The following is a 461,373-nucleotide window of genomic DNA, read 5'->3' as shown; positions in this document are numbered from 1 at the left end:
GTTTCTGACCGAGAGTTTTCGCCCGCCGCCACAGATAGAACGGCACCAGCCAGGCCAGTTTGCCGAACGTGGTGGTGTCCACTCCGGCCTTACGCAGGCGTCGTTCATCGAGATACCCCAGAGCAATATTGAGCAGCAGCGTGATAAACCAGTACTGCCCACCCGAGACGGCATCATATGCCTCGTCAAATGACATCCCGCTCAATCCTGCAGTCCACAACTCCAGCGCGTAGCCAATGAAGGGAGCAAATGCCAGCGTCCACACAACGCCACCCGGAATGCGGTTCCCCGGCAGCGCTGGTGGTGTGGTGCTCCGGAGCAGCGTCGAAGCCAGCGGAGTAGCGGAGACCGGCTGCCACTCTGCCATTCCCTGTCGCCACACCAGAGTGGATGCAGTCAGTTCACCGCGCATAATCAGGCTGGTGATGTCGTCTTCGGTCACATTGTCGTGGCGTATGCCATTTTTCTCGTAATGCCAGGTCATTGTTTTTCCTTCTTAACAGAGGTAATTAAATCAGTGTGTTGCCCGGCTCCTCCTCTGAGGGCCCAGGAGACAGGACTTCACGGATACAGCTGAAGTGCGGAAGGGCCCGGATAAAGCCCGCCTGTGTGGTTAACTGGCTGAGACGTTTTAGCGGGGTGAAAGTTGTATTGAGGACTGTCACCGCATGGATGGTCGCCAGTGGATGCACGGTGATATGCCCGTTAAGTTCACCGGTGAGGTACCAGCAGCCGTCGAGTGATATCAGGCGGTACGGGGCCAGTCCGTCACAGCGCTCTCCCTCAGCCAGCAGCAGTACCCGTTGGCAGGCGGTAATAGCACTGACGAGACGGTAGAACACCAGTGAGGTGGCCGGTGATATAGTCTGTGGCGGTTGCCACACCAGACAGGGCATCCCTCCTGCTGTGAGCAGCATGCCCGCCAGACGCCGGTCCAGCCCCGGAAAGATATCGGCCAGTCCGGACCGGTGAGCAAAGGTCAGCGCATCCAGCTCACCCTGTACGCCCCCACTGGTGCTGCGCAGGCGGCATTGCCCTCGTCGATACTCCAGGTCCAGATACATCAGCCGTTCGCGAAAATCCCGTCGCAGGGTACGGACTGACACACTAAACTCTGCAGCCAGCCGGGCCATGTTCAGCGTCTCACCGGCAACCAGGCGGCTGATTATCAGTGACAGCCTGACAGCCAGTCGGTCGTGACGGCGCTCTGCCTGTGTTATCTCAAATCTCCGTAATAATTAACTGACTGAATATGAAATGATTCTAAAGAGGGGGGCGGACAGGGTATGGACATGGAATGAACTATTTTTTATCTGCCACCGGAGGCAAGCCCAACGCGGCGCACCGTGAAATACGGTGATAAAACACTCAATCCAATGGAGGTAAAACGGACAGGGAGTGTCCTTTCCCAACATGCTGATAACAAGCTCAGGACTGAAACCCACTCAGCATCGCTTCCGCCATCACCCAGAGAGCCCGGTTGAGCTTCACATCGCCGTCGATACCACGCACGGCGCGGGTATGTGTTCGCCCACCTTTTGCACTCCGGCCACTGAGCCCGCCCTTAATCAGGTTCTCCTGAATACGCTGGTATGTGGTCCACAGGTCATTGCTCTCATCCTGCCAGCGGCGTGGGGAGAGTATCTGAGGTGCTGTCACCGGCTGGTGGTCCTCACCAAAACGGTACGTCAGTGCAGCCTGTGCCAGAGCCTGTTGTGCAGGTGGCGGCAGCATCAGCGACTGCATGGCATCCCGCTTCTCTTCCACACGGTCAAAAATACCCAGCACTTCATACGCCCCCTCAATCACCTGACTCACGACATCTCCTTTGTGCGGTACCCGCACCTCGCCGAACGATTCACCGCAGACAAGCCCGTTCTGGCATACCGCACGGAATAATCCCGGTAACATCTGATACGAGCTGGTGCCGTCATGAGAATTGAGCAGAATGATTTCTGGGACTTGCTTGCCAGTAATTTGTCCCTCCCGGCGCAGACGTAACATATGCTTTGTATGCTCGCGACGCCCTGGGTCACGCACCCGGGTCTGGCAGGCAAAGAAAGGCTGAAAGCCTTCACACTGCAGATTTTCAAGAACGGTAATGGTTGGTATCCAGGTATACCGTGCGCTACGAGACGCATGCTTCTCCTCGCTGAAGACACTGGGCACTACACGAAACAGCTCTTCCTGGGTTAACGGACGGTCACGACGAATAAGGTTTGCTGCGCCAAAGCGCGAAGCCAGACGGGTCATAAGCAGACTCCTCATGATGGAAAATTAAATACAAAAAGCCCCGCCGCAAAATCGCGGCAGGGCTCAGGAAACTACGGGTTAGAAGGGTTAATGTTCAGAAGAAGAAATTCCAGACTGCACGGGCGACTGATACCACGATGTCGCGCACAGACTGGATGACTGACCGAACCTGGGCCGGTATCAGGGGCATGGAACTTACTGTATCCAGTACCGAGCCGACCGTTTCACCAAAATCGTCACGGGCTTTTTTATTAACGGCATCGGTACGAAGTGGCGCACTGAGTTGTACTGCCACCTGACTACTGGCCTCCCGTGGCAAGCAACGAATCATCCGCTCAGCCATCATCCGCAGCCCCCACTGCAAACGTATCGACACCGCACAGACAGGGTTTACAGGTTGGAACAACTCATGCAGCAGACAGATTTTGAGGCTGATATTTCGTTTCTGCTCTGTAGACAGCTTTTCACCACCGCAGGTGGGTTCAACCTTGTCAGACTGGCTGATAACAAACAACACCTTATGCCGGTATGCTTCACCAATCACCTGCCGGTAAAAATGTTCATCTACGGCCAGCGCCCGATCATCACCCTTAATCAACCACAGAACCAGATCCAGCTGGGGGAGCTGTTTACGGTACAGCGTGGCATACTCTGTATCCCGGCGCTCAGACTCCCCGACGCCGGGTAAATCCACCAGCGTCATAAAGCGCTTCCCCACTTGCAGGCGAAAGCGTAAGGGTTCGCGTGTGCAGGCGGTCACATCGCTGACCGGTGAAATCTCACCGGTAAACAGGGCATTACATAAGCTGCTCTTGCCCGAGCCAGTTTTACCCATGATGCCAATCACCGGCTCATAGTCAGTAAGCTGATTTATCTGCTGCAGAATACGCTCTGATGCCCAGTGCGGCAGGTTAGAAAGCGAATGCTGCAGTGACTGTAAACCTTCAAATTGATTCATTACTGCTCCTCTGAAATGAAAACAAAAAAGGCAAGACCGTGAGGTTCTGCCTTTAATGAGGTATGTTCAGGGGAATGATATATATCTGAATATTTTTAGAATGCTGATAGGCCGTTCTGTGCCAGAAGCGGATGTTACTTCTTGCATATTTCAATTTTCTTCTCCCCACAGCGGTGTATCTCCTAACGCTTTAGCAATAAAATCAACAAAGCTGCGAACCTTGAAAGGAATACGGATCGCGCTGGGATAAACAGCCTGAATAGTAAGTTCAGTCGTCCGGTATGCTGGCAGCAGCTTTATCAGCTTGCCCTGCTTAATATGCTCGCCAAAAACAAAGTTGGGCCCGTAAGCAATGCCTGTTCCGGCCAGTACGGATTCAAGAAGCAACTGAATGTTATTGGCAGTCATACGGCATGGGCCTTCAATACTGTGCGGCCTGCCTTGTGCATCATAAATCGTCCAGTCTCCCGCTGAAACCGCCTGGCTGAACGCCAGTCGAGGCGCACGGGAAAGATCATCCGGCGTCTCTGGTGTGCCATGTTTTTTCAAATACTCCGGTGAAGCGCACAAAACCATCCTGCAAGGTGCCAGCCGCCGCGTAACCAGTGTCGGATCCTCAAAACGCCCAACTCGGATGGCAACATCGATTCGATTTTCGAGCAGATCGGCGTATTTATCCTCCAGTACAACGTCCAGACTGACCTCCGGAAATTGCTCCAGGTAGCGTGATACGATCCTACCAAGATGCATTGCACCGAAGGCGACCGGTGCTGCAACGCGAAGCAACCCCTTCGGTGTTTTCTGAACATCACTGGCTTCCCGGTTCGCATCCTCAAGAACCTCAAGAATAACTTTGCAACGTTCATAATACCGCTCACCGGCATCCGTCAGGCTAAGACGGCGTGTTGAACGCTGAAGAAGTCGTACATTTAGATCAGATTCTATAGCGCTGACATGCTTTCCTGCCATTGCAGCCGAAAGCTTAAAACGTCTCGCGGCGGCGGCGAAACTGCCTTCATCCACTGCCGCGATAAAAATCTGCATGCTGGTGAACCTGTCCATAACTTACCACCATTCGATAATCAGAGTATCGGCTGTCGACACAATTACGCTGATTATCATCACTCATGACAGCAATTACCATTACCTTAATGACATGAAGAGGCATGAGACGATGAAAATTAAGGTGAATGGAACGGGTATCCACATTGAGCAACAGGGCAGCGGTGAAATTGCACTGGTATTTTTGCATTATTATGGCGGTTCATCCCGTACATGGGAGAGCGTGATAAGTCAGTTACCTGACCACTACCGCACAGTTGCAATCGACCACCGGGGCTGGGGGGGCTCAGACGCACCTAAATCAGGATACCGAATTGGTGACCTTGCTCGGGATGCCGAAGGGGTTATTTCAGCGCTTGAGCTTAAACGCTACATTCTTATTGGCCATTCGATGGGGGGAAAAGTTGCCCAACTGATGGCGTCGCGTCGGCCTGCAGGTCTTGAAGGCCTGATGCTTATCGCTCCCTCTCCACCTTCACCTATGCGTCTCACGCCTGAGCAGCGCGATACGTTATCCAGCGCATATAACAGCCGCGAATCTGTCGGCTTTGTGATTGATAATGTCCTGACAGCGGGGGCACTAAGTTCTGCTCTGCGTGAACAGGTAATCGAGGACAGTTTGAGGGCCTCATCCGAGGCCAAAGAAGGCTGGCCTAATACGGCTATCGGCGAAGACATTACCCAGGAAGTGGCCTCAATTAATGTCCCTGTGACGGTCATTTCAGGGGAGTTGGATCGTGTAGACCTTCCGGCTACTCTGCAAAGAGAATTGCTGCCCCTTATTTCACATGCATCAATGTATATTATTCCAGACGTCGGACATCTCTTGCCTCTGGAGGCCCCTACAGAGGTCGCCAGCCACCTGTTAAAATTTACAGCCGCCATTGAAGGGGGGACAGCAGTCTACCATTCGCCTGTCGAAACGATAGCCGCGTTTGATGATGCTTTCAATGCAGGCAGGGTTGATGACCTGCTGGCTCTGTTCAGTAACCGTGCCACTATGAAAATGACTGATGGTGTGGTCATCGAAAGCGATCCTGAAAAGCTTCGGGACACTTTTTTGTCACTGACATCATCCCAGCCAGTTATCAGAAACCATATCCGCTCGATCCTCTCCGCCGGTGAAATTGCTCTGCTTATTATTGACTGGACTTTGACCATAACCACCAAGGATAGAACACTGCACGAAGAGTCCGGTACAGCAACGCAGGTGTTGTTGCGAAGCGTTGACGGAGGTTGGCGGCTGCTGATTTCAAATCCATCAGGAACGTAGTGAGTTCAGTAAGAATAGCTTGCGCTAGCAATATCGCGTGGCTGCAGAGAGGTAAGTGACATCCGCCACCACCCGCATGCCGTTTTAAGGCATGCGGTAATAACGATGAGCGCAAGATTGCTGTTATGTCTTGCTGCTTTCGGAGCGCCTGCTTTTCGCTCAAAGCAGACCTCGCGGCAACGCAGGCGATCCGCTGCGTGCCAGAATAGGACATAGATACTATCAACACCCTATGTTAATCATGGGGGCGCAGGTCACAAGTGCAGGCTCTTGGGCTAGATGTTGGGGAAGTAATTTAAAACTTACACAGAGAAAAAAACAAATGACATTAGAAGATGAAATTCGTATTTACCTCAATATGTGTCACGGGAATGCATGGCGGATCTCTGCCCCTAACCCCCCCGATGAACCAGCTCTAGTGAGTGCATTTCTGAGCAACGAGACGTATCTAGGACTCAGGGACATACTTCGAAAATACGTATCACCGTCAACTAAGGTTCTCGTACGGGGAATATTTACTCATCAGACACCTAAGGTTTTAATAAAAGGTAAAACAAAGTCTGTTGAAATCGGCGACTTGATGATTGTTCATCAGCACTTCTCATCTCCATTAAAGCCAGCCAGTGGTCGCGCTATTCTTTTTCAGGCGAAGAAAACGAGAACTTCACGTACCGGGTCTTTAGCAAATGGTACCGAAGAAATACAGTTTGAACTTTATCAATCATGGCCAGAGTTTACAGGGGAAACGCGCTTGGATCGGCAGCCAGATAAAGTTACTCCATCCTGGAATTTTCAAAATCCGAGTGTTAACGCACAATCAGCAACAGAAGGGGCGGAATATTTGACGATTTTTAAGGGACATGCCTACTGCACCCCATTTACCAATCCTTGTCAGTGGACAGCAACCATCAGTAATGGCCCTGACTTCAGATTCGTGAAAAAGAACTATCCCAACGCATCAACTTGGTCCTCGGGGATTTGCCCGCCAGTACCGAGTCCCGCTAAAAAAGGAGTCGATTGCAAAACAGATTTCAGTAACACGTTTTGTGATTTTCTTCTTGGGAAAAAAGGAAGATCTTTTCAGCCCGGGGTGGTTTCACCGACATCTGACCACTGGTCTCTTTTTATCAATCAAATGCTGTCCTTTGCCTTTTCCGACAAGAGCGATTATGTCTATAAGCTCGCGAGTCAAGGAGTCGTCGATTCGCGCCTCCGCGGTCAAAACCTGAATTATCTCTCGGGGGTACCCATGCTCTTTCATGCCTCATTGGAAGAGATGTATGAATTTGTTGTGGCAGCTGCTGGGCATACAGAGTTGACGAACTTCGTATTAACAAACGAGATCCTGAAACACATAGAATTAGGATCATATATACGAGGGAGAGACGCGGCTGATGTTCCCCCTGTAAACAGATTACAAGACTCACCAAGCAATTTACCAAGCAGTCATGTTCCACTGTTACTGGTCATGACTCACGGGCCGGATGAAACACCTTTTAATTCCCAGAAATGAGAGAAGATCGATATCTATTCCCGACACACATAAGTGCGCGAGATAACCTCGCCGCTTATTACAGTAGTTCAAGCACAACCTTTGCCAAACTCATTAATATTGCAAAATAGTCCGTTCCTCGCTCATAAGGGACAACCATACTCAAATCTCCCACATTGCAGGAGATTTGAGTATGAACACGTCACCGTGGAACAAAGACCGTATCATAGGCCAAAAAAGGCCACTTCAGATATCTCATATCTGGGGTATCCGAATCCGACTTGAACTGGAAGGTAAAACGCGCGATTTAGCTCTGTTCAATATGGCACTGGACAGTAAGCTTCGAGGCTGTGATCTGGTCAAACTCAAAGTATCTGATGTTGCATATGGTAGCTCTGTTTCGAGCAGAGCAACGGTATTGCAACAGAAAACCGGTAGCCCTGTGCAATTTGAGATAACCAAAGGGACAAGAGAAGCTGTTGCTGCATTGATAAAGCTTGGCAATTTGCACAGTAAAGACTTCTTGTTTCGGTCTCGGATCGGAACTAACCAGCATATTTCAACCCGGCAATACAACCGAATCTTTCATGGGTGGGTAGCAAAGCTTGGTCTCGAAGAGACGCTTTACAGCACACATTCCATGAGAAGAACAAAACCTTACCTGATCTACAAGAAAACCAAGAATCTCCGGGTGATCCAACTTCTGTTGGGTCATAAGAAACTGGAAAGCACAGTCCGTTATCTGGGCATTGAAGTCGATGATGCGTTAGAGATTTCTGAATCGATTGAAGTCTAAGGTTATCAGGGCTGCAACAGCAGCCCTGTGCCAGAAGCGGACTTTTTAAAAATATTGCGTGCCCAACAATTGGGCGCAGGTCACATCAAGTACCCTCAGAATTATAGAGAATACCTGAAATTTTTGTAGAGCGAGGTTTGTTACCCTGCCCGACCAGCGACATGTGGTTAGTTTAGTGATCAGAAATGTCGAGCGTTTGGTCGTTCATTGACGCGGGATCTTCCAACGGTTCCACATGAGTGGTGATATGGATAAAAGGCAGTGCGGTGCGGATATCATTCTCTATACGCTCGGCCCAGTCGTGCCCATATTGAACAGTCCATCGCCCAGGAACTAGGATGTGCATTGTCATAAACGCCCGCCCGCCAGCCTGGCGTGTACGTAGTGCATGGAAATCAAGCCCCTGTTCACGATATCCTGCCAGCAGTGACTCGATTTTTTTGAGTTCTTCCGTGGGTAGCGATACGTCCATCAGACCTGCAGCTGAACGACTCATAAGCTGATAACCAGTCCAAACGATGTTGGCTGCGACCAGCAATGCAACGATCGGATCGACCCAAAACCAGCCGGTCAGATAAACCAGTCCGACACCAAAAATGACACCGACCGACGTCCAGACATCGGTCAGCAGGTGATGAGCATCTGCCTCAAGAGTGATAGAGTTGTGCTGCCTGCCAGCCCTTAACAAAATGCGAGCCGTCACAAAATTAAGGATTGATGCGACTGTTGAAACCAGTAATCCGAGACCAATCTCCTCAAGCGGCTGTGGAGTTAACATCCGCTCAACTGCGGTATAGGCGATACTGGCTGCCGCCAATAGGATCAGAAATCCTTCGAAAGCACTCGAGAAATATTCGGCTTTGCCGTGCCCATATGCATGGTTCTCATCGGCCGGAAGCGCAGCCAAGGTCAGCATCCAGAGCGCCATTAGGGCTCCTGCGAGGTTAACTACGGATTCGATGGCATCAGATAGCAGACCGACCGAACCGGTCATTTTCCACGCCACACCTTTGAGTCCGATAGTGGCAATAGCCGTGGCAATGGAAAGCCAAGCGTAGTGCGTCAGCGGACGAGGTAACCCTTTTGTTTTAGTCATTATTAACTTCCTAAAATAGGACGACTAACTCACATTTCTATCCATGATAGATAATTAAACAATCATTTCGCCATGAATATTTTTTCGTTTTTATTAAATTTAATTAAAAAGTCTCTGCAAGTGCTGTTTCATCTTCTAGTAAACTAAATTTTATTTTTAGGGTTTTCTTCAACTTGAAGTAATATTATCTCACAACAGATTAGTCACTTAGGTTAACTGAGCGGCTTTTATATTTTTCAATTAAAATATGCAAAACTCCCATTGCACCATGTGCATAAAAATAGACCTCAATGAAAGTAGTAAAGAACTTATGCCAGTGGATTACTGTTTCAGCCAGATTTGACTGCATGGTATTCAACAAGAACCATAGGCCACCTGAAAGTGCTACAATTAGCAATGCTAGAACTCCAAATCCTTGGATTGTACTGGCAATACCTCCCGAATGTGCATCGGGCAGTCGGAAACTAGTCAACGTTTTTATATCTTGCTTAATACCACTAAAGTCAAGCCCTACCCATGAAAAATAATAAGTAAAACCTCTTTGAGTAAGCATCCAACTTAACATAATAAAACCACAAATAATCAGTCCTAACCCTGAAATAATGTGCATCCAGGTTATAACTCCTTCAAGACTATGTTCACCAATTGCTTCGGTCTCTGTCAGATTAGAGTTAATAATTTGTGATAATATTAGAAATGCCACAATGATGTGAAGAATACGAAAAAAAGGAGCGTAATCATGGGGTAATAGATTCCAGAGTCGCAATTTCATTAATGAGTCCTTAGTAAATTTATCGATGATCTTAATCATACAAAAGAATTATTAGGATAACCTTAATTCTTAAAATTGCAGCAGGCATTAGTTCACCTCTGATATGGCCACTTGCGAAATGGGAATGGTAACTGTTATTACTATGTGTTTACTTGCTGTTCTTGTTACGCAGCCCCTTAAACACATTACTTTCAAATATGATTTCCTGCTGGGTTTAAATATGTGTCTTTCTATAGTGCGGCAACCTATTTTTACACCAACTCATGAATTAAATAAGAATCATAAATTAAATGAGAGGTTTAATTCTCTTGCTTAACGCGATGATATTAAATGGAAATTTTAATTTTTGTAATTTATTAAACAGTTAGAATGAGACATGGTAAATACGATCTTCCTTTAGATAATTCTGATAGCACTTTTTCTACTGGGCAGTCTGCAATGTCCGCTTCTCGCTCACAACGGACCTTCAGCTCAGTTAGTTCTAACCGCTTCGTGCTGTGAGTTCAACGGGTCTATGCAACCTGAATACGGGGCACTTGATGGTTATATCGCCCGGCAGGATGACGATATCGACTGGCCGCTGAAGCGCGATAATCCGACAGAAGATCATGGCTATGCAGCATTCATTTCGGAGAAAATTACTGGAGGTCGCTCTGATGGCTATTAACGGTAAGAGCTGGATTTTTCTGGGGCTCACTATTTCTCCTTTTGCTACGCCCGACCCTTTGGTGAAGTCAGTACTGAAAAATATTCACGAAACACTGGGTAATGCCGGATATTTCTTCATTGCTTTCCATGCGGCAGCGGCGTTGCTTCATCACTATGTCCAGAAGGACAACACACTATGTAGAATGCTTCCTGATCACAACAAGCCGATTTAATTTGTGTTTCTGCCGGGGGAGCGTCTTCCCGGCAGCAATATTGCTGCCCTCAACGCTTCGTTATATCCCCTGTAGCCCTGGTTCATGTCAGACAGAATGCCTGCAGCTCAGTACTGTATATTCTTTATCACATTGCTGACTTTCACCTGCACAAGGTAATTCAACCTAGATGAGTCTGAGGTTGCCACGGGATAGATGAAAACGCATGGCATGGCAGGAACAAGAATCAACGTTACTTTTTGTCCTGGTAAACCACTGTGATGTTGTCTGGTTTTCTTAACGTCGGGGCCGTAGCAGGGTCAATCAGGTACACAGGTACTATCACGGCATTTTTCCCACTAAACAGAATTGGCACCCAGCAATGAACACGTGGGTCTCCTGTCGTCTCCGGGATACCACTTGTACCGTATGACATAAGATCAACCACATTAATAAAAAGCGCCTTACCTATATCAAAGAAAAACTCGTTAAAAACCACATCTTTTGCCAGCAAAATTACAGCATCACCTGCTGCCAGTTTTATTGGGGATGAAGAGTGTCCAGAGGTTTCAACATCAGCAAAAATAATCCTTTCGGTATAGATAAAACAGGCATAGCGGGCATCCTGTTCTGATCTTTCCAGGAGCGACTGACAGAACTCTTTGATATGTCGATTTTCGACCCTGCCAACTGCATTATCCCGACGGAGGTGTCGCTTATGTTCGCGAACATGCACCTTGCCATTGACGCTGTCAAAGTCGTACCCTTTTCCAACCTGAAGCTTACTCTCCCAGATCTCCATACAATACTTTTCAGCAGCTACAACATTTCTTCGGCGAGGCAAATCCTGCTGGTAGACACCAGACAGTAGCCGGGCCTTAAGTTCGTCCGCAAGCTGATAATAGCGATTAATATCTTTCAGTACCGGAACGGTGGCATCCAGCAATGTGGAAATAACCTGCGATCGTGAGATCTTCTGTTTTTTGCTGTATTCATCCACAACACGCAGAGTCTCAGAATTGGTTACATTGAAAGTGATTCGTTCTGACATGCCAATCACCTATTAAGCATTTTAGAAAAAGTGCATAACAATTAACCTTAAACACCTTTATTATCAACAAGTTTATTCTATTGCTCTTTCTCTTTAGTTATCAATTCATAGTAACATGCTCTCACGTAAAAATACTGAATATGATGCTGTCAGGACAGCCTGGATACCAGGAGCGAACATTTGGGTTTTTAGTATAATTAAGGTCTTCATGTTTTAAGAACTTCCTCTTCATATCCCCTTCCCCAGTGATCCGCTTACCCCGTCTGTATATCTTCTGTCCCCACAGTACTGCTCAGTAAACAGAAATACTGTGACTTTCCTGCATAAAAATTACATATCACCACCTTCCTTTGTACACACACTACAGAGGATTAAATCATGGACTTTCCCTGGCCCTGGAATCGCAAATACACAATGAACTGGTTCCTGTTGTCGTTACTGAACCACCATCTTGATCAGCTACTGGAACGTTACTCCCGCCTTCAGCCCCTCAGACTCGATGTGTTCTATCAGAATGACACATGGCGTTATAACCATCACGGATGGTACGAGACAGAAAGGGAGGTACGCCAGTTAACAGAACATCTGATGTTAGAGAGCAACATCGTGGGCCACTTCTGGGTACTGGAGTGTACTTCCCGACACAAATGCCATGCCCATATCGTGATGTATCTTGATGGTCACCATAACCAGGCCACCTTTCCGGTGGCTGAACAGGCGGGGGCTGCCTGGCAGAAGATTACACAGGGTGAGGGGTACCACAATCGCTGTGATCCCAAGAAGTGCTACGAAGCCGATATCACCCGCCCCGTCAATTACGATGATGCTGCAGCCATCGACAACCTGCGCTACATCATCAGCTATCTCGCCAAGGAGAAATCAAAATACGGGCAGACTTACTACGGGGCCAACGAGGTACCACCCGCGAGTGGACTGGGCAGACCGCGAGGGCTTCGATAAAACGACGCACTTTTTTACGTCAGTTCCGGTTGTTATGCCGGAGAAGGGTACAGTGATTCATCACACGACTCCGGTACTTACTTAGCTACCGGAGAATCTCACCATGGCAATTAAACCTTCCCTGCTTGAAGATCAGTTCGTTGATATGACTTTCATCACCCGCCTGCTGGGGGTCAGTGATAAGTGGATTTACCGACTCATCAAAGATGGCATATTTCCAAAACCCATCAAACTGGGGCGAAGTTCACGATGGCTACAGAGTGAAGTGGAAGCCTGGCTACAGGCGAGAATCCACGAATCACGCAGCTAAATACCTCTCCTTACATATCACTTTCCTGACAGGCAAACTCTTTATCCTCTCATAGCGGAGGTTTGCGGCTGCCTGTCATTTAGTATCCAGGGATAATCCACCATGAAAGAGACAAAGACGCGATATAACAGTTTGCTGGTCAGCTATCAACGTTGGCTAAACGGGTTCACAAAACTGGCCATCATAAATGGCATGTGTCATCCCAATATTCAGGCCAGCCACCATCTGATGGTGGGCAGTCTGTACTTTCCCGGCGCAGGGCAGATGACTGCAGTGGTACCACAGTGCCTTTACCGACTGATTTACGGAAGTCAGCATCCAGAGCCAGTGTCGGTATTGACTGATATGCAAATCAGCCTTGAGACAAGGCAAAAAACTTTACTGCACCACCCAATGTTGGAAGGGATATTACTGAGTGAATGTATCCGCCTCAAACAACGCCCACTGGCAAATAGGCTGATTAGCCTGTTACACCAATTCAGTTCACCGGAGCATCGCCACAAACTGGTCTGGCTATGTTGGTACGATTTGATGATGGGTGCGACGCTGGAAGACTGGTTGGATAACCTGAAACGTAAGGCACCTGAAGATCTAGGCTTGTGGCTGGTTGGACGGCAGGAGGAAAACATATCCCTCACGCAAATGATGGATGAATATCTGCTATTTACCGGCCACTAATATCAGTTCCGATCTGTGCCTAACCGTTTTACTCCTGGGAAAAAGAGCAGAGCTACTCCCCACTTTTTCTCAATGATGCTCCCCCTTTATCCAAAATGTTCAGGGGCAAGGCCCATTCACTATTGGTATTTATTGGAAGATACGATATTATTCTATAATTCCGGAAATATAGAAATGAGATATAAATGGAGCTTTCGAAAGCAGCAGAAACCCTGAAAGAGCTGGGTCATCCTACGCGCCTAAGCGTATACAGAGAGCTGGTTAAAGCCGGGCATGAAGGGCTACCGGTTGGCGAACTGCAGAAGCGGCTCGAAATCCCAGCGTCTACGTTGAGCCATCATCTTTCCTCGTTGATATCAGTTTCTTTGGTACGCCAGGAACGTCAGGGCAGAACGCTTTTTTGCCACGCTCGATATGAAAACCTTGAGGCTCTGATTGCCTTCCTGACAGAAGAATGCTGCTCAGGGACTAACGACTGCCTCCCCCTGCCCCAGAAGACGGAGAAGTAAAATGACAGGTGATCTTAAGAATGTTGATTCGGGTTTGTTCGACACCTCAATCACAGAGGCAAGATTCGGTGTTCCTGCCGTTCCCCATCCTCCACGTATCCTCATGTTGTACGGCTCTGTGCGCGAACGTTCCTACAGCCGACTGGCAACGGAAGAAGCGGCAAGGTTACTGACCGCCATGGGCGCAGAAGTGCGGATCTTCAATCCTTCTGGCTTGCCTCTTCCTGATGATGCGCCTGACTCGCATCCTAAAGTCATGGAACTGCGCGAGCTGGTTCGTTGGTCCGAAGGGATGGTGTGGTGTTCCCCTGAACGCCATGGTGCGATGACCGGCATCATGAAAGCCCAGATTGATTGGATACCGTTATCAGAAGGCGCTGTTCGCCCTTCGCAGGGTAAGACTCTGGCCGTTATGCAGGTCTGCGGTGGCTCTCAGTCTTTCAATGCCGTAAACCAGATGCGCATTCTTGGCCGCTGGATGCGGATGATCACCATCCCGAATCAGTCCTCTGTGGCAAAAGCCTGGCAGGAATTTGATGAAGATGGACGAATGAAACCGTCGTCTTATTACGACCGGATCGTGGATGTGATGGAAGAACTGGTGAAATTTACTCTGCTGACCCGAGGTAACTCAGCCTATCTCGTTGATCGCTACAGCGAACGAAAAGAGTCTGCAGAAGAACTTTCACGGCGGGTTAATCAGAGCAAAATTTGAGGGCTGGTATGAGTGATGTAACGGCATTCAACAACTGCATGAGCGTGTTCTGGCGGCAACATGAAGCCGAACTCTCTCGCTTTCTGACATCTAAGACAGGTGATAGCGAAAAAGCAGCAGACCTTCTGCAAGAGCTATTCCTGCGTGCCCGCGCTCATTCAGACAGTTTCTGCGAAATGGAGAATCCGCGAGCCTGGCTGTATCGGGCGGCGAGGAATCTGCTGATTGATGAGTACCGCACCACCAGGGAATTCGTTGAGCTGGAAGATGATGCCCCATTCACTGATGCATCCCCTGATGCAATCTCAACGCTGGATATTTGCCTGCCTGAAACATTGCAGGCATTACCTGAAGATGAGCGGTGGTTGATTGAAGAATCCGACCTTAACCGGCGTCCCCAGCAGTCCCTGGCCGATGAACTGGGAATCACGCTTACGGCGTTTAAATCCCGACTACTTCGGGCCAGAAAACACCTGAAAGAGACGATGACAGAACTTTGTCAGATTGAGGCGGATGACACGTCTTCCGTCTGCTGCCACAAAAAAATGAATTAATCGCGCATCTTTTCCCCACCACCTTCGTTTACCTCAGTGTAAAGCCAAATGACTAAACACTGAGGTAAACAGTCCATGTCAAAAATTGAGATCTTTGAAGCAGCAGGCTGCTGTGCAACCAGCAGCGTTGTAGTCAGTGACGAAGCCGTCAAATGGAACGCCAGCGCCGAATGGGCGAAAAAGAATGACGTTGATATACAGCGCTACAGCCTTGCGAAGAACCCGCAGCAGTTCCTGAATTCGCCGGTCATTAAAGAGTTTCTGAACACATCAGGGATGGAGTCTCTCCCTGTCACCTTGCTCGACGGCAAACTCGTGATGGCAGGCAAACTCCCGACTCGTGAAGATATCGCCCGTTGGGCAGGTATTCCGCTTAGTCAGGACTGGAGTGAAGACAGCACGCAACCACGCTGCTGCAGCATTCCACGTATGCCTTAATTCCAGAGGAGCAATCACTGATGAATATGCCATTTTTAAAAGACATTCCCCCGTTCATCTTCTTCACTGGCAAAGGTGGCGTGGGTAAAACATCCCTGGCCTGTGCTACTGCGGTATGGCTGGCCGATCAGGGTAAGAGAACGCTTCTGGTGAGTACCGATCCGGCTTCCAATGTCGGCCAAGTCTTTAGCCAGACTATCGGCCACCGAATCACAGATATCAGTACCGTAGAAAATCTTGCCGCGATGGAAGTTGATCCGATGGCTGCAGCACAGGCATATCGTGACCGAGTACTCGACCCGGTTCGCGGGCTGATGCCAGCCGATGTGGTCAGCAGCATTGAAGAACAGCTCTCCGGTTCATGCACTACGGAAATCGCGGCATTTGATGAGTTTACTGGTCTTCTTACCAACCATGAGTTGCGGGAAAAGTATGACCATATCGTATTTGATACTGCGCCAACCGGTCATACCATCCGTATGCTTGAGTTGCCGGGGGCCTGGAGCGGTTATCTCGAAGCGAACCCTGATGCCGCCGCTAACCTCGGGCCGCTGGTGGGGCTGGAGAAACAACAGCACCAGTACTCAGACGCGGTTAAGGCGCTGTCTGATGCAGCTCTCACGCGCTTGGTTCTGGTTGCCCGAGCCCAAGCTTCAACACTGAAAGAAGTCTCTCATACGCACGATGAGCTTTCTGCTATCGGTTTGCAGCATCAACACCTTGCCATTAATGGCGTGCTGCCGCCGTTTGCGGGTGAAAATGATCCACTGGCGCAAAGTATTCTGGCTCGAGAAGAAAAAGCATTACAGGCAATGCCAGAGAACCTGGCGAACCTTCCCCGCTCGCAGCTGTATCTGAAGCCATTTAATCTGGTCGGTCTGGAAGCGCTGCGTCAGTTATTTACGGAGAACAAAGCCTCGCTGCCGCTCCCTGCTACCACGCTGAATACTTTGGATTTACCGAAACTTGCCTCACTGGTAGATGAACTCAGCCTGACAGGTAAAGGTCTGGTAATGGCAATGGGTAAAGGTGGCGTGGGCAAAACGACTGTTGCAGCTTCGATCGCGGTATCGCTGGCAAAACGCGGTCATAAAGTCCATCTGACGACGTCCGATCCGGCAGCACATCTGTCTTATACGCTGGATGGCTCGCTGCCAAACCTTCAGGTCAGCCGTATCGATCCGAAGGTGGAGACAGAGCGCTATCGCCGCTTTGTGCTGGAAAATCAGGGCAAAGGATTAGACGCTGAGGGACTAGCAGTGCTGGAGGAAGATCTCCGCTCGCCATGTACTGAAGAGATCGCCGTGTTTCAGGCATTCTCGCGGATCATCAAAGAGGCAGACGATCATTTTGTTATTATGGACACCGCGCCAACAGGTCACACACTTCTGCTACTGGATGCAACAGGAGCCTATCACCGGGAAATGGTGCGTCAGATGGGGCAAACACATGACCATGTGATGACGCCAATGATGCAATTGCAGGACCCGGAGAAGACAAAGGTTATTATCGTGACGCTTGCCGAAACGACACCGGTACTTGAAGCGGCGAACCTACAGCAGGATTTACGTCGCGCTGGCATCGAGCCATGGGCATGGGTTGTGAATAACAGCCTGGCGGCAGCTGAACCGTCTTCACCTTTCCTGAAGACCAGGGCGAACCGCGAGTTGCCTCTCATCTCTGATGTGGAAGAGCAGTATGCAAAGCGTATTGCATTAACTGCGTTACAGAGCGAAGAGCCGGTAGGTATTGACCTACTGAAAGAAATGGCTAAGTAACCATGAAGGGGGCAAATGCCCCCTTCATTTTTATTTCAGTCTTTTACCTGCATCATTAACGACTTTTTCACCATCTTCTTTGGTGAAAGCCCCTTTCTGAGATTCTGGCAGGATATCCAGAACGACTTCAGAAGGACGGCAAAGTTTAGTTCCCAGTGGCGTCACTACAATCGGACGGTTAATCAGGATCGGATGTTGCAACATAAAATCGATTAGCTGGTCGTCAGTAAATTTATCATCTGCAAGACCCAGTTCCTCATACGGTTCGACGTTCTTACGCAGCAAAGCCCGGACGGAAATGCCCATATCTGCAATGAGTTTGACCAGCTCATCGCGTGAAGGTGGGGTCTCAAGGTAAAGAATAACAGTCGGCTCATTACCGCTGTTGCGGATCATCTCCAGCGTGTTACGCGACGTGCCGCAGGCCGGGTTGTGATAAATAGTGATGTTGCTCATATCAGTATCTCATTACAAAGTGAAAGAGAGACGTAGCGCCAGCGCTGCCAGCGTTACAAACAGCACAGGCAGAGTCATGACGATCCCGGTGCGGAAATAGTATCCCCAGGTGATGGTCATATTCTTCTGTGAAAGGACATGCAGCCAGAGCAGCGTTGCCAGGCTACCAATAGGTGTAATTTTCGGGCCCAGATCGCAGCCAATCACGTTGGCGTAGATCATCGCTTCTTTGATAACGCCTGTTGCAGTGCTGCCATCAATAGAGAGAGCGCCAACCAGCACGGTAGGCATGTTGTTCATGATGGAAGACAGGAAAGCCGTCAGGAAGCCAGTACCAAGCGTCGCAACCCAGAGTCCTTTATCCGCCAGTACGTTCAGCACACCTGAAAGGTATTCGGTTAGCCCAGCGTTGCGCAGACCGTAGACCACCAGGTACATCCCCAATGAGAAGATGACAATCTGCCATGGCGCACCGCGAAGCACTTTGCCAGTGTTAATGGCATGGCCTCGTTTCGCCACCGCAAACAGAATGACAGCTCCTACAGCAGCAATCGCGCTGACCGGGATACCCACCGGCTCAAGGACAAAAAAGCCAACCAGAAGAAGGATCAACACTATCCATCCGGTTCTGAAGGTTGCCAGATCTTTAATAGCTTTTGCAGGTGCTTTCAGGAGAGCCAGGTCGTAAGTCGGCGGAATATCTTTGCGGAAGAACAGATGCAGCATCACCAGCGTGGCGATAATAGCGGCAATATCCACCGGCACCATTACCGACGCATACTCAGTGAAGCCCAGCCCAAAGAAGTCTGCAGAAACGATGTTAACCAGGTTGGACACGATAAGCGGCAGACTGGCCGTATCGGCAATAAACCCGGCGGCCATGACAAATGCCAGCGTAGTACCTTTACTGAAACCTAATGCAAGCAGCATGGCGATGACAATTGGAGTAAGAATCAATGCCGCACCATCGTTGGCAAACAATGCCGCCACCGCTGCACCTAGCAGGACGATATACGTAAAGAGCAAACGGCCACGACCGTTACCCCAGCGTGAAACATGCAATGCCGCCCATTCGAAAAAGCCGGATTCATCGAGCAGCAGGCTGATGATAATCACCGCAATAAAGGTCGCTGTCGCGTTCCAGACGATATTCCACACCACCGGAATATCGCTTACATGCACAACGCCAGATATCAAAGCCAGTCCTGCGCCTAGCATTGCACTCCAGCCGATCCCTAATCCCTTCGGTTGCCAGATAACCAAAACAATGGTCAGGACAAAAATAGCGCCTGCCAGTAACATACATCCTCCTGACAGGGCGGTTCTACCGCCCTGTAAAAACAAAAAATTAACTCGCCAACTCTCTGAGTTTTTCAATACCGGCTGGCTCAGAAGCCAGTACCGGAACGAGCGCTATACGGTTAGCGTGCTGATTCTTAACAGCCTCAATCTGAGGCTGTTCCTGCTGGGCGCGCTGGCAAAGCAACGGAGAACTCGTATCCGCAATGGAAAGGCTGTTATTGATAATCCAGCCCCACGGATGAATCCCCGCACGCTCAAGATCGGACTGCAGGTTTGCCGCTTCCAGTACCGGTGTGGTTTCAGGCAGAGTGACCAGCAGGACTTTGGTGCGTTCCGGGTCCTGAAGCTGCATCATTGGGGTAGTAAAATGACCTTTACTCCCCATTTTTTTGGCAATCTCTCGGTGGTAAGCCCCGGTCGCATCAAGCAGTAATAGCGTATGCCCGGTAGGTGCCGTATCCATGACCACAAACCGTTTGCCTGCTTCACGGATTACGCGTGAGAACGCCTGGAACACCGCAATCTCTTCCGTGCAAGGAGAACGTAAATCCTCTTCGAGCAGCCGTTTCCCTGCCTCATCCAGATCCCTGCCTTTCGTCTCAAGAACATGCTGACGATAGCGTTCAGTTTCATCGTGAGGGTTGATTCGGCTGACCTGCAGATTTTTGTGGCTGCCATTCAACGTTGTACTCAGGTGTGCAGCAGGATCTGAGGTAGTGAGATGCACATCAAAACCCTTATCTGCCAAACTGACGGCGATAGCCGCAGCCATTGTGGTTTTACCCACACCGCCTTTACCCATCAGCATAATCAGACCGTGTTCACTGCGAGCGATATCATCAACCAGGCCAGAGAGCGATAAGTTTTCAGGCGTGTACTGGATGTTCGTTACCGGGAGCGGTAATGCCTCAGAACCGGTATCCAGAAGTCCCTTCAATGCTGAAACACCAACCATATTGACTGGCTGTAGTAATAGGGTATCTGTCGGTAGCCCAGATAAACCGGCAGGAAGATTTGCCAGTGCCTCCTGCTCACGTTGCCATACCGCAGCGGCCAGGGCGTCATGTTCAGCTTCGGCTTTAGGCAGCACACCATTAATCACCAGGTATTGGTTTTTCAGGCCAATTGCGGCGAGTTCTTCATGGGTGCGGGCGACTTCCTGCAGCGTAGATTTTTGCAGTCGCGCAACCAGAACCAGGCGGGTACGTTCAGGATCGGATAACGCCTCTACCGCATGAGCATACTGCTCACGCTGCTTTTCCAGCCCGGCCATTGGGCCAAGACAGGAAGCACCATCCGGGTTACTTTCAATGAAGCTACTCCAGGCACCGGGAAGCTGGAGAAGGCGAATCGTGTGGCCCGTCGGCGCTGTATCAAAAATGATGTGATCGAAGCGGGTCAGCAGGGAAGCGTCTGTCAATAAGCCGGTGAACTCATCAAACGCCGCAATCTCAGTGGTACAGGCTCCTGAAAGCTGCTCGCTGATACTGTTAACAACGTCATCAGGCAAAAGACCTTTGATAGGATCAACGATTCTGGAGCGGTATTGTTTGGCGGCTTCCTGCGGGTCGATTTCCAGAGCGGAAAGTCCAGGAACTGCTGCCACAGGGCGAATGGTATTACCGATAGCCTGATCGAACACCTGACCGACATTGGAGGCTGGGTCAGTACTGACCAGCAAAACCCGCTTACCCTGTTCAGCAAGGCGGATAGCCGTCGCGCAGGAAATAGAAGTTTTTCCTACACCACCCTTGCCGGTAAAAAACAGGTAAGGCGGGATATTCTGTAAGAATTTCATATGTCCTCCTGACATATTCAGCAACAGGAAGTATTACCACCACAGCAGCTGGTGGGAGCTAACCCTACCTTCTCCAGCGGAATACCGAACCAGCGAGCCAGCTCAGCGCGTTTTGGGTATCGCCCTGCCATCACCGTTTCACCGTCCAATAGCAGTAACGGAAGACCTTCTGCTCCAGATGCTTCGAGGAATGCTTTCGCTTTCTCATTCTGAACAAAGCTCATGGGCTGCTGCGCCAGGTTGTAACGTTCAACCTGTACACCACGTCCTTTCAGCCACTGCACATCAGCAGAAAAATCAACCAGAACCTGATCGACATCTGAGCCACATACGCCGGTACTGCAGCACATTGCCGGGTCAAACACCGTTAACGTCTTCATTCTGAATACCTCACATTTGGAAAAACATATATGTTCAGGCAAATTTTTTAGATGCAAACAGCCTTACCGCTACCAGAGCAGTTTGCCGATGCCAGCTTACGGGCGATGGCCTGTACATCGTCCTGTTGGCTTAACCAGGCCTGCTCAATCACCTGAGCAGCCCAGAATGGAATATGCGGGGATAAGCGATAATGAACCCATTTCCCCTGCTTGCGATCCAGCAATAGACCGCTTTCCCGGAGCATTGCCAGATGGCGGGAGATCTTGGGCTGCGACTGATCCAGCGCTGTACAGAGATCGCACACGCACAGCTCTCCCATCTCTCTGAGCAGCAACACGATGCCCAAACGGGTTTCATCGGAGAGGTTTTTGAAGAGTTGTAATGCTGATAATTGTGGCATAAGCCCTCCTGCTATTATCTCGCAGTTTCTCTCTATAACAGTGCAATGTCAAAAAATATATTTGAATTTCCATATATGAAAGAAGCAAAGCTTCTCTCTACGTCTAGTATGGACAGCGAGATAATCTAGAGTAACCTCTTATACTAGGAAGCCCTGAAGACATCCACAGGGCACATTCTGTTAGAGTTAATATTAAGCTGGAGGTAGCGCCCAAAGTTCTTCAAGGTTCACATCGTCGCTGCTGGGTCGATGCTGTTTCAGCAGCGGGTCAATTTTCAATATCATTGGAAGATCAAAAGCGGTTCCAGTGACTACGCAGCAGCCCTTGGCTAGAGTCGGTATGAGAGCCTTAGAACTGGAATCTAACGTGCTAATTGTATTGTCTAATAGCATAAGGTCGCGATCGTTAACCAATCGGTGTATGAAGAAATTGTGAATCTGGGAAACAATAGTAGGTGAAATATCTGCAGGCCGCTGACTAGATAGTGTGAGGTATACGCCATACTTGCGTCCCTCCTTAATTATTTCTTCAAAGAGTTCAAGCCGGTAGTCTTTCCAGATTTCATGCTCACGGGTGGACTGCTCTGACAAAATATTGTGTGCCTCATCAATGATAAGGTGCAGAGTCCGGCTTGGAGGGCTTTTAAGATTCTCTGCATCTTTATGATTTGTGTAGAAATTTTTGGCTACAAGCAGTGGCAAGATCTTTTTTATCTCATTCTTGCATTTCTTTAAAGAGATGACATGTAAGAGATGCGGAGGTTGTGGCACATCAACGATTTCAAGAACATTACGCAGAGCCGATATAGATGATTTGGCCCTAGCTAGCACCGGTTGAATGTGTTCGTATTGGGCATAGCCAAATACAACATCTGAACAGAGTTGGAGGTAGCACCGCAATATTAGTTCGTCGAATTGATCAATTCCATCTAAATTAACACTCTCATCAATAATGGGTTTGATATTCGCGTCAAATCCATTGCCATTTGAATTATAGTACGTGCCGCTGGCATGCTTAAAATACTTATCTTTATTGTAATAAATAATTCCTTTTAAATGTTCTTGAAGCAATTCGCAGTCAATCATGCGTGCAATTTCACGGCTCAAATCCAAAGCATCTGATTTCGCTTCACCTGTACTAAAAACTTTTTCAAAAACCTTTTCTACATACCTTTTGAGTGGCGTAGTTTTAAATTTTTCCTTACCAGATAGAACGCGACGCAGAAATGGCTGTTGTGTGTTCGTAGTTGCCTGAAACAAGAGGCTTAGGGTTTCGACATCCCAAAAATGAGCGCCTTCAATCTTGAATTTGTGCTTTGCTTTTTTAGAGTCCAGCACTGTGATTTGCTTATTCTTAGCTGGTAGTAGCTGATCTTCCGTGTATTCACCATTAAAATCTATGATAACGAACTGGCTCTTGTGCTGTAATGCTTGGAGCCGCTCATTAAAAAGTGTAGTATAAAGTTTAGCTAGCGTATTAGATTTACCACTCCCGGTGTTACCAAATATGCCCAAATGGCTGTTGAATAATCGCATCCATGGGAGGTTGATGGGTACATTCTCCTTGAGCATAGAGCCAATAGAAAAACCTGTTTTACCGTCCGCCCCATAAATTTTCCCTACCATAAGTTCGCTGAGTAGAGATGCCTTGTCTCGGATCATCGGCATGTACTTCACACCTTCAAAAAACTTATCATCTACTATATAACCAATGGGGCGAACATCCACTTTTCGTACATATTGGACCTTCTCGGCATCAGTCTCTAGCCTTTTCTCATCCAAAAATTCACCTTCAACAAGACAGACAATATCTATAAAGCCTCGCTGAATAGATACGTGCTCCCGAAGTGAAATACCTCTGTACTTAACTCCTCCGTAGAAAATAGTCTCATGATTGGAGTCTTCAAAAATTCGAAGGGAGATACGCACTCCACTCACTGCAATAACCTCACCTACGATGATACTCATATCAGATCCTCCTCTTCAGCTTTTAATGGAGGTTCATAAGTGTCTGGCGTGAGTGAGAAAACATATTTATTGAAATTGGTGAAGTCCATATTCATATCTTCAGCGGGCCCAATTACTTGGACGTTTTTCCAAGATTTGAATTCTTCCCGCATGCTATTTGCACTATTGTTGCTATAACAACAAATAAAAGTATGAAGTTGTGGGTTGGAGAGGGAGCGTTGGATAAGTCTGAGAATGTGTTCATCAGCAAACGAAAAGCCAAATGTTATGAGTATAGAATTTGGTTTTTCAAGCTCATAGCTTAATAGCCTGAGCATCTGGTAGTAGTGTTCTTCGAAGACAGTTTCGTAAAACTTCCACTTAGTGGGGTTGACAATAGGTAGCTTATTGTACTCCCCCCAGAAAATATCTATCTGGTCTTGACTGAATGCCAAGGATGGAATGCCTTCAGTTCTGTTGCCATCGACACCAAGAAATTCGGAATATCCATTTAAATTTCCGAGTGTCTCTTCTGTCAAAAGGTTACTAAAATCATTGCGGTAATTGACTTCAATCTTATCACCGCTTTTTGACCAGTAAACCGAACCGTGAAGATGGATAATGTTTAGCTGCGGGATGCCATAGTTGCTTCGTTCAAATACTCCAGTTTGACATTGAAACGTACTGAAGTTTTTGGAATGAAGATGCTTTGTGTGAAATCCGGAGGTACCATCATTCACCACAAAATCATGTGATCCCTTCATGAGAAGGCTGTCAGCTGTATGGGACAGGCATCCATCATAGTTTGTGGTAAAAATATTGATTTTGCGGTTGAGGTCTTTCCTTCTATCCAACAACCCCAAAAGGGTTGTTAAAAAAATCTCATAATTCTTGAGATTTTCTTTTCCTTTATTCGTTGTAACGAAACTTGGATTGAATGTCTGCACTGGAAAAATACATGTGTTGTAGTAGTGCATGAATAACGCGGTTCGCTTCTCTGGCGAGTTTTCAAACTGTGTGGCGAGCGTTTCGATCGTTTCTCGCCGTCCCTCTGCATTCTTGATGGCTAGGGACAGCGTCGGGAACAAGTCTGCTGAAGCGCCTGAGCCAATCAGTATGTTGATGTTCTTATTGTATATATCCAATGGCTGGATCGCCTCAAACATACTTACCTCCCTTATTTAGTTTTGTCTAAAATAGCATCAGTGTATAGGCAGACCAAGTTTTGACTTAGGCAAAAAATTTGTAGCAATAGCCACTATTTCTCTGGTTTTCAACTATTGCAGTTAGCAGCATATATTGAATTACATCCATCCAGACGTCTAGGTACCCAGACGAATGCAATTGCTTTTCGAGACTGCCTTTCAACATTTCAGCTTGTAATAATCCCTTCCTTGCCTAAATTACTAGTAAAATCACCATACCACTGCATCATCGCCCTCCTCCCCTCCAGATATTGAGCATGGTTATACGTTCCACGAATTGAGTTCTTATCGACGTGAGCCAGCTGTAGCTCGATCCAGGCCGAGTTAAATCCCTGCTCATGCAAAATGGTACTCATCGTGTGGCGGAATCCATGCCCTGTAACGCGTCCTGCATAGCCGATGCGCCTTACCAACACAGTCAATGCCATATCACTCATCGGTTTCTTAGGATTATTACGTCCTGGGAACAGCAACTCTCCTGCTCCCGTCATGGGTTTAAGCTGATTAAGCAGGTCAATTGCCTGGCTTGATAACGGAACCAGATGAGGTCGGCGCATTTTCATTCGCTCTGCTGGTACGTTCCAAACCTTCCGCTCAAAATCAAACTCCTGCCACTCCGCTTGCCTCAATTCCCCAGGCCTTACTCCAGTCAAAATAAGTAATTGCATCGCAATCTTAACAATCACACTACCGGCATAGGTGTTCAGAGTCCGAAGAAACTCAGGCAGTTCATCCTGGGTCAAAAAAGCATAGTGCTCTTTCTCATGGGGAGCTACGGCGCTGGCTAGATCGGGAGCTGGATTGTACTCAGCCCTGCCAGTCACAACCGCATACTTCCAGACCTCTCCACAACGCTGGCGAACCTTACGGACCTTCTCAGTTGCTCCTCGAGTTTCTATCTTTGAAAGAACAGCAAGCAACTCCATCGGTTTGATATCTTTGATTGGTCGGTGGCCGATATAAGGAAATACATCCTTCTCAAAGGTTCTCATCATCTCTTCACGATAGGAGACAGACCAGCGATCATAGCGACGCTGATACCACTCCCGAGTGATAGCCTCAAACGAGTTTTCAGCGTCCTGCTTGCGACTGAGCTTCTCCATTTTTCTTTCGAGAGAAGGATCGTTACCAGCTGCTAATGTTCTTTTAGCATCCTCACGCTTGCTTCGTGCTTCAGCTAAAGAAACAGCAGGATAAACACCAAGCGCAAGTACATTTTCCCCTCCAGGCGTACGATACTTCAGACGCCAGTATTTCTTACCGTTGGGGTTAACCAATAAGTAAAGACTCCCACCATCAGCCAATTTGTAGGGCTTCTCTTTCGGCTTTGCAGTTTCAACCTGACGAGCAGTTAACTTCATTGGGGGTACCTCTCAGCATGGGGTACAATTATACCCCCATCCATACCCCCACATTGAGCTTGACCCTGGGGGAGTATTATTGAGTTCAATAGACTAATAGAATGCTATAACTGCTGATTTATCAAGGAAAAATTGAGTTGGGTAGACTTCAGAAGACTTGAGTTTGGAGCGGGCGAAGGGAATCGAAGCATCGAAGACAATCACTCACTAACCATTTGTTTCATAAAGAATCATGAATCCTTTTGGTTACAGTAATGGTTACACATTGAGTGATCTCTGGTCAAGGCTGAATGAACGTAATGTTCCCCTCGGAGGAATAGAACCAAGCTGAGAAGTGCTGTAATGTCCTAATGTTTAAACATCAAGAGATGGTAGCCCCCACTGCTCAGGGAACAACTTTGAGAGGGCTACAGGGGGAAGTCGTTAAACTTTATATATTAGATACCTGCGGAGATTTTTGTGAGGAATTTTAAGCACAAGAACCATCTGCTAGTGCCACCAGCCCCCACCGACCGCAAAGTGAAGACCAGTTAGCACCAGAGCAATGGCGATTGCGGCAGTAAAGAGAACGCCACAAACCGACGATAATCTATTGAAGACAATACGGTACACGATGCCCAGCAAGAACAAAGCCCCGGAGGCCCACCAAAAGGCACTCACTGCCCTAGCAAGCGCCCGATATGTTGACCACTGTACCCCACCATAGATGTAACCAGCCATACAACCAGCAGCCAGTAATAGTAAAGCCATCCCGATAAATGACCCGATACCTTTCAACATGTTGATATTCCTTTAAATAACCATAAAAACGGAGTCTAAAGGATAGCCCGGATGCGGGCATACTGATGATCGTTTGTCTCGATCGGTAAACTGAAATTGATCGCTAGTATCTATCAATCACTTTAGAGTATCTGGCAGACCAAGTGGACGCAGAGGACGAACACATACAACTCCTGTAAGTTCATGGGGTCCTCCGTATGTTCACTCAGGGTTTATAGCTACTCTACGGCAGTAAAACGAATAGCATGGACCAACGGGAAAGAGGCGTCTGTCTCAACGTCGAATGCTCCAGTTTTCACCTTAACGGAACCGGTAGCCAACACATCGACCACGCTGATTAACTCAAGGTCATACCCAGCGGTATTGCTATTACGAGTCACTTTTACATCCACGGTCTTAGCGCCTTTAGTTGACCTGAAAGAGATAGAAGCGAACCGCTTAGGCAGGAGATAGACACCTGTATCATCACCCGCATAGCCGCATACTGTGCAGCCCAGCAGGTCGCTAATATCTTCATGGCCTGCGCGTTGAGCAGATCGGTCCAAGACTGCCTCTAGTTTCTCAGGGACCAATACAGCATAGTCAGGCAGTGTGTTACCCAACTCGACCGGAAGATTCAGCGCTAAGATGTCCAGAAGGTCCTCAGCTTGGTCAGAGGGTTTCCCACTCAGTGGGACCGCTTCGATGACTTGTAGGTCTGGTGTATCTTTCAGGACATCGACCACAGCGGCAAACATTTGACGACAGTATTGGACCTGCATATCGCCTACAGTCTGGATTAGCGCCCCTTCAGTCCACCCTCCCATCATATCGAAGTCAGATACATGAGTAGCAGCAGAACACAGAATGCCAGTCTTATTGGTCTCAGGGTTCAACACTGGGGTGACAGTTACACTTGCCCCGGTGATGGCTGTAGTAGACGGAGCATCCTTAGCTGGGTTAAACGCACCATTATGCTTAAAGCGGACGGTACGATTCTGGAGAGCCTGACGGCGAATAGGCGTAGGGTCAGTGCCGTATGGGCGAAACTCACAGGGGAAGACATGCTCCATTACAGCAGTGCGGAAATCACCATCGTTGAAGGTCTCGTCCAAAGAGTCCTCCAGCGCTTGAACGTAATCATGTGAGTCATTCCCGAAGGCCATCGGACGACCTGAGCGGTCCGTGAAGCCTACGTTGAGAACTTGGGTGAATCGCCACGGGTTTAACAGACACCTCAGAGTCATTTAAGATGGCTTAAAGAGAGGTGCCCATGAGCGGTAAGCGTTATCCCGAAGAGTTTAAAACTGAAGCAGTCAAACAGGTTGTTGATCGCGGTTATTCTGTTGCCAGCGTGGCAACACGTCTCGATATCACCACCCACAGCCTTTACGCCTGGATAAAGAAGTACGGTCCGGATTCTTCCACTAATAAAGAACAGTCAGATGCTCAGGCCGAGATCCGTCGTCTCCAGAAAGAGCTGAAGCGGGTTACCGACGAACGGGACATATTAAAAAAAGCCGCGGCGTACTTCGCAAAGCTGTCCGACTGAGGTACGCCTTTATCCGTGACTACACCTGTTGCTGGCCTGTTCGCCTGCTCTGTCGGGTGCTGGATGTTCATCCCAGTGGTTTTTACGCCTGGCTTCAGCAGCCGCATTCTCAACGCCATCAGGCAGACCTGAAACTGACAGGACAGATTAAACAGTTCTGGCTGGAATCGGGATGCGTCTATGGTTATCGCAAAATCCATCTGGATCTGCGGGACAGCGGGCAACAGTGCGGAGTGAACAGAGTCTGGCGACTGATGAAACGTGTCGGGATAAAGGCTCAGGTCGGATACCGGAGCCCGCGGGCACGTAAAGGCGAGGCCAGTATCGTGTCGCCCAACAGGCTCCAGCGACAGTTCAATCCGGATGCTCCTGATGAGCGTTGGGTAACAGACATAACCTACATCAGGACCCACGAAGGCTGGCTGTATCTTGCTGTGGTTGTTGATCTGTTCTCACGCAAAATTATCGGCTGGTCCATGCAATCCCGGATGACAAAGGACATTGTCCTGAACGCACTGCTGATGGCTGTATGGCGGCGTAATCCCCAAAAACAGGTGCTGGTTCATTCGGATCAGGGCAGTCAGTACACAAGCCATGAGTGGCAGTCTTTCCTGAAATCACACGGCCTGGAGGGCAGCATGAGCCGTCGCGGTAACTGCCATGATAATGCGGTTGCAGAAAGCTTTTTCCAGTTGTTGAAACGCGAACGGATAAAGAAAAAGATCTACGGAACGCGGGAAGAAGCCCGCAGTGATATTTTTGATTACATCGAAATGTTTTATAACAGTAAGCGTCGGCATGGTTCTAGCGATCAGATGTCACCGACAGAATATGAAAACCAGTATTATCAACGGCTCGGAAGTGTCTAGATTATCTGTGGCGATTCAAAGGATGCACATTTAGAATGTCTTTGAGATTGATAGGAGAGGTGTCTTGCTGAGACACTATTAGTTATTAAAGGATTAATAATGACAAAATCAATGGATGACTCTAAATGGTCTTTAAGTAATACCTTAAGTTCTTATTATTATCTTGTGTAAACAAGTAATATAACATTAAGGTCTTTAAGTAAACTTTAAGTTTAGCCCCTGTAGACCAGAGACCATAATTAATATGATTTCTATTATTGGCTATTCACTTATCGACTGACCCAGAGCACACAGGAAGCACTCACTTTAAGTGAACGCTTGGTGTCTGTAATTGGTCATCCCGCCCCTGAAAGGATGCGATAAGTTACGGTTAGAGCTACCTTGAAGTAGCAGTTGTCATAGAGGGAAAACTTTTTGTCTTCTCTCTCCTTATAGTGAGTCGTTATTAATTCTGTTGACTTCACAATAAGTGTATGAATGAGAGTTAAGGCATGAGTACGAGCTAATCGTCGATTCCTCAGAGGCCTTCTCTCTCTCTACAGTGAGTCGTTAACCCTAAGCGCTCTTTTTGTCCCGATTTTCGATGCCCTGCCGTGGTCCCTCAGGCATACTCTGGAACATCGCCTCGATTTCTTTTGGTCTTGTGATTCGGTCATCGACAATGATATTCAACAGCTTAAAGAGGCCATGCGTTAACTGTGGGTCATCATCAAGGTTAATCTCTCCGGGATGGACCGCCTGATTCCCTACGATACGACAGATGTCTGCTGCTTGTTGAATGCGAGGAGGTAATCCTTTCTCCACGAGAGACTTTATGTCGGCGTTAATGTTGCTCCCCGGCTCGCCTAAGTGGACCATTAACTTCTGAAGACACAGACGGAGAAGCGCAGCGGCCCCTTTAGGAGACAGATTGACGATGCTTCTAGCCTCCATGTAGTCGGACTTACAGTCCTCCGGCATGTCAGGGCTGGGCATTTCGACATCAGTTGATGCCGGGATTATCAACCGCTCATCACACCAATAAGCCTCCTCTGAGCAGCACAGGCACACTGAAACGTACATCTTAGTAAATAGGTCAAGAGCAATTCCCACCCGAGTCCCCTTTAAGGGGAGCCATTCATGCTTTGAGTAAACATTGCAATAAGGACAATTGAAAGCCGCAGCCCTAAATACAGCCGGATGATACTCAGCCATTGATACCAGTCTCCTTATAAATATCAGCCAGCACATTAACTAATCTATCCACTTCAACCTCTTTAGCGTATCGGTCATAGGTAATTGACCCAGAGCTATGCCCCATGACTGCCTGAGCATACGCCAATTCGACACCTTGTTGTTTTAACTGAGTCGCAACTGTATGTCTAAACGAATGGAACGCCAATCCGTCACGGTCAGCTACAACCTTAGGTAACAGCGTACGGTTAAACCATTTACTCACCTGCTCACCGTAACCGTTCTTCATTAGGCGCAAACCATCAAAGACCATAGCGTCATCACCACCAGAGCCTCTACGGGTCTCTACAAGCGCCATAAAGTCAGCCAATACAAAACCATAGGCACCATCGACCAGAGGCACACAGCGATCACTGTGAGCGTTCTTGATACTCTTACCGGGTAGGCTGCTGTCATCCTCATTGATATGAATATAAACGGTCCCGGCCTCGGTGGTCCTAACGTCCTTGACCTGAAGTTGTGCGACTTCATTAAGCCTTGCCCCAGTGATAGCAGCCAAAGCGGTAACGTAGTAGTGATAAGGTTTGCCAGAAGTCTTCTGAGAGTATGACTTAGCGGCAACCAGTAGTTGCCCCACCTGCTCCGTAGAGAAGGCGTTACGGGCCTCAGAGGCTTTACGCTGGGGAACCTTAAGTTCCAACCCCTCAGTCATGTTCTTTTTAATCAAGTCATTACGCACAGCCCACTTAAAGACAGCCGCCATCTTGATGAGATACTTATTATTGATGGTAACGACATCCAGACAATCAGTCTTATCATCACGGCTTAGCAGGTCAGCCAATGAGGCATCCTTGAAGCGCTGCTTACGGTTCTTAGGTAACTGCTGGAGCACATCACGAACTCTGAGCATGTCTGCTCTACTGGCTTCAGCATTGAGACCCAGATGGTCGAATATTTCGATTAACGCAGCGTGTGACGCTTTGTTTTCCCTTAAGGTGGCGGGCTTCCAGTTCTGAGCGTTCTCCGCTTCGTATTGCTCAAAGAGGCACGCTACGGTGACGCTAGGCGTGACTTCTGGTTTTACTTCTGGAGCACTAACAGATAAGGACACAGAGGCTTGGTCATCTTGCCGATCAATATCATCAAAACGATCGACGTAATCTATCAGAGGCCGACTGTCTCCCGCATCGATACGCTTCATACAGGCCTTAAGCACTCCCAAAGCCTCGTGAATGTAACGATGCTGGTCAATGCTAAGGGGTTCACAGGCTAGTGCATCAACAAGGTTCCCACCAAGTTCTGAATAAAGCCCGCTATATGTTTCCCTCATGTCAGGCTCGAAGAGGTCAGAGCGGCCCGTCGATAGTTCCCACTCAGCGATGTCCTTAAGGTGGCCCCTCATCTCCTCATAGGTAGCGTTGGGTCTGTCTGCGTGTATTGCCTTGAGTGCTGCCTTGATGTGCCTTGAGTGAGCCATAGCGGTACGTCTATCCTTGGTCCGTAATGATACTGAGGTCATTCTATCATTGTTTGATTGTCTGACCCGAAGACGGAAGTAGTAGACGCCGTTACGCTGGTAGAGATAGGAGACGGCTGGAAGTTTGTGACTGCTGGATAGCTGAATCATATGTCTGTATGCCCTGAGAGGGTTACACAGTGGGTTACAGTAAGTAACTCTGCAAGGAGGCTTTAAGCCATATCCCAAGGGATTCAGTAGGTTAGAATACTTTAAGAAGTGTCATGGAGCGGGCGAAGGGAATCGAACCCTCGTATAGAGCTTGGGAAGCTCTCGTTCTACCATTGAACTACGCCCGCATTGAAGTGCGTAAGGGATTATAAACCTTACGCTCTTCTTGGCAAGGGACTAACCGACTGACTGGCGATTAATTCACCGTCAGCATTTTGGCTTACTCCCCTGCGGCGGTAAATAACGCAGCGGATCGATAGCCGTTGCCCGGTAGCGGATTTGGAAATGCAGGCGCACCGTCGTCGCATCCGAGCTGCCCATCGTCGCTATCTTCTGCCCGGCCTTCACGTTTTGACCGTTGTTCACCAGCATGGTGTCATTATGCGCATACGCAGTGATGTAGTCCTCACTGTGCTTAATCATGATGAGATTACCGTAGCCCCGCAGCTGATTACCGACATAAACCACCTTCCCTGCTCCGGCCGCATAAATCGGCGTACCGCGCGCAGCCGAGATATCAATGCCCTTATTGCCGCCGTCCGCCGTAGAATAAGGCAGGATCACCTTACCGCTGGCAGGCCACTGCCAGCAACGTTGCCCTACTGGTGGCCAGGACGACTGCGGCACAGAAGAAGATGGTCTGACCGCCGCCGTTTTGGTTGAGGATTTCTTGGTTGTTTTGCCAGATCCAGAACTGGTTTTCGCGCCGCCGCTGACCTTCAGCTTTTGCCCCACTTCAATGGTATAGGGCGGTGAAATATTATTCAGGCGAGCGATCTCTTTCACGCTGGTACCGGTGGCGCGCGAAATACGGTATAGCGTATCTCCCCGCTTCACGGTATACACGGAGCCGGAATAACTTCCTGTATCAGACGACTTGCTCCCGGAACAGCCCGCTAACAGCAGACCGACACACAGCAGCATCACGATACCCAGGCCATTTTTCTTCAGGCGTCCTGCACTCAAAACAATACCTCGCAACATTTTCAGACGCTTTATCATAGCAGCCAGAAACCGGATGCCAAATCATATCGCGCAACGAACCGGCGGCTCTGGCATTTCACACCCTCTGTTAATCACTCTGACTTAATTAAGCATATAATGTGAGTGCTTAAGATTGATGGTGGACGCTATGCGACAGGAACATGTCATTTTATTGAATGAGCAGGACCAACCCTGCGGAACGCTGGAGAAGTATGCGGCGCATACCGCCACAACCCCCCTGCACTCCGCTTTCTCGTGCTGGATATTTAACGAGCAGGGCCAACTGCTGGTCACCCGCCGCTCGCTGCACAAAAAAGCCTGGCCAGGTGTCTGGACTAACTCTGTCTGCGGTCACCCGCAGTTGGGTGAAACCAACGAAGTCGCTATTGTCCGCCGGGCTCGCTTCGAACTGGGTGCAGATATCAACTTGCTCACCCCCGTATACGCTGATTTTCGTTATCGCGCCACGGACCCGAGTGGAATAGTTGAAAACGAAGTATGTCCGGTTTATGCCGCACATATCGTCAGTGAGCTACAGCTAAACCCAGATGAAGTGATGGATTGCCAGTGGAGCAATTTTGAGGATGTCTTAAGCGGGATTGACGCGACGCCGTGGGCTTTCAGCCCGTGGATGGTAATGCAGGTTGCAAACAAAGAAGCGCGTGCGCTGTTGCAGAATTACTGCCAACAAATTATTGCCTGATGGCGCTACGTTTATCTGGCCTACATTACGAATCGTAGGCCGGATAAGGCGTCAGCCGCCATCCGGCATTTCACATCTTACTTAACCGGGCGCATCGCCGGGAACAGGATCACGTCGCGGATGGTGTGGCTGTTGGTGAACAGCATAACCATACGGTCGATACCGATGCCCAGACCCGCAGTCGGCGGCAGACCGTGTTCCAGAGCGGTAACGTAGTCTTCGTCGTAGAACATCGCTTCGTCATCACCCGCATCTTTGGCGTTAACCTGATCCTGGAAACGCTGCGCCTGATCTTCGGCATCGTTCAGCTCGCTGAAGCCGTTACCGATCTCACGTCCGCCGATGAAGAATTCGAAGCGATCGGTGATTTCCGGGTTTTCGTCATTACGACGCGCCAGCGGAGAAACTTCTGCCGGATACTCGGTAATGAAGGTTGGTTGAATCAGGTGCGCTTCTGCAACTTCTTCAAAGATCTCGGTCACGATACGACCCAGACCCCAGCTCTTCTCAACTTTGATGCCGATAGATTCAGCAATCGCTTTTGCAGAGTCGAAGTTATCCAGATCGGCCATGTTGGTTTCCGGACGGTATTTCTGAATCGCTTCGCGCATGGTCAGTTTTTCAAACGGCTTACCGAAGTCGAAGACTTCTTCACCGTAAGGCACTTCAGTCGTTCCCAGAACGTTCTGCGCCAACGTACGGAACAGAGATTCAGTCAGTTCGATGAGATCTTTGTAGTCCGCATAAGCCATGTAGAGTTCCATCATGGTGAACTCTGGGTTATGGCGAACAGAGATGCCTTCGTTACGGAAGTTACGGTTAATTTCGAATACGCGTTCGAAGCCGCCAACCACCAGACGCTTGAGGTAAAGTTCCGGCGCGATACGCAGGTACATGTCCAGATCCAGCGCGTTATGATGGGTGATAAACGGACGCGCTGCCGCACCGCCTGGGATCACCTGCATCATCGGGGTTTCGACTTCCATAAAGCCGCGAGCAACCATGAACTGACGGATGCCAGCCATAATCTGTGAACGCACTTTAAAGGTATTGCGGGATTCATCGTTAGAGATGAGATCCAGGTAACGTTGACGATAGCGTGCTTCCTGATCCTGCAGACCGTGGAATTTGTCCGGCAGCGGGCGCAGCGCTTTGGTCAGCAGACGCAGTTCGGTGCAGTGGATAGACAGCTCACCGGTCTTGGTCTTGAACAACTTACCTTTCGCGCCGAGGATATCGCCCAGATCCCATTTTTTGAACTGCTCGTTGTAGACGCCTTCCGGCAGGTCATCGCGAGCAACGTACAGCTGAATACGGCCGCCAACGTCCTGCAGCGTAACGAATGATGCTTTACCCATAATACGACGGGTCATCATACGGCCAGCAACGGATACCTCAATGTTCAGCGCTTCCAGCTCTTCGTTTTCTTTCGCGTCGAAGTCAGCATGCAGTTGGTCTGAGGTATGATCGCGACGGAAATCGTTCGGGAACGGGATCCCCTGCTCACGCAGGCTCGCCAGCTTCTCACGGCGCGTTTTCAGTTCATTGTTAAGGTCGGCTACCGCGTCAGCGCCCTGTACGTGTTGTTCAGACATGTTGGTTCCTCATAACCCTGCTTTCAAACTTGCTTCGATAAATTGATCCAGGCTGCCATCCAGCACCGCCTGCGTGTTACGGGTTTCAACCCCGGTACGCAGATCTTTGATGCGGGAGTCATCAAGGACATAAGAACGAATCTGGCTACCCCAGCCGATATCTGACTTGGTGTCTTCCATCGCCTGTTTCTCGGCATTCTTCTTCTGCATTTCCAGTTCATAAAGCTTCGCTTTCATCTGCTTCATGGCCTGGTCTTTGTTCTTGTGCTGGGAACGGTCGTTCTGACACTGCGTCACAATCCCGGTCGGGATGTGGGTAATACGCACCGCAGATTCCGTACGGTTAACGTGCTGACCGCCTGCACCGGAGGCACGGTAAACGTCGATACGCAGGTCCGCCGGGTTGATATCGATATCAATATCATCGTCAACTTCCGGATAAACAAACGCCGAACTGAACGACGTATGGCGACGTCCGCCGGAGTCGAACGGACTCTTACGTACCAGACGGTGTACGCCGGTTTCAGTACGCAGCCAACCGTAAGCATATTCACCAGCAATTCTGATGGTCACGGATTTAATACCCGCGACTTCACCTTCAGACTCTTCAATGATTTCAGTCTTAAAGCCGCGCGCTTCAGCCCAACGCAGATACATGCGCATCAGCATGCTTGCCCAGTCCTGCGCTTCCGTACCGCCAGAACCTGCCTGAATATCGAGATAGCAATCCGCGCTGTCATATTCACCGGAGAACATACGACGGAATTCCAGCTGGGCCAGCTTATCTTCCAGCGTATCGAGTTCTGCTACGGCTTCGTTAAAGGTTTCTTCGTCGTCGGCTTCTACAGCCAGTTCCAGCAGGCCGGAGACATCTTCCAGGCCCTGGCTCATCTGATCGAGCGTATCAACGATGGCCTCAAGGGAGGAACGCTCTTTGCCCAGCGCCTGAGCGCGTTCGGGTTCGTTCCACACGTCCGGCTGTTCCAGCTCGGCGTTTACTTCTTCCAGACGCTCTTTCTTGGCATCATAGTCAAAGATACCCCCTAAGAACGTCAGAGCGCTCCGTGAGGTCCTGAATGCGGTTATTTACCGGATTAATTTCAAACATTGTCTGATTTCTTTTATTGGACTAGTCAAAATGCGGTGATAAGAGCGGGATTGTAACTAATCCACGCCCTTTTTTATAGCGATTAGTGACGCTAAAGTGGCCAGATATTGTCGATTATAATCTGCAAGCTGCGGTTGCCGCGAAACTCGTTAATATCCAGTTTGTAGGCAAGCTGAACTTCGCGCACGCCGTTGTCTGGCCAGCAGGTGGTATCGACATTAAACGCAATACCGTCCAGCAGCGGACCACCGCCCACGGGCTCGACCATCACCTTCAGATGACGCTCACCGACCAGACGCTGCTGGAGCAAACGGAAATGCCCGTCAAACAGCGGTTCCGGGAACATTTGCCCCCACGGTCCGGCATCGCGCAGCATTTGTGCGATCTCCATGGTCATCTCCGCCGCGCTCAGTGGGCCATCCGACACCACTTCACCTTGCAGTAAGGCAGGATCCAGCCACTCGGTTACCAGCTCGCCAAAACGCTGCTGGAAACGCTCAAACTGCGCCTCTTCAAGCGATAAACCCGCCGCCATGGCGTGACCGCCAAACTTGAGGATCATGCCCGGATAAAGGGTGTCCAGGCGCTCCAGCGCATCGCGCATGTGCAGCCCCTGAATCGAACGCCCGGACCCTTTGAGAGTACCATCACCTGTCGGGGCAAACGCTATCACTGGGCGATGGAATCGCTCTTTAATACGCGATGCCAGAATCCCCACAACGCCCTGATGCCACTCGGGATGATACATTGCCAGGCCGCCCGGTAGCGTATCGCTACTGCGTTCCAGCTTTTCACACAAAGTCAGTGCTTCGGCCTGCATACCCTGCTCGATCTCTTTGCGCGTCTGGTTGAGCGCATCAAGCTCATTGGCCAGCACACGCGCTTCGCCAATGTTGTCGCACAGCAACAGCGCCACACCAACGGACATATCGTCCAGACGGCCCGCCGCATTCAGCCGTGGCCCGAGGGCAAAACCTAAATCACTGGCTGCCAGCTTTAGGGGGTCGCGATTGGAAATCTCCAGCAGCGCTTTAATACCAGGGCGACACTTTCCGGCGCGGATACGGCTTAAGCCTTGCCACGTCAGAATACGGTTATTGGCATCCAGCGGGACCACGTCCGCCACCGTGCCAAGTGCAACCAGATCGAGCAAATCTGCCAGGTTCGGCGGTGCAATGCCGCGTTCATCAAACCAGCCTTTGTCACGCAGGAAAGTACGCAGCGCCAGCATCAGATAGAAGGCTACACCAACGCCTGCCAGCGATTTCGACGGGAACTCACAGTCGGGCAGATTAGGATTGATGATTGCCTCTGCGCCCGGCAGCGTATCCCCTGGCAGGTGGTGATCGGTCACAACGACCGGGATCCCCAACGTTCTGGCATGTTCGACACCCGCGTGAGACGAGATGCCGTTGTCTACGGTGACAATCAGCTGAGCGCCCCGGGCATGGGCCTGATCAACGACTTCCGGGCTTAAACCATAACCGTCTTCAAAACGATTTGGCACCAGGTAGTCAACGTTACTGCAGCCCAACGCACGCATCGCCAGGATGCTTAGCGCCGTGCTGGTCGCACCATCAGCGTCAAAATCGCCGACAACGATGATTCGGGTTCCTTCGCGAAAGGCGTTGTAGAGGATCTCAACCGCTTTTTCGACGCCGTTCAAATGTTGCCACGGCAGCATGCCTTTCACGCTACGCTCAAGCTCCTGCGCGCTACGTACACCACGGCTGGCGTATAAACGGCGCAGCAGTGGCGGCAAGTCGGCAGGTAGCTCGGCGGTCTCGTCGGCCTCACGCCGACGAAGTTGTATCTGTTGTTTCACGCGAATTATTTACCGCTGGTTTGTTTTGCATGTGCGTCGAGGAATTCTTTCATCTCTTTCGGGCCCTGATAACCAGGTACGACATAGCCATTGCTCAGCACAATCGCCGGTGTACCGCTGACGCCAAACTGTACGCCCAGCGCATAGTGGTTAGCGATATCCACATCACAGGTCGCCGCTTTTACACCCTTGCCAGTCATCGCGTCATCAAAGGCTTTGTTTTTGTCCTTAGCACACCAGATAGACTTCATGTCCTGCTCAGCCTGGCTGTCCAGCCCCTGACGTGGGAAGGCCAGATAACGTACGGTGATCCCCAACGCATTGTAATCTTTCATCTCTTCATGCAGCTTGTGGCAGTAACCACAAGTGATGTCGGTGAAAACAGTAATGACGTGTTTTTCCTGCGGCGCTTTGTAGATGATCATCTCTTTTTCCAGCGCGTTCAGATGCTTCATCAGCAGTTGGTTGGTGACGTTCACCGGACTTGCGCCGCTCACGTCATACATCGGTCCCTGAATAATATGTTTACCGTCTTCAGTTACGTACAGCACGCCGCTATTGGTCAGTACGGTTTTCATGCCCACAACCGGAGCAGGTTGAATCTCGGTGCTCTGCACACCCAGCTTTGCTAATGACTGGCGAATTGCCGCGTCGTCTGCATGTACCATGCCGGAAAACGCCGTCGCCAGCAGGGTGAACATCATAAAACGTTTTTTCATAGCCTATCCTATCCTGTCAGCACTCACGCTCGCGGGTGATGCTGTTGATGTAGTTGCCGCAAGCGCTCCGTTGCGACATGAGTATAAATTTGCGTTGTCGAGAGATCGCTATGCCCCAGTAGCATCTGCACCACGCGCAGATCTGCGCCATGGTTGAGCAGATGCGTGGCAAATGCGTGCCGCAGGACGTGCGGTGACAGCTTTTCGCTGTCGATTCCCGCCAACACAGCATAGTGTTTGATACGATGCCAGAAGGTCTGACGGGTCATCTGTTGCGCCCGCTGACTAGGAAACAGCACATCAATCGATACGCCGTTGAGCAACCATGGACGCCCATGCTCCAGGTATGTTTCCAGCCAGTACACTGCCTCCTCACCCAACGGGACAAGGCGCTCTTTGTTACCTTTACCGATCACCCGTACCACGCCCTGACGCAGGCTGACGTCACTCATCGTCAGTCCTACCAGTTCAGACACGCGCAGGCCCGTTGCATACAACACTTCCAGCATGGCTTTGTCGCGTAGCTCCAGCGGTTGATCGATAAGCGGCGCCTGCAGCAGTCGTTCTACCTGCGCTTCGCTGAGATCTTTGGGCAGACGCTGCGGAAGTTTAGGTGATGCAAGCGAGGCGCTGGGGTCATCTTCGCGATATTTTTCGCGGTACAGATGCTGAAAAAAACGTCGCGTCGCACTGAGCAAACGTGCAGAACTGGTGGCTTTATACCCTCCATCCATCCGCTCAGCCAGCAAGGCTTGCAGATCATCACTTTGCGCGGTCGCAAGCGAAGCGCCACGGTGATGTAACCATTCCACAAGCATGGTCAGATCGCGACGATACGCACTTAATGTGTTTTCCGCCAGATTTCGTTCCAGCCACAGGGCATCAAGAAACTGCTCGATGCGCGCCAGATCCTGTTCCACTCGCGCCCCTTATTCCACTCTCATTTTTGATGCATTATGCCTCATTGTGCCGGGATTGCGGCGATTCTGTTACACTACCCGCAACGCTACAGCAGAATTGAGATGTTTACGTCATGAACATGGGTCTTTTTTACGGTTCCAGCACCTGCTACACCGAAATGGCAGCAGAAAAAATCCGCGATATCCTGGGTCCCGAACTGGTGACACTGCACAACCTCAAAGACGATTCTCCGACCCTAATGGAGCAGTATGACGTGCTCATTTTGGGCATCCCAACCTGGGATTTCGGTGAAATTCAGGAGGACTGGGAAGCGGTCTGGGAGCAACTGGACGACCTCAACCTGGAAGGAAAGATTGTCGCGCTTTACGGTATGGGCGATCAGTTGGGATACGGTGAATGGTTCCTGGATGCGCTGGGTATGTTGCACGATAAACTGATCACCAAAGGTGTAAAGTTTGTCGGCTACTGGCCCACCGAAGGCTACGAATTCACCAGCGATAAACCCGTCATTGCCGATGGACAGCTGTTTGTTGGTTTGGCGCTGGATGAAACGAACCAGTACGATCTCAGCGATGAACGCATTCAGGCCTGGTGCGAGCAAATTCTTGGCGAAATGGCCGAACACTGGTCCTGAATTTCTGCCGACTGACGGCTAAGGTCGCAACCTTACCGTCAGTACTACTTCTGCTTCGCCTTTTGCAGCATCAACCGCCGTAAATCCCGCCACTCTGCATCATCCATACTGTCTGCCGCCAGCCACAAATGTTGACGTTTTCCGGCATCAGAGCGCAAACGCAGCATCATGCCTGTTTTAACCATCCAGGGGGCGCTAACGATAGACCACTCTTGCCCTTGCCAGCGCAGACGGCCATCCATCAACAGCCGAATCTCACCCTGACAGGCGTTGATTCGACGCTGACTGCGAACGCTATCGAATACCACCAGAGAGAGCAAAACCAGCCATAATGGGGTGTAGCTCAATGGCCAGGGCATCAATAAAATAAACACCGCGACCAGCCCATGAATTAGCAGTGAAAGCCACTGCGCGCGCCATGATACGCGTAAATCAGATTGCCACTGGACCACGTTCCCGATTCCGTGTCTGGATAAGTCGCACCATCTGCTCCAGCTCAGCATCAGCTGGTTTCCCATGATTCATCAACCAGTTAAATAAATCTGGATCATCACATTCTAGCAGACGGATAAAGATACGTTTTTCTTCGTCACTTAAGCTGTCATATTCATGTTCGAAAAACGGCATGATCGAGATGTCCAGCTCGCGCATACCGCGGCGGCATGCCCAATGAATACGTGCTTTGTTGTTAATATCCATGTTCTTCTCCCTGTCTCGCGAAAACGAAGTATCCCGCTATTGTAACGTGTTTTTCCCGCTCTTTTACGGGAATATCAGTAAACTGAAGCTCGCTCGCTAAATAAAACCTTATTAAGCCAAAGGATTCACCATTTTTTGATGTTTCCTCGCAAAGCGCAATATATGGCACAAATAGCCTGTTTAAACCGCTTGCAATGGGCCATAGCTCTTTTACCATTAGTCATTATCACTGCGTTAAGCAAATCAGGACATTATTATGGCTTTTACATCTTTTCCTCCTCGCCAGCCTTTCGCGTCAACGCGTTTGCCTCTGACGCTAATGACGCTCGATGACTGGGCGCTCGCCACCATCACCGGTGTCGACAGTGAGAAGTATATTCAGGGTCAGGTCACGGCGGATGTCAGCCAGATGACCGAGCATCAGCACCTGTTAGCTGCACATTGTGACGCCAAAGGTAAAATGTGGAGCAACCTGCGTCTGTTCCGACAGGGTGACGGTTTTGCATGGCTTGAGCGCCGTAGCCTGCGTGATGCGCAGCTCACCGAGCTGAAAAAATACGCGGTCTTCTCGAAGGTGGCGATTGCCCCGGATGACGAGCGTGTCCTGCTGGGCGTTGCGGGATTCCAGGCACGTGCAGCGCTGGCCAATCTCTTTAGCGAATTACCGAACAGTGATAAGCAGGTCATTACCGAAGGTGCCTCCACGGTATTGTGGTTCGAACACCCTGCTGAACGTTTTCTGCTGATCGTTGATGCCACCACAGCAGAAACCTTGGTTGAAAAGCTGCGTGGCGAAGCAGAGTTAAATAACAGCCAGCAGTGGCTGGCGCTGGATATCGAAGCGGGTATCCCCGTTATTGATACAGCCAACAGTGCTCAGTTTATTCCACAGGCTACCAATCTGCAGGCTTTGGGCGGGATCAGCTTTAAAAAAGGCTGCTACACCGGTCAAGAAATGGTTGCTCGTGCAAAATTCCGCGGAGCCAATAAACGCGCCATGTGGACTTTGGCGGGTGCCGCCGGTCGAGTACCGGAAGCTGGCGAAGACCTTGAATTAAAAATGGGCGAGAACTGGCGTCGTACCGGTACCGTACTTGCCGCAGTAAAACTGGCCGATGGTCAGGTACTAGTGCAGGTTGTGATGAATAACGACATGGAGGCCGACAGCGTGTTCCGCGTTCGTGACGACGCAAAAACGCTGCAAATCGTACCGCTGCCGTATTCGTTGGAAGAGTAAATGAATAATGCCTGATTGCGATGCGTCTATCAGGCATGCTGGCTTTTGTTTTGTAGGCCGGATAAGGCGCTAGCCTCCATCCGGCGTCAGTGATTACGCCTGACCAACGTACAGATAGATCGCCAGGAAGTGGCAAACGCTGCCGCCCAGCACAAAGCCGTGCCAGATCGCATGGTTATAAGGAATACGCTTACAGACGTAGAAAATTACGCCCAGGGAATACACCACACCGCCAACAGCCAGCAACGTCACGCCTCCCGCTGCCAACTTAACCGCCAGTTGATACACCACAATCAGCGATAGCCAGCCCATTGTCAGGTAGGTTACCAGCGACAGAACCTTAAATCGGTGCGCAATGGTCAGTTTGAATAAAATACCTATCAGCGCCAGGCTCCAGATAACAATCATCAGTCCACGTGCCAGCGGCGAATCAAGCCCCACCAGCAGAAATGGCGTGTAGGTCCCGGCAATCAGCAGATAAATCGCACAGTGGTCAAATTTTTTCAGCCAGACTTTCGCTCTCTGATGGGGGATCGCGTGATACAAGGTTGAGGCGAGGAACAGCAGGATCATGCTGCCGCCGTACAGGCTATAGCTGGTAATGGCCATAGCGCTGGCGTTGGTATCTACTGCCTGGACCAGTAATAACACCAGTCCGACAATCCCAAACACCAGCCCGATACCGTGACTGATGCTATTGGCTATTTCCTCTGCCAACGAATATCCCTGCGCGATTAATGGCTTCTGAACCATAAGTTACTCCCCAGAAACGAACACTTTCGTTATTGCGCCTCTAGCGTAACTGAGAATGGTTCCAGTGAACACCTGTTAGCTAAAATAAATATCACATTAATATTAATCCTTTAAAATCATTGTGTTGTAAGTGACTTTTCAACTAACAGATGTTTCTTTAAATCAAAGGCATTTAAAATCAATCACATAAAATTGCGTCTGATTCGGGTAAATCTCGGCAATCACATGTTTAAGTTCTTCAAGCGTCATGTTTTCCTGCTGGGCATGTTTATCCGTTAGCGTATCCAGCGTGACGGTTGAGGTGCCAACAACCTCAATCGTGCAGAAGTAACCGTCATCTTCGAAGCGCCCAACCCGTAAAATGTCCCCGGCTTTGAAGTGTGATTCGGACTCGTCACGAATGGTGATGGTCTTGCGTCCGGCCAGAATGTCATCCTGGAAACGCTGAAAAAAAGTGATGTCATTTGGCTGCATGTTATTATTCCCTGTAGATGAAGTCTGATGAGTGAGTTTTGCCATTGTGAGTATGTTCTCCCACGCTGCCATCGCCAGTCTCAACAATCTTGAGATGCTGGTCTACAACTATGTCATCAAAAACCGTGACAAAGTCATGTACATGACCATTCGCGAACTGGCCGATGCCGTGGGTGTTTCCACTACCACCGTACTGCGCTTTTGCCGCAAGCTTAAATGTGAGGGTTACTCAGAATTTCGCGTGCGCTTCAAATTATATTTAGAGCAGAATGAACCGCAACAGGCTAATTTCGGTGCCAGCGAAATTATCAGTTTCTTTAAAGGCGTCAATAACGACGAGTTCGATAAACTGCTCGATCAGGCTGTTGATATTATATTATCGTCCGAACGTATTATATTCGTCGGAGCGGGAACGTCTGGAGCGCTGGCAAAATATGGCGCACGTTTTTTCTCAAACGTCGGTAAATTCAGTAATCACATTGACGATCCTTATTTCCCGGTCACTAACGACATGGCCAGAAACGCGCTAGCGATCGTGCTTTCCGTATCTGGTGAAACAGAAGAGATCCTGCGCTTTGCCAGCCAGTTCAGTCTGCACAACTGTAAGGTTCTGTCGGTCACCAGCCATGAAAACTCTCGCCTGGCGAAACTCGCCGACTTTAACCTCTCCTGGCATGTTCCACAAACACGTATTGCCGGGGTATACGATATAACCACGCAGATCCCCGTTATTTATATTCTGGAATCACTCGGTCGCAAGCTGGCGAAAAGAATAGCGTAAAAAAACAATCTGTTTTTTTGATGTAACAAATCACATTTACGCTATTTTGTTATATCGTGACATTTATCTTTCCTTTGTTAGACTCAAAATCAGATTGTATTAATTTGAGACTGAGCGCAGATGAAAAAACTTACCTTACCAAACGATTTTTTATGGGGCGGCGCGGTTGCGGCGCACCAGGTTGAAGGCGGCTGGAACAAAGGTGGCAAAGGCCCCAGCATTTGCGACGTACTGACCGGAGGGGCACACGGTGTTCCGCGAGAAATCACTCAGGAAGTTGAGCCCGGTAAGTACTACCCCAACCACGAAGCTGTCGATTTTTACAGTCATTACAAAGAAGACATCAAGCTGTTTGCCGAGATGGGGTTCAAATGCTTCCGTACCTCCATCGCCTGGACCCGTATCTTCCCCAAAGGGGACGAAATCCAACCGAATGAAGAAGGGTTAAAGTTCTACGACGACATGTTCGATGAACTGCTGAAGTACAACATTGAACCAGTCATCACCCTTTCCCACTTTGAAATGCCGCTGCACCTGGTTCAACAGTACGGTAGCTGGACCAATCGTAAAGTCGTCGATTTCTTTGTCCGTTTTGCTGAAGTCGTTTTTGAGCGCTATAAGCACAAGGTCAAATACTGGATGACCTTCAATGAGATCAACAACCAGCGTAACTGGCGCGCGCCGCTGTTTGGCTATTGCTGCTCCGGCGTGGTGTATACCGAGCATGAAAACCCTGAAGAGACTATGTACCAGGTGCTGCATCACCAGTTCGTGGCCAGCGCGCTGGCGGTAAAGGCGGCACGTCGCATCAACCCGGAAATGAAAGTCGGCTGCATGCTGGCGATGGTGCCACTGTACCCGTTCTCCTGTAAGCCTGAAGATGTGATGTTCGCGCAGGAATCGATGCGTGAGCGCTACGTTTTCACTGACGTTCAGCTGCGCGGCTACTATCCATCATATGTACTGAACGAGTGGGAACGCCGCGAATTCAACATCCGAATGGAGGCCAACGATGAGCAAATCCTGCGTGAAGGCACCTGTGACTATCTCGGATTCAGTTACTACATGACCAACGCGGTAAAAGCGGAAGGCGGCAGCGGCGATGCCATTTCTGGTTTTGAGGGCAGCGTACCGAACCCACATGTAAAAGCCTCCGACTGGGGCTGGCAGATTGACCCCGTCGGTCTACGCTATGCCTTATGTGAGCTGTATGAACGCTACCAGAAGCCGCTGTTTATCGTTGAAAACGGGTTTGGCGCTTATGACAAAGTAGAAGAAGACGGCAGCATCAACGACGACTATCGCATCGACTATCTGCGCGCCCACATCGAAGAAATGATGAAAGCGGTGACCTATGATGGCGTAGACCTGATGGGCTACACGCCATGGGGCTGCATCGACTGCGTATCGTTTACCACCGGTCAGTACAGCAAACGTTACGGCTTTATCTACGTGAACAAACATGACGACGGCACCGGCGATATGTCGCGTTCACGAAAGAAGAGTTTTGACTGGTACAAAGAGGTGATTGCCAGCAACGGCGAGAATCTGTAATTTTTTGCCGGATGGCGCTGCGCTATCCGGCAATTAAATCCCAACTTCCCGCCTGCCAGTTCCAGAAAACTGCCCGTTACGTAAGATGCCTTCTCGCTCAACAGCCAGGTAATTGCCTGCGCGACTTCTTCCGGCTGCCCGCCACGCTGCATAGGCAACAGTGATTTCACGCGATCGACTCTTCCCGGCTCGCCGCCTGATGCGTGCATTTCAGTGTAGATAAGACCAGGTCGCACGCAGTTTACGCGGATCCCTTGTGCCGCAACCTCCAGCGCCAGGCCGGTGGTGAGCGTGTCCACAGCGCCTTTCGAGGCCGCGTAATCAACATATTCGAATGGCGCACCAAGCCGCGATGCCGCCGAAGAGACATTTACAATCGCGCCACCCTGACCGCCGTGCTTGAACGACATGCGCTTTACCGCTTCCCGACAGCACAGAAAATAGCCGGTAACGTTGGTTGCCAGTACGCGATTAATTCGTTCGGCGGTTAAGTTTTCGACCGTGCTTTGCTCGAACAAGATCCCGGCATTATTCACCAGGGCAGTCAGTTGCTCGCCTTCACGGTCAATAGACTCAAACATTGCCACCACCTGGCTTTCATCACTGATATCCGCACGCAAAGCAAATGCTTTACCGCCTGCAGCGACGATGTTGTTCACCACCTCGGTTGCCGCACGAATATTGTGATGAAAATTCACGGCGACCGTGTAACCCTCTTGCGCCAGTTGCAGCGCGGTTGCTCGACCAATGCCACGACTGCCGCCCGTCACCAATGCTATAGCCATAACGTTTCTCCCAAAAAATAAAGGCGCCGAAGCGCCTTTAAAAGATAGTTGAATCAGCAGATTACTGATATTCGCTCATCGGTACACAGGAGCAGAACAGGTTACGGTCACCGTAAACGTCATCAAGGCGTTTCACGGTTGGCCAGTATTTGTTCGCCACACCCGCCGGGAAGACGGCGATTTCGCGGCTGTAACCGTGATTCCACTCCGCGACCAGCTCGTTTTGCGTGTGCGGTGAGTTAACCAGCGGGTTATCTTCCAGTGACCATTCACCGGCTTTCACGCGATCGATCTCAGCGCGGATTGCCAGCATCGCATTGATAAAGCGATCCAGTTCCACTTTGCTTTCAGATTCAGTCGGTTCAACCATCAGGGTACCCGCGACCGGGAATGACATAGTCGGCGCATGGAAACCGTAATCGATTAGACGCTTGGCAATATCCAGTTCGCTGATGCCGGTCTCTTCTTTCAGTGGACGAATGTCGAGAATACATTCATGCGCCACGCGACCATCGCGACCGGTATACAGTACCGGATAAGCATCTTTCAGACGGCTGGCAATGTAGTTAGCGTTAAGAATCGCCACCTGGCTTGCCTGCTTCAGACCTTCTGCGCCCATCATACGGATGTACATCCAACTGATTGGCAGAATGGATGCGCTACCGAACGGCGCCGCAGAAACTGCGCCCTGACGGGTCAGCATCCCTTCAATCTGCACTACGCTGTGGCCCGGTACAAACGGCGCCAGATGTGATTTCACGCCGATCGGTCCCATACCTGGGCCGCCGCCGCCGTGCGGAATGCAGAATGTTTTATGCAGGTTGAGGTGCGAGACATCTGCGCCAATAAAGCCCGGCGTGGTGATCCCAACCTGAGCGTTCATGTTCGCGCCATCCAGGTAAACCTGGCCGCCGAACTGGTGCACAACGTCGCACACTTCACGGATCGTTTCTTCATAAACGCCGTGGGTGGATGGGTAGGTCACCATGATGCAAGAAAGGTTGTCGGCATGTTGTTCTGCTTTTGCTCGCAGATCGTCCAGGTCGATGTTGCCGTTCTTATCACAGGCGACCACCACTACCTGCATACCCGCCATCTGTGCAGACGCCGGGTTGGTACCGTGGGCAGAAGCCGGGATCAAGCAGATATCGCGATGACCTTCGTTACGGCTTTCGTGATAATGACGAATAGCCAGCAGACCCGCATACTCACCCTGCGCGCCGGAGTTCGGCTGCATGCAGACGACATCATAACCGGTCAGTTTTACCAGCCACTCGGAAAGCTGGCCGATCATCTGGTGATAACCTTCAGCCTGCTCTGGCGGGCAGAACGGATGCAGCTCAGCGAATTCAGGCCAGGTGATAGGGATCATCTCGGCAGCGGCGTTGAGCTTCATGGTGCAGGAACCCAGCGGGATCATTGCCTGATTCAGCGCCAGATCTTTACGCTCCAGTGAGTGCATGTAGCGCATCATCTCGGTTTCGCTGTGATAGCGGTTGAACACCGGATGGCTGAGGATCGCATCGTCACGCAGCATGCTTTCCTGAATAGAACGGCTGTCGAGCGCCACGTCTTTATCCAGCGTATCGATGTTCAGAGCGTGACTGTCGCCCAGCAGTACATTGAACAACTGCACCACGTTTTCACGGGTGGTGGTTTCATCGAGCGTAATACCTACCGCGTTATGGATATCGCTACGCAGGTTGATTTCTGCCGCTTCGGCACGCGCCAGTACTGCGGCCTTATCGGCTACTTCAACGCACAGGGTGTCGAAGTAATGTGCATGACGCAGCTTCAATCCTTTCTGTTGCAGACCGGCTGCCAGGATATCAGTCAGGCGGTGGATGCGATTAGCAATGCGTTTCAGGCCAACCGGACCATGATAAACAGCATACAGACTGGCGATGTTGGCCAGCAGGACCTGCGAGGTACAAATGTTGGAGTTCGCTTTCTCGCGGCGGATATGCTGCTCACGAGTCTGCATCGCCATGCGCAGTGCGGTATTGCCCGCCGCATCTTTGGAGACGCCGATAATACGGCCTGGCATGGAGCGTTTGAATTCGTCTTTAGCGGCGAAGAATGCCGCGTGTGGGCCACCGTAACCCATCGGTACGCCGAAGCGTTGTGCAGAACCGAAAACGATATCCGCGCCCTGTTTGCCCGGAGCAGTCAGCAGTACCAGCGCCATAAAGTCGGCAGCGACACTGACCACAACTTTACGGGATTTCAGCTCGGTAATCAGTTTGCTGTAGTCATGCACTTCACCGGTGGTGCCAACCTGCTGCAACAGCACGCCAAACACATCCTGGTGATCCAGTGCTTTCGCCGCGTCATCGACAATCACGTCAAAACCAAAGGTTTCCGCACGAGTACGCACAACATCCAGCGTTTGCGGATGAACATCAGCCGCAACAAAGAAGCGGTTGGCGTTTTTCAGTTTGCTGACGCGTTTTGCCATCGCCATCGCTTCAGCCGCCGCGGTGGCTTCATCCAGCAGAGAAGCGGAAGCCATATCCAGCCCCGTCAGATCCAGTGTGACCTGTTGGAAGTTGAGCAGCGCTTCCAGACGCCCCTGAGAAACTTCTGGCTGATACGGCGTATACGCAGTGTACCAGCCCGGGTTTTCCAGCATGTTGCGCAGGATAACCGGTGGCAACTGCACGGCGGTGTAGCCCATGCCAATGTAGGACGTGAAGCGCTTGTTACGCCCAGCAATGGCTTTTAATTCAGCCAGCGCAGCGTATTCGGTCGCCGCCTCGCCCACCTGCGGCGGGGTTGCGAGCTGAATGTCTTTCGGCACAATCTGGCCGATCAGCGCGTTTAACGACTCGGCGCCAACCGCATTCAGCATCTCTTGCTGCTGCGCGGCGTCCGGTCCGATGTGGCGTTCAATGAAAGCGCCGCTGTTTTCAAGCTGGCTTAACGTCTGTGTCATGGGCGATGGTTCCTGAAACGTGCAGTGAATCGTGATTGTCTCTGTCTACGAGCCCGGCAGCGCTAGCGCTTACCGGGTCTACGCATGCTTTGTAGGCCGGATAAGCGCAGCGCCATCCGGCAAAAGCGTATTTACTCGTCTTCTAACAATGCTTCATATGCGGTCGCATCCAGCAGCGATTCAATTTCGCTTTCATCGCTGGCTTTGATTTTGAAAATCCAGCCGCCCGCATACGGCTCGCTGTTGACCAGTTCCGGGGAGTCGCTGAGCGCGTCGTTAACCGCCACAATCTCACCACCTACTGGCGCATAGATATCGGATGCCGCTTTTACGGACTCCGCAACGGCACAATCATCGCCCGCGCTGACGGTTGCGCCAACTTCTGGCAGGTCAACGAAAACCATGTCACCTAACAGCTCCTGAGCGTGTTCGGTGATACCAACGGTGTAAGAGCCGTCAGCTTCTTTGCGCAGCCATTCGTGTTCTTTGCTGTATTTCAGTTCTGCAGGTACGTTGCTCATCAATCAATCTCCAAAAAAGGATGAATTACGCGACGGCTTTGCCGTTACGCACAAAAACAGGTTTAGTCACTTTTACCGGCATTTCGCGGTTACGGATCTGCACGATCGCAGTTTCACCGATACCCGCAGGGACTCGCGCCAACGCGATGCTGTAACCAAGAGTTGGAGAGAATGTCCCGCTGGTGATAATGCCTTCCTGCTGGTTGCCGGAAGCATCGGTGAAGCGCACCGGCAGTTCATTACGCAGCACGCCTTTCTCGGTCATCACCAGCCCGACCAGTTGTTCGTGGCCTTTTTCACGCTGCATTTCTAACGCTTCACGACCGATAAAGTCGCGGTCAGCCGGTTCCCATGCGATGGTCCAGCCCATGTTAGCCGCCAGTGGAGAGATGCCTTCGTCCATCTCCTGACCGTACAGGTTCATGCCCGCTTCCAGACGCAGCGTGTCACGTGCGCCGAGACCGCAAGGTTTGACACCTGCTTGTACCAGCGCACGCCAGAAATCTGCCGCTTTTTCATTCGGCATTGCAATTTCATAGCCTGCTTCGCCGGTATAACCGGTGGTTGCGATAAACAAGTCGCCCGCCTGAACGCCGAAGAACGGCTTCATGCCTGCTACCGCCTGACGCTGCTCGTCAGTAAACAACGTAGCTGCTTTTTCCTGTGCGTTTGGACCCTGTACCGCAATCAGCGACAGGTCGTCACGAACGGTGATGTCGATGGCGTAAGGTTCAGCGTGTTGGGTAATCCAGGAGAGGTCTTTTTCGCGGGTGGCGGAGTTTACAACGAGGCGGAAGAAATCTTCAGTGAAGTAGTAGACAATCAGGTCATCTATCACGCCGCCCGAAGCGTTAAGCATACCGGAGTAGAGGGCTTTACCCGTCTTCGTTAGCTTTGCGACGTCGTTTGCCAGCAGATAACGCAAGAACTCCCGGGTGCGGCTACCGCGCAGGTCGACGATGGTCATATGCGACACATCAAACATTCCGGCATCGGTGCGAACAGCATGGTGTTCATCGAGCTGAGAACCGTAATGCAGTGGCATCATCCAGCCATGGAAATCGACCATGCGCGCGCCACATAGCGTGTGTTGTTCGTACAAAGGAGTCTGTTGAGCCATCTTTTCCTCGTTGAATAAGCGGGGCTACCAACTCTTTCGCGGTGAAATTTTCGCCACGAAACCCAGCACCGCAGCCGCTCCAGGGGCTACGACGCAAACGTTCTCTTTGTCCTGAACTTACCACCGAAACAGACGCTAAACCATAAGTCAAAATTAACCATCACATTAGCTTATGGCGAAAAACAGCCAGATCGGCAACAGAATAAAACTCCATGTATATAGTAAGAAATCAGAATAACAAACAAAGATAAGCGCAAACTTACAGCACCAATCCACATTAAATGTGGAAAAAATGTCAAAAATGGCGTTATGAAAAAAACGTGATATTAAAAAAACTAATGCGAAAAAAGGCGTGGAATTAGATTATTTCAAATGAGAGAAGCACCCCGGCGCGCAGGCCGGGAGAGGAAAGTGTGACGGGTCTCAAACTCTTAAGATTGTCCTTACGGACACTAACGTAACCACTCGGGAAGATCGTTCAGTCCCATCGCCTGACGGATGAGTTGTGGTTTTACGCCCGGGAGGGTATCGGCCAGTTTCAGCCCAATATCACGTAGCAGTTTTTTCGCCGGATTCTCGCCTGCAAACAGTTCACGGAATCCCTGCATCCCTGCCAGCATCAGCGCTGCGCTGTGCTTACGGCTGCGCTCGTAGCGGCGTAAATAGAGATACTGCCCAATATCTTTACCCTGACGTTGTAGCCGCTTAAGTTCATCGATCAACTCCGCCGCATCCATAAAGCCAAGGTTAACCCCCTGACCCGCCAGCGGGTGGATGGTATGCGCCGCATCCCCCACCAGCGCCAGACGATGGGCGGCGAACTGACGGGCATAACGTCCCGTCAGCGGAAACGCCTGACGTTCGCTTTCAAGGCTGCACAGCCCCAGACGATTATCAAAAGCGATATTCAGCGCCTGATTAAACTCGTCAATGCTTGCCTGCTGCATACGTTCTGCTTCCTGCGGCGAGAGCGACCAGACGATAGAACACAGGTGTGGATCGCTGAGCGGCAGGAATGCCAGGATCCCCTCGCCGTGAAACGCCTGACGCGCAACCGCACCGTGCGCTTCCTGCGTACGGATAGTCGCCACCAGCGCATGATGACGATAATCCCAGAAGGTGAGCGGAATATCCGCTTTGTTGCGCAGCCAGGAGTTAGCACCATCAGCACCGACGACCAGGCGGGCCGTCAGCATTGCGCCATCTTTCAGGGTCAGAAATGCTTCGTTCTCACCCCAGGCCACCTGCTGTAATTCAGCAGGTGCCATCAGCGTAATATCCGCTGAACGCTGCGCCTTTTGCCACAGCGCATAATGAATCTCTGAGTTTTCGACAATGTGCCCCAAATGACTGTAGCCCATGCTCTGGTCATCAAACGCAATACGCCCAAAGCTGTCTTTGTCCCAGACTTCCATGCCGTGGTAGCAGCAAGCGCGACGGGCAACAATGTCGGACCAGACGCCAAGACGGGTAAGCAGTTTTTCGCTGGCGGCATTAATGGCCGAAACACGAAGCTGAGGAGGTGCATCCGCCGCCAACGGCTGCGGAACATGTTGTTCTAATACAGCAACGCGCAACCCGCTGCCCTGTAAGCCGCAGGCAACCGCCAGTCCTACCATGCCGCCACCAACAATTGCTACATCAACACTTTGCACTGTTTGCTCCTGAAAATAGGACAATCAAAAACCGTAGGCCGGATAAGGCAAAGCCGCCATCCGGCATCAATTCCGCGACATTGCCTGATGGCGCTGCGCTTATCAGGCCTACTTCTTTAATTCGGCCTACAGGTTATATTTAGCGCGCAACCCAGCCCAGGGTCCGCTCCGCCAGCGCATCGCGCGCAGGGGTGAATAATTCCATCGCCATCAGCCCGGCATTACGCCCAACAACCAGCGGGGCCCAGTGATTGGCAAACAAATACACTAAATTATTGGTCACACCAATCGTCGTATCACGATCGCTTTCGCGGCGCTGCTGATAGCGTGCCAGCACCGCATAATCACCCACATCTTCCGCGCCGTTTTCCGCCTGCGTCAACGTCTCAGCCAGGCTCATTACGTCACGCAAGCCCAGGTTGAAACCTTGCCCGGCAATGGGATGCAGCGTCTGGGCGGCGTTCCCTACCAGCACGGTACGATGGGTAATCGCTTTCAGCGCTGTAGTTAACGAAAGCGGATAGGCGCTGCGTTTACCGGCCTGGGTAATACGTCCTAGTCGCCAGCCAAAAGCGGTTTGTAGTTCACGGCAAAACTGTTCGTCGGACCAGGCCATAATCTCATCACGCTGCTCCAGCGGATGGCACCACACCAGCGAGCAGCGACCGTCAGACATCGGCAGCATTGCCAGCGGACCATATTGCGTGAAGCGTTCAAACGCTCGCCCGTCGTGCGGTACAGAGGTCGTGACATTGGCAATTACCGCCAGTTGCTCATAAGGCTGTTGCAGCCAGTCAACACCGCAGGCGGTAGCCAGTGCGGAGCGCGTACCGTCGGCGGCCACCAGCAGGCGACCATCAATCACTTCGCCATTTTCCAGCGTAACTTCTACGCGCTCCTGTGTGCGCGACACGCTGGCTACGCGATCGGGGCAGTGCAATGTGACGCCCGGTGCTTTGCGCAGCAGCGCAAACAGACGCAGCCCGACGTCGTGCAGTTCTACCACCTGGCCCAGAGCCGGAATACGGTATTCCTGCGCATCCAGCGTCACAAATCCGGCATGACCGCGATCGCTGACGTGAACCGTTTTAATGGCCGTTGCGCAATCGGCAATCGCCTGCCATACGCCAATTCGCGCCAGCTGTTGGCAGGTTCCTGCCGCCAGAGCGATCGCCCTGGCATCAAACCCGGGATGGCGGTCAGTTTCAGGTTCGCTCGCTTCTATCAGATGAACCGGCAGAGTCCCATGGCTGAGCTGAGAAATGGCCAACGCCAGCGTCGCGCCAACCATACCACCACCAACGATAATCACGCTCATTGCAGTCGCGCCGCAGCCATTAAGGCTTCAATGTCATCCGCTTTCTTCACTACGCTGGCGGTCAGGTTTTCATTGCCGTCCTCGGTGATGAGAATGTCATCCTCAATACGAATGCCGATACCACGATAAGCCGGCGGTACATCGGCGTCTGGCGCGATATACAGTCCCGGCTCGACGGTGAGCACCATTCCCGGCTCAAGAATACGTGAGCGGTCCTGACCATAAACGCCGACGTCGTGCACATCCAGCCCAAGCCAGTGGCTTAGACCATGCATAAAGAATGGGCGATGTGCATTTTCGGTAATCAACTGATCGACATCACCGTGCAAAATACCGAGTTTCACCAGACCCGTAATCATGATGCGCACCACTTCGCCAGTGACTTCCTGAATGGACGTTCCGGGACGATACAGACGCAGGCTGGTCTCTAAGGATTCCAGCACGATATCGTAGATTTCACGCTGTGCTGGGGTAAATTTACCATTTACCGGAAAGGTACGCGTAATGTCGCCCGCATAGCCTTTGTATTCACAGCCAGCGTCGATCAGCACCAAATCGCCATCGCGCATTTCACTTTCATTTTCGGTGTAATGCAGGATACAGCCGTTTTCACCGCTGCCGACAATCGTGTTATAGGACGGATAACGCGCACCATGGCGGGTAAATTCGTGGTGAATCTCCCCTTCTAACTGGTATTCAAACATTCCCGGACGGCATTTTTCCATCGCACGGGTATGCGCCAGCGCGGTGATTTCTCCGGCACGACGCATGACCGCAATCTCTTCCGGTGATTTGAACAGGCGCATCTCATGCACCATTGGACGCCAGTCGATAATCGCGGCAGGTGCGTGCAGATTTTGTCTGGAGCCTTTACGCAGTTTATCCAGCGCCGTGTGCACAATCTCGTCGGCCCAGGCATATTCGCCCTGTGCGTGGTACACCGCGTCCAGGCCATTGAGCAACAGGTGCAGCTGTTGGTTGATTTCACTGAAGGCCAGCGCCCGGTCAACGCCAAGTTTTGCCGGGGCAGCATCCTGGCCCAGACGGCGACCAAACCAGATCTCCGCCGTCAGATCGCGAACCCGATTGAACAAAACGCTATGGTTATGAGTGTCATCGCTTTTAATCAGCACCAGCACGGCTTCAGGTTCGTTAAAACCGGTGAAGTACCAGAAATCACTGCTTTGGCGGTACGGGTATTCACTGTCCGCGCTGCGCGTCGCTTCAGGCGCGGCAAAAATCAGCGCGGCGCTGCCGGGCTGCATTTGTGCCAGTAAAGCCTGGCGACGACGCTGGAATTCTTGCTGAGATATCTCGCTCATCACACTCTCCTTTGCGTTTCGTTCTTAGTGCAGAGTCGGTTTACGAACTTCCGGCGCAGTCGGCTGCTGACGCGTAAACGTGTCATGACACAGCAAAGCGGCTACGCGCACGTATTCGATGATCTCTTCGAGCGACATTTCCAGCTCTTCCTGATCTTCGTCTTCGTCATACCCTAACTGCGCGATATTGCGCAGGTCGTCAATCGCTTCCCCGGTTTCGCCGGTTACTTTGTCGAGCTTCGGCTGCGTGACGCCAAGGCCCAGCAAAAAGTGGTTTACCCATCCCGCCAGCGCATCGGCGCGATCGAACACGCTGACGTCATCCCCTTCAGGCAGATAAAGCTGAAAAAGGAAGCCGTCGTCTTCGAGGGCATCGCTGGTGGCAGAGTGCATTTTCAGCAGCGCCTGAGCCAGCTCGTGACCAAAGGCCAGACCTTCGTTCGTCAGGTCGTGCAACAGCGGCTGCCATGAGCTGTCGTTGTTTCCACCGCAAATCATTCCGCTTATCAAGCCGTGCATTTCGGCCGGGGTTAATCCAGCCCCTTGTTGGTTCAAAAACTGGCTAACTTCGTTGTAACCAGGCATTTCGTTCTGTATAGACATAAGCATTCGTCATCAAAGGGAGGAATATTCATGGTATGCTACCACTTTGGACCCTGGTGGACCAGAAAAGGGCTTGTATCTTGATACCAGGGTAGCTATAGTGTCGCCCCTTCGCGGACCCACGGTCTGGAGACGAAGGCAGCGCAGTCAATCAGCAGGAAGGTGGCATGTCTGCACAACCCGTCGATATCCAAATATTTGGCCGTTCACTGCGAGTGAATTGCCCGCCTGAACAAAGGGATGCGTTGAATCAGGCTGCGGACGATCTCAATCAGCGATTGCAAGATCTGAAAGTTCGCACTAGAGTCACAAATACTGAGCAGTTGGTTTTCATCGCCGCGTTGAACATCAGCTATGAATTAACTCAGGAAAAAGCGAAGACGCGTGAGTACGCGGCGAGCATGGAACAACGTATTCGGATGCTACAACAGACCATCGAACAGGCGTTGCTTGATCAGGGTCGCATAACCGAAAAAACGGGCCAAAACTTTGAATAACACTTTTCGGTTTACTGTGGTAGAGTGACCGTGAAGACAAAATTTCTCTGAGATGTTTGCAAGCGGGCCAGTCCCCTGAGCCGATATTTCATACCACAAGAATGTGGCGCTCCACGGTTGGTGAGCATGCTCGGCCCGTCCGAGAAGCCTTAAAACTGTGACGACACATTCACCTTGAACCAAGGGTTCAAGGGTTACAGCCTGCGGCGGCATCTCGGAGATTCCCTTCTACCTGGCAATAGCCATGACATTACTTTCTGAACTCCCTTTATCCCGGCAAGAAATTCGTCAACTGATTCGGCAGCGTCGTCGTGCGCTTACCTCCGAACAGCAACGACAATACGGTCAGCAAGCCGCGACCCGAATGCTCAGCTTTCCCCCTGTTGTACTCGCTCATACGGTGGCAGTATTCCTCTCGTTCGATGGCGAACTCGATACCCAGCCGCTAATAGATCAGCTGTGGCGAGCGGGCAAGCGCGTTTATCTTCCGGTTCTTCATCCCTTCAGCGCCGGTAATTTGCTGTTCCTGCACTATCATCCGCATAGCGACCTGGTAACCAATCGCTTAAAGATCCAGGAACCACGACTTGATGTACGTGACGTATTACCGCTGTCACAGCTGGATGTACTGATTACGCCGTTAGTGGCGTTTGATGAATATGGACAACGCCTGGGCATGGGCGGCGGATTTTATGACCGCACGCTACAAAACTGGCAGCAGCATAAGATCCAGCCCGTAGGCTACGCGCACGATTGTCAGCGAGTAGAAAAGCTGCCTGTTGAAGAATGGGATATCCCGCTGCCTGCGGTGGTGACGCCGTCCAAAATTTGGGCGTGGTAGGAAAACATGGAACATGCGGGCAGGCCAGCAGCCTGCCCATGTAGAGGAAATCAGTACAGCAGACGAGCACGAATGGTACCCGGGAGGGCTTTCATCGCCAGCAACGCTTTCTCCGCCACATCTTCATCCGCTTCAATATCAATAACCACGTAACCTACCTGTGCGGAAGTCTGCAGATACTGTGCGGCAATGTTGACGCCCTGCTCGGCAAAAATCTGGTTCAGCGCGGTCAGTACGCCCGGACGGTTTTCGTGAATGTGCATCAGACGACGACCGCCGTGTAGCGGCAGCGAAACTTCCGGGAAGTTAACTGCAGACAGCGTAGAGCCGTTATCGGAATACTTGGTCAGTTTCCCAGCCACTTCCAGACCGATGTTTTCCTGCGCTTCCAGCGTTGAACCACCAATGTGCGGCGTCAGGATCACGTTGTCGAAATCACACAGCGGCGAAGTGAAAGGATCGCTGTTGGTTGCCGGCTCGGTTGGGAATACGTCGATTGCCGCCCCTGCCAGGTGCTTGGTCGCTAACGCGTCGCACAGCGCAGGAATATCAACAACCGTACCACGTGCGGCGTTAATCAGCAGCGCGCCTGGTTTCATCAACGCAATCTCACGCGCGCCCATCAGATTTTTGGTGGAGGCATTTTCCGGTACGTGCAAACTGACCACGTCGCTCATATTGAGCAGGTCGGAAAGATGCTGCACCTGCGTGGCGTTGCCGAGTGGGAGTTTATTTTCAATATCATAGAAATAGACATGCATCCCCAGCGATTCCGCCAGAATGCCTAGCTGAGTACCAATGTGGCCGTAACCGATGATCCCCAGTTTTTTGCCACGCGCTTCAAAGGAGCCGGTAGCCAGTTTGTTCCACACGCCGCGGTGTGCTTTGGCGTTCGCTTCGGGTACACCGCGTAGCAGGAGAAGCAGTTCGCCAATCACCAGTTCCGCAACGGAACGCGTGTTAGAGAATGGCGCGTTAAACACGGGGATCCCGCGCTTTGCCGCAGCAGTCAGATCAACCTGGTTGGTGCCGATACAGAAGCAGCCAATCGCGACCAGTTTCTCTGCGGCGTCAATCACATCTTCAGTCAGATGGGTACGGGATCGCAGGCCAATGAAGTGGGCATCACGGATGGACTCTTTCAGTTGTTCAGTGTCCAGAGCGCCTTTGTGAAACTCGATGTTGGTATAACCTGCTGCACGAAGGCTTTCGAGTGCTTTTTGATGCACGCCTTCTACCAGCAGAAATTTAATCTTATCTTTCTCCAGTGATACCTTTGCCATTTCCCCGACCCTGTCTTTTTTTGTTCAAACTGATGTGTTGTGTGTGGGATTTTCATCCGCCTCTTCAACATATCAAAAAATAATATTGCGGCAATATGAACGTTTGCGTCGCCGTGCTGAAGAAATGTCATTCAGAGAGAAATGTCAGAGGAAAATACTGGCGATAACTTTTTCTTTGGAGAGATCGGCAGGACAATATTATAAACGTGACACAAGTCACCAAATTTGCCCTGCCAAAATTTTTTTAACGGGAGAAGACACTCCCATCAGATCATTTTACGATAGTTTTCACGCCGTCTGGGGTACCGATCAGCGCGACATCCGCACCACGGTTGGCAAACAGACCGACGGTTACCACGCCCGGAATCGCATTGATGGCGTTTTCCATGGCCACGGCGTCAAGGATCTCCAGACCGTGTACATCAAGGATCACGTTGCCGTTGTCCGTCACTACGCCCTGACGGTATTCAGGACGACCGCCCAGCTTCACCAACTGGCGAGCCACAGCGCTGCGCGCCATTGGGATCACTTCAACCGGCAGCGGGAAGTTGCCGAGAATGTCGACTTCTTTGGACGCATCCGCGATGCAGATAAATTTCTTCGCCACGGAAGCAATGATTTTTTCACCGGTCAACGCTGCACCGCCGCCCTTGATCATCTGCATATGGCCGTTGATTTCATCCGCGCCGTCAACGTATACGCCGAGACTATCAACTTCGTTAAGATCGAACACGTGGATGCCAAGGCTTTTGAGTTTTTCGGTTGAAGCGTCCGAACTGGACACAGCACCTTCAATCTGACCTTTCATTGTGCCCAGCGCATCAATAAAGTGTGCGGCTGTTGAACCTGTACCTACGCCCACAATGGTACCGGGCTGTACATACTGAAGTGCCGCCCATCCTACTGCTTTTTTCAGTTCATCCTGCGTCATGATCGTTTCGCCTGTGGTGTGAATATGGTGGGAAAATTCACGCGCATTATAGAACATTGTGCAGAAAAATGTCCCCACACCCGCTCGCAAGCGGCGGATTTCGTCTTTACCCAACCTAAATTTGTGTCATAGTGCAGAACAAGCAAAATTTTCAGGAGTGCGTCAAAGCAATGAAACGTCCGGACTACAGAACACTACAAGCACTGGATGCGGTTATTCGTGAACGAGGATTTGAGCGCGCGGCGCAAAAGCTGTGCATCACGCAATCCGCGGTTTCACAGCGCATAAAACAGCTTGAGAATATGTTCGGACAACCGCTGCTGGTGCGTACCGTACCACCACGCCCAACCGAACAGGGGCAGAAACTACTGGCACTTTTGCGTCAGGTTGAACTGCTGGAAGACGAGTGGCTGGGTGATGAACAAACCGGATCGACGCCGCTGCTGCTCTCACTGGCAGTGAACGCCGACAGTCTGGCGACCTGGTTGCTTCCGGCGTTAGCCCCGGTACTGGCCAATTCACCGATTCGGCTGAACCTGCAGGTTGAGGATGAAACGCGCACCCAGGAACGTCTGCGTCGTGGTGAAGTGGTCGGTGCGGTGAGTATCCAACATCAGGCGCTGCCAAGCTGTCTGGTGGATAAACTTGGCGCGCTGGACTACCTGTTTGTTGGCTCCAAACCTTTCGCCGAACGTTATTTCCCTAACGGCGTCACCCGCTCCGCCCTGCTGAAAGCCCCGGCGGTAGCGTTTGACCATCTTGATGATATGCATCAGGCGTTCCTGCAACAAAACTTCGACCTGCCGCCGGGAAGCGTGCCGTGCCACATCGTTAACTCTTCTGAAGCCTTCGTCCAGTTGGCGCGTCAGGGCACCACCTGCTGCATGATCCCACACTTACAGATTGAGAAAGAGCTGGAAAGCGGCGAGCTGATCGATTTAACGCCAGGTCTGTTCCAGCGTCGGATGCTGTACTGGCACCGTTTTGCACCGGAAAGCCGCATGATGCGCAACGTTACCGACGCGCTGCTGGAATACGGGCACAAGGTGTTGCGTCAGGATTAAACCGTTTATTGCTCCAGAGTGCCGGATGGTGGCGTAACGCCTTATCCGGCCGACAATCCTTACCCTCTTTTCATGCTATTCCCGCCACGTCTTTGAAATAAATCACAAAATAAAACATGCCATGCGGCAAAAAACGACGCCCTGTTGGCTATTTTTTGCTGGCGACAAGCCAAATGAAAAAGCTCACCGTATCCGCAAAGATTCAACTTATTGCGTAATACGGAGCAAAAAATGGCAAATGTGCAGGAGTGGCAAACACTCGCTAATAAAGAACTCAGTCGACGGGAAAAAACCGTCGAATCGCTGGAAAGACAGACGGCGGAAGGAATTGCCATCAAGCCGCTATACACTGAAGCGGACCTCGATAATCTGGAAGTCACGGGCACTCTTCCCGGCCTACCGCCTTACGTGCGTGGCCCGCGCGCCACCATGTATACCGCGCAGCCGTGGACCATTCGCCAGTACGCTGGTTTCTCTACCGCCAAAGAGTCCAACGCCTTTTACCGCCGCAACCTCGCCGCCGGGCAAAAAGGACTTTCCGTCGCCTTTGACCTTGCCACCCATCGCGGCTATGACTCTGACAACCCGCGCGTGGCAGGTGACGTCGGCAAAGCGGGCGTGGCGATCGATACTGTCGAAGATATGAAGGTGCTGTTCGACCAAATTCCGCTGGATAAGATGTCGGTATCAATGACCATGAACGGCGCGGTGCTGCCGGTACTGGCGTTTTATATCGTCGCTGCAGAAGAACAAGGCGTAACGCCGGAGCAACTCACCGGGACCATTCAGAACGATATTCTGAAAGAGTATCTGTGCCGCAACACCTACATTTACCCGCCAAAACCTTCAATGCGCATCATCGCCGACATCATCGCCTGGTGTTCCGCCAATATGCCGCGCTATAACACCATCAGTATCAGCGGTTATCACATGGGGGAAGCCGGGGCGAACTGCGTCCAGCAGGTGGCATTTACGCTGGCTGACGGCATTGAGTACATCAAAGCCGCGCTGTCTGCCGGGCTGAAAATTGATGACTTCGCGCCGCGCCTGTCATTCTTCTTCGGCATTGGCATGGATCTGTTTATGAACGTCGCCATGCTGCGTGCGGCTCGCTATTTGTGGAGTGAAGCAGTCAGCGGTTTTGGCGCAAACAACCCGAAATCTCTCGCTCTGCGTACCCACTGCCAGACCTCCGGCTGGAGTCTGACCGAGCAGGATCCTTACAACAACGTGATCCGCACGACCATTGAAGCGCTCGGCGCTACGCTTGGCGGCACCCAGTCTCTGCATACCAACGCCTTTGATGAGGCGCTCGGGCTACCCACCGATTTCTCCGCCCGCATCGCGCGTAATACACAGATCATCATTCAGGAAGAGTCAGAGATCTGCCGCACCGTCGATCCGCTGGCCGGATCGTATTACGTCGAGTCGCTCACCGATCAAATCGTGAAGCAAGCGCGCACGATCATCAAACAAATTGATGAGGCAGGCGGCATGGCGAAAGCGATCGAAGCCGGGCTCCCTAAACGGATGATCGAAGAAGCTTCCGCGCGCGAGCAGTCGCTGATCGACCAGGGTAAACGCGTTATCGTCGGCGTGAACAAATACAAGCTGGATAAAGAAGACGAAACGTCGGTACTGGAAATCGACAACGTGAAGGTACGCAACGAGCAAATTGCCTCGTTGCAGCATATCCGCGCAACTCGCGACACAGATGCCGTCAATGCCGCACTCGCGGCGCTGACCCACGCCGCGCAGCATAATGAAAATCTGCTGGCCGCCGCCGTTAACGCCGCCCGCGTTCGCGCCACGCTCGGTGAGATCTCCGACGCGCTGGAAACCGCTTTTGACCGCTATCTGGTTCCCAGCCAGTGCGTCACCGGGGTGATTGCGCAAAGCTATCACCAGTCCGACAAATCCGCCGATGAGTTCGACGCCATCGTTGCGCAAACCGAACAGTTCCTCGCGGAAAATGGTCGCCGACCGAGGATTCTGATCGCCAAGATGGGCCAGGATGGTCACGATCGCGGCGCGAAAGTGATCGCCAGCGCCTACTCCGATCTCGGCTTCGATGTTGACCTCAGTCCGATGTTCTCCACACCAGAAGAGATCGCCCGTTTGGCGGTAGAAAACGATGTGCATGTAATAGGCGCATCGTCACTGGCGGCGGGTCATAAAACGCTGATCCCGGAACTGGTTACCGCGCTCAAAAAATGGGGGCGTGAAGATATCTGCGTGGTAGCAGGAGGCGTTATTCCGCCACAGGATTACGCCTTCCTGCACGAGCATGGCGTGGCAGCCATTTATGGCCCCGGCACGCCAATGCTCGACAGCGTCCGCGATGTGTTAACCCGTATCAGTCAGCATCATGATTAACGCCGCCACGCTTGAGGATACCGTCCGTCGCTTGCGACTTGGCGAACGGGCAACGCTCGCCCAGGCGATGACGCTGGTCGAAAGCAGCCACCCGCGCCACCAGCCGCTGAGTACGCAGTTGCTGGACGCAATTATACCGTTCACCGGTAACGCCCTGCGTTTGGGGATAACCGGTACGCCGGGCGCGGGCAAAAGCACCTTTCTGGAAGCATTCGGCATGCTGTTAATCCGTCACGGATTACGGGTGGCGGTGATCGCCGTCGATCCCAGCAGCCCGGTCAGCGGCGGCAGCATTCTTGGCGATAAAACCCGCATGACGGAGCTGTCTCGCGCCGAATCTGCGTTTATTCGCCCGGTCCCTTCCAGCGGTCATTTAGGCGGAGCCAGCCAGCGCGCCCGCGAATTAATGCTGCTTTGCGAAGCGGCTGGCTTTGACGTGGTGATTGTAGAAACCGTCGGCGTTGGGCAGTCAGAAACCGAAGTCGCAGGCATGGTGGATTGCTTTATCTCACTGCAAATCGCCGGCGGTGGCGACGATTTGCAAGGCATCAAAAAAGGCCTGATGGAAATGGCGGATCTGGTCGTCATCAATAAGGACGACGGCGAGAACCATGCCAGCGTGGCCATCGCCCGCCATATGTACGAATCCGCCCTGCATATTCTGCGCCGTAAATATGACGAGTGGCAGCCGCTGGTTCTGACCTGTAGCGCCCTGGAAAAACGCGGTATTGAGGAGGTCTGGCAGGCGATAACCGACTTTAAAACGTGCCTTACCGCCAGCGGTCGACTGGAAAAAGTCCGCCAGCAGCAGGCGGTGGACTGGTTACACCAGCAGGCTGAAGAAGAAGCCCTACATCTGCTGTTTGCGCGGACTGATTTCGACCGCTATTTCCAGCAGACGCTACAGGCCGTCAAAAATAACGATCTGTCGCCGCGCACCGGTCTGCGGCACATCAGCGAATTTATCCAACATCATTACTTTCAATAAAGAGAACATTATGTCTTATCAATACGTCAACGTGGTCATCATCCAGAAAGTCGCGGTTATTGAGTTCAATTACGCCCGCAAGCTCAATGCCCTGAGTAAAGTGTTTATTGACGATCTGATGCAGGCGCTGAGCGATCTCAATCGTGCGGACATTCGCTGCATCATTCTGCGCGCTCCGAGTGGAGCCAAAGTTTTCTCTGCCGGGCATGATATTCATGAACTCCCGACCGGACGTCGCGATCCGCTCTCCTATGACGATCCGCTGCGTCAGATAACCCGCATGATCCAAAAATATCCAAAACCGGTGATCTCTATGGTTGAAGGCAGCGTCTGGGGCGGCGCATTTGAGATGATCATGAGTTCCGATCTGATCATCGCCGCTGAAACATCCACCTTCTCGATGACCCCGGTCAACCTCGGCGTGCCGTATAACCTGGTCGGCATCCACAACCTGACTCGCGACGCCGGTTTTCACATCGTGAAAGAGCTGATCTTTACCGCCTCACCGATTACCGCTCAGCGTGCGATGGCCGTCGGGATCCTCAACCATGTGGTTCCTGTAGACGAACTGGAGGATTTCACTCTGCAAATGGCGCACCACATCTCGGAGAAAGCGCCGCTGGCGATCGCTGTCATTAAAGAAGAGCTGCGCGTACTGGGTGAAGCGCACACCATGAATTCCGATGAGTTCGAGCGCATTCAGGGCATGCGCCGCGCGGTGTACGACAGCGAGGATTATCAGGAAGGGATGAACGCGTTTATGGAAAAACGTAAACCTAATTTTGTCGGCCATTAATCACGTCTGAGGAAGGAGACGGCCATGAAACGGATGAGCGCCGAACAGGCGGCAGAAATTATCCAGCACGATGATATGGTGGCGTTTAGCGGCTTTACCCCCGCGGGTTCGCCAAAAGCGTTACCCACCGCAATTGCCCAACGCGCCTGCGAACAGCATCAGAACGGACAGCCTTTTCAGATCCGCCTGCTGACCGGAGCATCAATTGGCGCCGCCGCTGATGATGTACTATCCGCGGCGGATGCCGTTTCCTGGCGTGCGCCTTATCAAACGTCATCGGGCCTGCGCGACAAAATTAATCAGGGCCAGGTGAGGTTTGTCGATCTCCATTTGAGCGAAGTGGCGCAAATGGTTAATTACGGCTTTTTTGGCGAGATCGATGTTGCCGTCATTGAAGCTTCAGCCATCGCGCCGGATGGCCGGATTTGGCTGTCCAGCGGTATCGGTAATGCCCCCACCTGGCTGCTGCGGGCGAAAAAAGTGATCATTGAATTGAATCATTACCATAATCCGCGTGTGGCGGAGTTTGCCGACATCGTGATACCCGGTGCGCCGCCGCGGCGTAACAGCGTACCCATTTTTCATACCATGGATCGCGTAGGCAGTCAGTGCGTACAGATAGACCCCAAAAAAGTGGTTGCGGTGGTGGATACCGAACTGCCCGATGCAGGAAATGCATCGGATAAAACCAATCCGGTCAGCCAACAAATTGCCGATAACGTAGTCTCTTTTCTGCTGGCAGAAATGGCGCACAAACGCATTCCAGCTGAGTTTCTGCCCTTACAAAGCGGGGTGGGCAATATCAACAACGCGGTAATGGCTCGACTGGGCGAGAACCCGGATATCCCGCCCTTTATGATGTATTCGGAGGTGTTGCAGGAGTCGGTGGTGCATCTGCTGGAAACGGGCAAGATAAGCGGTGCCAGCGCCTCCAGCCTGACCATTTCAGCCCCGTCGCTACAGAAGATTTACGACAACATGGACTTCTTCGCCAGCCGGATTGTATTGCGCCCGCAGGAGATCTCCAATAACCCGGAAATCATCCGTCGACTGGGGGTTATTGCGCTCAACGTCGGTCTGGAGTTTGATATCTACGGTCATGCCAATTCCACGCACGTTGCGGGGGTGAACCTGATGAACGGCATCGGCGGCAGCGGGGATTTCGAGCGCAACGCCTACCTGTCTATCTTTATGGCGCCGTCGATTGCCAAAGGCGGGAAAATCTCAACCATCGTACCGATGTGCAGCCATGTCGACCACAGCGAACATAGCGTTAAAGTGATCGTGACCGAACAAGGGATTGCCGATCTGCGTGGGTTATCTCCGATGCAGCGGGCGCACACAATTATCAATAACTGTGCGCATCCGCTTTACAGAGATTACTTGCACCGCTATCTGGAGAAAGCGCCCGGCGGGCATATCCATCACGATCTCAGCCATGCGTTCGATCTGCATCGCAACCTTCTCGAAACAGGCTCGATGCTAGGTTAACTTGCACTACCGTCACGATCTTCAGCAATATGCTGGAGCATGGTGGCGGTATAGCGATGATTTTTCAGCGAATAGAGAAACTCCTGCATATACATGGGGCTGCCGGGCGCGTCGAAATATTTCAGTGTCGACGGGTTCACCAGCCGCCAGGCGAAGTGAGGGATCACCGTCAAAAACTGCCCGCGCTCCACCGCGCTAATCTTCGCCATAAAGCTGTACGGACGATAGATAATCGTCGGGTTGATCCCGCAGGGTCGCATGTATGCATCCAGCATCGCCTCAAAGTTGGCGCGATTCTGGAAGCGCATTTGCAGCCAGGGCAGCTCGCGCAGCAGATCCTGCGGCTGTTTTTCTTCATAGCGCCGGGAAACGAGAAACCCCAGACGCAGCGGAGGCAGTTCGCTGATCGCCAGATTTTCCAGCTCCTGCACGCGGGGGGAAACGTGCTGCGGCGAGATAATAAAATCCAGTTTGCGATCAAACAGGTTATCAATCACCCCATTCTCACTGAATTCAACGGCCTGAGCCGTCACACCGTCATACTTGTCACCAAGGCTAATCAACTGGTCAAAAATAATCGTTGGGTAGGTATTGTCGATGCCGATAACAATTTCCCGCGAGCGGCGAGAGGCGTTATGGATTTCGTTATCAATGGCAGAGAGGCGCTGATAAACGGGAAACAGCTTCTGATACAGCTCTTGTCCTGCTTTATTCAGGCTGATGTTGTTATCTTTGCGGGTAAACAGCGTATAGCCGATTTGATCTTCCAGTGCAGCAATGCTTTTACCGAAGGGCGATGCGGTCATATGTATTTTTTCTGCCGCTCTGGCGATGTTATTGGTTTGCGCCAGCAGAATGAAATTACGCATCTTTTTCGAGATAAAAATATCCATAGCGTCCCCTTAAAAATCGCTATGGCCTATCCTCATTACGGCAAAAAAAAAGACCGGATGTGAAGTCTCATTTTTACAGTTGCTCACAGAAAAAACCCGGCTGGAAAGCCGGGTCTGCAACAATTACTGAGTTTTGGCTGGCGTTGCGGCTGGTTGCCCCGCCGTCGGCTCAATCTGGAAGACGACATCAACCTGATCGTCAAACTGAATAACCGGCTGTTCGTAGGTTTCCTGAGCAGAAGCAGCAGGTGCGGCATCGGCTTTCATCATCCGTACCATCGGGCTCGGCTGATAATTGGAAACGTGGTAGCGCACGCTGTACACCGGGCCAAGTTTGCTATTGAAGCCCGCAGCCAGTTGTTCTGCCTGATGAATGGCATCATCAATTGCCGCTTTACGCGCTTTATCTTTGTAAGCATCCGGTTGGGCAACACCAAGCGATACCGAACGGATCTCATTCAGACCAGCCTTCAGCGCGCCATCGAGCAGAGCGTTAAGTTTGTCCAGCTGGCGCAGCGTGACTTCAACGGTGCGCACCGCACGATACCCTTTGAGGATACTTTTACCGTTCTGGTAGTCGTAATCCGGCTGGGTACGCAGGTTTGCAGCGCTAATGTCTTTCTTCGCTATCTGGTTCTGTTCAAGGAAGGACAGATATTGCGCCACGCGCTCATCGGCCTGCTTCTTCGCTGAAGCCGCATCCTTGGCAGCAACGTTCACTTCAATTGCCAGCGTAGCGATGTCTGGTGTCGCATCCACACTTGCTGTTCCGGAAGTCACGATGTGCGGTCCATTTGGCAACTCATTTGCCTGTACCGATAGTGCGCTGAATCCGACTAATGCCGCCAGGGCCATTATTTTGAACTTCACGGTCGTTCCTCCATGTTTCAATAATTACCCCGAAACTCAGGGCACATGCAGGCAAGCTTAGACGATCTCGCTGCGTTGTCCATCAGACAACACTTAGTTGAACAACGCATGAACGTGCGCAACACCTTCTTTTGCCAGTTGAAAAGCAATAAACCACATCACTAATCCTACCAGCGTATTGATGATGCGCTGCGCTTTAGCAGTGCGCAGACGCGGAGCCAGCCAGGCCGCCAACAATGCCAGACCGAAGAACCACAGGAACGAAGCGCTGACGGTTCCCAGCGCAAACCAGCGCTTCGGCTCAACGTCCAGTTGCCCCCCCAGACTCCCCAGCACCACAAAGGTATCCAGGTAAACATGGGGATTGAGCCATGTCACCGCCAGCATAGTAGCAATGATTTTCCAGCGGCCCTGCTTCATCACCTCGGCACTGGCCAATTCCAGGTTACTGCTCATCGCCGTTTTTAACGCCCCGAAACCGTACCAGAGTAAAAAAGCCACCCCACCCCAGGTGACCAGCGCCATCAGCCATGGTGACTGCATCAACAAGGCGCTACCGCCAAAGATCCCCGCACAAATCAGCACTAAATCGCTGATAGCACAGAGTAAAGCAATCATGATGTGATACTGGCGGCGAATGCCCTGGTTCATCACGAAGGCGTTTTGCGGACCAAGCGGAAGAATCATGGCCGCACCAAGTGCAAGCCCTTGAAAGTAATACGATAACACGTTAATCATCCCGAACTGTTTCTCTTAGGAGCAGACTATAGCGCGGGGAAAACATTAGCGGAAATGGATAATTTTAATCGTAGATTAGGGAAATTAATGGAAAGAAAGTTTTTATCGGCCCGGAAAGCGATAGCGCCTCCGGGCGCGTAATTACTCTGCCGCGCGCTCTTTCACACGCTTGAAGTTCACATCCATCTGCGGATACGGGAAGCTGATGCCGTTGGCATCGAACTCGCGCTTAATGCGTTCCAGCACATCCCAGTAGACGCTTTGCAGATCGCTGCTGTTGCTCCAGACGCGTACCACAAAATTAATTGAGGAAGCCCCCAGCTCATTCAGGCGTACCGTCATTTCACGGTCTTTAAGAATGCGATCTTCCGACTGAATGATATCGGTGAGGATTTTTTTCACCTGATCGATATCGGAGTCGTAAGCCACGCCGATAATAAATTCGTTACGACGAACCGGCTCACGAGAGAAGTTAATGATGTTCCCGGCAATAATTTTACCGTTCGGGATCACTACAATCTTACCGTCAACGGTACGCATGGTGGTGGAGAAAATCTGCACGTTGAGCACGGTTCCCGCTACGCCGCCGAGATCGACATACTCACCCGCACGGAACGGACGGAACATTACCAGCAGGACACCTGCGGCGAGGTTGGACAGCGAACCTTGCAGCGCCAGACCGACGGCTAAACCTGCGGCACCGAGAACGGCGATCACGGAGGCTGTTTGCACCCCAACGCGGCCCAGAGCGGCAATCAGCGTGAAAGCGATAATGCCGTAACGCACCAGTGCAGAGAGGAAGTCGGCAACAGTGGCATCAATTTTACGCGCCAGCATCAGGCGGTTAACGGTATTTGATACAATGCGCGCCACGATCATACCGATAATGACAATCGCGATGGCCGCAACGATGTTGACGGCATAGCTCAACAGCAGTTCCTGGTTGCGCACCAGCCAGGTGCCCGCACCGTTTATGCTGTCGACAACATTCAAATCTTCCATTTAGTATTCCTTGGTCATGTCAAAAAAATTCATGAGATCATTCTCACAAAAACACTGTACTAAAGGTAAACAAAAAAGACCGAACATGCCATTTTTCAACATGATCCAATAAAAGCATTCGTAAATTCAATGCTCGGTTGGTTGATCAATCATCCGCAAGAACCCGCTGACCAGTGAATCTTTCTGCTTAAAGATTTCGGCAATTTCACTGACCACCTTTCCGCTACCTGCATTCTTCCAGGCGATAGAGAGCGGTGACGGTTGGCGTGGATTGATGACCTCACGGGCAACCAATGCTCCAGACTCAACATAAGGACGACACATCCTCTCCGGTAAAAAACCGACGCCAAGGCCGCTTAAATGACAGGCCAGCTTGGTGCTAAGATCTGGGACTTTTATCTCCTTTTGTCCACTAAGCAACCAGGCGACCCGACGCGTGAGGGTACGTGAGGTATCTTCAATATTAATCGCTGGGTATCGACGTAGCATATCATCTGACAGTACAGACGCGGGGTGGAGAGCCAAAGGATGATTCTGCGCCACCACAAACTGCCAGCTGATATCACCGAGCGGCAACAGAGAAATATTATTGGATAGCGACTCCGAACCGGTAACGCCAATCGCTAACTGGAAATCGTCATACAACAGTGAATCCCAGACGCCCATATACACCTGCCGGGAAATCTGGAATCGGGTAAAGGGGAATTGTTGATGCAGCCAGGTCAGCAAATCCGCTGTGGTTTGCGGCTGATATAGCAAATTATTGATTACAATATTCACCTGCCTTTCAACGCCCGCATTGATTTGCTGAAGTTCATCCGGCATCGCATCCAGCCAGTTGAGCCACTGTCGACAATGCTCAAGCAAATGCTGTCCGGCCAACGTCAGGCTGACAGTGCGCGTGGTGCGCATGAAGAGCTGAGTCCCCACCTGCTCCTCAAGCGTTTTGATACGATAGCTGATCGCCGCTGGCGTTTTATGGAGTGAGCTGGCTGCGCGGGAAAAACTCTCCGTCTCTGCAACCCAAATAAAAGTGCGTATTGTTTCCTGATCGAGCATGCATTCTCCTTGGATCGTTCCTCTGTAACCACTGTTGAGCTATTGCTATCCCTAGCAATATATCTGCTCCCGAGGTATGACCAACAGCAAGCAGATGCGCAATTGCAAAATAAGACTCACGCCCCGGTTGTAAACCGCGTATGACCTTCTGCACTGATGTAGAAAACTCTCCCACTCTGGCGCTGTTCAAATAGCTGCAACTTACTGATGTAGTGAGTTTTGCCAGCTGAGCCCCCGGAGGTAAAAAATACTGAAGTTGCTCAGAAAACCCTGCGGCATACAGTACGGCCAGCATGCCAGTCAGCATGTCATCACCGCTAGGCGTCAGCCCAGGTCCACATCCGATCAGCCAGCTCCAGTCGGGGGTCATGCCGCAATACCAACAATCAAGCTGCTTAATAATCTCAGAATAGTGCGACATCGTGTGAAGCGGTTGATTTAGCGCTCCACAGAGGCCACTGTGTTGCGTACAAAAAGAGAGGTCGACAGGGGCAATGGCGATGGAGTTCATTGGCAATTGCAGTATGCGACGCGGGCAAATTGTGATGTTTCTCCCTCGCAGGATATTTCCTTGTTTGCTTAGCCATTCAATCTGAGCCACGTGGGGAAACTGCGCGGTACTCAGCAATACGGCTGTCGGCCCCATCCCTTTTCCGTGGCGAAGCAACGTCAATAACTCCCCCTCAGGACGCCAAAAGTTAATCGCCTGCGAAAAACGGCTATGCCGTCTCCATTCGCCATCGGGAAGCCGATAAAACCCGGCGCAGGCTAGAGCATAAATTGTCTTCATTTGTAATACTCAGGGGCGGTTTTGCCGCCCCTTCAATATCAGGCGGTGATGTGATGTAGTTCGGCCAGAGCTTCAAGCGCTTTTTCAAAACAGAGCAGCGGTGCGCGTACGGTTCCCGCCCCCACCTGACCAATCCCCGCATCTTTATGTGCGATGCCGGTGTTAATCAGTGGCGTAATCCCTGTTTCGACTACACGGCGGACATCCAGCCCCAGACATGCCCCTTTGAAATCCCATGAGGGGATCTGAAACAGCGGGTTGTTGGCAAGATAAATCTCCGCCATCTCTTCTGAGGTTTCCAGCGCCGCGCCCATACCACCCGCGCCGACGAAGCGCGTTACGCCCGGCGCCGCAATCATTGCCGCACCGCCAATCCCTAATGTTTCCGTGATGGCGCTGTCGCCGATATCCGGATTCGCATCAGCCTGGCTATAGCCGGTAAAGAACAAACCCTGCGGCGTATTTACCGGCGCGGTAAACCAGCGATCGCCGGTTCCGCTCACGCGAATGCCGAAATCACGACCATTACGCGTCATAGCGGTGACCACCGAGCCTGCCTTAATTTCCGCCGCGGCATCCATCACAGCTTTACTGTAGGCCATCGCCAGGTTGAGGAAGAACTGGTCAGTGACGCTCAGGAATTGCAGCACTTCAATGATTTCCGTCTTCGGACGATCCAGGCCAGCGATCACCGGAGAGAGTGTACGCAGTAACAGAGAAGAGGCGGCAATATTACGCTGGTGGAACTCATCGCCCATGGTGATGGCCTGCGCCATCATTGCCGTCAGATCGACGCCGTTTTCCATCTGCGAGAGCGCTTCCTGTAGTACTGGCGCCAGCGTGTCGCGCATCCAGCGCAAGCGCTTTTGCACGTCATCACCGTAGGCGCCAAAACGCATCACTTTGCCAATACCTTCATTGAGGTTGCAGCAGGACTGGTTACCATGCACAACGTCGCGCACCACCAGCACCGGCATATTAGCGGAGGTGATTCCTCCCATCGGACCTACCGCGCCAACGTGATGGCAGGGGATAAAATCAACTTCACCCTGCTCCAGCATCCGCACGGCATCTTCTTCCGTCACCGCCCAGCCTTCAAACAATGATGCGCCAATGCAGGCTCCGCGCATTGGGCCGGTCATCTCTTCCCAGGCGATCGGCGGACCAGCGTGCATTAATTTGCGTCCAGAAGACAATTCGGCCACCGCTTCTTTTGCAGGGCGCACAGCAACCCAGTGGGGACGCGCGGCTTTAATTCGTTCGATAATGGCTTCGTTGGCCTGTGCAATAGATGAATACATATCCGTACCTCTGAACTTAGTGTAACTGTTTGAGTAAACTGGCAAGACGGGCGTTGCCACCGGCAACAGGCGCCCACTGATAATGCACAACCGGCGTACCGCTGCTTTGCAGATCCAGCGCAAAGCTGCGTAATCCGGCGTTAATGACCTGTACGCCGTCAAGGAGTGCGCTATGGGATGCCGGGATGCTACGTTCCTGGTGATGTGTCAGGTTGACGGCGAGTAAAACTGCCTCTTCCAGCGTTTCTACCACCGCTATCCCAGCCTCGCGAAGTATCTCCGCCTGCCCACTGCGCCCCTGCGGATCGGCATCGGTTCCGGTCAGAGTGGCAATCACCACCAGCGGGGCGGCACGTTTGGCTCGCACCGACTCTACCGCCTCAACAACCGCTCCAGCCGGGTCAGCACAAGCGCCATAGCCCAGCACCACATCCAGAAGCAGTACGCCCACATCCGGCAACGCGGCCAGTTTTTCGATCTCAATACTGCGAGTCGTCGGGTCAATCATCGGATGCGGTCTGCCCAGGGTGTAGCTGTCGTCCCCGAGGTCGACAATGCGATGGCCTCCGCCTTCCAGCATCACTCCCTGGTCGTGGCTTTCGCTAACGGGTACTCCCAGCCCGGCAGAGAGCAACATAGCGGCTTCAGCTGCCAGCGTGCCGCCAGCATAAAGGCCATAAATACCTTTACCTGCTACTTCCGGTTGAATCTGTCTCTGCTGCGCCACACGCATCAGCAATACCGCCAGTTGCGCAGCATCAGAAAGTGAATTCGCCAACCAAACGTTACCTTCGCGACGCTGCTCCTGCTTGCTTCCCAGAAACAGTGCGACAACCGGTTTACCGACGTTTTGCATTGCGGCAATAATGCGGGTTCGCACCTGCGGCGACGGAGGTTTGGAGACAAACGCAATCACCTGCGTGGCATCATCTGTAGCCAGCATCTCCAGCGCAGCCAATGCGCTGATACCACCAACATCGGCACTCAGGTCGCGACCACCCAGACCGATAGCGTGACTCACACCCTGCTGGTGTAGCGCAATCTGCGAAGTAATTTCCTGAATCCCAGTACCTGACGCGCCAATCACGCCAATCCCACCTTCAGGGAGTACGTTAGCGAAAGCTAATGGGCTGCCGGCTATCATCGCCGTTCCGCAGTCTGGCCCCATGACGAGAAGCCCGCGCTCGCGTGCCAGCGTTTTCAGCTCAACTTCTTGTTCCAGCGGTACGTTATCGGAAAAGAGCATCACGTTTTTGTTGGCCAGCAGCCCCTCTCTGGCAACGGACGCGGCATACTCCCCTGCGACCGAAACCAGCAACAGATTAGCCTGAGGCAATTTCTGACACGCACTTTCGAAGCGGCGTGCTTTAACCAGTTGATGCGAGCTCCCAGACGCACTGGCAATCGCGTTCAGCTCTTTTTCCAGTTGCTCACGGATCAAATCCATTATCCCAGGCTCTTCGCCTTCAGTTCGGACCGCGACGCAAATATCGTTTGGGGTGGCGTCAGCAAAGTCGTCGTGCCAGAACCCTGTGGAATCCAGCATCGATTTATTGGCTGGCGTTCCCATCATGACTGAAACCTGATCAACTTCCGGGCGTTCACTAAGTTTTCGGGAAATGATCATCAGGCTGACGGAATCCTGAAAACTTCCCTTTTTAATAAAGGCGTAAATCATTACCGCTACCTCTTTATGTGCGTTTTTCTTTTAAAAACAGCATTGCAACTAAACCGATAGCCAGCAGAACGGCTGAAACATAGAAACTGGAAGCCAGGCTTCCGGTCATATCACGTGCCGCGCCGGCAATAATGGGGGCCAAAATAGATGAGCTCATGCCGATGAAGTTAAATAAACCAAATGCAGTACTGTAATTATTTTCATCCACACTGTCGGCAACCAGAGCGACCAGTACCGGATCCAGTGCCAGTTTACCCACCAGACCATAGACACACAGTGCAATGATTACCCCTGTCATATTCGGCATCCAAATAATTGACAGCATGCTGATAATCGCTACCGGCACCAGAAACATAATTAATGGTTTTCGCTTGCCTAATTTGTCAGAAAGGCTGGAGAATAACAGCGCTCCGGGAATTGAAATCCAGGCCACCAGCGAAGAAATAAACCCGGTTTCGCTACCGGCAATACCACGTTCATTTTGCAAATAATAGGGAAGCCAGGTCAGGATCACGAAGAAACCGAACAGGCTACAGAACACCATTATATAAGTAATAATTAAGTTACGATTTTTAAGCAGGTCACTGAACTTACCTTTTTTCACCGGCGCGCCATCAACATCTGCGGTACGTTTCTTCTCTTTTACGAATAACCAGATCGCCACCCCAACCAACACCGAGGGAACTGCCATCGCATAAAATGGCATGCGCCACGAATGACCTTGATCGTATACCAGCCAGCTTGAGGTCATCAAACCCAACGCAATACCAAAGGCCATACCACTGTTGATGATCGCACTGCCAAGAGAACGATATTTCTTCGGGATCTGCTCGGAAGAGAGACCGTATTGCGGACCGTAGTAGGTTCCTTCACCAGCCCCCGTTACCACACGGGCAAATAGCAACGTATACCAGCTTTTCGCCCAACCAGTAACCGCGGTGAAAACACCAAATAGAATAAATCCTGGAACCAGTACTTTTTTCTTACCAATTTTGTCGCCCAGAATTCCGGCTGGAACCTGAAGCAAAGCATAAGAAAAATAGAACACGGAATTAAGAATACCTAACTGTGTGCCGCTTAAACCAAATTCCTTTTCTAATTCGCCCATCACCGGATTGAGCACCGTACGGTCGGCGTACATAAAAATCCATCCGAGCCAGAACAGGAAAACGGTGACCCACCAGGCCGGTATTCCCTTTTTCTTTGTGGCCTCAGCCACTTCATATGAACCAGACATAAGCAATCTCCCGGTAATAATTACCGCTGAATACCCCATGTTACCTGACACGATACGTGAGGTTTGATGTTTTAACTGCGCCTACCTTATCGGGGTAAAAATGTATTTCATTTGAACAAAGTCACACAAAACCCATTGTTATAAATTCCTGGGAACTGACCACAGCATTATTAAAAAAAATCTAATAATCATTTTCAAAGCAATTTAAATAAAGAGACTGAGAACATCATTAATTATCGAGTTATTTTTGTAGATATTTTACTTGTCGCTCCCATCACATAATAAAGGTAATAAAACGTTATTTTGACCGCGAGATAATTTGCATAATGAGGTCATCAATGAAAAAGAGAATTGTCATTGCTCTTGGCGGTAATGCGTTATTACAGCGCGGAGAAACTTTGAGCGCAGAAAACCAGCGGCGGAGCATTCAGGTATTTGCTGAGATGGCAGCCGAATTAGCCCGTGACTATCAGTTGGTCATTGTTCATGGCAACGGCCCTCAGGTTGGCCTGCTGGCGCTACAGAATGCAGCATACAAAGAATCCCCAGCCTGGCCGCTGGATATTCTGGTCGCGGAAAGCCAGGGAATGATCGGTTTCGCTATTACTCAGGAACTGGCGTCATCCGCGGGCAACTCTCCCGTCACAATGCTGATGACCCGGGTTGAGGTGGATCCGCAGGACGAAGCCTTCTCAGTTCCCGGTAAGTATATTGGCCCCGTGTATCAACCGGATCAACAGGCAGAGCTGGAAGCATGCTATGGCTGGCAGATGAAAACCGATGGGCAATATATTCGCCGCGTGGTTCCCTCACCGACTCCGCTGAAAATTATCGATAGCGACGCCATCCGTACGCTGATGGATGCGGGACATACGGTTATTTGCTGTGGCGGTGGCGGTATTCCGGTTATTGCACAGGGTGATGGTTACCAGGGAACCGAAGCGGTCATTGATAAGGATTTGACCGCTGCCGTATTGGCACAATCCATCAACGCTGACCATCTGCTGATTCTGACGGACGCCGATGCCGTTTATGAAAACTGGGGAACACCGCAGGCGCGTGCGCTACGACATGCCACCGTAGAGGAACTTACGCCATTTGCCGCGCCTGATGGTGCGATGGGGCCTAAAGCGGCGGCGGTGATGCAATTTGTCAAACAGACAGGGAACGCGGCATTTATCGGCGCCCTGAAAGATGCCCCGCAAATTCTGGCCGGAGAAAAAGGCACCTGCGTGACAAAGTAAACCGAGATGAAAAAAGGCTTCCCGGAGGAAGCCTTGTTTGTCATTAGCAGACTGAATTACAGAACGTCAACCGCGTTCAGTTCTTTGAAAGCCTGTTCCAGACGGGTGATCATGGTTGCCTGACCAGCACGCAGCCATACGCGCGGATCGTAGTATTTCTTGTTCGGCTGATCTTCGCCTTTCGGGTTACCCAACTGGCCCTGCAGGTAAGCTTCGTTTGCTTTGTAGTAGTTCAGAACGCCTTCCCAGGTAGCCCATTGGGTATCGGTATCGATGTTCATTTTCACTACGCCGTAGCTTACGGAGTCTTTGATTTCCTGAGCAGTAGAACCGGAACCGCCGTGGAAGACGAAGTTCAGGCTGTTATGCGGCAGGTTATGTTTCTTAGAAACATAGTCCTGAGAGTCGCGCAGGATGGTCGGGGTCAGAACGACGTTACCCGGCTTGTAAACGCCGTGTACGTTACCGAAGGAAGCTGCGATGGTGAAACGCGGGCTGATTTTGCTCAGCTCGGTATATGCGTAATCAACGTCTTCCGGCTGGGTGTACAGTGCAGAAGCGTCCATGTGGCTGTTGTCCACGCCATCTTCTTCGCCACCGGTGCAACCCAGTTCGATTTCCAGAGTCATGCCCATTTTGGACATGCGCGCCAGGTATTTGGAGCAGATTTCGATGTTCTCTTCCAGAGACTCTTCAGACAGGTCGATCATGTGAGAAGAGAACAGCGGTTTGCCGGTTGCTGCGAAGTGTTTTTCACCCGCGTCCAGCAGACCGTCGATCCACGGCAGCAGTTTCTTCGCGCAGTGGTCAGTGTGCAGGATAACCGGAACACCGTAGTGTTCAGCCATCTGGTGAACGTGATGCGCGCCAGAGATAGCACCCAGGATTGCAGCGCCCTGAGGAACGTCGGACTTCACGCCTTTACCCGCGATGAAAGAAGCACCACCGTTGGAGAATTGTACGATTACCGGCGCTTTAACTTTTGCAGCAGTTTCCAAAACGGCGTTGATGGAGTCGGTACCCACGCAGTTAACAGCTGGCAGAGCAAAGTTGTTTTCTTTAGCTACCTGGAAAACTTTCTGTACGTCATCACCAGTGATTACGCCTGGTTTTACGAAATCAAAAATTTTAGACATTTTACGAGTCCTGTATCTTCGGCCTTGGAAAGGGCGCGCGCCCTAAAGCGCGCTAAAATAAGGGCAGGTTTCCCTGCCCATTAAATTCTTACTTTTTAGCACGCTCTTCGAGCATGGCTACTGCTGGCAGTACTTTGCCTTCCACGAATTCGAGGAACGCGCCGCCGCCAGTAGAGATGTAGGAGATTTTGTCAGCAATGCCGAACAGGTCGATTGCTGCCAGGGTGTCACCGCCGCCTGCGATAGAGAATGCTTCGCTGTCTGCGATGGCATTAGCAACGATTTCAGTACCTTTGCGGAAGTTCGGGAATTCGAACACGCCAACCGGGCCGTTCCACAGAATGGTTTTCGCATTCTTCAGGATGTCAGCCAGCTGCTGTGCAGAAGCGTCGCCGATATCCAGGATCTGCTCGTCTTCTTTTACATCGCTAACGGATTTCAGGGTAGCCGGTGCGGTTTCAGAGAATTCAGTCGCTACGCGAACGTCGGTCGGAACCGGGATGTCGCAAGTGGTCAGCAGACGCTTAGCTTCGTCAACCAGGTCAGCTTCGTACAGGGATTTACCCACGTTGTGACCTTGAGCAGCAACGAAGGTGTTCGCGATACCACCGCCAACAATCAGCTGGTCAGCGATTTTTGACAGAGAATCAAGAACGGTCAGTTTGGTAGAAACTTTAGAACCACCAACGATAGCAACCATCGGACGAGCAGGTTCTTTCAGTGCTTTACCCAGTGCATCCAGCTCGGCAGCGAGCAGCGGACCTGCACAAGCGACATCGGCGAATTTACCGATACCGTGAGTAGACGCCTGCGCACGGTGAGCAGTACCGAAAGCGTCCATAACGAATACGTCGCACAGAGCAGCATATTTTTTGGACAGCGCTTCGTCGTCTTTCTTCTCGCCTTTGTTGAAGCGAACGTTTTCCAGAACAACCAGTTCACCGGCAGCGACTTCAACGCCGTCCAGGTAATCTTTTACCAGGCGAACCGGAGCAGACAGTTTGTCTTTCAGGTAGTTAACAACCGGCAGCAGAGAGAATTCTTCGTTGTACTCGCCTTCGGTAGGACGACCCAGGTGGGAAGTTACCATCACTTTAGCACCCTGTTTCAGGGCCAGCTCGATGGTCGGCAGGGAAGCACGGATACGCGCATCGCTGGTTACTTTCCCTTCTTTAACTGGTACGTTCAGGTCCGCACGGATAAAAACGCGTTTACCAGCCAGATCCAGATCGGTCATCTTAATTACAGACATGGTGAATCCTCTCGTTGATTCATAAAGTTTTGTCGACGCTCAAGCGTCGAGCCTGAAACCAATAGCAGCCATCGCTAACGTTGTATCGAGCATACGGTTAGCAAAGCCCCATTCATTATCACACCAGACCAGCGTTTTGATCAGGTGAGCGCCACTCACGCGCGTTTGCGTACCATCAACGATGGCGCTGTGCGGGTCGTGGTTAAAATCTACTGAGACCAACGGTAATTCCGTATAGTCAACTATACCATGAAATGCACCTTGTGCTGCTTTTTGCAGCAACTGGTTGACTTCACTGGCTTTTACTGGTTTTTTCACCGTCACGCTTAAGTCGATCGCCGTCACATTTATGGTCGGTACACGCACCGCAATCGCTTCAAAACGATCGTTAAACTGCGGGAAAATTCGCGTGATGCCCGCCGCCAGTTTGGTATCAACCGGAATGATCGACTGGCTGGCCGCTCGCGTGCGACGCAGGTCAGGATGATAAGCATCAATAACCTGCTGATCGTGCATCGCGGAGTGGATCGTGGTGACTGTACCAGACTCAATGCCGTAAGCATCATCCAGCAATTTAATGACGGGTATTATGCAATTCGTGGTGCAGGAGGCATTGGAAACGATCCGGTGCTCAGCGCGCAGCTGATCCTGATTAACGCCAAACACAACGGTTGCGTCGATGTCGTGACTACCAGGATGTGAAAAGAGCACTTTCTTTGCGCCGGCGGCAATATGCGCCTCGCCGTGTTCGCGGCTGCCAAAGACCCCCGTACAATCCAGCACAACGTCGACACCCAGTTCGCGCCACGGAAGCGCATCGAGCGTTCGCTCATGCAGAATGCGGATCGCGTCATCGCCAACGATGAGCTGGTCTCGTTCCTGACGAACATCCCAGGCAAAACGCCCATGGCTGGTGTCATATTTCAACAAATGCGCCATGCCTGCAGCATCCGCCAGTTCGTTGATTGCCACCACGGTGATTTCCGCCCGACGCCCGGATTCATACAAAGCACGAACCACGTTGCGTCCGATGCGACCGAAACCATTAATCGCTACGCGTACGGTCATAGGTCTCCTGCAAGGATTTCTCAGAAACGATGTGGCAGACAGAGTAATGCAGCAAATCGCTCAGGGAAACCTTACCTGTCGCAAACTGCGACTAATTGGTTAATTGTCGAACATTTAATCGACTGAAACGCTTCAGCTAGAATAAGCGAAACGCGGAATAAAAGGAATGTTTGTCCAGCAACAGAACACAGTTATCTGACTTACGTCACATTTTAACGTCCTTCAACGCGACTTTTATTCCATATTCCAGAATTACGAATAACCGTAGCAAGATTATTTCGTTGCCATGTCACAAATCCTGATTTATATCAGAAAGCTCCCTAACCCGCGTCTATATTATCAGCGCAACGTCCGAGTCTCGGAGTCCCTCAACTATGGCAACATTCTATCCCCAACCATCTGAAGCTCGCTTTCATGCGCTGCGTTTATTACCGGGCCAAGAAGTCTTTTCAGCGCTACACGCTTTTATCCAGCAGCATCAACTACAGGCAGCCTGGATAGCAGGTTGCACCGGCAGTTTGACCAACATTGCTCTGCGCTTCGCCGGACGTGAAGAAACCACATTACTTACGGGTACGTGGGAAATTATCTCTCTGAACGGCACGCTGGAACTTACCGGCGAGCATCTTCATCTGGCGGTTGCTGACCCACACGGCGCGATGCTGGGCGGACACATGATGCCGGGCTGTACCGTGCGAACCACGCTGGAACTGGTGATTGGCGAGTTGACGTCTCTGGCATTCAGCCGTCAGCCCTGCGCCGTTTCCGGTTATGACGAACTGGTTATTTCATCCCGCTAACGATTCACTTATACGAGGTCTTTTATGGCGCGTCGCCAATTTTCCAGCCAGTCTCTGGTTCTTATTGTCATTGCTATCGCCATCAACATGGTCGGTGGGCAGCTTATCAGCATGTTGAAATTACCTATTTTTCTCGACTCGATTGGCACGTTGATCAGCGCGGTGCTGTTAGGTCCGGTTGTGGGGATGCTAACCGGATTACTCACTAACCTGTTGTGGGGGTTGCTGACCGATCCGATCGCCGCCGCCTTTGCGCCCGTCGCCATGGTTATTGGACTGGTCGCCGGTTGGCTGGCACGGGCGGGATGGTTTCGCACCTTACCCAAAGTCGTGGTCAGCGGCGTAATTATCACGCTTGCCGTGACCCTCGTTGCCGTGCCGATTCGCACGACTCTGTTCGGGGGTGTCACTGGCAGCGGCGCGGATCTTTTTGTCGCCTGGATGCACTCGGTCGGTCAGAACCTGGTGGAGTCCGTCGCCATCACCGTCATCGGTGCAAATCTGGTCGATAAAATCCTCACGGCAATCATCGTCTGGGTGCTGCTGCGACAGCTTCCGCTGCGCACCACGCGCCATTTCCCTACGATGTCTGCCGTGCGCTAAATGCATCCGTTTACGTCGTTAACTCTATGGGTGCTTGCCGCCTGCTCCACGCTCCTGCTGCCAGCCGGAGTGCCGCTCAGCTTGTACAGCGCCGCGACGTTTGTCGGTTTGCTATGTATGAAGGCTACGCGGTCGCGGGCGAAATACGTACTCTGGCTGATGATCCCCTTAGGACTGGGGCTATGGCTGGTACACGGCGGATGGCTTACCGAGTGGATTAGCGGGCAGCCGCGCACACCAGAACGCTGGGTCGATGCCGTTACGCTCTGGCTGCGGATCCTCGCCATTGTGTCGACATCGCAGATGTGGATGCAGTACGTGCCGGTTGCGCGCTTTATGCGCGCCCTGTTTGCTTCTCGCCTGCCGCCAGGCGTTGCCTATCTGTTCGCAGGCCCGCTGCTGGTGGTTGAACAACTCAAACGCCAATTGGCGATTATTCACGAGGCTCAGCGCGCACGCGGCGTACCGCTGGATGAGTCCTGGTACCAACGTTTACGCGCTATGCCGGCATTGATTGTGCCGCTCACCCATAACGCGCTCAATGACTTGGCCGTTCGCGGTGCAGCGCTCGATATGCGGGGATTTCGCCTGCATCGCACTCGCACCACGCTATGGGCGCCGCCAGACAGCACCTTACAACGTCTGGCCCGCTACGGTATGGTGGTTCTGATGGCAGTTGAGACAGGAATCTGGATATGGTTACGTTAGAGCAGTTTCGCTATATTCCGACGCACGCTATGCGGCCATCCGCCTGTTACGATTTCCATTACGCCAGGCCTGGTATGGTGGCTATTTTTGGTGAGAACGGCAGCGGGAAAAGTACGCTGGCACAGCTGATGGCTGGCTGGTACCCCGACTTCCTTCCGGGAGAAATTGAGGGCACAGGCACGCTACTGGGTAATCCCATCGGGCAACTATCGCTGGTCGAGCAGTCGAGTACCATCCAGCTTGTGCAGCAGTCACCTTACCTGCAGCTTTCAGGTTGTACTTTCAGCGTGGAGGAAGAAGTGGCGTTTGGCCCGGAAAATCTCTGCCTTACCGAGACTGAAATTATGCAGCGCATAGATGCCGCCCTTACGCTGACAGAATGTCAGCCTCTGCGCCATCGTCATCCCGGCACCCTTTCCGGTGGGGAAACCCAGCGGGTAGTCATTGCCAGCGCACTCGCCATGCAGCCGAAAATATTGATTCTGGATGAAGCGTTCAGTCGCCTGACGGCGCAAGCCACGGCAATGCTGCTGGCGCGACTGCAACAGTGGGCACAGGAACAGCATGCTTTGGTGATATTTTTCGAACGCAACCCTTCACCTTTTCTCAGCTACTGCCAGCAGGCATGGCAGCTGCGCGACGGAGCATTGTCATCACTATGCTAACGCTAAACCAGGTCAGCTATCGCTGGCCGAACGCCGCCGATGACTGTTTACGCAATATTTCGCTGGAACTCCAGGAGGGGGAATGGCTGGCGCTAACGGGCGATAATGGTGCAGGAAAATCCACACTTTTGCGCATCATGGCCGGGCTACTGACTCCCTCATCCGGCACAATAACCGTTCAAAATCGTGCGATTGCGCAACTGAAAAACCGGGAGCGCGCCAGGGTGCTCGGCGTACTGTTTCAGGAAGCGGAGAATCAAATCTTTCACAGCAAGGTTGCAGAGGAAGTGGCCTTCGGATTACGGCTACAGAAGCTTCCGGCGACTGAAATTGCGCAACGCACGACGGCGGCGCTGCAATTATGTCAGTTAGAGGATGTCGCCGACTCGCACCCGCTCGATCTACATACTGCACAACGACGTATGGTTGCCGTCGCCAGTCTGGAAGCCCTCAAACCCGCTATTCTACTGCTGGATGAGCCCAGCCGGGACTTTGATGCACACTGGCTTGGCGTCTTCGAAAACTGGCTGGCAGTGTGTCGTACACGTGGCGCCAGCGTTGTAGCGATCAGTCATGACGCTGCATTTACGCAGCGCCATTTTTCGCGCATAGTACGTCTTGAAGCAGGTCAGCTACGCACGTAACTACCCTGATAAGCAAAAAAACGGGCCGCCTGAGCGACCCGTTTTCACCTGTAATCGAAATTACAGCAGTTCTTTTGCTTTCGCGACCACGTTGTCTACGGTGAAGCCGAATTCTTCAAACAGCAGTTCTGCCGGTGCAGACTCACCAAAGGTAGTCATACCGACAATAGCGCCGTTCAGGCCCACGTATTTGAACCAGTAGTCAGCAATGCCAGCTTCGATAGCGACGCGAGCAGAGACGGCTTTCGGCAGTACGGATTCACGGTAAGCCGCATCCTGCTTGTCGAATGCATCGGTAGACGGCATGGAAACCACGCGCGCTTTCACGCCTTCAGCGGTCAGTTTGTCCCAGGCAGCCACGGCAAGTTCAACTTCAGAACCGGTGGCGATGAAGATCAACTCCGGCTGACCCGCGCAATCTTTCAGCACGTAGCCACCGCGAGCGATGTTCGCCAGTTGCTCTGCAGTACGTTCCTGCTGTGCCAGGTTCTGACGGGAGAGGATCAGCGCGGTCGGGCCGTCCTGACGCTCAACACCGTATTTCCATGCTACTGCGGATTCAACCTGGTCACACGGACGCCATGTGCTCATGTTCGGGGTCACACGCAGAGAAGCAACCTGCTCTACCGGCTGGTGAGTCGGGCCATCTTCACCCAGACCGATGGAGTCGTGAGTATAGACCATCACCTGACGCTGTTTCATCAGCGCAGCCATACGCACCGCGTTACGGGCATATTCCACGAACATCAGGAAGGTGGAGGTGTACGGCAGGAAACCACCATGCAGGGAAATACCGTTTGCGATAGCGGTCATACCGAATTCACGTACACCGTAATGGATGTAGTTACCGGCAGTATCTTCGTTGATGGCCTTAGAACCAGACCACAGAGTCAGGTTAGACGGTGCCAGGTCAGCAGAGCCGCCGAGGAATTCAGGCAGCAGAGGACCGAAGGCTTCAATCGCGTTCTGAGAAGCTTTACGGCTGGCGATTTTCGCCGGATTAGCCTGCAGCTTAGCAATGAACTCGTTGGCTTTCGCGTCGAAGTCAGACGGCATTTCACCTTTCATACGACGGGTGAATTCAGCAGCTTCCTGCGGGAAAGCTTTGGCATAAGCAGCGAACTTCTCGTTCCATGCGGCTTCTTTTGCCTGGCCGGCTTCTTTCGCATCCCACTGCGCGTAGATTTCAGACGGGATTTCGAACGGCGCGTATTTCCAGCCCAGCTGTTCGCGGGTCAGTGCGATTTCTGCATCGCCCAGCGGTGCACCGTGAGAGTCGTGGGTACCGGCTTTGTTCGGAGAACCGAAACCGATGATGGTTTTGCACATCAGCAGGGACGGTTTGTCGGTCACTGCGCGTGCTTCTTCAACAGCGCGTTTAATCGCGTCAGCATCGTGACCATCTACACCACGAATCACGTGCCAGCCGTAAGCTTCGAAACGCTTCGCGGTGTCATCGGTGAACCAGCCTTCAACGTGGCCATCGATAGAGATGCCGTTGTCATCGTAGAACGCAACCAGTTTACCCAGTTTCAGCGTACCAGCCAGGGAACATACCTCGTGAGAGATACCTTCCATCATGCAGCCGTCGCCCATGAAAGCATAGGTGAAGTGGTCAACGATGTCGTGACCAGGACGGTTAAACTGCGCCGCCAGCGTTTTTTCAGCGATAGCCATACCCACTGCATTCGCAATGCCCTGACCCAAAGGACCGGTCGTGGTTTCAACACCCGCGGTGTAACCCACTTCCGGGTGACCCGGCGTTTTGGAGTGCAGCTGACGGAAGTTCTGCAGCTCGGACATCGGCAGATCATAGCCGGTGAGGTGCAGCAGGCTGTAAATCAGCATTGAACCGTGGCCGTTAGACAGCACGAAGCGGTCACGGTCAGCCCAGGACGGGTTAGTCGGGTTGTGGTTCAGGAAATCACGCCACAGGACTTCGGCAATGTCAGCCATACCCATCGGGGCACCCGGGTGACCGGATTTGGCTTTCTGTACTGCGTCCATGCTCAGCGCACGAATAGCATTGGCAAGCTCTTTACGTGAGGACATTTTGACTCCAGATCGGATAATGAAGGCCACGCCCTAAACGACTTGACGACAGCGCGTTTTGGGCTACGCCGGAAAAAAGTGCCAACAATGTAACCCAAGCCGCGTGTCATGTACATGGAGCATCCTTTTACCGCTTCAGAAATCTCTGGATCATGCGCGCAAGTTGCGCAATCTTCTCGCCCGCTTATTGTTCTTTTCTTTATACTTATGCCGAGCGTCGGTTCACCTGCAAACGACGCATTTTTTAGAATAATCCTGACTTTGTGCGGAAGAGAAAAAATGAAAATTCGCGCTTTACTGCTTGCTACGAGCATGGCGGCGGCATTGACCGGCTGCCAGAACATGGACTCAAACGGACTGCTTTCCTCAGGCGCAGAGGCTTTTCAGGCCTACAGTCTGAGCGATGCGCAGGTAAAAGCGCTGAGCGATCAGGCCTGTAAGGATATGGACAGCAAAGCTACCATCGCCCCGGCTGGCAGCGAGTATGCAACGCGTCTTGGCAAAATCGCCGCCGCGCTTGGCGATAACATTAACGGCCAGCCGGTGAACTACAAAGTCTATATGGCGAAAGATGTAAATGCCTTTGCCATGGCGAACGGCTGTATCCGCGTATACAGCGGCCTGATGGATATGATGACAGACAACGAAGTCGAAGCGGTGATCGGCCACGAAATGGGTCACGTTGCGCTGGGTCACGTGAAAAAAGGGATGCAGGTTGCGCTGGGTACGAACGCCGTGCGCGCAGCTGCGGCTTCCGCTGGCGGTATTGTCGGCAGCCTGTCGCAATCGCAATTGGGCGATCTTGGCGAGAAACTGGTGAACTCGCAGTTCTCCCAGCGTCAGGAATCCGAGGCGGATGATTACTCGTATGATCTGTTGCGCAAACGTGGGATCAATCCGGCTGGCTTAGCCACCAGTTTTGAGAAACTGGCAAAACTGGAAGCAGGACGTCAAAGCTCAATGTTTGACGATCATCCGGCATCCGCAGAACGTGCGCAACATATTCGCGATCGCATGAGCGCAGACGGGATCAAATAATCTTCGAACAGTGCCGGATGGCGGCGTGAACGCCTTATCCGGCCTACAGAATTACAAATTTAGTCCAGCGATCGGGCGTTATTGGCGAAGCCAGTTTGAGACCGGACAGCGCACAGCCACCGGAGCGTACACGTAGTACGTGAGGATGGCGAGCACTGCCCGGGTTCAAAATGGCGAGTAAAATAGCCCGAAACCGTTACTCGCCTTTTTTCGCCGCCTGGATATAGAGCATTTCTAATGCTAACGTTGCCGCCGCCAGTGCGGTGATCTCTGACTGATCGTAGGCCGGAGCCACTTCAACAACATCCATCCCGACGATGTTCAGATCTTTCAGACCACGTACCAGTTTAATAGCACGATCGGAAGTCAGACCGCCGATCACTGGCGTACCGGTTCCTGGTGCAAACGCCGGATCCAGACAGTCGATATCAAAAGTCAGGTATACCGGCATATCACCGACAATCTGCTTAACCTGAGCGATAATGTCATCAACGCTGCGGTCGTTAACCTGGCACGCATCCAGTACGGTAAAGCCGTTGTCTTTGTCAAACTCGGTACGAATACCGATCTGCACAGAGTGATTCGGATCGATCAGACCTTCGTTCGGCGCAGTGTAGAACATGGTACCGTGGTCGAATTCGCAGCCGTTCGCGTAGGTGTCGGTATGAGCATCAAAGTGCACCAGCGCCATTTTACCAAAGTGTTTAGCGTGTGCGCGCAGCAGCGGTAGCGTGACGAAGTGGTCGCCGCCAAAGGAGAGCATGCGCTTACCGGCAGACAGCAGCTTCTCAGCATGCGCCTGCAGTTTTTCACTCATTTCACGCGCATCCCCGAACGCATAAACCAGATCGCCGCAGTCCACCACGTTCAGGCGCTCGCGCATATCGAAGTTCCACGGGAATCGGTTGTGCTCCCAGGCCAGGTTGGTGGACACCTGACGGATTGCCGCCGGACCATGACGCCCGCCCGCACGACCAGACGTTGCCATATCAAACGGTACACCGGTGATCACCCAGTCGGCGTCGCTGTCGTACGGCATGAAGTTCATCGGCAGACGTAAAAAACCAAAGGCGTTAGAAACCAGGGAGTTGTCGTATTGATGACCTAAGGTGCTCATGTACTGACCTCTTTAAAAATCGATGAAAAAAAATCCCCTCCGCGTCGTTAAGCCCGACGAGGAAGGGATTGATTTGGTAACTGCATATTTACGGCAAATTATCGCCGTTATTTTGTACGGATTCAAGTGAGTGCCACAAATGCTGCCCCCGCGGATTCCGACTGCCGGATGGCGGCTTCGCCTTATCCGGCCTACTTTCGTAGGAACGGTAAGCGCAGCGCCACCAGGCATTTATCGTTACTCATCTTCCAGATAAGTATAACCGTACAGACCGGCTTCAAACTCTTCGAGGAACTGCTGTTGCAGCTCAGCGTCCAGATCGGTGTTTTTCACCTGGTCACGGAACTGCGTCAGCAGGGTGTTCGGATCCAGCTGCACGTATTGCAGCATATCCGCCACGGTATCCCCTTCGTCGGACAGCTCAACTTCTACGCTGCCGTCAGGGAAGACGAACACGTCAACCGCTTCGGTATCACCAAACAGGTTGTGCATGTTGCCGAGGATCTCCTGGTACGCACCCACCATAAAGAAGCCCAGCATCGGCGGGTTCTCAGGGTCATATTCCGGCATCGGCATGGTGGTCGCAATGCCATCACCGTCAACGTAGTGGTCGATAGCACCATCAGAGTCGCAGGTGATATCCAACAGCACCGCACGGCGTTCAGGCACCTGATTCAACCCTTCCAGCGGCATTACCGGGAACAGCTGATCGATCCCCCACGCATCCGGCATCGACTGGAACAGTGAGAAGTTGACGTAAATCTTATCCGCCATACGCTCCTGCAGCTCGTCGATAATCGGACGGTGCGCACGGTTGCTCGGGTCGAGTTGTTTCTGCACTTCATGGCACATGTTCAGATACAGCTGCTCTGCCCACGCACGCTCCTGCAGGCTAAAGGTGCCTGAAGAGTACCCAACGTGAATATCGTGCAGATCCATCTGGCTGTCGTGCAGCCATTCACGCAGCGAACGACGGGTTCCCGGTTCATGCATCTCTTGCCAGGTTTCCCACATGCTTTGCAGGGCACGTGGCGCATCGTCAGCCGGAGGTGTGGCTTCGGTGTGTTCGCTACGCTCAACGCCGATAATGTTAGATACCAGCACGGTATGGTGCGCGGTTACCGCGCGGCCAGACTCGGTGATTACCGTCGGATGCGGCAGACCGTGTTCTTCACAGGCGTCGCCAATAGCCCAGATGATGTTGTTGGCGTATTCGTTCAAACCGTAGTTTACGGAACAGTCAGACTGCGAACGGGTACCTTCGTAATCCACGCCCAGACCACCGCCCACGTCGAAGCACTGGATATTAACGCCAAGCTTGTGCAGCTCAACGTAGAAACGCGCCGACTCACGTACGCCGGTGGCGATATCACGAATGTTCGCCATTTGGGAGCCGAGATGGAAGTGCAGCAACTGGATGCTGTCCAGACGACCACGCTCGCGCAGAATTTCTACCAGTTGCAGCACCTGGTTTGCCGCCAGGCCGAATTTTGATTTTTCACCGCCGGAGGACTGCCACTTGCCAGAGCCCTGCGACGCCAGACGCGCACGCACGCCCAGACGCGGAACGACATTCAGGCGTTCAGCTTCATCCAGCACGATAGCGATTTCAGACATCTTCTCGATGACCAGGTAGACCTTATGGCCCATCTTCTCGCCAATCAGCGCCAGACGGATATATTCGCGGTCTTTATAACCGTTACACACGATCACGCTACGGGTCATTCCGGCATGGGCCAGAACGGCCATCAATTCAGCTTTGGAACCAGCTTCCAGCCCCAGCGGTTCGCCGGAGTGGATCAGCGATTCAATCACGCGACGATGCTGGTTGACCTTGATCGGGTAAACGAGGAAATAGTCACCGTTGTAACCGTAAGATTCACGGGCTCGTTTAAACGCGGCGTTAATCGAACGCAAACGATGTTGCAGGATCTGCGGGAAGCAGAACAATGCAGGCAGACGCTGGCCCTGCGCTTCACGGGCTTTCACCAACTCAGCAAGGTCAACGCGCGCTTCGGGTACGTCCGGATCCGGGCACACGCTGATGTGGCCCAGTTCATTGACGTCGTAGTAGTTATTACCCCACCAGGCAATATTGTAAGTACGCAGCATCTTGCTGGCTTCCTGGGAACTCATTGCAACCTCCTGCATGGAGCGTAGTACACCGTGTTCGCCTGCTGACGAAGGCGAACCCAAAGAAATGTCGTCAGACATAGCGAACCTCAAATTTTATTAACAAGTGTAAAACAGTTGACTACTATCGCAATCCGAAGACGCGATAACAACCCAAATACAGGCAGAATTTGCAGCAGATAGTGCTGACGCTCCGACTGTGCGACCGGTTTCTTTTTCATATCAATGTAAACACGTAACCGAACTTAATGCTGACGGTTCGGCGAAACCACGAGAAAACTCTTGTTTACCAAGAGCGCCCTTGTTCAGTTCTTAGTGACCGTAGCCGGCCCTGGAGTCCTGAGAAGCGCCGAGATGGGTATAACATCGGCAGGTATGCAAGATGCAGATTGCGGGGAACATATGTACACCAGAACGGTGCGACAGATTCAGCAGAATACAACGGTTCATTATCTCGTATCACCTCCACGGTTGCTCCTTACGGAACGAACCCACAAGCCAAAGCTAAAGTCTTAACCCGGCTGGAAGTGGCAACACGATGAAAACGTCGTGTGCTTTTGTATGAGCCGCGCGCCGCGTTTTATACCCATAAGGAAGTCAAAAAGCAAAAGATAAATGCGTGCATTGCCAGCACCGTCAGGAAAAATTTCCAGTTACATTTTCAGTACAATGCGACCTCAATCAAAAAAAGCTGGAAATCAGGCGAAGAACTGTCCTAAAATAGCCGTCCAGATGTTAATCCATCTATACCGATTAACACTCAGACTGCCAGTGTCCGTCATCTGCAGACTCATGGTAGAATCTTCTACACATGGCTATTCCACTCGACAGTTTGAGCTAACCAAATTCTCCTTAGGTGAAATTAAATATGGCAAAACACCTTTTTACGTCCGAGTCCGTATCAGAAGGGCATCCTGACAAAATCGCTGACCAAATCTCTGACGCCGTACTGGACGCAATCCTCGAGCAGGATCCGAAAGCACGCGTTGCCTGCGAAACCTACGTCAAAACCGGTATGGTTTTAGTTGGCGGTGAGATCACCACCAGCGCATGGGTTGATATCGAAGAGATCACCCGTAATACGGTTCGCGAAATTGGCTATGTGCATTCCGACATGGGCTTTGACGCCAACTCTTGTGCGGTACTGAGCGCGATTGGTAAACAGTCTCCGGACATCAACCAGGGTGTTGACCGCGCCGATCCGCTGGAACAGGGCGCAGGCGACCAGGGTCTGATGTTTGGTTATGCAACCAACGAAACCGATGTGCTGATGCCAGCTCCAATTACCTATGCTCACCGTCTGGTGCAGCGTCAGGCTGAAGTGCGTAAAAACGGCACTTTATCCTGGCTGCGTCCGGATGCAAAAAGCCAGGTTACCTTCCAGTATGACGACGGCAAAATCGTCGGTATTGATGCGGTTGTTCTGTCGACTCAGCACTCTGAAGACATCGATCAGAAATCGCTGCAAGAAGCCGTTATGGAAGAGATCATCAAGCCGGTACTGCCGACAGAATGGCTGACTGCTTCGACCAAGTTCTTCATCAACCCAACCGGTCGTTTCGTAATCGGCGGTCCAATGGGCGACTGTGGACTGACAGGTCGTAAAATCATCGTTGATACCTACGGCGGCATGGCGCGTCACGGCGGCGGTGCATTCTCTGGTAAGGATCCGTCTAAAGTTGACCGTTCCGCAGCCTATGCAGCCCGTTACGTCGCAAAAAACATTGTTGCCGCTGGTCTGGCTGACCGTTGTGAGATTCAGGTTTCCTACGCAATCGGCGTGGCTGAACCGACCTCTATCATGGTGGAAACATTTGGTACTGAAAAAGTGCCTTCTGAGCAACTGACCCTGCTGGTGCGCGAGTTCTTCGACCTGCGCCCGTATGGCCTGATTCAGATGCTGGATCTGCTGCACCCGATTTACAAAGAAACCGCTGCTTACGGTCACTTTGGTCGCGAACATTTCCCATGGGAAAAAACCGACAAAGCCGCTCTGCTGCGTGAAGCTGCCGGTCTGAAGTAATTCCCTCACGGCTCAACGCTTATGAAGACCAGCCTCGCGCTGGTCTTTTTTATGTCCTTTTCTCTTCCATACCCCATAGCCAAAGCTACGCTAATCTCCCTTGTTGCAAACAACAAATGAAAGCGATTACATATCGTAGAATTTCGATCCAACATGAATCAACATCTCTTCGTTACTATGATTGCATCACTGTTACATTATATTTCAGCATTATCTTAAACCCAGACAATCAATGTTATTCATGCGAAATAAATAACGTTATTTTTCAATCAAATAACCAATAACTTACATGAATGCTAGTGTAACCGATTACACTAATGTGATGTGATTCGCATTTTTTTACCCCGTACTCACCTACCCTTAACATCAACAAAACTAGCTACCCAACCGGAGGGCATCATGCCTGACAATAAAAAAACGGGGCGTTCCAACAAAGCCATGACATTTTTTGTCTGCTTTCTTGCAGCCCTGGCTGGATTACTTTTTGGCCTGGATATCGGTGTTATTGCCGGAGCTTTACCGTTCATCACCGACGAGTTCCAAATTACCCCCCACACTCAGGAATGGGTGGTGAGTTCGATGATGTTTGGTGCTGCCGTGGGTGCCGTCGGCAGCGGTTGGCTCTCCTTCAAACTGGGGCGTAAAAAGAGTTTGATGATCGGCGCAATCCTGTTTGTTGCCGGTTCACTGTTCTCCGCCGCGGCACCAAACGTTGAAGTGCTGTTGGTTTCCCGCGTGCTGCTCGGCCTTGCGGTAGGCGTTGCGTCTTATACCGCGCCGCTTTACCTGTCTGAAATTGCCCCGGAAAAAATTCGTGGCAGCATGATCTCTATGTATCAGTTGATGATCACCATCGGTATTTTGGGTGCGTATCTTTCCGATACGGCGTTTAGCTACAGCGGCGCATGGCGCTGGATGCTGGGCGTGATCATCATCCCTGCCCTGCTGCTGCTGGTTGGCGTTATCTTCCTGCCGGACAGCCCACGCTGGTTTGCTGCTAAACGTCGTTTTGTCGATGCTGAACGTGTTCTGTTGCGTTTGCGTGATACCAGCGCAGAAGCCAAACGCGAGCTGGATGAAATTCGTGAAAGTCTGCAGGTGAAGCAGAGCGGCTGGGCGCTGTTTAAAGAAAACAGCAACTTCCGCCGCGCGGTATTCCTTGGCGTCCTGTTACAGGTGATGCAGCAGTTCACCGGGATGAACGTCATTATGTATTACGCACCGAAAATCTTTGAGCTGGCGGGCTACACCAACACCACCGAGCAGATGTGGGGGACTGTTATCGTCGGTCTGACCAACGTGCTGGCAACCTTTATCGCCATTGGCCTGGTTGACCGTTGGGGCCGCAAGCCTACGCTGATCCTCGGCTTTATCGTCATGGCCGTCGGTATGGGCGTGCTGGGTACGATGATGCACGTGGGTATTCACTCGGCGGCCGCGCAATACTTCGCTGTACTGATGCTGCTGATGTTTATCGTTGGCTTTGCCATGAGCGCCGGTCCGCTGATTTGGGTTCTGTGCTCTGAAATCCAACCGCTGAAAGGCCGCGATTTCGGTATCACCTGCTCTACCGCAACCAACTGGATTGCCAATATGATCGTCGGTGCAACCTTCCTGACGATGCTGAACTCGCTGGGAAGCGCCAATACTTTCTGGGTCTACGGTGGTCTGAACGTCCTGTTCATCTTCCTGACCCTGTGGCTGATACCTGAAACTAAAAATGTCTCTCTGGAACACATTGAACGTAACCTGATGAAAGGTCGTAAACTGCGCGAAATTGGCGCACACGACTAATCACGAAAAGCTTCCTCCCCCGCGGGAGGAAGCCTTCCTCTTGCAGTCCCTTCCCTGCCGCACTATCCTCTGGCGTTATGAAAACCTCCCGTCTCCCTATCGCCATCCAGCAAGCCGTTATGCGTAGCCTGCGGGAAAAACTCGCTCAGGCCAATCTCAAGCTAGAACGCAATTACCCGGAGCCAAAGGTGGTTTACCAACAGCGCGGAACCGCCGCGGGTACCGCGTGGCTACAAACCTACGAAATTCGTCTGAATCCCGTCCTGCTGATGGAGAACGTTGACGCGTTCGTTAACGAAGTGGTGCCCCATGAACTGGCGCATTTACTGGTGTGGAAATACTTTGGCCGCGTGCCGCCGCACGGCAAAGAGTGGAAATGGATGATGGAAAGCGTGCTGGGCGTGCCAGCCCGACGTACGCATCAGTTCGAACTGCAATCCGTGCAGCGTAAGACCTTTACTTACCGCTGCAAGTGTCAGGAACACCAACTGACCGTACGCCGCCATAACCGCGTGATACGCGGCGAAGCCGCCTACCGCTGCGTTCACTGCGGCGAACCACTGATTGCAGAATAATCTTCAGAATTATCAGGAACTTTTCTGATCTAACTGATTGCATACAGGAATGACTTTCGCTACGTTGCGGGCTCGTTTTGACACGGAGTTCGTGATGTACCGTAATTTTTCTTTTGCTGCGGTCTTGTTAGCCGCAGCATTTTCAGGCCCGGCTTTAGCCGAAGGCATCAACAGTTTTTCTCAGGCAAAAGCGGCGGGCGTCAAAGTTAACGCCGATGCACCAGGCGATTTCTACTGCGGTTGTAAAATTAACTGGCAAGGCAAAAAAGGGGTCGTGGACCTCGAATCCTGCGGCTATAAAGTGCGAAAAAACGAAAACCGCGCCAGTAGAATTGAATGGGAGCACGTTGTCCCCGCCTGGCAGTTTGGTCATCAGCGCCAGTGCTGGCAGGACGGAGGGCGTAAAAACTGCGCTAAAGATCCGGTCTATCGCAAAATGGAAAGCGATATGCATAACCTGCAGCCTGCGGTAGGTGAAGTGAATGGCGATCGCGCTAACTTCATGTACAGCCAGTGGAACGGTGGCGAAGGCCAGTATGGACAGTGCGCGATGAAGGTTGATTTCAAAGAGAAAGTTGCCGAGCCGCCTGCCCGCGCCCGTGGCGCCATCGCGCGTACCTATTTTTATATGCGCGACCAATACAACCTGACGCTCTCTCGCCAGCAAACCCAGCTTTTTAATGCCTGGAATAAGCAGTATCCGGTCACCGACTGGGAGTGTGAGCGCGACGAACGCATCGCGAAGGTACAGGGGAATCATAACCCCTATGTGCAACGCGCTTGCCAGGCGCAAAAGAGCTAACCTACACTAGCGGCAATATTTTTAACCATGCCCTGGCCTGTTGCAGCCCAGGGCCATGACGCGGATGTTTAACTATGCGCATTCCTCGCATTTATCACCCAGAGCCACTCGCTTCCGGTAGCCAAATTTCACTGTGTGAAGATGCTGCCAACCATATCGGCCGCGTACTACGTATGGGGCCAGGCCAGCCGCTACAGCTGTTTGATGGCAGCAATCAGGTATTCGACGCCGAAATTACCCACGCCAGTAAGAAAAGTGTGGAAGTGAAGGTGCTTAACGCTGAACTCGACGATCGGGAATCACCGTTGCATATCCACCTGGGCCAGGTAATGTCGCGCGGTGAAAAAATGGAATTTACTATCCAGAAATCGATTGAACTGGGTGTAAGCCTCATTACGCCACTTTTTTCTGAGCGTTGCGGCGTTAAACTGGACAATGAACGCCTGAACAAGAAGCTCCAGCAGTGGCAGAAAATCGCTATTGCCGCCTGCGAACAGTGCGGTCGTAATCGGGTGCCTGAAATTCGCCCGGCAATGGATCTGGAAGCATGGTGCGCAGAACAGGACGAAGGACTGAAGCTCAATCTGCATCCTCGCGCCAGCGCCAGCATTAACACGCTGCCGCTCCCGGTGGAGCGCATACGCTTGCTGATTGGCCCGGAAGGTGGGTTGTCGGCAGATGAAATTGCCATGACCGCACGGTATCAGTTTACTGATATTCTGTTAGGACCTCGCGTTCTGCGTACTGAGACAACTGCGCTCACCGCCATTACCGCGCTTCAGGTGCGTTTTGGCGATCTGGGCTAAGGCATAAACGGAGAAGAACATGATCAAGCTCGGCATCGTGATGGATCCCATCGCAAGCATCAACATCAAGAAAGATTCCAGTTTCGCTATGCTGCTGGAAGCGCAACGCCGCGGTTACGAAATTCATTATATGGAGATGGCCGATCTTTATCTGATCAACGGCGAAGCCCGCGCCCATACGCGTACCCTGAGCGTAGAGCAGAACTACGACAAATGGTATGAGTTCAAGAGCGAGCAGGATCTCCCGCTGGCAGACCTGGACGTTATTCTGATGCGTAAGGATCCGCCGTTTGATACCGAGTTCATCTACGCGACCTATATTCTGGAACGTGCAGAAGAGAAAGGAACGCTGATCGTCAACAAACCGCAGAGCCTGCGCGACTGCAACGAAAAGCTGTTCACCGCATGGTTTGCCGATCTGACGCCGGAAACGCTGGTCACGCGTAATAAAGCGCAGCTGAAAGCCTTCTGGCAAAAACACAGCGACATCATTCTCAAACCGCTGGACGGCATGGGCGGGGCCTCTATTTTCCGCGTGAAGGAAGGCGATCCGAACCTTGGCGTTATTGCGGAAACGCTGACCGAGCACGGTACCCGCTACTGCATGGCGCAGAACTATCTGCCAGCCATTAAAGACGGCGATAAACGCGTGCTGGTGGTCGATGGCGAACCCGTTCCTTACTGCCTGGCGCGTATTCCGCAGGGCGGCGAAACCCGTGGCAACCTGGCCGCAGGTGGTCGTGGCGAGCCGCGTCCATTAACCGACAGTGACTGGGAAATTGCCCGTCGCATTGGGCCAACGCTGAAAGCGAAAGGTTTGATTTTTGTCGGTCTGGATATCATTGGCGATCGTCTGACGGAAATTAACGTCACCAGCCCAACCTGTATTCGTGAAATTGAAGCGGAGTTCCCGGTTTCGATTACCGGTATGCTGATGGATGCCATTGAGGCCCGTCTGCAGAAGTAAATACGTTGCCGGATGGCGACGATTTCGCGTCTAATCCGGCCTACAATTGCACCCCGTAGGCCGGATTAGGCAAAGCCGACATCCGGCAAGCTATTTTCAGAGGGTGACATCTTCGCACTTTGCCCACATACTGGGCGCTGTTGCTTTTTTGAACCAGGAAACAGAACCTCTGACAATGAATTTACAGCATCACTTTCTAATTGCCATGCCTGCTCTCCAGGATCCAATTTTCCGCCGTTCCGTGGTGTATATCTGCGAACACAATGAGAACGGAGCAATGGGGATTATCGTCAATAAGCCTCTGGAAAACTTACAAATTGAAGGGATTCTGGAAAAGCTGAAGATTACTCCAGAAGAACGCGATCCGGCCATTCGTCTGGATAAGCCCGTGATGCTCGGCGGCCCGTTGGCAGAAGACCGTGGATTTATACTTCATACCCCACCGTCGCGCTTTGCATCCAGTATTCGCATTTCTGATAACACCATCATCACAACCTCCCGCGATGTATTAGAAACTCTGGGCACGCAGGAGCAACCATCCGAGGTGCTGGTGGCATTAGGCTATTCATCATGGGAAAAGGGCCAACTGGAACAAGAGTTACTGGATAACGCCTGGCTTACGGCCCCTGCCGATCTCAACATCTTATTCAAAACGCCGATTGCCGACCGCTGGCGCGATGCGGCGAAGCTTATCGGGATAGATATTCAGACCATGCCCGGCGTGGCGGGACACGCATGATGAACGGAACATTACTCTCTTTTGATTTTGGTACGAAAAGTATCGGCGTCGCCGTGGGTCAGCGCATTACCGGTACGGCCAGGCCATTGCCCGCCATCAAAGCACAGGACGGTACGCCAGACTGGAATTTGATTGAACGCCTGCTGAAAGAGTGGCAACCGGATGAAATCATTGTCGGCCTGCCGCTCAACATGGATGGCACCGAACAGCCCCTTACCGCGCGCGCACGTAAATTCGCTAACCGCATTCATGGTCGCTTTGGCGTAACCGTAACGCTGCACGATGAACGTTTGAGCACCGTCGAAGCCCGCTCAGGCCTGTTTGAGCAAGGCGGTTACCGGGCGTTGAATAAAGGCAAAGTGGACTCCGCTTCTGCCGTTATTATCCTGGAAAGCTATTTCGAGCAGGGCTATTAAAGCCGCCCCTGCGCCTGTCGCTGCTGTAAACTTTGTGCAAACGTCTGCATACCTGTCTGCTGCCCGGTTTGAATCACGCCGGGTAGCTGATGCGTTTTCCCTTCGCGGATCAAATTGCCCACGGCGGGCGTGTTGACGAGCAGTTCGAATAGCGCCACGCGTCCCCCCTGCTTATCCTCCTCCAGTTTTTGCGAAAGAACCGCCCGCAGGCTATCTGCCAGTTGGTTACGCACAGGATCTTTCTCTGTTGCTGCAAAGGAATCCACCAGCCGCGCGATGGCCTGTGCCGCACCTCGCGTATGTAACGTTGCCAGCACCAGATGTCCGGTCTCCGCCGCCGTTAATGCCAGCCGAATGGTTTCCACGTCGCGCAGCTCACCCAGCAAAATAACGTCGGGATCTTCGCGTAGCGCACCGCGCAAACCGGTGGCGAAAGAGGCGCAGTGTGCGCCCACCTCCCGCTGTTGAATCAGACAACGTCGGCTGGTGTAGCGATATTCAATAGGATCTTCCAGCGTCAGAATGTGCCCCTCAATATGCTGATTAAGATACTCCACCATCGCAGCCAGGGTCGTAGATTTACCGCTGCCGGTAGCGCCTGTCACCAGAATCAACCCGTTTTCACTGTGAAGCAGTTCAGGTATGACCGCGGGAGGCTGAAGATCGTCTAAATGGGGACAATCCAGCGGTAGCAGTCTTAGCGCCAGCGAGGTTCCCTGCAGATGGACAAATGCGCTGGCGCGCAGCCGCCGGGAGTCCGTCAGGGTAACGGCAAAATCAATCTGCCCTTGCTCCTGCAACTGTACCTGTTGTTGCTCACTGAGCCAGCACATCAGCAGATTCTCTACGTCAGGCGCGGTAAACGGTGCGCTTTCGACTTTTCCATGTCTGCGCCAACGCGCAGGCCATGCATTGCACAGGTGTAGATCCGACACGTTATGCTTTACACTAAGGGCCACTATTTCTTCCATATTCATATGAACATCCTCGGAAAATGAACGATATCGCGCATAACCTGGCACATGTCCGGGACAAAATCTCAGCCGCCGCGACGCGTTGCGGGCGGTCTTCAGAAGAAGTTATATTGCTTGCAGTCAGCAAAACCAAACCTGCGAGCGCCATCGAAGAAGCCATTACCGCAGGGCAGCGTGCCTTCGGTGAAAACTATGTCCAGGAAGGGGTGGATAAAATCCGCTACTTTCAGGAAAAAAGCGTCAACGATCTGCAGTGGCACTTTATCGGCCCGCTGCAGTCCAACAAAAGTCGTCTGGTCGCTGAACATTTTGACTGGTGCCATACGATCGACCGTCTACGTATCGCTGCCCGTCTGAGCGAACAGCGCCCGGCAGACCTGCCGCCGCTGAATGTGCTGATCCAGATTAATATCAGCGATGAGAACAGTAAGTCAGGGATTCCGCTGGCAGAGCTTGATGCCCTGGCCGCTGAAGTCGCTGCGCTGCCGCGCATTACCCTGCGTGGTTTGATGGCTATTCCCGCTCCTGAGTCAGATTATGTAAGGCAGTTTGAAGTTGCACAGCAAATGGCTGTAGCATTTGCCGGGTTGAAAACACGCTATCCAAATATCGATACGCTCTCGCTGGGGATGTCTGATGATATGGATGCCGCTATCGCGGCGGGTAGCACGATGGTGCGCATCGGCACTGCCATTTTTGGTGCTCGTGATTACACTAAAAAATAAGGAAAATTAAGGAACACCATGAATACGTTGACCTTCCTGCTCTCAACGGTAATTGAGCTGTATACCATGGCGCTGCTGCTGCGCGTGTGGATGCAATGGTCTCGCTGCGATTTCTACAACCCGTTCTCGCAGTTTATTGTGAAAATCACTCAGCCCATTATTGGGCCGTTACGCCGTATTATTCCGCCAATGGGGCCCATTGACAGCGCATCAGCATTAGTCGCGCTCGTTCTCAGCTTTATCAAAGCCATCGTGCTATTTAAGGTGGTCACGTTCCAGCCGATCATCTGGATCGCCGCCGTGCTGATTGTCCTGAAGACCATTGGGCTGCTGATTTTCTGGGTGCTGCTGGTAATGGCAATTATGAGCTGGGTCAGCCAGGGTCGCAGCCCGGTGGAGTACGTGCTGATTCAACTGGCGGATCCGCTGTTGCGTCCTATCCGTCGCATACTTCCAGGCATGGGCGGGATCGATTTCTCCCCAATGATTCTGGTTCTGCTGCTCTATGTCATTAACATGGGTATCGCAGAAGTGTTACAGGCGACAGGCAACATACTGCTGCCGGGGCTGTGGATGGCGCTATGAGTGCCGTTACACCCTGCGACGACGGTCTGGTTTTACGGCTCTATATTCAGCCGAAAGCCAGCCGTGACAGTATTGTGGGTTTACATGGCGACGAAGTTAAAGTCGCCATTACCGCCCCGCCGGTCGATGGACAAGCCAACAGCCATCTGGTGAAGTTTCTCGGCAAACAGTTCCGCGTAGCGAAAAGCCAGGTCGTTATTGAGAAGGGCGAGCTTGGTCGTCACAAACAGGTTAAAATTATTCATCCGCAACAGATCCCGCCCGAAATTGCGGCGCTAACTGATTAGGTATCCCATGCAAAAAGTTGTCCTCGCGACCGGCAATGCCGGTAAAGTGCGTGAACTCGCCTCTCTTCTGAGTGATTTCGGTCTTGATGTTGTTGCCCAAACGGATCTGGGAGTTGATTCTGCAGAAGAGACCGGACTGACGTTTATTGAGAACGCCATTCTGAAGGCGCGTCATGCCGCGCAAATTACGGGTTTGCCAGCCATTGCTGATGACTCCGGCCTGGCAGTAAATGCCCTTGGCGGCGCGCCGGGTATCTATTCAGCCCGCTATTCCGGCGAAGATGCGACCGATCAGCAGAACCTGGAAAAACTGCTGCACACCCTGCGGGATGTCCCGGATGACCAGCGTCAGGCGCAATTCCACTGCGTGCTGGTGTATATGCGCCATGCGGACGATCCCACGCCTTTAGTGTGCCACGGAAGCTGGCCGGGCGTGATTACCCGTGAACCGGCCGGAAACGGTGGTTTTGGTTACGACCCAATCTTTTTTGTGCCGTCCGAAGGAAAAACAGCTGCTGAGCTGACCCGCGAAGAAAAAAGTGCGATTTCTCACCGCGGACAGGCACTGAAGCTGCTGCTGGATGCCCTGCGCAATGGTTAACCTTCCGCCGCTAAGTCTTTATATTCACATCCCCTGGTGCGTGCAGAAATGCCCGTACTGCGACTTTAACTCGCATGCGCTTAAGGGCGAGGTTCCTCATGACGACTATGTTCAGCACCTGCTGAGCGATCTGGATACTGAGGTGGCCCACGCCCAGGGGCGGGAAGTAAAGACAATTTTTATCGGTGGTGGTACGCCGAGCCTGCTTTCTGGCCCGGCAATGCAAACGCTGCTCGACGGCGTGCGCGCACGGCTGAATCTGGCCGCAGATGCAGAAATCACAATGGAGGCGAATCCCGGGACGGTGGAAGCCGATCGCTTTGTTGATTATCAACGCGCTGGCGTAAACCGTATCTCGATTGGCGTACAGAGCTTTAGCTCCGCCAAACTCGAGCGTCTGGGACGTATTCACGGGCCGGAAGAAGCCAAACGAGCAGCACACCTGGCGAGCGGTCTGGGGCTACGCAGCTTTAACCTCGACCTGATGCATGGTTTGCCAGATCAGACGCTGGAAGAGGCGCTGGGCGATTTACAGCAGGCCATCGCGCTCAATCCACCGCATCTTTCCTGGTATCAGTTGACCATCGAACCCAACACGCTGTTCGGTTCCCGACCGCCTGTTTTACCAGACGATGATGCGCTGTGGGATATTTTTGAGCAAGGCCACCAGTTGCTGACCGCCGCCGGGTATCAACAGTACGAAACCTCAGCCTATGCAAAGCCGGGCTATCAGTGTCAGCACAACCTTAATTACTGGCGTTTTGGCGACTATCTCGGTATTGGCTGCGGCGCGCATGGCAAAATTACGTTCCCGGACGGGCGCATTCTGCGTACCACCAAAACGCGGCATCCGCGTGGCTACATGCAAGGGCGTTATCTCGAAAGCCAGCGTGATGTCGCCGAAGCCGATAAGCCGTTCGAGTTCTTTATGAACCGTTTCCGGTTGCTTGAGGCCGCGCCTCGCGCGGAGTTCAGACAATATACCGGGCTTACCGAGGACGTTATTCGTCGACAGATCGATGAGGCTATTTCCCAGGGCTACCTGAGTGAATGCGATGAATACTGGCAGATTACTCAACAAGGTAAGCTGTTTTTGAACTCTCTGTTGGAGCTGTTTCTGGCGGAGTAATACGGTAACGATGTAGGCCGGATAAGGCCTTGAGCCGCATCCGGCAAATTGCCTGATGGCGCTGCGCTTATCAGGCCTACAGGGTTAGGTCGATGAGCGCAGCCACCTTCAGTCATTAATACTGATTAAACATTTCCTGGATCTGTTTAGGATCCTTGGTTTGAGTCAGCGCAAGCTGCAGCAGAACACGTGCTTTTTGCGGGTTCAGGGAACCTGAAGCCACAAATCCGTATTTTGCATCATCAACTTCTGCATCCTGCGTGGTGGCACCCGTTGGTACACGAGATGAACGCACCACAACGGTACCTTTATGCGCGGCGGTTGCCAGCGTATCGAAAATGGTTTTATACAAGTTACCGTTACCTACACCTGCACTAACGATCCCTGCGTAACCCGCATCTACCAGTGCTTTTGCCGGCAGATCGGAGGCGTTAGCATAGTTGTAAACAATCCCAACTTTCGGCAACTCGGTCAGCTTAGAAACATCGAACGGAGTAGACGTGGTGTGCTTACGCGCAGGCGTACGCTGGTAGTCGATTTTACCGTTATGAATGTAACCCAACGGGCCGTAGTTAACGGATTTGAAGGTAGCAACGTCGGTAGTGTTGGTTTTAGTCACGTCGCGACCATCCATAACGGTGTCGTTCATCACCACCAGCACTCCGCGGTTGGCAGAGGCTTTGTCTGCGGCAGTTACCACTGCGTTATACAGGTTGAACGGGCCATCAGCACTCATACCCGTAGATGGACGCATGGCGCCGACCAGCACGACCGGCTTGTTGCACTTGACGGTCAGGTCGAGGAAATAGGCGGTTTCTTCCATGGTATCCGTACCATGTGTCACCACGAAGCCGTCGGTTTTATCACACTCGGTATTAATCTTTTTGGCCAGCGTTAACCAGACTTCGTCATTCATATCCTGGGAGCCGATGTTCACCACCTGCTCGCCTTTAACGACAGCGATATCTTTCAACTGAGGAACGGCTTCAACCAGATTTTCTACGCCAACCTTGCCTGCCGTGTAGTTAGATTTTGTCGCGGAATCACCGCCACCAGCAATCGTCCCGCCGGTCGCTAAAATAGTGATATTTGGCAGTGCAAGCGCCGCGCCGCTGAAACCCATAACCAGTGCGGCAAGCGCCGTTTTCTTGAAAAACTCCATGTTATTTCTCCAGTTACTTGAATTTGCAGCATTATGTCTATCCTACAGATGAATAATGTGACGAGTTCCAATTAACCAGATTTATATCTCCATCAAATTGTTATTCTTAGAGATGGATATCAAAAAAACAGAAAAGTACAAAATAAAACGGCGCAGAATGTTTCTGCGCCGTTAAAAAGAGGTGAAGATTATTTCAGAGTGCTAACCAGCGTTTTACGATCGTTTTCCAGCGTCACGACGCGGGCACAAACATCTTTGCCAAACTGTTGGAAGTCTTGTTCCTGATTCTTCCATTCGTTTTGAATTGAGGTTTGCAAGCCACCAAGGCTACCGAGCACGCCCTGCAACGGATTACCACCGCCTTTGAGTACGGCTTTGGCACCCATTTCGTTGATGCTGTCCTGCAAAATACCGCCCATCGCCTGATTAACCAGCTGTTGTCCGTCCGCGCGGACTTGATCAATCGCCTTATAATGGAAGGTCAGGCCATCAGTTCGATGCTCGATGATGCGGTTCATCTGCTCTTTCAATTGCGCATCCAGCTTGGTTAAGCGGCCACGCATGTTGCTGCTTTCACCGACCTCTTTGGCGATGATTTTATCCAGCGCCACGCGACCTTTCTCTACGCGCGCTCTGGCACCTTCGTCAATCCACGGCAGGCTGCTACGCAACGCCGCCTGATAATCTTTGGCTTGCTCACGCTGTGCGGCGTTCAGGTTGTACTGTTTACCGTTAAAGGTGACATCGCCGGTCTGGGTAATAATCAGGTCGCCGTTCTCGCCCTTCACCTGCACCGTTTGTGGGCTCAAAATCACATCGTCACGCGGGGTGACGCTGCACTGGTAATCTGCATGTGCGGCCATCGCCGTGAACGTTAGGACTGCCGCCAGCAGCGTTTTGCGCATCATATCTTTCCCTCAAGACAAATCGGGCCGGCATTTGCCGACCCTGTGCTACTTAGTCCCACCAAATATCGAAAAGTTCGCTGGTACGCACTTCTTCGAGTTTGTGCTCTTCCAGCCACTTACGCACGATTGCCTGGTGTTCTTCGGTGCATTTGCCGATTTCCTGCAGACAGATCAGACCTTCCCAGGCCAGATAGCCGCTGCCGTCAAAAGCCAGCTTGTTCGGTTCGATAACTTCATTGATAAAGTCATCAACGATTTGATCGACCTGCTCTCCAGATGTACCTTCCGGGAAACGCCATGCAACCGAAAATCCTACTTCCTGGAATTCTTCGATGTGCATCTTTTTACGCAGACGACGGCTACGGTTCTTTGCCATTATTTCACCCTCTCGAACATTAAGTCCCATACGCCGTGGCCAAGACGATGACCACGTTGTTCAAATTTGGTTACCGGGCGCGATTGTGGGCGCGGTACATAATCGTTACTCTCAGACTGGTTTTTATACCCGTCAATGGAGGACATCACTTCCAGCATATGTTCCGCATAAGCTTCCCAGTCGGTTGCCATGTGGAATACGCCGCCCAGCTTCAGCTTACTTAAGATATGCTCAGCAAACGGTACCTGAACGATACGGCGTTTATTATGACGTGCTTTATGCCACGGGTCAGGGAAAAACAACTGAACCATAGATAAAGAATTGTCAGGAATCATTTTATGCAGGACTTCAACGGCATCATGGCACATGACGCGCAGGTTCTCGACACCCTCTTCATGGGCTGAAGCCAGACACGCACCAACGCCCGGCGAGTGAACCTCAATGCCAAGGAAATTCTGTTCCGGACGCGCTTTCGCCATTGCGACCAGCGACGCTCCCATACCAAAACCGATTTCCAGCGTGACTGGCGCATCACGGCCAAACAGTTCTGCGAAATTTACAGGCTCTTCGCTGAACTCAACGCCCATCACCGGCCAGTAGTTTTCCAGCGCGTGCTCCTGCCCTTTCGTCAGTCGCCCCTGGCGACGAACAAAACTACGAATCCGGCGCAGAGGGCGGCCGTTTTCATCAAATTCCGGTGAAATGACGTCGTTCTTCATAAAAGTTTAGTCTGCTGTGTTTGAGTTCTGAAAACGGGCATTATCCAAAGTTAGTTGCCGGATGCAAGTAAAGGAAGAAAGTGAGCAGCGGAAAGTTCCGGTTTACACCCCGTTGCCGCTGTGCTGCAATCTTGCCCCCGGCAATAATGAAACGGTAATCATGCAAGCGTCTCAATTCTCGGCTCAGGTTTTGAGCTGGTACGACAAATACGGGCGGAAAACGCTGCCCTGGCAAATTGATAAGACGCCTTACAAAGTATGGCTCTCTGAGGTAATGCTGCAACAAACTCAGGTTGCGACCGTTATCCCTTATTTTGAGCGCTTTATGGCGCGCTTCCCAACGGTAACGGATTTAGCCCATGCGCCGCTGGATGAGGTTCTGCATTTGTGGACCGGGCTGGGTTATTACGCCCGAGCGCGTAATCTGCATAAAGCCGCGCAGCAGGTTGTCACGCTGCATAGCGGTATATTTCCGCAAACTTTTGATGAGGTGGCCGCCCTACCTGGCGTCGGTCGCTCAACCGCAGGCGCGATCCTTTCCCTCTCTCTGGGTCAGCATTTTCCGATTCTCGACGGTAACGTCAAACGCGTGCTGGCTCGCTGTTATGCTGTAAGCGGCTGGCCGGGTAAAAAAGAGGTCGAAAAGAAGCTGTGGGAGTTGAGCGAGCAGGTGACGCCCGCCCATGGCGTTGAGCGTTTTAATCAGGCGATGATGGATTTAGGCGCCATGGTCTGTACGCGCTCAAAACCTAAATGTTCGCTGTGTCCGTTGGAAAATGGCTGTGTGGCCAGCGCCAATGCAAGCTGGGCATTGTACCCGGGTAAAAAACCCAAGCAAACGCTGCCGGAACGAACGGGCTATTTTTTACTGATGCAGCATGATGACGAAGTGCTGCTCGCACAGCGACCGCCCAGCGGCTTATGGGGTGGTTTATACTGTTTTCCACAGTTTGACGGCGAAGATGGACTGCGCAACTGGCTGGCGCAACGGCAAATTAACGCAGATAATCTGACCCAACTTAATGCGTTTCGCCATACCTTTAGCCATTTCCACTTAGACATTGTGCCTATGTGGCTTCCTGTGTCTTCATTCGGCTCATGCATGGATGAAGGCAACGCGCTCTGGTATAACTTAGCGCAACCGCCGTCGGTCGGACTGGCGGCTCCCGTGGAGCGTTTGTTACAGCAATTACGTGCCGGTACACACGTTTAACGTACCGGTCGATAGAGAGGATTTTTTATGAGCAGAACGATTTTTTGCACTTTCCTGCAACGCGAAGCAGAAGGCCAGGATTTTCAGCTGTACCCGGGCGATCTGGGGAAACGCATCTACAACGAGATTTCTAAAGAAGCATGGGCGCAATGGCAGCATAAGCAAACCATGCTGATTAACGAGAAGAAGCTCAATATGATGAACGTTGAGCATCGTAAACTGCTTGAGCAGGAGATGATCAACTTCCTGTTTGAAGGCAAAGACGTGCATATTGAAGGCTATACACCAGAGTCTTAAGAACCGTTGCCGGATGGCGCTGCGCTTATCCGGCCTACGATTTAATCTGGTCCTTGCAAATAACAAACACAACACGCACTCCCGGAATGATGAAAAAATTTCTCGCGCTTGCCGTTATTGCGCCGTTGCTCATCTCCTGTTCCAGTTCGACCAAAAAAGGCGATTCCTATAACGAAGCCTGGGTCAAGGATACCAACGGTTTTGATATTCTGATGGGGCAATTTGCCCATAACATTGAGAATTTGTGGGGATTTAAGGAAGTGCTGATTGCGGGTCCAAAGGACTACGTAAAGTATACCGATCAGTATCAAACCCGCAGCCATATCAACTTTGATGACGGTACGATAACCGTCGAGACCATTGCCGGGACAGATCCCGCCGGACACCTGCGTCGGGCTATTATCAAGACATTGCTGATGGGGGATGATCCAGGTTCTATCGACCTCTATTCCGATGTCGACGACATTAAGATTTCCAAAGAGCCGTTCCTGTACGGGCAGGTGGTCGATAATACCGGCAAGCCCATTCGTTGGGAGGGGCGTGCCACCAATTTCGCTGACTATCTGCTGAAAACACGCCTGAAAAGCCGCAGCAATGGTATTCGCATCATCTATAGCGTGACGATCAACCTGGTACCGAACCACCTTGATAAGCGCGCGCATAAATACGTCGGCATGGTGCGTCAGGCTTCGCGTAAGTATGGCGTCGATGAGTCGCTGATTCTGGCCATCATGCAAACCGAATCCTCATTTAACCCATATGCGGTCAGCCATGCCGATGCGCTGGGACTGATGCAGGTGGTACAGCACAGCGCCGGGAAAGATGTGTTTCGCTCGCAAGGGCGCTCCGGCACACCGAGCCGTAGCTTCCTGTTTGACCCGGCCAGCAACATTGATACCGGTACCGCCTATCTGGCTATGCTCAACAATGTCTATTTAGGCGGCATTGATAATCCAACGTCCCGTCGCTACGCGGTGATCACGGCATATAACGGCGGTGCGGGCAGCGTGCTGCGCGTTTTCTCGAACGATAAAATCCAGGCAGCGAATATTATCAACAGCATGACCCCGGGGGACGTTTATCAAACGCTGACTACCCGACATCCATCGGCTGAATCACGCCGATACCTTTACAAGGTCAATTCCGCACAAAAATCATATCGACGCCGCTAATATATCCCCTCTTCTGCCCCGGTAAACGGGGCCCGGAAGAGGGTAAAGTGTTAACTCCATCACTCTTTTGCTTTGCAATCAGAAATTGTTTGCAAATATTTGTCACAGGTAACAAAAAAAGAGTGTCCCTCGTTGATAGAATCACATCATCAAGCCCCGGCAAATGTGCCTTTTAAAACATTCATCCGCATTACGGTGTGAGGAAATTAACATGAATCTTAAGCTGCAGCTGAAAGTGCTCTCGTTTCTGCAGTTCTGCTTATGGGGTAGTTGGCTCACTACCCTCGGCTCCTATATGTTTGTCACCCTAAAATTCGATGGTGCATCTATTGGCGCAGTGTATAGCTCGCTGGGGATCGCCGCCGTATTTATGCCTACGCTGTTAGGGATCGTGGCCGACAAATGGATCAGTGCGAAATGGGTGTACGCCATTTGTCACCTGGTCGGTGCAGCAACGCTGTTCGCCGCAGCCGAAGTCACCACCCCAGGCGCGATGTTCTTTGTGATCTTGCTTAACTCTTTGGCCTATATGCCAACGCTGGGGTTAATCAACACCATTTCTTACTATCGCCTGCAGTCAGCCGGGATGGATATCGTAACGGACTTCCCGCCAATCCGTATCTGGGGCACTATCGGCTTTATCATGGCGATGTGGGGCGTGAGCTTCTCCGGCTTCGAGCTGAGTCATATGCAGCTGTATATCGGTGCAACGCTGTCCGTTGTTTTGGCGCTGTTCACGCTGACGCTGCCGCATATTCCGGTGGCTAACCAGCAGAAAAACCAGAGCTGGTCGTCCATGCTGGGCCTGGATGCTTTCGCGCTGTTTAAAAACAAGCGCATGGCGATTTTCTTCATCTTCTCAATGATGCTGGGCGCGGAGCTGCAGATTACCAATATGTTCGGTAATACCTTCCTGCACAGCTTCGATAACAACCCGCTGTTCTCCGGTAGTTTCATCGTTGAACACGCCTCGGTGATGATGTCGATCTCGCAGATTTCCGAGACGCTGTTTATCCTGACCATCCCGTTCTTCTTGAGCCGTTACGGTATTAAGAATGTAATGCTTATCAGTATTGTGGCGTGGATGCTGCGTTTCGGCCTGTTTGCCTACGGCGATCCGACACCGTTCGGTACCGTGCTGCTGGTTCTGTCGATGATTGTTTACGGCTGCGCCTTCGACTTCTTCAACATCTCTGGCTCGGTATTCGTGGAGAAAGAAGTTCGCCCTGAAATCCGCGCCAGCGCACAGGGTATGTTCCTGATGATGACCAACGGCTTCGGTTGTATTCTGGGCGGACTGGTGAGCGGTAAAGTAGTTGAACACTATACGCTGAACGGTATTACCGACTGGCAGACCGTGTGGCTGATCTTCGCAGGTTACTCGCTGGTTCTGGCTTTTGCCTTCGTGGCGCTGTTTAAATACAAACACGTACGCGTTCCGGCAGGAACCCAAACTATCGCGCACTAACGTTTACGCAGAGAAAAGCGGGTTGCCAAAAGGTAACCCGTTTTTTTTGCTCTTACTTCACAACATATCCATACAGACGCTTAATACCGTCTGCATCCGTTTCACTGTAAACACCTTGTAGCTCCGGCGAGAAGCCCGGCAGCAGGTTAACACCCTCTTCCAGCGCCAGGAAATAACGTTGCACCGCCCCGCCCCAGATTTCGCCCGGTACCACGCACAGAACGCCAGGAGGATAAGGCAGCGCACCTTCTGCCGCAACGCGACCTGCGGCATCACAAATACGCACCAGTTCGACATCACCACGGATAAAGGCGCTGTTGGCATCCTGCGGGTTCATCGCCACGGCAGGCAAACTCTCCTGTCGGAACATCGCTTTTTGCAGATCCTTCACATCAAAGCTGACGTATAAATCGTGCATCTCCTGACACAGTTCACGCAGCGTGTAATCCCGATAGCGTACCGGATACTTGTTGAAGATGGTGGGCAGCACATCTGCCAGCGGCGTATCGTCCTCAATGTGCTGCTCAAACTGCGCCAGCATCGCCACCAGTTGCGCCAGTTTCTCGGTGCTTTCTGCCGGGGTCAGCAGGAACAGAATCGAGTTAAGGTCGCATTTCTCCGGAACAATGCCGTTTTCACGCAGGTAATGCGCCAGAATCGTCGCCGGAATACCAAACTCAGTATATTGCCCGGTTTGCGCATCAATGCCCGGAGTAGTTAACAACAGCTTACAGGGATCAACGAAGTACTGGTCGCGCGCGTAGCCGGAAAAACCATGCCATTTAGCACCCGGTTCAAAGCTAAAGAAGCGGCGCTCGCTGGCAATCACCTGCGTCGGATAGCTTTCCCACGGCTTACCATCAACTACCGGAGGAATAAACGGCTGAATCATCTTACAGTGGGTAAGAATCGCTTTACGGGCCTCAATGCCCAGCGCTACACACTCCGCCCATAGCCGACGCCCGCTCTCGCCTTCATGGATTTTGGCGTTAACATCCAGCGCCGCAAACAGCGGGTAAAACGGACTAGTGGAAGCATGCAGCATAAATGCATTGTTCAGACGCTTATGCGGACAGAACCGCGCCTGACCGCGAATATGGTTATCCTTTTTGTGGATCTGCGAGGTTTGCGAGAATCCGGCCTGCTGTTTGTGTACCGACTGAGTGACAAAGATCCCCGGATCGTCAGCATTGAGCTCCAGTAGCAGCGGTGACCCATCGGCCATCATCGGAATAAATTGCTCGTAGCCAACCCAGGCAGAATCAAACAGGATGTAATCGCACAGGCTACCGATCTTGTCGATCACCTGCCGGGCGTTGTAGATCGTACCGTCATAGGTACCAAGCTGAATGATTGCAAGGCGGAACGGGCGCGGCTGGTCAGCCTTGTGCGGCGCAACGTCACGTAGTTGCTGGCGCAGATACGCCTCATCAAAGCAGTGCTCGTCAATGCCGCCAATAAAGCCAAACGGATTACGCGCCGCTTCCAGATAAACCGGCGTCGCACCTGCCTGGATCAGCGCACCGTGGTGGTTCGACTTATGGTTGTTGCGGTCAAACAGCACCAGATCGCCGCGCGTCAGCAGCGCATTGGTCACCACTTTATTCGCCGCAGAGGTCCCGTTCAGCACAAAGTAGGTTTTATCCGCGTGGAAAACTTTCGCGGCAAATTTCTGCGCATGTTTCGCTGATCCCTCATGAATCAGCAGATCGCCCAGCTTAACGTCAGCGTTGCACATATCCGCGCGGAACAGGTTCTCGCCAAAGAACTCATAGAAATGTCTGCCCGCCGGATGCTTCTTAAAAAACTCACCGTGCTGGTGTCCCGGGCAGGCAAACGTGCTGTTCCCCATTTCGACATACTGGGTAAGCGTGTCATAGAACGGCGGCAGCAACTCTTCCTCATACTGACAGGCAGCAGACTCCAGCTCCAGCCAGTCCTGAGCCTGACCGCGAATCACCGCGTTAACGCCCGCAGGTACATCGACATCAGACTCTGCGAACAAAAACACCGGTATATGAAAACCAGTGCGTTTCAGCAAAGCCAGGATCCCACTGCGGCTGTCCGCAACGGTAATGACGACTGCCGCGACGTCAGTAAAATCGGTGCTGTCCAGCGCAACCACCTGGCGATGGCTGGAAAGACGAGAAGCCAGTTCACCACTGGCGGCAATTTTCATTGATTTCATAAGCGCAATAACCCGTTTCGGGAAAATCAAAAGTCCCGGGCAAAGCCGCATTGCTTTGCCCACGAAATGACGGGTCAAACTGGTTACCAGCCCCGACCGCCAGACATCAGTAAAAGCAGATAGCCTCTGATCTTACTGTTATCCTGCAGTGAGCGTACGCTGCCCTCACCGCATGGTGAAAGCGTGAAGATAAGTCGCAGGAAGGGGCGAACGTCGCGCAAAAAGGCGATATTGAAGGCGATGTAGGGGGAGTAAGATCATCCCAAGCAGCCTCATTCAGACAGGAGAAAATTCGCGCAATCATGGCACCTTTCACCTACTGGCGCAAGATAAAATCCTGTGCTTAAACCTCACAGATAAACAAGCATTTCGTCTGACAATAGCGGCATAATAATGCAATCTGAAACATAATTTCACCCAAACAGTTGCCTTTAACATCAAGACGATAATGGGTATGCAGGAGCAAACGTGGTAATCGGACCCTTTATTAATGCCAGCGCCATTTTATTAGGCGGTGTTCTCGGCGCGCTGCTCAGTCAGCACTTACCCGAACGTATTCGGATCTCAATGACCTCAATATTCGGGTTGTGCTCGTTGGGAATTGGTATCTTGTTGGTTATCAAATGCGTTAACTTGCCGGTGATGGTTCTGGCGACACTGATCGGTGCATTAATTGGCGAATTCTGCCATCTGGAAAAAGGAATCAATGCCGCGGTTGCCAAAGCGCAACAGCTTTTCACCAAATCGGATGCCAATGCAACACACGAATCCTTTATCCAAAGCTATGTGGCGATCATCGTGTTGTTTTGCGCCAGCGGGACCGGGATATTCGGGGCGATCCATGAAGGGATGACCGGCGATCCTAATATTTTAATCGCCAAGTCATTTCTCGATTTCTTCACCGCTATTATCTTCGCCTGCTCGCTAGGGATCGCCGTGTCTGCCATTTTCATACCGATGCTGGCAATTCAGTTGACGCTTGTCACCTGTGCAGCTCTGATTTTACCGCTGACAACCCCAGCCATGATGGCCGATTTCAGCGCTGTAGGCGGACTGTTGCTACTTGCAACCGGTTTGCGGATTTGCGGCATTAAAATGTTTGCGGTGGTGAATATGCTTCCTGCCCTTCTACTGGCAATGCCGCTTTCCGCAGCGTGGACGGCTTTTTTTGCCTGAGAATGCGTGCAATAGCAACAATGTGGTGATAGATTGTGCAGTCTGCATTGATTTGAAGAAATTTCGTTGACGAAACGAAGTGAATCGGGTTTAATGCGCCTCGTTGCCCGGATAGCTCAGTCGGTAGAGCAGGGGATTGAAAATCCCCGTGTCCTTGGTTCGATTCCGAGTCCGGGCACCACTATTTAGAAGAACCCGCCTATGGCGGGTTTTTTGCTTTTGGTGAAGCGGACTCTCCATCGAACTTCGTTCGATTATTCGCCGCCAGCGGCTCACCCCTTCGGGGCCAGCGCGACGAGCGCGCTGTTCAACGCTTACAGCGTTAGCCCGAGTCCGGGCACCACTATTTAGAGAAACCAGCCTTAGGGCTGGTTTTTTGCTTTTGGCGAATAGTCACTATTCTCTCTTCACCGAACTTTGTTTCAACAGCGCATAACGATTAAGAAGCTGATTAATCCGCATATCGAGTTGCTGATACAAAGCGGGTGATACCCTCCCCTGCATTTTGAATTCTTCATCTATTTGACGTAATAACTCTTCTGTCGGCGGCGTTTGGTCAAGCTGACGACGGATAGTGAAAATGGCTGATTTCAGCTCCGAACCCGTCAGATATTTACCTTTGCGTTCATCAAGCGAATTTAGCTGGGCAGTTAATGCCTCCAGCCCCTGCTGGGCATGATGCCAGTTTTGCAGTGCGCTTTCCGGCAACGCTTCCGTGGTTAACTGTTTTTGTAATCCGCTTGTGAATTCCGTAGTCAGCGATTCTTCCGGCCACAGGGTGGCTAGCTGCTGCGCTAATGATGCGGCATACTCCCTCGACCACAGAGGTGACAGGCGGGATATAACATCCAATTGCCCTTGCGCAGCGACGAAAAATTCCTGTTTCCGCTCCCCCAAATCTGAGGATTGCTTCAACGTGGATAATTGTTCAGGCGTCAACACCTGCGGCAATGGCCTGATCAGTTCATATTCATCAGCTCGCATATGCTTAATACCAAGAAAAGCGCCTGTACTCACTACCGCAGTCACCATGACACCGATGGCAAACCCTAACCACATCCGTCGGGTTCCGTGATCGGTTTGAGTAGCAAATACTGCTGTGCTCGATTGCCCGGGCGAAGCGGGTTCATTCACCACAAAGATCAGCTGGGGCAAAGCGATCTCAGCGTTATTGGCTGAGCCAGAAGCCGGTATCATCACAACGGCTGAGCCCGAATCCGCCTCTGACTTCTCAAGGCGTAAAGCGGCATTATGCATCCAGGTAACGACAACCTCCAGTTTACTCAGCGCTTTCAGTTCAAGCCGTTGCAGCACTTCGCAGGCATGTTTTAAACGCTGTTCAATCCGATAAACCACTGATAAATCAGCATATGACAGCGTTAGCGTACGCAATTCTTGCTGTAAACGGGCTGACAGCCATGTCAGAATTTCAACGCGAGCATGGGTTTGCTGCGGCCATATGGCACTCCAGTGATGCGTCAGTAACGCCTCCAGAAGCTCGGCACCTTCGGCAAGTCCCAGCAGCCCGGCATTACGCATTCTACTGACGGTATACCAGGCCAGGGTTTGCAATTCGACACCGTTATGGCGAAACAAAGTCAGGCTTAACTGTTCAACCTTTTGCCAGTCAACGTCCGGGCGCGCGGGATGAGTCAGCTTGCTGATTTCATCGCGTAGTTGCCCGAACTCCGTGAAAGCACGCGGGTCGCCACCGGTGCTGATGCGATTCGTCTCCATATCAGTACGCTCCTGTCTCAAGCCAACCCTGTTTTTTCAGGTGGCGGATGAGCACCCGTCCCTCGGGGGTAAAATCAGTGCCATAACGAACAACGCCAAGGTCCTGAAGTTCGGCATCGATGGAGTAGCGTAAATGCCCTGGCGTTTCCTGCTCCTGCATTGTGACCTGAATACTTTTCAGTCGCGGTTCATACTTCAACAAAACCTGAGAAAGCGTACTGATAAGTTGATGTGCCGTTCCCGGCATACCCTGGAGGATTTTGGTCATATCCGGCAGACCGTAGTCGGGTAAATGTTTAAGGCTACCGGCGCGCGTATTCAAAATGCGCTGCATATTATCCAAAACGGATAAGATGACCTGCGTGTTTTCACCAACTGCATGCAAAGGCAAACCACCGGAGAAATTACCCAACAAGATGTCATAAAGAGAAGGTCGTTTAATCATTACTCGTCCTCCGGCTTCAGGAGAACCAGAGCCTGAGAATTTAATTCAATCACTCGCGCTTTATCAGAATCGAGATCTTCTCGACGTATTACCACGCGCCATGAATCTTCAGACTGTTCGGGAGAAATAAACATTCCCGCCACGGCAACATACTGCGTTTCCTTTTCGAGTGGAATATCGATAGTTACGCTTTCACCAGGACGAACCCAAACATCTTTCTGAGCCAGTAAATCCGCTTTTACCACCGTGCTGTCTTGCGCAAATAAAGACTGATAATTCGCTGAGTCAAATGCTTTACGATCGTTGAGTTGGTAAATACGTACGACCGTTGAAAGCGCGATGCCCTGCGCATTTTTATTAGCGGCTTCTCTGGCGCAAAGATCCAAATGCAGCGTTTTAATTTCCTTATAAAAAATTGACTTCGTTAATGACACCGTGCCTTCAGATACTTTTTGTGTCAGACCACACCCTGTGATCAGGCTGGTCATGCCGGTTATTACGACAAAATTAATAGCGATAATCGCCAGCCTCATCGGCTTCCCTCCGCTGATCGTGTTGGCTAAGGCTCTGCCAAAGCCCAAGTTTAATGGTGATAAGTTGGTTCAGAGCTTTCGGGTTATTCAGACGCATAACAGCCGTGCGACCGAGCTGTACTGCATGTTCGCTTTTATTACTGGTAAGTTGAGCATCCGGAAGCACCGAGCGAGGAATACGTAATTGCAGCCTCGCATTCACTCTGGCACCTAAATAAACGTGCAGGAGCGCGAGAAAATCATGGTAAAGCTGACCGCCGGGTAACCAGTCGCAAACCCCATCAGGAACCTCCGTGGTTAGCGTAATGAGCACCTGACTGTTAATATCTACGGCGCTATGTCCCATCACCGGACGAGAATGAAGGCTAACGGGGTGCCGCGCACTCATTTTTAACGCCTTATCCAGCAGGACGAAGCGTTTATCATGTGGCGTCACGGTGATATTTGTTGTTGGCGATAATAAAGATACCAGCGCGGATATTCCTTCTGCCGTACGCGTTGGCATTCTCATTACTCCTAACAGCGCCAAAAAACGCGATAACGGGGCTTGCGTTTGCGTGGCGCATCCCTGAATGCCGAGCCCAGTCAGCCCCAGTAAATATTGTGAAGTCTCATCTGTACCGCCAGGGCGAAAAGTCGCTGGATAGCTGTATTTACGCCAGATTCGATAAAACTGCGTAATTAAGCGATGGTTGAAAATATCCAGAAACTCAGCGGCAACGTCCGAGCCTTCCTGACGCTGGGCAATATCATCCTGATAGGTTGTCGGCAGCGGCGATTCCACGCCATACAACCCCATAAATGTGACACTGACCGTTGGTGGCAGTGTGGGTTTTTGCGGATCATATTCTGTACTTTTTAGCTCCCCCGCCGGGAACCCCATCCCCGGATGAGGACGAAAACGAATAGCATCAAAGCGCGGACTTTGTTGGCTTCCTGGAGCTGGCGCTTGCGGATTCCACTGTTCCAGCAGTTGGCAAAAACGATAAAAATTGGTACGAGGCAGGTTATCGCCAAGGCTATTTAGCAACCAGGCAGTCGCTGATTGTGATTCTCTTTCCATCGCAAGCTTTTCCCTGCCGGCTGGATAATTACCGTAAGCTGATTAAACAAATGAATATCCGCATACAATGCAAAAAAGCGGTTAAGCATTTCACCAAACAGATGAATGTCGCCCTCACCGGTAAATCCGTTCTCATCAAGCGTTATTTCGATATCTACTCCACGAAGTAAAAATCCTTTTTCAAAGCGTTGTATTTCATGCTGCTGAACATCCATGATCGCATCCAGACGACGATAATTCAGCTCATCATCCTGCCAGTTATAGAGAGATAATGTTCCTTTGAGCACTTCTGCGCTGGCCATCATATTCAGAAAGCTGGACCCGAGGTGGCTTAAGACGCGCCAGTGAAAACGATCCTCGGCGGGAGGATAAGCCGGTAGCGTCGGTTTACACAGATTACGCACGGCAAGCGGCGTCTGGAGGATCTGCTCGCAACGATTAAGCAATGAACTCTGCAAAGCTCGCCTGGGTAGCTGACCGTTTGTTCCGGTCACTTTCAATGAGACGGTTTCATACTCAGCAAGACGATCCCGCTCCCAGGCGTCACCGCCGAGGATCAGCCAGGTGTCATACAATCCTGAGACGCCGCGCCTGACGCGTGTATGGTAGTAACGTTCGGGGGCATTACGGCGCATCATGCCTCCCTTGTGGCGAAAGCTGGTGAATGGGGCATAAACGGCATTACGCGCGCGCTGCGAACCAGAAACCGCATCCACCGAATAAATTTCCATGTGACCATCCTGCAATCTGCGCGGACGCAGCAAATATTCGCTTTCCAGTCCATTAACCACCAGCGGATCGGCTTCCAGAGTGAAGAGATTAATAACTGGAACGCAGTGCAGACGTATATTTTCGCTACCCACGGGAAGCTCAGAATTCCACTGTTGAGTCAGTACCGCTTCGATTTCAAAGCAGTCGATGCCCGCAGGAAAGGTTATTTTTTCCAGACCGTTAAGATGGACAAACATAAATTTTTCGCGGAACGTAAAATACTCAAGCAATAATTGCCAGCCGCCAAACGCCGTATCGCCTTTTGGCCACAAACTGTCTTCATCGGCAAATCCGCCCGGGGAAAAGTAACCCTCCAGTCGAATACGTTCTACGCTGTTGGGGAGTCTCAAATAAAGAGAGGCCAGACGCTTTGTCAATGCAAGGTGCAGTGCGTGGGTCACCGGCGCGTCACCGCTCAGGTAAAGGCTGAGACGCGTCAGTTCGGTTTGCGACCAGTCCATCTGTGGATTGCACTTTATTCGCATACGGATGACTGAGCGTCCGTCAGGTTCAGCATCGATATTCACCGCCGTAACAGACAGTGGGCTGAGCGTGACGGGCTGGGTAGTACGATACTGACATACCGTTTTTTTAGGGCCAACGGGCTGGGACAATACGCCAAACCCCGCATTAATCCGCTCGCTCATTTTCAGCACATCAGTATCAGGTAAAAGCTCGACAATGCTTAAGGAGGGAATGGTACGTAAATAATGTGGCCACAGCAGACTCATCAACCCTTCGGTAAATTCAGGAAGATGATCGTCTATTTTGGCGCGCAACCGCCCCATAGAAAATGCAAAACCTTCGAACAGCCGCTCCACATAGGGATCGGGGATACCGGCTTTGTCCAGATCCAACATAGCGGCACGATCCGGATGCGCCTGCGCAAACTCTTTTGCCGCTTCCCTTAAATAACGCATTTCCGCGTCATAATAACGCAGAGTTAAATCTTCCATTTTACAGTTCGCTTATTTTGTTTTTGCTTTAGCCGCATAAAACGGCGGCTCTGGCGGGATCAATGGCGACCAGCCCAGACAACAGTGACTCCATCTCTGACGCCAGACGCGCTTTGTCGCTTTCACTGCGATTGGCTTTCAAACGCAGAAGCTTTAGCCGCCGCGCTTTAACTTCAAACAGCAGTTCAGGCTCCCATTGTTTGAGAGTGAGAGAGTGCGCTGTGGTATTCAATTCACCAAGCAAATGCAGCGCGAGATCGTTGCGCCCACACTGTTCCGTCAGACGGGCCATCAACAGCTGGCGTAACCAACGCTGTCGACGTGAAATAATACCAGGGCGTGCCTGAAGCCAGGCGAGCGCTGCTTCAACGCCTTCGCTGTCCGCCAGCGTCAGGGCCTCGCTTTCAAGCAGCAGGATATCGTCATCCTTCCCGACGGTAGCCGCCGCGATTTTATCGGCCTGCCAGTCGCTTTCCTGCAACACGTCACGGGCAATCCATTCACGCGTGACGTCATCGGCAAAGGGCGTTCCGTCATTAAATGCCAGCGTTTCCAGACCCGGCATCCGATGCAACAACATTTTCAGATCGCTGATGATAATGGCGGCATGTTTATCCCATGGCGATCCCGCCCTGGTTAACGCCTGATGAAGATACCACTGCACGTCCAGCCAGAAATGATTTACCCCCTCAACAAATAAGCTGTCAGTTAGCTCAATCAGCTCAGTCCAGCTTTGCTGCAAATACAGACGCTTGAGCTGAGCGCGGTAATCACTTTTAGGTGGTATCAGACGTGTACGCCCAGCGCCATCTGGCGGTGGAAGCTGGCTGACCGTATCGAGCCGCACGCTTTTCATCAAATGATGCGCCGCCAGCCAGCCGTCCGGCTGATCGCTCAGGTATTTCGCCAGCACCCGTGCCTGCTCCAGCAGCTCACGACCAGAGGCAATACTTTTTAGAACGGGAGTTTCTGCGCTGTACCGACCGGCTTGCGGACTGACATTTTGTGGAACCAGCGCCTGAGCGCAGCCAGACTGTGCCAGACGATTCTCCAGCGCGCTATACAGCGCCCCAAGCCCGGGACGAATACTCTCCTCTCGCTGACTAAACTGTTGCTCCAGCAGCATCAGCGCACCGGCGATCCGCTGTGCGTCAGGCCGTGAAACTTCGGGGAAACGTGCCAGACTATCCAGCATCCGCCCGCCGGCCAGCCATTCAAGGGCGGCCTTATGGCTATTGGCCCTTAGGGGATGGAGAGAATTGCCATACTGCTGCATCAGGCCAGCCAGCAAAATCAGACCATCCGCCAGGCCGGGCTCGCCATCCTGATGCAAACGCGCCCAAGTGTAGTAGGTGACAACACGGACATCCTTACAGGTGTGGATCAGCAGTTTTTCCGCAAGCTCAACGATGAGATCCGTTTGTGCGCCAGAAAGTTTATTCACCTCCTCTCGCATGCGCTGAAAATCATCGTCATAGCCGGGATCTTCCCCGCCCGGGTTGGCTGCGGAAACGGGCAATAACCAGTTTTGCCATAGCGCAGTTTGCGTTTGCGCCTGTTCCATCAGCTGCTGTTGTTCATCTGGCGAAGCCGTGCTGGCGGCCAGTAGACGTTGCAGAGCGCTCATTCTTCTTCCTCAGAGGGGGACTGGCTGACAACAAAAATGGTTTCTGGTAGTTCGAAATCGCGGAGTTTCAGTAACGCGAGCGGGCCTTCACCGGCCTCCGTTCGCAGGGTGTAGTTCAGCGGCAATCCATCCTGCGCAGTCCAGCGCAGGTTAAAACCGCTGCTCACGCCGGCGTTATCGCTGATCTCCGCTTTCTCAAGCAGTCTTATCCAGCCCCAGGTGCCGGGGTTATCTGAGTAGATTCGGGTTCCCGTATTCGTACTCACCCAGCTTAGGGTGGCCCCTGACGCTGACGTATCGGCTGGCCAGACAAGGTTTTTCCAGGTTGGCATCTGATTAACGTAGGTGAGTTTTTGCCCATCCAGTACGAGATCGGTTTGCATCACATCCCGCGCCGTTCCAGGGCGCAGTTCAAAACGCATCCCAGCTTCTCCACGAATAAATGCGACATCCGCAATCTGACTGAGCTGGTCCATCGCCTTAAGGAACGCCGGATTAAACTCCAGCCCCTGCGCATTCACAGTGTCGGCAACCCAGTGACTTCCCTGTTTATGCAATACGCCGCTTAAATGACTTTCGAGAAAATGCGGGATCCGGCCATTATCGCTTCGCAGATATTGCGCCAGCAGCGGCAGAGAAGCCTCGCTACCGACATCGCGAAACGGATAACGTCCGCCGAATGCGCTGTTCCAGTCATTCACAATCAGCGCCTTCCATTGCGCATTCAGGCCCGTCGCGGTTGGTTGCAACACCTGCTGCCATGACTGCTCCAGCGGCTGAACAAACATACTTTGACCAAATCCACTCCATGCCTGGCCTAAGCTTGCCGCTACCAGATTGCCATAGTCACGCGTGGTGGTGAGATCGACGGTTTTGCCCTGAAACACCGTTTGCGCCAGGGCCTGACTCATGCCTTGTGGATCGGCAGCGTTAGTAATCTGCTGGAGTTTCAGCCTGACCTGCGTTACCCGGGTCAGGTAGGTTTGCAAACTCAGATGGCTGATATCCTGCCCGCCCGATTGTTCATCCATCAATGCCAGGATTGGCGAGAAGGTACTCGCCATAGGGCCTTCTTCCCGCGCATGCTGGTCAATCGTCTGATTTTCTTTGGTGTTAAACAGATCCTTTGCCGACTTCACCAGTGAGTCCGACAGCGCTTCTCCGGTTAACCCTGTGCGTCCCTGAACGGCGAGCGTATTCATTAGCGCAACCAGAGGAGACTGACGGATATCTGCAATCAACGTGAGCTGATCGATGGCATCACTCAGCGTTTGGGTGCGCTGCCAGCGAATACTGTTGAGAAAATCCAGCCAGCTGTCGGCAAAATCCGTGAAGTAACGCTCGCTAAGACGCGCCTTTAAGGCCTGTGGAGAGAGAGGGTCGCTTGCAGAATGCGTATCATCTCCCAGTACCTGATCCATTTCTTCCCGGCGGTTGTTTACGATTTTCTCTATGGCGGGCAAAACCTCCTCTTCCCAGGCTTTGCGGGTATACACCCCAGCAACCGAATTCCGGGTATAAAATACGTGATCTGCCCGGGTATCGCCGGTCATGTCTTCCAGACGAAGATCGGTGTAATGCGGCGTTACCTGTTCAATGATTTTCTGATACAGAGCGGCTTCGCCATTGCGGATCCCCATCTGACGAATTAACAGCGTTCGCACCTGGTTAATAAGATTTTTATCCGCTGTTATTTTCCATTCAGGATGCGCCTGAAGGTTTTCGCCCCAGAACTGCCAAAGCCCAGGCCCAACGCCCTGCCATGATGCGCGCGAAATACCCGCTCTCTCCGGCCAGTCTTGCATCAGCGCCTGACTAAAAAATGATGCATCCATCTGCTCAGGCCGGGAGAGCATCAGATACATTTTCAGCTGGTTGTAGGCGATCTTTGCCCGAGCGACAAACTGCGGACTGTCTGGAGCCAGTCGGGTTAACGCCGTTAATTCCTGAGTGAGATGTTGCGCGGCTTCATCACGCAGGAGCGGAATAGCGATACGCGTATAACGTGGCAATAGCGCATCCAACAGAGCATCATTTTGGCTTAAGCCGAAGCGGTAGTACCACGGCGCCCCATTCAGCTGACGCCAGCGAAGCATGCCTGGGGTTTGCTGAAGCGCGGACAGCGCCGTAAGACGCTCGGCGAGCGGTTCATCCGCACCACCTGCCAGTCTCGCCTGATCCAGACTTTCGCCGATCAGATTGCGATTCGCCAGGAAAGATATCACCATTCCCGCGCCCCATAGCAGCATCAAACCAGCGGTACCGACTGCCAGCACTCGCATCCCTGAACGGCCTGTGCGCTGTGCCTTTAGCTCAGCAGGTAACGCAGGGAGCGAATCAAGCAGCGCGCGCCAGCGCTCATCACGCGCCCAGGCATGCGCCACGCGCGGTGAAGTACTTTCCACATGCTGACTCAAGATGACCGCCGCCAGCGGCAGAGGCCGATGCAGGCTGAAAAAAGTGGCTAACGCGTCGCTGATGGCTTCTGCGTTTTGCGTGAGCGCATTCGCCATTTTCAGTAAGAAGTTACTGTGGATATTGCGCGTAACCTGCTGCGAACCCTGTTCCGCCAACTGCATGACCAGCGCGGCCAGCTGCGAACGACATAACGCCGTTGTACATCCAGCAGGGAATAAACACGTCGCAGACTGGGCCATCGCGGCATTCAGAACGGATTGTGCGCCATGCAGCGACCAAAGGTATAACGGCACTCGCCAGCGAAGCGTGGTAAAAACAGCCTGAAGATGGCGGGCAGCATTATCTATTTGTTCTGCGGTTAAAGAGACAACAGGTGCCGATTGAACCAATGAATCCTGGTGCTGAAAAGTGGGGGTTACCCATACAATCCCATCCAGCGGGCGCCGATGCAGCTTGCGTATCGCATCAAACAACGAAACATCTGGCGGTTCAGTGAGCGTACCTCCCCAGATTAACACCACGCCATCCCCTTCAACCCAGCGCAGAGAGGTGAGTTTTGGTACCAGTAGCTCAACCTGAATGACATCCCCCATCACCAGCAGAATACGGGTTTTGGCGCGCCAGCAATGGCCGTAATTATCTTTAAGTGTAGAGCAGAAGTTAATGAATATATTATTATCCAATGCAGGCGCCGTATTATTTCCAACATTTGATTTAGAAGCTGACTTCCATGGCAAAAAAAAATAAAAAATAGATTTATATTTAACTAATGAGGTATACGACATTAGTGTTGATTTCAAAGCATTCATTTGCCATATTTTGAAAATATAGCACAGTGCTAATAAAACGGTTATAACAGCTATTACTCTTGTTGCTTGGGTGCTCACCCCCAAATACTCTCCGTAGTAAAAAAGCACTACGTAACATGTTAAACCAACAACAACCAAAATACATAACAAACCAAGCAACCGCAGCAAACTGGACTTTTGCATATATCTATTCCTGACTTCTAATTTTTTTAACCCTCGATAATATAATCCTACCATTCGACTCTGAAAATATTATATCAACAGCACTCACGTTTTTTCCATTTAATAAAGAAAACATCAACATCATCCAGATATCAAACTCTCCCTGAATGCCGATATATAACTCAGCGTAATACTGTTCAAGATTGTTATTATGTTCGTTAAGAAGAATTGCTGCCTTAGCTACATCTTTTTTATCACTATGTTTTCCTATCAATAAATTGTTGATCATCCCGGTTCTGGCCTGATAAAAAATCAAATCGTTAAGATCTTTGATCAGATGATTTTCATCTGTAGAAATAGACCTGTACAATCGTGCCTTCTCAGAAATATTATTTTGATTAACTAAAACAGTCGGAGCAAAAAGAAAAGCACACAAACCATCGCCCGTTCCATGGTGATTATCTTTGATTTCTTTTGATTTTTCTCCTACAATAATTAATCTGAATTTATCCTCCGTAACACTTAGCCATTCATTAATATTTAATACATAATCGTGCAAGATAATTTCACTGTTATTAATTATGTCATCAGAAAGCCCAAGTCGTTTCCAGGCCAATAAAAAAGACTGCCATGCCGAAGTCCCATACATCTGACCAACAATAAAATTAATAACCAAACCTTTTTTAGAAGTAATATCAATTAATCTAGCTCTCATTGGAACTAATAACTCATGGAATAAAATAGTATAATCAATCGATTCTGGAAAATGTAATGCCCTGGTTCCAATGGCATTGAACTCACTTCCTTCACGTAAATTGGGTATCTGTGATTCTTCAGGAAAGAGATAGCTGTAATCTACAATACTTATATAACCAGACGCCCATTCAGACCACTCATAATCAATATTAGAACTTTCCGTTGATATCATTTCATTTTTTTCAAGAGACACGCCGAGCTGAAATAATCGAAGCCCTATGTATATAATAAATAACAAAGAAAAAATTAACGATATTACAAAAGCACAATATATTGAATTACTATTATGAGTAATATAATAAAACAAACCAAATAGCAGAACAACAGTTATTAACAATGAGAAAAAAACACCACTATCTCGCCCCCACCTAATAGAAGGTACAGGTTGCATTGCCTTTTTATCAGGAATATTCCAACTCATTTTAACTTACCAGATCCCCGTACAGGGAAGTGTTGAAATAACATAGCAACCGCATTGACACATGCATTTATGCACAGCTACTGGTTTTCCATCTGAGATCCATTCTGTAGACCCCTGGATTATCTTATTTACGCCATGAAATGGAATTGGACATATAACAGTATCACCAAGCAATGCGACGCCTAAACCATCGATAATCATCGTTGACGAAACAGAAATTACTTTGCCACCACTACTTAATGGATCATTGAGTCTGACTAAGCCTAGAAACATAAATCCTCGCTATAAAAGAATATAACTATCCAGATATGTTTTTTTTCAAAAAAAAAAAAAAAAAAAAATAAAAACACTTACCAAACATATCTATATGATTAGATAAAGATCAGATAATAACACCTTATCTGTTAAAAATATTAGCTTTGAAATTTAACCTACAAAAAAATCGTCTAATAGTAATAAAACCACCATCCTGATGTCATTACTCGAACAGATTTTCCCTTCTTTTTAAATTCTTTAATTCTTCTGCGCTTTAATCTCCGCAAATCAATATTGGTCACATTTTCCCAGCCAGCAACAGTCAATATCTCCTCCGTCAGCTGTTCTTTCGGAAAGGGATGCCGTCGCCAGATCGTCCATATTGCGGGGAAGATATACAGAAAGGTTCCCGTAACCAAAAATATCGTTATCACTTGCCGTAATCCTTCACTAAGAACCCAATCTTCTTTATACAATCCCACTACCAGCAGCAGAATAGCCAGAAGAATAACGACCGAAATGGGGACTTTCATCGCGTCTATTCGCGCCCGTCGTATTCCCTGGTAACACCACGGTGGCATGGTCAGCGAACGCGCATGCGGCCGGACAAGGGCATATACCAGGTACTCCTCTCCCACTGGCGCGGCAATCAGTTCCACTTCCTCACCTTCCCGGCAATAGGGCGCGCCCAGCCACCCTGAAAAGGACCGGCCGTTGATTTCGCCCGTGACGTACCACGCCGATGAAGGAACCCTGTCTTCATTGCTCGCCACCATGCCCTGTGCCGTTGCTGCTGACCCCGTCGAGGCCAGCACCATCGCGGCAGACGCCATGTTCTCATCCTGCCTGCTGAAATATTCCCACGTCTGCGGATAGGCTTTGGTGTCAAAATAGTGCGTCAGGCAGCGCTGGTGGTAGTTTGTCACCACGCCACTGACCTTTATCAGCGGGGCTGGCGGAGGCAGTACCGGGTCCGGTGGCATATCGGCCAGCGCTTTTGCCCGCTGCTTTTCTTCACGGTACAGTTCTGCCAGCCGTTTTTTATGCTTCTTCTTGCCGTCCGATTCATAGTACGCAATGGTTTGTCTTAATTTTATCCACTCTCTGCGCTCCCGGAGATAGTTTTCTTCCACATACCCTTTTCCCTTCTCCAGTCCCCGGATATAGGCCCGGGGCATATCGGCAAACAGTTCGTCATCTTCTGTCATAGTATTTCGCTGCTCCACAATTAAACCACAACAGGGACTTCCGGCTCATCATAGATAATAAATGGCCAGTAAATTATTGGTTTCCCACGTTGTGGTTTTTTACCTGAAGATAATTGACGTAAGCTTTCTTGCAGTGAATTTCGGGTCTCATCAATAAATATATTGATTCTTTCCGGCGAATAACTGTCGATATCAATCGAACAATCATCACCAAACAAGCCATTCTCAATCCACGACTGTAACGCATCACGTGAATAATATTCCGTCAAAATATATTCTGCGACCATCAATAACAGAGCCACCTCCCACGAGGCCAACAGCCCCACCCATTCGACGCCTAATTTTGTTAATTGAGGCGCAGCTGCCCTCCCCAGCCATACGGCTAATTCCCCTTCAGGAGTCTTCCAGCCAAAGCGTTCAATCAGCACCGTCATCAATTTTCCTTCCGCTTTGGCAATAATGGCAACATCACTAAGAGTCTTGACTGAATATAAGCCGGTAAATGCCCATTTTTTACTGGAATTCGGTAAATTAACTTTATTCAATAATGTTGAAATATCTAACCCCAGCGAAAGGCCCGCACTTATCAACGAGCATCCTGCGCCAAACATTTTCATGTAGTGGAGGCTATTTTTCTCTTTAAGAATGACCTCCGTCGCAGGGGTCGCAATATCAATTACCCCGCTCGCCGTTGCCGATATTGCGCTGATTACCTTCGCGTAGTCAGCAGGTTGATTGTTAAAGTTATCGAGTTGGTTATACAGTTCGACCACATTGAAAAATAAAACAAAAATCCTAATACTGGTCACCGCATAACCAGAAGATCCCGCAGGCTGGCTAAGATAATTGGCATACGCTTTTTCAAGTGCGGCATATTTCTTACTCGCCCCCCGGAGAAGATCGGCCCGGATGGCTCTTTGCGGGCTGTAAAAAACAGTGCCGGCAATGTAAGCCCTGCGTTCCGTGGCCCAACCAAAATATTTGCTGAACAATGTTTTGGTTTCTAACTCTGACTTTCCGGAAGATAGCGAGAAAAGGGTTCGAACAATAAGGTCATTCATGGTATTGAGAACAGGTCCAATCCGTGATACGGAAAAAAACCTGGCCCCTACGGTTGCCATGTGCTGGTCCATTTGATACAGCACTCTTTTCGAGAATACGACATTGCCAGCCAGTGGTTTTGAAATTTCACTCGTTGCCTTTTCAAAACCTTTAAATATTTTATTAAGTTTAGCGCCATTCTTCTCAAAAAAGTAGAGCACATCATTTTCAGAAACCGGAGAAATACTACACTGGTGCAAACTAGCCAATAACGGCTCCACATCTGCCATGATCTCTGGATTATTATAAAAATGTGTTCTCCAGACGAGATTAGCTTCACTTTTCGTAGTATATGCGTCTATCCAGTCATCCAGCAATTTTATACCTGATGGCGACTCACCAAGACCAGCCATTGCGAAGGCAGCAATTTCACGATAGTTCGCATTATCAACAGGATCGTTAGAAAAAAAATCCTGTAATATTGTTATAAATAACGAAGCCTGTAACCATCCACAGCGATAGCTAATCAGCTTAGCGAGCTGTTTATCAATTTTTGGTGTTAGATCAGCACAACATTGATTAAAAGAGTCCCATTTACTCTGATTGATCATTCGGGCATATTTAGACCAATCATTAGCTACCTGTTGTTTCTTATAAACTTCGTTTTGTTTTCCCTTTACCTGCTTTTCGAATTCTTCGCGAGTTAGTATATCCTTCGGGTCTGTACCTTTAGATTTCTCATTCTGGACATACATATCATAAGAATAATCCATTGCCGGTGGAGAAATATATGTTTCCTGCGGTAATTCAGCAAGTTGGGCTGCAACATTCTGTTCCGAGCTTTTGTTAACAATCTCCTTAACTCCGTTAATTAGACTCTGGGTACAGAACTCCAGGGCGCGTTCTTCACCAAATATCTTCGCCATCGCCAGGACATCATTCGTCCATCCCGTCAGCTCATGCGTTATCCCTGCTGAATCATGCAGCGCCATCAGCAACGGTGTAACGGGGGTACCGTCTGGCTTCACACCCCGTTCCTTCATCTGCCGGATTGTGTTTCCGGCCACTCCGCTCTTCCACGGGTACAATGTCTCCTGCGGCCCCGGCTCTTTGACTATCGCATAGCGTTCACTCACACACTGGCTGACGCGGATTTTAGTATGGGTGCCATATGGTAACCGCATTGCCGGACTCAGCTGGCTGCCCTGCGCCGGGATGTAATCCAGAACCCTGGCGAGATTTGCTGTGGTTGCCTCTGTTATTTGCTGTGAAGCCTGGGGCGCCGTCCAGTTCGATGAACTCAGACACTGCATTCTGCTCTGCCGTTGCCCTGCATCGCCCGCGTAACGCTCCAGCGTTTTTTCCGTCCAGGGACACTGCGTGAATGCTATCCAGATATCATTCTCCAGGACTTCATAAGGCAGCGTCAGAAAATCCTTTCCGCCATCACTGTACGTTCCCTGCCGACAGTCCGGCTCTGATTTCTCCAGAACATTTTTCGCCGACAGCTGTTTCCACAAACTGCCGTCATCACACACCGACCACGCTTCCCAGTCCGTCTGGTACGGATAGTAGATATAGATATAGCCCCTGCGCATCGCGCGTAGCGCATAGTGGTAGTTTTCGTTTTCCGCCGGGTAAGCTGATATTCCAGGTTTTGCCCACGCCGGCAATGGTTCTTTAATATATTCAGGAACCACCGCATAGCGTACAGGTAGTAATGCCGGTCCCTGTGACATACAGTCACATTTATGATTTATCATCCCTGTTCTCCCACATATTCGAACTGTAAATTGCTTAATTAATGTTTGCTCGAATTTCATTCCATTGTTGTTCTGTGATATGAGATATGATTTGAGTAAATTTTCCCCTCTCACTTAAGCTATTTATTTCAAGCAAGTTTTTAATAAATCCATGGTTATAAAACTCCGGAGCAACATTAATTGAACACTCGCCCCACTTGATAAGATCTTCTTGATCAGAAAAAGTATACAATACAGCTCTTTTAAGTGACTGCTTCAATAGCTTAAATACCGCGGGCTCTGAAAACCGTTCACGACTCAAATTAGCCAGACGATAATTACAGATAACTCTATTTTTTATCCCTGCAAAATTTATATCACGCCAATTGTCAGAGCTCAGCGATAACGTATATGAAAGTCGCAGTTGATTCTCAGACTGATTTATTTTATTGATAAACTGACCATCGCCATCAATAAAACTCCACACTTCAATTGGCCCTAACAAACGTCGTTGTTGCCAGTCATCCAGAATAGATAAAAGAGAGATCATAATTGCCGGGTCATAATACCGAAGCAAAACATCTTTTCCATCATGCTGCTGGATTGCCACCTTTCCCAGATAATCTGCGAGATTTACAATGTTTTCTTCGCAAGAAAGCCAACCACATACCATCCTGCCCTTACCCAGCAGTATTTCATTAGGTTCGATCTCTTGCAGAGATTGCATAATGCTTTCTTGTAGTAACTTACAATCCTCAGGTAAGGATAAATCCAGTGAAACCAAACAAGGTTCAAATTCAGATGATAGATAACGAGTAGCAACAGGTACCCTTACAACATCTCTATTTGTTATTTCATTATAGAATGATGATTCTTTATTTCTCAACCTTATAATTGCAGTATCAATCATTAAAATGCAATTTCTATTTAACGTTCTAAAAGAATTAAATATTTGCTCACCAATATAACCCCCTTGTTTTTGCATTGCCTGTAAGGAGTAATCATAAGTTATTAATGATTCCTTCATTATTGGTCCTCCATCAACCCAGCGTCACTGTAGGGCTTTGCGTACCACCAGCAGCATCAATAGCTGTGGCGCAAGGATCCGGTAATTCTATGCTGGCATTTAATGTTGCAGGAGCCATTTTCTGAATCCCAATGCTCTTTACGCGTACATTACCAGGCGCCCCTACTTCTATTTCACCATCTTTAAGCCTGATATACGCGCCACCACAACTGAGTACTAACTCTGTCGCTGCGGTAATGATCACCTGCTCATCCTTACTGGCTATACTCAACGTTTTCTTTGCCAGCAGATCCATTGCATCTCCCTGCGCCTGAATTTCCACTTTTCCTTTGCTGGCGAAAATTTTAATTCCCATCCACTGAGCGAAAAGACTTATTGTTTCTTTCACACCAAGGCGGAATTTTTTAGCGACACTGACATCCGTGTCCGCTCCGGAGGTTACAATGACATTCTCACCTGATGAGAGTTGGATGCTGGCAGGAGTCACCTGCGCAATGCCAGCAGGAGCAGAAAAAAGTAAAGCCCGTTTCTTGAGGTCTGTCATAGACTCCATTAACAATGCTTTTTGCCTCTCGATATCAGCCAGTTCTGCTTTCGCTTTTTCTGCCGCAGAGTGAATACCTTTCGCATCCTGAAGCGCAGCTTGTAAGTTAGCTACTGCTTCATGCATATCTAACTGCAAACCTCCAGCTAATTCCTGGCGATCGGCACTGATAAAGATCCCTTTCCCAGCCCGAATAGCTCCCCATTGGTCTGTACGCAGTTCAAACCCCTCGCCCCGCAGCGCACGCTGTGCATCCACATTATGCCCCAGGTTCAGCTGCGTCTTGCCGCCGTACTCGGTGCTGAGCTTGACGTGCTCCTCGCCCCGTTTGTCTTCCATGCGCAGCTTGTTGTTCGCGGGTGTGCGAATGACGTTGCGGGTGTGGTTTGCCTGTGTCACGTGGTCAGGATGCCGGGAGTCGTGCAGCGCGTGGGCTATATAGGGCCGGTCCGGGTCACCTTCATGGAACGCCACCGCCACTTCTGTGCCCTGTATCAGCGGGAAGTGAATCCCGTAGGTGTCGCCGCCGTAGGGTTTGGCCAGGCGCAGCAGCATGCTCTCGTAACCCTGCTGTTTGCTGTCCTGGTCTGCATCGAACTTCACCCGGTACAGCCCCTCCGCCGTCTGATGCGCGTAGATATCCCCGCTCTTCGGGCTGCTGACCCGTGCCGTCAGCGTGCCGCTAACCTTCGGTCTTGCCTTCAGCGCCGGACGCCAGCACTGCGTCTCACTGTACGGCACCGCCGCCAGCGTTACCCTCAGCGCATCCTTCCTGCTGCCGCTGAACCCGGCCCGGATGACCACCACCGGCTGCTGCAGCACGCCCGGCAGCGTCGACGGCACGCTGTTGTCCGTTATCGTCAACACCTGTCCCGGACGTAACCCCGCATCCGTGCTGAAACCCGTTATCAGCGTCTGCTCCGCCAGAAAACGCTCGTGGTCCAGTCGCGCCCAGAAGTTCCCGGTTTCCGCCGCCGGATCGAATGCATCCCCGGTTTCAAGATGGCGCGGTTTGTAGTGATACACCTCGCCATAGCGCATTTCCTCGCCTTCGCCGCCGGTGATATCCGCCCTCGCCGACTGCAGCACCTTCTGCGCTTCGCGGTGGTTATAGTCTTTTGTCGTCACTCCCGCCGGTGCCACCTGGTGCAGAATGTTCAGTCCCCAGACGGAGTCCGCCCCGCTGTCGCTCATTCCTGACGGGCTGTTCAGCGCCAGCCGTTTATCAAACTCATAGGCGCTCTGCTGGTCTGCAAAATGCACCACTTCCGTCCGGGTGTCCGGCTGCAGCGTGAAGAAGTAAAATATCCCCACTTCCGCCAGCAGACGCTCAATAAACGCCAGGTCGCTCTCCTGGTACTGATTTATCTGCTCACGCTTCGGATAACTCTGTGTCAGCGTGAATTCATACTCCCAGCCATGCAGGGCGTGCTCCTGCAGGATTTCACTCACCACTTCCGGGACCGATTTGTTTATGAAGAAGCGGTGCGTGCGGAACTGTTTACCCAGCAGGGAGAGATAAGGCTCAATGATGATTTCATGGCTGACCTGGTCGCGCGACCCCGTCAGACGCCGGAAATGGGTCACCACGCCGTGGACGAATTTCACGGGCAGGGCATGCAGTAATTCCCCGCCTTTCATGGTCAGCAAAGCCGGTTGGTTCAGGAACATACCGGCAGTCAGCTCTGAAGCGCTGCAGGTAAAACGGACTGAATAATGGTAACGGACGCTTAACTGCTCCAGCCCCTCAAAACGTTCCACATCCAGTTCATGCGGGCATGAAGAAACCGATAAACTGTAGCGGTTAAGCGTGGGCCCTGATGCTATTTCCATATTCATAGCGTTAACTCCGTTTAATAAACTATAATTACGCGTTTATAAACCATAATAAAAACTGAATAAAACAGTTTTCCATTAAATAAAAATCACAGATAATCATCCCAATTACTACGTACGTGAGGCCAGCCAAATTTCATCATAAAATACCCAAAAACAATCAATAAAAAACCTCCTGCGCCCCATAAATATCTAAATCCATCGTCAGAAATAAAGAAGAACCAAATAGAAAAGGCAATACCAAACATACATAAGATATTACCAGCCAGATATGAAAAATAATACATTAAATATCTGGCTATTTCTCTAAACTTCCCAAGCCGTCCAGAAAACATTGGCAAACCTCATTAAAAAAAACTAAATTTGCATTGTGAAATTCAATTGCTTTTTCAAAAGGTGAAACAAGATCTTCTATCAGAAAATAAAGCAGATCCAGGTCCCCCATATCTTTCAATTTTTGATAATGACCTGGACTCCTTGCAGCCAGATAGCGAGATGTATAGATTGCTCTGGATACTTCCGCTCCCAGCGTAAGAAGCGAGCCTATAGCAGCACCTGAAAAAAATGCCGTGACTAGCCGATTAGAAATAACAGCCCCAATTTTAACGCCAGTTAGCTCTGAGAAAATCATCCTTCCAGCACTATTTCCAGCTATTTTTTCTGCCATTAAAGCAACATCCAGTCGAGAAGAAAAATCATCAATAAAAACTCCAACAACCTGATCTACCAGCTCCTTATTAAATCCCACCTTATTAATAAGTCTGGCAAACCTGTATTTGTCATCTTCATTCGCTCTGCGATGTTCTGTGTCCATAAAATCATAGGCCAAATACCCCATACTAACAGGAAATGATATAAGCCCTTTTACCAAAGCAGCAATAAATCCAGAATCATCAACATTAATAGCTTCGAGCATATCTTTTGCAAGATCTTTAGCACCATCCATATTTAGTCCTTTAGCGCAACGCATATCCCGATACAAAATAAAACCCAGCGCTAGTCTTTTCACTGGGTTTTATTTTTCACTTGCTATCAAATATCAGTTCAATTCCCTCTTCATCACGCCAACTTAAAGTAAGTTGCAGAGGCTTTTGCTGCCGGGAAAGATACGTTAACAACTGCTGGCTGAGCACTGGCAAGATTTGTTGATTCAGCAGGCTGTCAATATTCCTCGCCCCCGTATCCGGTAGCAGGCAAGCGGCGGTCAGGGCATCAAAAAGGTTCTCGGATATCGTCGTGGTGATGCCGTAGTGGCGTAATAGACGCTGGCTGACCTGCTCCAGCTTCATTTGTACAATGGTGCGCAGCGCTGGTTCACTGAGCGGGTGATAGATAATGGTCTGGAAACGTGCCAGCAGCGCCGGCTGAAAATGGTCGCGCAAAAGCGGGCGCAGTAGTTCATGCAGATCGGGCTCTGCCGCTTCCGGCTGTTCTTCCAGCAGCTGCATCACGGCATCGCCGCCAAGATTGGAGGTCATCAAAATAACGGTATTGCGAAAATCAATTTCACGGCCTTCGCCATCGCGCATGAAACCACGGTCAAATACCTGATAAAACAGGTTCATGACGTCCCGGTGCGCTTTTTCTACTTCATCCAGCAGTACCACGCTATAGGGGCGCTTTCGCACGGCTTCGGTCAGGATCCCTCCCTGACCATAACCCACATATCCCGGAGGCGAGCCCTTGAGCTGGCTCACGGTGTGCGGCTCCTGATATTCAGACAGATTAATGGTGATCATCGATTTTTCACCGCCAAACAGAATGTCGGCCAGCGCCAGCGCCGTCTCCGTTTTCCCGGTACCGCTTGGTCCGGTAAGCAGAAACACACCCTGCGGGCCGTTTTCCGGCGTAAGACCCGTTTTCGATGCGCGCAGTCGTTGCGCGATGGCATTCAGCGCATAATCCTGCCCGACAACGCGTTTTCCCATCTGAGTTTCAAGCGTCAGCAAGTCTGTCTGGGAGTCCTTCATTAATGAAGATAATGGTACACCAGTCCAGTCGGCGATCACCGTTGCGACAGTGCGCGCGTCTACATCCGGAAACAGTAAAGGATGACCCTGCTGAAGCACACTAAGCTGCTGCTGCAATTCAACCGTCTCCGCCTGACGGGAAATATCACGGCGGCTGGCCAGCAGTTGCTCAGTGAGCGCTAATTCCTGACCGTACTGGGTTTCGCGTTCATCTAACTCGACAAGCAGACGATTTTCATGCTGTTCAATGCTCGCCAACCTTTCACCATGCTGACCATTTCCTAGCGCGAGATCGGCAAGCAACGCCTGCTTTTCAATTTCAAGCGCAGTTATCTCCGACTTCAAACGCGTCAGTGGTTCCGGAACGGTATCAAGGCTCATCCGCACTCTTGCACCTGCGGTGTCCAGCAGGTCGACGGCTTTGTCGGGTAATTGCCGCCCAGTAAGATAGCGGCGAGAGAGCGTAACGGCGGTTTTAACCGCGTCGTCGGTGATGTGAACGCCATGGTGTTCCGCATAGCGTGATTTCAGACCGCGCAGCATTAAACAGGCAGTATCATCATCCGGCTCATCCACTTTCACCATCTGAAAACGCCGCTCTAGCGCAGCATCACGCTCAAAATACTGTTTATATTCGCTCCATGTGGTCGCCGCAATGGTTCGTAATTCTCCTCTGGCCAGAGCGGGTTTTAGCAGGTTGGCTGCGTCTGCGCCTCCCGCCTGATTACCGGCCCCAATGATGGTGTGTGCTTCATCGATAAAGAGCAAAATCGGTATTGGTGATTGTTGAACGGCATCAATGATATTTTTCAACCGCTGCTCAAACTCACCTTTCACTCCAGCCCCCGCTTGAAGCAGCCCAAGATCCAGCGTGCGTAACGTCACCGCTTTCAGGCTATCCGGCACGTTACCTTCCGCAATACGCAGCGCCAGCCCCTCCACCAGAGCGGTCTTGCCGACGCCGGGTTCCCCAACCAGAATGGGATTGTTTTTTCGCCGACGGGACAGCACATCCACCATTTGACGAATTTCATTATCGCGACCAAATACCGGGTCGATACCGCCGGCATGCGCTTTCGCGGTAACGTCCTGCGTAAATTTATCGAGCACGCCTTGTAATGCTGGCGACAACATCGATTCAGCCGGTCCAGGACGCGGTTCATCATCAAAGGAAACCTGCGCCAGAGCGGCTTCTTGCTGTCTTTCCGGCCGCTCATCAGACTGGACATTTAATAGCGGCAGGAGGCGTTCCAGTTGAGTATGTCCTGCGCTCAGAAGAGGCCACAGGCCATCGCACTTCAGCAATGACGGCTTGCCTACCAGCGCCATCAGCAAGTGCACACCCCGTATCTGCGAATTTTCATCCGTTGCGGCGCATAGCCACGCTTGTTGCATTAAAGAAAGAAGCGCATCAGACAACTGCGGGCGGCTTTTCACGGAACGAGGCTGAACATCCAGATGCGCCAGCAGCGACTGCCAGAGATTGTCGATATCCCATTCATAGCGACGAGCGATGACGGTAATATCGCCCTCCCCCTGCTCAAGCAACTTCAGTAACCAGTGTTCAGGCGTGATTTCTGCATGCGCGCGCGTCTGGCATAACGATGCCGCCGCTTCAAGCGCCTGAGCGCAATAGGGGTTGAGACGACGTAATAACACTGCTGACTGGTGTTCCATTTGGTTCCTGACTCCCTGTATTCAGGCATGCTACCGCCCGTGGCCGTAATCCAATGCCCATAAGGTAATAAGTGACGTTGATACTCTCTGCTTAACCCCCACTCCGGACGCTCAGCAGAGGGCATAAAAAAACGGATGAGGAAATCCTCATCCGTTAGTGCATTACGCGGTGGTACGCTCGTTCCAGGCGTCAGAATGGATAATGTTGCCATCCTTATACGTCCAGACGATCTTCTCGTAGCGCAGTTCAATCTGCTCCAGGTGGTTGTGCTTCTCTTTAGCCGGATCCTTGATGTCGTACATCACAGGGTTTACTTTCACCACTTTCACGTTGTGCAGAGTGGTGTTGAAGTATTCCACTTCCTGACCCGCATCATTAATGCGATACCATTTGAACTCTGCCTGGCGCAGGGTCTGACCGGTCGTTACAGCCTTATACAGATACGGGCTGGAGGCATCGATTTCCTTCGTGAAAAGGAATGGGGTATGGATACGCGTCCCGGTCAACTTACCGGTGTTGTTATCGGTAGGGATGTACAGGTTATGTTCCTGAGCCACTACTTCGATACTGCCCACACGGTCTTTCACGTCAACAGAGCCTTTGATATCCGCACCGCCGTCGTCTTTCAGCCAAAGGTAGACTGGAATTGCCATAACTTTTTCTCCATTTTTACTTCGCTAATGCGTCACCGCCTTCCGGTGACGGTTCCTTCATTCCCGGTACCCGACAGGCATCAGCCTGCGGTACCAGACTGATCTCTACACGGCGGTTGGCAGCCCGACCCTCCGGCGTATCGTTGGTTTTGTAGGGACGTGATTCACCGTAACCCTGAACGGCAAAGCAGCTCTCTGCGACGTCACCGGTATCACGCATCCAGTCGCGAACAGATTCCGCACGTTTGAGAGAGAGCTGTTGATTAGATTTATCGTCACCCACATCATCGGTATGCCCGGCGATGACTATCAGCCAACCGGGTCTGGCTTTGATATTGACCAAAGCTCGAATGAGTACTTTTGTTGAACCCGCTTTTAGCGCCCATTTGCCCGTATCAAACAGCGACATGCTGTTGAGACGCACGGTTTGCGGGGAGATCGCTTTTGGTTTTTCAGGTGGCAACCAGTCGCTGATTGCGGCCTGCAAAGGTGGGATCAATCTCATCCCCTGGTACAATCCCATTGAAAGAGAAAGGGGTTCGCCGCGCTGATACCAGCGATCAAGCCGCTGCGCATCCCGACGAAGTTGATCCTGAGCCTGAATCTTTGGCTCGACAGGATTGCCGCTAAGATGGCGGTATAGCGTCAGATGATCGTTTGTGATCCTGATGAGATGCTGGTTATTGATAAAGCTGCATGCCATCGCCAGTCCGACAAAAATGCCGCATAGCAGACCACTTATACCCACCGTTCGTTGAAATGCTGTCAGCGCCCGGCGGCGGGATAAAAAAGGCAATGCTAAATCAGGAAAAGGCAGCAGTTCGGACGCTGCAGAAACCGCAGGAGAAATCGTTGTCCGATCGGTGATATGCCGTTGCCACAGATTATTTTCACAGACCGCTAATGAGGTGAAACACACAACCCGTAAAGCAGAGAAAAGCGGCGGAACATGGCGCTCGGCGTCGCCTTGCACCTTCTTCAGCCAACCCAGTAAAGTATCTAACCACACCGCATGTGTAAGATGAGAATGGCGAGCAGAGTGCTCTTGCGATGAGAAAGGAACACAATCATCTAATCCTGTGGCCGACTGCACTTCAGCATCCTGAGGGGTGCGAATAAACCAACGTACAGTCTCATTGCATTGAGGAGAATTCAGCCAACAACACAGCCAAAATGGCGGTATACCAGATAACCAACGCCGACTCTGGGTCACCACCCGCCGCCAACTGAGCAGCATGTGCTTAAGCGCATCTTCATCATTATGCCGTTCCGGGATTAACGCCAGCATCACGGAGACACGCATAAGAAGCCCCGGACGCTGCACAGCTATCTGACGAACCAGAGCACTATAATGCTCTGGGGATTGAACAGATAAATACCAGCCCTGTGAACTCTCGCAGGAATCGCCACGTCCGGCAAACAAGGGGGCAGTATCGCCACATACCAGCACAACAGGCCCACTGAAACTCTCTGGAGGGAGCGGAACGTCATGAGCAGACGTCAGCCGACCATACTGGCGCCAGCCATAAACGATTCCAGGAATGGAAAGCAGTAAAATAAAGACGGTAAGACCACTGCGAACACCTGCACTTAACGGACTGAATCCCCAGACCAGCAACAAAGCCAGCACGGTCGCCAGTACATAGTTCACGATCCCTCGCAACTGAGCCATGTCTTAACCCTGCCCAATAAGCTGAGCAATCTGCCCTTGTAAGACATGAGAAAATGTGAGCCATAAAGCACCTAACGCCAGCGCGCCGACAAGCCATGCCAGCCACCAGCGGCGCTTACCGCCAGAGAAGCCGGAAGCCCGCATAATTACCGGCGCATCGTGCTTTAATTTAAAAGGCATCGCCTGAGTCGCCAGCGCCTCAAGAACATCTTCGCGACGTTCGTCACCTTGCTCACGATAGCGCCCCACAAATCCGAGCGTGATTGCGCGATAAAAGCAGGTTAATACGGCGGTATCAGGAACGGGCTCGCGCAGAACGGTGCGAATACGCTCCCAAAGTTCTTCCCCGGCATTGGTGGTGTTGAAATAGCGGGCCTGTAAAGGTGTCGCAAGCCAGGTGATATAACCGCTATCCTGACGGTTGCGGTTCAACACGCTTTCATCCAGTAATGCACATTGCGTATAGAGCATGTGCTCAACGCTGTGTTCGCTGTATCCCATATCACGCAAGGCCTCACGTGCAGAATCAATCCATTGGCAGGCCTGGCGATAGAAAGCAGCCCCATCGTCAACTTCCGGCCCATCGCGTAATTGGCTTACAGCAAGCCAGGTTGGCCAGAACACCTGATCAATATCCTTATTCATTTATTTCAATCCCTTAATACTGCAAAGAGCTCAAGTTGAATCTCTCCCAACGTTCCCGGCACATAGAAAGCGCAATTACCGGCGTCCAGCATGGACTGGGCGGCTGGATGATTAATCTCAAGAGCAAAATATTGATTTTCCAGTCGTAGTGGGATAGCGGCGGGTACATGCGTCAGCGGTTTTAATGGAATGCCGCTGAGTGCCACATTGACGACATCTGACACATCAGCCCGACTTCCTGCTTTACACAGCTGTGGAAACTGCGTCAGGAGGACATGCGCAGGAAGAGGCGAACGAACGGAAAGATAAAAATCAGCGCCTTCACGCAGCCGTGCATCCGACAGAGCGCCATACCAGAACTGTCGCTCCTGCGTCAGTTCAATCGCGACAACGCGAGATGGCAGGCTGGCTTCCAGTAGTTCCACCAGCAGTGCAAACAGTGGCGGGAATACCTGCTGCGGATTTGCGTGCTGGTATGGAGGTACAACGCTGACATCATTTTCTAATGAAAAGGTCAGCAGGCTGCCGGCTAACCGCGCCAACTCCCGCCACAAAAGCTCTGGGTGACGACCTGGGTTTTGCAGCATTTCTTTCAGAACAGGCTCCGAGCTATTAAGCGCATTCAGCAGCCAAAACAATGAAACGTCTGCTACCGCAAAATCCGCCATTCGTTCATTACTTTCACGGCGCAAGGCCATCAGACGGCGGCAACGGGCCTGGATACGGTGTACCAAATCACCGAGCGAATTGATTAATGAGGGGCTCGCTGAGAGTGAAAGCGAGGGTGGTAAAAAATCGTGCCCTAATTCCCATTGCCCCTGAGCATTACGAATAAGGCAAGCTACCGGACAGGTGAGATAAGCGCTGTTATCGTCGTGGGCATACCGGAGGGTAATAGCATGCCGCAGCACCGCCATATCAGTCTGCTCCTGGCCTGCGAGATCCTGCACTGGCAGCCATTCCTGCTGCCAGCGACACGGGCGGCTAACGCCGTTGCCTGATGAAAGGTTACCGCCATTAGCCGAAAGCAGCGGCAATGCCAGCACGATATCAACGCTGTTGTAACCAGTAAGGTGCGATAAATCACACGCCGGAGGCAGGTTATCTGAAATACCTGTATCCACTAACGTACCGTCAGGGAAGCGCACCACCAGATTAACGGGATTCAAACGGGAAACCGTTAGCGCACTTTCGTCAAACTCCGCGCTGATGACGCCCCACGGTGATGAAAGTGACATGTGAGCCACAACGTCAGCGACATAGGCATCCCAACGAGTCTGTTGCTGAAACTGCTGGGGAGCCAGAAAGGCCCCCTCGCTCCATAACGGACGATAGATCTTCATCGCACCTCCTGTGCGCTGCGTCGTTAAGATTTCGACTTAGGCATTTGTGAAACTAACGACAGACTGACGTCCATACCTTCAACCTGGAAATGCGGAATAGCGTACAGGCGCACGCGGAAGAAACCGGGGTTATCCTCAATGTCCTCCACCACGACACGCCCATCACGCAGCGGGTGTGATGCCTGTAAATCATCGCCAGGATCGGTCATTTCGGTTACCAGACTGCGCAGCCAGTTGTTAAGTTCAAGCTCAAGCAGACGGCGATCTTTAGTCGTGCCAATGTTTTCTCGCTGCAGGATTTTCAGGTAGTGAGCGATACGAGAAAGCAGGAAGATATACGGCAGACGTGAGTTAATCCGACTGTTAGCCGTCGCTTCCGGAGTATCAAACTGTGCAGGTTTTTGAGCCGAGTTAGCAGAGAAGAAGCAGGCGTAATCACGATTCTTATAATAAGAAAGCGGAATAAAACCGAGGTTGGCGAATTCAAACTCGCGGGTTTCCGGAATCATTACCTCAGACGGGATTTTCACCTGATTACCTGTACCTAAATCGTACAAATGGATAGGCAAATCTTTAACCGCGCCGCCCGCCTGTGGCCCACGGATCTGGACGCACCAGCCATTCTTGATAAAACTTTTCACCATGTTCACAGCGAAAGAGAAAGAGGCACTGGTCCACAAATATTTTTCGTGATCCGGCCCCTTAACTTCTTCAACATAGTTAAAACTGCGTACCGGCACCGTATCTGGGCCATACGGCAGGCGACCCAGCACACGCGGCATAGTCAGCCCGATGTAGCGTGAATCATCGCTATCACGAAATGCTTTCCACTTGATGTATTCAGCACGTTCGAAATAATCATTGATGTCTTTTATGGCCGCGACTTCTTCCATATTTTCTTTCAGGAAGAATTTCGGCCCCACGGCACCAATAAACGGCATATGGCAAGCAGCCGACACGCCAGAAATATTGCGCAGCAGTGCAATATCCTGCGGACTGTTATCAAATTCGTACGCTGAAATCATTGCCGCAATGGGTTCGCCGCCTGGTTGATCATATTCTTCAATATAAACATGGCGGTATAACCCACTCTGGATAAGCTCCGGCGCGTCATCAAAATCATCACGCAGCGCATCCTTGCTGATATCCATCATTTCTACACGGACATTTCGGCGAAAATCGATGCCGGTGATCATCGAATGCAAACCACGCCAGAGCGATTCTTGTTTTTGAAATTCAGCATGGTGCATAACTTCATTAACCTGGTCGCTAATTTGCTTATCCAGGCGAGCAATCTGCTCATCGAGCAGCGTTTTATCCAGACGTTCCAGGGGCTGCGCAGCATCCGCCAGACATGAGACCAGAACCTGAATCGCAGCGGTCACGCGTTCAGCCGGAGCGGCATCAGATAGCGCTTCATCGCTCTGCCACGCATCGACGTTTTTTAATGTCGAAACCGGGGCAAGATTAATTTTGTCAAAGAGGGATTGATAAACGCTACGTTCACTGGTCGTGGTGGTCGCGACTGAAGAGGTATGTTCCTGAACAGACATCAACATATTCCTTTTATGATCCTTTACTATTCCTGCCGATTTAGCGGAGGAAACCCTGTATAGCCTTAAATCTCTTCCGGCATCATCGTTGCCAGTTCATCACGCAATTCCTGACTCAAGTCCGGATCTTTAAGGATGATTTCCAGCTCGCGACGAAAAGCGGCGTTATCGAGTAAGTTAGATTTCAGGTCACGCAGTAAGTTACGCATAGCTAACAAAACGCGTAATTGTGGGATATTTCTTGCGACCTGTTCGGGTTCGAAATCGCGGATATTTTTAAAAGTAAGGTTAATATCGTCCTTTCTGTCATCACCAGCCAACGTATTTTTAACACTCAAATTAACCACTGGTGAGAACTTAGCTAACACATCATTAAAATTATTCTTATTAATATCAACCTTTTCGCGCTCCGATAATGGTCGTTGTTCTCTACCATTACTGAAATCCCCCACGGTCAAAAGTTTTAACGGCAATTCAACCTTTTTTTGCACGCCTCCGGTATGTAAATCTAACTTAATATTAACGCGTGCTGTCGGCACTTCATTCTGAAAACTGTCACCCATACGTCCCTCTCAGACCGGCGATTCCTGCCGATATTGTGCATTTCCTGACGGAGCATTTTCTAATCGCTCAACGTGCTTCTTACAACGTCATTTCTGTGGGCAGTCAATAATGACTGTTAATGACAATTAATGATTATAATTAGTACGCAGTCGGAATCCGATATATTCCACGGGAGAAAACTTGATCGATATCACTAATCAGCCAAATAACACATTAGTGTTTATTATTTAAAATTAAAATCAATAAGATGTTTATCTGATACAAGCGACGAAAATTAATCACTGGTGAATATATTCATTAAACGAATGCATTTAAGTTATAAGACATTAATCTTAAAAATATTTACGCCCTTATATATACATCACGAAACTTATTTAAAGTTAATCAGCACCAATTTAACTATAAATAAAAAAGCCGGAGATATACTCCAGCTTTTCGTATTTCAATCAAGAACATGCCAAAAGATTACTCTTCCTTCACCACAATCAGCGGCTCGATATCGCTCTCTTTCTTAATCACCAGCGACTCATCGCCGCGCAGGCAGGTACCGCCGTAGTTACCGCCTACGGTGAAGGTACAAACCTGAATATATTTACCGGCAATGTTTGGCAGACACCAAAGCTGCTGATAAATGTTCTTCTGCTCGGCAAACTTACCGCTGGTTTTATCCAGTAGCTCTTCCTGATGGCTCACCAGATCGATGTTGCTGCCACAACGTCCTGCAATGGGTTTCACCGCATAACCGGTTTGTGCCAGCTCTTCATTAACAGTGAAATCGGTATCAAGCAGATAGCGGTGGTGCGGGAAAAGCTGCCAGAGGATTGGCAATATCGCTTTGTTGCCTGGGATCACCGTCCACAGAGGTTCGAAGACCAGCACTTCCGGGCGCAGCAACACGTCGATTAAACGCACTTCCTGATTCGTATGCCCGGTACGAATTGGTACCGCGGCGTACTCCGTTTCGCTGACCTCTCGCACCTGCTCAATCGCGGTTTCCCACGCCCAGGTTTTCCAGACACAGTTCACCAGGCGGCCGTCACCGTCAATCAGTTGACCGGCATCATCCCAACGTAGCTCATCGAGGCCACGCAGAATTTTGCTGTCAAACCCGGCCTGACGCAGCGCCTGCTGCATAAACTGCGCGTGATAGTTTTCTTCGATATCCTTATCCTGCATGATGTGGACAAACGGACGTGCGCGGCTGTGCTTCCAGGCACCCGCCAGTTCGTTGATCAACCCTTCAGCCGGGTTGTGTCCCTGCCCTGTGTAGCCACGCTCGGCCCATCTTTCGAGAATCAAGCCAGCTTCGGTATGGCACGAGGCGGAATCGGCGTTGTACTCATACACCTTCAGTCCACGTTCATCCATACAGAAATCCATACGACCCGTAATCATATGATGCCGACGACGCTGCCAGGAAAGGCGCAGGCGCGGCCAGAGGATTTTCGGAATATCGAACAGCGCCAGCAAGTTATCGTCTTTCAGCACCTTGTCGGTCGCGTGCAAGTACATCAGGTGCAGCTCGTTAGTGGCTTTGATCAGCTCCTGCTCGGCACTTTCGGTAATGGTGAAGTACTGATGCGGATCCTGATTAATAACATGCCCATTCGCCAGCACGTAGGCTTTTTGCAGCGGATCCTGTTCATCCAGCCATTTACCGTCAAACTGCCCGTTATCTTCCAGTCGCGCGCCGCCAATTTTCAGTGAGTCACTGGCGATCTCCGGCTGCGGCAGGCTGTAACGAGTATCCTCGGTCTGGATCATCCAGCCAAGGATGGTGGTGTCGTCAAAGGTATCCCTCAGGGTGTAGCAACCGTTTTCAACCACCATCTCCAGCTCGCGGGTCCACTGCTGTCCGGGAGGCAGCGGCGTATGGAGCACGTTCTGTTCGGCAATACGGATTTTGTTTTCCAGCAACTGGGTGACGACCGCCACATGGCCGGTATCTTTAAATTCGCCGCCTTTTTGCCAGATAAGCAACGCGCCTGCTACCGGTGCGCGGGGTGAACCATTGGGAAATGCCTGTAACGGCAGGATATTGTCATTCACCACTTCACGTAGGAAGCGTAAGGAGAAGATCTCCCAGGCCATGCCTACATCGGTGAAGACCACGCCATAGTTAAGGAAGAGAAAGCGGCGTGCGAACTCTACGCACTGCCATTTGTGGCCCATGTATTCGTCGTCGATATAGCTGCGAAATGCCGCATCATCGTCGTAGTCCCGTGGGTCGAGGGAGCTGTAATCTGAAGAGTAGATTGCTACGCCACCTGGGGCGTAGCCCAATAATGTCCCGAATGGGGCATCCTGACTGGTCGTTCCTTTGCTCATGCACCTTACCTCAAAACAATACAGCCTGAGCAGGTTGGCGTGAATTTTTCGCTCTGATTGCCTGCTCTGCGACACTAACCGGACAGAGGTCAACATCATCATACACCTCAACGCAGCGACTGGCGCTCAGAGGCGAAAAATTCACAACAGGAACTACACCTGGGTAAGGATTACCGGCACGCTTTTATAGGCCGGAGTCAAACTTTGTGTATCCACCGCCTCCAACGAGAGCAGGACATTCGCTTCAGGCAGATACGCGCCAATTGAGCCCGCCGCCATGTTGTAAATCACCACCGTTAAGCCGTACATGATGCGATCCGCGCAGGGCTGACCGTTGTCGTCCAGCGCCTGAACGTTGACCACATCACCCTGGCTCAGACCGCGGCTCATCGCTTCTTCGACGCTTAAAAACACCACATCCCGACGACCGGTAATGCCACGATAGCGATCGTTCATACCATAAATCGTGGTGTTGTACTGATCGTGGCTGCGTAGCGTCGCCAGTATCAGCGTATCGGCAGGCTGATTTTCCCGCTCTACCGCCCGCTGATGGCTGACGATAAAGTTGGCTTTGCCATTCTCCGTTCGCCATTCACGGCGCGAAGCAGGCGTATCCATACGAAACCCGCCCGGTTCAGCAATACGGGCGTTGTAGTCGTGGAACGCCGGGATCACGGCCTCAATGGCATTACGGATCAGCGCGTAGTCCCCGGTCAACGCTTCCCAGTTTACCGGCGAAAGCGGCAGCGTTGCGCGCGCCATGCCCGCCACAATCGCGGGCTCGGATTTTAGCCAGCGGGAAGCCGGCTTCAGCGCGCCACAGGACGCGTGGACCATCGACATTGAGTCTTCGACGGTCACAGACTGAATGCCCGTAGCTTGCAGATCGCGCTCGGTTCTACCCAACGCGGGGAGCAAATAGTTGTGTTTTGCCAGCAGCAGGTGCGATCTGTTCAGTTTGGTCGCCACATGGACCTGCAGATCCAGCTTTTTCATCGCCGCAAAGGTACGCTGCGGCTGGGGCATCGCCACCGCCAGATTGCCACCCATGCAGATAAGTGCTTTTACGTCTCCGCGCTCAATGGCGCGAATACTCTCCACGCTGGAACGACCATGTTTGCGCGGAACACGGATAGAAAAATACGTCTCAAGGCGTTGCAGGAAATCTTCGGACGCCGCTTCGTTGATCCCCACAGAACGATCGCCCTGCACGTTAGAGTGACCGCGCAACGGGCAGATCCCCGCCCCCGGCTTACCTATATTTCCTTTCAGCAGCAGCAGGTTTACCAGTTGCTGAACGTTCTCAGTGCCGTTTTTATGCTGGGTGATGCCCAGGCCGTAACAAACAATCGTAGCGCGGGATTTACTGTAGCTGTGCGCCAGATCTTCCATCTGACTGCGCGTCAGACCCGAGTCCTGTTCCAGCTCCGCCCAGCTACGCTGGCGTAAGTCATCATACAACGCGGCATATCCAGCGGTATGCTCTTCGATAAACGCATGATCGAGCGTCGGCTGCTGATCCAATAAGATCCGCGCTTCGTCCATTTCGATTAGCGCTTTCATGATGCCTTTGAGCAGCGAAGCGTCACCGCCCATTTTTACCTGGTAGTAGTCGTTGCTCAGCGCCGTCGCCTGACCGGTGAACATCTCTTTCGCGCTTTGCGGGAAGCTAAAGCGCTCAAGCCCCCTTTCGTTCAGCGGATTAATGGAGATAATTTTAGCCCCGCGTTTGGCAACGTCGCGTAAGGTGGTCAGCATGCGCGGATGGTTAGTGCCAGGGTTATGCCCGATACAAATCACCAGATCGCAGTGGTCAAAGTCCTCAAGTTCAACGGTTCCTTTTCCAAGGCCAATGGCCGGCGTTAGCCCTGCGCTGGTCGGTCCGTGGCACATGTTTGAGCAATCAGGGAAGTTGCTGCTGCCATATTCGCGGGCAAACAGCTGATACAGGAACGCTGCCTCATTTGACGTTCTGCCGGAGGTGTAAAACTCAACCTGCTGGGCTGAATCATAACTGCGCAGACGCTCCCCGATTTCCTGGAAGGCGATATCCCAATCCACCGCCTGCCATGTGTCTGACGCGGCATCGTATTTCATCGGCTGCGTTAAACGACCGATGTTTTCCAGCTCATAATCGCTGTAATGCCAGAGTGTGGAAACCGGGTGACGGCTGAAAAATTCTGGTGACGCTTTCTTGTTGGTTGTCTCCCAGGAAACCGCCTTAACGCCATTTTCGCACAGCTCCATCGGTGCCCGATGGCCAGGGTCCGGCCATGCACAGCCCGGACAGTCGAACCCTTTCACCTGGTTCATTTTAAACATCGCGATAATATCGCGGGCGACAGCCTTTTGCGAAAACAGCGAAGCAGTGACGGCTTTTACCGCGCCCCACCCACCCGCCGGGCCCTGATAACCGCTTACTCCTGGAACACCCTTTTTCATTATTACTGCTTATTCACCGCCAATTTTTGATGGTGAATACGGTAGCAATTTCCGTGCAACAATGATTTCCTCTTCATGGAGTACGGGCCAGGTACAATGAACGGGTTAGATTTATCTTCCCCTTTCAGCACAAAACGGCATAAAGTCCCAATCTGTTAAATTGAGTTCTACCTGGCTGCTACACTGCATCAAACAACCACTCAGAAGGCAGGTCACTATGTCAGACAATACCTATCAGCCCGCGAAAGTCTGGACGTGGGAAAAATCGAACGGCGGCGCATTCGCCAATATCAACCGCCCTGTTTCCGGCGCTACACACGAGAAAACGCTGCCGGTTGGCAAGCATCCGCTGCAGCTCTATTCGCTGGGTACGCCAAACGGGCAGAAAGTGACGATTATGCTGGAGGAGTTGCTGGCGCAGGGCGTGAAGGGCGCGGAATACGATGCCTGGATTATCCGCATCGGCGATGGCGATCAGTTTTCCAGCGGCTTTGTTGAGGTGAATCCGAACTCGAAGATCCCGGCACTGCGTGACCACTCGCAAAACCCACCGGTTCGCGTATTTGAATCTGGCGCAATCCTACTCTATCTGGCGGAAAAATATGGTTATTTCTTGCCGCAGGATTTGGCAAAACGTACTGAAACGCTAAACTGGTTGTTCTGGTTACAGGGTGCTGCCCCGTTCCTCGGCGGTGGCTTTGGTCACTTCTATAATTATGCGCCGGTTAAAATTGAATACGCGATTAATCGCTTCACCATGGAAGCCAAGCGCTTACTTGACGTGTTGGATAAACAGTTAGCGCAGCATCAGTTTGTCGCCGGAGATGAATACACCATCGCCGATATGGCTGTCTGGCCGTGGTTTGGCAATGTGGTTCTGGGTAACGTGTACGACGCGGCAGAGTTCCTTGATGCAGGAAGCTACAAGCACGTACAGCGCTGGGCAAAAGAGATTGCGGCGCGTCCGGCGGTTAAGCGTGGTCGTATTGTGAACCGTACCAACGGACCGCTGAACGAGCAGCTTCATGAACGCCATGACGCCAGCGATTTCGATACCCATACCGAAGATAAGCGCCAGGGTTAACGTAAGATGCCGGATGGCGGCGCAAACGCCTTATCCGGCCTACATATAAGGCGCGGGCCTGATAAGCGCTGCGCCATCCGGCATAAAATCACGCGCTGGTGACGTCGTACTCCATACGGCGAAGTGCGTCTAACGTGGCTTTAGCTTCATCTTCATCAATGATGCTCATGGCGAACCCTACGTGCACCAGCACCCATTGCCCGACCAGCTCAGCCGTATCACCTTCACAAATCAGGGCAATATTGACATCACGTTTGATGCCGCACACTTCAACCTGCGCAAGCTGGTGAATATCTTCACCAACGGCCAGAACCTGACCAGGGACTCCAATACACATATCTGACTCCGCCCCATAGCAACCTATGGGTTATTCGACTTCAATACTTTTCACTTTCAGTGAATCGCCCGCATCAACTCGCAGACGATCCCCCTGACAATGTGGACACTGCGCATCATGCTGGGTGATTTCCACAACCTGACTGCAATCCCAGCACCATGCCTGGGCTGGCTTGTAATCAATATGCAGCTCACACCCTTGCGCCAGCGTCCCCTGACAGACGATGTCGAAACTGAAACGCACGGCGCTCTCTTCAACGCAGGAGAGCGCCCCGATTTCCAGCCAAACGCCGGTTACACGTTTGACACCGTGCTGCTCTGCCTGCTGTTGAACAATCTCAACCGCGCTCTGACAAAGGGACAGCTCATGCATTTTCGCAGTTCCGACGACCCAGCAGCAGCGCGCGGCGATTGAGCTGCGGCGCATTTGGATCGCTCACCGGCAGCGATAACAGCATTCGCGCACAATCGTCAGTCAGGCGCACTCCTTCTTGCGCAGACATGCTGTGCGAAAGCGGCGACATCAGTGAACAGGAAAGGTATTGTGATACGCCCTCCAGTTCACCAACGGTAAAGGTCATCTCGCCATACGGCAGACGCAGCCCGATTTTTTCGCTGACTTTACGTACCGGCCAAACCTGGTCTGGTCCAGGGAAAATCAGTGCGCTGAGCATCCAGGGTGTGATAACACACCCCGTCCACTGCCCTTCAAACAGCGTAAAATCAGAGACATATACCGGCATATTCGGATGCAAGAAAGAGAGATCGTGCATCGAACGCCGGGCAACCTCTTCAAACGCTGCCTGAATCTGCATCTTCGGGGCCGTCTGAAAACCGACAAACTCCTCAGACATGAGCCGCCTCCCGAGGGATCGCTTCAACACCTGATTCGCGAAGCGCAGCAAGAACCTGCTCAAGCGCAGGTTCAATCATCGCTTCGACCGTTGGCGTTAGCCCGATATGCGGCTCCAGTGATTCCGGAATAATGCCGACTAACGTCAGCTTTTTCGGAAACTCTCCGGTGAAACGCAGGGCCGACAAAACGTCGGCCAGGCCAAGCTGGTGCGGTGAGATTTTGTTGGTAAACAGCGCCGGGATCTCTTCATCCCGCAGGACCATCATCGTTCCTGGCGTGTTTTTCTTCGACACAATGGCGTCAGCAATGATCAGATGATCTCTGTTCGCCATATCGCCGAGAAGCTCCATCCCAGCCGTACCACCGTCCAGAACATCAACAAAGTCTGGCAGGATGTACCGTTGCTCTAATGCCTCAACGATACGTACTCCGATGGCTTCGTCGGTCAGCAAAATATTGCCGACCCCTAAGACTAATATCCGCATTACAGAACCTTAACTGAGACCACTTCGTTCCCGTCAACGTCCACCACATGCACCGCACATGACATACAAGGATCGAAGGAGTGAATGGTACGAACCACTTCCAGCGGTTTGTTTGGATCGGCAATCGGCGTACCTACCAGCGAGCGCTCATACGGTCCCACTTCATCATTAAAGTTACGTGGGCCAGAGTTCCAGGTTGACGGTACAACCGCCTGGTAGTTGCTGATAATGCCATCTTTAATCACCATCCAGTGAGACAGCATACCGCGTGGCGCTTCGAGGAAACCAACACCTTTGAATTCGCCCGTTGCCGGAATATCCGGTTTCACGAAGGTGGTGTGGTCGCCTTTACCGATGTTCACGATCAGCGCGTTGTACTGATCCTGCAGAACGTTCTGCAGTTCACAGCAGTGAACGGTACGGCCAATAATACGACCCAGCGTAGAGTGCAGCTGAGACACTTCGATAGTTTTACCGGTCAGCTTGGTGTAAATCGCGATGATTTCATTCAGCTTGGCATGAGTAGACTCGCGTTTGGCCGCCAGTTTACACAGCATGTTGGCCAGCGGACCCACTTCAACCGTTTTACCATAGAAGGTCGGTGCTTTAACCCAGGAGTACTTGCCGTCATCTGACCAACCGGTGTAATCAGGAACCGTTGTACCTTCCCACGGAGCCTGCGGCGCTTCGTCTTTGTACCACGCGTGTTTCGCACTCTCCTGAATCCCTTTGATCAGGTACTCATCGGAGTGAGAGGTGATCGGACGATAGGTCGACAGATCTTCATTAGTAATGTAACCACCCGGGAACAGGAAGCTGCCGTTTTTACCGTCAGTCGGGAATTCCGGCGCACTCAGGTAGTTAACCGCGCCCTGACCACGTTCCAGCCATTCAGGGTAGAACGCAGCAATGACTGCGGTATCAACCTTGTAAACCTGCTCAACGAAGTCGCTCAGCTTATCAATGAATGACTTGATGTACATCAGGCGTTCAAGGTTCAGCACGCCAAGACCGTCGAGGTTAATCGGGTTAGCAACCCCACCTACCGCCAGGTTCTGGATGTGCGGCGTTTTACCGCCCAACAGCGCCACAACGCGGTTGGCATCACGCTGGCATTCCAGCGCCTGCAGATAGTGAGCGACCGCAATCAGGTTCACTTCCGGCGGCAGCTGCATTGCCGGGTGACCCCAGCAACCGTTAGCAAAAATGCCTAACTGACCGCTGGCAACAAGATCTTTGATCTTGTTCTGAACCTTGGTGAACTCTTCTGCGCTGTTCAGGTGCCAGGAGGACACGCCGTTCAGCATGGCAGATGCTTTCGCTGGGTCAGCTTTCAGGGCAGAGGTGATATCCACCCAGTCCAGCGCAGACAGCTGATAGAAGTGAACAATGTGGTCATGCGTGGTGTGCGCGGCCAGAATGATGTTACGGATATACTGTGCGTTCACCGGAACATCAATATTCAGCGCACTTTCTGCTGCACGAACGGAAGAGATAGCGTGAGTGGTCGTACAAACGCCACAGATACGCTGCACAATCATCCAGGCATCGCGCGGATCGCGGTTTTTCACGATCTCTTCCATGCCGCGCCACATGGTGCCGGAAGCCCATGCTTTAGATACCACGCCATTTTCGATTTCGCAGTCGATGCGTAAATGACCCTCAATACGGGTTACCGGATCAATAGTAATTCTCTGGCTCATGCTTTGCTCGCCTCATGACGATTTTGATCGTTTTGTTTTAAAGGAGGAAGTATCGGCAGTAGACGAATGAGTACGATGTATGCACAAATCTCAATAGCCACAAAACCAATAGAAATCAACAGTTCTTCCCAGGTCGGGAAGTAGTGGTAGCCACCACCAGGATTGAACGCCACCAGCGAATAGGACAGACGCCATGTTGCACAACCCAGCAATGCGCTCAGCGCAGACAGATACAGCATGCGCGAATCATTACGCAGCTTAGTGACGCGCAGCACCACCAGCGGGAAGACCATCAGCACGACCTCAAGCCAGAACATGGCTGAGTAGAAATCGCCTGCAAACGCATACGACAGCTTGTCGCGATAGATCAGTTCGCCAAAGCGCAGAACCACGAAAATCGCCAGCAGCACGCTGATGGTGTTCGTCAGCTTGATGAACAAACTTTTCTCGTCCGGACCGTTACCTTTCAGACCCGCTTGTACCAGTGAGCCTTCAAAGATGACGATCGAGAAGCCCATAATAAAGGCGGTTAATACCGAGAAAAGCGGCAACATTTCATAAGCTTGCCAAAGCGGATGCACCTTATAACCCGCAGAAATCATCAATGAACCCATTGAAGACTGGTGCATGGTTGGCAGCAGCGCGCCGAGGGCAATAACAAAGAACATCACTTTATTCAAACGCTTGAGAGAAACTTTCCACCCCAGACGTTCAAACAGAGCCGGAGCAAATTCCAGCGCCATGATGCCGATATAGATGGTCATACAGACAGCCGTTTCGAACAGTACCGAATTCACGTTGAAGTGGCCCGGAATGTAGAAATACGGCAGGTTCCAGTAACGACCGACGTCGATGGTGATTGACAGACCACCCAGCGAGTAGCCAAACAGGCTCGCCAACAGCGCCGGACGTACCAGCGGATGGTATTGTCCTCTGTTGAAAACATACACCGCCCACGCCAGCGCCCAACCGCCGCACGCAAAGCCAGTACCAATCAACAGGTCAAACGCGATCCATACACCCCATGGGAAACCGCCGTTCAGATCGGAGACTGAGCCCAGTCCGAAGACCAGACGTTTCACGATCAGGAGCATACACAGGACGATAAGCGGCCCAAAAATAATGACCGGTTTGCTGATTATTTTTCCGCCCAGCGGTTTAGGATCATGACTCATGATCGTCTCCTCCATCGTGATGGTCGTTTTTCGTGTTACGACGAACCAGCACGGTTAAGCCCGCCAGCGCAGCCAGGGGTAATATCATGCCCTTGTACAGGGAATGTTGAACATGTTCGGAACGCGCACCAGTTGAAAGATCATCCAGCTTCGGCAGATCCAAATCCTCGTAAGGAACACCCGTCAGCACCATAACCTGCGTACCACCACCTTCTTTCTCACCGTACAGGTGTGGGTAGTACTTCGGTACCGTATGCAGATAGGTATCGCCTGCTTTCACCATTTGACGCGGATAGTGGTATTCGCTGCCAGGCTTCAGCGCGAGACGTTTTTTCGCCTCAGCCATCAGCTCTTCACGGGTACCAAAAATCACCGCACCGGCTGGGCACACTTCAACACAACCCGGCAAACCGCCTTTGTCCAGACGCTCAACGCCTTTCTGGTTACACAGTTCACATTTGTGAAGCGCACCAAACGGGTTGTTGTAGTCGTACTTAGGCACGTTGTACGGGCAGGCGACCATGCAGTAACGACAGCCCGTGCAGACGTCCTTGTCATAATGGACGATGCCGGTTTTCGGATCTTTCTTCAGCGCGGAGACCGGGCAAACGGAAACGCAGTTCGGATCAACACAGTGCATGCACTGTTTCTTGATGTATGCGTAGCCATTTTCTTCCTGGTCTTTGTTCACGCCTGTTCCGCTACGCCACACCTGGATGATGTTATTGGTATACGGAGACAGTTTGTCGTTGTTCGACCAGGTTTGCTCGCCTTCCGGGTTACGGGCCGGGAAGTTGATATCCTGACACTTGGTGACACAGGCCTGGCAGCCTACGCACAGCGTCGAGTCATAGAGCATCCCAAGAGAACCCGGGATCGGCGGACGGTTTTCTGCAGCCGCATGACTGATGGACGGCGCTGCGCCCAACAGCAATGCCCCGCTGGAGGCTGCTTTAATAAAGTTACGTCTGTTCACGGTTATTCTCCCCGTGAGTCAGCGTTATCTTTCTTTTGCTGACGCCCCAGTTCACGTACCGCCATCACGCTGACGCCGGCAACCAGTCCTACTACGCCACCCAGCAGTCCAATCGCTCCGGCAGATACATTACCGCCTTCTTTCATATTGACGTCAGGCTTCTCGGAACGCGGCGTTTGGTTTTCCACATGAGCAAGCTGGTGAATACCTTTATGGAAACCGACACCTTCTTCGTTACAGCCGTAGCAAGGGTGACCAATAGCCACCGGCCACACGCCGCCAACGTCGCAGAATTGCAGCGTTGAACAGTTGCCGTAGGTTTCTGGCCCTTTACAGCCCAGATGGTAGAGGCACCAACCTTCACGGTGGCCTTCATCGCCAAACTCTTTCGCAAAACGACCAGCATCGAAGTGCGGGCGACGTTCGCAGTGCTCGTGAATCAAACGGCCATAGGCGAATGTCGGACGGTTTTTGGTATCCAGCTTCGGCGGCTTACCGTAAGTGATGATATGGGCGACCGTTGCGAGGAAGTTATGCGGGTTCGGCGGACAGCCGGGGATGTTGATGATGGTTTTGCCTGGCAGAACTTCTTGCAGGCCGACGGCACCCGTTGGGTTAACGCCAGCGGCAGCAACACCACCCCACGCGGCGCAAGAGCCGATGGCAATGATAGCGGCTGCGCCTTCTGCGGCCCGGCGGATGTGATCCACGATCGGCTCACCGGCAACCATGCAGTAAATGCCATTATCTTTCAGTGGGATAGAACCATCCACTACCAGAACATATTGCCCTTTGTACTTCTCCAGAGCGTTATGTTTGTTCTCTTCAACCTGATGGCCGAAGGCGGCAGAGAGCACCTCATGGTATTCCAGAGAGATTGTCTCCAGAACGAGGTTTTCCACTGTAGGGTGTGTCGCGCGAAGCAGCGATTCAGTACAACCCGTACACTCCTGAGCACCAATCCAGATAACCGGTGGGCGCTGAGGACGAGAAACTGATTCGGCCATTTCTGCGGCGGCTTTGCTACTGAGCCCCATGGTAGCGGCCAGTGCTGCACAAAGCTTCATGAAATCACGGCGATTAATGCCGCTCGAATTGATGAGAGAGTTATCTCCAGTCATTTTATAGTTATTCCGTTGCGAAGACCTGGCTTTTTATTTTGCACCATTCGCATGTTGCATATTGCGATCGGCGCGCCATTACCACACTTTTTATATGGTTATGTGCGATATATTACTTCGACGGAGCAACAAAACGAAGGTGTTGGTCAATAGTGTAATTAATTAAAGCAACGGAATACCCCTTTCGGATCAAGCTTCGAGCCGATAGCCAGCCATGAAAAACCGAATTGTCGTACTGGACTGGTTCTCTTTAAAGAAATCCATCACCATCTCTTTATCCAGGCCATAGCGGCGCGTGAGGATGCCCGCCTCCCACGCACTAAGTTGTCGATCGCCCGTTTTTTCAAACATGCGATGTGAAAATCCCAACACAAAACCACGCTTATAATCCGCACAAAAATTCGCCACTGAGCGTGCGCTGTCCGCACTTGAGGCGTTTAATCCGGCCATCAGGCCTTTTCCAAAATGGTTGTCCATGCATAACCTCCAATCGCTATATAATAAATTATATAGCGATTTTTTGAGCAAAGACCAGAGGTATCACGAACTTTTTATGCCAGCTTAAAAGGACACCCATTCATCCGTTTTAGCTGCCGCAGACGTTTTGCTGTCTGCTGAAGGGGAAGCAGTATTAGCAGCGGCGTATTGCACATCATTCGCTGAGAGGCGGAACTGTTGCACCGAGCGTTGCAGTTCCTCTGTTTGTCGTTCCAACGCCACGGCAGCGGCGGAGACTTGCTCTACCAATGCAGCGTTCTGTTGCGTTACGCTGTCCATCTGCGTGATCGCCACGCTCACCTGCGAGATGCCCTTATTCTGTTCTTCCGAGGCTGAGGCAATTTGCTTCATGATGACCGTCACTTCGGTGGCACCGCGCAGAATTGCCTCCATGGTTAATCCCGTTTCTTTAACCAGACGAGCCCCCTGGTCGACACGACGCGATGACTCGCCAATTAGCGTCTCAATCTCTTTCGCCGCTCCGGCGCTGCGACTGGCAAGGTTGCGTACTTCACCGGCAACGACGGCAAAACCGCGCCCCTGCTCGCCTGCCCTGGCAGCTTCAACTGCGGCGTTCAGCGCCAGAATATTGGTCTGGAAAGCAATACTATTAATAACTGACGTGATTTCCGCGATCTGTTTAGAGCTGGCGGCAATACCATCCATCGTCTCAACCACTTCTGAAACCAGCGTGCTCCCTTTACCTGCCGTTTCTGTGGCCGTATCGGCAAGCTGGCTGGCTTCACGCGCATTTTCAGCGTTCAGTTTTACCGTTGCGGTCAGTTGCTCCATGCTGGCAGCGGTCTCTTCCAGCGCCGCGGCCTGCTCTTCAGTACGTGAGGAGAGATCGTTATTACCGGTGGAAATTTCCGTCGCCCCTCGCCAGATGTTGTCACTACCTGAACGGATGGTACTGACGGCTTCGCGCAGGCTGTCCTGCATCGCGCACAGTAACGGCACCAGTTGGCCCACGCAGTTACGCCCAAAATCTTCAATGGGATGGCTGAGATCGCCCTGCGCAATCTGCTGGAACTGCTGACGGATGCGTCCCAGAGGTTTCACCATCATGGCGACGAGGTAACGGTCGGTAAAGAACAGTAGGGCAATACCGAGGATAACGGCAGTAATAATTAACGTCCGGATGATAGACGTTTTGCCATCGACCATCACGCGGGTGGTATCAAGCCGCTCTCCTGCCGTGGCGTTAAAACGTTCGGCACTGGCGCCAAATTCACGGCTCAGCGCTGGCGTTATGGTACTGGCATGTTCCGCAAAGGCCGTGAGCGTGCCCTGCTTTGCCAACTGCATTTGCGGGATCACGCCATTGTCCAGCAGCGCCTGCCACTTCGTCAGTACCGCCGCGGCAACTTCCGGATCCATGGGGCCTGGAGACAATGTTTTCATCTCCTGGAGTTTTTTACTCATATTCTCCAGGGACTGCTGCGCCGGCGCAAAATCAGGCGTTCCGCCGCTCATTTTGACATCCATGGCGCGACTTAAGCGCGTTACGAAGCGAAAGTACTGATCGTTACCCTGACTGAGAACCGTCATCTGATGGACAAGATGGCGGTCAATATCATTGCCTTCAGATATTTTTGATAACGAATGAAGACTGAATAAACCCACGCCCGACCAGAGCAGGCAGAAAAGTCCCAGTATTGCCAACATGACAATACGAATAGTGAAGTTTTTCAGCAAACGCATAATAATTTCCTTGCCGTTGATGAGGAATTCGCCATCAGGCGATACTTATCCTTGTTATCGGCAGGCAGTAGAGAAGATATAATGCGTTCTTTATTTTTTTACTTTCTTAAGTACATCCACTATCTCTCCACCCTATATCAATATGAATGCTAATGAAATTAGGTAGCATTATTATTCAGGCAATTAATTAAAAGCATTAAATAATCTATTGTTTTCTATCGCAAATATTTGTCAAACCACGCAAGAGTACGTTCCCAGGCTAAATCAGCGGTAGCTTTATCATAACGGGGGGTAGAATCATTGTGAAAGCCATGATTAACACCGGGGTAGATATATGCTTCATAGACTTTCTTATTCGCCTTTAGCGCCGCTTCATATGCAGGCCATCCCTCATTAATTCGGGTATCTAATTGCGCATAGTGCAGTAATAAAGGCGCGCTTATTTTAGGGACATCTGATGCAGGAACCTGACGCCCATAAAAAGGCACCGCACAGGCCAGTTCAGGGAAAGCCACAGCTGCGGCATTCGACACACCACCACCATAGCAAAATCCGGTGATACCTACCTTTCCTGTCGTCCCTGAATAATGCTGCATAAATTCAATGGCGGCAAAAAAGTCGTTCATTAACTTTACGGGGTCAACCTGCTGCTGCAATTCCCGACCTTTATCATCATTGCCTGGATATCCCCCTACCGAACTTAACCCATCAGGCGCGAGTGCCATAAAGCCCGCCTTCGCCACCCGTCGCGCCACATCTTCAATATACGGATTCAGCCCACGATTCTCATGCACTACCACCACCGACGGAACTTTCCCCGTCACCTTCGTAGGTTTAACCAAATACCCCCGCACATCACCATGTCCTTCAGGCGAGGGATAGGTAATATATTCCGCCAGAATATCGGGATCGGTAAATTCTACCTGCGTTGCGAGAGCGTAGTTGGGTTTCAATAAATTGAATAAGGCCAATGCCGTCATGCCACCCACTGCATATTTCGCTGCCATATTGAGAAACTCGCGTTTCGTTATTTTGCCATGAGCGTAATAGTCATAGTAGTCGAGCAGTTCTTGCGGAAAATCTTTGGCAGTCAAACGCGGCATCGTCGCACTCCTGATTGATGTTTTTTTAAGCAAAGCACAGTGACCTGTTTTTGCCCAGTTTTTCATCTCAGTGTGACCTGGTGAACGGGATATTCACCGTGAACCCGCTAGAATAGAAACGTTGTTTCGAAATTCACCTGCACTAAGGAGATCTCATGGCCTGGTTTGCCAATCCTGAACGTTACGAGCAGATGCTCTATCGCTACTGTGGGCGCAGCGGTTTGCGCTTACCCGCGCTATCGCTGGGTTTATGGCACAGTTTTGGGCACGTTCAGGCGCTGGATTCACAGCGAGCCCTGTTGCGTAAAGCATTTGATTTAGGCATCACGCATTTTGATTTAGCCAATAACTATGGGCCGCCACCAGGCAGCGCAGAAGAGAATTTTGGCCGATTACTGCGCGAGGATTTTGCACACTATCGCGATGAACTGATTATCTCCACCAAGGCAGGCTATGACATGTGGCCAGGGCCATACGGTTCTGGCGGTTCGCGCAAATACCTGCTCGCCAGCCTCGATCAGAGCCTGAAACGCATGGGCCTCGACTATGTCGATATCTTCTACTCGCACCGCGTCGACGAAAATACGCCAATGGAAGAGACCGCCTCAGCCCTGGCCCACGCCGTACAGAGCGGCAAAGCGCTGTATGTCGGCATCTCATCCTATTCGCCAGAGCGTACGCAGAAAATGGCCGAGCTGATGCGGGAATGGAAAATTCCCCTGCTGATCCACCAACCTTCTTACAACCTGCTTAACCGCTGGGTAGACAGCAGCGGCCTGCTGGATACGCTGGAATCCAATGGCATGGGCTGCATCGCCTTTACGCCACTGGCTCAGGGACTGCTGACGGGGAAATACCTCAACGGCATTCCGGAAGGTTCACGCATGCAGCGTGAAGGGAAAAAAGTTCGTGGGCTGACGGAAAATATGCTGACGGAAGAGAATCTTAACAGCCTGCGGTTGCTCAATGAGATGGCGCAACAGCGTGGACAGTCGATGGCACAAATGGCCTTAAGCTGGCTGCTAAAAGACAACCGGGTGACTTCGGTATTAATTGGCGCCAGTCGACCGGAGCAACTGGAGGAAAACGTTCAGGCGTTGGCGAACCTGACGTTCAGCACCGAAGAACTGGCGCAGATCGATAAGCACGTCGCGGACGGTAAGCTGAACCTGTGGCAGGCCTCATCTGACAAATAGCCGTATGTAACATCGTGCCGGGTGACAGCGTTAGCCTCCCCGGCACGTAATACGGGCCAAACAGTCCCCTTCACACCTCTTCCGCTTTGATCTCCGGGCGTTGATACTCCGGCCACACCAGCGCGACAAGCGCGGGATAAGCCTCCAGACTGAACTCCCTAAAACACTGACGCAGGTTGAGCACGTCCAGGTCGGCATGCGGGACCTTCTCACCGCTCAAACAGCGCTTTTTAATATTGTCGTAATATTTATACACCGCAGAGTTGAGATCGCTACAACGCCGCTGCGCATCAAATAATCCAGGTGTCTCATTCAACTCCACCATTGTCATCCGCTTGATCGTGGAGTGGATAAAATCGATATATTCGTGATTAACGCGCCAATACCAGACCGGCGTAATCGAATTCATCAATACTGAGAAATGGTCCTCGCCTTCTTCTTTACTCAGCATTTCCGGCTGGTTTTCAGAGTGCCCATTTTCAGCATGTCGGTTTTTATTTGCACTGCGCATTAACAAAAGTACCCCGCAGGTCAGCAATAGCAGGGTAATAACAGAATAAAATATACTGTTCATATACTAGCTCCATTTTTTTTGATTTTAAAATTACGCCATGCTATTGTCAACGCGGCCTGGTTTATTTAAAACAACATATCATTGGCATCAAAGGATATTTCAACATGCTTCCCGAGCATCTTGTTCCCTCGCACTTTCACTTATCCAGCCCCGCTACCAATACCAATCCCGTAGATAATAGTGAAAATTTGACTCAGGGAAAGAGAACATTAAGCGATTACGAATCCGATATTTTGATTAGCTCAACAGCTACCGGTCAATCACGAAATATGCTATTTGAAGAGTGCGACCGTCATTTAAAAGAGCGTCTGTTTCGTGCAGCAAAAATTGAGTCATTCTCTCGCCTGCTCAATTCACTACAAGCAGAAGGCGATATTAACGCACAAGAATTAAGTAAAATTTTGACTCAAAAAACAGCCATCATAAATGAACAGGGCAACAAAATTTGGCTTAATTTAATTACGCGTGAAACCAGCGACCCTATTTTTTATTCTCTGGAAGAGAAATAGAATGAAAGATGTTGAGGATAACAATGTTTATTTGGCTTTAGATAACCATAAAAGCGATGAGTTTGTCTTAAAGCAAAATTTAGCCGTGTTGATTGCCAATAAAAACGCGACGCTGGAAAGCGTTGCTCAGGAGATAGTCTCTATTCCCGCTGCACTGGTGCGGATGAAATGGCAAAATCGACGTGAAATTTACACGCTACAGGCTAAAGAAGAGATCTACGATGCCGCGATCGAAGCCATTATGGAGCAGCAACCAGAACTGCGGGACAAAATCATGGCCCGACTGGAAAGCACCTACCAGCATATACTCGCGCGGGAAACAGCCACCTTACGCCTGACACGAAAGCTGTCTGAAGGGAACTACGAACCCACCAGGACAACCACAGTCGCGTTAGACGAGAACAGATAAGAACAGGTATGCGAGGGAGTTGAATCAGGAGAGGCACGCCGGGTAAGGCGACAACCATTACCCGGCAATGAGGAGGATTACTTCGCTTTCACAGTCTCTTCGCCAACCAGACCAATCTTCAGGAAGCCCGCCTGATGCAGCGTATCCATAACCTTCATCATGGTTTCATAATCAACGGTTTTATCTGCCCGGAAGAAAATGGTGGTGTCTTTCTTCCCATCTGTCAGTGCATTTAACTCGCTAATCATGGTGTCATCCGTCACCTGATTGTTGCCAATAAACATACTTTTATCGGCTTTAACAGATAGGTAAACCGGTTTTTCCGGACGCGGCTGCGGCGTGCTAGTGGAGGCAGGAAGATTCACTTTCACATCCACCGTTGCCAACGGTGCGGCCACCATAAAAATGATCAATAAAACCAACATAACGTCGATAAACGGCGTCACGTTGATTTCATGCATTTCACCGTTATCGTCCAGGTTTTCATTAAAGCTCATTGCCATGGAACATTATCCTACACGTAATTTCTGCGCTGCACGTACCGGATGCGCGGATGCGCTTGCGTTCAGGTCCAGATCGCGACTTTGCAGTAACAGCACCTGTGCCGCGACGTCACCCAGCATCGCTTTATAGCTGCCAATCTGACGTGCGAAAATGTTGTAGATAACAACCGCTGGAATTGCTGCGACCAGACCAATTGCGGTCGCTAACAGCGCTTCTGCGATACCCGGCGCAACAACGGCCAGGTTGGTCGTTTGAGTTTGTGCAATCCCGATGAAGCTATTCATGATGCCCCATACGGTACCGAACAGACCGACGAATGGAGAGATAGCCCCGATGGTGGCCAGGTACCCGTTACCACGCCCCATATGACGACCTACTGCCGCGACGCGACGCTCCAAACGGAAGCCGGTACGCTCTTTAATGCCTTCGTTATCGTCACTGCCTTCTGACAGTTCCAGCTCGTTTTGCGCTTCGTTAATCAACTGTGCGCCCAGGCTTTTGCCATCGAATCCTGCGGCAATCTCACTTGCCTGATCTAAAGAGCGGGCTTCCGCCAGCAGTTGCTGTTCACGCTTAAGGCGGCGTTTCTGAGTAAAGAACTCAAGGCTCTTACTAAAGAAGATAGCCCAAGTGACCACTGACGCCAAAATCAGCCCAATCATCACGCACTTAACCACGATATCGGCGTGCTGATACATACCCCAGACGGAAAGATCCGTCTGCATCAAATTATTACCCACTCTGTATCTCCAGGACGCAAATCACAAAATCTGAGCGTAATGATATCAAAACGACGTCGAATTGATAGTCGTTCTCATTACTATTTACATATTGCCGCACCTTTGGTTTCTTTTCCTTGCGCTTACGCAGTAAAAAAGTCACCAGAAGCATTTTGAGATTATTTTCTACTGTATAACCGTTCTGCAGGATGCGTCATCTTTGATTCATGGTAGTTTAGACATCCAGACGTATAAAAACAGGTAAGACAACATGGCAGATAAGCAACTTGAAACCAAGCTCGTTCACGCAGGACGCAGTAAAAAATACACGCTGGGCTCGGTAAATAGCGTGATCCAGCGCGCTTCTTCGCTGGTGTTTGACACCGTGGAGGCCAAAAAGCAGGCCACACACAACCGTGCCAACGGTGCGCTTTTCTATGGACGTCGCGGAACCCTGACGCATTTCTCTCTGCAGGAAGCGATGTGCGAACTGGAAGGCGGCGCGGGTTGCGCCTTGTTCCCTTGCGGTGCGGCTGCCGTTGCCAACACCATCCTCGCTTTTGTGGAGCAAGGCGATCATGTGCTGATGACCAATACCGCCTATGAACCCAGTCAGGATTTCTGCACCAAAATTCTCGGCAAGCTTGGCGTGTCCACCGGCTGGTTCGATCCGCTGATTGGCGCCGATATTGTGAAGCACATGCAGCCGAACACCAAAGTCGTATTTCTGGAGTCGCCCGGTTCTGTCACCATGGAAGTGCATGATGTTCCGGCTATTGTTGCCGCCGTCAGAAGCGTAGCACCTGACGCAATCATCATGATTGATAACACCTGGGCTGCCGGGGTGCTGTTCAAAGCGCTTGATTTTGGCATCGATATTTCTATTCAGGCAGGCACCAAATATCTGATTGGCCATTCCGACGGCATGGTCGGCACGGCGGTCTCTAACGCCCGCTGCTGGGATCAACTTCGCGAAAATGCGTATCTGATGGGGCAAATGCTGGACGCCGATACCGCCTATATGACCAGCCGTGGGCTGCGTACGCTGAGTGTACGCCTGCGTCAGCACCATGAAAGCAGCTTAAAGGTCGCCGAGTGGCTGGCCAGCCATCCGCAGGTCGCCCGCGTGAACCACCCGGCACTGCCCGGCAGTAAAGGACATGAATTCTGGAAGCGTGATTTCACCGGCAGCAGCGGCCTGTTCTCCTTTGTATTGAATAAGAAACTCAATAATGAGGAGCTGGCCGCGTATCTGGATCACTTCAGCCTGTTCAGCATGGCCTACTCCTGGGGCGGTTTTGAGTCGCTGATTCTCGCCAACCAGCCGGAACACATTGCGGCAATCCGTCCGCAAGGCGAGGTGGACTTCAGCGGAACGCTCATCCGTTTGCATATCGGTTTAGAGAATGTTGACGATCTGATTGCCGATTTGGCCGCAGGATTTGCCCGAATCGAGTAAAATTGCCATAGATGGACATATATGCAGACACTTCTGGTGGAAAAGTCTGCAATTGTTGCGTCCGGGATCAAGGCATCCCGGACAATTCAGGAGTACAATCTACACATAAACGCTGTTCCACAGGAAAGTCCATGGTAGTCATTCAAGATATTGTCTCCGCGCTCTGGCAACACGATTTTGCCGCACTGGCGGATCCACACGTTGTGAGCGTGGTGTACTTCGTCATGTTCGCCACACTGTTTTTAGAAAATGGCCTGCTGCCCGCCTCCTTTTTACCCGGAGACAGCCTGTTATTGCTGGCAGGGGCGCTGATCGCTCAGGACGTGATGAGTTTTTTACCTACCATAGCTATTCTGACTGCCGCCGCCAGTCTGGGTTGCTGGCTGAGCTACATTCAGGGACGCTGGCTGGGCAACACGCGCACGGTGAAAGGCTGGCTGGCGCAATTACCTGAAAAATACCATCAACGCGCTACCTGCATGTTTGACCAACACGGGTTGATGGCGCTGCTTGCCGGGCGTTTCCTGGCGTTCGTCCGTACCTTGCTACCAACGATGGCGGGCATTTCAGGGCTTCCTAACCGTCGGTTCCAGTTTTTTAACTGGCTGAGCGGACTGCTGTGGGTCACCGTCGTCACCAGCTTCGGCTATGCGCTGAGTATGATCCCGTTCGTCAAACGTCATGAAGATCAGGTGATGACCTTTTTAATGATCCTGCCGATTGCTCTGTTAACCGCAGGTCTGTTGGGAACGTTGTTCGTGGTGATTAAAAAAAAATACTGTAGCGCCTGAGTATTAGCCGTATGCCGGAGTCACTCCGGCATTTCATTGATGGCGCGCAGCTTTAAAGCCGACAAGAAATCAACTCCCCTGCATCATACGAATTCTTGCCGCATCTTCCCCCGGCGTTACGCCAAAGAAACGTTTGAACTCCCGACTGAATTGCGATGCGCTCTCATAGCCGACGCGCATTGCTGCCGCACTGGCCTTCATTCCATCGTGGATCATCATCATCCGTGCTTTATGCAGGCGATAGCTCTTCAGATATTGCAGCGGCGAGGTACTGGTCACCGCTTTAAAATTATGATGAAACGCCGATACGCTCATGTTCGCCTCTGCCGCCAACTGTTCTACATTGAGGTTTTCGGTGTATTTGGTTTCAATCCGCTTGAGTACCCGGCTTATCAAACTGAAATGCGTCTGGCGACTTACCAGCGCAAGTAACGCGCCACCGCGCGGCCCGGTCAGCACATGGTAGAGGATTTCGCGAATGATCTGTTTCCCCAGAATACGCGCATCCAGCGGTCGCTCCATCACATCCAGCAGGCGCTCAGCAGCACAGAGAATTTCGTCTGAGAGCGTCGCAGAGTTAATCCCACTGGCAGCCATAGCCGGCTGGAACAGCTCGTCTTCCCCAATGTCCATCAACAGCTCCTGCAATTGCAGGATATCGACATTCAGGTAAATACCGGCCAGAGGAACCTCCGGCGTCGCATACGTTTCACATTCGAAGGGTAAAGGTACGGTTAGCAGCAGGTATTCGTTGGCGTCATAGCGAAAGACGCGCTCATTAATGTAACCAATTTTATGTCCCGAAAAGAGAAATATGATGCCTGGCTGATACATGACTGGTGTACGCGCCGCCGGCTCCGTACCGTGTAGCAGGCGGACATCTGGCAGCAGTTCGTTGAGTTTATTTTCATTGTTTTTCAGATGCTTAATTTTATCTGTCAGCAGAAGGCAGATCTCATCACGGTTCATGGGGCACCATTTCATTATCGTTTTTCGACCCTGACATAATGCGCAGATTTATCCGTTTTCTCCAGCAGTCTGTAGAAATGGGCAAGACATCGGCAGAAATGAGCATTGAGAGCAGCGCGGCGGGCGACCACAATGTTCATCATCCGGCAGACACTCTCCTGCCCTCTTTTATTACCCACCAAAGGGAACGAGCAATGAACAACTTTAATCTCCATACCCCAACACGTATTTTGTTTGGTAAAGGCGCGATTGCTGAGCTGCGCGATCAAATTCCTCAGGACGCTCGCGTGCTGGTTACTTACGGCGGCGGCAGCGTGAAAAAAACAGGTGTCCTGGCACAGGTTCAGGACGCGCTGAAAGGCCTGGACGTGCTGGAGTTTGGCGGTATCGAGCCAAATCCGTCTTATGAAACGCTGATGAACGCGGTAAAAATCGTGCGTGATGAGAAAGTGACGTTTCTGCTGGCAGTAGGCGGCGGTTCCGTGCTGGACGGCACCAAATTCATCGCGGCTGCTGCACAGTACGCGGACGGCGTAGACCCATGGCGCATTCTGGAAACCCACGGCAACGACGTAACAAGCGCCATCCCGATGGGCTCCGTATTAACCCTGCCTGCAACCGGCTCTGAATCTAACTCCGGCGCGGTAATTTCGCGTAAAACCACCGGCGATAAACTGGCCTTTATGACCCCGTTTGTGCAGCCAGTATTTGCCGTACTGGATCCGGTTTACACCTACACCCTGCCGCCACGTCAGGTTGCAAACGGCGTCGTGGATGCGTTCGTTCATACCGTTGAGCAGTATGTGACTTATCCGGTCGACGGGAAAATTCAGGATCGCTTTGCCGAAGGCATTCTGCTCACACTGGTAGAAGAAGGTCCGAAAGCCTTGCAGGAACCGGAAAACTACAACGTGCGTGCGAACGTCATGTGGGCGGCAACCCAAGCGCTGAACGGTCTGATTGGCGCAGGGGTACCGCAGGACTGGGCAACGCATATGCTGGGTCATGAACTGACTGCAATGCACGGTCTGGATCATGCTCAAACGCTGGCCATCGTTCTGCCAGCGCTGTGGAATGAAAAACGTGATACCAAGCGTGCCAAACTGCTGCAATACGCAGAGCGTATCTGGAATATCACCGAAGGAAGCGATGACCAGCGCATCGACGCCGCCATTGCCGCAACCCGCGCTTTCTTCGAACAAATGGGCGTACCGACTCGCCTGTCTGACTACGGTCTGGACGGTAGCTCCATCCCGGCGCTGCTGGAAAAACTGCAAGCGCATGGCGGTACGAAACTGGGCGAACATCAGGACATTACGCTTGAGGTCAGCCGTCGGATTTACGAAGCTGCCCGCTAAGGTTTTTTAACCTCCGCCTTTCGTTTTTGGGTATTTATACCAGACTTAAGTCACACCTATGTCACCGGAATATGTTCCGGTGACAGTCATTAAGGGGAGGAATTATGACCACTCCAACCATTATCAAACTACAGGATGGTAACGTCATGCCGCAACTGGGCCTGGGGGTCTGGAAGGCAAGCAACGAAGAAGTCATCACTGCCATTCATAAAGCGCTGGAAGTGGGGTATCGCTCAATTGATACCGCGGCAGCGTACAAAAACGAAGAAGGTGTCGGCAAAGCAATACGTGACGCAGGCGTGCCACGGGAAGAGTTATTCATTACCACCAAGCTATGGAATGATGACCAGAAACGCCCCCGGGAAGCCTTGCTCGAAAGCATGGAGAAACTCCAGCTTGATTACCTCGATCTGTACCTGATGCACTGGCCAGTTCCGGCGATCGACCACTACGTTGAAGCGTGGGAAAACATGATCGACCTGCAAAAAGAAGGGCTGATTAAGAGCATCGGCGTGTGCAACTTTCAGATCAACCATCTCCAGCGGCTGATGGATGAAACCGGCGTACCTCCGGTGATTAATCAGATAGAACTTCACCCGCTCATGCAGCAGCGCCAGCTGCACGCCTGGAACGCCACACATAAAATCCAGACCGAATCCTGGAGCCCGCTGGCGCAGGGCGGTAAAGACGTCTTCGATCAAAAGATAATCCGTGACCTCGCAGAGAAATATGGCAAATCACCGGCGCAGATTGTCATCCGCTGGCATCTGGATAGCGGCCTGGTGGTGATTCCGAAATCGGTCACCCCTGCGCGTATCGCAGAAAACTTTAACGTCTGGGACTTCCGCCTGGATAAAGATGAATTAGGCGAAATCGCGAAACTCGATCAGGGCAAGCGTCTGGGGCCAGACCCGGACCAGTTCGGCGGTTAACCCCTTCCCTCCAGCCCGACACTCTCGTCGGGCCTTTACTGATTTGAAATATCAGGAAACAATTCACGCACATATATTGTTGTATTTCTTGCAGTCACTGGAGCAGCATTGCTGCAACATAACCTGTTAATTATCATATAAATATATTTATTTGATGAATATATTCACCATATCCATAGGTGCGTAACCGTGACTGAGAAAAAAGGTAGCGGAGTCAAATGGCTCCCATTAATTCTTATAACATTCATTTCTGCCGGGCTGTGGCAACTTCCCCCTCCATCCGGGTTAAGTGCGCCAGCCTGGCATTCAGCAATTATCTTCGTTGCGACGATTGCTTCTATCGTGGCAAAAGTTTTACCCATCGGCGCGGTCGGCATTATTGGGATTACGGTTTTTGCACTCGCCTATGCGGCCGGGGATAAAACCGCCAGCGGCGCTATCACCACGGCGCTAAGCGAGCTGAACAGTTCGCTTATCTGGCTTATCGTCGTGGCTTTTATGATTGCCCGTGGGTTTATCAAAACTGGCCTCGGACGACGCATTGCGCTGCAGATGATCCGTCTGCTTGGCAAGCGCACACTCGGACTCGCCTACGGTCTGGCCTTTGCCGATCTGATCCTCTCCCCGGCAATGCCGAGTAATACGGCACGCTGCGGCGGTGTCATCTATCCGATTGCCGACTCTCTGGCACGCAGTTTCCATTCGAACCCGGAAGATGAGTCCCGCAGTAAAATCGGTACCTTTCTTATCACCTGCATTGGCAACGTCAACGACGTCACCGCCGCGCTCTTTATGACCGGCTATACCGGCAACTTGTTGGCGGTGAAGTTGGCGGCCAATGCGGGCGTCACGCTGACCTGGGGCAGCTGGTTTATGGCGGCGCTGCTGCCATGCCTTGTGTCCTTACTGCTGGTTCCACTGCTGGTCTACTGGATCGTGCGCCCGGAAATAAAGCACACGCCGGATGCCCCGAACCTGGCGCGCAAAGAGCTGGCGGAAATGGGCAGTATGTCTCGCGGCGAATGGCTGATGCTGGTTACCGTCGGCGTACTGCTGGTACTGTGGATTTTTGGCGATACGTTAGGCGTCGACGCCACTACTGCCTCGTTCGTGGGACTGTCCATTTTATTGCTAAGCGGCGTTCTGAGCTGGGAAGATGTGAAAAGCGAGAAAGGTGCATGGGACACGCTGATTTGGTTTGCCGCGCTGCTGATGATGGCGAACCAGCTGAAAAAACTAGGTTTCACTACCTGGTTTGGCAATCTGATCGGCGATAGTCTGAGCAGTACTATGCACGGTACCAGTTGGGTGATCGTCCTGTTGCTGCTGAATGCCGCCTACTTCTATACCCACTACTTTTTTGCCAGCGGTAATGCACAGATTGCCGCGCTGTACGCCGTTTTCCTCGGCGTCGGACTGCATCTGAATATCCCCGCAGCCCCCACGGCGTTAATGCTGGCCTTCACCAGCAGTTTGTACTGCTCGCTCACCCAGTACACCCACGCTCGCGGTCCAATCCTGTTTGGTGCCGGGTACGTTCCAACGGGCGTCTGGTGGCGCACAGGATTTATCATTAGCTTGTTTAACCAGGCGGTGTTTATCACCGTAGGTCTGATGTGGTGGAAGGTGTTGGGTCTGTACTAAACTAACTGCGCCCTGACGAATCACCTTACCTGCGGAGAAAAGGAATGACCTGTATTTTCTGTCAAATTGTTGAAGGTAAAGCCCCCTGCCATAAGGTCTGGGAAGACGAGCACCATCTGGCTTTTCTGTCGATTTTCCCGAACACCGACGGTTTTACCGTGGTGATCCCGAAAAAGCATTACCCCAGCTATGCCTTCGATATGCCGCCGCAGGCGTTGGCTGACCTGATGATGGCAACCCAAAAAGTGGCTAAGAAACTGGATAAGGCTTTCCCGGATGTCAGTCGTACGGGGATGTTCTTCGAAGGTTTCGGCGTAGACCATGTGCACAGCAAATTAAGCCCCATGCACGGCACTGGCGATCTAACTCACTGGAAACCGATTGAGTCGCGGCAGACCAAATTTTTCGAGCAATATGAAGGGTATCTGTCATCACACGATCATGAACGGGCGGATGATGCAAAACTGGCCGCATTAGCGGCCAGAATTCGTGAGGCATAAATACTGAGCACTTCTGCCGGATGGCGGTGCAAGCACCTTATCCGGCCTACAAAACTGTGCTGCTCGTAGGCCTGATAAGCATTTCACCACCGGGCAAAGTAAATTAACGTCCCGCTACTTTCCCGCGTTTTTTGTTTGCGGCAGGGGTCTGGCGCTGGTGCGCCACCGGGGTGTGCTTGGTCAACGCCGGGCGGGTATGACGGTTCTGGCGACGTGCTTCGCGCATCTCTTCCAGCGTAGGCGCCGGAACCAGACATTCACGACGACCGCCGATCAGATGCTTTTTACCCATGTCTTCCAGCGCCTGGCGGATTAACGGCCAGTTAGCTGGATCGTGGTAACGCAACAGGGCTTTATGCAAACGGCGCTGCTTATCACCTTTCGGCACCACCACGTCTTCACTCTTATAACCAATTTTACCCAGCGGGTTTTTCCCGGTGTAATACATGGTTGTGGAGTTCGCCAGCGGCGATGGATAAAAGTTCTGCACCTGATCCAGACGGAAACGACGTTGTTTCAGCCACAGCGCCAGATTCACCATATCCTCGTCACGCGTACCCGGGTGCGCGGAGATGAAGTACGGGATCAGGTACTGCTCTTTACCCGCCTGTTTAGAGTAGGTATCGAACAACTCCTTAAAGCGATCGTAGCTGCCCATCCCCGGCTTCATCATCTTCGACAGCGGGCCTTCTTCAGTATGCTCTGGCGCAATCTTCAGATAGCCGCCAACGTGGTGGGTCGCCAGCTCTTTGATATAGCGCGGATCTTCAACCGCGATGTCATAGCGCACACCGGAAGCAATGAGGATCTTTTTAATGCCTTTCAAATCACGCGCCCGGCGATAAAGATTAATCGTCGGTTCGTGATTGGTGTCCATATGCGGACAGATATCCGGATAGACGCATGACAGACGACGGCAGGTCTGCTCCGCACGCGGTGACTTACAGCGCAGCATATACATGTTCGCCGTTGGGCCGCCGAGGTCGGAAATCACGCCGGTAAAACCTGGAACGGTGTCGCGAATGGCTTCGATTTCATTGATGATCGAATCTTCAGAGCGGCTCTGGATGATGCGGCCTTCGTGCTCGGTGATCGAACAGAACGAACAGCCGCCAAAGCAGCCACGCATAATGTTGATCGAGAAACGGATCATCTCATAGGCCGGAATGCGGCTGTCGCCATACGCCGGATGCGGCACGCGCTTGTACGGCAGCGCAAAGACGCTATCCATCTCTTCGGTAGAGAGCGGAATGGCTGGCGGGTTAATCCAGATGTAGCGATCGCCGTGCTTTTGCATCAGCGCACGCGCGCAGCCCGGGTTGGTTTCGTGGTGCAGGATACGCGACGCATGCGCATACAGCACTTTATCGCCCTTCACTTTTTCAAAGGACGGCAGCAGCACGTAGGTTTTTTCCCACGGTTTCGGACGCGGCGGCTGTACGGTTACCGCTTTCGCTTCCTGCTTTTTCGGTGCGACCGGTTTGTTGTCAGCACACGGCAGATCTTCGCCGTACGGATGCGGGATCGGATCAATCTTGCCCGGCGTGTCGAGACGCGTGGAATCCACGCCACTCCAGCCCGGCAGCGCTTCTTTAACCATAATCGCGGTGTTACGCACGTCGCGGATCTGATCGATGGTTTCGCCCATCGCCAGACGATGCGCCACTTCCACCAGCGGACGTTCGCCGTTGCCGAACATCAGCATGTCGGCTTTGGAATCCACCAGAACAGAGCGACGAACGGTATCAGACCAGTAGTCATAGTGCGCGGTACGGCGCAGGCTGGCCTCAATGCCGCCGAGAATAACCGGCACATCTTTCCATGCTTCTTTACAACGCTGGGTATAGACCAGCGTGGCGCGGTCCGGGCGTTTACCTGCTACGTTGTCTGGTGTGTAGGCATCGTCATGACGCAATCGGCGATCTGCGGTGTAACGGTTGATCATCGAGTCCATGTTGCCTGCGGTCACACCAAAGAACAGGTTCGGTTTACCCAAACGCATAAAATCGTCTTTGTTGTTCCACTCAGGCTGGGCGATAATCCCTACACGAAAGCCCTGCGCTTCCAGCATACGGCCGCATATTGCCATGCCAAAGCTGGGATGATCGACGTATGCATCGCCGGTAACCAGAATGATGTCGCAGCTATCCCAGCCAAGTTGGTCCATTTCGTCGCGTGACATCGGCAAAAACGGTGCCGGGCCAAAACAGGCAGCCCAGTACTGCGGCCAGGAGAAAAGGTCTCTGTCCGGCTGGATCAGGGATATTGCGCTCATAATGCTTCCAAAAATGGTAAAAAAATAATCAAAGGCCGGGGATTATACGCTGTATGTCGACAAGAAATGAAGTGGAGTCTGAACCAGGGCAGTAGAAAGTTATATAAATTGTTAAATTTTACGACGCTCATTTTTATCAATCATAATTAACACCATGCCGGCCAGCTGAGATAACTCTTTTTCGGCGGGGGATTTTTCATTGCGACTCAACGATTCACTGCATATTTCCCAGTTACGGGTTGTTGTTCACCTGTGTGGGTTTCTGGTTCTTCTCTACAGCTTTTCTATGCTGCCACCGATGGCCATCGCTTTGTTAAACAAAGAGCGGAGTTTGTTCGCTTTTTTCAGCACATTTATGACTTTCTTCACCCTCGGCGGCGGGGCGTGGCTAGCAACCAAACATGCGGGTATTCAACTGCGAACACGGGATGGTTTCGTTATTATCGTCCTGTTCTGGCTGTTGTTTTCGTTTATCAGCGCGATGCCGATGTGGATGGACGATGGCTTAAACCTCTCCTTTGCGGATGCCCTGTTTGAAGGGGTTTCCGGGATTACCACCACGGGCGCAACGGTAATTGGCGACGTCAGCGCCATGCCGAAGTCGTATCTCTACTATCGGGCTCAGCTCAATTTTATTGGTGGCCTGGGTGTTATTGTCCTCGCCGTGGCGGTATTACCGCTTTTGGGTATCGGCGGCATGAAGCTGTATCAGTCTGAAATGCCGGGCCCCTTTAAAGAAGAACGCCTCACGCCAAGACTTGCTGATACTGCACGTACGCTGTGGCTGACCTATGTCATTCTGGGTCTTATCTGTACCCTGGCCTACTGGGCTGCCGGGATGTCGTTCTTCGATGCCTTATGCCACGGGCTGTCGACGGTTTCTCTCGGCGGATTTTCCACTCGCAGTGAAAGCATCGGCTTCTATAACAGCCATGCGATCGAGCTGGTCGCTGGGGTGTTTTCCCTGCTGTCTGCGTTTAACTTCACCCTCTGGTACGTGGCTATCGTGAAACGTACCTTCAAACCCTTTCGTCGTAATGCCGAACTGCGTTTCTTTTTGCTTATTGCGTTGGTTGTCACTCTGATCGCCACCTGGCAAGTTTGGCGGGCAGGCATGTACGGATTAACGGACAGCCTGGTGCATGCTTTTTTTCTGGCCAGTTCGATGCTGACAGATAATGGCCTGTCGACGGCGGATTACGCGCAGTGGCCTTCGCACACGATCTTCATGCTGCTCAGCGCCAGTTTCTTCGGCGGTTGTGTGGGATCGACCTGCGGGGGGATTAAGGTGCTGCGTTTTTTGATTATGTTCAAGCAGTGCCGTCAGGAGTTACACCAGCTCGCGCATCCCCGTGCCCTGCTGAACATTAAAGTGGGCAATAGCGTGGTAAGCGACCGGGTGGTGCGTTCGGTATGGAGCTTTTTCTTTCTCTACGTTTTGTTCACCAGCTTTTTTATCTGGGCGCTCAATCTGATGGGCTACGATCTCTTCTCCTCTTTTGCCACCGTCGCCGCCTGCATCAACAATATGGGGCTAGGATTTGGCGTCACCGCCACGACATTTGGCACCTTAAATGAGGAAGCAAAGCTACTGATGTGCGCGGCCATGATCATGGGGCGTCTGGAGATTTACCCCATTCTGATCCTGTTCTCGCGCATGTTCTGGCGGGCATAACGGAAATCCCGGCGCATTACGGCGCCGGGTTCACCAACATCTGTCCGATTGAGCCGCGATCTGCCATTTCCAGCGTCTGGCTATTAAAGTAGAACGGGAAATGGGCCCAGGAAGGCTGTCCGTAATAAACCAGTAATTCAACCTGGCCGTCAACCCAGACGGTATCTTTCCAGCCTCTGTCTTCCGGGAACGGCATCGCGCCATTCACATTACGGATCAGGAACGAGACGCCTTCAATATGGAAGGACTGGGGCATATCCGCCCGCACCGTCCAGCGCTCCCAGGAGCCCTGCTGAGCGGTAATATCCATACGATTGACGTCCCACAGCTGACCGTTGATGCCAGGGTCATCGTCCAGGCTGATATCACGGCTGCGAATCGGCGAACCGCTGAGGATTTCCGTTGGCAGCAGGCGCATTGGCAGGCTGTCAGTCACCAGCGGCAGAAGCCCCGTTGGACGCAGAGTCAGCACCAGCGTGGAGATGAGAATACTGGAAGGCTCAAAGAACCCGCGGATCCTGTCGACAATACTGGCTGCCTCGCCACAGGTGATAGAGACCTCATTACCGTTCGTCATATCCACCAGGATCTCACGACGCTCGCCAGGCGCCAGCGAGAGCTGCTTCACCGAAACGGGTGCAGGTAAAAAACCCTGATCGCTGGAAATCACATGCAGTGCACGGCCATCGCTCATTTGCAGCTGGTAACGACGCGAGTTTGAAGCGTTCAGTAAACGCAAGCGCACCCAGCCGCGGGAGACTTCGACATACGGGCTTTGCGCCCCATTGACCAGCAGCGTATCACCGACAAAGCCACCGCTGCCGGGCTCGCTGTATTCCGGCGTGCCAAAGTTGTCCAGCCGCTTGTCCTGGATAATGACCGGAAAATCATCCACGCCATAGTGGTTGGGAATAGACAGTGATTTACTCACTTCATCTTCAACCAGCCACATCCCGGCAAGGCCGTTATAGACCTGCTGAGCAGTACGATTTGGCGTATTGGCGTGATACCACAACGTGGCGGCATTCTGGCGAATCGGTAGCACCGGCGCCCAGTCAGCATTCGGGGACATCATGCGCGCCGGGCCGCCCATCAGCGGGCCAGGTACCTGTAACCCGGCGACGGTCATCGAGACATTCTCAGTCAGACGGTTGCTGTAGATAAGCTTGACGTCATCCCCTTTCCAGACGCGAATTGTCGGTCCCAGGTAGCGGCCGTTAATTCCCCAGACAGGTGCGCGCGTGCCTTGTGTAAAGGACCAGTGCGCACGTTGCAGCGTCATAAATAGCGGCTGCCCCCGGCGGGATTCCAGCAGCGGAGGCACAGGTAACGGTTGTTGCTGACCGGCAGCATTAGCCTTCAGCGGAACAGCACCTGCACACAGTGCGATCCCCGATGCCTGAATGAACTGACGCCGACTGAATGACATATAAACTCCATAAAAAACTGGCTATTAACACGCAGGAAGTCATTTCCTGTAAAAAACCCGAATTGCGCGGATTAAACCTTACCGGCGGCTTCCCGCTCAGCAACTTCTTTATCGAGCTCTGCGATTTTTTGTTCCATCAGCGTGCGGCAATGCGCTGCCAGTTCACGAACCTGATCTTTGCCAAAGTGGCTAATATCCACCGGCGGCAACATCTCGACAATCGCCAGACCATTATTGAGTCTGTTTAATTTTATCTTGTTCGAGGTTGTGGAAACGCACACCGGAATAACCGGGACACCAGCAGCAATCGCTGCATGGAACGCGCCGGTTTTAAACGGAAGCAGACCGCGACCGCGGCTACGCGTTCCTTCCGGGAACATCCAGATAGAAATGCGGCGTTTTTTGAAATGATTCACCACGGCAGCAATGGTGCTGTGTGCTTTTGCGCGGTTATTTCTGTCAATCAGCAGGTTACCGGTTAACCAGTACAGCTGCCCGAAGAAAGGGATCCACAGCAGGCTTTTTTTACCCACCGTCACCGTCGGCGGTTGAACGATATTCGCAGCAGTAACCATGTCATAGTTGTTCTGATGGTTACAAATATAGATAGCATTACCATAGTTCTGCGCGTCTGCCGGCATGCGGCACTCGACCTTCAGACCATAAAGGGGAGCCAGGCGGCCAAACATATGACCGAACGTTGCAACGTGTTTTGGATTTCGCGGGCTGAACAGACAGTATATGCAACCGAAAATACAGACCAGAACGCAGTAAATAACAGTAATAATTAAACGAAAAATATATAGCATAACAACCTCTAAGGCCTAAGAGCCTGGCATTTTACGTCACCTGATTCATCACGCGGTATCAGGTTAGGGCTTTGTTAAGGGCGGCTCTCTGGAAAAGCGTATTGTTAATCGCAACGCACGAATAAACAACGGTTTCACGGGAATTTTTAACGTTGGCTCTCCCTGGGCTTTAACAGGGAGAGCCGGACGGTAGCGTTATTCTTCGCTGTCGCCGTGACTGGCGCGTCGAGGCGAGTCAATCTCAATGCTGTCGATACGCTGCAGACCACGCATTAGCGTGCCGCGACGGCCGCGCTCGCCGGTCACTTTCTGCAACTCTTCGGGACGCAGTTTGATTTTGCGCTTACCGACGTGGATAGTCAGCGTGCTCTGTGGTGGCAGCACGTAAAGTTGCGCCAGACCATCTTCGCCTTTCGCCGCTTCCGCTGAAGGGATATTAATGATCTTGTTCCCTTTGCCTTTCGACAACTGCGGTAAATCGCTCACCGGGAACATCAACATGCGACCAGCCTGAGTAATCGCCAGCAGCATATCGGTTTCATCTTCAATCACCACCGGCTGCATGACGCGCGCATTCTCTGGCAGCGTAATCAATGCCTTACCTGCACGGTTACGTGCAACCAGGTCATTGAAGGTGCAGACAAAACCGTAGCCCGCATCCGATGCCATCAGCAGTTTCTGATCATCGCCTTCCATCAGCATGTGCTCAACCGTCGCGCCCGGCGGCAGAGTGAGCTTCCCGGTCAGCGGTTCACCCTGACCGCGCGCCGACGGCAGCGTAATCGGATCGATGGCATAGCTGCGGCCGGTCGAGTCCACGAACACCACCGGCTGATTGCTTTTACCCTTCACTGCCGACTTAAAGCTGTCGCCCGCTTTATAGCTTAATCCCGGCGCATCGATGTCGTGGCCTTTCGCGCTACGCACCCAGCCACTCTGGGAGAGCACAATGGTCACCGGCTCAGACGGCAGCATGTCGTGCTCGCTCATCGCCTTCGCTTCTTCGCGCTCCTGCAGCGGAGAACGACGATCGTCGCCATAGGCCTCAGCGTCAGCCTGCAGCTCTTTCTTCAGCAGGTTATTCATTTTACGTTCAGAAGCCAGAATGGCCTGCAACTGATCGCGCTCTTTCGCCAGTTCATCCTGCTCGCCGCGGATTTTCATCTCTTCGAGTTTGGCAAGATGGCGCAATTTCAGCTCAAGGATGGCTTCAGCCTGGGTTTCAGAAATACCAAACCGCGACATCAGCTCTGGCTTAGGTTCATCTTCATGACGAATAATTTCGATTACTTCGTCAATATTGAGGAACGCCACCAGCAAGCCTTCAAGAATGTGCAGGCGCTTGAGCACTTTTTCCAGACGATAATTCAGGCGGCGGCGCACGGTATCGCGGCGGAACGCCAGCCATTCGGTGAGGATCTCCAGCAGGTTTTTCACCGCCGGACGACCATCAAGACCGATCATGTTCAGGTTGATGCGGTAACTTTTTTCCAGATCGGTGGTGGCAAACAGGTGGTTCATCACCTGCTCCATATCCACGCGATTGGAGCGCGGGACAATCACCAGACGGGTCGGGTTTTCGTGATCCGATTCGTCGCGCAGGTCGTCTACCATCGGCAGCTTTTTATTGCGCATTTGAGCAGCGATCTGCTCCAGCACTTTTGCCCCGGAAACCTGATGTGGCAGCGCGGAAATCACCACCGCGCCGTCTTCTTTCGTCCATACCGCACGCATACGTACGGAGCCGCGTCCGTTTTCGTAAATCTTACGAATCTCCGCGCGCGAGGTAATGATCTCCGCTTCGGTCGGGTAATCCGGCCCCTGCACGATATCCAGCAACTGATCCAGCGTCGTTTTCGGCTGCTCAATCAGAGTAATCGCTGCTTTTGCCACTTCACGCAGGTTGTGCGGCGGAATGTCCGTTGCCATACCAACGGCAATACCGGTCGTACCGTTGAGCAGAATATTTGGCAGACGCGCAGGCAGCATCTTCGGCTCCTGCATGGTGCCGTCAAAGTTCGGCACCCAGTCCGACGTGCCCTGACCGAGTTCACCCAGCAGGACTTCCGCATATTTAGACAGGCGGGATTCGGTATAACGCATCGCCGCGAAGGATTTCGGATCGTCCGGCGCCCCCCAGTTCCCCTGCCCGTCAACCAACGGATAACGGTAAGAGAACGGCTGCGCCATCAGCACCATCGCTTCATAGCAGGCGCTGTCGCCGTGCGGATGGTATTTACCCAGCACGTCACCGACGGTACGGGCGGATTTTTTAAATTTGGCGCTGGCATTCAGCCCCAGTTCGGACATCGCGTACACGATGCGACGCTGAACGGGTTTCAAACCATCGCCAATAAACGGCAACGCCCTATCCATGATGACGTACATGGAATAGTTCAGATAGGCGTTTTCCGTGAATTCATGCAGCGCCAGGCGCTCTGCCATATCGCTCATTAATCGTGGTTCCTCAACTTTGTACCCCTCTATTGAAGGGCAATATTGCCGCAGATACTACCCTATCTGGCGTGTTGAGTCACAAAGAAAAGGGCCGCGAATGCGGCCCTGATGGGGATTACTTAGCAACTTTGGTAATCTGTTTCACGTCGATTTCAACGGAGTTCCAGTCTTTATCCACTTCCCCCTGGATTTCAACCACATCCTGCGGTGTGACGGTTACGCCGTTCCAGCGCTTGTGGTCGATATCCACATTCACTGTGCCGGTCGCATCTTTAAACACATACAGGTCGTCGGAAATACGCTCAACGATGTTCCCGCGCAGGGTAACCCAGGTGTCATCACGCAGTGATTTGGCGCTTTCTACTGTCGTGCTGCTACCGTTCGGGCCGACAAATCCGCCGTTTTGGCTCTGCGTAGTGGTTGTCGTTGGCCCAGAGAAGCCGCCCTGCTGAGCTGCCAGAACAGGTGCGGAACACAGTGCCATTACGGCAACCATTGCAGCTAATTTTTTCATCGTCATGTCTCCCTTTCATATTGGTTTATGACTATTAAATAAGTTAATCCTTAACAAGTTCTTAAGGCAAAAAAAGATACTTTTTTTACTGTACAGAGACTGTAGCCACAGGTTTACTGACTGCAAATGAGTTATCGCAGGGAAGAACATATGCGTATTTTACTGATCGAAGATGACACGTTGATTGGCGATGGCCTGAAAACAGGTCTGAGTAAAATGGGTTTCAGCATTGACTGGTTTACCGAAGGTCGCCAGGGGAAAGAAGCACTCTACAGCGCACCTTATGATGCGGTAATCCTCGACCTGACACTGCCAGGCATAGACGGACGGGACATTTTGCGCGAATGGCGAGCTAACGGGAAGCAGGAGCCGGTACTGATTCTGACCGCTCGCGACGCGCTGGCGGAACGCGTTGAAGGCCTGCGCCTGGGCGCAGATGACTATCTGTGTAAACCCTTTGCGCTGATCGAAGTTGCTGCCAGACTGGAGGCGCTGGTGCGTCGTGCCAGCGGCCAGGCCAGCAACACATTGCGCCATGGCCAGGTAACGCTCGATCCCGGCGCGTTGGTCGCCACGGCGGCGGGTGAACCTTTGTCACTCAAACCTAAAGAGTTCGCACTGCTGGAACTGTTGATGCGCAACAAAGGTCGCGTCCTGCCCCGCAAACTGATTGAAGAAAAACTGTATACCTGGGACGAAAATGTCTCCAGCAATGCGGTTGAGGTCCACGTTCATCACTTACGCCGTAAGCTCGGCAGCGACTTTATCCGTACCGTGCATGGCATTGGCTACACCCTGGGTGACGCATGAAACTCACACAACGCCTCAGCCTGCGCGTCAGGCTAACGCTTATTTTTCTGATTCTGGCATCAGCCACCTGGGCCGTATCCAGTTTTGTGGCCTGGAGGCAGACTACCGATAATGTCGATGAGCTGTTTGATACCCAGCTGATGCTGTTCGCCAAGCGGCTTAGCACGCTGGATATCAGCGATGTCACCACCTCAAGCAATATGGCCCGCACGCCAAAGAAACTGAAGCATGGCCATATTGATGACGACGCACTGGCGTTTGCCATCTACTCCACCGACGGCAAAATAGTGCTACACGATGGCGATAATGGCCAGGATATTCCCTACAGCTACAGCCGGGAAGGGTTTAGCGACGGCCAACTCAGGGGCGACAGCGATTCCTGGCGCTTCCTGTGGCTGAATTCCGCTGATGGGAAATATCGCATTGTGGTGGGCCAGGAGTGGGAATATCGGGAGGATATGGCGCTGTCGATCCTTACTGCACAATTAACCCCATGGCTGGTTGCGCTGCCGCTGATGTTGCTGATCCTGGTGGTCATGCTGAGTCGCGAACTCAGGCCGCTAAAAAAACTGGCGCAAGCTCTGCGCTGGCGCGCCCCGGAATCAGAAGAGCCGCTCGACTCGAAAGGTGTGCCAAGCGAAGTGCGCCCGCTGGTTGAATCGCTAAATCAGCTGTTTACCCGCATCCACTCAATGATGGTGCGTGAACGCCGCTTCACTTCTGATGCCGCCCATGAGCTGCGCAGTCCGTTGACCGCGCTGAAGGTGCAAACCGAAGTGGTGCAACTGTCAGACGACGACCCGCAAACGCGGGAAAAAGCGCTGGCGCAGCTACATGCGGGAATTGAACGCGCCACCCGACTGGTCGATCAGCTCCTGACGCTTTCGCGCCTCGACTCCCTCGATAATCTTCAGGATGTGGCGGAAATTTCATTGGAGGAGCTACTGCAATCCGCGGTGATGGATATCTACCACCCGGCCCAGCAGGCGCACATTGACGTACGTTTGCAGATTAACGCACACAATATTATGCGCACAGGACAGCCGCTGTTGCTGAGCCTGATGGTACGAAATCTGCTGGATAATGCCATTCGCTACAGTCCGCAGGGGAGCATTGTGGAAGTGACGCTCAACGCCCGCAATTTCAGCGTCAAAGATAATGGTCCTGGCGTTGCGCCGGAGGTACTTACACACATCGGTGAACGTTTTTATCGTCCACCAGGACAAAGCGTGACCGGCAGCGGTCTCGGCCTGTCAATTGTCCGCCGTATCGCAACACTGCATGGAATGTCAGCCTCGTTTGGCAACGCTTCGGAAGGCGGGTTTGAAGCTAAGGTCAGTTGGTAACTGCATTATTATTGCTCAAATAGCAAAAGACTTTGCACATTTTGCTAATTTCACCGCACCGCTGGTGGGGGTAAAATCGTCCTCAAACGTATTTCCTTGAGGACACAAAATGAGCAGCATTCTGATTATCAACGGGGCGAAAAAATTCGGCCATTCTAATGGCCAACTGAATGACACCCTGACCGAGGTCGCGGACGGTATCCTGCGCGACCTCGGGCATGATGTTAAAGTCGTACGCGCGGACAGCGATTATGACGTAAAAACAGAAGTGCAGAATTTCGTCTGGGCCGATACGATTATCTGGCAGATGCCTGGCTGGTGGATGGGCGCACCGTGGACCGTGAAAAAATACATCGATGACGTGTTTACCGAAGGTCACGGCACGCTGTACGCCAGCGATGGCCGCACACGTTCAGATGCCTCTAAAAAATATGGCTCCGGCGGGCTGATTCAGGGCAAAAAATACATGCTGTCCCTGACCTGGAACGCACCGATGGAAGCCTTCACTGAAAAAGACCAGTTCTTCCATGGCGTTGGTGTTGATGGCGTCTATCTCCCGTTCCATAAAGCAAACCAGTTCCTGGGAATGGAAGCGCTGCCGACCTTTATCACCAATGACGTGATTAAAATGCCGGACGTCCCGCGTTATATCGCAGAATATCGCAAGCATCTGACCGAAATTTTTGGTTAACTGGTAACCTGGAATTAGAAGGAGTTAACCATGCTTACCGTTATTGCAGAAATCCGTACACGTCCAGGTCAACATCACCGCCAGGCGGTACTGGATCAGTTTGCTAAAATCGTTCCGACCGTACTGAAAGAAGAAGGCTGCCACGGCTATGCGCCGATGGTGGATCATGCCGCAGGTGTGAGTTTTCAGACCACAGCGCCAGATTCAATCGTGATGGTTGAGCAGTGGGAAAGCATCGCGCATCTTGAAGCGCATTTGCAGACCCCGCATATGAAAGCCTACAGCGAAGCCGTAAAAGGTGACGTGCTGGACATGAATATTCGTATTCTGGAGTCGGGTATTTAAGGTTGTCGATTTGCCGGATGAGGCATTCAGGCCACCATCCGGCATTCAACCGCAGCGCCACCGGACACTCATTACCAGTACAGCTTCCAGCTCTGAGTGAAGCGCATTAACGCTTCAACGTAGAAGTAATCCCCCCAGCTTGCACACTCATCGACCCCTTTGTTGCTCGACAGGTGATACACCGAGTGTTTCAGTAGCCCGTTCCCCTGCTCATCTTTGCCCATCAGATAATACCTGGTCAGCGAAGACATGATCCCCATCGCCCACTGCTGATAGCGCTCACGATCCGGATCGGTCACCGGCAGATGTTTAATCAGCTCCAGCAGACCACAGACGGCAATCGCCGCCGAAGATGAATCGCGCAGCGCATCGGTTCCGACTAATGCCAGATCCCAGTGGCAAACGGCATCTTCCGGCAGGCGATTAAGAAAGTAGTTGGCCAGCTTTTTCGACAGCTGCACCATTTGTGTATCGCCAGTGTAAATATAGCTCAGCAGAAAACCATAAATCCCCCATGCCTGCCCACGCGACCAGCAAGAATCATCAGCATAGCCCTGCTGCGTATTACCGTAACGCGGTGCGCCGGTTTGCACGTCCATATAGTAGGTGTGGAAGGTCGACGCATCTTGGCGGATCAGATATTTGGCTGCCTGCGCAACGTGGGCCTTCGCCGCATTCGCAAAACGCGGATCGCCCGTTTGCTCGCTAGCCCAGTACAGCAGCGGCAGATTCATATTGCAGTCAATGATCATCCGTCCTGCCTGATCGGGATCGCGAAGATCGCCCCACGCCTGGATGATCTGCGCCTTTTCATGAAAACGCTCCAGCAGTGCTTCTGCCGCCATCAACGAAAAACCCCGTGCATCGCGATTGCCCGTCAACCGCCAGGCCGCCACACAGGAAAGCGTGTAGAGGAATCCCAGGTCGTGGGTGTTGGTATCGTGGCGTCCGGCAATACGCATGCCAAACGAACGCACATGCTTCTCCGCCATCTCGCGAAATTTGCTCTCACCACTCATTTCCCACGCCAGCCATAATTGCCCGGTCCAGAAGCTGGTCGTCCATTCCACATTCTCTGTCAGTGGGTAATAACCTTGCACACAGGTTTCGGCAGGAAATTGTTCACCGAATTCCGTTAAATGACGGCTAATCAATTCGAGGACATCTTCTCGGGCGCAACTTATTTGATCCTGAAAACTGCCGGGATTAACCGGACTGCCAGGAAATGCGCGCAACGATTCCTCAACGATATGATTTAACATATTTCGGTTCCTTATTACGTAAATTATTTTGCAGGATTATTTTCAGCAATATCGAGAGCAATATTATTGCGACGTTTACTCTGACAAGCTGATAAAGTAAATGCCGATATCAATGTAAAGATCAGCGCCACAATGCCCATAATGATATATGTCTTCTCAAAGCCTATCCGGTCGTACATTAATCCGGCAGGCGAGGAAACCACCACGTTACCGACATACAGCATCGCCTGATAACCCAGTAAATACATGGTCGCATTGACACGTTTATCAAAATGCTCGGCAATATATTTGAAGACGGAAACCAGTAATAAACAGATCTCCAGACCGTATAGCGGCTTCAGCACAGAAATTAATAAATGAGAGTCACATAGCCCAGATATCACCAATCGCGCGCCCACCAGCGCCCCAACAATCAGCAGACCACGCTTCGCGCCAATATAATTGACGAATAGCGGAATGACCATGTACATGACAAATTCCATTCCCGACTGCACGGTGCCCAGATAACCAAAGACGGCGTTCCCTTCATGTACATCGGCAAAGAAAGTGACGAAGTAGCGGGAGAACTGCTGCTCCGCGATAAACATCATCCACGCCACGCCCGCAACGTACAGGCAGAATGCCCAAAATTTGCGATTACGCAGCAGGGCGTAAACATCCGTCGGGGAGATTTTCTCTTTAGTTATCACCTCCGAGGCGTTGGCCGCATTGACATTGACTTTCAGACTCACCAGAACAACCAGCATCACCACTGACGTCAGGCTGCCGAGCATAAAGTTATAGGCCGGTGAGAGGTTAAACAGCAGGCCAGAGAACGATGACGCCACCGCCCAGCCAAGCGACCCCCACATACGGATCTGCCCAAACTCCATGCCGTTCAGACGGCTGTAGCGGTCAGAATAAGATTCACAGGCCGCCACCCCGGCATACCACGCAAAGCTCAAGTAAATCGCGCCAACTATAATACCCAGCATGGTATTGGAGAGTAATAATGGCTGATAGATATAAATAAAAAACGGTGCCATTAACGCTGACATCACTACGACGAAATAGAGCAGATATTTGCTCATACCTATTTTATCGAGGATATAGCCATAAATAGGCTTCAGAATAACCGAGAAAATACCGTTCACAGCAAATACGGTGCCGATCACCGTACCGCTCAACTGCGCTTTTTGCCCCAACCAGATAGCCAACAAACCAATACTTGCGGACCAGGTAAAGAAATAAAGGAATATAAAACTACTTATTTTATAATATTCAGTCCGATTTCCCGTTGAATTATTTTTCATACCACCCTCGCTATAAAAAGAACGACAACTGGCGTGCATTTTCAGGTTGCTGAATAACAACCTGGTTATTGTTGATGGATAGCTGCGGAACGGCTGAGTACTGTCTTTGCTGCCCGCTGGCACTCACGGCGCAGCAAAGCCAGCTTTCGCCCTGCGGGATTTCGCTGGTCAACACAGGAATCGACGCACATTCAGGGAACATGATGCTACTGTTCGGCGGCGTGACCACGCTGTCTGGCTGGCGAACTATGGACGGCGACAGATCAACGATAACGCTGGTTCCGTTGCATGTCGCAAGGAGGCATCCACGCTCACATAACCGAGGCTCGGCTTTCATCACCGCAAATCCTCCTTCCACCGTTTGCAGCGTTCGCGCACTGTTAATACGGTGCAGGCGAAGATGCCATTCGCCAAACGGGACAAGCCAGGTCTCAATCATTACGTCATGCCAGGGAGACCAGCGGGACCAGATAAAATTCTCATCGACCCGAACCTCGTCGCACTGACGACGGCCACGATAGTAGCCATCGCCGTCCGCCAACAGCAGCATAGAGTCACAGGCCGCATGTTTGATGCCGTAACGGCCGCGCTCAATGGTGAAACCAAAGCGGCTGGAGTAGGCAAATTTGGTGTATTTGGCTTCGGTATTAACGTAGTTGTTCAGTTCAAGCTGGCCTGAGGTCAACATCATGACATGCTCAGAATGCTCACTATGCTGCAGGATCTGCGCAGCATGGGGGATAACGCGTTTTTCAACGAGTTGCGGTAGCGCCAGCTCTTCAGCCTGCCAGAATGGATGATCCTCCGGCAGTGCAAGAATCAAAAAAACCTTCAATGCCCAATAAGGCGATCCCGGCGAGTTGTAGTCTTCACACATCGCCAGATTCGGGTAGGCAAACCCCAGCGTTAGAATGCCATCACGATCGAAAATCGGCTGCTTCTGCCACCAGCGCAAATGACGCAGGATCACCCCTTTGATTATGCCTGGCGAAAGAACATCCAGTTCGGCAAACGCCACCGCGCTCCAGAAGGCAACCATGGCAAAGCGGTAGGTCAGGCTGCGGCCAAACGGCACCGATGCGCCGTCAGCGGCGGACAGGTAAATAAAATCTTCGGCAAACAAGCGCGAACGTTCACGCAGAACGACAGCGCGTTCGGTGTCATCCGGGCTGAGGGTGGCATACAACAGGCCGTAGAAGTGAAAAGCCATTGAGATGTAGTAATCTTTCGGTCGACCGGGACCATCGGAATACCAACCGTCACCAAGATAGTAGGCTTCCATCAGCTCAAAGCGGCGATCGATAGCCGCCTGATCGTAAGGCAGACCCGCACGCTTGAAACCAAGCTGAACGATAATCGCAAAGTAGTTCCAGTTGCTGTCCGGCATTTGCGAGTCGGTTATCTGATTCAGCCAGCGGTGCAGATTCTCGCGTTCGCTCAGGGAGAAATGCTCCGTTAATTGCGTCTGTAACAATGCCAGACCCAGGCCATAAGCAGCCATCTCAACCAGACGCTGATCGTAAGGACCGGTGTCTCCCCAGTAATGTGGGCTTTGTGGGTCAGTACCGAGTTTTATCGCCTGAATGTACTTTTCGGCAAACGGCACTTTAGCCCCGCCTGCCATCAGAGGAAATAGCCCCCACAACGCCCGGGAAAGCCCTTCCATACAGGCAATATCCGCGCTGTAGTGAGCACAGGTATTGCCAAGAGAAAACTGAGCCTGTCCCGCCGGAAACTGCCGATCCAGCGCACGTAAAATGGCGTTAACCGCACACGTTACGTCTTCGCGTGATGACAATGGATTTGATTTTTCTTCAGTTGCTGACCACATAATCTGCCCCTCTGAATTAAGTGGCTAAAGAATAGTGAATCGCAGAGCAGCAGAAATGTTACGTCAATCACAGCACCAGAATTAAAGTAAAACAGTGATTGAGAAAATTTAAAAATAGGGTTTATAAATTACCATTCGGCGGCAAAAATTTAAATTTATTGCACTATGACTTTATCCTCACCGCAAGAACGTCTGGAGCTGATCGCCCTCAATGATGCGGTTGCGTCGTTCAGCCGTTTATTCGCCAATACGGTGCGTTATCACCACTGGCATCAGTGTCTGGAAGTGCTGTATGTGGAAGAAGGCTTTGGCGTGGTTACGGTTGACCATAAGCAATACACCATGCGGCCGGGACGAATGTTCTTTTTCCCGCCGTTTACCCTACACAAGATCTGGGTCGATGTGCAGGCGCGGGATGGTTATCGACGTACCATTATTCATCTCGATCAACATGCGGTACTGAAGGTGCTGCGCGACTTGCCTCATACTCAACAGCATCTGCAAAATCTGAGCATTCGCAGCAGTGAAGCATGGGTCGTCGACGCAGCGGATGTTCATCCGCATGTTGATTTTCTCTTCAGCCGTTATGAAAAAATGGCCGCTCAAAAACCGCTGAGCACTGAGCAGGTTGCCTGTCTGTTAGTCAATTTATTCAGCCTGTTACCCGACGATAATGGCAATATGCCGGAAATTAGCAGCGGAATTGCTAGTCAGGTGATGTTCTGGCTGGATGAACATTACACTCACAAATTTAGTCTGGCAGCGCTGGCGCAGGAGCTGAATAAATCAAAAAGCTATGTATCCCGCCGCTTCCAGATGGAAACGGGCGAGAGCATTCTCGACTATCTCAATACGCTGCGGTTACGCAAAGCCTGTGAAGCGCTGTTACACAGTGAAATCAGCGTGCGGGAGATTGCTCAAAAGGTGGGATTTTCAGAGGTAACATACTTCATCAGCGCCTTCGGTAAAGGCATTGGCGAGACGCCGTTGCAGTATCGCAAGCGGCATAAACAATAACGCCGGAAAGCACGTTGCTTTTCCGGCATTCAACGGTCAATTAGCCTTCGAGATCCGCCAGGTCGCCTTTCTCTTGCAACCAGTTACGACGGTCTTCAGAACGCTTCTTGGCCAGCAGCATATCCATCATTGCGTTGGTACGCTGATCGTCTTCATCATCGATAATGAGCTGCACCAGGCGACGGGTGTTCGGATCCAGCGTGGTTTCACGAAGCTGCATCGGGTTCATTTCACCCAGTCCTTTAAAGCGCTGCACGTTCGGCTTACCTTTCTTGCGCTTTAACTGCTCCAGTACGCCCGCTTTCTCTTCTTCCGTCAGCGCGTAATACACCTCTTTACCGAGGTCGATACGGTATAACGGCGGCAGCGCCACGTACACGTGACCGTGTTTCACCAACGTGCGGAAGTGCTTCACAAACAGTGCGCACAGCAGCGTGGCGATATGCAGACCATCGGAGTCCGCATCCGCCAGGATACAGATCTTACCGTAACGCAACTGGCTCAGATCGTCGCTGTCCGGATCGATGCCGATCGCCACCGAAATATCGTGCACTTCCTGCGAAGCCAGAACTTCATCGGAAGAGACTTCCCAGGTATTAAGGATCTTACCTTTGAGCGGCATGATCGCCTGATATTCACGATCGCGCGCCTGTTTGGCGGAACCGCCTGCGGAGTCACCTTCGACGAGAAACAATTCGGTGCGATTAAGATCCTGTGCGGTACAGTCCGCCAGTTTACCCGGCAGCGCCGGACCACTGGTCAGCTTTTTACGCACCACTTTTTTCGCCGCGCGCAGACGACGCTGGGCGCTGGAAATCGCCATCTCAGCCAGCAGTTCGGCGGACTGTACGTTCTGGTTCAGCCACAGGCTGAAGGCATCTTTCACCACGCCAGAAACAAACGCCGCACACTGACGCGAAGAGAGGCGTTCTTTGGTTTGTCCGGCAAACTGCGGATCCTGCATTTTTACCGACAGCACGTAAGCACAGCGATCCCAGATATCTTCTGCCGACAGCTTCACGCCACGCGGCAAAATATTGCGGTATTCGCAGAACTCGCGCATCGCATCCAGCAGACCCTGACGCAGACCGTTGACGTGCGTCCCGCCTTGCATAGTTGGGATCAGGTTCACATAGCTTTCGGTCAGCAGCTCACCGCCTTCCGGCAGCCAGAGCAGCGCCCAGTCCACGGTTTCTGTTTCACCGCTGAAATTACCGATAAACGGTTTTTCCGGCAGCGTCGGTAGGCCATTTACCGCTTCGCTCAGATAGTCATTCAGACCATCCTGGTAGCACCAGCGCTGTTCGCTGTTGTTGACCTCATCCTTGAAGGTGATCTCAACGCCCGGGCACAGTACCGCTTTGGCTTTCAGTACGTGCGTTAAGCGCGAAACAGAAAAACGCGGGCTGTCAAAGAAGCTTTCATCCGGCCAGAAGTGCACGCTGGTCCCGGTATTGCGTTTGCCGCAGGTACCGACAACCTGTAAATCCTGCACTTTATCGCCATTCTCAAACGCGATGTTGTATACCTGCCCATCGCGGCGTACGTTCACTTCCACACGTTTGGACAGGGCGTTAACAACGGAGATCCCCACACCGTGCAGACCACCGGAGAATTGGTAGTTCTTGTTGGAGAACTTGCCGCCCGCGTGCAGACGACAGAGGATCAGCTCAACCGCCGGAACGCCCTCTTCAGGGTGAATGTCTACTGGCATGCCGCGTCCGTCATCAATGACTTCCAGAGACTGGTCGGCATGTAAGATCACGTCCACGCGTTTCGCGTGGCCCGCCAGTGCTTCATCCACACTGTTATCAATCACTTCCTGTCCAAGATGGTTCGGACGGGTCGTATCGGTGTACATCCCAGGGCGACGGCGTACCGGCTCAAGCCCAGTGAGTACCTCAATGGCATCAGCGTTATAAGTTTGCGTCATGGTTTAAATAAGCAATTCGAATTGATCGTCAGAAACTGTGCAGTCCAAGGAAATCGACAATCGGGTTGAAATAATCTTCGAAGCCCGTGAATGCGTGGTTTCCGCCCTCAATAACTGTCTGACGGCAGGAGGCGTAATACGCCACCGCCTGGCGGTAGTCCAACACTTCATCGCCCGTTTGTTGGAGCAGCCAGATCAAATCCGGCGCTTCCAGCGGGTCAATCTGCATGACTTTAAGATCGTAAATATGGCGTGACTCTAGCACATATTGCTGCCCCGTGTAGGGGTTCTCGTTTTGACCGAGATAGTCGACCAGCAGTTCATAAGGCCGTACAGCAGGGTTCACCACCACTGCCGGCAGCATAAAACATTGCGACAGCCAGGTGGCGTAATAACCACCTAATGAGGAACCGACAATCCCCAACGACTCTCCGCCATGTTCAAGAATGATCGATTCCAGCATCTCTGCGGCCTGGGCCGGATACGGCGGCAACTGCGGTACGATCATCTCAACGTGCGGATGGTGCTCCGCCAACCAGTTTTTCAGCAAACACGCCTTCGCCGAACGAGGAGAGCTATTAAATCCGTGAAGATAGAGAAGCGTAGACATCAGTAGCCTTCTGAAGCGGTATCAGGGTGGAACCGATTACCCTGCAGACGACGTACCTGAGTCTGCAACGTCCCGTCAGCAAAAAGCTCCAGCGTCCGCCAGCCGGGGCTGATGGTATCCAATGTGAAATTGGAACAGTGCGGCTTAAACTGCACGCAGGTCGACGGCGTCGCCAGCAGACGGCGTCCGTTCCAGTCCAGATCCAGTTCCTGATGAATATGCCCGCACAGCAGATACTTCACGCGTGGATAGTTCACCAGCACGTTATCCAGCTCAGCGGCATTGCGCAGGCTATGCTGATCGAGCCAGCTACAGCCCGCAGGCAGAGGATGATGATGCAGAAGCAGCAAGGTATTACGCTCTGGTGCATCAGCAAGTTTACGCTCCAGCCATTCGAGCTGGAATTCACTTAATTCACCGTGGGGAACGCCGAACACCTGGCTGTCGAGCAGCAAAATTTGCCACTGTTCGCCGATGAAAACACGCTTGGCAGGGGAAATTCCCGCATCCTGCAGCGCGCTGTACATTGCCGGCTGAAAATCGTGATTGCCCGGTAGCCAAACGCAGGGCGCACGAAAGCTTGCGATGCCCTCAGCAAAATGCTGATAGGCCGCAGCGGATTGATCCTGCGCCAAATCACCCGTCGCGACGATCAGATCGTACTCAGGCGACTCTGCATGTATGGCATCCAGTACGGATTGATAACTGTCCCAGGTATTCACACCCAGCAGCGTTTCATGCTTTTCGGCAAACAGGTGAGTGTCTGTAATTTGTAAGATCCTGACTCTGGCCTCACCAGCCAAAGGAAGGGTTAACAGGCTTTCCAAATGGTGTCCTTAGGTTTCACGACGCTAATAAACCGGAATCGCCATCGCTCCATGTGCTAAACAGTACCGTAGCCAGTCGGCCAGAAACTGATTAATTTGATGCTTTTCGTCGCGTTGATGCAACTTTTTATTTGGATAATCATACCGCGCTTTGAAGCGAAAGATCTGCTGACTTGAACACACTTCAGCCACCCTCGCGTCATGATACAGGCGCACGGTCAATGACGGCAGGCTCCAGTATGTGACGGCCGGCGCCGTTTGTTCGATCGCGACAAGCGTAGTGTATCGGGTCGATTCAACGATCGTTAACCGATATTGTGCGTTTGCTACCTGATAGCTCACTGTTTCACCGGCTGCATCATTACGTGGCAGCAGGCGGCGCAATTGCGAATAGTTGGTTTCGCACAGGCGCATCATTTCAGGGAAGTCAGGTGTGTAACGCTTCATTTTTTCCACTCAGTTTTTAACTCTTGATAGTGCAGCTGTAACCATTGCAAGGCGATGACAGAAGCCGCGTTGTCGATTTTCCCCTCTTCTACCCATTGATAAGCCTGCTCCCGGCTCACCACATGAACACGAATATCTTCGTTTTCATCAGCCAGACCATGAATTCCGCTCGCGGTCGTAGCGTCCACTTCGCCAACTAAAATAGACAGGCGCTCACTGGTGCCGCCAGGGCTTGCCAGATAGCTCAGAACGGGTTTCGTACGTTTAACGTCCAGTCCGGCTTCTTCCATCGCTTCACGACGGGCCACATCTTCAACAGTTTCGCCCTCTTCGATCATTCCGGCTACCATTTCCAGTAGCCACGGGCTTTCGCTGGTATCAAACGCCGCGATACGGATCTGCTCGACCAGTACAACTTCGTCCCGCTCAGGGTCAAAGGGTAGCAAGACTGCCGCGTGTCCGCGCTCAAAAATTTCGCGCTTTACCTCACCGCTCATACCACCGTTAAACAAGCGATGGCGGAACCGATAAAGATCCAGTGAAAAAAAACCGCGGTATAGCGTTTCTCGTGCAATAATTTCTACATCATTTTTAGTGAAAGTCATTGGCAAGTTGTCTGGTTTACGCATTGTGCTGTCCTGAAACCAATAGTGATTAAAATGTGAATTTCAAGGTCGTTTGACTGATGTTTGAACGCCCTTGTGTTAAATTGATGCAAATTAACGCCGTATGGCACGTAACGCCAACTTTTTGCAGTGGCGGATTCTGCTAGAATCAGCAAATATTTTTACAATTTGATCAGCGCTAAATACTGCTTCACAACAAGGAATGCAAATGAAGAAATTGCTCCCCATCCTTATCGGCCTGAGCCTGTCGGGGTTCAGTACTTTGAGCCAGGCAGAAAACCTGATGCAGGTTTATCAGCAAGCACGCCTGAGCAACCCGGAATTGCGTAAATCCGCCGCCGATCGCGATGCTGCATTCGAAAAAATTAACGAAGCGCGTAGTCCATTACTGCCGCAACTGGGTTTAGGTGCCGATTACACCTACAGCAATGGCTACCGTGATGCAAACGGCGTCAACTCCAACGCCACCAGCGCGTCATTACAATTGACTCAGACGCTGTTCGACATGTCTAAATGGCGTGCCCTGACGCTGCAAGAAAAATCAGCGGGCATCCAGGACGTAACGTATCAGACCGATCAGCAAACGCTGATCCTGAATACCGCTACGGCCTATTTTAACGTACTGAACGCGATTGATGTGCTGTCTTACACCCAGGCACAGAAAGATGCGGTTTATCGTCAGTTAGATCAGACCACTCAGCGTTTTAACGTTGGTCTGGTCGCCATCACTGACGTGCAGAACGCCCGTTCACAATACGACACCGTGCTGGCGAACGAAGTGACCGCGCGTAACAATCTGGATAACGCGGTAGAACAGCTGCGTCAGGTGACCGGTAACTATTACCCGGAACTGGCTTCGCTGAACGTTGATGGTTTCAAAACCAACAAACCACAGGCGGTGAATGCGCTACTGAAAGAAGCGGAAAACCGCAACCTGACTTTATTGCAGGCGCGTTTAAGCCAGGATCTGGCGCGTGAGCAGATTCGTCAGGCACAGGATGGTCACTTACCAACACTGGATTTAACCGCCTCTACCGGGGTATCTGACACCTCGTACAGCGGATCTAAAACCAACAGCTCCCAGTATGACGACAGCAACATGGGCCAGAACAAAATCGGTCTGAGCTTCTCGCTGCCGCTGTACCAGGGCGGGATGGTTAACTCACAGGTGAAACAAGCGCAGTACAACTTTGTTGGCGCGAGTGAACAACTGGAAAGCGCACACCGTAGCGTGGTGCAGACCGTTCGTTCTTCATTCAACAACATTAATGCTTCTATTAGTAGCATTAACGCGTACAAACAAGCGGTTGTCTCTGCTCAAAGCTCATTGGATGCGATGGAAGCCGGTTATTCCGTAGGTACACGTACCATTGTGGATGTGTTGGATGCCACCACCACGCTATACAATGCCAAGCAGCAACTGGCAAATGCGCGTTATACCTATCTTATCAATCAGTTAAACGTCAAATCTGCGCTCGGCACGCTGAACGAGCAGGATTTGGTGGCACTGAACAATACGCTGGGTAAACCGGTATCCACAACACCGGATACCGTAGCGCCGCAAAATCCACAACAAGATGCCGCAGTGAATGACTTTAACGGCACTGGCAATTTGCCTGCGGCTCAGCCGACAGCAGCACGTTCAACCAGCAGCAACGGCAACAACCCGTTCCGTAACTGATGCTGATGACGGGGCTTCGGCCCCGTCTGAACGTAAGACAACGTAAAGATCCGCCCCTTCCTGCGCATTCTCGCCTCTTCCCGCTTCAATTTCGACCAGTCATCCTCTATCCTGAGCATTATTTACTGTGTTTACCACTGGGTCCTGGAAGACAAAAATGAAACGGACAAAATCGATACATCACGCCTCGTTCCGCAAAAGCTGGAGCGCGCGCCATCTGACTCCTGTCGCCCTGGCAGTTACCGCAGTTTTTATGCTCGCGGGCTGTGAAAAGAGTGACGAAACGGTTTCGCTTTATCAGAACGCTGACGATTGCTCTGCAGCAAATCCGGGTAAAAGCGCCGAATGTACTACCGCGTTTAACAACGCGCTGAAAGAAGCTGAACGTACCGCGCCAAAATACGCCACTCGTGAAGACTGTATCGCTGAATTCGGCGAAGGCCAGTGCCAGCAGGCTCCTGCGCAAGCAGGTATGGCGCCGACCGGTGAAGGTCAGGCTCAGGCGCAGAATCAAAGCAGCGGCAGCTTCTGGATGCCACTGATGGCAGGCTACATGATGGGCCGACTGATGGGTGGCGGAATGGGCGCTCAGCAACCGCTGTTTAGCTCGAAAAACCCGGCCAGCCCGGCTTACGGCAAATACACAGATGCCAGCGGTAAAAACTACGGCGCAGCAACGCCGGGTCGCACCATGACCGTACCAAAAACCGCTATGGCACCGAAACCAGCCACCACCTCTACCGTAACCCGCGGCGGATTTGGTGAATCTGTGGCCAAACAGAGCACCATGCAGCGTAGCGCAAGCGGCACCACCACACGTTCAATGGGTGGCTGATCGTCATGGAAAGAGTCAGTATTGTTGAGCGCCCGGACTGGCGCGATAAAGCCACCGAATACGGTTTTAATTTTCACACTATGTACGGCGAGCCGTACTGGTGTGAAGACGCGTACTACAAACTCACCCTTGCTCAGGTTGAAAAGCTGGAAGAGGTCACCGCAGAGCTACATCAAATGTGCCTCAAAGTGGTGGAAAAGGTCATTGCCAGCGATGAGCTGATGACCAAGTTTCGCATTCCGAAGCATACCTGGGGTTTTGTCCGCCAGTCCTGGCTGACACAGCAACCGTCGCTCTATTCACGTCTCGATCTGGCGTGGGATGGAACCGGTGAACCCAAACTGCTGGAAAACAACGCTGATACCCCAACCTCGCTGTACGAAGCTGCGTTTTTCCAGTGGATCTGGCTGGAAGATCAGCTCAATGCGGGCAACCTGCCGGAAGGCAGCGATCAGTTCAACAGTCTGCAGGAAAAGCTGATCGAGCGTTTCACCGAGCTGCGTGAACAGTATGGTTTTCAACTGCTACATCTGACCTGCTGTCGTGATACGGTGGAAGATCGCGGTACGATCCAGTATCTGCAGGATTGCGCGGCCGAAGCAGAGATCGCTACAGAATTCCTCTATGTAGAAGATATTGGTCTTGGTGAAAAAGGCCAATTCACCGATATGCAGGATCAGGTGATCGCTAACCTGTTCAAGCTCTATCCGTGGGAATTCATGCTGCGTGAAATGTTCTCCACCAAGCTGGAAGACGCTGGCGTTCGCTGGCTGGAACCCGCCTGGAAGAGCATTATTTCCAACAAAGCACTGTTACCTCTGTTATGGGAAATGTTCCCGAATCATCCGAACCTTCTGCCAGCATATTTCGCCGAAGACGACTACCCGCAGATGGATAAATTCGTTGTCAAACCGATCTTCTCGCGCGAGGGAGCTAACGTCTCCATCATTGAGAACGGTAAAACGATCGAATCCGTGGAAGGACCGTACGGTGAAGAAGGTATGATCGTGCAGCAGTTCCATCAGCTACCGAAGTTTGGCGACAGCTATATGCTGATTGGCAGCTGGCTGATCAACGATCAACCCGCAGGGATCGGCATTCGTGAAGACCGTGCGTTGATCACGCAGGATCTTTCACGTTTCTATCCGCATATTTTTGTCGAATGATTGAGAGTGCCGGGTGGCGGCTCCGCCTTACCCGGCCTACGGCACGAACTTAATGCCCGATAAGCGTAGCGCCATCGGGCGTTCATCACCCAACCTGCACCGACAACATACTTAAACTTCCCATCTCGATACCATCTACAGGGATCGTAACAGACTCTTTACCATCCCATGCCCCGAGAACATACAGCAGCGGCAGATAGTGATCTGGCGTCGGGTTCGACAACGATCCACCTTCATGATCGAGATAGTTCACCAGCGGGTGCTGCTCAGCCGGTCCCTGCCAGGTCAGGTTAGCCTTAACATAATCATTGAATGAGGTTGCCCACGGATATGGCGTGTTCTCACCGTGCCAACGCGCAGTACGCAGGTTATGCACCACGTTACCGCTGGCCACCAGCATAATACCCTCATCACGCAGTGCCGCCAGCTTGCGGCCCATCTCAAAATGCCAGGCCGCCGGTTTTGTACTATCGATGCTTAACTGCACCATCGGGATGTCGGCATTCGGGTACATCTTGATCAGTACGCCCCAGGAACCGTGGTCAAAACCCCACGCCTCTTTGTCTAACGCGACGGGTACAGGAGCAAGTAAATCAACCAGGTGCTGCGCCAGTTCAGGCGAACCGGGCGCTGGGTAATGGGTGTCATACAGCGCTTGCGGAAAACCGCCGAAATCGTGGATCGTTTTAGGCGCTTCCATCGCTGTCACACCCGTTCCACGGGTGAACCAGTGCGCCGAGACCACCACAATGGCTTTCGGACGCGGCAACGTTTCCCCCAGTTGCTGCCAGGCACGGGTATAAACGTTATCTTCCAGAACATTCATCGGGCTACCGTGGCCCAAAAACAATGCTGGCATACGAGTTGAAGACATGATGATATCCTTACTGAGGGAGTCATTTTGATACCATTACAATACGCTTATTCGGTTGATGAAGAACTCAGATAACCATGATGAAGATCATCAGTTATTTTGACGATCCAGTCCGGAAAGCAGATTGATAAGGAGTTTTATTTGTCGATGTCAGTACCTTTACTTCTGACTTTACTGGCAGGTGCCGCCACGTTTATCGGCGCATTTCTCGGCGTGTTAGGGCAAAAGCCTTCCAACCGCGTTCTCGCCTTTTCTTTAGGCTTCGCTGCCGGGATTATGCTACTGATCTCTCTAATGGAAATGCTACCTGCTGCGCTGGCCGCTGAAGGCATGTCGCCAGTTCTGGGCTACGGAATGTTTATCGTCGGCTTGCTGGGCTACTTTGGCCTGGACCGTCTATTGCCGCACGCGCACCCTCAGGATCTGGTACAAAAAACAACGCAGCCTCTACCCGGATCCATTAAACGCACCGCGATTTTATTAACGCTCGGCATCAGCCTGCACAATTTTCCGGAAGGGATTGCGACGTTTGTTACCGCCAGCAGCAACCTCGAGCTGGGCTTTGGTATTGCGCTTGCCGTCGCATTACACAATATTCCTGAAGGATTAGCCGTTGCAGGTCCGGTCTATGCAGCAACGGGCTCCAAACGTACGGCGATATTCTGGGCCGGGATCTCGGGCATGGCGGAAATACTGGGCGGCGTACTGGCGTGGTTAATTCTGGGGAGTCTCATCTCGCCTGTGGTGATGGCGGCAATAATGGCGGCAGTCGCGGGTATTATGGTGGCGCTGTCAGTCGATGAATTGATGCCACTGGCAAAAGAGATCGACCCAAATAATAATCCCAGCTATGGGGTCCTGTGCGGAATGTCGGTGATGGGGTTAAGTCTCGTCATCCTCCAGTCCATGGGAATCGGATAATCCAGAGGGCGGATGCCACCCTGCTATTTTACAGCATCCGCTCATCCATAGCAGAACGTGAAGGACTATTTCTGTTCCTTAATCACGCTGTTATCTTCACCAGAACGTCGGAAGAGTTTGTTTCGCGCCTCAAGCAATGCGTCTCTGTCTTGTCGGAATGCCCGACAATAACGCTTCATATGGCAATAATAACCCAATGCAACGAGTGCAATTAATACGATCCAATACCAGGCAATAAACATTCTTTTACCCTTAACATTTAACATCATTAAACATTTAACGTTAAAATTTTACATAAACTTATTCTGACATACCCCTATAGTGGCATATTTCAGAAACAAATATATGATTTCGATCATATAAACCAGCAGCTATGCCAATAGCTAAAACAGTTATAAAAAATAAAACTCTGTCGACGAGATCACACTAAGCAATAATAAACATTGTCCTTAAAATACCTCACTCATACTATCCAGAAAAAAATAAAAATTAGATTTTGTAGAATAATACACTTCATCAATATTTATATACCCACAATAAAAGTGACATCAGTAGTACCATTTTCATTTTTAGCCATATCGTAAAAACATAATATATTCAGTGGAATTATATTTAAAGTTAATATAAGGAGATATATCCATGTTTAGACAATACCGAAAAACACTTCTCGCTGGCACACTCGCACTGACGTTTGGATTAACCGTTGGAAATTCGTTTGCTGCAGGTTTTCAACCCGCTCAACCTGCGGGAAAACTGGGGGCAATAGTAGTTGACCCATACGGAAACGCCCCGCTTACCGCACTGGTTGAATTAGATAGTCACGTTATTTCAGATGTTAAAGTCACCGTTCATGGCAAAGGCGAGAAAGGAGTTCCTGTTACTTATACAGTTGGCAAAGAGTCGTTAGCAACCTATGACGGCGTGCCTATTTTTGGTCTTTATCAAAAGTTTGCTAATAAGGTCACCGTTGAATATAAAGAAAATGGCAAAGCCATGAAGGATGATTATGTGGTGCAAACGTCCGCCATCGTTAATCACTACATGGATAACCGTTCTATTTCCGATTTACAGCAAACGAAAGTTATTAAGGTAGCGCCTGGTTTTGAAGACCGCCTCTATCTGGTGAATACCCATACTTTCACCCCACAGGGGGCAGAATTCCACTGGCATGGTGAAAAAGACAAAAATGCCGGCATCCTGGATGCAGGTCCAGCCGGTGGCGCATTACCTTTTGATATCGCACCCTTTACCTTTGTCGTCGATACGGAAGGTGAATATCGTTGGTGGCTGGATCAAGATACCTTTTACGATGGCCATGACATGGATATCAACAAGCGCGGCTACCTGATGGGTATTCGTGAAACACCGCGCGGCACCTTCACAGCCGTTCAGGGTCAGCATTGGTACGAATTTGATATGATGGGGCAGATTCTGGCCGATCATAAGCTACCGCGCGGCTTCCTCGACGCGTCGCATGAATCGATCGAAACAATCAACGACACCGTGTTGCTTCGCGTGGGCAAACGCGATTATCGCAAAGAAGATGGCATCCATGTGCAAACCATCCGCGATCAGATAATTGAAGTAGACAAGTCCGGTCGTGTGGTTGATGTGTGGGATCTGACAAAGATACTCGATCCGATGCGTGATGCGCTTCTGGGTGCGCTGGACGCAGGCGCGGTATGCGTCAACGTTGACCTCGCTCATGCCGGTCAACAGGCGAAACTGGAGCCAGATACTCCTTACGGTGACGCCCTCGGAGTGGGTGCAGGTCGTAACTGGGCGCACGTTAACTCCATTGCCTATGATGCCAAAGATGACTCCATTATTATCTCTTCCCGCCATCAGGGTGTTGTCAAAATCGGTCGCGATAAACAGGTGAAGTGGATTCTGGCACCGTCTAAAGGCTGGAATAAGGCGCTGGCAAGCAAGCTGTTAAAACCGGTTGATGATAAGGGCAACGCGCTAAAATGTGACGAAAACGGTAAGTGCGAGAATACTGATTTCGATTTTACCTACACCCAACACACCGCATGGCTCTCGAGCAAAGGGACATTAACCATCTTTGACAACGGCGATGGTCGTGGGCTCGAACAACCGGCATTGCCGACGATGAAATACTCCCGGTTCGTCGAATATAAAGTTGACGATAAAAAAGGAACCGTTCAGCAAATTTGGGAATACGGAAAAGAACGCGGTTACGATTTCTATAGCCCCATCACCTCGGTTATCGAATATCAGAAAGACCGCGACACCATGTTTGGATTTGGTGGTTCTATTAATTTATTTGACGTTGGACAACCAACCATCGGCAAAATCAACGAAATTGACTATAAGACTAAAGAAGTCAAAGTCGAAATTGATGTCCTTTCAGATAAGCCAAACCAAACGCACTACCGCGCATTACTGGTTCACCCACAACAAATGTTTAAATAATATCGTTAGATTAAGGATTAATTATGTCATCTAAATGGATTACTTCATTATTTAAAAGCGTGGTATTAACCGCCGCACTTGCCTCGTCGTTTGCCGCCTCCGCTTTTACAGAAGGCACTGATTATATGGTTTTAGAGAAACCGATTCCTAATGCTGATAAGACGTTAATAAAAGTATTCAGCTACGCCTGTCCGTTCTGTTACAAATATGATAAAGCCGTGACTGGCCCGGTTTCTGAAAAAGTGGCCGATCTCGTCACCTTCACACCATTTCATCTGGAAACCAAAGGGGAATATGGTAAACAGGCCAGTGAAGTTTTTGCAGTAATGATTGCTAAAGATCAGGCAGCAGGGATTTCATTATTTGATGCCAAATCACAGTTCAAAAAAGCGAAATTCGCTTATTACGCTGCTTACCACGACAAGAAAGAGCGCTGGTCAGATGGTAAAGATCCGGCCGTATTCATTAAAACAGGCCTGGATGCTGCAGGCATGAGCCAGGCAGATTTTGACGCCGCGCTGCAAGATCCCACCGTTCAGCAAACGCTGGAGAAATGGAAAGCGGCATATGACGTCGCCAAAATTCAGGGGGTTCCGGCTTACGTCGTTAACGGTAAATACCTGATCTACACCAAGAGTATCAAATCCATTGACTCCATGGCTGAGCTTGTCAGAGAACTGGCGACAAAATAAACAGGGACGAGGCTATGGTTTTCATAAAAGGATGGTGGCGGGACTTACGTACCACGCCGGTTGATACGCTGGTGAGATGGCAGGAACAGCGCTTTCTGTGGCTACTGATGGCCTGCGCAATGGGCGGGTTAATAATATTGGCACACTCGTTTTTCCAAATCTATCTCTATATGGCCCCCTGCGAGCAGTGTGTCTACATTCGCTTTGCCATGTTTGTGATGGTTTTCGGTGGATTGATCGCGGCAATAAACCCTAAAAATGTTGTTCTGAAGCTTATTGGCTGCATTGCGGCATTTTACGGCAGCATCATGGGCATTAAGTTCTCGCTCAAACTCAATGATATTCATCATGCGGTACATAGCCCGGATTCGCTGTTTGGCGTCCAGGGGTGTTCCACCGATCCGACATTCCCTTTCAATTTGCCGCTGGCAAACTGGGCTCCGGAGTGGTTTAAACCCACTGGAGATTGCGGCTATGATGCCCCCATAGTGCCTGATGGCGTGGCACTCAGCACTACGCAAAAGTGGTTTATCGATCTATACCAACAGTCTGAAGGCTGGTATCTGTTTCCACCGTGGCAATTTATGAACATGGCGCAGGCATGCCTGTTAGCCTTTGGCTTATGTTTAGTGCTGTTGGTGATAATGAGCGGCGCCTGGACTTTAAAACTGACCAGAACCAAATAATTTGAGCAAAAATAAAAAAACCGAAGCCTGGAAGATGGCTTCGGTTTTTTATGCTTACCACAACTAACGTGGTAATAGTCTATTAGCTGGCTTTGCGCTCGTGCGCCTGACGATAAGCCACTAAATCTTCGATAGTGACTACAGCCATATTGTGCTTGCCGGCAAACTCAATGCACTGTGGCGCACGCGCCATGGTGCCATCATCATTAGTCAATTCGCACAGCACACCCGCTGGTTTAAACCCAGCCAGCGTCATCAGGTCGATGGTCGCTTCAGTATGACCACCGCGGGTCAACACACCACCAGCTTGAGCACGCAGCGGGAACACGTGCCCCGGACGGTTCAGATCGGAAGGTTTAGCGCCATCCTTAATTGCCGCACGCACCGTAGTAACACGGTCTGCTGCGGAAACGCCGGTGGTCACGCCTTCTGCGGCTTCAATGGTCACGGTAAAACCGGTACCGTAAGCGCTGGTATTATTTTCCACCATCATTGGCAGATCGAGCTGTTTGCGTCGGTCTTCAGTGATGCACAGGCATACAATACCGCTACCGTGACGGATGGTCAGCGCCATCTGTTCAACGGTCATGGTCTCTGCCGGGAAAACCATATCGCCTTCGTTTTCACGGTCTTCGTCGTCAAGCACCATTACACCGCGTCCTTCACGCAGCGCAGACAGCGCATGTTCAACACGTTCGAAAGGCGTACCAAAAGAGGAAAGTAGCGTCTGATTCATGGTAAAAAAACCTCACTAAAATTATGGTTACCAGAATCAGGGCAGTCTTAGGAGTACCGTCTAAGCGGCAAAAAAATAACGTGAGCGGGTCCATGCCCGACTGGATCGTTACTCTCTCCCATCCGGACTCTAACCGTCGGCCCCGGAATTACACCGGATCTGCTGACCTTTTTGCCGTAACAAAAAGCGCTCGCGGGCTTTCAACATCAGTTGATTTACCGCCGGTGGGGAATTTCGCCCCGCCCTGAGAATAAGCGGGTTAACTATAACGCTATTGATTACCTTCATCAACGCCTTTACTCGTCTTAGCTTCACACAATTCTGGTTTATGCCTGTGCCAGTTCGCACTACAATAGGCAGCAACACGTACCAGTTCAGGGAAACCACAATGATTGACCCGAAAAAAATTGAGCAGATTGCTCGTCAGGTTCACGAGTCGATGCCGAAAGGGATCCGCGAGTTTGGCGAAGACGTCGAGAAGAAAATTCGTCAAACGCTGCAGTCACAGCTGACCCGTCTGGATCTGGTAAGCCGTGAAGAATTCGATGTACAGACTCAGGTTTTATTGCGCACACGTGAAAAGCTGGCGCTGCTTGAGCAACGTCTGACTGAGCTGGAATCGCGTGAAAAAACGGCAGAAGTTAAACCTGCCCCCGCGATCCCGTCAGTCGATCCGCAAGAGTAAAACGACAACGGGCCGCAAGGCCCGTTTTTCTGTTAGTGTTCCAGTTCTAGCTTCCTGGCTTCCGTCGCCTGCTGGCAGTACAGCGCATAGCGTTTGCAAAACCAGCTACGATGTTCTTCATCCATGTTCCCGGTTATCGCCTGGATATCAACGGGATGGCCCTCAGCCTGCATTCTGGCAAAACTACGGGCCAGGAAATCGAAATTGTTCATTGAATACATATTGCTGTTCATGAGCATACCCTCCAGTTATTGAATATCTGCTAAGGCCATATGCTTTTTCTAATTTCAGTATTTCCCTGGATACGAAGTTATTCTGTACATATTGTGCGCAAAATACCGCCTACTTCACAGTTTCCTACGAAATCTAAGAGGGGGATGAGCCCCTTTTCGGATTAAAGACCAGGGTAACGCATGTTATTGTAACGTCATGTAAAAGTAAGAGGTAAAACCATTACTTTTGACACGGACAGGGAACGCAGTAACAGGAGGAAACAACTTGGTATTGTTCACGGATTACAACAGCCCCTACCTGTTTGCTATTTCATTTGTACTGTTGATTGGCCTACTGGAAATCATCTCTCTTATTTTTGGCCATTTTCTTTCAGGTGCGCTTGATGCTCACCTCGAACATTACGATGCCCTGACTTCCGGCAATATCGGCCAGGCGCTTCACTATCTCAATATCGGGCGGATCCCGGCACTGATCGTGCTGTGTTTACTCGCTGGCTTCTTTGGACTCTTCGGTATCCTCCTTCAGCATGGCTGGGTCACGCTGTGGCAAGCACCGCTCAGCAACCTGCTGCTTGCTCCGGTGAGTTTTATTCTTGCCGTCTTCGCCGTGCATTACAGCGGAAAAATCATTGCTCCCTGGCTGCCGCGGGATGAAACCACCGCCCTCGCTGAAGATGAATTTATCGGCAGCATGGCGATTATTACCGGACATTCCGCAAGTGCCGGAACCCCCTGCGAAGGCAAATTTACCGATAAGTTCGGGCAGACTCACTATGTGCTGCTGGAGCCTGAAGCGGGCAAAGAATTCAAAAAAGGAGACAAGGTGCTGATTATCTGCCGACTCTCCGCAACGCGTTACCTGGCCGAGCTAAACCCCTGGCCGACTGTTTTATAATTTTATACAGAGGGATCTTATAGATGGATGATGTTTTTGGCATGTTACCTTCATGGATGTTTACCGCCATTGTGGCGGTGGTCGTCTTAGTAATTATCGGGATTATTTTTGCCCGCCTGTATCGCCGCGCATCTGCTGAACAGGCGTTTGTGCGTACCGGCCTTGGTGGACAAAAAGTGGTGATGAGCGGCGGCGCAATTGTCATGCCTATCTTCCACGAAATTATTCCTATCAACATGAACACCCTCAAACTTGAGGTGAGCCGTTCGACTGTCGACAGTCTCATAACCAAAGACCGTATGCGCGTGGATGTCGTCGTCGCCTTTTTCGTGCGTGTAAAACCGTCTGTTGAAGGGATTGCTACCGCCGCACAGACGTTGGGACAGCGAACACTGTCACCAGAGGATTTACGTGTGCTAATAGAAGATAAGTTTGTTGATGCCCTACGTGCCACTGCGTCGCAGATGACCATGCATGAACTGCAGGATACGCGTGAAAACTTCGTTCAGGGCGTACAAAATACCGTCGCGGAAGACCTGTCCAAAAACGGCCTGGAACTCGAGAGCGTTTCACTCACCAACTTTAACCAGACCGAAAAAGTTCATTTCAACCCGAATAACGCTTTTGATGCCGAGGGTCTGACTAAGCTGACTCAGGAAACAGAACGCCGTCGTCGCGAACGTAACGAAGTCGAGCAGGACGTAGAAGTTGCCGTTCGTGAGAAAAACCGTGATGCGCTGTCGCGCAAGCTGGAGATCGAACAGCAGGAAGCCTTCATGACGCTCGAGCAGGAGCAGCAGGTGAAGACCCGCACGGCCGAGCAAAACGCTAAAATTGCCGCCTTCGAAGCCGAACGCCATCGTGAAGCTGAGCAGACGCGCATTCTTGCCGAACGCCAGATTCAGGAAACAGAAATCGAGCGCGAACAGGCGGTGCGATCCAGAAAAGTCGAGGCCGAGCGTGAAGTTCGCATTAAAGAGATCGAACAGCAGCAGGCAACGGAGATCGCCAACCAGACCAAGTCCATCGCCATTGCCGCCAAGTCCGAACAGCAGTCTCAGGCTGAAGCACGCGCTAACGATGCGCTGGCCGAAGCGGTTCGCGCTCAGCAGAACGTAGAAACCACCCGCCAGACCGCAGAAGCGGATCGTGCCAAACAGGTGGCGTTGATTGCCGCAGCTCAGGATGCAGAAACCCAGGCGGTTGAACTGACCGTCCGGGCAAAAGCGGAAAAAGAAGCCGCAGAATTGCAGGCGGCGGCAATTGTGGAACTGGCCGAAGCCACGCGGAAAAAAGGTCTGGCGGAAGCCGAAGCCCAGCGTGCGCTGAACGATGCCATCAACGTGCTTTCCGACGAACAGACCAGTCTGAAATTTAAGCTGGCCCTGCTGCAGTCCCTGCCAGCAGTCATTGAGAAATCCGTTGAGCCAATGAAATCTATCGATGGGATCAAGATTATCCAGGTTGATGGTCTGAATCGTGGCGGCGCCGTCGGTGAAGTGACCGCAGGTAACGTAACCGGAGGGAATCTGGCTGAGCAGGCATTATCCGCCGCCCTTGCCTATCGTACACAAGCGCCGCTGATTGACTCGCTGTTAAATGAAATTGGTTTGTCCGGTGGTTCGCTGTCGGCACTGGCCGATCCGCTGAAAAACAGTCCACAGCCTGTTGAGAAAACGACTGAAGAATAAGAAACAGAAATGCCGGATGGCAACGCTTACGCGTTTTATCCGGCCTACAACCTCGTAGGCCGGACACCGCCATCCGACAAACATTCCAATTGTTATTTATCGCTGTCTTTCTGGATCTTCTTGATGATATTGGTCGTTGAGCAGCCATCTTCGAAGTTCAGCACCAGCACTTCACCGCCGTTCGCCCATACCTCTTTGCTGCCCGCAATATCTTCTGGCTTATAGTCACCGCCTTTGACCAGCAGATCCGGCAGGATGCCGGCGATCAGACGCTGCGGTGTATCTTCTTCAAAAGAGACCACCCAGTCGACGGATTCCAGCGCGCCCAGCACGATCATGCGCTGTTCCAGCGGGTTAACCGGACGCGTTTCACCTTTCAGACGTTTGGTCGACGCATCACTGTTTACCGCCACGATCAGGCGATCGCCCAGCTTGCGCGCATTTGCCAGATAGGAAACGTGGCCCGCATGCAGGATGTCGAACACGCCGTTAGTCATCACCACTTTCTCACCGCGCTTGCGGGCGCTGGCAACGGCCTGTTTCAGCTCAGATTCGCTCATCACGCCAAAACCAGTATCAGCCCGACCACGCACCGCGTTTTCCAGTTCAATCGGGGAAACGGTGGAGGTTCCCAGTTTACCGACCACAACACCGGCAGCAGCGTTAGCAAAATAGCACGCCTCTTCCAGTGAGTTACCCGCCGCCAGCGTCGCCGCCAGCACGCCGATTACCGTATCGCCCGCACCGGTCACGTCATACACTTCCTGCGCCTGCGTCGGCATATGCAGTGGTGATTTGCCCGGTTGCAGCAACGTCATACCCTGTTCTGAACGGGTGATCAGCAGTGCGGAAAGGTCGAAATCTGCAATCACTTTCATACCGCGCTCAACCAATTCATCTTCGTTTTTGCATTTACCGGCGACCGCTTCAAACTCAGACAGGTTCGGCGTTAGCAGCGTTGCGCCGCGGTAACGTTCAAAATCGGTCCCTTTCGGATCGATAAGCACCGGAACTCCAGCCTTACGCGCCAGAGCAATCATCTGCTGCACGCTTGCCAGCGCGCCTTTGGCGTAGTCAGAGAGCACCAAAGCGCCGATAGAACCCAGCGCCTGATTAATACGCTCGTGCAGCGGCTGCGGATCCACGCCTTCAAAACCTTCTTCAAAATCCAGACGAATCAACTGCTGGTTGCGGGAAAGCACGCGCAGTTTGGTGATTGTCGGATGCGTCGGCACGGACACGAAATCGCATTTTACGTTCACATCCGCCAGCGTTTTGCTCAGCGCACGCGCCGCGTCGTCGATACCGGTCAAACCCACCAGACGGGAATTTGCGCCCAGAGAGGCAATGTTCATCGCCACGTTTGCTGCGCCACCGGGACGTTCTTCGATGGTATCGACCTTCACCACCGGAACCGGCGCTTCAGGTGAAATACGGCTGGTAGGGCCGTACCAGTAGCGATCCAGCATCACATCACCGACAACCATGACTCCTGCACGTTCAAACTCTGGCAGCGTTACTTTCATTCCTGTCTCCTGAGAGATTCTCTGAGGGTCTTAAAATTTGCGCGCGATAATAGCACACTTCACTCGGCAACCAGCCACTTCTGCCAGCTGTCACGCACCAGCGTACGTTCAGCGTCAAAGTGCTCCAGCGCCACATGGCCCGGAAGTTCCTGCAACGCAAGATGGTGAAGTTCATCACGCAACGTCGTATAAGCACGGGTAAGCGCCAGCGCTTCCTGCTCGTCCATAATGTCGTTTTGCGCCAGTAATTCCAGAATGCGCACATTATCCGACCAGCGCGTCAGCTTCGGTTTTTCATGCGCATAGCGCAACACCAGATACTGCGTAATAAACTCAATGTCTGTGATGCCACCCTCATCCGCTTTAATATCAAAACGATCCCGATGCTTATTGCCCAAATGGGCGCGCATTTTCTCACGCATTTCACGCACGTCGGTCTGCAAGGTTTTCCCATCACGGACGAGGGTCATGATATCGCGACGAATCGCATCAAACTGAGAGGTCAACTGCGGGTCGCCATATACCACACGAGCACGCACCAGCGCCTGATGCTCCCATGTCCAGGCTTCGTTGCGCTGGTAATCGTCGAAAGCGTCGGTTGATGTCACCAGCATTCCCGCCGCGCCGGATGGACGCAGCCGCGCATCCACTTCGTACAAAATACCGGACGAGGTGCGGGTGCTGAAAAGGTGCATAATGCGCTGCGACAGACGCAGATAGAACTGTCGCCCGTCAATCTCACGCTCACCGTCCGTCATCACGTCCATCGGACAATCATGCAGGAAGATCAAATCAAGATCCGAACTGTAACCCAGTTCCCAGCCGCCCAGTTTGCCATAGCCGACGACGGCAAAACCGCGCCCCTCACGTTCGCCAAGATGGGTAGGTTGCCCGTAGCGAGCAACCATCTGCGTCCACGCCTGCTGGACTACCGCATCAATAATCGCTTCCGCCAGCCAGGTTAAATGGTCGCTCACCTTCATCACCGGCAGCGTGCCGGCGATATCAGCCGCGGCAATACGCAGTAGCTGCGTTTGCTTAAACTGGCGCAGTGCCTCCAGTTGCTGCTCTTCGTCATCTTCCGGCACGCGCAGCAAATACTGGCGCAGCTCATCACGGTAGGCGTCCGTCGCGGTAGGTTGATACAGGGTATTCGGATCCAACAGTTCATCGAGCAACAACGGATACCGCGCCAGCTGGCTGGCGACCATCGGCGAGGCCGCACAGAGCGAAATCAAATGCTTCAGCGCCCCGGGGAATTCGCTCAGCAGTTCCAGATAGGTCGTGCGAGTCACAATACCCACCAGCAGCGGTGTAATGCGTGACAGCGGGACTGAGGCGTCGTCACGCGTACAGACATCGCTCAGCAGATGCGGCATTAAATGATCCAGCACCTGTCGTCCGCGTGGGCCAATGGTGCGTTTATCCAGCTCTTTGCGGAAATCAGCAATCAGAGACAGCACGCGCCGCCGATCGTCATCCGCCAGATGCGTCAGCACTGGCGTAGTGTCATCTTCCTGTAAGGCGTCCTGCCACAATTCGCGCCACTGTTCTGAGAGCGACTCTTCCTGGGTTTCGGCCTCGTCATCGCCAATCAGCTCGTTGAATACCCGGCGCACATTGTCCATATGATTGGTCAGCACATCGGTTAACTGCTGCCAGTCATCAACGTTCATCCCCCACGCCAGCCGCGCGCGATTCAGTTCATCACCAGGCAGCGTCTGGGTCTGCTCATCATTAATACTTTGCAGCAGGTTTTCCAGGCGGCGTAAATAGAGATAGGCTGCGCGCAGTTGTTCCGCGTCGGTATCAGAAAGCAAGTGCAGCGCATTGATGGCGCTAAGCGTCGGTAACAGCGAGCGGGATTGCAGCGATGGCTCGCGCCCACCGCGAATCAGCTGGAATACCTGCACGATAAATTCGATTTCACGAATGCCGCCCGCCCCCAGCTTGATGTTGTCTTTCAGGCCACGACGGCGTACTTCACGCGCAATCATCCCTTTCATGTTACGCAGCGACTGGATCACGCTGAAATCAATATAGCGACGGAAGACAAAAGGCCGCAGCATGGCACGGAGTTCATTGACGTAAGTGCCGTCGGCATCGCCCATAATGCGGGCTTTAACCATCGCATAGCGTTCCCAGTCGCGCCCTTGTTCCTGGTAATAATCCTCCAGCGCGGAGAAGCTCAGCACCAGCGGGCCGCTGTCGCCAAACGGGCGTAAACGCATATCCACCCGATAGACAAACCCATCCATTGTGGGCTGATCCAGCACTTTGATAAGCCGCTGGCCCATCCGGGTAAAGAACTGCGCGTTATCAAGCTCGCGGCGCCCACCCTGTGTGCTGCCGTGTTCCGGCCAGGCAAAAATCAGGTCGATATCGGAGGAAAAATTCAGCTCGCCGCCGCCGAGTTTCCCCATGCCTAAAATCAGCAGCGGCTGCGCCACACCTTCAGGATTACACGGCGTACCCCATTCGCGACAGCAGGCTGCGTACAACCAGTCGCGCGCGGCGACGATCAACGTTTCAGCCAGATGACTTAGCTGCTGCAAAATACTCTCTTCGGTCACCAGCGACAGCGTCTGTGCCCAGGCGATACGCACCATAATGCGACGGCGAAACAGGCGTAACTCACGCATCAGTGTGTTTTCGTCACTAACGTCAGCCAATGCTTGCTGCAACCAGTTGGCATAGTGTTGCCATTCATCCGCCAGGGGTGGAGTGCTTTCCAGCTCAGCCAGCCATTCGGGATGGGCAATAATGCTGTCACGGACAAAATCACTGAATGTAAGTACTGACTTCGCCTGAACGCTAAGCGAGGACTCAGATATTGCTGCTGGCAGCCGCTCAACAACGGTCGGCCAGTACTGCTGTAACGGTGAAGAGAGCTGCTTCATTTACGGGTTATCCTTTGAATGGTGCCGGATGCGTCTTTTCGCCTTATCCGACCTACATGACAGTTACACACATCGCGTAGGCCTGATAAGCGCAGCGCCATCAGGCATCCCGGCCTCGGCCCTGATTATCGTTTTCCGCTGTGCAGCCAGAACGGTTCCAGCGCGATCGCCTCGTTGCGGAAGTGTTCAATTTCAATATATTGGTTGGCCGCAATGGCGCGACGTAAGCCCTGCCAAGTAGCGATCCATTCTGATGCGACATTTTCGTCGTAGTATCCCGCCAGCATCAGCATGCTATCAATGTTGCGCGTCAAACGTGGAAGCTGATCGGCGTACTGATCGCCCAACGGCTGCGCAAAAGCGGTTTTCAGCTCAGCGGCATGGCGTGAAAGATGGGTATCAGAGAAGCGCTTAAAGGAGTCGGCAATTTTGCCCTGCGCCTTCGCATCCAGGAACGGCTGCCATCCTTTGGTCACCAGCCATTCGGTCAGCGCCAGCTTGGCCATTGCCGTTTGCGTACTGTAAACCGCCGAAATAGCAGAAACGTCCGACGCAATGATCGCTTCCGATTGGGTCAGCAAATCACGTAAGTGAGCGCTCGCTTTTCGTGGCACATTACCGCCAAACAACATCAGAATGTGACGCACCAGCCCCATTGCCGCCAGCACCTCGGCTTTCGCCCCTTTAACGCCGCGTACCCACAGCTCTTCGTGGTACTGCCACTGTGATAATGCCAGCTCCAGCGCCGCTTCCAAGCCCTGCTCAATGCTCGCCTTCGCCGGAACCTTCAAAATCCGCGTCGGTTTGAGTTCGCGCAGCGCATTCCCCAGGGCCAAATGATAACCGCGCGCGGCTTTGCTCAAACTGCCCTGGCGTAAACCGGTTTGCGAAACCAGCTGGTTTGCCAGCTTCAGTACCGCACGGGTATCGCCGCTTAGCAGTTCAAGTTCAAGCTCACAGATAGGTTCTGCAAACTCGCCCGCTTTCACTTCCCCCACATCGAGGGCCATTTCAATCCGGCTGCCATCAACATCAACCAACCATTTCTCACGGAAAAAATCGGTGCTGAACAACGGCTGCACTTGAGAAGCAAGTTCAGCGGGCAGTTTGCCATCAGGCCAGACTTCCGTTGGGAACAAGGCGAGATCCAGCTCAGGCGCGTCCAGCGCAACGTTAAATTCCGGTCGCTGATGCAGGCCGCCCGTCACGCGTCCGGCAATTTTCATGGTCATTTCGTAATGACCGTTTTCACCGCGAATACGCAGCCCCATATCGTGACCACGCAACCACGCATCCGGCGTTTCGTAGTAAATATTCAGCAACTGGCTGGGTGCATGATGCTCTCCCCCCAGCGTATTCAGACGTTCACGTAGCGCATCGACAGCGTCACTATTAACGATAAATTTTAATTCGATTTCCTGGGCCATGGTCTTGTACTTATGGGTTATGTCACAGTTGAGAAAACTGACTGCGAACTAAGTTCGTTCTTTATGGTCAGTAGATAGTATTTTGCGCCAAATTGCCATGCAACGAGCAATTTGACGGGCGTAAAAGTTTCGAGTGGTGGCAAAAAGGACACAGATGATTCCGATTGATGTCGAATGCTTTGCGTAGAGACACTGATGCCACTACTATCGTTCCACTTTCTATGACAATAACGACAGCCTGATGCCAAAATTACGCCTGATTGGATTAACTTTACTCGCACTTAGCGCCACTGCAGTCTCTCATGCCGAAGAAAAGCGCTATGTCTCTGACGAACTGAACACCTGGGTCCGCAGCGGTCCGGGAGATAATTATCGCCTCGTGGGTACGGTTAACGCCGGCGAGGAAGTCACGCTATTACAGACTGATGCCAACACCAACTACGCCCAGGTGAAAGACAGCACCGGACGTACCGCCTGGATCCCACTGAAAGAGCTGAACAGTACGCCGAGCCTGCGTACCCGCGTTCCCGACCTGGAAAACCAGGTTAAGATCTTGACCGATAAGCTCAATAATATCGATACCACATGGAATCAGCGTACCGCCGACATGCAGCAAAAGGTAGCGCAGAGCGACAGCGTGATTGACGGGCTGAAACAAGAAAACCAGAAGCTGAAGAACGAACTTATCGTGGCGCAAAAGAAGGTGAGCGCAGCCAACCTTCAGCTTGATGACAAGCAGCGTACTATCATCATGCAATGGTTTATGTATGGCGGCGGCGTGCTGGGTCTTGGTCTGCTGCTCGGTCTGGTTCTGCCACACATGATCCCAAGCCGTAAACGCAAAGATCGCTGGATGAACTGAATCGCCTTCTCCGCCACACTGACATATGATTAAGGGATGTTTTTTTCAAAAGGAAAGTGGCGTGAAGATTTATCTGGTCGGTGGTGCTGTTCGGGATGCGTTATTAGGGCTACCGATTAAAGATAAAGATTGGGTCGTTGTCGGTGCCACGCCGCAAGGAATGCTCGACGCGGGTTACCAACAGGTAGGCCGCGATTTTCCCGTGTTTCTGCATCCGCAAACCCGGGAAGAGTATGCGTTGGCGCGTACTGAACGCAAATCAGGTTCGGGATATACCGGATTCACCTGCTACGCCGCGCCAGATGTGACGCTGGAGGCCGATCTTCAGCGGCGCGACCTGACCATCAACGCAATGGCCCGCGATGACAACGGGGAGATTATCGACCCGTATAACGGACGCGATGATCTGGAAAACCGCCTGCTGCGTCATGTTTCCCCGGCTTTTAGCGAAGATCCACTGCGCGTGCTGCGCGTAGCGCGCTTTGCTGCCCGCTATGCGCACCTTGGCTTTCGTATTGCCGACGAAACCATGACGCTGATGCGCGATATGAACGCCGCTGGCGAGCTGGAACACTTGACGCCAGAGCGCGTGTGGAAAGAAACGGAAAGCGCCTTAACCACCCGCAACCCACAGGTATTTTTTCAGGTCCTGCGCGACTGCGGCGCACTGCACGTTCTGTTTCCTGAAGTGGATGCTCTGTTCGGCGTTCCCGCGCCCGCGCAGTGGCACCCGGAAATTGATACCGGTATTCACACGCTGATGACGCTGTCGATGGCAGCCATGTTAAGCCCGGAGGTCGACGTGCGTTTTGCCACGCTGTGCCACGATCTTGGCAAAGCATTAACGCCTAAAGCGCTATGGCCGCGCCATCATGGCCACGGTCCGGCGGGCGTTAAGCTGGTCGAGCAACTGTGTCAGCGCCTGCGCGTGCCGAATGACATCCGTGATTTAGCCAAACTGGTGGCCGAGTTCCACGACCTGATTCATACCTTCCCGATCCTGCAACCGAAAACCATCGTTAAGCTGTTTGATTCCATCGATGCATGGCGCAAACCGCAGCGCGTGGAGCAAATCGCCCTCACCAGCGAGGCCGACGTGCGTGGGCGAACCGGTTTTGAAGCGGCGGATTACCCACAAGGCAGGCTGTTGCGTGAAGCCTGGCTGGTTGCACAGGCGGTTCCCACGAAAGATGTCGTGGAAGCGGGATTCAAAGGTCAGGCTATTCGCGAGGAACTGACCCGGCGTCGCATTGCGGCGGTGGCCAACTGGAAGGAGAAGCGGTGTCCTAAACCCACCGCCTGAACGAATATCACCCGTAGGCCGGATAAGGCGAAACGCCGCCATCCGGCACCACGGTAAGTCATCAGAAGAACACGACGTAAACGGCAGCCGCTACAACAAAGCGATAAATCGCAAACGGAATGAACGAGATACGCTTAATCAGCTGCAGGAAGGTTTTGATCGCTACCAGCGCCACGATAAACGCCGTCACGAAACCGACGGCAAACATCGGGATATCTGATGCGCTGAGAAACGACCAGCTCTTGTAGAGATCCAGCGCCGTTGCACCCATCATCATCGGCACGGCCAGCAGGAAAGAAAACTCAGACGCCGCGTAACGGCTCACGCCCATCAGCATACCGCCAGAAATCGTCGCCCCGGAGCGAGAAAAGCCCGGCCACAGGGCCAGACACTGGAAACAGCCGATCATAAACGCCTGCCTATAGGTCATATCATCCAGACCCGGCGCACGCGGCTCTTTCGGCTTCAGGCATTCTGCGGCAATCAGCAGCACGCCCCCTACCACCAGCGCATACATCACGTTGATCGGGTTAAACAGCGATTTGATGGTGTCGTGGAATATCAGCCCCAGCACTACGGCTGGGATCATCCCCAACAGAATATGTCCCAGCGTCAGTCGACCTTTGCCAGTACCTTCATGCGGGGCTTTGCCGAAGTGAATGCCAATCAAACTAAACAGACGTCGCCAGAACATCACCACGACTGCCAGAATAGAACCTAGCTGGATTACCACCTCGAAAGTTTTTGCGGTGTCACCCTCAAAACCCAGCAGGTGGCCAACAATAATCATATGGCCGGTACTGGAAACGGGTAAAAATTCCGTCAACCCTTCGACCACACCCAAAATTGCCGCCACCAGCAGCGAGTGCATATCACTCATTAATAAACCCCTAGATAGAGAAACCACGGCAAAAAAGAGCCGACGAAAGGACCCTTTTATACCCGTTTGTTTTAGAAATTATTAAATTAATTATTTTCTTTCAGATTATTGCCACGCTCAATGATAACCCCGACGTTCGCCGCACGGGCTACCGCGCCAGGTTTACTGAGTTTGATCCGTACCCAGGGAGAATTAAAGCGGCTAAGCAGCAGATCCGCCACCTCTTCCGCCACGCGTTCTACCAACGCAAAACGCCCACCTTCCACATGATTAACAACCGTTTGAGCAATATCAGCATAGCTCAGGCAATCAGCCACATCATCGCTTTTAGCTGATTTGCGGTTATCCCATGCCATTTCGATATCGAACACCAACCGTTGTTCGATCGTTTGTTCCCAGTCGTAAACACCAATAGTGGTGATTACAGAAAGTTGCTCTATAAATACAATATCCATCACGACCTGCCTGCTTTTTGGCTAACCCGGATACCACTTCCGGCGAAATATGCGTATTATCCACAGAAGTAGCGTTTTACACGACATTTTCAAAACGGAACAGCTTATGAGTGCAATCGCGCCTGGAATGATTATCTTCGCGTACCTCTGTGGCTCAATTTCCAGTGCTATTCTGGTATGCCGCCTTGCTGGATTGCCGGACCCGCGCGACAGCGGCTCTGGCAATCCGGGCGCGACAAACGTGCTGCGCATCGGTGGCAAGGGAGCCGCCGTCGCGGTACTGATTTTCGACGTCCTGAAAGGTATGTTACCCGTCTGGGGTGCCTATGCGCTAGGCGTCAGCCCCTTCTGGCTGGGATTGATCGCAATCGCCGCCTGTCTGGGACACATTTGGCCGGTATTTTTCGGCTTTAAAGGTGGAAAAGGCGTTGCCACCGCCTTTGGCGCAATTGCGCCGATTGGCTGGGACTTAACCGGCGTGATGGCCGGAACCTGGCTACTAACCGTCCTGTTAAGCGGCTACTCGTCGTTAGGCGCTATCGTCAGTGCGCTGATCGCCCCTTTTTACGTCTGGTGGTTCAATCCCCAGTTCACTTTCCCGGTGTCCATGTTGTCGTGCTTAATTCTGCTTCGTCACCATGACAACATTCAGCGTCTGTGGCGTCGTCAGGAGCCGAAGATCTGGACCAAGCTAAAGAAAAAACGCGAAAAAGACCCCGAGTGATTTTATTGTCGGATAGCGACGCGTCGGCGTCTTATCCGGCCTTGGGGATGTGATACCCCTCCACCGGTTTGCCTAATCGGTTCTGACACCACGTCGCCAGAAACTCAACGCACACGCGAAGCTTCACGCTGCGATACAGCGGCTCCTGATAAACCGCCCAGATATTAGCGCTCTGCGCATAGTCCGGCAGCACCCGCTCCAGTTCACCGCTGGCCAGAAACGGTTGTACGTCCCATTCAGAACGCAGCATGATCCCTTTTCCCTGTAGCGCCCACTGCAGCACAATCTCACCGCTGTTAGAAGAAAGATGTCCCGCCACCTTAACCGACTTTTTCTCCTGACCGTTATCCAGTTCCCACACCCCGTGAGTCATATCCCGTTCTTTGGTGACCAGACAATCATGCCGAATTAATTCCTGTAACGTCGTCGGCTCACCGTATTTTTGTAAATACGTCGGTGCTGCGCATAATATCCTTTTATTTTTCGTTAACAAATGAGCAATATAATAATCAGGAATTTCATCATTGATACGAATATCCAAATCGATATTATCCTGCGCCAAATCAATTTGCCGATCGTAAAGTTCAAAATGTACCTGTAATTCAGGATAGCTGTGCATCAATTCTGTAATTGCCGGTGCAATATAACTGCGCCCAAAACCAAAGCTACAGCCGATACGAATCATCCCTGCCGGACGCGTTTTGAGTTGCGTAACGTCATCGACCAGATGTTGATAACCTGCGAGGATCGCTTGCGCGTGTTCATAGCAACGTTGGCCACTCTCCGTTAGCGCCACGCCGCGCGCCGAGCGGCTTAGCAACGTAGCCCCTAGCGTGGACTCGAGGATCTGAATGCGCTTCGTCACAAACGCTGGCGTCTGGCCCAGCGTCGCAGCGGCGGCGCTAAAGCTGCCGCTATGAACAATTTCAACCAGCACCTGTAGGTCTTTCGCCAGGGGATACGTATTCAGCATGATCGGTAATCCGTAATGTGATTAACCGCAGTGTAATTCTCCCATACGTATTAAACCCTGCCCTGGCGCAATTTTTATTGCCTTATCTGGACATCATTCACGAACTGTTAATTAGATATTCACAGTGCCAAATAATATAAAACCACATATTTAGTGGTAGTTTGTGGCGGAGAATTTATTTCCAGACAAATAAAAGAACTGGAGTTAATAAGATGAGCAATCAAAATAACCAACATGCGATAGCTACGCTGACGAACATTGTCGCCGACTTTACCGCCATGATTTCTACCCGCATGCCTGACGATGTTGTGGATAAATTAAAACAGCTGCGTGAAGGCGAAACCTCGCCGATGGGTAAAATCATCTACCACACCATGTTTGACAACATGCAGAAAGCTATCGACCTGAACCGCCCTGCCTGTCAGGACACCGGGGAGATTATGTTCTTCGTGAAGGTCGGTTCCCGTTTTCCGCTACTTGGCGAACTGCAAAGCATTCTGAAGCAGGCTGTTGAAGATGCCACGGTAAAAGCGCCGCTGCGCCATAACGCGGTTGAGATTTTTGACGAAGTGAATACCGGAAAAAATACCGGTACCGGTGTGCCGTGGGTCACCTGGGACATCATCCCTGATAACGATGACGCGGAAATCGAAGTCTACATGGCAGGCGGCGGCTGTACGCTGCCGGGGCGCTCGAAAGTGTTAATGCCTTCTGAAGGCTATGAAGGCGTGGTGAAATTTGTCTTCGAAAATATCTCCACGCTGGCAGTTAACGCCTGTCCTCCGGTGCTGGTGGGCGTGGGTATTGCCACCTCTGTCGAAACCGCTGCCGTGCTTTCTCGTAAAGCGGTGCTGCGCCCAATCGGATCACGCCATCCAAACCCAAAAGCGGCAGAACTGGAACTGCGCCTGGAAGAAGGACTTAATCATCTGGGCATTGGGCCGCAAGGGTTGACCGGGAATAGCTCAGTGATGGGCGTGCATATCGAATCCGCCGCACGCCACCCGTCGACTATCGGCGTTGCCGTCTCTACCGGCTGCTGGGCGCATCGTCGCGGCACGCTGTTGGTTCATGCCGACCTCTCCTTCGAAAACCTGTCTCACACCCGGAGCGCGTTATGAAAAAGATCCTCACAACCCCGATCAAAACCGAAGATCTGGCAGACATTCGCGTTGGCGATGTCATTTACCTGACCGGCACGCTGGTGACCTGCCGTGACGTTTGCCACCGTCGCCTGATCGAACTGAAGCGCCCGATTCCTTATGACCTGAACGGCAAAGCCATTTTCCATGCGGGCCCGATCGTCCGTAAGAACGGTGAAAAATGGGAGATGGTCTCCGTCGGCCCAACTACCAGCATGCGTATGGAAGCGTTTGAGAAAGACTTTATCGAGCAGACGGGCGTCAGGCTGGTGGTCGGCAAAGGCGGCATGGGGCCGCTGACGGAAGAAGGCTGCAAACAGTTTAAATCACTGCACGTCATCTTCCCGGCTGGCTGTGCGGTCGTGGCGGCTACTCAGGTTGAAGAAATTGAAGAGGTACACTGGACCGAACTCGGCATGCCGGAATCTCTGTGGGTATGCCGGGTAAAAGAGTTCGGCCCGCTGATCGTTTCCATCGATACTCACGGTAATAACCTGATTGCCGAAAACAAAAAGCTGTTCGCTGAACGTCGCGATCCTATCGTCGAAGAAATCTGCGAGCACGTGCACTACATCAAATAACCCTCCCGGAGGGGCGTAACGCCTCTCCCTCTTCGCAGGGATACAACAATGGCACCTTTAGCTGGTTGGTGGCGATACCTGGCTCCGCTGGTGGTTATCGCCATTATTGCTGTTCTGCCCGTCCCCACCGGTCTTGAGAGTCACACCTGGCTCTATTTTGCCGTCTTTACCGGTGTGATTGTCGGGCTTATTCTGGAACCTGTACCGGGCGCGGTGGTGGCGATGATTGGCATTTCGATCATCGCTGTCCTTTCACCGTGGCTGCTGTTCAGTCCGGAGCAACTCGCGCAGGACGGTTTTAAATTTACCGCCAAATCGCTGTCGTGGGCGGTATCTGGATTCTCAAACTCGGTCATCTGGCTGATCTTCGCGGCCTTTATGTTTGGTACCGGCTATGAGAAAACCGGCCTTGGTCGGCGAATCGCGCTGATGCTGGTGAAAAAGATGGGGCACCGGACGTTATTTCTCGGCTATGCGGTGATGTTCTCCGAACTTATCCTCGCTCCCGTCACGCCTTCCAACTCCGCGCGCGGAGCCGGAATAATCTACCCGATTATCCGCAACCTGCCGCCGCTGTATAACTCGCAGCCCAATAGCGCCAGTTCACGCTCCATTGGCTCGTACATCATGTGGATGGGCATTGTCGCTGACTGCGTTACCAGCGCTATTTTCTTAACGGCGATGGCACCAAATCTGCTGTTGATCGGCCTGATGAAGGGCGCGTCCCACACGGCGCTGAGCTGGGGCGACTGGTTCTTAGGCATGCTGCCGCTGAGCATTTTGCTGGTGCTGATCGTGCCGTGGCTGGCGTACCTGCTGTATCCACCGATGCTGAAATCCGGCGATCAGGTTCCACGTTGGGCTGATACAGAGCTAAAAGCGATGGGACCGCTCTGCGCTCGCGAGAAAAAGATGCTGGCACTGATGGTCGGCGCGCTGGTGCTGTGGATCTTCGGCGGCGACTACATTGACGCCGCAATGGTCGGATACAGCGTGGTGGCGTTGATGCTGGTACTACGCATCATTAGCTGGGATGACATCGTCAGCAATAAAGCCGCATGGAACGTCTTTTTCTGGCTGGCCTCGCTGATAACGCTCGCCACCGGGCTCAATAACACCGGCTTTATCTCCTGGTTTGGCAAGCTGCTGGCGGGAGGACTGAGCGGCTATTCGCCAATGATGGTGATGGTGGCGCTGATCGTGGTGTTCTATCTGCTGCGCTACTTCTTTGCCAGCGCCACGGCGTATACCTCTGCCCTTGCGCCGATGATGATTGCCGCCGCGCTGGCAATGCCGGATATCCCGCTACCGGTCTTCTGCCTGATGGTCGGCGCCGCCATTGGCCTGGGCAGCATTCTGACCCCGTACGCCACCGGTCCTAGCCCTATCTACTACGGCAGCGGTTATTTGCCAACGGTGGATTACTGGCGACTCGGCGCTATTTTTGGCCTGATTTTCCTCGTGCTGCTGGTGATCACCGGTCTGGTCTGGATGCCCCTCGTTTTGCTGTAATCTCCCTTGGGCGGCGTATTGTCGCCCCTTTATCCATAAGCTTCTCATATGATCGATTTCCCGATGCGCTGAGGCATACTTTTTTGTATGCAAACACCCTCATGCTGATAGGGGAAACGCTCTGGACACGGTTGCGCACGAGACACTCACACGGGGCTGGCAGGCCGAACTGGAACTGCATTTTACTTGCTCCGGGCACAAAACGGTGCTCGCCTCGGCGCGTCATCATGGTCCATTGACGGTTCAGCGCCCGTTTTACCCGGAAGAAGACGTCTGCCACCTCTATTTGCTGCATCCACCTGCGGGGATCGTTGGCGGGGATGAGCTTCATATTGCCGTCACACTCGACGAAAACAGCCATGCGTTAATCACCCAGCCCGGCGCGGGCAAGTTTTATCGCAGCCGAGGGCCACAAGCGTTGCTGCACCAGCATTTTACCCTCGCCTCGCACGCCACGCTGGAGTGGCTGCCGCAGGATACGATCCTCTTTCCCGGCGCCAACGCCGCTATTCAGTCCGTCTTTCACATCGCATCAGAGAGCCGCCTGCTGGCCTGGGATCTGCTGTGTCTTGGCCGACCGGTTATGCAGGAAACTTTCAGCCACGGCATGCTGCAAAATCGCCTGGAAGTGTGGCGAGATGGGCTTCCGCTGCTGATAGAACGCTTGATATTGCAGGAGGGGAATCTGAGCGGCGTCGCGCATCATCCCTGGGTCGGCACGTTGCTGTGTTATCCGGCCAACGAACACATGCTGGAGGGCACGCGGGAGCGGCTTATGGCGCTTGGCGATTACGCCGGGGCAACGCTTAACGACTCGCTGCTGACAATCCGTTTTCTTGCTAACGACAACCTGGTTGTTCAGCGCGTTATGCGTGACATCTGGCAATTTTTGCGCCCGCTGCTGACACATAAAACGCCTGTACTCCCGCGAATCTGGCAAATCTAAGAGAACCCTTATGGAACTGACCCCCAGAGAAAAAGATAAGTTGTTGCTGTTTACCGCCGCGCTGGTGGCGGAACGTCGCCTGGCCCGCGGGCTGAAGCTGAACTACCCGGAATCGGTGGCGCTGATTAGCGCTTTCATCATGGAAGGGGCGCGCGACGGGCAAACCGTGGCCGCGCTGATGGAGGACGGGCGTCACGTCCTGCGCCGCGATCAGGTGATGGAAGGCGTACCGGAAATGATCCCGGATATTCAGGTTGAAGCCACCTTTCCGGACGGATCGAAACTGGTCACTGTCCACAACCCGATCGTCTAAGGAGCGGCAATGATCCCAGGTGAATATCAGATCGCAAAAGGCAGTATCGCACTTAATCAGGGGCGAGAGATCTGCACGATCGTGGTGGAAAATCATGGCGACAGGCCCATCCAGGTGGGATCGCACTATCACTTTTTCGAAGTGAACCCGGCGCTGCACTTTGACAGGCTGGCCGCACGCGGCTTTCGTCTGAACATTGCTGCGGGCACAGCGGTGCGTTTTGAGCCAGGACAAAAACGCGAAGTCGAACTGGTGCGCGTTGCTGGCGCACAAAGGATCGTGGGTTTTCGCAGCGAAGTGATGGGCGCGCTGGAGGCAGATAATGAGTGACATTTCCCGGCAGGCGTACGCCGACATGTTTGGCCCAACCACCGGCGATAAAGTGCGCCTGGCGGATACCGACCTGTGGATCGAAGTGGAAAAAGACTTCACCACCTACGGTGAAGAGGTCAAATTCGGCGGCGGAAAAGTGATCCGCGACGGCATGGGCCAGGGGCAAATGCGCGCCGATGCATGTGTGGATCTGGTGATAACCAACGCGCTGATCGTCGATCACTGGGGGATCGTGAAAGCGGATATTGGTATCAAAGCCGGCAGGATCTTCGCCATCGGCAAAGCGGGTAATCCCGATATTCAGCCCAACGTCACGATCCCGATAGGCGTGGGAACTGAAGTCATCGCCGGGGAAGGCAAGATCGTCACTGCGGGCGGCGTAGATACGCATATTCACTGGATCTGCCCACAGCAGGCCCAGGAGGCGCTGGTTTCCGGCGTGACGACGATGATCGGCGGCGGCACCGGTCCGGCCGCAGGCACTCACGCCACCACCTGTACGCCGGGTCCGTGGTACATCGCACGCATGCTGCAGGCGGCAGACACGTTACCAGTTAACATCGGCTTACTGGGCAAAGGTAACGGCTCAAATCCTGACGCCTTGCGCGAGCAAATCACCGCGGGCGCAATTGGCCTGAAAATCCATGAAGACTGGGGTGCCACGCCCGCCGCTATTGACTGCGCACTGACCGTGGCCGACGAGATGGACATCCAGGTCGCGCTGCACAGTGACACGCTCAATGAGTCCGGTTTCGTGGAAGATACGCTGGCGGCGATTGGCGATCGCACCATTCATACTTTTCACACCGAAGGCGCGGGCGGCGGTCATGCGCCGGATATCATCACCGCCTGCGCGCATCCGAATATCCTGCCCTCCTCTACGAACCCGACGCTGCCCTATACCATCAACACCATCGACGAGCATCTCGACATGCTGATGGTTTGCCACCATCTCGATCCGGATATCGCCGAAGACGTGGCCTTTGCCGAATCACGCATTCGCCGGGAAACGATCGCTGCCGAAGATGTGCTGCATGACATTGGCGCCTTTTCCCTGACCTCGTCCGATTCACAGGCAATGGGGCGCGTGGGCGAAGTGATCCTGCGCACCTGGCAGGTGGCACACCGCATGAAGGTTCAGCGTGGCCCGTTGGCAGAAGAATCCGGTGACAACGACAACCTGCGCGTTAAACGCTACGTCGCCAAATACACCATCAATCCGGCGCTAACCCACGGTATCGCCCATGAAGTCGGCTCCGTTGAGCCTGGCAAACTGGCCGATCTGGTGCTGTGGTCACCGGCCTTCTTTGGCGTAAAACCAGCGACGATCGTTAAAGGCGGGATGATCGTCTGTGCGCCGATGGGCGACATCAATGCCTCGATTCCCACCCCACAGCCGGTGCATTACCGCATGATGTTCGGCGCACTTGGCGCAGCGCGGCATCACACCCGGCTGACCTTTATTTCGCAGGCCGCTGATGCGCAAAACATCGCGCAGCAGCTCAACCTGCAAAGCGCCATCGCCGTCGTTAAAGGCTGCAGAACAGTGAAAAAGGCCGACATGATCCACAACGACCTGCAACCCAATATCACCGTCGATGCTCAGACCTACGAGGTGCGTATTGATGGCGAACTGATTACCAGCGAACCGGCAAACGTTTTGCCGATGGCACAACGCTATTTTCTGTTTTAGGAGTGACGATGATCTACCTGACCCAACGCCTTGACCACGCTCACCGCGTCACCGCAAGCGTCACGCTACCCATTGATATGCGGGTAAAAAGTCGTGCCAGAGTGGCGCTGAACGACGGTCGCGAAGCCGGGCTGATGCTACCGCGCGGTTTGCTGTTACGCGGTGGCGACCTGCTGACCACCGACGATGGAAGCGAGGTGATCGAAGTGATCGCCGCGCCGGAGTCGGTTTCCGTGGTGCGCTGCGCCGATCCTTTCCTGCTCGCCAAAGCCTGTTATCACCTCGGCAATCGCCACGTTCCGTTGCAAATTCTGCCCGATGAGCTGCGCTACCACCACGATCATGTGCTGGACGCCATGCTGCGCCAGTTCAACCTCGAGGTGACGTTCGCCCAGTTGCCGTTTGAACCGGAAGCAGGCGCTTATGCCAGTGAATCACACGGGCATCATCACGGCCATGCGCACTGATGCATAACACCCAACAACTGCGTCTGATGCAGCTCGCCAGCAGCGCACTCCCGGTGGGGTCGTTTACCTGGTCCCAGGGTCTGGAGTGGGCGGTGGAGATTGGCTGGGTGAAAAGCGTCGATGACTTCTCTGCCTGGCAAATTCAGCAGATGGAGCAGAACTTTTTTACCGTCGACCTACCGCTGCTGGCGAGACTGTATCGCGCCTGCGAGCAGGACGATCTCGACGCCGCACGCCGCTGGAGCGCTTACCTGTTAGCCTGTCGCGAAACCCGCGAACTGCGGGATGAAGAACGCAGTCGGGGCGCGGCGTTTACGCGGCTGGTCACCGACTGGGAGGCGGATTGCTCGCGAGAGTGGCGCACTCTCTTCGCCGACAGCCAACTCTGCGGCATGGCCTGGCTGGCCGTGCGCTGGAGAATTCCCCTGACCGAACTGGCGTTAAGCCTCGGCTACAGCTGGATTGAGAGCGCTGTGATGGCTGGCGTCAAGCTGGTTCCTTTTGGACAACAGGCGGCCCAGCGTTTGATTATTGCGCTCTGCGGTCGCTATGCGCAGGGTCTGGCTCAGGCGCTGGCGACGCCTGACGCCAGTCTCGGCTCCGCAACGCCGTTGGCCGCTATCGCGTCTGCCCGGCATGAAACCCAATATTCCCGATTATTCCGCTCCTGAGGAGAAAAAATGAGTAACTACAAGCATCCCCTGCGTGTGGGCGTTGGCGGCCCGGTCGGTTCCGGCAAAACGGCGCTGCTGGAAGCGTTATGCAAATCCATGCGCAGCAGCTATCAACTGGCGGTGGTGACCAACGATATCTACACCAAAGAAGATCAGCGCATTCTCACCGAGGCGGGCGCACTGGAGCCAGACAGGATCGTCGGTGTGGAAACCGGCGGCTGCCCACATACCGCCATCCGCGAAGATGCGTCGATGAATCTGGCTGCCGTAGAGGCGCTGAGCGAGAAATTCGGCAATCTGGATCTGATTTTTGTGGAAAGCGGTGGCGATAACCTGAGCGCCACCTTTAGTCCGGAATTAGCGGATCTGACGATCTATGTGATCGACGTTGCCGAAGGCGAGAAGATCCCGCGTAAGGGAGGGCCGGGGATCACTAAATCCGATTTTCTGGTTATCAATAAAACCGATCTGGCCCCTTACGTCGGCGCCTCGCTGGAGGTGATGGAACGCGATACCCTGCGTATGCGCGGGGAGCGTCCATGGACGTTCAGCAATTTAAAATCCGGAGAGGGTCTGGAAAAAATTATCGCGTTTCTGGAAGAGAAAGGAATGCTGCGGATGTAGCGTCTTGCCCGGTAACATTGCGCCACCGGGCAAAAAATCACGCCGCCGGTAATTCCGCCAGCGGCCAGCGTGGGCGCACGGTTACGCCAAGATCCGCCGTTGCGCCCGCTTTAAAACGCACCATGCCCGCGTAGGCGATCATCGCCCCGTTGTCGGTACAAAATTCCGGACGCGCGTAAAATACTTCGCCACGACGTTTTTGCATCATCTCGGCCAGTTTTGCGCGTAGCGTACGGTTAGCGCTCACGCCCCCCGCCATCACCAGACGTTTAAAACCGGTTTGATCCAGCGCGCGTTTGCACTTGATCATCAGCGTATCAACTACCGCATCTTCAAAGGCACGAGCAATATCTGCGCGCGTCTGATCGTCATTTTCGTTATTACGAATAGTATTCGCGGCAAAGGTTTTCAGCCCGGAGAAGCTGAAATCCAGCCCCGGACGATCGGTCATCGGGCGCGGGAAGACAAAACGTTTTTCAACGCCTTGCGAGGCCAGCTTTGACAACATTGGACCGCCAGGATAATCCAGCCCCAGCAGCTTGGCGGTTTTGTCGAACGCTTCGCCAGCAGCATCATCAATCGATTCGCCGAGTAATTCATACTGACCGATACCGGTGACGCTGATCAGCTGCGTGTGACCGCCGGAAACCAGCAGCGCGACGAACGGGAACGCAGGGGGATTATCTTCCAGCATTGGCGCCAGCAGATGCCCTTCCATGTGGTGCACAGGAATTGCCGGTACGCCCCAGGCGAACGCCAGCGAACGTCCTACGGTTGCGCCAACCAGCAGCGCGCCAACCAGACCAGGACCTGCAGTATACGCCACCGCATCAATCTCTTTTGCAGTCAGTCCCGCCTCTTTCAGCGCGGCCTGGATCAGCGGTACGGTTTTACGTACGTGATCGCGCGAGGCCAGTTCTGGCACTACGCCGCCGTAGTCAGCGTGTAATTTCACCTGACTATACAATTGGTTGGCTAAAAGACCTTTTTCATCGTCGTAAATGGCGATGCCAGTTTCATCGCAGGATGTTTCAATACCCAGTACACGCATGACTTGTTTTACCTCGCTCTATTACCGCGCAGTGTAGGACCAATGCGGGTTGATGTAAAACTTTGTTCGCCCCAGGAGTTTCGCTCGTGTATACTCCTTGTCCTTATAAAAGTCCCTTTCAAAATCGCGTCGGTGCTTTACAAAGCAGCAGCAATTGCAGTAAAATTCCGCACCATTTTGAAATAAGCTGGCGTTGATGCCAGCGGCAAACCGAATTTATTAAAGGTGAGAGTTACATGCCGGTAATTAAAGTACGTGAAAACGAGCCGTTCGACGTAGCACTGCGTCGCTTCAAGCGTTCATGCGAAAAAGCAGGTGTTCTGGCGGAAGTTCGTCGTCGTGAGTTCTATGAAAAACCGACTACCGAACGTAAGCGCGCTAAAGCTTCTGCTGTGAAACGTCACGCGAAGAAACTGGCTCGCGAAAACGCACGCCGTACTCGTCTGTACTAATCCATTGAGAGCCAAAGCTCTCAATTCAGACTGAGTTGTAGTTGTAAGGCCGTGCTTCCGGAAGGAATGCGCGGCTTATTTTCGTTTATACACGTCATCATTCAAGCTGCCTCAGTGTTGGCTGCAGTCGCTCACCCCAGTCACGTACTGATGTACGCTCCTGAGGATTCGCTTCCTTGCCGCCTTGATGCATCCTGAATGATTTTGTGTATATGAGTCATCAAAAAACAGGGGCTTATGGCTGGACGAATTCCTCGCGTTTTTATCAATGACCTGCTGGCAAGAACCGACATCGTCGATCTCATCGACGCGCGGGTAAAGCTGAAAAAGCAGGGCAAAAATTATCACGCGTGCTGTCCGTTTCATAACGAAAAAACCCCCTCTTTCACCGTAAACGGTGAAAAACAGTTTTATCACTGCTTTGGGTGTGGCGCGCATGGCAACGCCGTCGACTTTCTCATGAACTACGACAAGCTCGAGTTTGTGGAAACCGTCGAAGAACTGGCCGCAATGCACAACCTTGAAGTGCCCTATGAAGCAGGCAGTGGCCCCAGTCAGATAGAGCGCCATCAACGGCAAAGCCTTTATCAATTGATGGATGGCCTGAACACTTTTTATCAACAGTCTTTGATGCAACCCGCCGCTACCCCTGCGCGCCAGTACCTGGAAAAGCGAGGATTAAGTAGCGACGTTATCACCCGTTTTGCTATTGGTTTTGCGCCCCCCGGCTGGGACAACGTCCTGAAACGGTTTGGCGGCAATGCTGAAAATCGCAAATCGCTGGTTGATGCGGGGATGTTGGTCACCAACGATCAGGGACGCAGTTACGATCGCTTCCGCGAACGGGTGATGTTCCCCATCCGCGACAAACGTGGTCGGGTCATTGGTTTTGGTGGACGCGTGCTGGGCGATGCCCTGCCGAAGTATCTGAACTCCCCGGAAACCGATATTTTCCATAAAGGTCGCCAGCTGTATGGTCTTTATGAAGCCCAGCAGGATAACGCCGATCCACAGCGCCTGTTAGTGGTAGAAGGCTATATGGATGTGGTGGCGCTGGCACAATACGGCATTAACTACGCCGTGGCATCCCTTGGGACGTCGACCACCGCCGATCACATCCAACTGTTGTTCCGCGCGACGAACAACGTAATTTGCTGTTACGACGGCGACCGTGCCGGACGCGACGCAGCATGGCGCGCGCTGGAAACCGCACTGCCCTATATGACAGACGGACGCCAGCTACGCTTTATGTTTTTACCTGACGGCGAAGATCCCGATACGCTGGTGCGCAAAGAAGGGAAAGAGGCCTTTGAAGCGCGGATGGAGCAGGCGCTGCCGCTCTCTGCGTTTTTATTTAACAGCCTGTTGCCGCAGGTGGATTTGAGTACCCCAGACGGACGCGCACAGCTCAGCACGCTGGCATTACCGCTGATTACTCAGGTACCAGGCGAAACGTTGCGCATTTACCTGCGACAGGAGTTGGGAAACAAGCTCGGCATTCTGGATGACAGCCAGCTTGAACGTTTAATGCCAAAACTGGCAGAAAATGGGGCTTCCCGCCCTGTTCCACAGCTAAAACGTACGACCATGCGTATACTTATAGGGTTGCTGGTGCAGAACCCGGAGCTCGCCCCGCTGGTTCCACCGTTAGGCGCACTGGATAGCAATAAGCTGCCTGGACTTGGCTTATTCAGAGAACTGGTCAACACTTGTCTGGCTCAGCCAGGTCTGACCACCGGGCAACTTTTAGAACATTATCGTGGCACAAATGATGCTGCGACCCTTGAAAAACTGTCGATGTGGGACGATATAGCAGATAAAGATATCGCAGAAAAAACCTTCACCGACTCACTCAACCATATGTTTGATTCGATGCTTGAACTGCGCCAGGAAGAGTTGATAGCTCGTGAGCGCACACACGGTTTAAGTAGCGAAGAACGCCGGGAACTCTGGACGCTGAACCAGGAACTGGCCAAGAAATAAGAGAAAGACAAAACAAAGACAAAATCATTCGCGTTGTATCAAGGCAGCAAGTAAACGAACGCAGCTAACGCAGAGACAACGTGAAAGATGAAGTATTTAACGGCTTAACTGCCGAATATCGATCGGGAAGCCCCCGACAGCCGCACGGAGAGGCAGCGGCAAAATATAAGTATGCCCTCGTTTTGCCGTTGGCGGTTTTACCGCCCAACACCAATCAAACGAATTAAGTGTGGATACCGTCTTATGGAGCAAAACCCGCAGTCACAGCTGAAGCTTCTTGTCCAACGTGGTAAGGAGCAAGGCTATCTGACCTATGCCGAGGTCAATGACCATCTGCCGGAAGATATCGTCGATTCAGATCAAATCGAAGACATCATCCAAATGATCAATGACATGGGTATTCAGGTGATGGAAGAAGCACCTGATGCCGATGATCTGCTGCTTGCTGAAACCTCCAACAGCACCGATGAAGACGCGGAAGAAGCGGCTGCCCAGGTTCTGTCCAGCGTTGAGTCCGAAATCGGTCGTACAACTGACCCGGTCCGCATGTACATGCGTGAAATGGGTACCGTTGAACTGTTAACCCGTGAAGGCGAAATCGACATCGCTAAACGCATCGAAGACGGGATTAACCAGGTTCAATGCTCCGTTGCCGAATACCCGGAAGCTATCACCTACCTGCTTGAGCAGTACGATCGCGTAGAAGCTGAAGAAGCACGTCTTTCCGATCTGATCACTGGCTTTGTCGATCCAAACGCGGAAGAAGACATGGCGCCAACGGCGACCCACGTCGGTTCTGAACTCTCTCAGGAAGAGATGGATGACGATGAAGACGAAGATGAAGAAGATGGCGACGACGACAGCAGCGATGACGACAACAGCATCGACCCTGAGTTAGCGCGTGAAAAATTCGGTGAACTGCGTACTCAGTACGAAATCACTCGCGACACCATCAAAGCGAAAGGCCGCAGCCATGCTGCCGCGCAGGAAGAAATTCAGAAGCTGTCCGAAGTGTTCAAACAGTTCCGCCTGGTGCCGAAGCAGTTCGACTACCTGGTAAACAGCATGCGCGTCATGATGGACCGCGTGCGTACTCAGGAACGTCTGATCATGAAGCTCTGCGTTGAGCAGTGCAAAATGCCGAAGAAAAACTTCATCACCCTGTTCACTGGCAACGAAACCAGCGAAACCTGGTTCAACGCGGCAATCGCGATGAACAAACCGTGGTCTGAAAAACTGCACGATGTGGCAGATGACGTTCACCGCGGCCTGCAGAAACTGCAGCAGATTGAAGAAGAAACCGGCCTGACCATCGAGCAGGTTAAAGATATCAACCGTCGCATGTCCATCGGTGAAGCGAAAGCCCGCCGTGCGAAAAAAGAGATGGTTGAAGCGAACTTACGTCTGGTTATCTCTATCGCTAAAAAATACACCAACCGTGGCTTGCAGTTCCTGGATCTGATTCAGGAAGGTAACATCGGTCTGATGAAAGCGGTTGATAAGTTTGAATACCGTCGTGGTTACAAGTTCTCCACCTATGCAACCTGGTGGATCCGTCAGGCGATCACCCGTTCGATCGCGGATCAGGCGCGTACCATCCGTATCCCGGTACATATGATTGAGACTATCAACAAGCTCAACCGTATCTCCCGTCAGATGCTGCAAGAGATGGGCCGCGAGCCTACGCCGGAAGAACTGGCTGAACGCATGCTGATGCCGGAAGACAAGATCCGTAAAGTGCTGAAGATCGCTAAAGAGCCTATCTCCATGGAAACGCCGATCGGCGACGATGAAGATTCGCATCTGGGTGATTTCATCGAGGATACCACCCTCGAGCTGCCGCTGGACTCTGCGACCACCGAGAGCCTGCGTGCCGCAACGCACGACGTTCTGGCTGGCCTGACCGCCCGTGAAGCGAAAGTTCTGCGTATGCGTTTCGGTATCGATATGAACACCGACCACACGCTGGAAGAAGTCGGTAAACAGTTCGACGTTACCCGTGAACGTATCCGTCAGATCGAAGCGAAAGCGCTGCGTAAATTGCGCCACCCGAGCCGCTCAGAAGTACTGCGTAGCTTCCTCGACGATTAATCGTTTCTGTTATTAAGAAGCTCCCTCCGGGGAGCTTTTTTTTTGGGATTTTCCGCAGTGTACAAAAATTGGTAGGGGGCATTGCCCATACATGCAATTGTAAATGATATTTATTTTCATTATCATTTTTCTTTTCGTAAACAACTGTAAAGAAAAATGACATGAATTTAAAAACATTAAAAAATCAGTCCCTCTGCGCGCTTGCGATTTCACTGGCACTTTATGCCGGTTCAGCCCTGGCAAAAGACTTTACTGAGGATCAGTTCGCCTCTCAGACGCTTGGTCATGGCGTTTACGAACTGGCTTATGACGCCGGACAACAGGCTATCTATGCAGCCTCTGCCCCCTCTTTCGACAAAGATAAAACCGCCGGTGAAGTGTTCCTGTTTTCAACTGAATCATTAAAAGTCGATGAGCGGATCGCCACCGAACGCCGTCCTTTTGCGGTCTCACTGGATGAACCTAACCACATTCTCTGGCTAGGTAATGCGCTGGATGGCTCACTGACCCTGCTGGATACCCGCACCCATAAAGAAGTGAAAATACTTCAGCTTGCAGACGAAGAAAATAAAGCCCACGTTCGTGAAGTGGTGCTCGACAAGAAGCACCACCGTCTGTATGTCTCCGGTATTGGCAGTGAAAATAAAGGTGTGCTGTGGGTTGTCGACACGCATAACCAGAAACTATTACACGCCCTCAAAGGGATGGATCCGGTCGGTTTCGCCGTTGATGAAGCTGGCGATAAAGTTTACGCCGTCACTGGCAAAGGCGAACTGGTTACCCTGGATGGCAAAACGTCGCAGGTTCTGTCGCGTGTGAAGGTTGACCCCTCCGAGCCGAAGCATTACTTCCTGAACATCGCGTTGAACACGGCCAAAGGCGTCGGATTTATCGCCGATACCAACACCGCCGACGTGCTGGTAGTCCAACTGGGCAGCGGTAAAATTGTTCACCGCGTTCCCACGCCAAACTCCATCGCTGCGGTCTATAACCCTGCCCGCAATGAAGTGTATGTTACCCATCGCAATGCCCGTCAGATTAGCGTTATCGATGCCAACACTTACAGCCTGAAGCACACCATCAAAACGGCAGCTATGCCAAACAGCATGGTGCTTTCTCCTGACAGCAAAACGCTCTTCGTTAGCGTGAAGCAGGATGAAAAAGCCAACAAGGCTGACTATGTACTCAAGCTCGATTTAACCCAGTTCTGAGGAATGCGTTGTGATTAACCAGACTCGTACCGCGCTGGCGATTTCGCTCGCCCTTGCCAGCCTCCCGGCGACCGTTTTCGCCGAAGAAACCACACCAGATAATGAAGATCAACTGGTGGTCACCGCCACCGGTTTCGCACAGGAACGCCGTGAGGCACCGGCGACCATCTCCGTCATCGGCGAGAAAGAACTGAACACCCGCTCTAACCAGAACGTCACCGAAGCCCTTCGCGAGATGCCCGGCGTATTGGTGGGTAATGGCAACGGTAGCCTTGCCACAGGCGATGTGCAGATGCGCGGCATGGACTCGACCTATACCTCCTACATGGTCAACGGCATCAAACAAGGCACCCGCGAATCGCGTCCTTACGGACACCATATCGGGACAGAGGCTGCCTTTTTACCGCCACTTGCTGCTATCGAGCGAATCGAGGTGATTCGCGGACCGATGTCCTCACTGTATGGCTCTGACTCCATCGGCGGCGTGGTCAACGTCATCACCAAAAAAGGCTACAACCTCGATAAATGGACGGGTGTGCTGGAAGATAACTACTTCCTGCAAGAGAAGAGCGAGTACGGTAACACCAACCAGACCAATGTCTTCCTGATGGGGCCAATTATCCCCAGCAAGCTCGGGGTGAGCGTAGCGGCGGATTATCTTGATCGCCGTGATGACGACAGCATCTCCGATGAGCGCTTTGTGAAGCACCAGGCTGGCAATCTGGATGCCACCATCAACATGTCGCCGACCGACACCCAACTGTGGGATTTGAACGTCGTCAAAGGGCATCAGGTAAAATCACACAATGATAAAGCCTGGCAATGGGACTTTGACCGCGATGCCGCTTCACTTGCGCAGCATGCCTGGTACGGCGACGATCTGCTGGAAGTGAAGAACTTCATCAGCTACGAGAACGCTAAAACCGAGTATCGTGTGCCGGGCATGAGTTCGCAGTTCATTAAGCAGAAAAACTATGAAGCCAACAGCGCGAACACCTTTACGCTGGGCGACCACAAGCTGACGCTGGGGATCAACTTCACCCGTAATGAGCTGGACGACACTTTCGGCATCGAAAACAAAGAAGTGCCGGGCATAACGCCAGTCAGCAAGATCACCCGTGACGGCTGGGCCATCTTCGCGGAGGATGCCTGGATGATGGTTCCGGACTTCACCCTCACCACCTCGGCGCGTCTCGATCACGACAGCTACTTTGGCTACCACGTCACGCCAAAACTCTACGGTAACTGGACGATTGACGAAAGCTGGGCGCTGAAGGGCGGCGTATCGGCGGGCTATAAAAAACCGGACCTGCGTGAGAACAATGAAGGCTTCACCAGCGTCTACGGTTCGTATCCGTATTCCTTCATTGGGATCGGTAACGATGAGCTGAAACCTGAGCAGAGCGTCAATACCGAGCTGGGCGTCTACTGGCAACAGGACACACTGGCACTAGATGCAACTGTGTTCTTCACCAAATTCAAGGATAAGATCAGCGACTACACCATCTGTACCGCAACGGCCACGCAGAAGTGCATTTACAACGGGTATGAAGCGGAAGAAGTCTCGCAGTATTTCAACGTCAGTGACGCGGAAATCTATGGCCTGGAGCTGAACGGCGACTGGCAGGTCACTACCGCGCTGAAAGCGAACGCGAACTACACCTATACCCACAGCGAGCAAAAGAGCGGTCAGTACAAGGGAGAGGCACTGAACGAGTTCCCGACGAGCATGGCCAACCTGTCTCTGACATGGAATGCACTTAACGATCTTGAACTGTGGAGCAAAGCCAGCTGGCGCAGCAATACGCCTGACATCGGCAAATCAACGTCAACCGACGCCTATGCGCTGGTCGATTTAGGGGCACGCTACCATCTCAACAAGAGCATCACATTGATGGCGGGGGTTTATAACCTGTTCGACGTGAACCCAATCTACAAAACGTCCTATAACCAGTCTTCCATCGTGGAAGGACGCCGCTACAACATGGGCGCACGCTTCGAGTTCTGACAGTGACGCCGGAGCCTAAGGCTCCGGCAGTTACAGGCCGCGCTCCTTCAACGCCACATTCACTTCCCGATACGCCTCTACCAGTTTATCCAGCGTGATCCGGCTTAACCCGCTGGGATTCGGCAATACCCATATTTGCGTCGCGCCAATGGTCAGCGTCTGTTTTCCCCACTGCGCCCCACGCTGGCTAAGCCCCTGCTCAAATGCCTGCTTCCCGAGGATAGCGAGCGCGGCTGGCTGATACTCTTCTATTTTCTCAATAAGCAGACGACCGCCACTACGCATCTCTTGTAGCTTCACTTCATTGGCTTGTACCGTTGGTCTGTCGACAAACTTAGTCACGCCGCAGCGGAAATCCAGCAGATGCTGTGCCTCTTCAGGTTTAAGCTGGCGATCGGTAAACCCCGCCTGATGGATAACCTTCCAGAAGCGATTAGCGGGGTGTGCAAAGGGGAATCCTGTACCTGCGGAAGATAGCCCCGGATTGATGCCGCAAAACACCACCCGCAGCCCCGGTGCCAGTATGTCCTTAACCATAATTACTCCGAACAATACATCAGAGGAACAAGTATAACGGACTGAAAATACATTGTTTATAAAAACAGCATCCGTACGCTTATGTCTGGATTGCAACGCGGAGTTACTTTATAATCCACCGCCACGGCCCCTTAGCTCAGTGGTTAGAGCAGGCGACTCATAATCGCTTGGTCGTTGGTTCAAACCCAACAGGGGCCACCAAATATCAAGGGCTTACGATTAATCGTAGGCCCTTAGTATTTTCTAGGATACCCATAGGATACCGTAGAGAGGTATCAGCAAGTATTTCCCACCTCTGCATCAAGCACACTGCACATCAATATTTTGGTATTTTTTATTGTAGGATAGATGTATCCCACAATAAGGAATCACTATTTTGGTATTTTTTATTGTAGGATAGATGTATCCCACAATAAGGAATCACTCATAATGCGCATGACTACCAGAAAAAAAGAGATCCTCAGCTACTTTGAGCCGGATAACCTAGAATGGATAACAGGTGAAATTGGCGCGCCTCCTTTTGATGTTTCCGGTGTTTCTTACCTTCTGCACGGCACAAGCAGCTTTGATAAAAGCTACCAACTGGAATCAACCCGCAGAACGCTTGAGGCAATGGTAAAAGACGGGCTACTGGAAAAGGTTATCAGCTACGAGAGACGCCAGGACACGACGCAAAGTGGGGATGGGAAAGGTGTATGGTGCAACTGCTCACGCTATGGTTTACCCGGTCAATGTAACGTTATGCGGGATGATGGCGATAACAGACGCCCCCATATCGAGGGCGAAAGCGTCAGAATTGATTAATCAGTTCAGGGTGCAAGAAGGGGCAGGAAATGCAGATAAGTTTTTTGCTATCACATCTTTCATGTGTTCAGCCCAAGCGTCGAAAATAGCCATATCTGTTCCTGGCCATTTAATCAGGTAGGCAACCAGAACTTCATCAGTTAGCTTATCCTGCTGATCCCAGTCAACAATGAACTGCCGGAATAACGCATAACCCTTCGCCGGGTCTTTGTTCTGCCATGTATCCACAACCACATCGAATGCCGGAACGGTGTAAGTGATTTCCACCGGCAGGGGCTCGTATTTTGTAGGAATGAGAACTTCGCGGGTGAATGTCTCTCCCTCTGGCCATATCTGCGCCTGATTTATCATTGCTGATCCTCCACGTAGATACCCGCCGATATGATTGCTCCCCCGATACGGCGTTTACCGTAAAGCAATGGCACCGGATAGCCTTGCGCAGCAGTGTTAGTTACGCCTCCAAACGCGTATGAGGCCTTATTATCAGCACTTTGTTTGCTTGCAAGCCCCGTAGCCTGAGGGGAAAGAAGTTGGACTACTCCTCCTACAGTCATCGCAGTACCAGCAGCAAACATCATATTACTTGCAGCAATTCCAATGCCAGGCATCCAGATCGAGGCAGCCACAATAACAGCACCTAAAATAGTTTGTAGCACTCCTGCTTTTTTACTTCCAATTACCACCGGCACGATATGAATCTCACGCCCATTGTTCGGAAATTCCAGGTCATCTACTCCAATGTTCTTTTTCCCGACATAAATCGCATACGTTAAACCGCGAGCCCTGCTTGTATTCATGTATTTTTCGAATCCGGGAATTGTTACGGCCAGAGCCCAAAAAGCCTCATGCGTAGTCCTTACAAGGCGCTGGTGAGTTTTACCGAAGGTCTTGCCTAGCGGGCCAAACATACGGATGGTAGCAAGTGTTTCATTATTAGCTGTATTCATTGTTTTACTCCAGTCAGATACCGTTAAATGTCGCCAGCCGTTGTTTGTGGCTGTCGCTCATATCGAAAGCAAAATCCTCGTGCTCAGCCTGGAAGGTACCGAACGCCATCAGCGCAGATACAGCCGGGTCTATCTTGTTGGAGGACTTCTTCTTGTTGGGCTTAATGTTGGCGTTAGCATCAGACTCCATCACCACGTTACCAATCGCCCAGGCCAGAACCGGATCGCCGCGGTGGCGCACCACCTTACGGTTAACGAACACCTCGAAGGATTTCGCCACCGGACTGAACTTGAGATAGGTTTGCGGGAACGGCTCTACATCGAGCCCTGCCCCCTGCAGCTGAGTGCGCAAATGCGTGGCATTCCACGTATCAAAGCCCACCAGCCTGATATTGAAGGTTTCAGCATCGCGCAGAATATCGTCACGGATGCGGTCATAGTCGATACAGTCACCGGGTGTGGTTCGTATCCAGCCCGCTTTCACCCACTGGCTGTAGATGGCGCGGTTTTTGTTGGCGACGTTTAGCAGTTGGGCTTCCGGCAGATAATGACGGGTCAGGAGTCGGATCTCCCTGTCGAACGGGAAAGCGTAGCTCACGCTGGTAATATCACTGGTAGAGGACAGGTCAAACCCTGCGTAACACTCCATTCCGGCCAGATCGTCTTCGGTATATTCGAGCGCACAGGCATCCCATGCACCGGCCCCCATCCACGGCGTGGAGCCCTGGCACCAGATATTGAAACGTTTGGTCAGCATTTCCACCCACTGCGACGGTATGCCCCGCGCTTTCTGGATGGTGGACTCCAGTTTCGCCGCGTCAACGGACACATGCAGGTTAGGGTTAGCCTTGATCCACATTTCCGGCTGCTCAACCTCGCTTTCGTCGTCCAGTTCGTAGATCAGGACAAACAGCGAATCGTTGCTCTCTTCCCCGGCCAGAATCTGGCAGCAGTAGTCATAATGCTGTTTACAGGAAGAGACAACGTTACTCCCGGCGGTCGTGATGGCGAACAAAATCGCCTCCGGACGTGCGCCCATACCCAACTCAAGCGCGGAATAAACGCCGTTATCCGGGTGAAGGTGGTATTCATCGACAATCGCCAGGCTGGGGTTAGTTCCTTCAATGGTGGCCGCTTTCGCCGCCAGCGGCTTTAGCAGGCTGTTGCTCTTTGGGAAAATGACCTTATGCGCCTGGATATTGACGCGCTTTTTCAGCGGTTTTGACAGCAGGCACATCTGGCGGGCATCGTCGAACACGATTCGGGCCTGATCCCGGCTCACCGCCGCCGTGTAGATATCCTGCTGACCCTTCTCCATCACCAGAAACCAGTTAGCCAGCATGGCGGCCACGGTGGATTTAGCGTTTTTACGCGGTACCTCAATAAAGGCGCTGCTGTACTTGCGGCGGCCTGACTCCCTGACCTTAAAGCCCAGCAGGTTAGCAAAGGCGAACTGCTGCCACGGCTCCAGCTCGATTGGCTGGCCCCTAAGCGGGCCTTTGACGTGTGGACAGAGCTGGGAGAAGGCAATAAACCGCTCCACGGTCGCCGTATCGAACTCATAACGGGGGTCATTCAGGTCTGAAAAGTACCTCTCGACGGCCTGTTTTACGCGCTTACAGGCCGGAATTTCACCGGATTTAATGGCGTTTGCGTAATCATTCCAGACGGTCAAGCTCGTCCTCCTCTTCCGTTTCCACCGGATTGCGGCGGCGGCTTACCGGATCAAAGCCCAGCAGCGACGACATTTTTATGAGAATTTTTTCGGCATCCGCTTTTGCGCTCAGTGCCGGGTTACGGCTCTCACCGCCCTGGCTGTTCACAATGCTGAATCCCCGCGTGGCAAGGTCTTCCACGGCTTTGCGGTACATCGAGTAATTGACGCAGTACAGCTCAAGATTGTTCCAGTCGGCAGGCGTCAGATCCCCGCGCTCCGCCAGCTGCTTCGCCTTCGCTTTCCACTGCTGCGCCGCGATTTCATCAAGATAGGCGGGCGGTTTGGGTGGTCTTGCCATAACTTACTGTTTTCCTGTCTGTTTTATTTTCAAAAAAATCACCGTGCGTAAAAATTTGAGGGGGTGGGCGGTGCCTTGCAGCAGGGGGTTTGTCTTTAAAACCTCCCCCACCCCGCCCATGCCGCCTGTCATCGGTTGCGGAAGCATTCCATAAGTTCCCGGTCACGCTGGCTCATGCGCTTTGCTACGGGCTTCGTGTGCGCTCTCTGTCTGGCTGGTTGCCATGCCTCGCGCAGCTTTATAAGCCCACTAATCAGCCGCTGCTGTTCCTGCTCAGTCATTGTCAGCCTCATGCATCCAGTCATTGCGACGGGCTGCACGATCTTCCTGCTCACGGTACAGCCCTGCTTTGCGCTTCGCTTTGGTGGTTGGGTCTTGCTGTGTGGTCTTCTGGTTATGATGCGCCTGGCATAACGGCTGGTGATTCCACTCAGGCCAGAACAGAACATCATCACCGCCGTTGATAGGGATGATGTGATCGACAATCTTTGCAGGCACGTAGAGGCCCAGCTTCTGACACTCAACGCACAGCGGATAGCGCTTAAGGTACTGAGCGCGGTACTTCTCCCATGAGGCTGAGTAACCACGCGCGCGCCGGTGGCCGCGTCTGGCATCCTCTGCCCGCCACGCTTCCCGCTTATGCTCGTCACACTTGCCAGACTTCACCCGTTTATTGCATCCCGGCTCTGTGCACCGGCGTAGTGGTTGCCACGGCATCAGTACACCCCCACATCTCGGTAGACAGACCACAAGGCAGAGACAGCCATCGGTATCTCTTTGGCGTCGGTGTCACCAATCATCGTGCGGTACTCGTACAACTGAGAAACGTACATCAGACAGCCGATCTTGATAGCAGGGGTGAACTCCAAACCGTTATCAAATCGCTTGCCGATATGCTTCTGGCAGACCTCCAGCGCAGCTTCGATGTACGCCTGTATCAGCGTGTCTTCATAATCATCATCAATACGGCAATGCAGCTTTGCTTCTTCCAGACCGATTAACTCACTCATTGAAAATGCCTCCCTTGCACAGCAGCTCAAGCCGGGTGTGATCCACATCAGGAATGACGGCCACAATGCCGTAAACCTGCCCCCGGACGTTTGGAGAGCGGTACAGAATGCGGTTTGCGGCGGTTATATCGTGGCGGTAGCGCGTCCAGATTCGCACTGTAGCCTCGGAGTAAAGTGCCCCGGAAGACATGCGCTCACGCCCGCTGATAGCACGAATTTCAGCCCAGACTGTGGCAAGGTCAGCCCATTCATAGATAACCTGACCAGTCGGGTCGCGGTGAGATTCAGACTTCTGAAAGATAACGCGGCGTTTCATCTTTCCGGCTCTCATTCGTCCCCCTCCTTGCCGTCTTTGCTGATCTTCACTTCCTGCTTCCATGCCTGGCTGAATTCGTCACCACCTTCACGCGGCGGCATCCCCTCACGTTCACGGGCTTCGTTCGGGTTCATGATCCCGTTCTTAATACCGCGCTCATAAGTGGCATAACGTTCGGTTGGCGTGGCGCGGAGAAGATCAGCAGAGTCAAACTCCACCTGATAGCGGGTTCCCGGAACGGGAGAGGCCACCAGCAGCGCAGATTTGATTTGCTGTTCGAAGTTAGCCAGCCACGGGCGCATCGTCATGGTGAGGAATGCGCGGCTCGCTTCACTAAAGTTGCTGTAGGTGCTGTTGCTGTATTCCTGGAGGAAAATAGGCGACACGTTGAACATGCGGGCAATGTCTTCGATGGTGAAGCGGCGAGAGGCCAGCCATTCGGCATCCTGGTTGCTCATACCAAGCTGCTTGTAGTCCATCCCGCCCTCAAGGATCGGCACTTTCCCTGCATTTTTAGCGCCTTTATATCGATCCAGTGCATCCATAGCCTGCTTGCCCTTTACGCTGTCGAGATACTCAGCTGTGGTTATGACTCCCGCCGCCATCATGCCATCTTTCATAATGCTGGCACCGTGGCGCTGCTGTGCCAGACCTAAACCCAGCGCCTCACGGCAGATGGAGATCGGAGAACGCCCCAGAAAACCATCATCGGTGGAGTAACGCAGGTGCAGGATCTCTTCCTGTAGATAGGTGCGCACAGCCCCGCTAAACGGCTCAGTAACAGTGTATTTGTACTTATGCTGGCCGATACGCTCAGGAACAACCGCCCCCGGCGCATACGGATGCAGGGATTGTGGCTGGCCGTCACGGCCCCACTGGATCACCGCATAGGCGTTACCATTAAGTAGGCAGTGACGCATCATCGTGCGTTTAAACTGGTAAGGCGTCTGGCAGTCGTTCGGCTGCTCGTTCAGGAGAAAATCCACTGGGTGATTACTCAGCCATTCTCGCGCCTCACGACCATTATCATTACGGACGCGGTAGAGATAGCAGGGCATTGTTGCCACCGCCTCACTGATAACTGATACGGCGTTCATGACCGCAGGCAGAGATTCCGCAGTACCCGCAGACACATGCTCGCCTGATCCGGTATTAGGAATCCCTGCCATCGCCAGCCACTCATCAATGGTCATACTGCGCTGTTCGGAGGGTTCAGACTTACGGCCAAACGGCCAGATATTCCACATATCAGAGCCCCGCTAATTCAGCCCAGCGGCGACGGTTATCGCCAGCGCGGCGCAGTTCAGGATGTTGGGAGAAAAGAGAACGGTGCGCGATTTCCACGCCAGACTCAGGATAAGCAGGCATAGAGGTAACGGTAATCTCCCGCAGTTCGGCAGCGGTAACAGTGCGCAGATATGGAGACTGAGCAATATCCCACGCCTCTTTCAGCGCACGAAAACCGAAGCTCATGCCAGAGATATCCCCGCGCTCCACCAGCTCCAGTACATCGTTGCCAAGCTGGGTATTCGGCGGGGTCAGCTCGAAGCGCAGCCCGGTATCGTCTTCGGACAGCACCAGCGTGCCGGATTTGGTACGCCCCAGCAGCTGGGTATAGTTATGCTCGTACAGCGCCCGCACATCGCTACCGGATGCCAAGCTGTCTTTAAACGCTCCCGGCGCAAACTGCTCGCGGAACTCGTCCCAGATAATTTCTGAGAGACTGTTCCAGCGCACGGCATAGCCCACCAGCTTTTTGTTGCTGGCGCTCACTTCGGAGGTACGGATTTCAAAATCTATTGTTTTCATTACTGGACTCCACAGAGGGCAAAAAGGGGCCGAAGCCCCTTAAACGTCAAATCAGGAACCGGAGCCGGAAAGCTCAAGCACCTTGATGGCGTTGGAGTCCACCACGCCGCCGCCCAGGTATTTATCGGTATGCACCTTGTAGAAACCCGGTTCGGTGATGTTGTCAGGACGGGTACGCACGCCAGTGGTGTGATCAACGATGAAGTAGCCGCGCTTGAAGTCGCCCACAGCGAGGAACGCTTTACCTGCCTCCGCATCCGGCATGGTTTCCAGGTACTGAACAGGACGGCCCAGCAGCGTATCGGGAGAACCGGCAACCAGACGATCGCGCCAGATGTAATCCCCGTTGCCGTTTTTCAGCTTTTGCAGTTTGGCTGCGGTGTTGGAGTTCATCACCCATACGGCGTTTTTGCGGTATTTGGCTTTCAGCTTATACAGCAGGTCGATCAGGCCATCAGAGGAAACGTCAGCCGCTTCCATCTTCTCCAGCGTACCGAACGGACGGGTTTTGTCGGCAGTGGCCGCGCGAGGGTAAGACAGGAAGCCTTTGGATTTTTTATCACCGTCGCCGTTCACAAAGTCGCTTTCTTCGGTCGCGGTGAAGGTGTCGGCAATTTCAGAAGACAGCCAGCCCAAAATATCCACCTCGGAGAAGTCGAGAATCTCCTGAGTGGTTTTCGGGTAGGCGTAGATCGGGTTGAGTTTGATATCAACGCGCTCCATCTTCGGCGTACTGGTTTCGGTACGTGCCTCACCTTCGGTACCACGATTAACGGTAGTGCCGCCCACAGATACCAGCTTCTGGTATTCGTTGGTTTTGGTCGTCTTCACCGTTGCGATGGAGCGCATCACGCTATCATCCTGCAACTGGCGCATGATCTCTTTATCCAGCTCAGGAATAACGGTATAACCGCCGTCAGCCTGCACCAGCGTGGAGAGAGAGCGGGTATCACCTGTCATGATGTAGTGGCGCAGCTCGTCGTTGTTTACTGGCTCACCTTCAACGGAAGTACCAGGCAGATTGCGCTGATCGTCGGCAACGGCTTCAAGGCGGGTGATTTCAACTTCGAGCGCATCAGCCTGGGCGCGTAGTTCGTCGAACTTTTTGCCCTCTTCTTCGTTCAGGCTGCGCTTTTCGGTGTCAGCTTTGTCCAGCAAGGAACGCATCTGGGTTTTGAGTGCGGCTTTCTGCTGGCGTAATTCGAGTAATTTCTTCATGGAGTGGTTTCCGTAACAATTAACGTTGAGACGTGAAACCAGCGCTTGGAGGGAAGGCCGTTAAATCTTTTTCTGCATCCCACAGACTGTACTCGCTACAGCTTGATTTAACAGCCAGTGGCGGCTCACGTCTGAGTGCCACTCTTCAAGATATACATGAAAAAATTTAAGGAAACCCACCTCAGAGCAGGGGGGAAGAATGAGTAAGTATGAGTACGAATAATTTACAAAAAAAGCATGTATGGATTTATCATTGACTGACTTTACGACAGAGGAGAAAGCACCATGAACCTGAGCGCAATGATTTATCCTGATACTTTTATTATTGAGGGAGAGATTTTCAAAGGTAAAAGAAACTCCCAAAAGAAACAGGTGTTAATTCCATACACTAATGAACCCGAAGTAATTATTGGTCAGCATATTATTCAAAGTGTCGGAAAAAATGAGATCAAGTTGAAAGTATTAGATATGAAGATGGTTCAAGGTGGAACGCTCAAAAGAGGTACAAAACATCCACATATGCTCACTCTCAGCATTGAAAACATGACAGAAAATGAACACAAGTCACCTACTAAAAGCAGCACATTCCACATTGGCTCGATTAACGGTGAGCAGGTTCAAGTAGGTGAAAGCAACCATATGCTTGTTAATATCAGTATTACTGAACTGGTTGAGAAGGTTGCTAAATCTGGAGATCCACAGGCTAAATCCGTGTTGAAACAATTGCTGGAAAATAGCACTGTTGCCAGCATTGTTGGTGCAGGTGCCTCAGCGTTGTTGAATTTACTGTAAAAAATGGCCTGGTATCTACCAGGCCTAATGTATCATTTCTCGCTCATCCAATCTGGTGGCGTTGGCATCTTATCTCTATATTCTTGCAAATGCTCAATCATCGCATCCAATTGTTCTCGATTAGTAGCCAGTATTTCTTCTGAAAGAGTGCTTCGAACAAAGTCATGATGATCGATCCAGAATAGTGCCCCATCTGAAAGCGCCTTCCGATATTCAGCGGTAGGCATTGCACTCATATCATGAAGCCCATAATGATCGTAATGTTCCTTTATTTCATGAATCGTAATAGGCATAAATTCTCCTTGTTTGTCTAACCTGCCGCATTTAGTGCCGCGTTTAGCAATGCCGCACTTAGCGCCGCACCAGTTTTCTCAAAAAATTACGCAAACCCAGTAATGACGGGGGTTTCAGTGAAATGCCGCACTTAGCGCGTGTATACAGGGACTAAGTGCGGCATTTGGTCATAAAACATACTAAATGCCGCACGTGCCGCACTTACCGCCGCATTTACTCGACTGTTACTGGGTAAAGGTTCTCACCCTCGATGCGAATGATTTGCTCACTCTCCAGCTTGTCCAGCCAGCGCGGGAATGACTTTCTCACTTTGTCTGCACCCAGCGTTGCACGTAGATCGTCTTTAATGACGGAGATAGTGCATGGCTCCCCCTTAGCTGTGCGGCTGCGTACTGCCTGCCATAGTGCATGGTGGTTATCGCTAAGACGGGAGACATTGGCCAGTTCAGGCTCAACCTCTTTAGCCTCTCTCGGCTGATCGTGCACAACCAGAGAGCAAACAAGTTCACCATCTTCATCGGTGTAAAGCTCTGCCGTTCTCAGGTCATACGCTTTACGCTCTGGCTCCTCCGCGTCTTTCATCTTGGTACAGGTCAGAATAAGCGCCTTTCCATCCCCTTCACGCTTAACGTTAAATTCAGTATCAAGCGCAGCGCGGAAAGCACTGGAACCGCGAGCGCCTTTCCCTTCATCTTTGCCGGAGTGGTGAACTACCAGCACCGTTGCACCCGTTTTCTGTTTGATAACGTCACACCCTTCAATAAATGCCCCCATATCACGAGCATCGTTCTCGTCGTTACCGCCAAAACAACGGGCCAGCGTATCGATCACCACCATGCGAACCGGCACACCACATTCAGCTTCAATCTGCCTGGCAGCCAGAAGCACTTCCGTTACCTCTGACTCGCGCACAGGAAACACCGGACGATTGACCAGCCAGAGGTTGTCCGCCTGTATGCCGTGCACCTGCTCCCAAGCCTTTATACGCCGGGGAACGCCTACGCCCCCCTCACCAACCACATACAGCACCGCGCCGGAAGTGACCTTCTTCCCAGCCCATGGCAGACCCGCAGCAATGTGACAGGCCCACGATACAGCGAGAAAACTCTTATACGAACCGCTGGGACCGTAAATGCTGCACAGTGATTGCGCTGGCAGAAAGTGTTTAAGGATATAGTCCTGACGGATATCAAAGCCCTCAGAACCGCGAGAGAGAGGCAGCTTTGTCCTGAACTTTGCTCCAGCATCAGGGAAGACGCGGTGAATGCGCTGCACGTCAGACAGCATGGCATTCATTTCCCCTTCGCCTATCTCTTCCACCAGCACAGAACGCCGCGCGGTAATCATTTGTTTGCGGTCCGTGTCGAGATACCCGGCATCACAAAGCTCCTCATACGGCATTGCTGCTATCTGGTTGAGGCGAGCCACCAGCTTTCCGTAACGGGTAGTGGGGTCCTTATGCTGGTGGAGGGCTTTATCCAAATCGCTGCGACTGTACTGCTTGCCATGCGCCCATAGATATGAACAGGTGAACAAGGCATCAGATACAGTTTCTACAGCTGTCAGTTGTACCGTCATTTTGGTATGCCTCCGCTCATCTGGAATTTGCCGATCAGAGGATGGAACCAGTACGCAGAGCCATATTTGCGCTTAGCACTGCGCAACACCAGCCGCGCCGCTTCCCTGAACTTTTCATCAGGCGCAACGAACCCGCCAGATTTCAGCTTAACCAGCATCACCCCTGTGTTTTTCGCCAGTTCCTCAGCCTTTTTGGTTGAGATACCGTATTCAGCGGCCAGTGTTGCTACTGGCGTCATACCCGGAGGGATTTCACCCCCCTGACTATCAGTGAGTGACTTAACCTGTGCCTCAAGATGCAAAATCTTTTCAACCAGCAGATCAACGCGGTTAGCCAGCTCGTTAAACTTCACATTGCTGATCATGATTTTGCCTCCTGCGATTCAGGGTCTGAAAAAGTAGAAATATCCAGTGAGTTTGCCAGTTCGTCAGAAAGTCGTTGAGCCAAGCCAGTTAAACTCATTACATGGAGACGCTCTTCCTCTCCCCTGATAGTCGCAAGGTAAGCAGCACATGACAGAAGCGCGGCAACCTCTTGCGCCAGTAACAGCAAATCTTTTTTGCTACGGTAGGTGTAAAGGTTATCCATTGAGCGCCCCCTTTGAATTCTGCTCTACCATGCTTGCTGCCAACTGATCCGATACTCGTCTAGCCGGGCTGATAAGGTTTTCCCGCTCAACCTGATCAACGTCGCACTCTTCGACAACCATCAACAACGCAGCCAGTTCACAGGCTATTGACGCACTTTTATTGGTTAATTCACGCATGGCGTACCTCCTGAATAGCTGCGCTATCGAACTCCCAGCCACGGCGGGTGGTGTAATCGAAAAACGCAACGCGACAAGGAGACTGGGCGCGGATTTTGGCAGCGAAAACCAAATCCCAGCCGGGGAATGCAGCGCGGGCTTTATCTTCCGTGTCAGCATCAAAGCGGAGCACTACAGGTGTGCATTCTGGGGTGTGGTCTGGGGTTGCAAGGAATAACCATGTAAATTCCGGGCGAGTTTGGGTAGACTTAGTGGAAGCCATTACTGTTACCTCTATTAACGGTTTGGTTAGAGGCCCGGTTAGTGTTCCTAGCACTGCCGGGCTTCGCATTCGAAAGGTGTATGTCACCTCCGCTATTAAAACTAGACCAAAGTGAAATACACCTCAAGTCTTTTCTTCTCATTTTTTTTGCGTATACTGAAATACACCTAACACAAGGAATCACAGTAATGGCAACAGGTGCGAAGAACGCAAAATCACAAATGACAACAATTAGAATTCCCCACGAGGTGATAGAGGATATGGATCGCCTTAAGGAAGATGGAGAAAGCACGGCGGCATTTCTCGTTACTGCCGCCAAAGGCGAAATCAAACGCCGCCAGCGTAAAAAGGCCAAGGAAGCCGACAAGGAGTGATACCCAATATCTGGGTAACGGTCGAAATTACGGGATATCTCCGGGGTATGCTGCATTGCAGTAGACCCTGCACGCTGATCCAGATCTCCCCAGATTTGGGGAAATGGGGTATGCGCCAATGCCGTACACCTTAACCGCGCCAATGGCGCAGTTCCTGAAATCACAGGAGCGCTCAGGCTTTGACCACCAGCATTAACCCTGGTATCCTGACTTTGCTTGATTTTTTCGTAGTGGCATTGGCATCTCTGCAAAGCTGCCTTTGTTTTATTTAGCGTCAGCATTCGGCACCTCCGGCAATACACCATCAGCGATCAGTTTCTTCGTTAACCACTGCTCACCCTTCCCCGTCAGCATCGTTGTGAATGAGGCTCTTACCTCGCCATTCGTTTCATACGTTCCCTGGCGTACGGCAAAATAACCGCTATCGATATAACGCTGCATAGGTAAGTTGTGGCGCTGGCCGCCATTGATGAGTATTCCATGTTGCCTCATCCAGCCGAATAATTTGATGGGGCCAAGCCCTACGGCTTTGGCATAGTTGGGAATGGAAATACCCTTGCTGATCTCCGCCACGCGATCAGCAAAATCAACTTTTGGCGCAGCGGCCAGCAGCCGGTTTTCAAGTTCACTTGCCTTTTCTGCCAGATCAGCAGCAAGGCGCAGGGCGTCCGGTAACGTCTGCGGGATATTAGCGGCGGCTTTTGCCTGACGTTCGCAGTTGATGAAGTAGCGGCGAACCTCCCGCCCTTTTTCGTTGCGCTCAACCATTGCCAGCTCTTTACCCATGTCGATGGTGATCAGGTAATCATGTGCAATTTGTTGGCGGTATTTTGAGCTCCCCGAAACGGGGGCGCTCAAATTTTCTACCACAGTAAAATCTACGCCAGCAGTAAAACCATACTGGCTGATGCGTCCTTTTATCCATGTGGTGAAATCACGCCCAACGCCAAGAAAAGAATGAAGACGTTTTGCGCTCACAAGCGTGGCTGGTTGCCCGTCGATACTTCCCGCTGTAACCGGGATAAGCTCTGGTAATTTTCCCATGCTGATTCTCAGGCTGTTTGCGTGCGACGGGTTGATGCCAGATAGCTATCGAGATCTGACCTCATGTAGATAACCTTGCGACCAACCTTATGGTGTGGAATTTCCACCTTTCCGGTATGAGCCCAATTAGCTAGAGTTTGAGAATTAACACCAAGATAAGCGGCCGCTTCTGCACGGGTAAGGCGCTCTAACGAGAAAGGAGAATTGACTAACTTCATATTTATCACCGTGTATTAATGGTTAACAGCGGTGATAAATATCCATGATAGGGTAGCGAATTATCAGCCCAATAACAGGCTACTGGTTCTCAACTGCCGGATGCAACAACACAATAACCAGTAACACCCCCCCAGCAGCCAGCTATTGGGGGAATACTAATTCAAGTCGTGTATATTTTTCTGGTTTTGGGGGCCTCAATCCAGAGAGGGAGATCCAGTTATCTAATGCGTTACGACTTACCTTGCCATGATAATGAGCAGCCAAGGCATCAAGCAGCGCTGTTTTTGCACCACAAGGATATTTTTCCCAAGTTAGTTTAATGACTTCAATAACCTCTGAATAATATGGGCTACGGGGTCTTTTCGCCTTTTCTCTCTGAGCATCTGAAATCGCCTTTTGCGCTATTTCATTAAACTCCCTAATGGATATTTCGTCACTAAAAACACCTTCCATTAGCAATTTAATGCCAATTCTTGCAAGATTATCACCGTTATTCTTCATTCCTAAAAAATGTAACGCAAGCGCAGCATTCAATGCTGTGATTCCATCACCTGATAATGGTATATCGGTTAAAAATGGTGTTTGTTTTTCATCCATATACAACAATGTGTTGATTGACTGGTCATCCACCCCAGTTTTAGCGCTCTCAATTCCAATAAAATAGAGAAATTCTTCAATGGGATTATCAGAGCATTCGAAATAATGAATTATATTGTTAACCATATTTCGCGCCAAGCTTGCAGAGGCATCATTCTTAAATCCATCACGCAAGGTTGAAATAGCCGTAGAATCAGCACCATCAATAAAAAGCTCGTTTATAAACGTAGCCACAATTGTAGCTCTAATACTCATTTCACCATGAGTCATAGCTTAAAGCCCTTTTTATCATTTGATATTGCGAAGATTAATTTTCTTTTCTCTTCTTCGCTCAGATTCGCCAAAGCAGACATTAATTGAGTATTAATATCTTTTTTACTTTCAATCAACCCAGCATATTCAAGTATTGCTCGTTCTATTCTTGAAGCTGGCTCCATAAGTTCATCAGCACTGAAATGAAGATAGCCCTGGGTAACATCAGCGCTTCTCATCGTTCGGTGGTTGAGCAGGCGTTTCAGGATATAATTACCAACCCCCACCAGCTCAGCAACGGTGCCGAAAGTTCGGCGGCCGTCATGCCATTTGAAAGGGATAGGCTTTAGCAGGTCTGGGTTTGGTTCTGGTACGGTGGCAGCACTTATGCGATCGATAATGTGCCTGTACTCTTTAATTACTCCCTTATCACCAGGAAAAACCAATAATCCATCTGCCGCTTTCATCTTGGCTCGGCGGCGAAATAATTTCAGTAGAGTTTCAGTAATGGGGAGTTCAAGCGGATCGCCGTTTTTTGTGGTATCAATCCAAAAATATCGGCCTCCAAGATTAACTCTATCCCAACTAAGCTCTAAAATTTCAGACTTACGCAGTCCGGTAAAAATAGCCATTTCCACAGCATCACAAACCGCCGCTGCTATATCATCGCGCCCCTGTTCGGCAAACTCTCGCACGGACGATAAGGCGCTAAACCATCTGCCAAGCTCATTGGTGCGGATACGTTCAGTCTTCCTCACGGTACCATGCCATTTGCGCTTTGTGCTCAGTACCATTGTAGGCGGGTCCGGAAGAAGCGTTTTCCCTTCCTCGTCACGGTAATGATCGTGCGCGAAGCGGTATATAGCACGAAGCACCCTAGCCCAGAGATCGGCCTGTGCTTTACTGCCGGTTCCAACCCCTGCGCGTAGCGTTGATTTATCAGCACCAAACCACACAGAACCATCAGTAACGGCTTTGTGTCTGGTTTCCACCCGTTCACGGCTGATAGAGGCTATTGGTTGTTTCATCCAGTCACCAGAGAAATTTTGCAGGATGGAACGATACTGTTTTGCTGTATCAGCGCTTAACCGTTCATCACGGCTTTTGATATAGGTGTCCAGCGCATCATTAAGCGTAACCAAAGCCTTTTCATTGATGCGCTTTTCGACGTTAGGGTTTCTGCCTGTAGTGGCTACGTCTCCCAGCAGTTCGAGAGCCTTTGCCCTGGCATTATCAATAGTAAGATCGGGAAATCTGCCTAAGGTGGCCCGTATAAATTTGCCATTACGTTTTCTGGAGATACAGAAGCTCTTCGCGCCACTGATCCCCACTCGGAGCCGTAGCCCGTTAACAACGGTATCACCATACTCCATCTGGCCACGTTCCGCAGGCGGCAAGCTTTCGAGTTTTGCTTTCGTGAATTTGAATGTTTCCACAAACACCCCATACCAAGCGATCAAGGTATCCTGTAAATCGCTTGTTTTGCTCTAGGATACCTATAGGATACCGCAAGCGAGTATTTTAGAGTATTTCTGGTTATATATACAGTAAATTCAGTATAATTAAGTTACTGATAATTATAGATAAGTATTTTTAGGTAAGAAATTGCATCCTAACTCATAATCGCTTGGTCGCTGGTTCAAGTCCAGCAGGGGCCACCAAACTTCAAGGACTTGCGAGAAATCGCAGGTCCTTTTTTTTATGGTTATTCCGTAGAAATTGGTATGTAGCGAAAAAGAGTTTATCCTGGAAAAAATCAATATTTGCTTGCTTCAATATGTTGAATGAATACACGGAAGATCATGGCTGGCGGGGACTGAAGCTATTTTACGCGATACACCTGTCCAGAAAACAGCATGTTAATGGCATTCCATTTGGACGCCGCCATCCCGAGATGGAAACGTCCGTTAGAGTTTGATTCGATAGTCAGCTCACACTAGCTCTTTGAGCTGCTCCTGCATATAGGTTGAAAAATACTCTGGGTTCTTGATAAGGATGCGGTTACCGGAGGCAACTTTTTCTGCCCATCCGGCCACTTTTTTCGTGAACTCAGGATTCCATCCCTCCTGCTCACCTCGTGCCATTACAGCTTCCGGACTCGCTGGCACACCTAAGTCATGCAAATACTTTAAGATTCCCTTAGCGGTACTTTCGTCCATTGAATGGGGTACTGACGCCGAAGTGTTCATACCACCAATAAAATCCAATGCTTTCTCAATTGCTGTTGGCATGCTCTTATCCTTAAAATTAACCACGTGAGAGACACATTTATACTATGTACCCAACTTCGTCGGGATATCAAAGAGAACATCGCCTTTATTTGATTTACCCCGCAGCTAAACGCTTGCGGCGGCTGTTTTCTGCACGATTAATTCGCCATTCCGGCCAAAACCAGCCCGGTTGCCACCGCATTACGTGGCCCTTCGCTACCACGGATGTTGCCCTGTCCGGCGACAACGCCGTAGTGCGCCAACGCATCGGTGATCATCTGCGGGATTTCAAAATCCAGAGAAGAACCGCCTACCAACACCACAAAAGTCATATCGCGAATAGATCCACCGGGTGACACCAGGCGTAACGCGCGCAGGCAGTTGGTCACAAAAACCTTCTCTTTGGCCTGTCGGCGCACCAGACGTATTTTTTCCAGCGAGGTCTGGTTATCTACCGGGATCAGCTCGCCCTCTTTCAAATACACAACTTTGGCAAACACCGACGGGCTGAGCGGTTCGCGGAAAAACTCTACCGCGCCGTTCTCATGGCGAATACTGAACAGGCTTTCCACTTTTGCCAGCGGGTATTTTTTAATCTCCTCCGCCAGAAATGCATCGCTTAAGCCCAGCTCTGTTTGAATCAACAGGCTGACCATATTCCCCGCCCCGGCCAGATGTACCGCTTTCACTACGCCATCGCTATTGATGACGGCTGCATCGGTAGATCCTGCGCCTAAATCGAGGATTGCCAGCGGCGCAGCGCATCCAGGCGTTGTTAACGCCCCCGCTACAGCCATGTTGGCCTCCACGCCACCAACCTCAACCAGAGTGTTTAACCGGGCGCTCAGCTCACTGGCGATGGCCTGCATCTGTAAGCGATCGGCTTTCACCATCGCCGCAATGCCCACGGCGTTCTCCATTGAACACTCTCCGGCGATGCCGCCCTGCACCTTACGCGGAATAAATGTATCGACCGCCAACAGATCCTGAATATGCACCGTGTTCATTTCATGACCGGTCAGCGAGGCCATCACCTTTCGCACCCGCTCCAGCATGCCGCCTGCGTGCGTACCAGCTTCCCCAGCAATATCGCGCACGGGCGCGCAGGCGCTCATCGCCTGCATAATGGCCTGCGCGCCTTGCGCTACGTCGGCTTCACCGCCACGCTTTTCACCACGGATAAAGATCTTACCCGCCGGGATCACTCTTGATTGCACATCGCCCTGCGGGGTTTTCAGCACCACGGCGGAACGGTTGCCAATCAGCGCTCTGGCGATGGGGACGATAGTTTGCGTTTCCTCGGGCGTCAGGGCAAAGAAGGTCGCAATGCCGTAAGGGTTCGACAGCACCCGTACCACCTGTCCCGGGGCCGCCACTTCCACCGCCGCCAGCACACCTTCCGGCACCTTCTCCAGCAGGGTGACTTCATCAACCACCGGCATTGGCCGATGCAGGCGATTATTCACCAGCACGCCATCATCTTTTTTCAGGATAGCCGCCACCACATTGACGCCGCGATCCAGCGCTTCATTGATAAACCAAACCGCCTCAAGGAAATCCATCTCCTCACCGACCAACGGGATCCAGCCCTGAGCAAATCGATCCTCGCTCAACGCCGCCAACTTCTCCACGGCGATGGTGGTTCCCATGCCCACGCCAACGCCACCGGGCGTTTGCGGGTTATGGCCAATCATCGTCGATTCGGTAATGATGGTTTCAGTGATAGTTTCCATCGCCACATCGCCAATCACCGGTGCGGCCTCGTTGATGCAAATTTTTGCTACGTCCTGCAGCGACCACGGCGTGTTATTCAGCGCCTGCTGCAGGGATGCGACTACCCCGGCGATATTATCCCGCGTGCCTTTCATACCGGTCGTGGCGACAATCCCGCTGCCGATAAACCGGCCATCCTGCGCCAACGCCACTTCGGTGGTGGCGTTGCCGATATCGATCCCTGCAATTAACGGCATGCTGCCTCCGTCACTGGCTGCCTTTACGCAGCTTATTTCTCTGCTGATATACCTCTGCCGATTCGCGGACAAACCCGGCGTTCACCGTGGCATGCCATGTGTGTTCCAGTTCATCGGCAATGGCCTGCAACTCGGCGAAAGAAGAACGAAACGGTCGCAGCGCGTTGTAGATCTCCAGAATGCGGGCATCCGGAATCGCAATCAGTTCTGCCGCACGACGAAAATTGCGCGCCACGGCATGACGCTGCATCTGCTCGGCAATCTGCGCCTGGTACTCCAGCGTTTGCTGAGAAATACGCACATCCTGCGGTCCTACGCGGCCCGCCAGCACATTCTCAAGAGTAATGTCGGTTAGCGGCTTGCCGGTAGGCGTCTGGATTTTCTCCGGGCAGCGGGTCGCTAATGGGTAATCCTGCGCAGTCATGATGTTGTCGTTCATGGTCATTCCCTTACCAGTGCAATATGCAACGTGACAGGCGCAGCATCCTGCACCACGTGTTTGGTTTCTTTGATATGAAACAGCGCGGCCTTGGCCATAAATTTAGGGCGCACCATCTGGTCATTGACCACTGGCACCGGCGAAGGCGACTCTTTGCGTGCATATCGCGCGGCGTTTTTACCAATCTGACGATAGGTTTCCAGCGTCAGCAGCGGAGCCTGAGAGAACAGCTCGAGGTTGCTTAACGGCAGCAGATCGCGCTGATGAATCACCGTGGTTCCTTTCGACTGGATGCCAATCCCGATGCCTGAGCCGCTGAGGTTTGCCGCATCCCATGCCATAAAAGAAACATCCGAGGTGCGCAGGATCCTCACTACCCGCGCATGCAGTCCCTCTTCTTCGATGCCAGCAACCAGCTCTTTCAGAATCGCGTTGTGCGGCATGTCAATCAGGGTTTTATGCTGGTGCTTGCCAAAGGCCGGGCCGACGCCAATCACCACTTCATCCACGCGTTCATCCGCGTTAGCCGCCTCGCCTTCGCTCACCTGTAAGGTGAAAACCGGCTTACGTTCAGTTGTGCATTCCACAGTGTTCCGCCTTATTCGATCGAGCTGGGCTGAACCACGCCCGCAATATTTTTAATTTCCTCCCAGCGTTCGGCACTGATGCGATAGCCGGTACCAGGTCCCTGATAATCATTGATGTCGTTGACGGCGCTGACGACGTCGAACTGGCGATCCAGAATGGCCGACGTTTGCAGGTAATCACCGGTAACACGCTGTCTCAGCATATTGAGGATATTGCTGGCGATATCTTCAAAACCGCTGCAACTCAACGCGCCGACGATATCCAGCCCGGTGATATTACGCTTCATCATCTCTTCCACGGCCGCCAGATCCTCCACTACATTGCGCGCAGGCATATCTTTGCTGCCGTGAGCATAAGTAGCGGCTTCCACTTCTTCATCGCTAATCAGCGGCAAGCCCAGTTCGCGGAACACCGCCTGAATGGCGCGTGCAGCCTTATTGCGTATAGCGATAGTTTCTTCTTCAGTCACCGGACGCAGACCGCCGTCAACCATCAGATCGCGTTGCAGGATGTTGTAATCATCGAAGTCTTCAGCGTCGAAATTCGACCCGGCAAACATGTTGTCGTAGTTGGGTACCGCGCTGTAACCAGAGAAAATAAAGTCGGTACCCGGCAGCATCTGCATCAGGGTGCGGGCAGTACGGCGAATATCGGAGTGAGAAAAGGTCTGATCATTGGCGGAGGCCACTTCAAGGTCGAGCATTGAGGCAATCAGGTTTTCCGCCAGCACCGCGCGGATCCCCGAAGGCACAGCGCCGGTCATGCCGATACAGCTGACCGCACCGTTTTGCAGCCCCTGTACGCCCGCGCCTTTAGTGATAAAAATGCAGCGCGACTCCAGATATAGCATCGATTTACTTTCGGAATAGCCCATCAGCGCTTCCGAGCCAGTGCCGGAGGTGTAGCGCATCTTCAGGCCGCGGGACGCATAAGCCGAGGCGAGAAACGCTTTGGACCACGGCGTGTCATCACCGTCGGTAAACACCGATTCTGTGCCATACACCGACACCGTTTCGGCATAACTGGTTAGCCCACGCATGCCCAGCTCCAGCTCCGTGGCCTCTTCAACGGAACATTGCGTCAGCACACCAGGACGACCGCACTGGGAACCCACCAGCAGCGCCAGGGCGTTAAACGGCGCGTAGCGGGCGATCCCGACCGTCGTTTCTTGCTCGGAAAAGCCACGGATCCCCGCTTCAGCAGCGTCGGCGGCAATCTGTACCGGGTTATCTTTCAGGTTGGTTACGTGGCACTGATTGGAGGGCGTGCGTCTGGCACGCATTTTTTGCAGCGCCATCATCATCTCCACCACGTTCATTTTCGCCATCACTTCCACCGCTTTCGCCGGGGTGATGGCGGTGGTAATGGCAATAATATCTTCCCGACTGACGTGGATATCCACCAGCATTCTGGCGATCTCCAGCGCGTCGAGCTGCATGGCGTGCTCGGCCTCAGCCACGTTAATGGCGTAGTCGGCAATGAAACGGTCGATCATGTCGAACTCGGCGCGGCTCTTACCGTCCAGCTCAACAATACGACCATTTTCCACCTTCACCGACGACGCTGGATCGTAGGGGCTTTCCATGGCGATCAGCCCCTCTTCAGGCCATTCGCCAATCAGCCCATCCTGATTTACAGGCCGCTTCGCAAGCACTTCGAATCGTTTTGATCTTCTCATGATTTATTGACTCAAAAGATAAAAAATAGGGACGCCGGGCCGCATTGCCGGGGACACAACACCCGGCATTCGCCTTTCATCAGCAATGGTCGAACTCTAAATGAGCAGAACAATAAAAAAATAAAATTAATTTTGTTCCAATTTGGTACCTAATAAAAACGCATCGTTTCATATTGAAACGCAATTCAGGAATATCCATCGTGAATTGTGACGATGTTAAATGATCATTATCAATAAACGCCAAACCGGGAAGGTGAATTTAATATCTTTGAAATTTTCGCCCTATTGACTTAATAACGTGCGGCGAGAAAATAAGGTAAAGCCAATGATAAAAATAGCTGTTGCGCGATATGTTTCGTGACCTCAGCCCTACAACATTTTCAGGAGAGACTGTGAATAAGAGCCAACAAATTGCCACCATTACGCTGGCGGCTGCAAAAAAAATGGCGCAGGCCGTTGAGGCTAAAGCGCTTGAGATCAGCGTTCCGGTGGTCTTTTCCGTGGTAGATCGCGGTGGGAATACGCTGCTAATGCAACGCATGGACGATGCGTTTGTCACCAGCTGTGATATCTCTCTTAATAAAGCGTATACCGCCTGCTGCCTGCGCCAGGGTACCCATGAAATTACGGACGCGGTACAACCCGGTGCTTCGCTATATGGTTTGCAGCTTACCAACCAACAGCGCATCGTTATTTTCGGCGGCGGTTTACCCGTCATATTAAACGGTAAATTAATTGGTGCCGTTGGCGTTAGTGGCGGCACCGTTGAACAAGACAGATTATTAGCAGAAACCGCACTGAATTGTTTCTCTGAATTATAATTTAAATCTAAGAAGGTATATTATGAGCTATCGTATGTTTGATTACCTGGTGCCAAATGTGAACTTCTTTGGCCCCAATGCTATTTCCGTTGTCGGCGAACGCTGCAAACTGTTAGGCGGTAAAAAAGCGCTGCTGGTTACTGATAAAGGTCTGCGGGCCATTAAAGACGGCGCGGTAGATAAAACCCTCGCCCATTTACGTGAAGCGGGCATTGACGTGGTGGTTTTTGATGGCGTTGAACCTAACCCCAAAGACACCAACGTGCGTGACGGTCTGGAAGTCTTTCGCAAAGAGCATTGCGATATCATCGTTACCGTCGGTGGCGGTAGCCCGCATGACTGCGGTAAAGGCATCGGTATCGCAGCAACTCACGAAGGCGATCTCTACAGCTATGCCGGGATTGAAACCCTGACAAACCCGCTGCCGCCGATCGTTGCGGTGAATACCACTGCCGGTACCGCCAGCGAAGTCACCCGCCACTGCGTGCTGACCAATACCAAGACCAAAGTGAAGTTTGTGATTGTCAGTTGGCGTAACCTGCCGTCGGTCTCCATTAACGATCCGCTGCTGATGCTTGGCAAACCCGCCCCGCTGACCGCCGCGACGGGTATGGACGCCCTGACCCACGCCGTGGAAGCCTATATTTCCAAAGATGCCAACCCGGTCACCGACGCTGCCGCTATTCAGGCTATTCGCCTGATCGCACGCAACTTGCGTCAGGCCGTAGCGCTGGGCAGCAACCTGAAAGCTCGCGAGAACATGGCCTACGCCTCTCTGCTGGCGGGTATGGCTTTCAACAACGCCAACCTCGGCTACGTTCACGCGATGGCGCATCAGCTTGGCGGTCTGTACGACATGCCGCACGGCGTGGCGAATGCCGTACTGCTGCCGCACGTGGCGCGCTATAACCTGATCGCTAACCCGGAAAAATTTGCCGACATTGCAGAGTTTATGGGCGAAAATACTGACGGACTTTCCACCATGGATGCCGCCGAACTGGCCATCCACGCCATTGCCCGTCTCTCCGCTGACATCGGCATTCCGCAGCATCTGCGCGATCTGGGCGTTAAAGAAGCCGATTTCCCGTACATGGCGGAAATGGCGCTGAAGGACGGCAACGCCTTCTCTAACCCGCGCAAAGGGAACGAGAAAGAAATTGCCGAGATCTTCCGTCAGGCATTCTGATAGTACAGGGGGCGCAATGTCACTTTCATCACCGGGCGTACATCTGTTTTATCACTCACGCTGGCAGGATACTCGCGTGCTTGATGAGCTGTGCTGGGGACTGGAAGAGCAAGGCGTCCCTTGCCGGGCAATCTGTTGCGACGAGCATGACTGCGCGCTGGCACTAAGCAAACTTGCGGCCAAAAGCTCAACGCTACGTGTCGGTCTGGGTCTTAACGCCACGGGTGATATTGCGTTAACCCACGCCCAGTTGCCCGAGGATCGGGCGCTGATCCGTGGGCATATCACCGCCGGAATTGCGCAGATCCGCACGCTTGGCGCCAATGCCGGTCAACTGGTCAAAGTGATTCCCTTCAGCGAGATAAAATAAATGTACCGCATCTACACCCGAACCGGTGATAAAGGCATGACCGCACTGTTTGGCGGCAGCCGTATCGACAAAGACGACATCCGCGTTGAGGCCTATGGCACGGTGGATGAACTGATTTCCCAACTTGGCGTCTGCTATGCCAGCACGCGTCATGCCGGGCTACGCCAGAATCTGCACGCCATACAGAAAATGCTGTTTGTTCTGGGTGCGGAACTCGCCAGCGATGAGAAAGGACTCGCTCGCTTACAACAGCGTATTGGTGAAGAGGATACTCAGGCGCTGGAGCAGCTTATTGACCGCAATATGGTGCAAAGCGGCCTGCTCAAAGAGTTTGTTATTCCGGGGAAAAATCTCGCATCGGCACAGCTACACGTAGCGCGAACCCTGGCGCGCCGACTGGAGCGGGTCCTCATCGCGATGAGCAGATCGCTAACGTTACGCGATGAACCCAGGCGTTATATCAACCGACTGTCAGACGCGCTGTTCTCGATGGCGAGAATTGAAGAAACTAGTCCAGATGCTTGCGCTTAAACTGGCTGGCATCAATGTCGTACTGCTTCATCTTGCGCCACAAGGTAGTGCGACCGATATTCAACAGTTGCGACATCTCCTGCACGCGCCCGCTGGTGACGCGGGCAGCATGGATAATCGCCTCTTTTTCGATAGCGGTAAACGTCAGACTAGCAGGCAGCAGTGAAGACGCCGTCTCCAGACCTGGACGTTCGGCAAACAAATAATCCGGTAGATTGCTCAGCCGAATATGGCCGTTATCACTGCTGATGGCGATGTTTTCGATAATGCTGTTCAGCTCAAAGTCATTGCCCGGCCACGAATAGGCCACCAGTTGCGCCAGCGCGTCGTCGTCGATCTTCAAACTGTATGAAAAGCGTTTTTTCAGGCTATTCAGCCGCGTATAAATCAGCGAGGGAATACTACTGCGCCGCGCCCGCAGCGGTGGGATCACTATCTCAAAAGAGTGCAGCGCATAATACAGCTGACGGCTAAAGCGGTTTTGCTCCACCAGATTGGCGAGATCAACCGTGGTGGTGGCGATCACTTTGACATCCACCGGAATCAGCCGACGGGCATCCAGGCGGGTTAATACCCCCTGTTTGATCACCTGTAACAGCGCGGATTGCAGCTCCGGTGCCAGATATTCAATTTTTTCCAGAAACAACGTGCCGCCGTTCGCCAGTTCAAGACGGCTCAACCGGCCATTTTCATCGTCGGTGGGCGCACTGCCCATAAAATCCTGCCCCAGTACGCTGTTGGCATACAACTGACAGTTCACGGCGATATACGGCCCGCTGGCGCGCTCGCTTTCATTGTGGATGGCTTGACTCAGCAGTTCTTTACCAACACCCTCTTCCCCACACAGCAGGATCGGGAAACTCCCCCTCGCTGCCTGGCGTCCAAAATGGATCAAACGGCGGGTTTCCGGATCGTCAGTCGACATCTGCTCAAAGGTGTGGCTCACCTTGCCGAGCTGGCTGGTCATCAGCTGGCGCATTTGTTCCACCGGATGCAGTAGCAGAATAAAGCTGTTGCCCTGCTCCTCAACAATCGGCTTCAGGGTAATGACGGCATCAACAAACTGATGCTGGCTTTCAAAGGTAACTTCGACGTGATTCAGACCGCGGGCATGTTTGATCGCCCGGCGCAGCAGCATGGGGAGATTGAGCAGATCGTGAATGTTTTTCCCCTGACTGGCCTGCGCATCGAGATGCAAAAGCAGCGCCGCTCGCGCATTGAGGAACTGCAATACGCCCTGTTCGTTCCAGGCCATCACACCATCATCCATACTCTCCAGCAGCCCGTACATCTGGTTCAGATGGCGGTTGGATTCAGCCAGCAGGCTGTCGGTCAGCAAAGAGTTGCCGACTTCTCTGGCAATCGCCAGCGTCAGGGATAAATCAGAAACGCACTCATGCTCCACCAGACAACACAGCGAAATGGAGCCGAACAGTCGACCATGGTTATCGAAGACTGGCGTCGAGCAGAACGACCACGGATGCAGCGCCTGTTTAAAATGCTGCTCGCCAGAGGTTTTTGTCGGCTGGCCCGGCATCGTCGCCAGCGACAGGGCACAACTGCCAATGATGCTTTCTGCACAGTAGCTGCCGTCACGAAACCCAAGCTCCGCCAGCTGTTCTACCGTCTGCGGATCGCCGCAACGGCTGAGAATACAGGCTGATTCATCCAGAATCAGCAGCGCGCACGGGCGGCCGTCCATAAACTCCCAGGCATCTTCCAGCGCAGCCTGAGCAATCGTCAGCAACGCCGTCTTGCGACGACAAATCGACTCAAAGGTCAGTCCCTGCGCCTGATGCGGCGCCTGCCAGGTTTCCCGCTGCATAAACTTGCTGCAACGATGCCATGACTGGGCAATGACTGAAGAGACTTCCTTCCCGATGCTATGCGTGTGCGCCGTCATATCCCTTTCCGCTGTTTAACCATAGACAACCCCTCCGGCAGAAACTGTCAGAGGGGGAGAAGATGCCGGATAAAAACCTACCGACGACTGATTAACGCGCCAGCCACTGCTGCCCCAGCAGATCTGCCGTCAAGATAGCGGCATGTACGCTTTCAGGCGTTACCGGGAACGGCATATTGTGGATGGTTTCACCTTCTGCGCAGGTCGCTTTCGCCACGGCCATGATCTTGCCGTCAACGTCTTCTTTCACGCCCATTTCCGCTAACGTTACCGGCAGGCCTACTTTCTGACAGAAATTCAGCACGGTTTCGATCTCTTCCATCGGGCTGTTTTGCAGCACCAGTTGCGCCAGCGTACCAAAGGCGACTTTTTCACCGTGGTACAAATGGTGGCACTCTTCCAGAATCGTAAAGCCGTTGTGGATCGCATGCGCCCCTGCAAGACCGCTGCTTTCAAAGCCGATGCCGCTGAGGTAAGTGTTAGCTTCGACAATACGCTCCAGCGCATCGGTCACCACGCCAGCCTGCGCAGCAAAGCGTGCCTTCTCGCCTTCCGCCAGCAGGGTATCATAGCACAAGCGCGCCAGGCTCAGCGCCGCCACGGTGGACTGTCCGCCCGCCATGCTGGTCGCTCTGGCGTCATAACAGGCTTTCGCTTCAAACCAGGTCGAGAGCGCATCGCCCATCCCGGCCACCAGCAGACGTACCGGCGCTTTGGCAATGATCGCAGTGTCCATCACCACCATATCCGGGTTTTTCGGGTAGATCAGATACTCTTCAAACTCACCGGCTTCGGTATAGATAACGGACAGCGCGCTGGTTGGCGCATCGGTAGACGCGATAGTCGGGATCACCACCACCGGCAGCTTCTGGTAGTAACCAATCGCTTTGGCGGTATCCAGCGTTTTCCCGCCGCCAATCCCAACCACGCCGCGACAGCCGTGCTGTTTCAGAATGGCAATCAGTCGATTAATTTCAACATGGCTACATTCACCGTTAAAGCGTTCCGCATGGCAGCTAATGTCGTGGCTGTGCAGGCCGTTGAGTACTTTCTCTCCCGCCAGCTTCATCACGAAGTCATCCGCAATCACAAAAAAGCTGTCCGCCAGATTTTTAGCGTATTGACCAAACAAGGTGGAAGCGTCAGGACCCTGGAGATATTTGGCTGGAGATTGAATAACTTTTAGCATTCCTTTCATCCTCAAATAAGTACATGTTTTTACATGGTGAGCCCTGGCGTTAACCTGTTTGGCCTGATGCAGACGGCGAAAACGGGAGGTACCGGAGCGATGCAATAACTGTATGGCGAGGCGTGCACAAAAAAATCTTTCGTCTTTTTGTTCTGATATGAAACAGATAAAAACGGAGTACGTTCCATATTGGAACGCTTATCCACAAAAATGATAAGGTTTGCGATCCCGATCCGCTCATTTGCCACCAAATCTCCGGCACAGACGAATCTCACTTTCTTTTTTACCCACTCACTTGCCAAAAAACCGGCAAAAAAAAGCCGACAGTGCCGTATCAGCTGCATTCATCGCGAGAGAAAAAAGTCGAGCGAGCTCGCATTGTGATCGTTCCTCGTTCTTTTCAGTTTCATTATGGAACAAAAAACAATGACAACGTTCCGTAATGAAACTCATTTTAACGTTGTTTTTTTCCGCGCTGACTTCGCCAGAATCTCTCTATCGCCTCCGTACCATGACCATGCTTCCGGGGGTTTGTCTTACACTCAACCTCAAGGAGCCGTTATGTCTCAATTCTTTTTTAATCAACGCACCCATCTCGTGAGCGACGTCATCGACGGTACGATTATCGCCAGCCCGTGGAATAACCTGGCGCGTCTGGAAAGCGATCCGGCCATTCGCATCGTGGTCCGTCGTGACCTCAACAAAAATAACGTGGCGGTAATTTCCGGCGGTGGTTCAGGGCACGAACCCGCGCACGTTGGGTTTATCGGTAAAGGTATGCTAACCGCTGCGGTTTGCGGCGACGTTTTCGCTTCCCCGAGCGTGGATGCGGTACTGACCGCCATCCAGGCGGTAACCGGTGAGGCGGGCTGTTTATTGATCGTGAAAAATTACACCGGTGACCGTCTTAATTTCGGTCTCGCCGCCGAGAAAGCACGTCGCCTTGGTTACAACGTTGAAATGCTGATTGTTGGCGACGACATCTCCCTGCCTGATAACAAACACCCACGCGGCATTGCGGGAACCATCCTGGTGCATAAAATCGCAGGCTATTTTGCCGAACGCGGCTACAACCTCGCCACCGTCCTGCGTGAAGCGCAGTACGCGGCCAATAACACCTTCAGCCTGGGCGTTGCGCTTTCCAGCTGTCATCTGCCGCAAGAAGCCGACGCCGCCCCGCGTCATCATCCGGGCCACGCGGAACTGGGCATGGGCATTCACGGCGAACCAGGCGCATCGGTTATCGACACCCAGAACAGTGCGCAGGTGGTGAACCTGATGGTGGATAAACTGATGGCAGCCCTGCCTGAAACCGGCCGTCTGGCGGTGATGGTTAACAATCTTGGCGGCGTTTCCGTTGCCGAAATGGCCATCATTACCCGCGAACTGGCCAGCAGCCCGCTGCACCCACGTATCGACTGGCTGATTGGCCCGGCCTCACTGGTCACCGCGCTGGATATGAAAGGCTTTTCACTGACGGCCATCGTGCTGGAAGAGAGCATCGAAAAAGCGTTACTCACCGAGGTGGAAACCAGCAACTGGCCGACGCCGGTCCCGCCGCGTGAAATCAGTTGTGTACCATCATCTCAGCGTAGCGCACGCGTGGAATTCCAGCCTTCGGCGAACGCCCTAGTGGCCGGGATTGTGGAACTAGTCACCACAACCCTTTCCGATCTGGAGACTCATCTTAATGCGCTGGACGCCAAAGTCGGCGATGGCGATACCGGTTCGACCTTTGCCGCTGGCGCGCGTGAAATTGCCAGTCTGTTGCATCGCCAGCAGTTACCGCTGGATAACCTTGCCACGCTGTTCGCGCTGATTGGCGAACGTCTGACCGTAGTGATGGGTGGTTCCAGCGGTGTGCTGATGTCTATTTTCTTTACCGCTGCGGGGCAGAAACTGGAACAGGGAGCTAGCGTTGCCGAATCCCTGAATACGGGACTGGCGCAGATGAAGTTCTACGGCGGCGCAGACGAAGGCGATCGCACCATGATTGATGCGCTGCAACCGGCCCTGACTTCGCTGCTCACGCAGCCGCAAAATCTGCAGGCCGCATTCGACGCCGCGCAAGCGGGAGCCGAACGAACCTGTTTGTCGAGCAAAGCCAATGCCGGTCGCGCATCGTATCTCAGCAGCGAAAGCCTGCTCGGAAATATGGACCCCGGCGCGCACGCCGTAGCGATGGTGTTTAAAGCGCTGGCAGAGAGTGAGCTGGGATAAGCCATAAGTGCCTGATGCGCTGCGCTTATCAGGCCTACGAGTGCAAAGCTTTGTAGGCCGGATAAGGCAACGCCGACATCCGGCGGACGTTAACGATAAACGCGGATCCCGCCCTCTACGCCGCGGCTAAACAGCACCTGCCAAAGCTCAATATCTCTGGCGCGGAAAGCCCCTGCGCACGCGCATAAATAGTAATTAAACATTCTTCTGAAGGTGGCGGAATAACGTGATGACAGCTCCGGCCATGCCTGATTAAAGCGCTCATGCCAGGCCATCAGCGTTTTATCGTAATCGCTGCCGAAGTTATGCCAGTCTTCCATCACAAACCGTGATTCGCTGGCCTCGGCAATATGGGAAATCGCCGGTAAGCAGCCATTTGGGAAAATGTATTTATTGATCCACGGATCGACGCTCATCCCTTTTTTATTGCTACCAATGGTATGCAGCAGGAACAGTCCGTCTGGTTTTAAACAACGGTCGGCGATACTGAAATAGGTGTCGTAGTTTTTCGGCCCGACATGTTCAAACATCCCCACGGAGACAATGCGATCGTAGTGTTTATTAAGATCGCGATAATCCTGCAGCAGAATGTTAACGTCCAACCCTTCACAGCGCTGCTGCGCCATTTTCTGCTGCTCTTTGGAAATGGTAACGCCTTCTACTGCCACGCCATAATGACGCGCCGCATATTCCGCCAGCCCGCCCCAGCCACAACCGATATCGAGTAAACGCATACCCGGTTTAAGCTGCAGCTTCTCGCAGATCATTTTTAATTTGGCATTTTGCGCATCGTTTAATGTGGTTGCATCTTTCCAGTAACCGCAGGAATATTGCATATGCGGATCAAGCATCAGCGCAAAGAGATCGTTACCAATATCATAATGCTCTTTACCGACGATCCATGCACGGCTACGTGACTGCAAATTAAACAGGCGCGCGCTGGCAATGCGTAAAATATCTTTCAGATTACCTGGCATCTGCTGGTCGAGTTTTGCTTTCAGGATTTTGCAGAACAGAATATCGAGCCGTTCGCAGTCCCACCAGCCTTCCATATAGCTTTCGCCAAGCCCTAATGAGCCTTGCTGCAATACTCGTTTAAAGAAACCGGTATGATGAAGTTGAATGTCCCAGGCGCGTGAGCCATTAATTCTGATATCCGCTTGTGAAAGCAGCTCTTTTCCCATTCGGGTCCAGTTATCATTTGTTTCATTGACGATGACAGCATCTGAACAAAGCGAGTTCATGGTATTTACCAAAAGTGGGCTAAAAATTATTACGCAAGATTATTATGGAAAAAAGAGTGTATGTATTATGATCCGCGGACAAGATCTATCGAGCAGCGGACACATCATCGGGAGTATTGACGATTCATTTATGGAAACTCTGGCGCAAAAACAGTGGAACTCCTTCCCGGATAACTCCATGACCGAACTGCCGCAGGACGTATTCTTTCGCTCTTATGTCCTGGAAGCCAACCACCATGTACCGCAGCATTCACACTCTTTTATGCAATTTCATTTCGCCCGCAAAGGCAGCATGCGCATTGATGTTGCCGGTAAGTGCTGGATAATCCCGGCGCATTATGGCATCTGGATCCCCAATAATACTGAGCATGCAGTTTGGGCATTGGATGATGTGTATTTAGAAAATCTGGATATTAAACCAGGCTTTCTTGAAGAGAGCATCAATGAATGCAAAGTTGTGGCTATCAGTGATTTCGCCAGAGAGTTTATTCATTACGCCACGAATTCAATTTCAGGTCATTATGATAGCCAGTCAAAAGAGGGCAAACTGGTTAGCGTACTGGTCGATATTATTCTGCAACTCCCGGAAGTCGCCTTTGTATTACCCTGGCCGCAGGATCGCGAATTAACCAAAGTATGCCGAACCATACAAGAATCCCCCGCCCTGGAGCATTCAGTTGAATACTGGGCGCATCATCTGGGTATGTCTGCCCGTACCTTTTCACGCCATTTCAAAAAAGAAACCGGATTGCCTTTCAGCGTCTGGAAGCAAAAAATGCGTATTCTGGAATCCGTATTAATGCTGAAAAAAAATAAAAGCGTGACCGCCGTGGCGCTCGACGTAGGATATTCAAGCACCGCGGCATTTAGCTATGCCTTCCGCCAGGCGTTTGGCGTTCCGCCATCTAATTATTAATCTGCCGCTTTATGCTGATGCCAGTAGGCTGCCGCACGCACCCGTTGAGGGTCAAACGCCTCGGTTTCAAAGCGAGCACTCAGGTTTTTTACCACCTTGCCTTCGCCAGTAATCCAGACGTAATAATCATCTGCGGGCACGGTTAGTCGCGATAAGCGTTCATTCACCGCCTGCGCGTCATGGCCGATAAACCACTCAATGGTAAACCCGTCGAGATGGGCAAGATAATCCTGGTACGCCGCATCCTGCACGCTGACCAGCGCCGTGACGTTTGGACGTACCGCTAAACGGCTGAGCGACTCCAGGCGTCGGCGTAGCGCGGGCATTCCCGACTCATCGCACACATAAACCTGATACGCATAATCCTCTGGCACCACCAAAGAACCGCGCGGCCCGCCGATTGTCAGCTTGTCGCCCTCGCGGGCATTCATCGCCCATGTACTCGCCACGCCGCCATCATGAATATAGAAATCCAGCGCCAGCTCATGGCGCGCTTCGTCATACAACGGCGTGTAGTCACGGGAAAGCGGACGCACACCGTCAGCCCAGACAATGCCTTCATCGGTGACGACAGGCGGCACAAAGTGGCTGCCCGGTTCAGGGAAAAAGACCTTGGTATGGTCGTCAAAGCCGTGTGAGCTAAAACCGTCCAGAGCGTCACCGCCCAGTACAATGCGCTGAAAGCCCGCGCTAATACGCTCTACGCGCAGGACGGTAAGTTCCCGAAAACGCAGTTCATTGCGAACGCGCTGCGGGTAGCGTGAGGTGTTTTTTGTCATGTTTTCGCCTTCGTGAAAATAATAAGATATATCTAAATTAATTTTTAAATGATAATGATTGCTAATCAAGAAGATTGCAAGCACTTTTTTGATATAGTCACCGTCTGATTAAACAGCTATCAAAAACCAATAAAAACATTTAATAATCATAATCTTAAATAGCATTTAATTTGTAGACTTGCAAAACACCAGTTTTTAGATATAAATTAGATATATCTAAACAACATCAGGAGACGATGATGCAAAACCATCATGAAGGTTGCTGCAAAAATACAGAGCACCAACACGAAGGCTGCTGCAAGGGTGAAGGACATCACCACGAAGGCCGCCACAACGAGCACCATGCAGGCTGCTGCAAAGGTGAAGAACATCGCCATGAAGGCTGTAACAAAGATCACCACCACGAGCACGGCTGCGGGCACCGCCATGGTCGCGGCGGCGGTGGTCGTCGCCAACGCTTCTTCGGTCACGGAGAATTACGCCTGGTCATTCTGGATATCTTGACCCGCGACGCCAGCCACGGCTATGAGCTGATAAAGGCGATTGAAACCCTGACTCAGGGTAACTATACCCCGAGCCCGGGCGTTATCTATCCGACGCTGGATTTCTTGCAGGATCAGGCACTGATCACCATCAGCGACGAGGAAGGTGGGCGAAAACAGATTGCGATCACGACTCAGGGCCAGCAATGGCTGGATGAAAACCGTGAACATCTGGGCCATATCCACGAACGGATCAAAGCCCGCTGCGTGGGTTTTGAATTACGCAAAAATCCACAGATGAAACGCGCGCTGGAAAACTTCAAAGCCGTGCTGGATCTACGCGTTAATCATGGTGATACCAGCGATGCGCAGATCAAAAAAATCATCGGTATTATCGATCGCGCTGCGCTGGATATTACTCAGCTGGATTAATCTACACAGCAGGCGGAACCCGTTTGCCCGACGTTCCGCCTGTATTATTAGTATTAATGCAGCACCGTGACCGCATCTTCCAGACGACCCGCGCGATGTTTCACCATTGCGGAAATCTGCGCACTCTCTTCAACCAGTTCGGCGTTTTTCTGCGTAATGTTGCTCAGCTCATTCACCGCGCGGGTCAGGCTGGAAAGACCATCTGACTGTTCCAGCGTTGAGTGGCTGATTTGGGCGATCAGCTGAGTGACGTTTTGCACCTGCGCCACAATATCGTCCATCGTGCGTCCTGCGGCGTGAACCTGGTCGGATCCGGACTGCACTTTGTCGGCGCTGGCATCAATCAGCTTGCGGATATCATTGGCCGCACTGGCGCTGCGGCTGGCAAGATGACGCACTTCTCCCGCCACCACGGCGAACCCTTTCCCCTGCTCGCCCGCCCGCGCGGCTTCAACAGCGGCGTTCAAAGCCAGAATGTTGGTCTGGAAGGCAATATCGTTAATCAGTGTGGTAATGGTGCCGATCCGCTGGGTGCTGTTGGCGATATCGTCCATGGTTTTGATGACGGTATCCATCGCCTCACCGCCGTGCGTTGCCGCGCTGCTGGCGGCAATAGAGAGCTTATCAGCCGCCGCGGCGGTCTCTGAGTTTTGTTTTACCGATGCCGCCATCTGATTCATGGTGGTCACCGTTTCCTGCACGTTCTCGACGGTCTGCTGCGTATGCTTATTTAGATCATCGCTACCTTTTGCCAGCGTTTCGCTGTCGCTGCGCACGCAGCTCACCTGGCTGGAGACGTCATGAATAAGCCAGCGACACATTAATCCCAGTTGGCCCACTGCTCGCAGCATCAGTCCCAGTTCATCGCTGCGGTTAAGATGCGACACGCTGTTCCGCTCACCGGTCGCCACTTTCAGCGCCTGACGGGTGACATTCTCAATAGGACGCACAATCTGCCATTCAAAAATAGCCGTTCCTAAAAGCATCACCAATGCACTCATCAACAGTAACGGCCATTCAGCACCCATTTGCTGCAATGCGACCGCTAGCAGGACAAACATGAATGCCATCACGCTGCGTACCCGCCAGCGAATCGGCATCGCCGGCAGTCTACCCAGCCAGCCTTTGCGTACCACCAACCCCTTATGGATACGCCGGTTGCAACGTCCTTCGTTCAGCGCTTTATATAAAGGCTCTACCGCTGCAATTTCCTCGTCAGTTGCCCGGGTACGAATCGACATATACCCGGTCACGCGTCCTTCCCGCACCATCGGCACCGCATTGGCCCTCACCCAGTAGTGATCGCCATTCTTACGCCGGTTTTTCACAATCCCGCTCCATGGCTCGCCCTGCTTCAGGGTGTACCACATATCCGCAAACGCCGCTTTTGGCATGTCCGGATGACGAACCAGATTGTGCGGCTTTTCAAGCAACTCATTCAGTTGATAGCCGCTGACCTGAACGAAGGTGTCGTTCGCATGGGTGATATAGCTTTGCAAATCGGTGGTCGACATGAGGGTGATATCATCATCCAGCGGTGTATTTTGCTGACTAACGTAGGGATGAGAAGACATGATTGCGTCCTGTGCAGGTTATCTGGTTGTTAACTCTTTCGGCTTATGTTATTTCGGCGATAATTTTTTTATCTTTAGTTGTTAAATTTGATTTAGATCGCAATTTGCGATTAAACCCCAAAAACTGTACGCATTCTAATCCATTGATTTAAAATACTTTCATCCAGTAACTATTCAATATTACTTCTACCAGCGCACTGTCACAGTGCAAATATTGCCCATTTTTAGAGCAAATTTGCGTTTATTCGATCTGTTTTCAGGCTCCTGACTTGGGCAAAATGCCAGCAAATGTTAAATAATGGCATTAAATGTTGCGTAAATAAGATGTTTCCTGGTGTTTATCCCGATTTTTGCTAAGCGCGCCGGAATGGCGCAATCCCTGCAATACTTAAATCAGTATCATGTGATACGCGAGCTCCGGGAGCATATTTTGAACAGGTTACCTTCCAGCGCATCGGCCCTGGCCTGCAGCGCACACGCACTGAATCTCATCGAAAAGCGCACGCTTGATCATGAGGAAATGAAATCGTTAAACCGAGAGGTGATTGAGTACTTCAAGGAGCATGTCAATCCGGGGTTCTTAGAGTATCGAAAATCTGTAACTGCAGGCGGGGATTACGGAGCCGTAGAGTGGCAAGCGGGAAGCCTGAATACGCTTGTCGACACCCAAGGGCAGGAGTTCATCGATTGCCTGGGTGGTTTTGGAATTTTCAACGTGGGGCACCGTAATCCAGTCGTGGTTTCCGCCGTACAGAATCAACTCGCGAAACAACCTCTGCACAGCCAGGAGTTACTTGACCCTCTGCGGGCCATGCTGGCAAAAACTCTCGCCGCACTGGCGCCCGGTAAACTGAAATACAGTTTCTTCTGTAACAGCGGGACCGAGTCGGTTGAAGCCGCACTGAAGCTGGCGAAAGCGTATCAATCACCGCGCGGTAAATTTACGTTTATTGCCACCAGCGGCGCATTCCACGGTAAATCACTGGGCGCGCTGTCCGCCACGGCTAAATCTACCTTCCGCAAACCCTTTATGCCGCTGCTGCCGGGCTTCCGTCATGTGCCGTTTGGCGATGTTAACGCGATGCGCACCATGCTCAGCGAGTGTAAAAAGACCGGTGACGATGTCGCAGCCGTGATCCTCGAACCCATCCAGGGCGAAGGGGGGGTGATCCTGCCGCCACAAGGCTATTTAACCGCTGTTCGTAAACTTTGCGATGAGTTCGGCGCACTGATGATCCTTGACGAAGTGCAGACCGGGATGGGGCGTACCGGCAAGATGTTCGCCTGTGAGCACGAAAATGTGCAGCCCGACATTATGTGTCTGGCCAAAGCGTTAGGCGGCGGCGTGATGCCCATTGGCGCAACCATTGCCACCGAAGAGGTGTTCTCCGTCCTGTTCGACAATCCTTTCCTGCATACCACCACGTTTGGTGGCAACCCGCTCGCTTGTGCGGCTGCGCTGGCCACCATTAACGTCCTGCTGGAGCAAAATTTACCGGCTCAGGCGGAGCAGAAAGGCGATATGTTGCTGGATGGTTTCCGTCAGCTTGCGCGGGAATACCCGGACCTGGTACATGATGTACGCGGCAAAGGCATGCTGATGGCGATTGAGTTTGTCGATAATGAAATCGGCTATAACTTTGCCAGTGAGATGTTCCGCCAGCGGGTGCTGGTCGCTGGGACGCTGAACAATGCCAAGACGATCCGCATCGAACCGCCGCTAACGTTAACGATCGAGCAATGCGATCTGGTGTTGCGATCAACACGCAAAGCCCTGGCAGCATTACGGGTGAGCGTGGAGCAGATGTAACAGATGTCTGTCCGGCCTGCGTGAGCAAACGTAGGCCGGATAAGGCGTAGCCGCCATCCGGCATCAGCACAATTTAAACAATCCGCACGCCTGCAGGCATCACCCGTTCTGGCGTTAACAGCACGCTTTCGCTGCCATCGTCCGTCTCAGCGCACAGCAGCATACACTCTGATGTTTCACCGCGCATTTTGGCCTTTTGCAGATTACACAGCACCACCACCGTTTTCCCCATCAGCTCCTCTTCGCTGTAATAAGGCACCAGGCTGGTCACGGTTTGCAGCGTACGCTCTCCCACATCAACCTGTACGATATACAGCTTATCGGCATTGTCATGGCGCTTAACCTGTGCGATTTTTCCAACACGTATTTCCATGCGGGCAAAATCAGCAAATGCGACAGTATCCATTGTTTTCTCCTTTGGTAAAATTTTACTAAATACTAGCAAACTATTTTCCGGGCATTGTTCTCAAAAGCGGGGAAATGACGTATCCATCACACTCTGCAAGCCCAGTTTTACCCCGAGCATGTCAATTAAACGTGCTTTTTTTACTGAAAACAGATGAATAGATAAGCACTTCATTTACAATGCGCAGGTAACTCAGGGAAAAGGCAAACATGGCAACACTTAAAGACATCGCAATCGAAGCTGGCGTGTCCCTGGCGACAGTGTCCCGGGTTTTAAACGATGACCCCACGCTGAATGTAAAAGAAGAGACCAAGCATCGCATTCTGGAGATCGCGGAAAAGCTGGAGTACAAAACCAGCAGCGCCCGTAAGAACCAGACCAGCGCACTCGGCCCCCAGCATATTCTGGCGCTCTACAGCTATCAGCAGGATTTGGAAATCAACGATCCTTACTATCTCGCGATCCGCCATGGGATTGAAACCCAGTGCGAGAAGCTGGGGATTGAACTGACCAACTGCTATGAGCACAGTGGGTTGCCGGAGAGCAAAAACATTACCGGCATTCTTATTGTCGGCAAGCCTTCTCCTGCGCTGCGCGAGGCGGCAACAGCGCTTACCGACAACATCTGCTTTATCGATTTTCATGAACCCGGCAGCGAATATGACGCTGTCGATATCGATCTGGCCCGCATCAGTAAAGAGAGCATCGACTACTTCATCGCCCAGGGCGTGACCCGCATTGGCTTCATCGGCGGCGAAGATCAGCCTGGCAAGGCTGATATCCGCGAAGCCGCGTTTGTCGAATACGGTCGCCTGCAGCAGGTCGTTTCAGAACAAGATATTTATCGCGGTGGCTTCTCCAGTTCATCAGGCTATGAACTGGCCAAAAAAATGCTGGCGAAAGCCGACTATCCCAGCGCCCTGTTTGTAGCTTCTGACTCGATTGCTATTGGCGTTCTGCGCGCCATTCACGAGCGTGGACTGAACATTCCGCAGGATATTTCGCTGATTAGCGTTAATGATATCCCGACGGCGCGCTTCACCTTTCCTCCGCTTTCCACCGTACGCATCCATTCAGAAATGATGGGCAGTCAGGGCGTCAACCTGCTGTTTGAGAAAGCCCGCGACGGACGTGCCCTTCCCCTGCTGGTTTTTGTTCCCAGCAAGCTGAAACTGCGCGGCACCACCCGCTAAAATCCCCCGTTAATCCGTCCGGTTTCTGCTGAAGCCGGGCGCGCATTGTCATGCATTTTTTTCTGCGCCCGAATTATTTTCGTGATCCAGTTAAAGTAAATCACCTCACTCGCTATATTTTAGTAAAACTTTTACTAAAATCACCATCAATTACACTTACTCACCATTTAAATGAATGGTTCCGATTTTTCTCCACCGGGAGGCCTTATGAATCGCTGGGAAAACATTCAGCTCACCCACGAAAATCGACTGGCGCCACGCGCATATTTTTTCTCTTACGACTCCGTTGCGCAGGCTCGCTCGTTTGCCCGCGAAACCAGCAGCCTCTTTCAGTTGCTGAGCGGTCAGTGGAATTTCCAGTTCTTTGAGCATCCGCTGCAGGTGCCGGAAGCCTTTACGTCGCAGTTTATGAGCGACTGGGGCAACATCACCGTCCCCGGTATGTGGCAGATGGAAGGGCACGGCAAGCTGCAGTATACCGACGAAGGTTTTCCTTTCCCGATTGATGTCCCCTACGTGCCGACCAATAACCCCACCGGAGCCTACCAGCGTATTTTCTCTCTCAGCGAAGGCTGGCAGGGCAAACAGACGCTGATTAAATTTGATGGCGTAGAAACCTACTTCGAAGTTTACGTGAATGGTCAGTATGTTGGCTTCAGCAAAGGCAGTCGCCTGACGGCCGAGTTTGATATCAGCGCAGTGGTGAAAACCGGTGACAACCTGCTGTGCGTTCGCGTCATGCAATGGGCTGATTCCACCTACGTTGAAGACCAGGATATGTGGTGGTCTGCGGGAATTTTCCGCGACGTCTATCTGGTCGGAAAACAGGCGACCCATATCCAGGATTTTACCGTTCGTACCGATTTCGATGATGACTATCGCGATGCCACCCTCTCCTGCGACATCGTGCTGGAAAACATCGCCTCCACGCCAACGATGGCATCGCTCGAATACACTTTGTTTGACGGTGAGCAGACACTGCATAGCGGCGTGATTAACGCTCTGACGGTGGATAAACTCACCCGCACCGCGTTCAATTTCAAGGTCAGCGCACCACAGCAGTGGTCGGCGGAATCGCCGTATCTCTATCATCTGGTGATGACCCTGAGAGATGCCAGCGGCAACATCCTTGAGGTTGTGCCGCAGCGCGTCGGATTCCGCGATATCAACGTTCGCAACGGTCTGTTTTACATCAATAACCGCTATGTCATGCTGCATGGCGTCAACCGTCATGATAACGATCATCTCAAGGGTCGCGCGGTCGGTATGGATCGCGTGGAAAAAGATCTGCTGTTAATGAAGCAGCACAACATCAACTCCGTACGCACCGCCCATTACCCGAACGATCCACGTTTCTATGAATTGTGCGATATCTACGGTTTGTTCGTCATGGCCGAAACCGACGTTGAATCTCACGGCTTCGCTAATATCGGCGATATCAGCCGGATCACCGACGATCCGCTGTGGGAAAATGTCTACGTTGAGCGCATCGTACGCCACGTCCACGCGCAGAAAAACCACCCGTCGATCGTCATCTGGTCGCTCGGCAATGAATCCGGCTACGGCTGTAATATTCGCGCCATGTACCACGCGGCAAAAGCGCTGGATGACACGCGTCTGATCCACTACGAAGAAGATCGTGACGCCGAAGTGGTGGATATCATTTCCACCATGTACACCCGCGTACCGTTGATGAATGAGTTTGGTGAATACCCACATCCTAAACCGCGCATCATCTGCGAATATGCTCACGCAATGGGCAACGGCCCCGGCGGGCTAACGGAATATCAGAACGTCTTCTATCAGCATGATTGCATTCAGGGACACTATGTCTGGGAGTGGTGCGATCACGGGATTCAGGCCAAAGATGACGACGGTAACGTCTGGTACAACTATGGCGGTGACTACGGCGACTACCCGAACAACTACAACTTCTGCCTTGATGGCCTGATTTATTCCGATCAAACCCCAGGCCCGGGTCTGCAAGAGTACAAGCAGGTAATTGCACCAGTGAAAGTGCGCGCGCAGGATCTGGCTCGCGGCGAGCTGCGGGTAGAAAACAAACTGTGGTTTACCACGCTTGACGACTACACCTTGCATATTGAGGTTCGCGCCGAAGGAGATACGCTCTCTGCTCAGCAGATAAAACTGCGCGACGTTCCTCCCAACAGCGATACGCTGCTGCAATACACGCTGCCGGAGCTGGATGCGCGCGAGACGTTCCTCAACGTCACCGTGACGAAAGATTCCCGCACGTTATACAGCGAAGCCGGGCATCACATCGCGACTTATCAGTTCCCGCTGAAAGCCAGAACGGCGACTGCCGTACCGTTCAGTCTGCAAAACGCCACCCCTTTGACGCTGGAAGAGAACCGCCAGAGCTGCACCGTTCGCGGTTATAACTTCCATCTGACGTTCTCAAAGCTGACCGGTAAACCCATTAGCTGGAACGTCAATGGTGAAGAGCTGATTACCCGCGAGCCGAAGATTAATTTCTTCAAACCAACCATAGATAACCACAAGCAAGAGTTCGAAGGCCTCTGGCAGCCAAATCATATACAGATAATGCAGGAGCATCTGCGCGACTTTACCTTTGAGCAAACCGAAGATGCGCTGCTCATCACCAGCCAAACGATTATCGCCCCGCCGGTATTTGATTTCGGTATGCGCTGCACCTATCGCTGGCGGATTGCCGCAGACGGTCAGTTGAATGTGGAGCTTTCCGGCCAGCCTTACGGCGAGTACCGGGACATTATTCCGTGTATCGGCTTCACGATGGGCATCAGCAGTGATTTGGGACAGGTGGCCTGGTACGGACGTGGTCCTGGTGAAAACTATGCCGATAGTCAGCAGGCCAACATCATCGACATTTGGCGCAGCAGCGTGGATGAGATGTTCGAGAATTATCCGTTCCCGCAAAACAACGGCAATCGTCAGGACGTGCGTTGGGCAACGCTAACCAGTCGTCACGGTAACGGTTTGCTAGTGATTCCGCAGCGCCCTGTCAACCTGAGCGCCTGGCGCTATACGCCAGAAAATATCTTTGCCGCACAGCACTGTAATGAGCTGCAGCACAGCGATGACATCACCCTTAATCTGGACCATCAGCTACTGGGCTTAGGTTCTAACTCGTGGGGAAGCGAGGTACTTGATTCCTGGCGCGTCTGGTTTACGTCATTCAGCTACGGCTTCACGTTGTTGCCGGTTTCCGGCAGTGAGTCTGGCGCTCAAACCACCGCCAACCGTGCTTTTGGCACCGGGTTCTTTTCCACGAATATGCACAGCGAGAATACAAAATGAGGATCATCGACAACTTAGAGCAGTTCCAGCAACGCTATGCTTCGGGTCGGAAATGGCAACGCTGCGTCGAGGCCATTGAAAATATTGACAATATTCAGCCAGGCGTCGCTCACTCTATCGGTGATTCTCTGAGCTACCGTGTAGAGACAGACTCTGCAACCGATGCGCTGTTTACCGGTCATCGTCGTTATTTTGAGATCCATTACTACCTGCAAGGACAGCAAAAAATAGAGTATGCCGCCAAAGAGGATCTCCAGGTGGTTGAATATTATCGCGATGAAACCGACCGCGAATATTTGAAAGGCTGCGGAAAAACCGTAGAAGTGCACGAAGGACAAATGGTTATTTGTGACAACCATGAAGCCTATCGTTTTATCTGTAATAGCGTAGTGAAGAAAGTCGTACTCAAAGTCACCATCGAAGATGGTTATTTTCATAATAAATAAAAAACACAGGCGGCGCCGACGTTGCGCCGCCAGTACCCTATAATAATCAGGAATCGGAGATGTGCTATGTCTGATACCAAACGTAATACCATCGGCAAGTTCGGCTTACTTTCACTCACCTTTGCCGCGGTTTATAGTTTTAATAACGTTATCAACAATAATATTGAGCTTGGTCTGGCATCCGCACCGATGTTTTTCCTCGCGACAATTTTCTACTTTATTCCATTCTGCTTAATCATCGCCGAATTTGTTTCGCTGAATAAAAACTCCGAAGCCGGTGTCTACGCATGGGTGAAAAGCTCGCTGGGCGGGCGCTGGGCCTTTATTACCGCCTACACCTACTGGTTCGTTAACCTGTTCTTTTTTACCTCGTTACTCCCGCGCGTTATCGCCTATGCCTCGTACGCATTTTTAGGCTACGAATACATTCTGACGCCGTTCGCCACAACCGTGTTAAGTATGGTGCTGTTTGCCTTCTCGACCTGGGTTTCGACCAACGGTGCAAAAATGCTGGGGCCGATTACCTCCGTCACCTCCACGTTAATGCTGCTGCTGACGCTGTCCTACATTTTACTGGCGGGTACTGCGTTGGTGGGCGGCGTGCAGCCTGCTGACCCCATCACCGTTGATGCAATGATCCCGAATTTTAACTGGGCGTTCCTCGGTATTACCACCTGGATATTCATGGCGGCAGGCGGCGCGGAGTCCGTGGCGGTATATGTCAACGACGTCAAGGGCGGGTCAAAATCGTTCGTGAAGGTCATTATCATTGCCGGGATTTTTATCGGCGTGCTTTATTCCATCTCCTCGGTGCTGATCAATGTCTTCGTCAGCAGCAAAGAGCTGAAGTTTACCGGTGGATCGGTGCAGGTATTCCACGGTCTGGCGGCATACTTTGGCCTGCCGGAACTCATCGTTAACCGCTTTGTCGGCCTGGTCTCCTTTACCGCGATGTTCGGCTCTCTGCTGATGTGGACCGCAACGCCGGTGAAGATCTTCTTCTCTGAAATTCCGGCGGGTATTTTCGGTAAAAAAACCGTCGAACTGAATGAAAACGGCGTACCGGCCCGTGCAGCGTGGATCCAGTTTCTGATCGTTATCCCGCTGATGATTATCCCAACGCTCGGTTCCAATACCGTGCAAGACTTAATGAACACCATCATCAACATGACCGCCGCCGCATCGATGCTGCCGCCGCTGTTTATTATGCTGGCCTACCTGAATCTGCGCGCAAAACTGGACCACTTACCGCGCGACTTCCGTATGGGTTCGCAAAAAACCGGCATTATTGTGGTATCAATGCTGATCGTCCTGTTCACTATCGGATTTATTGCCTCTACCTTCCCGAGCGGCGGAAATATCATAACCATTATTTTCTATAACGTCGGTGGGATTGTTATTTTCCTCGGTTTTGCCTGGTGGAAATATAGCAAATACATCAAAGGGCTAACTAAAGAAGAAAAAGCTATTGAGGCTGCTCCCGCTTCAAATATCAATTAATGACTAAAACATAATAACAATAAACAATATTCTCCAAGGCTATAACCAAAATAATTCGAGTTGCATGAAGGCGGCAAGTGAGTGAATTCCCAGGAGCATAGATAACTATGTGACTGGGGTGAACGAACGTAGCTAACGCACATGCAGCTTGAAGTATGAAGGGTATATAACAATAAAAATTATATTTTATTTGCTTAGGATCGAAGCATGAATAACATTAGCCATTATTGCAGGGCAATTATTGCCCTGCCCTTTTTCTGCGTCTCTTCTCTGGGTGCTGAAGAAGTTCGCCCTGCTGAACACGACGATACGAAAACACCTGCCATAACCTCCCCCTCTTTTCGTTTTTATGGCGAATTGGGCATGGGTGGATATATGGATTTAGAAGGAAAAGATAAGCATAAATACAGCGACGGTACTTACATTGAAGGTGGCCTGGAGATAATACACGGTTCATGGTTTGGTCTGATCTACGGCGAGGGCTGGACCGTACAGGCCGACCATCAAGGCAATGCCTGGGTTCCTGACCATAGCTGGGGCGGATTCGAAGGCGGGATCAACCGCTTTTACGGTGGTTACCGTACCGATGCAGGAACAGAGGTGATGCTCAGCCTGCGCCAGGACTCCTCGCTGGATGACCTGCAGTGGTGGGGGGATTTCACGCCAGACCTGGGCTACGTTATTCCGAATACCCGAGACATCATGACCGCCATTAAGGTGCAAAACCTGACCGGCCCTTTGCGCTATAGCGTGACCGCTACACCCGCCGGACATCACGATGAAAGCAAAGCCTGGTTGCACTTTGGTAAATACGATCGCTACGACGATAAATATACCTATCCGGCTATGATGAATGGCTACATCCAGTACGACCTGACAGAAGGCGTAACCTGGATGAACGGTCTGGAGATAACGGACGGTACCGGACAGCTGTTCCTGACCGGCATCCTCTCGCCCAACTTCGCCGCCCGCGCGTGGCACCACACAGGTCGCGCCGACGGGCTGGATGTGTCCGGCACCGAGACCGGCTATATGGTCAGCGCGATGTATGAAGCGCTAAAAGGCGTTTACCTCTCCACCGCATATAGCTACGCCAAACACCGACCAGATCGCGCCGAGGAAGAAACCACGTCCTTTATGCAGTTCGGTATCTGGTATGAATACGGCGGCGGACGTTTCGCTACCGCCTTCGACAGCCGGTTCTATATGCAGAATGCATCTGGTGACCCGAGCGACCAAATCTTCCTGATGCAATATTTCTATTGGTAACAAGGACCGGAACTCATGAATATCAAACCCCTTCTTACGCCGCTGGCCTGCCTCCTGCTGATGAACGTCTCTGCGCATGCCGCCAGCGTTAATGACTTCAAAAACATCATTAATCGCACCGGTGCGCCGGACTACATGCATGACTACGATCACGACGACCACCAGCGTTTTAATCCCTTTTTCGACCTCGGCTCATGGCACGGGCATCTGTTGCCAGATGGCCCCGCAACAATGGGCGGCTTTCCTGGCGTCGCACTGCTGACCGAAGAGTACATCAACTTTATGGCCAATAATTTTGACCGACTGACGGTGTATCAGCACGGTAAAAAGGTCGATTTTGCCCTCGAGGCTTACAGCATTCCCGGGGCGCTGGTACAGAAATTGTCATCAAAAGATGTACAGGTAGAGATGACGCTACGCTTCGCCAGTCCGCGCACTTCGCTGCTGGAAACCAAAATCACCAGCAACTCGCCGCTGGATCTGGTGTGGGACGGCGAACTGCTGGAAAAACTGGAGGCAAAAGAGGGAAAAGCCCTGTCGGATAAAACCATTGATGGCGAGTTCCCTGGCTATCAGCGCAAAATCACCGCCACGCACGACGGCCTGAAAGTCACCTTCGGCAAGGTACGTTCAACCTGGGATCTGCTCACCTCCGGCGAGTCTGAGTATCAGGTGCATAAATCTGTCGCCATGAAAACCACGGTTAATGGTCATCGCTTCACGGGGAAGACCCATATCAACGGTTCGACGACGATTTACACCACCTGGTCTCATCTGCTTACCGCCGAAGATGTGGCAAAAGAGCAACCGCAGATCCGCGATATTCTGGCGCGTCCTTCTTCTTACATGCTCGCCTCACAGCAGCGCTGGGACGACTATCTCAAGAAAGGCTTAAACAACCCGGACGCCACGCCAGAACAAACCCGAGTGGCGGTGAAGGCGATCGAAACGCTGAACGGTAACTGGCGCTCGCCGGGCGGTGCGGTAAAACACAATACCGTGACACCGTCGGTTACCGGCCGTTGGTTCTCCGGCAACCAGACCTGGCCGTGGGATACCTGGAAGCAGGCCTTCGCCATGGCGCACTTTAACCCGGAGATCGCCAAAGAGAACATCCGCGCCGTCTTTTCATGGCAGATTAAACCCGGCGATCCCGTTCGCCCGCAAGACGCCGGATTCATTCCCGACCTGATTGCCTGGAACCTTAGCCCCGAGCGCGGCGGCGACGGCGGCAACTGGAACGAGCGTAACACCAAGCCAAGCCTGGCTGCCTGGTCGGTAATGGAAGTCTACAACGTCACCAAGGATAAGGCCTGGCTCGAAGAGATGTATCCAAAGCTGGTTGCATATCACGACTGGTGGCTGCGAAACCGCGATCATAACGGCAACGGCGTACCGGAATACGGCGCGACCCGCGATAAAGCCCACAATACCGACAGCGGTGAAATGCTGTTTACGGTGAAAAATGGCGACAAGGAAGAAACCCTTTCCGGACTGAAAAACTACGCCAACATCACCAGTAAAGGCCAGTATGACAGCCTCGAGATCCCAGCACAGGTTGCTGCTTCCTGGGAATCCGGGCGTGACGATGCGGCAGTCTTTGGTTTTATCGACAAAGAGCAACTGGATAAATATGTCGCTAACGGAGGGAAACGCAGCGACTGGGTGGTGAAATTTGCCGAAAACCGCAGTAACGACGGTAAGTTGCTGGGTTACTCGCTGCTGCAGGAATCGGTCGATCAGGCCAGCTATATGTACAGCGACAACCATTATCTGGCGGAGATGGCGACCCTGCTCGGTAAACACAAAGAAGCGCAGCGCTACCGCCAGCTGGCGCAAAAACTGGCGGATTACATCAATACCTGCATGTTCGACCCAGACACCCGATTCTTCTATGACGTGAGGATCGAAGATACCCCGTTGACCAACGGCTGTGCGGGTAAACCAATCGTCGAACGTGGCAAAGGGCCGGAAGGCTGGTCGCCGCTGTTTAACGGGGCGGCAACGCAGCCCCATGCGGATGCGGTGGTTAAGGTGATGCTCGATCCCAACGAGTTCAACACATTTGTCCCACTTGGTACTGCAGCGCTGACCAACCCCGCCTTCGGCGCGGACATCTACTGGCGCGGGCGCGTCTGGGTGGATCAGTTCTGGTTTGGGCTAAAAGGGATGGAGCGTTATGGCTATCGCGATGAAGCGTTAAAACTGGCGGATACCTTCTTCAGCCACGCCAAAGGCCTCACCGCTGACGGTCCGATTCAGGAAAACTATAACCCATTGACCGGTGCACAGCAGGGCGCGCCAAACTTCTCCTGGAGCGCGGCGCATCTCTATATGCTGTACAACGATTTTCTTAAAAAACAGTAATCTGTGACATACCGCCGGATGGCGCTTCGTTTATCCGGTCTACAAAGACACATTTTCACAGGCCGGATTAGGTGCTTGCACCGATATCCGGCATATTCATTCTCTGGCCCCACTCCTTTTTTGAATCCCATCACAATCACGGCATTCCCCTTTTCCCTTTTACGCGGCGACGGCTAAATTAGAACTCATCCGACCACATAACAATAATTTTACATACTGGACACCTTTATGAGCTATCCGTCGCTGTTCGCCCCGCTCGATTTAGGCTTCACCACGCTTAAAAACCGCGTGCTGATGGGTTCAATGCATACCGGGCTGGAGGAGTATCCCGACGGTGCAGAACGACTGGCCGCGTTCTACGCCGAGCGCGCTCGTCACGGGGTCGCGTTAATTGTGAGCGGAGGCATTGCGCCTGCGCTTTCCGGCGTGGGGATGGAAGGCGGCGCGATGCTCAACGACAGCAGCCAGCTTGCACACCATCGCGTCATTACCGATGCCGTGCATGACGAAGGCGGCAAAATCGCCCTGCAAATCCTGCACACCGGGCGTTACAGCTACCAGCCGCATCTGGTAGCCCCATCTGCTATTCAGGCCCCCATTAACCGCTTTACGCCACATGAGCTGACGCACGATGAAGTGCTGCAGTTGATTGAAGATTTTGCCCATTGCGCCCAACTGGCGCGGGAAGCGGGCTACGATGGCGTAGAAGTGATGGGGTCGGAAGGGTATCTCATCAACGAATTCCTGACTCTGCGTACCAACCAGCGCGATGACCAATGGGGCGGTGAGTATGCCAACCGCATGCGTTTTGCCGTTGAGGTGGTGCGAGCGGTACGTCAGCGTGCCGGTAATGACTTTATAATTATATTCCGCCTGTCGATGCTCGATCTGGTAGAAAACGGCGGAACCTTCGACGAAACCGTCCAGCTGGCGCAGGCTATAGAAGCCGCCGGGGCCACCATTATTAACACCGGTATTGGCTGGCATGAGGCGCGTATTCCCACTATCGCTACCCCAGTACCGCGCGGCGCGTTTAGTTGGGTGACGCGTAAGCTGAAAGGGCATGTGACAATCCCACTGGTCACCACCAACCGCATTAACGATCCCCAGGTCGCCGATGACATTCTGGCCCGTGGCGATGCCGATATGGTGTCGATGGCCCGTCCGTTCCTCGCCGATGCCGAACTGCTGTCAAAAGCGCAAACCGGACGAGCGGATGAGATCAACACCTGTATCGGCTGTAACCAGGCCTGTCTGGATCAGATCTTTGTCGGCAAAGTCACCTCTTGCCTGGTGAATCCGCGCGCCTGCCATGAAACCAAAATGCCGATCGTTGCGGCAGCTGTGCCAAAGAATCTGGCGGTTGTCGGTGCGGGTCCTGCGGGCCTCTCCTTCGCCATTAATGCCGCCGCACGCGGACATCACGTCACGCTGTTTGACGCACATGGCGAGATTGGCGGGCAGTTTAATATCGCCAAACAGATCCCCGGCAAAGAAGAATTCTATGAAACCCTGCGCTACTACCGCCGGATGATCGACGTGACTGGCGTGACCCTGAAGCTGAATCACTTTGTCAGCGCACACGATCTGCACACTTTCGACGAAGTGATCCTTGCCAGCGGGATCGAGCCACGTATGCCGCCGATCGAGGGGATCGAACATCCAAAAGTGCTGAGCTATCTCGACGTTCTGCGCGATAAAACGCCAGTGGGCAAACGCGTAGCGATCGTTGGCTGCGGCGGGATTGGTTTCGATACAGCCATGTATCTGAGTCAACCCGGTGAAGCTACCAGCCAGAACATTGCGGAGTTCTGCGTGGAATGGGGGATCGACACCAGCCTGCAACAGCCTGGCGGCTTACGCCCGGAAGGTCCGCACTTATCCCGCAGCCCGCGCCAGATAGTGATGTTGCAGCGTAAAGCCAGCAAACCGGGGCAAGGTTTAGGTAAAACGACGGGCTGGATCCATCGCGCCACCCTGCTCTCACGCGGCGTGAAAATGATCCCGGCAGTCAGCTACCAGAAGATTGATGATGATGGGTTACACGTCGTGTTGAATGGCGAACCGGTGATCTTTAACGTGGATAACGTGGTGATTTGCGCCGGACAAGAGCCACGCCGTGAACTGGTCGATCCGCTGCACGCGGCAGGTAAAACGGTGCATCTGATCGGCGGCTGCGATGTGGCGATGGAACTGGATGCCCGACGCGCTATTGCGCAGGGGACCCGCTTAGCGCTGGAGATTTAACACGTTGTATCCCGTAGGTCGGATAAGACAACTGCGCACATCTTTGCCTGATGGCGCTACGCTTATCAGGCCTACGAGGCAGCTCGTGTAGGCCGGATAAGGCGTTAGCCGCTATCCGGCACAAGGGCTTAACGACGGCGACCGGTTTTGACCGCTTTTAGCACCACGAATTTATTATTGGTGGCGATGGTTACGCAGTTGCCGAAAATCTTCTTCAACTTGTGGAAGTAGTCGAGGTGACGGTTAGCCACAATGTACAGCTCACCGTTGATTTTCAGGCAGCGGCGGGCGTGGTGGAACATCTCCCAGGCGATATTATCGGTCAGCGCATGCTTCTGGTGGAACGGAGGGTTGCAGAACACCGCGTTGAAGCGGAACGGTTCTACGCCGGAGAGCGCGTTATTAATCATAAATTCGCTGCGATCCAGCGCGTCCGGCAGGTTGGTTTCCACGTTCAGACGGCTGGAAGCGACCGCCATCGGTGATTCATCAACAAACACCACGCTGGCTTCTGGGTTCTTCGCCAGCAGCGTCATGCCCAGCACGCCGTTACCGCAGCCGAGATCGACAATCTCGCCTTCCAGGTTTTCCGGCAGATGCTCCATAAAGAAACGTGCGCCGATGTCCAGCCCGGTACGGGAGAAGACGTTGGCATGGTTGTGGATGGTCCAGTCGGTGCCTTCCAGCTTCCAGCTCAGGGTCTGGGCGGTATCGGCCAGCGCCGGTTTGGTAAAGGTGCCGTTGATCAGGCGCGCCTTTTTCCATGCCAGCGTGGTGGTGGTTGGTCCCAGCACTTTCTCAAACAGCTCCAGCGTAGAGGTGTGGATATCACGCGCTTTTGCACCGGCGATGATACGCGTCTGCGGCGTGACCACTTCACGCAGGGCGCGCAGTTGCTGCTCCAGCAGCGCCATGGTTTTTGGCAGCTTAATCAGCACCACGCCCGGCGCCTGCGGATAGTCAGCGGTACTGTCGAGGAACTTGACGCTCGACTCGGCAATATCGTTGTGACGCAGGTTCTCACGTGTGGCAAGCTCGCTGAGATAGGAGTCGCCAATGCTGTACGGCGTATGTTCCGCCAGCGCACAGCCCAGCGCACCGAAGGTATCATTCAGGATCAGCACCGGGCCGCTAATCTCGGTATCGTCCAGCTGTTGCAGCAGATATTCATCTGCAGCTTCCCACGCCAGCAGCGGGTTAACGTCATCCGTTTCCGGGAAACGTTTAAGTGACAGCGAACGGAAACCGTTGTCTATGTGGCTCATCGGCCCTCCTGAATGGTAAAATTTCGGCGTATCCCTGAAAAGGGTGCGTGAGTATACACTTTTTATACTTTATATGGGGCACTAATGAGTCAGTTGATCTATCTGCAAGGATATCCGGAGAATTTACTTTCTCAGGTGAGAACGCTGATTGCTGAGCAACGCCTGGGCGCAGTGCTGGAGAAGCGCTATCCGGGTACGCATGACTTCGCGACCGACAAAGCGCTCTGGCAATATACTCAGGATCTGAAAAATCAGTTTCTGCGTAACGCCCCGCCGCTGAATAAAGTCATGTATGACAGCAAGATCCACGTTCTGAAGAATGCGCTGGGACTGCATACCGCCGTTTCTCGCGTGCAGGGCGGAAAGCTCAAAGCTAAAGCGGAGATCCGCGTGGCGACCGTTTTTCGCAATGCCCCCGAACCCTTTTTGCGTATGATTGTCGTTCATGAACTGGCGCATCTGAAAGAAAAAGAGCACGACAAAGCGTTTTACCAGCTGTGCTGTCATATGGAGCCTCAGTATCACCAACTGGAGTTCGATACCCGCCTGTGGTTAACGCAACAATCGTTAAAGCAAACTGCGTAGTCGCGCACTGGCTTTGTCTTCAGGGCATGCTAAATTGACGAAAGAATCCCTTTTCGCAGCCTGAAGGCCTTTATGATACGTTTCGCAGTAATTGGCACAAACTGGATCACCCGCCAGTTTGTCGATGCCGCCCATGAAACCGGCAAGTATAAGTTAACCGCAGTCTATTCTCGTAGCCTTGAGCAGGCACAGACCTTCGCCAACGATTACCCCGTCGAGCATCTGTTTACTTCGCTGGAAGCGATGGCGCAAAGCGAGGCGATCGACGCCGTCTACATCGCCAGTCCAAACTCCCTGCACTTCCCGCAGACCGAGCTGTTTTTGCGGCACAAAAAGCATGTTATTTGCGAAAAGCCACTGGCCTCCAACCTGGCGCAAGCCGAAGCCGCTATCGCCTGCGCGCGTGAAAACCAGGTCGTGCTGTTTGAAGCGTTTAAAACCGCCAGCCTGCCTAACTTCCTGCTGTTACAGCAATCGCTCCCAAAAGTTGGAAAAATCAGGAAAGCATTTATCAATTACTGCCAGTACTCCTCGCGTTACCAGCGCTATCTGGATGGTGAGAATCCGAACACGTTTAATCCGGCGTTCTCCAATGGCTCGATTATGGATATCGGTTTTTACTGCCTGGCCTCGGCGGTTGCGCTGTGGGGCGAACCACAGAGCGTTCAGGCCAGCGCCAGCCTGCTGGAAAGCGGCGTGGATGCTCACGGTGTGGTGGTGCTGAATTACGGTGATTTCAGCGTTACGCTCCAGCACTCAAAAGTAAGCGACTCGGTATTAGCCAGTGAAATTCAGGGCGAGTCGGGATCGCTGGTCATCGAGCATATTTCCGAATGCCAAAAGGTGTGCTTCGTTCCACGCGGGGGAAAAACGCAGGATCTGACGACGCCTCAACACATCAATACTATGCTGTATGAGGCAGAGGCTTTTGCCCATTTGGTTGAATCCGGCGAAGTGGATCACCCGGCACTGGCCGTCAGCCGTATCACCACTAAACTGCAAACGGAGATTCGCCGCCAGACCGGCGTGATTTTCCCGGCAGACGAAACGGTAACCTCGCTGACTGCGTAAAAGTGTGTAAATGGAATGTTGCAGGCCATTGACTGAATGCCTGGCCTGTAATATTTTGTAACCCGCAAAGGGGAGTAACTTCGTTGTCGGTTGATCGTCATTACGATGTGTGAAAAACCACATCCGGTCACCGGGCGATAACAAAGGAATACGCCATCGTATTCCTTTGTTGTTGTAAGTGAGACCTTGCCGAATGGCAAGGTCTATGCATAAAAAGCAGCGGCTAACGTCATTCGGCGTTGGCCGTTTTTTTTATGCATGGGGAAATACAATGAATACTGTCGGCACACCGGTGTTATGGGGTGGCTTCGCTGTCGTAGTGGTAATTATGCTGGCCATCGACCTGCTGTTGCAGGGTCGTCGTGGCGCACATACGATGTCGATGAAACAGGCTGCGGCCTGGTCAATCGTCTGGGTAACGCTGTCGCTACTGTTTAACGCCGCCTTCTGGTGGTACCTGGCGGAAACCCAGGGCCGCGCCGTTGCCGATCCACAGGCACTGGCGTTCCTGACCGGCTATCTGATCGAAAAATCGCTGGCAGTAGATAACGTCTTTGTCTGGTTGATGCTCTTCAGCTACTTCTCAGTGCCGCCTGCGTTGCAGCGCCGGGTATTGGTGTATGGCGTGCTGGGAGCAATTGTTCTGCGTACGATCATGATCTTCGCCGGCAGCTGGCTTATCACCCAGTTTGAGTGGCTGCTGTACGTGTTCGGCGCGTTCCTGCTGTTTACCGGCGTGAAGATGGCGCTGGCGAAAGAAGATGCCTCCGGTATCGGCGACAGACCGTTAGTACGCTGGCTGCGCGGCCATTTGCGCATGACCGATACCATCGAAGATGAAAAATTCTTCGTGCGTAAAAACGGTCTGCTGTTTGTCACGCCGCTGATGTTGGTGTTGATTCTGGTTGAGCTGAGCGACGTGATTTTCGCCGTCGACAGTATTCCGGCTATCTTTGCCGTTACCACCGACCCGTTCATCGTGCTGACCTCGAACCTGTTTGCTATTTTGGGGCTGCGTGCAATGTACTTCCTGCTGGCGGGCGTGGCGGAGCGTTTCTCGATGCTGAAGTACGGCTTGTCGGTTATTCTGGTGTTTATCGGTATTAAGATGCTGATCGTCGATTTCTACCATATCCCGATCGCTATCTCGTTAGGCGTGGTATTTGGCATTCTGTTTGTGACGCTGATTGTTAACGCATGGGTCAACCACCAGCACGATAAAAAGCAGCAAATACAGTAAGTTTCATCTGCTAGCTGAAAAGCCCGGCAGCACACTGCGTGCGTCGGGCTTTTTGTTTATCATGTCAAAACAATGTTAATTCAAAGTTATAAAATATGATCTCAGCGGGGAATCCAGGATATTTCTCTTCCCGAAGCTTTATCTTTCCTTATACTCAACCACGCAAACACTTTGTTACATCCAGAAAGATGCGTCGTAAGAGCGCACGATGGATGAGCAACAACACAATGAAAGGATCACGACATGACTACGCAACGTTCATCGGGGCTACTCTCGCGTTTGGCGCAAGGGAGCCTGGTTAAACAAATTTTGATTGGCCTGGTACTGGGGATTTTACTCGCACTGGTGTCAAAACCTGCGGCAGAAGCCGTTGGTTTACTGGGTACGCTGTTCGTCGGCGCATTAAAAGCCGTCGCGCCAATTCTGGTTCTGATGCTGGTCATGGCCTCTATCGCCAACCACCAACACGGGCAAAAAACCAATATCCGCCCCATTCTGTTCCTTTACCTGCTCGGAACATTTTCAGCGGCATTAGCCGCCGTTGTCTTCAGCTTCGCCTTCCCGTCGACACTGCACCTTTCCAGCAGCGCTGGCGATATCGTGCCGCCGTCCGGCATCGTTGAAGTAATGCGTAGCCTGCTGATGAGCATGGTTTCTAACCCAATTGATGCCCTGCTTAACGCTAACTATATCGGTATTCTGGTCTGGGCCGTTGGTCTGGGCTTTGCACTGCGCCACGGTAATGAAACGACCAAAAATCTGGTCAATGATATGTCCAACGCCGTCACCTTTATGGTAAAGCTGGTGATTCGTTTCGCGCCAATCGGTATCTTTGGTCTGGTCTCATCCACGCTGGCAACCACCGGTTTCGCAACGCTTTGGGGCTACGCCCAACTGCTGACCGTACTGGTAGGCTGTATGCTGCTGGTGGCGTTTGTGGTCAACCCACTGCTGGTCTTCTGGAAAATTCGCCGTAACCCGTATCCGCTGGTGCTGGCCTGTCTGCGCGAAAGCGGCGTGTACGCTTTCTTTACCCGCAGTTCTGCCGCCAACATTCCGGTGAATATGGCGCTATGTGAGAAGCTGAATCTGGATCGTGATACCTACTCGGTATCTATCCCGCTGGGCGCCACCATCAATATGGCGGGTGCGGCGATCACCATTACCGTGCTGACGCTGGCGGCGGTGAATACGCTGGGTATTCCGGTCGATTTACCGACGGCGCTGTTACTGAGCGTGGTGGCTTCGCTTTGCGCCTGTGGCGCATCTGGCGTGGCGGGTGGATCTCTGCTGCTGATCCCACTGGCGTGTAATATGTTCGGTATCCCGAATGATATCGCCATGCAGGTAGTTGCCGTCGGCTTTATCATCGGCGTATTGCAGGATTCCTGTGAAACGGCGCTGAACTCTTCTACAGATGTCTTGTTTACCGCGGCAGCCTGCCAGGCTGAAGACGAGCGTCTGGCAAATAACGCTCTGCGCGGCTAATCCCTGCGCCCCTCCGTTATCGGGCGGAGGGGCTCTTTTCTTGTACGCTTTTTTCAATTTTGAACGGATCAATTCCACGTTTTTGCATCCGCCGGAAGCGAATAATGTTCAGGCCATTCATCACCAGAAAACTCCCTTCGATCATCGTCCCGCCAATCGATCCCAGCCAGAAATTATGGATAACCCAACAGGCGGTTGCGCACCACATTACGCAACGCACGGTTAACCCTTTGCAGCGAAACAGCGCCCAGGTGCTGGCCAGCGTGCCAATTATCGGTAACAGCTCCATCGCATGCTGTAATTTCGCCAGACCGAGAACCAGGGTGAGGATAATAAAAACGGTCATCACCCACAGTTTGCGGGTATGCATTGAGACAAGTGTGCGGATGGTGTTGAGTTCTGCGCTCATTCCCGCGGGCCAGGCGCCCATCAGAAAAAAATGCACGCCAATGGTGGCGCTATAGACAGCAAGTTGCAGCCGGAAGCGGCGCTCATCGCGATTGAAAAAGGTGGTAATGCCGATCAGAAAGGCGATGACACCTACGCCCTGGGCCAGCCAATACGCGGTCATGAATGATCCTTGTCAGGTAATGCAAAAACAAACGGCGCTCCATATTATGAAACGCCGTTTTTAGATTCCACCATAAACAAACTTACCCAAAAGATTTTGTGCTACAGCAAGGCGGCAAGTTCGCACATCCCCGAGAGCTTACATGAGTAAGTGACCGGGGTGGGCGAACGCAGCCAACACAGCTGTGGTGCAAAAGATGAAGGGTAATTACAACGTTACGCCGCTTTTAAAGATAGCCAGTTCCCGGAAATCGTTGCGCTCGTTGCAGGTTTGCTTACCGTTGGCGAACTCAACGATCGTATCGACAAACTCGCTCAGCAGTTGAGGCATCGCTTTACCGTGGATCAACTGTCCAGCGTCAAAATCGATCCAGTGCTTTTTCTTCGCTGCCAGCTCGCTGTTGGTGGCAATTTTCACCGTCGGTACAAAACCACCGTACGGCGTACCGCGACCGGTACTGAACAGCACCATATGACAGCCCGCCCCCGCCAGGGCACTGGTCGCCACCGCATCGTTACCAGGTGCGCTCAGCAGGTTCAGGCCGTGGGTTTTCAGACGCTCGCCGTAGCGCAGCACGTCAACCACCTGGCTGGAGCCCGCTTTTTGCGTACAGCCCAGCGATTTATCTTCAAGCGTGGTGATACCGCCCGCTTTGTTGCCCGGCGATGGGTTCTCGTAGATCGGCTGATCGTGGGCAATGAAATACTGCTTGAAGTCATTGACCATGGTGACCAGCTTGCCAAACGTTTCTTCATCGCGGCAGTGGTCCATCAGCAGCTGTTCGGCGCCGAACATTTCCGGCACTTCGGTCAGCACTGTAGTTCCGCCGTTAGCAATCACGTAGTCGGAGAAACGGCCCAGCATCGGGTTGGCGGTAATACCGGAGAGGCCGTCAGAGCCGCCGCATTCCAGACCAAACTTCAGCTCGCCCAGCTTACCCGGTTCACGCTTATCGTTACGCATCACGTTGTACAGCTGGTGAAGATGTTCAATCCCCGCTTCCACTTCGTCTTCCTGATGTTGGCAGACCATGAAGTGAACGCGATCAGGATCGTACTCGCCTAAGGTTTCGCGGAAGGCATCCACCTGATTGTTTTCACAGCCCAGACCAACCACCAGCACCGCACCCGCATTCGGGTGACGCACCATGTTTTGCAGCATGGTGCGGGTATTAATGTGGTCGTCGCCGAGCTGTGAACAGCCGTAGGTGTGGCTGAAGAGATGCACGCCGTCGATTCCTTCGGCGTCGTTAGTCTCTTTCAGAAAACGGTTCTGCATCTGGCGTGCCATCGCGTTAACGCAGCCTACCGTTGGTAGGATCCACAGTTCGTTGCGCACGCCAACATCGCCGTTGGCACGACGGTAGATCTGCACATCGCGATCCGCCGGTTGTGCAACTTCCGCCTGAAAATCAGGTTGGTAGCGATACGTATCCAGGTCGCTCAGATTGGTACGCGTGTTGTGAGCATGAATATGCTCACCCGCCGCAACATCCACCAGCGTATGGCCAATTGGCAAACCGTATTTAATGACGTTTTCGCCTTTCGCAATATCGCATAAGGCGAATTTATGGCCACGAGAGACCGCCTGACGCAGGATTACCGCCTGCCCATCAACGGTGACTTCGTTTCCTTCAGCCAAATCAGCAAGCGCAACCGCGACGTTATCCAGCGCATGGATCTTGATGTATTGCATACCTTCACCCAGGCCTTAGTTCAGTTCAATGGCGAAATAATCGCGCGCATTGTTGAAGCAAATATTTCTGACCATTTCACCCAGCAGCTGGATATCTGCCGGTGCTTCACCTGCAGCAACCCAACGGCCAATCATCTGGCACAGAATACGACGGAAGTATTCATGGCGCGTGTATGACAGGAAGCTACGGCTATCGGTCAGCATGCCGACGAAACGGCTCAGCAAACCGAGCTGGGCCAGCTGCGTCATCTGACGTTCCATCCCGTCTTTCTGATCGTTGAACCACCAGCCGGAACCGAACTGCATTTTGCCCGGCATACCTTCGCCCTGGAAGTTACCGATCATAGTGCCCAGCACTTCGTTATCACGCGGGTTCAGGCAGTACAGAATGGTTTTCGGCAGCAGGTTTTGTTCATTCTGCTTGCTCAGCAGTTTGGACAGCTCTTCCGCCATCGGACGGTCGTTGATGGAGTCGAAGCCGACGTCCGCGCCGAGCAGTTTGAACTGACGCAGGTTGTTATTACGCAGCGCGCCGATGTGGTACTGCTGTACCCATTCGCGACGGGCGTATTCAGCGCCGAGGAACACCAGAACGGCGGTTTTGAACTGCGCCACTTCATGTTCACTCAGGGTTTCACCCGCCAGGCGACGCGCCAGAATGCTATCCAGCTCAGATTCGTTAGATTCTGCAAACAGCACCACATCCAGCGCATGGTCAGAGACTTTACAGCCGTGCGCTGCGAAGTGATCAAGACGTTTGGTCAGTGCAGCTTGCAGGTCGCTGAAGCGGCGGATATCCGTGTCAGACACTTCACCGAGCTTCGCCATGTAGTCATTAAAGGTCGCCAGCTCAATGTTAAAGGCTTTATCCGGACGCCAGCTCGGCAGCACTTTCACATCAAAGCTTCCGTCTTTAGCAACGGCCGCATGGTGCTCCAGAGAGTCGATCGGATCATCGGTAGTGCCGACCATTTTCACATTCATCTGCTGCATGATTCCGCGCGCGGAGAATTTGTCCTGCGCCAGCAGCTCATTGCACTGGTTCCAGATTTCGTCAGCCGTTGCCGGAGACAGCAGCTTACCTGTAATACCAAACGGACGACGTAATTCGAGGTGGGTCCAGTGGTACAGCGGGTTACCGATAGTGTGCGGAACCGTGGCGGCCCATGCGTCAAACTTCTCGCGATCGGACGCATCGCCGGTACACAAGCGCTCAGCGACGCCATTGGTACGCATCGCACGCCATTTGTAGTGATCACCCTTCAGCCAGATGTCATACAGGTTATTAAAACGGTAGTTTTCAGCGATTTGTTGCGGTGGTAAATGGCAGTGGTAATCGAAAATCGGCTGGTCTTTGGCGTAATCATGGTACAGACGGCGGGCAAATTCGGTGTCCAGCAGGAAATCTTCAGTCATAAACGGGGTCATTATCGTCTTCCTCTCAACGAGTGCGTCAGATTGCTTATGTTTTGATGTTGACAAAGTTATCACACCAATTTCTATACGCTGAAGATATTTTCGTGAGTTAGATCAACAAATGGTGACAAAAAAATTACTCTCAAAGAGGTAAATCACGCGTCAAGCCGCGCCAGTTCTGGCTTTGCTGAATCGAAATAATGACCACACGAAGATTCACACTTTTGTGATGGCACTCACCTTTTAAAGCTGTATGACAAGTTATCTTTTGGCCGTCGCGATACATAAGCCGACGGAATGCAAATTACCGATGGATATCCATCGGATTGACCGGTACGGAAACCGAATTAGCACAATTATTGACATGGCAAAGTTCGGGGAGTACCGGCTTTTTTTCGGTCCCCCCTCGTAAAAGAACATCCTCCGCCCTGAACTGGAAGATGACCGCTCGTTCGCGGACATAACAAAACGATGAGGTTTTACATGCGTAAAATTAAAGGGTTACGTTGGTACATGATTGCACTGGTGACACTTGGCACCGTGCTGGGTTACCTGACACGTAACACTGTGGCGGCAGCTGCGCCAACTCTGATGGAAGAGTTACACATCTCCACTCAACAGTATTCCTATATCATCGCAGCGTATTCTGCTGCTTACACCGTAATGCAACCCGTTGCCGGCTACGTGCTCGATGTGCTCGGCACAAAAGTGGGTTATGCGATGTTCGCCGTTCTGTGGGCCGTCTTCTGTGGCGCGACCGCACTGGCTGGCAGTTGGGGTGGACTGGCACTGGCGCGTGGCGCGGTAGGTGCCGCTGAAGCCGCAATGATCCCTGCGGGTCTGAAAGCCAGTTCTGAATGGTTCCCGGCAAAAGAGCGTTCAATTGCCGTAGGTTACTTTAACGTCGGCTCTTCTATCGGCGCGATGATTGCTCCACCGCTGGTGGTCTGGGCCATCGTCATGCACAGCTGGCAGATGGCATTCATTATTTCCGGTGCGCTGAGCTTCATCTGGGCGATGTGCTGGCTTGTGTTCTACAAACACCCGCGCGACCAGAAAAAACTGTCTGATGAAGAACGTGATTACATTCTGAATGGTCAGGAATCACAGCATAAAAACGCGACCTCGAAAAAAATGTCGCTCGGTCAGATCCTGCGTAACCGCCAGTTCTGGGGCATCGCGCTGCCGCGTTTCCTGGCAGAACCGGCATGGGGGACCTTCAACGCCTGGATCCCGCTGTTCATGTTTAAAGTCTACGGCTTTAACCTGAAAGAAATTGCGATGTTTGCCTGGATGCCGATGCTGTTTGCTGACCTGGGCTGTATCGTTGGGGGTTACTTACCGCCGCTGTTCCAGCGCTGGTTCGGCGTTAACCTGATCGTTTCGCGTAAAATGGTCGTCACCATGGGTGCATTGCTGATGATTGGCCCAGGGATGATCGGTCTGTTCACCAGCCCATACATTGCTATCGCCCTGCTGTGCGTCGGTGGCTTTGCTCACCAGGCGCTGTCCGGTGCGCTGATCACACTCTCTTCTGACGTGTTTGGTCGAAATGAAGTGGCAACGGCGAACGGTCTGACCGGTATGTCCGCCTGGCTTGCAAGTACGCTGTTTGCGCTGGTCGTCGGCGCACTGGCTGACACCATCGGCTTTAGCCCACTGTTTGCCGTACTGGCGGTATTCGACCTCCTCGGCGCGTTAGTCATCTGGACAGTATTGCAGAACAAATCGGCCAGCGAGGTAGAGTCAGAGTCGCAAACTGGCGATCCCGCTGCGCAAAGTTAACCGGACAAGATTTAACAAGGTTTTGTCATGCTAAGCCGCCAGTTATCTGGCGGCTTTTTTGACGTCGCGAGTGGAGCCGTAATCGTAAAAGTGGTATAACAAATAGAGTCTGCCGTATCATGCCTGGAGCGCATATGGAAATCACTGAACCACGACGTTTGTACCAACAACTTGCCGCTGATCTGAAAGAACGCATTGAGCAGGGCGTCTATCTGGTGGGTGAAAAACTCCCCGCAGAGCGCTTTATCGCCGATGAAAAAAATGTCAGCCGTACCGTGGTTCGTGAAGCGATTATCATGCTCGAAGTTGAGGGCTATGTAGAAGTGCGCAAAGGTTCTGGCATTCATGTCATTTCGAACCAGGCCCGTCACCAGCAGGCCACCGACGAATCGCTTGAATTCGCCAATTATGGTCCTTTCGAGCTGCTTCAGGCTCGTCAGTTGATTGAAAGCAATATCGCTGAATTTGCTGCTACGCAGGTTACCAAGCAAGACATCATGAAACTGATGGACATTCAAGAGCATGCGCGGAATGAAAAATGCTTCCGCGATTCCGAATGGGATCTGCAGTTTCATATTCAGGTCGCGCTAGCCACGCAGAACTCAGCGCTGGCCGCCATCGTGGAAAAAATGTGGACCCAGCGCAGCCACAACCCGTACTGGAAAAAACTGCACGAGCATATCGACGCACGTACCGTCGATAACTGGTGTGATGACCATGATCAAATTCTCAAAGCACTGATCCGTAAAGATCCCAATGCGGCAAAATTGGCGATGTGGCAGCACCTGGAGAATACCAAAATCATGTTATTCAACGAGACCAGCGATGATTTTGAGTTCAACGCCGATCGTTATCTTTTTGCAGAAAATCCGGTCGTTCATCTCGATACGGCAGTTAACAGCGCTAAATAAGCAATCTTTTCGATGCAGGCGCGACAAAGCGCCTGTTTCTCCTGCTTGGTAAGCATTAGGTATAAAGTGTCAGCCTGTGTAAATCCTCTCGCCTCCCTCCATTGCGATAAGCAAAATCACAGTTCAACAACCGTAATTTCTATAACGGACAACGTTGACCTTTGTTACAATTAGATGCTATTTGAATTTTTGTGTTTGAGAGCTTGCTTACTTCACAACTTTACAGGGAATAGTTCAGGCCGTGAATTTGTGTCAGACCGCGATCCATGTAAAAAACACCAATAAAATTGCGGCGTTACAAACTCCAGAAAACCGGCATGACGACAACCGATTCTCCAGGAATATTGAATGGAACTACTGACTCAATTACTGAATGCTTTATGGGCTCAGGATTTTGAAACGCTGGCCAATCCTTCCATGATTGGCATGCTCTATTTCGTACTATTTACCATTTTGTTTCTGGAAAACGGACTGCTGCCAGCGGCCTTTTTACCTGGCGACAGTCTACTGGTGCTGGTCGGCGTACTTATCGCCAAAGGCGCGATGGGTTTCCCGCAAACGGTACTGCTGCTCACTACCGCAGCCAGCCTGGGTTGCTGGCTTAGCTATATCCAGGGGCGATGGCTGGGGAATACCCGCACAGTACAAAACTGGCTATCTCATCTGCCCGCACATTACCATCAGCGCGCGCATCATCTGTTCCATAAGCATGGCTTGTCTGCGCTGCTGGTCGGTCGCTTCATCGCGTTTGTCAGAACATTACTGCCGACCATCGCAGGATTGTCCGGCCTGAACAATGCGCGCTTTCAGTTCTTCAACTGGATGAGTGGACTGCTTTGGGTTTTGATTCTCACAACGCTTGGTTATCTGCTGGGCAAAACGCCGGTGTTTCTCAAGTATGAAGATCAGCTGATGTCTTGTCTGATGCTGCTTCCTGTGGTGTTACTGGTGTTTGGTCTGGCAGGTTCACTGGTTGTTCTTTGGAAGAAGAAATACGGGAACCGAGGGTAAATTATGCTGAAACCATGCATAACGCTCCGACGACTTGCCTGGTCCACCACTTTTATGCTGTTCATTGGCGCGTTGCTCCTGACCTGGTCTGTCATTCGCCAGCAGGAATCAACGCTTGCCATTCGTGCCGTAAACCAGGGAGCCAGCATGCCTGATGGCTTCTCTATCTGGCATCACCTGGATGCCAACGGCATTCGTTTTAAAAGCATCACTCCGCAAAATGACGCACTGCTGATTACCTTTGATTCCAGCGCGCAGAGCGCAGCGGCAAAGGTCGTACTTGATCGAACTTTACCGCACGGTTTCGTTATCGCTCAGCAGGATGATGATAATCAGGCGGTGCAGTGGTTATCCCGCTTACGTGATACTCCACACCGCTTTGGTTAATTTCCAGGAATCTGAATTAGATCACTCACTTTGGTGATTTCACCGTTTAGCGCCTATGATTAATAAACTGGGCTTATGACCCAACGTTTTATTATTCTGGAGCATCGACCCTAAACGACGAGGTCGAATCACAATGGAAGGTTCAAGAATGAAATACCGCATCGCTTTGGCAATTAGCCTTTTCGCTCTAAGTGCCGGCAGCTACGCCAACACCCTCTGTCAGGAAAAAGAACAAGACATTCAGCGGGAGATTAGCTATGCCGAAAAACACAATAATCAGAGCCGCATCAATGGACTGAACAAAGCGCTGAGCGAAGTCAGGGCAAACTGTACTGACAGCAAACTGCGCGCCAACCATCAGAAAAAAATCGCCGAGCAGAAAAATGAGATTGCCGAGCGTCAACGTGACTTAGCCGAAGCTAAGCAAAAAGGCGATGCGGATAAGGTAGCTAAGCGCGAACACAAGCTTGCTGAAGCTCAGAAAGAGCTAAAAGAACTCGAGACCCGCGATTACTAAGTACGGTAACTAGCCACTCAACTGGAGAAAACTATGTCGAAAGATAATGCTACGGAAAACCTGCGCGCTGAGCTGAAATCTCTTGCGGATACGCTTGAAGAAGTACTTAGCTCTTCTGGCGATAAGTCGAAGGAAGAGATGAGTAAAATTCGCAGCAAAGCCGAACATGCGCTGCGCGAGAGCCGCCATCGTCTGAGTGAAACCAGCGATGTGATTGCCAAACAGACCCGTGAGGCCGCGGCTAAAGCCGATAACTACGTGCGCGAAAACCCATGGACAGGCGTCGGCATTGGCGCTGCAGTCGGTGTGGTGCTTGGTGTACTGCTGTCGCGCCGTTAACAATGGCTGATTCTCAACACGCACAAGGTCCAGGCAAAGGCGTACTGGGTATTGGACAGCGGATCCTGACGATTCTCGTTGAGATCGTAGAGACGCGGCTGCGGCTGGCCGTCGTTGAGCTGGAAGAGGAAAAAGCCAACCTCATCCAGATCCTGCTGATGCTTGGGCTGACTATGCTGTTCGCGGCGTTTGGCCTGATGAGCCTGATGGTACTTATCATCTGGGCCATTGACCCTCAATACCGCCTGAACGCCATGATTGCCACCACCGTAGTGCTGTTGCTGTTAGCGCTGATTGGCGGGATATGGACGCTGCGTAAAGCGCGTAAAACAACGCTGCTACGCCATACGCGCAATGAACTCGCGAACGACAGGCGGGCTCTGGAGGATGACGCATAATGAGCAGTAAAGTCGAACGTCAACAACGTAAGGCGCAACTGCTTGGACAGATCCAGCAGCAACGGCTGGATCTGTCTGCTACTCGCCGCGACTGGCTGGAAGCCACCGAGGTCTACGATCGTGGCTGGAAGACGCTGTTGAACCTGCGCGGCTGGGTGTTAGTCGGGAGCAGTATTATGGCGGTTCGCACCATCCGTAACCCAAATCTGCTGGTACGCTGGGCCAAACGCGGCTTTAGCGTCTGGAGCATCTGGCGTCTGGTGAAATCGACCATCAGGCAGCAGCAGTTGCGCGGCTAATCCCCCTACTCCCACCTAACCTCAAATTTTTTGATAATTTCTGACAGTTTTCCTTGCTAACAATTGTCACTAAGCACGTTTATGATTCTCTCCATCGACAGCAACGACGCGCTCTGCAGCGCCGGTGCACAAAAAAACACAATAAGCCGCCTGAGTGGTTTCCTGGAGAGTATGATGAAGAAATTAGAAGATGTTGGTGTACTGGTAGCGCGCATTCTGATGCCAATCCTGTTTATTACCGCAGGTTGGGGAAAAATCACCGGATATGCAGGTACCCAACAGTACATGGAAGCCATGGGCGTCCCTGGATTTATGCTGCCGCTGGTGATTCTGCTTGAGTTTGGCGGCGGCCTGGCAATTCTGTTCGGTTTCCTGACCCGTACTACCGCGCTGTTCACCGCAGGCTTCACGCTGCTGACGGCGTTCCTCTTCCACAGTAACTTTGCGGAAGGTGTGAACTCTCTGATGTTTATGAAAAACCTGACCATCGCAGGCGGCTTCCTGCTGCTGGCTATCACCGGTCCGGGCGCATTCAGTATTGACCGCGTACTGAATAAAAAGTGGTAAGCAAACTATACTGAACACATCAAAAAGCGAGGAGATATCTCCTCGCTTTTGCTATCTGAGGAGACGATAAAATGGGACAACTGATTGACGGCGTCTGGCATGACACCTGGTACGATACCAAATCAACCGGTGGGAAATTTCAACGTTCTGCATCGGCTTTCCGTAACTGGCTCACCGCAGATGGCACGCCTGGCCAGACCGGTGAAGGTGGCTTTGCTGCCGAAAAAGACCGTTATCATCTGTACGTTTCTCTGGCCTGTCCGTGGGCACATCGCACACTGATTTTGCGTAAACTTAAAGGGCTGGAACCGTTTATTTCCGTTTCCGTTGTGCATCCGCTAATGCTGGAAAACGGCTGGACCTTTGACGACAACTTCCCAGCGGCAACCGGCGATACCCTGTATCAGCACGAATTTCTTTATCAGCTCTATTTACACGCCGATCCGCACTACAGCGGTCGGGTGACCGTTCCGGTACTGTGGGACAAAAAAAACCACACTATTGTCAGCAACGAATCTGCAGAAATCATCCGCATGTTTAACACTGCGTTTGATGCGCTGGGTGCGAAAGCCGGGGATTACTATCCACCTGCCCTGCATAGCAAAATCGACGAGCTGAACGGCTGGATTTATGACAACGTCAATAACGGCGTGTATAAAGCGGGATTTGCCACCAGCCAGGAAGCCTACGACGATGCCGTGGAAAAAGTCTTTCAATCTCTGGCACGACTGGAGCAGATCCTTGGTCAGCATCGCTTCCTGACCGGTGACCAGCTAACTGAGGCCGATATTCGCCTGTGGACCACGCTGGTGCGCTTTGATCCGGTTTATGTCACCCACTTCAAGTGCGACAAACACCGCATCAGTGATTACCTGAATCTGTACGGTTTTCTGCGCGATATCTACCAGATGCCGGGCATTGCGGAGACCGTCAACTTTGACCATATCCGTCATCACTACTTCCGTAGCCACAAAACAATCAACCCGACCGGTATTATTTCAATCGGCCCGTGGCAGGATCTCAGCGAACCTCATGGGCGTGACGAGCGTTTCGCCTGATTTACACTGGCCTCCGTTTGGGTAATGCTGTTCAGTTAACGCCTCAGTTTCGAAAGGCATCAACATGTGCTGGCGGAGGTAATGAATATGCTATTTCAGGGAAAGGGTTCCGTTCACCTCATGTTCATCGTTTCTCTGAAGCACCGATTCCTGTGAACGTGTAAAGGGCGTTCTCCGCCACGCCCTTTACAATCCCGGCTCCCGGCAGGAAAATTGTTGCTATGCAATACCCTCCGCTTATTCCTCCAGGCTACCGGGTCGGGCGCGAGGAAACGTCCCTGTAAAACGCGCCCTGAACCCGCATCCATGCGGGCAGAGGGGACGGCCTGCATGGACGCAGGCTCGGCTCCGACCCGACAGGCAGACGGAATAAGACGAATACATCGCGCAGCGACGATTTTCCCGCCGGGAGCCTGGGTTGCAAGGGAGGCGGCGGTGAGCCTCCCTTGCCCGTTCACGGGTATAAAGATATCAGAGAAGCAACGCACATGAGGTGAACGGAACCCTGAGCAAGAATCACATGTTCACCATACATGCTTAACTGATCGGCATTGCCCGTTTGGAGGCCAAATAATTAACAACACAAATATTTACCAGCATTCCATTCGCAGCTATTCTTAATTTGATTGCTTTAAAAACAAGTAATTGAACGCAGAACGAGGCAAAAATGGATTGGTATTTAAACGTATTAAAGAACTACTTTGGGTTTGGTGGCCGCGCGCGTCGTAAAGAATACTGGATGTTTGTGCTGGTCAACATCATCTTCACGTTCGTGCTGGGCATTCTGGACAGAATGCTTGGCTGGGAACGCGCCGGAGGAGAAGGCATATTAACGACGATTTACGGGGTTCTGGTCTTTATCCCGTGGTGGGCGGTACAGTTCCGGCGTTTGCATGACACCGATCGTTCAGCCTGGTGGCTGCTGGTGCTGCTGATCCCGATCGTCGGCTGGTTGGTGATCATCATTTTCAACTGTCAAAACGGCACTCCGGGGAGTAACCGCTTCGGCGCTGACCCCAAACAGTTGTCCTGAATTTAAATACGCCCCTTCCGTTGGAGGGGCGTATTTCTTATTTACCCGCAAACAGCTTGGGAATTTCTCGCAGACACCAGGATTTCGCCTCGCCCATGCTGTCACGACGCCAGGCCATAATAATATCTATCTCGCTTGTCGATTCCGGACTAACGACCCGCAGTCGACCAGCTGCAATATCCTCTTCCACCAGCGGGTACGGCATTGTCGCTACGCCCAATCCGGCCAGCAACGCCTGACGTTTATCTTCTATCGTACTCACCGTCAGACGCGGCTGTTTATCCAGCAGTTGAACGGTCAGCACCGGACGTTCACGTGCGGTATCCGCCACAGCGATCCCACGGTATTTCACACGGGTGACTTCCGATAACGGTTCCGGCTCCTGGTGGATAGGATGATCCGGTGCCGCCACATACACGTTCATCAGCGAGTACAGCTTGCGCGAGTTGATTTCGGAAGATGAGCGAAAATGCATATCCGGCGCAATCACGATATCCGCCCGCCCCTGCTCAAGACGCTCCCACGCCCCGGCCAGAACTTCGGTAATAACGGAAAGCTGGGTATTGGCCTTCCCGGCCAGTCTGTCGATCAGCGGGAAAAACGCCGCCGTTGGCACCAGTGCTTCGGTAACGATAGTCAAATGCGTTTCCCATCCGCGAGCCAGCGCTTCGGCATCGGTAGTCAGTTTATCCGCAGCTTCCAGCAGTACGCGCCCACGCTCCAGCAGCATACGCCCGACGTTAGTGAATTTTGTGCGGTGGCCTGAACGGTCAAACAGCACTACGTCCAGCTCTTCCTCCAGCTTCTGCATGGTATAGCTAAGTGCGGAAGGCACGCGCCCCAGTTCGTCTGCGGCGGCGGCAAAGCTGCCGCGCCTGTCTATTGCGTCCATGACGCGTAACGCCTCAAGCGTTAAAGCCCTTTCTTTAGCCATCTCGTTCTCATTCAGGAAATTTGAACATACCGGGCAGAATATCTGGCTAACAATGCAGCGTCTAGCCATTTAACATAAAAGGAAGTAAAGAGAGGTCAAGAACTATGATTACTACCCGTACAGCCAAACAATGCGGGCAAGCAGACTACGGCTGGCTGCAGGCCCGTTATACCTTCTCCTTTGGACACTATTTTGATCCTAAACTGCTGGGTTATGCCTCGCTGCGTGTTCTGAACCAGGAAGTTCTGGCACCGGGGGCCTCTTTCCAGCCACGGACCTATCCGAAGGTGGATATCGTCAATCTGATCCTCGAAGGGGAAGCGGAGTACCGAGACAGCGAAGGCAACCATATCAAGGCCAAAGCAGGCGAAGTTTTACTGCTCGCGACACAGCCCGGGATTAGCTATAGCGAACACAATATCAGCAAAGACAAACCGTTAACGCGGATGCAGCTCTGGCTGGACGCCTGCCCGCAGCGTGAAAACGCCTGCGTACAGAAAGCCACGCTGGGTACCGGTAAGCATCAGCTGCTGGCCTCGCCGGACGGTGAACAAGGCAGCCTGCATCTGCGCCAACAGGTATGGGTGCACCACGTTGAACTGCAGCAAGGTGAATCGCTGAGTTTTCAGTTACATGGGCCACGCGCTTATTTACAGTCGATTCACGGCAGATTCCATGCGGTGACATCTGGCGCCGAAAAAGAAGCGCTCACCTGTGGCGATGGGGCATTTATTCGTGACGAAACTAACATAACGTTAGTCGCCGATACCCCGCTGCGCGCTTTGCTGATAGATTTGCCCGTATAGTCAGGGAAAACAATGGAGTACGACTATTGAGCAAGAAATCATCAAAAAAACGCCAGCCGCAGGCGGTGCCGGAAAAACGGGAAACGGTTCCCTTCGGCTATGAAGAAATGCTGACAGAGCTGGAAGCGATTGTGGCCGATGCTGAACTACGGCTGGAAGACGAAGAAGCCGCCTGAAAAGGCGGCTTAGACTTATGCCGGGTGGCGGCAACGCCCTACCCGACCTGGAGATTAATGCGCCTTACTGGCCATGATCTCAATGATCTGCTTGTCGGTTTCCTGCATCGACCGACACGCCAGCGCACACAGGTTAGCGATAGATTGTTCCACGTTATGCGCCACAATCCCTTCGTTTCCGGTTACGGCAGTATCATCCAGTGCCATCAGCACCGCTTTCCACGCCGCAGATGCGCTGGTTGAGACTTTCATCGCGCAGCTGTTTGAAGCGCCATCGCAAATCATTCCGCTCACGTCGCCAATCATGCTGCTGATCGCCATCGCGATGGTGTTGTAGCGGCCATCCACGATCCATGCCATCCCCGCTGCTGCGCCCATCGCCGCCGTGGTTGCCGCGCATAGCGCAGACAAACGCGGAAGCTGATGATGGATGTAAATAGCGCTCAGGTGAGACAATATCAGCGCCCGCGCCAGTTTCTCCTCATCCGCGCCAAAGTGCTCGGCCACCACCATGACCGGAACAGTCGCGGTAATACCCTGATTGCCGGATCCGGAGTTGCTCATGGCCGGCAGCGTCGCCCCGCCCATTCGCGCATCCGATGCCGCACTGGTACGGATCAAAATAGAGGTGGAGAGATCGTTCGCCAGCAGGCCACGCGCGCACTGCTTCTCAAGCGTGGTTCCGATGTGCAAGCCCCAGTTACCGCGCAGCCCTTCCTGAGACAGCGCACCGTTCAGCTTTGCCGCATCAAGAATAAAGCGGATCGACTCAAACGGTACCGCGTTCACGAACGCCAGAATCTCTTCCAGCGATGTGTGAGACAATACCGCCAGCGGCGACTCCAGCTCCTCTTCCTGAGCATTCTGTTCTGTGGTGAACACTACACCCTTATTGGTCTCGATGTGGACTATGTTGGTATGACCGCCCACAATCGTCACGCACGCCCATCCTTCAGCGCTGTAAACTTTCGCGCGGGAAAAGAGGATATCCTCGCAAGGTTCCTGCAGCATCACCGCAACCTTGCCAGCGCTCAACATCGCTTTCGCATCAGCGATTGCTTGGGGCGACGCATCTTTCAGTACCTCTAAACCAGCACGGGCATTTCCCCCCAGCGCACCCAGCGCCGCCGCGACAGGTAACCCGACCATTCCAGTACCCGGCACGGTAACGCCCATGCCGTTTTTCATCAGGTTCGGTGAGACCCACGCATCAATACGTTCAACCGCGCCGTCCAGCTCAGAGGATGCGACCGCTGCCGCCAGCGCCAGAGAGATAGGTTCCGTACAACCCAGCGCAGGCTTAACCTCTTCCTGTACCGCGCGGATAAAACTATCCCATAATGGATTCAATGTAGTCTCAAACATAACAACAACCTTTGCTCAGATAACTCAGGAAAATGCCAGGAACGGAGAAACGCACAGCAGCAGGCCCGTGATAATAATCAGATACAGGGAAGCGCCTTTGTATTTGTGCAGTGAAGGAACTTTGTAGACCAGCCAGGCCGGGATCAGACAACCCACCATGCCGAAGATAGGACTACAAATAGAGGTGAAGCTCAGTACCGGCGCATTGAGCACAATTGCACTCCAGGCCAGCAGGATGGCAAAAATCATAATGCCGCGCTGAACCAGGGTTTCGTTAATTTTCTCGGCTGCCATTTTGCGGCGCAGCACGTTCATTACGATCCCCTGAGTCGCTTCACGGAAACCTAAGTAGACGCCGAAGAAAGCGGTCATAACGGCAAAGATGTTCAAAACTACGCTGACGATTTTCACCCAACCAGCACCCGCACCGCTGATAAACTGCGCGGCAATCGCCAGAGCGGAAATATTCTGCTCATAAGCTTTAACCGCTTCGTCATGGCCCATCGCCAACGTGAAGGAAACGGCGTAGAAAAAGACGGTCACGAACAGAATGCCGAACGCGATATTCATCGCTCGCAGGGCTTTATGGCGCGCCACTTCAATGGATTTGTTGCGAGAACGATACGAGATAACCATCGGGCTTAATGTCTGAATAAACAGAATTGAGGTCAGCGTAAATGGCAACGTTATGATCGCGTTTTTGATCAGCAGCGCCATCGGCGGCAGTAAACCTACGTTATACAAATGCCACATCCCAACCATCGATACGCCAAGCGCTGCCACTACCAGCAGCTTGGTCAGCACCATGCCGGTGGAGATTTTAAACAGCAGTTTTTCCCCGCGTGACGAGATGGCCACCAGGATGCAAATCAGCACCAGGCCATAGAACGGGCTGTCGGACAGTAAACCTTCAGTAACGCCAAACGTGTGCAGATAAGAGGCGCTATCGTTGGTGATGGCGGTGGAATAGACAAACATCCAGATAACCAGCATCACAAAATACAACGCACCTAACAGGATGCCCCAGTTCTTACCCAGATAGCCGCTGATCACGCTCGGGTAGTCTTTACACTCTGGGGACTCAGCCAGCGTGTTGATAAACAGGCGCTGGAACAAATACATGGCTGGATAGCCGATGATAGAAGAGAGTAAGAACACCCACAGCCCCATCAATCCTACCTGGACGGGAAGAAAAACAATCCCCGCGCCAATTGCCATACCGATACTCATAATGACCCAGCCAGTGTCCATGCTGTCGAATTTAATGGCTTCACGCCATTCACTTTCGGTCATCCCCGCCCGACGCGCCGGAGCAGATGCGTCGAGTATTACGCTGTTATTCGTTGCCGTTTCCATAAAAATCTCGCTCAAAATGTAGGGTAAGGTTTTATTATTTTTCCGTTCCGCATCAATGCGATACGCGGTACGAGTCGTGCAGGCGAGTTCGTTAGAATGGAGAAATCATACGCCGAGGGTCAGAGAAAAACTTCACATAAATACCCACTCATTTCATAATGTTTAATAAAATTTTTCTATTTTATATTTACAAAATAGGATTAATTTCCCTTTTTGAAGCGGATCACAACAAAAAAAAGGGCGCACTCAAGTGCGCCCAAAGGAGAAATAAACACAAATTTAGTTAAGTGCAAATCACTTTGATAGCCAGACCACCACGTGACGTTTCACGGTATTTGTCGTTCATATCTTTGCCCGTTTCATACATGGTCTCGATCACTTTATCGAGCGAAACGCGTGGCTCAGATGTTCGACGTAGCGCCATACGCGCGGCGTTGACGGCTTTTACCGCGTTGATCGCATTGCGCTCAATACACGGTATTTGCACTTGTCCGGCGACCGGATCGCAGGTCAGCCCCAGGTTATGCTCCATAGCGATTTCCGCCGCAATACACACCTGAGACGGGCTACCACCAAGCAACTCGGTCAGCCCGGCAGCAGCCATTGAACAAGCAACGCCAATCTCACCCTGACAGCCCACTTCGGCACCCGAAATCGAGGCATTCATCTTATACAGCGCGCCTATCGCCCCCGCGGCCAGTAAGTAGCGGGCAATGGAGTTTGCATTCACCGGGCGGCGGAACTTGTCGTAATAGGCCAGGACAGCAGGGATAATCCCACATGCTCCGTTGGTCGGTGCCGTCACAACCCGGCATCCGGCGGCGTTTTCTTCGCTCACGGCCAGCGCGAACATGTTGATCCAGTCGATAACGTTCATTGGGTCGCTGGACAGGTTATCGCTGGAAACCAGCAACCGACGTAATGCCACGGCGCGGCGCGGGACGTTCAGTGGACCCGGCAGAACGCCTTCGGTGTTCATGCCTCGCTCAATTCCAGCGTGCATAACGTCCCAAATGGCAGCAAAGCCAGCATCGATTTCTTCTTTGCTGCGCATCGCCAGTTCGTTTTGCATCATCAGGCCGGAAACAGACAGCCCGTTGCGCTCGCACAGTTTCAGCAGTTCGCTGGCGGAATGAAAATTGTAGGGTACGTGTGCTTCAACATCATGCGCCTGACCAAATTGCTCCTCTTCAACGATAAAACCACCGCCGACGGAGTAATAGGTTTTGCTTAATAGTGTCTCGGTGCCGTTCCACGCGGTGATACGCATGCCATTTTCATGGCGCGGCAGCGTTTCGGTATGAAAGAGAATATTTTCGTCTGGGGAAAAATCGACAACATGCGTGCCCTCTGCAACCGGTAAACGTCCGGTACGGGCCACTTCCTGAGTAAAACCAGCGATAGAATCTATATTAACATTTTGTGGACTGTTACCGGCCAGTCCCATCATGATGGCGACATCTGTCGCATGACCTTTTCCGGTCAAGGAAAGCGATCCATAAAGATCGACCACAATATGCGTAGCTTTGGGGAGTTCCCCGCTGCTGACCAACAGATCGATAAAGCTTTTACCTGCGTTCATTGGCCCCACGGTATGGGAGCTGGAAGGTCCAATGCCAATCTTGAAAATATCGAATGCGCTAATCATATCCACACCCTCGGATTGCCGTTCAGTGAAGACCAGGTTTCACACTCATTAAGGATCGGGGCGATCCTGAGATCGCCCCGCAAGGGATTACAGCGTGTCGCCACGTACGGCGATGGCTTCAATCTCCAGCTTCACATCCTTGGGTAAGCGGGCGACCTGCACGCAGCTGCGCGTAGGGTAGATTGCCTTATGCTCATCAAAGAACTGCTGGTACACCTGATTGATGGTGGCGAAGTCGTTCAGGTCGGAAACGAAAACGGTGGTCTTGACGATATCGCTCACTTTCAAACCTGCAGACTCGACAATCGCTTTCACGTTTTCCAGGCTTTGACGCGCCTGATCGGATACGTTTTCAGCCACTTCACCGGTCTGTGGACACACCGGGATTTGACCTGACGTCAACACCATGCTGCCCAGATCCACACCCTGTACGTAAGGCCCGATAGCCCCTGGCGCACATTCGGTTGCAATAACTTTTCTCATAGTCCCTCCGGCGTCAGAGCGCCTGGGTGAAAGTACGTGAAATAACATCCTGCTGCTGTTCACGGGTCAGCGCGTTGAAGCGCACCGCATAGCCAGACACGCGGATCGTCAGGTTCGGATAGTTTTCCGGGTGCTCAATGGCATCCATCAACATTTCACGGTTCATAACGTTAACGTTCAGATGCTGCCCACCTTCCACATGCGCTTCATGGTGGAAGTAACCGTCCAGCAGACCGACCAGGTTGGTTTTACGCACTCCATCCTCTTTGCCCAGCGCTGCCGGTACAATGGAGAAGGTGTACGAAATACCGTCTTTGGCATAGGTGAACGGTAGTTTGGCGACCGAGGTTAACGACGCCACCGCACCTTTACGATCGCGGCCGTGCATCGGGTTTGCCCCTGGCGCAAACGGCGTACCCGCGCGACGTCCGTCTGGCGTGTTACCAGTTTTCTGTCCGTACACCACGTTGGAGGTGATGGTCAGAATGGACTGCGTCGGCACCGCGTTACGGTAGGTTGGCAACACTTTAATTTTCTTCATAAAGCGTTCGACCAGGTCGCAGGCAATACTGTCTACGCGCTCGTCGTTGTTGCCGTATTGCGGATAGTCTCCTTCGATTTCAAAATCAATCGCCAGACCGTTTTCATCGCGAATCGGTTTCACGCGAGCATATTTGATAGCCGACAGAGAATCCGCCGCCACGGACAGACCCGCCATACCACAGGCCATCGTGCGATAGACATCACGATCGTGCAGCGCCATCAGCGATGCTTCGTAGCTGTACTTGTCGTGCATGTAGTGGATGATGTTCAGCGCGCTGATGTACTGCACGGCCAGCCAATCCATAAAGTGGTCCAGGCTCTCCATCACCGTGTCGTAGTCCAGCACGTCATCCATCAGTGGTGCCGTTTTCGGCCCGACCTGGATTTTCAGCTTCTCATCCACGCCGCCGTTGATTGCGTACAGTAACGTTTTAGCGAGGTTGGCACGCGCCCCGAAGAACTGCATTTGTTTGCCGATAACCATCGGGCTGACGCAGCAGGCAATGGCATAGTCATCGCTGTCAAAGTCGGCACGCATCAAATCGTCGTTTTCGTACTGTAAAGACGAGGTAATGATCGACACCTGGGCAGCATACTTTTTAAAGGCGATTGGTAGCTGTTCAGACCACAGCACCGTCAGGTTCGGCTCTGGTGCCGGGCCCATGGTGTGCAGCGTATGCAGATAGCGGAACGAGTTCTTCGTCACCAGCGTGCGGCCATCAAGCCCCATACCACCGATAACTTCGGTCGCCCAGATAGGGTCGCCTGAGAACAGGGTGTCGAATTCCGGCGTACGCAGGAAGCGCACCATACGGATCTTCATAATGAAGTGGTCGATCAGCTCCTGCGCCTGCTGCTCGTTTAAAATCCCTGCTTTGAAATCGCGCTCAATGTAGATGTCGAGGAACGATGCGGTACGGCCCAGCGACATCGCGCCGCCGTTCTGCGATTTCACCGCAGCCAGGTAAGCAAAGTACACCCACTGCACCGCTTCTTGCGCATTACGCGCCGGGCGGGAGATATCGCAGCCATACTTCGCAGCCATTTCCTGCATTTGCAGCAGAGCGCGACGGTGCTCAGACAGCTCTTCACGCAGACGAATCGTGGCTTCAAGATTCTGGCCCCACTCCAGGTTCGACTGGAGATCGGCAAACTGCAGTTCACGCTCGCGCACCAGGTAGCGAATACCGTACAGCGCCACGCGGCGATAGTCACCGATGATACGGCCACGACCATAGCCGTCCGGCAGACCGGTCAGCACGCCGGATTTACGGCAGCGCAGCATATCCGGAGAGTAGGCGTCGAATACGCCCTGGTTATGGGTTTTACGCAGTTCAGTAAACTGGTATTCAAAATCAGCATCCATCTCACGACCATAAGCATCAAAAGAGCTTTTGATCATGTTGATGCCACCAAACGGATGCAGAGCGCGCTTGAGCGGCTTATCCGTTTGCAGACCAACGATTTTTTCCAGTTCTTGTTCAATATAACCCGCATCATGCGCGGTTATCGTGGTAGCAATATTAGTATCGAAATCAACCGGCGCGTGCGTCGAGTTTTCAATACGGATGCCCGCCATCACTTTTTCCCACAATGCAGTGGTCGCAGGCGTTGCTTCGGCGAGGAAAGATTCATCCCCTTCATAAGGCGTATAGTTGTGCTGAATAAAATCACGGACATTAATTTCTTCTTTCCAGTCCGTACCTTTAAAGCCATTCCAGGCTTCGGCATACAGCATATCGCTGGTATCGATATTTACCTTCATGAAAAATAATCTCTCTGCTGAAAATTAATTATGCAAATTCTACTGATGTATTAATTTTGCCTAATGCAATGGCATCACGTGCAATCATTTTCTCTTCGTTTGTGGGAATTACCGCACAAACAACACGAGCATCTTTATTTGAGATAATTCTTTCGCCATGGGAATTTGGCAGACTATTCATTTCGTTGTCGATATTCACGCCTAAAACAGCAAGGTGCTCAATAACCAGACGACGAATTAATACCGAGTTCTCACCTATGCCACCGGTGAAAATAATCCCATCAAGACGATGCAGCGATGCAGCATGGCCGGCGATATGACGCGCGATACGATGCACAAACGTTTTAATCGCCAGCTGCGCACGCTCATGTCCCTCGTGCCAGGCTTTTTCTAACGTACGTAAGTCAGAAGACAAACCGGAAATACCCAGTAAACCGGACTCTTTATTCACTACGCGCTCAAGGTCGCTCAGCGTCTGGTTGGTTTCGCTGGCAATCCACGCCATCGCGCCGAAATCGACGTCGCCGCTGCGTGTCCCCATCATCAACCCTTCCAGCGGCGTCATGCCCATTGAGGTATCAACGCTCTGCCCGTTACGCACCGCACAGATTGACGCACCGTTCCCCAGGTGAGCCACAACCAGACCCGAGTCATCACTCTGCAGGTCGAGAAGGTCATGCGCTTGCTGAGAAACATAGCGATGCGACGTGCCGTGGAAGCCGTAACGACGAACGCCCAACTCTTCGAAATATTTCCACGGTAAACCGTACAAATAGGCTTCAGGGGCCATCGTCTGGTGGAAGCTTGTATCAAATACCGCAACCTGCTGTACGCCTGGGAAAAGGTGCTGAGCAGATTCGATCCCACTCAGGTTCGCATAATTATGTAACGGTGCTAGCGGCGATACCCGGCGGATATTATCAATAACTTCGTCAGTAATAATTGCTGATTCGGTAAAGATATTTCCGCCGTGTGCAATGCGGTGGCCAATTAAGGCCACGCTGTCCATTAAATTACGTTTCTCTAGTTCAACGGCAATTGCTTTTAATGCGTCTTCGTAGCTGTGGTGAGCCAGCTTAGCTGGCTCTCCTCCATTAATTGCTATGAACGCATTTTCAGAGTTAATACCGTCCGCGATTCCCGCCATTAAAACTTCACAGTTAGCTGCATCCAGCACTGAGAATTTAATGGAAGACGAACCACAGTTAATAACCAGTACTACCGGAAACTCATTCATTTCACTACTCCGCTCATCCTGAGCTTAAGGATTAAAACAGTTTGTAGACAATGTTCAGGATGGTCAGCAGACCAATCACGGTAACAAACACGTTATCCAGACGGCCACGGTATTTCGCCAGTGATGGCGCTTTACGGATGGCATACATCGGCAGCAGGCAGAGCAGAGAGGCAATAATCGGCGCGCCCATTGCTTCAATAAGGTCCAGGATGTTCGGGTTGGCGTAAGCCACAACCCAGGTGGAGCCCATGATGAAGATCATGCTGATGGTGTTCAGTTTGCCGGCGGAAACTTTGGTCTTATCGCCTTTGTAACCAAACTTCAGCACCAGACCGTTCAGACCTTCCAGCGTACCCAGGTAGTGGCCGAAGAACGATTTGAAGATAGCAACCAGGGCGATAATAGAAGCACCGTATTCCAGAACGGTCGCGAAGGTGGACTTCGTCCCGGACAGTGAAGCGAAGTGGTTCGCCAGATAAGACAGTACTGGAATGTTCTGCGCTTTCGCATCCGCCATGTTTGCCGGAGACAGCGTGAACAGGCAGCTAAAGGCGAAGAACATTACCACCGCAACCATCAGCATACTGGCGCGGGAGATGATTTTAGAACATTTCTGCTCGGTAAATTCGCGACCGAAATCTTTCTCATACTCTTCGCGTTTAGAGACCACGAAGGAAGAAACGATTGGCGAAAAGTTGAAAGAGAACACCATGATGGAAATACCCAGCCATACGGTAACCAGGATGCCGTCATGGCCAGTCAGAGCGATATTGCTGATATCAACCTGATCGATAACCGCTGAGTTCCAGTAAGGAATCAGTGACAGAGAGATAAGCACCAGGCTGGCAATGAACGGCCATACCAGGTAGCTCATCACTTTAACCATCAGATCTTTACCAAACCAGATGACGAATGCCATCAGCAGCAACAGGAACAGCGCCACGAAGCCACGGTTCAATGCTGGCATTTGCAGCTGGTTTTCCCAGAAGGTCATAAAGGTGTTGGTGATGGTGACGCCATAAATCCACAGCAGCGGACAAATCGCAAAGAAGTAGAGGAACGTGATAACCACGCCGCCCGTTTTACCAAAGTGCTCTTCAACCGTTTCTGTGATGTTACCGGAAGGATTAGAACCGGAAAGACACAGGCGTGCCAGCGCACGGTGGCAATAGAACGCGATGGGGTATGCTAACACCAGCATGATCAGAATGGGGATCAGTCCGCCAAAACCTGCGCGGATAGGGAAGAACAGCACCCCAGCGCCGATGGCTGTACCAAATAAACCCAGTGTCCAGGTGGTGTCCGATTTGCGCCAGGACGACTGTTTTGTCTGGCTGGATACAATGCTATCAGTAGTACTCATATCCTATCCTCAACGAAGTATATTAAGCGTCAACTAAACCAGTAATTTGAGATACACGAGAAAGGTCGATATTACCGCCAGAAATAATGCTGACTGTTTTTCTGTTCTGGATATAGCTATCTAATTTCCCGCTTAATAATGCTGCGCATGCCAGCGCACCGGCACCTTCAGTTACAACTTTATTTCGCTGAATTAATGCCACCATGCTGTTGCGAATTTCATCTTCGCTGACCAGGACAATGTCATCCACCAACTCACGAACGATTTCATACGTTAAAGTACCCGGGCGAGAGACGTCACAACCATCTGCCAGGGTGCCGGTCGTTCGGTGCGTGGTTATTTCTCCAGCGTGGAAAGAAGCCGCCATGCCGTGAACGTTTTCAGACTGCACGCCAATAATTTTAATGGTCGGGTTAATAGATTTAATTGCCACCGCAATACCTGCAATCAGTCCACCACCGCCAATTGGCACAATCACGTTATCGACATCGTACAGATCTTCCAGAATTTCCAGACCAATAGTGCCCTGACCAGCAATAACTTTCGGGTCATCATATGGTGGAATAAAGATACGGCCTTCCGTTTCCACAATCTCGCTAACCTTAGCGATGGTGTCGTTGAAGTTGTCGCCATGCAGCACAACTTCCGCGGAATAATCGCAGGTTGCCGCTACTTTAGACTTCGGTGCGCCTTTCGGCATCACCACTTTGCCGTCGATACCGAGCATGGCGCAGGAGAGAGAAACCCCTTGCGCATGGTTACCTGCAGAGCAAGCCACCACGCCCTTCATTCTTTCTGCTTCTGTTAAGGAACTGAGCTTGTTAAAAGCGCCACGGATTTTAAATGAACCGGTACGCTGCATGTTTTCAAACTTGAGGAAAATTTCCCCTTTGCAACGTTCACTAAAATAGTTAGAGCGAGGCATTCCCGTTTTATAAATTTTCCCCGCCAGTCTTTTTTTCGCTTCGAGGATATCTTCAATTGCAACTGGGAGATCGTATGTAATGTGCATTAGAACCTCTTACTAGGGTATTAAAGTAAATAGATAGCCGTGACCATTGTCAGATATAGACAGATGGCGTTTATTTTTTGTTAAAACAATTTCAATCTTTAATCAATTTCAATTAATTGCCTTCGTCTCCGACAATTATATGATGAATACTCTTTGGCTAATTCCACCAAAATAGATGCTGCTTTTTTAATTCGATAATTTTTCGACCACACGGCGGCATAACGCGCGACGGGTAAGGTTTCTTGTACCGGGATAGTAATAAACTGGTTTGAGCCAAACGGTGTGGTCATATCGCAGGGAATTACTGTTAAGAAATCAGCATTGAGAACAAGATTATAAATGGTGACGACGGAGTCAGTATTAACGATGTTTTCACTGCTGATGCCATTATTCTGTAACGTGGTAAGAAGTTCGCTGTAGTACCCCATATTCGTTTGTGGCAACACCCACTGTTCGTTTTTCAACGCGCTCAGCGAGGTGATGCCGGTGCATGTTCGGGACTTGCTGGCAACCAGGATAAAGTCTGACTCAAAGAGCGGCTCCACATGCAGATCGTGCAATTTCATCTCATCGCTCAGCGTACCGATGGCAAAATCCAGACGCCCGTCACGGATTGCCGGTAAGAACGAGGAGAGCTGAGCTTCATACATAGAAACCTGTGCTTTCGGGAATACCTCTTTGAATTTTTTAATCATGCCGGACATGATGGTGAAGGCAATCAGTGAAGGAAAACCAAACGACACATCAACGACCGCATTGCTCGTCATGCTGTTCATCTCATCAACCATGTTTTTCATTTCACGGGTAATTGATTCAGACCATGAGAGCATCACCTGACCTGCCTGAGTCAATGTCACACCAGTATTTTTACGCACAACTAACTCAATACCAAAATAAGCCTCAACATCGTTGATGATTTTACTGACAGCGGGTTGAGTTAAACCTAATTCTTTTGCAGCTGAGCCGATAGAACCGCTTCTAATGACTTCCTGAAAGACCACTAAGTGCTGTGTTTTAGGGAGTGTAATAGTATTCATATCGACCTGCGTTAATTACTTTGTTGACGGCAGGAAGTGTACCAAATTAAGCAAACAAGGATATGTGCTACCCCTCACAAATCCCCTTGACTTACATTTTGTAAGACTATTATAAAAAATGAAACCACTTATAAATCATATAGATATGAAATACATATCTCACTTTACCCTGACTTTAATCAAAAAAAGATGGGGGGATAACGATTTTTTATGGCTATAACATCGCCATTTTATCTGTTATTTCTAAAAACCAGGAAAGGCTATATTTCAATCAATTACAGCGCAATTATCGGGCAGAATGACACTTAAATTTAATGAGTAATTTATCAAATATAATTATATTTTACCGTTTGTGGTGATTAAATAACGCCATGCTTCACATTTTTTCGTCATATTTGTTTGTAAAGAAACATTGCGTTTATTAAAATTCAATCTATACGATACAAATAATTATCATATTCAACATTATATTAACACCAATTTTGTGCACTTTATTAGCGCGTAATTTTGTGATGGCGATCGATTGCGTTCGATTATTCTCGATAAAAACGTATCGCGCAGCGTTTTGTGCTAGCCATCACAAAAACGGAAATATCCCACAACGCATTCCCTCAAATAAAAGACGTTCAGCGCATAAATAAAAGTCAAATAAAGAGTAGATGAAGAGAAAATAAACGCCAGAATCGTGTTAAACCAAGCGTAACGCGACAGGTAAAACGTCTGCCGGATGGCGGTGTAAACACCTTATCCGGCCTACAAAACCCGTTCCAGCCATCCCTGTAGGCCTGATAAGCGCAGCGCCATCAGGCATAACAACCTGCCCAGAAAGCAAAAAACCCATCAAAGCGAGGTTTTATAAAGAGTGAAGCTGACCGATAAGCCGCGTTCTTTTGAGCATAGCCTCGTGGACAGTCACTCATCTGGCCTATCCGGAAAGCAAAAACCCCGCCGAAGCGGGGTTTTATAAAGAGTGAAGCTGACCGATAAGGCGGCTTCGTTCAACCATACGTCAGGCATCTGCGGCGCTGGAGTTGTCTTGTGTCGCAGACTGTATCGCAGTTTGTATCACAACGATAGCCCTGAAATTTACTTACTATCGCTCGTATCGAAAGTCTTGGTGTAAGGACTGAATCGCCACGGATAATCTAGACACTTCCGAGCCGTTGATGGACTGACCCCACCCCGGTAGACAAATTCTGTCCTCACGACGAGGCCTGTTCGAAGGCCTCCGGACTGACGCCGCCGAGGTGACTGTGGCGCCGGGCCCGGTTGTAGAACACTTCAATGTAATCGAAGATATCCGCCCGGGCTAGATCCCGGGTTTTGTATATTCTCTTCCTGATGCGCTCTTTTTTCAGTGAACTGAAGAACGATTCGGCCACCGCATTATCCCAGCAGTTGCCACGCCGGCTCATGCTCGGGACCAGGTTATTGGCCCGGCAGAAGCGCTGCCAGTCGTCACTGCCGTACTGGCTTCCCTGGTCTGAGTGCACGATGACCTCGCCGTCGGGTTTACGTCGCCAGACCGCCATCATCAGTGCATCCAGCGCCAGTTCGCGTGAGAGAGTGGGCTTCATCGACCAGCCCACCACGTTACGGGCGAAGAGATCGATAACCACCGCCAGATACAGCCAGCCCTGCCAGGTGCGGATATAAGTAATGTCGGTGACCCAGACCTGATTGGCCCGGACAACAGTAAACTGCCGCTGCACGCGATTAGGGGCAACCACTGAAGGTCTGCCAGCGATACGACGCGGCGCTTTATAGCCGCGCACGGCTTTAATCCGGTTCAGTTGCATAATACGGCCCACCCGGTTTTTACCGCAGGTTTCCCCGATTTCGTTCAGGTCGCCATGAACCCGCCGGTAACCGTATACGCCTCCGCTCAGTGAATATGAGTCACGGATAAGCGTCAGCAGACGCTGGTTATCTTTATCACGTGCCGAGACCGGGTTATGCAGCCACGCGTAGAACCCGGCCCGGGCGACATCCAGTACCCGACACATTGTCATCACACCCCATACAGTGCGGTGCTCATTGATAAAGCGGTACTTCAGTCGGGCTCCCTTGCAAAGTACCGCGCGGCCTTTTTCAGGATATCCCGTTCTTCTTCGGTACGTTTTAGCTGCGCCCGTAGTTTCAGGATCTCGCTTTTGGCTTCCAGTAAATCCCGGGCATGCTGCTCGCTGTTATCCGGTTTGATAGCCCGTAGCCACTTGTAGAGGCTGTGGGCAGAAACGCCCAGACGGTCAGATACTTCGGCAACGGAATAACCGCGTTCCGTTATCTGTCGGACGGCTTCTTCCTTAAATTCAGGTGTAAATCGTGGTGTGCCCATATGCTCCCCCTATGCTCAAACTATAGGGCAGGATCGTCTACCGGGGTGGGGTCAGTCCAACTATAGGGCAGGATCGTCTACCGGGGTGGGGTCAGTCCAACTATAGGGCAGGATCGTCTACCGGGGTGGGGTCAGTCCAAACGAACTTCAGGGGCTGCATCTAGCGGCCTCCTTTCGTAACGTCATATTGAAAACAAAACAAGATGTAAGATCAGCTAAACGGCTCCATATTTATTGAATTAGTTACTCATTCTCTTAACCAAATACCCTTCCAAAATACTTATAACTAAATGATAATATTAAAGTTTAATCGTAATAATCTGAAGATGTTATTCTGCTGACCCAGTCAAACATGACCTGCATATGGCTGCCATTAGGTCTAATCATTCCGACCTGACAAGCATTAACGCCAGTAGTTTCCCCTATCAGAATGCGCCCATCTAGCATATTTACTTTTATACCCACCCCTTGTTTGAAACACTTATTGCAGATAGAAAAAAAGTCTTTCCTTGTTGGTTCACATGGCTGAACATTAAAAACATCAGCAGCAATAAGTTTTGCGGTTAAATTCTCGCCAACAGGCAATTCTTCAAGTGATGCGAGAAACTCAAGTTTGACTTCAACTCGATTGCATCCCTTGGCCTCATCAGATGCCAAAATTACATTTTCTTTCTGGTTAAACTTTGAAATATAACCAACTATTGATTGCCCATTGCTGCTTACCAGCTTCACAGGATAATCGTTAAAGCGTAGAAATTGTATCCTGCGAGCAAGCATAGAATATTCTCGGGGCCATTTTTCCGCTTCTCGACCATATGAGATATCATTCATAACAGTTGTACCTAATAACCGACTTTAGCATATTAAATAAAAAAGCCCCGCAATCACGGGGCTTAGCACTAAAAACTATATTAACGCAGAAGAGACAGTACGTTCTGGGTTGTCTGGTTTGCTTGTGCCAGAACAGAAGTACCCGCCTGTTGCAGGATCTGTGCACGAGACATGTTAGACACTTCTGTCGCATAGTCAGCATCTTCGATACGACTACGTGCGGAAGTCAAGTTGTTAACAGTGTTGCCCAAGTTGGTGATGGTAGAATCGAAACGGTTCTGGATTGCACCCAAGTCAGAACGTAATGCGTCAACTTTAGCTAGAGCTTTATCCAACTTTGCCATAGGATCGGTTGTCTTTGCTGTTTCAGTTTTAGCATCAGTAGTAATTTTACCATCTGCGTCTTTATAAGCAACCTTACCAGAACCGTTGGTGATAGCACCGTCTTCTTGCACGTAATATTTTGCAGTGTTGTCGATAGTAAATCCATCGCCTTTAACGTATGCATCAGAACCGTTAAGGGTTGCTTTCTGGTCACCACCAATAGCCACTGCAAATCCAGTACTCGTAGTAAAACCCGCAGTATCTGCTTTAGCTTTAAGATCCTCAGCACTAATCTTCACATTAGTAGCGCTGATCTTACCTGCGGTAGTGCCGTCAGTACTACCAGCAATTGCAATTTTGGTGCCTGATTCGGTAGTAATAGAGGACTGAACCGCAGTGCTGGTACCTGTCTTATTGAGCGCTAGATTTCCTAAAGTTGCTGTTTTGCCGCCAGTTTTGTCATTCTTAGTTAAATTACCAGAGTTATCAATGAAAAGTTCTGCATTATCATCTGCAGCAGTCATTTTACCATTACGATCAATAATAACCGCTTGGGAAGAGCCATTGATTTCAACAGAAGCTTTAGTTTTATCAGTAGCAGTTGGATTTAAGTAAGTTGCTACTTGTGTTGCAGTTGTACCAGCAGTGTCACCGATATCGAAAGAAAAACTATTACTTGCTTTATCATATTTGTACGTATTACTTTTTACAGTACCGAAACCATTATCAATAGTTGTCGTAACTGTGCCAGTATCAACCATCTTACCAAATACATCACCAGCTTTTGCATTAGCTAAACCTGCAGAGCCAGTATAGGTCTTACCATTATCAGTACTAATAAATTTGTTATCTGTTAAATCCTTAGCTGTTGCAACAGTGTTATTTACGCTACCCTTACCATTAACGTTAAATCCGGTTAAACCCAAAGTCTCAGCTGTAATTTCTTTTAGGTTTATAGTAATAGCTTCTCCATCATTAGCGCCAACCTGAATGGTCATAGAGTTATCAGATGCCAGTACTTTCACACCGTTGAACTGAGTCTGACCAGATACACGGTTGATTTCCCCCAGACGTTGGGTAATTTCATTTTGAATAGAATCTAGGTCAGACGGAGAGTTAGTGCCGTTAGTTGCCTGTACAGACAACTCACGAACACGCTGCAGGTTGTTGTTGATTTCAGACAACGCGCCTTCAGTGGTCTGAGCGATAGAGATACCATCGTTGGCGTTTCGGGAAGCCTGAGTAAGACCTTTGATATTAGATGTGAAGCGGTTAGCAATCGCCTGACCTGCAGCATCGTCTTTCGCGCTGTTGATACGCAGACCAGAGGACAGACGCTCAATAGCCGAACTCAGAGAAGACTGTGATTTATTCAGGTTATTTTGAGTCAACAGCGATAGGCTGTTGGTATTGATAACTTGTGCCATAAAATTTTCCTTTTGGGTATATAAGCCAGGCTTACCTGTGTCATTCAAGTTATCGACCACTTTGGCCTAAACTTTATCTTTTTTTTAATTTCATCAATCTATTGTTTTTATTTGGTTTTTAGCGAGCTAGGGACAACTAACAGCACACAACCAATTATGTGAATTTTCCATCAAGTCTTGCTCTCTTTTGCTAGTTCACAAAAATTGCTAAGCGATTGTCAGATCGGTCAAGCAGGTTCCGCCAGATTCCAAAGATAACTCTCGATCTTTTACAAATATCATACAGGCCAATCGCATTGACCTAGTTAGTATCAACAATCGAACGTTTTATGACACCAGTAAACCCTACCCTAAATTAGTATCATTAAATTAGCACATTGACATTATGATACCATTAGTTGATTGTGATACCGTTTTTGATACCAATCAGGAGAGCGATTATGAGCCGTACATTTGCATATTGCCGTGTGTCTACCAGCGAACAGTCAACAGAAAACCAGATTATGGCGATTCGTCAGGCTGGTTATGAAGTGCCTGAGAATCGTGTTGTCTCGGAGACGGTATCCGGTGGCGTACAGGCAATGAAGCGTAAAGGCTTTGCCGATATGGTTACTCATAAGCTGGAAGCTGGGGATCGACTGGTGGTGCTGAAGCTAGATCGCTTAGGTCGTGACAACATCGATGTGCAGCAAACTATAGCGATGTTGGTAGAAAAAGAGATAGATGTAGTGTCGCTGGATCTGCCTGTGCGTAACCTTTCCAGGGCGGAAGGGAAGCTGATGCTACAAATGTTTTCAGCGTTTGCGGAGTTCGAAAAATCCCGCATTATTGAACGCACAAAAGAAGGATTAGTAAGAGCCAGGAAGGAAGGGAAGAAGTTAGGCCGTCCGGTTGCGGCAGATACCCTTCAGCGTGTACAGGAAGCCAGAGCTAAGGGGCTGAGTCAGTCCAAAGCGGCGTTAGCACTGAATTTAAGTCTCCCGACTATCAAACGAAACTGGAACATCAAAGAGGCGTAAGATTTAACCTGTCTTCACTCAGATTCAGATGCTGCCCTGCCAACGTTTGAGGCTTAATTATGGCTATTTTCGGGTCAATTAATTCGAAATATTCTGGCGACAGTAAATCCAGCGGAGCCGCACACCAGCTTAAATCCACCTGGAAAAGATAGTGATGGAGTGCTATATTTAAAATTTAAGCCGTAGTATATGAGAGAAAGCATTGTTAAACGCAATGAGCGCTATCGTGAGCGTTTTTTTGTAGTGTGGGTAATGCGTAGGTACTACTTCCTAACTTGAAGGCCGTAGAGAGCGTTACACGAAGGATTTAGCAATTATGGTTTTTATTGCTCAATTTTGATGTTGAGTGGACCCGATCCCCATTTCCGGTCTGATACTTTCCACGCTCTTTCGCCAGATACGATACCCACAGAAATGGACCCTTTAGCGTTTCCGGCTTATTTCTTTCGATAACGTAATGATTCGGATATCTTTCCGTTGCCTTTGGCAGCTCCACCAGCGCTGCTTTACCGCCCGTCAGACCCATCCAGATTTCAACAATGCTTCCGGCAATGCCACTTGTGGGTGTCCCAAGGCGTCTGACCTGTCGATGCGGGAGGGCAATCCAGCAATGGTAATGCACCTGTTTTGCTTTCTCTTGCTCCCGTACCCAGCCATAAGCAAAGTTGAGGATCGGTTCTGCCAATCCCTCAGGCCTGTTTAATTTAGCCCTCAGGCGTTCACGTAGTTTTTTAAACAGGTCGCTTACCCACCTGTTGCCTGTGTCTATTGGGGTATTCTCAGGTAAGCGTAAATCGAAGCGAGAGAAGTAAACCCGGCTGTAGATGGATAGTATCGCATCAAGCTGTTCTGCTATAGGGGTAAGGATATCAAGGCGAACACCAGATTTGTCGGTGGTGTTGATCGGGTAGGAGTAACCATGACGAATGAAAACATCACCATCGATTACCCTGTAACGCCCGTGTACATGACCTTTGGTTGTGTAAGGCGTAGCCTGCGTGAGCATTGACTGAGTACATCCTTCTTCTGACACAGTACCCCCACAAGTTAGTTATATAAACAACCCTCGCGTACACACGTATAAGTTATTACCATCTGACCACCGTAAAACGAAGCGGGTACAGGTAGTGCAAACCCCATCAAGCAAAGCCTGACGGCAAAAAAGATGGATGAAATTTTTTCGAAGAAAGTTTACATGGGATATAGAAACCCAAAATAACAATAACTCAAAACAAATAGCAGTGCAAAGAATATTTTAATCTGCGGTATTTTTCAGGTTTGCTTCTGCAATTTTTCCGTTTTTGCGATACTCCAACATTGTGCTTCCCTGTCGATAAACGCTTAGCTACGGCTCAGCAAACCCATTGAATTAGAATGACTATCACTAAAACCAATCAACACTATCAACAACTGGAAGCAAATCCGAAACTTTCATCTTGCCCGTGTAAACCTTGGTTTGCCCTTGGTTTGAATGTTCGTGGCCTATCGTTTGCTGAACAAGTGTGAGGGTGTGCTTTGCCTGAATCTCAGTTACGAAAGTGTGACGTAAGCTGTGCACAATACGTCTATTTTTATAATCATCAAGATAATCAATACCCAATTGCTCACGTATCGCATGGAAAAACCGCGTTACCTGACTTGTATTAGTGATTTCTGGGAACAAGTTGGCATCTGTCTGTTTGCTATCCAAATAATCCAAAAAACCCATATTGATCAAACGTTTTGAGATAGGAACCTGCCGAATCCCCGCCTCAGTCTTACTATCTCCGATCATGATGTAATACCGTTGGCTATCGTCGTCCAAGCGCACATCTGAAACCTTCAGTTTTGCGATTTCAGAACGACGGGCCCCTGTATACGCTAGCAACAAAAAACCCCATTTATTCCAACCATCTAATGTCGCGAAGTGTTCTACCATCTTTCTCATTTCTGTACGATTGTAATGGCCGTAGCTGTGACTTTTTGCTTCATACTTGACGTTGTTTGTAGGCGGTAATTCAAGAATATCCTCTTCTTTGGTCAGGTAGGTTGAAAATAACCCCTGACAAAGTTTCAGATAATCTTTGACCGTTTTTGATGAAACTAAGTCTTCTTCTGGAACCTCATCCAAATCTAAACATTGCTGGATAGTCATCCTGTTGTATGGCCTCTTGTTTTGGCGAGGAAGACCTTCAACGACTTCAAGCAAGTGTTTAATATCGCGCCGAGTGATTTCAGTAACTAACGTATCAGCACCAAGAACCATCTCTATCACTTCATAATATTTCTCATTACCCTGTCGAATCTTAGGCACCCAATTAGGCTTAAATGCGAGAAATCCCTGCCATGCCTTAGATAAAGTAATCCCAGAGGCCAATGATTCTTCAGGTTTATCGGCTACGGTAGGCGCATAGTGGTTGTCTGGACGCATGGAGTTAACAATCTGTTGGTAATCAGAATGTCGCTGTTCCATAAGGGCTATATGTGCATCGCAATAGTGTCTCCAGAGGAGGTCATACTGTGAAGCCACAATATCGATTTCATCCTCCATGCCCGTAAGATCAAACTGGCTACCAAGTTGTTCTACAACTGAATCTGTCGATAGCGGCTCAACATCTTGTTTGAAGGTTCCATCAAGTAGCAATCCAACATCAAGAGCAATACGTTTTTCACGGGCCAATGAACCTGATTTTCGCAAGGTACTACGTACAGTAGAGGGGATTTTTTTCGCTGCGGCATAAAAACCTGCCTGAATTTCAAGCAAATACTTATCAATATCGTCTTGTTCTAACTTCTTCATTTTCTGCACTATATCCATTAATAGCGTTGCTTCCATCTTGGACGATTTTACAAGAGAAATAAACATCGAGAGACGGGAAGATATAAATCTTGCTCTACTGGCTGAATCGCAGCCCAGCGACACACGAAAGAAACCGCCTGAAGGCAGTCTAAAATGAAGGCTGTAACGGTTGCCACGCTTTAGGATATTCGGGATGGAACAGCCGTTGGTGTGCCTCGTCTGTATCACAGTTTGTGTCACATTTTCACCTATTACGGCCTGAGACACACCAACGTATTGTTTTTGAATGAGTTGAAGCTGACCGATAAGCCGGGTTCTGTCGTGGACAGTCATTCATCTAGGCCAGCAATCACTCACTGGCTCAAGCAGCCTACCCGGGTTCAGTACGGGCCGTACCTTGTGAACCCCTATTTGGCCTTGCTCCGGGTGGAGTTTACCGTGCCACGGACTGTTACCAGCCGCGCGGTGCGCTCTTACCGCACCCTTTCACCCTTACCTGATCCCACTTACGTGGGCCATCGGCGGTTTGCTCTCTGTTGCACTGGTCGTGGGTTTCCCCCCCAGGCGTTACCTGGCACCCTGCCCTATGGAGCCCGGACTTTCCTCCCCTCCGCCCGTCTCCCCCGAAGAGGACGACGACGAAGCGGCGACTGTCTGGTCAGCTTCGGCGCGCAGTATAGAGGGTTTGCGGGGTAATGTCACCCCGCACTGCGCATTCCTATCGCCAACGTAGCGGCGATGTTTCTTGAGGCGCGATAAATATTATCAAATGCCCCACGAAAGGCCTCTTCCAGCGTGCTGATGCTGGTCAATACGCTAAACACCGCATCGATACCATATTGATGCACCACTTCCACATCGCGCGTCAGGCTGCCGCCAATACCAATTACCGGTTTGTGGTATTTCTTCGCGACATTCGCCACGCCCACCGGCACTTTGCCGTGAATACTCTGGCTGTCGATGCGTCCTTCACCGGTCACCACCAGCGTACAGTCGTGAATATGCTCTTCCAGATTGAGGGCCTGAGTCACAATCTCTATCCCACTGCGCAGCTCCGCGCCTAAAAATGCCATTAACGCGGCACCCATACCACCGGCAGCCCCCGCCCCGGGAACATCCTTCACGTCTACCCGCAGCGATTTTTTAATGATGTCGGCGTAGTGAGAAAGATTGCGGTCCAGTTCGAGAATGCGTTCTTCCGTCGCCCCTTTCTGCGGGCCGAAGATGCGCGAAGCGCCAGTATCACCTGTGAGCGGATTGGTCACATCGCAGGCCACGCGAATGGAGCAGGTTTTTAATCGCGGATCCAAACCGGAAATGTCGATGCTGTTGAGGCTCATCAGACTGCCGCCCCCGTAGCCAATCTCTGTCCCGTTAGCGTCGCAAAGTTTCGCGCCCAGAGCCTGCACCATACCCGCGCCACCATCGTTGGTTGCACTACCGCCAATGCCGATAATAATGCTCTGCGCCCCGCTATCCAGCGCCTGCAAAATCAATTCCCCGGTACCACGTGACGTGGTGACTAACGGGTTACGCTTATCAGGAGGTACTAACGCCAGACCACTGGCTGCCGCCATTTCGATAAACGCAGTTTTACCATCTCCGGACATGCCCCAGCAGGCATTCACTTTTTCGCCCAGCGGCCCCGTTACCCACGCGGAATATTCACTCCCTTGCGTGGCGGCAATCATGGCTTCGACCGTTCCTTCGCCGCCGTCGGCCACCGGAACTGAAACATATTGCGCATCGGGAAATATTTCCCGAAATCCTTTTTCTATTGCCTGAGCGACCTCAGTGGCAGATAGACTTTCTTTATAAGAGTCTGGGGCAATTACGATTTTCATAGTTATGTAGCCTGACTGTGCCGCGCAAGGCAAGAAATACAGGGCGCACATCCGCGCCCTTCTTGTTAGCGTGTGACTTCCACTTTCGCCAGTTTTTCGTAGTAACATGCGAGCGCGCTGTGATCGGCGGTGCCCAGCCCATCTGCGCGAAGCGCCTGCATCATCTCCATGACTGCAGCAGTCAGCGGCAACTGCGCGCCGACCCCATGAGAAGTGTCCAGCGCATTCGCCAGATCTTTGATATGCAGGTCAATACGAAAACCTGGCTTAAAGTTGCGGTCCATGACCATCGGCGCTTTCGCGTCCAGCACGGTGCTTCCGGCCAGTCCGCCACGGATCGCCTGATACACCAGATCCGGGTTCACACCCGCTTTGGTCGCCAGCGTCAGCGCTTCAGACATCGCCGCAATGTTCAGCGCCACAATCACCTGGTTCGCCAGCTTAGTGACGTTACCCGCGCCAATGTCGCCGGTATGTACCACTGAACCAGCCATCGCTTTCAGCAGATCGTAATACTTGTCGAAAATCGCTTTATCGCCACCGACCATCACCGACAACGTGCCATCAATCGCTTTTGGCTCGCCGCCGCTGACCGGCGCATCCAGCATATCCACGCCTTTCGCTTTCAGCGCCTCGCTAATTTCACGGCTGGCCAACGGTGCAATGGAGCTCATGTCGATCAGCACAGTGCCCGGTTTCGCACCTTCAATAATTCCGCCTTCACCCAGCGCCACTTCCTTAACATGCGGCGAGTTCGGCAGCATGGTGATGATCACGTCGCACTGCTCAGCAATATCTTTCGCCGTGGCGGCGGTTTCTGCACCAGCGGCAATGACTTCCGCAATGGATTCCGGGTTACGGTCAGCAACCACCAACGAGTAACCTGCCTTGAGGAGGTTTTTACTCATTGGTTTACCCATGATACCGAGGCCAATAAAACCAACTTTCATTGTCATGTCTTTATCTCTCTCTACTGTCGATGGTGGTTATTTCTTAAAAGAATCAGCCAGTTTCTGCGTGGCTGAACGGAACACGCCAAGGTCGCTGCCAACGGCAACAAAGGTCGCGCCCCACTCCAGATAACGACGCGCATCCGCCTCTACCGGGGCCAGAATTCCGCTTGGTTTGCCATGTGCTTTCGCGCGGGCAAAAATGTGCAGGATAGCTTTCTGCACATCAGGATGTGACGCATTGCCGAGATGGCCTAGCGCCGCAGCCAGATCGCTTGGGCCGACGAAGACACCGTCTACGCCTTCGGTCGCCGCGATGGCGTCAACGTTATCAACGCCCTGCTGACTTTCGATCTGCACGATGATGGTGATGTTCTTATTCGATTGCGCAAAGTAGTCCGGTACGGTGCCAAACATATTGGCGCGATGGGAGACGGACACGCCGCGAATACCTTCCGGCGGATAGCGGGTCGACGCCACGGCGTTCACCGCCTCTTCTTGTGTCTCAACGAACGGGATCAGGAAGTTGTAAAACCCAATATCCAGCAGGCGCTTGATAATCACCGGCTCGTTGGTCGGCACGCGTACGACCGGCGCGCTGGCGCTGCCTTTCAGCGCCATCAATTGCGGGATAAACGTCGAGATATCGTTCGGCGCGTGTTCGCCATCCAGTACCAGCCAGTCAAAACCCGCCAGGCCTAAAACTTCGGTACTGATTGGGCTGGCCAATGCAGACCAGCAGCCAATCTGAATCTGTTGCGCCGCGAGGGCCGCTTTAAACTTATTCGGGAAAATCGTGTTATTCATCGCCTATACCTATGTTTATTTCTGCAATTCCATACGTTTAATGTCACCGACAATAAACAGGTAGCAAACCATTGCCATCAGCGCCGAACACCCTACAAACATCAGCGCAGCATTAAATGAGTGCAGCTCGCTCACCAGATAACCAATCACCAGCGGGGTAACGATAGAGGCTACGTTGCCAAATACGTTAAATACCCCACCGCACAGACCGACGATTTCTTTCGGTGCAGTATCGGAGATCACCGGCCAACCCAGCGCGCCGAAACCTTTGCCGAAGAACGCCAGCGCCATCAGCGCGACAACCAGGGTGGTGTTATCGGTGTAGTTACACAGAATAATTGTCGACGCGAGCAACATTCCGAGCACAATCGGCAGCTTACGTGCCAAAGTGATGCTGAAGCCACGTTTAATCAGATAATCAGAGAACACACCGCCGAGCACGCCACCGGCAAATCCGCACAGCGCAGGAATCGACGCCACCAGACCGACTTTCAGGATCGACATGCCTTTTTCCTGTACCAGGTAAATCGGGAACCAGGTAAGGAAAAACCAAGTGATGGTGTTGATAAAATACTGTCCGAAGAACACGCCAAGCATCATGCGGTTGGTCAGCAACTGCTTGATATAATGCAGTTTAGGACCACCTGATTTCACATCGCCGGGCTTTTTATGGTCCATATCCACGACCGCGCCGTTTTCAGAGATAAACTTCAGCTCTTCCTGCGACATACGCGGGTGATCGGTTGGGTTATGAATAAACTTTACCCACAGGCCGGTGAGCACAAAACCGATCACGCCCATCACGGTAAAGACGTGCTCCCAGCCCCAGGCAAAGGTCAGCCAGCCCAGCAGCGGCGAAAACAGCGCCAGGGAGAAATATTGTGCGGAGTTAAAAATCGCAGATGCCGTACCGCGCTCTTTCGTCGGGAACCAGGCGGCCACAATACGGGCGTTCGCCGGGAAGGACGGTGCTTCCGAGAAGCCCAGCATAAAGCGCATGATGAACATTGAAATACCCGCCCAGGCCAGCGGGAACATATCGACAAAACCCTGCAGAAAGGTGAACAGCGACCAGAAGAACAGACTGTAAGTGTAGACTTTCTTCGAACCGAACTTATCCAGCAGCCAGCCGCCAGGGATTTGCATCAACAGGTAAGCCCAACCGAAGGCGGAGAAAATGTAACCCATTGAAATGGCACTGAGCTGCAACTCTTTCGCCACTTCCGTGCCGGCAATAGATAGCGTGGCACGGTCCGCGTAGTTAACGGCGGTAACAATAAATATTATTAGCAATATTAAGTAACGGGTGTGCGTACCTTTCTTTTTCTCGACAACTGTATCCAGTATCATTCTAATTACCTCGGGTACATAAAAGTTTTTATTATTATTTGGCAGATATCCCTGGTGATAAATTACCGATAATAAAAACGTATAATAATTTATCAGACGCAATGAAACCGTGATTTAGTATAATCAGCAGCGCAACGTTAATCATTGTGCAAGCGCTCATTAAATATGCGTTATTAAATTAATGTTTTGGGCATATGCACACATGCATGGGCGCTAATCCACACATTTACGTATTGCTCCCCCTGCTGGCGTGGTCTTGCTGAGTTTAAGTGATCATTGTCACATTCTTCACGATAAACTCCTGACATTCTTATTTCACGATACCGAATCTTTATTACTGACAATGAGATTCAAAATATAAATATCCACACTATTATCACCACTTGTTGGAGAATACTGGACAATGGCCGACATCGAAATTAGACAAGAATCGCCAACGGCGTTTTATATTAAAGTTCACGAAACAGATAATGTGGCGATAATTGTCAATGACAATGGTCTGAAAGCCGGAACGCGTTTTCCGGACGGACTGGAACTCATTGAACATATTCCCCAGGGTCATAAAGTGGCGCTCGTGGATATTCCTGTTCATGGTGAAATCGTGCGTTATGGCGAAGTGATAGGCTATGCCGTTCGCGACATCCCCCGCGGCAGTTGGATTGATGAATCAATGGTTGAGCTGCCCAAGGCTCCGCCGCTGGAGACGCTGCCGCTGGCAACTAAAGTGCCTGAGCCGCTGCCGCCTCTCGAGGGTTATACCTTCGAAGGTTACCGCAATGCTGACGGTAGCGTTGGCACCAAGAATCTGCTCGGCATCTCCACCAGCGTGCACTGCGTGGCGGGCGTGGTGGACTATGTGGTGAAAATCATTGAACGCGATCTGCTGCCCAAATACCCGAATGTTGACGGTGTGGTGGGGCTCAATCATCTGTACGGTTGCGGCGTGGCGATTAACGCTCCAGCCGCCATCGTGCCCATTCGAACTATTCATAATATTGCGCTGAACCCTAACTTTGGCGGTGAGGTAATGGTCATTGGCCTCGGCTGTGAAAAACTGCAGCCAGAGCGCCTGCTGGAAGGTACGCACGATGTAAAAAGCATTCCGGTCGACAGCGCCAGCATCGTCAGCCTGCAGGATGAAAAACACGTCGGCTTTCAATCGATGGTTGCCGATATTTTGCAAGTGGCCGAACGCCATCTGGCAAAGCTCAATCAGCGCCAGCGTGAAACCTGCCCGGCATCAGAACTGGTGGTCGGCATGCAGTGCGGCGGCAGCGATGCGTTTTCCGGCGTGACGGCCAACCCAGCGGTAGGTTATGCCTCCGACCTGTTAGTACGCTGCGGCGCGACAGTGATGTTCTCCGAAGTCACCGAAGTACGCGATGCCATCCACCTTCTGACCCCGCGCGCGATTAACGAAGAGGTGGGTAAACGCCTGCTCGAAGAGATGGCCTGGTACGACAACTACCTGGACATGGGCAAGACTGACCGGAGCGCCAACCCATCACCGGGCAACAAGAAAGGCGGTCTGGCAAACGTGGTAGAAAAAGCGCTGGGTTCTATTGCGAAGTCGGGCAAGAGCGCGATTGTCGAAGTCTTGTCGCCGGGCCAGCGTCCAACCAAACGTGGCCTGATTTACGCTGCCACCCCCGCCAGCGATTTTGTCTGCGGTACGCAACAGGTTGCTTCCGGGATCACAGTACAAGTCTTTACCACCGGTCGCGGTACGCCGTATGGCCTGATGGCCGTGCCGGTGATTAAAATGGCGACACGCACCGAGCTGGCCAATCGTTGGTTTGACCTGATGGACATCAACGCCGGTACCATCGCTACCGGAGAAGAAACCATTGAAGACGTGGGTCTGAAACTGTTCGAGTTTATTCTCGACGTCGCCAGCGGACGTAAGAAAACCTTCTCAGATCAGTGGGGACTGCATAACCAGCTGGCGGTGTTTAACCCGGCGCCAGTGACCTGATTATCGAAACGAAAGCCAACGAAAAAACGGGGATTTGTCCCCGTTTTTGATGTCGATGCTTCAACAAATAAAGTGATAACGTTCGCATTTTAAGAGGTTTTTTTAAACATCTATTTTTTTCGATTCAAACCTACCAAATGAACCTAACGACATGAAATTAAAAGAAATAATACCACCATTGTTTTACGTTATATTTTCGTTTTGATAAAAGAGAAACCTACCGAAAGACGACCTTGTTTTAATGCGATAATCCCCTCTTTTTTACTGCTTTGACTTTCTCCGGTGTAAAACAGATTATTCATAGGCTCCTGTAATTTACCTCATAAGCATTCTGACCTGAATAAAGAGGGAAGTTATGTATACCCTGAATAAAAATAATGTCGCATTGGCTTGTCTTATTTCCTGTTTACTGGCAACTCCTGTCTTCGCGAGTGCTGGAGGCCAGTCGGACGCAAAGCCTGTTAAATTACGCTACACGTTATGGGACCGTAATCAACTCCCTGGCGAACAACAGCTCGTTAATGAATTTGAAAAAGACAACCCCGGAATTAAGGTCGAAATTGAACTAACTCCTTATGACCAGTATTTTATCAAACTCAGTTCAGCAGTCGGTGGAAATGTAGCACCGGATGTATTCTGGATGAACATGCCTAATTTCCAGCAATATGTGAAAAATGGCATGCTGGAACCACTGAGTAATTATCTGAAAGATAAATCAGCGCCGAAACTGGATGATTTTGTTAAAAGCTCAGTCGATGCCTACCAATACCAGTCGCAACAATATGCCATCCCAAGGGATATTGATGCAATTGCCGTCTGGTACAACAAAAAAATGTTCGATCAGGCTGGTGTGAGTTATCCCGATAAAAACTGGACGTGGAACGATCTAAAACAAAAATCAGATCAGCTACGTAAAGGGCTGGATAAACAGTCTTATCCACTGGCAATGGAATTCAGCAGCGGACAGGATAGTTACTTTAACCTGCTATTACAGGCCGGGGATAAGATTGTACTACCTGAGGGCAAAACGGATGTTGCCAATGACAAAGCTATCGCCGTCTATCGCGATGTTCAAGGCATGCTGAACGCGGGACTAATCCAACCGCCAGGCGAGATGGAAGCCTCAGACGTCTTCCAGTCAAACCGGGTAGCCATGGTCTACGCAGGCTCATGGTGGGCATTACCCTTCTCTCAAAACGAGTTGATTAAAGATCACATCGGCGTAGTGCCAATGCCAAAAATGGCAGAGCAGGCAGGTGTATCCCATAGTCTGGCATTTGCTATGTCAGCCAAAAGTCAGCATAAAGATGCGGCGTGGAAGTTCATTGAGTTCATGAGTTCTGAGCATGCGCAGCAGACTCTGGCTACGGGAAAAGTCGTGATCCCGGCTAACCAAAAAGTGGCCAAAGAGTGGGCTGAAGGCTTTAAGGATATTGATGTTTCAGCCTATATCGATTCGTTGGCTTTCTCACATAAATATCCAACCGCGGGCTCCAATACCGCTAAGTGGAACAGCATTCTGAATGATGGCTTGAAAAAAGTGTGGACGGGTACTGACCCAGAGAAAGTCATGCCTGGTGTTGCTAAACGCGTTGAACGAGAAATGCAGAAATAATCCTGAGGGAGCCATGCTCCCTCTCGCTTTCGCCCGCGCAATATATTTTGGTTGCACAGTGAGCACCCCGGAGTCTGTATGAGCTATTCAGATGAAGCTGCATCCCCACAATTACCGGCCAGAGAAGTGCAAAAAAAATCCCTGACCAAGCTGGAAAAAGAAGAACGCTTCTGGGGATGGATAATGATTATGCCGTTACTGGCGGGGTTAATTGTTTTTTACTTTACTCCATTCTTCCAGAACGTTTTTTATAGTTTCACTGACCTGGGAGAGTTTCAGATCTGGACGACGATCAGCTTAGATAACTATATTAATTTATTCAGCGATGATGAGTTTCGTTCAGCAATATATAACACCTTGGCCTATGTTTTTATTTGCGTACCAATAATCACCGTTTTGTCATTACTGCTCGCAATTGGCCTGAATCAGGCGATTCGCGGTCAGTGGTTGTTTCGCACGCTGTTATTTCTGCCCGCTGTCACTATGCCTGCGGCCATTGCTATGGTCTGGCAGTGGTTGATGAACCGAAACTTCGGCTTAATTAATCAGATCCTGGCCTTTTTCGATCTTCCGGCCATCGGTTGGTTATCCGATCCCGATGTCGTCCGCCTGAGCGCCTCGTTGGTTATCATCTGGTCGGCTATTGCGCTGAAGATGATCATTCTGCTCGCTGGATTGCAGGGGATCCCCAAACAAATTTATGAAGCGATGTCGCTGGATGGCATCAGCAAATTGCGTGGATTCTGGTCTATTACCTTACCGCTAATGATCCCCACGCTGTTTTTCGTACTGGTGATCTCTTTTATCGAAACGCTGCAAATTTTCGATGTGGTTTATCTGCTGTTTGGCAGTTCATCCATGGTGGACGATCAGACGATGACTATCGCCTATCTCTTCTATAAATACGCCTTTATCTACCATGAAAAAGGGTATGCCTCAGCGATCGCCGTGGTGATTTTCGTTATCACGATGGTCCTGACGCTGCTGCAAATATGGATTGGTAAACGACTTAAAGCACAGTGAGGCAACCACGATGTTCATGACTAAACGTGAAAAATGGCTAATTTACGGCTTGATGATCCTCGCGACGCTGGTAACTGTGGTTCCCTTCATCTGGATGATCATCACCTCTTTTAAAACCCAGGCAGAAAGCATCGCCTTTCCGCCGATCCTGCTACCTGCCAACCCAGGGTTTCAGGCTTACGGTAAAATCTTGCATGAAATGCCTTTTGGCAGCTTTTACTTTAACTCGATCGTCTCCACGTTGGTCATCGTCATTTTGCAGACGCTGATTGCGGCAATGGCAGCGTACGGTTTCTCCCGACTGCGTTTTAAAGGGCGAGATGTCCTGTTTATGCTGTGTATTTCAATTCTGATGGTGCCCGGTCAGATCTTTTTAATCCCACAGTTTTTAACCGTTGAAAAAATCGGTTTGCTGAACTCAATTCCTGGACTGGTGCTACCGGGTTTATTCAGCATATATAGCGCCTTTTTATTGCGTCAGTTTTTTCTGTCAGTACCTAAAGAACTGGAAGAGGCAGCCATTATGGATGGGTATAACCATCTGACTATTTTCTTCAAAATTATGCTGCCATTAATTAAACCAGGGCTGATTGCCTGCGTCATTATTAACGGATTGTGGAGCTGGAATAACTTAATGTGGCCGCTGATCGTCAACACCTCCATGGATAAAATGACATTACCGGTGGGGTTAGCCTCACTTTCCGGACGCTCAGGCGTGGAATATCCGATGTTAATGGCGGGCGCATTGCTGGCGATTATCCCGATGTTGTTACTTTATATCTTCTTCCAGCGCTATTTTATTCGCGGCATCGCTGGTGCCGGAATTAAAGGATAAGGGGCAGTGTTATGTCAGGTATTCAATTACAGGCAGTAAGCAAAGTCTATCCCAATGGCTTCCAGGCGATCCATGGCGTTGATCTTGAAATCCACGATGGCGAATTCATGGTGTTTGTCGGGCCATCAGGCTGCGCCAAATCAACGCTGCTGCGCATGATTGCAGGTCTGGAAGATATCACTCATGGTCATATCGCAATCGGAGAGAAGTGCGTCAACGACCTGCTACCAAAGGAGCGAGGCGTTGCCATGGTCTTCCAGAATTATGCCCTCTATCCCCACATGACGATTTATAAAAATATGGCATTCAGTCTGTTAGGGAAAATGAGCAAAGAAGAGATTGATATCCGCGTACGGGAAGCTGCACACAAGCTGGAAATAGAGACATTACTCGATAAAAAGCCCGGCCAACTTTCGGGCGGTCAATGTCAGCGCGTTGCCGTTGGCAGGGCCATCGTGCGTAAGCCAGACGTTTTTTTGTTTGATGAGCCGCTTTCCAACCTGGATGCAAAGCTGCGTGTTTCAATGCGCGTGCGGCTGACAGAACTGCATCGACAACTGCGTCACGAAGGCGTGAGCGCAACCATGGTGTACGTCACGCACGATCAGATTGAAGCGATGACGATGGGAGACAGGATTTGCGTTCTTAATGGCGGTCGTATTATGCAGGTGGATACCCCAGGAAATATCTACCATCACCCCAGGAATAAATTTGTTGCTGGTTTTATTGGTAATCCGGCAATGAATATTATGCTGCTTGATATTGAACCCGGTACTCGTGGTCTGCGTCTGGCTGATAATTTAATCCTGCCATTAAATACACGCTTGAGTAACCTACTGGAGCAATATCCGCACTCCAGCGTCTGGTTCGGCATCCGGTCAGAGGCCATTCAGTTAGCCTCGCAGCATGACGTCTCTGCGTTCGATGCGCACATTACCAACGTAGAAAGGATGGGCAACGAAGACCTTCTGCATTTTGATATTGGTGAGCAACATATGATCTTACGTATTAACTCCTCACCCGACTGGGCCCCTCTTCCCGGCGAATCTATCAAAGTGAAATTTAATCTGGAAGCCGCCTTTTTGTTTGATAAAAAACATGAAGAAAATTTGGCCTGACCGTTATTCAGGCTAAGTGAAAAATGAGAGGTTTATATGTGTGCGAATAAAGTGACCGTATTAGTGGTAGGGGCTGGTGCGCGCGGAGAAATATATGCTCGCTATGCGCTTGAACATCCAGACAGAATGCAGGTAGTAGGCGTTGCTGAGCCCAGAGAGGCATATCGCCAGCAGTTTGTCGCACAGCATAAGATTGCCCCAAATAACGTATTTTGCGACTGGCAAGAGGCTGCGACCCAACCCAAAATGGCCGACGTAGTACTTATTTGCACGCAGGATAATATGCACAAAGATCCTGCCGTGGCGTTTGCCAATCTCGGCTATCACATTCTGCTGGAAAAACCACTCGCCCCTACGCCAGAAGATTGCCGGATCATTATTGATGCGGTTAAACGCAACAACGTATTACTGGCCGTCGCGCACGTCCTGCGGTACACCCGCTATACGCAAAAGCTGAAATCACTGCTTGATGATGGCGTAATTGGCGATATTGTCAGCATGCAGCATCTCGAACCCGTAGGTTACTGGCATCAGGCGCACTCGTTTGTACGTGGTAACTGGCGCAATGAAGCAGAATCGTCATTTATGTTATTGCAGAAATCCTGTCATGATTTGGACTGGATCCGCTACATCATGGGCGACAACTGCAAGGACGTAGGATCATTTGGCAGCCTGAGCCACTTTGTGAAAGAGAATCAGCCTGCTGGCGCCGCCGACCGCTGCCTTGATTGTCAGGTTGAAGCAACCTGCCCCTGGTCTGCCTGCAAAATTTATCTGGGTGAAAACCACAAATGCACTCCTCACTTCCGTCGGGTGCTGACTGCAGATCCCAGCGAAGAAAATGTCCGCCAGGCGCTGCGCGATGGGCCTTATGGTCGCTGCGTTTATCGTTGTGATAATGATGTGGTGGATCATCAGGTTGTTAACTTACGTTTTGCCCACCAGCAGACGGTGACCTTTACCATGACCGCATTTACCAAAATGGAAGATCGAAAAACGCGCCTGTTTGGCACCAGAGGTTATCTGGAAGGTGATGGCGAGCAGATCCGGGTGTTTGATTTCCTGACAGACAAAGAAACAGTGCATCAGATCGAGGAGATCGCCGCTGGAACACAAACCCAGATGGGGGGACATGGTGGTGGCGATTACTACCTGATGGATCGCTTTATCCATGCAGTGATGGCCAACGATCAAAATATGATCCTTTCTGGCCCGGATGAGTCACTGGAAAGTCACTTAATGGTCTTTGCCGCAGAACGCGCTCGCAAGGAAAACAGTCTGGTTACGCTGTGAAGCCGGAGGAGATGAGGCATGTTTTACGGTGTTGATATTGGTGGAACCAAAACTGAAATTGTCGCTTTTGATAAGGAAATGCAGGTTTGCTGGCGTAAGCGCGTTGCCACGCCAGTTCAGGATTATGAACTCTTTCTTTCGACCTTTACTTCACTTATTGATACCGCCGACTGGGCGACAGGAACGCAAGGAAAAATTGGCATCGGCATGCCCGGTCTTATGGACAGACATACCGGAAAACTACTGTCATCTAACGTGCCCTGCCTGACCGGACGCCAGGTGATGAACGATTTAGCTAACCGCCTCAATCGTTCGGTTGAGCTGGACAATGACTGCTGCTGCTTTGCGCTCTCGGAAGCCCATACCCAGCAGGCTCGCCAGTTCTCCAGAATTTTTGGTGCCATTATTGGCACCGGCATGGGTGGAGGGTTAGTCATTGACGGTCAGCTGTATAGGGGTCGCAACCGAATGGCCAGTGAGTTTGGCCATTTACCGCTTCCGGCAACGTTTATGCGTCGTTATCATTTACCGGAACTGAAGTGCGGTTGTGGCTTACAAGGGTGTCTGGAACGCTATCAATCCGGCCCCGGTTTACTGTGGCTCCACAAACACTTCAGCGGAGAACAACTCAAAATGGAGACCCTGCTGGAGCATTATCGTCATGGCAATGCCAGCGCCGTTACTACCATAGAAGCATGGATTGATATGTTGGGTTGTACGCTGGCGCAATTGCAGTTGATTCTGGATGTCGATGCTTTTGTTCTCGGCGGTGGAGTTTCCAACATCGAAGAAATTTATACGTTGCTGCCGCAGGCCATGTCACGTTATTTGTTCCCGGGATTAGAACCTGCCCGCGTATTCCCGGCCATCCATGGCGCATCCAGCGGGGTTCGCGGTGCCGCATTGCTGCTGGTTGAACAGGGTACGCAGACCCACTAAAAAACTGCTGGCGGGGGAATCTCGCCAGCAATTTCAGTTATTCATCCGCAATCACCACATCCACCCCAAGCTGGATTAACGTCCGGTGATAATTTTCTGGGATCCCGCTGTCGGTAATCACCCGGTCAATCCCGCTGATTTCGCTAATCATACAGAAACTTTTGCGGCCAAACTTGCTGGAGTCAGCGACTACCGTGACCTCCTGCGCAACTTCACACATTACCTGATTCAGATGTGCTTCTCCCGGATGTGGCGTGGTAATTCCCGCTTCCAGGCAGAATCCGTCAACGCCTAAGAAAAGCTTATCAAACCGGTATTGTCTAAGCTGGTGTTCTGCTGAAGGGCCATACAATGAATAGACGCTTTGCCTGACGTTCCCTCCCAGAATCATGACGTCTACGCGCTCAAAATTCGCCAGTTCCCATGCAATGTTGAGCGCATTGGTCATCACCACCAGATCGCGGCGATTTTTTAACATGGGAGGAATGAGCGTGGTGGTCGAACCGGAATCGAGGATTAGCGTGTCACCATCTTTCACAAAGCTGGCCGCTTTTTCGGCAATACGCGTTTTCACATCGCGATTCAGCCGGTCCTTATCCTGCAAAGGCCGGTCAAGGGCAAAGTGCTGATTGAGAACCGCCCCGCCGTAGGAGCGCATGACACATCCCTTCTGTTCCAGATAACGTAAGTCGTTGCGGATCGTAACCGATGACACACCAAAATGGACGCTCAGTGGCTCGACACGAACGCTACCCTGATCGCATAGCAGATCAATTATTTGCTCGCGACGTCTTAAGTTATCCAGCATTTCTATTGCTCCATCAAATATTCATGTTGTTTTGTTTTAGCGCTTTAGCACTTTCGTTTTCTTTTGAATATATTACATCAGAAGCAATAAGGTGAATTTGTGCGCACTGGCCCAGCGTTGAATTTAACAAAAATTGACTATTTTCTTTCGTTTTAGCAAATCGAAACGAAGAAAACCGAAAAAATGAAAAGGTTAAAAGCGAGTAAGATGCGAGAAAGAGACGGGAAGCATGCAAAAAAACGAAAGCGAGCTACTAAAAAAGCTCGCTTATGGTTTGTTTTTGTTTAATTGAATGGGATCACATTTTTGAATTTTAGAGCGGGACTACTCAACAATGATCACTTCAACACCGCTGCGGCGTAGTTCCTGCAAGCTCTCCTCTGGGATGCCTTCATCAACAATGATGGTGTGGATCCTCTGGGTATCAATGATCTTATGCAGGCTGGAGCGGTTAAACTTCGTCGAGTCGGTAACGACAATGATACGTTCAGCCACTTCACACATCCGGCGGTTGAGACGCGCCTCATCTTCGTTGTGCGTGCTAACACCACGCTCTAAATCGATAGCATCAACGCCAAGAAACAGCATGTCGAAGTGATAATTTTGTAGCGACTGCTCAGCCTGATCGCCATAAAACGATTGTGACTGACGACGCAAATGACCGCCGGTCATCAGCAGCTCAACCCCTTCGGCTTCCAATAACGCATTGGCGACATTCATACCGTTGGTCATAGCAATGACATTAGTATGCTGGCGCATCAGGCGGGCAATTTCATAGGTCGTGGTGCCGGAGTCAAGGATCACGCGGTGTCCCGGTTGAATTAACTCTGCGGCGGCTCTGGCAATACTGCGTTTTACTGCCGTATTAAGTGAACTCTTATCTTCTACAGAAGGCTCCACAACAGGCGCATTGCTCTCGCATATTAGCGCTCCGCCATAGGCACGTACCGCAATCCCCTGCTTTTCCAGAAAGGCGAGGTCGTTGCGAATAGTGACCGTGGAGACGCCAAAAAATAAGGAAAGATCGTTAACCTGAACGCTTCCCTGCTGCCGTAACCGCTGGATGATCTGCTCACGTCTTTCGCTGGTGCCAATAACGCGCTTGTCTGCAGAGGACTCGGTGTTACTCATAAGAAATCCTTTAGTTAAACCTTTCGTTTTATTTCGTTTTGTCTATTAACGCCTTTCTTTTGCGCGAATGCAAGCCCCGCAAGCAGGGAAGAGCCGGACGAACTTACGCTGAAACCTTTCATTGTGTTTCTTTTGTGAAACAGATCGGAAAACTATTATCTTTCGTTTTATTTTTATAACACCATGATGCAGTATTAAATGAAACAAAACGAAAGATTGATGTCGCAGTAATCTGACCTGGAGAGGAAAGTGAAACATCTAACTAAAATGGTCGAGCAGCATAAACGGGGGAAGGCAAACGGGATTTATGCCGTTTGTTCCGCGCATCCAATCGTATTGGAAGCCGCAATACGCTACGCCCATGCAAACCATACACCGCTGTTGATCGAAGCAACCTCTAATCAGGTTGACCAGTTTGGCGGCTATACGGGTATGACACCAGCCGATTTTCGCAGTTTTGTCTGCCGTTTAGCCGACTCGCTTGATTTTTCTCAGGATATGCTGATTCTCGGCGGAGACCATCTCGGGCCAAACCGTTGGCAAAATCTGCCTGCGGAACAGGCAATGGCCAATGCAGACGATCTGATCAAGAGCTATGTCGCCGCAGGCTTTAAAAAAATCCACCTCGATTGCAGCATGTCTTGTGCTAACGACCCGGTTCCACTGACGGATGAAATTGTCGCTGAGCGCGCCGCACGTCTGGCAAAAGTCGCCGAAGAAACCTGTATGGCACATTTTGGCGAGTCTGACCTGGTCTATGTGATTGGCACAGAAGTGCCGGTTCCAGGTGGCGCTCACGAAACGTTAACCGACCTGGCGGTAACAACGCCCGATGCCGCACGCGCAACGCTTCAGGCTCACTATCACGCCTTTGAAAAGCACGGTCTGGAAGGTATCTGGCCGCGTATTATCGCCCTGGTGGTGCAACCTGGCGTTGAATTCGACCACACACACATCATTGATTATCAACCACAGAAAGCTGTGGCACTCAGCAAAATGGTGGAAGACTACGACACACTCGTGTTTGAAGCGCATTCTACCGATTACCAAACGCCACAGTCCTTGCGCCAACTGGTGATAGATCACTTCGCTATCCTGAAAGTGGGACCTGCGTTGACCTTCGCTCTGCGCGAAGCGCTGTTTTCATTAGCCGCCATTGAAGAAGAATTACTGCCTGCAAAAGCTTGTTCAGGCCTACGACATGTGCTGGAAAGCGTGATGCTTGATCGCCCAGAGTACTGGCAGAGCCACTATCACGGTGATGGCAACGCACGCCGTCTGGCTCGCGGATACAGCTACTCCGATCGTGTTCGTTACTACTGGCCGGACAGCCAGATTGATGAGGCATTCGAACGTCTGGTACGTAACCTGGCGGATGACCCCATTCCACTGCCGCTGATTAGCCAGTATTTACCCTTGCAGTACGTAAAAGTGCGCGAGGGAGATCTCAGCGCCACGCCGCGAGAACTCATCATTAACCATATTCAGGACATACTGCAGCAATATCACTGCGCCTGCTTGGGTGCACCAGCTCGTAACGCATAACAAAAAAGAGAAAAATACCATGCCAAACATTGTATTAAGTCGCATTGATGAACGTCTGATTCACGGTCAGGTTGGTGTGCAATGGGTCGGGTTTGCGGGGGCAAACCTGGTGCTGGTCGCTAATGATGAGGTGGCTGAAGATCCAGTGCAGCAAAACCTGATGGAAATGGTACTGGCAGAAGGGATCGCCGTACGCTTCTGGTCACTACAAAAAGTGATCGACAATATTCACCGTGCCGCCGATCGCCAGAAAATTCTGCTGGTCTGCAAATCGCCTGCGGATTTCTTCCGTCTGGTCGAAGGCGGTGTTCCTGTTAACCGTATCAACGTTGGCAATATGCACTACGCCAACGGCAAACAACAAATCGCCAAAACGGTTTCTGTAGACGCTGCCGATATTACGGCGTTCAACGGGCTCAAAGCCGCTGGAGTGGAATGCTTCGTTCAGGGCGTTCCAACAGAACCCGCCCAGGACCTCTATAAACTTCTCTGAGGGATTCACAATGGAAATCAGTCTGTTGCAGGCTTTTGCGTTGGGTATTCTCGCCTTTATTGCAGGCCTGGATATGTTCAACGGGTTAACGCACATGCACCGCCCGGTTGTTCTCGGGCCGCTGGTCGGCCTGATTCTGGGCGATCTGCATACTGGTATTTTAACAGGTGGTACGCTGGAACTGGTGTGGATGGGTCTGGCCCCACTGGCAGGAGCTCAGCCGCCAAACGTGATTATCGGCACTATCGTGGGAACCACGTTTGCCATAACGACCGGAGTGAAACCTGAAGTTGCCGTAGGTGTGGCGGTACCGTTCGCCGTAGCAGTACAGATGGGGATTACCTTCCTGTTCTCTGTGATGTCCGGGGTGATGGCTCGCTGCGATCGCATGGCAGCGAATGCCGATACAGCCGGGATTGAGCGGGTCAACTATCTGGCGTTGCTCGCGCTGGGGACCTTCTACTTTTTATGCGCGTTCCTGCCAATTTACTTTGGCGCGGAACATGCCAAAACCGCGATAGATGTTCTGCCGACGCGTCTGATTGACGGCCTCGGCGTGGCAGGCGGCATCATGCCAGCTATCGGCTTCGCCGTACTGCTGAAAATCATGATGAAAAACGTCTATATCCCCTACTTCATCCTGGGTTTTGTCGCCGCAGCCTGGCTCAAACTCCCTGTGCTGGCAATCGCCGCCGCAGCACTGGCAATGGCGCTGATCGATTTTCTGCGTAAATCACCTGAACCTACAGCTCCCGCAGCACAAAAAGAGGAATTCGAAGATGGCATCTAATCAAACGGCTCTGCCGAACGTTTCCGAAACCGAAGAAACGCTGCTGTCCGGCACCAATGAAAACGTCTACGAAGACCAGAATATCGGTGCCGAGCTGACGAAAAAAGATATCAACCGTGTTGCCTGGCGTTCAATGCTGTTGCAGGCCTCTTTTAACTACGAACGTATGCAGGCATCAGGATGGCTGTACGGCCTGTTACCTGCTCTGAAAAAGATCCACACCAATAAGCGCGATCTGGCGCGTTCGATGAAAGGCCATATGGGCTTCTTCAACACGCACCCATTCCTGGTCACGTTTGTTATCGGGATTATCCTGGCGATGGAACGCTCCAAGCAGGATGTGAACAGTATTCAAAGCACCAAGATTGCCGTGGGTGCGCCACTTGGCGGTATCGGTGATGCCATGTTCTGGTTAACGTTACTGCCTATTTGCGGCGGTATCGGGGCCAGCCTGGCGCTGCAAGGCTCTATTCTTGGCGCTGTTGTCTTTATTGTTATGTTCAACGTGGTTCATCTTGGTCTGCGCTTTGGGCTGGCACACTATGCTTATCGAATGGGCGTTGCTGCCATCCCGCTGATTAAAGCTAACACCAAAAAGGTTGGACATGCGGCATCCATCGTTGGGATGACGGTGATCGGCGCGCTGGTAGCGACCTATGTTCGCCTGAGCACTACGCTGGAAATCACTGCTGGCGATGCAGTAGTGAAACTGCAAACAGATGTGATAGACAAGCTGATGCCTGCTTTTTTACCGCTGGTCTACACATTAACCATGTTCTGGCTGGTCCGCCGTGGCTGGAGTCCTCTGCGCCTTATCGCCATTACCGTGGTGCTCGGCGTCGTAGGTAAGTTCTGTCACTTCCTGTAAACATAAGGGGTTGTAGATGTTAGGTATTATTTTGACGGGTCATGGCGGGTTTGCCAGCGGAATGGAAAAAGCGATGAAACAGATTCTGGGTGAACAATCACAGTTCATCGCCATCGACTTTCCGGAAACCTCAACCACCGCCTTACTCACATCGCAGCTTGAACAGGCGGTGAGTGAACTGGATGCGCAGCAAGACATCGTGTTTCTGACAGACCTGTTAGGCGGGACACCATTTCGCGTCGCTTCCACCCTGGCCATGCAAAGGCAAGGCACCGAGGTGATCACCGGCACCAATCTGCAACTACTGCTGGAAATGGTGCTGGAGCGCGATGGCCTGACCAGCGAAGCATTTCGCTTGCAGGCGCTGGAGTGCGGGCACCGTGGTTTAACTAGCCTGGTGGACGAACTGGGACGCTGTCGTGAGGAAAAGCCCGTTGAGGAAGGGATATGAGACAGCTACTTCGCGCCAGACGTCTACTGACCGAACGGGGCTGGCTGGACGATCATCAAATACACATTGAAGACGGCATCATTGCAGAAATAGAGCCAATCCCCTCTGGCGTTATGGTCCACGATGCAGAGCTGCTTTGTCCGGCTTACATTGATATCCACGTGCACGGCGGTGCGGGCGTCGATGTGATGGATGAAGCACCGGATACGCTCGACAAACTGGCGATGCACAAAGCACGTGAAGGGGTAGCCAACTGGCTACCCACTACCGTCACCGCTCCACTACCAGATATTCGCAAGGCGCTTGAGCGTATCGCCCATCGTTACCATTCCGGAGGGCCCGGCGCACAGGTGCTGGGCAGTTATCTTGAAGGCCCGTACTTTACGCCGCAGAACAAAGGGGCGCACCCGCCTGAGCTTTTCAGGGAACTGGAACTCAGTGAACTGGATGAACTGATTGCGATTTCCCAGCAAACATTGCGCGTCGTTGCGCTGGCACCAGAAAAACCCGGTGCATTACAGGCCATCGAACATCTGAAGCAGCGCAACGTACGGGTGATGCTGGGACACAGCGCTGCTACCTGGGAACAAACCCACGCGGCCTTTGACGCCGGTGCTGACGGACTGGTGCACTGCTATAACGGTATGACCGGCTTACATCATCGGGAGCCAGGAATGGTTGGCGCAGGGTTAACCGACCCTCGCGCCTGGCTGGAACTTATCGCTGACGGACACCATGTCCACCCAGCGGCCATGAAGCTCTGCTGCTGTTGCGCCAAAGACAGGCTGGTGCTGATCACCGATGCCATGCAGGCTGCAGGAATGCCAGACGGGCGCTATACGCTCTGCGGTGAGGAAGTGGAAATGCACAGTGGTATTGTGCGTACCGCTTCCGGTGGTCTGGCTGGTAGCACGCTCTCGGTTGATGCCGCCGTACGTAATATGGTCGAGCTCACCGGGATAACGGCAGAAGAGGCAATTCATATGGCCTCTCTCCACCCCGCACGTCTGTTGGGTATCGATCGCCACCAGGGATCGTTAGCAGTGGGAAAACGTGCCGACGCGATCGCGCTTAATAGCGGGCTGCATTTACAACAGATCTGGATTCAGGGTCAGGCTCTCCCCCTTTGACCTTTCATTTTGTCTCGTGTTGGCCTGCGGTCTTCGATCGCAAGGCCTTTCTTTTCCTTTCGCTTGAGTAAATACCTAACCATCATACAACAAGCGTACTTCTTATAGATCAATAAGATAATCATCCCTTTCGTTCTCACGATCACAAATTTCGTTTTATTTCATTTTGGATCATTGCTCTTTCGATTTCTTTCATATAGATTTTAATCAATCGACAAGATGAACAAGTGAAACGAAACGAAAGATAGCGACATTCTTGCCAGCGTCTTATGTGGAATTTACAAGACTAAGGACTTAAGTTATGCCAGAAACCTATACCCCTGTTACCGCGGTAACGGGCACCTGGACCGAAGAAGAGATCCGTCAACAACCTGCCAGTTGGATCCGTTCCCTTACGAATATCGACAACATTCGATCTGCCATTGACAGCTTTCTCGCACCATTACTGCGCAAAAACGATCTGCGGATCATACTGACCGGGGCCGGAACATCAGCATTCATTGGCGACATCATCGCCCCCTGGCTGGCAAGCTATACCGGTAAAAACATCAGTGCTGTGCCAACCACCGATCTGGTCACTAATCCGATGGATTACCTGAATCCCGCACATCCGCTGCTGCTCATTTCTTTCGCTCGCTCAGGAAACAGCCCTGAAAGCGTTGCGGCAGTGGAACTGGCTAATCAGTTTGTACCAGAGTGTTATCACCTGCCAATCACCTGCAACGAAGCAGGTAGCCTGTATCAAAACGCAGTCGAAAGCGACAACGCTTTTGCTCTGTTAATGCCAGCTGAAACACATGACCGTGGTTTTGCCATGACCAGCAGCATTACCACCATGATGGCCAGCTGCCTGGCAGTATTTGCCCCAGAGAAAATCAACAGCCAGACCTTCCGCGACGTGGCCGATCGGTGCCAGGCGATTCTGACTTCACTGGGCGATTTCAGCGACGGCGTATTTGGCAATGAACCCTGGAAACGGATCGTTTACCTCGGTAGCGGTGGATTACAGGGAGCAGCGCGGGAATCGGCATTGAAAGTCCTGGAGCTGACAGCAGGCAAACTGGCCGCATTCTATGACTCCCCGACAGGCTTTCGTCACGGTCCAAAGTCGCTGGTTGATAACGAAACGCTGGTAGTGGTCTTTGTTTCCAGCCATCCCTATACACGTCAATACGATCTCGATCTGCTGGCAGAGTTACGCCGCGATCGGCAGGCATTGCGGGTTGTCGCGGTTGCCGCACAAACCCATGAGGCGATTGAAGCTGGCCCACATATTCTGCTGCCACCAGCACGCTCTTTCATCGATATGGAATTGGCATTCTGCTTCCTGATCTACGCCCAGGTCTTTGCTTTGACGCAATCCATCAATATCGGCAATACACCGGATACGCCTTCTGCCAGCGGCACTGTGAACCGCGTTGTACAGGGCGTTGTTATCCATCCCTGGAACGCCTAAAAGGATCGTTTTATGAGCATTATTTCCACGAAATACCTCCTGCTGGATGCCCAAAAAAAGGGCTATGCCGTACCCGCCTTTAACATTCATAACGCCGAGACGATCCAGGCGATCCTTGAGGTGTGCTATGAAATGCAATCGCCGGTGATCCTTGCCGGAACACCGGGCACCTTTAAGCATATCGCGCTGGAAGAGATCTACGCGCTGTGCAGCGCTTATTCCACCAGCTACGGTATACCGCTGGCGCTACACCTCGATCACCATGAGTCGCTGGACGATATCCGTCGTAAAGTGAATGCAGGAGTGCGCAGCGCAATGATCGACGGCAGCCACTTTCCGTTTGAAGAAAACGTGAAGCTGGTGAAATCCGTTGTGGATTTTTGCCATGCCAAAGATTGCAGCGTGGAAGCTGAGCTGGGTCGCCTCGGTGGCGTAGAAGATGATATGAGCGTGGATGCAGAAAGCGCCTTCCTTACCGATCCACAAGAAGCCAAACAGTTTGTTGAGCGTACCGGCGTAGACAGCCTTGCCGTAGCCATCGGCACTGCACACGGGTTGTATACCAAAACGCCCAAAATCGATTTCCAACGGCTGGGTGAAATTCGTGAAGTGGTGGATATTCCGCTGGTACTACATGGCGCAAGCGATGTTCCTGACGAATACGTCCGCCGCACGATCGAGCTTGGCGTGTGCAAAGTTAACGTCGCTACTGAACTGAAAATCGCTTTTGCCGATGCGGTCAAAGCGTGGTTTGCGGAAAATCCGCAGGGCAACGATCCTCGCTATTACATGCGGGTCGGTATGGATGCGATGAAAGAAGTCGTGCGAAGTAAAATCACTGTATGCGGGTCAGCAAACCGCTTATTAATCAGTGAAACTGCCGCTCAGTCTTAAGCTCTGTGTTAGCTTATGGCCATACCCTTGTCGGTTTGGCCATCAACAATCGGGCTTACTCTCCCTGTTGTTCCAGTGCGTGCTTATACAGCGCATTCTTTTTCACGCCGTGGATTTCAGCGGCCAGCGCGGCGGCCTTTTTCAGCGGCAGTTCGGCTTGCAGCAGCGCCAGGGTCCGCAGCGCATCGGCAGGGAGATCGTCTTCCTGCGCTTTATGCCCTTCGACAATCAGCACCATTTCACCTTTACGACGGTTTTCATCTTCCTTGACCCACGCAAGCAGTTCGCCGACCGGTGCGCCGTGAATGGTTTCCCAGGTTTTGGTCAGCTCGCGCGCCAGCACCACGTAACGGGATTCGCCCCAGACGGCAACCATGTCTTCCAGGCTATCCAGCAAGCGGTGGGTAGATTCATAAAAAATAAGCGTACGCGGCTCTGCCTCAATGGCTTTCATCGCATCACGACGCCCTTTCGATTTGGCAGGCAGAAAACCTTCATAGCAAAAGCGGTCTGAAGGCAAACCAGCAGCGCTTAGGGCAGCAATCGCCGCGCAAGGGCCCGGCAGAGGAACAACGCGGATCCCCGCTTCGCGACAGGTGCGCACCAGATGGTAGCCAGGATCGTTAATCAACGGCGTTCCGGCATCGGAAACCAGCGCAATGTTTTGCCCTTCTTTGAGCTTCGCCACCAGCGTTTCCGCTTTTTGTTGCTCATTGTGATCGTGTAACGCGAACAAACGGGCGTTAATCGCGAAATGTTGTAACAATAATCCTGTATGACGAGTGTCTTCAGCGGCAATCAAATCAACGGCTTGTAAAACTTCGAGCGCTCGTTGGGTAATATCAGCCAAATTTCCTATAGGAGTAGGTACAATAAAGAGTTGGCCTTGAGAATTATCCGCCGATTCGTGTTGTTTCATTGTGTCGTCCGTATTGCCGATTTAATATTGAGCATTGAGTAAAAAAATATCACTGGATACAGTATGGTACCCTCAACATTTTCTCGTTTGAAAGCCGCGCGCGCGCTACCAGTCATTCTGGCAGCACTGATTTTCGCAGGCTGTGGCACCCAGGCGCCAGACCAGAGTGCAGCCCATATGCAGGGCACTGCGCAGGCTGATTCCGGCTTTTATCTGCAACAAATGCAGCAAAGCTCAGATGATAGCAAGACCAACTGGCAATTACTCGCCATTCGTGCACTGCTGAAAGAAGGCAAGAGCCAGCAGGCTAGCGAGCTGTTCAACCAGCTGCCGCAGAAACTAAACGACACTCAGCGTCGTGAGCAGTCTCTGCTGGCCGTCGAGATCAAGCTCGCACAGAAAGATATCGCTGGCGCTCAGGCCCTGCTGGATAAACTCACTCCTGCCGATTTCGATCAAAACCAGCAGGCCAGATACTGGCAGGCGCAAATCGACGTCAACCAGGGTCGCCCATCGTTGACACTACTGCGCGCCCTGATCGCTCAGGAACCGCTGCTGTCCGCGAATGCTAAGCAGAAAAACATCGATGCCACCTGGCAGGCGCTGTCATCCATGACCCAGGAGCAAGCACAGGCACTGGTCATCAATGCGGATGAAAACGTGCTGCAAGGCTGGTTGGATCTCCAGCGCGTCTGGTTCGATAACCGTAACGATCCAGACATGATGAAAGCCGGTATTGCGGACTGGCAGAAACGTTATCCGCAAAACCCGGGAGCAAAAATACTGCCAACGCAGTTGGTTAACGTCCAGAGCTTTAAGCCCGCCTCCACCAGCAAAATTGCGCTGCTGCTGCCGCTGAACGGTCAGGCCGCTGTATTTGGCCGGACTATTCAGCAAGGCTTTGAAGCGGCAAAAAATATGGGTACTGAACCCGTAGCGGCCCCTGCTGTAGCTGCGCCTGCGGTGGATACAACATCTGCGACGACCACAGAACAGCCGCAAACGACTGACGGCGTTGCCAGCCCTTCTCAGGCGTCAGTAAGCGATCTGACCAACGAGACGCCAGCTCAGCCAGAAACACCTGCTGCGCAGCCCACAGCACCCGCTCAGCCAACAACCACCAGCGCACCGGCGAATCCATCAGCAGAGCTGAAAATCTACGACACTTCATCACAGCCTCTGAACCAAATCCTGACTCAGGTTCAACAGGATGGCGCCAGCATCGTGGTTGGCCCACTGCTGAAGAACAATGTTGAAGAGCTGATGAAAAGCAATACGCCATTAAACGTGCTGGCACTTAATCAGCCGGAGTCGGTGAAAAACCTGCCGAACGTCTGCTACTTCGCTTTGTCGCCAGAAGATGAAGCGCGCGACGCCGCGCGTCACATCCGCGATCAAGGAAAACAGACGCCGCTGTTGTTGATCCCTCGGAGTTCATTAGGCGATCGCGTTGCCAACGCCTTTGCACAGGAATGGCAAAAGCTGGGCGGCGGCGTAGTGTTGCAGCAGAAGTTTGGCTCCACCGCCGAGCTGAAAATGGGCGTCAACGGCGGTTCGGGAATTTCCCTGACGGGCAGCCCGGTGGCCTCCTCTGTACCTGCGCAACCTGGCGTGACGATTGGCGGCCTGACGATTCCGGCTGCGCCTACAGATGCGCAGATCACCGGCGGCAGCGGCCGTGTTGATGCCGTGTATATTCTGGCGACGCCGGAAGAAATTGCCTTTATTAAGCCAATGATCGCTATGCGCAACGGCAGCCAGAGCGGCGCAACGCTGTACGCCAGCTCCCGTAGCGCGCAGGGAACTGCTGGCCCGGATTTCCGTCTGGAGATGGAAGGCTTGCAGTACAGCGAAATACCGATGCTGGCAGGTGCTAACGCTCCTCTCATGCAGCAGGCGCTTGGCGCGGTTCGTAACGACTACTCACTGGCACGTATGTATGCGATGGGCGTCGATGCCTGGTCACTTGCCAACCACTTCTCGCAAATGCGTCAGGTACAGGGTTTCGAAATTAACGGCAACACCGGGGCCTTAACCGCAACGCCGGATTGTGTGATTAACAGGAAGTTATCATGGCTCAAATACCAGCAAGGACAAGTCGTCCCCGCCAGTTAACGAGTAAACAGACCGGTGACGCGTGGGAATCCACCGCGCGTGACTGGCTGCAAAGCAAGGGACTGCATTTTATCGCCGCCAACGTGCGTGAACGTGGCGGCGAAATCGACCTGATAATGCGTGAAGGCAGCACCACCGTCTTTGTTGAAGTCCGCTATCGGCGCTCGGCCCAGTTTGGCGGCGCAGCGGCGAGTGTGACCCGGAGCAAACAACACAAATTATTACAGACCGCCCGCTTGTGGCTTGCGCGCCACAATGGGAGTTTTGATACTGTGGATTGCCGGTTCGATGTGTTAGCCTTCACCGGAAATGATGTTGAGTGGTTTAAGGACGCGTTCAACGACCGCTCATAGTTGAAGATTCAGAGCCTGGTTCTTAAGGATTAGCGTGTTAGATAGAATTAAAGTCTGCTTTACAGAAAGCATTCAAACTCAGATAGCTGCGGCTGAAGCACTTCCGGATGCGATCTCCCGTGCCGCCATGACGCTGGTTCAGTCCCTGCTCAATGGCAACAAAATTCTCTGTTGTGGTAATGGGACGTCCGCTGCCAACGCACAGCATTTTGCTGCCAGCATGATCAATCGTTTTGAAACAGAACGCCCAAGTTTACCTGCGATTGCACTAAACACTGATAATGTGGTCTTAACTGCGATTGCCAACGATCGCCTGCACGACGAAGTTTATGCAAAACAAGTCCGTGCGCTGGGACATGCAGGAGATGTTCTGCTGGCAATCTCTACGCGTGGTAATAGCCGCGATATCGTAAAAGCCGTTGAAGCCGCCGTGACACGCGACATGACAATCGTCGCGCTGACCGGGTATGACGGAGGGGAACTGGCCGGATTACTGGGGCCGCAGGATGTTGAAATCCGTATCCCCTCACACCACAGCGCCCGCGTTCAGGAAATGCACATGCTGACGGTCAACTGCCTTTGCGATCTCATCGATAACACGCTTTTCCCTCACCAGGATGATTAAGGAGTACACATGAAGGCATTTTCGCCGCTTGCTGTGATTATCGCTGCACTGCTGCTGCAAGGCTGTGTCGCTGCTGCCGTTGTCGGAACTGCTGCTGTCGGCACCAAAGCCGCGACGGATCCTCGCAGCGTCGGCACCCAGGTAGATGATGGAACCCTGGAATTACGCGTCAATACGGCGTTGTCGAAAGATGCCCAGATCAAGAAAGAAGCGCGAATCAACGTGAGCGCATATCAGGGTAAAGTGCTGCTGGTCGGTCAGTCGCCAAATAGCGAACTGTCTGCACGAGCAAAACAGATTGCGATGGGCGTAGAAGGTACGACTGAGGTCTTTAATGAGATCCGTCAGGGCCAGCCAATCGGTCTGGGCGATGCGTCCAACGATACCTGGATAACCACCAAAGTACGTTCCCAGTTACTGACCAGCGATCAGGTGAAATCCTCTAACGTGAAAGTCACGACCGAGAATGGAGAAGTGTTCCTGTTAGGTCTGGTGACCGAACGCGAAGCGAAGGCGGCGGCAGACATCGCCAGCCGGGTAAGCGGCGTGAAACGCGTCACGACGGCCTTTACGTTTATTAAGTAATACTGATGCCGGATAGCGACGCCTGAGCGTCTCATCCGGCCTACAGGACGTTATCGTTTGTAGGTCGGATAAGCGTCAGCGCCATCCGGCATTTTATTTAGCCCTTTCGCGTAACTCAGAAGAGGTCAGGATCGAAACCCCTTCATGCCCAGGCGCCAGCGCTTCTGCCAACATTGCCCGCGCAACATCGCGCGCTTCAATCGACTTCCAGTTACCCGGCAGCAGCCTGAACAACGGCGCTAAAAACATCTCATTCGCCCGCTGTTTGTCCCTATCACCCAGTAGCATTGAAGGCCGGGCAATGGTCAGCCGAGGCCAATTCTGCGCGATCAGCGCCTGCTCCATTTCACCTTTCACCCGGTTATAAAAAAACGGTGAATTGGCATTAGCGCCCATCGAACTCACCACCAGCATATGCTGTGCCCCCAGCCGACGCCCCGTCAGAGCTGTATCCACTACCAGCGTATAGTCAGCGTGGATAAATGCTTCTTTGCTGCCCGCTTCACGTCGGGTCGTTCCCAGACAACAAAAGACAATATCGACCGGATCGGTAACCTGCGCCAGAGCATCGGTTAGCTGCGGATCGTGGGGATTATAGATGCCAACCGTATCAGCCAGCGGTCGACGCGTCGGCGCCGTAATGGCATTGATCCGGGGTTCATTCAGTAGCATCCGCAATAAATGTCCACCCACCAGACCCGTTGCACCGGTTATTAACACCTGACTCATCGTTTATTTTCCCCTGACGCTTCAATCACTCTTTTAACTATAGATCACGTAGCCAGTGCATCTTTTTACCGAAGCCCAGCGTGTTGTCCGTGAATTTGACTTCATCCAGTCGAATCTCCCACACGGGCGCTGGCAACATTCTGGCGACGGGGAAACGGCGGTTGTAGGCGTTACGCGCGGCTTCACTCTCCTGCCCTTCAAGACGGCGAATCTCCCCCTTAAACTGCACGCCACGAATCAGGGCGACCGTTTTGGGCTGACCATTTACCGTGCCGGCAATCGGTGCACACGGTCCCGACATCTGCGCATGGCGCGTTTTATCTTCGGTCAGCACATAGAATGCCATCTTCTGCGCATCAAACAGGTAAAACGCATTGGCGCACCACAATTCACCTTCATGGTATACGCACCAGGTCACGACGTGCTGTTTTGCCAGCCAGCGAGACACCGCAGTCAGTGTTTCCATTTCTGTTCTCTTATATACTGTAGGCCTGAAAATTATCACGTCGATGGTGACAATGACACCCTGGTATCTGTACCTGATCCGTACCGCTGACAACGCCTTATACACCGGAATAACCACCGATGTGCAGCGCCGCTATAAGCAGCATCAAAGTGGGAAAGGCGCGAAGGCGCTACGTGGAAAGGGGGAACTCACGTTGGCATTTGCGGCGCAGATTGGCGACCGTTCGCTGGCCCTGCGCATAGAGTATCGCGTCAAACAGCTCACAAAGCGTCAGAAAGAGCGCCTTGTAGAAGGCGAAGGGCTTGAGGCTCTACTGAGCAGCCTGCAAGCCCCGGATGTTAAAAACGATTGAAGTGGTCGTGGTATTCCACCAGGCCCGTCACGCCCTCCAGCGCATCGTCCGCCAGGCGATGAACCTGGAACGCGCTTTCGGTGCCCGGCCAGCGGCAACGCAGGTCATGATGCGCCGCCAGCTCAAAGCCAAAGCGGCTATACAGTGCCGGATCGCCCAGCGTAACCACCGCGGCGTAGCCAAACTCGTTCAGGGAATCGAGTCCTTCATAGACCAGTTGACGCGCCAGGCCTTGCCCCCGGTAGTTTTCATCCACCGCGAGCGGCGCCATGCCGACCCATTGCAGATCTTCACCCTGAACATCGACAGGGCTGAACGCGACGTAACCCACTACCTGACCTTCATCATCGGTAGCAACCAAACCCAGCGTTAAGAAACCATCTTCACGCAGGTCGTGCACTAATTTTGCTTCCGCATCGCTCTCAAATGAACGGCGCAGCAACGCATCAATACCAGGGGCATCAATGGGAATCTCAACTCGAATCAGCATGGCTCACCTACCGAGGTCTGTTTGGTTTCTGGCGACGTTTTCATCCCCGCCTCAACAAAATCCGCCAACTGCATCAGCATGACGCGCAACGCTTTAGGCATCTGCTCCAGTTCGATGGCATCCATCAGATTTTTTACGTATAGCCCTAATTCTGTATCACCTTCAATCACCAGGCGACGCTGGAAGAAAAGCGTATCCGGATCCTGCTTGCGGGCCACGATCATCAGGAGATCGCTGGCATCGGCGCTAAAACTCACATCCGCATCTGCATTCTGGCTGACGATAAGTTTATCGTTCTCAACAGAGGTATACCATTTGAGGTCAATGTCACGCACATGAATGCTCAGCCAGCGACCTTCGAGAAACTCCAGCTCCCCATCGGCCAGCGCCTGACTAAACTGCCAGCTCAGGACCTGCTCCAGAACCTGGCGCTTTAGCGCAAAGGGCGTCAGTTTAACCGGTACACTCATCAGAGAAGGACCTAAATGTACTAAGCGTGAACGCAGTTTATCCAACACGAGCTTTACTCCCTGTTTCAATAGTCCTGCTATTTTGCCATATCAAATAAACGACATAGCGGCATAAATCAACAATTCGCTACGAAATTGTTACCTCTTTATTGGTGTCACCAATACGACTTTAACTGCCTCAAATCAAAAATTGTCTCAGCAAGGTTAACTAAAATCCCTCTTCGTTAACATTTCTGCGCCCTACATGGCGCAACGTTCAGGATAAATTATGGAGCTGCTCTGCCCTGCCGGAAACCTCCCGGCGCTTAAGGCGGCCATCGAGAACGGCGCTGATGCTGTCTACATCGGGCTGAAAGATGATACCAACGCCCGTCATTTCGCCGGCCTTAATTTTACCGAGAAAAAATTGCAGGAAGCGGTGAGTTTCGTTCATCAACATCGCCGTAAGCTGCACATTGCGATTAACACCTTTGCGCACCCGGATGGTTACGCGCGCTGGCAGCGTGCCGTTGATATGGCTGCGCAACTGGGTGCAGACGCGCTGATCCTCGCCGACCTCGCCATGCTTGAGTATGCCGCAGAGCGCTACCCGCATATTGAGCGCCATGTCTCTGTTCAGGCATCTGCAACCAATGAAGAGGCGATTAATTTCTACCATCGCAACTTTGATGTCGCCCGCGTGGTTCTGCCGCGCGTGCTGTCTATTCATCAGGTGAAGCAGCTTGCTCGCGTCACGCCAGTTCCTCTGGAAGTGTTCGCCTTTGGCAGCCTGTGCATTATGGCGGAAGGCCGCTGCTATCTTTCGTCTTACCTGACGGGCGAATCTCCTAACACGGTTGGTGCCTGCTCTCCTGCTCGTTTTGTTCGCTGGCAGCAGACCCAACAAGGGCTGGAATCCCGTCTTAATGAAGTGCTGATCGACCGCTATCAGGATGGAGAAAACGCCGGTTATCCGACGTTATGCAAAGGCCGCTATCTGGTTGATGGCGAGCGCTACCATGCGCTGGAAGAACCCACCAGCCTGAATACGCTAGAGCTGCTGCCGGAACTGCTGGCAGCCAATATTGCCTCGGTGAAAATCGAGGGACGTCAGCGCAGCCCGGCCTATGTCAGCCAGGTGGCGAAAGTGTGGCGTCAGGCAATCGACCGCTGTATGGCCGACCCGCAAAACTACGTCCCGCAGGCCGCGTGGATGGAAACGCTCGGTTCAATGTCCGAAGGCACACAGACCACGCTTGGCGCGTATCACCGTAAATGGCAGTGAGAGAAGCAATGAAATATTCCTTAGGGCCGGTGCTATGGTACTGGCCGAAAGAAACGCTGGAAGATTTTTATCAGCAGGCCGCCGTAAGCCAGGCCGACATTATCTATCTTGGCGAAGCGGTATGCAGTAAACGCCGTGCCACCAAAGTAAGCGACTGGCTGGATATGGCGAAATCACTCGCTGGCAGCGGTAAACAGGTGGTGCTGTCGACGCTGGCGCTGGTGCAGGCCTCTTCTGAGCTGGGAGAACTGAAGCGCTATGTTGAAAACGGCGACTTCCTGCTGGAAGCCAGCGATCTCGGGGTGGTAAACATGTGCGCCGAGCGTAAGCTGCCGTTTGTCGCCGGGCATGCGCTCAACTGCTACAACGCGGTAACCCTGCGTTTACTGCTCAAGCAGGGCATGACGCGCTGGTGTATGCCAGTAGAGTTATCCCGCGACTGGCTGGTAAACCTGCTCAACCAGTGTGATGAGCTGGGTATTCGCAATCAGTTTGAAGTCGAGGTGCTGAGCTACGGGCATCTGCCGCTGGCATACTCCGCCCGCTGCTTTACCGCACGCTCTGAAGATCGTCCAAAAGACGAATGTGAAACCTGCTGCATCAAATACCCGAACGGACGCGATGTGCTGTCTCAGGAGAATCAGCAGGTCTTTGTGCTCAACGGGATCCAGACCATGAGCGGCTATGTTTACAACCTCGGCAACGAGCTGACATCGATGCAGGGTCTGGTTGATATTGTGCGCCTGTCCCCCTCGGGCAGCGAAACATTCGCCATGCTTGATGCGTTCCGCGCCAATGAAAATGGTACGGCCCCATTACCGCTTGCCGCCCACAGTGACTGCAACGGCTACTGGAAGCGACTGGCTGGTCTGGAGCTGCAGGCCTAGCCGGATGGCGGCAAATTGCCTTATCCGGCCTACAAATAGCGATCCCGTAGGCCCGATAAGCGCAGCGCCATCGGGCATTGTTTTTGCCGTCAGTCTCATAAAGCTCACTTTGTTAACAACGGTAATCAAATTTTAATGCAGTATTAAAAGATTAACCGGTAACAAAGTGAGCCGTTATGACTGACAAAACTATTCCGTTCTCGGTGCTGGATCTGGCGCCAATCCCTGAAGGGTCTTCGGCAAAAGAGGCCTTCACGCACTCGCTTGATCTCGCCCGACTGGCCGAAAAGCGCGGCTACCACCGCTACTGGCTGGCAGAACATCACAACATGGTCGGTATCGCCAGCGCGGCAACTTCAGTGCTGATTGGCTATCTGGCTGCCAATACCACCACGCTGCATCTCGGGTCTGGCGGCGTGATGCTGCCCAACCATTCGCCGCTGGTGATCGCCGAGCAGTTCGGTACCCTGAATACGCTGTATCCGGGACGCATCGATCTTGGGCTTGGCCGCGCGCCGGGGAGCGATCAGCCAACGATGCGTGCGCTGCGCCGCCATATGAGCGGTGATATCGATAACTTCCCTCGCGACGTCGCTGAACTGGTGGACTGGTTCGACGCCCGCGATCCTAACCCCCATGTACGCCCGGTTCCCGGCTACGGCGAGCAGATCCCGGTCTGGTTATTAGGCTCCAGCCTTTACAGCGCACAGTTGGCGGCCCAGCTCGGCCTGCCGTTTGCCTTCGCCTCGCATTTTGCTCCGGATATGCTGCATCAGGCGCTGCATCTGTATCGCACCCAGTTCAAACCCTCAGCGCGGCTGGCAAAGCCGTATGCGATGGTGTGCATCAACATCATTGCCGCTGACAGCAATCGCGACGCCGAGTTTCTTTTCACCTCGATGCAGCAGGCGTTTGTGAAACTGCGTCGTGGCGAAACCGGCCAGCTACCACCGCCGGTAGAGAATATGCATCAGCTGTGGTCCGCTTCTGAACAGTACGGCGTACAACAGGCGCTGAGCATGTCGCTGGTTGGTGATAAGGCGAAAGTGCGACACGGGCTGGAGGCTATCTTGCGTGAAACCCAGGCCGATGAAATTATGGTTAACGGCCAGATTTTTGATCATCAGGCACGTCTTCATTCGTTTGATTTGGCGATGGATGTGAAGCAGGAATTGTTGGGGTAGCGCGGTTTGTGCCGGATGGCGGCTACGCCTTATCCGGCCTAAACGGTACTGTAGGCCCGGTAAGCGTAGCGCTACCGGGCAACGGTTTTACTGATAGACCGGTAACAGATCCACGCTCGACAGAATATGGATAACCGCGTTGCCGATACCGAACACCAGGATCAGCGCAATCATCGGCTTACCGCCCCAGACACGGAATTTCGGGCTACCGAAACGCTCGCGGGATTTACGTGCCAGCAGCGCCGGAACAATGGCAGCCCAGATGGTTGCTGCGAGTCCTGCATAGCCAATGGCGTACAGGAAACCGTTCGGCCACAGCAGGCCACCGATAATTGGCGGGACAAACGTCAGCAATGCCGTTTTGAAACGTCCCATTGCCGAGTCATCAAAGCCAAACAGATCCGCCAGATAGTCAAACAGACCGAGCGTAACGCCGAGGAATGAACTCGCCACCGCAAAGTTGGAGAACACCACCAGCAGCAGATCCAGACTGCGGCTGTTTAGTACGCCGCTCAGCGCCTGTACCAGCACATCAATGTTACCGCCCTGTTGCGCAATACCGATAAATTCTGGACGCGGAATGTTACCCATCGTTCCCAGCAACCATACGGTATACAGCACCAGCGCCAGCAACGTGCCGTACACCAGACACTTAACGATGGTCTTCGGATCTTTGCCGTAGTACTTCATCAGACTCGGGACGTTGCCGTGATAGCCGAAAGAAGCCAGACAAAACGGCAGCGTCATCAGCAGGTACGGCGTATAAGAAGTATTGCTTTCCGCCACGTTAAACAGTGTTGCGGGCTGCACGTGCCCCAGCAGACTGCCGAAGGTCAGGAAAAAGGTAATCACCTTTGCGCCCAGCACAATCGCCGTCATGCGGCTAACCGCTTTGGTGCTTAACCACACCACAAATGCCACCAGCAGCGCAAAGCCAAGACCTGCCGCGCGCGCCGGAACATTCAGCGACATCTCGGAGAAGGTGTGATGTAGAATCGACCCGCTCGCTGAGATATAGGCGTAAGTCAGGATATAGAGAACGAAGGCGATCGAGATGCCGTTCACTACGTTCCAGCCTTTACCCAGCAGATCTTTCGTGATGGTGTCAAAGCTGGAACCAATGCGGTAATTGAGGTTAGCTTCGAGGATCATCAGTCCGGAATGCAGCATGCAGAACCAGGTGAAGATCAGCGCCGCCATTGACCAGAAAAACCACGCCCCGGACATGACCACTGGCAGAGAAAACATCCCCGCGCCAATAATGGTGCCGCCGATAATCACCACACCGCCGAGCAGCGAAGGTGACGTTTGGGTGGTGGTTAGTGTTGCCATTTAGCCATCTCTCCAGTCATTTATATTGTGACTACATCTCAATGTGCTGCACTGTACCAGTACACGAGTACAAATGAAATAAAAAAAGCCCCGATTGTTGAGGTCGGGGCTGTATATATTACTTTACGCTTTTATACCGTGAGGCTTATGCGTCACCGCCGAAACGACGACGACCAGCGGAGTCATCACGACGCGGAGCAGAAGAATCGTCACGACGCGGACCACGGTTGCCTTCACGACGTTCGCCGCTGAAACGACGACCATCGCCACGACCGCCTTCACGACGCTCACCGCTGAAATTACGACCTTCGCCACGACCGCCTTCACGACGCTCGCCGCTGAAACGGCCACCACCACGACGCTCACCACCGGTGTGCGGAACTGCATCGCCAACCAACTGCATGTTCATCGGCTTGTTCAGGATGCGAGTACGGGTAAAGTGCTGCAGCACGTCGCCCGGCATACCTTTCGGCAGCTCGATGGTGGAGTGGGAAGCAAACAGCTTGATGTTACCGATGTAACGGCTGCTGATATCGCCTTCGTTAGCAATCGCGCCAACGATATGACGAACTTCAACACCGTCATCACGGCCCACTTCAATGCGGTACAGCTGCATGTCACCAACGTCACGACGTTCACGACGCGGACGATCTTCACCACCACGGTCATTACGGTCACGAGGGCCACGATCGTTACGATCGCGGAATTCGCGTTTCGGACGCATCGGCGCATCTGGCGGCAGGATCAGCGGACGTTCGCCCTGAGCCATTTTCAGCAGTGCTGCTGCCAGCGTTTCGATATCCAGCTCTTCTTCCGGCTGCATTTTCGCCAGCAGAGCACGGTACTGATCCAGATCGCTGCTTTCCAGCTGCTGCTGTACTTTAGCGGCGAATTTTTCCAGACGGCGTTTGCTCAGCAGGTCTGCGTTCGGCAGTTCTACTTCCGGAATAGTCAGCTTCATGGTGCGTTCGATGTTACGCAGCAGACGACGCTCGCGGTTCTCAACGAACAGTAGCGCACGACCCGCACGACCCGCACGACCGGTACGGCCGATACGGTGAACGTAAGACTCGGAATCCATCGGGATGTCGTAGTTAACAACCAGGCTGATACGCTCAACGTCCAGGCCACGGGCCGCAACGTCGGTAGCAATCAGGATATCCAGGCGGCCATCTTTCAGACGTTCCAGAGTCTGCTCACGCAGGGACTGGTTCATGTCGCCGTTCAGTGCAGCACTGCTATAACCGCTACGCTCCAGCGCTTCTGCCACTTCCAGGGTCGCATTTTTGGTACGAACGAAGATAATCGCTGCATCAAAATCTTCTGCTTCCAGGAAACGCACCAGCGCTTCATTTTTACGCATGCCCCAGACAGTCCAGTAGCTCTGGCTGATGTCAGGACGCGTGGTAACGCTGGACTGAATGCGTACTTCCTGCGGCTCTTTCATAAAGCGACGGGTAATACGACGAATCGCTTCCGGCATGGTTGCAGAGAACAGAGCGGTCTGATGACCTTCCGGGATCTGCGCCATGATGGTTTCAACGTCTTCGATGAAGCCCATACGCAGCATTTCGTCAGCTTCGTCCAGTACCAGACCGCTCAGTTTGGAGAGGTCCAGAGTACCGCGCTTCAGGTGATCCAGCAGACGGCCCGGCGTACCGACGACGATCTGTGGTCCCTGACGCAGGGCACGTAATTGCACGTCATAACGCTGGCCGCCGTACAGGGCAACCACGTTCACGCCGCGCATGTGTTTAGAGAAATCCGTCATGGCTTCTGCTACCTGAACCGCCAGTTCGCGGGTCGGTGCCAGCACCAGAATCTGAGGTGCCTTCAGCTCAGGATCAAGATTGTTGAGCAGCGGTAAAGAGAACGCTGCAGTTTTGCCGCTACCTGTCTGGGCCATACCCAGAACATCGCGGCCGCCCAGCAGATGCGGAATGCACTCTGCCTGGATTGGAGATGGTTTTTCGTAACCCAGATCGTTAAGGGCTTCAAGGATAGGAGCCTTCAGGCCCAGATCTGCAAAAGTGGTTTCGAATTCAGCCATGTAGTACGTGTGCCTCAAAATTAATGGCGGCCAGTCTACATAACTCATCATGAAATTGATCTGCAATTTTCATTGAAAAGTGTGAACCGGCTCAAAGTAGGTGTATTAACGAACAACAACGCCCTCACCCGTGAAGGTGATGGCAATCAAAAAAGATTACGGGCTGATGTGTACGTCAGCTATTGCTGGTCCGATTCTGCCAGGTCATCTTGGTCCTGGCCCAGGAGCGATAATTCCAACAATGCGTATCGGTGCTCAACAAAGTTATGAACGTTGTTAGCCACCGCCAGTTTGAACAATGCCGTAGCGTTGTCCAAATCCCCCAGACTTAGGTAGTACTTACCTAAATAGAAGTTGGTTTCACTGAGATGCTCAGCGAGCGAGGTGTTATCCGTTGCGTCCGCCTTCAGGCGTTCCATCAGCGTTGCTTCGCTAATGTTGCCCAGGTAGAACTCGACAATGTTCCATCCCCATTGCTCTTTATCCGATTTCTCAAAGCGTTGCTTCAACGCTTCTTTAGCCTGCTTCTCATCGAGCTTCTGCTCGGCAAGATAAAGCCACAGACTACGGAAAGGATCATTGGGATCGTCTTGATAAAACGCTAGCAGATCATCTTGCGCTAACTTGTCGCGACCGCCGTAATACAATGCGATACCGCGATTTAAGTGCGCGTAGTTGTAAGTTGGATCAAGCTCAAGTACAGAATCAAACGCTTCATAGGCAGCATCAAAATTGCCTGCCTGCGTTAAATATATACCTAAGTAATTGAATACTTCAGGCATATCTGGTCGGATTGCCAGCGCTTGTGAAAAATCATTTCGCGCCAGTGCCCTCAGACCGAGACTATCATACAACACTCCGCGCTCATATAAAAGCTGTGCGCGTTCGTCATCGGTTAAAGCCCGACTGGCAAGAATTTGTTCCATACGTGCCAGAATCACTTCCTGCTGCAAAGTCGGTTGCAATGGTACTGCGAGGACTTCACTCTTTCGCCAGGCGGAATTACTGCATCCAGCCAGCGTGAGTGCTGTCGCAACGAAACACCAGCGCAAAAAAGGCTTCATTTCCCACTCCCGAAGACAACGATTGAATGAACGTCCAGGTTCCCCGGTTGCTAACAAGGCATCCTGCCGGGTTAAAGGCCCTCCGCTTTCACGGAGGGCAATGGCAACCTTACTCGCCCTGGCTTGCCGGAGCTTCCGGTTCGCCTGCAGGCTGAGACTGCTCAGTTGCTTCTTTAATGCTCAGACGTACACGGCCCTGGCGATCAACTTCCAGAACTTTGACCGGTACTTCCTGGCCCATCTGCAGGTAGTCGGTCACTTTCTCAACGCGCTTATCAGCGATCTGAGAGATGTGTACCAGACCTTCTTTACCGCCACCGATGGCAACGAATGCGCCAAAGTCAACGATACGGGTCACTTTACCATTGTAGATACGGCCTACTTCGATCTCTGCGGTGATCTCTTCGATACGACGGATAGCATATTTCGCTTTTTCGCCGTCGGTCGCAGCAATCTTCACGGTACCATCATCTTCGATTTCAATGGTGGTGCCGGTTTCTTCGGTCAGAGCACGGATAACAGAACCGCCTTTACCGATAACGTCTTTGATCTTGTCCGGGCTGATCTTGATGGTGTGGATACGCGGAGCAAATTCAGAGATATCGCCACGCGGTGCGTTGATCGCTTGTTCCATCACACCCAGGATGTGCAGACGCGCACCTTTAGCCTGGTTCAGAGCAACCTGCATGATCTCTTTGGTGATACCTTCAATTTTGATATCCATCTGCAGTGCAGAGATACCGTCGCGGGAACCCGCCACTTTGAAGTCCATATCGCCCAGGTGGTCTTCGTCGCCCAGGATGTCAGACAGAACAACAAAGTTGTCGCCTTCTTTCACCAGACCCATCGCGATACCCGCAACAGCGGCTTTGATCGGCACGCCTGCGTCCATCAGCGCCAGGGAAGCACCACATACGGAAGCCATGGAAGAAGAACCGTTAGATTCGGTGATTTCAGAAACCACACGCACGGTGTACGGGAATTTATCCAGTTCCGGCATTACTGCCAGTACGCCACGTTTCGCCAGACGGCCGTGACCAATCTCACGACGCTTCGGAGAACCGACCATACCGGTTTCACCTACGCAGTACGGAGGGAAGTTGTAGTGGAACAGGAAGTTGTCAGTGCGCTCGCCCATCAGTTCGTCAAGGTTCTGCGCATCACGAGTGGTGCCCAGGGTCGCAGTAACCAGCGCCTGAGTTTCGCCACGGGTGAACAGTGCGGAACCGTGGGTACGCGGCAGAACGCCAGTACGCACGTCCAGACCACGGATCATGTCTTTTTCACGGCCATCGATGCGCGGCTCGCCTGCCAGTACGCGGCTACGAACAACGTTTTTCTCGATAGCGTGCAGGATTTCACCCAGTTCGTTAGCGTCCAGGGTTTCGTCTTCAGCCACCAGAGTCGCGATGGTTTCAGATTTGATTACGTCAACCTGAGCATAACGCTCTTGTTTGTCAGTGATGCGGTAAGCATCGCTCAGGCGAGCTTCTGCCAGTGCGGCAACGCGTGCGTTCAGCGCTTCGTTGACGGCTTCTGGCTGCCAGTCCCAACGCGGTTTGCCAGCTTCTTTCGCCAGCTCGTTGATAGCCTGAATCACAACCTGCTGCTGTTCGTGACCGAACACAACAGCACCCAGCATCTGATCTTCGCTCAGCAGTTCAGCTTCGGATTCAACCATCAGTACGGCAGCTTCAGTACCCGCAACAACCAGGTCCAGCTTGCTTTCTTTCAGTTCGTCCTGAGTCGGGTTCAGTACGTACTGGTCATTGATGTAACCAACACGTGCAGCACCGATCGGGCCGTTGAATGGAATACCAGACAGAGTCAGCGCAGCAGATGCACCAATCATTGCCACGATGTCCGGGTTAACCTGCGGGTTAACGGAAACAACGGTCGCGATAACCTGAACTTCGTTAACGAAGCCTTCCGGGAACAGCGGGCGAACCGGGCGGTCAATCAGACGCGCGATCAGGGTTTCGCCTTCGCTCGGACGGCCTTCACGACGGAAGAAGCTACCCGGGATACGGCCAGCAGCGTAGGTACGCTCCTGATAGTTAACGGTCAGCGGGAAAAAGTCCTGGCCTGGTTTCGCTTTTTTCTGGCCAACAACGGTAACGAATACCGCGGTGTCATCCATGCTAACCATAACAGCGGCAGTCGCCTGACGCGCCATCATGCCGGTTTCCAGCGTAACGGTATGCTGACCGTACTGGAATTTACGAACGATCGGATTAAGCAAAATAATATCCTTTCTCTATTTTTTTGACGGCACATTTTGCGCCATCGTTAATACCCGATCTTCTGCGCATCCTCGCGACTAATGACAACCCTAACCCATAAGCATGAGTAAAGCCTCTCATTAGCCGCGCGAACCTCTGCAACGGAAGATCATTCATAGCAACAATACATTAGTTTCCAGCGAATTGCTGCCATCTGCTGGAAAAAAGGGGCCATGAAGGCCCCCTCTTTCTGAAACTCGAAAGAATTAGCGACGCAGGCCCAGACGCTCGATCAGCGCGGTGTAACGTGCAACATCTTTACGTTTCAGGTAGTCGAGCAGTTTACGACGCTGAGAAACCATGCGCAGCAGACCACGACGGCTGTGGTGATCTTTTTTGTGCTCTGCAAAGTGACCCTGCAGGTGGTTAATCTGTGCAGTCAACAGAGCAACCTGAACATCGGTAGAACCGGTGTCGTTTGCATCACGACCAAACTCAGAAACGATTTTAGCGGTAGCTTCAGTACTTAGAGACATTTTAAAACTCCAAAGTGATAAGAATGAAAGGATGCCGATCTCTAATTCAGCTATCCCAGTGTATACACTTTATCCTTCAAACTGACTCTGCGTTGGCTGCGTCCGCTCACCTCAGTCACTTACTTAAGTAAGCTCCTGAGGATTCTCAGACTTGCCGCCTTGATGCAGCTCGAATGATTTTGTGTATACGTCGCGTAGATTGTTAAACAATTTACGCGACGTTAAGCGGCAGTATTCTACTCGCAGCGCCCTTTTATCGCAAGACAGAGAGCGCTATGCAGGATACTCAACCACCAGGCGACGGGGGGCGACACGACCTTCATCGTCCATCTCCCCCATGCCAATAAACTTGCCGTCATCGCCTTCCGTCACGCGGACCAGCCCTTCCAGCGGCGCGCCTGATGTCCGTACCGGGTTACCGTTTTTAAAGTAAACCGAGGATGTTAAAGGCAAATTAACAACAGGATAGTCCGATGCAGGACTGTCCATTGGCATCAGCAAAGGATCAAGCAGCTGTGCCGCCGGAATGTTCTGCTGCTCGGCCTGTTCAACCAGCTCACGCAGATGTTCCAGCGTCACCATTCGATCCACCGGATACTTGCTGACCGTCAAACGACGCAGATACGTGACGTGCGCGCCGCAGCCCAACTTCTCACCGAGATCGTCAACAATGGTGCGAATATAGGTGCCTTTGGAACAGTGAACTTCCAGCTCCAGTTCGTTACCTTCGTGACGGATAAACAGCAGCTCATAGACGGTAATCGGTCGCGCTTCACGCGGCACTTCAATACCCTGACGCGCATATTCGTACAGCTTCTTACCCTGATACTTCAGCGCCGAATACATTGACGGGATCTGCTCGATATCGCCGCGGAAAGTTTCCAGCGCGCTCGCCAGTTGTTCTGCGGTGAAGGTTACCGGACGTTCCTGCACGATTTGCCCATCGGCATCGGAAGTGTCTGTACGCTGGCCCAGACGGGCAACCACACGATAGCGTTTGTCAGAATCCAGCAAATACTGTGAAAACTTAGTCGCTTCACCGAGGCAGATTGGCAGCATGCCTGTCGCCAGCGGATCCAGTGCGCCGGTATGTCCCGCGCGATTGGCATTGTAGATGCGTTTTACTTTTTGCAGTACATCATTGCTGGACATGCCCTGCGGCTTATCCAGCAGCAGGACACCGTGAATGTCGCGACCACGACGACGAGGACGACTCATCAGTCCTCCTTGCTGTCGTCCGCTGGGTTCACACGACGCTCATCGTCATGTTTCACCACGCTGGTCACCAGGTTGGACATGCGCATCCCTTCAACCAACGAGTTGTCGTAGAAGAAGGTCAGCTCAGGCACGATACGCAGACGCATGGCTTTACCCAGCAGAGAACGGATAAAACCAGAGGCTTCCTGCAGTGCCTTGATGCCGTTTTTCACAGCAGCTTCGTCCTGATCGTTGAGGAAAGTCACGAATACTTTGGCATATGCCAGATCACGAGACATCTCAACACCCGATACGGTGGTCATCATACCAACACGCGGGTCTTTGATTTCGCGTTGCAGGATGAGTGCGATCTCTTTCTGCATCTCTTGCGCGACACGCTGCGGGCGACCAAATTCTTTCGCCATAATAAATTCTCCAGAATAAAGACAAAAAAGGGGCTATCAGCCCCTTTTTAAATTTCTTGCCGGGTGGCGCTTCGCTTACCCGGCCTACACCTAATCATCTTCTAAGGATTTTGGGCTGCAAATTGCGGCCCAAAAGACGACGAAGATTAAGCGATAGTACGTTGGATCTCGATAATCTCGAACACTTCGATCATATCGCCAACGCGAACGTCGTTGTAGTTCTTAACGCCGATACCACATTCCATGCCGTTACGGACTTCGTTAACGTCATCTTTGAAGCGACGCAGGGATTCCAGCTCGCCTTCATAGATAACCACGTTGTCGCGCAGAACGCGGATTGGGTTGTGACGTTTAATCGTGCCTTCGGTAACCATACAGCCTGCGATAGCGCCGAATTTCGGTGATTTGAACACATCACGAACTTCAGCCAGACCAATGATCTGCTGTTTCAGCTCCGGAGACAGCATGCCGCTCATCGCTGCTTTCACTTCGTCGATCAGATGATAGATGACGGAGTAGTAACGCAGATCCAGGCTTTCAGATTCGATAACTTTACGTGCAGAGGCATCAGCACGGACGTTGAAGCCAACCAGAATCGCGTTGGATGCCGCAGCCAGGGTCGCGTCGGTTTCGGTGATACCACCTACGCCAGAACCGATGATCTTCACTTTGACTTCGTCGGTAGACAGTTTCAGTAAAGAGTCGGAAATCGCTTCTACAGAACCCTGAACGTCAGCCTTCAGGACGACGTTCACTTCGTGAACTTCGCCTTCGGTCATGTTAGCGAACATGTTCTCGAGTTTAGATTTCTGCTGACGAGCCAGTTTAACTTCACGGAATTTGCCCTGACGATACAGTGCAACTTCACGGGCTTTCTTCTCGTCACGAACGACAGTAACTTCGTCACCTGCAGCCGGAACACCGGACAGACCGAGGATTTCCACCGGAATGGACGGACCTGCTTCCAGTACTTCCTGACCCAGTTCGTTACGCATAGCACGAACGCGACCGTATTCGAAGCCACACAGTACGATGTCGCCTTTGTGCAGCGTACCTTCACGCACCAGTACGGTAGCAACCGGACCACGACCTTTATCCAGGAAGGATTCGATAACCGCACCGCTCGCCATACCTTTACGCACAGCTTTCAGTTCCAGTACTTCGGCCTGCAGCAGGATAGCGTCCAGCAGCTCGTCGATACCGGTACCCGCTTTCGCAGAAACGTGAACGAATTGGCTCTCGCCGCCCCACTCTTCCGGCATGATGCCGTACTGGGACAGTTCGTTTTTAACGCGATCCGGATCCGCTTCCGGCTTATCGATTTTGTTGACTGCAACCACCACCGGCACACCCGCCGCTTTCGCGTGCTGGATAGCTTCGATGGTCTGTGGCATCACGCCGTCGTCTGCTGCAACAACCAGAACAACGATATCCGTTGCCTGAGCACCACGAGCACGCATGGAGGTAAACGCGGCGTGACCCGGGGTATCCAGGAAGGTGATCATACCGTTGTCAGTTTCAACGTGGTACGCACCGATGTGCTGAGTAATGCCGCCCGCTTCACCAGAAGCCACTTTCGTGGAACGAATGTAGTCCAGCAGGGAGGTTTTACCGTGGTCAACGTGACCCATGATGGTCACAACTGGTGCGCGCGGTTCAGCCGCAGCACCGGTGTCACGGTCGCTCATTACCGCTTCTTCCAGCTCGTTTTCACGACGCAGGATAACTTTGTGGCCCATCTCTTCGGCAACCAGCTGTGCGGTTTCCTGGTCGATGACCTGGTTAATGGTAGCCATTGCGCCCAGCTTCATCATCGCTTTGATGACCTGAGAGCCTTTGACCGCCATTTTGTTCGCCAGATCGCCAACGGTGATGGTTTCGCCGATCACAACGTCACGGTTAACGGCCTGAGCTGGCTTCTGGAAGCCCTGCTGCAGAGCGGAACCTTTACGCTGCTTACCGCCTTTGCCGCCGCGAACCGCTGCACGTGCTTCCTCACGGTCAGCTTTAGATTCAGCGTGTTTGTTGCCTTTCTTCGCCGGACGCGCGGCTTTCGTGCTGCGAGTACGACCACGGCCGCCTTCGACTTCACGATCGTTTTCGTCTTCAGCCTGGCGAGCATGCTGGGAAGTGGTGACGTGATAATCGCTGGTATCTTCAACAGGTTCAGCGTTATTCACACCATTTTTCTCGTTTTCTTCCGCCATACGGCGAGCTTCTTCCGCTACGCGGCGCGCTTCTTCTTCAAGCTTGCGACGTGCTTCTTCTTCCGCTTTACGCTTCAGTTCTGCGGCTTCATTTTCACGGCGGGCTTTTTCGGCCTGGGCGGTTTTAGTCATATCGTCGGTCTGTTGATTGCTCACTTTGTCTTTTTCCGCAGCTTCACGTTTCGCTTTATCAGCGGCTTCACGCTTAGCTTGTTCTGCGGCCTCACGTTCGGCTTTTTGTTGCGCCTCGCGTTTGGCAGCTTCTTCTGCCTCACGACGGGCTTGCTCTTCCGCTTCACGCTGCGCCTGCTCTTCCGCGGCAAGGCGTTCAGCCTCTTGCGGATCGCGTTTCACAAAGGTGCGTGTCTTGCGGACTTCGATTTGTACCGATTTGCTTTTTCCACCGGTACCTGGAATATTGAGAGTACTGCGCGTTTTACGCTGCAATGTCAACTTATCCGGCGCTGAGCCGTTTTCACGGTTCAAATGCGCCAGTAAGGTTTGTTTCTCTTGTGCGGACACAGAGTCGTCAGCAGACTTCGGGATACCGGCATCAGCAAATTGCTGTACCAGGCGATCCACGGAAGTCTGTATCTCTGCAGCCAGCGTTTTTACGGTTACATCTGTCATACTGTTCCTTCCTGCTACAGTTTATTACGCTTCGTCGCCGAACCAGCAAATATTACGGGCAGCCATAATCAGCTCACCGGCTTTTTCGTCGGTCAACCCTTCGATATCAGCCAGATCATCAATGCCCTGTTCAGCGAGATCTTCCAGCGTACAAACACCACGGGCCGCCAGTTTGAAGGCCATCTCACGATCCAATCCTTCCAGATTCAGCAGATCGTCAGCCGGTTTGTTATCACCGAGGCTTTCTTCCTGGGCCAGTGCCAGAGTGGTCAGTGCGTTTTTAGCACGCTCGCGCAGCGCTTCAACGGTCTGTTCATCCAGGCCGTCAATTTCCAGCAGCTCTTTCATTGGCACGTAGGCCAGTTCTTCCAGCGTCGCAAAACCTTCTTCCACCAGAACGGTCGCGAAATCTTCATCGATATCGAGATATTTGGTGAAGGTATCGATGGCTGCATGTGCTTCAGCCTGATGCTTCGCCTGCAGGTCATCAACGGTCATCACGTTGAGTTCCCAACCGCTCAGTTGTGAAGCCAGGCGGACGTTCTGACCATTACGTCCAATCGCCTGAGCCAGGTTACCGGCTTCAACCGCGATATCCATGGTGTGCTTGTCTTCATCCACCACGATAGAAGCAACGTCTGCTGGCGCCATTGCGTTAATCACGAACTGCGCCGGGTTATCATCCCACAGGACGATATCGATACGCTCGCCGCCCAGTTCGGTAGAAACCGCCTGAACGCGCGCACCGCGCATACCAACACAGGCGCCGACCGGATCAATACGCTTGTCGTTGGTCTTAACGGCGATTTTCGCACGCGATCCCGGATCACGGGCAGCCGCTTTAATTTCGATAACTTCTTCGCCAATTTCCGGTACTTCAATGCGGAACAGCTCAATCAGCATTTCCGGTTTGGAACGGGTTACAAACAGCTGCGCACCGCGCGCTTCCGGGCGTACAGAGTACAGAACGCCACGAATACGGTCACCTGGGCGGAAGTTTTCACGCGGGAGCATGTCTTCACGCAGGATAACAGCTTCAGCATTGCTGCCCAGATCCAGAGAAATGTTGTCGCGGTTTACTTTCTTTACCACACCGGTGACGATTTCGCCTTCGTGTTCGCGGAACTGATCGACAACCATTGCGCGTTCAGCTTCACGTACTTTCTGTACGATAACCTGTTTCGCGGTCTGGGTGGTGATACGGTCAAAGGTGACAGATTCAATCTGATCTTCAACATATTCGCCCACGTTCAGACTTTCGTCTTCGAAGCGTGCCGCTTCCAGCGTAATTTCTTTGGTCGGCTGAGTAACTTCTTCTACGATTACCCAACGACGGAAGGTATCGAAATCACCGCTTTTACGATCGATTTCTACGCGAACGTCGATCTCTTGCTCATATTTTTTCTTTGTTGCTGTAGCCAGCGCACTTTCCAGTGCTTCAAAAATTTTCTCGCGTGGCAGCGCTTTTTCGTTGGATACGGCTTCAACAACAGCCAAAATTTCTTTGTTCATCGCGGGCTTTTCACCTCAATCCAGACTGTTAAAAGTGGGGAACCAGGTTCGCCTTCTGGATATTACTCAGCGCGAACACTTCATCTTTGCCTTCGACTGTGACCGTGATCATCTCACCGTCCACCGCTTTGATAACGCCCTGCCATTTACGACGGTTTTGTACCGCCATACGAAGAACCAGCGTGACTTCTTCACCCAGGAAACGCACGTAGTGTTCAGCTGTGAACAGAGGACGGTCGAGACCCGGAGAGGAGACTTCCAGGTTATAGGCAACGGTGATTGGGTCTTCGACATCCATCACGGCGCTTACCTGATGGCTCACATCAGCACAATCATCAACATTGATGCCATCTTCACTATCAATATAGATGCGCAGTGTGGATGTGCGACCACGAATAAATTCGATGCCGACCAGTTCGTAGCCCAGGGCTTCAACTGGCGCTGTAATCATCTCTGTTAATTTTTGCTCTAATGTGGACAAGCCCACCCCCAAGACATAAAAAAAGGGCCTAAAGCCCAGTTATTCTGTAGTCAGATAACAAAAAACCCCGATAAATCGGGGCTTTAGATAACTGAACCCTATAACCGCACCTGCGGTTCGGAGAACCTTCCGAAAGAATTTTTTTCAAATCCAGCTACGAAGGCCTAAGTCTTCACAGTATATTTGAAAAAGAACTCTAAGGGAAAGTGGTTGCGGGGGCCGGATTTGAACCGACGACCTTCGGGTTATGAGCCCGACGAGCTACCAGGCTGCTCCACCCCGCGCCTGAAACGTGGCAAATTTTACTCGTTTTGGGTAAAAAATGCAAATACTGCTGGGATTTGGTACCGAGGACGGGACGTAAAATCTGCGCACAGTATATTGATTCAATATGTGTTATGTCAACCTTGTTACGACTATGCAAATCAATGAATGCTGCCCAGCACTAGCCCAGCAAGATAAATATGCCACCCACGCCGTTATTTAACGAAATTATCACTAAACTCTTCCTGTCATCCAGAAAAGATGATTAAATGAAAACTCATTTATTTTGCATAAAAATGCAATTAGCATAATAAGCGACCTCTTCACCAGTCTATCAAGCAGGGTTTTATTTTATGACGACGATTCTCAAGCATCTCCCGGTAGGTCAACGTATTGGTATCGCTTTTTCCGGCGGCCTGGACACCAGTGCAGCACTGCTGTGGATGCGACAAAAAGGGGCTGTCCCATATGCATATACTGCGAATTTGGGCCAGCCGGATGAGGATGACTATGACGCCATTCCTCGCCGTGCAATGGAATATGGTGCTGAGAATGCTCGCCTGGTAGATTGCCGTAAGCAGCTCGTTGCCGAAGGGATCGCTGCCATTCAGTGCGGTGCATTCCACAACACCACTGGCGGACTGACCTACTTCAATACCACCCCGCTGGGCCGTGCCGTGACCGGCACCATGCTGGTTGCCGCCATGAAAGAAGATGGCGTAAATATCTGGGGTGACGGTAGCACCTATAAAGGTAACGATATTGAACGTTTCTATCGTTACGGTCTGCTGACCAACGCCGAACTGCAGATTTATAAACCATGGCTGGATACCGATTTTATCGATGAACTCGGCGGTCGCCATGAGATGTCCGAATTTATGATTGCCTGTGGTTTCGACTACAAGATGTCCGTTGAGAAAGCGTACTCAACAGACTCCAATATGCTCGGGGCGACCCACGAAGCAAAAGATCTGGAATTCCTGAACTCAAGCGTCAAAATCGTCAACCCAATTATGGGCGTGAAGTTCTGGGATGAGAGCGTGAAGATCCCGGCAGAAGAAGTGACTGTGCGTTTTGAACAGGGTCATCCGGTTGCACTGAACGGTAAAACCTTCAGCGACGACGTTGAGATGATGCTGGAAGCCAACCGTATCGGCGGCCGTCACGGTCTGGGTATGAGCGATCAGATTGAAAACCGCATCATTGAAGCGAAGAGCCGTGGCATCTACGAAGCCCCGGGGATGGCATTGTTACATATCGCATACGAGCGTTTGCTGACCGGTATTCACAACGAGGATACCATCGAGCAGTATCACGCACATGGTCGCCAGCTTGGTCGTCTGCTGTATCAGGGTCGCTGGTTCGACTCTCAGGCGCTGATGCTGCGTGACGGTCTGCAGCGTTGGGTTGCCAGCCAGATTACCGGTGAAGTGACGCTGGAACTGCGCCGTGGTAATGACTACTCGATCCTCAACACCGTATCTGACAATCTGACTTATAAACCAGAACGTCTGACGATGGAAAAAGGCGATTCCGTATTCTCTCCGGACGACCGTATCGGTCAGTTGACCATGCGTAATCTGGATATCACCGATACCCGCGAGAAGCTGTTCGGCTATGCGCAGTCTGGTCTGCTGACCGCTTCTTCCACAACCGGCCTGCCGCAGGTTGAGAATCTGGAAAATAAGGCGAAGTAAAGATACACCATCTTAAGGCCGCGAAAGCGGCCTTTTTTATGTGCGGAATATAGCTCTGCGGCCCTGTAGGTCGGATAAGGCGTTTACGCCGCCATCCGACATTATTACAACGCCTGATGGCGCTATGCTTATCCGACCTACAGGACAGCCAAAAATAACAGACGAAAAAAAAGACGCTTTGCAGCGTCTTTTTTTTGGAATTTGGTACCGAGGATGGGACTCGAACCCACAAGCCCGTTAGGGCACTACCACCTCAAGGTAGCGTGTCTACCAATTCCACCACCTCGGTACAGAATACTTAGCGTGGGATATCGCTGGTCGGCTGAGCCGGAGCAGCTGGCTGAGTTTGCTCGGTTTTCGCCGGTGCACTCAGATTTTCCCACTCACTTCCTTTATTGGTCTTATTGCTGTTCATGTTACCCAGCACCAGACTGATGATGAAGAACAAGGTTCCCAATACAGCTGTCATACGGGTCATGAAGTTACCAGAACCACTTGAACCAAACAGAGTACCAGAAGCGCCTGCGCCAAAAGAGGCTCCCATATCAGCGCCTTTGCCTTGCTGCAGCATGATCAAGCCTACCAGGCCAATTGCCACAATAAGGAAAACTACTAAAAGAGCTTCGTGCATAATCAACCTGTTCCTTGCGGAGTTGCCGCGTACAATGCTTCGACCATTAAAGCGGGAATATTTACTGTTTCCCACTGAAGCGGGTGTGAATACTAACCAAAGCGAATAACCTTCGCAAGGGCAATTTGTTAGCATTGTATCAACTGCGGAAAAAATCGCCATATCAATCAAAAACGCAGCAACTTCTCCCAGCATCTCTGCATGACGGCGCGTTGATCGTCAAGATTCGCCCATACCACAACGGGGATTTCACAAATCAGATCTGCATTTTGTGGCCAGCAGTGAATAATTTGCTGATTCACCAACTCTTCCGCCACCATTGATTCAGGTAACCAGGCCATTCCCATATGGCGCAACACCATTTCTCGTATCGTTTCGCTTAAACCACTCTCAAACACTTTTTTCAACCGTGGTCGCACTCGTTGTTCTGCCAGATCAATAATACGTCTGACAAAGGTATAGTCGCTGTAACATAGCCAGGGGATCGGGGTATGCGGATCGTCAAGCGTATCCACCAACTGTGCAGAAATCACAGGAATAAATCGCTCATACCGCCATAGTGAACGTTTTAACCCTCCGGCAATCTCCAGCCCTGGTTGTGAAGAGGGTAAATCGTAAGTCACCAGCATATCAATTTGCCGGTTTATCAGGGCATTGAAGTGGTTGTCTATCCCCTGGATACTGGCGTTTACCGTAAAGTTTAACTGCGGCTCACTCTGTCGCAGGTAGTTGATCATATCCGGCAGGATATTCACCGACAGCGTATGCAGGCTGACCATCACCAGCGTGTTATCCGTTGCTGGCGTCATCGCCGACAGCTCATGGCGTGCCTCTGTTAACGTACTGAGGACGTGCCGGGCATAAGGTTCAAAGCGTTCACCATAGCGCGTCAGCGTGACGGGGGTCGTTGTCCGATCAAACAAAGGCACGCCCAGCACCTCTTCCAGCGCCTTTATACGCCGACTCAGCGCAGGTTGAGTAATATGCCGCTGCGCCGCGGCCTGAGAGTAGTTTCCATGCTGGCTCAAGGCCAGAAAATCTTCCAGCCACTTACAATCCACGTTGTGCTCTCCGCCATGCCATAACCGCATCCTCCAATAACAAATCGGTAATAGTCATAGTTATAGTAATGGCTTTATGGTGGGCATCATAACAACAATATTCCGTTTCACCTGCCGACTCTCACCTTCGACGTTTGACAGGACCGCTATGTTTACTTTATTGACCAATGCCCGTGTTTTTTCTCCTGAGGATTTAGGCCTCTGCTCCCTGCTCATTCATGCCGACCGAATTGTGGCGGTAGAAAAAGATATTTCATTGTTTGATGGCGTCAACGAGGTCATCGATTGTCGGGGTAAATGGGTTATCCCTGGCATCATCGATCAGCATGTTCATCTTACCGGTGGCGGTGGCGAAGCCGGATTTGCCAGTCGGACACCCGCCGTCAAGCTGCGCGATCTGATTCAGGCGGGTATTACCACGGTGGTTGGCGTGTTAGGCACCGATGCCATTTCTCGTTCGCCCAAAGACCTCTACGCTAAAATGCAGTCTCTCAACCTTGAGGGATTACGCGCGTTTATGCATACGGGAGCCTACGCCGTTCCCAGCCCAACCATTACGCGATCCATCCGCGATGATATGGCCTTCATTCCGGCAATTCTTGGTGTAAAAATCGCCCTCGCCGATCACCGCGGCTCTTACCCCTCTTTCCAGGAGTTGCTGAGGATAGTGAGCGATATTCGCGTCGCTTCCCTGCTGGCAGGGAAAAAAGGCTTGCTGCATGTGCACCTGGGGAATCTGCCGGAAGGGATGTCGCAACTTATTGAGTTGTGTGATGCGGGTATTCCGATTCACCATATTTCACCGACCCATGTTGCAAGAACAGAGCCCTTGTTCGAACAGGCTATTGCTTTCGCCCATCGTGGCGGCCATATCGATGTTACGTCTGGTGGCAGTCGTTTTATGCCTCAGGAGCAAGCGATTCTCCACGCACTCGAAGCACAGGTTCCGGCGGAGCGCATCACGATCAGTTCTGACGGCAATGGCAGCGTTCCGCGCTTTAACGCTCAGGGTATCGTTGAAGGTTTAAGCGCGGCACCGGTCGCAGGCAATCTTAACCTACTTCCTCGCCTGATTGATGTCGGTATTCCGGTGCCGCAGGCCATCGCAATGCTGACGGCAAACGTTGCACGCTCGCTGGGTATTTCCGGGGGCGTGCTCTGCGCCGGAGAACGTGCCGATATCTGTGTACTCAATGATGACCTCTCGCTGGCCCATCTGTTTGCCGCGGGTAAACCGTTGCTGCGGGATGGCGAGTGCCTGGTTACCGGCAACTTCGAGTAAGGGGGCAAGAATGTCATTACTACTGGCGCTAATCGCCATCATTTTTGCCGGACGTCTGATCCTCAAAAAATATCACCCCCAGTCGGTACTGTTATTGACCGGGATTGTGCTGTTGCTTATCGCGCATTTTAGCGGAATGACCTCACTCAGTGGCCTGGTGAAAAAGAGCACCGGATTTGGCCCCTTTGACGCCTTTGAGTTTATCCGCGATACCCTGAGCGTGCGTCTCGGCGGCCTCGGGCTGCAAATTATGCTGATTGGTGGTTTCGCCACGTACATGTCAGCCATTGGCGCAAGCCAGGTACTGGTTCGGGTAACATCTCGTCCTCTACAACGGCTGAACTCGCCTTATCTGCTGCTGGGACTGGCACTGCTATTAGGCCAATTCCTGTCGCTGTTTATCAGCAGCGCCACCGGATTGGGTCTGCTGTTGATGGCGACGCTTTACCCATTGCTTACCCGTCTTGGCTGTAGCCGCGCCGCAGTTGCCGCAGTTATCGCCAGTACCTGTGCGGTTGAGTTTGGCCCAGGATCCGGCAACTCGGTTCTCGCCGCCAAAACCGCAGGTATTGAAGTGGTGAACTATTTTGTGCAGGATCAGTTGCCGATCGTTGTGCCCGTCATCCTTTTCATCGCCCTGTTGCATATTGTTGTGCAACGCTTTTTTGACCGTCGGGAAAGTGGCGACAATGCAGCTCAGCAGATGCAGACATTAACGGCAACTGATGAAGCCGACGCACCTATCGCCTGGCTGTTTCTGCCCATGCTGCCGCTGGTATTGATGTTGGTGTGCAGCGATTTAGTATTTAGCTCGCTTAAGATTACGCTGGATACCGCCGTACTGATAAGCCTCGCTATTACGCTGGTTTGTGAGTACTGCCGTCATCGCAAGGCGCGCGAGGTGATGGCTGGCGTACAAAAGGTTTTCGACAGCATGGGCAGCGTTTTTGCCACCGTCGTGACGCTGATTATCGCCGGTGAAGTTTTTTCCGCCGGGCTGAAAGCCATTGGCGCCGTCGACGCGCTGCTGTCGCTTTCTGGCGAATTTGGCCTCAGCGCCGCCTCTATTATCCTGCTGATGACCCTAATCACCTTCGCAATTTCAGCGCTGATGGGCTCCGGGAATGCGGCATTTTTCTCCTTCGCCCCCATGGTGCCGGACATCAGCCGTCATATCGGTAGCGATATCGCAGTCATGATGTTGCCTATCCAGATATCGGCGGGTATTGGTCGTACGTTATCGCCGATTGCCGGCGTCATCATTGCTATCGCAGGGATTGCAGGCGTCTCGCCTGTGGATATTGTTAAGCGCACCGCGATTCCGATGCTGGGCGGTTGGCTACTGATGATTGCGCTAACCTTTGCCCGGTCTGGGCATTTGCTGGCGGTTCTGCCGTGGCTGGCAGTCCTTGTACTACTGATGGTCGGTGGTTACTTCTGGCAGCGCCGACGTAAACAGCCGCTTGCCGTACAGTAAAAAAAAGCCGGAGTCTCAGACTCCGGCTCTCACTTTCTTCGGGATTACGCCGCTTTCACAGCATCGGCAATACGGTGGGCGAATTCAGTCACCTGCGCTTCGTCTTCACCTTCAACCATCACACGAATTAACGGTTCGGTACCAGACTTACGCAGCAGGACGCGTCCACGGTTACCCAGTGCCGCTTCCACTTCCGCCATCACCGCTTTCACATTTTCATGTTCCAGCGGATCGCCGCTACCTGCGGTGTAACGTACGTTAACCAGCAGCTGTGGGAACATTTTCATGCCGCTGCACAGGTCGTGCAAACTCATATGGTTACGCACCATCGCCGCCAGCACCTGCAGGCCCGCCACGATGCCGTCACCAGTGGTGGTTTTGTCCAGCAGGATCACATGACCAGAGTTTTCGGCACCGATACGCCAGCCTTTTTCCTGCATTTTTTCCAGCACATAGCGGTCGCCAACTTTCGCCCGAGCAAAAGGAATACCCAGCTGTTTCAGCGCCAGCTCGAGGCCCATGTTGCTCATCAGCGTACCTACCGCACCACCACGCAGCTGTCCCTGACGCAGGGCTTCACGGGCGATGATGTACATGATCTGATCGCCATCGACCTTATTGCCTTCGTGGTCAACCATAATAACGCGGTCGCCATCGCCGTCCAGCGCAATACCCAGATCGGCTTTTTCCGCAATCACGCGCGCCTGCAGGGCACGGACGTCAGTGGCGCCGACTTCTTCATTGATGTTCACACCGTTTGGCTCACAGCCAATGGCAATCACGTTTGCACCCAGCTCACGCAGTACATTTGGTGCAATGTGGTACGTTGCACCGTTAGCGCAATCCACCACAATTTTAAGCTCACTCAGACTCAGTTCGTTCGGGAAGGTGCCTTTGCAAAACTCGATATAGCGACCGGCAGCATCAACGATACGGGTAGCTTTACCCAGTTCAGCCGAGTCCACGCAGGTGATCGCTTTTTCCATTTCGGCTTCGATAGCTTCTTCAACCGCATCCGGCAGTTTGGTCCCATCGATGGAGAAGAATTTAATCCCATTGTCATAGAATGGGTTGTGCGAAGCGGAGATAACAATCCCGGCCTCAGCACGGAAAGCACGCGTCAAATAAGCAACGGCAGGTGTTGGCATTGGCCCTGTGAATGAGGCTGAGAGTCCGGCGGCTGCCAGGCCCGCTTCCAGCGCGGACTCCAGCATATAGCCGGAAATACGCGTATCTTTACCGATAATAATTTTACGTGAACCATGACGAGCCAGCACTTTCCCTGCAGCCCAGCCCAGCTTGAGCACAAAGTCAGGAGTAATTGGGGCATCACCTACGCGACCGCGGATCCCATCAGTGCCAAAATATTTACGATTACTCATAGCGTTTTTTTTCCTTTGCAGACAATGTGGCTTCCACCACACGCATCGCTTCTACGGTTTCTTTGACGTCATGGACACGAACGATCTGCGCCCCCTGCATTGCGGCAATCACCGCGCACGCCAGACTGCCGCTCAGGCGTTCGGATGGCCCCACATTCAGCAACTGGCCAACCATTGATTTTCGTGACATCCCAACCAGCAGCGGCAGATTAAAATGATGAAACTCCGCCAGACGTGCCAGTAATGTGTAGTTGTGAGTGAGATTTTTACCGAATCCGAACCCGGGGTCGAGCAACAATTTATCTTTTGTGATTCCAGCCCGCTCGCAACGTGCTATTTGCTCAACAAAGTAACGATCTACCTCAGCAAAAACATCCTCATACTTTGGCGCTTCCTGCATGGTTTTCGGCTGCCCCTGCATATGCATCAGGCAAACCGGCAATCCGGTCTCCGCTGCGGCTTCCAACGCTCCAGGCTCCGAGAGTGAGCGAATGTCATTGATGATATGCGCGCCAACTCTGGCGCATTCGCGGATCACTTCGGGCTTTGAGGTATCAACCGAAATCCACACTTCAAAACGCTGAGCAATCGCCTCCACCACAGGGATCACTCGCTGCAACTCTTCTTCCACACTCACATCAGCCGCGCCCGGACGCGTGGACTCACCACCCACATCAATGATAGTCGCCCCGGCGTTAATCATCAGGTTTGCGTGTTTTACCGCCTCAACCAAAGAGTTGTGCGCTCCACCATCGGAAAATGAGTCTGGCGTGACGTTCAAAATCCCCATGACGTGCGGATGGCTGAGATCCAGTGAAGAACCCTGAGCAAAGAGTTTCATAGTTTTATCCCTGGTAAAATCTTGAATATGCAGATAAGAAAAACCCCGGAGCAAGCCCCAGGGTTTTCAATTAAAACACGGTCATCATCAACGATAACTTATTTGTCGCCCAGCTGCTCTGACATAGTGCCAGAGTCCGGCGCACGCGGTTCATCAACCGGACGCGGTGCACTCGGCTTGCCGGTGCTGCCAGAGTTGTTGTTAGAAGAACCCGGTTCTTCCCAACCCGCAGGCGGACGCACATCGCGGCGAGCCATCAGATCGTCAATCTGCGGCGCATCGATAGTCTCATATTTCATGAGCGCATCTTTCATCGAGTGCAGAATGTCCATGTTTTCGTTCAGCAAACGACGTGCACGGTCATAGTTACGCTCAATCAGCAGTTTAACTTCCTGATCGATAATGCGAGCGGTTTCATCGGACATGTGTTTCGCTTTCGCCACAGAACGTCCCAGGAACACTTCGCCTTCTTCTTCAGCGTACAGCAACGGACCGAGTTTATCGGAGAAGCCCCACTGAGTAACCATGTTACGCGCCAGGTTAGTCGCGACTTTAATGTCGTTCGACGCACCGGTAGAAACATGTTCAGCACCGTAGATGATCTCTTCCGCCAGACGGCCACCGTACAATGTGGAGATCTGACTTTCCAGTTTCTGACGGCTGGCGCTGATTGCATCGCCTTCAGGCAGGAAGAAGGTCACACCCAGCGCACGACCGCGCGGGATAATCGTCACTTTGTGCACCGGATCGTGTTCCGGCACCAGGCGACCGATAATCGCGTGGCCTGCTTCGTGATACGCGGTAGATTCTTTCTGCGCTTCCGTCATCACCATGGAGCGACGTTCCGCACCCATCATGATTTTGTCTTTCGCTTTTTCGAACTCAACCATCGACACTACGCGCTTGTTGCCACGAGCAGCAAACAGTGCCGCTTCGTTGACCAGGTTCGCGAGGTCCGCACCGGAGAAGCCAGGCGTACCACGTGCAATGATTGCCGCATCGATATCCGGAGACAGCGGCACGCGACGCATATGCACTTTCAGGATCTGTTCACGACCGCGAACGTCCGGCAGACCAACCACAACCTGACGGTCGAAACGGCCTGGACGAAGCAGCGCAGGGTCAAGAACGTCCGGACGGTTAGTCGCTGCGATAACGATAATACCTTCGTTACCTTCGAAGCCGTCCATCTCAACCAGCATCTGGTTCAGCGTCTGTTCACGTTCATCGTGACCACCGCCCAGACCTGCGCCACGCTGGCGGCCTACGGCGTCGATTTCATCGATGAAGATGATGCACGGTGCCGCTTTTTTGGCTTGTTCGAACATGTCACGCACACGAGATGCACCGACACCCACGAACATTTCCACGAAATCAGAACCGGAAATTGTGAAGAATGGAACCTTCGCTTCACCTGCGATAGCTTTCGCCAGCAGGGTTTTACCCGTACCCGGAGGACCGACCATCAGGACGCCTTTCGGGATTTTACCGCCCAGTTTCTGGAAACGGCTCGGTTCGCGCAGATACTCAACCAGCTCAGCGACTTCTTCTTTTGCTTCGTCACAACCCGCAACGTCAGCAAAAGTCGTTTTGATCTGATCTTCCGTCAGCATGCGCGCTTTGCTCTTGCCGAACGACATGGCACCTTTGCCACCACCGCCCTGCATCTGACGCATGAAGAAGATCCAGACACCAATCAGCAGCAGCATTGGGAACCAGGAAATGAAGATAGAAGCCAGCAGGCTCGGCTCTTCAGGTGGTTCGCCAACAACCTTGACGTTTTTGGTCAGCAGGTTATCAAGCAGCTTCGGATCGTTAACCGGGATGTAGGTCGTGTAACGGTTACTATCTTTCTTGGTAACGTTAATCTCACGTCCGTTGATCTTCGCTTCACGAACCTGGTCCTGATTGACCTCTTGCAGGAAGGTAGAGTAATCAACCTTACGGCCATTAGACTCGCTGGGCCCAAAGCTCTGGAATACTGACATCAGCACAACGGCAATGACCAGCCAGAGAATTAGGTTTTTCGCCATGTCACTCAAGGGATTAACCTCATATTACAACTGTGTTAAAAACAGCGTCAGGATACTCTATATCCAGTTTCTTTCAAACTTTCGTTTGAAATCTGCCGGTTATGGTTTACGCCCGGTCGCTACAATATACACTTCACGCGAACGGGCGCGAGAAGAGTCCGGCTTACGAACTTTGACCTTCGTAAACAGGGAGCGAATCTCTCTTAGATACTCATCGAAGCCTTCGCCCTGGAACACCTTCACTACAAAACTACCACCTGGCGCTAATACATCACGAGCCATTCCAAGCGCCAGCTCTACCAGATACATGGCCCGGGGAATATCCACCGCCGGTGTTCCACACATATTTGGCGCCATATCAGACATGACAACTTGTACTTTACTGTCACCTACGCGTTCAAGTAACGCTTTCAGGACTAATTCATCACGAAAGTCGCCCTGAAGGAAGTCCACACCAACGATTGGATCCATAGGTAAAAGATCGCAAGCGATAATGCGGCCGGTGTTGCCGATCTGCGTAACTGCATATTGCGACCAGCCACCGGGTGCAGCACCGAGATCAACTATCGTCATCCCCGGTTTAAAAATTTTGTCACTTTGCTGTATTTCATCAAGTTTAAACCAGGCACGGGAACGTAACCCCTTTTTCTGCGCCTGTTGAACATATTTATCGCTAAAGTGTTCCTGAAGCCAGCGACTCGAGCTGGCAGAACGCTTTTTACCTGTCATTTCACATTCCCAAAGGGCAGTTCATCGTAACCAATGGTGTAAATTTCTACACAGCTATTTGGTGATATATGGGAGATGGCGGTAGAATGACCCGTTTTCAATCCCAACGTAAGCAAAAATATACGATGAATCTGAGTACTAAACAAAAACAGCACCTGAAAGGTCTGGCACATCCGCTCAAGCCTGTAGTTATGCTTGGCAACAATGGTTTGACCGAAGGGGTACTGGCCGAGATTGAACAAGCGTTAGAGCACCATGAACTTATCAAGGTGAAAATCGCCTCGGAAGATCGCGATACTAAAACCTTGATCGTGGAAGCTATCGTACGCGAAACCGGCGCCTGTAATGTGCAGGTCATCGGCAAAACGCTGGTACTGTATCGCCCGACTAAAGAACGTAAAATCTCGCTGCCACGCTAAGAATATCCCAAAGTTGCACACGAAGTTTGTGTAAAACGCGGGGTTTTCCGCTAGCAGGAGAGCAAAATGCCACGCTCTCTTCGTTGATAAAAGGCCGCTATGCGGCCTTTTTCCTTTCTTTACAATGTATCAACATCTTAACCAAGATGCGAATTACAGGTATTCTACCTTCGTCACTTCATATTCCACTTCGCCGCCCGGCGTTTTGATAACCACGACGTCATCCTGCTCTTTACCGATAAGGCCACGAGCGATAGGCGAGTTCACTGAAATCAGGTTCTGTTTAAAATCGGCTTCATCATCGCCGACAATACGCCAGGTCTGCTCTTCATCGTTATCGAGATTCAACACGGTAACCGTCGCGCCGAAAACAACGCGGCCATTGTTCGGCATTTTAGTAACGTCGATTACCTGCGCGTTGGACAGTTTAGCCTCGATATCTTTAATGCGTCCTTCGCAGAAACCCTGCTGTTCGCGCGCCGCGTGATACTCCGCGTTCTCTTTCAGGTCACCGTGCTCACGCGCTTCAGCGATAGCGGCAATAATTTCAGGACGGCGCACAGATTTCAGAAAATCCAGCTCTTCGCGCAGTTTTTCAGCACCACGTAAGGTCATCGGGATAGCTTGCATTTGTTATACCTCTTGAACATTCCTGTAGGGGGCAGTTGCTCTCACCCCGGCTGCTAAGCCCACCCTGGCGAATGTCATGCCAGAGTCAGAAGCAAAAAAATACCGACCCGGGGCTCAAGGTCCCAGGTCAGCTACAATTCTCTATTTGATGATCATTTTACCCTGGAGTTCCTTATGGGTCATCGTTTACTTTTTGGGGCGTTGCGCCGTAGTATGACGGCCTGTTTCCAGGTTGTTAGCGCGAGATTATGCGATTTTCCAGATTTACCATCGGATTGACTGCCAGTATAGCGTTCAGTGTTCAGGCTGCGAACGTCGACGAGTATATCAATCAGCTCCCTGCCGGGGCCAACCTCGCCCTTATGGTACAGAAGGTTGGCGCACCTGCACCCGCTATTGATTTTCATAGCCAGCAGATGGCGCTGCCGGCCAGTACCCAGAAAGTGATCACCGCGCTGGCGGCATTGATTCAGCTCGGGCCTGACTTTCGTTTTACCACTACGCTTGAGACTAAAGGCAACGTGGAAGGCGGCGTATTGAAAGGTGACTTAGTGGCACGATTTGGTGCTGATCCGACGCTAAAACGCCAGGATATTCGCAATATGGTGGCAACCCTGAAAAAATCAGGCGTGACGCAAATTGCCGGAAATGTCCTGATCGACACCTCTATTTTCGCCAGTCATGATAAAGCGCCCGGTTGGCCCTGGAACGACATGACGCAGTGTTTTAGCGCACCGCCCGCAGCGGCTATTGTCGATAGAAACTGTTTCTCGGTTTCACTCTACAGCGCGCAAAAACCCAACGATCTCGCCTTTATTCGCGTGGCATCTTATTACCCGGTCACCATGTTCAGTCAGGTGCGTACTCTCGCCCGAGGTTCTGCGGAAGCGCAATATTGTGAACTGGATGTGGTTCCCGGCGATCTCAACCGCTATACGCTGACCGGATGCCTGCCCCAACGAGCCGATCCGCTGCCGCTGGCGTTCGCCATTCAAGACGGAGCCAGCTATGCCGGGGCGATTATCAAAGATGAGCTAAAACAAGCAGGTATCACCTACAGCGGTACGCTGCTGCGCCAAACGCTGGTCAACGAGCCGGGAACGGTGGTCGCCAGTAAGCAGTCAGCGCCACTGCATGACCTGCTTAAGATTATGCTGAAAAAATCGGACAACATGATTGCCGATACCGTTTTCCGTATGATTGGTCATGCCCGATTTAACGTGCCAGGCACCTGGCGGGCGGGTTCTGATGCCGTACGCCAGATTTTGCGTCAGCAGGCTGGCGTTGATATCGGCAACACCATTATTGCCGACGGTTCAGGCCTCTCCCGGCATAACCTGATTGCTCCGGCGACCATGATGCAGGTGCTGCAATATATCGCTCAACACGATAACGAGCTGAACTTTATCACTATGCTGCCGCTGGCGGGGCACGACGGCTCCCTGCAATACCGTGCGGGTCTGCATCAGGCTGGTGTGGATGGCAAAGTATCGGCGAAGACAGGCTCGCTGCAAGGAGTCTATAACCTTGCTGGCTTCATTACCACGGCAAGCGGCCAACGCATGGCATTCGTGCAGTATTTGTCTGGTTATGCGGTAGAGCCGGCTGACCAGCGTAATCGCCGTATTCCGTTGGTGCGCTTCGAGAGCCGATTGTACAAGGATATTTATCAGAACAATTAGATGGGTAGTTTGATTGCCGGATGGCGGCACTAACGTGCCTTATCCGGCCTACAGAGAGACCTGAAAACAATAACCCCGGCAACATGGCCGGGGTTTTTCATGCGATTAACGCTTGTAGATGAACTCGACGCCTTCGTCGTCTTCTTCGTCCCAATCGTCATCCCAGTCATCTTCCGCTTCGTCTTCGACTTCAGCGAGCTGCTGGCGGTGATAATCATCCCACATGAACTCAACTTTCTCTGGCTGTTTCGCTTCTTCAGCCTGAACAATCGGGTTCTCGATGATAAAGGTCATCACATCCCAGCAAAGATCCTTCACGCCCAGCTGGCTGGCGGCAGAGATCAGGTAATATTTACCTTCCCAGCCCAGCGCTTCGGCGATCGCTTTCGCTTTCTCTTCCGCTTCAGCCTTGTCCATCAAATCAATTTTGTTGAACACTAACCAGCGCGGTTTAGATGCCAGATCCTGACTGTATTTTTCCAGTTCGCCAATAATGATACGGGCGTTTTCTACCGGATCGGAACCGTCAATCGGATCGATATCGATGAGGTGCAGCAACACGCGGCAACGTTCCAGATGTTTCAGGAAGCGAATACCCAGGCCTGCGCCTTCAGCCGCGCCTTCAATCAGACCCGGAATATCGGCAACCACGAAGCTCTTTTCGTTGTCCATACGCACCACGCCCAGGCTCGGCACCAGGGTGGTGAACGGATAATCAGCGACTTTCGGCTTCGCCGCAGATACTGCACGGATAAACGTCGATTTACCGGCGTTTGGCATACCCAGCATACCCACATCTGCCAGCAGCATCAGCTCCAGCATCAGATCGCGCTTATCACCCGGCGTACCCATTGTTTTCTGACGCGGAGTACGGTTAACCGATGATTTGAAACGGGTGTTGCCCAGACCATGCCAGCCGCCTTTAGCGACCATCAGACGCTGACCGTGTTTGGTCATGTCGCCCATGGTTTCGCCCGTGCCCTGATCGATAACACGCGTACCAACAGGCACTTTAATCGTGACGTCTTTGCCACGCTTACCGGTGCAATCACGGCTCGCGCCATTCTGACCACGTTCCGCACGGAATGATTTTTCAAAACGGTAATCGATTAGTGTGTTCAGGTTTTCGTCGGCTTCCAGCCAAACGTCACCACCGTCACCACCATCACCACCGTCCGGACCGCCTTTTGGGATGTACTTTTCGCGGCGGAAGCTGACGCAACCATTACCGCCATCACCTGCAACGACCAGAATCGATGCTTCATCAACAAACTTCATTTTACTCTCCGTAAATCATTCGCCTGAGCGGGGTTGCGAAACCACCGTTTCATGCTTACGTAAACCGCCCCAAATTCGATGACCAATGGCGGAATACATCGCGCCCGCAACCACGATAAACGCACCGAGATAACCTAATAGGTTTAGCATCGGTCTGGCGAAGAAATCGGGCCAGGCCAGTGATAATAAATCTGAAAATAACAACGTAAACAGCGGTGTGAGCGTGATAATAGCGCTCACCTGCGCCGCCTGCCAACGCGCCATCGCTTCCGCAAGAGCGCCGTATCCTACCAGCGTATTCAGGCCGCAGAATACCAGGCATGCCAGCTGCCAGTCGCTGAGCTGCGTGATGACACCGGGTTTAGCCAGCGGCAACAACGCAATCGTACATAAAGTGTACAGTAAAAACAGGATCTGCGGTGATGCCAGGCGGCGCAATAACACCTTTTGCGCGACCCCATAGCTCACCCAAACCATCGCCGCACCGACACCAAAGATAACGCCCCAGGTGTAATCGGTGAGTCGGGTAAAAATTTCGATCAGACTGGTATTAAAAAACAGGACCAGGCCGCTCAGAAGCATAATGGCGCCAATTACTTGCGTGCCGCGCATCTTTTCTTTCAGGATAAAGACGCTGGCGATCATCATACCAACCGGTGACAGCTGACCGATAACCTGCGAAGCCGTTGGGCTCAAATACTGCAAGGATGAACTAAACAGAATGAAGTTACCGAACAGCCCACCGGTTGCGATAGCCAGCAACACCAGCCAACGCGCTTTGCGAAAAATACGCAACGGAGGGAGCTTTTTTTTAACCGCAAGAATAGCGCCAAGGCCAATGCTTGCCATTAAAAAACGGTAGAACACCACGGTAGGAGGCTCCATCACCTCCAGCACTTGCTTCATTGCTATTGGCAAAGCCCCCCAACATACTGCCGTTGTGAGTGCTAACAGAATACCAATGCCTGCCTGTTGCTTCATGCCGTATTCCCTGCAAGGGCTCGTTTCCGGGTTGTCACGGCGTGACGAGCGTATTTACCGGCCGTCGAATGTAAAAAGCCCCGCAACGTGTTGCGGGGCTTTTATCCGTTACCGGGACGCGAAAAACTTATTCAGCAACGATGCTGATGAATTTACGGTTTTTCGGGCCTTTCACTTCAAATTTCACTTTACCGTCTGCTTTAGCAAACAGAGTGTGGTCTTTGCCGCAACCAACGTTGGAGCCAGCGTGGAATTTAGTACCACGTTGACGAACGATGATGCTACCAGCCAGAACTGTTTCACCGCCGAAGCGTTTTACGCCCAGACGTTTAGCTTCTGAATCGCGACCGTTACGAGTCGAGCCGCCAGCCTTTTTATGTGCCATTTAATCTGCTCCCCTTAACTTAAGCGCTGATGCCAGTGATTTTCACATCAGTGAACCACTGACGATGGCCCTGCTGCTTACGGTAGTGTTTACGACGACGAAACTTAACAATTTTAACTTTCTCGCCACGACCGTGAGCAACAACTTCAGCTTTGATAACGCCGCCATCAACGAAAGGAACGCCGATTTTGACTTCTTCACCGTTTGCGATCATCAGAACTTCTGCGAATTCAACAGATTCGCCAGTTGCGATGTCCAGCTTTTCCAGGCGAACGGTCTGACCTTCGCTTACTCGGTGTTGTTTACCACCACTTTGGAAAACCGCGTACATAAAAAACTCCGCTTCCGCGCACACCTTTTTGATGATTCAGAGTGCGCTATAAATATTCACAATAGGGCGCGAATATTACGCAAAACGCGAGCCTTTGACAAGTGCTACCGTCAATACATGAAGAAAAAAAACACAACACGTACGGTAACGTTTATCTACGGCGTTTTTTCAGTACAATCAGCATATATTTATAACCCTAAACCCGACGTTACCTTCTCACACAGTAAGGTAATCGGGGCGAGAAGCCCGGCTTTTGCGATGAATTTAGAAAAAATCAATGAGTTAACCGCGCAAGATATGGCGGGGGTCAATGCGACAATCCTTGAACAGCTCAATTCTGACGTTCAGTTGATCAATCAACTGGGGTACTACATCGTTAGCGGCGGCGGAAAACGCATTCGCCCAATGATCGCCGTCCTCGCAGCGCGGGCCGTTGGTTACCAGGAAAATGCGCACGTTACGATCGCGGCCCTCATCGAGTTTATCCACACAGCGACCCTGCTGCACGATGATGTTGTGGATGAGTCAGACATGCGCCGTGGGAAAGCTACGGCAAATGCGGCGTTTGGTAATGCGGCCAGCGTGCTGGTTGGCGATTTTATCTATACCCGCGCATTTCAGATGATGACCAGCCTTGGCTCGTTGAAAGTGCTGGAAGTCATGTCGAAAGCAGTCAACGTCATCGCCGAAGGTGAAGTCTTGCAGCTGATGAACGTCAACGACCCAGACATCACCGAAGAAAACTATATGCGCGTCATCTACAGTAAGACGGCGCGGTTGTTTGAAGCGGCAGCCCAATGTTCAGGCATTCTGGCTGGCTGTAGCGAAGAACAAGAAAAAGGGTTGCAGGATTATGGCCGTTATCTCGGCACAGCTTTCCAGTTAATTGACGATTTGCTGGATTACAGCGCAGATGGCGAGCAGCTGGGTAAAAACGTCGGTGATGACCTCAACGAGGGTAAACCTACGCTGCCGCTGCTGCATGCCATGCGCCACGGTACTCCAGAACAAGCGCAAATGATCCGCCAGGCCATTGAGCAAGGTAATGGTCGTCACCTTCTGGAGCCGGTTCTGGAAGCGATGAACGCCTGTGGTTCCCTGGAGTGGACGCGCCAACGTGCAGAAGAAGAGGCAGATAAGGCCATCGCTGCGTTGCAGGTGCTGCCTGATACGCCGTGGAGAGAAGCGCTGATTGGTCTGGCACATATCGCCGTACAGCGCGACCGTTAATTCCCTACAGCATCCTCCCTCATCCCGTGCTCTGCACGGGATATTTTTATAAGTTCTAGTAATCCTCCCTACCCCCCTCCGGATAATCACGCATAACCTTGGCATATTCTGAATATACACATACTTTACATGAACATTTTAGAACATTCGTTCTTCGGGCGTTATAGTGTCGCCACAACCGATCGTGGAACCGTAAGTCGTTAACCAAAGGAGAGATGAATTTATGGAAAGCAAGCTGATTGACTGGCATCCGGCCGACATCATCGCCGGACTGCGCAAGAAAGGGACCTCAATGGCCGCTGAATCACGTAAAAATGGATTGAGTTCATCAACGCTGGCAAATGCGTTAACGAGACCATGGCCAAAAGGTGAGTTGATTATCGCCCGGGCACTGGGAACTGATCCCTGGGTGATTTGGCCGTCACGCTATCACGATGCCAAAACGCATGAGTTCATCGACAGAACGCGGATGATGAGGAGTCGCAGAGAGAAAAAGAATCCGGAATGAACATTGAGCTGTAACCCCCGGCCAACTGAACTGGGGGTTACAAGAGACGTTGACGATTACTCGCCTTTCACGCGCTCAATGTTTGCGCCCAGCGCACGCAGTTTATCTTCGATGCGCTCATAGCCGCGATCGATGTGATAAATACGATCGACCACTGTTGTACCTTCAGCAATACAACCTGCCAGCACTAAACTTGCAGATGCACGCAGATCGGTCGCCATAACCTGTGCGCCTGAGAGTGTTTCCACGCCGTGGCAAATCACGGTATTGCTTTCGATTTCTGCGTGAGCGCCCATACGGCTCAGCTCAGGCACGTGCATAAAGCGGTTCTCAAACACGGTTTCCGTGATGAAGCCGGTCCCTTCTGCCACCAGGTTCAGCAGCGTGAACTGGGCCTGCATATCGGTAGGGAACGCCGGATGCGGCGCAGTACGCACATTAACCGCTTTCGGGCGTTTGCCGTGCATATCAAGGCTGATCCAGTCGTCGCCCACTTCAATATCCGCACCCGCATCACGCAGCTTCGCCAGAACAGCATCCAGCGTATCCGGCTGTGCATTACGGCAGATAATTTTGCCACGAGAAATTGCCGCCGCCACCAGGAAGGTACCGGTTTCGATGCGGTCTGGCAGAACGCGATACACACCGCCACCGAGACGCTCAACGCCTTCGATCGTAATACGATCTGTGCCCTGGCCAGTGATCTTCGCGCCCAGCGCAATCAGGAAGTTCGCGGTATCCACAATCTCCGGCTCGCGCGCGGCGTTTTCGATGATGGTGGTGCCTTCGGCAAGCGTTGCTGCACACATGATGGTGACAGTCGCACCGACGCTCACTTTGTCCATGACAATATGCGAGCCTTTCAGACGGCCATCAACGGACGCTTTCACATAGCCTTCTTCCAGCTTGATAGTCGCGCCTAACTGCTCCAGACCGGTAATGTGCAGGTCAACCGGACGCGCGCCGATGGTGCAGCCGCCCGGCAGTGAAACCTGGCCCTGACCAAAGCGGGCAACCAGCGGCCCGAGCGCCCAAATGGATGCACGCATGGTTTTCACCAGATCGTACGGCGCACAGAAGACGTTCACATCACGCGCATCAATGTGCACGGAACCATTACGCTCAACTTTCGCACCCAGCTGGCTCAACAGCTTCATTGATGTGTCAACGTCCTTCAGTTTCGGGACGTTTTGGATCTCTACAGGTTCTTCAGCCAGCAGCGCCGCAAACAGGATCGGCAGTGCGGCGTTTTTAGCGCCTGAAATTGTGACTTCGCCCTGGAGCTTGGTTGGCCCCTGAACACGAAATTTATCCATTATTCTGTTCTCTGTTAAGAATTTATCTTCGCTACCGGCGCATCACCCGTAGCTCAAAAACCGTTAAGTTTGCGATCGCGCGCCCATTCCGCTGGGGTAAACGCCTTAATCGACACGGCATGAATGCGGTTGTCCGCAATGTACTCCATCAACGGGCCATAGACCGATTGCTGCTTCTTGACCCGGCTCATGCCTTCAAACATCTCACCCACGGCAATAACCTGAAAGTGACTGCCGTCGCCAGAAACGTGGACTTCCTGGAGGGAGAGTGCATTCATCAGCACGCTCTGAATTTCATTATTTTCCATGGGCTCTTCATTCGTCAGATAGTGAAAACAGCCCAACATCTTAGAGCAAAGTGGCGCTGTCATAAATAAGCAAAAAGCCTCGCTGATAAATCAGACAAGGCTTTAGTGGCAGATCCCCCTCAGGGGTTTTGCCGGATAGCGGCACAAGACCTTATCCGGCCTGGAAAAATTAACGCGGAAGGACGTCGTCAGGCAGATTGTAAAGCTGCGCCAGCGTGTACACTTTATCGTTAACACCAGTGAGCGAAACGCTGTTTCCCTGCTGCTTGCCTTGATTAATCAGATGCAACAGTAACGCCAGACCGCCGGTATCTACCCGGGATACCTGGTTCAGATCGATGCAGGATACCCCTTTCATCGCCTCAATTCGCGCATCCCATAAGGGATTTAACACGTCCTGATCCAGCTCTCCCACCAGCACCAGCTTGTCGCCTTCGCGCGTCCAGGTGAGTGACTGCGTCATTATTTTTTCTCTTCCAGCGTGATTTTCTGCTGAGAAATAGATTTCAGCTGTGCCGTCAGGCCATCAATACCTTTGGTACGCAGCAGGTCGCTCCACTCATTTTGTTTGGTGGTGATCATACTTACGCCTTCGGCGATCATGTCATACGCCTGCCAGTTACCGGTCTGGGAGTTTTTACGCCACTGGAAATCCAGACGTACCGGAGGACGACCGTTTGGATCGATGATGGTTACGCGGATAGGTACGATGGTCGCATCACCCAACGGCTGCTCAGGGGCAATCTGATAGGTCTGGCCGTGGTACATCGCCAGTGCCTGGCCGTAAGCCTGCTTCAGATATTCACGGAATGCAGCAAAATAGGCTTCACGTTGGGCAGGAGTCGCATCTTTGTAGTAACGACCCAGTACCAGCGCACCGGCATACTTAACCTGCACATAAGGCAGCAGTTCTTGATCGACGACCTGACGCAGGTAATCGGGGTTGGAACGGATTTTTGGTTGCTCGTTTTTCAGACGGTCAAAGGTCTTTTGCGCCGCCTCATCCATCAGTTTGTACGGGTTAGTCTGGTCTGCTGCGGTTGCCGCGCTAAGTGGAGCAATCACCAGCATAGCCACCATCATCAATCGTTTAAACATACGTCGATTCTCCTGATATTATTTCGTTGCGCCCGCAGGCGTAGTGGCTTCATTATTGCCTTCAGTTGCGGCTGGCGCATCGCCAGAATTCTTATTGTCATCACCTTTGCTGTTGCTGTTGTAAAGGAACTGACCAATCATATCTTCCAGCACCATCGCGGATTTCGTGTCCTGAATCGTACCGCCATCTTTGAGGATAGACGTTCCCAGCTCAGGATCTTCAAAACCCACGTTCAATGCCAGATACTGTTCGCCCAGCAGACCGGAAGTACGGATGCTCAGAGAACTGGTGTCAGGAATATGGTTAAAACGCGATTCGATTTCCAGCGTCACGCGCGGCAGGTACGTTTTCGGATCTAACGAGATGTCCGATACGCGTCCAACTACCACCCCGCCAATCCGCACCGGAGAACGCTCTCTCAGGCCGCCGATATTATCAAAGGTCGCATAAATCGTGTAAGTCGGTTCAGTACGCATTGAGGTAACGTTCGCCGCCTTCAGGCAGACAAACAGCGCAGCCAGCAGCGCAACCAGCAGGAATAACCCGACCCAAATTTCATTTTTTTTCGTTTGCATGAACTCAATTCCCAAACATCAGTGCGGTCAGCACAAAATCCAGCCCCAGAACGGCAAGAGAGGCGTGCACAACGGTGCGTGTCGTTGCCCGGCTAATCCCGGCAGAGGTCGGGATCGCATCATAACCATTGAACAATGCAATCCAGGTGACCGTAATGGCGAACACCACGCTCTTAATCAGACAGTTGACCAGGTCCAGACGCCAGTCGACGGCATTTTGCATAGCCGACCAGAAAAAGCCCGCATCAATACCCTTCCAGCTTACGCCAACCAGTGAACCACCCCAGATCCCCACGGCGACAAATATAATCGTTAGCAGCGGCAATGAAATGACACCGGCCCAAAAACGCGGAGAGATCACCCGGCGCAGTGGATCGACGGCCATCATTTCCAGGCTGGAAAGCTGCTCGGTCGCTCTCATCAGACCAATCTCTGCAGTTAAGGCCGATCCGGCCCGCCCGGCAAACAGCAGCGCCGCAACAACCGGCCCCAGCTCACGTAACAATGACAGCGCCACCAGCATACCGAGGCTGGTTTCCGCACTGTAGGTCGTCAGCACCAGGTATCCCTGCAATCCCAACACCATACCGATGAATACGCCTGACACAATAATGATCAGCATCGATAAGACACCGACATTATAAAGCTGGCGTATCAGCAGCGGCGCATGTTTGCGAAACTCCGGTTTGCCGACAACCGCATTGAACAACATTAATCCGGCTCGCCCGAACGTCCTGAGGGTTTTTATTCCTCGATGTCCGAGTGATGCCAGCGCATTTAACAACATGGGTGGCTTAACTCCCTGTTTAGAGTAAATCGATATGGTAGTCACCCGCCGGGTAACGGAACGGAACCGGTCCATCGGCAATGCCGTCAAGGAACTGGCGTACGCGCGGATCGGCATTTTCTTGTAGCGCCTGAGCACTACCGTAGGCCACTATTTTTTTGTCCGCCATTATATAGGCGTAATCCGCAATACTCAGTACTTCAGGCACATCATGGGATACCACCACACAGGTGACACCCAGCGCGCTGTTCAGTTCTGAAATCAACTTCACCAGCACGCCCATGGTGATGGGATCCTGACCGACGAACGGCTCATCAAACATAATGAGGTCAGGCTCCAGCGCGATAGCACGCGCTAACGCAGCGCGGCGCGCCATCCCACCGGATAATTCAGAAGGCATTAATTTGGCCGCACCCCGCAGGCCGACCGCCTCGAGCTTCATCATCACCGTGCTCTTCAGCAACGGCGCTGGCAACGTCGTATGCTCGCGCAGAGGGTACGCAACGTTGTCAAACACATTCATGTCGGTAAATAGCGCACCTGACTGAAACAGCATACTCATGCGCTTACGCACGGTAAATAAACGCGAACGGGACATGGCCGGGACGTTCTCACCGTCAAACAGAATCTCGCCCTTATCCGGTGAGATCTGTCCGCCAATCAGACGCAACAGCGTCGTTTTGCCGATGCCTGATGGCCCCATGATTGCCGTCACCTTACCGCGCGGTACCGTCAGGGAAATATTATCAAAGATGCAGCGGTCGCCCCGGGAAAAGCTGACATCGCGCATATCGACTAGATTCGCCACAGACTGCCCCATTGATTCATCCTTTACTATTGCCTCGTTGATCGAAGAGTTTGGCGCTCAATTTAGCCCTGAACTCAACATACTTACAGATTATTGCCTGTCCTGGTTAGCGAAAGCTGGCATTTGTTTTACTTTTTAGCCGCATAAAGTCAAAATTAAGACTTCGTTACGGCTTCCAGAAGATCCTTCAAGAGGACCGGCGAGTATACCTGAAGAAAGGACTTTAGATGCTTTTAGCGACGGCGCTGTTAATAATTGGTTTACTTCTGGTGGTCTACGGTGCCGACCGTCTGGTATTTGCCGCATCCATTTTATGTCGAAACGTCGGTATTCCCCCCATTATCATCGGAATGACCGTGGTCAGCATTGGTACGTCGTTACCCGAGATCATTGTCTCCGTTGCCGCATCGATGAATGGGCAACTCGATCTGGCTGTCGGGACCGCCATAGGTTCTAACATCACCAACATTCTGCTTATTTTAGGCCTGTCGGCGCTGATTCATCCTTTTACCGTGCATTCTGATGTTCTGCGTCGTGAATTACCGCTAATGTTGCTGGTAAGTATTTTAGCTGCATCCGTCCTGTATGACGGGCAGTTGAGCCGCAGCGACGGTTTCTTTCTTCTGCTCCTGGCCGTGCTATGGCTGCTATTCATTGTTAAAATCGCTCGTCTGGCCGAGCGACAAGGCAATGACAGCCTGACACGCGAGCAGATAGCTGAGCTGCCGCGCGAAGGCGGGTTACCCGTCGCATTTTTGTGGTTGGGTATTGCGCTGATTATTATGCCTATGGCTACGCGTATGGTGGTAGATAACGCTACCGTACTGGCGAACTATTTCGCCATGAGCGAACTCATCATCGGGTTGACGGTGGTCGCCATTGGTACCAGCCTGCCGGAACTGGCAACGGCGATTGCGGGTCTGCGTAAAGGTGAAAACGATATTGCCGTCGGTAACATTATCGGCGCGAACATTTTTAATATTGTTATCGTCCTCGGGCTACCGGCGCTGATTACGCCGGGCGAAGTCAATCCGATGGTCTTCGTCCGGGACTACAGCGTCATGCTGCTGGTGAGCGTTATTTTTGCATTACTCTGCTGGCGACGTCCGCGCCAGATTGGTCGCGGCGCGGGCGCGCTGCTGACCGGCGGTTTTATCATATGGCTGGCGATGCTGTATTGGTTATCGCCACTTCTCGTTGGATAACTGGAAACGCATTATGTCGCACTTAGAGTTGCAACCGGGTTTTGACTTTCAGCAAGCAGGCAAGGAAGTCCTGGCAATTGAACGTGAGGGCCTGGCGGAGCTTGATCAGTACATCAACCAAAATTTTACCCTGGCATGCGAGAAAATATTCAGTTGCCCGGGCAAAGTCGTGGTGATGGGAATGGGGAAATCCGGCCATATCGGGCGGAAAATGGCAGCCACATTTGCCAGCACCGGCACCCCCTCATTTTTTGTACACCCAGGCGAAGCCGCACATGGCGATCTGGGTATGGTCTCGCCGCAGGATGTGGTCATCGCCATCTCTAACTCCGGTGAATCCAATGAGATAGCGGCGCTGATCCCGGTATTAAAACGTCTTCATGTACCGCTTATCTGCATGACCGGTCGTCCGGAAAGCAGTATGGCGCGTGCAGCAGATGTGCATCTGTGTGTTAAAGTGCCCAAGGAAGCTTGTCCGTTAGGCCTGGCGCCGACCAGCAGCACGACAGCAACACTGGTGATGGGCGATGCCCTTGCGGTGGCATTATTAAAAGCGCGCGGCTTTACCGCGGAAGATTTTGCATTGTCTCATCCCGGTGGCGCACTGGGCCGTAAGCTTTTACTGCGCGTTAACGATATTATGCATACGGGCGACGAGATCCCGCATGTAACCAAAAACGCCAGCCTGCGTGACGCCTTAATTGAGATCACGCGTAAAAATCTCGGCATGACCGTCATTTGCGATGATGCCATGAAGATTGACGGTATTTTCACCGATGGTGATTTACGTCGTGTCTTCGATATGGGCGTTGATGTACGCCAGTTAGGTATTGCCGATGTGATGACCCCTGGAGGCATTCGCGTGCGTCCGGGTATTCTTGCCGTCGATGCCCTGAACTTAATGCAGTCCCGCCATATCACCTCGGTAATGGTTGCTGATGGCGACCAGTTACTCGGTGTGTTACATATGCATGATCTGCTACGTGCAGGTGTAGTGTAAGAAACTCAAGGATAACGAAAATGAGTAAAGCAGGTGCGTCGCTTGCGACCTGTTATGGACCCGTCAGCGCAGACGTTATCACCCGGGCAGAAAACATCCGTTTGCTGATCCTGGATGTGGATGGCGTACTGTCTGATGGTCTGATTTATATGGGCAACAACGGTGAAGAGCTGAAGGCTTTTAATGTCCGCGATGGTTACGGAATTCGCTGTGCGCTCACTTCCGGTATTGAGGTTGCCATTATTACCGGACGAAAGGCTAAACTTGTAGAAGATCGCTGTGCCACTTTGGGGATCACCCACCTGTATCAGGGACAGTCAGACAAACTGGTTGCTTTTGGCGATCTCCTTAGCAAACTGGCGATCGCGCCGGAGAATGTCGCCTACGTTGGCGATGACCTGATCGACTGGCCGGTGATGGCACAAGTGGGATTGAGCGTCGCGGTGGCAGATGCCCACCCTTTGCTGATCCCGCGGGCCGATTATGTCACCCGTATTAATGGGGGACGTGGCGCTGTGCGTGAAGTCTGCGATTTATTACTCCTGGCGCAGGGCAAACTGGACGAGGCCAAAGGGCAATCGATATGAGCAAAACCAGACGTTGGGTTATCATTCTACTGTCGCTGGCTGTCCTTGTGATGATTGGTATTAATCTGGCAGACAAAGAGGACACCGCTCAGGTCGTCGTCAATAACAACGAGCCAACCTATAAGAGCGAACATACTGATACCGTCGTGTATAGTCCGGAAGGCGCGCTGAGCTATCACTTGATCGCACAACACGTTGAATATTATTCGGAACAAGCGGTTTCGTGGTTTACTCAACCAGTATTAACCACATTTGATAAGGATAAAGTACCGACCTGGACGATCAAGGCCGATAAAGCCAAATTGACCAACGATCGGATGCTGTATCTGTACGGCCATGTTGAGGTTAACGCCCTGGTGCCTGACTCTCAACTACGCAGAATTACGACCGATAACGCGCAGATTAACCTGGTGACACAAGATGTCACTTCCGATGATCTGGTGACGTTGTATGGCACAACATTTAACTCCAGCGGACTGAAGATGCGCGGCAACTTACGCAGCAAGAACGCCGAGCTGATTGAAAAGGTTAGAACCTCATATGAAATCCAAAACAAACAAACTCAGCCTTAATCTTGTACTTGCCAGCTCACTTCTGGCCGCCAGCATTCCGGCATTTGCCGTCACCGGCGATACCGAGCAGCCGATTCACATTGAGTCGGACCAGCAGTCCCTGGATATGCAGGGCAACGTGGTAACGTTTACTGGCAACGTGATTGTGACTCAGGGCACCATCAAAATTAACGCCGATAAAGTCGTCGTGACCCGTCCTGGCGGCGAAGACGGCAAAGAAGTGATTGACGGCTATGGCAATCCAGCGACGTTTTACCAGATGCAGGACAACGGTAAACCGGTTAAAGGCCGCGCCTCGCAGATGCACTATGAACTGGCGAAAGACTTTGTCGTGCTAACCGGCAAGGCGTATCTGGAACAGCTCGATAGCAACATCACGGGCGATAAGATCACCTATCTGGTAAAAGAGCAGAAAATGCAGGCCTTCAGCGATAAAGGCAAACGCGTCACCACCGTTCTGGTTCCGTCGCAGTTGCAGGACAAAAACAAGGCTCCGGCAGAGAAAAAAGGTAACTGATTCGTTATGGCAACATTAACTGCAAAGAACCTTGCAAAAGCCTATAAAGGCCGTCGTGTGGTGGAAGATGTCAGTCTGACCGTCAACTCCGGGGAGATCGTCGGTCTGCTCGGTCCTAACGGTGCAGGCAAGACAACAACCTTTTACATGGTGGTCGGCATTGTCCCGCGCGATGCGGGTAACATTATCATTGATGACGAAGACATCAGCCTGCTGCCTCTGCATGCGCGCGCGCGTCGCGGCATCGGCTACTTACCGCAGGAAGCATCGATTTTCCGTCGCCTGAGCGTGTTTGATAACCTGATGGCGGTACTGCAAATTCGTGACGATCTGACCAGCGAGCAGCGGGAAGATCGCGCCAACGAGCTGATGGAAGAATTCCACATCGAGCACCTGCGTGACAGTATGGGGCAGTCGCTCTCCGGTGGTGAACGACGCCGCGTGGAGATCGCCCGCGCACTGGCCGCTAATCCGAAATTTATCCTGCTGGATGAACCGTTTGCCGGTGTTGACCCGATTTCCGTTATTGATATCAAACGGATCATCGAACACCTGCGCGACAGCGGCCTTGGCGTGCTGATTACCGACCATAACGTCCGCGAAACGCTGGCAGTGTGTGAGCGCGCCTATATCGTGAGTCAGGGGCACCTGATCGCGCACGGCACGCCAACAGAAATACTGCAGGATGAGCACGTTAAGCGCGTATACCTTGGGGAAGACTTCAGACTCTGATAGGGTAGAAGACTTCACGTCACCGCAGGAGAAAACAACTCTGAACATGAAGCAAGGTTTGCAACTCAGGCTTAGCCAACAACTGGCGATGACGCCTCAGCTACAACAGGCTATCCGTCTGTTGCAGCTGTCCACGCTGGAACTTCAGCAAGAACTTCAGCAAGCGCTGGAAAGTAACCCACTGCTCGAGCAAACCGATCTTCACGACGAAATTGATACCCAGGAAAAACAGGACAGCGAAACCCTCGACACCGCTGATGCTCTCGAACAAAAAGAGATGCCTGAGGAGCTGCCACTCGATGCCAGTTGGGATGAAATTTATACCGCCGGGACGCCTTCGGGCACCAGCGGAGATTACATCGACGACGAGCTGCCTGTGTATCAAGGTGAGACCACGCAATCACTACAGGATTACCTGATGTGGCAAGTGGAACTGACCCCGTTCTCGGATACCGATCGCGCCATTGCGACATCCATTGTGGATGCGGTAGACGAAACCGGTTATCTCACCGTGACCCTGGACGATATTCTCGAAAGCATGGGCGATGACGACGTCGGTATGGACGAAATCGAAGCCGTGCTTAAACGCGTTCAGCGCTTTGATCCCGTAGGCGTGGCCGCTAAAGATCTCCGCGACTGCTTACTGATCCAACTTTCGCAGTTTGATAAAGCCACACCGTGGCTGGAAGAAGCGCGCCTGATCATCAGCGATCATCTCGATCTGTTAGCCAACCATGACTTCCGCACGCTGATGCGCGTGACCCGACTAAAAGAAGACGTGCTAAAAGAAGCCGTCAATCTTATTCAGTCACTGGATCCAAGGCCTGGGCAGTCGATCCAGACTGGCGAACCAGAATACGTTATTCCGGATGTGCTGGTGCGTAAGCATAATGATCGCTGGGTGGTCGAACTCAACAGCGACAGCATCCCACGACTGCAGATTAACCAGCACTACGCCGCTATGTGCAATAGCGCGCGCAACGATGCCGACAGTCAGTTTATCCGTAGCAATCTACAGGATGCGAAGTGGCTGATTAAAAGCCTGGAAAGCCGCAATGATACACTGCTGCGCGTAAGCCGTTGCATCGTTGAACAACAGCAAGCCTTCTTTGAGCAAGGCGAAGAGTTTATGAAACCGATGGTGCTGGCGGATATCGCCCAGGCCGTCGAGATGCACGAATCGACCATTTCCCGTGTGACCACGCAAAAGTATCTGCACAGTCCGCGCGGCATTTTTGAATTGAAGTATTTCTTTTCCAGTCACGTTAACACTGAAGGTGGAGGCGAAGCCTCATCCACGGCGATCCGTGCGCTGGTGAAGAAATTAATTGCTGCGGAAAACCCCGCGAAACCACTGAGTGACAGCAAGTTAACCTCTATGCTGTCAGAACAGGGTATCATGGTGGCACGCCGCACCGTTGCGAAGTACCGAGAGTCTTTATCCATTCCGCCGTCTAACCAGCGCAAACAGCTGGTCTGACCCAACCGATAAGGAAGACACTATGCAGCTCAACATCACTGGAAACAACGTCGAAATCACTGAAGCCCTGCGCGATTTTGTTAATACAAAATTTGCCAAGCTTGAACAATATTTCGACCGGATTAATCAGGTCTATATTGTGTTGAAAGTGGAGAAGGTTACACATATCTCGGATGCAACGCTGCATGTGAACGGTGGCGAAATTCATGCCAGCGCGGAAGGTCAGGATATGTACGCCGCCATTGACGGTTTAATTGATAAACTGGCTCGGCAGTTAACAAAACATAAAGATAAACTGAAACAGCACTAACTTGTCCGGGCAGTTAGCGGGTGCAGGACGGCCTGTTGTGTAGCACAACGGGCCATTTGTACAGTTAGCGCTTAGGTGAAATTATGACAAATAACGATACGACTCTACAACTGAGCACTGTTCTTAACCAGGAATGTACACGCGCAGGTGTTCACTGCCAAAGCAAGAAACGCGCACTGGAAATCATCAGTGAACTGGCGGCAAAACAGCTCAGCTTGCCTTCTCAGGTGGTATTTGAGGCCATTCTGACGCGTGAAAAAATGGGCAGTACCGGCATCGGTAATGGTATTGCTATCCCGCATGGAAAGCTGGAAGAAGACACGATGCGCGCGGTTGGTGTGTTTGTGCAACTTGAAACGCCTATCGCCTTCGACGCTATTGATAATCAGCCAGTCGATCTGCTGTTCGCCCTGCTGGTTCCGGCGGACCAAACCAAGACGCATTTGCATACGTTGTCACTGGTCGCAAAACGTCTGGCGGATAAAACCATCTGTCGTCGTCTGCGCGCCGCACAGAGTGACCAGGAGTTGTATCAAATCATCACGGACACCGAAGGTGGACAGGATGAAGCATAACAACCCAATGGCATCCTTTTTTGTCGTTGTGAGGAGAAACAGTACATGGTACTGATGATCGTCAGCGGCCGTTCAGGGTCAGGTAAATCTGTCGCTCTGCGTGCGCTGGAAGATATGGGTTTTTACTGCGTGGATAACCTTCCCGTAGTGCTGTTGCCCGATCTGGCTCGTACTCTGGCCGATCGCCAGATTTCTGCGGCCGTCAGCATTGATGTGCGCAACATGCCTGAGTCCCCGGAGATTTTCGAGCAGGCAATGAACAATCTGCCTGAAGGCTTCTCACCACAGCTGCTGTTCCTTGATGCTGACCGTAACACGCTGATTCGTCGCTACAGTGACACGCGTCGCCTGCACCCACTCTCCAGCAAGAACTTGTCTCTGGAAAGCGCTATCGATAAGGAAAGCGATTTGCTTGAGCCTTTGCGCTCTCGCGCTGACCTGATCGTTGATACCTCCGAAATGTCCGTGCATGAACTGGCGGAAATGTTGCGTACCCGACTGTTGGGCAAACGTGAACGTGAATTGACGATGGTTTTCGAATCCTTTGGCTTCAAACACGGTATCCCGATTGATGCGGATTACGTCTTTGACGTGCGCTTCCTGCCTAACCCGCACTGGGATCCGAAGCTGCGCCCAATGACCGGTCTTGACCGCCCCGTCGCCGCGTTCCTCGACAGGCACACAGAAGTACACAATTTTATCTACCAGACGCGCAGCTATCTTGAGCTATGGTTACCCATGCTGGAGACCAACAACCGCAGCTACCTCACCGTAGCCATCGGTTGTACCGGCGGGAAGCACCGTTCGGTGTATATTGCAGAGCAGCTGGCAGACTACTTCCGCTCACGCGGTAAAAACGTGCAGTCACGCCATCGTACGCTGGAAAAACGTAAATCATGACCGTGAAGCAAACCGTTGAAATCACTAATAAGCTGGGCATGCATGCCCGTCCAGCTATGAAACTGTTTGAATTGATGCAGGGTTTCGAAGCAGAAGTTTTGCTGCGTAATGATGAAGGAACGGAAGCCGAGGCCAACAGCGTTATCGCTCTGCTGATGCTGGATTCAGCCAAAGGGCGTCAGATAGAAGTTGAAGCCACGGGTCCGCAGGAAGTTGAAGCCCTTGCCGCAGTGGTTGCCCTGTTTAATTCAGGTTTTGATGAAGATTAGTCAAGTGGTTTTAACACGTAGCCAGTAGGTCGGATAAGGCGTTTACGCCGTATCCGGCAATGCCATTGTGTCGTATTGTGTCTGATGCGCTGCACTTAAATCAGGCCTACAAAAACAGCGACAGCAGCAATTAATATAGCTTATTTTCCCGCATAAACGACTCACCGCCTAACTGGCGCATTTGACGCATGATCCACGCCTGACGGCTACGCACATAACCAGAAGGCGCATTCGCTTTAAAACGCAAAGGATTGGGTAATACCGCCGCCAGCAAGGCCGCTTCAGACAGACTCAACCGACTGGCAGGTTTATGGAAATAGCGCTGCGCCGCCGCCTCCACGCCGAAAACCCCATCGCCAAACTCAGCGATATTCAGGTAAACGGTCAGAATACGTTTCTTGCTCCAGACGGTTTCCATACCCAGCGTTAGCCCGGCTTCAAGACCTTTACGTACCCAGCTACGCCCATCCCACAGAAAGAGATTTTTCGCCGTCTGTTGCGATAACGTCGACGCCCCGCGAATACGGTTTTCATTGCGTTCATTGTGCGCCAGCGCTTTCTCTATGGCGGAGACATCGAATCCCCAGTGCTCGGGAAACTTCTGGTCCTCCGCGGCAATGACAGCCAGCCCCATCCACGGTGAGATCTCGTCCATGCTCACCCAGTCTGAGTGCGCTACATAACCAAAATCACCGGACAGCCATGCGCCCAGTTGCCGTTCAACCATCACCGCAGAGAAAGGCACAGGCATCACGCTGAAAAGTGCGATGCCCCCGCCCCAGAATACGCCGAGGACAATGACCGCCCGCAGAAAGATACGTCGCAGAAAGGCGGTAACTCCTGTTCTCATTCAGCCAGCACCAGCACACGCGATACCAGTTTATCGATACCACTCGCAGCCTGAGCGATATCCTGCGCCAGCATATAAGCGGGCGTGGTGACAATTTTGTTGTCCTCATCGACGACAATGTCATCAACCGGACAAGGCACATGCTCAGCGCCCATCTCTTCCAGCACCTCTGCCGTATCGATATCAGTACCGATAGTCAGACGCAACGGGAAATCAAAAATTTTAGGTAACATAGCGGGCGCAATGCACATAAATCCCAGCGGCTTACCCGCCTGATGCATAGCCACCGCCAGCGCGGCTAAATCGCTGTCAACCCGGCATTCGCTGCCCTGACTGGCAAAATTGCTCAGATTTTTGGCCGCACCAAACCCACCCGGCACGATCAACGCATCCAGTTCCGTTGAGACTGCCTGAGCGAGCGGGCGAATTTCACCGCGTGTTATACGTGCGGCTTCAATCAGTACATTACGCGTTTCCAGCATCGGCTCGCCGGTCAGATGATTAATCACATCCGCTTGCTGTTTATCCGGAGCAAAGCAGACGGCCTGAGCGCCGTTGCGGGCAATGGCCAGAAGCGTGAGAACAGTTTCATGGATCTCTGCACCGTCATACACGCCGCATCCGCTGAGCACTACACCCACTTTTTTCATCGTGATACTCCTTTCTCAACTGGCTGAAACATATTAGTTATTATGATTTAAATGCTACGCTTCACACATTTAACTGATTCATGTAACAAATTATTTAAGATTTGCTATCTTAACTGCGTGCGGCCTGAAAATTAGGGCTGCGCCCTTGTAAACAATGATAATAATTTACGGCGCAGCCACGATTTCCCTGGTGTTGGCGCAGTATTCGCGCACCCCGGTCAAGCCGGGGTCATTTTTTTTCCACGCTCGCCACCCAGGCTTTTAATACCGCCACGTCGTGCTGCCACTCCTGCTTCATCTCTTCAATCCATTCAGCAACGTTATCTTCCCAGGCGGGAAGGTCCGGCGACTGGATTTGCTGACCTAACTGTTGCAGGTGACGCAGCCCCACTGAACCTGCTGCGCCTTTAATTTTATGACCTTCCTCAACCACGCCTTTTTTATCCCGTGCGGTCAAGTTGGACTCCAACACGCTCAAATATCCCGGCATCATCTTCTCAAACACCGCCAGCCCGTCGGTAATTAACTTCGGTCCCACCAGCTCGAGGTATTGTTCCAACATAGGAATATCTAACAGCGCTTGCGATTTACTGCTTTCTTCAGATGTCACAGTGCTCTCCTCTTCGTTTCTGGTATCCCAGTATTTTTTGATCATGGCGGTTAGCGCCGGAACCGACAGCGGCTTACTCAGCACGTCATCCATTCCCGCGTCCAAATACTCTTTTTTATCTTTCAGTACGTTGGCGGTGAGTGCAACCAGCGGCGGAAGGTCCTCACGAGCGTATTTTTGCGTGAGCTCCCGCGAGATATCCAGACCGGTCATATCCGGTAGCTGAATATCCAGCAGCACCAGGTCATATTCACCCGGCGTAAACATTTCCAGCGCGGCTTTCCCGGTCATCGCGACATCCACGCTGTTGCCTAATTTTTCCAGCACGGAACGCGCAACAATAACGTTCAGTTCAATGTCTTCCACCAGCAGCACATTCAGGGCTGGCAGCGGCATGTCATCGTCTTCAAAGGCGTCTTCAATCTCTTCCGCTACCGCAGGCGCATGTACGGTCAGCGTAAAGATGGAGCCTTTACCTGCCTGGCTGGAAACCGTAATATCGCCGCCCATATTTTTCGCCAGACGCTTCGACACGGCCAAACCAATCCCGGTTCCTGTGGCCGGTTTACCGCCGTTGCTGTCCTTCACCTGATAATACATGGCGAAGATTTTATCCTGCTCATCCTGCGGAATGCCGATCCCAGAATCTTCAACCTCGAAATGCAGCATATCGCCCTGGTCATAGCGCGCCCGCACGGTCACCTGTCCCTGCTGAGTGAACTTCACGGCGTTGCTGATCAGATTCCACAGAATCTGGCGCAAACGCGTGCCGTCGGTAATGACCTTATGCGGTAGCGGTAATGTTGGCTCAAGTACAAAACGCAGCCCTTTTTGCTGCGCCTGCAGGCCAGAAAGGTTTTCCAGATCCGCCATAAAACTGGTGAAATCAACAGGCTGGTTATCGAGCTGGACTTTACGTCGCTCCATCTTATCCATATCTATGATATCGTTGAAAATATTACCCAGCGTCACGGCAGAGACATGGATGGTTTTCAGGTATTTTTCCTGCTCAGCGGTCAGGTCTGTATCCAACAGGATTCGGCTTAAGCCAACAATGCCGTTAAGCGGAGTGCGCAGCTCGTGGCTGATGGTGGAAATGAAGGTGGTCTTATCACGGCTGGCACGTTCAAGCGCGTCCTGATAGCGCTTACGCTCGGTAATATCGCGCCCAAAGCCCATCAGGCCATGTCGCTTACCTACGCGGTCATAGTACGGCACTTTACGAATTTCAAAGCAGGCTTTGCGCCCGTCCGGGTAGTCCAGCCACTGTTCGTAGGTGAGTGAGACGTTATGACGGAATACCTTCTCGTCGGTTTCAATTACCTTTTCAGCCGCTTCAGGAGAGTAAACGTCAGCCGGTTTTAAGTTCACCAGCTGCTTTTCGCTTTTGCCAGTCAGCAGCTCCATGGCACGGTTACAGCCAGAAAATTCTTTATCTTCATTGCGATAAAAAACCAGATCCGGCGAGGCATCAAGGAAAGAGCGTAAAAAGGAAGACTGTTGCTCGAGCTGGATCTGCGCTTCTTCGCGCTCTTTGATTTCAACCTTCAGTTGCTCGAACGTTTCCTGGCGCTCCGCTTCGGCTTTTTCGCGCTCAACAATTTCCTGATTGAGCTGGGCTATATTATCTTTCAATTGCACATTGAGCTTGAGATCGCGCTCGCGCATCTCTTCCAGCTTTTGTACCAGTCGTGACAGGCGTTGCCGGGACTCTTCCAGTTGCTCCACCACCACTGACAGGAAATAGACAGCCCAAGGGGTAATTAACAGACCAAAAAAGATAGAACGGATAACATCAATGCTTTCTACCTGGCCATGCAGCACCATGGTGACAGCCATCTGCACCACAATTGCCAACACGACCAGAGCCAGCGCTAATAGCAGCGAAAAGCGCACCAGACCCAACTTCATCATTAGGTCGACGTAATATTGCGCCAGCATACGGATTTGCTTCATAGAGGGTTCCTTCACGACAACTTGGCACAATAATACTCAATTCTTGGCGTGACGTTTGAGAATGTGCAAGAAATGCGGAGGTTATCAGTGAAATGACCGTAGAGAGGTTAATCGTAGGCCTGATAAGCTAAGCGCCATCAGGCAAGCAGGCGCAGATTGCCGGATGTCGGCTTTGCCTTATCCGGCCTACGAGGGTTAGATCACCGGCTGCACCCATGGCGTACCCAGCGCCGAGCCTTGCACGCCGTGCTCGTTAAGGTACTTATCCAGTTCAACCATCCCAGTCCAGCGATTTTCACACCATAGCGGTGCTAACAACGTTGGGCGACGCGCGCTGGCGGAAATGCGATGATAAATCACCTCTGGCGGCGTATGGCGGATCATCTCCCCGGCGGTAACCGTATAATCGTCCAGTTCAATTCCGTTCAGCCGCCCGGCTTCCCAGGCTTTCGCCATCGTACTGCCTTTCACAATATGCAGCGGATGCAGCTTAATACCGTCGACACCCGTCTCCACCACACGTTCCATGGTTTGCAGGCATTCTGCCTGCCCTTCTCCCGGCAGACCGACAATCAGGTGCGAACATACTTTCAGCCCGCGTTCACGCGCCAGCCGCGTGGTGTTCTGGTAGCAGGCAAAATCATGACCGCGGTTAATACGGTGCAGGGTTTTGTCATGTGCGGTTTGCAGACCAAGTTCCAGCCATACCTCATAACCCAGGTCTTTATACTCGCAAAGCAGATCGAGTACCGCATCCGGCACGCAGTCGGGGCGCGTCCCAACGCATAACCCGACGATACTGGCCTGGCTGACCGCCTGCTGATACATCGAACGCAGCACCTGTACTTCAGCAAAGGTGCTGGTATAGGCCTGGAAATAGGCCAGATAGCGTCTGGCGCGATTGACCAACTGCGCCTGATGCTCAAGTTGCTCGGCAATGGAATGATGCTGCTGAGTTTCATCGGCAAACGAGGCGACATTACAGAAAGTACATCCGCCACGTCCGATGGTGCCATCACGATTTGGACAGCTAAAGCCGCCGTGCAGCGTGAGTTTATGAACCTTTTGCCCATAACGGCGAGAAAGATCCCCACCAAACATATTGACTAATTTCTGTAACTGCATAATCTGGTAGACCGCGCCTTGAAAAGAGGCCAAAGCCTGCCATTTTTTGCCCCAGTCGGCGATGACCTGGATCAATCGCCCTGGCGAGCCTTTATTTATTGCATAACAAATCAAAATAATTGAAATTTCATTCACTCAAAATCTAATTACTTTTCCTTATATTCAGCGGTTTTTTTTATCTTCTTATACTCTGAGCGTAAAAACAGTATCTTTAAGACGCCTGAACTCTAAAAACCAGCATAAAATGCCAGTCATCTCGATAAATAAAGGGAAGACGGGGGATATCCAGCCTTTCTGACAGTGAGACAGATCACACTTCCAGGGGGATTCCTCTTAGGTTAAATCAATGTAAAAAACCCTTTTATTTCAATATTTTCATAAAGTTAATTGCCCTATAGCACATTTTTGCATAAATAAGATTGCCATTTGACCTGTGTGTGGATTCCCGATAACTTGGAAATCCGCTGGAAGCTTTCTGGATGAGCAGTCTGCTCATCATATTTATGCAGTAATTGAGATTCCCTCTGAAGCAAGTCCTCAAACTTGTTTGACCTGTGCAAAAAGGATAAAGAGGGCGAATGCGAGGTAAGCGTATGACACGCAAACCCCGTCGCCATGCTCTTGGTGTGCCCGTGCGCAACGGTCCAGATGGGAATCCCTCAGAGCCTGGGGAGGTTCACTGATATGTTGTACGATAAATCCCTTGAGAGGGATAACTGTGGTTTCGGCCTGATCGCCCACATAGAAGGCGAACCTAGCCACAAGGTAGTGCGTACCGCCATACACGCACTGGCCCGTATGCAGCACCGTGGCGCAATTCTTGCCGATGGAAAAACCGGCGATGGTTGCGGCCTGCTGTTACAAAAACCTGACCGCTTTTTCCGCATCGTGGCGCAAGAGCGCGGCTGGCGTTTAGCCAAAAACTACGCCGTCGGCATGATCTTTTTAAATAAAGACCCTGAACTGGCTGCGGCTTCTCGTCGCATTGTTGAAGAAGAATTACAGCAGGAGACCCTGTCGATTGTCGGCTGGCGCGACGTGCCGACCAACGAAGGTGTTCTCGGTGAAATTGCGCTCTCCTCCCTGCCTCGTATCGAGCAAATTTTTGTTAACGCCCCTGCGGGCTGGCGTCCGCGTGATATGGAGCGTCGCCTGTTCATCGCGCGTCGTCGTATCGAAAAACGCCTCCTGCAAGACAAAGATTTCTACGTCTGTAGCTTGTCGAACCTGGTCAATATCTATAAAGGTCTGTGTATGCCGGCGGATCTGCCGCGCTTCTACCTGGACCTGGCAGACCTGCGTCTGGAATCGGCCATCTGCCTGTTCCACCAGCGCTTCTCCACCAACACCGTACCGCGCTGGCCGCTGGCGCAGCCGTTCCGCTATCTGGCGCACAACGGTGAAATCAACACCATCACCGGCAACCGCCAATGGGCGCGCGCCCGTACCTATAAGTTCCAGACCCCGTTGATCCCGGATCTGCACGACGCCGCGCCGTTTGTTAACGAAACCGGCTCAGACTCCAGTTCGATGGATAACATGCTGGAACTGCTGCTGGCAGGCGGGATGGACATCATCCGCGCCATGCGCTTACTGGTTCCACCGGCATGGCAGAACAACCCGGATATGGATCCGGAGCTGCGCGCGTTCTTTGACTTTAACTCCATGCACATGGAACCGTGGGACGGCCCGGCGGGCATCGTCATGTCCGACGGCCGCTTTGCCGCCTGTAACCTTGACCGTAACGGCTTGCGTCCGGCACGCTACGTCATCACCAAAGACAAGCTGATTACCTGCGCCTCTGAAGTCGGGATCTGGGATTATCAGCCGGATGAAGTGGTAGAGAAAGGCCGCGTCGGCCCTGGCGAGCTGATGGTTATCGATACTCGCAGCGGGCGCATTCTCCACTCCGCCGAAACCGATGATGACCTGAAAAGCCGTCACCCATACAAAGAGTGGATGGAGAAAAACGTCCGCCGTCTGGTGCCGTTCGAAGACCTGGCTGACGATCAGGTCGGCAGCCGTGAACTGGACGATGACACCCTCGCCAGCTATCAGAAACAGTTTAACTACAGCGCTGAAGAGCTGGATTCCGTGATCCGCGTGCTCGGCGAAAATGGCCAGGAAGCGGTCGGTTCAATGGGTGACGATACCCCGTTTGCCGTACTCTCCAGCCAGCCGCGCATCATTTATGACTACTTCCGCCAGCAGTTCGCGCAGGTGACTAACCCGCCGATCGATCCGCTGCGTGAAGCGCACGTTATGTCGCTGGCCACCAGCATCGGTCGTGAGATGAACGTCTTCTGCGAAGCCGAAGGTCAGGCACACCGCCTGAGCTTTAAATCGCCGATCCTGCTGTACTCCGATTTCACCCAGCTTACCACCATGAAAGAGGAGCATTATCGCGCTGACCGTCTGGATATCACCTTCGACGCGACCGAAACTACGCTCGAAGAGACCGTCAAAGCATTGTGCGATAAGGCGGAACAGATGGTGCGCAACGGCACGGTACTGCTGGTACTCTCTGACCGCAACATCGCTAAAAATCGTCTGCCGGTTCCGGCGCCGATGGCCGTGGGCGCAGTGCAAACGCGTCTGGTAGAACAAAGCCTGCGCTGCGACGCCAACATCATCGTTGAAACCGCCAGTGCCCGCGATCCGCACCATTTTGCCGTCCTGCTCGGTTTTGGCGCGACGGCAATCTATCCGTATCTCGCGTATGAAACATTGGGACGTCTGATCGACACTCAGGCGATTGCCAAAGATTACCGGACCGTGATGCTGAACTACCGTAACGGCATCAACAAAGGTCTGTACAAAATCATGTCCAAAATGGGCATCTCGACCATTGCCTCCTACCGCTGCTCGAAGCTGTTTGAAGCCGTTGGTCTGCACGATGATGTGGTTGCGTTGTGCTTCCAGGGCGTGGTCAGCCGTATTAGCGGTGCAGGGTTTACCGACTTCCAGCAGGATCTGCTGAACCTCTCCAAACATGCATGGCTGGCGCGTAAACCTATCAGCCAGGGCGGTTTGCTGAAGTACGTCCACGGCGGCGAATACCACGCCTACAACCCGGACGTGGTACGCACTCTGCAGCAGGCGGTACAAAGCGGCGAGTACAGCGACTATCAGGAATACGCCAAGCTGGTTAATGAGCGTCCGGCGGCCACGCTGCGCGATCTGCTGGCGATTACGCCTGGCGATGAAGCCGTAAGCATTAGCGAAGTAGAACCCGCGACCGAACTGTTTAAACGCTTTGATACCGCCGCCATGTCTATCGGCGCATTAAGCCCGGAAGCACACGAAGCGCTGGCCGAAGCCATGAACAGCATCGGCGGCAATTCGAACTCCGGTGAAGGCGGCGAAGACCCGGCGCGCTATGGCACCAATAAAGTGTCACGGATTAAGCAGGTTGCTTCCGGTCGCTTTGGCGTAACCCCGGCATACCTGGTCAATGCCGATGTCATTCAGATTAAAGTCGCTCAGGGCGCGAAACCTGGCGAAGGTGGTCAGTTACCGGGTGATAAAGTCACCCCGTACATCGCCAAACTACGCTATTCCGTACCGGGCGTGACGCTGATCTCCCCGCCGCCGCACCACGATATCTACTCTATCGAGGATTTAGCGCAGCTGATTTTCGACCTGAAACAGGTCAACCCGAAGGCGATGATCTCGGTGAAGCTGGTTTCCGAACCAGGCGTTGGTACCATCGCCACTGGCGTAGCGAAAGCCTATGCGGATCTGATCACCATTGCTGGCTACGATGGCGGCACTGGCGCAAGCCCGCTCTCATCAGTGAAATATGCGGGCTGCCCGTGGGAACTCGGCCTGGTGGAAACCCAGCAGGCGCTGGTGGCTAACGGTCTGCGTCACAAGATTCGTCTGCAGGTCGATGGCGGTCTGAAAACCGGCGTCGATATCATTAAAGCGGCAATTCTGGGTGCAGAAAGCTTTGGCTTCGGTACCGGCCCGATGGTGGCGCTGGGCTGTAAATATCTGCGTATTTGCCACCTGAACAACTGCGCAACCGGTGTTGCAACTCAGGATGAGAAACTGCGTAAGAACCACTATCACGGCCTGCCGTTCAAAGTGACCAACTACTTTGAATTTATCGCCCGTGAAGTGCGCGAGCTGATGGCCGAGCTGGGCGTCACCCGCCTGGTCGACCTGATTGGCCGCACCGATCTGCTCAAAGAGCTGGAAGGGTTTACCGCCAAGCAGCAAAAGCTGGAGCTGTCTCGTCTGCTGGAAACAGCCGAACCGCATCCTGGTAAAGCGCTGCATTGCACCGAGAACAACCCGCCGTTTGATAATGGCGTGCTGAACGCCCAGCTGTTGCAGCAGGCGAAGCCGTTCGTCGACGAGCGCCAGAGCAAAACCTTCTGGTTCGATATCCGCAACACCGACCGTTCCGTCGGCGCATCGCTGTCGGGCTATATCGCTCAGACGCATGGCGATCAGGGGCTGGCGTCTGACCCGATCAAAGCGCACTTCAGCGGTACTGCAGGCCAGAGCTTTGGCGTGTGGAACGCGGGCGGCGTGGAGCTGTATCTGACCGGCGATGCCAACGACTATGTCGGTAAAGGCATGGCGGGTGGCCTGCTGGCAGTGCGTCCTCCGGTTGGCTCTGCTTTCCGTAGCCATGAAGCGAGCATCATCGGTAACACCTGCCTGTATGGCGCCACCGGTGGTCGCCTGTTTGCTGCGGGTCGTGCGGGTGAGCGCTTTGCAGTACGTAACTCCGGCGCAATCACCGTGGTTGAAGGTATTGGCGACAACGGCTGTGAATACATGACCGGCGGCATCGTCTGTATTCTCGGCAAAACCGGCGTTAACTTTGGCGCGGGCATGACCGGCGGATTCGCCTACGTGCTCGATGAAGACGGTGAATTCCGCAAACGCGTAAACCCGGAACTGGTCGAAGTGCTGAGCGTGGACTCGCTGGCGATCCACGAAGAGCACCTGCGTGGCCTGATTACCGAGCACGTACAGCATACCGGCTCTTCTCACGGCGAAGAGATCCTGGCGAACTGGCCAGCATTCTCGGCGAAATTCGCGCTGGTAAAACCAAAATCCAGTGATGTGAAAGCACTGTTGGGTCACCGTAGTCGTAGCGCAGCAGAGCTGCGTGTGCAGGCGCAGTAAGGGGTAGCAGCAATGAGTCAGAACGTATACCAATTTATCGACCTGCAGCGTGTTGATCCGCCGAAGAAGCCGCTGAAGATCCGCAAGATCGAGTTTATCGAGATTTACGAGCCGTTTTCCGAAGGCCAAGCTAAAGCACAGGCAGATCGCTGCCTGTCCTGCGGTAACCCGTACTGCGAGTGGAAGTGCCCGGTGCATAACTACATCCCGAACTGGCTGAAGTTGGCGAATGAGGGACGTATTTTTGAAGCGGCTGAGCTGTCACATCAGACCAACACCCTGCCGGAAGTCTGCGGGCGCGTGTGTCCGCAGGACCGTCTGTGTGAGGGTTCCTGTACGCTGAACGATGAGTTCGGCGCGGTGACCATCGGCAATATTGAACGCTATATCAACGACAAAGCGTTTGAGATGGGCTGGCGTCCGGATATGACCGGTGTTCGCCAGACGGACAAGCGCGTCGCCATTATCGGTGCCGGTCCTGCAGGTCTGGCGTGCGCTGATGTGCTGACCCGCAACGGCGTGAAGGCGGTGGTCTTTGACCGTCACCCGGAAATCGGCGGCTTGCTGACCTTCGGTATCCCAGCCTTCAAGCTGGAAAAAGAGGTCATGACCCGTCGCCGTGAAATCTTCACCGGCATGGGCATTGAGTTCAAACTGAACGTGGAAGTAGGCCGTGACGTACAGCTCAACGATTTGCTGAAGGATTACGACGCCGTGTTCCTTGGCGTAGGAACCTATCAGTCGATGCGCGGCGGGCTGGAAAACGAAGACGCTGATGGCGTGTTTGATGCCCTGCCGTTCCTGATTGCCAATACCAAACAGTTGATGGGCTTTGGCGAAAGCAGCAATGAGCCATACATCAGCATGGAAGGCAAACGTGTCGTCGTGCTCGGCGGTGGCGATACCGCGATGGACTGCGTGCGCACCTCCGTACGTCAGGAAGCATCACACGTTATCTGCGCCTATCGTCGCGATGAAGAGAACATGCCGGGTTCGAAACGCGAAGTGAAAAACGCGCGCGAAGAAGGCGTCGAGTTCCAGTTCAACGTCCAGCCTTTAGGTGTGGAAGTGAATGCCAACGGGAAAGTGTGCGGCGTGAAAATGGCGCGTACTGAAATGGGCGAACCGGATGCGAAGGGGCGTCGCCGTGCGGAGATCGTCGCTGGCTCCGAGCACGTTGTTCCGGCTGATGCCGTGGTCCTGGCGTTTGGTTTCCGCCCACATAGCATGGAATGGTTGAAAGAGCACAGCGTCGAACTGGATTCACAGGGGCGCATTATTGCCCCGGAACGTAGCGACAACGCTTTCCAGACCAGCAACCCGAAAATCTTCGCCGGTGGCGACATCGTGCGCGGTTCGGATCTGGTGGTCACCGCGATTGCCGAAGGTCGTAAAGCGGCAGACGGGATTCTGAATTACCTGGAAGTGTAAAAGAGCCTTCTCTGGCCCCTGTTCACGTTTGTCGACAGGGGCTTTTTTTCTCCGTATTTCTCCACCATTCTTTGAAAGCTACTCGCAATTAAGACTGCAAGTCTTTGTAATTAGTAGAACGTGGATTGACCACTTCAGCACCCGGGCGTATTGATCGCGGAATATTTTTACACCGTAACTTTCACGAAAGGGATGAAGTATGACCACGCCGACGTCACTTCAGGATGCAGATGACTATCAGCAAATCCATAACGGAATTGTTCGACTACTGGACACCGCGCGGACAGAAACTGTCCGTAGTATCAATGCACTAATGACGGCGACCTACTGGGAAATTGGTCGACGAATTGTTGAATTTGAGCAAGGTGGTGAATCCCGGGCAGCCTATGGCGCTCAGCTTATTGAACGGCTGTCAGTGGATCTAAACCAACGCTATAAACGGGGGTTTTCCATGGTAAACATACGGCAAATGCGTATGTTTTATCTTTATTTTCAACAAATTGAGATTCAGCAGACACTGTCTGGTGAATCTCAAAATCTCATACAACTCGCCAAAACATTCCCACTACCCTGGTCGGCGTATGTCCGCCTCTTGTCTGTTAAAAATGCCGATGCCCGCACTTTTTATGAGAAAGAGACTCTCCGTAACGGCTGGTCAGTACGGCAGCTCAATCGACAAATTGCCACTCAGTTTTATGAGCGGACGCTGTTGTCCCGCGACAAATCCGCCATGTTGCAGAAGGCAGTCCCGACGGAGCCTGAAGTCTTGCCTGAAAAGGCCATCCGCGATCCGTTCATTCTGGAGTTTCTTGGCCTCAAGGATGAGTATTCAGAATCGGATCTTGAAGAGGCGCTGATCAATCACCTGATGGACTTTATGCTGGAGCTCGGCGACGATTTTGCTTTTGTTGGCCGTCAGCGTCGATTGCGCATTGACGATAACTGGTTCCGCGTCGATCTGCTGTTCTTTCATCGTCGTTTACGCTGCCTGTTGCTCGTTGATCTAAAAGTAGGCAAATTCAGCTATGCGGATGCCGGGCAGATGAATATGTATCTGAACTATGCCAAAGAACATTGGACGATACCGGGGGAAAATCCGCCAGTCGGGCTGATTCTGTGCGCAGGAAAAGGGGCGGGGGAAGCGCACTACGCGTTGAACGGCCTACCGAATACCATCCAGGCGAGCGAGTACAAAGTACAGCTACCTGATGAAAAATTACTTGCAGACGAGCTCATTCGTTCACAAACCATGCTGGGAACTCAACTCACAGACGCGGGTTAACTGTCGACCAAGGAAAATCAACGCAATCATCAACACCATAAATAATAACCATGTAAAGATTATACGTAATCGTTTGCTTTATTCTGAGAACTGTATATTATGCGGCGGATTTTTTGGGCAAAATTCATGGAGGCGTTGTGTCGCAGGACAACAATTATAGCCAGGGCCCCGTCCCTCTGGCGGCGCGGAAAGGCGTGGTTCCACTAACATTTGTCATGTTGGGGCTTACATTTTTTTCCGCCAGTATGTGGACCGGTGGCACACTCGGTACCGGTCTTTCCTATAATGATTTCTTCCTGGCAGTTCTCTTCGGTAATCTTCTCCTCGGTATTTACACTGCATTTCTCGGTTTTATCGGCGCAAAAACAGGGCTCTCAACCCACCTTCTGGCGCGTTACTCATTTGGTTTGAAAGGTTCATGGCTTCCCTCACTGTTGTTAGGCGGTACGCAGGTAGGCTGGTTTGGCGTGGGTGTGGCTATGTTTGCTATCCCGGTGGGCAAAGCGACAGGAATTGACGTCAATATCCTGATTGCGGTTTCCGGTCTGTTGATGACCCTGACCATCTTTTTTGGCATCTCGGCGCTGACCGTTTTATCTATCATCGCCGTGCCTGCCATCGTCGTTCTTGGCAGCTACTCCGTCTGGCTGGCGGTGAGTGATGTCGGCGGTTTAGACCATTTAAAAGCGATAGTGCCGCAGACGCCGCTGAATTTCTCCACCGCCCTGGCGCTGGTGGTCGGTTCGTTTGTCAGCGCAGGAACATTAACCGCCGACTTCGTGCGCTTTGGTCGCAACGCCAAAGGCGCGGTGCTGATTGCCATGGTGGCGTTTTTCCTTGGCAACTCCTTGATGTTCATCTTCGGCGCTGCGGGCGCGGCTGCGGTTGGACAGGCGGATATCTCTGATGTGATGATTGCCCAGGGACTACTGCTGCCCGCGATTGTAGTGCTCGGTCTGAACATCTGGACGACTAACGACAATGCGCTGTATGCCTCAGGTCTGGGATTTGCCAATATTACCGGCCTTTCCAGCCGTACGCTGTCGGTGGCTAACGGTATTATCGGCACATTGTGCGCGCTATGGCTTTACAATAACTTTGTCGGTTGGCTGACTTTTCTGTCGGCAGCAATTCCCCCGATTGGCGGGGTGATCATCGCCGACTATCTGCTGAACCATCGTCGCTATGCCGACTTCAGCAAAGCGCAATTTATTTCCGTAAACTGGATAGCGATCCTGTCCGTTGCATTGGGCATTGCCGCAGGTCACTATATTCCCGGTATTGTGCCCGTCAACGCCGTACTTGGCGGCGTATTCAGCTATATCCTGCTGAATCCACTTTTTAATCGCAGCCTTGCTAAATCACCAGAGGTCAGCCATGCAGAATAATAACATCACCCTTCGTCAGGCACGTTTACAGGGACGCGAAGGATTGTGGCAGCTCACGATTGAAAACGGGCGCTTCAGCCGGATTGAGCCACAGGACACCGCCACGTTACCGCAGGGCGAAGTGCTTGATGCCGAAGGCGGCCTGGCCATTCCACCGTTCGTTGAGCCACATATCCATCTGGACACCACGCAAACCGCAGGCGAGCCGAGCTGGAACCAGTCTGGTACGTTATTTGAAGGCATTGAGCGTTGGGCCGAACGTAAGGCAATGCTCACGCACGAAGACGTCAAAGCGCGCGCCATGCAGACGCTGAAGTGGCAGATGGCCAACGGCATCCAGTATGTCCGCACGCACGTTGACGTTTCCGATCCGACGCTGACTGCACTGAAAGCCATGCTGGAGGTGAAGCAAGAAGTCGCGCCGTGGGTAGAGCTGCAAATTGTCGCGTTCCCGCAAGAGGGCATTCTTTCTTACCCCAACGGTGAAGCGCTATTAGAGGAAGCCGTGCGTTTGGGCGCAGACGTCATTGGCGCGATCCCCCACTTTGAATTTACGCGTGAATATGGCGTTGAGTCGCTGCACAAAATTTTCGCTCTGGCGCAGAAATACGATCGGCTTATCGATGTGCACTGCGACGAAATTGACGATGAGCAGTCACGCTTTGTTGAAACCGTCGCGGCGCTGGCGCATCGTGACAATATGGGCGAACGCGTGACCGCCAGTCATACCACGGCAATGCATTCCTATAACGGCGCGTATGCTTCCCGCCTCTTTCGCCTGTTGAAAATGTCCGGCATTAACTTTGTCGCGAACCCACTGGTAAATATTCACCTGCAAGGGCGCTTTGATACGTATCCTAAACGTCGCGGCGTAACGCGCGTCAAAGAGATGCTGGAAGCGGAGATCAACGTCTGCTTCGGCCATGATGACGTCTTCGACCCGTGGTATCCGCTGGGCACCGCCAATATGCTGCAGGTACTGCATATGGGATTACATGTGTGTCAGCTGATGGGATACGGACAAATCAACGATGGGCTGAACCTGGTTACCACCCACAGTGCGAAAACCCTGCACCTGCAGGATTACGGTCTGAACGTGGGAAACTCCGGAAATCTGGTGATTTTAGCGGCAGAAAATGGATTTGACGCGGTTCGTCGCCAGACGCCTGCACGTTATTCCATTCGTCACGGGCGAGTCATTGCTGAGACAGTGCCAAGCCAGACCACGCTGCATCTGGCGCAGCCGGAAGCGGTGACGTTTAAGCGCTAAGTTGTTCTATCCAGTGTCGGATGGCGCAAGCCTTGCCATCCGACACGGTCTCTCATCGTCAGGCTTGTAATAAGCTGGCGCGCACCTTGATCACGACCTTTTTGATTTCCCCCGGCCCCCCCACCATACAGCCCGGTTTATGCGGCTCGCCCGGCATAAAAATCGCAAATCTTCCCGGCTTCAGTACGATCGCCTGCTCATCGGCAATCTCGCTGCACAACTGATAGTCATCCTCAACATGCATCTCATCGCACTGGCGAGCAGAATCGGTCATCCCGAACAGAATGCGTTCTTCGCCAGACAACAGCACCTGAATATCAATGTACTGCTGATGCAGTTCCGCTTTCTTTTGCTCTGGGCTCTGCGTCGCAAACTGCATGACATTCATAAAAATAGTATCGCCCTGCAACGCGTAGCGCCCTGGCGTTTTCTCCTGCGGATTCGCCGCAATGGCAAGCGTTAATGCCTGCTGTAAGACCGGATGTAATCCGGCAGAAGGCAGTGAACGCAACTCATCTGATATCATCATCATTCTCCCTGGGCCAACAGCGCGGCCCCCAGTAATCCAGCGTCATGGCGGTAATGCGCCGCCAGTAATTCCACGTGATAGGCCAAGGGCTCTTGTGCCAGATAATGTTCAACCAGCGCCAGATATCCTTCAGCCAGCCCAACGCTGCCGCCAATCACCACAATCTGGCAATCGGTCGTGGCCTTCACATCGCCGATAAGCCTTGCCAAAGTACGCGCCGAGCGATGGATCAACCTGCTTGCCTGCTCATCTCCTTGCCCGGCGCGGCTAAAAATGGTTTTGGCGTCGCATCCAGCAAGCGTACCTTCGGCTGCAGCCGCGATCCCTCGACCGGAAGCAATCGCCTCGACGCAGCCCACACGTCCGCAGCCGCAGGCCGGTCCATTGGGATCCGCCAGCGTATGTCCTAAGTGCCCAGCCAGACCACCAGACCCGGTGAGTAACTTGCCGCTGCTGATCACGCCGCCGCCGACGCCTGTCGACACGGTGATAAACACCATGTCGCTTATCTCATCTGCCATAGCGTGGTATTCCGCCCAGGCCGCCGCCTGTGCGTCATTGACTGCCAGCGTCGGCAGGCCGGTGATTTGTTCCAGCGTTTGTGTTAGCGGAAAATGCATCAACCCGCCAAGGTTATGCGGGTTCAGCGCCAGTAAAACCCCCTCACGGATAATCCCCGTCGAGGCGATCGCCACCCGATTAGCACGCCCCTGTAGCGGTGCAACCAGTGCTTGTAGCGCAGCGCGCAGCGCCTCCGGCGTTTTGCTGGCGGGCGTCGGCAATTCACGCCGCTCGCGAATTTGCAGATTACTGTCTAACAGCGCGGCAGCCAGTTTGGTACCGCCGATATCCATTGCCAATGTGGTCATGACACCGCCTTCTGCATCGCGGTGATACGCTTTTTATCCCGTTGCTCAAGTAACGACATACTTCTTCCCTTTCGCTAATTGCCCGGTTCAACACCGGGCAATGGGATTAACTTTTGGATTTCACCATGGTGCTTTTGTCACCGCCGAACGGCACAGCCCCGCTGAACGGTCGACCATCAATGGCATCATGCGTACGTAACGCTTCAGGACGCAGCCAGCGCTGTACGCGGGACGGCATATCGAGACCAATCAGCAGGATCACCACAAATGTCAGACCGAAAGAGAGCGATCCCAGCGCGGTGCCCAGATCCAGACGTTGGGCAATCAGCGCGCCGATGATCGGTGCCAGAGCCCCACCCAGCGCGCCCACGTTATAGGTGAAGCCCAGGCCCACCGCACGCTGGTCGGTATCGAAATAGCCGCCAATCAATTTTGGTAAGATCCCGGAGATCCCCTGGCCGAGCATTTGCTGGAAAAACAGCAGCAAACCCAGTACCCAGACGTTTGAACCGCCTATCGCAAACACCGGAATAATCAGCAACTGCGAGGCCAGCAAACTGCAGACATAGGCTTTACGCGTACCCAGCCAGTCGCCAAGAAAACCGCCGACGCAACAACCGACCGCCGCACCAAAACCGCTAAAGAAGAGCACTCTGGCCACCGTGGAAGGATCGTACAGCAGTTCGGTTTTCAGATAGGTTGGCAACAGTGCCTGAATCGGCCACGAGTACAGGAAGGCGAATAGTACGACCACCATCAGCATGACGCCCGTCGGCCAGCGCTTCCCGCTGCTTTGCACCATAAAGCTAATGAAAATAAACGCACATATCAGGCCGAGGACCGCCACTATAGCCGCATTTTGCAGGTCGCCAGCAAAGCAGAACCACAGCGCGGTTGCAGCGGCGATCGTCATCAGAATATTAATTACCCGATGCTCGCCCCGGTAGAGAATATCCACCATCGTGCGCACTGGCGCTTTGCCTTCGTGTTTCTCTTTCCAGTCTTCCGCTTCCGGAATATTTTTACGCAGCCAGAGGGCGAAGATAATTGGCAGAATGCCGATGAAGAACAGCGCGCGCCACCCCCAGACTGGAACCACCAGGCTGTAGACCTGCGCGGCGATCACCGCGCCAACAGAGAAACCGGAAATCAGGAAGCCACTGGCTTTATTTCGCAGGTGTTTAGGCCAACTTTCAATAACATAGGTTGCACTGGAGCCGTACTCACCCGCCATTCCCATACCAATAACCAGGCGGGCGATAAACATGGTGGTGTAGCCCGGCGCGAAGCCGCAGGCCAGCGTCCCCACGGAGAACAGAATGATGCTGGTGACCATTGCCAGGCGGCGTCCGTAACGGTCGCCCATTGCCCCCAGCATTAACCCGCCAAACCAACGGGAGATAAAGGCGGCCGAGATCAGGCTGGCGGCCTGCACCGTCGTCAGTCCGAATTCGCCCTGCACTTCTGTCAGCACCAGGGCGATTAACACAAAATCGAAACCATCAAGCAAATATCCCAGCCAGGCGGCGGAAAATGCCCGCCATTGTGCCCGATTGAGATGGCGATACCACGGGATGCTCTGGGTAGAAGTACTCATTTTACTCTCCCGACGATCTTTGTTGTTGTGCCGGGTGGTGGCTTTGCCTTACCCGGCTTACGGTCGAAAAATCCAGGCCGGGCAAGCGAAGCGCCCCCGGCGACCCGCGATTACGCCTTTTCCGCCAGCAGTTGGTTTGCCAGCGCTTTCAGTTCCGGCAGATAGCGTTCATCTACCGGAGCAAAGGGTTTACGGCACAGTGGAATAGAAACCACATCCATATAGTGCAGTACTGTTTTCAGGCCGCGGAACACGCCAACCTTAATAAGCAGATCGATAACCTTATTGCACTCGGTTTGCAGCTTTTGCGCCGTGCGGATGTCGCCTTCTTTGAGCGCTTTCACAATTCCCTGATAACGCCATCCCATGATGTTGTAAGTGCTACCGATACCTCCATCTGCGCCTGCTAGCAGTCCAGAAGCGAAGATCTCATCATAACCGTTATAAAGCACCAGATCGGGATGAGCGCGGCGGATCTGTTCCATCTGATAGAGATCGCCCGAAGTTTGCTTCAGTGCGCCAACGCCCGGCAACGTCACCAGCGTGTTGATCTGATCCAGCGTCAGTTTTACGCCGCTCAGTGCCGGGATGTTATAGACCACCATCGGTAAGCCATCGGCGGAATCGATAATTGCGCGGTAGTGATCGCAGTGCTCTTCAAAGCTGAACGGATAGTAAAACGGCGTGACGGCCGAAACCGCATCAAATCCGTATCGATGCGCAACGCTCGCCAGCTGTTGACTCTCTTCGGTGCTCACCGTGCCAACATGGGCGATCAGCGTCACCTTGCCTTTTGCTTCTTCAGCAACAATTTCCAGAACCTGCTCTCTTTCAGCGCGGTTCTGGACAAAAGCCTCACCCGTTGAGCCACCGACATACAGCCCATCGATCCCCTGACCAATGTTGAAACGCACCAGACGGCGCAGGCTCTCGATGTCCAGTTTCTGTTGGTTATCGAATGGAGTTAATAACGCTGGCATTACGCCTTTTAAATTTCTTGCCATAACGACCTCTGACGATGATTAGTGTTATCTGACTGCATACCTTTATACCTGTTATACCAGATCAAATAAGCAGCAATACAATAGAGAACGCTTATAGTGCGATCTGCTTCACTAAAAGATCGTCAGGATCGCGATTACTTACGCAATTTTTTACTTTTGCTGAAGGCGTGCCAGGTTGCGGAAACGCTATTGAGATGTTCTTGCAGTGCGCGGTCTGCTTCTTCAGGATCGCGCTGACGAATCGCATCGACAATAGCGATATGCTGCTGATAACTCACGTTATTGCGTTCATACAATTCTTGATCGGCAACGGCCGGACGGGCAGCAATTAACCAGTCTAACAGCGCAACATGGATCGCCATAAAGATGGGATTGCCCGGGATCTCCGCCAGTACGCGGTGAAAATCAACGTCCGAACGGATGAACAACGTATTGTCATCGAGCGACTGGCTGTTGATCTCCAGCGCTTTCGCCAGCCTGTCGATTTGCTCATCTGTCGCATGTTCGGCGGCGTATCGAACCAGGCTTGATTCAAAGAACAGTCGCAACTGCTCGAAGTGGGCAATGCCGCCGGGATGTGCGAGGAAATCTTTCGCCATACCAGACAGCTCGCTGATGATGGTATCAGCTGAAGGACGCGAAACGCGGGCGCGCTCGCCGTTGTTGATTTGTACCAGACCTTTGCGTTTTAACGCGGCCAGCGCTTCTCGTACAGAAGGACGGCCCACGTTAAAGAAGGCCATCAGCTCCCGTTCAGACGGCAACTGTTCGCCCTCGCCAAATTCCCGACGACGAATCATCTGCTCCAGTTCTTCCTCAACCATTTCAGACAGTTTTTTACGCGCCAGCGGGCGATTGCGTAAGCTACGGCCAATGGTGGATGGAGAGTCTTCAGCTTGCGAATCAAATGCGTTCATAGGGTCCATTCAGCTAAGTCGTGGTGACAAACAACAGCGGGTTTATCCTAACACAGGATCGAAAGCAGGGTGAAATGATGGTCGATCCGCCCCCGCTGGCTTATTGATAATATACGTAACAGCAATATTATTTTAAGCGAGTATCTTCCGCCTATTTTTAATTTAATAGAGTTATATCATCTTCATGAAATTTATGAACATTAACGTGATAATTTATCATAACCATCTATTTTATAACGATAAATAATTAAACCCTTGAATTAAAAATAAGATATTCACTCCATAAAAAATGCCCAGAAAAATATAACATCCGTTGGGATAACAGCGTTATTACCGGATTTATCTTCTTTTCTGGCATGGAGTGAAACAATGTTCGGCATCATTATCTCTGTCATCGTTTTATTAACGATGGGTTACTTGATCCTCAAAAACTACAAACCGCAGGTCGTGCTGGCCGCCGCTGGGATCTTCCTGATGATCTGCGGTGTCTGGCTGGGCTACGGCGTGTTGGTCGCTGACGATAAGAGCAGTGGCTATCTACTGGTCGATATTTACAACGAAATTTTGCGTATGCTCTCCAACCGCGCAGCCGGACTGGGGTTATCAATCATGGCAGTGGGTGGTTATGCCCGCTATATGGATAGAATGGGAGCCAGCAGAGCGATGGTTAGCCTGTTAAGCCGCCCGCTCAAGCAAATCCGCTCACCCTATGTTGTGCTTGCCGCCACCTATGTTATTGGTCAGATCATGGCGCAGTTCATTACCAGCGCATCTGGGTTAGGTATGTTGCTGATGGTGACGCTGTTCCCAACGTTGGTCAGTCTTGGCGTGAGCCGTTTATCCGCTGTTGCGGTCATTGCCACTTCGATGTCGATTGAATGGGGCATTCTGGAAACCAACTCTATTTTTGCCGCGCAGGTCGCGGGTATGAAAATCGCCACTTATTTCTTTCAATACCAGTTGCCCGTCGCGTCGTGTGTCATTGTCGCCGTCGCCATTGCGCATTTTTTCGTTCAGCGTCAGTTTGATAAAAAAGCCGCACCGGAAAGCAACGGATTTGCTGAACAAAAGACGCTGGAAAACGTACCTCCGCTCTATTACGCCATTCTACCCGTCATGCCGCTGATCCTGATGCTAGGCTCGCTTGCCCTTGCGCAAATGGGGCTAATGAAAGCAGAGCTGAATCTGGTGGTGGTGATGTTGATGAGCATGACGCTGACTATGTTTGTTGAATTCCTGCATAAACATAATCTGCGCGAAACGATGGATGATGTGCAGGCTTTTTTTGACGGCATGGGGACGCAGTTTGCCAACGTTGTCACGCTGGTGGTCGCCGGTGAGATCTTTGCGAAAGGGTTGACGACTATCGGGACTGTCGACGCCGTAATAAAAGGCGCAGAGCATTCCGGTCTTGGCGGCATTGGCGTGATGATCATCATGGCGATGGTCATCGCCGCCTGTGCGATTGTCATGGGGTCAGGCAACGCACCGTTTATGTCTTTTGCCAGCCTCATTCCGAATATTGCCGCCGGGCTGCATATTCCTGCAGTAGTGATGATTATGCCGATGCATTTTGCCACTACGCTTGCCCGCGCGGTGTCACCCATAACCGCTGTAATTGTCGTGACATCAGGTATTGCCGGCGTATCGCCCTTTGAAGTGGTAAAACGTACAGCAATCCCGATGGCAGTAGGATTTGTGGTGAATATGGTAGCCACCATCGCGCTGTTTTACTGATCCCGAAGCCAGAAAACAGAACAGGCCCGAAAGGGCCTGTTTTTTTATTTCACTATTTATTTCACTACGCGCAGCGCTGGACGCCCACCGCGAGGTGGCGGCGGAGTGTCATCAGGATCGTTGTCGTCGCCATTGTCAGGCTTATCGCCATCAATGACCGACATGACTGTTTCACTCTCAAAACCAGACGCGTCGTTGTCGTCATCATTTAAGCTGGCGACATCTTCATCGTAGGCGGCTTCCGGTTCGAACATCGTACCAGCGCCATTTTCACGTGCATAAATTGCCAGAACAGCAGCCAACGGCACAGACACCTGACGCGGCACACCACCGAAGCGCGCGTTAAAGCGCACTTCATCGTTAGCCAGTTCCAGGTTGCCCACCGCACGCGGTGCAATATTCAGAACAATTTGCCCGTCACGCGCATATTCCATTGGAACCTGCACGTCCTGGAGCGTCACATCCACCACCAGATGCGGCGTGAGCTGGTTGTCTAGCAACCACTCATAGAACGCGCGCAGCAGATACGGACGGCGTGGTGTTAGCTGTGGCAAATCCATACAGGTTAACCCCGGCCCAGACGCATTTCACGTTCAGGCTCAGTCAGAGAAGCCAGGAAAGAGTCACGTTCGAAGACGCGAGTCATGTACCCTTTCAGTTCTTTCGAACCTGCACCGTTGAATTCAATACCCAGCTGCGGTAAACGCCACAGCAGCGGCGCCAGGTAACAGTCTACCAGGCTGAACTCATCGCTCAGGAAGTAAGGTTTCTGGCCAAATACTGGCGCAATTGCCAGCAGTTCTTCGCGCAGACGCTTACGCGCGACTTCGGCTTCAGATGCAGAACCGTTCACGATGACATTCATCAGCGTGTACCAGTCTTTTTCAATACGCTGCATGTACAGGCGGCTTTCACCACGCGCAACCGGGTAAACCGGCATCAGCGGCGGATGCGGGAAGCGCTCATCCAGGTATTCCATAATGATGCGAGATTCCCACAGGGTCAGCTCACGATCCACCAGTGTCGGTACGCTCTGATTCGGGTTGAGGTCGATCAGATCCTGAGGTGGATTGTCCTTTTCCACGTGCTCAATCTCGAAACTAACACCTTTCTCAGCCAGCACAATGCGGACCTGATGGCTATAGATGTCAGTAGGACCAGAAAACAGCGTCATTACCGAACGTTTGTTGGCAGCGACAGCCATGAAAACCTCCAGGTATATTCAGAATTTTTACTGCTACCAGCCACTCAGTGGCCAGCCAGAAGTGATGTCACCCAGACTCGGGAAAGTCATTGCTGTTCAAAATACAAACAAAAAATGAACGATACCGGACATTTGGGCAGAAAATTGGATGATAGTTTACCAGATTTTGTGACCTTTGTGGTGAGTCGATTCTTGAAATGGGGAAAAAGAGGTGGCAATCAGCGGATTACCGTGGATCTGAGGCGAAAAATAACGATAAAAAAACCCGCCAAAGCGGGTTTTTTCGCAAATTGTCGTCTGCCGAAGCAGAGTACAATTAACGTTTGGAGAACTGAGGACGACGACGTGCTTTACGCAGACCGACTTTCTTACGTTCAACCTGACGAGCATCACGGGTAACGAAGCCAGCTTTACGCAGTTCGCCACGCAGGGACTCGTCGTACTCCATCAGAGCGCGGGTGATACCGTGACGGATCGCACCAGCCTGACCAGAGATACCACCACCTTTAACAGTGATGTACAGATCCAGTTTCTCAACCATGTCGACCAGTTCCAGCGGCTGACGAACTACCATGCGGGCAGTTTCACGACCGAAGTACTGTTCCAGAGAACGTTGGTTGATTACGATTTTACCACTGCCCGGTTTGATGAAAACGCGAGCTGCGGAACTTTTGCGGCGACCAGTGCCGTAGTATTGATTTTCAGCCATTGCCTATAATCCCGATTAGATGTCAAGAACTTGCGGTTGCTGTGCCGCGTGGTTGTGCTCGTTGCCAGCGTAAACTTTCAGTTTACGGAACATAGCACGACCCAGCGGGCCTTTTGGCAGCATGCCTTTAACCGCGATTTCAAGCACACGCTCAGGACGGCGAGCAATCATCTCTTCAAAGGTCGCTTGTTTGATACCACCGATGTGGCCGGTGTGGTGATAGTACACTTTGTCAGTACGCTTGTTGCCGGTTACAGCAACTTTGTCAGCGTTCAGAACGATGATGTAATCACCGGTATCTACGTGCGGAGTGTATTCCGCTTTGTGCTTACCGCGCAGGCGCAGAGCCAGTTCGGAAGCCAGACGGCCCAGAGTTTTACCGGTCGCGTCAACAACATACCAGTCGCGTTTTACGGTTTCTGGTTTAGCTGTAAAAGTTTTCATTAAAAGCTTACCCAAATAAATAAGTTACACGTTGGTGAACACCCAAACGTTTTGTCAGTTGAGGTTCACACGACATTGTCCAGCAAACCTACCCCTTCGAATAGCCTATGCCGGCACATAGAAAGTTTTGGGAAAAAAACTCTCTCGTAACGTGGGGTCGCAAGATTATAGAGAAGTCAGGGTCAAAGATCGACCCCTTTATGTGATTTGCGGCAGGTTTAACCGGCTAAATGTTCCCGCTTCAGATACTCTTCGCTTTGCATCTCCTGCAAACGCGACAAACAGCGCTGAAATTCAAACTTCAGACGCTCGCCCTGATAAATTTCATAGAGTGGCGATGCCGCGCTGACCACCAGCTTGACGTGGCGTTCGTAGAACTCATCCACCAATGCGATAAAGCGCCGCGCTTCACTCTCCATCAGCGGAGTCATGACCGGCACATCAGACAACAGTACCGTGTGAAACAAACGCGACAGCGCAATGTAGTCATGCTGGCTACGCGCATCGACACAGAGCGTGGTAAATGACACCGCCAGCGTTTGGTTTTCGACGGCCAGCGTCTGCATCGGACGATGATTGATCTCCAGCGTCGGCGCATGTTCACCTTTGGTTCCCGCTAATGCCAGCCAGAGTTTATCCATCTGTTGGCGGGTTTCCTCATTCAGTGGCGACAGCCACAAATGCGCCTGCGTTAAGGTGCGCAGACGATAATCGACGCCAGCATCAACATTCATGATGTCGCAATGCTGTTTGATAGCATCAATGGCAGGAAGAAAACGCGCGCGTTGTAAACCGTTGCGATACAGCTCGTCTGGCGGAATATTGGAGGTCGCCACCAGCGTAATGCCACGGGCAAACAGTGCCTTCATCAGGCCGCCGAGTAGCATGGCGTCGGTAATATCAGAAACAAAAAATTCGTCAAAGCACAGCACGTCCGTTTCGGCCTTAAAGCGATCGGCGATGATTTCCAGCGGATCGCTCTGCCCCTGTAAGGCAGTAAGCTCTTCATGCACACGCAGCATAAAACGATGAAAGTGCAAACGCTGTTTACGTTCGCCCGGCAGACTATGGTAGAACAGATCCATCAGCCAGGTTTTTCCGCGCCCAACTCCGCCCCACATATATAAACCACGCACCGGTGTGTTGATCGGCGACTCACGCTTGCCCAGCAATTTGCCAAAACGCGCCATCAGTCCGCTCTCCTGCGGCGCAGGTCGCGCTGGCGTCGTAAGTGCCTGGAAAATTGTTTCCAGTCGATTCACGGCTTCTTGTTGTACATTGTCGGGCTGATGACTGCCGTCGTTGAGGGCTTGCAGGTAACGCGATGTCGGGGAAAGGCTTTGCATGATGTTATTGTTATTCCTTGAGAATCGATGTGCCGTCGCTCACGGTTGACGAAAAAAAGGCCGTTCTACATTACGTGATATAAACACGGGATTCCACTTCTACGGGATTAGCGGTTATAGTGGCATAATCAGGCGCAGGCATGGAGCCTAAAGCCAACACCCTACGGAAACACAAGACAACGGGAGATGTTCATGACCTGGGAATATGCGCTAATTGGGTTAGTCGTCGGTATCATTATTGGTGCTGTAGCCATGCGTTTTGGTAATCGGAAATTACGCCAACAGCAGGCATTGCAGTACGAACTGGAAAAAAATAAAGCTGAGCTGGAAGAGTACCGTGAAGAACTGGTGAGCCACTTTGCCCGCAGCGCTGAATTGCTGGATAACATGGCGGACGATTATCGTCAGATTTACCAGCACATGGCGAAAAGCTCCAGCAACCTGCTGCCGGGTATGTCGCCGGAAAACAACCCGTTCCGTAATCGTCTGGCAGAGTCTGAAGCAGGCAACGATCAGGCGCCGGTTCAGATGCCACGTGACTATTCTGAAGGGGCATCTGGCCTGCTGCGTAGTGGCGCAAAGCGCGACTAACCGCACATCGTTAAGAAATTTATTGGGCGCAGCAATTGCGCCCTCCGCTTCTCTTCCCGTCCCAGCTATTATTTAGTCGTTAGCCTCATTGTGACCAAACCGAAAATTCAATAACATCAAACTGTTTTGAATCATCTTCCGTTTACTCAAGGTACGAGAGCAGGATCCATGAAAAAACAAACCCAGCTGTTGAGTGCATTAGCGTTAAGTGTCGGGTTAACTCTCTCGGCGCCATTCCCGGCCGTTGCGTCGATTCCCGGCCAGGTTCCCGGTCAGGCTGCGCTCCCCAGCCTCGCCCCGATGCTGGAGAAAGTGTTGCCAGCCGTGGTGAGTGTAAGGGTCGAAGGCACCGCCACTCAGGGGCAGAAAGTCCCGGAAGAGTTCAAAAAGTTTTTTGGTGATGAACTTCCCGATCAACCTTCCCAACCTTTTGAAGGACTGGGTTCAGGTGTCATTATTGATGCCGCCAAAGGCTACGTCCTGACCAATAACCACGTTATTAATCAGGCGCAAAAAATCAGCGTTCAGCTTAATGATGGTCGTGAGTTCGACGCAAAGCTTATTGGCAGCGACGATCAGAGCGATATCGCACTGCTACAAATTCAACACCCCAGCAACCTGACGCAAATTGCCATTGCTGACTCTGATAAACTCCGCGTGGGTGATTTCGCGGTGGCTGTGGGTAACCCGTTCGGTTTGGGTCAAACAGCCACCTCCGGCATTGTATCGGCTTTGGGTCGCAGTGGGTTGAACCTGGAAGGTCTGGAAAACTTTATTCAGACTGACGCCTCTATCAACCGCGGTAACTCCGGCGGCGCATTGCTTAACCTCAACGGTGAGCTGATCGGTATTAACACCGCGATTCTGGCCCCCGGTGGCGGCAGCATCGGTATTGGTTTTGCAATCCCGAGCAACATGGCGCGCACGCTGGCACAGCAGCTGATGCAGTTTGGTGAAATCAAACGCGGTCTGTTGGGCATCAAAGGCACCGAGATGACTTCCGATATCGCCAAAGCGTTCAAACTGGACGTACAGCGTGGCGCGTTTGTCAGTGAGGTTCTGCCTAACTCCGGCTCCGCAAAAGCGGGGGTGAAATCAGGTGACGTCATTACCAGTCTCAACGGTAAACCGCTTAACAGCTTCGCCGAACTTCGTTCACGTATTGCGACAACCGAACCAGGGACCAAAGTCAAACTGGGCCTGCTACGTAACGGTAAACCGCTGGAGGTTGAAGTCACCCTCGATACCAGCACATCATCGTCCGCCAGCGCAGAGATGATTGCGCCTGCGTTGCAAGGGGCCACGCTCAGCGACGGTCAGTTAAAAGACGGTACCAAAGGCATCAGAATTGATAACGTTGAAAAAAGCAGCCCTGCCGCACAGGCCGGACTGCATAAAGATGACGTTATTATTGGCGTTAACCGCGATCGCGTAAACTCGATCGCTGAAATGCGTAAAGTGCTGGAAGCGAAACCGTCGATCATTGCCCTGCAGGTGGTGCGCGGTAACGAGAGTATTTACCTGCTCCTGCGTTAACGCATGCAACCGGACATCAGCCCCTCGTGTGATGTCCGGTAAACTCGTGATATGCTGCAGCCGTTCCCTTTATTAATGACGCCGCCATCATGTTTGTGAAGCTTTTACGTTCGGTCGCGATTGGTTTAATCGTCGGCGCTATTCTGCTGGCCGCGATGCCCTCGCTGCGCAAAATTAATACGCTTACCGCACCGCAGTTCGACAGTGCAGATGAAACGCCCGCCAGCTATAACCCGGCGGTTCGCCGTGCAGCACCTGCCGTCGTTAACGTTTATAACCGCAGTATGAACAGCACAGCGCATAACCAGCTTGAGATCCGCACGCTCGGCTCAGGCGTTATCATGGATCAGCGCGGCTACATCATTACCAATAAACACGTCATTAACGATGCAGACCAAATCATCGTCGCATTGCAGGACGGTCGCGTATTTGAAGCGCTGCTTGTGGGGTCTGATACGTTAACCGACCTTGCGGTGCTGAAAATCAACGCCACTGGTGGACTGCCGACAATTCCGATTAATAACAAACGCGTACCGCACATTGGCGATGTGGTTCTCGCCATCGGGAACCCGTACAACCTCGGGCAAACCATCACCCAGGGGATTATCAGTGCCACCGGTCGTATTGGCCTGAACCCGACGGGGCGGCAAAACTTCCTGCAAACCGATGCCTCCATCAACCACGGTAACTCCGGCGGCGCGCTGGTCAACTCGCTGGGCGAGTTGATGGGTATTAACACCCTGTCATTTGATAAGAGCAACGATGGCGAAACCCCGGAAGGGATCGGCTTTGCTATTCCTTTTCAACTGGCAACCAAAATCATGGATAAGCTGATTCGTGACGGGCGCGTGATTCGCGGCTATATCGGCATCAGCGGCCGAGAAATTGCGCCACTGCACGCCCAGGGCGGCGGGATGGATCAAATTCAGGGGATTGTGGTTAACGAAGTAGCCCCGGACGGTCCGGCAGCGCAGGCAGGTATTCAGGTTAACGATCTGATTATCTCGGTCAATAACAAACCGGCGGTATCTGCACTGGAAACGATGGACCAGGTGGCAGAGATTCGACCAGGTTCAGTTATCTCCGTGGTCGTGATGCGCGATGACAAGCAGTTGACGCTGCAGGTCACGATTCAGGAATATCCGGCGACCAACTAATACGGATATAAAAAAACCGGAGCAAGTGCTCCGGTTTTTTACTTTTGGGCAGTTCGTTACTTAACGAACTCTTCGCCCAGAGTGATATCTTTCTTCAGCGTATCCAGCATACCTTCCAGCGCAGCTTGTTCAAACGCGCTCAGCTTGCCGATAGACTGACGCTCTTCTACGCCGTTTTTGCCCAGCAGCAGCGGCTGAGAGAAGAAGCGAGCATACTGGCCATCGCCTTCAACGTAAGCACATTCAACCACACCTTTTTCGCCGCTCAGTGCGCGAACCAGTGACAGTCCGAAACGTGCTGCGGCCTGACCCATAGACAGGGTTGCAGATCCGCCACCGGCTTTAGCTTCCACAACTTCAGTACCCGCATTCTGGATACGTTTGGTCAGGTCAGCTGCTTCTTGCTCGGTGAAGCTTACGCCAGGAATTTGTGACAGCAGCGGCAGAATGGTCACGCCAGAGTGGCCGCCAATAACCGGGACTTCAACGTCGCCAGGCTGCTTGCCTTTCAGTTCCGCAACAAAGGTGTTGGAGCGGATGATGTCCAGCGTGGTCACGCCAAACAGTTTGTTCTTATCGTATACGCCTGCTTTTTTCAGGACTTCTGCAGCGATAGCAACGGTCGTGTTCACCGGGTTGGTGATGATACCGATACATGCTTTCGGACAGGTTTTAGCAACCTGCTGCACCAGATTCTTCACGATACCGGCGTTGACGTTGAACAGGTCGGAACGATCCATACCCGGTTTACGTGCGACGCCCGCAGAGATCAGTACCACATCAGCACCTTCCAGTGCAGGGGTAGCGTCTTCGCCGCTGAAGCCTTTGATTTTCACAGCAGTAGGGATATGGCTCAAATCAACGGCCACACCAGGTGTTACTGGAGCGATGTCGTACAGGGAGAGTTCTGAACCTGAAGGCAGTTGGGTTTTTAACAGTAATGCTAGCGCCTGACCGATACCACCAGCAGCGCCGAGGACTGCAACTTTCATCCTAAACTCCTTATTATATTGATAAGCAAAATGTCTATTGCTCCGCGGCGGCGACCTTAATTCACAAATCCAACGAATACAACAACCACGCGTCAAGAATGCGTAGTCACGCAAATTTGGCTTTTATGCATTTAACTTACGTAAAATAAAACCTAAGTTACGTAATTCAAAACCACCCGCACAGTAGAGCAACTTTCCAACAGGTGCTGACAATATACCCTACCCACCTCTCAAAACAACATCAATTTGATAACATTTAATTTACTTTTAACCTTATTTGCGAGCCGTGACACAGGCATGTTTCTTGATAACGAAATTTGATAAAATTCCGCTCTTTCATAACATTATTTCAGCCTTGAACAAGGCAGACTGTTTGCATAAAAATTCATCTGTATGCACAATAATGTTGTTTCTACCGCCATATTACGGGTGACTTATGCGAAGCTCGGCAAAACAAGAAGAATTAGTAAAGGCGTTTAAAGCGCTGCTTAAAGAAGAAAAGTTCAGCTCTCAAGGCGAAATCGTCCTCGCATTGCAGGATCAGGGCTTTGATAATATCAATCAGTCCAAGGTTTCACGCATGCTGACCAAATTTGGCGCCGTGCGTACCCGCAATGCGAAAATGGAAATGGTGTACTGCCTTCCGGCGGAACTGGGCGTGCCTACGACCTCCAGTCCGCTGAAAAATCTGGTGCTGGATATCGACTATAACGATGCGGTCGTGGTTATTCATACTAGTCCTGGCGCTGCTCAGTTGATTGCACGTCTGCTGGACTCATTGGGGAAAGCGGAAGGTATCCTGGGTACGATTGCCGGTGACGATACCATCTTCACCACCCCAGCTAAGGGTTTTACGGTAAAAGATCTGTACGAAGCCATTCTGGAACTGTTCGAACAAGAACTGTAATACCGCCTCCCCGTCGCCTCGCGGCGGGGGAAAACACTCTCTTTCTACCCCCTTCCGTCTATTTTTAACTGCTATGCATTTAACAAATGGTGCGTTTAACCGTCAAAAACCATTCACACAGTGAATATGAAGGCTTAAAAACGCACATTTTGCAAAAAACCATATCCAATTGATTTTATTTAATTTATTTCTTTTAAAATGTTCGAAACGCTCTTTTTAATTCCATTTGGTTATAAAAAATATTTTTCTTAACACTTACTACCCATGGAAACAATTAGCGTGGTATTAATTTATCAGGTTATTAGTGTATACTTGATTTTGTGATGAGGGTCACGAAACGTAGACCCCTATAAAAGAATTCGACGAGGTAAATATCATGAAAATCAAAACTACTATTGCAACCTTAAGCCTTCTTTCTGTTCTCTCCTTCGGTGCAAGCGCCGCAGTTACTCAGGTGAACTCACAAGAAGCACAGAATCTGCAATCTATGGGTAGCATCTCCGTATCTCAAATCGGTAGTTCACCAATGGACATGCGTCAGGCCATCGCCGCTAAGGCTGAAAAAGCAGGCGCCAGCAGCTATCGCGTCACCGAACTCCGTGAAGGTGCTCACTGGCACGCTACTGCAGAACTCTACAAATAAACCCTCGTCGTCTAAGTCCGACGACTTGCCCCCGCCTGCCGGGGGCTTTTTTATGTCTTACATTGAGTGACGAACGTTAAAACGCAACTGCCCTTCCAGCTCTTCTTCCGCTTCATCGAACAGTAAAATCAGCGCGCCGTATCGCCTGCGCAGCTTGTCCGGTAAATGGACAAATTCAATCTCCAGCGGCAACGGTAAAACTTCCCCGATAACCACCTCCCACAGAGAATCTAAATCAACCACCTTCTCTCTGGCGAGACCGAACGTGCGCGTAAACTCGCGATAGAAATCACCCTGGTCTTCTATCTCGTCAAAATCAAATGTATAGATATTCATCTATAGCCACCATCCCGACGCCAGCCACTCTACAGACCGCCAATATGTAGGGGTCTCTCGCATTTTCAGGTAAGTATAGCCATAAAAAAACCGACGCTTTTAGCGTCGGTTTTCAACTCTTAATTACTGACCAGCGCATGCTGGTATTTGTGCAACATCCCACTGAGTCGTTTTACCGGCTCGGTCACCTGTGGTGGTGCTTGCCAGATGATTAATTTCTCCTGATAGATCTCAAGCTCTTCCAGCAACTGGCTAAAGTAGCGTCGGCGCTTGTCGTCATTTCCTGCAGAAATCACGCGATCGGCAGTGCGTCGAAGCTGGCGATGGAATGCGGAGAGATCTTCGTTTACCGGCACCGGCGCATCGCGCAGGCGCTGATGCGCGATGATCATGGTCAGCGCCAGGCGAAACTTCGCCAGGTCGCCCGGAAATTTGTTCATCAGCAAAAACAGCTGCTGATAAAGCGCCGGGAGGTGGTTTTCTTTACGACGTACCACGTTGGTGGTCATCGCTGAAACCGCCGCCGAGACAAACTGGTTGAGCAACACACGACCCGTTCTGTCACGAGAGTTATCACGCACTAGCAGAATGACGATAAACGCCAACATGCAGCCAACAATCTGCCCCAGTGCACTGTCAAGGAACTGGCTAAAGTGGAAGGTCATCGGGTTATCCAGCACGATGATATTAATGGTGCTGGCCAGCGCCCCCATCGAACCCAGCCGTCGTTTCTGTACTTCAATCCCCAGAAAGAATCCCAGCACTGCCAGGCTTAGGCACAGCAACAACATGCTTTGCTGCGTATTAGGGATAATCACCAGGAAATAGAGCGCGCCGAGCGGTAACGCCGCCAACGTACCGTAGATAAAGTCTATCGCCACCATGCGCGGGTTGGGCAAACGCATTGCCAGCGAGGTGACGACCGCAATCATCACCATTGCGCCGCTGCCGGATGTCCAGCCGGTCCACAGCCAGAATAAGGTTCCCAGCACACAAGAAAGCGTGGTGCGCCAAAAGTTAACCATCGCATGGTGACGCTCGGCAGATTCCACTTTCACCACCGGTTCACCTTGCAGGATCTCTTCTTCGATAGCGCTAATTTTGGTGTTGCTGACAACTCCACGTTTAAGTAACAGATAGCGCGTTGCCGCCCCGGCCCAGGTGTAAATTGTGACAGGTGTGTCACGTTCACCGGTCCATGCAATCACCCGACGCATCCGCTTCAGCTGTTTATGGACATCCTGTACCGTTTCAACCGGCGTATCGAACAACTCGCGGAAGGTATCGGTGATCAGTTCTGGTCGGGTGTTCTGAATAAGATAGGTTTCGCAGGATTGTGTGATAAGCGTAAGCGACAGCGTATTCAATGCCTTGAGTCTGCGGTTAGCCCGCACCCAGCGCGAGGACTCCATATTCAGGTTACTACGCATCCCTTCCAGCGCCGCCGTACGCCGGACTAAATCTCCCCAGGCTTTGTCTACTTCTTCACTGTCGCCATGCTTAATGCACAGCTGCATAAGCTGATATTGCGCCACCAGCAGGCTATCCAGTTCAACATCAATCTCCTGCTTCACCGAACGGGGCGAAAAGAGCAGGTCGGCAACAATGGCACAGACAATACCCATCACAATTTCACTACAGCGTTCGAGCGCAAATTGCGGCGTCAGCAGCGGTTCAGCCTGGATAGTAATGACGATGATCAGCGCCGTATAGCCTGAAAGCCCCCAGGCATAAGAGTTTTCGATCTTCACTAACGACGAGATCCAGGTACAAAAACCGGCCCAGATACAACACACCAGGATCATCAATAGCGGGGCGCGGATCATGCTGATGATAATGATCAGGGCGGCAATACAGCCGATAAATGTCCCGACAATACGCAACATGCCGCGATAGCGGATAGCACCTGAATAAGGTTCTCCGCCAGCGGCAAAGGCCGGACCTGCAGCCACAATGGCCGCGGTCAGCACCGCCCAGCGCGGGGTCTCAAGCTGGAAGTGAAAGCCAACGAACAGCGCCAGTACAATCGCGCAGGCCAGTTTTACCGCAAAGCGGATATGCTGGTTGGCAATGGAGAAAATACCCATCGCGATTAACCAAATTCGCGCAGGCGGTGCGCCATTTTACGGAAGAAAGATTCCTGGCTGGCATCGCGATCCTGCTTGCCGGTAATGACGACGGTCGCCGTCGTCCCGGCAGGCCACAAGGTTCCCTGCTGCTCATCAAGACGAATTCGCACCGGCACACGCTGCGCCAGACGCACCCATTCAAGATTGGAATCAATGGTCGCCATACCCTTGGCGTCCCGCGTGCTGCTGGCATTCGTTACGCCAGCCGCCACACTATCAACCGTGCCCTTCAGCACATTATTACTGCCAAGCGGGGTGATTTCAGCGCGATACCCAGGGCGGACGCCTTCCAGTTTGGTTTCTTCCATATACGCCAGCACATAGAAAGAATGCTGTTTGACCAATGCCACCGCCGTGGAACCGCGCGTGATAAATTCGCCGCTATAGACGTTCAGGTTAGTCACCCAGCCGTCTGCTGGCGCGCGGATAACGGTACGTTCCAGATCTAATTTCGCCAGATCGCGGGTCGCTTGCGCCTTCGCAAGCTGGTGTAATACGGTTTGCAGGACGTTGTTTGATTGGTCAATCTCTTCACGAGACATAGCCTGCACGCCCAATCGGTTACGACGACCGGCCTCCTGGCGTTTTTCCTGCGCCAGTACCTGATAATAGGCCACGTCAGCTTCGGCCTGCTCGAGGGCTTTCTTATAGCGTGGCTGGTCGATAGTGAACAGGATCTGATCCTTTTTCACCAGTTGGTTATCATGGATGTTAACGTTGGTAATAAGGCCCGCAACATCCGGCGCAATCGCGACGACATCGGCGCTGAAACGCGCATCACGCGTCCACGGCGACTCGGTGTAGAACACCCATGCGCGGAAAATAGCGATGAAAGCCAGAATGACCAGTATCACGGTAATGGCCGTGCGGGAGAGTTTTCTTGTTAGTGTTTTCACTTCAACCTCAAACGAACAGGCGCGTTATTAAATAGAACAGACAGCAATACAGCGCGGTGTTAAACAGAGCCGGATGCCAGACAAAATCATAGATGCCAGTCGGAACAAGCACCCGGCGCACCAGCCAGAAAATCGCCAGTGACAAAAGTAATTCGAAAAAAATCGGTGGGAAGGACAGACCAAACACCACGATAACGGGAAACAGACTCATGTTGACCTTGGTAACGTAAGAGAGTGCAGATGATAGATTTTCTAGCGTATGTCACCGCAGAGAAGGGCAAGGATGAGCCAGGCGAGAGCGACATAGCCGTTATTTGAATAATAATATATTAACGTAACTGTTATGCTGTTATCTATATTATGTGATCTAAATCACTTTTAAGCCAGAGTGAACAATGGAACGATTAAAACGTATGTCGGTGTTCGCCAAAGTTGTCGAAATGGGCTCCTTCACCGCCGCCGCAAGACAGCTACAAATGAGCGTTTCATCGATAAGCCAGACGGTCTCAAAACTGGAAGATGAGCTACAAGTCAAGCTGCTAAACCGCAGCACGCGTAGCATTGGGCTAACTGAAGCCGGTAAAATTTATTATCAGGGCTGCCGGAGAATGCTGCACGAAGCGCAGGATGTTCACGAGCAACTCTATGCCTTTAACAACACGCCCATCGGCACTCTGCGCATTGGCTGTTCTTCAACTATGGCACAAAATGTCCTCGCCGGATTAACCGCCACGATGCTGAAAGAGTATCCGGGATTGACGGTAAATCTGGTGACCGGCATCCCGGCCCCGGATTTAATCGCTGATGGTCTGGACGTGGTTATCCGCGTCGGCGCGTTGCAGGACTCCAGCCTGTTTTCACGCCGTTTGGGGGCTATGCCGATGGTGGTCTGCGCGGCGAAAAGCTATCTCGCACAGTTTGGCACCCCAGAGAAACCTGCCGATCTCAGCAACCACTCGTGGCTGGAATACAGCGTGCGCCCGGATAATGAATTCGAGCTTATCGCTCCGGAAGGAATTTCCACCCGCCTGATCCCAGAGGGTCGTTTTGTGACTAACGATCCGATGACATTGGTGCGCTGGCTGGCCGCAGGCGCGGGCATTGCCTATGTACCGCTGATGTGGGTGATCAATGAGATCAATCGTGGCGAAGTGGAGATTCTGCTTCCCCGCTACCAGTCGGATCCGCGTCCGGTCTATGCGCTGTATACCGAAAAAGACAAATTGCCGCTCAAGGTGCAGGTGGTGATTAACTATCTGACAGACTATTTTGTCGATGTAGCGCACCTGTTTCAGGGAATGTACGGTCGGGGAAAAGAGAAATAAAAAAAGTGTAGGCCGGATAAGGCATTGACGCCGCATCCGGAAAGATGCCCGATGGCACTGGTGCTTATCGGGCATACATCATGATGTTATGCGGTGCCACCCACGGTCAGGTTATCCACCTTCAGCGTGGGCTGGCCCACGCCCACCGGCAGGCTCTGCCCTTCTTTACCGCACACACCAACCCCGTTATCCAGTTTCAGGTCGTTACCCACCATCGAAATCTGCTGCATCGCTTCGATACCAGAGCCAATCAGCGTCGCGCCTTTCACCGGTTTGGTGACTTTACCGTTTTCAATCAGATATGCTTCAGACGTAGAGAACACAAATTTTCCGGAGGTGATATCCACCTGGCCGCCGCCGAAGTTAGGCGCATAAATACCGTATTCAACGGATTCGATGATTTCCTGCGGCGTAGATTTCCCCGGCAGCATATAGGTGTTGGTCATACGTGGCATCGGCAGGTGCGCGTAAGATTCGCGGCGACCGTTACCCGTTGGCGCAACGCCCATCAGGCGCGCATTCAGTTTGTCCTGCATGTAGCCTTTCAGAATACCGTTTTCGATCAGCACGTTGTACTGACCCGGCGTGCCTTCATCATCAATAGCCACAGAGCCACGACGGTCCGCCATTGTGCCGTCATCCACCACGGTGCACAGTTCTGACGCTACCAGCTCCCCCATGTGACCACTGAATACCGAGGTACCACGGCGGTTAAAGTCGCCTTCCAGACCATGACCGACCGCTTCATGCAGCAGAACGCCAGGCCAGCCAGCGCCGAGTACTACCGGCAGCGTACCAGCAGGCGCAGCTACCGCTGAGAGATTAACCAACGCCATGCGTACGGCTTCTTTCGCCCATGCGTCAGCACGAACTTCACCATCAAGGTCGCCCAGGAAATAGTCATAGCCAAAACGACCGCCGCCACCGCTGGCGCCGCGCTCGCGCTTACCGTCCTCTTCCACCTGTACGCTTACGGACAGGCGTACCAGCGGGCGAACGTCAGCGGCCAGCGTACCGTCGGTCGCTGCTACCAGGATCAGTTCATAAACACCGGTCAGGCTGGCGGTTACTTCCTGGACGCGCTTGTCGGCGGCACGCGCCACGCTGTCTACGCGGCGCAGAATATCCAGTTTCTCTTCGCGGCTCATGCTCTGCAGGGGATCAACCGAGGTGTAAAGTGCCTGATGCTCCACAGCTCCCAGCGTTTTTACTTTGCCGTCACCGCTGTCACGCACGATAGTACGGGCAGCATGAGCACTCTGCTCCAGCGCCAGCAGGCTAATCTGGTCTGCATAGGCAAACCCTGTTTTTTCGCCGCTGATGGCGCGCACGCCAACGCCCTGATCGATATTGTAAGAACCATCTTTAATGATGCGGTCTTCTAAAACCCAGGATTCGTGATAGCTCGACTGAAAATAGAGATCGCCGTAATCAAGACGGCGTTCGGCCAGTTGGCCCAGGATGGCAAACAGATCCTGATGTTTCAGGCCATTTGCCGCTAGCAATTGTTCACTTACCAGGTTCAGACTCATCGTTTTGCTACTCATTAGTTACTGTTGTAGGCCTGATAAAACGCGCCAGCGTCGCCATCAGGCACTTCAATGCCGGATGGCGGCGTGAACGCCTTATCCGGCCTACGGACTGCGGTAGAGGATCTATGTTGAGATTGGGGCAATTACTCGCCCCCGTCAAATTATTGCTGGCTTTCTTTGCGCGGCTGACGCAGAACTTCGTTAATCTGCGGCTTATCGACCGGACCGGTGATGCGATAGCGCAGAATCGACACTTTGCTCCACAATGGTCCCAGAACCTTACTGGCAGCAAACACCGCCGCGCCGACAATCGGATTGACAGCAAACGCAGCGGCAACGCCTACGGTGGCAGAAATTTCCGGCGCGACTATGGCTTCCATATCCAGCTCCCGACGGACCAGGTTCACTGAGCCTTTCATCGCAATGTCTGCCTCCAGACCGTCCACCAGCGTGTCATCGGTATGCATCACGCCATCTTTGATCCAGGCCGTGCTGCGAATCGAGTCGAAATAGAAACCCTCGCTGAAAGTATCGCTAAAATCAAAACGCAGTTTACGCAGCAACGCATCAAAGCTCAGCAGTCGCAATAGTTGCCCCGCATGTCCGGTGCTGAGTTCAGTAAGCTCACCTTTGCCCAACCGGGTACGCAAAATCCCATTCAGCGAAGCTTCATCTGGATCCCATGGCGGGTTACGCCAGTGCAGGTCATACTCCACGTTGAACGAAGAGTTACGAATCGGGGTCGATACGCCAAAGAAACTGGCAGCGGAGTCAATTTTACTGCCGCTCAGTTTACCCTTCAGTGACGTTCGTTCTTTGCCCGGCGCGTTCACCCACACACCATCGGTGGTCAGTCTGGCAAAGCCTGTATCCAACAGACCGTTACTCAGCGTTAGCGTGTCGCCTTTAATCGCCACATCGGCGTCAATGCGCCCGTATTTCTGTCCCCACATCCAGCACTCGGCACAGCGTAACTGAAGATCCGGCCAGCCGTGGAAGCTGACGTTGCCCACGGCGGAAAACGGCGAGGCTGGAGTACTATTCAGTGGTGCTTTCGTCGGCGACGCTTTCGCCGCGCTGGGGTTGTAATAAAGATACTTAATATTGGCCAGCCACGGCGCATTATTGCGCATAGCCAGCGTGGCATTAATTTCACGTCCCTGCGCCTGCACGATGGAGCCATTGCTCGCAGGCTCAGACACGATACTCAAGTTATTCCACTGCTGACCGCCCAAGGATAACGATGGCGTACGCACCGTGATGCGCTGCGGGAAGTTGGCGTTGGTGCCAACGTTATCTGCTGCGCCTTTCTGGAACAACGCCAGCCATTGCGCGCCATCCATAGGGGGAAGGTTAAGCTCAATACCTTGCTGATCGGGTAACGCGGGCACGGTGCGACTTTCCGACGTCCAGATTGCGCGGTCAAGCGTCAGTTTCTGATTCAGCAACCAGCGGCTGTTAAAGTGGTTCTTACTGCCCGCGTTGCCGGTCAGTTCAAAACTGCGCAGATTGCCGTTGGCCTTAACGTTCACCGGTAATGCCTCACCGGCGGCCTTATTCAGCGGAGCAGGTAAGTGACTACTTACATTCTTCAGGTCGCCTTTTAGCTCAATGTCGTAGGTCGGTCCGGCATGATACGGAAGATCGATACCCACCTTGCCATTCCACGCCATGCTGCCGCTTAAGGCATCGTTGACCTGCGCCGGTAAAATCCCCATGCGGGTTGGCTGCCAGTCGCCTTGCAGGTTCACGGCCACCTGATAGGCTTTCGCCCCTTCGGTGGTGGAGAAGTCGACGTTCAGCGGCTGATTAAACCAGTTCGCCGTCATCGGCTCGCTCTTCAGATCGCCGTTGATAAAGCTGAACTTACCATTCAAATTCTTCAGCGTGCTGTCGAGCGGTTTAATAAACAGGCTGTTATTACGCAGGTTGACATCGCCTTTGGCGGTAACCAGCGAGCCGTCTAGCGGAATATCCAGATGTAAGCGAGCATTCACATCGCCGTCAATCTGCAACTGCTCAAGCGTGGCGCCGAGGGAGTCCTTCAACGGCGTCTCATCAAAATAAGGTCCGACCGCCTTGCCCGGCCCGTTGATATCGGCATCAATCAGCAGTTTTTCTTTAGCATAGTCGGGAATATTAGCCGTCAGGTTACTGGCCTTCACGCCGCCTAAATTGACGCTATCCGTCTTCATCCACAGACCATCGTTAATGAAGTTCAGTTCAATATTGAGATCGGTTAGCGCAGGCCAGTCGGGCTGGAAAGCAAATTTCGCGTTACGTAGCGGCACCAGAACCTGAAATTGCCCTTCGTTGTGCAGATACGGGAACAGATGCGGGTTACCGCCATACACCAGCGTGGCGTTATCCGCTTCGCCGCCCTGAATAGCGCCGCTGAGGTAGTCAACCAGCTCTTTGCCCATCAAGTTTTCCGGAAAATAGCGCCAGGCCTGAGAGCCGTCGTCGGTGCTAATGCCAGCCAGAATGCCTAACCACGGTTCATCTCCAGTGGGCTGCAGATAGCGAAAACCACCGCGCGCGCGTACCGCTTTCGCTTTAACATCGATGTTGCGCCCATCTAACTGAAAACCTTTATCATTTTTCAGCCAGCTTAGCGTCGCTACGCCGTTCTCTATTTCCAGCGGCGCGCGGAAGACAGTTTCATACGGCATTTTGGCTTGCTTCATGGAGGCGGTGAGCGCCCCATTTTCAACACTGCCCGCAAGCGTACCGGAGAAATGTTCTGCCCCCGGCAGCAGCTTCCACTGTTTCCAGGCCAAATCGGTCCACGATGACAGGAAGCGGGTTTTTTCTGACGCCTGTAACGGGATATCCAGCGCCAACACATCGATCTTGCCACTTGGTTGCGTGGCCCGCCAGATATCACCCAACGCTGGTGATAACCTGGACGCCATCGGACGTAGCCCTTCTAACCCGGCCAGTTCCAGATTGCTGGCGCGAATGCGTAACTCGTCGCTGCGTTTGTTATTCTCGCCACCGACTTCCTGCTCAGGGATCCATGCCAGCGTTAATGCACCGCTCGGCCAGGGTTTATCATCCATGGTAATACGAGTATCGGGAATAGAGAATTGCCAGCCCGCCTCTTCACGGCTGATGTGCGCTGTCAGATTATCGACGGAGAGCGTGTGCGTACGATTTTCACCCAGCCAACTTGCTCCACCTTTTTTCAGCCAGACATCGCCCCCGGAGACGACGCCTTTATTGATCGTCATCCATGCTTCCAGGCTAAAACGCGCGGTTTGTAGCGCGACATTATCCTGCATCCATTTGCCCAGCCATGGTTTGACGTCGATGTCGTCTGCCTGCAGCCAGACCCGACCGTTATTCAACAGCCCTTCGTCATCACGCAGATCCATACGCACCTGCATAACGCCGTGCTGTCCGGTCAGGCTGGAGAGGCTGACCTGACCCTCGGCGCGATGCCGATTTTTACCGTTCAGCCAGGTAAGCTGTGGGATCGCCAGTTCAGCACGTTGACCTGAGAGGGTTATAAAGCTGATATGACTGTCGCGTAGATCGAAATGATCAAACTGACGCAGGAAGAGATTGCTGAGATGGTCGGTTTCAATTCCATCTCCGCCTTCACTACGCTGGATAGGAGTATTGGTGCGCAACTGCAGTTGCCAAAAGGTGAGATCGCGAAACTGCCAACGCATGTGCAGCAAGCTTTGCCAGACATCCAGCGCCAGCGTGACGCGTTTTACCGAAAATTCTCCCCCATCTTTTAGCTGCGCATGGATATTACGCGCTTCAAGCGTAGGACCGAAATTTTGCCAGCTGGCAGAAAGCTGACTGGCGGAAACAGGTAGACCTGTAGCGGATTCAATCTTGCCAAGAATGGCTGGACGCCAGCTATCAAGATGAGGTAACGCAAGGCGCAGTCCACTGACCAGCAGCGCTGCGATGACAACGAATGCGGCTCCAGTGAGCAGTAATATCCCCGGCAATCGCCTCACGCACCTCTCCTTGTCTACCAAAAAATATGACTCACACCCCTTGAGTGAATATTGCCGGATGATGGCGCTTGCGCCTTATCCGGCCTACATGCGCGGGTGCCACTACACGATTTACATCATGACGACGTCGAACTGCTCCTGGTTATACAGCGGTTCGATTTGTACTTTGACCTGTTTGCCGACAAAGATCTCAACCTCCGCCAGCGCATGTGACTCTTCACCTTTCAGGGTTTCAGCCACTGCCGGAGAGGCATAAACCAGGAAACGATCGGAGTCATATGCATGGTGTACCCGCACGATTTCGCGCATGATTTCATAACATACGGTTTCCACCGTTTTCACCGTACCACGCCCATGGCAGGTTGGACACTCGTTGCACAATACATGTTCCACGCTTTCACGTGTGCGTTTGCGCGTCATCTCCACCAGGCCCAGCTGTGAAAAACCGTTAATGCTGGTTTTTACACGATCCTTGCTCAGAGCCTGCTCCAGGGAGTGCAGTACCCGGCGACGGTGATCTTCATTATTCATGTCGATAAAATCGATAATGATAATGCCGCCGAGGTTACGCAGACGCAGCTGACGAGCAATGGCCTGCGTTGCTTCAATATTAGTATTAAAGATAGTGTCGTCGAGATTACGATGCCCAACAAACGCGCCGGTATTGATGTCGACGGTGGTCATCGCTTCAGTTTGATCGATGATCAGATAACCGCCGGACTTCAACTCAACTTTGCGTTCCAGCGCGCGCTGGATTTCATTCTCAACGTCAAAGAGATCAAAAATAGGCTGGCGTCCGCTGTAATGTTCCAGCTTGCTGGTCATCTCGGGGATATATTCCGCCGTAAATTCCAGTAACGCCTCATAGGTCAGACGGGAGTCGACGCGGATGCGGTCAAGCTGCGCATCAGCAAAGTCACGCAACACGCGCTGTGCCAGTGCCAGTTCACCGTACATCTGGTAGCGCGTTTGCGGGCGCTTTTTACGCTCCATGACTTTTGTCCAGACGCGCTTCAGGTAGGCAGCATCCGAGGCCAAATCCTCTTCGCATACGCCTTCTGCCGCCGTGCGAATGATGAAGCCACCCTGCTCATCGCAGTAATCCGCCACCACTTTTTTCAGACGTTCGCGTTCCGTTTCGCTTTCGATACGTTGGGATACACCAACGTGCGAAGCCCCCGGCATAAAAACGAGATAACGGGAAGGAAGCGTGATGTCCGTCGTCAGGCGTGCGCCCTTCGTTCCCAACGGATCTTTTACTACCTGCACCATCAGGTCCTGACCCTGGCGCACCAGTTCAGAAATGTCGCGTACGGTGAACTGTTTTTGTTCTTCACCCGCCACGCATTCGGTGTGCGGCATGATGTCAGAAGCGTGAAGAAATGCGGCTTTATCCAGTCCAATATCTACAAAAGCCGCCTGCATACCCGGAAGTACACGACTTACACGACCTTTGTAGATATTGCCTACGATTCCGCGTCGCGCCTCACGTTCAATATGAATTTCCTGCAGAATACCGCCATCAATGTAAGCCACCCGAGTTTCCGATGGCGTTACGTTTACCAACAATTCAGCCGTCATGTTTATCCCTTTTCTCACGCAGTGCGTTAAAATTGGTCAGCAACTCATACGTTTCTACCAGCGGTAAGCCGACTACGGCGTGATAGCTGCCATTTATCTTCCTGACAAAACAACCACCCAACCCTTGAATACCGTATGCACCTGCTTTATCCATTGGTTCACCGCTGGCAACATAACCCGCGATGTCCTCATCGGTTAGTGCTCTGAATGTCACTTCCGTCACTACCAGGCAGTCCAGACTGTGCTGGCAATCGGCCAGTGCCACGGCCGTCATAACTTGATGCGTTTTGCCCGACAGTTTGCGCAGCATTGCTGCGGCGTGGGCAGCGTCGTGCGGTTTTTCCAGCACTTCGCCATTAAGGATAACGATGGTATCCGCACCCAATACCGGCAAATCGCGCGGTGCCAGCGCTACACCAGCCTGCGCTTTTTCGCGCGCCAGACGCGAAACGTACTGCTGCGCACTTTCCTGCGGGTGCCGCTGTTCTTCAATCCCAGGGATCAGTCGTTCAAACGTAACACCAAGCTGAGTGAGCAACTCCTGACGACGTGGAGAACCTGAAGCAAGATACAGAGTATTCATATCAACCTTATTGCACCGCAAACTGCTGACGGACTTTACGCATCAGTAAGAATAGCCATGGCCAAAGCACGCCATTCACTACACTACTCCAGAACACTTCAGGTCTGAAAGAGACGTTGATCACTAAAAACTCGGCCCAGAAAACAATAATATCCACGACCAGTGATAACAACATGACCACCAGCGCCTGTTGCCAGAGCGCGAGGTTTCGGAATAGCTGGAATTTCAGCGCGACCAGATAAGCAATGATACTCATCGACAATGCGCGCACGCCAAGCGTGGAGCCGCTGATGAGATCCAGTATGGCACCCACCACAAATCCCGTGCCCACATTTACGCGATGCGGCAGCGCCAGGATCCAATACAACAAGATGAGCAGTACCCAGTTTGGCCGGAAAACCAGAATGTCATCCGGCCAGGGCATGACTTGCAGCAACAGTGCAATAAGGAACGAGAGCCAAATCACCCAACGTCCCTGGCTACGATAGCTTGCCACTTACTGTCCTCCCGGCTTACGCGGAGCAGGTTGTGGCGGCGTGGTATCCACAGGCGCAGGAGTCACACCTGTTGCAGGAGTTGGCACTGGCGCAGGCGGCCCCATGGCATCTGGTGCTGGCAGAACTTGCGGCATCATTTGCATCAGACGTTCATTGGCAACGCGGTGTACTTCTTCCGGCGTCATCGGGTTCGCGCCATTACGATCGGCACCCCACAACAGCAACAGATAGCGCAAACGCTGCAGACCCGCGGTCGGGCGAGCCTGAATCACGGTATAAGCGCGCTGAGTGTCCAGCTTAACGGAAGAAACAACAGCAACCGGATAACCTTCTGGGAAACGTCCGCCCAGACCCGAGGTGACCAGCACATCGCCAACGCGAATGTCGGTATTGGCCGGCAGGTGTTCGAGCTGAAGATCGTCAGTGCAGCCGTTACCCGCAGCGATCACGCGAATATCGTTACGCAGAACCTGAATGGGCAGCGCATGCGTCGCATCGCAAATCAGCAGCACGCGGCTCGTAAGTTTAGCCACCGCCACGACCTGACCCACAACGCCTTTGTCACTAATAACCGGCTGACCTTCGTAGACGCCGTTAACGCTCCCTTTGTCGATCACCACCTGATCGCTGTAAGGGTCATTAACCGTTGAGATGACCTGCGTCACCATCTTTTGTTCGTCCTGACGCAATGGCGATCCCAGCAGCTCGCGCAAACGCGCGTTCTCCTGTTTGTATTGCCCCAGCATCAGCAGTTCGCTATTTTTCAGCAGCAGTTCCTGACGCAATGCCCGGTTTTCAAGTTCGAGTTGGTCACGCGAAGCTAGCGTTTGCGACACGCCGTCGAGTAATTCACGAGGACCATTTGAGATAAAGTAGAAAGGACTGACGGCGGTATCCATGTACGTTCGGATTTGACTAAACGTACCCAAGCGGCTGTCGGCAATAATAACGCCGAGCGCCACCAGCACCGCCAGAATAAGGCGAATCTGTAGCGAAGGGCCACGGCTAAAAATTGGCTTCATAGTCTATGCGTATTCTCGTATCAGAGCGGAAGGGCAACCCGCGGGGGCTACCCAACCTGCATCCGATTACTCTTCGCTGAACAGGTCGCCGCCGTGCATGTCGATCATTTCCAGCGCCTTGCCGCCGCCGCGCGCCACGCAGGTCAGCGGATCTTCAGCAACAACAACTGGAATACCGGTTTCTTCCATTAACAGACGGTCAAGGTTACGCAGCAGCGCACCGCCACCGGTCAGCACCATACCGCGTTCGGAGATGTCAGACGCCAGTTCCGGCGGGCACTGTTCCAGTGCAACCATTACCGCGCTAACGATACCGGTCAGCGGTTCCTGCAGGGCTTCCAGAATCTCGTTGGAGTTCAGGGTAAAGCCGCGCGGAACGCCTTCAGCCAGGTTACGACCGCGAACTTCGATTTCGCGCACTTCGTCGCCCGGATAAGCGGAACCGATCTCGTGTTTAATACGTTCTGCGGTCGCTTCACCGATCAGAGAACCGTAGTTACGACGAACATAATTAATGATGGCTTCATCAAAGCGGTCGCCGCCAATACGAACAGAAGAGGAGTAAACCACGCCGTTCAGGGAGATAACGGCAACTTCAGTGGTACCACCACCGATATCAACAACCATTGAACCGGTTGCTTCAGAAACCGGCAGACCCGCACCGATCGCAGCCGCCATCGGCTCTTCGATCAGGAAGACTTCACGAGCACCTGCGCCCTGAGCTGATTCACGGATCGCACGGCGTTCAACCTGAGTTGCTCCAACCGGTACACACACCAGTACGCGCGGGCTTGGGCGCATGAAGCTATTGCTGTGCACTTGCTTGATAAAGTGCTGGAGCATTTTTTCAGTCACGAAGAAGTCAGCGATAACGCCGTCTTTCATTGGGCGAATTGCAGCGATATTGCCCGGCGTACGACCCAGCATCTGCTTCGCATCATGACCTACTGCAGCCACGCTTTTCGGCGAACCGGCACGATCCTGACGAATGGCCACAACAGAAGGCTCATTCAATACGATGCCTTGTCCTTTTACATAAATAAGGGTATTCGCGGTACCCAGGTCAATGGACAGGTCATTGGAAAACATGCCACGAAATTTTTTCAACATACTAAGGGATAATCCTGAAAGCTGGGGCGGAAAACAAAATCCGCTTACTTTACCAACCACACGCAGCAGCGACAAGGCGCAAAAATCATCTGCTACGGTGAAAATTAGTGCAGTTCGTTTCCTTTGTTACAAAACCGGCCTGAGTCCATCAGGGCTGAATAAATCAGCAGCACTCCTCGCTTTTGTTTGCAACCTGTCAAAGGTCATTCACCTGCATGTTTGCTGTTACAACCTGGCGAGCAGGCAAGCACACCCCCAGAAGGCACAGCGCGCGTTATTCTACGTGAAAACAAATTAAACGGCAGGTTAAACCGAGTATCTTTGCGAATATTTTTTCACGTTAGTGTCAAGTGGTTGTGATGCAGCAAAAAAATCCCCTTGCCCACCCGCAACTCCGCGTTCTGTCAGCGTATGCCACTCACTACGCGAACGTACGCCCGTAGCGTAAACCTGCGTGGGTGTTCCCGAACAGGCCTCCACCAGGCTTTGAACCAGAAGCTGATTTTCCGTTCGCTTATCAATGTTCCTCACCAGACTTGGATGCAGCTTCAATAACTCAACGTTAAGCTCTTTAATCCAACTGGTGCTCACCAGCGTTAACCCCGCCTGCGTAACGGCAATACGCACGCCCAGCGCATTCATCAATCTGATGACGGGCTGTAACCGGCTGATATGTTGACAGACATCTGCCTCAGCAAGTTCAATAATTATGCGTTTGCGTAATGATTTTTCGCACTGCATCAGCGTATCACGCAGCCAGCGCTGAAAACGTGGGCGAATAAGCGATTCAACCGTTATCTGCATCGCCAGATTTTCCTGCGGCCAGTACCCCAAAAGCAGGATCAGACGGCTTATCTGCAAACGGTCATACTCTTCAGCCAAGCCAAATTGAAGGACCATCGGCATATATTCCGCCGAAATGACCTCTTCGTTGCCATCAAAAATACGGCACATCAGCTCCCGATGGTGCACCCGCCCTTCACGGGTTACTGCAGGCTTTTGATAAATTCTCGGCCCGCCCCGGCTGAGCATCTGTTCGATCAGCGTTCGCCAGCGTACGTTGCCCCGCCCTTTTTCCGGCAGCGAGTCATCATAGACCGACCAGCTATTTCCACCCTGCAATACCGAATTCCGCGTGGCTGCTTCAGCATGATCCATCACTTGCTCCGGCGACTGACCGCTGCGGCAAACGCAAATACCAATATGAACCATATCGGCACGATCGATCATTTTATTAGCCGGAAGTGCATCTACCGCTTTTAATAATTGCCCGGCAATGCTTTCCGCCTCTTTCAACGTGCGGTGTGGCAGCAGGATGGCAAAATCGCTACGGTGGTAACGCGCCAGCAACGCGCCCGGATAGCGCGTCATAAAAGTCGACAACAAATTGATCAGCGTCGAGATTTGTTCTTCCGCGAGGGTGATTCCCCAGCTATCGCGCAGCAGCGTAAAGTCCGGCAGGCGCACCATCATCACGACGCCATGCGAGCCTACTTTTTCCTGATCTTCCAGCAGCGTGGCCAGTTGGTTATCAAAGAACAGGCGGTTGCTTAGCCCAGTTTTTGTATCCTGCGCGACATAGGAACGAATCAGCGTATCCAGGCGGCTGCGTTGCTCGCGAGCATTTTGAATTTCAGTCAGCAGCATATCGAGCGCACTGCTGGTGCGCGCAGGCCATTCATAGACCGTTCCCCGCACGTTCGGTCCACGTTCGCCGTTCAGAATACGTGTGGAACGAATCTCCAGCAGCTCCTGACCCGAAAGCTGGCGCTGAAGCCAGCGCACAGACAAAAAGAGCATCAGAATAATGAAAGCAATGGCTATCGTGAGCGGTGCGGTGGTCAGTAGCGAATGGAAATAGTTACCCATCGGATCCTGATAAACCAGACGCAATGACATGCCCGGATGCTTGACCAACGGTACGGTAATCTCGCGGTAGAGATTGTTCGTCCCTGCCGGTCGGTAGCTACTGGTGCGCGAATGGTCATACACCACGTGTTCGCCCTGCAACAGTTCGATGCGCACGATATCAACAGAAACCATCAGCTCATCGATTTGCGGGGTTAACGCAACGACATCTCTGGAGACCAGATGCGTATCAATCGCCGTCGCGACCGCCTGCACGCGCGTGGTGAACTTATATTGAATAGCGTTATAGAAACTCAGCGAACAGCCGATCAGAGTCACGAAGATCGTTAACCCAGTAAGCAGCGTGACAAAAGCTGAAAATTTCGTCGTTAATCGCATCCTTGTGTTAACTCCGACAGTTATGAAACAGGCCTGAAAGTGATAAAGCGACCCAAATATACAAAACTGAACGCAAAATCCGTCCATTTATACATACAGTGTGGGCATACTACCAAATCAGGTATATCTGGCAATTTATTGCGCAGAATCGGCATCATGTTTTGATTAGCGAGTATAGTCTTCATTAATAATTTTCCAATCCACTATACGAATTGAGGACAGGTTATGCAGGCTTTGATCTTAGAACAGCAGGACGGAAAAACCCTCGCATCCGTTCAACCCCTCGACGAAAATCAGCTACCTGAAGGCGATGTTACGGTGGATATCCACTGGTCAAGCCTGAACTATAAAGATGCTCTGGCTATCACTGGCAAGGGTAAAATCATTCGTAATTTTCCGATGATTCCTGGTATCGATTTCGCCGGTACCGTGCGTGCAAGCGAAGATCCCCGTTTTCATGCGGGTCAGGAAGTGTTACTGACCGGCTGGGGCGTGGGTGAAAATCATTGGGGTGGACTGGCAGAGCGCGCACGCGTGAAAGGCGACTGGCTGGTTGCGCTGCCAAAAGGACTGGATGGGCGTAAAGCCATGGTCATCGGTACCGCCGGCTTTACCGCTATGCTGTGCGTTATGGCGCTTGAAGATGCAGGTATTCGCCCGCAAGACGGTGAAATTGTCGTCACCGGCGCCAGCGGCGGCGTGGGCAGCACAGCCGTTGCGTTACTGCATAAGCTGGGTTATCAGGTTGCGGCGGTTTCGGGCCGTGAAAGCACCCACGACTACCTAAAAAACCTGGGCGCTAACCGTATTCTTGGCCGCGATGAGTTTGCCGAGTCCCGTCCGCTGGAAAAACAGCTGTGGGCTGGCGCGGTGGATACCGTTGGCGACAAAGTTCTGGCAAAAGTTCTGGCGCAGATGAACTACGGTGGCTGCGTTGCCGCCTGCGGCCTGGCGGGTGGTTTCGCTCTGCCGACCACGGTGATGCCATTCATTCTGCGTAACGTTCGTTTGCAAGGAGTGGACTCGGTGATGACCCCGCCGGCACGCCGTGCAGAGGCCTGGGCGCGTCTGGTTAAGGATCTGCCGGAATCTTTCTATGCCCAGGCGGCAACGGAAATTACGCTGGCGGATGCGCCGAAGTTCGCCGATGCCATCATCAATAACCAGGTGCAAGGCCGTACGCTGGTGAAGGTGAAGTAACAGGCCCTGGCGCAGAAATTTACACTTAATTAACCAAATTTCGCGGCACATCTACAGACTCCCTGCCATATTAACTACGCGTCCCCTGTCAGTTATGACGCGTAAGCCGGGAGTCTGTTATGAAGAAATTACGTCCATTTACAGAAGCCGACGTCACTGACGAGTCGGCTTTTTTTATGCAGCGTCGCCAGGTGCTGAAAGCACTAGGGATCAGCGCAGCCGCGTTGTCTTTACCCCACTCTGCTCAGGCTGACCTTCTGAGTTGGTTTAAGGGTAATGACCGCCCGCCCGCACCTGCAGGTAAGCCGCTTGATTTCAGTAAGCCCTCCGCCTGGCAAAATTCACTTCCTTTAACGCCTGCGGATAAGGTTTCTGGCTACAACAACTTCTACGAGTTCGGTCTCGATAAAGCGGATCCGGCAGCCAATGCAGGCAGCCTGAAAACCGATCCGTGGACGTTGCAAATCAGTGGCGAGGTGGCAAAACCACTCACCCTCGATCACGATTCGCTGACCGCCCGTTTCCCGCTGGAAGAACGGATTTATCGGATGCGCTGCGTGGAAGCCTGGTCAATGGTCGTGCCGTGGATCGGCTTTCCGTTACATAAACTGCTGGCGCAGGTTGAACCCACCAGCAACGCAAAGTATGTCGCGTTCGAAACGCTGTACGCACCGGATGATATGCCGGGACAGAAAGATCGCTTTATTGGCGGCGGGCTAAAGTATCCCTATGTTGAAGGACTGCGTCTGGATGAAGCGATGCACCCACTCACACTGCTTACTGTGGGGGTTTATGGTAAGGCCCTTCCGCCACAAAATGGCGCGCCCATTCGCTTAATTGTGCCGTGGAAATATGGATTTAAAGGCATTAAGTCGATCGTGAGTATCAAACTCACGCGCGAACGCCCTCCGACAACCTGGAATCTGGCCGCGCCCAATGAATACGGATTTTATGCCAACGTGAATCCGCATGTCGATCACCCCCGCTGGTCCCAGGCCACTGAGCGTTTTATTGGCGCAGGCGGTATCCTGGACGTACAGCGTCAGCCCACGCTGATGTTTAACGGCTATGCCGAAGAGGTTGCGTCACTGTATCGCGGACTCAATTTGCAGGAGAATTTTTAAGTGCGTCTGACCGCAAAGCACATTATCGGGCTGAAAGTTTGCCTGCATCTTGCCGGATTATTACCGTTTATCTGGCTATTTTGGGCGGTAAATCACGGCGGCCTGAGCGCCGATCCGGTCAAAGATATCCAGCACTTTACCGGTAGGACAGCTCTGAAATTCTTGCTGGCGACCTTGCTGGTCTCTCCACTCACGCGCTACGCTAAACAGCCATTATTGATACGCACACGTCGTCTGTTAGGGCTATGGTGTTTCGCTTGGGCAACGCTGCATTTAATCAGCTACGCACTACTGGAGCTGGGCATTAATAATCTGGCGTTATTAGGGCGGGAATTACTTACGCGACCTTATTTAACATTGGGCGTTGCTAGCTGGGTCATATTATTCGCCCTCACCTTAACGTCTACGCAAGCTGCACAGAGAATGCTGGGTAAAAAATGGCAGTATCTGCACAACTTCGTCTATCTTGTGGCGATCCTGGCACCCATACATTATCTGCGGTCGGTAAAAATTATCTCCCCTCAACCGATTATTTATGCAGCGCTCGCGGCGGTGCTGTTAGCGTGCCGTTACAAGAAGTTTCGCCAGTGGTGGCGGTAGTTTCACGTTATGTGCAGTGCGTTGCAAAACACGGACGATCCGATTTTCTTTACATGTTAACGGTTGATTATCTTCCCTGATAAGACCAGTATTTAGCTGCCAATTGCTACGAAATAGTTATAATGTGCGACTTTGCTATCCCCGGTAGCGTTTTTAAAGCGCGGAAAGGGTGACAATCGCGTATTGAAGGTATATTTTGTCTTTTACCCGAAAATGGCAGAAGATAGCCGCACAATGACTAACAAGTCTGGCAATCTCATTTAATGGCAGCAGCACCCAGTGCAGCGCCTGAGATGCGTGGCATCTTGTCACTCACTGTTATAAAAATGCTATACAGACGGCGGTAAAACGCTTGTCACAATCTCACTAAACAAAGAGTACGGAACCCACTCATGGATATTCGTAAGATTAAAAAACTGATCGAGCTGGTTGAAGAATCAGGCATCTCCGAACTGGAAATTTCTGAAGGCGAAGAATCTGTACGCATCAGCCGTGCAGCGCCAGCTGCAAGTTTTCCGATGATGCAACAGGCTTATGCTGCACCAGTGATGCAGCAGCCAGCTCTGTCTAACGCTGTCGCACAAACTGCCTCTCCAAGTATGGAAGCTCCGGCAGCAGCGGAAATCAGTGGTCACATCGTACGCTCCCCAATGGTTGGTACGTTCTACCGCACCCCGAGCCCGGATGCGAAAGCGTTCATCGAAATCGGCCAGAAAGTGAATGCGGGCGATACCCTGTGCATCGTTGAAGCCATGAAAATGATGAACCAGATCGAAGCCGACAAATCCGGCGTAGTTAAAGCGATTCTGGTAGAAAGCGGTCAACCGGTAGAATTTGACGAGCCGCTGGTCGTCATCGAATAACGAGGCGAACATGTTGGATAAAATTGTTATCGCCAACCGCGGCGAGATTGCCTTGCGTATTCTTCGTGCCTGTAAAGAACTGGGCATCAAGACTGTCGCGGTGCATTCAAGCGCGGATCGCGATTTAAAACACGTATTGCTGGCGGATGAGACGGTCTGTATTGGCCCGGCAGCATCCGTAAAAAGCTATCTGAACATCCCGGCTATCATTAGCGCTGCTGAAATCACTGGCGCGGTGGCAATTCACCCGGGTTATGGCTTCCTCTCTGAGAACGCCAACTTTGCTGAACAGGTAGAACGTTCCGGCTTTATCTTCATCGGCCCGAAAGCCGACACCATCCGCCTGATGGGTGACAAAGTGTCCGCAATCACCGCGATGAAGAAAGCAGGTGTACCAACAGTCCCAGGCTCTGACGGCCCGCTGGGTGATGACATGGACGCTAACCGCGCTCATGCTAAACGCATCGGTTATCCGGTTATCATCAAAGCCTCCGGCGGCGGCGGCGGTCGCGGTATGCGCGTCGTGCGCAGCGATGCCGAACTGGCACAATCCATCTCCATGACCAAAGCGGAAGCGAAAGCGGCTTTCAACAACGACATGGTTTACATGGAGAAGTACCTGGAAAACCCACGCCACATTGAGATTCAGGTGCTGGCAGACGGTCAGGGTAACGCAATTTATCTGGCAGAGCGTGACTGCTCCATGCAGCGTCGTCACCAGAAAGTTGTCGAAGAAGCACCAGCACCGGGCATTACTCCGGAACTGCGTCGCTACATCGGCGAGCGTTGCGCCAAAGCCTGTGTTGATATCGGCTATCGCGGGGCGGGTACTTTCGAGTTCCTGTTCGAAAACGGCGAGTTCTACTTCATTGAGATGAACACCCGTATTCAGGTTGAACACCCGGTAACCGAAATGATCACCGGCGTTGACCTGATCAAAGAGCAACTGCGCATCGCAGCGGGTCAACCGCTGTCCATCAAGCAGGACGAAGTTGTGGTTAAAGGCCATGCGGTAGAATGCCGTATCAATGCCGAAGACCCGAACACCTTCCTGCCAAGCCCGGGTAAAATCACGCGTTTCCACGCGCCGGGTGGTTTTGGTGTGCGTTGGGAGTCTCATATTTACGCAGGCTACACCGTACCTCCGTACTATGACTCAATGATCGGTAAGCTGATCTGCTATGGCGAAAACCGCGACGTCGCTATCGCCCGTATGAAAAACGCCTTGCAGGAACTGATCATCGACGGTATCAAAACCAACGTTGACCTGCAGATCCGTATCATGAATGACGAGCACTTCCAGCACGGTGGAACCAATATCCACTATCTGGAGAAAAAACTCGGACTTCAGGAAAAGTAAGCGTGCGTTAACCAAAAAGGCCGGAAATTCCGGCCTTTTGTTTTTCTCCCCTCCCGCACGTGCCATAAGGTACAATCCCCGCTTTCTTTATCCACAAGGGACAAAAAATGGACGCTCGTTTTGTTCAGGCCCATAAAGAGGCGCGCTGGGCGCTGTGGCTAACCCTTTTATATCTGGTTACATGGTTAGTGACCGCTTACTTACCTGATTCAACGCTGGGTTTTACCGGCTTACCGCACTGGTTCGAAATGGCCTGCCTGCTAACGCCGCTGGTTTTCATCGTGCTGTGCTGGGCGATGGTGAAGTTTATCTATCGCGACATTTCGTTGGAGGATGACGATGCAGCTTGAAGTTATTTTACCGCTGGTCGCCTATCTTCTGGTGGTCTTCGGTCTTTCTGTTTACGCCATGCGTAAGAGAGTGACCGGTACCTTCCTGAATGAATATTTCCTTGGCAGCCGTTCCATGGGCGGGGTCGTGTTAGCGATGACGCTAACGGCAACCTACATTAGCGCCAGCTCGTTTATTGGCGGTCCTGGCGCTGCTTACAAATACGGACTGGGATGGGTGCTGCTGGCGATGATCCAGTTGCCTGCCGTCTGGCTCTCATTGGGGATTCTTGGTAAGAAATTCGCGATTCTGGCGCGTCGCTATAATGCTGTTACCCTCAACGATATGCTGTTTGCGCGCTACCAGAGCCGCCTGCTGGTGTGGCTGGCGAGTCTCAGCCTGCTGGTCGCGTTTGTCGGAGCAATGACCGTACAGTTTATTGGCGGCGCACGTCTGCTTGAAACCGCAGCGGGCATTCCTTACGAAACTGGATTGCTGATTTTTGGCGTCAGTATCGCACTGTATACGGCGTTCGGCGGATTTCGCGCCAGCGTACTGAACGACACCATGCAAGGCATGGTAATGCTGATTGGTACTATCGTTTTGTTGGTCGGCGTCGTTCATGCCGCCGGTGGCCTTAGCAATGCAGTGGTAACCCTGCAAACCATCGACCCGAAACTGGTCTCGCCGCAGGGCGCGGATGACATTTTGTCACCCACGTTTATGACCTCATTCTGGGTGCTGGTATGCTTTGGCGTGATTGGCCTGCCGCATACGGCGGTACGCTGCATCTCTTATAAAGACAGTAAAGCGGTACACCGCGGCATTATCATCGGCACAATAGTGGTGGCGATCCTGATGTTTGGTATGCATCTGGCGGGTGCTCTGGGACGGGCGGTAATCCCTGACCTGACGGTACCGGATCTGGTTATCCCTACGCTGATGGTCAAAGTCTTGCCGCCGGTCGCTGCCGGGATTTTCCTCGCCGCCCCTATGGCTGCGATCATGTCGACGATCAATGCCCAATTGCTGCAAAGTTCCGCTACGATCATTAAGGATCTGTACCTGAACCTTCGCCCGGAACAGCTGAAAAACGAAACCCGGCTGAAGCGCATGTCAGCCGTGATTACCCTGCTGCTCGGCGCGTTACTGCTGCTGGCAGCCTGGAAACCGCCTGAGATGATTATCTGGCTTAACCTGCTGGCGTTTGGCGGACTGGAAGCCGTCTTCCTGTGGCCGCTGGTGCTGGGCCTGTACTGGGAGCGAGCAAACGCGGCTGGCGCATTGAGCGCGATGATTGTCGGCGGCGTGCTTTATGCCGTACTAGCGACCTTTAACGTTCAGTACCTGGGCTTCCATCCAATTGTGCCTTCGTTACTGATTAGCTTGCTGGCTTTCCTGATCGGCAACCGTTTCGGTTCCACCGTTCCGCAAGCCGCCATATTGACTACTGATAAATAAAGAGTTTTGCCATGCCATGGATCCAACTAAAACTGAACACGACCGGTGCCAACGCTGAAGAGTTAAGCGATGCGTTGATGGAAGCGGGCTCCGTTTCTATTACTTTCCAGGATACGCATGATACGCCGGTATTTGAGCCTCTGCCGGGCGAGACTCGCCTGTGGGGTGATACCGACGTTATCGGCTTGTTCGATGCAGAAACCGACATGAAAGAAGTCGTTGCCATCCTGGAGCAGCATCCGCTGTTGGGTGAAGGCTTCGCACATAAAATCGAACAGCTTGAAGACAAAGACTGGGAACGCGAATGGATGGATAATTTCCATCCGATGCGCTTTGGCGAGCGTCTGTGGATTTGCCCGAGCTGGCGCGATGTCCCGGATGAGAATGCTGTCAACGTGATGCTGGACCCGGGTCTGGCGTTTGGTACAGGCACGCACCCCACCACCTCTCTGTGCCTGCAATGGCTGGACGGTCTTGATCTTAACGGTAAAACGGTTATCGACTTTGGCTGCGGCTCCGGCATTCTTGCCATTGCGGCACTGAAACTGGGTGCGGCGAAAGCCATCGGCGTGGATATCGATCCGCAAGCGATTCAGGCCAGCCGTGATAACGCCCAGCGTAATGGCGTTTCTGAGCGTCTGGAGCTTTATCTGCCGAAAGACCAGCCAGAAGCCATGAAAGCCGACGTGGTGGTCGCCAACATCCTCGCGGGCCCATTACGTGAACTGGCGCCGTTAATCAGCGTACTGCCCGTTGAGGGTGGTCTACTGGGGCTTTCTGGTATTCTTGCCAGCCAGGCGGAAAGCGTCTGTGAAGCCTATGCAGATCTCTTTACGCTCGATCCGGTTATCGAGAAAGAAGAGTGGTGTCGAATTACCGGCCAGAAAAAATAATCGTCACGCGTTACTATCGCTAAACCCAAACTCGCTTTCGTTTTCGCAAAATGATTTGCGGAAATGAGAGCGAGATCGCATTACAACGTCATTGTTTGTTCATAAAAACAGCTTTTTATTCTGATGTTCTGAGCCTGACCGCAATAAAAAAAGAGAAGTTTTCGGAATTTATAAACAGATGATAAATTAGCACAACCACGTATCTAAATGATTATTAAAGCTTTTAATTTGAAACTGCATACTTAGTCAGCAATTCATTGATCCACCTCAGTGGATTGGTCAAAGTTTGGCCTTTCATCTCGTGCGAAAAATGCGTAATATACGCCGCCTTGCAGTCACAGTATGGTCATTTCTTAACTCATGCGCATCGGACAATACCAGCTCAGAAATCGC

Annotated in this window: 437 protein-coding genes, 5 tRNA genes, 2 other RNA genes, 2 pseudogenes and 1 riboswitch (2 of these 447 cut by a window edge); of the genes and pseudogenes, 197 read left to right on the top strand and 249 right to left on the bottom strand. The window is 52.0% G+C overall.

Going from position 1 to position 461,373, the window contains the following annotated elements; translation table 11 throughout:
* From GFB57_RS09020 to GFB57_RS09000, 5 genes are all read right to left on the bottom strand, one after another.
* Nucleotides 1-484 carry the 5' portion of a DUF4339 domain-containing protein gene (locus tag GFB57_RS09020; RefSeq protein WP_000219797.1) on the bottom strand. The gene continues 53 nt to the left of window position 1, outside the view, so only the first 484 of its 537 coding nucleotides appear in the window; it begins with the start codon at nt 482-484; its stop codon lies off the left edge, out of view.
* A 25-nt stretch (nt 485-509) separates the two neighbouring features.
* Nucleotides 510-1,220 carry a hypothetical protein gene (locus GFB57_RS09015; protein WP_024198336.1) on the bottom strand — a complete coding sequence of 237 codons (711 nt, stop codon included), beginning with the start codon at nt 1,218-1,220 and terminating at the stop codon, nt 510-512.
* A gap of 208 nt (nt 1,221-1,428) precedes the next feature.
* Complete coding sequence (locus GFB57_RS09010) at nt 1,429-2,253, bottom strand: DUF932 domain-containing protein (RefSeq protein WP_000197385.1); 825 nt, start codon at nt 2,251-2,253, stop codon at nt 1,429-1,431.
* Between the two features lie 94 nt (nt 2,254-2,347).
* A complete protein-coding gene (locus tag GFB57_RS09005) occupies nt 2,348-3,211 on the bottom strand; it encodes a GTPase family protein (RefSeq protein WP_001071225.1) in 864 nt (287 codons plus the stop codon).
* A 150-nt stretch (nt 3,212-3,361) separates the two neighbouring features.
* Nucleotides 3,362-4,255 carry a LysR family transcriptional regulator gene (locus GFB57_RS09000; RefSeq protein WP_004958616.1) on the bottom strand — a complete coding sequence of 298 codons (894 nt, stop codon included), beginning with the start codon at nt 4,253-4,255 and terminating at the stop codon, nt 3,362-3,364.
* Here GFB57_RS09000 and GFB57_RS08995 point away from each other — a divergent pair.
* From GFB57_RS08995 to GFB57_RS08985, 3 genes are all read left to right on the top strand, one after another.
* The gene (locus GFB57_RS08995) at nt 4,254-5,546 is read left to right on the top strand and encodes an alpha/beta fold hydrolase (protein ID WP_004958618.1); all 1,293 of its coding nucleotides are present in this window, start codon (nt 4,254-4,256) and stop codon (nt 5,544-5,546) included. The genes GFB57_RS09000 and GFB57_RS08995 overlap by 2 nt on opposite strands.
* 322 nt (nt 5,547-5,868) lie before the next feature.
* Nucleotides 5,869-7,059 carry a hypothetical protein gene (locus GFB57_RS08990; protein ID WP_096755808.1) on the top strand — a complete coding sequence of 397 codons (1,191 nt, stop codon included), beginning with the start codon at nt 5,869-5,871 and terminating at the stop codon, nt 7,057-7,059.
* A gap of 172 nt (nt 7,060-7,231) precedes the next feature.
* A complete protein-coding gene (locus tag GFB57_RS08985) occupies nt 7,232-7,834 on the top strand; it encodes a site-specific integrase (protein ID WP_016538085.1) in 603 nt (200 codons plus the stop codon).
* Nucleotides 7,835-8,006: 172 nt separating this feature from the next.
* Here GFB57_RS08985 and GFB57_RS08980 read toward each other — a convergent pair whose 3' ends face one another.
* On the bottom strand, nt 8,007-8,930 hold the full coding sequence (locus GFB57_RS08980) for a cation diffusion facilitator family transporter (protein ID WP_000167917.1): 924 nt from the start codon (nt 8,928-8,930) through the stop codon (nt 8,007-8,009).
* Between the two features lie 199 nt (nt 8,931-9,129).
* A complete protein-coding gene (locus GFB57_RS08975; protein ID WP_001515348.1) occupies nt 9,130-9,702 on the bottom strand; it encodes a cytochrome b/b6 domain-containing protein in 573 nt (190 codons plus the stop codon).
* 514 nt (nt 9,703-10,216) lie between these two features.
* Between GFB57_RS08975 and GFB57_RS08970 the strand changes: the two genes are divergently transcribed.
* The gene (locus tag GFB57_RS08970; protein ID WP_156123960.1) at nt 10,217-10,369 is read left to right on the top strand and encodes a hypothetical protein; all 153 of its coding nucleotides are present in this window, start codon (nt 10,217-10,219) and stop codon (nt 10,367-10,369) included.
* A pseudogene (locus GFB57_RS08965) lies at nt 10,341-10,583 on the top strand (cytochrome b/b6 domain-containing protein); the annotation flags it as partial. The gene GFB57_RS08970 and the pseudogene GFB57_RS08965, both read left to right, overlap by 29 nt.
* A 232-nt stretch (nt 10,584-10,815) precedes the next feature.
* On the opposite strand, the gene GFB57_RS08960 reads toward GFB57_RS08965, so the two are convergent.
* A complete protein-coding gene (locus GFB57_RS08960; RefSeq protein ID WP_000003883.1) occupies nt 10,816-11,613 on the bottom strand; it encodes a hypothetical protein in 798 nt (265 codons plus the stop codon).
* Nucleotides 11,614-11,991: 378 nt separating this feature from the next.
* Here GFB57_RS08960 and GFB57_RS08955 point away from each other — a divergent pair, with 378 nt between their 5' ends.
* From GFB57_RS08955 to arsA (GFB57_RS08920), 8 genes are all read left to right on the top strand, one after another.
* Nucleotides 11,992-12,573 carry an inovirus-type Gp2 protein gene (locus GFB57_RS08955; RefSeq protein ID WP_000347296.1) on the top strand — a complete coding sequence of 194 codons (582 nt, stop codon included), beginning with the start codon at nt 11,992-11,994 and terminating at the stop codon, nt 12,571-12,573.
* A 103-nt stretch (nt 12,574-12,676) separates the two neighbouring features.
* Complete coding sequence (locus GFB57_RS08950) at nt 12,677-12,883, top strand: AlpA family phage regulatory protein (RefSeq protein ID WP_000985661.1); 207 nt, start codon at nt 12,677-12,679, stop codon at nt 12,881-12,883.
* Between the two features lie 102 nt (nt 12,884-12,985).
* Nucleotides 12,986-13,561: a hypothetical protein gene (locus GFB57_RS08945; RefSeq protein WP_000665320.1), complete on the top strand. Its 576-nt coding sequence runs from the start codon at nt 12,986-12,988 to the stop codon at nt 13,559-13,561.
* Between the two features lie 185 nt (nt 13,562-13,746).
* A complete protein-coding gene (locus GFB57_RS08940) occupies nt 13,747-14,070 on the top strand; it encodes a metalloregulator ArsR/SmtB family transcription factor (RefSeq protein ID WP_000423544.1) in 324 nt (107 codons plus the stop codon).
* 1 nt (nt 14,071) lies between these two features.
* On the top strand, nt 14,072-14,785 hold the full coding sequence (arsH, locus tag GFB57_RS08935) for an arsenical resistance protein ArsH (RefSeq protein ID WP_000145398.1): 714 nt from the start codon (nt 14,072-14,074) through the stop codon (nt 14,783-14,785).
* Nucleotides 14,786-14,793: 8 nt separating this feature from the next.
* The gene (locus tag GFB57_RS08930) at nt 14,794-15,339 is read left to right on the top strand and encodes a sigma-70 family RNA polymerase sigma factor (protein WP_001286343.1); all 546 of its coding nucleotides are present in this window, start codon (nt 14,794-14,796) and stop codon (nt 15,337-15,339) included.
* A 75-nt stretch (nt 15,340-15,414) separates the two neighbouring features.
* The gene (locus GFB57_RS08925; protein ID WP_000034287.1) at nt 15,415-15,777 is read left to right on the top strand and encodes an arsenic metallochaperone ArsD family protein; all 363 of its coding nucleotides are present in this window, start codon (nt 15,415-15,417) and stop codon (nt 15,775-15,777) included.
* Between the two features lie 20 nt (nt 15,778-15,797).
* Nucleotides 15,798-17,555: an arsenical pump-driving ATPase gene (gene arsA, locus GFB57_RS08920; protein WP_001057013.1), complete on the top strand. Its 1,758-nt coding sequence runs from the start codon at nt 15,798-15,800 to the stop codon at nt 17,553-17,555.
* A gap of 30 nt (nt 17,556-17,585) precedes the next feature.
* Here arsA (GFB57_RS08920) and arsC read toward each other — a convergent pair whose 3' ends face one another.
* From arsC to GFB57_RS08870, 10 genes are all read right to left on the bottom strand, one after another.
* On the bottom strand, nt 17,586-18,011 hold the full coding sequence (gene arsC, locus GFB57_RS08915; protein ID WP_000065761.1) for a glutaredoxin-dependent arsenate reductase: 426 nt from the start codon (nt 18,009-18,011) through the stop codon (nt 17,586-17,588).
* 12 nt (nt 18,012-18,023) lie between these two features.
* Entirely contained in the window at nt 18,024-19,313 is a 1,290-nt protein-coding gene (gene arsB, locus GFB57_RS08910; RefSeq protein WP_016538086.1) for an arsenite efflux transporter membrane subunit ArsB, read from the bottom strand.
* 46 nt (nt 19,314-19,359) lie between these two features.
* The gene (gene arsA, locus GFB57_RS08905; RefSeq protein ID WP_290366962.1) at nt 19,360-21,111 is read right to left on the bottom strand and encodes an arsenite efflux transporter ATPase subunit ArsA; all 1,752 of its coding nucleotides are present in this window, start codon (nt 21,109-21,111) and stop codon (nt 19,360-19,362) included.
* A 17-nt stretch (nt 21,112-21,128) separates the two neighbouring features.
* Entirely contained in the window at nt 21,129-21,491 is a 363-nt protein-coding gene (arsD, locus tag GFB57_RS08900; protein ID WP_000855179.1) for an arsenite efflux transporter metallochaperone ArsD, read from the bottom strand.
* A gap of 47 nt (nt 21,492-21,538) precedes the next feature.
* Nucleotides 21,539-21,892, bottom strand: a complete 354-nt coding sequence (arsR, locus tag GFB57_RS08895; RefSeq protein WP_001135895.1) for an As(III)-sensing metalloregulatory transcriptional repressor ArsR — start codon at nt 21,890-21,892, stop codon at nt 21,539-21,541.
* A 192-nt stretch (nt 21,893-22,084) separates the two neighbouring features.
* A complete protein-coding gene (locus GFB57_RS08890; protein ID WP_000022894.1) occupies nt 22,085-23,860 on the bottom strand; it encodes an ATP-binding protein in 1,776 nt (591 codons plus the stop codon).
* Nucleotides 23,857-25,005, bottom strand: a complete 1,149-nt coding sequence (locus tag GFB57_RS08885; protein ID WP_000460992.1) for an SIR2 family protein — start codon at nt 25,003-25,005, stop codon at nt 23,857-23,859. Before GFB57_RS08885 ends, GFB57_RS08890 begins: the two co-directional genes overlap by 4 nt.
* 206 nt (nt 25,006-25,211) lie before the next feature.
* Complete coding sequence (locus GFB57_RS08880) at nt 25,212-26,405, bottom strand: tyrosine-type recombinase/integrase (protein ID WP_000778549.1); 1,194 nt, start codon at nt 26,403-26,405, stop codon at nt 25,212-25,214.
* 489 nt (nt 26,406-26,894) lie between these two features.
* Complete coding sequence (locus tag GFB57_RS08875) at nt 26,895-27,185, bottom strand: hypothetical protein (protein ID WP_016154338.1); 291 nt, start codon at nt 27,183-27,185, stop codon at nt 26,895-26,897.
* A 218-nt stretch (nt 27,186-27,403) separates the two neighbouring features.
* Entirely contained in the window at nt 27,404-28,279 is an 876-nt protein-coding gene (locus GFB57_RS08870; RefSeq protein ID WP_290366961.1) for a hypothetical protein, read from the bottom strand.
* Nucleotides 28,280-28,437: 158 nt separating this feature from the next.
* Here GFB57_RS08870 and GFB57_RS08865 point away from each other — a divergent pair.
* A protein-coding gene (locus tag GFB57_RS08865; protein ID WP_115642645.1) for an IS3 family transposase occupies nt 28,438-29,585 on the top strand; the annotation gives its coding sequence in 2 pieces (ribosomal slippage) (nt 28,438-28,675 and nt 28,675-29,585; 1,149 coding nt in all).
* A 555-nt stretch (nt 29,586-30,140) separates the two neighbouring features.
* Here the strand turns inward: GFB57_RS08865 and GFB57_RS08860 are convergent.
* The 4 genes from GFB57_RS08860 to actS form a co-directional block, all read right to left on the bottom strand.
* Entirely contained in the window at nt 30,141-30,779 is a 639-nt protein-coding gene (locus GFB57_RS08860) for a DUF4145 domain-containing protein (RefSeq protein ID WP_182382659.1), read from the bottom strand.
* Nucleotides 30,772-32,385 carry a site-specific integrase gene (locus GFB57_RS08855; protein ID WP_016154341.1) on the bottom strand — a complete coding sequence of 538 codons (1,614 nt, stop codon included), beginning with the start codon at nt 32,383-32,385 and terminating at the stop codon, nt 30,772-30,774. Before GFB57_RS08855 ends, GFB57_RS08860 begins: the two co-directional genes overlap by 8 nt.
* Nucleotides 32,386-32,499: 114 nt before the next feature.
* Nucleotides 32,500-32,573: transfer RNA gene (locus tag GFB57_RS08850), tRNA-Gly, on the bottom strand.
* Between the two features lie 79 nt (nt 32,574-32,652).
* A complete protein-coding gene (gene actS / locus GFB57_RS08845; protein WP_003026902.1) occupies nt 32,653-33,411 on the bottom strand; it encodes an amidase activator ActS in 759 nt (252 codons plus the stop codon).
* A gap of 166 nt (nt 33,412-33,577) precedes the next feature.
* Here actS and idi point away from each other — a divergent pair, with 166 nt between their 5' ends.
* Complete coding sequence (gene idi, locus GFB57_RS08840) at nt 33,578-34,132, top strand: isopentenyl-diphosphate Delta-isomerase (protein ID WP_003026905.1); 555 nt, start codon at nt 33,578-33,580, stop codon at nt 34,130-34,132.
* Nucleotides 34,133-34,209: 77 nt separating this feature from the next.
* On the opposite strand, the gene lysS is transcribed toward idi, so the two are convergent.
* From lysS to xerD, 5 genes are all read right to left on the bottom strand, one after another.
* Entirely contained in the window at nt 34,210-35,727 is a 1,518-nt protein-coding gene (gene lysS / locus GFB57_RS08835) for a lysine--tRNA ligase (protein WP_003026911.1), read from the bottom strand.
* Nucleotides 35,728-35,736: 9 nt separating this feature from the next.
* A protein-coding gene (prfB, locus tag GFB57_RS08830; protein ID WP_096878465.1) for a peptide chain release factor 2 occupies nt 35,737-36,835 on the bottom strand; the annotation gives its coding sequence in 2 pieces (ribosomal slippage) (nt 35,737-36,759 and nt 36,761-36,835; 1,098 coding nt in all).
* Between the two features lie 91 nt (nt 36,836-36,926).
* Complete coding sequence (gene recJ / locus GFB57_RS08825) at nt 36,927-38,660, bottom strand: single-stranded-DNA-specific exonuclease RecJ (RefSeq protein WP_008321348.1); 1,734 nt, start codon at nt 38,658-38,660, stop codon at nt 36,927-36,929.
* A gap of 5 nt (nt 38,661-38,665) precedes the next feature.
* Complete coding sequence (gene dsbC, locus GFB57_RS08820) at nt 38,666-39,379, bottom strand: bifunctional protein-disulfide isomerase/oxidoreductase DsbC (RefSeq protein WP_003026923.1); 714 nt, start codon at nt 39,377-39,379, stop codon at nt 38,666-38,668.
* Between the two features lie 23 nt (nt 39,380-39,402).
* The gene (xerD, locus tag GFB57_RS08815) at nt 39,403-40,299 is read right to left on the bottom strand and encodes a site-specific tyrosine recombinase XerD (protein WP_003026928.1); all 897 of its coding nucleotides are present in this window, start codon (nt 40,297-40,299) and stop codon (nt 39,403-39,405) included.
* Nucleotides 40,300-40,412: 113 nt separating this feature from the next.
* Here xerD and fldB point away from each other — a divergent pair, with 113 nt between their 5' ends.
* Nucleotides 40,413-40,934, top strand: coding sequence for a flavodoxin FldB (fldB, locus tag GFB57_RS08810; protein WP_003026933.1), 522 nt, complete (start codon nt 40,413-40,415; stop codon nt 40,932-40,934).
* Nucleotides 40,935-40,978: 44 nt separating this feature from the next.
* On the opposite strand, the gene GFB57_RS08805 is transcribed toward fldB, so the two are convergent.
* Complete coding sequence (locus tag GFB57_RS08805; protein WP_003026936.1) at nt 40,979-41,386, bottom strand: protein YgfX; 408 nt, start codon at nt 41,384-41,386, stop codon at nt 40,979-40,981.
* Complete coding sequence (gene sdhE / locus GFB57_RS08800) at nt 41,367-41,633, bottom strand: FAD assembly factor SdhE (RefSeq protein ID WP_003026938.1); 267 nt, start codon at nt 41,631-41,633, stop codon at nt 41,367-41,369. The genes GFB57_RS08805 and sdhE overlap by 20 nt, the downstream gene beginning before the upstream one ends.
* 256 nt (nt 41,634-41,889) lie before the next feature.
* On the opposite strand from sdhE, the gene ygfZ reads away from it, so the two are divergent.
* The gene (ygfZ, locus tag GFB57_RS08795) at nt 41,890-42,870 is read left to right on the top strand and encodes a tRNA-modifying protein YgfZ (RefSeq protein ID WP_003026944.1); all 981 of its coding nucleotides are present in this window, start codon (nt 41,890-41,892) and stop codon (nt 42,868-42,870) included.
* 93 nt (nt 42,871-42,963) lie between these two features.
* Here the strand turns inward: ygfZ and GFB57_RS08790 are convergent, their stop codons facing one another.
* The gene (locus GFB57_RS08790) at nt 42,964-43,623 is read right to left on the bottom strand and encodes a hemolysin III family protein (RefSeq protein ID WP_003026947.1); all 660 of its coding nucleotides are present in this window, start codon (nt 43,621-43,623) and stop codon (nt 42,964-42,966) included.
* 162 nt (nt 43,624-43,785) lie between these two features.
* Complete coding sequence (gene yqfB, locus GFB57_RS08785; RefSeq protein ID WP_003026949.1) at nt 43,786-44,097, bottom strand: N(4)-acetylcytidine aminohydrolase; 312 nt, start codon at nt 44,095-44,097, stop codon at nt 43,786-43,788.
* Nucleotides 44,098-44,149: 52 nt separating this feature from the next.
* On the opposite strand from yqfB, the gene GFB57_RS08780 reads away from it, so the two are divergent.
* Together GFB57_RS08780 and bglA are read left to right on the top strand one after the other, a co-directional pair.
* Entirely contained in the window at nt 44,150-44,878 is a 729-nt protein-coding gene (locus GFB57_RS08780; protein WP_003026952.1) for a MurR/RpiR family transcriptional regulator, read from the top strand.
* A gap of 120 nt (nt 44,879-44,998) precedes the next feature.
* A complete protein-coding gene (gene bglA, locus GFB57_RS08775; RefSeq protein ID WP_003026956.1) occupies nt 44,999-46,432 on the top strand; it encodes a 6-phospho-beta-glucosidase BglA in 1,434 nt (477 codons plus the stop codon).
* Nucleotides 46,433-46,476: 44 nt separating this feature from the next.
* Here bglA and GFB57_RS08770 read toward each other — a convergent pair.
* From GFB57_RS08770 to GFB57_RS08735, 8 genes and pseudogenes are all read right to left on the bottom strand, one after another.
* A pseudogene (locus GFB57_RS08770) lies at nt 46,477-47,217 on the bottom strand (SDR family oxidoreductase); the annotation flags it as partial.
* Nucleotides 47,218-47,278: 61 nt separating this feature from the next.
* On the bottom strand, nt 47,279-50,152 hold the full coding sequence (gcvP, locus tag GFB57_RS08765; protein WP_290366960.1) for an aminomethyl-transferring glycine dehydrogenase: 2,874 nt from the start codon (nt 50,150-50,152) through the stop codon (nt 47,279-47,281).
* A gap of 131 nt (nt 50,153-50,283) precedes the next feature.
* The gene (gene gcvH, locus GFB57_RS08760) at nt 50,284-50,673 is read right to left on the bottom strand and encodes a glycine cleavage system protein GcvH (RefSeq protein ID WP_003026965.1); all 390 of its coding nucleotides are present in this window, start codon (nt 50,671-50,673) and stop codon (nt 50,284-50,286) included.
* 25 nt (nt 50,674-50,698) lie between these two features.
* A complete protein-coding gene (gene gcvT, locus GFB57_RS08755; RefSeq protein ID WP_003026967.1) occupies nt 50,699-51,793 on the bottom strand; it encodes a glycine cleavage system aminomethyltransferase GcvT in 1,095 nt (364 codons plus the stop codon).
* A 452-nt stretch (nt 51,794-52,245) separates the two neighbouring features.
* A complete protein-coding gene (gene ubiI / locus GFB57_RS08750) occupies nt 52,246-53,448 on the bottom strand; it encodes an FAD-dependent 2-octaprenylphenol hydroxylase (RefSeq protein ID WP_003026970.1) in 1,203 nt (400 codons plus the stop codon).
* Nucleotides 53,449-53,587: 139 nt separating this feature from the next.
* Nucleotides 53,588-54,766 carry a 2-octaprenyl-6-methoxyphenyl hydroxylase gene (gene ubiH, locus GFB57_RS08745; RefSeq protein ID WP_003026973.1) on the bottom strand — a complete coding sequence of 393 codons (1,179 nt, stop codon included), beginning with the start codon at nt 54,764-54,766 and terminating at the stop codon, nt 53,588-53,590.
* Nucleotides 54,763-56,088: a Xaa-Pro aminopeptidase gene (gene pepP / locus GFB57_RS08740; protein WP_003026976.1), complete on the bottom strand. Its 1,326-nt coding sequence runs from the start codon at nt 56,086-56,088 to the stop codon at nt 54,763-54,765. The genes ubiH and pepP overlap by 4 nt, the downstream gene beginning before the upstream one ends.
* A 24-nt stretch (nt 56,089-56,112) precedes the next feature.
* A complete protein-coding gene (locus GFB57_RS08735; RefSeq protein ID WP_003026978.1) occupies nt 56,113-56,691 on the bottom strand; it encodes a YecA family protein in 579 nt (192 codons plus the stop codon).
* Nucleotides 56,692-56,858: 167 nt separating this feature from the next.
* Between GFB57_RS08735 and zapA the strand changes: the two genes are divergently transcribed.
* The 3 genes from zapA (at nt 56,859) to GFB57_RS08720 (ending at nt 58,029) form a co-directional block, all read left to right on the top strand.
* A complete protein-coding gene (gene zapA, locus GFB57_RS08730; RefSeq protein WP_003026980.1) occupies nt 56,859-57,188 on the top strand; it encodes a cell division protein ZapA in 330 nt (109 codons plus the stop codon).
* A gap of 41 nt (nt 57,189-57,229) precedes the next feature.
* Nucleotides 57,230-57,413: non-coding RNA, 6S RNA (gene ssrS, locus GFB57_RS08725), on the top strand.
* Between the two features lie 19 nt (nt 57,414-57,432).
* Nucleotides 57,433-58,029 (top strand): 5-formyltetrahydrofolate cyclo-ligase, encoded by a 597-nt coding sequence (locus GFB57_RS08720; RefSeq protein ID WP_003026982.1) that lies wholly within the window; start codon nt 57,433-57,435, stop codon nt 58,027-58,029.
* A 50-nt stretch (nt 58,030-58,079) separates the two neighbouring features.
* On the opposite strand, the gene serA is transcribed toward GFB57_RS08720, so the two are convergent.
* Both serA and rpiA read right to left on the bottom strand, forming a co-directional pair.
* Nucleotides 58,080-59,312: a phosphoglycerate dehydrogenase gene (gene serA / locus GFB57_RS08715; protein WP_003026984.1), complete on the bottom strand. Its 1,233-nt coding sequence runs from the start codon at nt 59,310-59,312 to the stop codon at nt 58,080-58,082.
* A gap of 271 nt (nt 59,313-59,583) precedes the next feature.
* Nucleotides 59,584-60,243: a ribose-5-phosphate isomerase RpiA gene (gene rpiA / locus GFB57_RS08710; protein ID WP_290366959.1), complete on the bottom strand. Its 660-nt coding sequence runs from the start codon at nt 60,241-60,243 to the stop codon at nt 59,584-59,586.
* A 170-nt stretch (nt 60,244-60,413) separates the two neighbouring features.
* Between rpiA and argP the strand changes: the two genes are divergently transcribed.
* The 5 genes from argP to GFB57_RS08685 all read left to right on the top strand — a co-directional run bounded on the left by argP (nt 60,414) and on the right by GFB57_RS08685 (nt 66,958).
* Complete coding sequence (argP, locus tag GFB57_RS08705; protein ID WP_003026988.1) at nt 60,414-61,307, top strand: DNA-binding transcriptional regulator ArgP; 894 nt, start codon at nt 60,414-60,416, stop codon at nt 61,305-61,307.
* 231 nt (nt 61,308-61,538) lie between these two features.
* Nucleotides 61,539-63,683, top strand: coding sequence for a methylmalonyl-CoA mutase (gene scpA / locus GFB57_RS08700; RefSeq protein ID WP_003838245.1), 2,145 nt, complete (start codon nt 61,539-61,541; stop codon nt 63,681-63,683).
* Nucleotides 63,676-64,671 carry a methylmalonyl Co-A mutase-associated GTPase MeaB gene (gene meaB, locus GFB57_RS08695; protein ID WP_003026992.1) on the top strand — a complete coding sequence of 332 codons (996 nt, stop codon included), beginning with the start codon at nt 63,676-63,678 and terminating at the stop codon, nt 64,669-64,671. The genes scpA and meaB overlap by 8 nt, the downstream gene beginning before the upstream one ends.
* A gap of 10 nt (nt 64,672-64,681) precedes the next feature.
* On the top strand, nt 64,682-65,467 hold the full coding sequence (gene scpB / locus GFB57_RS08690; protein ID WP_003026994.1) for a methylmalonyl-CoA decarboxylase: 786 nt from the start codon (nt 64,682-64,684) through the stop codon (nt 65,465-65,467).
* Nucleotides 65,468-65,491: 24 nt separating this feature from the next.
* On the top strand, nt 65,492-66,958 hold the full coding sequence (locus GFB57_RS08685; RefSeq protein WP_003026996.1) for an acetyl-CoA hydrolase/transferase family protein: 1,467 nt from the start codon (nt 65,492-65,494) through the stop codon (nt 66,956-66,958).
* On the opposite strand, the gene GFB57_RS08680 is transcribed toward GFB57_RS08685, so the two are convergent.
* The 9 genes from GFB57_RS08680 to GFB57_RS08640 all read right to left on the bottom strand — a co-directional run bounded on the left by GFB57_RS08680 (nt 66,955) and on the right by GFB57_RS08640 (nt 76,526).
* Nucleotides 66,955-67,851, bottom strand: a complete 897-nt coding sequence (locus GFB57_RS08680) for a LysR family transcriptional regulator (RefSeq protein ID WP_003026999.1) — start codon at nt 67,849-67,851, stop codon at nt 66,955-66,957. The genes GFB57_RS08685 and GFB57_RS08680 overlap by 4 nt on opposite strands.
* Before the next feature lie 123 nt (nt 67,852-67,974).
* On the bottom strand, nt 67,975-68,721 hold the full coding sequence (locus tag GFB57_RS08675; protein WP_003027002.1) for an oxidative stress defense protein: 747 nt from the start codon (nt 68,719-68,721) through the stop codon (nt 67,975-67,977).
* Nucleotides 68,722-68,814: 93 nt separating this feature from the next.
* Nucleotides 68,815-69,450, bottom strand: a complete 636-nt coding sequence (gene argO, locus GFB57_RS08670; RefSeq protein WP_003027005.1) for an arginine exporter ArgO — start codon at nt 69,448-69,450, stop codon at nt 68,815-68,817.
* 150 nt (nt 69,451-69,600) lie between these two features.
* Complete coding sequence (locus tag GFB57_RS08665; protein ID WP_003027007.1) at nt 69,601-70,461, bottom strand: small-conductance mechanosensitive channel MscS; 861 nt, start codon at nt 70,459-70,461, stop codon at nt 69,601-69,603.
* A gap of 126 nt (nt 70,462-70,587) precedes the next feature.
* Nucleotides 70,588-71,520 (bottom strand): HTH-type transcriptional activator AllS, encoded by a 933-nt coding sequence (gene allS, locus GFB57_RS08660; protein ID WP_003027010.1) that lies wholly within the window; start codon nt 71,518-71,520, stop codon nt 70,588-70,590.
* Nucleotides 71,438-72,310, bottom strand: a complete 873-nt coding sequence (locus GFB57_RS08655; protein ID WP_071524481.1) for a DUF2877 domain-containing protein — start codon at nt 72,308-72,310, stop codon at nt 71,438-71,440. The genes allS and GFB57_RS08655 overlap by 83 nt, the downstream gene beginning before the upstream one ends.
* 38 nt (nt 72,311-72,348) lie before the next feature.
* Nucleotides 72,349-73,611 carry a DUF1116 domain-containing protein gene (locus GFB57_RS08650; protein WP_003027019.1) on the bottom strand — a complete coding sequence of 421 codons (1,263 nt, stop codon included), beginning with the start codon at nt 73,609-73,611 and terminating at the stop codon, nt 72,349-72,351.
* A gap of 16 nt (nt 73,612-73,627) precedes the next feature.
* Complete coding sequence (locus GFB57_RS08645; protein WP_003027021.1) at nt 73,628-75,289, bottom strand: acyl-CoA synthetase FdrA; 1,662 nt, start codon at nt 75,287-75,289, stop codon at nt 73,628-73,630.
* A gap of 13 nt (nt 75,290-75,302) precedes the next feature.
* Nucleotides 75,303-76,526, bottom strand: a complete 1,224-nt coding sequence (locus GFB57_RS08640) for an MFS transporter (protein ID WP_003027024.1) — start codon at nt 76,524-76,526, stop codon at nt 75,303-75,305.
* A 338-nt stretch (nt 76,527-76,864) separates the two neighbouring features.
* Here GFB57_RS08640 and GFB57_RS08635 point away from each other — a divergent pair, with 338 nt between their 5' ends.
* Nucleotides 76,865-77,770, top strand: coding sequence for a carbamate kinase (locus GFB57_RS08635; protein WP_003027027.1), 906 nt, complete (start codon nt 76,865-76,867; stop codon nt 77,768-77,770).
* Nucleotides 77,771-77,826: 56 nt separating this feature from the next.
* Here GFB57_RS08635 and fbaA read toward each other — a convergent pair whose 3' ends face one another.
* The 3 genes from fbaA to epd form a co-directional block, all read right to left on the bottom strand.
* A complete protein-coding gene (fbaA, locus tag GFB57_RS08630) occupies nt 77,827-78,906 on the bottom strand; it encodes a class II fructose-bisphosphate aldolase (RefSeq protein ID WP_003027029.1) in 1,080 nt (359 codons plus the stop codon).
* An 88-nt stretch (nt 78,907-78,994) separates the two neighbouring features.
* On the bottom strand, nt 78,995-80,158 hold the full coding sequence (pgk, locus tag GFB57_RS08625; RefSeq protein ID WP_003027032.1) for a phosphoglycerate kinase: 1,164 nt from the start codon (nt 80,156-80,158) through the stop codon (nt 78,995-78,997).
* A 39-nt stretch (nt 80,159-80,197) separates the two neighbouring features.
* Complete coding sequence (gene epd / locus GFB57_RS08620; protein ID WP_003027035.1) at nt 80,198-81,226, bottom strand: erythrose-4-phosphate dehydrogenase; 1,029 nt, start codon at nt 81,224-81,226, stop codon at nt 80,198-80,200.
* Nucleotides 81,227-81,600: 374 nt separating this feature from the next.
* On the opposite strand from epd, the gene GFB57_RS08615 reads away from it, so the two are divergent.
* The 5 genes from GFB57_RS08615 to GFB57_RS08595 are packed head-to-tail and all read left to right on the top strand — an operon-like array spanning nt 81,601 to nt 84,646.
* Nucleotides 81,601-82,026: a PPC domain-containing DNA-binding protein gene (locus tag GFB57_RS08615; protein WP_003027037.1), complete on the top strand. Its 426-nt coding sequence runs from the start codon at nt 81,601-81,603 to the stop codon at nt 82,024-82,026.
* 24 nt (nt 82,027-82,050) lie between these two features.
* A complete protein-coding gene (locus GFB57_RS08610) occupies nt 82,051-82,629 on the top strand; it encodes an ECF transporter S component (RefSeq protein WP_003027040.1) in 579 nt (192 codons plus the stop codon).
* Complete coding sequence (locus GFB57_RS08605; protein WP_003027041.1) at nt 82,630-83,337, top strand: energy-coupling factor transporter transmembrane component T; 708 nt, start codon at nt 82,630-82,632, stop codon at nt 83,335-83,337. It begins immediately after the preceding gene.
* On the top strand, nt 83,325-84,002 hold the full coding sequence (locus GFB57_RS08600) for an energy-coupling factor ABC transporter ATP-binding protein (protein ID WP_003027044.1): 678 nt from the start codon (nt 83,325-83,327) through the stop codon (nt 84,000-84,002). The genes GFB57_RS08605 and GFB57_RS08600 overlap by 13 nt, the downstream gene beginning before the upstream one ends.
* Nucleotides 83,996-84,646: an ATP-binding cassette domain-containing protein gene (locus GFB57_RS08595; RefSeq protein WP_003027047.1), complete on the top strand. Its 651-nt coding sequence runs from the start codon at nt 83,996-83,998 to the stop codon at nt 84,644-84,646. Before GFB57_RS08600 ends, GFB57_RS08595 begins: the two co-directional genes overlap by 7 nt.
* Before the next feature lie 60 nt (nt 84,647-84,706).
* Here the strand turns inward: GFB57_RS08595 and tkt are convergent, their stop codons facing one another.
* Nucleotides 84,707-86,698 (bottom strand): transketolase, encoded by a 1,992-nt coding sequence (gene tkt, locus GFB57_RS08590; protein ID WP_003027049.1) that lies wholly within the window; start codon nt 86,696-86,698, stop codon nt 84,707-84,709.
* Nucleotides 86,699-86,977: 279 nt separating this feature from the next.
* Between tkt and GFB57_RS08585 the strand changes: the two genes are divergently transcribed.
* Nucleotides 86,978-87,736 (top strand): M48 family metallopeptidase, encoded by a 759-nt coding sequence (locus GFB57_RS08585; RefSeq protein ID WP_003027053.1) that lies wholly within the window; start codon nt 86,978-86,980, stop codon nt 87,734-87,736.
* Nucleotides 87,737-87,932: 196 nt separating this feature from the next.
* Here the strand turns inward: GFB57_RS08585 and speB are convergent, their stop codons facing one another.
* The 4 genes from speB to GFB57_RS08565 all read right to left on the bottom strand — a co-directional run bounded on the left by speB (nt 87,933) and on the right by GFB57_RS08565 (nt 91,436).
* The gene (gene speB, locus GFB57_RS08580) at nt 87,933-88,853 is read right to left on the bottom strand and encodes an agmatinase (protein WP_003027056.1); all 921 of its coding nucleotides are present in this window, start codon (nt 88,851-88,853) and stop codon (nt 87,933-87,935) included.
* A 237-nt stretch (nt 88,854-89,090) separates the two neighbouring features.
* Nucleotides 89,091-91,067 carry a biosynthetic arginine decarboxylase gene (gene speA / locus GFB57_RS08575; protein WP_003027059.1) on the bottom strand — a complete coding sequence of 659 codons (1,977 nt, stop codon included), beginning with the start codon at nt 91,065-91,067 and terminating at the stop codon, nt 89,091-89,093.
* An 8-nt stretch (nt 91,068-91,075) separates the two neighbouring features.
* Nucleotides 91,076-91,207, bottom strand: coding sequence for an acid stress response protein YqgB (yqgB, locus tag GFB57_RS08570; RefSeq protein WP_003027062.1), 132 nt, complete (start codon nt 91,205-91,207; stop codon nt 91,076-91,078).
* Nucleotides 91,208-91,298: 91 nt separating this feature from the next.
* Nucleotides 91,299-91,436 carry a hypothetical protein gene (locus GFB57_RS08565; protein ID WP_269430403.1) on the bottom strand — a complete coding sequence of 46 codons (138 nt, stop codon included), beginning with the start codon at nt 91,434-91,436 and terminating at the stop codon, nt 91,299-91,301.
* Between the two features lie 418 nt (nt 91,437-91,854).
* Between GFB57_RS08565 and metK the strand changes: the two genes are divergently transcribed.
* From metK to ruvX, 8 genes are all read left to right on the top strand, one after another.
* On the top strand, nt 91,855-93,009 hold the full coding sequence (gene metK / locus GFB57_RS08560; RefSeq protein WP_003027071.1) for a methionine adenosyltransferase: 1,155 nt from the start codon (nt 91,855-91,857) through the stop codon (nt 93,007-93,009).
* 399 nt (nt 93,010-93,408) lie between these two features.
* A complete protein-coding gene (galP, locus tag GFB57_RS08555) occupies nt 93,409-94,803 on the top strand; it encodes a galactose/proton symporter (RefSeq protein WP_003027074.1) in 1,395 nt (464 codons plus the stop codon).
* 77 nt (nt 94,804-94,880) lie between these two features.
* Entirely contained in the window at nt 94,881-95,378 is a 498-nt protein-coding gene (locus tag GFB57_RS08550; protein ID WP_290366958.1) for a SprT family zinc-dependent metalloprotease, read from the top strand.
* Nucleotides 95,379-95,472: 94 nt separating this feature from the next.
* Nucleotides 95,473-96,180, top strand: coding sequence for a deoxyribonuclease I (endA, locus tag GFB57_RS08545; protein WP_003027077.1), 708 nt, complete (start codon nt 95,473-95,475; stop codon nt 96,178-96,180).
* A 74-nt stretch (nt 96,181-96,254) separates the two neighbouring features.
* Nucleotides 96,255-96,986: a 16S rRNA (uracil(1498)-N(3))-methyltransferase gene (gene rsmE / locus GFB57_RS08540; protein ID WP_003027080.1), complete on the top strand. Its 732-nt coding sequence runs from the start codon at nt 96,255-96,257 to the stop codon at nt 96,984-96,986.
* Nucleotides 96,987-97,005: 19 nt separating this feature from the next.
* On the top strand, nt 97,006-97,953 hold the full coding sequence (gshB, locus tag GFB57_RS08535) for a glutathione synthase (protein WP_003027083.1): 948 nt from the start codon (nt 97,006-97,008) through the stop codon (nt 97,951-97,953).
* 175 nt (nt 97,954-98,128) lie between these two features.
* Nucleotides 98,129-98,692, top strand: coding sequence for a YqgE/AlgH family protein (locus GFB57_RS08530; RefSeq protein WP_003027086.1), 564 nt, complete (start codon nt 98,129-98,131; stop codon nt 98,690-98,692).
* Nucleotides 98,692-99,108, top strand: coding sequence for a Holliday junction resolvase RuvX (gene ruvX / locus GFB57_RS08525; RefSeq protein WP_003027087.1), 417 nt, complete (start codon nt 98,692-98,694; stop codon nt 99,106-99,108). Before GFB57_RS08530 ends, ruvX begins: the two co-directional genes overlap by 1 nt.
* Here ruvX and GFB57_RS08520 read toward each other — a convergent pair.
* Nucleotides 99,105-100,085 carry a type IV pilus twitching motility protein PilT gene (locus tag GFB57_RS08520; protein WP_003027090.1) on the bottom strand — a complete coding sequence of 327 codons (981 nt, stop codon included), beginning with the start codon at nt 100,083-100,085 and terminating at the stop codon, nt 99,105-99,107. The genes ruvX and GFB57_RS08520 overlap by 4 nt on opposite strands.
* A gap of 17 nt (nt 100,086-100,102) precedes the next feature.
* Here GFB57_RS08520 and GFB57_RS08515 point away from each other — a divergent pair, with 17 nt between their 5' ends.
* The 5 genes from GFB57_RS08515 to hemW are packed head-to-tail and all read left to right on the top strand — an operon-like array spanning nt 100,103 to nt 103,409.
* Nucleotides 100,103-100,807, top strand: coding sequence for a YggS family pyridoxal phosphate-dependent enzyme (locus GFB57_RS08515; protein ID WP_003027093.1), 705 nt, complete (start codon nt 100,103-100,105; stop codon nt 100,805-100,807).
* Nucleotides 100,808-100,825: 18 nt separating this feature from the next.
* The gene (locus GFB57_RS08510) at nt 100,826-101,392 is read left to right on the top strand and encodes a YggT family protein (RefSeq protein WP_003027097.1); all 567 of its coding nucleotides are present in this window, start codon (nt 100,826-100,828) and stop codon (nt 101,390-101,392) included.
* Nucleotides 101,389-101,679 (top strand): DUF167 family protein YggU, encoded by a 291-nt coding sequence (yggU, locus tag GFB57_RS08505; protein ID WP_003027101.1) that lies wholly within the window; start codon nt 101,389-101,391, stop codon nt 101,677-101,679. The genes GFB57_RS08510 and yggU overlap by 4 nt, the downstream gene beginning before the upstream one ends.
* A gap of 7 nt (nt 101,680-101,686) precedes the next feature.
* Entirely contained in the window at nt 101,687-102,280 is a 594-nt protein-coding gene (locus tag GFB57_RS08500) for an XTP/dITP diphosphatase (RefSeq protein ID WP_003027104.1), read from the top strand.
* Complete coding sequence (gene hemW, locus GFB57_RS08495; RefSeq protein ID WP_003027105.1) at nt 102,273-103,409, top strand: radical SAM family heme chaperone HemW; 1,137 nt, start codon at nt 102,273-102,275, stop codon at nt 103,407-103,409. The genes GFB57_RS08500 and hemW overlap by 8 nt, the downstream gene beginning before the upstream one ends.
* A 115-nt stretch (nt 103,410-103,524) precedes the next feature.
* On the opposite strand, the gene ansB is transcribed toward hemW, so the two are convergent.
* The 4 genes from ansB to trmB form a co-directional block, all read right to left on the bottom strand.
* Nucleotides 103,525-104,571, bottom strand: a complete 1,047-nt coding sequence (gene ansB / locus GFB57_RS08490; RefSeq protein WP_003027108.1) for an L-asparaginase 2 — start codon at nt 104,569-104,571, stop codon at nt 103,525-103,527.
* 188 nt (nt 104,572-104,759) lie between these two features.
* On the bottom strand, nt 104,760-105,479 hold the full coding sequence (locus GFB57_RS08485; RefSeq protein ID WP_003027112.1) for a DUF2884 domain-containing protein: 720 nt from the start codon (nt 105,477-105,479) through the stop codon (nt 104,760-104,762).
* Nucleotides 105,480-105,528: 49 nt separating this feature from the next.
* Nucleotides 105,529-105,855, bottom strand: a complete 327-nt coding sequence (locus GFB57_RS08480) for a YggL family protein (protein ID WP_003027115.1) — start codon at nt 105,853-105,855, stop codon at nt 105,529-105,531.
* Nucleotides 105,855-106,574, bottom strand: a complete 720-nt coding sequence (trmB, locus tag GFB57_RS08475; RefSeq protein WP_003027117.1) for a tRNA (guanosine(46)-N7)-methyltransferase TrmB — start codon at nt 106,572-106,574, stop codon at nt 105,855-105,857. The genes GFB57_RS08480 and trmB overlap by 1 nt, the downstream gene beginning before the upstream one ends.
* 160 nt (nt 106,575-106,734) lie before the next feature.
* Here trmB and mutY point away from each other — a divergent pair, with 160 nt between their 5' ends.
* The 4 genes from mutY (at nt 106,735) to GFB57_RS08455 (ending at nt 110,724) form a co-directional block, all read left to right on the top strand.
* On the top strand, nt 106,735-107,787 hold the full coding sequence (mutY, locus tag GFB57_RS08470) for an A/G-specific adenine glycosylase (protein ID WP_003027121.1): 1,053 nt from the start codon (nt 106,735-106,737) through the stop codon (nt 107,785-107,787).
* 27 nt (nt 107,788-107,814) lie between these two features.
* Entirely contained in the window at nt 107,815-108,084 is a 270-nt protein-coding gene (locus GFB57_RS08465) for an oxidative damage protection protein (RefSeq protein ID WP_003027126.1), read from the top strand.
* Between the two features lie 86 nt (nt 108,085-108,170).
* Nucleotides 108,171-109,256, top strand: a complete 1,086-nt coding sequence (gene mltC / locus GFB57_RS08460; protein WP_008321260.1) for a membrane-bound lytic murein transglycosylase MltC — start codon at nt 108,171-108,173, stop codon at nt 109,254-109,256.
* A 211-nt stretch (nt 109,257-109,467) separates the two neighbouring features.
* The gene (locus GFB57_RS08455) at nt 109,468-110,724 is read left to right on the top strand and encodes a nucleoside permease (RefSeq protein WP_003027130.1); all 1,257 of its coding nucleotides are present in this window, start codon (nt 109,468-109,470) and stop codon (nt 110,722-110,724) included.
* A 52-nt stretch (nt 110,725-110,776) separates the two neighbouring features.
* Here the strand turns inward: GFB57_RS08455 and GFB57_RS08450 are convergent, their stop codons facing one another.
* Nucleotides 110,777-112,912, bottom strand: coding sequence for an ornithine decarboxylase (locus GFB57_RS08450; protein WP_003027133.1), 2,136 nt, complete (start codon nt 112,910-112,912; stop codon nt 110,777-110,779).
* 468 nt (nt 112,913-113,380) lie between these two features.
* Between GFB57_RS08450 and GFB57_RS08445 the strand changes: the two genes are divergently transcribed.
* Together GFB57_RS08445 and GFB57_RS08440 are read left to right on the top strand one after the other, a co-directional pair.
* Nucleotides 113,381-114,088, top strand: coding sequence for a DUF554 domain-containing protein (locus GFB57_RS08445; RefSeq protein WP_003027136.1), 708 nt, complete (start codon nt 113,381-113,383; stop codon nt 114,086-114,088).
* 105 nt (nt 114,089-114,193) lie between these two features.
* Nucleotides 114,194-114,269: transfer RNA gene (locus tag GFB57_RS08440), tRNA-Phe, on the top strand.
* Between the two features lie 215 nt (nt 114,270-114,484).
* On the opposite strand, the gene GFB57_RS08435 is transcribed toward GFB57_RS08440, so the two are convergent.
* From GFB57_RS08435 to GFB57_RS08325, 23 genes are all read right to left on the bottom strand, one after another.
* Nucleotides 114,485-115,825, bottom strand: coding sequence for a VasL domain-containing protein (locus GFB57_RS08435; protein ID WP_003027140.1), 1,341 nt, complete (start codon nt 115,823-115,825; stop codon nt 114,485-114,487).
* Nucleotide 115,826: 1 nt separating this feature from the next.
* Nucleotides 115,827-116,270: a type VI secretion system baseplate subunit TssE gene (gene tssE, locus GFB57_RS08430; protein WP_003027143.1), complete on the bottom strand. Its 444-nt coding sequence runs from the start codon at nt 116,268-116,270 to the stop codon at nt 115,827-115,829.
* Nucleotides 116,270-116,803 (bottom strand): type VI secretion system lipoprotein TssJ, encoded by a 534-nt coding sequence (tssJ, locus tag GFB57_RS08425; protein WP_003027146.1) that lies wholly within the window; start codon nt 116,801-116,803, stop codon nt 116,270-116,272. The genes tssE and tssJ overlap by 1 nt, the downstream gene beginning before the upstream one ends.
* Complete coding sequence (gene tssG, locus GFB57_RS08420) at nt 116,778-117,866, bottom strand: type VI secretion system baseplate subunit TssG (RefSeq protein WP_003027149.1); 1,089 nt, start codon at nt 117,864-117,866, stop codon at nt 116,778-116,780. Before tssG ends, tssJ begins: the two co-directional genes overlap by 26 nt.
* Entirely contained in the window at nt 117,827-119,593 is a 1,767-nt protein-coding gene (tssF, locus tag GFB57_RS08415) for a type VI secretion system baseplate subunit TssF (protein WP_003027151.1), read from the bottom strand. The genes tssG and tssF overlap by 40 nt, the downstream gene beginning before the upstream one ends.
* 28 nt (nt 119,594-119,621) lie before the next feature.
* Nucleotides 119,622-121,220 carry a type VI secretion system protein TssA gene (gene tssA / locus GFB57_RS08410; protein ID WP_003027152.1) on the bottom strand — a complete coding sequence of 533 codons (1,599 nt, stop codon included), beginning with the start codon at nt 121,218-121,220 and terminating at the stop codon, nt 119,622-119,624.
* Nucleotides 121,217-124,321, bottom strand: coding sequence for an ImcF-related family protein (locus tag GFB57_RS08405; protein ID WP_230472385.1), 3,105 nt, complete (start codon nt 124,319-124,321; stop codon nt 121,217-121,219). Before GFB57_RS08405 ends, tssA begins: the two co-directional genes overlap by 4 nt.
* Nucleotides 124,322-124,634: 313 nt before the next feature.
* Nucleotides 124,635-125,786 (bottom strand): hypothetical protein, encoded by a 1,152-nt coding sequence (locus GFB57_RS08400; protein ID WP_008321245.1) that lies wholly within the window; start codon nt 125,784-125,786, stop codon nt 124,635-124,637.
* A gap of 6 nt (nt 125,787-125,792) precedes the next feature.
* Entirely contained in the window at nt 125,793-126,059 is a 267-nt protein-coding gene (locus GFB57_RS08395; RefSeq protein WP_008321243.1) for a PAAR domain-containing protein, read from the bottom strand.
* A 173-nt stretch (nt 126,060-126,232) separates the two neighbouring features.
* Nucleotides 126,233-127,249: a putative type VI secretion system effector gene (locus GFB57_RS08390; RefSeq protein ID WP_003024422.1), complete on the bottom strand. Its 1,017-nt coding sequence runs from the start codon at nt 127,247-127,249 to the stop codon at nt 126,233-126,235.
* Nucleotides 127,250-127,269: 20 nt separating this feature from the next.
* The gene (locus GFB57_RS08385; protein ID WP_230472379.1) at nt 127,270-130,029 is read right to left on the bottom strand and encodes a T6SS effector BTH_I2691 family protein; all 2,760 of its coding nucleotides are present in this window, start codon (nt 130,027-130,029) and stop codon (nt 127,270-127,272) included.
* A gap of 58 nt (nt 130,030-130,087) precedes the next feature.
* Entirely contained in the window at nt 130,088-131,059 is a 972-nt protein-coding gene (locus tag GFB57_RS08380) for a DUF4123 domain-containing protein (RefSeq protein WP_003024426.1), read from the bottom strand.
* 13 nt (nt 131,060-131,072) lie between these two features.
* The gene (vgrG, locus tag GFB57_RS08375; protein ID WP_003024428.1) at nt 131,073-133,442 is read right to left on the bottom strand and encodes a type VI secretion system Vgr family protein; all 2,370 of its coding nucleotides are present in this window, start codon (nt 133,440-133,442) and stop codon (nt 131,073-131,075) included.
* A gap of 295 nt (nt 133,443-133,737) precedes the next feature.
* Nucleotides 133,738-134,385 carry a hypothetical protein gene (locus GFB57_RS08370; protein ID WP_003024432.1) on the bottom strand — a complete coding sequence of 216 codons (648 nt, stop codon included), beginning with the start codon at nt 134,383-134,385 and terminating at the stop codon, nt 133,738-133,740.
* Between the two features lie 76 nt (nt 134,386-134,461).
* A complete protein-coding gene (gene tssH / locus GFB57_RS08365; protein ID WP_003024435.1) occupies nt 134,462-137,086 on the bottom strand; it encodes a type VI secretion system ATPase TssH in 2,625 nt (874 codons plus the stop codon).
* Between the two features lie 162 nt (nt 137,087-137,248).
* On the bottom strand, nt 137,249-137,740 hold the full coding sequence (tssD, locus tag GFB57_RS08360; protein WP_003024437.1) for a type VI secretion system tube protein TssD: 492 nt from the start codon (nt 137,738-137,740) through the stop codon (nt 137,249-137,251).
* Nucleotides 137,741-137,756: 16 nt separating this feature from the next.
* Entirely contained in the window at nt 137,757-139,412 is a 1,656-nt protein-coding gene (locus tag GFB57_RS08355) for an OmpA family protein (RefSeq protein ID WP_003024439.1), read from the bottom strand.
* A 3-nt stretch (nt 139,413-139,415) separates the two neighbouring features.
* The gene (gene tssL / locus GFB57_RS08350; RefSeq protein WP_003024441.1) at nt 139,416-140,057 is read right to left on the bottom strand and encodes a type VI secretion system protein TssL, short form; all 642 of its coding nucleotides are present in this window, start codon (nt 140,055-140,057) and stop codon (nt 139,416-139,418) included.
* Nucleotides 140,058-140,062: 5 nt separating this feature from the next.
* A complete protein-coding gene (gene tssK, locus GFB57_RS08345; RefSeq protein ID WP_003024443.1) occupies nt 140,063-141,400 on the bottom strand; it encodes a type VI secretion system baseplate subunit TssK in 1,338 nt (445 codons plus the stop codon).
* Between the two features lie 23 nt (nt 141,401-141,423).
* Nucleotides 141,424-142,953, bottom strand: coding sequence for a type VI secretion system contractile sheath large subunit (gene tssC / locus GFB57_RS08340; RefSeq protein ID WP_003024445.1), 1,530 nt, complete (start codon nt 142,951-142,953; stop codon nt 141,424-141,426).
* Nucleotides 142,954-143,018: 65 nt separating this feature from the next.
* Nucleotides 143,019-143,516 carry a type VI secretion system contractile sheath small subunit gene (gene tssB / locus GFB57_RS08335; RefSeq protein WP_003024448.1) on the bottom strand — a complete coding sequence of 166 codons (498 nt, stop codon included), beginning with the start codon at nt 143,514-143,516 and terminating at the stop codon, nt 143,019-143,021.
* A gap of 466 nt (nt 143,517-143,982) precedes the next feature.
* Nucleotides 143,983-145,845: a bifunctional glutathionylspermidine amidase/synthase gene (gene gss / locus GFB57_RS08330; protein ID WP_003024450.1), complete on the bottom strand. Its 1,863-nt coding sequence runs from the start codon at nt 145,843-145,845 to the stop codon at nt 143,983-143,985.
* Between the two features lie 153 nt (nt 145,846-145,998).
* On the bottom strand, nt 145,999-148,287 hold the full coding sequence (locus GFB57_RS08325; protein WP_003024453.1) for an FdhF/YdeP family oxidoreductase: 2,289 nt from the start codon (nt 148,285-148,287) through the stop codon (nt 145,999-146,001).
* Between the two features lie 217 nt (nt 148,288-148,504).
* Between GFB57_RS08325 and yghU the strand changes: the two genes are divergently transcribed.
* Nucleotides 148,505-149,371 carry a glutathione-dependent disulfide-bond oxidoreductase gene (gene yghU / locus GFB57_RS08320; protein ID WP_003024455.1) on the top strand — a complete coding sequence of 289 codons (867 nt, stop codon included), beginning with the start codon at nt 148,505-148,507 and terminating at the stop codon, nt 149,369-149,371.
* Nucleotides 149,372-149,459: 88 nt separating this feature from the next.
* Here the strand turns inward: yghU and hybG are convergent, their stop codons facing one another.
* The 11 genes from hybG to yghX all read right to left on the bottom strand — a co-directional run bounded on the left by hybG (nt 149,460) and on the right by yghX (nt 159,328).
* The gene (hybG, locus tag GFB57_RS08315; RefSeq protein ID WP_003024459.1) at nt 149,460-149,708 is read right to left on the bottom strand and encodes a hydrogenase maturation factor HybG; all 249 of its coding nucleotides are present in this window, start codon (nt 149,706-149,708) and stop codon (nt 149,460-149,462) included.
* 30 nt (nt 149,709-149,738) lie between these two features.
* Entirely contained in the window at nt 149,739-150,080 is a 342-nt protein-coding gene (gene hypA, locus GFB57_RS08310; protein ID WP_003024462.1) for a hydrogenase maturation nickel metallochaperone HypA, read from the bottom strand.
* Nucleotides 150,073-150,561, bottom strand: coding sequence for a hydrogenase-2 assembly chaperone (hybE, locus tag GFB57_RS08305; RefSeq protein WP_003024465.1), 489 nt, complete (start codon nt 150,559-150,561; stop codon nt 150,073-150,075). The genes hypA and hybE overlap by 8 nt, the downstream gene beginning before the upstream one ends.
* A complete protein-coding gene (locus GFB57_RS08300) occupies nt 150,554-151,048 on the bottom strand; it encodes a HyaD/HybD family hydrogenase maturation endopeptidase (RefSeq protein WP_003024473.1) in 495 nt (164 codons plus the stop codon). The genes hybE and GFB57_RS08300 overlap by 8 nt, the downstream gene beginning before the upstream one ends.
* Complete coding sequence (hybC, locus tag GFB57_RS08295) at nt 151,048-152,751, bottom strand: hydrogenase 2 large subunit (protein WP_003024476.1); 1,704 nt, start codon at nt 152,749-152,751, stop codon at nt 151,048-151,050. The genes GFB57_RS08300 and hybC overlap by 1 nt, the downstream gene beginning before the upstream one ends.
* Nucleotides 152,748-153,926, bottom strand: a complete 1,179-nt coding sequence (hybB, locus tag GFB57_RS08290) for a Ni/Fe-hydrogenase cytochrome b subunit (RefSeq protein WP_003024479.1) — start codon at nt 153,924-153,926, stop codon at nt 152,748-152,750. Before hybB ends, hybC begins: the two co-directional genes overlap by 4 nt.
* Entirely contained in the window at nt 153,916-154,902 is a 987-nt protein-coding gene (gene hybA / locus GFB57_RS08285) for a hydrogenase 2 operon protein HybA (protein WP_003024483.1), read from the bottom strand. Before hybA ends, hybB begins: the two co-directional genes overlap by 11 nt.
* Nucleotides 154,903-154,904: 2 nt before the next feature.
* Complete coding sequence (gene hybO, locus GFB57_RS08280; RefSeq protein ID WP_003024486.1) at nt 154,905-156,023, bottom strand: hydrogenase 2 small subunit; 1,119 nt, start codon at nt 156,021-156,023, stop codon at nt 154,905-154,907.
* 189 nt (nt 156,024-156,212) lie between these two features.
* The gene (locus GFB57_RS08275; protein ID WP_003024490.1) at nt 156,213-156,500 is read right to left on the bottom strand and encodes a DUF2623 family protein; all 288 of its coding nucleotides are present in this window, start codon (nt 156,498-156,500) and stop codon (nt 156,213-156,215) included.
* Nucleotides 156,501-156,584: 84 nt separating this feature from the next.
* Nucleotides 156,585-158,225: a methyl-accepting chemotaxis protein gene (locus GFB57_RS08270; protein WP_003024493.1), complete on the bottom strand. Its 1,641-nt coding sequence runs from the start codon at nt 158,223-158,225 to the stop codon at nt 156,585-156,587.
* A gap of 215 nt (nt 158,226-158,440) precedes the next feature.
* Entirely contained in the window at nt 158,441-159,328 is an 888-nt protein-coding gene (gene yghX / locus GFB57_RS08265; RefSeq protein ID WP_003024495.1) for a YghX family hydrolase, read from the bottom strand.
* A 155-nt stretch (nt 159,329-159,483) separates the two neighbouring features.
* On the opposite strand from yghX, the gene GFB57_RS08260 reads away from it, so the two are divergent.
* On the top strand, nt 159,484-160,524 hold the full coding sequence (locus tag GFB57_RS08260) for an aldo/keto reductase (protein WP_003024497.1): 1,041 nt from the start codon (nt 159,484-159,486) through the stop codon (nt 160,522-160,524).
* A gap of 70 nt (nt 160,525-160,594) precedes the next feature.
* Here GFB57_RS08260 and GFB57_RS08255 read toward each other — a convergent pair whose 3' ends face one another.
* Complete coding sequence (locus GFB57_RS08255; RefSeq protein WP_003024499.1) at nt 160,595-161,098, bottom strand: ESA_00282 family adhesion-associated protein; 504 nt, start codon at nt 161,096-161,098, stop codon at nt 160,595-160,597.
* 104 nt (nt 161,099-161,202) lie between these two features.
* On the opposite strand from GFB57_RS08255, the gene GFB57_RS08250 reads away from it, so the two are divergent.
* Both GFB57_RS08250 and GFB57_RS08245 read left to right on the top strand, forming a co-directional pair.
* Complete coding sequence (locus GFB57_RS08250; protein ID WP_003024501.1) at nt 161,203-161,607, top strand: hypothetical protein; 405 nt, start codon at nt 161,203-161,205, stop codon at nt 161,605-161,607.
* Nucleotide 161,608: 1 nt separating this feature from the next.
* Nucleotides 161,609-162,016, top strand: coding sequence for a cytoplasmic protein (locus tag GFB57_RS08245; protein WP_290366957.1), 408 nt, complete (start codon nt 161,609-161,611; stop codon nt 162,014-162,016).
* Nucleotides 162,017-162,093: 77 nt separating this feature from the next.
* Here GFB57_RS08245 and exbD read toward each other — a convergent pair whose 3' ends face one another.
* A complete protein-coding gene (gene exbD / locus GFB57_RS08240; RefSeq protein WP_003024505.1) occupies nt 162,094-162,519 on the bottom strand; it encodes a TonB system transport protein ExbD in 426 nt (141 codons plus the stop codon).
* A gap of 6 nt (nt 162,520-162,525) precedes the next feature.
* Nucleotides 162,526-163,260: a tol-pal system-associated acyl-CoA thioesterase gene (gene exbB, locus GFB57_RS08235; protein ID WP_003024507.1), complete on the bottom strand. Its 735-nt coding sequence runs from the start codon at nt 163,258-163,260 to the stop codon at nt 162,526-162,528.
* A gap of 250 nt (nt 163,261-163,510) precedes the next feature.
* On the opposite strand from exbB, the gene metC reads away from it, so the two are divergent.
* Together metC and yghB are read left to right on the top strand one after the other, a co-directional pair.
* Nucleotides 163,511-164,698, top strand: coding sequence for a cystathionine beta-lyase (metC, locus tag GFB57_RS08230; protein WP_003024509.1), 1,188 nt, complete (start codon nt 163,511-163,513; stop codon nt 164,696-164,698).
* 131 nt (nt 164,699-164,829) lie between these two features.
* Nucleotides 164,830-165,489 (top strand): DedA family general envelope maintenance protein YghB, encoded by a 660-nt coding sequence (yghB, locus tag GFB57_RS08225; protein ID WP_003024510.1) that lies wholly within the window; start codon nt 164,830-164,832, stop codon nt 165,487-165,489.
* A 69-nt stretch (nt 165,490-165,558) separates the two neighbouring features.
* Here the strand turns inward: yghB and GFB57_RS08220 are convergent, their stop codons facing one another.
* Nucleotides 165,559-166,458 (bottom strand): AraC family transcriptional regulator, encoded by a 900-nt coding sequence (locus GFB57_RS08220; RefSeq protein WP_003024513.1) that lies wholly within the window; start codon nt 166,456-166,458, stop codon nt 165,559-165,561.
* 194 nt (nt 166,459-166,652) lie between these two features.
* Between GFB57_RS08220 and yqhD the strand changes: the two genes are divergently transcribed.
* The 4 genes from yqhD (at nt 166,653) to GFB57_RS08200 (ending at nt 170,892) form a co-directional block, all read left to right on the top strand.
* Nucleotides 166,653-167,816: an alcohol dehydrogenase gene (gene yqhD, locus GFB57_RS08215; protein ID WP_003024517.1), complete on the top strand. Its 1,164-nt coding sequence runs from the start codon at nt 166,653-166,655 to the stop codon at nt 167,814-167,816.
* A gap of 104 nt (nt 167,817-167,920) precedes the next feature.
* Nucleotides 167,921-168,748 carry a 2,5-didehydrogluconate reductase DkgA gene (dkgA, locus tag GFB57_RS08210; protein WP_003024520.1) on the top strand — a complete coding sequence of 276 codons (828 nt, stop codon included), beginning with the start codon at nt 167,921-167,923 and terminating at the stop codon, nt 168,746-168,748.
* A 189-nt stretch (nt 168,749-168,937) separates the two neighbouring features.
* Entirely contained in the window at nt 168,938-170,392 is a 1,455-nt protein-coding gene (locus tag GFB57_RS08205; RefSeq protein ID WP_003024523.1) for a DASS family sodium-coupled anion symporter, read from the top strand.
* Between the two features lie 44 nt (nt 170,393-170,436).
* Nucleotides 170,437-170,892 carry an HIT family protein gene (locus tag GFB57_RS08200; RefSeq protein ID WP_003024529.1) on the top strand — a complete coding sequence of 152 codons (456 nt, stop codon included), beginning with the start codon at nt 170,437-170,439 and terminating at the stop codon, nt 170,890-170,892.
* 103 nt (nt 170,893-170,995) lie between these two features.
* Here the strand turns inward: GFB57_RS08200 and GFB57_RS08195 are convergent, their stop codons facing one another.
* Nucleotides 170,996-173,167, bottom strand: a complete 2,172-nt coding sequence (locus GFB57_RS08195; RefSeq protein WP_003024532.1) for a YgiQ family radical SAM protein — start codon at nt 173,165-173,167, stop codon at nt 170,996-170,998.
* A gap of 199 nt (nt 173,168-173,366) precedes the next feature.
* Between GFB57_RS08195 and GFB57_RS08190 the strand changes: the two genes are divergently transcribed.
* Nucleotides 173,367-174,842 carry a TrkH family potassium uptake protein gene (locus GFB57_RS08190; protein ID WP_003024535.1) on the top strand — a complete coding sequence of 492 codons (1,476 nt, stop codon included), beginning with the start codon at nt 173,367-173,369 and terminating at the stop codon, nt 174,840-174,842.
* 16 nt (nt 174,843-174,858) lie between these two features.
* Here GFB57_RS08190 and ftsP read toward each other — a convergent pair whose 3' ends face one another.
* The 4 genes from ftsP to GFB57_RS08170 all read right to left on the bottom strand — a co-directional run bounded on the left by ftsP (nt 174,859) and on the right by GFB57_RS08170 (nt 180,051).
* The gene (ftsP, locus tag GFB57_RS08185; RefSeq protein WP_003024538.1) at nt 174,859-176,271 is read right to left on the bottom strand and encodes a cell division protein FtsP; all 1,413 of its coding nucleotides are present in this window, start codon (nt 176,269-176,271) and stop codon (nt 174,859-174,861) included.
* A gap of 71 nt (nt 176,272-176,342) precedes the next feature.
* Nucleotides 176,343-177,080 (bottom strand): 1-acylglycerol-3-phosphate O-acyltransferase, encoded by a 738-nt coding sequence (plsC, locus tag GFB57_RS08180; RefSeq protein ID WP_003024540.1) that lies wholly within the window; start codon nt 177,078-177,080, stop codon nt 176,343-176,345.
* Nucleotides 177,081-177,275: 195 nt separating this feature from the next.
* Complete coding sequence (parC, locus tag GFB57_RS08175; RefSeq protein ID WP_003024543.1) at nt 177,276-179,534, bottom strand: DNA topoisomerase IV subunit A; 2,259 nt, start codon at nt 179,532-179,534, stop codon at nt 177,276-177,278.
* Between the two features lie 118 nt (nt 179,535-179,652).
* Nucleotides 179,653-180,051, bottom strand: coding sequence for a YgiW/YdeI family stress tolerance OB fold protein (locus GFB57_RS08170; RefSeq protein ID WP_003024544.1), 399 nt, complete (start codon nt 180,049-180,051; stop codon nt 179,653-179,655).
* 150 nt (nt 180,052-180,201) lie between these two features.
* On the opposite strand from GFB57_RS08170, the gene qseB reads away from it, so the two are divergent.
* From qseB to GFB57_RS08150, 4 genes are all read left to right on the top strand, one after another.
* Nucleotides 180,202-180,861: a quorum sensing response regulator transcription factor QseB gene (gene qseB / locus GFB57_RS08165; RefSeq protein ID WP_003024547.1), complete on the top strand. Its 660-nt coding sequence runs from the start codon at nt 180,202-180,204 to the stop codon at nt 180,859-180,861.
* Nucleotides 180,858-182,207 (top strand): quorum sensing histidine kinase QseC, encoded by a 1,350-nt coding sequence (gene qseC / locus GFB57_RS08160; protein ID WP_003024550.1) that lies wholly within the window; start codon nt 180,858-180,860, stop codon nt 182,205-182,207. The genes qseB and qseC overlap by 4 nt, the downstream gene beginning before the upstream one ends.
* A 109-nt stretch (nt 182,208-182,316) precedes the next feature.
* Nucleotides 182,317-182,898 (top strand): NAD(P)H-dependent oxidoreductase, encoded by a 582-nt coding sequence (locus tag GFB57_RS08155; protein WP_003024553.1) that lies wholly within the window; start codon nt 182,317-182,319, stop codon nt 182,896-182,898.
* Between the two features lie 30 nt (nt 182,899-182,928).
* Nucleotides 182,929-183,243, top strand: coding sequence for a putative quinol monooxygenase (locus GFB57_RS08150; RefSeq protein WP_003024557.1), 315 nt, complete (start codon nt 182,929-182,931; stop codon nt 183,241-183,243).
* A gap of 71 nt (nt 183,244-183,314) precedes the next feature.
* Here the strand turns inward: GFB57_RS08150 and GFB57_RS08145 are convergent, their stop codons facing one another.
* From GFB57_RS08145 to GFB57_RS08135, 3 genes are read right to left on the bottom strand one after another with little or no spacing between them, the layout of a single operon-like run.
* Nucleotides 183,315-184,505, bottom strand: a complete 1,191-nt coding sequence (locus GFB57_RS08145; RefSeq protein ID WP_003024559.1) for a glycoside hydrolase family 88 protein — start codon at nt 184,503-184,505, stop codon at nt 183,315-183,317.
* Nucleotides 184,506-184,528: 23 nt separating this feature from the next.
* Nucleotides 184,529-185,797, bottom strand: a complete 1,269-nt coding sequence (locus tag GFB57_RS08140) for an oligosaccharide MFS transporter (RefSeq protein WP_008321194.1) — start codon at nt 185,795-185,797, stop codon at nt 184,529-184,531.
* A 10-nt stretch (nt 185,798-185,807) separates the two neighbouring features.
* The gene (locus tag GFB57_RS08135; protein ID WP_003024563.1) at nt 185,808-187,628 is read right to left on the bottom strand and encodes a DUF2264 domain-containing protein; all 1,821 of its coding nucleotides are present in this window, start codon (nt 187,626-187,628) and stop codon (nt 185,808-185,810) included.
* Nucleotides 187,629-187,793: 165 nt separating this feature from the next.
* On the opposite strand from GFB57_RS08135, the gene GFB57_RS08130 reads away from it, so the two are divergent.
* Nucleotides 187,794-188,645, top strand: coding sequence for an AraC family transcriptional regulator (locus tag GFB57_RS08130; RefSeq protein WP_003024567.1), 852 nt, complete (start codon nt 187,794-187,796; stop codon nt 188,643-188,645).
* Between the two features lie 40 nt (nt 188,646-188,685).
* Here GFB57_RS08130 and parE read toward each other — a convergent pair whose 3' ends face one another.
* The 5 genes from parE to nudF are packed head-to-tail and all read right to left on the bottom strand — an operon-like array spanning nt 188,686 to nt 193,091.
* A complete protein-coding gene (gene parE, locus GFB57_RS08125) occupies nt 188,686-190,578 on the bottom strand; it encodes a DNA topoisomerase IV subunit B (RefSeq protein WP_003024571.1) in 1,893 nt (630 codons plus the stop codon).
* A gap of 28 nt (nt 190,579-190,606) precedes the next feature.
* Nucleotides 190,607-191,188 (bottom strand): esterase YqiA, encoded by a 582-nt coding sequence (yqiA, locus tag GFB57_RS08120; RefSeq protein WP_003024575.1) that lies wholly within the window; start codon nt 191,186-191,188, stop codon nt 190,607-190,609.
* Nucleotides 191,188-192,015, bottom strand: coding sequence for a 3',5'-cyclic-AMP phosphodiesterase (gene cpdA / locus GFB57_RS08115; RefSeq protein WP_003838143.1), 828 nt, complete (start codon nt 192,013-192,015; stop codon nt 191,188-191,190). The genes yqiA and cpdA overlap by 1 nt, the downstream gene beginning before the upstream one ends.
* Before the next feature lie 24 nt (nt 192,016-192,039).
* Nucleotides 192,040-192,462, bottom strand: coding sequence for a DUF1249 family protein (locus GFB57_RS08110; RefSeq protein WP_003024582.1), 423 nt, complete (start codon nt 192,460-192,462; stop codon nt 192,040-192,042).
* On the bottom strand, nt 192,459-193,091 hold the full coding sequence (gene nudF, locus GFB57_RS08105) for an ADP-ribose diphosphatase (protein WP_003024585.1): 633 nt from the start codon (nt 193,089-193,091) through the stop codon (nt 192,459-192,461). The genes GFB57_RS08110 and nudF overlap by 4 nt, the downstream gene beginning before the upstream one ends.
* 199 nt (nt 193,092-193,290) lie before the next feature.
* Here nudF and tolC point away from each other — a divergent pair, with 199 nt between their 5' ends.
* The 3 genes from tolC (at nt 193,291) to GFB57_RS08090 (ending at nt 196,770) form a co-directional block, all read left to right on the top strand.
* A complete protein-coding gene (gene tolC / locus GFB57_RS08100) occupies nt 193,291-194,769 on the top strand; it encodes an outer membrane channel protein TolC (RefSeq protein ID WP_085951568.1) in 1,479 nt (492 codons plus the stop codon).
* A gap of 157 nt (nt 194,770-194,926) precedes the next feature.
* Nucleotides 194,927-195,604: a DUF1190 family protein gene (locus tag GFB57_RS08095; RefSeq protein WP_003024591.1), complete on the top strand. Its 678-nt coding sequence runs from the start codon at nt 194,927-194,929 to the stop codon at nt 195,602-195,604.
* Between the two features lie 5 nt (nt 195,605-195,609).
* On the top strand, nt 195,610-196,770 hold the full coding sequence (locus GFB57_RS08090) for a glutathionylspermidine synthase family protein (protein WP_003024594.1): 1,161 nt from the start codon (nt 195,610-195,612) through the stop codon (nt 196,768-196,770).
* An 85-nt stretch (nt 196,771-196,855) separates the two neighbouring features.
* Here the strand turns inward: GFB57_RS08090 and ygiD are convergent, their stop codons facing one another.
* Entirely contained in the window at nt 196,856-197,644 is a 789-nt protein-coding gene (ygiD, locus tag GFB57_RS08085) for a 4,5-DOPA dioxygenase extradiol (RefSeq protein ID WP_003024597.1), read from the bottom strand.
* A 147-nt stretch (nt 197,645-197,791) separates the two neighbouring features.
* Here ygiD and zupT point away from each other — a divergent pair, with 147 nt between their 5' ends.
* Nucleotides 197,792-198,565: a zinc transporter ZupT gene (gene zupT / locus GFB57_RS08080; protein WP_003024600.1), complete on the top strand. Its 774-nt coding sequence runs from the start codon at nt 197,792-197,794 to the stop codon at nt 198,563-198,565.
* Between the two features lie 65 nt (nt 198,566-198,630).
* Here the strand turns inward: zupT and GFB57_RS08075 are convergent, their stop codons facing one another.
* Nucleotides 198,631-198,807 carry a hypothetical protein gene (locus GFB57_RS08075; protein ID WP_003024604.1) on the bottom strand — a complete coding sequence of 59 codons (177 nt, stop codon included), beginning with the start codon at nt 198,805-198,807 and terminating at the stop codon, nt 198,631-198,633.
* A 397-nt stretch (nt 198,808-199,204) separates the two neighbouring features.
* Here GFB57_RS08075 and GFB57_RS08070 point away from each other — a divergent pair, with 397 nt between their 5' ends.
* The 3 genes from GFB57_RS08070 to dsbI are packed head-to-tail and all read left to right on the top strand — an operon-like array spanning nt 199,205 to nt 202,379.
* Entirely contained in the window at nt 199,205-201,001 is a 1,797-nt protein-coding gene (locus GFB57_RS08070; protein WP_003024606.1) for an aryl-sulfate sulfotransferase, read from the top strand.
* 23 nt (nt 201,002-201,024) lie between these two features.
* Nucleotides 201,025-201,693, top strand: coding sequence for a thiol:disulfide interchange protein DsbA/DsbL (locus tag GFB57_RS08065; RefSeq protein WP_290366956.1), 669 nt, complete (start codon nt 201,025-201,027; stop codon nt 201,691-201,693).
* 14 nt (nt 201,694-201,707) lie between these two features.
* Nucleotides 201,708-202,379, top strand: a complete 672-nt coding sequence (dsbI, locus tag GFB57_RS08060) for a protein-disulfide oxidoreductase DsbI (protein ID WP_003024612.1) — start codon at nt 201,708-201,710, stop codon at nt 202,377-202,379.
* 82 nt (nt 202,380-202,461) lie between these two features.
* Here the strand turns inward: dsbI and ribB are convergent, their stop codons facing one another.
* Entirely contained in the window at nt 202,462-203,115 is a 654-nt protein-coding gene (gene ribB / locus GFB57_RS08055) for a 3,4-dihydroxy-2-butanone-4-phosphate synthase (RefSeq protein WP_003024615.1), read from the bottom strand.
* Between the two features lie 106 nt (nt 203,116-203,221).
* Nucleotides 203,222-203,371, bottom strand: a riboswitch (FMN riboswitch).
* Nucleotides 203,372-203,503: 132 nt separating this feature from the next.
* On the opposite strand from ribB, the gene ubiK reads away from it, so the two are divergent.
* Nucleotides 203,504-203,800 carry a ubiquinone biosynthesis accessory factor UbiK gene (gene ubiK / locus GFB57_RS08050; RefSeq protein ID WP_003024618.1) on the top strand — a complete coding sequence of 99 codons (297 nt, stop codon included), beginning with the start codon at nt 203,504-203,506 and terminating at the stop codon, nt 203,798-203,800.
* Nucleotides 203,801-203,832: 32 nt separating this feature from the next.
* On the opposite strand, the gene glgS is transcribed toward ubiK, so the two are convergent.
* Entirely contained in the window at nt 203,833-204,039 is a 207-nt protein-coding gene (glgS, locus tag GFB57_RS08045) for a cell surface composition regulator GlgS (RefSeq protein WP_019077704.1), read from the bottom strand.
* 259 nt (nt 204,040-204,298) lie between these two features.
* Here glgS and GFB57_RS08040 point away from each other — a divergent pair, with 259 nt between their 5' ends.
* The gene (locus GFB57_RS08040) at nt 204,299-204,928 is read left to right on the top strand and encodes an OB-fold-containig protein (RefSeq protein WP_003024624.1); all 630 of its coding nucleotides are present in this window, start codon (nt 204,299-204,301) and stop codon (nt 204,926-204,928) included.
* Nucleotides 204,929-204,951: 23 nt separating this feature from the next.
* Complete coding sequence (locus GFB57_RS08035; RefSeq protein ID WP_003024632.1) at nt 204,952-206,619, top strand: flotillin family protein; 1,668 nt, start codon at nt 204,952-204,954, stop codon at nt 206,617-206,619.
* A 92-nt stretch (nt 206,620-206,711) separates the two neighbouring features.
* Here the strand turns inward: GFB57_RS08035 and hldE are convergent, their stop codons facing one another.
* From hldE to GFB57_RS08020, 3 genes are all read right to left on the bottom strand, one after another.
* On the bottom strand, nt 206,712-208,145 hold the full coding sequence (gene hldE, locus GFB57_RS08030) for a bifunctional D-glycero-beta-D-manno-heptose-7-phosphate kinase/D-glycero-beta-D-manno-heptose 1-phosphate adenylyltransferase HldE (protein ID WP_003024636.1): 1,434 nt from the start codon (nt 208,143-208,145) through the stop codon (nt 206,712-206,714).
* 59 nt (nt 208,146-208,204) lie between these two features.
* A complete protein-coding gene (glnE, locus tag GFB57_RS08025) occupies nt 208,205-211,045 on the bottom strand; it encodes a bifunctional [glutamate--ammonia ligase]-adenylyl-L-tyrosine phosphorylase/[glutamate--ammonia-ligase] adenylyltransferase (RefSeq protein ID WP_003024639.1) in 2,841 nt (946 codons plus the stop codon).
* Between the two features lie 125 nt (nt 211,046-211,170).
* On the bottom strand, nt 211,171-212,472 hold the full coding sequence (locus GFB57_RS08020; protein ID WP_003024647.1) for an inorganic triphosphatase: 1,302 nt from the start codon (nt 212,470-212,472) through the stop codon (nt 211,171-211,173).
* A gap of 241 nt (nt 212,473-212,713) precedes the next feature.
* On the opposite strand from GFB57_RS08020, the gene GFB57_RS08015 reads away from it, so the two are divergent.
* Nucleotides 212,714-213,334, top strand: coding sequence for a TIGR04211 family SH3 domain-containing protein (locus GFB57_RS08015; protein WP_003024650.1), 621 nt, complete (start codon nt 212,714-212,716; stop codon nt 213,332-213,334).
* A gap of 61 nt (nt 213,335-213,395) precedes the next feature.
* Complete coding sequence (locus GFB57_RS08010; RefSeq protein ID WP_003024653.1) at nt 213,396-214,637, top strand: multifunctional CCA addition/repair protein; 1,242 nt, start codon at nt 213,396-213,398, stop codon at nt 214,635-214,637.
* Between the two features lie 61 nt (nt 214,638-214,698).
* Here GFB57_RS08010 and bacA read toward each other — a convergent pair whose 3' ends face one another.
* The gene (bacA, locus tag GFB57_RS08005; RefSeq protein ID WP_003024655.1) at nt 214,699-215,517 is read right to left on the bottom strand and encodes an undecaprenyl-diphosphate phosphatase; all 819 of its coding nucleotides are present in this window, start codon (nt 215,515-215,517) and stop codon (nt 214,699-214,701) included.
* A gap of 86 nt (nt 215,518-215,603) precedes the next feature.
* Nucleotides 215,604-215,972 carry a bifunctional dihydroneopterin aldolase/7,8-dihydroneopterin epimerase gene (gene folB, locus GFB57_RS08000; protein ID WP_003024659.1) on the bottom strand — a complete coding sequence of 123 codons (369 nt, stop codon included), beginning with the start codon at nt 215,970-215,972 and terminating at the stop codon, nt 215,604-215,606.
* A gap of 106 nt (nt 215,973-216,078) precedes the next feature.
* Between folB and plsY the strand changes: the two genes are divergently transcribed.
* Complete coding sequence (plsY, locus tag GFB57_RS07995) at nt 216,079-216,696, top strand: glycerol-3-phosphate 1-O-acyltransferase PlsY (RefSeq protein WP_003024662.1); 618 nt, start codon at nt 216,079-216,081, stop codon at nt 216,694-216,696.
* 31 nt (nt 216,697-216,727) lie between these two features.
* Here plsY and GFB57_RS07990 read toward each other — a convergent pair whose 3' ends face one another.
* Complete coding sequence (locus GFB57_RS07990; protein ID WP_003024666.1) at nt 216,728-217,669, bottom strand: LysR family transcriptional regulator; 942 nt, start codon at nt 217,667-217,669, stop codon at nt 216,728-216,730.
* 212 nt (nt 217,670-217,881) lie between these two features.
* Here GFB57_RS07990 and ttdA point away from each other — a divergent pair, with 212 nt between their 5' ends.
* The 10 genes from ttdA (at nt 217,882) to ureG (ending at nt 225,954) form a co-directional block, all read left to right on the top strand.
* Nucleotides 217,882-218,790 carry a L(+)-tartrate dehydratase subunit alpha gene (gene ttdA, locus GFB57_RS07985; RefSeq protein ID WP_003024669.1) on the top strand — a complete coding sequence of 303 codons (909 nt, stop codon included), beginning with the start codon at nt 217,882-217,884 and terminating at the stop codon, nt 218,788-218,790.
* The gene (ttdB, locus tag GFB57_RS07980; RefSeq protein WP_003024671.1) at nt 218,787-219,392 is read left to right on the top strand and encodes a L(+)-tartrate dehydratase subunit beta; all 606 of its coding nucleotides are present in this window, start codon (nt 218,787-218,789) and stop codon (nt 219,390-219,392) included. Before ttdA ends, ttdB begins: the two co-directional genes overlap by 4 nt.
* A gap of 48 nt (nt 219,393-219,440) precedes the next feature.
* A complete protein-coding gene (locus GFB57_RS07975; protein ID WP_003024674.1) occupies nt 219,441-220,904 on the top strand; it encodes an anion permease in 1,464 nt (487 codons plus the stop codon).
* A gap of 121 nt (nt 220,905-221,025) precedes the next feature.
* On the top strand, nt 221,026-221,850 hold the full coding sequence (locus GFB57_RS07970; protein ID WP_197082022.1) for an urease accessory protein UreD: 825 nt from the start codon (nt 221,026-221,028) through the stop codon (nt 221,848-221,850).
* 10 nt (nt 221,851-221,860) lie between these two features.
* Nucleotides 221,861-222,163 carry an urease subunit gamma gene (locus GFB57_RS07965; protein ID WP_003024678.1) on the top strand — a complete coding sequence of 101 codons (303 nt, stop codon included), beginning with the start codon at nt 221,861-221,863 and terminating at the stop codon, nt 222,161-222,163.
* Nucleotides 222,164-222,172: 9 nt separating this feature from the next.
* Complete coding sequence (locus GFB57_RS07960) at nt 222,173-222,493, top strand: urease subunit beta (protein WP_003024680.1); 321 nt, start codon at nt 222,173-222,175, stop codon at nt 222,491-222,493.
* Nucleotides 222,486-224,189: an urease subunit alpha gene (ureC, locus tag GFB57_RS07955; protein WP_003024682.1), complete on the top strand. Its 1,704-nt coding sequence runs from the start codon at nt 222,486-222,488 to the stop codon at nt 224,187-224,189. Before GFB57_RS07960 ends, ureC begins: the two co-directional genes overlap by 8 nt.
* A gap of 8 nt (nt 224,190-224,197) precedes the next feature.
* Complete coding sequence (gene ureE, locus GFB57_RS07950; RefSeq protein ID WP_003024684.1) at nt 224,198-224,656, top strand: urease accessory protein UreE; 459 nt, start codon at nt 224,198-224,200, stop codon at nt 224,654-224,656.
* A complete protein-coding gene (locus GFB57_RS07945; RefSeq protein WP_003024687.1) occupies nt 224,656-225,327 on the top strand; it encodes an urease accessory UreF family protein in 672 nt (223 codons plus the stop codon). Before ureE ends, GFB57_RS07945 begins: the two co-directional genes overlap by 1 nt.
* Nucleotides 225,328-225,336: 9 nt before the next feature.
* Nucleotides 225,337-225,954, top strand: a complete 618-nt coding sequence (ureG, locus tag GFB57_RS07940) for an urease accessory protein UreG (protein WP_003024692.1) — start codon at nt 225,337-225,339, stop codon at nt 225,952-225,954.
* A gap of 37 nt (nt 225,955-225,991) precedes the next feature.
* Here ureG and tsaD read toward each other — a convergent pair whose 3' ends face one another.
* Nucleotides 225,992-227,005 (bottom strand): tRNA (adenosine(37)-N6)-threonylcarbamoyltransferase complex transferase subunit TsaD, encoded by a 1,014-nt coding sequence (tsaD, locus tag GFB57_RS07935; protein ID WP_003024694.1) that lies wholly within the window; start codon nt 227,003-227,005, stop codon nt 225,992-225,994.
* A 236-nt stretch (nt 227,006-227,241) separates the two neighbouring features.
* On the opposite strand from tsaD, the gene rpsU reads away from it, so the two are divergent.
* From rpsU to GFB57_RS07910, 5 genes are all read left to right on the top strand, one after another.
* Nucleotides 227,242-227,457 (top strand): 30S ribosomal protein S21, encoded by a 216-nt coding sequence (rpsU, locus tag GFB57_RS07930; RefSeq protein WP_001144069.1) that lies wholly within the window; start codon nt 227,242-227,244, stop codon nt 227,455-227,457.
* Between the two features lie 237 nt (nt 227,458-227,694).
* Nucleotides 227,695-229,440: a DNA primase gene (dnaG, locus tag GFB57_RS07925; RefSeq protein ID WP_003024697.1), complete on the top strand. Its 1,746-nt coding sequence runs from the start codon at nt 227,695-227,697 to the stop codon at nt 229,438-229,440.
* A gap of 243 nt (nt 229,441-229,683) precedes the next feature.
* Nucleotides 229,684-231,531 (top strand): RNA polymerase sigma factor RpoD, encoded by a 1,848-nt coding sequence (rpoD, locus tag GFB57_RS07920; protein WP_003024699.1) that lies wholly within the window; start codon nt 229,684-229,686, stop codon nt 231,529-231,531.
* A 161-nt stretch (nt 231,532-231,692) separates the two neighbouring features.
* Nucleotides 231,693-232,742, top strand: a complete 1,050-nt coding sequence (locus GFB57_RS07915; RefSeq protein ID WP_003024701.1) for a YncE family protein — start codon at nt 231,693-231,695, stop codon at nt 232,740-232,742.
* 10 nt (nt 232,743-232,752) lie between these two features.
* Nucleotides 232,753-234,750, top strand: a complete 1,998-nt coding sequence (locus tag GFB57_RS07910) for a TonB-dependent receptor (protein ID WP_003024704.1) — start codon at nt 232,753-232,755, stop codon at nt 234,748-234,750.
* Between the two features lie 30 nt (nt 234,751-234,780).
* Here the strand turns inward: GFB57_RS07910 and mug are convergent, their stop codons facing one another.
* A complete protein-coding gene (mug, locus tag GFB57_RS07905) occupies nt 234,781-235,287 on the bottom strand; it encodes a G/U mismatch-specific DNA glycosylase (protein WP_003024707.1) in 507 nt (168 codons plus the stop codon).
* A gap of 125 nt (nt 235,288-235,412) precedes the next feature.
* Between mug and GFB57_RS07900 the strand changes: the two genes are divergently transcribed.
* Both GFB57_RS07900 and GFB57_RS07895 read left to right on the top strand, forming a co-directional pair.
* Nucleotides 235,413-235,488 (top strand) — tRNA-Ile (locus GFB57_RS07900).
* Between the two features lie 228 nt (nt 235,489-235,716).
* On the top strand, nt 235,717-236,091 hold the full coding sequence (locus GFB57_RS07895; RefSeq protein WP_239605597.1) for a hypothetical protein: 375 nt from the start codon (nt 235,717-235,719) through the stop codon (nt 236,089-236,091).
* On the opposite strand, the gene GFB57_RS07890 is transcribed toward GFB57_RS07895, so the two are convergent.
* Genes GFB57_RS07890 through GFB57_RS07835 form a run of 12 tightly spaced genes read right to left on the bottom strand, consistent with a single transcriptional unit; the run spans nt 236,092 to nt 243,406 of the window.
* Complete coding sequence (locus GFB57_RS07890; protein WP_260861780.1) at nt 236,092-236,442, bottom strand: hypothetical protein; 351 nt, start codon at nt 236,440-236,442, stop codon at nt 236,092-236,094.
* A complete protein-coding gene (locus GFB57_RS07885; protein WP_290366955.1) occupies nt 236,439-237,038 on the bottom strand; it encodes a tail assembly protein in 600 nt (199 codons plus the stop codon). Before GFB57_RS07885 ends, GFB57_RS07890 begins: the two co-directional genes overlap by 4 nt.
* A 13-nt stretch (nt 237,039-237,051) precedes the next feature.
* A complete protein-coding gene (locus GFB57_RS07880) occupies nt 237,052-238,713 on the bottom strand; it encodes a terminase large subunit (protein WP_290366954.1) in 1,662 nt (553 codons plus the stop codon).
* Nucleotides 238,697-239,053 carry a phage terminase small subunit P27 family gene (locus GFB57_RS07875; RefSeq protein ID WP_023326190.1) on the bottom strand — a complete coding sequence of 119 codons (357 nt, stop codon included), beginning with the start codon at nt 239,051-239,053 and terminating at the stop codon, nt 238,697-238,699. The genes GFB57_RS07880 and GFB57_RS07875 overlap by 17 nt, the downstream gene beginning before the upstream one ends.
* A 3-nt stretch (nt 239,054-239,056) precedes the next feature.
* Nucleotides 239,057-239,200 carry a terminase gene (locus GFB57_RS07870; RefSeq protein ID WP_290366979.1) on the bottom strand — a complete coding sequence of 48 codons (144 nt, stop codon included), beginning with the start codon at nt 239,198-239,200 and terminating at the stop codon, nt 239,057-239,059.
* A complete protein-coding gene (locus tag GFB57_RS07865; protein WP_232969629.1) occupies nt 239,182-239,334 on the bottom strand; it encodes a hypothetical protein in 153 nt (50 codons plus the stop codon). Before GFB57_RS07865 ends, GFB57_RS07870 begins: the two co-directional genes overlap by 19 nt.
* On the bottom strand, nt 239,327-239,770 hold the full coding sequence (locus tag GFB57_RS07860; protein ID WP_063448492.1) for an HNH endonuclease: 444 nt from the start codon (nt 239,768-239,770) through the stop codon (nt 239,327-239,329). The genes GFB57_RS07865 and GFB57_RS07860 overlap by 8 nt, the downstream gene beginning before the upstream one ends.
* Nucleotides 239,770-240,063 (bottom strand): head-tail connector protein, encoded by a 294-nt coding sequence (locus tag GFB57_RS07855; protein ID WP_001549740.1) that lies wholly within the window; start codon nt 240,061-240,063, stop codon nt 239,770-239,772. The genes GFB57_RS07860 and GFB57_RS07855 overlap by 1 nt, the downstream gene beginning before the upstream one ends.
* A complete protein-coding gene (locus tag GFB57_RS07850) occupies nt 240,056-240,394 on the bottom strand; it encodes a phage head closure protein (protein ID WP_063613752.1) in 339 nt (112 codons plus the stop codon). The genes GFB57_RS07855 and GFB57_RS07850 overlap by 8 nt, the downstream gene beginning before the upstream one ends.
* Nucleotides 240,391-241,626 carry a phage portal protein gene (locus GFB57_RS07845; RefSeq protein WP_063613747.1) on the bottom strand — a complete coding sequence of 412 codons (1,236 nt, stop codon included), beginning with the start codon at nt 241,624-241,626 and terminating at the stop codon, nt 240,391-240,393. The genes GFB57_RS07850 and GFB57_RS07845 overlap by 4 nt, the downstream gene beginning before the upstream one ends.
* A 1-nt stretch (nt 241,627) precedes the next feature.
* A complete protein-coding gene (locus GFB57_RS07840; RefSeq protein ID WP_019077813.1) occupies nt 241,628-242,188 on the bottom strand; it encodes an HK97 family phage prohead protease in 561 nt (186 codons plus the stop codon).
* Between the two features lie 51 nt (nt 242,189-242,239).
* Nucleotides 242,240-243,406, bottom strand: a complete 1,167-nt coding sequence (locus GFB57_RS07835; RefSeq protein ID WP_290366953.1) for a phage major capsid protein — start codon at nt 243,404-243,406, stop codon at nt 242,240-242,242.
* 285 nt (nt 243,407-243,691) lie between these two features.
* Here GFB57_RS07835 and GFB57_RS07830 point away from each other — a divergent pair, with 285 nt between their 5' ends.
* Complete coding sequence (locus tag GFB57_RS07830; RefSeq protein WP_064152463.1) at nt 243,692-244,198, top strand: hypothetical protein; 507 nt, start codon at nt 243,692-243,694, stop codon at nt 244,196-244,198.
* A gap of 32 nt (nt 244,199-244,230) precedes the next feature.
* On the opposite strand, the gene GFB57_RS07825 is transcribed toward GFB57_RS07830, so the two are convergent.
* The 6 genes from GFB57_RS07825 to GFB57_RS07800 all read right to left on the bottom strand — a co-directional run bounded on the left by GFB57_RS07825 (nt 244,231) and on the right by GFB57_RS07800 (nt 247,099).
* Entirely contained in the window at nt 244,231-244,491 is a 261-nt protein-coding gene (locus tag GFB57_RS07825; protein ID WP_032673054.1) for a hypothetical protein, read from the bottom strand.
* 214 nt (nt 244,492-244,705) lie between these two features.
* Nucleotides 244,706-246,070 (bottom strand): helicase RepA family protein, encoded by a 1,365-nt coding sequence (locus GFB57_RS07820; protein WP_023304525.1) that lies wholly within the window; start codon nt 246,068-246,070, stop codon nt 244,706-244,708.
* A complete protein-coding gene (locus GFB57_RS07815; RefSeq protein WP_014072026.1) occupies nt 246,067-246,435 on the bottom strand; it encodes a hypothetical protein in 369 nt (122 codons plus the stop codon). Before GFB57_RS07815 ends, GFB57_RS07820 begins: the two co-directional genes overlap by 4 nt.
* Nucleotides 246,432-246,659 (bottom strand): hypothetical protein, encoded by a 228-nt coding sequence (locus GFB57_RS07810; RefSeq protein WP_048288911.1) that lies wholly within the window; start codon nt 246,657-246,659, stop codon nt 246,432-246,434. The genes GFB57_RS07815 and GFB57_RS07810 overlap by 4 nt, the downstream gene beginning before the upstream one ends.
* The gene (locus tag GFB57_RS07805; protein ID WP_290366952.1) at nt 246,652-246,837 is read right to left on the bottom strand and encodes a hypothetical protein; all 186 of its coding nucleotides are present in this window, start codon (nt 246,835-246,837) and stop codon (nt 246,652-246,654) included. Before GFB57_RS07805 ends, GFB57_RS07810 begins: the two co-directional genes overlap by 8 nt.
* On the bottom strand, nt 246,830-247,099 hold the full coding sequence (locus tag GFB57_RS07800) for a host cell division inhibitor Icd-like protein (RefSeq protein WP_110292558.1): 270 nt from the start codon (nt 247,097-247,099) through the stop codon (nt 246,830-246,832). Before GFB57_RS07800 ends, GFB57_RS07805 begins: the two co-directional genes overlap by 8 nt.
* Before the next feature lie 188 nt (nt 247,100-247,287).
* Here GFB57_RS07800 and GFB57_RS07795 point away from each other — a divergent pair, with 188 nt between their 5' ends.
* Nucleotides 247,288-247,473, top strand: coding sequence for a YlcI/YnfO family protein (locus GFB57_RS07795; protein ID WP_047745543.1), 186 nt, complete (start codon nt 247,288-247,290; stop codon nt 247,471-247,473).
* 264 nt (nt 247,474-247,737) lie between these two features.
* On the opposite strand, the gene GFB57_RS07790 is transcribed toward GFB57_RS07795, so the two are convergent.
* The 9 genes from GFB57_RS07790 to GFB57_RS07750 form a co-directional block, all read right to left on the bottom strand.
* Nucleotides 247,738-248,517, bottom strand: a complete 780-nt coding sequence (locus GFB57_RS07790) for a phage antirepressor KilAC domain-containing protein (protein WP_136129505.1) — start codon at nt 248,515-248,517, stop codon at nt 247,738-247,740.
* 8 nt (nt 248,518-248,525) lie between these two features.
* Complete coding sequence (locus tag GFB57_RS07785) at nt 248,526-248,735, bottom strand: helix-turn-helix domain-containing protein (protein WP_071882736.1); 210 nt, start codon at nt 248,733-248,735, stop codon at nt 248,526-248,528.
* A gap of 142 nt (nt 248,736-248,877) precedes the next feature.
* Nucleotides 248,878-249,603, bottom strand: a complete 726-nt coding sequence (locus GFB57_RS07780) for a hypothetical protein (protein ID WP_226864538.1) — start codon at nt 249,601-249,603, stop codon at nt 248,878-248,880.
* A complete protein-coding gene (locus GFB57_RS07775; RefSeq protein ID WP_108168790.1) occupies nt 249,600-251,021 on the bottom strand; it encodes an integrase family protein in 1,422 nt (473 codons plus the stop codon). The genes GFB57_RS07780 and GFB57_RS07775 overlap by 4 nt, the downstream gene beginning before the upstream one ends.
* A 495-nt stretch (nt 251,022-251,516) precedes the next feature.
* Nucleotides 251,517-251,840, bottom strand: coding sequence for a DUF1889 family protein (locus GFB57_RS07770; protein WP_071524484.1), 324 nt, complete (start codon nt 251,838-251,840; stop codon nt 251,517-251,519).
* A 113-nt stretch (nt 251,841-251,953) separates the two neighbouring features.
* Nucleotides 251,954-253,765 carry a diol dehydratase reactivase subunit alpha gene (locus tag GFB57_RS07765; RefSeq protein WP_003024713.1) on the bottom strand — a complete coding sequence of 604 codons (1,812 nt, stop codon included), beginning with the start codon at nt 253,763-253,765 and terminating at the stop codon, nt 251,954-251,956.
* Nucleotides 253,766-253,775: 10 nt separating this feature from the next.
* Nucleotides 253,776-254,204 (bottom strand): diol dehydratase small subunit, encoded by a 429-nt coding sequence (locus GFB57_RS07760; protein ID WP_003024721.1) that lies wholly within the window; start codon nt 254,202-254,204, stop codon nt 253,776-253,778.
* Nucleotides 254,205-254,206: 2 nt separating this feature from the next.
* Nucleotides 254,207-254,791, bottom strand: a complete 585-nt coding sequence (locus GFB57_RS07755; RefSeq protein ID WP_003024724.1) for a propanediol/glycerol family dehydratase medium subunit — start codon at nt 254,789-254,791, stop codon at nt 254,207-254,209.
* 11 nt (nt 254,792-254,802) lie between these two features.
* Complete coding sequence (locus tag GFB57_RS07750) at nt 254,803-256,470, bottom strand: propanediol/glycerol family dehydratase large subunit (protein WP_003024727.1); 1,668 nt, start codon at nt 256,468-256,470, stop codon at nt 254,803-254,805.
* 392 nt (nt 256,471-256,862) lie between these two features.
* On the opposite strand from GFB57_RS07750, the gene GFB57_RS07745 reads away from it, so the two are divergent.
* From GFB57_RS07745 to GFB57_RS07730, 4 genes are read left to right on the top strand one after another with little or no spacing between them, the layout of a single operon-like run.
* On the top strand, nt 256,863-257,291 hold the full coding sequence (locus tag GFB57_RS07745) for a heme-binding protein (RefSeq protein WP_003024730.1): 429 nt from the start codon (nt 256,863-256,865) through the stop codon (nt 257,289-257,291).
* Between the two features lie 22 nt (nt 257,292-257,313).
* Nucleotides 257,314-258,477, top strand: coding sequence for a 1,3-propanediol dehydrogenase (dhaT, locus tag GFB57_RS07740; protein WP_003024734.1), 1,164 nt, complete (start codon nt 257,314-257,316; stop codon nt 258,475-258,477).
* A 16-nt stretch (nt 258,478-258,493) separates the two neighbouring features.
* Nucleotides 258,494-258,847: a glycerol dehydratase reactivase beta/small subunit family protein gene (locus GFB57_RS07735; RefSeq protein WP_003024736.1), complete on the top strand. Its 354-nt coding sequence runs from the start codon at nt 258,494-258,496 to the stop codon at nt 258,845-258,847.
* Nucleotides 258,848-259,378 carry a cob(I)yrinic acid a,c-diamide adenosyltransferase gene (locus GFB57_RS07730; RefSeq protein ID WP_003024739.1) on the top strand — a complete coding sequence of 177 codons (531 nt, stop codon included), beginning with the start codon at nt 258,848-258,850 and terminating at the stop codon, nt 259,376-259,378.
* Here the strand turns inward: GFB57_RS07730 and dhaR are convergent.
* Nucleotides 259,356-261,281 (bottom strand): dihydroxyacetone kinase operon transcriptional regulator DhaR, encoded by a 1,926-nt coding sequence (gene dhaR / locus GFB57_RS07725; protein WP_003024742.1) that lies wholly within the window; start codon nt 261,279-261,281, stop codon nt 259,356-259,358. The two genes, GFB57_RS07730 and dhaR, sit on opposite strands and share 23 nt — an antisense overlap.
* Nucleotides 261,282-261,372: 91 nt before the next feature.
* The gene (locus GFB57_RS07720) at nt 261,373-262,470 is read right to left on the bottom strand and encodes a glycerol dehydrogenase (protein WP_003024745.1); all 1,098 of its coding nucleotides are present in this window, start codon (nt 262,468-262,470) and stop codon (nt 261,373-261,375) included.
* 561 nt (nt 262,471-263,031) lie between these two features.
* Between GFB57_RS07720 and GFB57_RS07715 the strand changes: the two genes are divergently transcribed.
* On the top strand, nt 263,032-264,690 hold the full coding sequence (locus GFB57_RS07715) for a glycerone kinase (RefSeq protein ID WP_003024748.1): 1,659 nt from the start codon (nt 263,032-263,034) through the stop codon (nt 264,688-264,690).
* Between the two features lie 89 nt (nt 264,691-264,779).
* Here GFB57_RS07715 and cfa read toward each other — a convergent pair whose 3' ends face one another.
* Nucleotides 264,780-265,934 carry a cyclopropane fatty acyl phospholipid synthase gene (gene cfa, locus GFB57_RS07710; RefSeq protein ID WP_003846231.1) on the bottom strand — a complete coding sequence of 385 codons (1,155 nt, stop codon included), beginning with the start codon at nt 265,932-265,934 and terminating at the stop codon, nt 264,780-264,782.
* A gap of 67 nt (nt 265,935-266,001) precedes the next feature.
* On the opposite strand from cfa, the gene GFB57_RS07705 reads away from it, so the two are divergent.
* Nucleotides 266,002-266,850 (top strand): helix-turn-helix transcriptional regulator, encoded by an 849-nt coding sequence (locus GFB57_RS07705; protein WP_003024755.1) that lies wholly within the window; start codon nt 266,002-266,004, stop codon nt 266,848-266,850.
* Here GFB57_RS07705 and GFB57_RS07700 read toward each other — a convergent pair.
* Entirely contained in the window at nt 266,847-267,629 is a 783-nt protein-coding gene (locus GFB57_RS07700; protein WP_003024758.1) for a siderophore-interacting protein, read from the bottom strand. The genes GFB57_RS07705 and GFB57_RS07700 overlap by 4 nt on opposite strands.
* Nucleotides 267,630-267,865: 236 nt before the next feature.
* Here GFB57_RS07700 and GFB57_RS07695 point away from each other — a divergent pair, with 236 nt between their 5' ends.
* Nucleotides 267,866-268,543: a PadR family transcriptional regulator gene (locus GFB57_RS07695; protein WP_162009212.1), complete on the top strand. Its 678-nt coding sequence runs from the start codon at nt 267,866-267,868 to the stop codon at nt 268,541-268,543.
* Between the two features lie 53 nt (nt 268,544-268,596).
* Here the strand turns inward: GFB57_RS07695 and GFB57_RS07690 are convergent, their stop codons facing one another.
* A complete protein-coding gene (locus GFB57_RS07690) occupies nt 268,597-270,117 on the bottom strand; it encodes a PAS domain-containing methyl-accepting chemotaxis protein (protein ID WP_003024763.1) in 1,521 nt (506 codons plus the stop codon).
* Nucleotides 270,118-270,547: 430 nt separating this feature from the next.
* Between GFB57_RS07690 and ygjG the strand changes: the two genes are divergently transcribed.
* Nucleotides 270,548-271,927, top strand: coding sequence for a putrescine aminotransferase (ygjG, locus tag GFB57_RS07685; protein ID WP_171847551.1), 1,380 nt, complete (start codon nt 270,548-270,550; stop codon nt 271,925-271,927).
* 73 nt (nt 271,928-272,000) lie between these two features.
* On the opposite strand, the gene GFB57_RS07680 is transcribed toward ygjG, so the two are convergent.
* Complete coding sequence (locus GFB57_RS07680) at nt 272,001-272,333, bottom strand: tRNA-binding protein (protein ID WP_003024768.1); 333 nt, start codon at nt 272,331-272,333, stop codon at nt 272,001-272,003.
* A gap of 209 nt (nt 272,334-272,542) precedes the next feature.
* Here GFB57_RS07680 and ebgR point away from each other — a divergent pair, with 209 nt between their 5' ends.
* From ebgR to GFB57_RS07645, 7 genes are all read left to right on the top strand, one after another.
* The gene (gene ebgR / locus GFB57_RS07675; RefSeq protein ID WP_003024771.1) at nt 272,543-273,526 is read left to right on the top strand and encodes a transcriptional regulator EbgR; all 984 of its coding nucleotides are present in this window, start codon (nt 272,543-272,545) and stop codon (nt 273,524-273,526) included.
* Between the two features lie 207 nt (nt 273,527-273,733).
* Nucleotides 273,734-276,826, top strand: coding sequence for a beta-galactosidase subunit alpha (ebgA, locus tag GFB57_RS07670; RefSeq protein ID WP_003024773.1), 3,093 nt, complete (start codon nt 273,734-273,736; stop codon nt 276,824-276,826).
* On the top strand, nt 276,823-277,272 hold the full coding sequence (locus tag GFB57_RS07665; protein ID WP_003024776.1) for a beta-galactosidase subunit beta: 450 nt from the start codon (nt 276,823-276,825) through the stop codon (nt 277,270-277,272). Before ebgA ends, GFB57_RS07665 begins: the two co-directional genes overlap by 4 nt.
* 66 nt (nt 277,273-277,338) lie before the next feature.
* Complete coding sequence (locus GFB57_RS07660; RefSeq protein WP_003846220.1) at nt 277,339-278,772, top strand: amino acid permease; 1,434 nt, start codon at nt 277,339-277,341, stop codon at nt 278,770-278,772.
* A gap of 207 nt (nt 278,773-278,979) precedes the next feature.
* The gene (gene ygjJ, locus GFB57_RS07655; protein ID WP_003024780.1) at nt 278,980-280,041 is read left to right on the top strand and encodes a protein YgjJ; all 1,062 of its coding nucleotides are present in this window, start codon (nt 278,980-278,982) and stop codon (nt 280,039-280,041) included.
* Between the two features lie 15 nt (nt 280,042-280,056).
* Entirely contained in the window at nt 280,057-282,408 is a 2,352-nt protein-coding gene (ygjK, locus tag GFB57_RS07650; protein WP_003024783.1) for an alpha-glucosidase, read from the top strand.
* Between the two features lie 228 nt (nt 282,409-282,636).
* Nucleotides 282,637-284,655, top strand: coding sequence for an NADPH-dependent 2,4-dienoyl-CoA reductase (locus tag GFB57_RS07645; protein ID WP_003024786.1), 2,019 nt, complete (start codon nt 282,637-282,639; stop codon nt 284,653-284,655).
* 128 nt (nt 284,656-284,783) lie between these two features.
* On the opposite strand, the gene rlmG is transcribed toward GFB57_RS07645, so the two are convergent.
* Entirely contained in the window at nt 284,784-285,920 is a 1,137-nt protein-coding gene (gene rlmG, locus GFB57_RS07640) for a 23S rRNA (guanine(1835)-N(2))-methyltransferase RlmG (protein WP_003024789.1), read from the bottom strand.
* Between the two features lie 84 nt (nt 285,921-286,004).
* On the opposite strand from rlmG, the gene GFB57_RS07635 reads away from it, so the two are divergent.
* From GFB57_RS07635 to sstT, 4 genes are all read left to right on the top strand, one after another.
* Nucleotides 286,005-286,505, top strand: a complete 501-nt coding sequence (locus GFB57_RS07635) for a M48 family metallopeptidase (protein ID WP_003024792.1) — start codon at nt 286,005-286,007, stop codon at nt 286,503-286,505.
* A gap of 72 nt (nt 286,506-286,577) precedes the next feature.
* Entirely contained in the window at nt 286,578-287,576 is a 999-nt protein-coding gene (locus tag GFB57_RS07630; RefSeq protein ID WP_003024795.1) for a Gfo/Idh/MocA family oxidoreductase, read from the top strand.
* A 271-nt stretch (nt 287,577-287,847) separates the two neighbouring features.
* Nucleotides 287,848-288,816 (top strand): TerC family protein, encoded by a 969-nt coding sequence (locus tag GFB57_RS07625; protein ID WP_003024798.1) that lies wholly within the window; start codon nt 287,848-287,850, stop codon nt 288,814-288,816.
* A 243-nt stretch (nt 288,817-289,059) separates the two neighbouring features.
* Complete coding sequence (gene sstT / locus GFB57_RS07620) at nt 289,060-290,304, top strand: serine/threonine transporter SstT (protein ID WP_003024801.1); 1,245 nt, start codon at nt 289,060-289,062, stop codon at nt 290,302-290,304.
* A 16-nt stretch (nt 290,305-290,320) separates the two neighbouring features.
* Here sstT and GFB57_RS07615 read toward each other — a convergent pair whose 3' ends face one another.
* From GFB57_RS07615 to uxaC, 3 genes are all read right to left on the bottom strand, one after another.
* Complete coding sequence (locus GFB57_RS07615) at nt 290,321-290,875, bottom strand: YgjV family protein (protein WP_003024807.1); 555 nt, start codon at nt 290,873-290,875, stop codon at nt 290,321-290,323.
* Between the two features lie 207 nt (nt 290,876-291,082).
* On the bottom strand, nt 291,083-292,570 hold the full coding sequence (locus tag GFB57_RS07610; protein ID WP_003024809.1) for an altronate dehydratase family protein: 1,488 nt from the start codon (nt 292,568-292,570) through the stop codon (nt 291,083-291,085).
* A 15-nt stretch (nt 292,571-292,585) separates the two neighbouring features.
* Complete coding sequence (gene uxaC / locus GFB57_RS07605; protein WP_003024811.1) at nt 292,586-293,998, bottom strand: glucuronate isomerase; 1,413 nt, start codon at nt 293,996-293,998, stop codon at nt 292,586-292,588.
* Between the two features lie 471 nt (nt 293,999-294,469).
* Between uxaC and GFB57_RS07600 the strand changes: the two genes are divergently transcribed.
* From GFB57_RS07600 to GFB57_RS07550, 11 genes are all read left to right on the top strand, one after another.
* Nucleotides 294,470-295,771, top strand: coding sequence for an MFS transporter (locus GFB57_RS07600; protein WP_003024814.1), 1,302 nt, complete (start codon nt 294,470-294,472; stop codon nt 295,769-295,771).
* Nucleotides 295,772-295,905: 134 nt separating this feature from the next.
* Nucleotides 295,906-296,682, top strand: coding sequence for a transcriptional regulator ExuR (gene exuR, locus GFB57_RS07595; protein ID WP_003024817.1), 777 nt, complete (start codon nt 295,906-295,908; stop codon nt 296,680-296,682).
* Nucleotides 296,683-297,030: 348 nt separating this feature from the next.
* Nucleotides 297,031-297,693 (top strand): DedA family general envelope maintenance protein YqjA, encoded by a 663-nt coding sequence (gene yqjA, locus GFB57_RS07590; RefSeq protein ID WP_003024820.1) that lies wholly within the window; start codon nt 297,031-297,033, stop codon nt 297,691-297,693.
* Nucleotides 297,694-297,696: 3 nt separating this feature from the next.
* Nucleotides 297,697-298,080, top strand: coding sequence for an EnvZ/OmpR regulon moderator MzrA (gene mzrA, locus GFB57_RS07585; RefSeq protein ID WP_003024822.1), 384 nt, complete (start codon nt 297,697-297,699; stop codon nt 298,078-298,080).
* Nucleotides 298,081-298,228: 148 nt separating this feature from the next.
* Entirely contained in the window at nt 298,229-298,597 is a 369-nt protein-coding gene (locus tag GFB57_RS07580) for a DUF1090 domain-containing protein (RefSeq protein ID WP_003024825.1), read from the top strand.
* 33 nt (nt 298,598-298,630) lie between these two features.
* Entirely contained in the window at nt 298,631-298,936 is a 306-nt protein-coding gene (locus GFB57_RS07575; protein ID WP_003024832.1) for a YqjD family protein, read from the top strand.
* 2 nt (nt 298,937-298,938) lie between these two features.
* On the top strand, nt 298,939-299,334 hold the full coding sequence (locus tag GFB57_RS07570) for a phage holin family protein (protein WP_003024834.1): 396 nt from the start codon (nt 298,939-298,941) through the stop codon (nt 299,332-299,334).
* Nucleotides 299,334-299,633: a YqjK-like family protein gene (locus tag GFB57_RS07565; RefSeq protein ID WP_003024845.1), complete on the top strand. Its 300-nt coding sequence runs from the start codon at nt 299,334-299,336 to the stop codon at nt 299,631-299,633. Before GFB57_RS07570 ends, GFB57_RS07565 begins: the two co-directional genes overlap by 1 nt.
* Before the next feature lie 174 nt (nt 299,634-299,807).
* Nucleotides 299,808-300,200 carry a DoxX family protein gene (locus GFB57_RS07560; protein WP_003024847.1) on the top strand — a complete coding sequence of 131 codons (393 nt, stop codon included), beginning with the start codon at nt 299,808-299,810 and terminating at the stop codon, nt 300,198-300,200.
* Between the two features lie 71 nt (nt 300,201-300,271).
* Nucleotides 300,272-301,258, top strand: coding sequence for a glutathione S-transferase family protein (locus GFB57_RS07555; RefSeq protein ID WP_003024851.1), 987 nt, complete (start codon nt 300,272-300,274; stop codon nt 301,256-301,258).
* A gap of 667 nt (nt 301,259-301,925) precedes the next feature.
* The gene (locus GFB57_RS07550; RefSeq protein WP_003024853.1) at nt 301,926-302,291 is read left to right on the top strand and encodes a DUF805 domain-containing protein; all 366 of its coding nucleotides are present in this window, start codon (nt 301,926-301,928) and stop codon (nt 302,289-302,291) included.
* 37 nt (nt 302,292-302,328) lie between these two features.
* On the opposite strand, the gene yhaJ is transcribed toward GFB57_RS07550, so the two are convergent.
* On the bottom strand, nt 302,329-303,225 hold the full coding sequence (gene yhaJ / locus GFB57_RS07545; protein ID WP_003024855.1) for a DNA-binding transcriptional regulator YhaJ: 897 nt from the start codon (nt 303,223-303,225) through the stop codon (nt 302,329-302,331).
* 104 nt (nt 303,226-303,329) lie between these two features.
* Between yhaJ and GFB57_RS07540 the strand changes: the two genes are divergently transcribed.
* The gene (locus GFB57_RS07540) at nt 303,330-304,031 is read left to right on the top strand and encodes a pirin family protein (RefSeq protein WP_003024860.1); all 702 of its coding nucleotides are present in this window, start codon (nt 303,330-303,332) and stop codon (nt 304,029-304,031) included.
* 26 nt (nt 304,032-304,057) lie between these two features.
* Nucleotides 304,058-304,207 carry a hypothetical protein gene (locus GFB57_RS07535; RefSeq protein WP_003024862.1) on the top strand — a complete coding sequence of 50 codons (150 nt, stop codon included), beginning with the start codon at nt 304,058-304,060 and terminating at the stop codon, nt 304,205-304,207.
* Between the two features lie 54 nt (nt 304,208-304,261).
* On the opposite strand, the gene GFB57_RS07530 is transcribed toward GFB57_RS07535, so the two are convergent.
* From GFB57_RS07530 to GFB57_RS07475, 12 genes are all read right to left on the bottom strand, one after another.
* Nucleotides 304,262-305,572, bottom strand: a complete 1,311-nt coding sequence (locus GFB57_RS07530) for a serine dehydratase subunit alpha family protein (protein WP_003024865.1) — start codon at nt 305,570-305,572, stop codon at nt 304,262-304,264.
* A 24-nt stretch (nt 305,573-305,596) separates the two neighbouring features.
* Nucleotides 305,597-306,928, bottom strand: coding sequence for an amino acid permease (locus tag GFB57_RS07525; protein ID WP_003024866.1), 1,332 nt, complete (start codon nt 306,926-306,928; stop codon nt 305,597-305,599).
* Nucleotides 306,929-307,211: 283 nt separating this feature from the next.
* Entirely contained in the window at nt 307,212-308,576 is a 1,365-nt protein-coding gene (gene tdcG / locus GFB57_RS07520; RefSeq protein ID WP_003024868.1) for an L-serine ammonia-lyase, read from the bottom strand.
* A gap of 87 nt (nt 308,577-308,663) precedes the next feature.
* Entirely contained in the window at nt 308,664-309,059 is a 396-nt protein-coding gene (locus GFB57_RS07515; RefSeq protein ID WP_003024870.1) for an enamine/imine deaminase, read from the bottom strand.
* 13 nt (nt 309,060-309,072) lie between these two features.
* Nucleotides 309,073-311,367: a formate C-acetyltransferase gene (gene pflB / locus GFB57_RS07510; RefSeq protein WP_003024871.1), complete on the bottom strand. Its 2,295-nt coding sequence runs from the start codon at nt 311,365-311,367 to the stop codon at nt 309,073-309,075.
* 28 nt (nt 311,368-311,395) lie between these two features.
* Complete coding sequence (gene tdcD, locus GFB57_RS07505) at nt 311,396-312,604, bottom strand: propionate kinase (protein ID WP_003024873.1); 1,209 nt, start codon at nt 312,602-312,604, stop codon at nt 311,396-311,398.
* Nucleotides 312,605-312,635: 31 nt separating this feature from the next.
* The gene (gene tdcC, locus GFB57_RS07500) at nt 312,636-313,967 is read right to left on the bottom strand and encodes a threonine/serine transporter TdcC (protein WP_003024875.1); all 1,332 of its coding nucleotides are present in this window, start codon (nt 313,965-313,967) and stop codon (nt 312,636-312,638) included.
* Between the two features lie 22 nt (nt 313,968-313,989).
* Nucleotides 313,990-314,979, bottom strand: a complete 990-nt coding sequence (tdcB, locus tag GFB57_RS07495) for a bifunctional threonine ammonia-lyase/L-serine ammonia-lyase TdcB (RefSeq protein WP_003024877.1) — start codon at nt 314,977-314,979, stop codon at nt 313,990-313,992.
* 98 nt (nt 314,980-315,077) lie between these two features.
* Complete coding sequence (gene tdcA, locus GFB57_RS07490) at nt 315,078-316,016, bottom strand: transcriptional regulator TdcA (RefSeq protein ID WP_003024882.1); 939 nt, start codon at nt 316,014-316,016, stop codon at nt 315,078-315,080.
* Between the two features lie 1,202 nt (nt 316,017-317,218).
* Nucleotides 317,219-318,354, bottom strand: a protein-coding gene (locus tag GFB57_RS07485; protein ID WP_201304748.1) for an IS3 family transposase whose coding sequence is annotated in 2 segments (ribosomal slippage) — nt 317,219-318,108 and nt 318,108-318,354 — 1,137 coding nt in all. Because the reading frame shifts where the segments join, the coding sequence is not laid out codon by codon here.
* A gap of 306 nt (nt 318,355-318,660) precedes the next feature.
* Nucleotides 318,661-319,185, bottom strand: a complete 525-nt coding sequence (locus GFB57_RS07480) for a phase 1 flagellin transcriptional repressor (RefSeq protein ID WP_290366951.1) — start codon at nt 319,183-319,185, stop codon at nt 318,661-318,663.
* A gap of 80 nt (nt 319,186-319,265) precedes the next feature.
* Nucleotides 319,266-320,936, bottom strand: coding sequence for a FliC/FljB family flagellin (locus GFB57_RS07475; RefSeq protein ID WP_290366950.1), 1,671 nt, complete (start codon nt 320,934-320,936; stop codon nt 319,266-319,268).
* A gap of 440 nt (nt 320,937-321,376) precedes the next feature.
* Here GFB57_RS07475 and GFB57_RS07470 point away from each other — a divergent pair, with 440 nt between their 5' ends.
* Entirely contained in the window at nt 321,377-321,955 is a 579-nt protein-coding gene (locus GFB57_RS07470) for a recombinase family protein (RefSeq protein ID WP_079225950.1), read from the top strand.
* Nucleotides 321,956-322,262: 307 nt separating this feature from the next.
* Here GFB57_RS07470 and GFB57_RS07465 read toward each other — a convergent pair whose 3' ends face one another.
* The 7 genes from GFB57_RS07465 to garP all read right to left on the bottom strand — a co-directional run bounded on the left by GFB57_RS07465 (nt 322,263) and on the right by garP (nt 329,685).
* Nucleotides 322,263-322,961, bottom strand: coding sequence for an inovirus-type Gp2 protein (locus GFB57_RS07465; RefSeq protein WP_290366974.1), 699 nt, complete (start codon nt 322,959-322,961; stop codon nt 322,263-322,265).
* Between the two features lie 378 nt (nt 322,962-323,339).
* On the bottom strand, nt 323,340-324,734 hold the full coding sequence (locus tag GFB57_RS07460; protein WP_286499487.1) for a tyrosine-type recombinase/integrase: 1,395 nt from the start codon (nt 324,732-324,734) through the stop codon (nt 323,340-323,342).
* Nucleotides 324,735-325,023: 289 nt separating this feature from the next.
* Nucleotides 325,024-325,400: RNase P RNA component class A (rnpB, locus tag GFB57_RS07455), an RNA gene on the bottom strand.
* Between the two features lie 32 nt (nt 325,401-325,432).
* Entirely contained in the window at nt 325,433-326,578 is a 1,146-nt protein-coding gene (garK, locus tag GFB57_RS07450) for a glycerate 2-kinase (RefSeq protein ID WP_003024885.1), read from the bottom strand.
* Between the two features lie 65 nt (nt 326,579-326,643).
* Entirely contained in the window at nt 326,644-327,534 is an 891-nt protein-coding gene (gene garR / locus GFB57_RS07445) for a 2-hydroxy-3-oxopropionate reductase (protein WP_003024889.1), read from the bottom strand.
* Between the two features lie 30 nt (nt 327,535-327,564).
* Entirely contained in the window at nt 327,565-328,335 is a 771-nt protein-coding gene (garL, locus tag GFB57_RS07440) for a 2-dehydro-3-deoxyglucarate aldolase (RefSeq protein WP_003024894.1), read from the bottom strand.
* Between the two features lie 15 nt (nt 328,336-328,350).
* Nucleotides 328,351-329,685: a galactarate/glucarate/glycerate transporter GarP gene (garP, locus tag GFB57_RS07435; RefSeq protein WP_003024898.1), complete on the bottom strand. Its 1,335-nt coding sequence runs from the start codon at nt 329,683-329,685 to the stop codon at nt 328,351-328,353.
* Between the two features lie 403 nt (nt 329,686-330,088).
* Here garP and garD point away from each other — a divergent pair, with 403 nt between their 5' ends.
* From garD to GFB57_RS07400, 7 genes are all read left to right on the top strand, one after another.
* Nucleotides 330,089-331,660, top strand: a complete 1,572-nt coding sequence (gene garD / locus GFB57_RS07430; RefSeq protein ID WP_003024900.1) for a galactarate dehydratase — start codon at nt 330,089-330,091, stop codon at nt 331,658-331,660.
* A 355-nt stretch (nt 331,661-332,015) separates the two neighbouring features.
* Complete coding sequence (locus GFB57_RS07425) at nt 332,016-333,275, top strand: sugar ABC transporter substrate-binding protein (RefSeq protein WP_003024902.1); 1,260 nt, start codon at nt 332,016-332,018, stop codon at nt 333,273-333,275.
* A 78-nt stretch (nt 333,276-333,353) separates the two neighbouring features.
* On the top strand, nt 333,354-334,298 hold the full coding sequence (locus tag GFB57_RS07420) for a sugar ABC transporter permease (protein ID WP_003024905.1): 945 nt from the start codon (nt 333,354-333,356) through the stop codon (nt 334,296-334,298).
* A gap of 10 nt (nt 334,299-334,308) precedes the next feature.
* A complete protein-coding gene (locus GFB57_RS07415; RefSeq protein ID WP_003024907.1) occupies nt 334,309-335,133 on the top strand; it encodes a carbohydrate ABC transporter permease in 825 nt (274 codons plus the stop codon).
* 11 nt (nt 335,134-335,144) lie between these two features.
* A complete protein-coding gene (gene ugpC / locus GFB57_RS07410; RefSeq protein WP_003024911.1) occupies nt 335,145-336,251 on the top strand; it encodes a sn-glycerol-3-phosphate ABC transporter ATP-binding protein UgpC in 1,107 nt (368 codons plus the stop codon).
* A gap of 36 nt (nt 336,252-336,287) precedes the next feature.
* Nucleotides 336,288-337,544 (top strand): Gfo/Idh/MocA family oxidoreductase, encoded by a 1,257-nt coding sequence (locus GFB57_RS07405; RefSeq protein ID WP_003024915.1) that lies wholly within the window; start codon nt 336,288-336,290, stop codon nt 337,542-337,544.
* 18 nt (nt 337,545-337,562) lie between these two features.
* Complete coding sequence (locus tag GFB57_RS07400) at nt 337,563-338,483, top strand: ROK family protein (RefSeq protein ID WP_003024918.1); 921 nt, start codon at nt 337,563-337,565, stop codon at nt 338,481-338,483.
* A gap of 37 nt (nt 338,484-338,520) precedes the next feature.
* Here GFB57_RS07400 and agaR read toward each other — a convergent pair whose 3' ends face one another.
* Entirely contained in the window at nt 338,521-339,291 is a 771-nt protein-coding gene (gene agaR, locus GFB57_RS07395) for a transcriptional repressor AgaR (protein WP_003024920.1), read from the bottom strand.
* A gap of 324 nt (nt 339,292-339,615) precedes the next feature.
* The gene (locus GFB57_RS07390) at nt 339,616-340,422 is read right to left on the bottom strand and encodes a DeoR family transcriptional regulator (protein ID WP_003024922.1); all 807 of its coding nucleotides are present in this window, start codon (nt 340,420-340,422) and stop codon (nt 339,616-339,618) included.
* Between the two features lie 249 nt (nt 340,423-340,671).
* Between GFB57_RS07390 and kbaZ the strand changes: the two genes are divergently transcribed.
* From kbaZ to kbaY, 8 genes are all read left to right on the top strand, one after another.
* Nucleotides 340,672-341,967, top strand: coding sequence for a tagatose-bisphosphate aldolase subunit KbaZ (kbaZ, locus tag GFB57_RS07385; protein WP_008320556.1), 1,296 nt, complete (start codon nt 340,672-340,674; stop codon nt 341,965-341,967).
* Nucleotides 341,968-341,986: 19 nt separating this feature from the next.
* A complete protein-coding gene (gene agaV / locus GFB57_RS07380; protein ID WP_003024925.1) occupies nt 341,987-342,460 on the top strand; it encodes a PTS N-acetylgalactosamine transporter subunit IIB in 474 nt (157 codons plus the stop codon).
* Between the two features lie 10 nt (nt 342,461-342,470).
* Nucleotides 342,471-343,250 carry a PTS N-acetylgalactosamine transporter subunit IIC gene (gene agaW / locus GFB57_RS07375; RefSeq protein ID WP_003839998.1) on the top strand — a complete coding sequence of 260 codons (780 nt, stop codon included), beginning with the start codon at nt 342,471-342,473 and terminating at the stop codon, nt 343,248-343,250.
* A complete protein-coding gene (gene agaE, locus GFB57_RS07370) occupies nt 343,240-344,118 on the top strand; it encodes a PTS N-acetylgalactosamine transporter subunit IID (protein WP_003024929.1) in 879 nt (292 codons plus the stop codon). Before agaW ends, agaE begins: the two co-directional genes overlap by 11 nt.
* A gap of 16 nt (nt 344,119-344,134) precedes the next feature.
* On the top strand, nt 344,135-344,569 hold the full coding sequence (gene agaF / locus GFB57_RS07365; protein ID WP_003024930.1) for a PTS galactosamine/N-acetylgalactosamine transporter subunit IIA: 435 nt from the start codon (nt 344,135-344,137) through the stop codon (nt 344,567-344,569).
* A complete protein-coding gene (nagA, locus tag GFB57_RS07360; protein ID WP_003024932.1) occupies nt 344,566-345,699 on the top strand; it encodes an N-acetylglucosamine-6-phosphate deacetylase in 1,134 nt (377 codons plus the stop codon). Before agaF ends, nagA begins: the two co-directional genes overlap by 4 nt.
* A 301-nt stretch (nt 345,700-346,000) precedes the next feature.
* A complete protein-coding gene (locus tag GFB57_RS07355; RefSeq protein ID WP_003024933.1) occupies nt 346,001-347,155 on the top strand; it encodes an AgaS family sugar isomerase in 1,155 nt (384 codons plus the stop codon).
* 12 nt (nt 347,156-347,167) lie between these two features.
* Nucleotides 347,168-348,049, top strand: coding sequence for a tagatose-bisphosphate aldolase subunit KbaY (kbaY, locus tag GFB57_RS07350; RefSeq protein ID WP_003024936.1), 882 nt, complete (start codon nt 347,168-347,170; stop codon nt 348,047-348,049).
* A 55-nt stretch (nt 348,050-348,104) separates the two neighbouring features.
* Here the strand turns inward: kbaY and rsmI are convergent, their stop codons facing one another.
* The gene (gene rsmI / locus GFB57_RS07345; RefSeq protein WP_003024942.1) at nt 348,105-348,968 is read right to left on the bottom strand and encodes a 16S rRNA (cytidine(1402)-2'-O)-methyltransferase; all 864 of its coding nucleotides are present in this window, start codon (nt 348,966-348,968) and stop codon (nt 348,105-348,107) included.
* 63 nt (nt 348,969-349,031) lie between these two features.
* On the opposite strand from rsmI, the gene GFB57_RS07340 reads away from it, so the two are divergent.
* The 4 genes from GFB57_RS07340 to dolP are packed head-to-tail and all read left to right on the top strand — an operon-like array spanning nt 349,032 to nt 352,646.
* Nucleotides 349,032-351,083: a penicillin-binding protein activator gene (locus tag GFB57_RS07340; RefSeq protein ID WP_003024944.1), complete on the top strand. Its 2,052-nt coding sequence runs from the start codon at nt 349,032-349,034 to the stop codon at nt 351,081-351,083.
* Nucleotides 351,041-351,436: a YraN family protein gene (locus GFB57_RS07335; RefSeq protein WP_003024946.1), complete on the top strand. Its 396-nt coding sequence runs from the start codon at nt 351,041-351,043 to the stop codon at nt 351,434-351,436. Before GFB57_RS07340 ends, GFB57_RS07335 begins: the two co-directional genes overlap by 43 nt.
* 34 nt (nt 351,437-351,470) lie before the next feature.
* Complete coding sequence (gene diaA / locus GFB57_RS07330) at nt 351,471-352,061, top strand: DnaA initiator-associating protein DiaA (protein WP_003024948.1); 591 nt, start codon at nt 351,471-351,473, stop codon at nt 352,059-352,061.
* A 9-nt stretch (nt 352,062-352,070) separates the two neighbouring features.
* A complete protein-coding gene (dolP, locus tag GFB57_RS07325) occupies nt 352,071-352,646 on the top strand; it encodes a division/outer membrane stress-associated lipid-binding lipoprotein (protein WP_003024954.1) in 576 nt (191 codons plus the stop codon).
* A 93-nt stretch (nt 352,647-352,739) separates the two neighbouring features.
* On the opposite strand, the gene GFB57_RS07320 is transcribed toward dolP, so the two are convergent.
* Nucleotides 352,740-353,375, bottom strand: coding sequence for an NAD(P)H-binding protein (locus GFB57_RS07320; RefSeq protein ID WP_003024957.1), 636 nt, complete (start codon nt 353,373-353,375; stop codon nt 352,740-352,742).
* 37 nt (nt 353,376-353,412) lie between these two features.
* Complete coding sequence (locus GFB57_RS07315; RefSeq protein ID WP_003024960.1) at nt 353,413-353,841, bottom strand: YhbP family protein; 429 nt, start codon at nt 353,839-353,841, stop codon at nt 353,413-353,415.
* A gap of 43 nt (nt 353,842-353,884) precedes the next feature.
* Between GFB57_RS07315 and GFB57_RS07310 the strand changes: the two genes are divergently transcribed.
* A complete protein-coding gene (locus GFB57_RS07310) occupies nt 353,885-354,193 on the top strand; it encodes a GIY-YIG nuclease family protein (RefSeq protein WP_085952534.1) in 309 nt (102 codons plus the stop codon).
* Here GFB57_RS07310 and GFB57_RS07305 read toward each other — a convergent pair.
* Both GFB57_RS07305 and GFB57_RS07300 read right to left on the bottom strand, forming a co-directional pair.
* Entirely contained in the window at nt 354,180-354,683 is a 504-nt protein-coding gene (locus tag GFB57_RS07305; protein WP_003024966.1) for an N-acetyltransferase, read from the bottom strand. The genes GFB57_RS07310 and GFB57_RS07305 overlap by 14 nt on opposite strands.
* Nucleotides 354,677-355,201, bottom strand: a complete 525-nt coding sequence (locus GFB57_RS07300) for an SCP2 domain-containing protein (RefSeq protein WP_003024968.1) — start codon at nt 355,199-355,201, stop codon at nt 354,677-354,679. The genes GFB57_RS07305 and GFB57_RS07300 overlap by 7 nt, the downstream gene beginning before the upstream one ends.
* 220 nt (nt 355,202-355,421) lie before the next feature.
* Here GFB57_RS07300 and GFB57_RS07295 point away from each other — a divergent pair, with 220 nt between their 5' ends.
* From GFB57_RS07295 to GFB57_RS07285, 3 genes are all read left to right on the top strand, one after another.
* A complete protein-coding gene (locus GFB57_RS07295) occupies nt 355,422-356,417 on the top strand; it encodes a peptidase U32 family protein (protein ID WP_003024971.1) in 996 nt (331 codons plus the stop codon).
* Nucleotides 356,408-357,304, top strand: a complete 897-nt coding sequence (locus GFB57_RS07290; protein WP_032932785.1) for a U32 family peptidase — start codon at nt 356,408-356,410, stop codon at nt 357,302-357,304. The genes GFB57_RS07295 and GFB57_RS07290 overlap by 10 nt, the downstream gene beginning before the upstream one ends.
* A gap of 176 nt (nt 357,305-357,480) precedes the next feature.
* Complete coding sequence (locus GFB57_RS07285; RefSeq protein WP_003024976.1) at nt 357,481-358,488, top strand: LLM class flavin-dependent oxidoreductase; 1,008 nt, start codon at nt 357,481-357,483, stop codon at nt 358,486-358,488.
* A gap of 87 nt (nt 358,489-358,575) precedes the next feature.
* Here GFB57_RS07285 and mtr read toward each other — a convergent pair whose 3' ends face one another.
* The 12 genes from mtr to GFB57_RS07225 form a co-directional block, all read right to left on the bottom strand.
* Nucleotides 358,576-359,820 carry a tryptophan permease gene (gene mtr / locus GFB57_RS07280; RefSeq protein WP_003024978.1) on the bottom strand — a complete coding sequence of 415 codons (1,245 nt, stop codon included), beginning with the start codon at nt 359,818-359,820 and terminating at the stop codon, nt 358,576-358,578.
* Between the two features lie 145 nt (nt 359,821-359,965).
* Nucleotides 359,966-361,870, bottom strand: a complete 1,905-nt coding sequence (locus GFB57_RS07275; RefSeq protein WP_003024981.1) for a DEAD/DEAH family ATP-dependent RNA helicase — start codon at nt 361,868-361,870, stop codon at nt 359,966-359,968.
* Entirely contained in the window at nt 361,863-361,943 is an 81-nt protein-coding gene (yrbN, locus tag GFB57_RS07270) for a protein YrbN (protein WP_010723222.1), read from the bottom strand. Before yrbN ends, GFB57_RS07275 begins: the two co-directional genes overlap by 8 nt.
* Before the next feature lie 106 nt (nt 361,944-362,049).
* Entirely contained in the window at nt 362,050-362,934 is an 885-nt protein-coding gene (gene nlpI / locus GFB57_RS07265) for a lipoprotein NlpI (RefSeq protein ID WP_003024982.1), read from the bottom strand.
* A gap of 109 nt (nt 362,935-363,043) precedes the next feature.
* The gene (pnp, locus tag GFB57_RS07260) at nt 363,044-365,176 is read right to left on the bottom strand and encodes a polyribonucleotide nucleotidyltransferase (protein WP_003024984.1); all 2,133 of its coding nucleotides are present in this window, start codon (nt 365,174-365,176) and stop codon (nt 363,044-363,046) included.
* A 246-nt stretch (nt 365,177-365,422) separates the two neighbouring features.
* Nucleotides 365,423-365,692 (bottom strand): 30S ribosomal protein S15, encoded by a 270-nt coding sequence (rpsO, locus tag GFB57_RS07255; protein WP_000059465.1) that lies wholly within the window; start codon nt 365,690-365,692, stop codon nt 365,423-365,425.
* 273 nt (nt 365,693-365,965) lie between these two features.
* On the bottom strand, nt 365,966-366,910 hold the full coding sequence (gene truB, locus GFB57_RS07250) for a tRNA pseudouridine(55) synthase TruB (RefSeq protein WP_003024986.1): 945 nt from the start codon (nt 366,908-366,910) through the stop codon (nt 365,966-365,968).
* The gene (gene rbfA, locus GFB57_RS07245) at nt 366,910-367,314 is read right to left on the bottom strand and encodes a 30S ribosome-binding factor RbfA (protein ID WP_003024988.1); all 405 of its coding nucleotides are present in this window, start codon (nt 367,312-367,314) and stop codon (nt 366,910-366,912) included. Before rbfA ends, truB begins: the two co-directional genes overlap by 1 nt.
* Before the next feature lie 146 nt (nt 367,315-367,460).
* Entirely contained in the window at nt 367,461-370,151 is a 2,691-nt protein-coding gene (infB, locus tag GFB57_RS07240; protein WP_003024990.1) for a translation initiation factor IF-2, read from the bottom strand.
* Between the two features lie 24 nt (nt 370,152-370,175).
* Nucleotides 370,176-371,663, bottom strand: a complete 1,488-nt coding sequence (gene nusA, locus GFB57_RS07235; protein ID WP_003024992.1) for a transcription termination factor NusA — start codon at nt 371,661-371,663, stop codon at nt 370,176-370,178.
* A 28-nt stretch (nt 371,664-371,691) separates the two neighbouring features.
* On the bottom strand, nt 371,692-372,144 hold the full coding sequence (gene rimP, locus GFB57_RS07230; protein WP_003024996.1) for a ribosome maturation factor RimP: 453 nt from the start codon (nt 372,142-372,144) through the stop codon (nt 371,692-371,694).
* 207 nt (nt 372,145-372,351) lie between these two features.
* Nucleotides 372,352-372,428: transfer RNA gene (locus GFB57_RS07225), tRNA-Met, on the bottom strand.
* A 333-nt stretch (nt 372,429-372,761) separates the two neighbouring features.
* Between GFB57_RS07225 and argG the strand changes: the two genes are divergently transcribed.
* Nucleotides 372,762-374,105 carry an argininosuccinate synthase gene (gene argG / locus GFB57_RS07220; protein ID WP_003024998.1) on the top strand — a complete coding sequence of 448 codons (1,344 nt, stop codon included), beginning with the start codon at nt 372,762-372,764 and terminating at the stop codon, nt 374,103-374,105.
* Between the two features lie 202 nt (nt 374,106-374,307).
* On the opposite strand, the gene GFB57_RS07215 is transcribed toward argG, so the two are convergent.
* The 3 genes from GFB57_RS07215 to GFB57_RS07205 all read right to left on the bottom strand — a co-directional run bounded on the left by GFB57_RS07215 (nt 374,308) and on the right by GFB57_RS07205 (nt 375,797).
* Nucleotides 374,308-374,394, bottom strand: a tRNA-Leu gene (locus tag GFB57_RS07215).
* 9 nt (nt 374,395-374,403) lie between these two features.
* A complete protein-coding gene (secG, locus tag GFB57_RS07210; RefSeq protein WP_003025000.1) occupies nt 374,404-374,736 on the bottom strand; it encodes a preprotein translocase subunit SecG in 333 nt (110 codons plus the stop codon).
* A gap of 167 nt (nt 374,737-374,903) precedes the next feature.
* Nucleotides 374,904-375,797, bottom strand: coding sequence for a LysR family transcriptional regulator (locus tag GFB57_RS07205; protein ID WP_008320638.1), 894 nt, complete (start codon nt 375,795-375,797; stop codon nt 374,904-374,906).
* A 148-nt stretch (nt 375,798-375,945) separates the two neighbouring features.
* Here GFB57_RS07205 and iadA point away from each other — a divergent pair, with 148 nt between their 5' ends.
* Nucleotides 375,946-377,079: a beta-aspartyl-peptidase gene (iadA, locus tag GFB57_RS07200; RefSeq protein WP_003025004.1), complete on the top strand. Its 1,134-nt coding sequence runs from the start codon at nt 375,946-375,948 to the stop codon at nt 377,077-377,079.
* 10 nt (nt 377,080-377,089) lie between these two features.
* The gene (gene dcuC / locus GFB57_RS07195; RefSeq protein WP_003025006.1) at nt 377,090-378,556 is read left to right on the top strand and encodes a C4-dicarboxylate transporter DcuC; all 1,467 of its coding nucleotides are present in this window, start codon (nt 377,090-377,092) and stop codon (nt 378,554-378,556) included.
* Between the two features lie 44 nt (nt 378,557-378,600).
* Here the strand turns inward: dcuC (GFB57_RS07195) and glmM are convergent, their stop codons facing one another.
* From glmM to rlmE, 4 genes are all read right to left on the bottom strand, one after another.
* A complete protein-coding gene (gene glmM / locus GFB57_RS07190; RefSeq protein ID WP_003025008.1) occupies nt 378,601-379,938 on the bottom strand; it encodes a phosphoglucosamine mutase in 1,338 nt (445 codons plus the stop codon).
* Nucleotides 379,931-380,779, bottom strand: a complete 849-nt coding sequence (gene folP, locus GFB57_RS07185; protein WP_003025010.1) for a dihydropteroate synthase — start codon at nt 380,777-380,779, stop codon at nt 379,931-379,933. The genes glmM and folP overlap by 8 nt, the downstream gene beginning before the upstream one ends.
* A 98-nt stretch (nt 380,780-380,877) precedes the next feature.
* Nucleotides 380,878-382,812, bottom strand: coding sequence for an ATP-dependent zinc metalloprotease FtsH (gene ftsH / locus GFB57_RS07180; RefSeq protein WP_003025013.1), 1,935 nt, complete (start codon nt 382,810-382,812; stop codon nt 380,878-380,880).
* A gap of 99 nt (nt 382,813-382,911) precedes the next feature.
* Entirely contained in the window at nt 382,912-383,541 is a 630-nt protein-coding gene (gene rlmE, locus GFB57_RS07175) for a 23S rRNA (uridine(2552)-2'-O)-methyltransferase RlmE (protein WP_003025015.1), read from the bottom strand.
* A gap of 125 nt (nt 383,542-383,666) precedes the next feature.
* On the opposite strand from rlmE, the gene yhbY reads away from it, so the two are divergent.
* The gene (gene yhbY, locus GFB57_RS07170) at nt 383,667-383,960 is read left to right on the top strand and encodes a ribosome assembly RNA-binding protein YhbY (protein ID WP_003025016.1); all 294 of its coding nucleotides are present in this window, start codon (nt 383,667-383,669) and stop codon (nt 383,958-383,960) included.
* A 153-nt stretch (nt 383,961-384,113) separates the two neighbouring features.
* Here the strand turns inward: yhbY and greA are convergent, their stop codons facing one another.
* Nucleotides 384,114-384,590: a transcription elongation factor GreA gene (gene greA, locus GFB57_RS07165; RefSeq protein ID WP_003025019.1), complete on the bottom strand. Its 477-nt coding sequence runs from the start codon at nt 384,588-384,590 to the stop codon at nt 384,114-384,116.
* Nucleotides 384,591-384,838: 248 nt separating this feature from the next.
* Here greA and dacB point away from each other — a divergent pair, with 248 nt between their 5' ends.
* On the top strand, nt 384,839-386,272 hold the full coding sequence (gene dacB, locus GFB57_RS07160) for a serine-type D-Ala-D-Ala carboxypeptidase (protein ID WP_003025021.1): 1,434 nt from the start codon (nt 384,839-384,841) through the stop codon (nt 386,270-386,272).
* Between the two features lie 105 nt (nt 386,273-386,377).
* Here dacB and cgtA read toward each other — a convergent pair whose 3' ends face one another.
* The 4 genes from cgtA to rplU form a co-directional block, all read right to left on the bottom strand.
* On the bottom strand, nt 386,378-387,550 hold the full coding sequence (gene cgtA, locus GFB57_RS07155; RefSeq protein ID WP_003025024.1) for an Obg family GTPase CgtA: 1,173 nt from the start codon (nt 387,548-387,550) through the stop codon (nt 386,378-386,380).
* A gap of 15 nt (nt 387,551-387,565) precedes the next feature.
* Nucleotides 387,566-388,531 carry a DMT family transporter gene (locus GFB57_RS07150; protein WP_003025028.1) on the bottom strand — a complete coding sequence of 322 codons (966 nt, stop codon included), beginning with the start codon at nt 388,529-388,531 and terminating at the stop codon, nt 387,566-387,568.
* A gap of 127 nt (nt 388,532-388,658) precedes the next feature.
* Nucleotides 388,659-388,916 (bottom strand): 50S ribosomal protein L27, encoded by a 258-nt coding sequence (gene rpmA / locus GFB57_RS07145; protein ID WP_003025030.1) that lies wholly within the window; start codon nt 388,914-388,916, stop codon nt 388,659-388,661.
* Nucleotides 388,917-388,935: 19 nt separating this feature from the next.
* Nucleotides 388,936-389,247 carry a 50S ribosomal protein L21 gene (gene rplU, locus GFB57_RS07140; RefSeq protein WP_003025032.1) on the bottom strand — a complete coding sequence of 104 codons (312 nt, stop codon included), beginning with the start codon at nt 389,245-389,247 and terminating at the stop codon, nt 388,936-388,938.
* A 258-nt stretch (nt 389,248-389,505) separates the two neighbouring features.
* Here rplU and ispB point away from each other — a divergent pair, with 258 nt between their 5' ends.
* Both ispB and sfsB read left to right on the top strand, forming a co-directional pair.
* A complete protein-coding gene (gene ispB, locus GFB57_RS07135) occupies nt 389,506-390,477 on the top strand; it encodes an octaprenyl diphosphate synthase (RefSeq protein WP_003025033.1) in 972 nt (323 codons plus the stop codon).
* Between the two features lie 223 nt (nt 390,478-390,700).
* Entirely contained in the window at nt 390,701-390,985 is a 285-nt protein-coding gene (sfsB, locus tag GFB57_RS07130; protein ID WP_003025035.1) for a DNA-binding transcriptional regulator SfsB, read from the top strand.
* Between the two features lie 56 nt (nt 390,986-391,041).
* Here sfsB and murA read toward each other — a convergent pair whose 3' ends face one another.
* From murA to mlaF, 7 genes are all read right to left on the bottom strand, one after another.
* On the bottom strand, nt 391,042-392,301 hold the full coding sequence (murA, locus tag GFB57_RS07125) for a UDP-N-acetylglucosamine 1-carboxyvinyltransferase (RefSeq protein ID WP_003025037.1): 1,260 nt from the start codon (nt 392,299-392,301) through the stop codon (nt 391,042-391,044).
* A gap of 53 nt (nt 392,302-392,354) precedes the next feature.
* Nucleotides 392,355-392,609 carry a BolA family iron metabolism protein IbaG gene (gene ibaG, locus GFB57_RS07120; RefSeq protein ID WP_003025040.1) on the bottom strand — a complete coding sequence of 85 codons (255 nt, stop codon included), beginning with the start codon at nt 392,607-392,609 and terminating at the stop codon, nt 392,355-392,357.
* Nucleotides 392,610-392,778: 169 nt separating this feature from the next.
* Complete coding sequence (gene mlaB, locus GFB57_RS07115; RefSeq protein ID WP_003025045.1) at nt 392,779-393,072, bottom strand: lipid asymmetry maintenance protein MlaB; 294 nt, start codon at nt 393,070-393,072, stop codon at nt 392,779-392,781.
* The gene (mlaC, locus tag GFB57_RS07110) at nt 393,072-393,707 is read right to left on the bottom strand and encodes a phospholipid-binding protein MlaC (protein ID WP_003025047.1); all 636 of its coding nucleotides are present in this window, start codon (nt 393,705-393,707) and stop codon (nt 393,072-393,074) included. The genes mlaB and mlaC overlap by 1 nt, the downstream gene beginning before the upstream one ends.
* Nucleotides 393,708-393,725: 18 nt before the next feature.
* A complete protein-coding gene (gene mlaD / locus GFB57_RS07105; protein ID WP_003025050.1) occupies nt 393,726-394,283 on the bottom strand; it encodes an outer membrane lipid asymmetry maintenance protein MlaD in 558 nt (185 codons plus the stop codon).
* A 4-nt stretch (nt 394,284-394,287) separates the two neighbouring features.
* Nucleotides 394,288-395,070: a lipid asymmetry maintenance ABC transporter permease subunit MlaE gene (gene mlaE, locus GFB57_RS07100; protein WP_003025053.1), complete on the bottom strand. Its 783-nt coding sequence runs from the start codon at nt 395,068-395,070 to the stop codon at nt 394,288-394,290.
* A 19-nt stretch (nt 395,071-395,089) separates the two neighbouring features.
* Nucleotides 395,090-395,890 (bottom strand): phospholipid ABC transporter ATP-binding protein MlaF, encoded by an 801-nt coding sequence (gene mlaF / locus GFB57_RS07095; protein ID WP_003025057.1) that lies wholly within the window; start codon nt 395,888-395,890, stop codon nt 395,090-395,092.
* Nucleotides 395,891-396,105: 215 nt separating this feature from the next.
* Between mlaF and GFB57_RS07090 the strand changes: the two genes are divergently transcribed.
* The 11 genes from GFB57_RS07090 (at nt 396,106) to npr (ending at nt 404,025) form a co-directional block, all read left to right on the top strand.
* Nucleotides 396,106-397,083 carry a calcium/sodium antiporter gene (locus tag GFB57_RS07090; protein WP_003025060.1) on the top strand — a complete coding sequence of 326 codons (978 nt, stop codon included), beginning with the start codon at nt 396,106-396,108 and terminating at the stop codon, nt 397,081-397,083.
* A 13-nt stretch (nt 397,084-397,096) separates the two neighbouring features.
* Nucleotides 397,097-398,083: an arabinose-5-phosphate isomerase KdsD gene (gene kdsD / locus GFB57_RS07085; RefSeq protein ID WP_003025063.1), complete on the top strand. Its 987-nt coding sequence runs from the start codon at nt 397,097-397,099 to the stop codon at nt 398,081-398,083.
* 20 nt (nt 398,084-398,103) lie between these two features.
* The gene (gene kdsC, locus GFB57_RS07080) at nt 398,104-398,670 is read left to right on the top strand and encodes a 3-deoxy-manno-octulosonate-8-phosphatase KdsC (RefSeq protein ID WP_003025065.1); all 567 of its coding nucleotides are present in this window, start codon (nt 398,104-398,106) and stop codon (nt 398,668-398,670) included.
* Nucleotides 398,667-399,242 carry an LPS export ABC transporter periplasmic protein LptC gene (gene lptC / locus GFB57_RS07075; protein WP_003025068.1) on the top strand — a complete coding sequence of 192 codons (576 nt, stop codon included), beginning with the start codon at nt 398,667-398,669 and terminating at the stop codon, nt 399,240-399,242. Before kdsC ends, lptC begins: the two co-directional genes overlap by 4 nt.
* On the top strand, nt 399,211-399,759 hold the full coding sequence (lptA, locus tag GFB57_RS07070) for a lipopolysaccharide ABC transporter substrate-binding protein LptA (RefSeq protein WP_003025070.1): 549 nt from the start codon (nt 399,211-399,213) through the stop codon (nt 399,757-399,759). The genes lptC and lptA overlap by 32 nt, the downstream gene beginning before the upstream one ends.
* A gap of 6 nt (nt 399,760-399,765) precedes the next feature.
* Nucleotides 399,766-400,491 (top strand): LPS export ABC transporter ATP-binding protein, encoded by a 726-nt coding sequence (gene lptB, locus GFB57_RS07065; protein ID WP_003025073.1) that lies wholly within the window; start codon nt 399,766-399,768, stop codon nt 400,489-400,491.
* A gap of 46 nt (nt 400,492-400,537) precedes the next feature.
* Nucleotides 400,538-401,971, top strand: coding sequence for an RNA polymerase factor sigma-54 (rpoN, locus tag GFB57_RS07060; RefSeq protein WP_003025074.1), 1,434 nt, complete (start codon nt 400,538-400,540; stop codon nt 401,969-401,971).
* Nucleotides 401,972-401,993: 22 nt separating this feature from the next.
* A complete protein-coding gene (hpf, locus tag GFB57_RS07055) occupies nt 401,994-402,281 on the top strand; it encodes a ribosome hibernation promoting factor (RefSeq protein WP_003025078.1) in 288 nt (95 codons plus the stop codon).
* An 83-nt stretch (nt 402,282-402,364) separates the two neighbouring features.
* The gene (gene ptsN / locus GFB57_RS07050; RefSeq protein WP_003025083.1) at nt 402,365-402,856 is read left to right on the top strand and encodes a PTS IIA-like nitrogen regulatory protein PtsN; all 492 of its coding nucleotides are present in this window, start codon (nt 402,365-402,367) and stop codon (nt 402,854-402,856) included.
* 45 nt (nt 402,857-402,901) lie between these two features.
* On the top strand, nt 402,902-403,756 hold the full coding sequence (gene rapZ / locus GFB57_RS07045) for an RNase adapter RapZ (protein ID WP_003025085.1): 855 nt from the start codon (nt 402,902-402,904) through the stop codon (nt 403,754-403,756).
* Complete coding sequence (npr, locus tag GFB57_RS07040) at nt 403,753-404,025, top strand: PTS phosphocarrier protein NPr (RefSeq protein ID WP_003025086.1); 273 nt, start codon at nt 403,753-403,755, stop codon at nt 404,023-404,025. The genes rapZ and npr overlap by 4 nt, the downstream gene beginning before the upstream one ends.
* A 130-nt stretch (nt 404,026-404,155) precedes the next feature.
* Here npr and mtgA read toward each other — a convergent pair whose 3' ends face one another.
* The 4 genes from mtgA to GFB57_RS07020 all read right to left on the bottom strand — a co-directional run bounded on the left by mtgA (nt 404,156) and on the right by GFB57_RS07020 (nt 409,216).
* On the bottom strand, nt 404,156-404,875 hold the full coding sequence (mtgA, locus tag GFB57_RS07035; protein ID WP_003025087.1) for a monofunctional biosynthetic peptidoglycan transglycosylase: 720 nt from the start codon (nt 404,873-404,875) through the stop codon (nt 404,156-404,158).
* Complete coding sequence (elbB, locus tag GFB57_RS07030; protein WP_003025088.1) at nt 404,872-405,525, bottom strand: isoprenoid biosynthesis glyoxalase ElbB; 654 nt, start codon at nt 405,523-405,525, stop codon at nt 404,872-404,874. The genes mtgA and elbB overlap by 4 nt, the downstream gene beginning before the upstream one ends.
* Before the next feature lie 229 nt (nt 405,526-405,754).
* The gene (gene arcB / locus GFB57_RS07025) at nt 405,755-408,091 is read right to left on the bottom strand and encodes an aerobic respiration two-component sensor histidine kinase ArcB (protein ID WP_003025089.1); all 2,337 of its coding nucleotides are present in this window, start codon (nt 408,089-408,091) and stop codon (nt 405,755-405,757) included.
* Between the two features lie 195 nt (nt 408,092-408,286).
* Complete coding sequence (locus GFB57_RS07020; RefSeq protein ID WP_003025090.1) at nt 408,287-409,216, bottom strand: TIGR01212 family radical SAM protein; 930 nt, start codon at nt 409,214-409,216, stop codon at nt 408,287-408,289.
* A gap of 684 nt (nt 409,217-409,900) precedes the next feature.
* Here GFB57_RS07020 and gltB point away from each other — a divergent pair.
* The 5 genes from gltB to GFB57_RS06995 all read left to right on the top strand — a co-directional run bounded on the left by gltB (nt 409,901) and on the right by GFB57_RS06995 (nt 419,732).
* Nucleotides 409,901-414,361: a glutamate synthase large subunit gene (gltB, locus tag GFB57_RS07015; protein ID WP_003025093.1), complete on the top strand. Its 4,461-nt coding sequence runs from the start codon at nt 409,901-409,903 to the stop codon at nt 414,359-414,361.
* A 12-nt stretch (nt 414,362-414,373) separates the two neighbouring features.
* Entirely contained in the window at nt 414,374-415,792 is a 1,419-nt protein-coding gene (locus GFB57_RS07010; protein WP_003025096.1) for a glutamate synthase small subunit, read from the top strand.
* 199 nt (nt 415,793-415,991) lie between these two features.
* Nucleotides 415,992-417,074, top strand: coding sequence for a PDDEXK nuclease domain-containing protein (locus GFB57_RS07005; protein ID WP_003025099.1), 1,083 nt, complete (start codon nt 415,992-415,994; stop codon nt 417,072-417,074).
* 137 nt (nt 417,075-417,211) lie between these two features.
* Nucleotides 417,212-418,462 (top strand): cytosine permease, encoded by a 1,251-nt coding sequence (codB, locus tag GFB57_RS07000; protein WP_003844832.1) that lies wholly within the window; start codon nt 417,212-417,214, stop codon nt 418,460-418,462.
* Nucleotides 418,452-419,732, top strand: a complete 1,281-nt coding sequence (locus GFB57_RS06995) for a cytosine deaminase (protein ID WP_003025105.1) — start codon at nt 418,452-418,454, stop codon at nt 419,730-419,732. Before codB ends, GFB57_RS06995 begins: the two co-directional genes overlap by 11 nt.
* Before the next feature lie 58 nt (nt 419,733-419,790).
* Here GFB57_RS06995 and nanQ read toward each other — a convergent pair whose 3' ends face one another.
* The 5 genes from nanQ to nanR form a co-directional block, all read right to left on the bottom strand.
* Complete coding sequence (nanQ, locus tag GFB57_RS06990; RefSeq protein ID WP_003025108.1) at nt 419,791-420,258, bottom strand: N-acetylneuraminate anomerase; 468 nt, start codon at nt 420,256-420,258, stop codon at nt 419,791-419,793.
* A 2-nt stretch (nt 420,259-420,260) separates the two neighbouring features.
* Nucleotides 420,261-421,130 carry an N-acetylmannosamine kinase gene (gene nanK / locus GFB57_RS06985; RefSeq protein WP_003025116.1) on the bottom strand — a complete coding sequence of 290 codons (870 nt, stop codon included), beginning with the start codon at nt 421,128-421,130 and terminating at the stop codon, nt 420,261-420,263.
* A 106-nt stretch (nt 421,131-421,236) separates the two neighbouring features.
* Complete coding sequence (locus GFB57_RS06980; RefSeq protein ID WP_290366949.1) at nt 421,237-422,727, bottom strand: MFS transporter; 1,491 nt, start codon at nt 422,725-422,727, stop codon at nt 421,237-421,239.
* Between the two features lie 110 nt (nt 422,728-422,837).
* Complete coding sequence (gene nanA / locus GFB57_RS06975; protein ID WP_003025121.1) at nt 422,838-423,731, bottom strand: N-acetylneuraminate lyase; 894 nt, start codon at nt 423,729-423,731, stop codon at nt 422,838-422,840.
* Between the two features lie 134 nt (nt 423,732-423,865).
* The gene (gene nanR, locus GFB57_RS06970; protein WP_003025123.1) at nt 423,866-424,657 is read right to left on the bottom strand and encodes a transcriptional regulator NanR; all 792 of its coding nucleotides are present in this window, start codon (nt 424,655-424,657) and stop codon (nt 423,866-423,868) included.
* Nucleotides 424,658-425,017: 360 nt separating this feature from the next.
* Here nanR and dcuC (GFB57_RS06965) point away from each other — a divergent pair, with 360 nt between their 5' ends.
* Nucleotides 425,018-426,385, top strand: a complete 1,368-nt coding sequence (gene dcuC / locus GFB57_RS06965; RefSeq protein WP_290366948.1) for an anaerobic C4-dicarboxylate transporter DcuC — start codon at nt 425,018-425,020, stop codon at nt 426,383-426,385.
* A 56-nt stretch (nt 426,386-426,441) separates the two neighbouring features.
* Here dcuC (GFB57_RS06965) and sspB read toward each other — a convergent pair whose 3' ends face one another.
* The 5 genes from sspB to zapE form a co-directional block, all read right to left on the bottom strand.
* Nucleotides 426,442-426,945: a ClpXP protease specificity-enhancing factor gene (sspB, locus tag GFB57_RS06960; RefSeq protein WP_003025130.1), complete on the bottom strand. Its 504-nt coding sequence runs from the start codon at nt 426,943-426,945 to the stop codon at nt 426,442-426,444.
* A 5-nt stretch (nt 426,946-426,950) separates the two neighbouring features.
* Nucleotides 426,951-427,589, bottom strand: coding sequence for a stringent starvation protein SspA (gene sspA, locus GFB57_RS06955; RefSeq protein WP_003025132.1), 639 nt, complete (start codon nt 427,587-427,589; stop codon nt 426,951-426,953).
* A 316-nt stretch (nt 427,590-427,905) separates the two neighbouring features.
* The gene (gene rpsI, locus GFB57_RS06950) at nt 427,906-428,298 is read right to left on the bottom strand and encodes a 30S ribosomal protein S9 (RefSeq protein ID WP_003025138.1); all 393 of its coding nucleotides are present in this window, start codon (nt 428,296-428,298) and stop codon (nt 427,906-427,908) included.
* Nucleotides 428,299-428,313: 15 nt separating this feature from the next.
* Nucleotides 428,314-428,742, bottom strand: coding sequence for a 50S ribosomal protein L13 (gene rplM / locus GFB57_RS06945; RefSeq protein WP_003025141.1), 429 nt, complete (start codon nt 428,740-428,742; stop codon nt 428,314-428,316).
* Nucleotides 428,743-428,960: 218 nt separating this feature from the next.
* Entirely contained in the window at nt 428,961-430,088 is a 1,128-nt protein-coding gene (gene zapE, locus GFB57_RS06940) for a cell division protein ZapE (protein WP_003025144.1), read from the bottom strand.
* A gap of 192 nt (nt 430,089-430,280) precedes the next feature.
* Here zapE and zapG point away from each other — a divergent pair, with 192 nt between their 5' ends.
* From zapG to degS, 3 genes are all read left to right on the top strand, one after another.
* Nucleotides 430,281-430,679, top strand: a complete 399-nt coding sequence (zapG, locus tag GFB57_RS06935; protein ID WP_003025147.1) for a Z-ring associated protein ZapG — start codon at nt 430,281-430,283, stop codon at nt 430,677-430,679.
* 168 nt (nt 430,680-430,847) lie between these two features.
* Nucleotides 430,848-432,215: a serine endoprotease DegQ gene (gene degQ / locus GFB57_RS06930; protein WP_003025151.1), complete on the top strand. Its 1,368-nt coding sequence runs from the start codon at nt 430,848-430,850 to the stop codon at nt 432,213-432,215.
* 89 nt (nt 432,216-432,304) lie between these two features.
* Nucleotides 432,305-433,372 (top strand): outer membrane-stress sensor serine endopeptidase DegS, encoded by a 1,068-nt coding sequence (gene degS, locus GFB57_RS06925; protein ID WP_003025154.1) that lies wholly within the window; start codon nt 432,305-432,307, stop codon nt 433,370-433,372.
* 56 nt (nt 433,373-433,428) lie between these two features.
* Here degS and mdh read toward each other — a convergent pair whose 3' ends face one another.
* The gene (gene mdh / locus GFB57_RS06920) at nt 433,429-434,364 is read right to left on the bottom strand and encodes a malate dehydrogenase (protein WP_003025158.1); all 936 of its coding nucleotides are present in this window, start codon (nt 434,362-434,364) and stop codon (nt 433,429-433,431) included.
* 436 nt (nt 434,365-434,800) lie between these two features.
* Between mdh and argR the strand changes: the two genes are divergently transcribed.
* Both argR and yhcN read left to right on the top strand, forming a co-directional pair.
* Nucleotides 434,801-435,271: a transcriptional regulator ArgR gene (gene argR / locus GFB57_RS06915; protein ID WP_003025162.1), complete on the top strand. Its 471-nt coding sequence runs from the start codon at nt 434,801-434,803 to the stop codon at nt 435,269-435,271.
* A gap of 376 nt (nt 435,272-435,647) precedes the next feature.
* Nucleotides 435,648-435,914, top strand: a complete 267-nt coding sequence (gene yhcN / locus GFB57_RS06910) for a peroxide/acid stress response protein YhcN (RefSeq protein WP_003025165.1) — start codon at nt 435,648-435,650, stop codon at nt 435,912-435,914.
* A 57-nt stretch (nt 435,915-435,971) separates the two neighbouring features.
* On the opposite strand, the gene GFB57_RS06905 is transcribed toward yhcN, so the two are convergent.
* From GFB57_RS06905 to aaeX, 4 genes are all read right to left on the bottom strand, one after another.
* Nucleotides 435,972-436,250 carry a hypothetical protein gene (locus GFB57_RS06905; protein ID WP_003025168.1) on the bottom strand — a complete coding sequence of 93 codons (279 nt, stop codon included), beginning with the start codon at nt 436,248-436,250 and terminating at the stop codon, nt 435,972-435,974.
* 119 nt (nt 436,251-436,369) lie between these two features.
* Entirely contained in the window at nt 436,370-438,337 is a 1,968-nt protein-coding gene (gene aaeB / locus GFB57_RS06900) for a p-hydroxybenzoic acid efflux pump subunit AaeB (RefSeq protein WP_003025171.1), read from the bottom strand.
* Nucleotides 438,338-438,342: 5 nt separating this feature from the next.
* Nucleotides 438,343-439,275: a p-hydroxybenzoic acid efflux pump subunit AaeA gene (gene aaeA / locus GFB57_RS06895; RefSeq protein ID WP_003025174.1), complete on the bottom strand. Its 933-nt coding sequence runs from the start codon at nt 439,273-439,275 to the stop codon at nt 438,343-438,345.
* 7 nt (nt 439,276-439,282) lie between these two features.
* Complete coding sequence (gene aaeX / locus GFB57_RS06890) at nt 439,283-439,486, bottom strand: p-hydroxybenzoic acid efflux pump operon protein AaeX (protein WP_003025177.1); 204 nt, start codon at nt 439,484-439,486, stop codon at nt 439,283-439,285.
* A 184-nt stretch (nt 439,487-439,670) separates the two neighbouring features.
* Between aaeX and aaeR the strand changes: the two genes are divergently transcribed.
* The gene (gene aaeR, locus GFB57_RS06885; RefSeq protein ID WP_290366947.1) at nt 439,671-440,600 is read left to right on the top strand and encodes an HTH-type transcriptional activator AaeR; all 930 of its coding nucleotides are present in this window, start codon (nt 439,671-439,673) and stop codon (nt 440,598-440,600) included.
* An 86-nt stretch (nt 440,601-440,686) separates the two neighbouring features.
* On the opposite strand, the gene tldD is transcribed toward aaeR, so the two are convergent.
* The 7 genes from tldD to mreB all read right to left on the bottom strand — a co-directional run bounded on the left by tldD (nt 440,687) and on the right by mreB (nt 450,902).
* Complete coding sequence (gene tldD / locus GFB57_RS06880; RefSeq protein ID WP_003025183.1) at nt 440,687-442,132, bottom strand: metalloprotease TldD; 1,446 nt, start codon at nt 442,130-442,132, stop codon at nt 440,687-440,689.
* Between the two features lie 161 nt (nt 442,133-442,293).
* Complete coding sequence (gene yhdP, locus GFB57_RS06875; RefSeq protein WP_003025186.1) at nt 442,294-446,109, bottom strand: AsmA2 domain-containing protein YhdP; 3,816 nt, start codon at nt 446,107-446,109, stop codon at nt 442,294-442,296.
* A 111-nt stretch (nt 446,110-446,220) separates the two neighbouring features.
* Nucleotides 446,221-447,690, bottom strand: a complete 1,470-nt coding sequence (gene rng, locus GFB57_RS06870) for a ribonuclease G (RefSeq protein ID WP_003025190.1) — start codon at nt 447,688-447,690, stop codon at nt 446,221-446,223.
* Entirely contained in the window at nt 447,680-448,273 is a 594-nt protein-coding gene (locus tag GFB57_RS06865; protein ID WP_003025192.1) for a Maf family protein, read from the bottom strand. The genes rng and GFB57_RS06865 overlap by 11 nt, the downstream gene beginning before the upstream one ends.
* A 7-nt stretch (nt 448,274-448,280) precedes the next feature.
* On the bottom strand, nt 448,281-448,769 hold the full coding sequence (mreD, locus tag GFB57_RS06860; RefSeq protein WP_003025196.1) for a rod shape-determining protein MreD: 489 nt from the start codon (nt 448,767-448,769) through the stop codon (nt 448,281-448,283).
* Nucleotides 448,770-449,792 (bottom strand): rod shape-determining protein MreC, encoded by a 1,023-nt coding sequence (gene mreC, locus GFB57_RS06855; protein ID WP_003025198.1) that lies wholly within the window; start codon nt 449,790-449,792, stop codon nt 448,770-448,772.
* Nucleotides 449,793-449,858: 66 nt separating this feature from the next.
* Nucleotides 449,859-450,902, bottom strand: coding sequence for a rod shape-determining protein MreB (gene mreB / locus GFB57_RS06850; protein WP_000913396.1), 1,044 nt, complete (start codon nt 450,900-450,902; stop codon nt 449,859-449,861).
* On the opposite strand from mreB, the gene GFB57_RS06845 reads away from it, so the two are divergent.
* Entirely contained in the window at nt 450,880-451,200 is a 321-nt protein-coding gene (locus tag GFB57_RS06845) for a hypothetical protein (protein WP_153752135.1), read from the top strand. The genes mreB and GFB57_RS06845 overlap by 23 nt on opposite strands.
* Before the next feature lie 8 nt (nt 451,201-451,208).
* Here GFB57_RS06845 and csrD read toward each other — a convergent pair whose 3' ends face one another.
* Nucleotides 451,209-453,149, bottom strand: a complete 1,941-nt coding sequence (gene csrD, locus GFB57_RS06840) for an RNase E specificity factor CsrD (protein ID WP_003025202.1) — start codon at nt 453,147-453,149, stop codon at nt 451,209-451,211.
* A 225-nt stretch (nt 453,150-453,374) separates the two neighbouring features.
* Between csrD and GFB57_RS06835 the strand changes: the two genes are divergently transcribed.
* The 9 genes from GFB57_RS06835 to dusB form a co-directional block, all read left to right on the top strand.
* Nucleotides 453,375-454,349, top strand: coding sequence for an MDR family oxidoreductase (locus GFB57_RS06835; protein ID WP_003025204.1), 975 nt, complete (start codon nt 453,375-453,377; stop codon nt 454,347-454,349).
* A gap of 119 nt (nt 454,350-454,468) precedes the next feature.
* Nucleotides 454,469-455,473, top strand: coding sequence for a protein-methionine-sulfoxide reductase catalytic subunit MsrP (gene msrP, locus GFB57_RS06830; RefSeq protein WP_003025206.1), 1,005 nt, complete (start codon nt 454,469-454,471; stop codon nt 455,471-455,473).
* Nucleotides 455,474-456,073 (top strand): protein-methionine-sulfoxide reductase heme-binding subunit MsrQ, encoded by a 600-nt coding sequence (gene msrQ, locus GFB57_RS06825; protein WP_003025208.1) that lies wholly within the window; start codon nt 455,474-455,476, stop codon nt 456,071-456,073. It abuts the gene before it with no gap.
* A 392-nt stretch (nt 456,074-456,465) separates the two neighbouring features.
* On the top strand, nt 456,466-456,936 hold the full coding sequence (accB, locus tag GFB57_RS06820; RefSeq protein ID WP_003025210.1) for an acetyl-CoA carboxylase biotin carboxyl carrier protein: 471 nt from the start codon (nt 456,466-456,468) through the stop codon (nt 456,934-456,936).
* 10 nt (nt 456,937-456,946) lie between these two features.
* Nucleotides 456,947-458,296, top strand: coding sequence for an acetyl-CoA carboxylase biotin carboxylase subunit (gene accC, locus GFB57_RS06815; protein WP_003025213.1), 1,350 nt, complete (start codon nt 456,947-456,949; stop codon nt 458,294-458,296).
* Between the two features lie 107 nt (nt 458,297-458,403).
* Nucleotides 458,404-458,646, top strand: a complete 243-nt coding sequence (locus tag GFB57_RS06810; protein WP_003025216.1) for a YhdT family protein — start codon at nt 458,404-458,406, stop codon at nt 458,644-458,646.
* A complete protein-coding gene (panF, locus tag GFB57_RS06805) occupies nt 458,636-460,087 on the top strand; it encodes a sodium/pantothenate symporter (RefSeq protein ID WP_003025218.1) in 1,452 nt (483 codons plus the stop codon). The genes GFB57_RS06810 and panF overlap by 11 nt, the downstream gene beginning before the upstream one ends.
* Before the next feature lie 11 nt (nt 460,088-460,098).
* Nucleotides 460,099-460,980 (top strand): 50S ribosomal protein L11 methyltransferase, encoded by an 882-nt coding sequence (gene prmA, locus GFB57_RS06800; RefSeq protein ID WP_003025221.1) that lies wholly within the window; start codon nt 460,099-460,101, stop codon nt 460,978-460,980.
* Between the two features lie 360 nt (nt 460,981-461,340).
* A protein-coding gene (dusB, locus tag GFB57_RS06795) for a tRNA dihydrouridine synthase DusB (protein WP_003025224.1) crosses the window boundary here: on the top strand, nt 461,341-461,373 show its 5' portion. The gene runs 933 nt beyond the window's last position; the window shows 33 of its 966 coding nt (coding positions 1-33); the start codon lies at nt 461,341-461,343; the stop codon falls past the right edge of the window.

This window comes from Citrobacter sp. S39, assembly GCF_009495675.1.
In the GTDB taxonomy this organism is placed as follows: Bacteria; Pseudomonadota; Gammaproteobacteria; order Enterobacterales; family Enterobacteriaceae; genus Citrobacter; species Citrobacter freundii.
Note: the sequence above shows the minus strand (reverse complement) of the source record. Positions and strands in the feature narration are given on the sequence as shown.

Coding starts and splice junctions, on each gene's coding strand:
- GFB57_RS09010 (WP_000197385.1), bottom strand. CDS start 2,253: ATGACCCGTCTGGCTTCGCGCTTTGGCGCAGCAAACCTTATTCGTCGT.
- GFB57_RS09005 (WP_001071225.1), bottom strand. CDS start 3,211: ATGAATCAATTTGAAGGTTTACAGTCACTGCAGCATTCGCTTTCTAAC.
- GFB57_RS08995 (WP_004958618.1), top strand. CDS start 4,254: ATGCTGGTGAACCTGTCCATAACTTACCACCATTCGATAATCAGAGTA.
- GFB57_RS09000 (WP_004958616.1), bottom strand. CDS start 4,255: ATGCAGATTTTTATCGCGGCAGTGGATGAAGGCAGTTTCGCCGCCGCC.
- GFB57_RS08990 (WP_096755808.1), top strand. CDS start 5,869: ATGACATTAGAAGATGAAATTCGTATTTACCTCAATATGTGTCACGGG.
- GFB57_RS08985 (WP_016538085.1), top strand. CDS start 7,232: ATGAACACGTCACCGTGGAACAAAGACCGTATCATAGGCCAAAAAAGG.
- GFB57_RS08980 (WP_000167917.1), bottom strand. CDS start 8,930: ATGACTAAAACAAAAGGGTTACCTCGTCCGCTGACGCACTACGCTTGG.
- GFB57_RS08975 (WP_001515348.1), bottom strand. CDS start 9,702: ATGAAATTGCGACTCTGGAATCTATTACCCCATGATTACGCTCCTTTT.
- GFB57_RS08970 (WP_156123960.1), top strand. CDS start 10,217: ATGCAACCTGAATACGGGGCACTTGATGGTTATATCGCCCGGCAGGAT.
- GFB57_RS08960 (WP_000003883.1), bottom strand. CDS start 11,613: ATGTCAGAACGAATCACTTTCAATGTAACCAATTCTGAGACTCTGCGT.
- GFB57_RS08955 (WP_000347296.1), top strand. CDS start 11,992: ATGGACTTTCCCTGGCCCTGGAATCGCAAATACACAATGAACTGGTTC.
- GFB57_RS08950 (WP_000985661.1), top strand. CDS start 12,677: ATGGCAATTAAACCTTCCCTGCTTGAAGATCAGTTCGTTGATATGACT.
- GFB57_RS08945 (WP_000665320.1), top strand. CDS start 12,986: ATGAAAGAGACAAAGACGCGATATAACAGTTTGCTGGTCAGCTATCAA.
- GFB57_RS08940 (WP_000423544.1), top strand. CDS start 13,747: ATGGAGCTTTCGAAAGCAGCAGAAACCCTGAAAGAGCTGGGTCATCCT.
- arsH (WP_000145398.1), top strand. CDS start 14,072: ATGACAGGTGATCTTAAGAATGTTGATTCGGGTTTGTTCGACACCTCA.
- GFB57_RS08930 (WP_001286343.1), top strand. CDS start 14,794: ATGAGTGATGTAACGGCATTCAACAACTGCATGAGCGTGTTCTGGCGG.
- GFB57_RS08925 (WP_000034287.1), top strand. CDS start 15,415: ATGTCAAAAATTGAGATCTTTGAAGCAGCAGGCTGCTGTGCAACCAGC.
- arsA (WP_001057013.1), top strand. CDS start 15,798: ATGAATATGCCATTTTTAAAAGACATTCCCCCGTTCATCTTCTTCACT.
- arsC (WP_000065761.1), bottom strand. CDS start 18,011: ATGAGCAACATCACTATTTATCACAACCCGGCCTGCGGCACGTCGCGT.
- arsB (WP_016538086.1), bottom strand. CDS start 19,313: ATGTTACTGGCAGGCGCTATTTTTGTCCTGACCATTGTTTTGGTTATC.
- arsA (WP_290366962.1), bottom strand. CDS start 21,111: ATGAAATTCTTACAGAATATCCCGCCTTACCTGTTTTTTACCGGCAAG.
- arsD (WP_000855179.1), bottom strand. CDS start 21,491: ATGAAGACGTTAACGGTGTTTGACCCGGCAATGTGCTGCAGTACCGGC.
- arsR (WP_001135895.1), bottom strand. CDS start 21,892: ATGCCACAATTATCAGCATTACAACTCTTCAAAAACCTCTCCGATGAA.
- GFB57_RS08890 (WP_000022894.1), bottom strand. CDS start 23,860: ATGAGTATCATCGTAGGTGAGGTTATTGCAGTGAGTGGAGTGCGTATC.
- GFB57_RS08885 (WP_000460992.1), bottom strand. CDS start 25,005: ATGTTTGAGGCGATCCAGCCATTGGATATATACAATAAGAACATCAAC.
- GFB57_RS08880 (WP_000778549.1), bottom strand. CDS start 26,405: ATGAAGTTAACTGCTCGTCAGGTTGAAACTGCAAAGCCGAAAGAGAAG.
- GFB57_RS08875 (WP_016154338.1), bottom strand. CDS start 27,185: ATGTTGAAAGGTATCGGGTCATTTATCGGGATGGCTTTACTATTACTG.
- GFB57_RS08860 (WP_182382659.1), bottom strand. CDS start 30,779: ATGGCTGAGTATCATCCGGCTGTATTTAGGGCTGCGGCTTTCAATTGT.
- GFB57_RS08855 (WP_016154341.1), bottom strand. CDS start 32,385: ATGATTCAGCTATCCAGCAGTCACAAACTTCCAGCCGTCTCCTATCTC.
- idi (WP_003026905.1), top strand. CDS start 33,578: ATGCGACAGGAACATGTCATTTTATTGAATGAGCAGGACCAACCCTGC.
- lysS (WP_003026911.1), bottom strand. CDS start 35,727: ATGTCTGAACAACACGTACAGGGCGCTGACGCGGTAGCCGACCTTAAC.
- dsbC (WP_003026923.1), bottom strand. CDS start 39,379: ATGAAAAAACGTTTTATGATGTTCACCCTGCTGGCGACGGCGTTTTCC.
- fldB (WP_003026933.1), top strand. CDS start 40,413: ATGAACATGGGTCTTTTTTACGGTTCCAGCACCTGCTACACCGAAATG.
- sdhE (WP_003026938.1), bottom strand. CDS start 41,633: ATGGATATTAACAACAAAGCACGTATTCATTGGGCATGCCGCCGCGGT.
- ygfZ (WP_003026944.1), top strand. CDS start 41,890: ATGGCTTTTACATCTTTTCCTCCTCGCCAGCCTTTCGCGTCAACGCGT.
- GFB57_RS08790 (WP_003026947.1), bottom strand. CDS start 43,623: ATGGTTCAGAAGCCATTAATCGCGCAGGGATATTCGTTGGCAGAGGAA.
- yqfB (WP_003026949.1), bottom strand. CDS start 44,097: ATGCAGCCAAATGACATCACTTTTTTTCAGCGTTTCCAGGATGACATT.
- GFB57_RS08780 (WP_003026952.1), top strand. CDS start 44,150: ATGTTCTCCCACGCTGCCATCGCCAGTCTCAACAATCTTGAGATGCTG.
- bglA (WP_003026956.1), top strand. CDS start 44,999: ATGAAAAAACTTACCTTACCAAACGATTTTTTATGGGGCGGCGCGGTT.
- gcvP (WP_290366960.1), bottom strand. CDS start 50,152: ATGACACAGACGTTAAGCCAGCTTGAAAACAGCGGCGCTTTCATTGAA.
- gcvH (WP_003026965.1), bottom strand. CDS start 50,673: ATGAGCAACGTACCTGCAGAACTGAAATACAGCAAAGAACACGAATGG.
- gcvT (WP_003026967.1), bottom strand. CDS start 51,793: ATGGCTCAACAGACTCCTTTGTACGAACAACACACGCTATGTGGCGCG.
- ubiH (WP_003026973.1), bottom strand. CDS start 54,766: ATGAGCGTGATTATCGTTGGTGGTGGTATGGTTGGCGCGACGCTGGCG.
- pepP (WP_003026976.1), bottom strand. CDS start 56,088: ATGAGCGAGATATCTCAGCAAGAATTCCAGCGTCGTCGCCAGGCTTTA.
- GFB57_RS08735 (WP_003026978.1), bottom strand. CDS start 56,691: ATGTCTATACAGAACGAAATGCCTGGTTACAACGAAGTTAGCCAGTTT.
- zapA (WP_003026980.1), top strand. CDS start 56,859: ATGTCTGCACAACCCGTCGATATCCAAATATTTGGCCGTTCACTGCGA.
- GFB57_RS08720 (WP_003026982.1), top strand. CDS start 57,433: ATGACATTACTTTCTGAACTCCCTTTATCCCGGCAAGAAATTCGTCAA.
- serA (WP_003026984.1), bottom strand. CDS start 59,312: ATGGCAAAGGTATCACTGGAGAAAGATAAGATTAAATTTCTGCTGGTA.
- rpiA (WP_290366959.1), bottom strand. CDS start 60,243: ATGACGCAGGATGAACTGAAAAAAGCAGTAGGATGGGCGGCACTTCAG.
- argP (WP_003026988.1), top strand. CDS start 60,414: ATGAAACGTCCGGACTACAGAACACTACAAGCACTGGATGCGGTTATT.
- scpA (WP_003838245.1), top strand. CDS start 61,539: ATGGCAAATGTGCAGGAGTGGCAAACACTCGCTAATAAAGAACTCAGT.
- meaB (WP_003026992.1), top strand. CDS start 63,676: ATGATTAACGCCGCCACGCTTGAGGATACCGTCCGTCGCTTGCGACTT.
- scpB (WP_003026994.1), top strand. CDS start 64,682: ATGTCTTATCAATACGTCAACGTGGTCATCATCCAGAAAGTCGCGGTT.
- GFB57_RS08685 (WP_003026996.1), top strand. CDS start 65,492: ATGAAACGGATGAGCGCCGAACAGGCGGCAGAAATTATCCAGCACGAT.
- GFB57_RS08680 (WP_003026999.1), bottom strand. CDS start 67,851: ATGGATATTTTTATCTCGAAAAAGATGCGTAATTTCATTCTGCTGGCG.
- GFB57_RS08665 (WP_003027007.1), bottom strand. CDS start 70,461: ATGGAAGATTTGAATGTTGTCGACAGCATAAACGGTGCGGGCACCTGG.
- allS (WP_003027010.1), bottom strand. CDS start 71,520: ATGCTCGATCAGGAAACAATACGCACTTTTATTTGGGTTGCAGAGACG.
- GFB57_RS08655 (WP_071524481.1), bottom strand. CDS start 72,310: ATGAAGACAATTTATGCTCTAGCCTGCGCCGGGTTTTATCGGCTTCCC.
- GFB57_RS08650 (WP_003027019.1), bottom strand. CDS start 73,611: ATGTATTCATCTATTGCACAGGCCAACGAAGCCATTATCGAACGAATT.
- GFB57_RS08645 (WP_003027021.1), bottom strand. CDS start 75,289: ATGATTTACGCCTTTATTAAAAAGGGAAGTTTTCAGGATTCCGTCAGC.
- GFB57_RS08640 (WP_003027024.1), bottom strand. CDS start 76,526: ATGTCTGGTTCATATGAAGTGGCTGAGGCCACAAAGAAAAAGGGAATA.
- GFB57_RS08635 (WP_003027027.1), top strand. CDS start 76,865: ATGAAAAAGAGAATTGTCATTGCTCTTGGCGGTAATGCGTTATTACAG.
- fbaA (WP_003027029.1), bottom strand. CDS start 78,906: ATGTCTAAAATTTTTGATTTCGTAAAACCAGGCGTAATCACTGGTGAT.
- pgk (WP_003027032.1), bottom strand. CDS start 80,158: ATGTCTGTAATTAAGATGACCGATCTGGATCTGGCTGGTAAACGCGTT.
- epd (WP_003027035.1), bottom strand. CDS start 81,226: ATGACCGTACGCGTAGCGATTAATGGTTTCGGTCGCATCGGACGCAAC.
- GFB57_RS08615 (WP_003027037.1), top strand. CDS start 81,601: ATGGCAACATTCTATCCCCAACCATCTGAAGCTCGCTTTCATGCGCTG.
- GFB57_RS08610 (WP_003027040.1), top strand. CDS start 82,051: ATGGCGCGTCGCCAATTTTCCAGCCAGTCTCTGGTTCTTATTGTCATT.
- GFB57_RS08605 (WP_003027041.1), top strand. CDS start 82,630: ATGCATCCGTTTACGTCGTTAACTCTATGGGTGCTTGCCGCCTGCTCC.
- GFB57_RS08600 (WP_003027044.1), top strand. CDS start 83,325: ATGGTTACGTTAGAGCAGTTTCGCTATATTCCGACGCACGCTATGCGG.
- GFB57_RS08595 (WP_003027047.1), top strand. CDS start 83,996: ATGCTAACGCTAAACCAGGTCAGCTATCGCTGGCCGAACGCCGCCGAT.
- tkt (WP_003027049.1), bottom strand. CDS start 86,698: ATGTCCTCACGTAAAGAGCTTGCCAATGCTATTCGTGCGCTGAGCATG.
- GFB57_RS08585 (WP_003027053.1), top strand. CDS start 86,978: ATGAAAATTCGCGCTTTACTGCTTGCTACGAGCATGGCGGCGGCATTG.
- speB (WP_003027056.1), bottom strand. CDS start 88,853: ATGAGCACCTTAGGTCATCAATACGACAACTCCCTGGTTTCTAACGCC.
- speA (WP_003027059.1), bottom strand. CDS start 91,067: ATGTCTGACGACATTTCTTTGGGTTCGCCTTCGTCAGCAGGCGAACAC.
- yqgB (WP_003027062.1), bottom strand. CDS start 91,207: ATGAAAAAGAAACCGGTCGCACAGTCGGAGCGTCAGCACTATCTGCTG.
- GFB57_RS08565 (WP_269430403.1), bottom strand. CDS start 91,436: ATGAACCGTTGTATTCTGCTGAATCTGTCGCACCGTTCTGGTGTACAT.
- metK (WP_003027071.1), top strand. CDS start 91,855: ATGGCAAAACACCTTTTTACGTCCGAGTCCGTATCAGAAGGGCATCCT.
- galP (WP_003027074.1), top strand. CDS start 93,409: ATGCCTGACAATAAAAAAACGGGGCGTTCCAACAAAGCCATGACATTT.
- GFB57_RS08550 (WP_290366958.1), top strand. CDS start 94,881: ATGAAAACCTCCCGTCTCCCTATCGCCATCCAGCAAGCCGTTATGCGT.
- endA (WP_003027077.1), top strand. CDS start 95,473: ATGTACCGTAATTTTTCTTTTGCTGCGGTCTTGTTAGCCGCAGCATTT.
- rsmE (WP_003027080.1), top strand. CDS start 96,255: ATGCGCATTCCTCGCATTTATCACCCAGAGCCACTCGCTTCCGGTAGC.
- gshB (WP_003027083.1), top strand. CDS start 97,006: ATGATCAAGCTCGGCATCGTGATGGATCCCATCGCAAGCATCAACATC.
- GFB57_RS08530 (WP_003027086.1), top strand. CDS start 98,129: ATGAATTTACAGCATCACTTTCTAATTGCCATGCCTGCTCTCCAGGAT.
- ruvX (WP_003027087.1), top strand. CDS start 98,692: ATGAACGGAACATTACTCTCTTTTGATTTTGGTACGAAAAGTATCGGC.
- GFB57_RS08520 (WP_003027090.1), bottom strand. CDS start 100,085: ATGAATATGGAAGAAATAGTGGCCCTTAGTGTAAAGCATAACGTGTCG.
- GFB57_RS08515 (WP_003027093.1), top strand. CDS start 100,103: ATGAACGATATCGCGCATAACCTGGCACATGTCCGGGACAAAATCTCA.
- GFB57_RS08510 (WP_003027097.1), top strand. CDS start 100,826: ATGAATACGTTGACCTTCCTGCTCTCAACGGTAATTGAGCTGTATACC.
- yggU (WP_003027101.1), top strand. CDS start 101,389: ATGAGTGCCGTTACACCCTGCGACGACGGTCTGGTTTTACGGCTCTAT.
- GFB57_RS08500 (WP_003027104.1), top strand. CDS start 101,687: ATGCAAAAAGTTGTCCTCGCGACCGGCAATGCCGGTAAAGTGCGTGAA.
- hemW (WP_003027105.1), top strand. CDS start 102,273: ATGGTTAACCTTCCGCCGCTAAGTCTTTATATTCACATCCCCTGGTGC.
- ansB (WP_003027108.1), bottom strand. CDS start 104,571: ATGGAGTTTTTCAAGAAAACGGCGCTTGCCGCACTGGTTATGGGTTTC.
- GFB57_RS08485 (WP_003027112.1), bottom strand. CDS start 105,479: ATGATGCGCAAAACGCTGCTGGCGGCAGTCCTAACGTTCACGGCGATG.
- GFB57_RS08480 (WP_003027115.1), bottom strand. CDS start 105,855: ATGGCAAAGAACCGTAGCCGTCGTCTGCGTAAAAAGATGCACATCGAA.
- trmB (WP_003027117.1), bottom strand. CDS start 106,574: ATGAAGAACGACGTCATTTCACCGGAATTTGATGAAAACGGCCGCCCT.
- mutY (WP_003027121.1), top strand. CDS start 106,735: ATGCAAGCGTCTCAATTCTCGGCTCAGGTTTTGAGCTGGTACGACAAA.
- GFB57_RS08465 (WP_003027126.1), top strand. CDS start 107,815: ATGAGCAGAACGATTTTTTGCACTTTCCTGCAACGCGAAGCAGAAGGC.
- mltC (WP_008321260.1), top strand. CDS start 108,171: ATGATGAAAAAATTTCTCGCGCTTGCCGTTATTGCGCCGTTGCTCATC.
- GFB57_RS08455 (WP_003027130.1), top strand. CDS start 109,468: ATGAATCTTAAGCTGCAGCTGAAAGTGCTCTCGTTTCTGCAGTTCTGC.
- GFB57_RS08450 (WP_003027133.1), bottom strand. CDS start 112,912: ATGAAATCAATGAAAATTGCCGCCAGTGGTGAACTGGCTTCTCGTCTT.
- GFB57_RS08435 (WP_003027140.1), bottom strand. CDS start 115,825: ATGGAGACGAATCGCATCAGCACCGGTGGCGACCCGCGTGCTTTCACG.
- tssE (WP_003027143.1), bottom strand. CDS start 116,270: ATGATTAAACGACCTTCTCTTTATGACATCTTGTTGGGTAATTTCTCC.
- tssJ (WP_003027146.1), bottom strand. CDS start 116,803: ATGAGGCTGGCGATTATCGCTATTAATTTTGTCGTAATAACCGGCATG.
- tssG (WP_003027149.1), bottom strand. CDS start 117,866: ATGGAAAGAGAATCACAATCAGCGACTGCCTGGTTGCTAAATAGCCTT.
- tssF (WP_003027151.1), bottom strand. CDS start 119,593: ATGGAAGATTTAACTCTGCGTTATTATGACGCGGAAATGCGTTATTTA.
- tssA (WP_003027152.1), bottom strand. CDS start 121,220: ATGAGCGCTCTGCAACGTCTACTGGCCGCCAGCACGGCTTCGCCAGAT.
- GFB57_RS08400 (WP_008321245.1), bottom strand. CDS start 125,786: ATGAGTTGGAATATTCCTGATAAAAAGGCAATGCAACCTGTACCTTCT.
- GFB57_RS08395 (WP_008321243.1), bottom strand. CDS start 126,059: ATGTTTCTAGGCTTAGTCAGACTCAATGATCCATTAAGTAGTGGTGGC.
- GFB57_RS08390 (WP_003024422.1), bottom strand. CDS start 127,249: ATGACAGAAGATGACGAACTGTTTGCCGATATGCCCCGGGCCTATATC.
- GFB57_RS08385 (WP_230472379.1), bottom strand. CDS start 130,029: ATGTCACAGGGACCGGCATTACTACCTGTACGCTATGCGGTGGTTCCT.
- GFB57_RS08380 (WP_003024426.1), bottom strand. CDS start 131,059: ATGAAGGAATCATTAATAACTTATGATTACTCCTTACAGGCAATGCAA.
- vgrG (WP_003024428.1), bottom strand. CDS start 133,442: ATGAATATGGAAATAGCATCAGGGCCCACGCTTAACCGCTACAGTTTA.
- GFB57_RS08370 (WP_003024432.1), bottom strand. CDS start 134,385: ATGGATGGTGCTAAAGATCTTGCAAAAGATATGCTCGAAGCTATTAAT.
- tssH (WP_003024435.1), bottom strand. CDS start 137,086: ATGGAACACCAGTCAGCAGTGTTATTACGTCGTCTCAACCCCTATTGC.
- tssD (WP_003024437.1), bottom strand. CDS start 137,740: ATGGCAATTCCAGTCTACCTTTGGCTGAAAGACGACGGCGGTGCGGAT.
- GFB57_RS08355 (WP_003024439.1), bottom strand. CDS start 139,412: ATGGCTCAGTTGCGAGGGATCGTGAACTATGTACTGGCGACCGTGCTG.
- tssL (WP_003024441.1), bottom strand. CDS start 140,057: ATGAATAAGGATATTGATCAGGTGTTCTGGCCAACCTGGCTTGCTGTA.
- tssK (WP_003024443.1), bottom strand. CDS start 141,400: ATGAAGATCTATCGTCCGTTATGGAGCGAGGGGGCCTTTCTGGCTCCC.
- tssC (WP_003024445.1), bottom strand. CDS start 142,953: ATGTCTGTTCAGGAACATACCTCTTCAGTCGCGACCACCACGACCAGT.
- tssB (WP_003024448.1), bottom strand. CDS start 143,516: ATGGGTGACAGTTTTCAGAATGAAGTGCCGACAGCACGCGTTAATATT.
- gss (WP_003024450.1), bottom strand. CDS start 145,845: ATGAGCAAAGGAACGACCAGTCAGGATGCCCCATTCGGGACATTATTG.
- GFB57_RS08325 (WP_003024453.1), bottom strand. CDS start 148,287: ATGAAAAAGGGTGTTCCAGGAGTAAGCGGTTATCAGGGCCCGGCGGGT.
- yghU (WP_003024455.1), top strand. CDS start 148,505: ATGTCAGACAATACCTATCAGCCCGCGAAAGTCTGGACGTGGGAAAAA.
- hybG (WP_003024459.1), bottom strand. CDS start 149,708: ATGTGTATTGGAGTCCCTGGTCAGGTTCTGGCCGTTGGTGAAGATATT.
- hypA (WP_003024462.1), bottom strand. CDS start 150,080: ATGCATGAGCTGTCCCTTTGTCAGAGCGCGGTTGAGATTGTTCAACAG.
- hybE (WP_003024465.1), bottom strand. CDS start 150,561: ATGTCTGAGGAGTTTGTCGGTTTTCAGACGGCCCCGAAGATGCAGATT.
- GFB57_RS08300 (WP_003024473.1), bottom strand. CDS start 151,048: ATGCGGATATTAGTCTTAGGGGTCGGCAATATTTTGCTGACCGACGAA.
- hybC (WP_003024476.1), bottom strand. CDS start 152,751: ATGAGCCAGAGAATTACTATTGATCCGGTAACCCGTATTGAGGGTCAT.
- hybB (WP_003024479.1), bottom strand. CDS start 153,926: ATGAGTCATGATCCTAAACCGCTGGGCGGAAAAATAATCAGCAAACCG.
- hybO (WP_003024486.1), bottom strand. CDS start 156,023: ATGACTGGAGATAACTCTCTCATCAATTCGAGCGGCATTAATCGCCGT.
- GFB57_RS08275 (WP_003024490.1), bottom strand. CDS start 156,500: ATGGACAACCATTTTGGAAAAGGCCTGATGGCCGGATTAAACGCCTCA.
- GFB57_RS08270 (WP_003024493.1), bottom strand. CDS start 158,225: ATGCGTTTGCTGAAAAACTTCACTATTCGTATTGTCATGTTGGCAATA.
- yghX (WP_003024495.1), bottom strand. CDS start 159,328: ATGCCGCGTTTGACTGCCAAAGATTTTCCGCAAGAACTGCTCGACTAC.
- GFB57_RS08260 (WP_003024497.1), top strand. CDS start 159,484: ATGGCCTGGTTTGCCAATCCTGAACGTTACGAGCAGATGCTCTATCGC.
- GFB57_RS08255 (WP_003024499.1), bottom strand. CDS start 161,098: ATGAACAGTATATTTTATTCTGTTATTACCCTGCTATTGCTGACCTGC.
- GFB57_RS08250 (WP_003024501.1), top strand. CDS start 161,203: ATGCTTCCCGAGCATCTTGTTCCCTCGCACTTTCACTTATCCAGCCCC.
- GFB57_RS08245 (WP_290366957.1), top strand. CDS start 161,609: ATGAAAGATGTTGAGGATAACAATGTTTATTTGGCTTTAGATAACCAT.
- exbD (WP_003024505.1), bottom strand. CDS start 162,519: ATGGCAATGAGCTTTAATGAAAACCTGGACGATAACGGTGAAATGCAT.
- metC (WP_003024509.1), top strand. CDS start 163,511: ATGGCAGATAAGCAACTTGAAACCAAGCTCGTTCACGCAGGACGCAGT.
- yghB (WP_003024510.1), top strand. CDS start 164,830: ATGGTAGTCATTCAAGATATTGTCTCCGCGCTCTGGCAACACGATTTT.
- GFB57_RS08220 (WP_003024513.1), bottom strand. CDS start 166,458: ATGAACCGTGATGAGATCTGCCTTCTGCTGACAGATAAAATTAAGCAT.
- yqhD (WP_003024517.1), top strand. CDS start 166,653: ATGAACAACTTTAATCTCCATACCCCAACACGTATTTTGTTTGGTAAA.
- dkgA (WP_003024520.1), top strand. CDS start 167,921: ATGACCACTCCAACCATTATCAAACTACAGGATGGTAACGTCATGCCG.
- GFB57_RS08200 (WP_003024529.1), top strand. CDS start 170,437: ATGACCTGTATTTTCTGTCAAATTGTTGAAGGTAAAGCCCCCTGCCAT.
- GFB57_RS08195 (WP_003024532.1), bottom strand. CDS start 173,167: ATGAGCGCAATATCCCTGATCCAGCCGGACAGAGACCTTTTCTCCTGG.
- ftsP (WP_003024538.1), bottom strand. CDS start 176,271: ATGTCATTCAGTCGGCGTCAGTTCATTCAGGCATCGGGGATCGCACTG.
- plsC (WP_003024540.1), bottom strand. CDS start 177,080: ATGCTATATATTTTTCGTTTAATTATTACTGTTATTTACTGCGTTCTG.
- parC (WP_003024543.1), bottom strand. CDS start 179,534: ATGAGCGATATGGCAGAGCGCCTGGCGCTGCATGAATTCACGGAAAAC.
- GFB57_RS08170 (WP_003024544.1), bottom strand. CDS start 180,051: ATGAAAAAATTAGCTGCAATGGTTGCCGTAATGGCACTGTGTTCCGCA.
- qseB (WP_003024547.1), top strand. CDS start 180,202: ATGCGTATTTTACTGATCGAAGATGACACGTTGATTGGCGATGGCCTG.
- qseC (WP_003024550.1), top strand. CDS start 180,858: ATGAAACTCACACAACGCCTCAGCCTGCGCGTCAGGCTAACGCTTATT.
- GFB57_RS08155 (WP_003024553.1), top strand. CDS start 182,317: ATGAGCAGCATTCTGATTATCAACGGGGCGAAAAAATTCGGCCATTCT.
- GFB57_RS08150 (WP_003024557.1), top strand. CDS start 182,929: ATGCTTACCGTTATTGCAGAAATCCGTACACGTCCAGGTCAACATCAC.
- GFB57_RS08145 (WP_003024559.1), bottom strand. CDS start 184,505: ATGTTAAATCATATCGTTGAGGAATCGTTGCGCGCATTTCCTGGCAGT.
- GFB57_RS08140 (WP_008321194.1), bottom strand. CDS start 185,797: ATGAAAAATAATTCAACGGGAAATCGGACTGAATATTATAAAATAAGT.
- GFB57_RS08135 (WP_003024563.1), bottom strand. CDS start 187,628: ATGTGGTCAGCAACTGAAGAAAAATCAAATCCATTGTCATCACGCGAA.
- GFB57_RS08130 (WP_003024567.1), top strand. CDS start 187,794: ATGACTTTATCCTCACCGCAAGAACGTCTGGAGCTGATCGCCCTCAAT.
- parE (WP_003024571.1), bottom strand. CDS start 190,578: ATGACGCAAACTTATAACGCTGATGCCATTGAGGTACTCACTGGGCTT.
- yqiA (WP_003024575.1), bottom strand. CDS start 191,188: ATGTCTACGCTTCTCTATCTTCACGGATTTAATAGCTCTCCTCGTTCG.
- GFB57_RS08110 (WP_003024582.1), bottom strand. CDS start 192,462: ATGAAGCGTTACACACCTGACTTCCCTGAAATGATGCGCCTGTGCGAA.
- nudF (WP_003024585.1), bottom strand. CDS start 193,091: ATGCGTAAACCAGACAACTTGCCAATGACTTTCACTAAAAATGATGTA.
- tolC (WP_085951568.1), top strand. CDS start 193,291: ATGCAAATGAAGAAATTGCTCCCCATCCTTATCGGCCTGAGCCTGTCG.
- GFB57_RS08095 (WP_003024591.1), top strand. CDS start 194,927: ATGAAACGGACAAAATCGATACATCACGCCTCGTTCCGCAAAAGCTGG.
- GFB57_RS08090 (WP_003024594.1), top strand. CDS start 195,610: ATGGAAAGAGTCAGTATTGTTGAGCGCCCGGACTGGCGCGATAAAGCC.
- ygiD (WP_003024597.1), bottom strand. CDS start 197,644: ATGTCTTCAACTCGTATGCCAGCATTGTTTTTGGGCCACGGTAGCCCG.
- zupT (WP_003024600.1), top strand. CDS start 197,792: ATGTCAGTACCTTTACTTCTGACTTTACTGGCAGGTGCCGCCACGTTT.
- GFB57_RS08075 (WP_003024604.1), bottom strand. CDS start 198,807: ATGTTTATTGCCTGGTATTGGATCGTATTAATTGCACTCGTTGCATTG.
- GFB57_RS08070 (WP_003024606.1), top strand. CDS start 199,205: ATGTTTAGACAATACCGAAAAACACTTCTCGCTGGCACACTCGCACTG.
- GFB57_RS08065 (WP_290366956.1), top strand. CDS start 201,025: ATGTCATCTAAATGGATTACTTCATTATTTAAAAGCGTGGTATTAACC.
- dsbI (WP_003024612.1), top strand. CDS start 201,708: ATGGTTTTCATAAAAGGATGGTGGCGGGACTTACGTACCACGCCGGTT.
- ribB (WP_003024615.1), bottom strand. CDS start 203,115: ATGAATCAGACGCTACTTTCCTCTTTTGGTACGCCTTTCGAACGTGTT.
- ubiK (WP_003024618.1), top strand. CDS start 203,504: ATGATTGACCCGAAAAAAATTGAGCAGATTGCTCGTCAGGTTCACGAG.
- glgS (WP_019077704.1), bottom strand. CDS start 204,039: ATGCTCATGAACAGCAATATGTATTCAATGAACAATTTCGATTTCCTG.
- GFB57_RS08035 (WP_003024632.1), top strand. CDS start 204,952: ATGGATGATGTTTTTGGCATGTTACCTTCATGGATGTTTACCGCCATT.
- hldE (WP_003024636.1), bottom strand. CDS start 208,145: ATGAAAGTAACGCTGCCAGAGTTTGAACGTGCAGGAGTCATGGTTGTC.
- glnE (WP_003024639.1), bottom strand. CDS start 211,045: ATGAAGCAGCTCTCTTCACCGTTACAGCAGTACTGGCCGACCGTTGTT.
- GFB57_RS08020 (WP_003024647.1), bottom strand. CDS start 212,472: ATGGCCCAGGAAATCGAATTAAAATTTATCGTTAATAGTGACGCTGTC.
- GFB57_RS08015 (WP_003024650.1), top strand. CDS start 212,714: ATGCCAAAATTACGCCTGATTGGATTAACTTTACTCGCACTTAGCGCC.
- bacA (WP_003024655.1), bottom strand. CDS start 215,517: ATGAGTGATATGCACTCGCTGCTGGTGGCGGCAATTTTGGGTGTGGTC.
- folB (WP_003024659.1), bottom strand. CDS start 215,972: ATGGATATTGTATTTATAGAGCAACTTTCTGTAATCACCACTATTGGT.
- plsY (WP_003024662.1), top strand. CDS start 216,079: ATGAGTGCAATCGCGCCTGGAATGATTATCTTCGCGTACCTCTGTGGC.
- GFB57_RS07990 (WP_003024666.1), bottom strand. CDS start 217,669: ATGCTGAATACGTATCCCCTGGCGAAAGACCTACAGGTGCTGGTTGAA.
- ttdA (WP_003024669.1), top strand. CDS start 217,882: ATGAGCAATCAAAATAACCAACATGCGATAGCTACGCTGACGAACATT.
- ttdB (WP_003024671.1), top strand. CDS start 218,787: ATGAAAAAGATCCTCACAACCCCGATCAAAACCGAAGATCTGGCAGAC.
- GFB57_RS07975 (WP_003024674.1), top strand. CDS start 219,441: ATGGCACCTTTAGCTGGTTGGTGGCGATACCTGGCTCCGCTGGTGGTT.
- GFB57_RS07965 (WP_003024678.1), top strand. CDS start 221,861: ATGGAACTGACCCCCAGAGAAAAAGATAAGTTGTTGCTGTTTACCGCC.
- GFB57_RS07960 (WP_003024680.1), top strand. CDS start 222,173: ATGATCCCAGGTGAATATCAGATCGCAAAAGGCAGTATCGCACTTAAT.
- ureC (WP_003024682.1), top strand. CDS start 222,486: ATGAGTGACATTTCCCGGCAGGCGTACGCCGACATGTTTGGCCCAACC.
- ureE (WP_003024684.1), top strand. CDS start 224,198: ATGATCTACCTGACCCAACGCCTTGACCACGCTCACCGCGTCACCGCA.
- GFB57_RS07945 (WP_003024687.1), top strand. CDS start 224,656: ATGCATAACACCCAACAACTGCGTCTGATGCAGCTCGCCAGCAGCGCA.
- ureG (WP_003024692.1), top strand. CDS start 225,337: ATGAGTAACTACAAGCATCCCCTGCGTGTGGGCGTTGGCGGCCCGGTC.
- tsaD (WP_003024694.1), bottom strand. CDS start 227,005: ATGCGTGTACTGGGTATTGAAACATCCTGCGATGAAACTGGCATCGCC.
- rpsU (WP_001144069.1), top strand. CDS start 227,242: ATGCCGGTAATTAAAGTACGTGAAAACGAGCCGTTCGACGTAGCACTG.
- dnaG (WP_003024697.1), top strand. CDS start 227,695: ATGGCTGGACGAATTCCTCGCGTTTTTATCAATGACCTGCTGGCAAGA.
- rpoD (WP_003024699.1), top strand. CDS start 229,684: ATGGAGCAAAACCCGCAGTCACAGCTGAAGCTTCTTGTCCAACGTGGT.
- GFB57_RS07915 (WP_003024701.1), top strand. CDS start 231,693: ATGAATTTAAAAACATTAAAAAATCAGTCCCTCTGCGCGCTTGCGATT.
- mug (WP_003024707.1), bottom strand. CDS start 235,287: ATGGTTAAGGACATACTGGCACCGGGGCTGCGGGTGGTGTTTTGCGGC.
- GFB57_RS07895 (WP_239605597.1), top strand. CDS start 235,717: ATGCGCATGACTACCAGAAAAAAAGAGATCCTCAGCTACTTTGAGCCG.
- GFB57_RS07890 (WP_260861780.1), bottom strand. CDS start 236,442: ATGATAAATCAGGCGCAGATATGGCCAGAGGGAGAGACATTCACCCGC.
- GFB57_RS07885 (WP_290366955.1), bottom strand. CDS start 237,038: ATGAATACAGCTAATAATGAAACACTTGCTACCATCCGTATGTTTGGC.
- GFB57_RS07875 (WP_023326190.1), bottom strand. CDS start 239,053: ATGGCAAGACCACCCAAACCGCCCGCCTATCTTGATGAAATCGCGGCG.
- GFB57_RS07870 (WP_290366979.1), bottom strand. CDS start 239,200: ATGCTTCCGCAACCGATGACAGGCGGCATGGGCGGGGTGGGGGAGGTT.
- GFB57_RS07865 (WP_232969629.1), bottom strand. CDS start 239,334: ATGACTGAGCAGGAACAGCAGCGGCTGATTAGTGGGCTTATAAAGCTG.
- GFB57_RS07860 (WP_063448492.1), bottom strand. CDS start 239,770: ATGCCGTGGCAACCACTACGCCGGTGCACAGAGCCGGGATGCAATAAA.
- GFB57_RS07855 (WP_001549740.1), bottom strand. CDS start 240,063: ATGAGTGAGTTAATCGGTCTGGAAGAAGCAAAGCTGCATTGCCGTATT.
- GFB57_RS07850 (WP_063613752.1), bottom strand. CDS start 240,394: ATGAGAGCCGGAAAGATGAAACGCCGCGTTATCTTTCAGAAGTCTGAA.
- GFB57_RS07845 (WP_063613747.1), bottom strand. CDS start 241,626: ATGTGGAATATCTGGCCGTTTGGCCGTAAGTCTGAACCCTCCGAACAG.
- GFB57_RS07840 (WP_019077813.1), bottom strand. CDS start 242,188: ATGAAAACAATAGATTTTGAAATCCGTACCTCCGAAGTGAGCGCCAGC.
- GFB57_RS07835 (WP_290366953.1), bottom strand. CDS start 243,406: ATGAAGAAATTACTCGAATTACGCCAGCAGAAAGCCGCACTCAAAACC.
- GFB57_RS07830 (WP_064152463.1), top strand. CDS start 243,692: ATGAACCTGAGCGCAATGATTTATCCTGATACTTTTATTATTGAGGGA.
- GFB57_RS07825 (WP_032673054.1), bottom strand. CDS start 244,491: ATGCCTATTACGATTCATGAAATAAAGGAACATTACGATCATTATGGG.
- GFB57_RS07820 (WP_023304525.1), bottom strand. CDS start 246,070: ATGACGGTACAACTGACAGCTGTAGAAACTGTATCTGATGCCTTGTTC.
- GFB57_RS07815 (WP_014072026.1), bottom strand. CDS start 246,435: ATGATCAGCAATGTGAAGTTTAACGAGCTGGCTAACCGCGTTGATCTG.
- GFB57_RS07810 (WP_048288911.1), bottom strand. CDS start 246,659: ATGGATAACCTTTACACCTACCGTAGCAAAAAAGATTTGCTGTTACTG.
- GFB57_RS07805 (WP_290366952.1), bottom strand. CDS start 246,837: ATGCGTGAATTAACCAATAAAAGTGCGTCAATAGCCTGTGAACTGGCT.
- GFB57_RS07800 (WP_110292558.1), bottom strand. CDS start 247,099: ATGGCTTCCACTAAGTCTACCCAAACTCGCCCGGAATTTACATGGTTA.
- GFB57_RS07795 (WP_047745543.1), top strand. CDS start 247,288: ATGGCAACAGGTGCGAAGAACGCAAAATCACAAATGACAACAATTAGA.
- GFB57_RS07790 (WP_136129505.1), bottom strand. CDS start 248,517: ATGGGAAAATTACCAGAGCTTATCCCGGTTACAGCGGGAAGTATCGAC.
- GFB57_RS07785 (WP_071882736.1), bottom strand. CDS start 248,735: ATGAAGTTAGTCAATTCTCCTTTCTCGTTAGAGCGCCTTACCCGTGCA.
- GFB57_RS07780 (WP_226864538.1), bottom strand. CDS start 249,603: ATGACTCATGGTGAAATGAGTATTAGAGCTACAATTGTGGCTACGTTT.
- GFB57_RS07765 (WP_003024713.1), bottom strand. CDS start 253,765: ATGCCGTTAATTGCAGGGATCGATATCGGCAACGCCACCACCGAAGTG.
- GFB57_RS07760 (WP_003024721.1), bottom strand. CDS start 254,204: ATGAACGACAACATCATGACTGCGCAGGATTACCCATTAGCGACCCGC.
- GFB57_RS07750 (WP_003024727.1), bottom strand. CDS start 256,470: ATGAGAAGATCAAAACGATTCGAAGTGCTTGCGAAGCGGCCTGTAAAT.
- dhaT (WP_003024734.1), top strand. CDS start 257,314: ATGAGCTATCGTATGTTTGATTACCTGGTGCCAAATGTGAACTTCTTT.
- GFB57_RS07735 (WP_003024736.1), top strand. CDS start 258,494: ATGTCACTTTCATCACCGGGCGTACATCTGTTTTATCACTCACGCTGG.
- GFB57_RS07730 (WP_003024739.1), top strand. CDS start 258,848: ATGTACCGCATCTACACCCGAACCGGTGATAAAGGCATGACCGCACTG.
- dhaR (WP_003024742.1), bottom strand. CDS start 261,281: ATGACGGCGCACACGCATAGCATCGGGAAGGAAGTCTCTTCAGTCATT.
- GFB57_RS07720 (WP_003024745.1), bottom strand. CDS start 262,470: ATGCTAAAAGTTATTCAATCTCCAGCCAAATATCTCCAGGGTCCTGAC.
- GFB57_RS07715 (WP_003024748.1), top strand. CDS start 263,032: ATGTCTCAATTCTTTTTTAATCAACGCACCCATCTCGTGAGCGACGTC.
- cfa (WP_003846231.1), bottom strand. CDS start 265,934: ATGAACTCGCTTTGTTCAGATGCTGTCATCGTCAATGAAACAAATGAT.
- GFB57_RS07705 (WP_003024755.1), top strand. CDS start 266,002: ATGATCCGCGGACAAGATCTATCGAGCAGCGGACACATCATCGGGAGT.
- GFB57_RS07700 (WP_003024758.1), bottom strand. CDS start 267,629: ATGACAAAAAACACCTCACGCTACCCGCAGCGCGTTCGCAATGAACTG.
- GFB57_RS07695 (WP_162009212.1), top strand. CDS start 267,866: ATGATGCAAAACCATCATGAAGGTTGCTGCAAAAATACAGAGCACCAA.
- GFB57_RS07690 (WP_003024763.1), bottom strand. CDS start 270,117: ATGTCTTCTCATCCCTACGTTAGTCAGCAAAATACACCGCTGGATGAT.
- GFB57_RS07680 (WP_003024768.1), bottom strand. CDS start 272,333: ATGGATACTGTCGCATTTGCTGATTTTGCCCGCATGGAAATACGTGTT.
- ebgR (WP_003024771.1), top strand. CDS start 272,543: ATGGCAACACTTAAAGACATCGCAATCGAAGCTGGCGTGTCCCTGGCG.
- ebgA (WP_003024773.1), top strand. CDS start 273,734: ATGAATCGCTGGGAAAACATTCAGCTCACCCACGAAAATCGACTGGCG.
- GFB57_RS07665 (WP_003024776.1), top strand. CDS start 276,823: ATGAGGATCATCGACAACTTAGAGCAGTTCCAGCAACGCTATGCTTCG.
- GFB57_RS07660 (WP_003846220.1), top strand. CDS start 277,339: ATGTCTGATACCAAACGTAATACCATCGGCAAGTTCGGCTTACTTTCA.
- ygjJ (WP_003024780.1), top strand. CDS start 278,980: ATGAATAACATTAGCCATTATTGCAGGGCAATTATTGCCCTGCCCTTT.
- ygjK (WP_003024783.1), top strand. CDS start 280,057: ATGAATATCAAACCCCTTCTTACGCCGCTGGCCTGCCTCCTGCTGATG.
- GFB57_RS07645 (WP_003024786.1), top strand. CDS start 282,637: ATGAGCTATCCGTCGCTGTTCGCCCCGCTCGATTTAGGCTTCACCACG.
- rlmG (WP_003024789.1), bottom strand. CDS start 285,920: ATGAGCCACATAGACAACGGTTTCCGTTCGCTGTCACTTAAACGTTTC.
- GFB57_RS07635 (WP_003024792.1), top strand. CDS start 286,005: ATGAGTCAGTTGATCTATCTGCAAGGATATCCGGAGAATTTACTTTCT.
- GFB57_RS07630 (WP_003024795.1), top strand. CDS start 286,578: ATGATACGTTTCGCAGTAATTGGCACAAACTGGATCACCCGCCAGTTT.
- GFB57_RS07625 (WP_003024798.1), top strand. CDS start 287,848: ATGAATACTGTCGGCACACCGGTGTTATGGGGTGGCTTCGCTGTCGTA.
- sstT (WP_003024801.1), top strand. CDS start 289,060: ATGACTACGCAACGTTCATCGGGGCTACTCTCGCGTTTGGCGCAAGGG.
- GFB57_RS07615 (WP_003024807.1), bottom strand. CDS start 290,875: ATGACCGCGTATTGGCTGGCCCAGGGCGTAGGTGTCATCGCCTTTCTG.
- GFB57_RS07610 (WP_003024809.1), bottom strand. CDS start 292,570: ATGCAATACATCAAGATCCATGCGCTGGATAACGTCGCGGTTGCGCTT.
- uxaC (WP_003024811.1), bottom strand. CDS start 293,998: ATGACCCCGTTTATGACTGAAGATTTCCTGCTGGACACCGAATTTGCC.
- GFB57_RS07600 (WP_003024814.1), top strand. CDS start 294,470: ATGCGTAAAATTAAAGGGTTACGTTGGTACATGATTGCACTGGTGACA.
- exuR (WP_003024817.1), top strand. CDS start 295,906: ATGGAAATCACTGAACCACGACGTTTGTACCAACAACTTGCCGCTGAT.
- yqjA (WP_003024820.1), top strand. CDS start 297,031: ATGGAACTACTGACTCAATTACTGAATGCTTTATGGGCTCAGGATTTT.
- mzrA (WP_003024822.1), top strand. CDS start 297,697: ATGCTGAAACCATGCATAACGCTCCGACGACTTGCCTGGTCCACCACT.
- GFB57_RS07580 (WP_003024825.1), top strand. CDS start 298,229: ATGAAATACCGCATCGCTTTGGCAATTAGCCTTTTCGCTCTAAGTGCC.
- GFB57_RS07575 (WP_003024832.1), top strand. CDS start 298,631: ATGTCGAAAGATAATGCTACGGAAAACCTGCGCGCTGAGCTGAAATCT.
- GFB57_RS07570 (WP_003024834.1), top strand. CDS start 298,939: ATGGCTGATTCTCAACACGCACAAGGTCCAGGCAAAGGCGTACTGGGT.
- GFB57_RS07565 (WP_003024845.1), top strand. CDS start 299,334: ATGAGCAGTAAAGTCGAACGTCAACAACGTAAGGCGCAACTGCTTGGA.
- GFB57_RS07560 (WP_003024847.1), top strand. CDS start 299,808: ATGAAGAAATTAGAAGATGTTGGTGTACTGGTAGCGCGCATTCTGATG.
- GFB57_RS07555 (WP_003024851.1), top strand. CDS start 300,272: ATGGGACAACTGATTGACGGCGTCTGGCATGACACCTGGTACGATACC.
- GFB57_RS07550 (WP_003024853.1), top strand. CDS start 301,926: ATGGATTGGTATTTAAACGTATTAAAGAACTACTTTGGGTTTGGTGGC.
- yhaJ (WP_003024855.1), bottom strand. CDS start 303,225: ATGGCTAAAGAAAGGGCTTTAACGCTTGAGGCGTTACGCGTCATGGAC.
- GFB57_RS07540 (WP_003024860.1), top strand. CDS start 303,330: ATGATTACTACCCGTACAGCCAAACAATGCGGGCAAGCAGACTACGGC.
- GFB57_RS07530 (WP_003024865.1), bottom strand. CDS start 305,572: ATGTTTGAGACTACATTGAATCCATTATGGGATAGTTTTATCCGCGCG.
- GFB57_RS07525 (WP_003024866.1), bottom strand. CDS start 306,928: ATGGAAACGGCAACGAATAACAGCGTAATACTCGACGCATCTGCTCCG.
- tdcG (WP_003024868.1), bottom strand. CDS start 308,576: ATGATTAGCGCATTCGATATTTTCAAGATTGGCATTGGACCTTCCAGC.
- GFB57_RS07515 (WP_003024870.1), bottom strand. CDS start 309,059: ATGAGAAAAGTTATTGCAACCGAATGTGCGCCAGGGGCTATCGGGCCT.
- pflB (WP_003024871.1), bottom strand. CDS start 311,367: ATGAAGGTAAATATCGATACCAGCGATATGCTGTATGCCGAAGCCTGG.
- tdcD (WP_003024873.1), bottom strand. CDS start 312,604: ATGAATGAGTTTCCGGTAGTACTGGTTATTAACTGTGGTTCGTCTTCC.
- tdcC (WP_003024875.1), bottom strand. CDS start 313,967: ATGAGTACTACTGATAGCATTGTATCCAGCCAGACAAAACAGTCGTCC.
- tdcB (WP_003024877.1), bottom strand. CDS start 314,979: ATGCACATTACATACGATCTCCCAGTTGCAATTGAAGATATCCTCGAA.
- tdcA (WP_003024882.1), bottom strand. CDS start 316,016: ATGAATACTATTACACTCCCTAAAACACAGCACTTAGTGGTCTTTCAG.
- GFB57_RS07480 (WP_290366951.1), bottom strand. CDS start 319,185: ATGAATGATATCTCATATGGTCGAGAAGCGGAAAAATGGCCCCGAGAA.
- GFB57_RS07475 (WP_290366950.1), bottom strand. CDS start 320,936: ATGGCACAAGTTATCAATACCAACAGCCTATCGCTGTTGACTCAAAAT.
- GFB57_RS07470 (WP_079225950.1), top strand. CDS start 321,377: ATGAGCCGTACATTTGCATATTGCCGTGTGTCTACCAGCGAACAGTCA.
- GFB57_RS07465 (WP_290366974.1), bottom strand. CDS start 322,961: ATGCTCACGCAGGCTACGCCTTACACAACCAAAGGTCATGTACACGGG.
- GFB57_RS07460 (WP_286499487.1), bottom strand. CDS start 324,734: ATGAAGAAGTTAGAACAAGACGATATTGATAAGTATTTGCTTGAAATT.
- garK (WP_003024885.1), bottom strand. CDS start 326,578: ATGAAAATCGTAATTGCCCCAGACTCTTATAAAGAAAGTCTATCTGCC.
- garR (WP_003024889.1), bottom strand. CDS start 327,534: ATGACAATGAAAGTTGGTTTTATTGGCCTCGGTATCATGGGTAAACCA.
- garL (WP_003024894.1), bottom strand. CDS start 328,335: ATGAATAACACGATTTTCCCGAATAAGTTTAAAGCGGCCCTCGCGGCG.
- garP (WP_003024898.1), bottom strand. CDS start 329,685: ATGATACTGGATACAGTTGTCGAGAAAAAGAAAGGTACGCACACCCGT.
- garD (WP_003024900.1), top strand. CDS start 330,089: ATGGCCGACATCGAAATTAGACAAGAATCGCCAACGGCGTTTTATATT.
- GFB57_RS07425 (WP_003024902.1), top strand. CDS start 332,016: ATGTATACCCTGAATAAAAATAATGTCGCATTGGCTTGTCTTATTTCC.
- GFB57_RS07420 (WP_003024905.1), top strand. CDS start 333,354: ATGAGCTATTCAGATGAAGCTGCATCCCCACAATTACCGGCCAGAGAA.
- GFB57_RS07415 (WP_003024907.1), top strand. CDS start 334,309: ATGTTCATGACTAAACGTGAAAAATGGCTAATTTACGGCTTGATGATC.
- ugpC (WP_003024911.1), top strand. CDS start 335,145: ATGTCAGGTATTCAATTACAGGCAGTAAGCAAAGTCTATCCCAATGGC.
- GFB57_RS07405 (WP_003024915.1), top strand. CDS start 336,288: ATGTGTGCGAATAAAGTGACCGTATTAGTGGTAGGGGCTGGTGCGCGC.
- GFB57_RS07400 (WP_003024918.1), top strand. CDS start 337,563: ATGTTTTACGGTGTTGATATTGGTGGAACCAAAACTGAAATTGTCGCT.
- agaR (WP_003024920.1), bottom strand. CDS start 339,291: ATGCTGGATAACTTAAGACGTCGCGAGCAAATAATTGATCTGCTATGC.
- GFB57_RS07390 (WP_003024922.1), bottom strand. CDS start 340,422: ATGAGTAACACCGAGTCCTCTGCAGACAAGCGCGTTATTGGCACCAGC.
- agaV (WP_003024925.1), top strand. CDS start 341,987: ATGCCAAACATTGTATTAAGTCGCATTGATGAACGTCTGATTCACGGT.
- agaW (WP_003839998.1), top strand. CDS start 342,471: ATGGAAATCAGTCTGTTGCAGGCTTTTGCGTTGGGTATTCTCGCCTTT.
- agaE (WP_003024929.1), top strand. CDS start 343,240: ATGGCATCTAATCAAACGGCTCTGCCGAACGTTTCCGAAACCGAAGAA.
- agaF (WP_003024930.1), top strand. CDS start 344,135: ATGTTAGGTATTATTTTGACGGGTCATGGCGGGTTTGCCAGCGGAATG.
- nagA (WP_003024932.1), top strand. CDS start 344,566: ATGAGACAGCTACTTCGCGCCAGACGTCTACTGACCGAACGGGGCTGG.
- GFB57_RS07355 (WP_003024933.1), top strand. CDS start 346,001: ATGCCAGAAACCTATACCCCTGTTACCGCGGTAACGGGCACCTGGACC.
- kbaY (WP_003024936.1), top strand. CDS start 347,168: ATGAGCATTATTTCCACGAAATACCTCCTGCTGGATGCCCAAAAAAAG.
- rsmI (WP_003024942.1), bottom strand. CDS start 348,968: ATGAAACAACACGAATCGGCGGATAATTCTCAAGGCCAACTCTTTATT.
- GFB57_RS07340 (WP_003024944.1), top strand. CDS start 349,032: ATGGTACCCTCAACATTTTCTCGTTTGAAAGCCGCGCGCGCGCTACCA.
- GFB57_RS07335 (WP_003024946.1), top strand. CDS start 351,041: ATGGCTCAAATACCAGCAAGGACAAGTCGTCCCCGCCAGTTAACGAGT.
- dolP (WP_003024954.1), top strand. CDS start 352,071: ATGAAGGCATTTTCGCCGCTTGCTGTGATTATCGCTGCACTGCTGCTG.
- GFB57_RS07320 (WP_003024957.1), bottom strand. CDS start 353,375: ATGAGTCAGGTGTTAATAACCGGTGCAACGGGTCTGGTGGGTGGACAT.
- GFB57_RS07315 (WP_003024960.1), bottom strand. CDS start 353,841: ATGGAAACACTGACTGCGGTGTCTCGCTGGCTGGCAAAACAGCACGTC.
- GFB57_RS07310 (WP_085952534.1), top strand. CDS start 353,885: ATGGTGACAATGACACCCTGGTATCTGTACCTGATCCGTACCGCTGAC.
- GFB57_RS07305 (WP_003024966.1), bottom strand. CDS start 354,683: ATGCTGATTCGAGTTGAGATTCCCATTGATGCCCCTGGTATTGATGCG.
- GFB57_RS07295 (WP_003024971.1), top strand. CDS start 355,422: ATGGAGCTGCTCTGCCCTGCCGGAAACCTCCCGGCGCTTAAGGCGGCC.
- GFB57_RS07290 (WP_032932785.1), top strand. CDS start 356,408: ATGGCAGTGAGAGAAGCAATGAAATATTCCTTAGGGCCGGTGCTATGG.
- GFB57_RS07285 (WP_003024976.1), top strand. CDS start 357,481: ATGACTGACAAAACTATTCCGTTCTCGGTGCTGGATCTGGCGCCAATC.
- mtr (WP_003024978.1), bottom strand. CDS start 359,820: ATGGCAACACTAACCACCACCCAAACGTCACCTTCGCTGCTCGGCGGT.
- GFB57_RS07275 (WP_003024981.1), bottom strand. CDS start 361,870: ATGGCTGAATTCGAAACCACTTTTGCAGATCTGGGCCTGAAGGCTCCT.
- yrbN (WP_010723222.1), bottom strand. CDS start 361,943: ATGAAAATTGCAGATCAATTTCATGATGAGTTATGTAGACTGGCCGCC.
- nlpI (WP_003024982.1), bottom strand. CDS start 362,934: ATGAAGCCTTTTTTGCGCTGGTGTTTCGTTGCGACAGCACTCACGCTG.
- rpsO (WP_000059465.1), bottom strand. CDS start 365,692: ATGTCTCTAAGTACTGAAGCTACCGCTAAAATCGTTTCTGAGTTTGGT.
- truB (WP_003024986.1), bottom strand. CDS start 366,910: ATGAGTCGTCCTCGTCGTCGTGGTCGCGACATTCACGGTGTCCTGCTG.
- rbfA (WP_003024988.1), bottom strand. CDS start 367,314: ATGGCGAAAGAATTTGGTCGCCCGCAGCGTGTCGCGCAAGAGATGCAG.
- infB (WP_003024990.1), bottom strand. CDS start 370,151: ATGACAGATGTAACCGTAAAAACGCTGGCTGCAGAGATACAGACTTCC.
- nusA (WP_003024992.1), bottom strand. CDS start 371,663: ATGAACAAAGAAATTTTGGCTGTTGTTGAAGCCGTATCCAACGAAAAA.
- argG (WP_003024998.1), top strand. CDS start 372,762: ATGACGACGATTCTCAAGCATCTCCCGGTAGGTCAACGTATTGGTATC.
- secG (WP_003025000.1), bottom strand. CDS start 374,736: ATGCACGAAGCTCTTTTAGTAGTTTTCCTTATTGTGGCAATTGGCCTG.
- iadA (WP_003025004.1), top strand. CDS start 375,946: ATGTTTACTTTATTGACCAATGCCCGTGTTTTTTCTCCTGAGGATTTA.
- dcuC (WP_003025006.1), top strand. CDS start 377,090: ATGTCATTACTACTGGCGCTAATCGCCATCATTTTTGCCGGACGTCTG.
- glmM (WP_003025008.1), bottom strand. CDS start 379,938: ATGAGTAATCGTAAATATTTTGGCACTGATGGGATCCGCGGTCGCGTA.
- folP (WP_003025010.1), bottom strand. CDS start 380,779: ATGAAACTCTTTGCTCAGGGTTCTTCACTGGATCTCAGCCATCCGCAC.
- ftsH (WP_003025013.1), bottom strand. CDS start 382,812: ATGGCGAAAAACCTAATTCTCTGGCTGGTCATTGCCGTTGTGCTGATG.
- rlmE (WP_003025015.1), bottom strand. CDS start 383,541: ATGACAGGTAAAAAGCGTTCTGCCAGCTCGAGTCGCTGGCTTCAGGAA.
- yhbY (WP_003025016.1), top strand. CDS start 383,667: ATGAATCTGAGTACTAAACAAAAACAGCACCTGAAAGGTCTGGCACAT.
- greA (WP_003025019.1), bottom strand. CDS start 384,590: ATGCAAGCTATCCCGATGACCTTACGTGGTGCTGAAAAACTGCGCGAA.
- dacB (WP_003025021.1), top strand. CDS start 384,839: ATGCGATTTTCCAGATTTACCATCGGATTGACTGCCAGTATAGCGTTC.
- cgtA (WP_003025024.1), bottom strand. CDS start 387,550: ATGAAGTTTGTTGATGAAGCATCGATTCTGGTCGTTGCAGGTGATGGC.
- GFB57_RS07150 (WP_003025028.1), bottom strand. CDS start 388,531: ATGAAGCAACAGGCAGGCATTGGTATTCTGTTAGCACTCACAACGGCA.
- rpmA (WP_003025030.1), bottom strand. CDS start 388,916: ATGGCACATAAAAAGGCTGGCGGCTCGACTCGTAACGGTCGCGATTCA.
- rplU (WP_003025032.1), bottom strand. CDS start 389,247: ATGTACGCGGTTTTCCAAAGTGGTGGTAAACAACACCGAGTAAGCGAA.
- ispB (WP_003025033.1), top strand. CDS start 389,506: ATGAATTTAGAAAAAATCAATGAGTTAACCGCGCAAGATATGGCGGGG.
- sfsB (WP_003025035.1), top strand. CDS start 390,701: ATGGAAAGCAAGCTGATTGACTGGCATCCGGCCGACATCATCGCCGGA.
- murA (WP_003025037.1), bottom strand. CDS start 392,301: ATGGATAAATTTCGTGTTCAGGGGCCAACCAAGCTCCAGGGCGAAGTC.
- ibaG (WP_003025040.1), bottom strand. CDS start 392,609: ATGGAAAATAATGAAATTCAGAGCGTGCTGATGAATGCACTCTCCCTC.
- mlaB (WP_003025045.1), bottom strand. CDS start 393,072: ATGACGCAGTCACTCACCTGGACGCGCGAAGGCGACAAGCTGGTGCTG.
- mlaC (WP_003025047.1), bottom strand. CDS start 393,707: ATGTTTAAACGATTGATGATGGTGGCTATGCTGGTGATTGCTCCACTT.
- mlaD (WP_003025050.1), bottom strand. CDS start 394,283: ATGCAAACGAAAAAAAATGAAATTTGGGTCGGGTTATTCCTGCTGGTT.
- mlaE (WP_003025053.1), bottom strand. CDS start 395,070: ATGTTGTTAAATGCGCTGGCATCACTCGGACATCGAGGAATAAAAACC.
- mlaF (WP_003025057.1), bottom strand. CDS start 395,890: ATGGGGCAGTCTGTGGCGAATCTAGTCGATATGCGCGATGTCAGCTTT.
- GFB57_RS07090 (WP_003025060.1), top strand. CDS start 396,106: ATGCTTTTAGCGACGGCGCTGTTAATAATTGGTTTACTTCTGGTGGTC.
- kdsD (WP_003025063.1), top strand. CDS start 397,097: ATGTCGCACTTAGAGTTGCAACCGGGTTTTGACTTTCAGCAAGCAGGC.
- kdsC (WP_003025065.1), top strand. CDS start 398,104: ATGAGTAAAGCAGGTGCGTCGCTTGCGACCTGTTATGGACCCGTCAGC.
- lptC (WP_003025068.1), top strand. CDS start 398,667: ATGAGCAAAACCAGACGTTGGGTTATCATTCTACTGTCGCTGGCTGTC.
- lptA (WP_003025070.1), top strand. CDS start 399,211: ATGAAATCCAAAACAAACAAACTCAGCCTTAATCTTGTACTTGCCAGC.
- lptB (WP_003025073.1), top strand. CDS start 399,766: ATGGCAACATTAACTGCAAAGAACCTTGCAAAAGCCTATAAAGGCCGT.
- rpoN (WP_003025074.1), top strand. CDS start 400,538: ATGAAGCAAGGTTTGCAACTCAGGCTTAGCCAACAACTGGCGATGACG.
- hpf (WP_003025078.1), top strand. CDS start 401,994: ATGCAGCTCAACATCACTGGAAACAACGTCGAAATCACTGAAGCCCTG.
- ptsN (WP_003025083.1), top strand. CDS start 402,365: ATGACAAATAACGATACGACTCTACAACTGAGCACTGTTCTTAACCAG.
- rapZ (WP_003025085.1), top strand. CDS start 402,902: ATGGTACTGATGATCGTCAGCGGCCGTTCAGGGTCAGGTAAATCTGTC.
- npr (WP_003025086.1), top strand. CDS start 403,753: ATGACCGTGAAGCAAACCGTTGAAATCACTAATAAGCTGGGCATGCAT.
- mtgA (WP_003025087.1), bottom strand. CDS start 404,875: ATGAGAACAGGAGTTACCGCCTTTCTGCGACGTATCTTTCTGCGGGCG.
- elbB (WP_003025088.1), bottom strand. CDS start 405,525: ATGAAAAAAGTGGGTGTAGTGCTCAGCGGATGCGGCGTGTATGACGGT.
- arcB (WP_003025089.1), bottom strand. CDS start 408,091: ATGAAGCAAATCCGTATGCTGGCGCAATATTACGTCGACCTAATGATG.
- GFB57_RS07020 (WP_003025090.1), bottom strand. CDS start 409,216: ATGCAGTTACAGAAATTAGTCAATATGTTTGGTGGGGATCTTTCTCGC.
- gltB (WP_003025093.1), top strand. CDS start 409,901: ATGTTGTACGATAAATCCCTTGAGAGGGATAACTGTGGTTTCGGCCTG.
- GFB57_RS07010 (WP_003025096.1), top strand. CDS start 414,374: ATGAGTCAGAACGTATACCAATTTATCGACCTGCAGCGTGTTGATCCG.
- GFB57_RS07005 (WP_003025099.1), top strand. CDS start 415,992: ATGACCACGCCGACGTCACTTCAGGATGCAGATGACTATCAGCAAATC.
- GFB57_RS06995 (WP_003025105.1), top strand. CDS start 418,452: ATGCAGAATAATAACATCACCCTTCGTCAGGCACGTTTACAGGGACGC.
- nanQ (WP_003025108.1), bottom strand. CDS start 420,258: ATGATATCAGATGAGTTGCGTTCACTGCCTTCTGCCGGATTACATCCG.
- nanK (WP_003025116.1), bottom strand. CDS start 421,130: ATGACCACATTGGCAATGGATATCGGCGGTACCAAACTGGCTGCCGCG.
- GFB57_RS06980 (WP_290366949.1), bottom strand. CDS start 422,727: ATGAGTACTTCTACCCAGAGCATCCCGTGGTATCGCCATCTCAATCGG.
- nanA (WP_003025121.1), bottom strand. CDS start 423,731: ATGGCAAGAAATTTAAAAGGCGTAATGCCAGCGTTATTAACTCCATTC.
- nanR (WP_003025123.1), bottom strand. CDS start 424,657: ATGGACCCTATGAACGCATTTGATTCGCAAGCTGAAGACTCTCCATCC.
- dcuC (WP_290366948.1), top strand. CDS start 425,018: ATGTTCGGCATCATTATCTCTGTCATCGTTTTATTAACGATGGGTTAC.
- sspB (WP_003025130.1), bottom strand. CDS start 426,945: ATGGATTTGCCACAGCTAACACCACGCCGTCCGTATCTGCTGCGCGCG.
- sspA (WP_003025132.1), bottom strand. CDS start 427,589: ATGGCTGTCGCTGCCAACAAACGTTCGGTAATGACGCTGTTTTCTGGT.
- rpsI (WP_003025138.1), bottom strand. CDS start 428,298: ATGGCTGAAAATCAATACTACGGCACTGGTCGCCGCAAAAGTTCCGCA.
- rplM (WP_003025141.1), bottom strand. CDS start 428,742: ATGAAAACTTTTACAGCTAAACCAGAAACCGTAAAACGCGACTGGTAT.
- zapE (WP_003025144.1), bottom strand. CDS start 430,088: ATGCAAAGCCTTTCCCCGACATCGCGTTACCTGCAAGCCCTCAACGAC.
- zapG (WP_003025147.1), top strand. CDS start 430,281: ATGACCTGGGAATATGCGCTAATTGGGTTAGTCGTCGGTATCATTATT.
- degQ (WP_003025151.1), top strand. CDS start 430,848: ATGAAAAAACAAACCCAGCTGTTGAGTGCATTAGCGTTAAGTGTCGGG.
- degS (WP_003025154.1), top strand. CDS start 432,305: ATGTTTGTGAAGCTTTTACGTTCGGTCGCGATTGGTTTAATCGTCGGC.
- mdh (WP_003025158.1), bottom strand. CDS start 434,364: ATGAAAGTTGCAGTCCTCGGCGCTGCTGGTGGTATCGGTCAGGCGCTA.
- argR (WP_003025162.1), top strand. CDS start 434,801: ATGCGAAGCTCGGCAAAACAAGAAGAATTAGTAAAGGCGTTTAAAGCG.
- yhcN (WP_003025165.1), top strand. CDS start 435,648: ATGAAAATCAAAACTACTATTGCAACCTTAAGCCTTCTTTCTGTTCTC.
- GFB57_RS06905 (WP_003025168.1), bottom strand. CDS start 436,250: ATGAATATCTATACATTTGATTTTGACGAGATAGAAGACCAGGGTGAT.
- aaeB (WP_003025171.1), bottom strand. CDS start 438,337: ATGGGTATTTTCTCCATTGCCAACCAGCATATCCGCTTTGCGGTAAAA.
- aaeX (WP_003025177.1), bottom strand. CDS start 439,486: ATGAGTCTGTTTCCCGTTATCGTGGTGTTTGGTCTGTCCTTCCCACCG.
- aaeR (WP_290366947.1), top strand. CDS start 439,671: ATGGAACGATTAAAACGTATGTCGGTGTTCGCCAAAGTTGTCGAAATG.
- tldD (WP_003025183.1), bottom strand. CDS start 442,132: ATGAGTCTGAACCTGGTAAGTGAACAATTGCTAGCGGCAAATGGCCTG.
- rng (WP_003025190.1), bottom strand. CDS start 447,690: ATGACGGCTGAATTGTTGGTAAACGTAACGCCATCGGAAACTCGGGTG.
- GFB57_RS06865 (WP_003025192.1), bottom strand. CDS start 448,273: ATGAATACTCTGTATCTTGCTTCAGGTTCTCCACGTCGTCAGGAGTTG.
- mreC (WP_003025198.1), bottom strand. CDS start 449,792: ATGAAGCCAATTTTTAGCCGTGGCCCTTCGCTACAGATTCGCCTTATT.
- GFB57_RS06845 (WP_153752135.1), top strand. CDS start 450,880: ATGCCACGAAATTTTTTCAACATACTAAGGGATAATCCTGAAAGCTGG.
- mreB (WP_000913396.1), bottom strand. CDS start 450,902: ATGTTGAAAAAATTTCGTGGCATGTTTTCCAATGACCTGTCCATTGAC.
- csrD (WP_003025202.1), bottom strand. CDS start 453,149: ATGCGATTAACGACGAAATTTTCAGCTTTTGTCACGCTGCTTACTGGG.
- GFB57_RS06835 (WP_003025204.1), top strand. CDS start 453,375: ATGCAGGCTTTGATCTTAGAACAGCAGGACGGAAAAACCCTCGCATCC.
- msrP (WP_003025206.1), top strand. CDS start 454,469: ATGAAGAAATTACGTCCATTTACAGAAGCCGACGTCACTGACGAGTCG.
- accB (WP_003025210.1), top strand. CDS start 456,466: ATGGATATTCGTAAGATTAAAAAACTGATCGAGCTGGTTGAAGAATCA.
- accC (WP_003025213.1), top strand. CDS start 456,947: ATGTTGGATAAAATTGTTATCGCCAACCGCGGCGAGATTGCCTTGCGT.
- GFB57_RS06810 (WP_003025216.1), top strand. CDS start 458,404: ATGGACGCTCGTTTTGTTCAGGCCCATAAAGAGGCGCGCTGGGCGCTG.
- panF (WP_003025218.1), top strand. CDS start 458,636: ATGCAGCTTGAAGTTATTTTACCGCTGGTCGCCTATCTTCTGGTGGTC.
- prmA (WP_003025221.1), top strand. CDS start 460,099: ATGCCATGGATCCAACTAAAACTGAACACGACCGGTGCCAACGCTGAA.